The sequence below is a fragment of the Bradyrhizobium sp. SOJA106 genome, from assembly GCF_059448745.1.
Window position 1 is genome coordinate 449,996 of sequence record NZ_CM182549.1, and the last position, 454,988, is coordinate 904,983.

The 454,988-nt window shown below is 64.6% G+C and carries 400 protein-coding genes, 2 tRNA genes and 8 pseudogenes (2 of these 410 running past the window's edge); 205 read left to right on the forward strand and 205 right to left on the reverse strand.

Translation table 11 applies throughout. From position 1 onward, the window contains the following. Positions 1–1,267, reverse strand: partial view of a DNA polymerase/3'-5' exonuclease PolX gene (locus AC5V87_RS02165; protein WP_495369853.1) — the 5' portion only. The gene continues 413 nt to the left of window position 1, outside the view; the window shows 1,267 of its 1,680 coding nt (coding positions 1–1,267); the start codon lies at positions 1,265–1,267; its stop codon lies beyond the left edge, outside the window. Positions 1,268–1,594: 327 nt separating this feature from the next. Between AC5V87_RS02165 and ligD the strand changes: the two genes are divergently transcribed. After that, positions 1,595–2,665, forward strand: a complete 1,071-nt coding sequence (gene ligD / locus AC5V87_RS02170; RefSeq protein ID WP_495369854.1) for a non-homologous end-joining DNA ligase — start codon at positions 1,595–1,597, stop codon at positions 2,663–2,665. Between the two features lie 65 nt (positions 2,666–2,730). Beyond that, positions 2,731–2,917, forward strand: a pseudogene (locus AC5V87_RS02175) (DUF3606 domain-containing protein). 6 nt (positions 2,918–2,923) lie between these two features. On the opposite strand, the pseudogene AC5V87_RS02180 reads toward AC5V87_RS02175, so the two are convergent. After that, positions 2,924–3,737: pseudogene (locus AC5V87_RS02180) on the reverse strand (3'-5' exonuclease). A 581-nt stretch (positions 3,738–4,318) separates the two neighbouring features. On the opposite strand from AC5V87_RS02180, the gene AC5V87_RS02185 reads away from it, so the two are divergent. From AC5V87_RS02185 to AC5V87_RS02195, 3 genes and pseudogenes are all read left to right on the forward strand, one after another. Then, positions 4,319–4,543: a hypothetical protein gene (locus AC5V87_RS02185; RefSeq protein ID WP_495369855.1), complete on the forward strand. Its 225-nt coding sequence runs from the start codon at positions 4,319–4,321 to the stop codon at positions 4,541–4,543. 33 nt (positions 4,544–4,576) lie between these two features. Further along, positions 4,577–4,822 (forward strand): hypothetical protein, encoded by a 246-nt coding sequence (locus AC5V87_RS02190; protein ID WP_495369856.1) that lies wholly within the window; start codon positions 4,577–4,579, stop codon positions 4,820–4,822. A 298-nt stretch (positions 4,823–5,120) separates the two neighbouring features. Next, positions 5,121–5,392: pseudogene (locus tag AC5V87_RS02195) on the forward strand (GntP family permease); the annotation flags it as partial. Here the strand turns inward: AC5V87_RS02195 and fabI are convergent. The 10 genes from fabI to AC5V87_RS02245 all read right to left on the reverse strand — a co-directional run bounded on the left by fabI (position 5,389) and on the right by AC5V87_RS02245 (position 16,405). After that, on the reverse strand, positions 5,389–6,171 hold the full coding sequence (gene fabI / locus AC5V87_RS02200; RefSeq protein ID WP_495372023.1) for an enoyl-ACP reductase FabI: 783 nt from the start codon (positions 6,169–6,171) through the stop codon (positions 5,389–5,391). The pseudogene AC5V87_RS02195 and the gene fabI sit on opposite strands and share 4 nt — an antisense overlap. A 303-nt stretch (positions 6,172–6,474) precedes the next feature. Next, entirely contained in the window at positions 6,475–7,338 is an 864-nt protein-coding gene (locus AC5V87_RS02205) for a formate/nitrite transporter family protein (RefSeq protein ID WP_495369857.1), read from the reverse strand. 27 nt (positions 7,339–7,365) lie between these two features. Further along, positions 7,366–8,973, reverse strand: coding sequence for an aspartate:alanine exchanger family transporter (locus AC5V87_RS02210; RefSeq protein WP_495369858.1), 1,608 nt, complete (start codon positions 8,971–8,973; stop codon positions 7,366–7,368). A 23-nt stretch (positions 8,974–8,996) separates the two neighbouring features. After that, positions 8,997–9,824 carry a pyruvate formate-lyase-activating protein gene (pflA, locus tag AC5V87_RS02215; protein WP_495369859.1) on the reverse strand — a complete coding sequence of 276 codons (828 nt, stop codon included), beginning with the start codon at positions 9,822–9,824 and terminating at the stop codon, positions 8,997–8,999. A gap of 12 nt (positions 9,825–9,836) precedes the next feature. Next, positions 9,837–12,107, reverse strand: a complete 2,271-nt coding sequence (gene pflB / locus AC5V87_RS02220) for a formate C-acetyltransferase (protein ID WP_495369860.1) — start codon at positions 12,105–12,107, stop codon at positions 9,837–9,839. Between the two features lie 274 nt (positions 12,108–12,381). Then, on the reverse strand, positions 12,382–13,347 hold the full coding sequence (locus tag AC5V87_RS02225; protein ID WP_495372024.1) for a phosphate acetyltransferase: 966 nt from the start codon (positions 13,345–13,347) through the stop codon (positions 12,382–12,384). 370 nt (positions 13,348–13,717) lie between these two features. Further along, positions 13,718–14,095, reverse strand: a complete 378-nt coding sequence (locus tag AC5V87_RS02230) for a hypothetical protein (protein WP_495369861.1) — start codon at positions 14,093–14,095, stop codon at positions 13,718–13,720. Between the two features lie 263 nt (positions 14,096–14,358). Next, complete coding sequence (locus AC5V87_RS02235; protein ID WP_495369862.1) at positions 14,359–14,541, reverse strand: DUF6894 family protein; 183 nt, start codon at positions 14,539–14,541, stop codon at positions 14,359–14,361. Positions 14,542–14,787: 246 nt separating this feature from the next. Further along, positions 14,788–15,771, reverse strand: coding sequence for an HWE histidine kinase domain-containing protein (locus tag AC5V87_RS02240; RefSeq protein ID WP_495369863.1), 984 nt, complete (start codon positions 15,769–15,771; stop codon positions 14,788–14,790). Between the two features lie 106 nt (positions 15,772–15,877). Continuing rightward, positions 15,878–16,405: a hypothetical protein gene (locus AC5V87_RS02245; RefSeq protein WP_495369864.1), complete on the reverse strand. Its 528-nt coding sequence runs from the start codon at positions 16,403–16,405 to the stop codon at positions 15,878–15,880. Between the two features lie 285 nt (positions 16,406–16,690). Here AC5V87_RS02245 and AC5V87_RS02250 point away from each other — a divergent pair, with 285 nt between their 5' ends. Then, positions 16,691–16,945 carry a hypothetical protein gene (locus AC5V87_RS02250; RefSeq protein ID WP_495369865.1) on the forward strand — a complete coding sequence of 85 codons (255 nt, stop codon included), beginning with the start codon at positions 16,691–16,693 and terminating at the stop codon, positions 16,943–16,945. Positions 16,946–16,996: 51 nt separating this feature from the next. After that, a complete protein-coding gene (locus AC5V87_RS02255) occupies positions 16,997–17,518 on the forward strand; it encodes a DUF3124 domain-containing protein (protein ID WP_495369866.1) in 522 nt (173 codons plus the stop codon). Positions 17,519–17,929: 411 nt separating this feature from the next. Here the strand turns inward: AC5V87_RS02255 and AC5V87_RS02260 are convergent, their stop codons facing one another. The 5 genes from AC5V87_RS02260 to AC5V87_RS02280 form a co-directional block, all read right to left on the reverse strand. Then, positions 17,930–18,199 carry a hypothetical protein gene (locus AC5V87_RS02260; RefSeq protein ID WP_495369867.1) on the reverse strand — a complete coding sequence of 90 codons (270 nt, stop codon included), beginning with the start codon at positions 18,197–18,199 and terminating at the stop codon, positions 17,930–17,932. 123 nt (positions 18,200–18,322) lie between these two features. Beyond that, the gene (locus tag AC5V87_RS02265; RefSeq protein ID WP_495372025.1) at positions 18,323–19,045 is read right to left on the reverse strand and encodes an SOS response-associated peptidase; all 723 of its coding nucleotides are present in this window, start codon (positions 19,043–19,045) and stop codon (positions 18,323–18,325) included. 264 nt (positions 19,046–19,309) lie between these two features. Beyond that, complete coding sequence (locus AC5V87_RS02270; RefSeq protein WP_495369043.1) at positions 19,310–20,338, reverse strand: IS110 family RNA-guided transposase; 1,029 nt, start codon at positions 20,336–20,338, stop codon at positions 19,310–19,312. Between the two features lie 81 nt (positions 20,339–20,419). Next, entirely contained in the window at positions 20,420–20,872 is a 453-nt protein-coding gene (locus AC5V87_RS02275) for a hypothetical protein (protein ID WP_495372026.1), read from the reverse strand. A gap of 14 nt (positions 20,873–20,886) precedes the next feature. Further along, positions 20,887–21,291: a hypothetical protein gene (locus AC5V87_RS02280; protein WP_495369868.1), complete on the reverse strand. Its 405-nt coding sequence runs from the start codon at positions 21,289–21,291 to the stop codon at positions 20,887–20,889. Between the two features lie 139 nt (positions 21,292–21,430). Between AC5V87_RS02280 and ku the strand changes: the two are divergent. The 3 genes and pseudogenes from ku (at position 21,431) to AC5V87_RS02295 (ending at position 23,975) form a co-directional block, all read left to right on the forward strand. After that, positions 21,431–22,367, forward strand: a pseudogene (ku, locus tag AC5V87_RS02285) (non-homologous end joining protein Ku). Between the two features lie 241 nt (positions 22,368–22,608). Beyond that, a complete protein-coding gene (locus tag AC5V87_RS02290) occupies positions 22,609–23,115 on the forward strand; it encodes a hypothetical protein (protein WP_495369869.1) in 507 nt (168 codons plus the stop codon). Between the two features lie 680 nt (positions 23,116–23,795). Continuing rightward, positions 23,796–23,975 (forward strand): hypothetical protein, encoded by a 180-nt coding sequence (locus AC5V87_RS02295; protein ID WP_495369870.1) that lies wholly within the window; start codon positions 23,796–23,798, stop codon positions 23,973–23,975. A gap of 9 nt (positions 23,976–23,984) precedes the next feature. On the opposite strand, the gene AC5V87_RS02300 is transcribed toward AC5V87_RS02295, so the two are convergent. Together AC5V87_RS02300 and AC5V87_RS02305 are read right to left on the reverse strand one after the other, a co-directional pair. Further along, on the reverse strand, positions 23,985–24,215 hold the full coding sequence (locus tag AC5V87_RS02300; RefSeq protein WP_495372045.1) for a hypothetical protein: 231 nt from the start codon (positions 24,213–24,215) through the stop codon (positions 23,985–23,987). A gap of 145 nt (positions 24,216–24,360) precedes the next feature. Next, positions 24,361–24,487 (reverse strand): annotated as a pseudogene (locus AC5V87_RS02305) (SOS response-associated peptidase); the annotation flags it as partial. Between the two features lie 416 nt (positions 24,488–24,903). On the opposite strand from AC5V87_RS02305, the gene AC5V87_RS02310 reads away from it, so the two are divergent. From AC5V87_RS02310 to AC5V87_RS02320, 3 genes are all read left to right on the forward strand, one after another. Beyond that, positions 24,904–25,884, forward strand: coding sequence for an ArdC family protein (locus AC5V87_RS02310; RefSeq protein WP_495369871.1), 981 nt, complete (start codon positions 24,904–24,906; stop codon positions 25,882–25,884). Positions 25,885–27,131: 1,247 nt separating this feature from the next. After that, positions 27,132–28,772, forward strand: coding sequence for an FAD-dependent oxidoreductase (locus AC5V87_RS02315; RefSeq protein ID WP_495369872.1), 1,641 nt, complete (start codon positions 27,132–27,134; stop codon positions 28,770–28,772). 21 nt (positions 28,773–28,793) lie between these two features. Then, the gene (locus tag AC5V87_RS02320; protein ID WP_495369873.1) at positions 28,794–29,774 is read left to right on the forward strand and encodes a Bug family tripartite tricarboxylate transporter substrate binding protein; all 981 of its coding nucleotides are present in this window, start codon (positions 28,794–28,796) and stop codon (positions 29,772–29,774) included. A gap of 30 nt (positions 29,775–29,804) precedes the next feature. On the opposite strand, the gene AC5V87_RS02325 is transcribed toward AC5V87_RS02320, so the two are convergent. Further along, positions 29,805–31,169 (reverse strand): aminotransferase-like domain-containing protein, encoded by a 1,365-nt coding sequence (locus AC5V87_RS02325; RefSeq protein ID WP_495369874.1) that lies wholly within the window; start codon positions 31,167–31,169, stop codon positions 29,805–29,807. A 161-nt stretch (positions 31,170–31,330) separates the two neighbouring features. On the opposite strand from AC5V87_RS02325, the gene AC5V87_RS02330 reads away from it, so the two are divergent. The 3 genes from AC5V87_RS02330 to AC5V87_RS02340 all read left to right on the forward strand — a co-directional run bounded on the left by AC5V87_RS02330 (position 31,331) and on the right by AC5V87_RS02340 (position 34,376). Further along, positions 31,331–32,191, forward strand: a complete 861-nt coding sequence (locus tag AC5V87_RS02330; protein ID WP_495369876.1) for a DMT family transporter — start codon at positions 31,331–31,333, stop codon at positions 32,189–32,191. 300 nt (positions 32,192–32,491) lie between these two features. After that, complete coding sequence (locus AC5V87_RS02335; protein WP_495369877.1) at positions 32,492–33,931, forward strand: DUF1254 domain-containing protein; 1,440 nt, start codon at positions 32,492–32,494, stop codon at positions 33,929–33,931. A 73-nt stretch (positions 33,932–34,004) separates the two neighbouring features. Beyond that, entirely contained in the window at positions 34,005–34,376 is a 372-nt protein-coding gene (locus tag AC5V87_RS02340) for a hypothetical protein (protein WP_495369878.1), read from the forward strand. A gap of 422 nt (positions 34,377–34,798) precedes the next feature. On the opposite strand, the gene AC5V87_RS02345 is transcribed toward AC5V87_RS02340, so the two are convergent. The 3 genes from AC5V87_RS02345 to AC5V87_RS02355 form a co-directional block, all read right to left on the reverse strand. After that, entirely contained in the window at positions 34,799–36,013 is a 1,215-nt protein-coding gene (locus AC5V87_RS02345; RefSeq protein WP_495369879.1) for an EAL domain-containing protein, read from the reverse strand. Between the two features lie 284 nt (positions 36,014–36,297). Continuing rightward, positions 36,298–36,723: a hypothetical protein gene (locus tag AC5V87_RS02350; protein WP_456841936.1), complete on the reverse strand. Its 426-nt coding sequence runs from the start codon at positions 36,721–36,723 to the stop codon at positions 36,298–36,300. 385 nt (positions 36,724–37,108) lie between these two features. Further along, positions 37,109–38,272 (reverse strand): hypothetical protein, encoded by a 1,164-nt coding sequence (locus tag AC5V87_RS02355; RefSeq protein WP_495369880.1) that lies wholly within the window; start codon positions 38,270–38,272, stop codon positions 37,109–37,111. Between the two features lie 309 nt (positions 38,273–38,581). On the opposite strand from AC5V87_RS02355, the gene AC5V87_RS02360 reads away from it, so the two are divergent. After that, on the forward strand, positions 38,582–39,205 hold the full coding sequence (locus tag AC5V87_RS02360; RefSeq protein WP_456841938.1) for a helix-turn-helix transcriptional regulator: 624 nt from the start codon (positions 38,582–38,584) through the stop codon (positions 39,203–39,205). Between the two features lie 36 nt (positions 39,206–39,241). Here the strand turns inward: AC5V87_RS02360 and AC5V87_RS02365 are convergent, their stop codons facing one another. The 4 genes from AC5V87_RS02365 to AC5V87_RS02380 all read right to left on the reverse strand — a co-directional run bounded on the left by AC5V87_RS02365 (position 39,242) and on the right by AC5V87_RS02380 (position 41,704). Further along, entirely contained in the window at positions 39,242–39,490 is a 249-nt protein-coding gene (locus AC5V87_RS02365) for a hypothetical protein (protein ID WP_456841939.1), read from the reverse strand. Between the two features lie 98 nt (positions 39,491–39,588). Continuing rightward, positions 39,589–39,966, reverse strand: a complete 378-nt coding sequence (locus tag AC5V87_RS02370) for an Hpt domain-containing protein (RefSeq protein WP_495369881.1) — start codon at positions 39,964–39,966, stop codon at positions 39,589–39,591. Positions 39,967–40,117: 151 nt separating this feature from the next. Continuing rightward, the gene (locus tag AC5V87_RS02375; RefSeq protein ID WP_495372027.1) at positions 40,118–40,816 is read right to left on the reverse strand and encodes a Crp/Fnr family transcriptional regulator; all 699 of its coding nucleotides are present in this window, start codon (positions 40,814–40,816) and stop codon (positions 40,118–40,120) included. Positions 40,817–40,993: 177 nt separating this feature from the next. Continuing rightward, entirely contained in the window at positions 40,994–41,704 is a 711-nt protein-coding gene (locus tag AC5V87_RS02380; protein ID WP_495369882.1) for a Crp/Fnr family transcriptional regulator, read from the reverse strand. A gap of 728 nt (positions 41,705–42,432) precedes the next feature. On the opposite strand from AC5V87_RS02380, the gene AC5V87_RS02385 reads away from it, so the two are divergent. The 6 genes from AC5V87_RS02385 (at position 42,433) to AC5V87_RS02410 (ending at position 48,167) form a co-directional block, all read left to right on the forward strand. After that, positions 42,433–45,288, forward strand: a complete 2,856-nt coding sequence (locus AC5V87_RS02385; protein WP_495369883.1) for a hybrid sensor histidine kinase/response regulator — start codon at positions 42,433–42,435, stop codon at positions 45,286–45,288. Between the two features lie 80 nt (positions 45,289–45,368). After that, positions 45,369–45,842: a chemotaxis protein CheW gene (locus AC5V87_RS02390; protein ID WP_495369884.1), complete on the forward strand. Its 474-nt coding sequence runs from the start codon at positions 45,369–45,371 to the stop codon at positions 45,840–45,842. Between the two features lie 31 nt (positions 45,843–45,873). Next, the gene (locus tag AC5V87_RS02395; RefSeq protein WP_027563594.1) at positions 45,874–46,260 is read left to right on the forward strand and encodes a response regulator; all 387 of its coding nucleotides are present in this window, start codon (positions 45,874–45,876) and stop codon (positions 46,258–46,260) included. Positions 46,261–46,321: 61 nt separating this feature from the next. After that, positions 46,322–47,200, forward strand: a complete 879-nt coding sequence (locus tag AC5V87_RS02400; RefSeq protein WP_456841944.1) for a CheR family methyltransferase — start codon at positions 46,322–46,324, stop codon at positions 47,198–47,200. 2 nt (positions 47,201–47,202) lie between these two features. Beyond that, the gene (locus AC5V87_RS02405; protein ID WP_456841945.1) at positions 47,203–47,517 is read left to right on the forward strand and encodes a PilZ domain-containing protein; all 315 of its coding nucleotides are present in this window, start codon (positions 47,203–47,205) and stop codon (positions 47,515–47,517) included. Between the two features lie 146 nt (positions 47,518–47,663). Beyond that, on the forward strand, positions 47,664–48,167 hold the full coding sequence (locus AC5V87_RS02410) for a response regulator (RefSeq protein WP_456841946.1): 504 nt from the start codon (positions 47,664–47,666) through the stop codon (positions 48,165–48,167). A gap of 55 nt (positions 48,168–48,222) precedes the next feature. Here the strand turns inward: AC5V87_RS02410 and AC5V87_RS02415 are convergent, their stop codons facing one another. Beyond that, positions 48,223–48,477 (reverse strand): hypothetical protein, encoded by a 255-nt coding sequence (locus AC5V87_RS02415; protein WP_456841947.1) that lies wholly within the window; start codon positions 48,475–48,477, stop codon positions 48,223–48,225. A 184-nt stretch (positions 48,478–48,661) separates the two neighbouring features. Between AC5V87_RS02415 and AC5V87_RS02420 the strand changes: the two genes are divergently transcribed. Continuing rightward, on the forward strand, positions 48,662–49,297 hold the full coding sequence (locus AC5V87_RS02420) for a response regulator transcription factor (RefSeq protein ID WP_456841948.1): 636 nt from the start codon (positions 48,662–48,664) through the stop codon (positions 49,295–49,297). Between the two features lie 113 nt (positions 49,298–49,410). Here AC5V87_RS02420 and AC5V87_RS02425 read toward each other — a convergent pair whose 3' ends face one another. Next, on the reverse strand, positions 49,411–53,007 hold the full coding sequence (locus AC5V87_RS02425; protein ID WP_495369885.1) for a PAS domain S-box protein: 3,597 nt from the start codon (positions 53,005–53,007) through the stop codon (positions 49,411–49,413). Then, positions 52,985–53,404, reverse strand: coding sequence for a response regulator transcription factor (locus AC5V87_RS02430; protein WP_456841950.1), 420 nt, complete (start codon positions 53,402–53,404; stop codon positions 52,985–52,987). The genes AC5V87_RS02425 and AC5V87_RS02430 overlap by 23 nt, the downstream gene beginning before the upstream one ends. A gap of 276 nt (positions 53,405–53,680) precedes the next feature. On the opposite strand from AC5V87_RS02430, the pseudogene AC5V87_RS02435 reads away from it, so the two are divergent. The 3 genes and pseudogenes from AC5V87_RS02435 to AC5V87_RS02445 all read left to right on the forward strand — a co-directional run. Further along, positions 53,681–53,848 (forward strand): annotated as a pseudogene (locus tag AC5V87_RS02435) (ABC transporter permease); the annotation flags it as partial. Then, positions 53,845–55,584 (forward strand): L-arabinonate dehydratase, encoded by a 1,740-nt coding sequence (gene araD, locus AC5V87_RS02440; RefSeq protein WP_495369886.1) that lies wholly within the window; start codon positions 53,845–53,847, stop codon positions 55,582–55,584. The pseudogene AC5V87_RS02435 and the gene araD, both read left to right, overlap by 4 nt. Positions 55,585–55,679: 95 nt before the next feature. Continuing rightward, positions 55,680–56,399 (forward strand): ribonuclease activity regulator RraA, encoded by a 720-nt coding sequence (locus AC5V87_RS02445; RefSeq protein ID WP_495369887.1) that lies wholly within the window; start codon positions 55,680–55,682, stop codon positions 56,397–56,399. Between the two features lie 43 nt (positions 56,400–56,442). On the opposite strand, the gene AC5V87_RS02450 is transcribed toward AC5V87_RS02445, so the two are convergent. The 4 genes from AC5V87_RS02450 to AC5V87_RS02465 form a co-directional block, all read right to left on the reverse strand. Continuing rightward, complete coding sequence (locus AC5V87_RS02450; protein WP_495369888.1) at positions 56,443–58,545, reverse strand: S9 family peptidase; 2,103 nt, start codon at positions 58,543–58,545, stop codon at positions 56,443–56,445. A 229-nt stretch (positions 58,546–58,774) separates the two neighbouring features. Further along, positions 58,775–59,962, reverse strand: a complete 1,188-nt coding sequence (locus AC5V87_RS02455; protein WP_456841953.1) for a pyridoxal-phosphate-dependent aminotransferase family protein — start codon at positions 59,960–59,962, stop codon at positions 58,775–58,777. A 107-nt stretch (positions 59,963–60,069) separates the two neighbouring features. Continuing rightward, on the reverse strand, positions 60,070–60,792 hold the full coding sequence (locus AC5V87_RS02460) for a thermonuclease family protein (protein ID WP_495369889.1): 723 nt from the start codon (positions 60,790–60,792) through the stop codon (positions 60,070–60,072). 249 nt (positions 60,793–61,041) lie between these two features. Further along, positions 61,042–62,772 (reverse strand): hypothetical protein, encoded by a 1,731-nt coding sequence (locus AC5V87_RS02465; RefSeq protein ID WP_495369890.1) that lies wholly within the window; start codon positions 62,770–62,772, stop codon positions 61,042–61,044. A 426-nt stretch (positions 62,773–63,198) separates the two neighbouring features. Between AC5V87_RS02465 and AC5V87_RS02470 the strand changes: the two genes are divergently transcribed. Further along, positions 63,199–64,047, forward strand: a complete 849-nt coding sequence (locus tag AC5V87_RS02470; protein ID WP_456841956.1) for a caspase family protein — start codon at positions 63,199–63,201, stop codon at positions 64,045–64,047. Between the two features lie 381 nt (positions 64,048–64,428). Here the strand turns inward: AC5V87_RS02470 and AC5V87_RS02475 are convergent, their stop codons facing one another. The 3 genes from AC5V87_RS02475 to AC5V87_RS02485 form a co-directional block, all read right to left on the reverse strand. Next, positions 64,429–65,316: an efflux RND transporter periplasmic adaptor subunit gene (locus AC5V87_RS02475; RefSeq protein WP_495369891.1), complete on the reverse strand. Its 888-nt coding sequence runs from the start codon at positions 65,314–65,316 to the stop codon at positions 64,429–64,431. A 334-nt stretch (positions 65,317–65,650) separates the two neighbouring features. Further along, complete coding sequence (locus AC5V87_RS02480) at positions 65,651–66,766, reverse strand: lactonase family protein (RefSeq protein WP_495369892.1); 1,116 nt, start codon at positions 66,764–66,766, stop codon at positions 65,651–65,653. A 127-nt stretch (positions 66,767–66,893) separates the two neighbouring features. Then, entirely contained in the window at positions 66,894–67,031 is a 138-nt protein-coding gene (locus AC5V87_RS02485) for a hypothetical protein (protein WP_495369893.1), read from the reverse strand. A gap of 130 nt (positions 67,032–67,161) precedes the next feature. On the opposite strand from AC5V87_RS02485, the gene AC5V87_RS02490 reads away from it, so the two are divergent. Continuing rightward, entirely contained in the window at positions 67,162–67,338 is a 177-nt protein-coding gene (locus AC5V87_RS02490; RefSeq protein ID WP_283083237.1) for a hypothetical protein, read from the forward strand. Between the two features lie 95 nt (positions 67,339–67,433). Further along, a complete protein-coding gene (locus tag AC5V87_RS02495) occupies positions 67,434–67,556 on the forward strand; it encodes a hypothetical protein (RefSeq protein WP_456841960.1) in 123 nt (40 codons plus the stop codon). A 61-nt stretch (positions 67,557–67,617) separates the two neighbouring features. Here the strand turns inward: AC5V87_RS02495 and AC5V87_RS02500 are convergent, their stop codons facing one another. Next, the gene (locus AC5V87_RS02500) at positions 67,618–67,977 is read right to left on the reverse strand and encodes a hypothetical protein (protein WP_456841961.1); all 360 of its coding nucleotides are present in this window, start codon (positions 67,975–67,977) and stop codon (positions 67,618–67,620) included. A 361-nt stretch (positions 67,978–68,338) separates the two neighbouring features. Between AC5V87_RS02500 and AC5V87_RS02505 the strand changes: the two genes are divergently transcribed. Beyond that, positions 68,339–69,397, forward strand: coding sequence for a phosphatase PAP2 family protein (locus tag AC5V87_RS02505; RefSeq protein ID WP_495369895.1), 1,059 nt, complete (start codon positions 68,339–68,341; stop codon positions 69,395–69,397). On the opposite strand, the gene AC5V87_RS02510 is transcribed toward AC5V87_RS02505, so the two are convergent. Together AC5V87_RS02510 and AC5V87_RS02515 are read right to left on the reverse strand one after the other, a co-directional pair. Next, entirely contained in the window at positions 69,333–71,996 is a 2,664-nt protein-coding gene (locus AC5V87_RS02510; protein ID WP_495369896.1) for a bifunctional diguanylate cyclase/phosphodiesterase, read from the reverse strand. The two genes, AC5V87_RS02505 and AC5V87_RS02510, sit on opposite strands and share 65 nt — an antisense overlap. Positions 71,997–72,269: 273 nt before the next feature. Then, positions 72,270–72,965: a hypothetical protein gene (locus tag AC5V87_RS02515; RefSeq protein WP_456841963.1), complete on the reverse strand. Its 696-nt coding sequence runs from the start codon at positions 72,963–72,965 to the stop codon at positions 72,270–72,272. A gap of 162 nt (positions 72,966–73,127) precedes the next feature. On the opposite strand from AC5V87_RS02515, the gene AC5V87_RS02520 reads away from it, so the two are divergent. The 3 genes from AC5V87_RS02520 (at position 73,128) to AC5V87_RS02530 (ending at position 76,193) form a co-directional block, all read left to right on the forward strand. Further along, on the forward strand, positions 73,128–74,144 hold the full coding sequence (locus AC5V87_RS02520) for a LysM peptidoglycan-binding domain-containing protein (protein ID WP_495369897.1): 1,017 nt from the start codon (positions 73,128–73,130) through the stop codon (positions 74,142–74,144). A gap of 153 nt (positions 74,145–74,297) precedes the next feature. Further along, positions 74,298–75,554: a Spy/CpxP family protein refolding chaperone gene (locus AC5V87_RS02525; RefSeq protein WP_495369898.1), complete on the forward strand. Its 1,257-nt coding sequence runs from the start codon at positions 74,298–74,300 to the stop codon at positions 75,552–75,554. 414 nt (positions 75,555–75,968) lie between these two features. Then, positions 75,969–76,193, forward strand: coding sequence for a hypothetical protein (locus tag AC5V87_RS02530; protein WP_456841966.1), 225 nt, complete (start codon positions 75,969–75,971; stop codon positions 76,191–76,193). Between the two features lie 19 nt (positions 76,194–76,212). On the opposite strand, the gene AC5V87_RS02535 is transcribed toward AC5V87_RS02530, so the two are convergent. After that, complete coding sequence (locus tag AC5V87_RS02535) at positions 76,213–76,521, reverse strand: HigA family addiction module antitoxin (RefSeq protein ID WP_247550462.1); 309 nt, start codon at positions 76,519–76,521, stop codon at positions 76,213–76,215. Between the two features lie 3 nt (positions 76,522–76,524). Continuing rightward, positions 76,525–76,821 carry a type II toxin-antitoxin system RelE/ParE family toxin gene (locus AC5V87_RS02540; protein ID WP_495369899.1) on the reverse strand — a complete coding sequence of 99 codons (297 nt, stop codon included), beginning with the start codon at positions 76,819–76,821 and terminating at the stop codon, positions 76,525–76,527. Between the two features lie 183 nt (positions 76,822–77,004). Between AC5V87_RS02540 and AC5V87_RS02545 the strand changes: the two genes are divergently transcribed. After that, complete coding sequence (locus AC5V87_RS02545; protein WP_495369900.1) at positions 77,005–77,625, forward strand: type I restriction-modification enzyme R subunit C-terminal domain-containing protein; 621 nt, start codon at positions 77,005–77,007, stop codon at positions 77,623–77,625. A gap of 203 nt (positions 77,626–77,828) precedes the next feature. On the opposite strand, the gene AC5V87_RS02550 is transcribed toward AC5V87_RS02545, so the two are convergent. Both AC5V87_RS02550 and AC5V87_RS02555 read right to left on the reverse strand, forming a co-directional pair. After that, positions 77,829–80,276: an adenylate/guanylate cyclase domain-containing protein gene (locus AC5V87_RS02550; protein WP_495369901.1), complete on the reverse strand. Its 2,448-nt coding sequence runs from the start codon at positions 80,274–80,276 to the stop codon at positions 77,829–77,831. A gap of 245 nt (positions 80,277–80,521) precedes the next feature. Further along, positions 80,522–82,585 carry an AsmA family protein gene (locus tag AC5V87_RS02555; protein ID WP_495369903.1) on the reverse strand — a complete coding sequence of 688 codons (2,064 nt, stop codon included), beginning with the start codon at positions 82,583–82,585 and terminating at the stop codon, positions 80,522–80,524. Between the two features lie 235 nt (positions 82,586–82,820). Between AC5V87_RS02555 and AC5V87_RS02560 the strand changes: the two genes are divergently transcribed. Continuing rightward, positions 82,821–83,495: a Crp/Fnr family transcriptional regulator gene (locus AC5V87_RS02560; RefSeq protein ID WP_456841971.1), complete on the forward strand. Its 675-nt coding sequence runs from the start codon at positions 82,821–82,823 to the stop codon at positions 83,493–83,495. 157 nt (positions 83,496–83,652) lie between these two features. On the opposite strand, the gene AC5V87_RS02565 is transcribed toward AC5V87_RS02560, so the two are convergent. The 4 genes from AC5V87_RS02565 to AC5V87_RS02580 form a co-directional block, all read right to left on the reverse strand. Then, positions 83,653–86,802, reverse strand: coding sequence for an efflux RND transporter permease subunit (locus AC5V87_RS02565; protein ID WP_495369904.1), 3,150 nt, complete (start codon positions 86,800–86,802; stop codon positions 83,653–83,655). Continuing rightward, positions 86,802–87,731: an efflux RND transporter periplasmic adaptor subunit gene (locus AC5V87_RS02570; protein ID WP_456841973.1), complete on the reverse strand. Its 930-nt coding sequence runs from the start codon at positions 87,729–87,731 to the stop codon at positions 86,802–86,804. The genes AC5V87_RS02565 and AC5V87_RS02570 overlap by 1 nt, the downstream gene beginning before the upstream one ends. Before the next feature lie 158 nt (positions 87,732–87,889). Next, a complete protein-coding gene (locus AC5V87_RS02575) occupies positions 87,890–88,564 on the reverse strand; it encodes an OmpA family protein (RefSeq protein ID WP_456841974.1) in 675 nt (224 codons plus the stop codon). Positions 88,565–88,708: 144 nt separating this feature from the next. Next, complete coding sequence (locus AC5V87_RS02580; protein WP_456841975.1) at positions 88,709–90,226, reverse strand: caspase family protein; 1,518 nt, start codon at positions 90,224–90,226, stop codon at positions 88,709–88,711. A gap of 384 nt (positions 90,227–90,610) precedes the next feature. Between AC5V87_RS02580 and AC5V87_RS02585 the strand changes: the two genes are divergently transcribed. Then, the gene (locus AC5V87_RS02585; protein WP_495369905.1) at positions 90,611–91,417 is read left to right on the forward strand and encodes an N-acyl homoserine lactonase family protein; all 807 of its coding nucleotides are present in this window, start codon (positions 90,611–90,613) and stop codon (positions 91,415–91,417) included. Positions 91,418–91,513: 96 nt separating this feature from the next. On the opposite strand, the pseudogene AC5V87_RS02590 reads toward AC5V87_RS02585, so the two are convergent. The 3 genes and pseudogenes from AC5V87_RS02590 to AC5V87_RS02600 all read right to left on the reverse strand — a co-directional run. Beyond that, positions 91,514–91,594, reverse strand: a pseudogene (locus AC5V87_RS02590) (MarR family winged helix-turn-helix transcriptional regulator); the annotation flags it as partial. Positions 91,595–92,016: 422 nt separating this feature from the next. Continuing rightward, the gene (locus tag AC5V87_RS02595) at positions 92,017–92,742 is read right to left on the reverse strand and encodes a class I SAM-dependent methyltransferase (RefSeq protein ID WP_456841976.1); all 726 of its coding nucleotides are present in this window, start codon (positions 92,740–92,742) and stop codon (positions 92,017–92,019) included. Positions 92,743–92,811: 69 nt separating this feature from the next. After that, positions 92,812–93,354 (reverse strand): MarR family winged helix-turn-helix transcriptional regulator, encoded by a 543-nt coding sequence (locus tag AC5V87_RS02600; RefSeq protein ID WP_456841977.1) that lies wholly within the window; start codon positions 93,352–93,354, stop codon positions 92,812–92,814. A gap of 110 nt (positions 93,355–93,464) precedes the next feature. On the opposite strand from AC5V87_RS02600, the gene AC5V87_RS02605 reads away from it, so the two are divergent. The 5 genes from AC5V87_RS02605 (at position 93,465) to fahA (ending at position 99,026) form a co-directional block, all read left to right on the forward strand. Further along, on the forward strand, positions 93,465–95,084 hold the full coding sequence (locus AC5V87_RS02605) for an FAD-dependent oxidoreductase (protein ID WP_495369906.1): 1,620 nt from the start codon (positions 93,465–93,467) through the stop codon (positions 95,082–95,084). An 8-nt stretch (positions 95,085–95,092) separates the two neighbouring features. Further along, entirely contained in the window at positions 95,093–95,317 is a 225-nt protein-coding gene (locus tag AC5V87_RS02610) for a DUF2783 domain-containing protein (protein WP_456841978.1), read from the forward strand. A gap of 22 nt (positions 95,318–95,339) precedes the next feature. Continuing rightward, on the forward strand, positions 95,340–96,296 hold the full coding sequence (locus AC5V87_RS02615) for an MBL fold metallo-hydrolase (RefSeq protein ID WP_495369908.1): 957 nt from the start codon (positions 95,340–95,342) through the stop codon (positions 96,294–96,296). Positions 96,297–96,298: 2 nt separating this feature from the next. Beyond that, a complete protein-coding gene (gene hmgA / locus AC5V87_RS02620; RefSeq protein ID WP_495369909.1) occupies positions 96,299–97,645 on the forward strand; it encodes a homogentisate 1,2-dioxygenase in 1,347 nt (448 codons plus the stop codon). A 109-nt stretch (positions 97,646–97,754) separates the two neighbouring features. Beyond that, complete coding sequence (gene fahA / locus AC5V87_RS02625; protein WP_495369910.1) at positions 97,755–99,026, forward strand: fumarylacetoacetase; 1,272 nt, start codon at positions 97,755–97,757, stop codon at positions 99,024–99,026. Between the two features lie 134 nt (positions 99,027–99,160). Here fahA and AC5V87_RS02630 read toward each other — a convergent pair whose 3' ends face one another. Together AC5V87_RS02630 and AC5V87_RS02635 are read right to left on the reverse strand one after the other, a co-directional pair. Beyond that, positions 99,161–99,472 carry a DUF1272 domain-containing protein gene (locus AC5V87_RS02630; protein ID WP_495369911.1) on the reverse strand — a complete coding sequence of 104 codons (312 nt, stop codon included), beginning with the start codon at positions 99,470–99,472 and terminating at the stop codon, positions 99,161–99,163. 73 nt (positions 99,473–99,545) lie between these two features. After that, positions 99,546–100,025, reverse strand: a complete 480-nt coding sequence (locus AC5V87_RS02635) for an Lrp/AsnC family transcriptional regulator (RefSeq protein ID WP_495369912.1) — start codon at positions 100,023–100,025, stop codon at positions 99,546–99,548. A gap of 122 nt (positions 100,026–100,147) precedes the next feature. Between AC5V87_RS02635 and hppD the strand changes: the two genes are divergently transcribed. Next, positions 100,148–101,266: a 4-hydroxyphenylpyruvate dioxygenase gene (hppD, locus tag AC5V87_RS02640; RefSeq protein WP_495369913.1), complete on the forward strand. Its 1,119-nt coding sequence runs from the start codon at positions 100,148–100,150 to the stop codon at positions 101,264–101,266. A gap of 136 nt (positions 101,267–101,402) precedes the next feature. Here hppD and AC5V87_RS02645 read toward each other — a convergent pair whose 3' ends face one another. From AC5V87_RS02645 to AC5V87_RS02660, 4 genes are all read right to left on the reverse strand, one after another. Next, on the reverse strand, positions 101,403–102,515 hold the full coding sequence (locus tag AC5V87_RS02645) for a CaiB/BaiF CoA transferase family protein (RefSeq protein ID WP_495369914.1): 1,113 nt from the start codon (positions 102,513–102,515) through the stop codon (positions 101,403–101,405). A 226-nt stretch (positions 102,516–102,741) separates the two neighbouring features. Beyond that, on the reverse strand, positions 102,742–103,542 hold the full coding sequence (locus AC5V87_RS02650) for an FAD binding domain-containing protein (protein ID WP_456841984.1): 801 nt from the start codon (positions 103,540–103,542) through the stop codon (positions 102,742–102,744). A 14-nt stretch (positions 103,543–103,556) separates the two neighbouring features. Continuing rightward, on the reverse strand, positions 103,557–105,899 hold the full coding sequence (locus AC5V87_RS02655) for a xanthine dehydrogenase family protein molybdopterin-binding subunit (protein WP_456841985.1): 2,343 nt from the start codon (positions 105,897–105,899) through the stop codon (positions 103,557–103,559). Positions 105,900–105,982: 83 nt separating this feature from the next. Further along, positions 105,983–106,468 carry a (2Fe-2S)-binding protein gene (locus AC5V87_RS02660; protein ID WP_027563543.1) on the reverse strand — a complete coding sequence of 162 codons (486 nt, stop codon included), beginning with the start codon at positions 106,466–106,468 and terminating at the stop codon, positions 105,983–105,985. Positions 106,469–106,809: 341 nt separating this feature from the next. Here AC5V87_RS02660 and AC5V87_RS02665 point away from each other — a divergent pair, with 341 nt between their 5' ends. Beyond that, complete coding sequence (locus AC5V87_RS02665) at positions 106,810–108,849, forward strand: methyl-accepting chemotaxis protein (protein WP_495369915.1); 2,040 nt, start codon at positions 106,810–106,812, stop codon at positions 108,847–108,849. A gap of 204 nt (positions 108,850–109,053) precedes the next feature. Further along, positions 109,054–111,087, forward strand: a complete 2,034-nt coding sequence (locus AC5V87_RS02670; protein WP_495369916.1) for a methyl-accepting chemotaxis protein — start codon at positions 109,054–109,056, stop codon at positions 111,085–111,087. 77 nt (positions 111,088–111,164) lie between these two features. Here AC5V87_RS02670 and AC5V87_RS02675 read toward each other — a convergent pair whose 3' ends face one another. Next, positions 111,165–111,560, reverse strand: coding sequence for a DUF3175 domain-containing protein (locus AC5V87_RS02675; protein ID WP_495369917.1), 396 nt, complete (start codon positions 111,558–111,560; stop codon positions 111,165–111,167). A gap of 175 nt (positions 111,561–111,735) precedes the next feature. Here AC5V87_RS02675 and AC5V87_RS02680 point away from each other — a divergent pair, with 175 nt between their 5' ends. From AC5V87_RS02680 to otsA, 3 genes are all read left to right on the forward strand, one after another. After that, positions 111,736–113,223 carry an MFS transporter gene (locus tag AC5V87_RS02680; protein ID WP_495369918.1) on the forward strand — a complete coding sequence of 496 codons (1,488 nt, stop codon included), beginning with the start codon at positions 111,736–111,738 and terminating at the stop codon, positions 113,221–113,223. 3 nt (positions 113,224–113,226) lie between these two features. Beyond that, positions 113,227–114,042 carry a trehalose-phosphatase gene (gene otsB, locus AC5V87_RS02685; protein WP_456841990.1) on the forward strand — a complete coding sequence of 272 codons (816 nt, stop codon included), beginning with the start codon at positions 113,227–113,229 and terminating at the stop codon, positions 114,040–114,042. A gap of 310 nt (positions 114,043–114,352) precedes the next feature. Further along, entirely contained in the window at positions 114,353–115,816 is a 1,464-nt protein-coding gene (otsA, locus tag AC5V87_RS02690) for an alpha,alpha-trehalose-phosphate synthase (UDP-forming) (protein WP_495369919.1), read from the forward strand. A gap of 175 nt (positions 115,817–115,991) precedes the next feature. Here otsA and AC5V87_RS02695 read toward each other — a convergent pair whose 3' ends face one another. Continuing rightward, on the reverse strand, positions 115,992–116,333 hold the full coding sequence (locus AC5V87_RS02695; protein WP_495369920.1) for a hypothetical protein: 342 nt from the start codon (positions 116,331–116,333) through the stop codon (positions 115,992–115,994). 196 nt (positions 116,334–116,529) lie between these two features. Here AC5V87_RS02695 and AC5V87_RS02700 point away from each other — a divergent pair. Continuing rightward, positions 116,530–116,619, forward strand: a tRNA-Ser gene (locus AC5V87_RS02700). 4 nt (positions 116,620–116,623) lie between these two features. Here AC5V87_RS02700 and AC5V87_RS02705 read toward each other — a convergent pair. Next, positions 116,624–117,583, reverse strand: coding sequence for a LysR family transcriptional regulator (locus tag AC5V87_RS02705; protein ID WP_495369921.1), 960 nt, complete (start codon positions 117,581–117,583; stop codon positions 116,624–116,626). Positions 117,584–117,681: 98 nt separating this feature from the next. Here AC5V87_RS02705 and AC5V87_RS02710 point away from each other — a divergent pair, with 98 nt between their 5' ends. From AC5V87_RS02710 to recQ, 6 genes are all read left to right on the forward strand, one after another. Continuing rightward, positions 117,682–118,863 carry an MFS transporter gene (locus AC5V87_RS02710; RefSeq protein WP_456841994.1) on the forward strand — a complete coding sequence of 394 codons (1,182 nt, stop codon included), beginning with the start codon at positions 117,682–117,684 and terminating at the stop codon, positions 118,861–118,863. Between the two features lie 70 nt (positions 118,864–118,933). Next, positions 118,934–119,104, forward strand: a complete 171-nt coding sequence (locus AC5V87_RS02715) for a hypothetical protein (protein WP_495369922.1) — start codon at positions 118,934–118,936, stop codon at positions 119,102–119,104. A 354-nt stretch (positions 119,105–119,458) separates the two neighbouring features. After that, a complete protein-coding gene (locus AC5V87_RS02720; protein ID WP_495369923.1) occupies positions 119,459–120,760 on the forward strand; it encodes an O-acetylhomoserine aminocarboxypropyltransferase/cysteine synthase family protein in 1,302 nt (433 codons plus the stop codon). 13 nt (positions 120,761–120,773) lie between these two features. Next, positions 120,774–121,769 (forward strand): homoserine O-succinyltransferase MetA, encoded by a 996-nt coding sequence (gene metA / locus AC5V87_RS02725; protein ID WP_456841996.1) that lies wholly within the window; start codon positions 120,774–120,776, stop codon positions 121,767–121,769. 105 nt (positions 121,770–121,874) lie between these two features. Next, positions 121,875–122,618, forward strand: coding sequence for a polysaccharide deacetylase family protein (locus AC5V87_RS02730; RefSeq protein WP_495369924.1), 744 nt, complete (start codon positions 121,875–121,877; stop codon positions 122,616–122,618). Between the two features lie 167 nt (positions 122,619–122,785). Further along, positions 122,786–124,651, forward strand: coding sequence for a DNA helicase RecQ (recQ, locus tag AC5V87_RS02735; RefSeq protein WP_495369925.1), 1,866 nt, complete (start codon positions 122,786–122,788; stop codon positions 124,649–124,651). A 249-nt stretch (positions 124,652–124,900) separates the two neighbouring features. Here recQ and AC5V87_RS02740 read toward each other — a convergent pair whose 3' ends face one another. Next, positions 124,901–126,451 carry an AMP-binding protein gene (locus tag AC5V87_RS02740; RefSeq protein WP_495369926.1) on the reverse strand — a complete coding sequence of 517 codons (1,551 nt, stop codon included), beginning with the start codon at positions 126,449–126,451 and terminating at the stop codon, positions 124,901–124,903. Between the two features lie 17 nt (positions 126,452–126,468). Then, positions 126,469–127,623, reverse strand: a complete 1,155-nt coding sequence (locus tag AC5V87_RS02745) for an iron-containing alcohol dehydrogenase (RefSeq protein WP_495369927.1) — start codon at positions 127,621–127,623, stop codon at positions 126,469–126,471. 305 nt (positions 127,624–127,928) lie between these two features. Between AC5V87_RS02745 and AC5V87_RS02750 the strand changes: the two genes are divergently transcribed. From AC5V87_RS02750 to AC5V87_RS02760, 3 genes are all read left to right on the forward strand, one after another. Further along, positions 127,929–129,134, forward strand: coding sequence for an efflux RND transporter periplasmic adaptor subunit (locus AC5V87_RS02750; RefSeq protein WP_495369928.1), 1,206 nt, complete (start codon positions 127,929–127,931; stop codon positions 129,132–129,134). Further along, complete coding sequence (locus tag AC5V87_RS02755) at positions 129,131–132,295, forward strand: efflux RND transporter permease subunit (RefSeq protein WP_495369929.1); 3,165 nt, start codon at positions 129,131–129,133, stop codon at positions 132,293–132,295. Before AC5V87_RS02750 ends, AC5V87_RS02755 begins: the two co-directional genes overlap by 4 nt. 298 nt (positions 132,296–132,593) lie before the next feature. After that, positions 132,594–133,787 carry an ABC transporter substrate-binding protein gene (locus AC5V87_RS02760; RefSeq protein WP_456841476.1) on the forward strand — a complete coding sequence of 398 codons (1,194 nt, stop codon included), beginning with the start codon at positions 132,594–132,596 and terminating at the stop codon, positions 133,785–133,787. Between the two features lie 104 nt (positions 133,788–133,891). Here the strand turns inward: AC5V87_RS02760 and AC5V87_RS02765 are convergent, their stop codons facing one another. The 4 genes from AC5V87_RS02765 to AC5V87_RS02780 are packed head-to-tail and all read right to left on the reverse strand — an operon-like array spanning position 133,892 to position 138,487. After that, on the reverse strand, positions 133,892–134,278 hold the full coding sequence (locus AC5V87_RS02765; protein ID WP_495369930.1) for an MAPEG family protein: 387 nt from the start codon (positions 134,276–134,278) through the stop codon (positions 133,892–133,894). 24 nt (positions 134,279–134,302) lie between these two features. Beyond that, the gene (locus AC5V87_RS02770; protein ID WP_456841474.1) at positions 134,303–135,385 is read right to left on the reverse strand and encodes a lipocalin-like domain-containing protein; all 1,083 of its coding nucleotides are present in this window, start codon (positions 135,383–135,385) and stop codon (positions 134,303–134,305) included. Continuing rightward, on the reverse strand, positions 135,375–137,837 hold the full coding sequence (locus AC5V87_RS02775) for an ABC transporter permease (protein WP_495369931.1): 2,463 nt from the start codon (positions 137,835–137,837) through the stop codon (positions 135,375–135,377). Before AC5V87_RS02775 ends, AC5V87_RS02770 begins: the two co-directional genes overlap by 11 nt. Then, positions 137,834–138,487, reverse strand: coding sequence for an ABC transporter ATP-binding protein (locus AC5V87_RS02780; RefSeq protein ID WP_456841472.1), 654 nt, complete (start codon positions 138,485–138,487; stop codon positions 137,834–137,836). The genes AC5V87_RS02775 and AC5V87_RS02780 overlap by 4 nt, the downstream gene beginning before the upstream one ends. A 145-nt stretch (positions 138,488–138,632) precedes the next feature. Between AC5V87_RS02780 and AC5V87_RS02785 the strand changes: the two genes are divergently transcribed. Further along, positions 138,633–139,982, forward strand: a complete 1,350-nt coding sequence (locus AC5V87_RS02785) for an MFS transporter (protein WP_495369932.1) — start codon at positions 138,633–138,635, stop codon at positions 139,980–139,982. Positions 139,983–140,151: 169 nt separating this feature from the next. On the opposite strand, the gene AC5V87_RS02790 is transcribed toward AC5V87_RS02785, so the two are convergent. From AC5V87_RS02790 to soxX, 11 genes are all read right to left on the reverse strand, one after another. Then, positions 140,152–141,870: an N-acyl-D-amino-acid deacylase family protein gene (locus tag AC5V87_RS02790; protein ID WP_495369933.1), complete on the reverse strand. Its 1,719-nt coding sequence runs from the start codon at positions 141,868–141,870 to the stop codon at positions 140,152–140,154. A 108-nt stretch (positions 141,871–141,978) separates the two neighbouring features. Continuing rightward, on the reverse strand, positions 141,979–143,184 hold the full coding sequence (locus AC5V87_RS02795; RefSeq protein WP_495369934.1) for an MFS transporter: 1,206 nt from the start codon (positions 143,182–143,184) through the stop codon (positions 141,979–141,981). A gap of 173 nt (positions 143,185–143,357) precedes the next feature. Further along, entirely contained in the window at positions 143,358–143,519 is a 162-nt protein-coding gene (locus AC5V87_RS02800) for a hypothetical protein (RefSeq protein ID WP_456841468.1), read from the reverse strand. A gap of 81 nt (positions 143,520–143,600) precedes the next feature. After that, the gene (locus AC5V87_RS02805) at positions 143,601–144,638 is read right to left on the reverse strand and encodes an MBL fold metallo-hydrolase (RefSeq protein WP_456841467.1); all 1,038 of its coding nucleotides are present in this window, start codon (positions 144,636–144,638) and stop codon (positions 143,601–143,603) included. A gap of 267 nt (positions 144,639–144,905) precedes the next feature. Next, the gene (locus tag AC5V87_RS02810; RefSeq protein ID WP_456841466.1) at positions 144,906–145,358 is read right to left on the reverse strand and encodes a DsrE family protein; all 453 of its coding nucleotides are present in this window, start codon (positions 145,356–145,358) and stop codon (positions 144,906–144,908) included. A gap of 2 nt (positions 145,359–145,360) precedes the next feature. Next, a complete protein-coding gene (gene soxB / locus AC5V87_RS02815) occupies positions 145,361–147,106 on the reverse strand; it encodes a thiosulfohydrolase SoxB (protein WP_495369935.1) in 1,746 nt (581 codons plus the stop codon). Positions 147,107–147,254: 148 nt separating this feature from the next. After that, on the reverse strand, positions 147,255–147,560 hold the full coding sequence (locus AC5V87_RS02820) for a hypothetical protein (protein ID WP_456841464.1): 306 nt from the start codon (positions 147,558–147,560) through the stop codon (positions 147,255–147,257). Then, on the reverse strand, positions 147,557–148,420 hold the full coding sequence (gene soxA / locus AC5V87_RS02825; RefSeq protein ID WP_495369936.1) for a sulfur oxidation c-type cytochrome SoxA: 864 nt from the start codon (positions 148,418–148,420) through the stop codon (positions 147,557–147,559). Before soxA ends, AC5V87_RS02820 begins: the two co-directional genes overlap by 4 nt. Beyond that, positions 148,420–148,731, reverse strand: coding sequence for a thiosulfate oxidation carrier complex protein SoxZ (gene soxZ / locus AC5V87_RS02830; protein ID WP_456841462.1), 312 nt, complete (start codon positions 148,729–148,731; stop codon positions 148,420–148,422). Before soxZ ends, soxA begins: the two co-directional genes overlap by 1 nt. A gap of 15 nt (positions 148,732–148,746) precedes the next feature. After that, the gene (soxY, locus tag AC5V87_RS02835) at positions 148,747–149,238 is read right to left on the reverse strand and encodes a thiosulfate oxidation carrier protein SoxY (RefSeq protein ID WP_456841461.1); all 492 of its coding nucleotides are present in this window, start codon (positions 149,236–149,238) and stop codon (positions 148,747–148,749) included. 25 nt (positions 149,239–149,263) lie between these two features. Continuing rightward, entirely contained in the window at positions 149,264–149,617 is a 354-nt protein-coding gene (soxX, locus tag AC5V87_RS02840) for a sulfur oxidation c-type cytochrome SoxX (RefSeq protein WP_495369937.1), read from the reverse strand. Between the two features lie 253 nt (positions 149,618–149,870). Here soxX and AC5V87_RS02845 point away from each other — a divergent pair, with 253 nt between their 5' ends. After that, entirely contained in the window at positions 149,871–150,545 is a 675-nt protein-coding gene (locus tag AC5V87_RS02845) for a DUF938 domain-containing protein (protein ID WP_495369938.1), read from the forward strand. A gap of 41 nt (positions 150,546–150,586) precedes the next feature. On the opposite strand, the gene AC5V87_RS02850 is transcribed toward AC5V87_RS02845, so the two are convergent. Then, positions 150,587–152,653, reverse strand: a complete 2,067-nt coding sequence (locus tag AC5V87_RS02850; RefSeq protein ID WP_495369939.1) for a prolyl oligopeptidase family serine peptidase — start codon at positions 152,651–152,653, stop codon at positions 150,587–150,589. A gap of 196 nt (positions 152,654–152,849) precedes the next feature. Here AC5V87_RS02850 and AC5V87_RS02855 point away from each other — a divergent pair, with 196 nt between their 5' ends. Both AC5V87_RS02855 and AC5V87_RS02860 read left to right on the forward strand, forming a co-directional pair. Then, entirely contained in the window at positions 152,850–154,097 is a 1,248-nt protein-coding gene (locus AC5V87_RS02855; RefSeq protein ID WP_456841457.1) for an MFS transporter, read from the forward strand. A 294-nt stretch (positions 154,098–154,391) separates the two neighbouring features. Continuing rightward, positions 154,392–155,620, forward strand: a pseudogene (locus AC5V87_RS02860) (MFS transporter). Positions 155,621–155,728: 108 nt separating this feature from the next. On the opposite strand, the gene AC5V87_RS02865 reads toward AC5V87_RS02860, so the two are convergent. Further along, positions 155,729–156,187 (reverse strand): helix-turn-helix domain-containing protein, encoded by a 459-nt coding sequence (locus tag AC5V87_RS02865; RefSeq protein ID WP_495369940.1) that lies wholly within the window; start codon positions 156,185–156,187, stop codon positions 155,729–155,731. A gap of 74 nt (positions 156,188–156,261) precedes the next feature. Here AC5V87_RS02865 and AC5V87_RS02870 point away from each other — a divergent pair, with 74 nt between their 5' ends. Both AC5V87_RS02870 and AC5V87_RS02875 read left to right on the forward strand, forming a co-directional pair. Next, complete coding sequence (locus AC5V87_RS02870; protein ID WP_495369941.1) at positions 156,262–157,137, forward strand: class I SAM-dependent methyltransferase; 876 nt, start codon at positions 156,262–156,264, stop codon at positions 157,135–157,137. Next, the gene (locus tag AC5V87_RS02875; RefSeq protein ID WP_495369942.1) at positions 157,130–157,627 is read left to right on the forward strand and encodes a DUF2938 domain-containing protein; all 498 of its coding nucleotides are present in this window, start codon (positions 157,130–157,132) and stop codon (positions 157,625–157,627) included. The genes AC5V87_RS02870 and AC5V87_RS02875 overlap by 8 nt, the downstream gene beginning before the upstream one ends. 21 nt (positions 157,628–157,648) lie before the next feature. Here AC5V87_RS02875 and AC5V87_RS02880 read toward each other — a convergent pair whose 3' ends face one another. Together AC5V87_RS02880 and AC5V87_RS02885 are read right to left on the reverse strand one after the other, a co-directional pair. After that, positions 157,649–158,143 carry a VOC family protein gene (locus tag AC5V87_RS02880; protein ID WP_456841453.1) on the reverse strand — a complete coding sequence of 165 codons (495 nt, stop codon included), beginning with the start codon at positions 158,141–158,143 and terminating at the stop codon, positions 157,649–157,651. A 190-nt stretch (positions 158,144–158,333) separates the two neighbouring features. Next, positions 158,334–158,879, reverse strand: coding sequence for a carboxymuconolactone decarboxylase family protein (locus AC5V87_RS02885; protein ID WP_495369943.1), 546 nt, complete (start codon positions 158,877–158,879; stop codon positions 158,334–158,336). Between the two features lie 136 nt (positions 158,880–159,015). Between AC5V87_RS02885 and AC5V87_RS02890 the strand changes: the two genes are divergently transcribed. Together AC5V87_RS02890 and AC5V87_RS02895 are read left to right on the forward strand one after the other, a co-directional pair. Continuing rightward, positions 159,016–160,215 (forward strand): acyl-CoA dehydrogenase family protein, encoded by a 1,200-nt coding sequence (locus tag AC5V87_RS02890; protein ID WP_495369944.1) that lies wholly within the window; start codon positions 159,016–159,018, stop codon positions 160,213–160,215. A 122-nt stretch (positions 160,216–160,337) separates the two neighbouring features. Then, positions 160,338–161,477, forward strand: a complete 1,140-nt coding sequence (locus AC5V87_RS02895; protein ID WP_456841450.1) for an acyl-CoA dehydrogenase family protein — start codon at positions 160,338–160,340, stop codon at positions 161,475–161,477. A gap of 272 nt (positions 161,478–161,749) precedes the next feature. On the opposite strand, the gene AC5V87_RS02900 is transcribed toward AC5V87_RS02895, so the two are convergent. The 10 genes from AC5V87_RS02900 to AC5V87_RS02945 all read right to left on the reverse strand — a co-directional run bounded on the left by AC5V87_RS02900 (position 161,750) and on the right by AC5V87_RS02945 (position 172,977). Further along, positions 161,750–162,787 carry an amino acid ABC transporter substrate-binding protein gene (locus tag AC5V87_RS02900; protein WP_456843480.1) on the reverse strand — a complete coding sequence of 346 codons (1,038 nt, stop codon included), beginning with the start codon at positions 162,785–162,787 and terminating at the stop codon, positions 161,750–161,752. 86 nt (positions 162,788–162,873) lie between these two features. Then, complete coding sequence (locus AC5V87_RS02905; RefSeq protein ID WP_456841449.1) at positions 162,874–163,467, reverse strand: L,D-transpeptidase; 594 nt, start codon at positions 163,465–163,467, stop codon at positions 162,874–162,876. 207 nt (positions 163,468–163,674) lie between these two features. Next, positions 163,675–164,649: a hypothetical protein gene (locus AC5V87_RS02910; RefSeq protein ID WP_456841448.1), complete on the reverse strand. Its 975-nt coding sequence runs from the start codon at positions 164,647–164,649 to the stop codon at positions 163,675–163,677. Positions 164,650–164,733: 84 nt separating this feature from the next. After that, complete coding sequence (locus AC5V87_RS02915; protein WP_495369945.1) at positions 164,734–165,321, reverse strand: thioredoxin family protein; 588 nt, start codon at positions 165,319–165,321, stop codon at positions 164,734–164,736. 29 nt (positions 165,322–165,350) lie between these two features. Further along, on the reverse strand, positions 165,351–166,049 hold the full coding sequence (locus AC5V87_RS02920; protein ID WP_495369946.1) for a cytochrome c biogenesis CcdA family protein: 699 nt from the start codon (positions 166,047–166,049) through the stop codon (positions 165,351–165,353). A gap of 329 nt (positions 166,050–166,378) precedes the next feature. Next, positions 166,379–166,990 (reverse strand): sigma-70 family RNA polymerase sigma factor, encoded by a 612-nt coding sequence (locus tag AC5V87_RS02925; RefSeq protein WP_456841445.1) that lies wholly within the window; start codon positions 166,988–166,990, stop codon positions 166,379–166,381. 413 nt (positions 166,991–167,403) lie between these two features. Continuing rightward, a complete protein-coding gene (locus AC5V87_RS02930; RefSeq protein ID WP_456841444.1) occupies positions 167,404–168,141 on the reverse strand; it encodes a response regulator in 738 nt (245 codons plus the stop codon). Between the two features lie 40 nt (positions 168,142–168,181). Beyond that, complete coding sequence (locus AC5V87_RS02935) at positions 168,182–169,927, reverse strand: ATP-binding response regulator (protein WP_456841443.1); 1,746 nt, start codon at positions 169,925–169,927, stop codon at positions 168,182–168,184. Beyond that, on the reverse strand, positions 169,897–171,975 hold the full coding sequence (locus AC5V87_RS02940; protein ID WP_495369947.1) for a sensor histidine kinase: 2,079 nt from the start codon (positions 171,973–171,975) through the stop codon (positions 169,897–169,899). Before AC5V87_RS02940 ends, AC5V87_RS02935 begins: the two co-directional genes overlap by 31 nt. A gap of 6 nt (positions 171,976–171,981) precedes the next feature. Then, on the reverse strand, positions 171,982–172,977 hold the full coding sequence (locus AC5V87_RS02945) for a TRAP transporter substrate-binding protein (RefSeq protein ID WP_456841441.1): 996 nt from the start codon (positions 172,975–172,977) through the stop codon (positions 171,982–171,984). A gap of 291 nt (positions 172,978–173,268) precedes the next feature. On the opposite strand from AC5V87_RS02945, the gene ugpB reads away from it, so the two are divergent. The 10 genes from ugpB (at position 173,269) to AC5V87_RS02995 (ending at position 184,382) form a co-directional block, all read left to right on the forward strand. Then, the gene (gene ugpB, locus AC5V87_RS02950; protein WP_495369948.1) at positions 173,269–174,591 is read left to right on the forward strand and encodes a sn-glycerol-3-phosphate ABC transporter substrate-binding protein UgpB; all 1,323 of its coding nucleotides are present in this window, start codon (positions 173,269–173,271) and stop codon (positions 174,589–174,591) included. 157 nt (positions 174,592–174,748) lie between these two features. After that, a complete protein-coding gene (locus AC5V87_RS02955; RefSeq protein ID WP_495369949.1) occupies positions 174,749–175,690 on the forward strand; it encodes an aminoglycoside phosphotransferase family protein in 942 nt (313 codons plus the stop codon). A 348-nt stretch (positions 175,691–176,038) separates the two neighbouring features. After that, positions 176,039–177,661, forward strand: a complete 1,623-nt coding sequence (locus AC5V87_RS02960) for an ABC transporter substrate-binding protein (RefSeq protein ID WP_456841438.1) — start codon at positions 176,039–176,041, stop codon at positions 177,659–177,661. A gap of 208 nt (positions 177,662–177,869) precedes the next feature. Next, positions 177,870–178,883: an ABC transporter permease gene (locus AC5V87_RS02965; protein ID WP_495369950.1), complete on the forward strand. Its 1,014-nt coding sequence runs from the start codon at positions 177,870–177,872 to the stop codon at positions 178,881–178,883. A gap of 9 nt (positions 178,884–178,892) precedes the next feature. Continuing rightward, positions 178,893–179,792, forward strand: a complete 900-nt coding sequence (locus tag AC5V87_RS02970; protein ID WP_495369951.1) for an ABC transporter permease — start codon at positions 178,893–178,895, stop codon at positions 179,790–179,792. Positions 179,793–179,880: 88 nt separating this feature from the next. Beyond that, positions 179,881–181,650, forward strand: a complete 1,770-nt coding sequence (locus AC5V87_RS02975; RefSeq protein ID WP_495369952.1) for a dipeptide ABC transporter ATP-binding protein — start codon at positions 179,881–179,883, stop codon at positions 181,648–181,650. 29 nt (positions 181,651–181,679) lie between these two features. Further along, a complete protein-coding gene (locus tag AC5V87_RS02980) occupies positions 181,680–181,859 on the forward strand; it encodes a DUF4089 domain-containing protein (protein WP_495369953.1) in 180 nt (59 codons plus the stop codon). Positions 181,860–181,866: 7 nt separating this feature from the next. Then, positions 181,867–183,261 (forward strand): AtzE family amidohydrolase, encoded by a 1,395-nt coding sequence (locus AC5V87_RS02985; protein ID WP_495369954.1) that lies wholly within the window; start codon positions 181,867–181,869, stop codon positions 183,259–183,261. 1 nt (position 183,262) lies between these two features. Then, positions 183,263–183,655 (forward strand): oxalurate catabolism protein HpxZ, encoded by a 393-nt coding sequence (gene hpxZ / locus AC5V87_RS02990; RefSeq protein WP_495369955.1) that lies wholly within the window; start codon positions 183,263–183,265, stop codon positions 183,653–183,655. A gap of 4 nt (positions 183,656–183,659) precedes the next feature. Beyond that, positions 183,660–184,382, forward strand: a complete 723-nt coding sequence (locus AC5V87_RS02995; RefSeq protein ID WP_495369956.1) for a GntR family transcriptional regulator — start codon at positions 183,660–183,662, stop codon at positions 184,380–184,382. Between the two features lie 110 nt (positions 184,383–184,492). On the opposite strand, the gene atzF is transcribed toward AC5V87_RS02995, so the two are convergent. Together atzF and AC5V87_RS03005 are read right to left on the reverse strand one after the other, a co-directional pair. Continuing rightward, on the reverse strand, positions 184,493–186,301 hold the full coding sequence (atzF, locus tag AC5V87_RS03000; protein ID WP_495369957.1) for an allophanate hydrolase: 1,809 nt from the start codon (positions 186,299–186,301) through the stop codon (positions 184,493–184,495). 193 nt (positions 186,302–186,494) lie between these two features. Next, positions 186,495–186,989 (reverse strand): MarR family winged helix-turn-helix transcriptional regulator, encoded by a 495-nt coding sequence (locus AC5V87_RS03005; RefSeq protein WP_456841430.1) that lies wholly within the window; start codon positions 186,987–186,989, stop codon positions 186,495–186,497. 148 nt (positions 186,990–187,137) lie between these two features. Here AC5V87_RS03005 and AC5V87_RS03010 point away from each other — a divergent pair, with 148 nt between their 5' ends. Next, positions 187,138–188,988: a feruloyl-CoA synthase gene (locus tag AC5V87_RS03010; protein ID WP_495369958.1), complete on the forward strand. Its 1,851-nt coding sequence runs from the start codon at positions 187,138–187,140 to the stop codon at positions 188,986–188,988. Between the two features lie 362 nt (positions 188,989–189,350). Here the strand turns inward: AC5V87_RS03010 and AC5V87_RS03015 are convergent, their stop codons facing one another. Continuing rightward, positions 189,351–189,857, reverse strand: a complete 507-nt coding sequence (locus AC5V87_RS03015; protein WP_456841428.1) for a MarR family winged helix-turn-helix transcriptional regulator — start codon at positions 189,855–189,857, stop codon at positions 189,351–189,353. Positions 189,858–189,940: 83 nt separating this feature from the next. Between AC5V87_RS03015 and AC5V87_RS03020 the strand changes: the two genes are divergently transcribed. From AC5V87_RS03020 to AC5V87_RS03030, 3 genes are all read left to right on the forward strand, one after another. Continuing rightward, positions 189,941–191,161, forward strand: a complete 1,221-nt coding sequence (locus AC5V87_RS03020; protein WP_495369959.1) for a cytochrome P450 — start codon at positions 189,941–189,943, stop codon at positions 191,159–191,161. Between the two features lie 11 nt (positions 191,162–191,172). Then, positions 191,173–191,496, forward strand: a complete 324-nt coding sequence (locus AC5V87_RS03025) for a 2Fe-2S iron-sulfur cluster-binding protein (RefSeq protein WP_495369960.1) — start codon at positions 191,173–191,175, stop codon at positions 191,494–191,496. 81 nt (positions 191,497–191,577) lie between these two features. Beyond that, positions 191,578–192,789: an ABC transporter substrate-binding protein gene (locus AC5V87_RS03030; RefSeq protein WP_495369961.1), complete on the forward strand. Its 1,212-nt coding sequence runs from the start codon at positions 191,578–191,580 to the stop codon at positions 192,787–192,789. 129 nt (positions 192,790–192,918) lie between these two features. Here AC5V87_RS03030 and AC5V87_RS03035 read toward each other — a convergent pair whose 3' ends face one another. Beyond that, complete coding sequence (locus tag AC5V87_RS03035; protein ID WP_456841424.1) at positions 192,919–194,181, reverse strand: NAD(P)/FAD-dependent oxidoreductase; 1,263 nt, start codon at positions 194,179–194,181, stop codon at positions 192,919–192,921. Between the two features lie 318 nt (positions 194,182–194,499). Here AC5V87_RS03035 and AC5V87_RS03040 point away from each other — a divergent pair, with 318 nt between their 5' ends. Next, a complete protein-coding gene (locus AC5V87_RS03040; protein WP_456841423.1) occupies positions 194,500–195,672 on the forward strand; it encodes an ABC transporter substrate-binding protein in 1,173 nt (390 codons plus the stop codon). A gap of 251 nt (positions 195,673–195,923) precedes the next feature. On the opposite strand, the gene AC5V87_RS03045 is transcribed toward AC5V87_RS03040, so the two are convergent. The 10 genes from AC5V87_RS03045 to AC5V87_RS03090 all read right to left on the reverse strand — a co-directional run bounded on the left by AC5V87_RS03045 (position 195,924) and on the right by AC5V87_RS03090 (position 206,149). Next, positions 195,924–197,795 (reverse strand): bifunctional sugar phosphate isomerase/epimerase/4-hydroxyphenylpyruvate dioxygenase family protein, encoded by a 1,872-nt coding sequence (locus AC5V87_RS03045; RefSeq protein ID WP_495369962.1) that lies wholly within the window; start codon positions 197,793–197,795, stop codon positions 195,924–195,926. Continuing rightward, positions 197,792–198,850, reverse strand: a complete 1,059-nt coding sequence (locus AC5V87_RS03050) for a Gfo/Idh/MocA family protein (protein ID WP_495369963.1) — start codon at positions 198,848–198,850, stop codon at positions 197,792–197,794. Before AC5V87_RS03050 ends, AC5V87_RS03045 begins: the two co-directional genes overlap by 4 nt. Beyond that, positions 198,847–199,584, reverse strand: a complete 738-nt coding sequence (locus AC5V87_RS03055) for an ABC transporter ATP-binding protein (protein ID WP_456841422.1) — start codon at positions 199,582–199,584, stop codon at positions 198,847–198,849. The genes AC5V87_RS03050 and AC5V87_RS03055 overlap by 4 nt, the downstream gene beginning before the upstream one ends. A gap of 12 nt (positions 199,585–199,596) precedes the next feature. Next, the gene (locus tag AC5V87_RS03060; protein ID WP_495369964.1) at positions 199,597–200,340 is read right to left on the reverse strand and encodes an ABC transporter ATP-binding protein; all 744 of its coding nucleotides are present in this window, start codon (positions 200,338–200,340) and stop codon (positions 199,597–199,599) included. After that, the gene (locus AC5V87_RS03065; protein ID WP_495369965.1) at positions 200,337–201,335 is read right to left on the reverse strand and encodes a branched-chain amino acid ABC transporter permease; all 999 of its coding nucleotides are present in this window, start codon (positions 201,333–201,335) and stop codon (positions 200,337–200,339) included. The genes AC5V87_RS03060 and AC5V87_RS03065 overlap by 4 nt, the downstream gene beginning before the upstream one ends. Continuing rightward, on the reverse strand, positions 201,332–202,207 hold the full coding sequence (locus AC5V87_RS03070; RefSeq protein ID WP_495369966.1) for a branched-chain amino acid ABC transporter permease: 876 nt from the start codon (positions 202,205–202,207) through the stop codon (positions 201,332–201,334). The genes AC5V87_RS03065 and AC5V87_RS03070 overlap by 4 nt, the downstream gene beginning before the upstream one ends. Before the next feature lie 120 nt (positions 202,208–202,327). Beyond that, positions 202,328–203,458 carry an ABC transporter substrate-binding protein gene (locus AC5V87_RS03075; RefSeq protein WP_495369967.1) on the reverse strand — a complete coding sequence of 377 codons (1,131 nt, stop codon included), beginning with the start codon at positions 203,456–203,458 and terminating at the stop codon, positions 202,328–202,330. A 55-nt stretch (positions 203,459–203,513) separates the two neighbouring features. Beyond that, on the reverse strand, positions 203,514–204,392 hold the full coding sequence (locus tag AC5V87_RS03080) for a shikimate dehydrogenase (protein WP_456841417.1): 879 nt from the start codon (positions 204,390–204,392) through the stop codon (positions 203,514–203,516). A 132-nt stretch (positions 204,393–204,524) separates the two neighbouring features. Continuing rightward, entirely contained in the window at positions 204,525–205,463 is a 939-nt protein-coding gene (locus tag AC5V87_RS03085; protein ID WP_495369968.1) for a LysR family transcriptional regulator, read from the reverse strand. Positions 205,464–205,972: 509 nt separating this feature from the next. Beyond that, positions 205,973–206,149, reverse strand: a complete 177-nt coding sequence (locus tag AC5V87_RS03090) for a hypothetical protein (protein WP_456841415.1) — start codon at positions 206,147–206,149, stop codon at positions 205,973–205,975. A gap of 167 nt (positions 206,150–206,316) precedes the next feature. Here AC5V87_RS03090 and AC5V87_RS03095 point away from each other — a divergent pair, with 167 nt between their 5' ends. From AC5V87_RS03095 to AC5V87_RS03125, 7 genes are all read left to right on the forward strand, one after another. Then, positions 206,317–207,045 (forward strand): LuxR family transcriptional regulator, encoded by a 729-nt coding sequence (locus AC5V87_RS03095; protein WP_495369969.1) that lies wholly within the window; start codon positions 206,317–206,319, stop codon positions 207,043–207,045. Positions 207,046–207,133: 88 nt separating this feature from the next. Next, positions 207,134–207,793, forward strand: coding sequence for an acyl-homoserine-lactone synthase (locus tag AC5V87_RS03100; protein WP_495369970.1), 660 nt, complete (start codon positions 207,134–207,136; stop codon positions 207,791–207,793). Position 207,794: 1 nt separating this feature from the next. Then, the gene (locus tag AC5V87_RS03105) at positions 207,795–208,013 is read left to right on the forward strand and encodes a hypothetical protein (protein WP_456841413.1); all 219 of its coding nucleotides are present in this window, start codon (positions 207,795–207,797) and stop codon (positions 208,011–208,013) included. A gap of 292 nt (positions 208,014–208,305) precedes the next feature. After that, entirely contained in the window at positions 208,306–209,223 is a 918-nt protein-coding gene (locus AC5V87_RS03110) for a branched-chain amino acid ABC transporter permease (protein WP_456841412.1), read from the forward strand. A gap of 13 nt (positions 209,224–209,236) precedes the next feature. Further along, entirely contained in the window at positions 209,237–210,181 is a 945-nt protein-coding gene (locus AC5V87_RS03115; RefSeq protein ID WP_495369971.1) for a branched-chain amino acid ABC transporter permease, read from the forward strand. Next, complete coding sequence (locus AC5V87_RS03120) at positions 210,174–210,941, forward strand: ABC transporter ATP-binding protein (protein ID WP_456841410.1); 768 nt, start codon at positions 210,174–210,176, stop codon at positions 210,939–210,941. Before AC5V87_RS03115 ends, AC5V87_RS03120 begins: the two co-directional genes overlap by 8 nt. Next, a complete protein-coding gene (locus AC5V87_RS03125) occupies positions 210,934–211,647 on the forward strand; it encodes an ABC transporter ATP-binding protein (RefSeq protein ID WP_495369972.1) in 714 nt (237 codons plus the stop codon). The genes AC5V87_RS03120 and AC5V87_RS03125 overlap by 8 nt, the downstream gene beginning before the upstream one ends. A 74-nt stretch (positions 211,648–211,721) precedes the next feature. On the opposite strand, the gene AC5V87_RS03130 is transcribed toward AC5V87_RS03125, so the two are convergent. The 3 genes from AC5V87_RS03130 to AC5V87_RS03140 form a co-directional block, all read right to left on the reverse strand. Then, entirely contained in the window at positions 211,722–212,084 is a 363-nt protein-coding gene (locus AC5V87_RS03130; protein WP_495369973.1) for a hypothetical protein, read from the reverse strand. A 321-nt stretch (positions 212,085–212,405) separates the two neighbouring features. Continuing rightward, positions 212,406–213,842: a glutamine synthetase family protein gene (locus AC5V87_RS03135; RefSeq protein ID WP_495369974.1), complete on the reverse strand. Its 1,437-nt coding sequence runs from the start codon at positions 213,840–213,842 to the stop codon at positions 212,406–212,408. A 193-nt stretch (positions 213,843–214,035) separates the two neighbouring features. Then, positions 214,036–215,394, reverse strand: a complete 1,359-nt coding sequence (locus AC5V87_RS03140) for an aromatic ring-hydroxylating dioxygenase subunit alpha (protein ID WP_495369975.1) — start codon at positions 215,392–215,394, stop codon at positions 214,036–214,038. Between the two features lie 114 nt (positions 215,395–215,508). Here AC5V87_RS03140 and AC5V87_RS03145 point away from each other — a divergent pair, with 114 nt between their 5' ends. The 3 genes from AC5V87_RS03145 (at position 215,509) to AC5V87_RS03155 (ending at position 217,092) form a co-directional block, all read left to right on the forward strand. Next, entirely contained in the window at positions 215,509–216,294 is a 786-nt protein-coding gene (locus AC5V87_RS03145; RefSeq protein ID WP_495369976.1) for an IclR family transcriptional regulator domain-containing protein, read from the forward strand. 10 nt (positions 216,295–216,304) lie between these two features. After that, the gene (locus AC5V87_RS03150) at positions 216,305–216,640 is read left to right on the forward strand and encodes a hypothetical protein (protein ID WP_495369977.1); all 336 of its coding nucleotides are present in this window, start codon (positions 216,305–216,307) and stop codon (positions 216,638–216,640) included. A 119-nt stretch (positions 216,641–216,759) separates the two neighbouring features. Next, entirely contained in the window at positions 216,760–217,092 is a 333-nt protein-coding gene (locus AC5V87_RS03155; RefSeq protein WP_456841403.1) for a PRC-barrel domain-containing protein, read from the forward strand. A gap of 144 nt (positions 217,093–217,236) precedes the next feature. Here AC5V87_RS03155 and AC5V87_RS03160 read toward each other — a convergent pair whose 3' ends face one another. Beyond that, positions 217,237–217,632, reverse strand: a complete 396-nt coding sequence (locus AC5V87_RS03160; protein ID WP_495369978.1) for a group II truncated hemoglobin — start codon at positions 217,630–217,632, stop codon at positions 217,237–217,239. Positions 217,633–217,753: 121 nt separating this feature from the next. After that, complete coding sequence (locus AC5V87_RS03165) at positions 217,754–218,662, reverse strand: helix-turn-helix transcriptional regulator (protein WP_456841401.1); 909 nt, start codon at positions 218,660–218,662, stop codon at positions 217,754–217,756. Between the two features lie 135 nt (positions 218,663–218,797). Here AC5V87_RS03165 and AC5V87_RS03170 point away from each other — a divergent pair, with 135 nt between their 5' ends. From AC5V87_RS03170 to boxB, 4 genes are all read left to right on the forward strand, one after another. Next, positions 218,798–220,339 (forward strand): benzoate-CoA ligase family protein, encoded by a 1,542-nt coding sequence (locus AC5V87_RS03170; protein ID WP_456841400.1) that lies wholly within the window; start codon positions 218,798–218,800, stop codon positions 220,337–220,339. 128 nt (positions 220,340–220,467) lie between these two features. Beyond that, complete coding sequence (locus tag AC5V87_RS03175) at positions 220,468–221,280, forward strand: alpha/beta fold hydrolase (RefSeq protein WP_495369979.1); 813 nt, start codon at positions 220,468–220,470, stop codon at positions 221,278–221,280. 143 nt (positions 221,281–221,423) lie between these two features. After that, the gene (gene boxC, locus AC5V87_RS03180) at positions 221,424–223,112 is read left to right on the forward strand and encodes a 2,3-epoxybenzoyl-CoA dihydrolase (protein WP_495369980.1); all 1,689 of its coding nucleotides are present in this window, start codon (positions 221,424–221,426) and stop codon (positions 223,110–223,112) included. 147 nt (positions 223,113–223,259) lie between these two features. Continuing rightward, the gene (boxB, locus tag AC5V87_RS03185; protein WP_495369981.1) at positions 223,260–224,711 is read left to right on the forward strand and encodes a benzoyl-CoA 2,3-epoxidase subunit BoxB; all 1,452 of its coding nucleotides are present in this window, start codon (positions 223,260–223,262) and stop codon (positions 224,709–224,711) included. A gap of 110 nt (positions 224,712–224,821) precedes the next feature. Here the strand turns inward: boxB and AC5V87_RS03190 are convergent, their stop codons facing one another. The 3 genes from AC5V87_RS03190 to AC5V87_RS03200 all read right to left on the reverse strand — a co-directional run bounded on the left by AC5V87_RS03190 (position 224,822) and on the right by AC5V87_RS03200 (position 227,967). Continuing rightward, positions 224,822–225,640, reverse strand: a complete 819-nt coding sequence (locus tag AC5V87_RS03190; protein WP_495369982.1) for an enoyl-CoA hydratase/isomerase family protein — start codon at positions 225,638–225,640, stop codon at positions 224,822–224,824. Between the two features lie 86 nt (positions 225,641–225,726). Further along, the gene (locus AC5V87_RS03195; protein WP_495369983.1) at positions 225,727–226,887 is read right to left on the reverse strand and encodes an acyl-CoA dehydrogenase family protein; all 1,161 of its coding nucleotides are present in this window, start codon (positions 226,885–226,887) and stop codon (positions 225,727–225,729) included. Positions 226,888–226,902: 15 nt separating this feature from the next. After that, entirely contained in the window at positions 226,903–227,967 is a 1,065-nt protein-coding gene (locus AC5V87_RS03200; protein ID WP_495369984.1) for an acyl-CoA dehydrogenase family protein, read from the reverse strand. A 240-nt stretch (positions 227,968–228,207) separates the two neighbouring features. Between AC5V87_RS03200 and AC5V87_RS03205 the strand changes: the two genes are divergently transcribed. Beyond that, positions 228,208–228,993, forward strand: a complete 786-nt coding sequence (locus tag AC5V87_RS03205) for an SDR family NAD(P)-dependent oxidoreductase (protein ID WP_456841393.1) — start codon at positions 228,208–228,210, stop codon at positions 228,991–228,993. Positions 228,994–229,154: 161 nt separating this feature from the next. On the opposite strand, the gene AC5V87_RS03210 is transcribed toward AC5V87_RS03205, so the two are convergent. Beyond that, positions 229,155–229,427, reverse strand: coding sequence for a GlsB/YeaQ/YmgE family stress response membrane protein (locus AC5V87_RS03210; RefSeq protein ID WP_220011679.1), 273 nt, complete (start codon positions 229,425–229,427; stop codon positions 229,155–229,157). 39 nt (positions 229,428–229,466) lie between these two features. Next, positions 229,467–230,057: a YidB family protein gene (locus AC5V87_RS03215; RefSeq protein WP_495369985.1), complete on the reverse strand. Its 591-nt coding sequence runs from the start codon at positions 230,055–230,057 to the stop codon at positions 229,467–229,469. Positions 230,058–230,224: 167 nt separating this feature from the next. Here AC5V87_RS03215 and AC5V87_RS03220 point away from each other — a divergent pair, with 167 nt between their 5' ends. Together AC5V87_RS03220 and AC5V87_RS03225 are read left to right on the forward strand one after the other, a co-directional pair. Then, complete coding sequence (locus AC5V87_RS03220) at positions 230,225–231,232, forward strand: 2-dehydropantoate 2-reductase (RefSeq protein WP_495369986.1); 1,008 nt, start codon at positions 230,225–230,227, stop codon at positions 231,230–231,232. Positions 231,233–231,247: 15 nt separating this feature from the next. Further along, positions 231,248–231,463 carry a hypothetical protein gene (locus tag AC5V87_RS03225; RefSeq protein WP_456841390.1) on the forward strand — a complete coding sequence of 72 codons (216 nt, stop codon included), beginning with the start codon at positions 231,248–231,250 and terminating at the stop codon, positions 231,461–231,463. A 108-nt stretch (positions 231,464–231,571) separates the two neighbouring features. Here the strand turns inward: AC5V87_RS03225 and AC5V87_RS03230 are convergent, their stop codons facing one another. After that, the gene (locus AC5V87_RS03230) at positions 231,572–232,192 is read right to left on the reverse strand and encodes a hypothetical protein (RefSeq protein WP_495369987.1); all 621 of its coding nucleotides are present in this window, start codon (positions 232,190–232,192) and stop codon (positions 231,572–231,574) included. Positions 232,193–232,435: 243 nt separating this feature from the next. Between AC5V87_RS03230 and AC5V87_RS03235 the strand changes: the two genes are divergently transcribed. Continuing rightward, positions 232,436–233,953 (forward strand): AMP-binding protein, encoded by a 1,518-nt coding sequence (locus tag AC5V87_RS03235; protein ID WP_495369988.1) that lies wholly within the window; start codon positions 232,436–232,438, stop codon positions 233,951–233,953. Between the two features lie 17 nt (positions 233,954–233,970). Continuing rightward, positions 233,971–234,609, forward strand: a complete 639-nt coding sequence (locus tag AC5V87_RS03240; RefSeq protein WP_456841387.1) for an RraA family protein — start codon at positions 233,971–233,973, stop codon at positions 234,607–234,609. 338 nt (positions 234,610–234,947) lie between these two features. Here the strand turns inward: AC5V87_RS03240 and AC5V87_RS03245 are convergent, their stop codons facing one another. After that, complete coding sequence (locus tag AC5V87_RS03245) at positions 234,948–235,169, reverse strand: hypothetical protein (RefSeq protein WP_495369989.1); 222 nt, start codon at positions 235,167–235,169, stop codon at positions 234,948–234,950. Positions 235,170–235,466: 297 nt separating this feature from the next. Here AC5V87_RS03245 and AC5V87_RS03250 point away from each other — a divergent pair, with 297 nt between their 5' ends. Together AC5V87_RS03250 and AC5V87_RS03255 are read left to right on the forward strand one after the other, a co-directional pair. Further along, on the forward strand, positions 235,467–236,702 hold the full coding sequence (locus AC5V87_RS03250; protein ID WP_495369990.1) for a YcaO-like family protein: 1,236 nt from the start codon (positions 235,467–235,469) through the stop codon (positions 236,700–236,702). Between the two features lie 93 nt (positions 236,703–236,795). Further along, on the forward strand, positions 236,796–238,835 hold the full coding sequence (locus AC5V87_RS03255; RefSeq protein ID WP_495369991.1) for a BTAD domain-containing putative transcriptional regulator: 2,040 nt from the start codon (positions 236,796–236,798) through the stop codon (positions 238,833–238,835). A 9-nt stretch (positions 238,836–238,844) separates the two neighbouring features. Here the strand turns inward: AC5V87_RS03255 and AC5V87_RS03260 are convergent, their stop codons facing one another. After that, entirely contained in the window at positions 238,845–239,348 is a 504-nt protein-coding gene (locus AC5V87_RS03260) for a hypothetical protein (RefSeq protein WP_495369992.1), read from the reverse strand. Positions 239,349–239,427: 79 nt separating this feature from the next. Beyond that, positions 239,428–239,844 (reverse strand): hypothetical protein, encoded by a 417-nt coding sequence (locus AC5V87_RS03265; RefSeq protein ID WP_495369993.1) that lies wholly within the window; start codon positions 239,842–239,844, stop codon positions 239,428–239,430. A 265-nt stretch (positions 239,845–240,109) separates the two neighbouring features. Between AC5V87_RS03265 and AC5V87_RS03270 the strand changes: the two genes are divergently transcribed. From AC5V87_RS03270 to AC5V87_RS03280, 3 genes are all read left to right on the forward strand, one after another. Beyond that, positions 240,110–240,508: a hypothetical protein gene (locus AC5V87_RS03270; protein ID WP_495369994.1), complete on the forward strand. Its 399-nt coding sequence runs from the start codon at positions 240,110–240,112 to the stop codon at positions 240,506–240,508. Positions 240,509–240,737: 229 nt separating this feature from the next. Further along, positions 240,738–240,814, forward strand: a tRNA-Arg gene (locus AC5V87_RS03275). Between the two features lie 323 nt (positions 240,815–241,137). Next, entirely contained in the window at positions 241,138–242,277 is a 1,140-nt protein-coding gene (locus AC5V87_RS03280; protein ID WP_456841380.1) for an amidohydrolase/deacetylase family metallohydrolase, read from the forward strand. Between the two features lie 123 nt (positions 242,278–242,400). Here the strand turns inward: AC5V87_RS03280 and AC5V87_RS03285 are convergent, their stop codons facing one another. Both AC5V87_RS03285 and AC5V87_RS03290 read right to left on the reverse strand, forming a co-directional pair. Next, positions 242,401–243,546 (reverse strand): acyl-CoA dehydrogenase family protein, encoded by a 1,146-nt coding sequence (locus AC5V87_RS03285; RefSeq protein ID WP_495369995.1) that lies wholly within the window; start codon positions 243,544–243,546, stop codon positions 242,401–242,403. Positions 243,547–243,678: 132 nt separating this feature from the next. After that, entirely contained in the window at positions 243,679–244,623 is a 945-nt protein-coding gene (locus AC5V87_RS03290) for an SDR family NAD(P)-dependent oxidoreductase (RefSeq protein WP_456841379.1), read from the reverse strand. A gap of 75 nt (positions 244,624–244,698) precedes the next feature. On the opposite strand from AC5V87_RS03290, the gene AC5V87_RS03295 reads away from it, so the two are divergent. Together AC5V87_RS03295 and AC5V87_RS03300 are read left to right on the forward strand one after the other, a co-directional pair. After that, entirely contained in the window at positions 244,699–245,370 is a 672-nt protein-coding gene (locus AC5V87_RS03295) for a TetR/AcrR family transcriptional regulator (RefSeq protein WP_495369996.1), read from the forward strand. A gap of 18 nt (positions 245,371–245,388) precedes the next feature. Continuing rightward, positions 245,389–246,054, forward strand: a complete 666-nt coding sequence (locus tag AC5V87_RS03300) for an alpha/beta hydrolase family protein (protein WP_495372028.1) — start codon at positions 245,389–245,391, stop codon at positions 246,052–246,054. Positions 246,055–246,134: 80 nt separating this feature from the next. Here the strand turns inward: AC5V87_RS03300 and AC5V87_RS03305 are convergent, their stop codons facing one another. Then, positions 246,135–247,109 carry a ketopantoate reductase family protein gene (locus AC5V87_RS03305; protein ID WP_495369997.1) on the reverse strand — a complete coding sequence of 325 codons (975 nt, stop codon included), beginning with the start codon at positions 247,107–247,109 and terminating at the stop codon, positions 246,135–246,137. Positions 247,110–247,264: 155 nt separating this feature from the next. On the opposite strand from AC5V87_RS03305, the gene AC5V87_RS03310 reads away from it, so the two are divergent. Then, on the forward strand, positions 247,265–248,068 hold the full coding sequence (locus tag AC5V87_RS03310) for an enoyl-CoA hydratase-related protein (protein ID WP_495369998.1): 804 nt from the start codon (positions 247,265–247,267) through the stop codon (positions 248,066–248,068). Positions 248,069–248,071: 3 nt separating this feature from the next. Here AC5V87_RS03310 and AC5V87_RS03315 read toward each other — a convergent pair whose 3' ends face one another. Together AC5V87_RS03315 and AC5V87_RS03320 are read right to left on the reverse strand one after the other, a co-directional pair. Next, positions 248,072–248,308, reverse strand: a complete 237-nt coding sequence (locus AC5V87_RS03315; protein WP_495369999.1) for a hypothetical protein — start codon at positions 248,306–248,308, stop codon at positions 248,072–248,074. Positions 248,309–248,408: 100 nt separating this feature from the next. Continuing rightward, positions 248,409–249,293 carry a LysR family transcriptional regulator gene (locus tag AC5V87_RS03320; protein WP_456841374.1) on the reverse strand — a complete coding sequence of 295 codons (885 nt, stop codon included), beginning with the start codon at positions 249,291–249,293 and terminating at the stop codon, positions 248,409–248,411. A gap of 111 nt (positions 249,294–249,404) precedes the next feature. Between AC5V87_RS03320 and AC5V87_RS03325 the strand changes: the two genes are divergently transcribed. From AC5V87_RS03325 to AC5V87_RS03340, 4 genes are all read left to right on the forward strand, one after another. Next, on the forward strand, positions 249,405–250,766 hold the full coding sequence (locus AC5V87_RS03325) for an FAD-dependent oxidoreductase (RefSeq protein ID WP_495370000.1): 1,362 nt from the start codon (positions 249,405–249,407) through the stop codon (positions 250,764–250,766). 32 nt (positions 250,767–250,798) lie between these two features. Then, positions 250,799–251,803 carry an ABC transporter substrate-binding protein gene (locus tag AC5V87_RS03330; protein WP_495370001.1) on the forward strand — a complete coding sequence of 335 codons (1,005 nt, stop codon included), beginning with the start codon at positions 250,799–250,801 and terminating at the stop codon, positions 251,801–251,803. A 113-nt stretch (positions 251,804–251,916) separates the two neighbouring features. Next, positions 251,917–252,690 (forward strand): ABC transporter ATP-binding protein, encoded by a 774-nt coding sequence (locus tag AC5V87_RS03335; RefSeq protein WP_495370002.1) that lies wholly within the window; start codon positions 251,917–251,919, stop codon positions 252,688–252,690. Further along, a complete protein-coding gene (locus AC5V87_RS03340) occupies positions 252,683–253,507 on the forward strand; it encodes an ABC transporter permease (protein ID WP_456841370.1) in 825 nt (274 codons plus the stop codon). The genes AC5V87_RS03335 and AC5V87_RS03340 overlap by 8 nt, the downstream gene beginning before the upstream one ends. A 71-nt stretch (positions 253,508–253,578) precedes the next feature. Here the strand turns inward: AC5V87_RS03340 and gtdA are convergent, their stop codons facing one another. After that, positions 253,579–254,619, reverse strand: coding sequence for a gentisate 1,2-dioxygenase (gene gtdA / locus AC5V87_RS03345; RefSeq protein WP_495370003.1), 1,041 nt, complete (start codon positions 254,617–254,619; stop codon positions 253,579–253,581). Between the two features lie 186 nt (positions 254,620–254,805). Here gtdA and maiA point away from each other — a divergent pair, with 186 nt between their 5' ends. Together maiA and AC5V87_RS03355 are read left to right on the forward strand one after the other, a co-directional pair. Then, on the forward strand, positions 254,806–255,438 hold the full coding sequence (gene maiA, locus AC5V87_RS03350; protein WP_456841368.1) for a maleylacetoacetate isomerase: 633 nt from the start codon (positions 254,806–254,808) through the stop codon (positions 255,436–255,438). Further along, the gene (locus tag AC5V87_RS03355; RefSeq protein WP_456841367.1) at positions 255,428–255,940 is read left to right on the forward strand and encodes a MarR family winged helix-turn-helix transcriptional regulator; all 513 of its coding nucleotides are present in this window, start codon (positions 255,428–255,430) and stop codon (positions 255,938–255,940) included. The genes maiA and AC5V87_RS03355 overlap by 11 nt, the downstream gene beginning before the upstream one ends. A gap of 227 nt (positions 255,941–256,167) precedes the next feature. Here AC5V87_RS03355 and AC5V87_RS03360 read toward each other — a convergent pair whose 3' ends face one another. From AC5V87_RS03360 to AC5V87_RS03375, 4 genes are all read right to left on the reverse strand, one after another. Beyond that, a complete protein-coding gene (locus AC5V87_RS03360; protein WP_495370004.1) occupies positions 256,168–257,781 on the reverse strand; it encodes a benzoate-CoA ligase family protein in 1,614 nt (537 codons plus the stop codon). Next, positions 257,778–258,932 (reverse strand): FAD-dependent monooxygenase, encoded by a 1,155-nt coding sequence (locus AC5V87_RS03365; protein WP_456841365.1) that lies wholly within the window; start codon positions 258,930–258,932, stop codon positions 257,778–257,780. Before AC5V87_RS03365 ends, AC5V87_RS03360 begins: the two co-directional genes overlap by 4 nt. Positions 258,933–259,271: 339 nt before the next feature. Further along, positions 259,272–260,102 (reverse strand): cysteine rich repeat-containing protein, encoded by an 831-nt coding sequence (locus AC5V87_RS03370; RefSeq protein WP_495370005.1) that lies wholly within the window; start codon positions 260,100–260,102, stop codon positions 259,272–259,274. A 154-nt stretch (positions 260,103–260,256) separates the two neighbouring features. Further along, positions 260,257–261,258, reverse strand: coding sequence for an NADP-dependent oxidoreductase (locus AC5V87_RS03375; RefSeq protein ID WP_456841363.1), 1,002 nt, complete (start codon positions 261,256–261,258; stop codon positions 260,257–260,259). 212 nt (positions 261,259–261,470) lie between these two features. Between AC5V87_RS03375 and AC5V87_RS03380 the strand changes: the two genes are divergently transcribed. Further along, positions 261,471–262,766, forward strand: a complete 1,296-nt coding sequence (locus AC5V87_RS03380; protein ID WP_495370007.1) for a dicarboxylate/amino acid:cation symporter — start codon at positions 261,471–261,473, stop codon at positions 262,764–262,766. 12 nt (positions 262,767–262,778) lie between these two features. Next, positions 262,779–263,696: an amino acid ABC transporter substrate-binding protein gene (locus AC5V87_RS03385; protein WP_495370008.1), complete on the forward strand. Its 918-nt coding sequence runs from the start codon at positions 262,779–262,781 to the stop codon at positions 263,694–263,696. A 134-nt stretch (positions 263,697–263,830) separates the two neighbouring features. On the opposite strand, the gene AC5V87_RS03390 is transcribed toward AC5V87_RS03385, so the two are convergent. Next, positions 263,831–264,661 carry an ATP-grasp domain-containing protein gene (locus AC5V87_RS03390; protein WP_456841360.1) on the reverse strand — a complete coding sequence of 277 codons (831 nt, stop codon included), beginning with the start codon at positions 264,659–264,661 and terminating at the stop codon, positions 263,831–263,833. Between the two features lie 374 nt (positions 264,662–265,035). On the opposite strand from AC5V87_RS03390, the gene AC5V87_RS03395 reads away from it, so the two are divergent. From AC5V87_RS03395 to AC5V87_RS03405, 3 genes are all read left to right on the forward strand, one after another. Then, positions 265,036–265,809: a ferredoxin--NADP reductase gene (locus AC5V87_RS03395; RefSeq protein WP_456841359.1), complete on the forward strand. Its 774-nt coding sequence runs from the start codon at positions 265,036–265,038 to the stop codon at positions 265,807–265,809. Between the two features lie 426 nt (positions 265,810–266,235). Further along, positions 266,236–267,864, forward strand: a complete 1,629-nt coding sequence (locus AC5V87_RS03400) for an FMN-binding glutamate synthase family protein (RefSeq protein ID WP_495370009.1) — start codon at positions 266,236–266,238, stop codon at positions 267,862–267,864. Positions 267,865–267,949: 85 nt separating this feature from the next. Further along, positions 267,950–268,189 (forward strand): PilZ domain-containing protein, encoded by a 240-nt coding sequence (locus AC5V87_RS03405; protein ID WP_495370010.1) that lies wholly within the window; start codon positions 267,950–267,952, stop codon positions 268,187–268,189. A 58-nt stretch (positions 268,190–268,247) separates the two neighbouring features. Here AC5V87_RS03405 and AC5V87_RS03410 read toward each other — a convergent pair whose 3' ends face one another. Further along, positions 268,248–269,543, reverse strand: coding sequence for a hemolysin family protein (locus tag AC5V87_RS03410; RefSeq protein WP_495370011.1), 1,296 nt, complete (start codon positions 269,541–269,543; stop codon positions 268,248–268,250). A gap of 234 nt (positions 269,544–269,777) precedes the next feature. Here AC5V87_RS03410 and AC5V87_RS03415 point away from each other — a divergent pair, with 234 nt between their 5' ends. Continuing rightward, the gene (locus tag AC5V87_RS03415; protein ID WP_495370012.1) at positions 269,778–271,853 is read left to right on the forward strand and encodes a methyl-accepting chemotaxis protein; all 2,076 of its coding nucleotides are present in this window, start codon (positions 269,778–269,780) and stop codon (positions 271,851–271,853) included. Between the two features lie 208 nt (positions 271,854–272,061). Here AC5V87_RS03415 and AC5V87_RS03420 read toward each other — a convergent pair whose 3' ends face one another. The 3 genes from AC5V87_RS03420 to AC5V87_RS03430 form a co-directional block, all read right to left on the reverse strand. Further along, positions 272,062–274,014, reverse strand: coding sequence for a carbohydrate porin (locus AC5V87_RS03420; protein ID WP_495372029.1), 1,953 nt, complete (start codon positions 274,012–274,014; stop codon positions 272,062–272,064). Between the two features lie 404 nt (positions 274,015–274,418). Next, positions 274,419–274,682, reverse strand: coding sequence for a hypothetical protein (locus tag AC5V87_RS03425; RefSeq protein ID WP_495370013.1), 264 nt, complete (start codon positions 274,680–274,682; stop codon positions 274,419–274,421). A 139-nt stretch (positions 274,683–274,821) separates the two neighbouring features. Continuing rightward, a complete protein-coding gene (locus AC5V87_RS03430; RefSeq protein ID WP_495370014.1) occupies positions 274,822–275,628 on the reverse strand; it encodes a creatininase family protein in 807 nt (268 codons plus the stop codon). A 139-nt stretch (positions 275,629–275,767) separates the two neighbouring features. Between AC5V87_RS03430 and AC5V87_RS03435 the strand changes: the two genes are divergently transcribed. Genes AC5V87_RS03435 through AC5V87_RS03455 form a run of 5 tightly spaced genes read left to right on the forward strand, consistent with a single transcriptional unit; the run spans position 275,768 to position 280,112 of the window. Continuing rightward, on the forward strand, positions 275,768–276,790 hold the full coding sequence (locus AC5V87_RS03435) for an ABC transporter substrate-binding protein (protein WP_495370015.1): 1,023 nt from the start codon (positions 275,768–275,770) through the stop codon (positions 276,788–276,790). Positions 276,791–276,800: 10 nt separating this feature from the next. Further along, positions 276,801–277,616 carry an ABC transporter ATP-binding protein gene (locus tag AC5V87_RS03440; RefSeq protein ID WP_456841353.1) on the forward strand — a complete coding sequence of 272 codons (816 nt, stop codon included), beginning with the start codon at positions 276,801–276,803 and terminating at the stop codon, positions 277,614–277,616. Further along, positions 277,613–278,431, forward strand: a complete 819-nt coding sequence (locus tag AC5V87_RS03445; RefSeq protein ID WP_495370016.1) for an ABC transporter permease — start codon at positions 277,613–277,615, stop codon at positions 278,429–278,431. Before AC5V87_RS03440 ends, AC5V87_RS03445 begins: the two co-directional genes overlap by 4 nt. After that, entirely contained in the window at positions 278,431–279,420 is a 990-nt protein-coding gene (locus AC5V87_RS03450; protein ID WP_495370017.1) for a 2-hydroxyacid dehydrogenase, read from the forward strand. Before AC5V87_RS03445 ends, AC5V87_RS03450 begins: the two co-directional genes overlap by 1 nt. Next, positions 279,420–280,112, forward strand: coding sequence for an AprI/Inh family metalloprotease inhibitor (locus tag AC5V87_RS03455; protein ID WP_495370018.1), 693 nt, complete (start codon positions 279,420–279,422; stop codon positions 280,110–280,112). Before AC5V87_RS03450 ends, AC5V87_RS03455 begins: the two co-directional genes overlap by 1 nt. 88 nt (positions 280,113–280,200) lie before the next feature. Here the strand turns inward: AC5V87_RS03455 and AC5V87_RS03460 are convergent, their stop codons facing one another. Continuing rightward, positions 280,201–281,589, reverse strand: coding sequence for a peptidoglycan-binding protein (locus AC5V87_RS03460; protein WP_495370019.1), 1,389 nt, complete (start codon positions 281,587–281,589; stop codon positions 280,201–280,203). Positions 281,590–281,870: 281 nt separating this feature from the next. Between AC5V87_RS03460 and AC5V87_RS03465 the strand changes: the two genes are divergently transcribed. Next, positions 281,871–282,248, forward strand: coding sequence for a hypothetical protein (locus tag AC5V87_RS03465; protein WP_456841348.1), 378 nt, complete (start codon positions 281,871–281,873; stop codon positions 282,246–282,248). 219 nt (positions 282,249–282,467) lie between these two features. Here the strand turns inward: AC5V87_RS03465 and AC5V87_RS03470 are convergent, their stop codons facing one another. From AC5V87_RS03470 to AC5V87_RS03485, 4 genes are all read right to left on the reverse strand, one after another. After that, on the reverse strand, positions 282,468–284,375 hold the full coding sequence (locus tag AC5V87_RS03470) for an outer membrane protein assembly factor BamB family protein (RefSeq protein WP_495370020.1): 1,908 nt from the start codon (positions 284,373–284,375) through the stop codon (positions 282,468–282,470). 237 nt (positions 284,376–284,612) lie between these two features. After that, a complete protein-coding gene (locus AC5V87_RS03475; RefSeq protein WP_456841346.1) occupies positions 284,613–285,398 on the reverse strand; it encodes a bestrophin-like domain in 786 nt (261 codons plus the stop codon). Between the two features lie 124 nt (positions 285,399–285,522). Beyond that, a complete protein-coding gene (gene radC, locus AC5V87_RS03480) occupies positions 285,523–286,236 on the reverse strand; it encodes a RadC family protein (protein ID WP_495370021.1) in 714 nt (237 codons plus the stop codon). A 40-nt stretch (positions 286,237–286,276) separates the two neighbouring features. After that, on the reverse strand, positions 286,277–287,215 hold the full coding sequence (locus AC5V87_RS03485; RefSeq protein ID WP_495370022.1) for a DMT family transporter: 939 nt from the start codon (positions 287,213–287,215) through the stop codon (positions 286,277–286,279). A gap of 131 nt (positions 287,216–287,346) precedes the next feature. Between AC5V87_RS03485 and AC5V87_RS03490 the strand changes: the two genes are divergently transcribed. Beyond that, the gene (locus AC5V87_RS03490; RefSeq protein WP_495370024.1) at positions 287,347–287,943 is read left to right on the forward strand and encodes a bifunctional transcriptional activator/DNA repair enzyme AdaA; all 597 of its coding nucleotides are present in this window, start codon (positions 287,347–287,349) and stop codon (positions 287,941–287,943) included. Positions 287,944–288,046: 103 nt separating this feature from the next. On the opposite strand, the gene map is transcribed toward AC5V87_RS03490, so the two are convergent. Next, entirely contained in the window at positions 288,047–288,868 is an 822-nt protein-coding gene (gene map, locus AC5V87_RS03495; protein ID WP_456841342.1) for a type I methionyl aminopeptidase, read from the reverse strand. 114 nt (positions 288,869–288,982) lie between these two features. Beyond that, positions 288,983–290,299 (reverse strand): mechanosensitive ion channel family protein, encoded by a 1,317-nt coding sequence (locus AC5V87_RS03500; protein ID WP_495370025.1) that lies wholly within the window; start codon positions 290,297–290,299, stop codon positions 288,983–288,985. 461 nt (positions 290,300–290,760) lie between these two features. Here AC5V87_RS03500 and AC5V87_RS03505 point away from each other — a divergent pair, with 461 nt between their 5' ends. Both AC5V87_RS03505 and AC5V87_RS03510 read left to right on the forward strand, forming a co-directional pair. Next, positions 290,761–292,554, forward strand: coding sequence for a potassium/proton antiporter (locus AC5V87_RS03505; protein WP_495370026.1), 1,794 nt, complete (start codon positions 290,761–290,763; stop codon positions 292,552–292,554). A gap of 174 nt (positions 292,555–292,728) precedes the next feature. Further along, on the forward strand, positions 292,729–292,989 hold the full coding sequence (locus AC5V87_RS03510; RefSeq protein WP_456841339.1) for a PepSY domain-containing protein: 261 nt from the start codon (positions 292,729–292,731) through the stop codon (positions 292,987–292,989). Between the two features lie 160 nt (positions 292,990–293,149). Here the strand turns inward: AC5V87_RS03510 and modC are convergent, their stop codons facing one another. The 4 genes from modC to mepA all read right to left on the reverse strand — a co-directional run bounded on the left by modC (position 293,150) and on the right by mepA (position 296,659). Beyond that, positions 293,150–293,812 carry a molybdenum ABC transporter ATP-binding protein gene (modC, locus tag AC5V87_RS03515; protein WP_456841338.1) on the reverse strand — a complete coding sequence of 221 codons (663 nt, stop codon included), beginning with the start codon at positions 293,810–293,812 and terminating at the stop codon, positions 293,150–293,152. A 2-nt stretch (positions 293,813–293,814) separates the two neighbouring features. Continuing rightward, positions 293,815–294,510, reverse strand: coding sequence for a molybdate ABC transporter permease subunit (gene modB / locus AC5V87_RS03520; RefSeq protein WP_495370027.1), 696 nt, complete (start codon positions 294,508–294,510; stop codon positions 293,815–293,817). Positions 294,511–294,523: 13 nt separating this feature from the next. Then, the gene (gene modA, locus AC5V87_RS03525) at positions 294,524–295,309 is read right to left on the reverse strand and encodes a molybdate ABC transporter substrate-binding protein (protein ID WP_495370028.1); all 786 of its coding nucleotides are present in this window, start codon (positions 295,307–295,309) and stop codon (positions 294,524–294,526) included. Between the two features lie 405 nt (positions 295,310–295,714). After that, positions 295,715–296,659: a penicillin-insensitive murein endopeptidase gene (mepA, locus tag AC5V87_RS03530; RefSeq protein WP_495370029.1), complete on the reverse strand. Its 945-nt coding sequence runs from the start codon at positions 296,657–296,659 to the stop codon at positions 295,715–295,717. Between the two features lie 446 nt (positions 296,660–297,105). Here mepA and AC5V87_RS03535 point away from each other — a divergent pair, with 446 nt between their 5' ends. The 3 genes from AC5V87_RS03535 (at position 297,106) to AC5V87_RS03545 (ending at position 300,640) form a co-directional block, all read left to right on the forward strand. Beyond that, on the forward strand, positions 297,106–299,304 hold the full coding sequence (locus tag AC5V87_RS03535) for a putative bifunctional diguanylate cyclase/phosphodiesterase (protein ID WP_456841334.1): 2,199 nt from the start codon (positions 297,106–297,108) through the stop codon (positions 299,302–299,304). A gap of 220 nt (positions 299,305–299,524) precedes the next feature. Next, on the forward strand, positions 299,525–300,043 hold the full coding sequence (locus AC5V87_RS03540; protein WP_456841333.1) for a hypothetical protein: 519 nt from the start codon (positions 299,525–299,527) through the stop codon (positions 300,041–300,043). A gap of 180 nt (positions 300,044–300,223) precedes the next feature. Further along, a complete protein-coding gene (locus tag AC5V87_RS03545) occupies positions 300,224–300,640 on the forward strand; it encodes an SRPBCC family protein (RefSeq protein WP_456841332.1) in 417 nt (138 codons plus the stop codon). 27 nt (positions 300,641–300,667) lie between these two features. Here the strand turns inward: AC5V87_RS03545 and AC5V87_RS03550 are convergent, their stop codons facing one another. Further along, entirely contained in the window at positions 300,668–302,191 is a 1,524-nt protein-coding gene (locus AC5V87_RS03550; RefSeq protein WP_495370030.1) for an FAD-dependent monooxygenase, read from the reverse strand. Positions 302,192–302,465: 274 nt separating this feature from the next. Beyond that, on the reverse strand, positions 302,466–302,849 hold the full coding sequence (locus AC5V87_RS03555; RefSeq protein ID WP_495370032.1) for a cupin domain-containing protein: 384 nt from the start codon (positions 302,847–302,849) through the stop codon (positions 302,466–302,468). 443 nt (positions 302,850–303,292) lie between these two features. On the opposite strand from AC5V87_RS03555, the gene AC5V87_RS03560 reads away from it, so the two are divergent. Next, positions 303,293–304,192 carry a Crp/Fnr family transcriptional regulator gene (locus AC5V87_RS03560; RefSeq protein WP_456841329.1) on the forward strand — a complete coding sequence of 300 codons (900 nt, stop codon included), beginning with the start codon at positions 303,293–303,295 and terminating at the stop codon, positions 304,190–304,192. An 854-nt stretch (positions 304,193–305,046) separates the two neighbouring features. Continuing rightward, positions 305,047–305,364: a hypothetical protein gene (locus AC5V87_RS03565; RefSeq protein WP_456841328.1), complete on the forward strand. Its 318-nt coding sequence runs from the start codon at positions 305,047–305,049 to the stop codon at positions 305,362–305,364. 181 nt (positions 305,365–305,545) lie between these two features. Here AC5V87_RS03565 and AC5V87_RS03570 read toward each other — a convergent pair whose 3' ends face one another. From AC5V87_RS03570 to lepA, 3 genes are all read right to left on the reverse strand, one after another. Continuing rightward, positions 305,546–305,773 carry a hypothetical protein gene (locus AC5V87_RS03570; protein ID WP_456841327.1) on the reverse strand — a complete coding sequence of 76 codons (228 nt, stop codon included), beginning with the start codon at positions 305,771–305,773 and terminating at the stop codon, positions 305,546–305,548. A gap of 352 nt (positions 305,774–306,125) precedes the next feature. Further along, entirely contained in the window at positions 306,126–306,857 is a 732-nt protein-coding gene (locus AC5V87_RS03575; RefSeq protein WP_495370033.1) for an alpha/beta fold hydrolase, read from the reverse strand. Between the two features lie 383 nt (positions 306,858–307,240). Further along, positions 307,241–309,052: a translation elongation factor 4 gene (gene lepA, locus AC5V87_RS03580; RefSeq protein ID WP_456841325.1), complete on the reverse strand. Its 1,812-nt coding sequence runs from the start codon at positions 309,050–309,052 to the stop codon at positions 307,241–307,243. 114 nt (positions 309,053–309,166) lie between these two features. Here lepA and AC5V87_RS03585 point away from each other — a divergent pair, with 114 nt between their 5' ends. Next, complete coding sequence (locus AC5V87_RS03585) at positions 309,167–310,792, forward strand: glycosyltransferase family 39 protein (RefSeq protein ID WP_495370034.1); 1,626 nt, start codon at positions 309,167–309,169, stop codon at positions 310,790–310,792. A 94-nt stretch (positions 310,793–310,886) separates the two neighbouring features. Here the strand turns inward: AC5V87_RS03585 and AC5V87_RS03590 are convergent, their stop codons facing one another. The 5 genes from AC5V87_RS03590 to AC5V87_RS03610 all read right to left on the reverse strand — a co-directional run bounded on the left by AC5V87_RS03590 (position 310,887) and on the right by AC5V87_RS03610 (position 314,938). Beyond that, positions 310,887–311,204, reverse strand: coding sequence for an HPr family phosphocarrier protein (locus AC5V87_RS03590; RefSeq protein WP_456841323.1), 318 nt, complete (start codon positions 311,202–311,204; stop codon positions 310,887–310,889). Next, the gene (locus tag AC5V87_RS03595; protein WP_024339151.1) at positions 311,201–311,602 is read right to left on the reverse strand and encodes a PTS sugar transporter subunit IIA; all 402 of its coding nucleotides are present in this window, start codon (positions 311,600–311,602) and stop codon (positions 311,201–311,203) included. The genes AC5V87_RS03590 and AC5V87_RS03595 overlap by 4 nt, the downstream gene beginning before the upstream one ends. A 208-nt stretch (positions 311,603–311,810) precedes the next feature. Beyond that, positions 311,811–312,260, reverse strand: a complete 450-nt coding sequence (locus tag AC5V87_RS03600; protein WP_456841322.1) for an HPr kinase/phosphorylase — start codon at positions 312,258–312,260, stop codon at positions 311,811–311,813. After that, positions 312,257–314,053, reverse strand: coding sequence for a sensor histidine kinase (locus AC5V87_RS03605; RefSeq protein WP_495370035.1), 1,797 nt, complete (start codon positions 314,051–314,053; stop codon positions 312,257–312,259). The genes AC5V87_RS03600 and AC5V87_RS03605 overlap by 4 nt, the downstream gene beginning before the upstream one ends. Positions 314,054–314,236: 183 nt before the next feature. Further along, positions 314,237–314,938: a response regulator transcription factor gene (locus tag AC5V87_RS03610; RefSeq protein WP_008542552.1), complete on the reverse strand. Its 702-nt coding sequence runs from the start codon at positions 314,936–314,938 to the stop codon at positions 314,237–314,239. A 240-nt stretch (positions 314,939–315,178) separates the two neighbouring features. On the opposite strand from AC5V87_RS03610, the gene AC5V87_RS03615 reads away from it, so the two are divergent. From AC5V87_RS03615 to AC5V87_RS03625, 3 genes are all read left to right on the forward strand, one after another. Beyond that, positions 315,179–315,910: a HugZ family pyridoxamine 5'-phosphate oxidase gene (locus tag AC5V87_RS03615; RefSeq protein ID WP_456841320.1), complete on the forward strand. Its 732-nt coding sequence runs from the start codon at positions 315,179–315,181 to the stop codon at positions 315,908–315,910. A gap of 181 nt (positions 315,911–316,091) precedes the next feature. Beyond that, positions 316,092–318,695: a CHAT domain-containing tetratricopeptide repeat protein gene (locus tag AC5V87_RS03620; protein ID WP_495370036.1), complete on the forward strand. Its 2,604-nt coding sequence runs from the start codon at positions 316,092–316,094 to the stop codon at positions 318,693–318,695. 300 nt (positions 318,696–318,995) lie between these two features. Beyond that, positions 318,996–320,612, forward strand: coding sequence for a phosphoenolpyruvate carboxykinase (locus tag AC5V87_RS03625; protein ID WP_456841318.1), 1,617 nt, complete (start codon positions 318,996–318,998; stop codon positions 320,610–320,612). Positions 320,613–320,819: 207 nt separating this feature from the next. Here AC5V87_RS03625 and AC5V87_RS03630 read toward each other — a convergent pair whose 3' ends face one another. The 3 genes from AC5V87_RS03630 to AC5V87_RS03640 all read right to left on the reverse strand — a co-directional run bounded on the left by AC5V87_RS03630 (position 320,820) and on the right by AC5V87_RS03640 (position 325,650). After that, positions 320,820–321,635 carry an acyl-CoA thioesterase gene (locus tag AC5V87_RS03630; RefSeq protein ID WP_456841317.1) on the reverse strand — a complete coding sequence of 272 codons (816 nt, stop codon included), beginning with the start codon at positions 321,633–321,635 and terminating at the stop codon, positions 320,820–320,822. 168 nt (positions 321,636–321,803) lie between these two features. Next, positions 321,804–324,329 carry a glycogen/starch/alpha-glucan phosphorylase gene (locus AC5V87_RS03635; protein WP_456841316.1) on the reverse strand — a complete coding sequence of 842 codons (2,526 nt, stop codon included), beginning with the start codon at positions 324,327–324,329 and terminating at the stop codon, positions 321,804–321,806. Between the two features lie 457 nt (positions 324,330–324,786). Continuing rightward, entirely contained in the window at positions 324,787–325,650 is an 864-nt protein-coding gene (locus AC5V87_RS03640; protein ID WP_495370037.1) for a LysR family transcriptional regulator, read from the reverse strand. Between the two features lie 96 nt (positions 325,651–325,746). Between AC5V87_RS03640 and AC5V87_RS03645 the strand changes: the two genes are divergently transcribed. Further along, positions 325,747–326,655 (forward strand): DMT family transporter, encoded by a 909-nt coding sequence (locus AC5V87_RS03645; RefSeq protein WP_495370038.1) that lies wholly within the window; start codon positions 325,747–325,749, stop codon positions 326,653–326,655. Between the two features lie 13 nt (positions 326,656–326,668). Beyond that, positions 326,669–327,442 carry an MBL fold metallo-hydrolase gene (locus tag AC5V87_RS03650; protein ID WP_495370039.1) on the forward strand — a complete coding sequence of 258 codons (774 nt, stop codon included), beginning with the start codon at positions 326,669–326,671 and terminating at the stop codon, positions 327,440–327,442. Between the two features lie 138 nt (positions 327,443–327,580). Here the strand turns inward: AC5V87_RS03650 and AC5V87_RS03655 are convergent, their stop codons facing one another. From AC5V87_RS03655 to AC5V87_RS03670, 4 genes are all read right to left on the reverse strand, one after another. Next, the gene (locus AC5V87_RS03655; protein WP_456841311.1) at positions 327,581–328,351 is read right to left on the reverse strand and encodes a TIGR02186 family protein; all 771 of its coding nucleotides are present in this window, start codon (positions 328,349–328,351) and stop codon (positions 327,581–327,583) included. Beyond that, positions 328,348–329,265 (reverse strand): sulfite exporter TauE/SafE family protein, encoded by a 918-nt coding sequence (locus tag AC5V87_RS03660; RefSeq protein WP_456841310.1) that lies wholly within the window; start codon positions 329,263–329,265, stop codon positions 328,348–328,350. Before AC5V87_RS03660 ends, AC5V87_RS03655 begins: the two co-directional genes overlap by 4 nt. Positions 329,266–329,500: 235 nt before the next feature. Next, positions 329,501–332,956: a tetratricopeptide repeat protein gene (locus AC5V87_RS03665; RefSeq protein ID WP_495370040.1), complete on the reverse strand. Its 3,456-nt coding sequence runs from the start codon at positions 332,954–332,956 to the stop codon at positions 329,501–329,503. A gap of 306 nt (positions 332,957–333,262) precedes the next feature. Continuing rightward, positions 333,263–333,850, reverse strand: coding sequence for a PadR family transcriptional regulator (locus AC5V87_RS03670; RefSeq protein ID WP_456841308.1), 588 nt, complete (start codon positions 333,848–333,850; stop codon positions 333,263–333,265). A 198-nt stretch (positions 333,851–334,048) separates the two neighbouring features. Between AC5V87_RS03670 and AC5V87_RS03675 the strand changes: the two genes are divergently transcribed. From AC5V87_RS03675 to AC5V87_RS03690, 4 genes are all read left to right on the forward strand, one after another. Next, positions 334,049–334,432, forward strand: coding sequence for a nuclear transport factor 2 family protein (locus AC5V87_RS03675; protein ID WP_495370041.1), 384 nt, complete (start codon positions 334,049–334,051; stop codon positions 334,430–334,432). Positions 334,433–334,470: 38 nt separating this feature from the next. Further along, positions 334,471–336,261, forward strand: a complete 1,791-nt coding sequence (locus AC5V87_RS03680) for an acyl-CoA dehydrogenase C-terminal domain-containing protein (RefSeq protein ID WP_495370042.1) — start codon at positions 334,471–334,473, stop codon at positions 336,259–336,261. A gap of 47 nt (positions 336,262–336,308) precedes the next feature. Then, entirely contained in the window at positions 336,309–337,517 is a 1,209-nt protein-coding gene (locus tag AC5V87_RS03685; RefSeq protein WP_456841305.1) for an acetyl-CoA C-acetyltransferase, read from the forward strand. A gap of 145 nt (positions 337,518–337,662) precedes the next feature. Further along, on the forward strand, positions 337,663–339,876 hold the full coding sequence (locus AC5V87_RS03690; RefSeq protein ID WP_495370044.1) for an FAD-dependent oxidoreductase: 2,214 nt from the start codon (positions 337,663–337,665) through the stop codon (positions 339,874–339,876). A gap of 402 nt (positions 339,877–340,278) precedes the next feature. Here AC5V87_RS03690 and AC5V87_RS03695 read toward each other — a convergent pair whose 3' ends face one another. Beyond that, on the reverse strand, positions 340,279–340,587 hold the full coding sequence (locus tag AC5V87_RS03695; protein ID WP_495370045.1) for a hypothetical protein: 309 nt from the start codon (positions 340,585–340,587) through the stop codon (positions 340,279–340,281). 236 nt (positions 340,588–340,823) lie between these two features. Then, positions 340,824–341,027 carry a glutathione S-transferase N-terminal domain-containing protein gene (locus AC5V87_RS03700; protein ID WP_495372030.1) on the reverse strand — a complete coding sequence of 68 codons (204 nt, stop codon included), beginning with the start codon at positions 341,025–341,027 and terminating at the stop codon, positions 340,824–340,826. Between the two features lie 159 nt (positions 341,028–341,186). On the opposite strand from AC5V87_RS03700, the gene AC5V87_RS03705 reads away from it, so the two are divergent. The 3 genes from AC5V87_RS03705 to AC5V87_RS03715 all read left to right on the forward strand — a co-directional run bounded on the left by AC5V87_RS03705 (position 341,187) and on the right by AC5V87_RS03715 (position 343,846). Continuing rightward, a complete protein-coding gene (locus tag AC5V87_RS03705) occupies positions 341,187–341,684 on the forward strand; it encodes a MarR family winged helix-turn-helix transcriptional regulator (protein WP_495370046.1) in 498 nt (165 codons plus the stop codon). A gap of 98 nt (positions 341,685–341,782) precedes the next feature. Beyond that, positions 341,783–343,153, forward strand: coding sequence for a glutamate--cysteine ligase (locus AC5V87_RS03710; RefSeq protein ID WP_495370047.1), 1,371 nt, complete (start codon positions 341,783–341,785; stop codon positions 343,151–343,153). A gap of 114 nt (positions 343,154–343,267) precedes the next feature. Further along, positions 343,268–343,846, forward strand: coding sequence for a PAN domain-containing protein (locus AC5V87_RS03715; RefSeq protein ID WP_456841300.1), 579 nt, complete (start codon positions 343,268–343,270; stop codon positions 343,844–343,846). Between the two features lie 98 nt (positions 343,847–343,944). Here the strand turns inward: AC5V87_RS03715 and AC5V87_RS03720 are convergent, their stop codons facing one another. From AC5V87_RS03720 to tldD, 4 genes are read right to left on the reverse strand one after another with little or no spacing between them, the layout of a single operon-like run. Continuing rightward, entirely contained in the window at positions 343,945–344,511 is a 567-nt protein-coding gene (locus AC5V87_RS03720; protein WP_456843476.1) for a nucleotidyltransferase family protein, read from the reverse strand. Positions 344,512–344,519: 8 nt separating this feature from the next. Beyond that, the gene (locus AC5V87_RS03725; RefSeq protein ID WP_456841299.1) at positions 344,520–344,867 is read right to left on the reverse strand and encodes an MmcQ/YjbR family DNA-binding protein; all 348 of its coding nucleotides are present in this window, start codon (positions 344,865–344,867) and stop codon (positions 344,520–344,522) included. Positions 344,868–344,877: 10 nt separating this feature from the next. After that, positions 344,878–345,654 carry a signal peptidase I gene (gene lepB / locus AC5V87_RS03730; RefSeq protein ID WP_456841298.1) on the reverse strand — a complete coding sequence of 259 codons (777 nt, stop codon included), beginning with the start codon at positions 345,652–345,654 and terminating at the stop codon, positions 344,878–344,880. Next, on the reverse strand, positions 345,651–347,078 hold the full coding sequence (tldD, locus tag AC5V87_RS03735; RefSeq protein WP_456841297.1) for a metalloprotease TldD: 1,428 nt from the start codon (positions 347,076–347,078) through the stop codon (positions 345,651–345,653). The genes lepB and tldD overlap by 4 nt, the downstream gene beginning before the upstream one ends. A gap of 170 nt (positions 347,079–347,248) precedes the next feature. Here tldD and AC5V87_RS03740 point away from each other — a divergent pair, with 170 nt between their 5' ends. Continuing rightward, complete coding sequence (locus AC5V87_RS03740) at positions 347,249–347,536, forward strand: hypothetical protein (protein ID WP_456841296.1); 288 nt, start codon at positions 347,249–347,251, stop codon at positions 347,534–347,536. Between the two features lie 6 nt (positions 347,537–347,542). Here the strand turns inward: AC5V87_RS03740 and AC5V87_RS03745 are convergent, their stop codons facing one another. After that, complete coding sequence (locus AC5V87_RS03745) at positions 347,543–348,103, reverse strand: invasion associated locus B family protein (RefSeq protein WP_495370048.1); 561 nt, start codon at positions 348,101–348,103, stop codon at positions 347,543–347,545. A gap of 447 nt (positions 348,104–348,550) precedes the next feature. Between AC5V87_RS03745 and coxB the strand changes: the two genes are divergently transcribed. The 9 genes from coxB (at position 348,551) to AC5V87_RS03790 (ending at position 355,661) form a co-directional block, all read left to right on the forward strand. After that, positions 348,551–349,405, forward strand: coding sequence for a cytochrome c oxidase subunit II (gene coxB / locus AC5V87_RS03750; RefSeq protein ID WP_495370049.1), 855 nt, complete (start codon positions 348,551–348,553; stop codon positions 349,403–349,405). Between the two features lie 87 nt (positions 349,406–349,492). Next, positions 349,493–351,121 (forward strand): cytochrome c oxidase subunit I, encoded by a 1,629-nt coding sequence (gene ctaD / locus AC5V87_RS03755; protein WP_495370050.1) that lies wholly within the window; start codon positions 349,493–349,495, stop codon positions 351,119–351,121. Between the two features lie 59 nt (positions 351,122–351,180). Continuing rightward, positions 351,181–352,125 carry a heme o synthase gene (locus AC5V87_RS03760; RefSeq protein ID WP_495370051.1) on the forward strand — a complete coding sequence of 315 codons (945 nt, stop codon included), beginning with the start codon at positions 351,181–351,183 and terminating at the stop codon, positions 352,123–352,125. A 7-nt stretch (positions 352,126–352,132) separates the two neighbouring features. Then, complete coding sequence (locus AC5V87_RS03765; RefSeq protein ID WP_018644977.1) at positions 352,133–352,297, forward strand: cytochrome c oxidase system small membrane protein; 165 nt, start codon at positions 352,133–352,135, stop codon at positions 352,295–352,297. A 5-nt stretch (positions 352,298–352,302) separates the two neighbouring features. Next, positions 352,303–352,956 carry a cytochrome c oxidase assembly protein gene (locus AC5V87_RS03770; RefSeq protein WP_495370052.1) on the forward strand — a complete coding sequence of 218 codons (654 nt, stop codon included), beginning with the start codon at positions 352,303–352,305 and terminating at the stop codon, positions 352,954–352,956. Between the two features lie 80 nt (positions 352,957–353,036). Further along, positions 353,037–353,933, forward strand: coding sequence for a cytochrome c oxidase subunit 3 (locus AC5V87_RS03775; protein WP_456841290.1), 897 nt, complete (start codon positions 353,037–353,039; stop codon positions 353,931–353,933). Positions 353,934–354,029: 96 nt separating this feature from the next. Beyond that, positions 354,030–354,431: a DUF983 domain-containing protein gene (locus AC5V87_RS03780; RefSeq protein ID WP_456841289.1), complete on the forward strand. Its 402-nt coding sequence runs from the start codon at positions 354,030–354,032 to the stop codon at positions 354,429–354,431. After that, a complete protein-coding gene (locus tag AC5V87_RS03785; RefSeq protein ID WP_495370053.1) occupies positions 354,428–355,180 on the forward strand; it encodes an SURF1 family protein in 753 nt (250 codons plus the stop codon). Before AC5V87_RS03780 ends, AC5V87_RS03785 begins: the two co-directional genes overlap by 4 nt. Positions 355,181–355,295: 115 nt before the next feature. Further along, on the forward strand, positions 355,296–355,661 hold the full coding sequence (locus tag AC5V87_RS03790) for a nuclear transport factor 2 family protein (RefSeq protein ID WP_456841287.1): 366 nt from the start codon (positions 355,296–355,298) through the stop codon (positions 355,659–355,661). A gap of 213 nt (positions 355,662–355,874) precedes the next feature. On the opposite strand, the gene AC5V87_RS03795 is transcribed toward AC5V87_RS03790, so the two are convergent. Further along, a complete protein-coding gene (locus AC5V87_RS03795; RefSeq protein ID WP_456841286.1) occupies positions 355,875–357,215 on the reverse strand; it encodes a histidine kinase in 1,341 nt (446 codons plus the stop codon). Positions 357,216–357,301: 86 nt separating this feature from the next. On the opposite strand from AC5V87_RS03795, the gene AC5V87_RS03800 reads away from it, so the two are divergent. The 5 genes from AC5V87_RS03800 (at position 357,302) to AC5V87_RS03820 (ending at position 362,615) form a co-directional block, all read left to right on the forward strand. After that, on the forward strand, positions 357,302–357,946 hold the full coding sequence (locus AC5V87_RS03800) for a response regulator transcription factor (RefSeq protein ID WP_235541153.1): 645 nt from the start codon (positions 357,302–357,304) through the stop codon (positions 357,944–357,946). A 547-nt stretch (positions 357,947–358,493) separates the two neighbouring features. Beyond that, on the forward strand, positions 358,494–359,912 hold the full coding sequence (gene thrC, locus AC5V87_RS03805) for a threonine synthase (protein WP_456841285.1): 1,419 nt from the start codon (positions 358,494–358,496) through the stop codon (positions 359,910–359,912). Next, positions 359,909–361,198, forward strand: coding sequence for a M16 family metallopeptidase (locus tag AC5V87_RS03810; RefSeq protein ID WP_456841284.1), 1,290 nt, complete (start codon positions 359,909–359,911; stop codon positions 361,196–361,198). The genes thrC and AC5V87_RS03810 overlap by 4 nt, the downstream gene beginning before the upstream one ends. 40 nt (positions 361,199–361,238) lie before the next feature. Continuing rightward, positions 361,239–361,826: a GNAT family N-acetyltransferase gene (locus AC5V87_RS03815; protein WP_011084002.1), complete on the forward strand. Its 588-nt coding sequence runs from the start codon at positions 361,239–361,241 to the stop codon at positions 361,824–361,826. A 132-nt stretch (positions 361,827–361,958) separates the two neighbouring features. Beyond that, positions 361,959–362,615, forward strand: a complete 657-nt coding sequence (locus AC5V87_RS03820) for a hypothetical protein (protein WP_456843475.1) — start codon at positions 361,959–361,961, stop codon at positions 362,613–362,615. A gap of 165 nt (positions 362,616–362,780) precedes the next feature. On the opposite strand, the gene AC5V87_RS03825 is transcribed toward AC5V87_RS03820, so the two are convergent. The 5 genes from AC5V87_RS03825 to AC5V87_RS03845 all read right to left on the reverse strand — a co-directional run bounded on the left by AC5V87_RS03825 (position 362,781) and on the right by AC5V87_RS03845 (position 365,416). Further along, complete coding sequence (locus AC5V87_RS03825; RefSeq protein ID WP_456841283.1) at positions 362,781–363,266, reverse strand: F0F1 ATP synthase subunit B family protein; 486 nt, start codon at positions 363,264–363,266, stop codon at positions 362,781–362,783. 5 nt (positions 363,267–363,271) lie between these two features. Then, positions 363,272–363,838, reverse strand: coding sequence for a F0F1 ATP synthase subunit B family protein (locus AC5V87_RS03830; protein WP_495370055.1), 567 nt, complete (start codon positions 363,836–363,838; stop codon positions 363,272–363,274). Positions 363,839–363,899: 61 nt separating this feature from the next. Next, a complete protein-coding gene (locus AC5V87_RS03835) occupies positions 363,900–364,127 on the reverse strand; it encodes a F0F1 ATP synthase subunit C (protein WP_018643436.1) in 228 nt (75 codons plus the stop codon). Between the two features lie 53 nt (positions 364,128–364,180). Continuing rightward, positions 364,181–364,930: a F0F1 ATP synthase subunit A gene (locus AC5V87_RS03840; protein ID WP_235541147.1), complete on the reverse strand. Its 750-nt coding sequence runs from the start codon at positions 364,928–364,930 to the stop codon at positions 364,181–364,183. Between the two features lie 111 nt (positions 364,931–365,041). Continuing rightward, positions 365,042–365,416: an AtpZ/AtpI family protein gene (locus tag AC5V87_RS03845; RefSeq protein WP_283082468.1), complete on the reverse strand. Its 375-nt coding sequence runs from the start codon at positions 365,414–365,416 to the stop codon at positions 365,042–365,044. A 75-nt stretch (positions 365,417–365,491) separates the two neighbouring features. On the opposite strand from AC5V87_RS03845, the gene AC5V87_RS03850 reads away from it, so the two are divergent. From AC5V87_RS03850 to AC5V87_RS03860, 3 genes are all read left to right on the forward strand, one after another. Then, positions 365,492–365,734: a hypothetical protein gene (locus AC5V87_RS03850; protein WP_495370056.1), complete on the forward strand. Its 243-nt coding sequence runs from the start codon at positions 365,492–365,494 to the stop codon at positions 365,732–365,734. 36 nt (positions 365,735–365,770) lie between these two features. Continuing rightward, the gene (locus tag AC5V87_RS03855; protein ID WP_495370058.1) at positions 365,771–366,301 is read left to right on the forward strand and encodes a hypothetical protein; all 531 of its coding nucleotides are present in this window, start codon (positions 365,771–365,773) and stop codon (positions 366,299–366,301) included. Between the two features lie 132 nt (positions 366,302–366,433). Next, the gene (locus AC5V87_RS03860; RefSeq protein WP_495370059.1) at positions 366,434–366,907 is read left to right on the forward strand and encodes a secondary thiamine-phosphate synthase enzyme YjbQ; all 474 of its coding nucleotides are present in this window, start codon (positions 366,434–366,436) and stop codon (positions 366,905–366,907) included. 66 nt (positions 366,908–366,973) lie between these two features. Here AC5V87_RS03860 and AC5V87_RS03865 read toward each other — a convergent pair whose 3' ends face one another. Then, the gene (locus AC5V87_RS03865) at positions 366,974–368,599 is read right to left on the reverse strand and encodes an MFS transporter (RefSeq protein WP_456841278.1); all 1,626 of its coding nucleotides are present in this window, start codon (positions 368,597–368,599) and stop codon (positions 366,974–366,976) included. 339 nt (positions 368,600–368,938) lie between these two features. Here AC5V87_RS03865 and AC5V87_RS03870 point away from each other — a divergent pair, with 339 nt between their 5' ends. After that, positions 368,939–369,610: a response regulator gene (locus tag AC5V87_RS03870; RefSeq protein WP_456841277.1), complete on the forward strand. Its 672-nt coding sequence runs from the start codon at positions 368,939–368,941 to the stop codon at positions 369,608–369,610. A gap of 126 nt (positions 369,611–369,736) precedes the next feature. Here the strand turns inward: AC5V87_RS03870 and AC5V87_RS03875 are convergent, their stop codons facing one another. After that, positions 369,737–372,577, reverse strand: coding sequence for an ATP-binding protein (locus AC5V87_RS03875; RefSeq protein ID WP_495370061.1), 2,841 nt, complete (start codon positions 372,575–372,577; stop codon positions 369,737–369,739). A gap of 196 nt (positions 372,578–372,773) precedes the next feature. Between AC5V87_RS03875 and AC5V87_RS03880 the strand changes: the two genes are divergently transcribed. The 3 genes from AC5V87_RS03880 (at position 372,774) to AC5V87_RS03890 (ending at position 374,880) form a co-directional block, all read left to right on the forward strand. Continuing rightward, a complete protein-coding gene (locus tag AC5V87_RS03880) occupies positions 372,774–373,193 on the forward strand; it encodes an organic hydroperoxide resistance protein (RefSeq protein WP_456841275.1) in 420 nt (139 codons plus the stop codon). Positions 373,194–373,224: 31 nt separating this feature from the next. Next, complete coding sequence (locus AC5V87_RS03885; protein WP_456841274.1) at positions 373,225–374,253, forward strand: alpha/beta fold hydrolase; 1,029 nt, start codon at positions 373,225–373,227, stop codon at positions 374,251–374,253. Positions 374,254–374,325: 72 nt separating this feature from the next. Then, positions 374,326–374,880 carry a cytochrome P460 family protein gene (locus AC5V87_RS03890; protein ID WP_495370062.1) on the forward strand — a complete coding sequence of 185 codons (555 nt, stop codon included), beginning with the start codon at positions 374,326–374,328 and terminating at the stop codon, positions 374,878–374,880. A gap of 29 nt (positions 374,881–374,909) precedes the next feature. Here AC5V87_RS03890 and AC5V87_RS03895 read toward each other — a convergent pair whose 3' ends face one another. Both AC5V87_RS03895 and hemA read right to left on the reverse strand, forming a co-directional pair. Then, entirely contained in the window at positions 374,910–378,419 is a 3,510-nt protein-coding gene (locus tag AC5V87_RS03895) for a PAS domain-containing hybrid sensor histidine kinase/response regulator (RefSeq protein WP_495370064.1), read from the reverse strand. 185 nt (positions 378,420–378,604) lie between these two features. Next, positions 378,605–379,834, reverse strand: a complete 1,230-nt coding sequence (gene hemA / locus AC5V87_RS03900) for a 5-aminolevulinate synthase (protein WP_456841271.1) — start codon at positions 379,832–379,834, stop codon at positions 378,605–378,607. A gap of 242 nt (positions 379,835–380,076) precedes the next feature. Here hemA and AC5V87_RS03905 point away from each other — a divergent pair, with 242 nt between their 5' ends. Next, a complete protein-coding gene (locus AC5V87_RS03905) occupies positions 380,077–380,154 on the forward strand; it encodes a hypothetical protein (RefSeq protein WP_495372031.1) in 78 nt (25 codons plus the stop codon). A 63-nt stretch (positions 380,155–380,217) separates the two neighbouring features. On the opposite strand, the gene AC5V87_RS03910 is transcribed toward AC5V87_RS03905, so the two are convergent. The 4 genes from AC5V87_RS03910 to AC5V87_RS03925 all read right to left on the reverse strand — a co-directional run bounded on the left by AC5V87_RS03910 (position 380,218) and on the right by AC5V87_RS03925 (position 385,086). Further along, positions 380,218–381,279: an MBL fold metallo-hydrolase gene (locus AC5V87_RS03910; protein ID WP_456841269.1), complete on the reverse strand. Its 1,062-nt coding sequence runs from the start codon at positions 381,277–381,279 to the stop codon at positions 380,218–380,220. Between the two features lie 216 nt (positions 381,280–381,495). Next, on the reverse strand, positions 381,496–383,649 hold the full coding sequence (locus AC5V87_RS03915; protein ID WP_495370066.1) for a methyl-accepting chemotaxis protein: 2,154 nt from the start codon (positions 383,647–383,649) through the stop codon (positions 381,496–381,498). 167 nt (positions 383,650–383,816) lie between these two features. Continuing rightward, positions 383,817–384,542 carry an outer membrane protein gene (locus AC5V87_RS03920; protein ID WP_495370067.1) on the reverse strand — a complete coding sequence of 242 codons (726 nt, stop codon included), beginning with the start codon at positions 384,540–384,542 and terminating at the stop codon, positions 383,817–383,819. 223 nt (positions 384,543–384,765) lie between these two features. After that, positions 384,766–385,086, reverse strand: coding sequence for a helix-turn-helix domain-containing protein (locus AC5V87_RS03925; protein WP_495370068.1), 321 nt, complete (start codon positions 385,084–385,086; stop codon positions 384,766–384,768). Positions 385,087–385,393: 307 nt separating this feature from the next. Between AC5V87_RS03925 and AC5V87_RS03930 the strand changes: the two genes are divergently transcribed. Then, positions 385,394–385,675 carry a hypothetical protein gene (locus tag AC5V87_RS03930; RefSeq protein WP_456841265.1) on the forward strand — a complete coding sequence of 94 codons (282 nt, stop codon included), beginning with the start codon at positions 385,394–385,396 and terminating at the stop codon, positions 385,673–385,675. A 12-nt stretch (positions 385,676–385,687) separates the two neighbouring features. Here AC5V87_RS03930 and AC5V87_RS03935 read toward each other — a convergent pair whose 3' ends face one another. The 8 genes from AC5V87_RS03935 to AC5V87_RS03970 all read right to left on the reverse strand — a co-directional run bounded on the left by AC5V87_RS03935 (position 385,688) and on the right by AC5V87_RS03970 (position 394,363). Then, a complete protein-coding gene (locus tag AC5V87_RS03935) occupies positions 385,688–386,617 on the reverse strand; it encodes an AEC family transporter (RefSeq protein WP_495370069.1) in 930 nt (309 codons plus the stop codon). A 112-nt stretch (positions 386,618–386,729) separates the two neighbouring features. Then, positions 386,730–386,939, reverse strand: coding sequence for a hypothetical protein (locus AC5V87_RS03940; RefSeq protein WP_027561994.1), 210 nt, complete (start codon positions 386,937–386,939; stop codon positions 386,730–386,732). Continuing rightward, positions 386,936–387,097 (reverse strand): hypothetical protein, encoded by a 162-nt coding sequence (locus AC5V87_RS03945; protein ID WP_456841263.1) that lies wholly within the window; start codon positions 387,095–387,097, stop codon positions 386,936–386,938. Before AC5V87_RS03945 ends, AC5V87_RS03940 begins: the two co-directional genes overlap by 4 nt. A 288-nt stretch (positions 387,098–387,385) precedes the next feature. Next, entirely contained in the window at positions 387,386–389,008 is a 1,623-nt protein-coding gene (locus tag AC5V87_RS03950; RefSeq protein ID WP_495370070.1) for an ABC transporter ATP-binding protein, read from the reverse strand. After that, entirely contained in the window at positions 389,008–389,847 is an 840-nt protein-coding gene (locus AC5V87_RS03955) for an ABC transporter permease (protein ID WP_495370071.1), read from the reverse strand. The genes AC5V87_RS03950 and AC5V87_RS03955 overlap by 1 nt, the downstream gene beginning before the upstream one ends. Continuing rightward, on the reverse strand, positions 389,844–390,815 hold the full coding sequence (locus tag AC5V87_RS03960; protein ID WP_495370072.1) for an ABC transporter permease: 972 nt from the start codon (positions 390,813–390,815) through the stop codon (positions 389,844–389,846). The genes AC5V87_RS03955 and AC5V87_RS03960 overlap by 4 nt, the downstream gene beginning before the upstream one ends. Positions 390,816–391,031: 216 nt before the next feature. Then, positions 391,032–392,582 carry an ABC transporter substrate-binding protein gene (locus tag AC5V87_RS03965; protein ID WP_495370073.1) on the reverse strand — a complete coding sequence of 517 codons (1,551 nt, stop codon included), beginning with the start codon at positions 392,580–392,582 and terminating at the stop codon, positions 391,032–391,034. Between the two features lie 230 nt (positions 392,583–392,812). Then, entirely contained in the window at positions 392,813–394,363 is a 1,551-nt protein-coding gene (locus AC5V87_RS03970; protein WP_495370074.1) for a winged helix-turn-helix domain-containing protein, read from the reverse strand. A gap of 131 nt (positions 394,364–394,494) precedes the next feature. On the opposite strand from AC5V87_RS03970, the gene mddA reads away from it, so the two are divergent. Beyond that, a complete protein-coding gene (gene mddA / locus AC5V87_RS03975) occupies positions 394,495–395,280 on the forward strand; it encodes a methanethiol S-methyltransferase (RefSeq protein WP_495370075.1) in 786 nt (261 codons plus the stop codon). Between the two features lie 135 nt (positions 395,281–395,415). Then, positions 395,416–395,838 (forward strand): GFA family protein, encoded by a 423-nt coding sequence (locus tag AC5V87_RS03980; RefSeq protein WP_456841256.1) that lies wholly within the window; start codon positions 395,416–395,418, stop codon positions 395,836–395,838. A 155-nt stretch (positions 395,839–395,993) separates the two neighbouring features. On the opposite strand, the gene AC5V87_RS03985 is transcribed toward AC5V87_RS03980, so the two are convergent. Next, positions 395,994–397,547, reverse strand: coding sequence for a winged helix-turn-helix domain-containing protein (locus AC5V87_RS03985; protein WP_495370076.1), 1,554 nt, complete (start codon positions 397,545–397,547; stop codon positions 395,994–395,996). Positions 397,548–397,834: 287 nt separating this feature from the next. Here AC5V87_RS03985 and pcaB point away from each other — a divergent pair, with 287 nt between their 5' ends. The 3 genes from pcaB (at position 397,835) to AC5V87_RS04000 (ending at position 401,691) form a co-directional block, all read left to right on the forward strand. After that, a complete protein-coding gene (gene pcaB, locus AC5V87_RS03990; RefSeq protein WP_456841254.1) occupies positions 397,835–399,196 on the forward strand; it encodes a 3-carboxy-cis,cis-muconate cycloisomerase in 1,362 nt (453 codons plus the stop codon). A 113-nt stretch (positions 399,197–399,309) separates the two neighbouring features. After that, positions 399,310–400,566, forward strand: coding sequence for an aminopeptidase (locus AC5V87_RS03995; protein ID WP_456841253.1), 1,257 nt, complete (start codon positions 399,310–399,312; stop codon positions 400,564–400,566). Between the two features lie 669 nt (positions 400,567–401,235). After that, complete coding sequence (locus AC5V87_RS04000) at positions 401,236–401,691, forward strand: cupin domain-containing protein (protein WP_456841252.1); 456 nt, start codon at positions 401,236–401,238, stop codon at positions 401,689–401,691. A gap of 141 nt (positions 401,692–401,832) precedes the next feature. On the opposite strand, the gene AC5V87_RS04005 is transcribed toward AC5V87_RS04000, so the two are convergent. From AC5V87_RS04005 to AC5V87_RS04025, 5 genes are all read right to left on the reverse strand, one after another. Continuing rightward, positions 401,833–402,384, reverse strand: coding sequence for a hypothetical protein (locus AC5V87_RS04005; RefSeq protein ID WP_495370077.1), 552 nt, complete (start codon positions 402,382–402,384; stop codon positions 401,833–401,835). Between the two features lie 74 nt (positions 402,385–402,458). Continuing rightward, positions 402,459–403,403 (reverse strand): EamA family transporter, encoded by a 945-nt coding sequence (locus tag AC5V87_RS04010; RefSeq protein ID WP_495370078.1) that lies wholly within the window; start codon positions 403,401–403,403, stop codon positions 402,459–402,461. A 70-nt stretch (positions 403,404–403,473) separates the two neighbouring features. Then, positions 403,474–404,289, reverse strand: coding sequence for an MBL fold metallo-hydrolase (locus AC5V87_RS04015; protein WP_495370079.1), 816 nt, complete (start codon positions 404,287–404,289; stop codon positions 403,474–403,476). 170 nt (positions 404,290–404,459) lie between these two features. Beyond that, a complete protein-coding gene (locus AC5V87_RS04020; protein ID WP_495370080.1) occupies positions 404,460–405,986 on the reverse strand; it encodes a permease in 1,527 nt (508 codons plus the stop codon). Beyond that, positions 405,983–406,732 carry an ABC transporter ATP-binding protein gene (locus AC5V87_RS04025; RefSeq protein WP_495370081.1) on the reverse strand — a complete coding sequence of 250 codons (750 nt, stop codon included), beginning with the start codon at positions 406,730–406,732 and terminating at the stop codon, positions 405,983–405,985. Before AC5V87_RS04025 ends, AC5V87_RS04020 begins: the two co-directional genes overlap by 4 nt. A gap of 258 nt (positions 406,733–406,990) precedes the next feature. Here AC5V87_RS04025 and AC5V87_RS04030 point away from each other — a divergent pair, with 258 nt between their 5' ends. The 6 genes from AC5V87_RS04030 (at position 406,991) to AC5V87_RS04055 (ending at position 413,843) form a co-directional block, all read left to right on the forward strand. Further along, entirely contained in the window at positions 406,991–407,866 is an 876-nt protein-coding gene (locus AC5V87_RS04030; RefSeq protein WP_456841247.1) for a branched-chain amino acid ABC transporter permease, read from the forward strand. Positions 407,867–407,870: 4 nt separating this feature from the next. Then, positions 407,871–409,022: a branched-chain amino acid ABC transporter permease gene (locus tag AC5V87_RS04035; RefSeq protein ID WP_495370082.1), complete on the forward strand. Its 1,152-nt coding sequence runs from the start codon at positions 407,871–407,873 to the stop codon at positions 409,020–409,022. Continuing rightward, the gene (locus AC5V87_RS04040) at positions 409,019–409,777 is read left to right on the forward strand and encodes an ABC transporter ATP-binding protein (protein ID WP_027562020.1); all 759 of its coding nucleotides are present in this window, start codon (positions 409,019–409,021) and stop codon (positions 409,775–409,777) included. The genes AC5V87_RS04035 and AC5V87_RS04040 overlap by 4 nt, the downstream gene beginning before the upstream one ends. 3 nt (positions 409,778–409,780) lie before the next feature. Beyond that, entirely contained in the window at positions 409,781–410,569 is a 789-nt protein-coding gene (locus tag AC5V87_RS04045) for an ABC transporter ATP-binding protein (protein WP_495370083.1), read from the forward strand. 130 nt (positions 410,570–410,699) lie between these two features. Then, positions 410,700–412,538, forward strand: a complete 1,839-nt coding sequence (locus tag AC5V87_RS04050; protein WP_495370084.1) for an AMP-dependent synthetase/ligase — start codon at positions 410,700–410,702, stop codon at positions 412,536–412,538. Between the two features lie 105 nt (positions 412,539–412,643). Next, positions 412,644–413,843 (forward strand): ABC transporter substrate-binding protein, encoded by a 1,200-nt coding sequence (locus AC5V87_RS04055; RefSeq protein WP_456841243.1) that lies wholly within the window; start codon positions 412,644–412,646, stop codon positions 413,841–413,843. A 208-nt stretch (positions 413,844–414,051) separates the two neighbouring features. Here AC5V87_RS04055 and AC5V87_RS04060 read toward each other — a convergent pair whose 3' ends face one another. Next, entirely contained in the window at positions 414,052–415,176 is a 1,125-nt protein-coding gene (locus AC5V87_RS04060) for a lysozyme inhibitor LprI family protein (RefSeq protein WP_456841242.1), read from the reverse strand. Between the two features lie 378 nt (positions 415,177–415,554). Continuing rightward, on the reverse strand, positions 415,555–415,866 hold the full coding sequence (locus tag AC5V87_RS04065) for a type 1 periplasmic-binding domain-containing protein (protein ID WP_456841241.1): 312 nt from the start codon (positions 415,864–415,866) through the stop codon (positions 415,555–415,557). Positions 415,867–416,358: 492 nt separating this feature from the next. Here AC5V87_RS04065 and AC5V87_RS04070 point away from each other — a divergent pair, with 492 nt between their 5' ends. Both AC5V87_RS04070 and AC5V87_RS04075 read left to right on the forward strand, forming a co-directional pair. Further along, positions 416,359–417,867, forward strand: coding sequence for an amidohydrolase family protein (locus AC5V87_RS04070; RefSeq protein ID WP_456841240.1), 1,509 nt, complete (start codon positions 416,359–416,361; stop codon positions 417,865–417,867). A gap of 268 nt (positions 417,868–418,135) precedes the next feature. Further along, a complete protein-coding gene (locus tag AC5V87_RS04075; RefSeq protein ID WP_456841239.1) occupies positions 418,136–419,917 on the forward strand; it encodes an adenylate/guanylate cyclase domain-containing protein in 1,782 nt (593 codons plus the stop codon). 193 nt (positions 419,918–420,110) lie between these two features. Here AC5V87_RS04075 and AC5V87_RS04080 read toward each other — a convergent pair whose 3' ends face one another. Further along, positions 420,111–420,842, reverse strand: a complete 732-nt coding sequence (locus tag AC5V87_RS04080; protein WP_456841238.1) for a transglutaminase-like cysteine peptidase — start codon at positions 420,840–420,842, stop codon at positions 420,111–420,113. A 653-nt stretch (positions 420,843–421,495) separates the two neighbouring features. Between AC5V87_RS04080 and AC5V87_RS04085 the strand changes: the two genes are divergently transcribed. Together AC5V87_RS04085 and AC5V87_RS04090 are read left to right on the forward strand one after the other, a co-directional pair. Then, complete coding sequence (locus AC5V87_RS04085; protein WP_495370085.1) at positions 421,496–428,086, forward strand: FecR domain-containing protein; 6,591 nt, start codon at positions 421,496–421,498, stop codon at positions 428,084–428,086. 163 nt (positions 428,087–428,249) lie between these two features. After that, positions 428,250–430,481 carry a CHASE2 domain-containing protein gene (locus tag AC5V87_RS04090; protein WP_495370086.1) on the forward strand — a complete coding sequence of 744 codons (2,232 nt, stop codon included), beginning with the start codon at positions 428,250–428,252 and terminating at the stop codon, positions 430,479–430,481. Positions 430,482–430,778: 297 nt separating this feature from the next. On the opposite strand, the gene AC5V87_RS04095 is transcribed toward AC5V87_RS04090, so the two are convergent. Next, positions 430,779–432,374 carry an ABC transporter substrate-binding protein gene (locus tag AC5V87_RS04095; protein ID WP_495370087.1) on the reverse strand — a complete coding sequence of 532 codons (1,596 nt, stop codon included), beginning with the start codon at positions 432,372–432,374 and terminating at the stop codon, positions 430,779–430,781. 199 nt (positions 432,375–432,573) lie between these two features. Between AC5V87_RS04095 and AC5V87_RS04100 the strand changes: the two genes are divergently transcribed. From AC5V87_RS04100 to AC5V87_RS04160, 13 genes are all read left to right on the forward strand, one after another. Beyond that, positions 432,574–434,232 carry an ABC transporter substrate-binding protein gene (locus tag AC5V87_RS04100; protein ID WP_495370088.1) on the forward strand — a complete coding sequence of 553 codons (1,659 nt, stop codon included), beginning with the start codon at positions 432,574–432,576 and terminating at the stop codon, positions 434,230–434,232. A 252-nt stretch (positions 434,233–434,484) separates the two neighbouring features. Beyond that, positions 434,485–435,438, forward strand: coding sequence for an ABC transporter permease (locus AC5V87_RS04105; RefSeq protein WP_456841233.1), 954 nt, complete (start codon positions 434,485–434,487; stop codon positions 435,436–435,438). A 2-nt stretch (positions 435,439–435,440) separates the two neighbouring features. After that, positions 435,441–436,343, forward strand: a complete 903-nt coding sequence (locus tag AC5V87_RS04110; RefSeq protein ID WP_495370089.1) for an ABC transporter permease — start codon at positions 435,441–435,443, stop codon at positions 436,341–436,343. 195 nt (positions 436,344–436,538) lie between these two features. Then, on the forward strand, positions 436,539–437,600 hold the full coding sequence (locus AC5V87_RS04115) for an ABC transporter ATP-binding protein (protein WP_456841231.1): 1,062 nt from the start codon (positions 436,539–436,541) through the stop codon (positions 437,598–437,600). Continuing rightward, positions 437,597–437,794 carry a hypothetical protein gene (locus tag AC5V87_RS04120; RefSeq protein ID WP_456841230.1) on the forward strand — a complete coding sequence of 66 codons (198 nt, stop codon included), beginning with the start codon at positions 437,597–437,599 and terminating at the stop codon, positions 437,792–437,794. Before AC5V87_RS04115 ends, AC5V87_RS04120 begins: the two co-directional genes overlap by 4 nt. Further along, positions 437,791–439,206 (forward strand): amidase, encoded by a 1,416-nt coding sequence (locus AC5V87_RS04125; RefSeq protein ID WP_495370090.1) that lies wholly within the window; start codon positions 437,791–437,793, stop codon positions 439,204–439,206. Before AC5V87_RS04120 ends, AC5V87_RS04125 begins: the two co-directional genes overlap by 4 nt. Further along, positions 439,203–440,171 carry an ABC transporter ATP-binding protein gene (locus AC5V87_RS04130; protein WP_495370091.1) on the forward strand — a complete coding sequence of 323 codons (969 nt, stop codon included), beginning with the start codon at positions 439,203–439,205 and terminating at the stop codon, positions 440,169–440,171. Before AC5V87_RS04125 ends, AC5V87_RS04130 begins: the two co-directional genes overlap by 4 nt. 246 nt (positions 440,172–440,417) lie before the next feature. Beyond that, complete coding sequence (locus AC5V87_RS04135; protein WP_495370092.1) at positions 440,418–440,687, forward strand: GlsB/YeaQ/YmgE family stress response membrane protein; 270 nt, start codon at positions 440,418–440,420, stop codon at positions 440,685–440,687. Positions 440,688–440,939: 252 nt separating this feature from the next. After that, positions 440,940–442,685: a type I secretion system permease/ATPase gene (locus AC5V87_RS04140; protein WP_495370093.1), complete on the forward strand. Its 1,746-nt coding sequence runs from the start codon at positions 440,940–440,942 to the stop codon at positions 442,683–442,685. Continuing rightward, positions 442,682–444,016, forward strand: a complete 1,335-nt coding sequence (locus tag AC5V87_RS04145) for an HlyD family type I secretion periplasmic adaptor subunit (protein WP_456841226.1) — start codon at positions 442,682–442,684, stop codon at positions 444,014–444,016. The genes AC5V87_RS04140 and AC5V87_RS04145 overlap by 4 nt, the downstream gene beginning before the upstream one ends. A gap of 159 nt (positions 444,017–444,175) precedes the next feature. After that, entirely contained in the window at positions 444,176–445,645 is a 1,470-nt protein-coding gene (locus tag AC5V87_RS04150) for an AMP nucleosidase (protein WP_456841225.1), read from the forward strand. A gap of 121 nt (positions 445,646–445,766) precedes the next feature. Then, entirely contained in the window at positions 445,767–446,381 is a 615-nt protein-coding gene (locus tag AC5V87_RS04155; protein WP_495370094.1) for a tetratricopeptide repeat protein, read from the forward strand. Positions 446,382–446,487: 106 nt separating this feature from the next. Beyond that, positions 446,488–446,763: a DUF1488 family protein gene (locus AC5V87_RS04160; protein ID WP_456841223.1), complete on the forward strand. Its 276-nt coding sequence runs from the start codon at positions 446,488–446,490 to the stop codon at positions 446,761–446,763. Between the two features lie 149 nt (positions 446,764–446,912). On the opposite strand, the gene AC5V87_RS04165 is transcribed toward AC5V87_RS04160, so the two are convergent. Then, positions 446,913–447,395, reverse strand: a complete 483-nt coding sequence (locus AC5V87_RS04165; RefSeq protein ID WP_495370095.1) for a CinA family protein — start codon at positions 447,393–447,395, stop codon at positions 446,913–446,915. 143 nt (positions 447,396–447,538) lie between these two features. Between AC5V87_RS04165 and AC5V87_RS04170 the strand changes: the two genes are divergently transcribed. The 3 genes from AC5V87_RS04170 to AC5V87_RS04180 are packed head-to-tail and all read left to right on the forward strand — an operon-like array spanning position 447,539 to position 450,198. Then, a complete protein-coding gene (locus tag AC5V87_RS04170; RefSeq protein WP_456841222.1) occupies positions 447,539–448,597 on the forward strand; it encodes an amidohydrolase family protein in 1,059 nt (352 codons plus the stop codon). Between the two features lie 25 nt (positions 448,598–448,622). After that, positions 448,623–449,735, forward strand: a complete 1,113-nt coding sequence (locus AC5V87_RS04175) for an amidohydrolase family protein (RefSeq protein WP_495370096.1) — start codon at positions 448,623–448,625, stop codon at positions 449,733–449,735. Positions 449,736–449,784: 49 nt separating this feature from the next. Next, positions 449,785–450,198, forward strand: coding sequence for a Rieske (2Fe-2S) protein (locus tag AC5V87_RS04180; RefSeq protein WP_456841220.1), 414 nt, complete (start codon positions 449,785–449,787; stop codon positions 450,196–450,198). 215 nt (positions 450,199–450,413) lie between these two features. On the opposite strand, the gene AC5V87_RS04185 is transcribed toward AC5V87_RS04180, so the two are convergent. Next, positions 450,414–451,313, reverse strand: coding sequence for a transcriptional regulator GcvA (locus tag AC5V87_RS04185; RefSeq protein ID WP_456841219.1), 900 nt, complete (start codon positions 451,311–451,313; stop codon positions 450,414–450,416). Between the two features lie 110 nt (positions 451,314–451,423). Between AC5V87_RS04185 and AC5V87_RS04190 the strand changes: the two genes are divergently transcribed. Beyond that, on the forward strand, positions 451,424–451,627 hold the full coding sequence (locus AC5V87_RS04190) for a DUF1127 domain-containing protein (RefSeq protein WP_495370097.1): 204 nt from the start codon (positions 451,424–451,426) through the stop codon (positions 451,625–451,627). A gap of 68 nt (positions 451,628–451,695) precedes the next feature. Further along, positions 451,696–452,319 carry a GNAT family N-acetyltransferase gene (locus tag AC5V87_RS04195; RefSeq protein WP_456841217.1) on the forward strand — a complete coding sequence of 208 codons (624 nt, stop codon included), beginning with the start codon at positions 451,696–451,698 and terminating at the stop codon, positions 452,317–452,319. 113 nt (positions 452,320–452,432) lie between these two features. Here AC5V87_RS04195 and AC5V87_RS04200 read toward each other — a convergent pair whose 3' ends face one another. Next, entirely contained in the window at positions 452,433–453,263 is an 831-nt protein-coding gene (locus tag AC5V87_RS04200) for an enoyl-CoA hydratase (protein WP_495370098.1), read from the reverse strand. Between the two features lie 133 nt (positions 453,264–453,396). Beyond that, entirely contained in the window at positions 453,397–454,098 is a 702-nt protein-coding gene (locus AC5V87_RS04205) for an SDR family NAD(P)-dependent oxidoreductase (RefSeq protein WP_495370099.1), read from the reverse strand. Positions 454,099–454,344: 246 nt separating this feature from the next. Here AC5V87_RS04205 and AC5V87_RS04210 point away from each other — a divergent pair, with 246 nt between their 5' ends. Then, on the forward strand, positions 454,345–454,988 hold the start of the coding sequence (locus AC5V87_RS04210; RefSeq protein WP_495370100.1) for an acyl-CoA dehydrogenase family protein. Its footprint extends 1,141 nt past the window's final position; the window shows 644 of its 1,785 coding nt (coding positions 1–644); the start codon lies at positions 454,345–454,347; the stop codon falls past the right edge of the window.

Genomic DNA, 454,988 nt, shown 5'->3' on the forward strand with positions numbered 1-454,988 from the left:
TGAAACGGCCGTGGATGCTGGCGACGACGAAGTCGAAAGCTTCAAGCACCTTGTCATCGTAGTCGAGCGACCCGTCAGCCAGAATGTCCGACTCGATGCCTTTCAGGATGCGGAAATCCTTACCGAAGCGCTTGTTCAGGCGGTCGGCTTCGCGGTGCTGCTGCACGATCTCTTCGAGGGAGAGACCGCCGGCGTAATGGGCGGACTCGGAATGGTCGGCGACCCCAAAATACTCGAAGCCGCGCTGACGGGTCGCCTTCGCCATGGTCTCCAGGGTCTCTGTCCCGTCGGAAGCATCGGTGTGGCAGTGCAGGATTCCGCGCAAGTCCTTGTCGGTCACAAGCTTCGGCAACTTGCCCTTCAAGGCCAGCTCGATCTCGCCGCGGCCTTCCCTGAGCTCGGGATCGATGAAGGGCAGCCCGAGAGCCTGGTAGATGTCAGCCTCCTTGCCGGCGATCAGTGTGCGGCCCTTGTCCAGGCCGTGAGCGTCCAACCGCATGCCCTTCTCGGCAGCCAAGGCTTGGAGCTGCTCGACGTGAGCGGCGGAGCCGGTGGCGAAGAGAAGGGCGGCGCCGAAATGTTTGCGGTCCGACACGCGGACTTGTAATCCTTCAGCCGATGGCGAGGCCGTCTTGTCCGGCTTGGCAGCCTCCGCAACGATCGTGAGGTCGGTGACGAGTTCGCAGCCTCGACGGAAATCGCCGGCGATCGTCGCGCGCTTGAGCTCAGGCCGGGCCTTCCGGATGGATTCCTTCGCATGCGCGAGCAGGGCGGCGGCGCGGTGCAGGTGAAGGCGGCCTTCTCCGCTTTTCGCGATGGCGAGGTTCTGCAGGATCTTGGTCTGTAGCGCGGCACCAAGCCCCTTCGCCTTCTTGATGCGGTCGTCCTTGGCGGCGGCCTCCAATTCCGCGAGCGACGTAATGCCGAGATCCTGGTAGAGCCGCAGCACTTTCTCGGGCCGCAAACCCGGTACTGCCAGCAGCTCAAGCACGCCAGCGGGGATTTCCTTCCGCAGCTTTTCGAGGCTCGGATGACTGCCCGTCTTGTGAAGCTTGGTGATGATATCGGCGATGGCATCGCCCACCCCCGGGATCTCCGTAAGACGATCTTCGGCGATGAGTACGTCCAAAGGGACCGCAAGCGCCGCCAGGCTGTCGGCGGCGCGGGAGTAGGCTTTTGCCCTGTAAGGATTGCCGCCTCGCAAGGCAGCGCGCTGCGCGTACTCTCGCAGGAGACCTGCCACACCGCGAGCATCGAGCGAAGGCATTCAGCGAGCCTCCCGATTCGCACTTTGCGCCGCCGGAGTAAGGCGACCGCCGGAGCGGTCGATTGGCCGGCGATCGAGAGAGTTCTCGAGCTTCTGGGCTGCGCGAAAGCCCTCAACATGGATATTGGGACCGTAGGCAGCCTCCCTCTTAAGGAGATTGTAGATCCGGCCCACCACCAGCTGCAGATGCTTCATGCTGCCCCGCGGCATGGATCTCGCTTTGCAGAGAGCTCGCACCGCGTGGGCTCGGAAGTAATCGAATGCGTCTGACATGATGTCAGTAAACGCCGGCTCTCGTCGGGAGTTCGAAGGGCTCCAATAAAGACGGTGTTTGCCCGAACCAGCGGCCGTTGGAACTCCTCGCCGCCTACGAAGTTGCGAGACTCGTTGATTAAGGTAGGTAGACTGCCCCGCCGTCGGCCCAACCCGGCGGCGGGTTTTTGTGAGTTGCGTAGCGTGGCAAAGCGTACAAAGGCGCGTCGGCCCGAAGTGCCGGAGGTCCCTACCATGCCGGGGTTCATCGGACCCCAATTGGCGACCCTGAAGTTGAAGGCACCTTCGGGATCTCGATGGATTCACGAAGTCAAATACGACGGCTACCGCATCCAGCTCCGGATCGACGGTGACGATCGCCGGGCCTACACGCGCAACGGCTACAACTGGATCAGCAAGTTTTCGAGGATTGCCGCCGCCTTCGATATCGAGAGCCAGGCCATTGTCGACGGCGAAGTCGTCGTCATCCATGAGGGTCGCACAAATTTTTCCGAACTGCAGGCAGACCTCGGTAGGGGCGATCAGGACCGACTGATCTACTTCGCGTTCGATCTGCTGTGGCTCGACGGCAAGGATTTGCGCGGGGAGCCGCAGCTCGAGCGGAAGAGGCTGCTCAAGGAGCTGATCGACGACCACAGGCTCGAGGAGCCCATCTTCTTCAGTGAACACCATGAAGGGGACGGGCAGGCGCTGTTCGTCGCTGCCAGCAAGTTGAACTATGAGGGCATCATCTCCAAGCGCGTGGATGCGCCGTACCGATCGGACCGGGTCGAAGCCTGGCAGAAGATCAAGGTCGTCCAAAAGGGCAGATTTCCCGTGGTCGGCTTCATCAAGGATCCGTCCGGCGTCGCCGCGCTCTATCTCGGCAAGAAGAAAGGCAAGGATCTCGTCTACATGGGGAAGGTCGGCACGGGATGGAGCCGAACCACCTCCGCGCAGATCCGCAAGGCGCTCGACACGGTGGTGAGTCCGAAGCAGAAGCTGACCAAGATGATCAGGAAACCGAAAGCGACTTGGGTCGAACCCGAGTTCTACGCCGATATCGAGTACCGCGACATCACGTCCGAAGGTCTCCTGCGGGCCAGCTCGTTCAAGGGACTCAGTAAAGGAACGCGCCGTTCATAGCCCACGCGGAACCCGCGAATCCTTGCGGCGTTGCATCGCCATCAAGTTCGCACGAGGAGGAGCCGATGGCGGCAGCGAAGAAGAAAACCGCGCGTGGACGCAAACAGGACCCGGGCACGCGTCGCCAAGGGGCAGGACTACGAAGTCCGCTACGAAGCGAAGAAGACCGGCCGCTCGGCATCGGCGGTTAAGAAGGCCGTCAAGAAGGTCGGCAACAGCCGCAAGCAGGTCGAGAAGCGTCTAGGCCGCTAGGCCGCCTCAGATCCGGCCGGAGAACCGTGTGAACGCGGTCAGCCTCTGCACGGCGGGCTCGACGGCCTGCATGTAGATCTCGGTCCGCAGAAACGCGATCTCGTCGTCGAGCGCGGTCTCGTCGACGTCTCTGAACCAGGACTTCGGCCTCCCGTCGCTGCCGTCGTTCCATCGATAGCCGCGCCGCTTCAGGGAGTCCTTGAGCTCGAATGCGGTCTGCTCTGCCCAGACGCGCAGCGTCGGCTTGCGGGCGGTCTCCAGCAGCAGCGCCAGCGCCGGCGCGCCCGTCGTGGGCAATTCGCAGGCGAGGACCTCCAGCAGAGCGTGGCAGTCGTCGACGGCGCTGTGCGCTTGGTGGAAGAAGCCGGCGCCGTTCAGCAGATACCCGAGCTGCGCGCCTGCGTGAGCGCGCCAATCGATCTCGGTCGCGCTGCAGGCCCAGGGCTTGTGTTCGAACATGTGCCAGTAGCGTTCGGCGAATTTTCTGTCGAAGCCGCTGTTGTGCGCGATGACGATGACGGCGCCGTCGATGAACGCCGTGATGGCCGCATCATCGAATTTGTGACCGCCACCAGCTCGTCGGCTCGTTGAAGGCAGAGAAGGTGTCGCGAACGCCGACGATCCGCCCCTCCGGCGAGTAGTCGAACTTGACCATCCCGAGCTCGATGATCTCGTCGCGATCATGGTGGAGACCGGTCGTTTCTGTGTCGAGCAGAATGCCGGTCCTGACCTCCTGCCCGTCGATCGGGACGTAGGTCGGTCGGGCGATCAGGCGCCGCAGGACCCGGTAGTCGCGCGACCGGCTCAGGGCCTCGGCCATTGCCTCCATGTCTATCGGGGTCTGCCGCCTCGTCTCTCGGAAGTTGCTTCGGCCAAGCTCCGTCTCTCTCTCTCTCTGAAAGGCTCCCCGAGGTATCCGATATTCAAGCGATTCACGACCTTTTCGAAAGGATCCGCCGGGTTCGCTCCGCCTGCGGATCATTGAAAGCCCCTCGAGATGCAGCGGACAATCGTGCACGGAGGCGCCCTGTCTGAGGCGATGGCAGTCCTGCGCGCGCTGCGGGGAACGGCTGCAACACCGCCTCGTTGGCCGGAAATGGGGCACAAGTTGAGGAGCCGACACGATGCTGGAAACGAACGACCTGCTGGTGAAATGTCCCCGGTGCGGTACCTGGCCGATGGCCGTCAGTTCTGGGAAGGATACATTCTCGCAGCGCGAGATCGCCTTCAGATGCCCGAAGTGCGGTAGCGAGGAGCAGGGCCGGCTCCGGCGTACCGTCTCGCCGGTATCGGCGCCTGGAAGCCGTGACGCCGCCTGAGCAGGTTCGCTGGCTCGTTGCCCGGGAACGCGCTTCGTCGGGGCGACTTGATGTGATGGAAAATTGTAGAATGGAGGAGACCATGAAGCCAATCGTTGCGGTCGTGTGCCTGCTGGCGCTGGCGTCGATTTCGCCGGCGGAAGCGAAGGGCTGCATCAAGGGAGCCATCGTCGGCGGCGTGGCCGGCCACATGGCGGGACACGGCAAGCTCGGCGCCGCTGCGGGATGCGCGATCGGTCACCATGAGGCCAACAAGCAGAAGAACCCGAACGACTCGAATGCCCAGGCGCCGTCGGGTCAGAAGTAGCGGGCGCCGCACCGGAGGTCAGGGGAGCGCCGGATGAAGATCCGCTCCCATTCCGAGAGTCACATCGTCGAGCTCGAGGACGGGTCGCGCTGGCAGATCTTTCCGGGCGATCTCGATCTGACGCTCGACTGGAAGCCCGAGACCGAACTGACGGTGGTCGAAGTCGAGGACGACGTCGCCACGCATGAGCTGCTCGGCGGCAGCGGCGGGGTGCGCGTGAGGCCGGCGGGCGAAAGCTGGCCTGTACGGGACGTCAAGGATGCGCTGAAGGACGGCTGAGAAACGTGCGGCTGCGGGGCCGCGACCGGCCTGGAAGCGGGCTGGAATCGCTATGGAAGACGAGAAGACCCGATTGCTCGCCGAAGCCCAGAGGTGCAGGCGCTTGGCGGCTTCGATGACCGCCCCGGAGGTGATCCAGAGGCTTACCGCCTTGGCGGAAGAATACGAACGCCGGGCCAATGCTTCGAACTCGACGGGCGGGAGGCAGTGAACCGTCAAGCCTCCCCAGGGCACGAGAAGAGCGCCGTAGGCGGCATTGCGCTGCGCCGGCGTCCATGGGGTAGCGCGATCTGCAGCCAATCCGCTGATCAATGAGCCGTCACGGTGACGGTGCTTGCCGGCATCACCGGATCGGCTTCGCTCTCGCTGCGATGTGGGACGAATTCATTGCCGCCGCCATGGCGAGCGGCGGCATGGACACCCTGTCCCACAAACGCGCCGTCATCACGCTGCGTGCCGTGACGGGTCGCGGCCTATGGAGATGTGTTCGTGGTCACGTTGACCAAAACCGCCGCGATTTTCTTCATGATCGCGGTGTATTGCCCGCAGGCATCAACTGACCCCCATTAATCGACGACGTGATATCCGCCATCGATGTAGATCGTGTCGCCGGTGATCAGCCGCGCGACGTCATGGGCCAGGAAGGCCGTCGCCGCGCCGACGTCCTCGATGCTCACGAGACTTCTTGTCGGCGCTTTTGCCTTCGCCCTGTCGAGCAGCTTGTCGAACTCGGGAATGCCTGACGCGGCGCGGGTGGCAAGCGGACCGGGCGAGATAGCGTGCACCCGGATGCCCTTCGGTCCCAGCTCGGCGGAGGCATACCTGACTGCGCTTTCGAGCGCCGCCTTGGCCACGCCCATGATGTTGTAATTCTTCACTACGGTCTGGCTGCCGTAATAGGTCATCGTGAACAGCGTCCCGCCCTTCCGCATGAGGGGCTCGGCCAGGTGAGCCATCCGCAGAAACGTCCAGCAGGAAACCTGCATGGTCGTGAGAAAGCCGTCGAGGGGCACGTCGACCACGCGTCCGTGCAGCGCCTGCTGCGGCGCGAACGCGATCGAATGCACGAGGAAGTCCAGCTGGCCCCATTCCTTGGTGATCCGCTCGAACACTGCTTCCATCTGGCCCTCCACCCGCACATCGAGCGGCATGACAATGGGAGCTTCGAGCGCGCGCGCCAGCGGATCGACGTGTTTTTTGGCCTTCTCGTTCAGATAAGTGACGGCGAGATTGGCGCCGAAAGCACGGAACGCACGTGCGCAGCCCCAGGCAATCGATTGGTCGTTGGCGATGCCGACGATTAGCCCCTTCTTGCCATCGAGTAGCCTGGCCTTGACCGTCGGTATCAACCTGGCCGTTCCGGCTTTCGGCAGCTCGAGCGGCTCGCCGCGTGCGTATCGTTCGGCTGCCTGTTTCAACAGGGCGAAAGCCTGTCGGCGATCCTTGGCCTCTGCGGTCCTTGCAACCTCCTGGCCGTTTACCTTCAATTGCCCTTCGCCCCACGGCGCGACGTTGATTTCGAACTGGTCCTTTCCGAACGTCGTGAAGAATTGCTGAACCGTCGAGCCCTTGCCTACGGGCATATCCTTGTTCGGCTCCCAATTGGCGGTCTGCAGCGGCATGGCATTATCCCCTGTGGCTCATCGAATGCGTTACTTCTCGTTCGGATAAGACGGCCCGAACGTCGCGCGGTAGATGGTCCAGTAGAAGGCGCCGACGAAGCCGGCCCCCCCGACGATGTTGCCGAGCGTGACCGGCACGAGGTTATGGACGATCCCGGGGACGGTGATGAGCGATGCATCGAAATCCCCGGGCGCGTGACCGGTCTGGACTAATAGCCATGCCAGTGGCAGGAAATACATGTTGGCGACGCAGTGCTCGAAGCCGGCCGCGATGAAAGCTGAGATCGGCAGGATCACCGCGACCAGCTTGTCGGTCACGGAGCGGCCGGCATAGGCGAGCCAGACCGCCGCGCAAACCAGAATGTTGCAAAGGATGCCCTTAACGAACAGCGTTACCAGGTCGGGGCGCATCTTACCGGTCGCCACGTTCAACACGGACAATCCAACGCGACCGTCGTTGAGGTCGAGATGGTGGGAGAAGAACACCAGCAGGGCGAGCCCGAACGCCCCGATGAAGTTGCCGACCCAGACAATGGTCCAGTTGCGTAGCATGGTTGACGTCGACACCTTGCCACTGGCCCAGGCCATCACGATCAAATTGTTGCCGGTGAACAGCTCGGCGCCACCGATCAGGACCAGTGCCAGCCCGAGCGTGAATACGAGGCCGCCGACGACACGCACGGTCGCGAAGCTCAATGTCGGATCGCTGGCGACGATGGTGTAATAGAGCGCGCCGAAGCCGACACCGGCGCCAGCCACGATCGCCAGCATGAAAGAGGTCAGGAAAGGAAAATTGGCCTTTTTGACCCCGACTTTTTCGACGGCCTCCTTGATCTCCGCGGGGCCATAGGCGGACAGGTTGAAGATCGGCGGCTGCGGCGCGGGCTCGGCCATTGCTGATGATCCTTGCGTGCTTCGGCCTTACCCGCCGCCTGCCGCGGCGCCACCAGCGAGAAGTCCGATTATCTGCGCGGCGATCACCTTCACTAGGGTCATCGACGGAAAGATCATGGCGTAGCCGATGTCGGGGCGCTCGGTCGGTGCCATCTTGGTCGAGTATACCAGGATCGCGGGATTTCCGGTCGCACCGGAGGTGACTCCGACCAGGTCGTCAAAGGGGATTTTCATGACGTAGTGACCGACGACGAGCACGATGAAGACGGTCGTCAGCAGCACGGCCATGCCGATGAACAGCATGGTGAGGCCCGATTCAGAGACCGTCTTCACAAAGGGCTGGCCGGCGTTGACACCGACGGTCGCGAGGAATATCGCAAGGCCGAAGTTACGAAGTACGATGTTTGCCGGCAACGGCATGGTCCAGAGCATGGGGCCCGTGCGGCGCAGCTTTCCGAGGATGAGCGCGACGATGAGCGGACCGCCGCCGATGCCAAGCGTGACGATGCCTACGCCGGGGATCGGAATCGGGATCAATCCAAGCAGCACCCCCATCACCATGCCGAGTCCGAGCGAAACATAGCTGAACTCTGCGGTGGCCTTCACCGTATCGCCGAAATGCTTGCGAATATCCTCCTTGCGATCCGGTGGCGTCAGGACGCCGACCCGATCGCCGAACTCCAGCATCAGATCGGGAGACGGCACCAGGTCCGCATCATAGCGGCGAACATGCAGCAGATGCGTCGGATAGCCCGACGGCATAGGAAGATCGGCAAGGGGGATGCCGACCACGCTGGCCTTTCCGACGAAAACGCGGATGTAGTCGAGATTGGCGCGATCGCTGACTAGGGCGCCCGGTTGGATGCTGCCGAGCTGCGCGGCCGCCTTGGCAATCGCCTCGTCATTGTCGGCGACGACCAGAACTGCGTCGCCTGCGGCCAACATCGTGTCGGGCATCGGAACGAAATTCTGCCCGCCCTTTCGAACCATCGTGACCTGAACGTCGGCGAGCGTGCTGCTCAAGAGCTCTTCGAGCCGTTTGCCGGCGAAGGTCTGACCGACTGAAATCTCGCCCATGTGGAAGCGCTGCGCTTTTGCGGGAAATTTCGGCCTCACGATCTGCGTCATGAGATAGATGCACAGGATCGGGCCGAGAACCCCGAACGGATAGGCTATGGAATAGCCGATCGACGGATCCTTGTTCTTCATCACGTCGAGCGCCGCCTGGAGCGACGCGGTCGAGGTCATCGATCCCGCATAGAGACCAAGCGTATGGCCGAGCTTGATGCCGAAGACGTGGCCCAGCCCGAGCGCAACAGCGAGGCCCGCCAGACACGCCACCAGCGCCAGCAGATTGTATTTCTGGCCGCTGCCGAGGATGCCCTCGAAGAACTGGCGGCCATAGAGAATGCCGATGCCGTAAAGGAACATGATCAGGCCGGTGAGACCGATCGGCCCAATGATCTGGGCTTTGGGCGCAAACGCGCCGATCGCAAGGCCGACGAACAGGACCGCGCCGACCCCGAGCGAAAAGCCGGCGACACTGATCTGGCCGACCAGGTAGCCGACGCCGATGGCCAGGAACGCTGTCAGGATCGGCTGGCTTCCGATGATGTCACGTGCAAGGTCCAACATGTCTGCGTTTCCCCAATAGGCCATCAACGTGCGTTGCAACCCGCGGCTCGGAATTGTGCGATCACCCGGTTCACCAGATCGCGGCTCGGTGGCGGCGTATTGTAGTGCTTGTAGTCGAGGCCCATCGCTTTCCACTTGAACTCGCCCATCTGGTGGAAGGGCTGCACCTCGACCCATTCGACGTTCTTCATGGGCGCCACGAACTTAGCGATGCCCTCGACATTGGCCGGATCGTCGGTGGAGCCGGGCACTAGCGTGAAGCGGACCCAGACCGGCTTGTTGATCGCGGCGAGACGCTGGGCAAAGCGCAGCATCGGCGCGATGTCGCGGCCGGTCACCCGTTTGTATGTCGCGGGATCGGAACTCTTGATGTCGAGGAGGAACAGGTCAACGACGCTGAGGAAGGAATCGTCGACCCGATCGCCGAGGAAACCCGATGTCTCGATTGCGGTATGAAGGCCCATGGCCTTGGCGCCGGCAAAGATGCGCTTGGCGAAAGCCATCTGCACCATCGCTTCACCGCCGGAGATGGTGAGCCCGCCGCCGAGGCTGTGCAGCGAGGGCGCAAAATCACCGAGGCGCTTCAGCACCTGTTCGGCCGACACATAGGTGCCGTCCTTGAGATGCCAGGTGTCGGGGTTGTGGCAATAGGTGCAGCGCAAGAGGCAGCCGGACATGAATAAGACGACGCGCAGGCCCGGGCCGTCGTAGCGCGACGACGACTCGTAGGAATGGCAGTAGCCGAACGCGCCGACCTCGTCCTTGACCTTGTCCTCATCGGGCGCGTCGGGCGAAATTCCGACCCGGAGGTCATGACGACTTCCGGGTTCCAGTGCCTGCACCGTGGACATGGTGCACCTCGTTCAGATCTGGCCGTGGAAGGTACGGCTGATCACGTCGCGCTGCTGCTCCGGCGTCAACCGGACGAAGTTCACCGCGTAGCCTGAGACACGAATGGTAAGCTGCGGGTACTTGTCCGGGTTCTTCATGGCGTCTTCGAGCGTCTCCTTGTCGACCACGTTGAGGTTCATGTGAAAGCCGCCGCGCTCGAAATAGACGTCGAAGGCTTTGGCGGCCTCCTCGATCAGCTGGGTCTCGGACAGATGCGCCTTCTGCGGCGCGACCGAGACGGTGTAGCTGATGCCGTCGAGCGAATCCTTGTACGGAAGCTTCGCGACCGACAGGCACGAGGCCAGCCAGCCATGACTGTCGCGGCCATGCATCGGGTTGGCGCCCGGTCCGAACGGCTCGCCCTTGCGCCGTCCATCGGGGGTATGCCCGGTCACCTTTCCGTAGACCACGTTGGAGGTGATCGTCAGCACGCTCTGGGTGTGAGTGGCGTTCCGATAGGTCGGATGCTTGCGGATCTTGTTCATAAAGGTGGTGACGAGGCTGGAGGCGATCTGGTCCACCCGGTCGTCATTGTTGCCGAACTGCGGCGTCGATTTGTTGCCCTCGTTCTGATAATCAACGATCAGGCCCGTCGCATCACGCGTGACCCGCATCTTGCCGTATCTGATGGCAGCGAGGCTGTCGGCGACCACTGAGAGGCCGGCGATGCCGAACGCCATGGTGCGCAACACGTCGCGGTCATGCAGCGCCATTTCCAGCCGCTCGTAAAAGTACTTGTCGTGCATGTAGTGAATGCAGTTCATTGCATGCACGTAGGTCTTGGCCAGCCACTCCATGACGGTGTCGAACTTGGCCATGACGTCGTCATAGTCGAGGAAGTCGCCGACGACGGGCATGGTCTTTGGCGCAACCTGCTCACCCGAAACTTCGTCGCGCCCGCCGTTGATCGCGTAAAGCAGCGCTTTGGCGAAATTGACCCGGGCGCCGAAGAACTGCATCTGCTTGCCGAGCTTCATCGCCGAGACGCAGCAGGCGATGGCGTAATCATCGCCCCAGTAGGGCCGCATCAGGTCGTCGTTCTCGTATTGCAGCGACGAGGTGTCCTTGCTGACCTTGACGCAATACCGCTTGAACGGCGCGGGCATGTGCCGCGACCACAGCACCGTGATGTTCGGCTCCGGCGCCGGACCGAGATTGTAGAGCGTATGCAGCATGCGGTAGCTGCTCTTGGTCACCAGCGCGCGACCGTCGAGATCCATGCCGCCGACACATTCGGTCGCCCAGTAGGGGTCGCCGCTGAACAGCGCGTCGTAGTCGGGGGTGCGCAGGAAGCGCACGATGCGCAGCTTCTGCACCAGCTGGTCCCAAAGCTCCTGCGCCCGCGCTTCATCGAGGGCGCCGGCCTTCAGGTCGCGCTCGATGTAGATGTCGAGGAAACTCGAGATGCGGCCGATGGACATCGCCGCGCCGTTGGCTTCCTTGATCGCTCCGAGATAAGCAAAATAGGTCCACTGGAAGGCCTCTTGGGCATTCTGGGCTGGCTTTGAAATGTCGCGATCATAGAGCTTGGCCATCGCGGCCAGATCCTGCAGAGCGCGAATCTGGTCCGCCAGTTCCTCGCGCTGTCGGATGATCTCGTCGGTCGGCCACATGTCGTCGATCTGTGCCCGCTCCTCGCGCTTGGCTTGGATCAGGCGATCGGTTCCATAAAGAGCGACGCGGCGATAATCGCCGATGATGCGGCCGCGGCCATAGGCATCCGGCAAGCCAGTGATGATGCCGGACCTGCGGCAGTTCATGATCTCGGGCGTATAGGCGTCGAACACGCCGTCATTGTGTGCCTTGCGATACTTGGTGAACGTCTCGTGCACCGCAGCATCCGGCTCAAAGCCGGCCGCCTTGATACCGGCCTCGACCATGCGCAGGCCACCGAACGGGAAGATGGCGCGCTTGAACGGTTCGTCTGTCTGAAGACCTATGATGACCTCGTTGTCACGATCGATGTAGCCGGCCTTGTGGGCGAGCAAGGTCGAAGGCGTCTTGGTGTCAACCGCCAGGACGCCCTTTTTCCTTTCCTCAGCGAAATAGGGCTGCAGTTTTGCCCACACGGCCTTTGTGCGCTGCGACGCGCCGGTCAGGAAGTCCTCGTTGCCTGTGTAAGGCGTGACGTTGCGGACGATGAAGTCGCGAACGCCGATGGATTTCTGCCAATCGCCCGGCTGGAAACCCGCCCAGCCGTTGCCCGCGTCAGTTTCCTGCTTGAGAGCAGCGTTTCCCTTCATGGTCACTCCCTCCCAAATGACAGATATCCCGATTAATGGCCGCGATCAGTTGTCGCGGCGCCCGTTTTGGAGACAACGCTAGATTTGGTCGGCTCTTGTACTTTGATCTAAATCAACGCCGCCAAGATCCGCAAAAGGGCATTGGCAAGGCTCGTCGTTTCGCCTTACGCCGCCAACGCGCCAGCGTATGTTGCGCAATCATCACCGACCGCAAAGGCCTGGAACTTCGCGCTGGAGGAGCCCGCGTCAATGACAAGAACGGTGTCCATAGCGGTCACGCAGCAGCGACCGGAGAGCGACGGCGTCTTGCATCGGCAAGCAGCGAGGCCACGGCCGCGGAAGCCATCCGTGAGCGCGCGGAGTCGGCCCGCGACGTGAGCACGACCGGCACGCGGGCGCCGAGCACGATACCGGCGCCATCGGCCTTGGCGAAGTAGGAGAGATTTTTTGCCAGCATGTTGCCGGATTCCAGATCGGGCACGACCAGGATCTGCGCCTTGCCTGCGACCTCGGACTTGATGCCCTTGATGCGCGCGGCCTCCAGATCGATGGCGTTATCGAAGGCGAGCGGCCCATCAAGCAGCGCGCCCGTGATCTGCTTGCGGTCGGCCATCTTGCACAGTGCCGCGGCCTCGATGGTAGACGGTATCTTCGATGTGACCGTCTCGACGGCGGAGAGAATCGCGACGCGCGGCGTCGTGCCGAAGCCGCCCTGGTTGAACAGATCGACGGCGTTCTGGATGATGTCACGCTTGGCGTCGAGGTCCGGAAAGATGTTGATCGCGGCGTCGGTAATGAACACGGTATCAGCATAGGCCGGCACATCCATGATGAAGACATGGCTGATACGCCGGTCGGTGCGCAGGCCCCCTGTCTTTGCGGTGACCGCGCGCATGATCTCGTCGGTATGAAGGCTGCCCTTCATCAGGACCTCGCCCTTGCCTTCATGGATCAGCTCGACGCCGCGCAACGCGGCAGCAGCCTCCGTCGGCGCGGTGTCCACAATCTCATAGCCGGTAATGTCGAGCTTGTGGCTGGCGGCAACGTCCTTGATCCTTGACGTTGGACCGACGAGGATCGCTTTGATGATGCCGGCCTCCGCCGAATCGATCGCACCGCGCAACGAGCTCTCGTCGCAGGGATGTACGACGACGGTCGAGACCAAGGAGACGCCTTTTGCCGCAGCGACGAGACGGTCGTATTTCGACCCGGGCTGAGTTGCGCTCGCTCCGGCTGGCATGACGCTCATGGGCTCACTCCGAATCGCGTTTTGGCATCGGCAGAATTGTCGTTGAGGACGTCACAGAATGCGAGCGTTGCGGTGCCACACCTTTGATTTAGGTCAAAGCCGCTGTTGTGCCCCATACCGCCGACCATCCTGGCCGGGACGCGGCGAGAAGACCTCGATAAGGGCAATACGCCAATCGGGTATCGTCAGACTGGTTTCGAGATTGTCTGCTATGGGGGTCGATCGCGACGGTTTAGGCCGTCACCGCTTAGGTCCGATCCACGCCTAGCAGCCGACGTTTAGGCGGCGGTCGGTTTCGGTCGCGATGGGCCAAAGCAGCGGAAGTCAGCGTGGGCCGTAGGAGCCGCCAACCGAAGCGGCCTTACTGCTTCCGGTGCTTCTTTATCAGTTCAAGCGTCTTGGCGGATCGGTCCAGAACGGCGGTGCTGCGGGCGAGCACCGAGTAGGTGTTGGCCAACGCTTCGAGCTGAGACCGGGTTATCTTATCGGGAGCCCGTTCCGCTGCATTTGCGAAATGGTCCGCTCGTTCCAAGTATCCCGATCGTGTCATCATAATCGCAAACGAAGGCGGAAGCGCGGTAGTTTCTACTGAGGCGGCCTCAATTAAGCTTCCGGCGAGGTTTTCCGGATCAGCTCGCGGAGGGCTTTGGTGTAGTCCTTCGACCACGTTCTTCGCCTGATCGGTGCGGTCGTCGTCGTCCGCGCGGGGTACGGTAGGATGGTTCTGCTCTCGCGTCATGGCAATCAACGCCCGTTAGATCGAAGGTTCCAAGTCCGGTGCGTTGAAATTGGTTCGATCTAGGCAAATGGACAGCGACCGAGCCGGATTCTGCATTCAAGAGCAACAAGCTAACGCATACCGGAAGCTCGCTGCAAAGCGAGCGAAAGACTATGGGCTGCCAGCTCCCGGCCCGCCTGAAGAACAGTAGTCACGACACGCTCCTCAGGATTGCGGGGATTGGTCCGGCTTGGAGCTGATGCAGATGGTGTGCACCACCCTGCCTACCTCGTCCTTACTTCCAGCCTCCATTCCTGGCCCGGCCGGAACTTCCCGTCGATGTCGTTCAAGAGCGCGCCCGCGTAGCTAGTTGCCTCCCGCCAAGCTGCTTCGTCGTCTGTCAGTTGCTCGCCCTCATAATCAGCGTGGGGTACGACGTTTTGAACGTTGAAGAAGTAGCGTGGCATGCCGATCAAAATGCGCAGGAACGGCCCGAGTTCCTGTAGTTCTGCCGTCCCTCAGGGACCGCGTTCACCGAACCTAGGGTATTTCAGCAATGGGTCACAGGCTGCCCTCGGCAGACATTATGCCATTGGCCGGCTCAACTCCCAGAAGCGGACGATCGGCGCGCTTACTGCGAATTCAGCGGCGGGCACACAAGCGGAAGGACTTCATCGAGGAGCAAGGTCGCGTTCTGAACGAAGCCTTGCTCACTAGGCATTGGTTTGTGGCACGGCCAGAATGGAGGTTAAGGAGACTTCGAGTTCGTAGCTGAGACCTTCTGAACGGAAATGTCGTTCTACCGTCCGGGCAAATCGTTTCGACATTCCAACAAGGATTGAGCTGCCGAAACCGGTTCGACGCGGTGCTCGGACTTCGGGCCCGCCGACCTCGCTCCAGACAAACCGTAGGGTCGGGCCGATGATATTTGCTTGAATGGTAATGCGCCCTTGCCGTTGCGACAACGCGCCATGCTTGACCGCATTGGTCGCAAGCTCGTGAATGATAAGCGCAAAATTTTGTGCGGCAGGCGTACTCAGATTCACATCGCATCCGGTGTACGCAATCTGTTCCGGAAAGCTGGCAAGTTCTTCCGTAATGATTTTTTGCAGCGAAGCGCCGGTCCAGCCGTTGTCCGCAAGCATTGTGTGTGTGCGTGCCAAAGCGTGGAGGCGCGTTTCAAGCGCTTCATTGGCATCGCTCAGTGTTTCACTTTGCAAAATCGTCTTGGAGACAATTCCCCGCACCAGCGTGAACAAATTGCCGGATCTGTGACGCAACTCTCCGAGCAGAAACCGTTGATGCTCGTCATGATTCAGGACGCTGGCAATCAAGCCCGAGACGAGAATGACCTGGATGCTTCCAAGAAGCGCGAATATAGACAAATTCCAACACGCCCCCTCGGAGAGGGAGAGACTGAAGGCCGGGGGCAGAAACAGGATCGCACCGATCGCGCATGACACGATCAATGTCGCCGCCCCGGGCCAAAAGCCGCCCACGAAGGCCATGCAGAGGATCACCAAATTGTAGAACGTAAATGGGGAGGTCGTTGAGAGATATTGATGAAGGGACAGCCGCACCAGGGTTGCAGCGGCGATCAACCCCATCGCCGACGCGTAGAGCCGAGCGGGGTTGTCGCGGCAGCGACGTATCCAGGTGAGCAGGTTGGGTTGATCGAAGGCACGCGCAAACAGCATCGGTCGCTTTCCGCTACGCCAAAAGCAAGACGTGCAACAATGTCTGGAGATGGCTCGCGGTCGTGCCGGAGCGCGTCGGACTAGGTACGAATGTAACGTCTCTCGGTCAATCGGGCAAAGTGTCCATAACGGACAACTCGTCTTGCGCCTTGGCGAGAAGACCTCGTATCAACCGATAGTTCTTCAACCCGAACAGAGAATTGAGCGCCCGCTCATCCATGTAGTAATGGCGGCCCTCTCGATGAACGAGGCCCCACTCTTGCAACTGCTCTAACCGTCTTATGACTGTTGTGCGGGGAGCATGCATATAGGCGGCTATTTTCGCCACAGAAAACGGTCTTTTGTCAAATTGTCCAAGAGCAACGCATAGGCCGACGAAAAGCGTCTCCAGCCTGGTCCCGAAAGGCTCCCCTTTCGGTGCGTAAACTCCGTGTAGATTTCGCATGATCTCGATCATCAGGCGGCAGAGCACGAGCCGCTGTCGCGCCATCTTGATCGTGCGCAATCCGTCTGAGGTTTTATGTCGTTCGGCTTTTATTCCGCCCAACCCGCGCCTCCACGGGGCTCGCCTAAGAATCGTCGCGTCTGCTTCCACAGATGTTCTACCAAAACACCGGCTCAGATAACGCAGCACGCCAACCGCTCCCTCCGAGGTCTCCCATTGGCACTTCTGACAGGGCTCAATCGCGAAGAACTCAGGATGACCAAATCTGGTCCGCTCTGGAGCGGTGAGCGGACGTCCGGCAGATCCGGTACGAATTCAGAAGGCGACATCGCGACCTGTGTGTTTGATTTATGTCAAGTAACCTACTCGGCTGAAGCGGCCTTATTTTCCTTGAGAACACTTTAGAGAGAGCGTTGGAACGGCATCAGCTTCGCTTCGCGCATTCCCGTCGTTCCCGCTTCGGCTTTCGGCGTTGTGCTCGGTCTGGCCGGACTTGGCGGTGCTTGGCGCTCCGCACATGAGGTCTGGGGCTACCCCAAAGCTGTTGGCGAAGCTTTGATGCTGGCTGCTGCCGCCGTGTGGCTCGGCGTCGTTGTGCTTTTCGTCCTGAAATGGATTTTTGCCGTCGACAAAGCAAGGGCCGAAATCTGGCATCCGGACTTAGTAAACAGAGGGGACGCCTGGTCGACGGCGTCATGGTTCTTGCTTGATCCAGGTCAACCTTCCTGAATTTAGCGTCGGCAAAGGTTGTAGGCCTCGCCAAGTATCAGGGCCAAAAGCATGAGAAAAAAGCTGATCCTCGTCGCCGCGCTGCTACTTGCCGTGACATCCGGAGCACGAGCGCAAACTCCCGGACTTCCCTCTAGTTTAACCAGCTTCGCAGCTTCAATTGTTCAGGTGCCTAGCGAGCCAACAACCTTTAAAGGAAGGTTCTATGTCCCTGCTCACTCAAGCCTGTTGATCCGAAATGGAGACACGCGGCTCGAATTAGCGGTGACGCTTTCTGTCCAGAATACTTCGAGGACAGAAATTCTGGTAATTGAGCAGATCGAATATTTTGATGCGAGCGGCCAGGCAATCGAGAAATACGTTTCCAGCCCGATTGCGCTCAAGCCCTACAGTGCAATCCAAATCGTCGTTCCCGAAAAAGACGTTCGTGGTGGCTTCGGAGCGAACTTCATCGTCGACTGGTCATCGGTCAGACAAGTTGATGAGCCTTACGTGGAAGCGATCATGACCGGCGGCCCGGGCAGTCAGGGGTACAGCTTTGTGTCAGTGGGCCGGAAGGTGGGCAGGCCGTGATGGCCTCACGGGCGACGCGGCTCATCATACCCGTGCTCACGCTAATCGCAGGAAGGGTCCACAAAACCATAAACTCCAGGTCCACTGCCAACTCGACCTCAAAGTTTTCGCTCAATGGGACGCAACGCTCTAAATCCAGCATAGAACGCGCGCGACGCCTTATGGCGGCAGCGGGATCGTCACGAGCCGTTGACAAGGGCGGCACTGGAAGGCGTGCGCTGCGGGCAGGCCGAGGATGGCCGGGAGCGTCGCCAAGAAGGTCATCGGGCGCCGGCAGCGTGAGCAGATCAGGATTGGCGGATCGTCGTTGACTGGCGCGGACATGATACGCGCCACGGAAGGAACCGAAGATTGAGACCACGCTGGCAACTACTGGGATCGCTATCAAAAGTCGGCAACTGAAACGGCCTCTCATGTGTCCAGGTCAGGACACTCTGGGCAGGTATCGCCGATCGAGGCGAGCACGTCCCGGATTTCCGCTACCGCATCGTCGGGCGAGAGCCCGGCCGGAGGAACGTGGGTCGCAATGTCGATTGCTCGGTCGCGGGCATGTGGGTCGGCACGGTCCTGCATCCAGCCGTGCTCGTCGCACTCGCGAATAGCGCCAGCGTTCTGCAGCACCGAGATGGCCCAACCCCGCAGCGTCCGAATTGCAGGTCGTCGTTCCTTGGCCATCAGCATCGTGAGCGTCTCCTGCCGGACGAATCCTTCCGCCCTCCTGCTCGTTCCGCGCGGTTAGCACGGAGCAGGGATTCACAAACCGCAGGGCTGAGGCTTGTCCACTTGTTCCGGGTGGCTTGTGGACTAAGTCGCCGGCGCTAGGTCTTCCTTCACGCCGCGCGCGACGATTTGCAACGCGCCGTCTGGAAGCGGCCGTTGCAGCTTCAAGGCTTCGTCCGCGGGAGCCGTCATCCAGATCTCGACCTCTTCGGGCGTGGTCAGGATCACTGGCATCGCCTTCGGGTGGATGGCGAAGACTTCCGCATTCGCCTCCGTCGTCAGGAACGCATAGAGGTCGTTGGTGGTCTCGCCTTCCTTGACCTTCCGGACCGACGTCCAGTTGGCCCAGATACCCGCAAAGCAGGCGAGGGGACGGCTCTCGTCGAGCGCAAACCAGATGTCGCCGCCTTCAGCCTTATTGAACTCGCTGAACGAGTTGAAGGGGACCACGCAGCGGTGCTCCGGGCCAAGCCATCGCGTCCAGTGCTTGCTCTTCACGTTGCGGATGTTGGTCGTGCCGCCGTCAGGCTCCATTCGGAGCAATTCCTTGAAATCGACGACCTTGCCCTTGGCTTGCAGCTTCTCGGCCCGCTTCTTGGTCGCGTCCATCAATGCTTTCGACGATGACGGCATGCCCCAGCGGGCGGTCGCCAGCTCCCGGCCATCAGGGCCATTCCGAATGATCGGCGCCTTGTAGTCGGGAAACACGCCGGGCATCGGCGCAAGGTTGCCGACGTACCGGTTAACGACGCGGAACAGCGCGCTGATAGCCGCCTGGTTCGTGGTGATCGAGTAAAGATTGCAGATGTGGACGGCCCCCCACTTGTCAGGATGGTAGCAGATTTTTGACCTGATCGCTTGCTATCAGATGTCCGGCCTGTTTGCGCGGACAAAGTCCGCTGGCCAAGATGGTGTTCGCTACGCACGCTCCAAGCACATAGGCGACCTTGATGATGCCAGTGTAATCTACGGAAGCTCGCGCGTATCGACCGATCGGTCCTTCCATCTACTGCGTCCTGCAAGTTCGTGGGCTATCCGCCGAGCAACCTCGCTCGCGGTGCCGATTTCAGATCAAGCGGGCATGGCGGCTACCGGTCGGTTGTATACTCCGCCCGATATCATCAATCGCCAAGCGATACGGGCGAACTTGTTAGCCAAGGCCACCGCCACCAACTTCGGCGGCTTTCGCTCCAGTAGCGATGCAAGCCAGGGTGTCGGCCTATGACGGCCCTTTCGAATGTGCCTTAGCAGCGCGGTCGCGCCGACAATCAACGTCGATCGGAGCATTGAGTCTCCGGCCTTTGTGATTCCGCCATATCTTTGCCGGCCGCCCGTCGAATGATCCTTGGGTGTTAGTCCGAGCCAAGCGGCAAAGTCGCGGCCTGACCTGAACGTCTCCGGCGGCGGCGCCTTCATGCTTAGCATGGACGACCCAATCGGACCGACGCCGGGAATCGTCGCGATCCGCCTGCTGACATCATCGTCGCGGTGCCACCTCATCAGCTTGGCTTCGATCTTTGCCAGGCGGGCTTCGACCGCGGCATATTCCTCTGCTTGGAGTCGGAAGAGATCCTTTGCCATTTCCGGCAAGCTATCATCCTCGAGCACCCGCTTGATAAGTTGCGCGACATTCTGCCGACCGGCGGGGCCGACGATGCCAAACTCAGCCGCATAGCTCCTGAAAGCATTGGAAAGCTGCGACTTCACGCTGACCAGGCGTTCCCGCACAGTCATTAACATGCAGGCCGCTTGGCGTTCCTTCGATTTGACCGGTACAAACCGCATATTCGGCCGGGTGACCGCCTCGCACAGCGCTTCGGCATCGGCCGCGTCGTTCTTGCCGCGCTTCACGTAAGCCTTCACGTACTGAGGTGGGATCAGCTTCACCTCGTGACCGAACGACTGCAGCAGGCGCGCCCAATGATGCGAGCTGCCGCAGGACTCGATGGCGACGAGAACCGGTGGAAGCCGCTCGAAGTAGCGGATCATCTCGGCGCGCCGGAACTGGCGGCGGACCACCACCACCTCGTTCTCATCAACACCATGAAGCTGGAAAACCGACTTGGAAGTGTCCATACCGATGCGAACAGGAAGATTCATCAGACTTTCCTCTCATCTAGCTGTGACGCTGACAGCGCCATAGAACCGTGGGGATGAGAGGCCGTCCACACCAGCACATCGTCACGTCTCGGGAGGAGGAGCAGGGCGGGGATGGTGCGCGAGCTGTAGCAACGTCGCGGCAGGGCGGCGTCCCGCCTTAGCACATTTGTTGCAGCGGAGCCTTCCAGACAGGTCATGGACAAAGGTGGTGGAGGCGTGCGGCAGTACGGCCAGATCCACATCGCGTCGTGTCTTGCAACGCGAGCACTGGATTTCCAGCCATGGGTAGCCACCGTTGATCGCCTGGTCGATGGTCGGCGACGGATCGATCGGCTCGCCATTCGCCCACATACGCTCGTTCCAACTCTCACACAGGAGACAGTCGGCCTGTTTGATCAGCGCTTCACCCTCGGCGCGAGCCGCAGCGGACTTCGCAGCCAGAATGGTGGTCATCGCGCGTGCTTTGCCGAGCTCCTTGCCAAGGGCTTTGCGGTCGCCGCCGGATAGCGGCGTCGGATGATGCTTCGGCGCCATGCGAGCGAGCGCGGTCAAGCCGGCCCGAAGGCCGGCCAGCAGCCGTCCTCCTCGTGGCGGCCAGTTCGGTTCTGGCAGGTGTTGTCCAGCAATCGCTGCGCGACCTCCTTCCATCCGGCTTGGTGCCCGTAAAGACGGATCGCGTCGACCTTCTGGATCTCAACGATTCGCTCGCACCGGCGGCAGGAAATCCGCAGGACGTGCTGCGGGATCTCGCAGAGGCGGAGGGTCATGCTCGAGCGTCCCGCATCCATCGCTTGGACATGGACGTCTTCGAGGAGGGCACGCCAATACTCGTCCGGCATGTCATCACCGGGCGCGAGCGGCCGCTGCTTCGCGGTCCCTTTACCCATTGATGCCGCTAACTTTTCCATCTGTTTTGGGCTCGGCATGCGCCAACTCGCAGGTCGATCGGTCATGGCCGAAATTAGAACATAAAGAGAACAGAAGTCGAGTCCGACCAAAGAAGGTCAGCCGAATTTTTGACGCCCACCTTGTCGGAACTGGCGGCGTTCAATCGTCTTGAATCCAAGCCGCCCAACCCGGAGTTCTGCGTACATGGCCCCCCGCGCCAACTGGAAAGGCTTCCTGCGTCTGTCCCTCGTGACATGCCCCGTGGCGCTGTACCCGGCGACCTCCGAGTCCGAGAAGATCTCCTTCAACCAGCTCAATCGGCAGACGGGCCACCGCATCAAGTACCTCAAGGTCGACGCGGACACTGGCGATGAGGTGCCTAGTGAGGACATTGTGAAGGGATATGAACTTGAGAAGGGCCAGTTCATCGAGGTCACCAAGGAAGAGCTGGAAGAGCTCGCGCTGGAGTCCACGCGCACAATTGAGATCGACGAATTTGTCGATAAGGCCGACATCGATCCGCGCTATTTGATCCGGCCTTATTACTTGCGTCCCCGATGGCAAGGTTGGCCACGACGCCTTCGCCGTGATCCGCGAGACAATCCGTGAAATGAACAAGGTCGCCATCGGCCGCGTCGTCTTGACCAATCGCGAGCACATCATTGCTCTCGAGGCCATGGACAAGGGGCTCGTCGGAACGTTGCTGCGCTATCCCTACGAGGTTCGCAGCGAGCAGGAGTACTTTGACGAGATCCAGGACGTCAAAGTCACCAAAGACATGCTCGACCTCGCCAAGCATATCGTAAACCAGAAGGCAGGGACATTCGATCCCGAGAAGTTTGAGGACCACTACGAGAGCGCACTGGTCGAGCTGATCAACGAGAAGCGAGCAGGCAGAGTGATCCGCCCGAAGGAGCGGCCAAAGGGTGAAAACGTCGTTGATCTGATGGAGGCGCTGCGACGAAGTGTCGGGAGGGAAACATCGACCGAAACTGCAACCGCACCGAAAAAGTCAGCCAAGAACCCGCGCAAGACGATGGCTGGACAAAAGGAAATGCTGATGTCCGTCGCCGGTAAGAAGCAAGCCAAAGCGACGGCTGCGAAGAAACCGTCGGCCAAGCAACAGCGTCGCTCCGCGTAAATTCCGGTTGCGAAGAAGCGGGCTGCACATGCTCGGTGATGACGCGGTCCCGCATCATCGGTCCCTTCCTGAGCAAAACGGATTCGGAAGTTCCTGATGGGAACAGGCGCGCCAATTGAGCGCCGACTCGGTCAATTGATTTAAATCAAGCGTGAAGGATGCAGGAAGAGAATTGATTGCGCTCGGTGCCGCCGGCGCAAGCGTTCGCACCTGCCGGCACCCTACCGACCGGGAGGATGCTATGGTTCGATATGGTCTGATCGGCTTCGCGGCAGCGATCCTGGTCGCTGCCAGCCTCGTTCCTGATGATGCATTTGCGCGCCGCGGTGGAGGTGGCGGCTTTCGCGGTGGGGGAGGATTTCACGGCGGCGGCATGCGCGCTGGAGGCTTTCATGGTGGCGGCATGAGAGCGGCCCACGTTCGAGGCGGCGCCGTTCATGCGGGACGTATCCACGGTGGTCGTGGCTACCGTGTCGCTGGAGGTCCTCGGCCTTCGCATCCAATTGCAGGACGCCCAGGGCGACCGGGCTACCCGGGCCGTCCAATCGCCGGCCGTCCCGGACGACCAATCGCCGGCTACCCAGGATACGGTGGCGGCTATCGACCGGGTTGGGGCTACGGTGCTGCTGCTGTAGGCGCCGCCGCGGCGGCTGGAGCCTACGGGTACTACAACAACTACAACAGTGGTTGCTACTACGATGCCAACGGCAGCTACGTCTGCCCGGGTCAATATCCGTATCAGTATTGAGCTAAGCGAGGGGGCGAGGGCGGCGGCGCAGAAGAGCCACTTGCTGCTCCTCGCTCTCTCGGCGACTGATCTGGATAAGGTGCAAAGTTCTTTCCGGCGCATGAGCGATACATGGCCTGCAATGGGCTTCCACTCAGAAAGATTGTTCGACGCGTTAATCCGCCACGCTGGGCGATCCAGCGACGCACTGAGCCAGGATACATCAAGTACATCATGCGAGTTGCGCCAGCGTTTGTTACGGGCCGCCCACGAGGACCAATGTCCCAAGCGGCGTGAAATGCGAGTTCTGCACGCGACGTGACGCAAATTCTGTTGGAAGGCAACATCGCCAAGACAATCGTGCAGGCAGATGCACAGAAACCATCGATAACTACATCATGCCCCGAAGCGCGCAGCCGCTCGTACCGGAAAATATATTTCCCGATCCGTCAACCGGGATCGTCTGTGATCCGCACGGCGGCCTCGCTTGCGTGTGATCCACCCAACATCAGCGTCGAGATCAGAAGCGGCGTCCAACCTCTCATGCCAATACCCAGATCGAGGTCTCACACTCCGACTCTTGGACGATCACACTTGCTGAAGGTTGATCTAAATCAACGCGCAGGTACGCGATACACATTGGCTGCCTGGCCGCTCGTCAGGCGCTTCACGGAAGGGAGCTCAGAAGGCGCAACCCCGCAATGGAGGACTATCGGGCACAAATCGAAAAGCTACGGAAAGACGCGGCGGAGTGGGCCCTCATCCGCGATCCTGCGTCCGATAAAGCAAAACGCGAATTGTTTGAGCGGCTGGCCGTGCATCTGAGCTCCCTCGCAGACGAGGTCGAAAAAGAGATGCTAAGGCAGGAGGCGGGTTGTTGATGAAGATGGTCAACGGAGTTTGGCGCTGCCATCCCGATCTGGTGTGCGAATGCGACCGGGCCGAAGCTGCACGATGCGACGCGGGCTAACTTCCGGCTCGGCGAGTTCGCCATCCGATGGCCTAAGGCATCTCAATGCCTGACGGGCAAAGCATTCCGCCTGCCTGTTTCCGGTCTTCTCTATTTCTTCGATGGCCCAGACCAACATCTGAACCGCACCGTCAGAGTTGTCCTGGTTCATTTGCATGCCCCTTATTCAAGCCCGCCGGCCAATCCAATACTATATCTGTGGTTGGGCCGGTTCGGTTCAGAATTGTACATCGAACATACGCGGCGTCCAGTGACCATGAGCACATCGGGCAATGACCGTCCCCCCTGCCGTCTCCGCGCTGCAGCTTCAGGGCTTCGTCGGTTGCCGCGGTCATCCAGGTCTCGACCCTCCTCCGGCGTCGTCAGGATCACCGGCATCGCCTTGGGATGAATTGCGCCGGCCTCCGCGTTCGGCTGCGTGGTCGCGCGATGCAACACATCACGGTGAATAGTCGATTGCGACTTCTGTCGACTGCGGCCGGATCTAGAGCGCGTTGAGTATTAAGCGCCCATTTTTTCGCATTTGGATAGTGCGCCAAGTGAACCGTTTTGTCGCGAACCGTCATCCGTTTGCGAGCCATCGGGCACGAGGTGTTGGGCCTCTGATGATGGACGGTATCACCGAGAGTTAAAGGGCCTGCGGCCCCGATCGCTTCCCGCAACGGCCGGTCGGGCTATTTTCCCCGCCGCCATGCGGCTCCTCGCGCAAGTCAAAATACCCCTTCCGCGGCCGTCCTCCGCTGCGCTCCAGCCTACGGTGCAGGTCGATCGCCTCCCGGCGCAAGCACCGCCATCGAGGCTGCAATCACGCGGTCCCGACGGCAAACGGAGAGACGATCATGGCGACCAACCGGCCACACCAAGCTCAATCATCCAAGCACCACGGAGCTGCTTCATTCAGCAAGCGTCTCGCTACGAACCCCCGCGAGGACCTCTATCAGCGCGTTACCGAGAAGATTATCGGCGACCTCGAGCAGGGCACGCGCAGTTGGATCAAACCTTGGGCTGCATCGTCAGAGCCGGCCGCACTGGCCCGACCCCTACGCTTCGACGGTACGCCATATCGAGGGGTCAATGTGCTGATCCTCTGGTCGGAAACGATCGCACAAGGCTACACGTCGGCGACTTGGATGACGTATCGTCAGGCCCAGGCACTGGGCGCTCAGGTCCGCAAAGGTGAGCTAGGCACGACGGTGGTCTACGCCAAGACCATCGAACACACGGAAGAGGATCCAGGGACGGGCAAAGAGGCCGTTCAACGTATCCCACTGCTCCGTGCCTATACGGTATTCAACGTAGCGCAGATCGACGGCCTTTCCGCTCAGCCTGCGCCGGTCCCGGCCCCCGAACCAATGTCAACGAGGATCGACAGTGTCGATGCCTTTATCACCGCCACCACAGCCAAGATCGTCCACAAAGGCAACCGGGCCTGCTATGTTCCGTCAGCCGACCGTATCGAAATGCCGTCTTATCGTCAGTTTATCGATACGCCCACGTCGAGCGCAGCCGAAAGCTACTATGCGACGCTGCTTCACGAACTCGTCCATTGGACTTCGCCAAAGGATCGCTGCGACCGTGATTTGGGTAAGCGCTTCGGAGACAACGCTTACGCGCGCGAAGAGCTCGTCGCTGAGATCGGGGCGGCGTTCCTCTGCGCTGATCTTGGCATTGCACTGGAACCCAGGCCCGACCATGCCTGCTATCTCGCCAGCTGGCTGGATGTGCTCAAATCCGACAAGCGAGCAATCTTTACCGCCGCTGCCCTGGCGCAGAAAGCAGTCGATTGGCTCGCCGCTACGAGCCATCCGGACAGCCCTTAACGGGAGCCTCGGCAGTTGCGCGCCGGGAATAACGGGCCGGGTCGAGCGCCTTGCGCTCCCCCTCCCGGGGACGCCATGGAGCGCTGTCGGCGCCCTGTTGTCGTTGGTCGAGACGCCGCCGAACTGTCCAGCAGCCGTCTTCCTCGTGGCGCGCGGGCACGTAAGCTTGGCAGCATCGACCTTTGATCTGGCCGACCAGACTTTGTGGGTATTCGCTCAGCTGCAACTTCGCTCTGACATGTCGGGGGAACTTGGCACGTAGATTGTCCAGGAGCGCCTACTCTGTTTCGGAGCCCGAGCACCCAGTCCTAGCTTTGGCGACGCGTTTTTGCCGACGAGAGGCCCATCTTTTCTTTCTGCTTAGGCTGCTCAACGTCAACCATGAATCAAGCGTCCAGCCGTTCCGGCCCGATGATCATTGACTGGGATAGGCGACCAGGCGATTCTGCGGCGCTGATCGCTGCTTGTAGTCCGCAATGTAGTCGTCAGAGTAGTCCTAACCCGCCGAACCGCGTTGATTTGTCGAGGTAATTGGCGGCGTGGGCGAAAACGGCCTGCGGAGTCCCTCCCTCTCCGCCATCAGTCCGCAGCAGGCTAGGCAAGTTGTGAACGCGACGGGGGATGTGCTCTCTGATGCCGATGAAGATCGGACCGCAACCTGAGAAGTGGCTCCGGAAGAAAGCCAAGCAGGGAATGCGGCTATCCGTTCGGCACGATCGCGTTCTATGGGCCCGACAATCGGCGGGCCTCAAAAGTAGCCGTCTCCTTCATCCGAACTGAAGGAGCGGAGCCCGAATTGCGCCGTTGGCTGTCGGAGACCGCGGATGCGCGGAGCGATCAGAGGGTGCTTGCCGAAATTGCTTTATTTCTAAAGCAGCATTCGGTGCACTCGGTCGCGATGGCAGACTGAATTATCGGCTGTCCGCACGAAGAGGGCATTGACTATCCAACGGGAGAGGCCTGCCCACACTGCCCGTATTGGAACGGGCGGGACCGGTGGACCGGCGAACTCGTCTAGATCCGTCAGGGGGCCCGCGCGCCCCCAGCGCTGCGACCGGCTGTGTCGTGGCTCTCGGCAGGTAGCTCTCCGGCGCGCGCTTTCGAGATTTGTCTTGCTTGATCAGATGGTTCGTCGAATGTGGGCTGGTGCCGCGCCGGCCGCGGCCAGCTACTATGCATGGGGTTGTTTTCGATTTTCAAATACATGCTGGCGGCCAAGACCGCGGCGCAAGGGGATGGAGACGAGCATGAAGGCACAGGTCCTGATCGTGGGCGCCGGACCGGTGGGACTAACCGCGGCGATGGATCTGGCCTCGCGGGGGATCGACGTCGTCGTCGCGGAGATCCGCCACGCCGGCGATCCGCCCAATGTCAAATGCAATCACGTCTCCGCGCGCTCGATGGAGATCTTCCGCCGGCTCGGTGTCGCCGCAAAGCTGCGCGACGCCGGACTTCCCGCCGACTTCCCGAACGACTGCTCGTACCGGACCACGGCGACCGGCATCGAGCTTTGCCGCATCGAGATTCCCTCCCGCGCGCGCCGCTACAGCGCCACCGGGGGCCCCGACACCTGGTGGCCGACGCCCGAGCCGCCGCACCGGATCAACCAGATCTATCTCGAGCCGATCCTGTTCAGCCACGCCGCCGCGCAGCCGCGCATTACCATTCTGGCGCGCACCGAAATCACCTCGATCCAGCAGGATGATGACCATGCCGTCGCGCAGGCGCGCAATCTCGACAGCGGAGAGACACTCCCCATCGAAGCCAGCTTCGTGATCGGCTGCGATGGCAGCCGCTCGTTCGTCCGCAAATCGATCGGGGCGAACCTGTCCGGAACGCCGGTGATCCAGCGCGTGCAATCGACTTACATCGAAGCCCCGCAACTCAAGCAGCTGATGGGCGCGCACAAGCCGGCCTGGATGGTGCTCTCGCTCAACCCGCGACGATCGGGCACGACCGTCGCGATCGACGGCCACGATCGCTGGCTGATCCACAATCATCTGAAGCCCGACGAGCCCGAGTTCGACTCGGTCGACCGCGACTGGTCGATCCGCGCCATCCTCGGCGTCGACGAGCGCTTCGAGTACAAAATCCTCAGCAAGGAAGACTGGGTCGGGCGCAGGCTGGTGGCCGATCGCTTCCGCGATCGTCGGGTCTTCATCTGCGGCGATGCCGCGCATCTATGGATGCCATATGCCGGCTATGGCATGAATGCGGGCATTGCGGACGCCGTCGATCTCTGCTGGCAATTGGCGGCGCATCTCAACGGCTGGGCGCCGGCCGCGATCCTCGATGCCTATGAGGCGGAGCGTCAGCCGATCACCGAGCAAGTCTCGCGCTTTGCGATGGACCACGCCATGAAGATGATGGCGCAGCGCGGCGGTGTCTCGGCGGAGATCGAGGACGACACCCCGCGCGGCCATGCGGCGCGCGCGGCGCTGGCGCGAGCGGCCTACGATCTCAACGTTCAGCAATATTGCTGCGCCGGCCTCAACTTCGGCTACTATTACGATGCCTCGCCGATCATCGCCTATGATGGCGAAACCCCGCCGGCCTACGCGATGGGCAGTTTTACGCCCTCCACCGTGCCGGGCGCCCGTGCGCCGCATCTGTTCCTGCGTGATGGACGATCGCTCTACGACGCCTTCGGGCCGGGTTACACATTGCTGCGGTTCGATCCGGCGATCGACGTGGCATCGCTGAAATCCGCGGCGGATGAGCGCGGCGTGCCGCTGGCGCTGGTCGACATTGCGGCCGATGAGGCGAACGGCGCCTATGCCGAGAAGCTGGTGCTGGTGCGGCCTGACCAGCACATCGCCTGGCGCGGGCAAGCCGCGCCCGACCATCCACCGGGCTTGCTGGCGCGCATCACCGGCGCTGCGGCGTAACGAGAACGCGAGGAGGAGAACGTGTTTCACGTTGCAAGGCGCCGCATCCTGACCGTGCTGACGGCCGTGACTTTCGCCGTGCTGCCGCTGGAGGCGGGCGAGGCGGCCTATCCGGAGCAATTGATCAAGATCATCGTGACCTTTCCGCCCGGCGGCAGCGCCGATACCGTGATCCGTGCACTCGAGCCGGTGGTCACCGCCGAGCTCAAGCAGGGCCTGGTGATCGAAAACCGCGCCGGGGCAGGGGGCAATATCGGCATGGCCGCGGTCGCGCAGGCCGCGCCGGACGGCTACACGCTCGGCGTCGCGCCGGCAGGTGCGCTGACCGTGAACCCGCACCTCAATCCGTCGATGCCGTTCGATCCGAAGCAGCTCGCGCCCATCACCCTGCTTGCGGAAATCCCTTTCGTGCTGGTCGCCTCCGCCAACGTGCCGGCGCATTCGACGGTGGAGACGATCGCGCTCGCCAAGGCAAAGCCGGGTGCGCTGTCGATCGGACATGGCGGCAATTCGACGGCGATGCATCTGACGGCGGCGCTGTTCACGCAAAAGGCCGGGATCGCCATGGAGCTGGTCCCGTATCGTGGGACCGCGCCGGCGACGGTCGATGTCCTCGCCGGCCATGTCCCCTTCGCGGTGCTCGATGTTCCCGCATCGAAGCAGCTGATCCTCGAAGGCAAGCTCAACGCGATCGGCGTGTCCTCGGCGCGCCGCCTGTCATCGCTCCCCGGCGTGCCGACTTTGGCCGAAAGCGGCATCGCAGGTTTCGAATCCGTGGGTTGGTTCGGGCTCGTTGCACCCGCCGGCACGCCGCCAAACATCGTCGGCAGGCTGAACGAAGCCTTCGTGAAGGCCCTGAAGGATCCGTCGGTCGCCGAGAAGATCCGGACCCTCGGCGCAGAGCCCGCGCCGAGTTCGCCCGAGCAGTTCGGCCGCTTCATCGAGAATGAAAGCGCGAAATGGGGCAAGCTGATCAGCGAGGCCGGCATCAAGGCGAACTGAATGTTCTCCGCGGCGCCTTCTCGTCGGCCATCATGCCGGCGCCGCCTTCAACGCCCGCCGCAGCACATCCCAGATCCGCGGCTCGTTCATATGCGTCACGTTGAACCGCATGAAGTTTTGTGCGGTCTGCGACACGCTGAAGACGTTGCCAGGCGCGAGCACGACATCTTCATTCAGCGCTGCGCGGGCGACCTGGGTGGCATCCTGTCCGCCCGCGAGGCGGCACCAGAGGAAAAAGCCGCCGTGCGGCATCAGCCAGGGTTCTATGCCTAGCGCCTGAAGTTTGCGCGCGACGTCGCGGCGCGCCCGCACGAGCTTCTGCCTGAGTTCGTCCATGTGCTTGCGATAGCTGCCGCCGGCCAGGACATTTGCGATGATCTCGGTGGCGACCGGGCTTGGGCCGCCAAAACTGGTCGCAACCTGGAGATCGACGAGATGCTCGGTCCAGTCGGGCCGCGCGGCGATGTAGCCGCAGCGCACCGAGGCCGACAGTGTCTTGGAGAAGCTGCCGATGCGGATCACGCGGTTCAGGCCATCCAGCGCGGCCAGGCGCGGCGAGCGCTCCGGCTCGAAGTCGCCGAAGATGTCGTCCTCGATGATGGTGAGGTCGTGCGCCGCCGCCGCGGTCAGCAGCCGGTGCGCGCTCTGGAGCGAGATGGTCGCGCCGGTCGGGTTGTGCAGCGCTGAATTGGTGATGTAGAGCCGCGGCTTTTCGCTGCCGAGGATCTGCTCGAAGCGCGCGGCGTCGGGACCCGACGGCGTGTAAGGCACGCTCACGATCCTGACCTGATGCGCGCGCAGCAATGCGCGAAAATTGAAGTAGCAGGGATCGTCGACCAGCACGGTGTCGCCGGGCCGCAGCAGGAAGCGGCAGATCAGGTCGGTCGCCTGCGTGCCCGAGCCCGTCAGCATCAGCTGGTTGATCGAGGCCTCGATCCCGTCCTCGGCGAGGCGCGCGAGCAGCATACGGCGCAGCGTGAGCGAGCCGGACGTCGAGCCGTAATTGGTCAGCACGCTCGCCTCGGTCCGCGCCAGCGCGCGGGTGGCGCGGCGCAAGGCTTCTTCGGGCATCCACTCCGGCGGCAGCCAGCCGCAGCCGGGTTTTGGCACGGCCGTGTCACTATCGAGCGATTGCCTGGAGACCCAGAACGGGTCGATCTCGCGGTCGCGGCGCGGCTCGGCCTCGGCAAGTACCAGCGGCGGCGCCGCCGTCGGTGAAACATAGAAGCCCGAGCCGCGGCGGGCGCGGATCAGGCCTTCGGCGGCGAGCCGGTCATAGGCTTCGACGATGGTGGACGGCGAGACGCCCATCGTGGCGGCAAGCCTGCGGATCGACGGCAGGCGGTCGCCGGCACTGAGTGCGCGGCCCGCGACCTTGGCGCGGATCGCGCTCATCACATCAAGGGTCCGCGTTCCGCCGGGTCCCTTCGTCTGCGCCATGCCGTCCAGGGTGTACTGCCTTCCATACCCATACAGTTCAGCCGGATTGTACTGGATTGTCGCTGGTCTCGCCAGCGCGGAACGCCGAAGATGGCGACACAACAAGCGAGACGAAAATGCAATCTGCGGGCAGCGGCTGGGGCAGCGGAATTCTCGGCGTCATCATCTTCAGCGGCTCGCTTCCGGCGACGCGCGTCGCGGTCGGCGGCTTCTCCGCCCTGTTCCTGACCTCCGCGCGCGCGATCATCGCTGCGCTGATCGGTGCGGCCGTGCTCTTCCTGCTTCGTCAGGCGCGGCCGGAGCGCAAGGATCTCGCCTCGCTCGCGATCGTCTCCATCGGCGTCGTGGTCGGCTTCCCCCTGCTGACCGCGCTCGCGCTCCAGCACACCACCTCGGCGCATTCGATCGTCTTCATTGGCCTGCTGCCGCTGTCGACCGCGATCTTCGCCGTGCTGCGCGGCGGGGAGCGGCCGCAGCCGCTGTTCTGGCTGTTCGCCGTGCTCGGCAGCGCGACGGTGTCGGGCTTTGCGATGTCCAGCGACGGCTCGGCCTCGCTCACTGGCGATCTCCTGATGGTAGCCGCGATCGTGCTGTGCGGCCTCGGCTATGCCGAAGGCGCCGCGCTGTCGCGCCGCCTCGGCGGCTGGCAGGTGATCTCCTGGGCGCTGCTGCTTGCGCTGCCGCTGATGGTGCCGGTTGCGGCTCTCACCTCGCCACTGGCATGGAACGATGTCGGTGCGCCGGCCTGGATCGGGCTGGCCTATGTCTCGGTCTTCAGCATGTTCCTCGGCTTCATCTTCTGGTACCGGGGCCTTGCAATCGGCGGCATCGCGCGTGTCGGCCAGTTGCAGCAGCTCCAGCCGTTCTTCGGCCTCGCGCTCGCAGGTCTGCTGCTGCACGAGCCGGTCGCCTGGAGCATGATCGCCGCGACTGCGCTCGTGGTGGTCTGCGTCTTCTTCGCGCGGCGGTTTGCGTGAGCGCGATGTAGCGCAAGTCCCGACCAGGCATGTGCGGGCATCGATGTTGATCTAGATCAACGTCTGTCCCGGCGCGCACTGTCTCATTGGATGACGCGAGTTCTCTCCTCGATGTATCGCGTGCCTATTTCGCAATAACGTAACAGCGCTTGGCCGGTATCCCTGCAGGTTTTGCCGATGGGCCAATGACCGGCACCCTCCTCGACCGACGGAAATCCGCGCACCATTGCGGGAGTGTCCATCGTCAATTGAACTCTCGAGATCAGAGTGGCCTATCACAGCAGGTTTGGGAGTGGCGTCATGAACATTACGCGTCGAAATCTTCTATCTGCCGGTTTGGGAAGCGCGATGTCGGCACTTGCACTCTCGGCCGGCCGAGCGGATTACGACGGTCCTTTGTTGAGCGCGGTCGAAGGAGGCGAAGATTTCTGGCTTGCCACCGATGCCTACGTCTTCGGCTATCCACTCGTGACGATGGAGATAACGCGACGGGTCATGACCAATAAAGCCTCCGTCGAGGGCACGCGCGGGCCTATGGGGCAATTCATCAAGCTGCGGACCTATCCCGACGCAAGCTTCAAGGATGTGACGGCTCCGAATGCGGATACGCTCTACACCAGTGCGTGGATCGACGTGGGGGACGAGCCGTGGGTCGTCGCCATTCCCGACATGAAGGACCGCTATTTTCTGTTTCCGATGCTTGATGGCTGGACAAACGTATTCCAGGTCCCGGGCAAGCGCACGACGGGGACCAAGGCGCAGACTTATGCGATCACCGGCCCGGGTTGGAAAGGCAAGCTCCCTGCCGGCGTGAAGGAGTACAAGTCGCCCACGAGCATCGTGTGGATTCTAGGTCGCATCTACTGTACCGGCACAGCTGAGGACTACGCGGCGGTGCACGCCGCCCAGGATGAGTGCAAGCTCTTCCCCTTGAGCGCATACGGGACATCCTACACGCCTCCAGCTGGCAAGGTCGATTCGACGATCGACATGACCACCCCGGTGCGCGATCAGGTCAATCGTATGGACGCCGTGGCCTATTTCAGCCTTTTGGCTCAACTGATGAAGCGGAATCCGCCGGGAGCCGCCGACGCTCCTGAGCTGGCCAAATTCGCGAAGATCGGTCTCGTTCCGGGCAAGGATTTCGACGCGAGCAAGCTCGACGCCGATTTTGCGAAGCGCATCCCGCAAGTCGGTTTCGACCGGATCATGATCCAGTTCAAGGTCAACAAGGCCATCAGGAACACGAACGGCTGGGCATTCGACACGGAGACCGGCGTCTACGGCACCGACTATCTCAATCGCGCCCTGGTCACCGCCATCGGGCTCGGTGCCAACCGAATCCAAGATGCCTGCTATCCGACGTCGCAGAAGGACATCGATGGCAAAGATTACGTCGGCAGCAACAAGTATGTGATGCGCTTCCCGAAGGGGCAGCTTCCTCCCGTGGGCGGCTTCTGGTCGCTGACGATGTACGACGAGAAATATTTCTTCGTCCCCAATCCGATCAACCGCTATTCGATCAGTGCGCGTCAGAATCTCAAGTCCAATCCGGACGGAACGGTCGACCTCTATATCCAGAAGGACTCGCCTGGAAGGGACAAGGAGTCCAACTGGCTGCCCGCCCCGGCCGGCAAGTTCGTTCTGATGCTGCGGATGTATTGGCCGAACGAGAAGACGCCTTCGATCATCAACGGCAGCTGGTCTCCGCCCGCCGTCAGGAGGGTTACGAGCAGCTGATCGCAACGGGTAGGCGGGAGCCGCGGTGCGAGCAGCCCCAGCTCAAGGTCTGGCACAACCTGAGGAGAACAGCATGAAGGTTGCGCTTTTGTCGGCGGCACTTCTCGGGGGCCAACTGGTCACGCCCGTTTCTGATCGCGTCCCCCACCTGAATGTCGAGGCGCTGTGCAAGGCAACGGTGGCCGATGACAAGGCAAACGGAGTCGTTCTGGGTCAGAGCCTCGAGAAATGCATGAGCGATGAAACGGATGCCCAGCAGCAACTGAGCGCGCTTTGGTCGGCAAGTGCCGGCCCTGCTCGGGATAGCTGCGAAGCCGAGGTCATTTCGGTCCCCTATGCTCAAAGTTACGTTGATCTTCTCTCTTGTATTCAGGCTGCCGAATCGGGGAGCGCGCGGCCCTCGGCACCTCTCAAAGGCGCAAGCAAGAACCGAAACGCCAAATAGCATTGTTGGAAACTCGAAGCGAAGGAGGAGCGTCATGCGACACGGAATGAACTTCTGGCTGGCCGGCGCCATTGTTGTCTGCGCAGCCATGGGCTCGGTGCAGTGGCCGGAAGAGGCTGGCCTTTCATTCTCGATCCAGAGCGCAGAGGCCCGCGTAGGGCGACCGGCGACTCCAGCGAGTGTCGCCGGCGTCGCGCGTCGAACGACGCGCCGTGCCGTTGTCGGTGGAGCAGCGGTGGGTGCAGCGACCGTAGGAGCCGCTGTCGCGGCGCCAGCTTGTGTCCGCGTGCTGGTTAATGGCGCCTGGGTCTGCCGCTAGAGCATGACCCGGAATCTCATCGCTTTTGCGAGCTGTCCTTGGGAATCGATTGCTGCGACCGCGCGCGCCTCTGCGTCGCGCGGCGGCCGGTGAGGCGATAGCCTCATTCTCCTCCCATCACGGTCCGCGTCAGCGCGCTCCTTGCAAACTTCTTCAGCGGCATCGGCTTGCCGAACAGATAGCCCTGCACGTGGTCGAAGCCGAGCTCGTTCGCGGCGACGAGATCGGCGCGGCTCTCGACGCCTTCGGCGATGGTGCACGCGCCGTAGCTATGCGCGAGCTCGACGATGTGGCGGCACACCGTGCGCTTGAGGCGGTCATTGGCGTTGCCGGTGACGAAGTGACGGTCGGCCTTCAGCTTGATGAAGGGAATCTTGTCGAGGTCCATCAGCGACGGCCAGTTGGCGCCGAGATTGTCGATCGACAGGCCGATATTGTGCAGGCGCACCTCGCGCGCGACCTCGGCCAGGAGATCGAGGTCGCGGATCGCCTCCTCGCTGTCGATCTCGATCGTCAGTCCGCCGAACGCCGGATGCGTCGGCATGCGGCGGCAGAGCTCGCGCGCGGCCTGCGGCTCCTTCAGATACGACGCCGGCAGGTTGATCGAGAGATCGACCGGGCTCTGCTGCTCGAGGAGATAGTGCCAGTCCTGCACGGCGCGCTCGATCACGAATTCCGACAGGTCGCGCAGATGCGGATCGTGCGTTTCAGGGATGAAATAGGCGGGCGGCACGACGCCCCAGGTCGGATGCCGCATCCGCACCAGCGCCTCGGCACCGCTGCGGATCAGCGTGCGCGCGTCGATCTTGGGCTGGTACCAGAGCTCGAGCCAGCCGGCATGCAGGGCCTCGCCGACATGCACGGCCGGGCTCGGCGCCGGCTCCTCCGGCAGCAGCACCGCGATGCGCTCGCGCAGCGTCTCCGCTGCAAAGGGCGTCGTCAGCGGCGGCAGCATCGCAAGGCCATATTCCTCGCCGACCTGCTGCACCGCCTTGACGATGATCGACTCGCGGGCGCCCACCGTCAGAACCTTGCCGTCGAAGGCCTCGCGCACCAGCGTCTCCAGGAATTTCCCGGGCTCGATGCCGTCGGCGGCGATGCCGAGCAGGATCAGGTCCGGCAAGTCGCTGGTCAGCACGGCTTGCAGCTCTTCGGCGCTGGCACATTCGCTGGTGACGAAGCCGAGATCCTCCAGCACCTCTGCGAGGAAAGCGCGCAGGTGGCGCTTGCTGTCGGCGACGCATGCGCGCGGCATCATTTTTCGCCGTCCGAAGGTTTTGGGCCTTCGTCCGGCGAGTTCTACAAGTTCGTCGTTCATCGCAAAACACTCCCGTTCCGCGAACGGTGTTAGCGATGGGAGCAGTTTCAAATATGGAGGGCTTGAGCCGATTGTTGAATTATCTGGGTAACGTTAAAGCACGCAGCACGTCTAAAATTGTACGGATCTCGCTAGAGAAGTTTTTACGTCTGACCGCGCGTGACGGCTGCGTGACACCGTCATCGCGGCAGATTCTCGAACGTTGCATCTCGTGCGCAAGAAGCAGCGGTGTCCTGCAATAGGACGATGCCGTTCGCGTTTCGCCCAATTGAATAATGGACGTCTCAATTGCTTGTGGCCTTGTCGTGTTGAGCCATCCCGACAGCCTTGTAGTCGTAGGTCGGATAGAACTCGGTGCGGTAGGGACCCCACGCGGTGTCCTCGATGACGCGATTGACTTCGCGCAGGCGCGAGGCGGGCAGGCGCAGCGTGATCACCTGGCCGATCCCCATCATCACGTACCAGCTCACGACTTCGACGCCGGGCGGTGGGAAGGATTTGTAGTAGCCCTGCTTCTCGAGCTGCGCGTTCAGCTCGTTCAGCGGGCGGGACTGGTCGTGCTTGAAGAAGACGGTGAGCAGCACCGCGTTGTCGGCAGTCGGCGCGGCGTTGCCTTGCGGCGGCGAGGTCTGCGCCGTCGTCGCCGATGTGAGCGCCAGCGCGCCCGTGAGCAGCGCCACCATCGTCCATGTCACTCGAGCCGGTCTCATCGCGACCCTCCTTCTCGATGCTTCTGCAGAGCATCGGGAGGATAGTTGCATGGGCCACGAGCGACGAACTCATTTTCGCGCGATGCGGGCAGGTTCCGCCTTCGCTCGTGACGGTTCTGCGACAATGCGTCCGGCCGGGCCGGCGCAAGTGTGAAGCAGCTCACATGCGCATTGCTGCACCTGCGCTATTGCTCCGCGCAGCCGGTGGGTGGGCTGTCGAGGATTACAGCTATGTCGATGCGGCGGATGATCTATTGGTGGTTCAGGTTCGTGCTGTCAGGGCGATTTATGGACCGCTTCCTGTGCCTGCCGCGTTAGCCGCGCGCGTTATCGTTTGAGCATGATCCTGCCGGAAAACGGCTGCACACTTTTCCGGATCATGCTCCTAGGTCTGCCCGATCAATTTGCGAAACGCCGCCGCGCCGTCCTGCACGGCGTCGCGTCCCTTCCAGGCCAGATAGGAGAGCTTGCCCCCGAGCGTGTCGTGGCTGCGCAGCCGTCGCGAGCCGAGAATGTGGCCGACATTGGCGGGGAAGCGGCTCACCTCCGCGGACACCAGTGCCGCGATCGCGTCCATCAGCTGCTGAAGGCGGATGCCCCATTCACTGGCCTCGATGCCGTCGATGCGGACCTTGAGCGCATATTCGGTGTCGTAGATCTCCGCGAGCAGGTCGCGCGCAACCAGCACGCGGTTGTGCCGGAGCGCGACCCGCAGCGCGAGGCGCTTGTCGTCGAGCCTGTCGAGCACCATCGGAACGACACAGGCATAGGGCGTCACGGCGACGTCTGCGGCGCTCTTGCTGGCGGCCGCCTTGGTGGCGAGGCGCACCAATTGCCACGGCGTTTTCAGGCGCCGTGCGACCAGCGTCAGCGCGTAAGGCAGCGCTTCGGGATGCGCCTTCTTGAAGGCATCGAGCTGCGCCGTGATCTGCGCGACCAGGCCATCGTCGAATTTCGCGATCTTCTCGGGCAGCTTCGCGTTGAATTTCGGCAGCGCGTCGCCGGCGCGCAGCACATGCTGCATCTTCCTGACGTCGTCGAAAGCGGCGCGGGAGGCCGTGTACTGCGCGAGCTTGCCGCGCGCGAATTCGGTGCTCTCGGCCGAGGCCAGCGTGTTCTCGAGCACCTTGAGGACCTTGGTCTGGAAGATCGAGGCGGTCTTCAGCACTTCCTTCGGGTTGTTGGCGGCGACCTGGTCGTTGATCGCCTTGATGTAGTCGCGCGCCATGGTCGGCAGCAGATCGCGGCAGATCCACTCCCAGATCGGGGTGAGGGTGTTGCGCGAGATCCGCCCGATATTGGCATGCTCGGGCGCGCCGTCGATCAGCAGCAGCTCGAGCGGCGCGAAGAAATGGCGCGACGGGCTGGTGGCGCGCGCCTGGCTCGATCCGTCCTTGCGAAACTCGGCGCGCAGGCGCGCCTGGATCTCGGCCGAGCCCGGCATGTCGATGCCGCAGAGCTCGAGCCGCTCGAGCTCGCTGAGCAGGCAGCTGCGCGACAGCGGCGTCAGCCTCTGCAAGAACTCCGACAGCCGATTGATCTCGTTCATGGCACGCAATTCTTTCGCAGCGTTTCCCGCCAGGCTAAGGGCCAGATGCGGGGAGGCATTTGCGCGCTCTCAGTGCTGCCAAGAGAAGCAAGTCATTGTTAATTAATCGGTAAAGGCCGGGAGCCGGGAGCATCGGCCCGGACGCCGTGGTTAAGCGGAAATCTCAACCCCGGCGCGCTGAATGGCGGCAGCCCGCAAGCACAAATTGTGCCGATGTCCGTATTTCAGCACAAAAACGTCAAAATCACCGTAGTCTTACGGAGCAAAAAGTTAACCACAGACCGGGGTGGGTTCCGGTAAACGAATCACATGGGGTCACAGAATGATACGGCCACTGATTCGCGGTCGTCGGAATGGTATGAAAGCGGCGCTGCTCCAGCTGAAGAGCTCGATTTCGTCCGCCTGAACGCGGCCCGTGCCAAGGCGGCCGACGAAATGGCCGCCGCCATCGCCCGCGAGCTCAACGGCCCCCTGACTGCGCTGCTGCTCTACATGGGCGAGATCAAGCATCACAGCGATCAGCTCGCGCCCGTCACCGGCGACCGCGCCTATTTGCAGCGGGTGGTGGAGAATGCGCTGGCGCAGACCGAGCGCGTTTGCGGCCTCGTCAAGCAGCTTGCCGGTCCTCACAAGGGGGGCCTGCCGGCCCCGTCCGGCACCGATGATGCCGAATTGAAGCCTGCTCGCGCAGCGCAGCCGCAGCGCCTCCCCGGCGCAGAGCTGCTCGGCCTGTCGGGCCAGAAGCGGCTGACCAAGCGCGAACGCGAGGTGCTGCGGCTGATCAGCGAGGGCTATTCGAACAAGCAGGGTGCGCTGCGGATGCAGATCAGCCCGCGCACCTTCGAGAGCCATCGCGCCGAGGCGATGCGCAAGCTCGGCGCGCGCAACACCGCGGACCTCGTCCGTGCGGCGCTGCTGCATTCGATCGATTGAGATCTTAGTGTTGCGCGGGCCTGTGGCCGATCGCGCTCAGAAATAGTCTTCGGCGAAGGGACGCGCGCGCGAGCCGGGCCGCAGCGGCTTGGGCCCTTCCTTCGGCGCGTTCGGGATGATCGTGATGGTCCAGCGCGGCGGCATGCTCGATTCATGCTCCAGCACCGAGCGAACGAAACCAGTCACCGTCGCCTCGCCAGATTTCACCGTCGCCATGCGGCCGTTGAACTGCGCGATGCGGAAGCGACGGACCTCTTTCTGGTCCGCAGTCTCATAGGTGAACATGGAAACCCTCCTGGTTTCCGGCGACTATCGCCACCTATGATTAGCCATCTCTAAAAATCCCAAGCCGTAGAATTACGGCGGGTTTTGCACGCAGTTTTCTACCTCTGCGGCTCTTGCGCGCGGGCGGCGTCAAAGGCGGCAGCCATCAGGTCCAGCAAATCGTGGAATTGCCTCTCCTCAAGCGTCTCCGCCGTCTTCTCCAGCCGCAGCGCCAGCGCCGCGAGCCTGACATAGCCGAACGTTCCGGCCGCACTCTTCAGCGAATGCGCTTCCCGCGCGATCCTGGCATGGTGCTGCGCGAGGGCGAGCGAGCGGAACAGTTGCAGGCGTGCGCGGGTCTCGCTCCAGAACACGGTGCGCACTTCCTGGGCACCGTCCTCGCCGATCTCCGCCACCAGCGCCTCATAGGCACCGGGCTCGCGCGCGGGCTCGATGTCGATCGCTTTCCGAGCAGGCGCGGCGGTCACTTCAAACATGGCTTTGCCTGTCCTGATTGCGGTTCATCGGTCGCGCAGCGCGTGCGGCGCGAGCCCCGTGTCTAGGGCATTCGCATTTCAGTTCCGGTAGCAGGACGGAGCGTGTTTGCGCGCCGGCATTAGCCGAAGGTTTACCATGCGCGGACGGCGGTCAGTGCCGGCCGAGCAGCCGGTCGTATTGGGCCTTCACGGTGGCGTAGCATTCGCATGAGGTCTGGCGCAGCCCGTCGAGATTGAGGATCTGGATGTGCCCGCGGCTGTAATGGATGAAATTGGCGTGCTGGAGGGTGTTGGCGACCAGCGACACGCTGTTGCGCCGGGCCCCGATCATGTGCGCCATCGCCTCCTGGGTCAGCAGCAGCCGGTAGTCGCCCGACAAATCATGGGTGTGCAGCAGGCAGCGCGACAGCCGCGACTCCACGGGATGGGCGACGTTGCAGGCCGCGGTCTGCTGGACCTGGACGTAGACCGCCAGCCCGTGACGCGTGAGCAACGTCCGCAGGGTGCTGCTCTGCTCGGCCGCGCCGCGCAACCGGTCGAGATCCATCACGGATGCGACGCCGGGAACCAGCACCATCGCCGTGTTCAGCGCGCAGGCATCGCCCATGATCGAGAGCGTCCCGAGCAGGCTGTCGCGGCCGATCATGGCGACCTGCACATGCTCGCCCCTGGCGAGCTTCACCACCAGCGAGATGACGCCGCGGTGCGGAAAGTAGGCCCGCCTGAGCGTCTCGCCAGTCTCGACCAGCACCGCGTCGTGCGGCAGATCCACGGTGCGCAGATGCGAACGGATCAATTCATAATCGTCTGCCGACAGCGCGGACAGGAAACCGTTGGATGGGCGCACCATCGTTTCCAAGGCCGTCTCCGTCTCATGCACCAGCAAAGTCGCGGCAAGCGAAAGCGCTCCCCGCACGGGTAGTTTCATCATCTGCCCATCGGGATATATTGGCAATTGGGACAAGACGTCCGGTCGCGCGGATCGCCGCGACGCTGTGTGCATCTCGGCATGCAGCCGGCGCCATCGTCATGGCAGGGCGCCGATCAGGCGCGTGTGGTGGGCCTTCACCGCGGAGTAGCAGCCGCAGGAGGTCGTCTCCAGCGCTTGCAGGTCGACGATTTCGATCTGGCCGCGGGCGTAGTGAATGATGCCGGCCTGCTGAAGCGCATGTGCGACCAGCGAAATGGCGTTGCGCCTGACGCCGATCATCCGCGCCAGCGCTTCCTGCGTCAGCGGGAGCATCTCGCTGTTGGAGAGCTCGCGGGCCCGCAGCAGCCAGCGCGCCAGCCGCGCCTCGACGGAGTGGAGCGTGTTGCAGAGCAAAGATTGCTGAGCATGCGCAAGCAGGGCCTCCTCGTGGCGGACCATGAGGCTGCGAAACCGCGCGCTTGCGGCGGCCACCGCCCGGAACGCCTCGATGTCCAGCAGGGATGCTGCCCCGGGGAATAGGACCACCGCGTCCGCCGGCGCGATGCCGTCGGCCAGCGCCGCGCCGGCGCCCACGACGCTGTCGCGGCCCAGCATCGCGACCTCGATCATCTGTCCTTCCGACAGACCCACCGTGATCGACACGCAACCGCCGTGCGGGAAGTAGACGTGTCTCAGCGCGGCGCCCGCCTTGCCCAAGACAGACTCCCTGACCATTGCGACCGTCGCCAGATGAGGCCGCAGCAGATCGAAGTCTGCCGCGTCGAGCCTTTGCAGCAACTGGTTGGGCGGGCGGCTGCTCGCGGTCATGCAGGTCAATCCGCGCATGCGATGAATGATTGGCGCCGCGCATCATTCGTCATGTAGTTGCACCACAATAAATTTTATTGCAAAGGTTGTGTGTCGTCCATATCGCCATTAAGGCAGACAACCTGCCGCATTGGCGATGAGACAAGAACGGGCGATTCGCTCACGGGGTTCTGCGTCTCGGTCCCTGCAGCCATCGCAGGAAAGAGCGGCAAGGGCGCTTTCATGTCGCCGCCATCAACGATTGCCTGGCGGAGCATCGTCCGGCTGGCGACGTTGCCGCCGCCTCGTGGCTGGGTTAGCGCAGCACGGGCCGCAGCGGCTGCGGGGTAACCGTCCGTTTACCGCAAACGCGAACTTCGCAAATCCCGGCAAGCCGGGAAGCGATGGCCGCGTGAGCGCAGCTGCTTGCCGGCCGCGCGATTCGATTTCGCGCGCCTCACGCATATCGCCCTTCAGCAGCAGGACTTTCGAGCGCGGCTCGTCATGCGATTGTGGTTGCCTTTACCTCACGCGCTTTGCCGCCGCAGCGTGCTGCCGGTTTTGCCGAAAAACGCTTTCGCATCCGGCCGAACGGCAAACTTCTCTTCAATATCCGTATTAGCACGGAGGCTGAAATTAACGGGACCGTGAAAGGGGATGTCTAACGATCCAGAAGCGGACTTCCGTCGATTGCCAGGCGCGACGGCTCGGGCGTCCAGGTGCAGGTCGAGGTCAGTAAGGCGTAGCTCATGGATGATCTGTTGCGGGAGTTCTTGACGGAGACCAGCGAGAGCCTGGACACCGTCGACAATCAGCTGGTGAAGTTCGAGCAGGAGCCGAACAACGCCAAGATCCTGGATAACATCTTCCGCCTGGTCCACACCATCAAGGGCACCTGCGGCTTCCTCGGCCTGCCGCGGCTCGAAGCGCTGGCGCATGCCGGCGAGACCCTGATGGGCAAATTCCGCGACGGCATGCCGGTGACCGGGCAGGCCGTGACGGTGATCCTGTCCTCGATCGACCGCATCAAGGAGATCCTCGCCGGCCTCGAGGCGACCGAAGCCGAGCCCGAGGGCAACGACCGCGATCTCATCGACAAGCTGGAAGCGATGGTCGAGCAGGGCATGGCGGCGATGTCAGCGTCGGCTTCGCCGATCGCGTCAGGCTCGGCGCAGCCGATGCCGGCCGCGGGAAGCTCTGCTCCCGTTGCCGAAGCGCCGCCGCTGGTGCCGGACGCACCTGGTGCCGAAGCCAAGCCGGCCCCGGCAAAAGAGATGACCACCGGCTCGCTGGTCGAGCAGACGCTGGAGCGTCCGCTGCGTCCGGGCGAAGTCTCGCTCGACGAGCTCGAGCGCGCCTTCCGCGAGACCGCGATCGAAGCGCCGGTCCCCGCCCCGATGGCCAAGGCCGAGCCCGCGCCGGCTGCCGAAGCGCCTGCCGCCAAGCAAGCAGCGAAGCAGGCCAAGGAAACCGCCAAGCCCGCCAAGGAAAAGGCCGCGCCGAAGAAGTCGATGGCCGACGAGAGTGCCGGCGAGGGCGACCGCGTCGCCAACCAGTCGATCCGCGTCAACGTGGATACGCTGGAGCATTTGATGACCATGGTCTCCGAGCTGGTCTTGACCCGCAACCAGCTTTTGGAGATCTCCCGCCGCAACGAGGACACCGAGTTCAAGGTGCCGCTGCAGCGCCTCTCCAACGTCACCGCCGAGCTGCAGGAAGGCGTCATGAAGACGCGCATGCAGCCGATCGGCAACGCCTGGCAGAAGCTGCCCCGCATCGTCCGCGACCTCTCCAGCGAACTCGGCAAGCAGATCGAATTGGAGATGCACGGCGCCGACACCGAGCTCGACCGCCAGGTGCTCGACCTGATCAAGGACCCGCTCACCCACATGGTGCGCAACTCCGCCGATCACGGCCTCGAGACCCCCGCCGAGCGCTTGGCGAGCGGCAAGGGCGAGCAGGGCACCATTCGCCTGTCCGCCTACCACGAGGGCGGCCACATCATCATCTGCATCGCCGATAACGGAAGAGGCCTCAACACCGAGAAGATCAAGGCCAAGGCGCTCTCGTCCGGTCTCGTCACCGAGGCCGAGCTCGAGAAGATGAGCGAAGCGCAGATTCACAAGTTCATCTTCGCGCCGGGGTTTTCCACCGCGGCCGCCGTCACCTCGGTCTCCGGCCGCGGCGTCGGCATGGACGTGGTCCGCACCAATATCGACCAGATCGGCGGCACCATCGACATCAAGTCGGTGGCCGGCGAAGGCTCCTCCGTCACCATCAAGATCCCGCTGACCCTCGCCATCGTCTCCGCGCTGATCGTGGAAGCTGCCGGCGACCGCTTTGCGATCCCGCAGCTCTCGGTGGTCGAGCTGGTCCGCGCCCGCGCCAACTCCGAGCACCGCATCGAGCGCATCAAGGAGACCGCGGTGCTGCGCCTGCGCAACAAGCTCCTGCCGCTGATCCATCTCAAGAAGCTGCTCAAGATCGACGACGGCGCGGCCTCCGATCCCGAGAACGGCTTCATCGTGGTGACGCAAGTGGGCAGCCAGACCTTCGGCATCGTCGTCGACGGCGTGTTCCACACCGAAGAAATCGTGGTCAAGCCGATGTCGACGAAACTGCGCCACATCGACATGTTCTCCGGCAACACCATTTTGGGCGACGGCGCCGTCATCATGATCATCGACCCCAACGGCATCGCCAAAGCGCTCGGCGCCTCCGGCTCCTCGGCCCATGACATGGCCGACGAGGCCGCCGGCCATCACATCGGCTCGGGCGAGCAGACCACCTCACTGCTGGTGTTCCGCGCCGGCTCGTCGCAGCCCAAGGCGGTCCCGCTTGGCCTCGTCACGCGCCTGGAAGAGCTGCCCGCCGACAAGATCGAGTTCTCCAACGGCCGCTACATGGTGCAGTACCGCGAGCAGCTGATGCCGCTGGTCGCCATGGAGAGCGTCACCATCGCGAGCCAGGGCGCCCAGCCGATCCTGGTGTTCGCCGACGACGGCCGCTCCATGGGCCTCGTCGTCGACGAGATCATCGACATCGTCGAGGAACGGCTCAACATCGAGGTCGGCGGCTCCTCCTCCGGCATCCTCGGCTCGGCCGTGATCAAGGGCCAGGCCACCGAAGTGATCGACGTCGGCCACTTCCTGCCGATGGCGTTCGCCGACTGGTTCACCCGCAAGGAGATGAAGCCGTCGATGCATTCGCAGTCGGTGCTGCTGGTCGACGACAGCGCCTTCTTCCGCAACATGCTGGCGCCGGTGCTGAAGGCGGCCGGCTACCGCGTCCGCACCGCGCCGACCGCGCAGGAGGGCCTCGCGGCCCTGCGCGCGCAAAGCTTCGACGTGATCCTGACCGACATCGAGATGCCTGACATGAACGGGTTCGAGTTCGCGGAAGTGATCCGCTCGGACAACAACCTCGCGGCCACGCCGATCATCGGCCTGTCGGCGCTGGTGTCGCCGGCGGCGATCGAGCGCGGCCGGCAGGCCGGCTTCCACGACTATGTCGCCAAGTTCGACCGTCCCGGCCTGATCGCGGCGCTGAAGGAGCAGACCGCGGGCGCGGCCGGCGCCTCCGAGCTGAGCCGGGCGGCGGCCTAGAGCATGATCCGGAAAAGTGTGAAGCGGTTTTCCGATCAGATCATGCTCAAAACCTAAGGAACGGGACGAGGAGTTCGCCAATGAGCAAGAAGACCCAGTCCGCCGAAGGCGCCATGGTCGAATACGTCACCGCGATGATCGGCGGCCAGCTGTTCGGCCTGCCGATCTCGCGCGTCCAGGACGTGTTCATGCCCGAGCGCGTCACCCGCGTGCCGCTCGCCTCCAGCGAGATCGCGGGCGTGTTGAACCTGCGCGGCCGCATCGTCACCGTGATCGACATGCGCGCCCGTCTCGGCCTGCCCAAGGCCGAGGACGGCAAGGCGCCGATGGCGGTCGGCGTCGATCTGCGCGGTGAATCCTACGGCCTTCTGATCGACCAGATCGGCGAGGTGCTGCGCCTGCCCGAGGACGGCAAGGAGGAAAACCCCGTCAACCTCGATCCCCGCATGGCCAAGCTCGCCGGCGGCGTCCACCGTCTCGAGGGCCAGCTCATGGTCGTCCTCGACGTCGACCGCGTGCTCGAATTGAAGACCGAAGTGCAGATGGCTGCGTGAGCCAACGAAACATCGAAGCCGGAGAACCAAAATGAAGACCTGTTTGGTGGTCGATGATTCCAGCGTCGTGCGCAAGATCGCGCGCCGGATCCTGGAGGGCCTGGAATTCCAAGTCACCGAGGCCGAGGACGGCTCCAAGGCGCTCGAGATCTGCCAGAAGCAGCTGCCCGATGCGGTGCTGCTCGACTGGAACATGCCGGTGATGGACGGCTTCGAGTTCATGGGCCACATGCGCCGCCTGCCCGGCGGCGACCAGCCGAAGGTGGTGTTCTGCACCACCGAGAACAACGTGGCTCATATCGCTCAGGCGCTCAGCGGCGGCGCCAACGAGTACATCATGAAGCCCTTCGACAAAGACATCATCGCCGACAAGTTCGCTGAAGTTGGTCTGATCCCGGTCGGACAAGCCATGGTCTGAGTGTGTCTGGCCTGACGTTTGGGCCAGAGTGTTCCCAGTACAGCTTCGAAGAGGGCTATCCGTGACTCCGACCGAGTACGAGTATCTACGTAAGTTCCTGAAGGATAATTCGGGTCTCGACCTGTCCGCAGACAAGCAATATCTGATCGAAAGCCGCCTGCTGCCGCTCGCCCGCAAGGCGGGATTCTCCGGCATCGCCGAGCTCGTGCAGAAGCTGCAAGCCGGCTCGCGCCAGCTGATCACGGACGTGGTCGAAGCCATGACCACCAACGAGACCTTCTTCTTCCGCGACAAGGTCCCGTTCGATCATTTCCGCGACACCATCATGCCCGAGATCATCAAGGCGCGCGCCGGCAAGCGCAGTGTGCGCATCTGGTGTGCCGCCGGCTCGACCGGGCAGGAGCCCTATTCGCTGGCGATGTGCCTGAAGGAAATGGGCGCGGCCCTCACCGGCTGGCGTGTCGAGATCATCGCGACCGACCTGTCGCAGGAGGTGCTGGAGAAGGCCAGGGCCGGCATCTACAGCCAGTTCGAGGTGCAGCGCGGCCTGCCGATCCAGATGCTGGTGAAATATTTCAAGCAGACCGGCGAGACCTGGCAGATCAATCCCGAGCTGCGGGCGATGATCCAGCACCGCCAGCTCAACCTGCTGCACGACTTCGCCCAGCTCGGCACCTTCGACGTCATCTTCTGCCGAAACGTGCTGATCTATTTCGACCAGGACACCAAGATCAACATCTTCAACCGCCTCGCGCGCCAGATCGAGCCCGACGGCTTCCTGGTGCTGGGCGCAGCCGAAACCGTGGTCGGACTGACCGATACGTTCAGGCCGATCCCGGAGCGGCGCGGCCTCTACAAGCCGAACGATCCGCGTGCGGCCGTCGCCAAGCCGGTGCTCGCCGGCGCGGCGCCGCGCATGGCTGTCATGGCAGGACGATAGGCATGGCCGAGGATGGCAAGGGCACCGAACGCGTGACGTTCAGTCGCGGCTATGATGTCTGCATCATGGCCATCGATGGCACTTGGCGCCGCGACTGCAAGCTCAACGCGATCTCCGACACCGACGCCATCCTCACGGTGGAAGGCTCGATCCAGGGATTGAACCTGAAAGAATTCTTCCTGCTGCTGTCGTCCACGGGCCTGGCCTATCGCCGCTGCGAGCTGGTGCGGGTCAACGGCGCCGAGATGGACATCCAATTCCTGCGCGGCAAGAACCGGAAGAAGCGCGGCGCCGGCGGTCACGACGCGGCGGCCTGATCGGCACGCGGCTGCGAGTGCTGCGCGCTTTCCGCGACGTTGCTTTATATTTGCTGAAACATCCGAATGAATTTGCCGCCGCGGTTTTACGTCGCCTAAGCGCGAGCCGTGTACCCATTGCCGGTCTCAATCTCAGGAATACGGCAATGCCCAGAAGTTCCCTCTCCCCCGTCACGTCCAACCTGCCCGACGCCGCGGAGCGGCGTGCGCTTCAGCTGCTGGTGGTCGACGACGACGCCACGCAGCGCAGCCTGATCACGGTCGCCGCCAAGCAGGCCGGTCACGAAGTCACCGTGGCGCCGTCCGTGGCGGCGGCGATCGAGAAGCTCCGCGCCGCGCGCTTCGACTGCGTGACGCTCGATCTCGTGCTGGAGGACGGCGACGGCATCGACGTGCTGCGCGAGATGGCGGAGGCGAAATTCACTGGTGCCGTGATCGTCATCAGCGGCATGGATGGCAAGCGCCGCAGCGCTGCCCGCAGCTTCGCCCGCGCCGTCGGGATCGAGCTGCAGAGCCTGCCGAAGCCGCTGGATCTCGCGGCCCTGCGCATCAGCCTTGCCAATCTCGGCAAGACCGCGATGGGCCTGCCGGCGATCCATACCTGGGGCGGCGTCGCCACCGATGCGGTCGTGGAACGGCACCGCGCCTGAGGCGCGGAGCTGCCATGCAATCAGCCGCGGGCAGGTGAGCCGCGTTGATTGTGACTTACGCTGCGCTGCCAGAATCCGACAATTGCTGCAGGGCGTGGCTGAGCTCCGCCCGGCAGGCGTTGAGCGCGGCGCTCGCCGTGGCATAACGCGGCGTAACGTCGTCGAGCACGACAATCTCGGTGGAACCCGCAGGTATGCTATCGTCGTCGCTCTCCATGGCCGCGTCGATCAGACGCATACTGATCTCGATGCGCGCGATCAGAGAGCGAAGTTCGGCTGCGATCAACTGACGGCTGTCAGTATCGGCCATCGCGGCGAGCGGGGCGTGCCGGCGTAATTTAGCATGGATATTCTCCGTACCCCGCAATTAGGCACCCTGCCGCTACTTGTGCGTTAAGTCCATGTCCCGTACAAATACGGGTGGGCCGAATCCGCGCCTAACGCCATAACGCTTGGCGCGGACGCGAGTCCTTCATGCCAACTGGATATGGCACATGGCCGAACAAAGCTCTCGCGGTGAAATCTTCGTGGTCGACGACGACCCCGCCGTTCGCGACACCTTGTCGATGGTGTTGAAGGCGTCGGGTTACGAGGTGATCTGTTTTGCGGACGGCGCGGCGCTGCTCTCCGTCGCGCGAAACCGCACACCGGCTGCGATCCTGCTCGACGTTCACATTCCCGGGAAGTCGGGCCTCGACATCCTGAAGGAGCTGCATGGCGAGGACTATCCGGCACCGATCTTCATGATCTCCGGACAGGGCGACATCGCCATGGCGGTGAGCGCCATCAAGAGCGGCGCGCTCGACTTCATCGAGAAGCCGTTCCGCGGCAGCGAGATCGTCGGCCGGCTCGACGAGGCGATCGGAGCCTATGCACGCAGGCAGGCGGAAAATGCCGCGCCGAAATTCGGATCTCTGCATTTCCCCGGACGCGAGCCGTTGACGCGCAGGGAGCGGGAGGTGCTGGAGCAGTTCGCCTCCGGTGCGTCCAACAAGGAAGCCGGCCGCACGCTCGGCATCAGCCCGCGGACCATCGAGGACCATCGCGCCAACATCATGAAGAAGCTCGGCGCGCGTAACGCCGCCGACCTGATCCGCATCGTGATGACCGCGGCCCAGCGCGCGTCGTAAGGCGCAGTCGTATCGCGGATATTTCTTAGTCATTCCGGGGCGATGCGGAGCATCGAACCCGGAATCTCGAGATTCCGGATCGCGCTACGCGCGTCCGGAATGACTCCTCAACATCACCCGTTCAGCGCCTTGCGAATGATCCGCGCGAGATCCGACTTGCGATAGGGCTTCGCCAGCAGCAGCACGCCCGAATCCAGCCGGCCGTGATGGATGATCGCGTTCTCGGTATAGCCTGATGTGTAGACCACCTTCAGATCGGGCCGCGTCTTCGCCAGCTCGTCGGCGAGCTGCCGTCCATTCATCTTGCCGGGCATGATGACGTCGGTGAAGAGAAGATCGAACGGCTTGCCGGCGGCGACGATCGCGAGCGCCTCGGCGGCGTTCGCGGCCTGCAAGGTGACGTAACCGAGCGAATGCAGCTGCGCCAGTACGTAGTCGCGCACCAGCCGGTCGTCCTCGACCACGAGGATCGTCTCGTGTCCGCCCTCGATCGTGGCCGGCGACACGCCCTCGCCGACGACCGTCGGCGTCTTGCCGGGCGGCAGGTACATCTTGATCGTGGTGCCGTGGCCTTCCTCGCTGTAGATCTTGATGTGCCCCGCGGACTGCTTGATGAAACCGTAGACCATCGAAAGCCCGAGCCCGGTGCCCTTGCCCGGTCCCTTCGAGGTGAAGAACGGGTCGAACACCCTCGCCAGCATGTTGGCGGGAATTCCGGTGCCGGTGTCGCTCACGGCGATCAGCACGTAATGCCCCGGCCGGACGTCGTTGACTCTGGCATAGACCTCGTCGAGATAAGCGGCGCCCGTCTCCACGATCAGCTTGCCGCCGCCAGGCATGGCGTCGCGGGCATTGAGCGCGAGGTTGAGGATCGCGGTGGTGAGCTGGTTCGGATCGACGATCGCGACGCAGTTCTCGTCCTCGAACACCGATTCGATCTGGATCTGCTCGCCCAGGGTCGGCCGCAACAGTTTGGCGGTGTCGATGATCAGCGAATTGATGTCGATCTCGCGCGGTTGGAGCGGCTGCTTGCGCGCGAAGGCGAGCAGATGCTGGGTCAGCTCGGCGCCGCGCGCGGCGGCCTCGTCGATCATCTTGGTGATGGCCGCAAGCTGCGGTTCCTTCTCGACCGCCTCCGCCAGGATCTCGATCGTTCCGGTGATGACGGTGAGGATGTTGTTGAAGTCGTGCGCCACGCCGCCGGTGAGCTGGCCGACCGCCTCCATCTTCTCGGCGTGGCGGATGCGCTCCTCGGCTGCGATCTTGTCGGTGAGGTCGCGGTAGAACACGTTGAACAGCAGGCCCTCGCGGCGCTTCAGCGCAGTGACGCTCAGCTCGGCCTTGAATTCCTTGCCATCGCGCCGCCGGCACATGAGCTCGCGGCGGCGGTTCAGCGTCGTGCCGTCCTCCTCTTCCAGGAAGCGCTTCAGGCCGGCCCTGACCCGCTCGCGTTCGCTCTCGGCCACGATCAGGTCGATCGTGCTCTTGCCGAGCACCTCGTCGCGGCGCCAGCCGAACAGCTGTTCCGCCTGTGAGTTCCAGTTCAGGATCCTGCCGGCCTCGTCGGTCTGGACGAAGGCGTCGAGCGAGGTCTCGACGATGTTGCGGGCGAGCCGTTCGCTCTCCTGCAGGGATTCCTGCGCGCGCCGTGCCTCCGTCATGTCGCGCCCGACGAAATAGAAGCGGTGCGCCTGTTCGGACCAGCTGCCGAGCCATGACAGCCAGACCTCGTGCCCGTTCTTGTGGAAGCAGCGGGTGTCGTCGAGCTTGGGGCGGTCGCCGCGCCGCAGCGCGCGCATCTGCGCGCGGGATTGCTCCAGATGATCGGGATGAACGAAATCGGCGCCGCTGCGGCCGATCATCTCGTCCGGCTTGTAGCCGAGAATGGTCTCGCTGCTCGGACTGATCTGCGCGACATGGCCGCGTGCGTCCATGATCATGATCAGATCCTGCGAGGTGTCGAAGATCTGCCGGCGCTCCTCGAGCTGCTGCTGGAGCACGCGCTCGGCCCGCCGCGCCTCGGTGAGGCTGCGTGCACTGCCGGAGGCGCCGACGATCTCGCCCGACGGTCCCCTGATCGGCGAGAGGCTCAGCGAGATCTCGACCGGCGTGCCGTCCTTGCGCAGGCGCACCGTCTCGAAGCGCTCGATCGGCTCGCCGCGGGCGATCCGCCGCAGATAGTCCTTGCCGTGCTCGCGGCGATCGGGCGGGACGATGATCGAAGTGGGTTGGCCGATGGCCTCGTCCGCCGAGTAGCCGTAAAGGCGCTCTGCCGCCGGATTCCAGCCGATGATGATGGCCTCGAGCGTCTGCATCACGATCGCATCGTCGGATGATTCGACGGCGGCGCTGAACAGCTGCTCGCGCGCCGCATGATGGCTTCGTGCGGCCTCGGTGCGGCGATGCTCGCGGACCTCGTGCTCGAGCGCGGCTGTTTTCGCCCTGGTCTCCTCGACCATCTGGGCAAAGGCCCGCGCCAGCACGCCGGTCTCGCCGCTGGCGTCGACCGGAATGTCCGCCGGCCGCCCGCTGCCGATGGCTTCGACCGCCGCGGTCAGGCGGCCAATCGGGCGGGTCAATGAGCGCGCGAGCAGCACCGCGAGCGCAGCCGCAGCGAGGACCGCGAGCAGGCCGACGAACAGGGACGTCGTTTGAATCGCGGCCGGCACGCGGCCGAACACGGCCGGGGGAACGGTCACGATGATTGCGATCCACTCCTTGCCCGCAAGCAGTGCCGGTGCGATCGCCGCGCCGCTCGGCCGGCCCGCTGCGTCGGTCGTGAGATGCGTCGACACGTCAGGCGTGCCGGCGACGGCGGAAAAAAACGGAAAATCATTGCGCCAGTTGGTGGGATGGCCACGCAGCGAGCCGAATTCCCGCGCACGATCGGGATGGACGAGATAGTCGCCGCGCGAATTCACGACGTAGATGTCCCCTCCCGAGCTCGTCGTCGCGCGGACGCGCTCGAGTGCCGGACGCATGTCGATATTGGCGATGATGATGCCGAACGGCTTGCCCTCCGGCGTGAACAGCGGCGTCGCCACCCGCAGGGTCGGAATGTGCAGGTCCGTGGTCCCGCCCTGGCGGGTCGCAAGCTCGATCGGCGATACGTAAATCTCGCCTGGCGCGAGCTTGATCGTTTCCTGGAAGTAGGTTCGGTCGGTCTTGTGCGCCAACTCGCTGTTGGGGGCGATCCGTACCGCGCCATTCGGGCCCGAGCGATCGACGCGGACCAGCTCGCGCTGGTCGTCATCAAGGCCGATGATGCGAAACTGCCCGTAGCTGGGCTTGGCCTCGATCTCGGCCGCGAGCCGCGTCGCGATGCGCTCGCGCCAGGTCTGCTCCGAGACGCCGTCGGATGCGTCAATTCCGCCGCCGATGTGAGCGCGGATCAGGCCGTTGATCGCCGCGGCGGAGCGATAGCCGATCAGATCGCCGCGAACGCCGGACACGTAGGATTCGAGATTGGTCGCCAGCAGGCGCGACTGGGCTTCGACCCGCTCCAGCACCCGCGGAATGACGGCTTGCGTGATGTTGCGATAGCCAAGCCAGCCGACGGCGGCCACGGTGACCGCCACCAGCAGGATCATCGCGATGGCGAGCCGTGTCGTGAGCGTCATGGGAATGTTCGCTCGACTTCCCGTATGGCCGCGCTTGGTTTGGACCGGAGCCCAGGAGCCGCCCTCGTCATCGCTGGCCGGAGCTGACATCGGACCTCTCCGGCAGAGCCGCCTTCAGGCAGCCATCGACGGCGGCGAGCAGGGCGCCGGGCCCGAACGGCTTTCGCAGGCTCGCCACGGCGCCGAGCTTGGTCGCCATCTTCAGGAAATCCGGTTCCGCATAGGCGTCCGGCGCGGCCGAACGGCCGGAGATCACGATGATCGGAACGGCCGACCGGCGCGCCCGGATGTGGCGCATCGTCTCCAGCCCGTCCATGCCGGGCATGAAGATGTCGAGAAACAACAGGTCAAACCCGCTGGCCTCGAACATTGCAAGTCCCTGGCGGCCGTCGCCGGCGACGGTGACGTGATGCCCGGCCCGCTCCAGGAGAAGCCGGATCGTGATCTGCACGGCGGGGTCGTCATCCACGATCAGGATGTTGGCCACGTCTGAAATCCTCCGGGGCGGAGGGGACATTCCGGCGCCCCAAATCAAGCCATCAAACATGAAATTGTTGCGCGGATTCCGCCCAGCCTGCAAGCACTTCGCGACGATATGACGGCTTGCCGGCGCCGCTCTCTCCAGGCCCCGCGATTATGCATGCCTTCGTGCAGATGGTTTGCCGAGGCGGCGGAACCGTCCTTCGCGCCGGCCGCGGGATCGGCGCGGCTGCCGGCGATCGCGCTGCTGCCGCTCGCGCTGATCTGGTTCGGCCTCTGCAACGGCAGTCTGGGACTCGGCTGGTTCATCTTCGAGAACCGCAATCTGCTCGACATACCCGCGGTGTTCGCGGGCCTCTTGACCGTGATCATCATTGGCCTCTTTGTCGAGAACCTGATCTTCCGCGCCATCGAGCGGAACACCGTCCAGAAATGGGGCTCCCAATCATGACCAAGAAGAAAATCACGCCCGACCAGCTGCGCAGCGCGCGGTGGTTTGCACCCGACGACCTCCGCTCGTTCGGCCATCGCTCCCGCACCATGCAGATGGGCTATGCCCCCGAGGAGTGGAAGGACCGCCCGATCATCGCGATCCTCAACACCTGGTCGGACGCGCAGCCCTGCCACATGCATTTCAAGTCGCGCGTCGACGACGTCAAGCGCGGCGTCCTGATGGCGGGCGGCCTGCCGATCGAGCTGCCGGCGCTGTCGCTGTCGGAATCGCTGCTCAAGCCGACCACCATGCTCTACCGCAACCTGCTGGCGATGGACGCGGAGGAGCTGCTGCGCAGCCATCCCGTCGACGGCGTGGTGCTGATGGGCGGCTGCGACAAGACCACGCCGGCGCTGCTCTTGGGCGCGACTTCGATGAACATCCCGGCGATCTATCTGCCGGCCGGTCCCATGCTGCGCGGCAACTGGAAGGGCAAGACGCTCGGCTCCGGCTCGGACGGCTGGAAATATTGGGACGAGCGCCGCGCCGGCAAGATCTCCGACAAGGACTGGCTCGACATCGAAGCCGGCATCGCCCGCAGCTACGGCACCTGCATGACCATGGGCACGGCCTCGACCATGACCGCGATTGCGGAGGCGATCGGCATGACGCTGCCGGGCGCCTCCTCGATCCCCGCGGCCGACGCCAACCACATCCGCATGGCCTCGGAGTGCGGCCGCCGCATCGTCGAGATGGTGTGGGAGGACCTGACGCCGAAGACCATCCAGACCCGCAAGGCGTTTGAGAACGCGATTGCGGTCGCAATGGCGATGGGCTGCTCCACCAACGCGATCATCCATCTGATCGCGCAGGCCCGCCGCGCCGGCCAGGACATCGGTCTCGACGATTTCGAGATCGCCAGCCGCAAGGTGCCGGTGATTGCCAACGTCCGTCCAAGCGGCGATACGTACCTCATGGAGGACTTCTTCTACGCCGGCGGCCTGCCGGCGCTGATGGGGCAGATCAAGCAGCATCTGCATCTCGATTGCATCACGGTGACAGGCAAGACGCTGGGCGAGAACATCGACGGCGCCGAGGTGCACAATGCCGATGTGATCCGCTCGGTCGACAATCCCATCTACAAGGAAGGCGCGCTCGCCGTGCTCAAGGGCAATCTTGCGCCCGATGGCTGCGTCATCAAGCCGAGCGCCTGCGCGCCGCGCTTCCTCAAGCACACCGGTCCCGCCCTGGTGTTCGACGACTATCCCTCGATGAAGAAGGCGGTCGACGATCCCAACTTAGATGTCACCGAGGACCACGTTCTCATCCTGCGCAATGCGGGGCCGCAGGGCGGGCCGGGCATGCCGGAATGGGGCATGCTGCCGATCCCGACAAAACTCGTGAAGCAAGGCGTGCGCGACATGGTGCGCATCTCGGATGCGCGCATGAGCGGCACCAGCTACGGCGCCTGTATTCTGCACGTCTCGCCCGAATCCTACATCGGCGGCCCACTGGCGCTGGTGCAGAACGGCGATCGGATCACGCTCGACGTCGCCGCGCGCACCATCAATCTCGAGGTGCCCGAAGCCGAACTCGCAAAGCGCCGCGCCGCCTGGAAACAGCCCGAGCGCCGCTTCGAGCGCGGCTACGGCTGGATGTTTACGAAGCATATCAAGCAGGCCAATGACGGCTGCGACTTCGACTTCCTCGAGACCGATTTCGGCGCGCCGATCGGCGAGCCGTCGATTTATTAGTTTCACCGTCGTTCCGGGGCGCGAAGCGAACCCGAACCTCGAGATTCCGGGTTCGGCTTCGCCGCCCCGGAATGACGACCATGAGAGAGCACGAGATGACCAAACTTTCCGAATCCACCCGCAACAAGCTCAAATCCGTCTCCACCGCCACCGTCGCCACCGCTTTGTTCAAGCGCGGCCTGCGCATCCAGATGATCCAGGACGTGCATCCCGTCGGTCCCGACCAGCCGACCATGGTCGGCGAGGCCTTCACGCTGCGCTACATGCCGGCGCGCGAGGATCTCAACACCATCGACGTGTTTAGGGATCGCTCGCATCCGCAGCGCAAGGCGGTCGAGGATTGCCCACCCGGCGCCGTGCTGGTGATGGACAGTCGCAAGGATGCGCGAGCCGCTTCGGCCGGCGCGATCCTGGTGACGCGGCTGATGAAGCGCGGCGTCGCCGGCGTCGTCACCGATGGCGGCTTTCGCGATTCCGCCGAGATCGCCAAGCTCGGCATTCCCGCCTATCACCATCGCCCCTCGGCGCCGACCAATCTCACGCTGCACCAGGCGATCGAGATCAACGTGCCGATCGGCTGCGGCGACGCGCCGGTGTTTCCTGGTGACGTCATCCTCGGCGATGCCGACGGCGTCATCGTGATCCCCGCGCATCTCGCCGACGAGATCGCCAATGAAACCTTTGAGATGACCGCGTTCGAGGATTTCGTCACAGAGGAAGTCGGCAAGGGGCGCGGCATTTTTGGCCTTTATCCGGCGACCGATCCGCAGACGCTGACGGATTTCGCGGAATGGCGGAAGAAGAACGGGCGGTAGTTCCTTCGCTCTCCCCGCACGCGGAACGGGGAGAGGGAGAAGATCACACCCGGGCCTCCGCCATTCCCGCCGCCCACAGCGCGAAAGCATAGACGATCGCGACCTCATCGAGCCGGTCGAAGCGCCCCGATGCGCCGCCATGGCCGGCGCCCATGTTGGTGCGCAAGAGGACCGGGCCGCCGCCGCGCATGGTGGCGCGCAGCCGCGCGATCCACTTCGCCGGCTCCCAATAGGTCACGCGAGGATCGGTCAGCCCGCCCATTGCCAGGATCGCCGGATACTCGTTCGCGGCGACATTGTCGTAGGGCGAGTAGGACAGGATGGTCCGAAAATCCTTCTCGCTCTCGATCGGGTTGCCCCATTCGGGCCATTCCGGCGGCGTTAGCGGCAGCGTGTCGTCGAGCATGGTGTTGAGCACGTCGACGAACGGTACCTCGGCGACGATGCCGGCGAACAGCTCGCCGGCGCGGTTTGCCACCGCGCCCATCAGCATGCCGCCGGCCGAGCCGCCATGACCAATGATGCGCTTCGCGCTGGTGTATTTGGCATCGATCAGCGCACGGGCACTCGTGGCAAAATCGTCGAACGAGTTCGTCTTCTTCTCGCGCTTGCCGTCGAGATACCAGCCCCAGCCCTTGTCGGCGCCGCCGCGGATATGGGCGATGGCGTAGACGAAGCCGCGATCGACTAGCGACAGGCGGTTGGCGCTGAACGAGGCCGGCATCGCCATGCCGTAGGAGCCGTAGCCGTAGAGCAACAGCGGCGCCGAACCGTCGAGCTTGAGCCCGCGGCGATAGAGGATCGAGACCGGCACCTCGGCGCCATCATGCGATTTCGCCATGATGCGCGTGGTGACGTAGTCGGCGACGTTGTGGCCCGACGGGATCTCCTGGCGCTTGCGTAAGCTGCGCGTGCGCTTGACCATGTCGTAGTCGTAGACTTCCGACGGCGTCGTCATCGACGAATAGGAAAAGCGAAGATTCGTCGTCTCGAACTCGTAGGAGCCCATGGTGTCGAGTGAATAGGCGGCCTCGTCGAAGGCGATGGCGTGCTCGTCTCCGTCAGTGAGATCGCGGATCACGATCGAGGGCAGCGCGTTGGCGCGCTCGAGCCGCACCAGATGGCCGGCATAGAGATCGAGGTCGATGATGTAGATCCCTGGACGATACGGGATCAGGTCGCGCCAGTTCTTGCGCTCGGGCGAAGCGAGCGGCGCGGTGACGATCTTGAAGTCGATGGCGTCGTCGGCATTGGTGAGGATGAACAGCTGGTCGCCGCGGTCGGCGAGCGAATATTGCACGCCTTCCTCGCGGGCTGCGACGAGGCGCGGCGGCGCCTCGGGATTGGCCAGATCGATCAGCCGCTGCTCGCTCGTCTCGTGGTCGCCGCCGGCGATTACGCAGAAGCGGCCGCTGGTGCTCTCGTGCAGATGGGTGAACCAGCCGGAATCCTGCTCCTCATAGACCAGTGTGTCGTCGGCCTGCTTCGTGCCAAGCCTGTGCCGCCACACCTGCATCGGCCGGTGATTGTCATCGAGCTTCACATAGAAGAAGCTCCTTCCATCCTTGCTCCAGACCACGCCGCCGTCGGTCTCCTCGACGAGATCGTCGAGATCCTTGCCCGTCGCCCAGTCGCGCACGCGGATCGAAAAATATTCCGAACCCTTGGTGTCGGCGCTCCAGGCCTGCAGCTTGTGATCGTTCGAGTGCCGGCTGCCGCCGAACTTGAAATATTTGTGGTGTTTGGCCAGCGCGTCGCCGTCGAGCACGATCTGCTCGTTGCCGCCCTCGCGCGGCATGCGGCCGAACAGCTCGTGCTGCCCGCCCTCGCGGAACCTGCGGAAATAAGCGAACGGTCCGTCCGGCGACGGCACGCTGGAATCGTCCTCCTTGATCCGTCCGCGCATCTCGCGCACCAGCGTCTTCTGCAACGCCGAGGTATGGCCGAGCAGGCTTTCGGTGTAGACGTTCTCCTCCTCCAGATATTTGCGGATATCAGGGTCGAGCACCGCGGGATCACGCAGCACCTCCTGCCACTTCTCGTCCTTCAGCCAGGCATAGTCGTCGGTCACGGTGATGCCGTGCCGGGTGAAGGAATGCGGCCGGCGCGGGGCGACGGGGGGCGTCTTGCTGCTGCTGTTGGGCAAATCGATCCTCGATATAGGGATGTGTCTTGCCTCTATATCAGATCGGATGCGGGGGATTTAAAGAAGTCTCTCGTGTCCCGGACGCGGCGCGGCATGAAATGACGCGACGCAAAGAGCCGGGACTCATGCAACAAACTGGGGTCCCGGCTTAGCAGCGCATCACCATAGTGCGTCGAAGACGCGTGTGGACGCGCTTTTGGTGCTGCGCAGCGCCCGGGGCACCGAGCGCTTACGCCGCCACCTCTTCACCGAGATACGACACCGCCGCCTCCAGCCCGCCCTTGCCGTGCGGGATCTTCAGCGCGTTCAGGGCGACCTCAACCACGCCGAGCGTGCCGAGGAGCATCGGTGCGTTGACATGGCCCATATGGGCGATGCGGAAGGCTTGTCCGGAGAGATCGCCGATGCCGGTGCCGAGCACGACGCCGCATTTGTCCTTGCAATAGCGCTGCAGCACGGCCGGGTCATGGCCGTTGCTCATGGTCACCGTGGTCACGGTGTTGGAGCGCTCGTTTGCCTCCGCGACATTGAAGCCGAGCACCTGGCCTTCCGCCCAGACGGAGACCGCGCGGCGCGCGGCTTCGCCGAGCAGGCTGTGGCGGCGGAAGGCGTTTTCAAGTCCTTCCTCGTGCAGCATGTCGATCGCCCGGCGCAGCGCGAACAACAGATGGACTGGGGCGGTGCCGGCATATTTGCGATAATTCTCCGTGCCCTCGCGTTCGCTCCAGCTCCAATAGGGCGTCGACAGGTCCGCCTTCTTGTGCACCTCGAGCGCGCGCGCATTGGCGGCGACGAAGCCGAGGCCGGGCGGCGTCATCAGGCCCTTCTGCGAGCCGGACATCGCGACGTCGATGCCCCATTTGTCCATCTCGAACGGCATGCAGCCGAGCGAGGCGACAGTATCGACCATGTACAGCGCGGGATGGCCGGCCGCCTTGATCGCCTTGCCGATCGCCTCGATGTCGTTCTGCACGCCCGAGGCCGTATCGACCTGGACCACGACGACGGCCTTGATGCTGTGCTCCTTGTCGCGGCGCAGGCGCTCCTCGACCTCGTGCGGCCGCACCGCACGGCGCCAGTCGCCCTTGAGCACCTCGACCTCGGCGCCCATCAGGGCTGCCGCATTGCCCCAGCCGATTGCGAAGCGTCCGCTCTCCAGCACCAGCACCTTGTCGCCGCGCGACAGCACGTTGCTGAGCGCGGCTTCCCACGCGCCGTGACCGTTGGCGATGTAGATGTAGGACTTGCCTTTGGTCGCGAACAGTTTCGAGATGTCGCTGAGCAGGCTGTCGGTCAGATCGTGCATCTCCTTGGAGTAGATGTCGATCGCCGGACGGTGCATCGCCCGCAGCACCTCGTCGGGCATCGTGGTGGGCCCGGGGATGGCCAGAAATTCCCGGCCCGCGCGAACGGTCATTGCTGTTGGTCCTTGTTGTTGGAGGACAGGCTGGTGGGTCGCTGATTCCTACTTTTACGCGGCGCTGGGGCCTGAGAAAAGCGCCGAAAATGCAGGCCTGAAGTGGGTTATCTCTTAGTCTCCCGGCAACCGGCCGCTTCGGCCTCTTCCACTGAGCAGAACCAGCGGGTGCCCTTGCTGATCTTCATCTTGATCTGCGCGTACCAGCGGCTGGTCGGCTGGTGATAGATGCATTCGCCTGACGAGTTGACGTTGCCCTTGATGGTGCAGTCCGGTGAGGGCGCGACGGGGCCCGAGGCGGACGCGAGCAGCACCGCATGCGCGCCCTCGGGCGGCTTGGTCGCGCCGAGGATCGGGGTCTTTTTGTTGCGCACGCGCCAGTCCCAGGGCGCGATGAAGGCGCCTTGCCACATGCCCGCCTTGGCCTCACGTGCGGCAGCCTCGTCCGGTTCGTAGTCATGGGAGATACGGGTATAAGCCAGCGCCCAGCCGCTGCGCACCAGCCATTTCTGGATGTCCTCGCCGCCGACCTCGCAGCGCGCCACGGTGCGGCCGCGCCGGTCGATCGATCGGGTATGGCAGACCCAGGTCTTGCCTTCGGCATATTTGGCGAGCTCGTCGCGGGCGGCGACGCCGCAGGTCCAGCGCTCGGCGTTGGTGTTGAGGCAGAGCTGGTCGACCGCTGGCGCGTCGATGCCGCCGAGCCGGATCCGCGTGTTGCCGATCACGACGGTGTCGCCGGCGCGCACCTTTGCCGTACCGGTGATGTCGGCGGCCTCAGCCAGCGACGGGACGAGGAAACACAGCGCAATCAGGAATTTTTGCAACATGCCGGTCCGCGTGTGATGAAAATATCGATAGAGGCGCGCAATTGTGGTCGGCTTTTGGCCTCGCGGCCAGCTCATGCCTAACAGATAGGCTTTCAACTTCCTGTCATTGGGGCTCGTGTCCCGGACGCGGTGCGGCGTGCAACGCCGCTCCGAAGCGTGCCCACGCATCTTGCGATCGAGAGAGATGGTGGGGACGGCGCAAGTGCGCCTTTGCCCACCCTACGAGACCTGCGTCCGGGGCACGAGAACCTAACCCCGTCCCGCCATCGCCCTTTTCGCCACGGCCAGCCCCATCAACACGAACGCCGACGTCACCTCCGGCCCGCCCACCAGGATCCGCGTCGGCGTCTTCATCTTGTTCCACTCATAGGCGCGGAACGGGCCGCGGCGGCCGCCTTCGCCGAGGCTTGCGACGATCACGTTCAGCGCCGGCGCGAAGGCGCGCGGATCGGCGCCGAGATGGCCGAGCGCGATCAGCGCCAGCGCGGCGTCGAACACGTTCATCTCCGCCGCCATCAGCTCGCCCTTGACGTAGGACAGCACGCGGTGGCGGATAAAATCGAAATCGCCGTCGGGATCGATCGCCGCCTGCGCCGCCAGTGGCAGCGCCAGGAACGCCGCATAGCAGCGGCCAAAATAGGCGCTGTAGAGCTCCGGCAGGTAATAGATATGCGAGCGCGGATTGGCGAAGGCGCCGCTCGCGGCCAGCCGTTTCTGGAAGCCGATGATCCGGTGCACCGTGGCGAGCCGCGCCGGCGTCTCCAAAATCTTCCAGCGCGCGAGGTTGCGAAAGCTCACCTCGAGAATGTCGAGATTGAGCGTCGGATCGAGATCGTTGCCGTACGGCCGCTCGCCCTTGAGATTGTCGATCCAGGTGGCGACACCGCCCTCATAGTCGATATGGTCGTTGAGCGGCACGGTCACCCGTGGTTCGTTGATTCCGGCGCGCACCTGATAGCCGGCGTAGAAATCCAGCAGCGGCTGGTCGATGATCGCATCAAGGCAGCCGGCCTGCGTCGCCGCGGAGATCGAGCACGCCGTGGTGTCGCAATCCGGCACGTAGACGCCGAAGCCGAGGTCCTGCTTGATCTGCGCGAAGTAGCGCGAGAAGCGCGGATGCGGCGGAGGTGCCAGCGCAGTGATGACCTTGAACCGCGCGCCGTCGATGCCCTCGACCTCTTCGCGGCTGACGTTGACGCAGAAGTCCACCATCTCGGCGATTGCGCGCTCGGCTGCCGTCTTGTCCGCCGGCGAGGCGAGGCCGGTCTCGAGATAGCTCAGCAGCGCCTCGATGAAGAACGCATCGTAATAGGCCGAGCGGTGGCGGATCTGCACCGGCTCCCACATCGGCTCGGCGATGCCTTTCCAGGGCGGATTGACCACGGCGCGCGCAGGCGTGCGCGCGATGAAGACGCGGGCGAGATTGAACAGCAGCGAAGAGTTCTTGTAGCCGCGCGCGTTCAGGCCCGTCAGCGCCATGATCAGCTCGCGGCCACGGAAGTCAGGATCGCCGATCAGGTTGAAGGCGGCATAGGTCGGCAGGAAACCGTTCTTGCGGTACGAGCCGAGCAGGTGCTGGGCGCAGTCGCGGATCGCGCCGTCGATCTGCGAGTGCTGCGGCATCGTAGCGGTGAACGCCGCCGGCGGCGGTTTGGGATGATCGAGCGTGATGCCGTCGACGAGATCGGCGACGGGCTGGCCGACCGCGGCCCAGTCCGGCTCCGCATCGTCGCGGGCGCGGGTCAGCGCCTCGCGCAGCCGGGCGAGCTTCACCTTCTCGCGCAACTCGGGCAGTCCGGCGCGGTGGAGCAGCAGGCGCAAAGCGGGATTGCCGAGCGCGGTCTTGTAAAATTTGGCCAGATGCGGATCGCCGCCGGAGGTCGCCGCCAGCACGGGATCGCAGACGTCATAAAGAGAGGGGCCGTCCTTGCGCGCTGTCAGCGCCCGGCAGGCGGCACCGGCGAAATAATGAAGGCTCATGAAATACCTGGTCGCGGGGGCTTGGTCAGGAGCGGCCCGGCACGCTCCCATCCGCGCGCCACCCCCGTGCCAAGTCTTTGAAAAGGCTACCCGGATTCGCGGGAAAAACAAATGTGACGATGGTCACAGAAAAACCGGGCACGGAGACTGCATGATGAGGCTCCGGAAGGCTACGGGGACGCAAAAAATCCACATGTGAGGCCGTGACAATCAGCGAATAATTTCAGTGACTTAGTCGAAATTTCGGGCAATCTATTGCCCCGCGGGCGATATCCGGTTAAGAGTTTGTTTGGTGCGGCGCCGCAAATTGCGCGCAATTCGGGGGCACATCCCCGGCCGATCCCTCAAACCTGAAGCCGCTATCGCGCTACCCAAACTGTGTGCGCGCGCTTGGCTGGTCTTTGGCACTGACAGGAATGAAGCGAGATGAATTTAAGGCAGCTCGACATTTCCCGACGCACGATCGCAGTCGCCGCAGCCCTCATCGGTACGGTGTCGCTGGTGATCGGCGCCCATGCTGCCCTCAACATGCGCGCGCTCGATGCCGCCAAGGCGGTTTCGATCGACCAGGTCACCGGCTCGATCGGCCAGACCTCGCGCCTCGCCCTCGTCATCGGCAATGGACATTATCCCGACGCCAGCGCGCCGCTGACGCAGTCGATCAATGACGCCCGCGCGCTGTCCTCGAGCCTGCGCAAGAACGGCTTTGACGTCGACATGGTGGAAGACGCGACCAGGGACGACATGGTCCGAGCCGTCAACCGCCTGAAGTCGCGGATCAAGCGCGATAGCGTCGTCATGCTGTTCTTCGGCGGCTTCGGCGTGCAGGCGGGACGCGAGAGCTACATGCTGCCTGTGGACGCCGTGATCTGGAAGGAAAGCGACGTCCGCCGCCACGGCGTCTCCATCGAGGGCGTCCTCGAGATGATGAAGGAGCAGGGCGCCAAGGCCAAGCTCGTCGTGGTCGACGCCTCGCGCCGTAACCCCTATGAGCGCCGCTTCCGCTCCTACAGCCACGGTCTCGCGCCGATCAGCGCGCCAGACAACGCGCTGATCCTCTCCTCGGCCTCGCCCGGCAAGGTCGTCGACGACGGCAAGGGCGAGCACAGCGTGCTGGTTGGTGAGTTCCTCAACAACCTCAATGCGCAGGGCAGCGCCGAGAGCGTCTTCAACAAGACTCGCGTCGCCATCTCACGTGCCTCCGAAGGCGACCAGGTCCCGACCGTGTCCTCCTCGCTGCTCGAGGACGTGCAGTTCAACGAAGCCGGCGGCTAAAGCATGATCCGGAAAAGTGCGAAGCGGTTTTCCGAAAAGATCATGCGCAAACAACAGCCTAAAGCGCGGTGACGCTTCATCCTAATCTCATCGCGCTTTAGTTTCGCGGCAATTGCAGCTCTTGCAAGTTGGGCAAAGGCGCAACGCGCCGTGCCCGCGATCTTTCAAATATCTCGATAGAAGACGTGGGCACGCTCCGCTTTGCCCACGCTGCGCCATGCGTGCTTTGCGGACATCTGCTTCTCCGCCGTCATTGCGAGGAGCTCTTGCGACGAAGCAATCCAGAGTCCTTGCGCGGAGAGATTCTGGATTGCTTCGCGCAGCCTGTCATCGGGCCGCGCTTCGCGCGGACCCGTTGGCTCGCAATGACGATCGCGTCTGCTACTTCGCCGCCTCCGCGGCCATTGCCGGGCGCACCGGATCGCCTTCGCGCAAGAGCGCGCCGGCGCGGGCGACGACGATGTCGCCTTCGTTGAGGCCGTCGCGCACCTCGATATTGCCGCCCGACATCAAGCCGATCTCGACGCGCTTGGTCTCGACGCGGTTGCGGCGGATCACCTGCACCACGGTGCCGGCGGACGAATATTGCACGGCGGTGAGCGGCACCGCGACGTTGCAGCTCTGCCCGGTCTTGATCAGCGCGCGCCCGCTCGCGTTCAGCAGTAGCCGCTTCTGTGAGGAGATGCCGATATAGACCATGCCCTGCTGGATGTTCGGCTCGACGGTCGGCCCGATGCGGCGCACCTTGCCGTCGAGATCGCCGGCGCCGGCAATCCGCACCGTCGCCTGCTGGCCGACCGCGAGCTTGCGCACATCGGTAGTTGCGACCAGGCCAACCAGATCATATTCGCTGCGCGCCACGATCGTGAACAGCGCCTCGCCCTTGGCCGAGGCGAAATTGCCGATCTGCGCGGTCGAGGTCGCGATCACGCCCGCCACGGGCGCGGTGACCTGAAGCGTGCCGCCTTCGGGCAGCGCCAGCCGCGCCAGCACCTGGCCGGCCGTGGTGGTGTCGCCGGCGTCCGCCAGCACCTCCGTCACCTTCAGGCCGGGACGCTCGGGCCGCACCGAGGTCTCCTCGCGCGCGATGATGGTGCCAGTGGCCTCGACGATGTCCGAGAAGCAGGATTTTGCCGCCTTCAACACGGTGACCGCCGGCCCCTTGGGCGCCTCGTCTTCGGCGGCGCGCGCGACCGGAGCGGACAGCAGCAACAGTCCGGTGAGCGCAACGAGATGTCTGGAAAAGAAACGCGCAGGCAATGAACGCATCGGTTATTCCGGTTGGGGCCTTGACGGCCTCATGGATAGCAGAAGCAGCCGCAGCGGACCATGGGCCGGCCGGATGAGAATGCCGCAGCGGAGGCGGCGCGATGCCGCCTGTTGGATTAGTCTGCGCAGCGACGAAGAGGTTCGCTGACGGTCGCCCCCCGGCAAACTCGTCATGGCCGGGCTTGTCCCGGCCATCCACGCCTTAGCGCGCAGAACGAAGAACGTGGATGCACGGGACATAGGCGAGCGAAGCGACGCCGTCCTTGCGGCCGGCTATGCCCGGGCATGACGGCCTCTTATGATATGGCGCAAGGAGGGCAGGTAGGAGCAGCCCTCACGGCAGGCTCAGAAACTCCACCCAGTTCGGCTTCTTGCCGGTCGGATAGGACTTTAGTTTCCCCAGCGCCCCGCTGCTCTGGTCGATCGCATAGACCGTCATGCTATCGGAGAGCTCGCCGGCCGCGGCGAGGTAGCGGCCGGAGGGATCGATGTGGAAGCCGCGCGGCTGCTTCTCGGTCGGCGTGCTGCCGACCGTGGTCAGCTTGCCGCTGGCCGCGTCGACCTTGTAGGCGGCGATCGTGCTGGTGGTGCGTTCGGAGGCGTAGAGGAAGCGGCCATCAGGCGTGATGTGGATGTCGGCGGCCCAGGGATTTCCCGTGAAGCCTTCCGGCAGCGCCGTGGTGCGCTGGATCTCGTCCCATGCGCCGCTCTTCGCCTCATAGCTGAAGGCGGCGACATCGCCGTTCAGCTCGTGGATCATGTACACGAACTTGCCGTTGGGATGGAATACGAAGTGTCGCGGCCCCGATTTCTCCGGCACCTTGTAGGCCGGCGGATCGCTCGGCGTCAGCGAGCCGGCGGTGGCATCGAATGCAAAACTCAACACCTGGTCCGAGCCGAGATTGGTCGCGAACACGAAACGGTTGTCGGGCGAGGGCAGGAAAGCGTGGGCGTTGAGCCCGGTCGGGATCACCTGCTTTGGCTCGCCGACAACGCCGTTGGCAGTAAGCGGATTGAGCGCGACCTTGTTGCCGCCATAGGAGGCGCTGAACAGGAATTTTCCGCCGCGGTCGACCGCGATGTTCGCCATGCTGTCGGCGAGCGGTCCATTGCCGATATGGCTAAGCCGGCCCGTCTTCGGGTCGATGGCAAAGCTCGCCGCGAGGAACGGCTGCGAGCGCACGCCGGCAATCAGCACGCGGTGGTCGGGCGTGATCGCGAGCGGCGTCGAGGAGCCGGGCTTCTCGACCCCGGTGAAGGCAGCGGTCTGCACCGCCGTCATCTCGCCGTTGTCGGCCAGCTTGAACACGCTGATGTCGTTGCTGTCGGCGTTGCCGACATAGGCAAAGGTCTCGGCCATGCCGGGGCGGACTGCAGAGATGAGGGCGAGCAAAGCAAGTGTGGTAGCAATCGCAGCGCCCGATGCGCCGCGGCGTGTCGGTCTCAACATGGGGCTCCTCCTGAAAGCCAATGCGGCGGCGTCATTTTTGCCGGCGAAGATAGCGGGAGCCGCGCCGCCGCACCAAATTCCAATTGAGATCGATCGATGCCGAAATTGTATCGGTTGCGCGGGATGGCTAGCGCACCGCCGCCGTCAGGCTGCGGGAGGGCAAATGCGGGCCGGCCGCATAGTTGGGAGCTCCGAGCAGACCCCACACCGCGACCGCAACCAGCACGCAGGTCAAGATCGTCCAGACCACGAGTCGTTTCCGCATCAGGCCAAATCCATCGTTCGCGATACCCCCGGTGCAGCGAGCGATCGTGCACTGCAAACAGCGACGGTCCTATGAACTCATTCACAGGTGAAAGCAGCGAACCAATGCGGGCCCAGCGCATTGAGCCGTCATGCCCCGCGAAAACGACCTCGAAGGCAAGCCCGACATGGGCGGCAAGCATGGCGGTCAGGCCGGCCAGCCGAAGCCGCCGCCGCGCCCGCGCCAGGGTCCGCGCGATGAGGACGTCGTGGCAAAGCGCCACACCGGCCAAACCGATCGCACGCCGCCGCCGACCAAACCAAAATAGCGCCTCGCCTGCGCCGCACTTTCATTGGGAACGGCCGCCCCGTCTTGCCGTTACCCCGATCCCGCGGGCGGAGGAGAGCGAAAGGGAGGCTGGACGTGTTTTGGATCTATTGGGACACCGCCTGGTCGCTGATCATCAGCGGCATCTGGGTCGCCACCATCGTCAGCCATCCCGACGCCGAGTTCGTCGAAATCCGGGCGGCCCGGCAGGCGAAGTGAGCCCGCGCATGTCGTGCAGCCGCATGGTCGACTGATCCATCCAGCGATTTTGCGGTGAAGCTCAGATCATGCTGCCAGGCATGAAGCAGCGGATCAAGGCGCGGCCGTTGACGTAATAGGGCCAGACCATGGTGCGGCCGGCGCGATTCGGCTCGGTGATCACGGCGTCATCCGGCACCTCGATCCAGGCGCCCTGGAGCCTCACGCGATAGTGTCCTTCGCGCGTGTCCCAGTCGACATCGTCGAGCACGGTGCCGTCGGCATCCGCACAGCAGGGGCCGCCGGCCTTGCTGTGCAGGCTCTCGAACCAGCCCTTGAGCGGTGAGTTGGCGTAGCGGCCATCGTCGCGGGCCTGTGCGGGCAGGCCGATCATGGCGATCGCCGCCAGAACAGGGATCATCCTGAGAATCACGACCGCCATGTCGCCTCGCTCGGTTCGCGCACGCGCGATCGTGCAGACGCGAAGCCTGCTGCGACGCGCGTGATGCATGTTGGCTGCCGCCCACCGGCCGGAGTTCCAGCCGTCTCGGCAGGGCAATAACCACAAGGCCCGAGGTTTGATCCTATTTTTGCGGCGGCGGGCCGGGGCCCCTCTGCCGTTCGGCGACGGTGCCGTTAGGGTCGGGAGAACGAGTCCTTAACTCTTCGTCAGTCAGTGTGGCCTCGACTGGCCGCAGTCGCCGCGGCTCTGGTGGTCGTCATTGTCCCATGTGCGCGGCTCTTTCCGCGGTCAAGCCCCGCCTCGTCCGTAGAACCCGCTCCGTTTCTGGTCGATCGCCGCCATGACCCAACGTCTCCACGCCGACCGGTTGAAGCAGGCCGGTCGTGCCGTCTGGATCGTGATTGCGGCCATGGCCGGTGGGGTGCTGCTCGCCGCGATGCTGGGACCGTTCCGCATCGAATGGGCGACATTCTGGAAGCCCGCGCTCGTTGCCTCCGTGCTCGTGCTGGGCAGCTGGTTCTACGCGACCGTGAGAAAGGACGCAGCTCTCGCCGACGCGCTCACCAGTGCGGCGCAGATCATCGCCTTTGCGGCGGTCGCGGCGCCCGTGTCCTATGTCGCGGCGAGTGCGGCATTCCCGCTGTGGGACAACGAGCTCATGGTGCTAGACCGGCGTATGGGCTTCGACTGGATGTCGTGGCTCGATGCGATGAACGCCGCGCCGCTGCTGCATCGGATCCTGGCGCTTGCCTATGCGAGCTTCGCCGTGCAGGCGACCGCCATTGTCATCGTGCTGGCTGCGGCAGGGCATGCCCTGCGATTGCGCATCTTCATGCTGAGCTTCGTGCTGACGACGCTCGTGACGATCGGCGTGTCAACACCGATGCCGGCCCAAGGCGTCTGGGGTCATCTGCATCTGTCCGCGGCCAGTTCTCCCGCCATCGTACCGGTGACGCGGGATCTGCCGCTTCCGGTGTTCTTCGGATTGCGCGATGGCACGTTCGTGCAGCTGGTCGCGGAGGGTGCCGAGGGCATCATCAGCTTCCCGAGCCTGCACGCCGCGCTCGGGCTGCTCTTCCTCCTGGCGCTGTGGCCGGTCAAACATGTCGGCTGGATCGCGGCCTTGCTCAACGTCGCGATGATCGCGGCAACGCCGGTGGACGGCAGTCATTACTTTTGCGATGTGGCCGCGGGCCTGGCCATCGCGCTATTGAGCTGGATCGCAGTCCGGCGCGCTCTCATCCGCATAACCGGCGAACGACTGGACGCGGGTGGCGAGGTGTATCCGCCCCCGGTCAGCGCTACGACAAAGCCAACGCGCTCCGCCGGGCGAGCTAAGCCGCCACCGCCTGCGCCGACAGCAATTGCTTCAGCTTCGCCGCCGGCACGGCCGGGCTGAACAGCCAGCCCTGCATCTGGCTGCATCCGAGCTGGCGCAGCACATCGCGCTGGGCCTCGGTCTCGACGCCTTCCGCCGTCGTCGCCATGCGGCGCGCGGCGGCCATGTGCACCACGGCCTGCACGATCGGAGATGAGTCCTCGGACTGGCCGATGTCGCTGATGAAGCTGCGGTCGATCTTGATCTTGTCGAAGGGGAAGCGGTGCAGATAGCTCAGCGACGAATAGCCGGTGCCGAAATCGTCGAGCGCGATGCGCACGCCGAGCGCGCGCAGCTGCTGCAGGACGGTGAGCGCCTCCTCGTCGTCGCGGATCAGCACGGTCTCGGTGACCTCGAGCTCGAGCCGGCCGGGTGAGAGTCCCGATTCCGCAAGCGCCGCGGTGACCTTGAGCGCCAGCGTCCGCGAGCGGAACTGCACCGGCGAAACGTTGACGGCCACGCGGATATCGCCCGGCCAGCTCGCCGCCTCGGTGCAGGCCTGCCGCAGGACCCATTCGCCAATCTCGCCGATCAGGCCGGTGTCTTCCGCAACCGGAATGAAATCGGCGGGCGAGACCATGCCGCGCTCGGGATGGCGCCAGCGCAGCAGCGCCTCGCAGCCGGTGACGACGTTGGCCGCGAGGTCGACCAGCGGCTGGTAATGCACCTCGAACTCGCCGCGGGTCAGTGCCTGGCGCAGGTCGAGCTCGAGCTGGCGGCGCTGCCCCGCCTTGGCGTCGTATTCGGGGATGAAGACGCGGAAGGTGCCGCGGCCCTCGGTCTTGGCCGCATACATCGCAAGATCGGCGCGCTTGAGCAGATCGTCGAGATTGTCGCCATGGTCGGGCGCGATCGCGATGCCGATGCTGGCGTCGATCTGGATCTCCTGGCCCTTGCAGTTCACCGGCATGCGCAGCGCCTTCAGGATATGGTCCGCCAGCGCGGCCAGCTCGGCCTCATCGCAGGTGCCCGCCTTGATGATGGCGAATTCATCACCGCCAAGCCGTGCGACCATGTCGTTGCCGCTGACGCAGGCGCGCAGGCGGTTCGCCACCTGGCGCAGCAATTCGTCGCCGACCTCGTGCCCGAGCGAATCGTTGACGCCCTTGAACTCGTCGACGTCGATATAGAGGATCGCGAACGGATTACCTTGGGCGAGCTCGGCGACGCGGCGCTCCAGATGTCCGCGCATTAGCACGCGGTTGGGCAGGTCGGTCAGCGCGTCGTAATGCGCCATGTGCGCGATGCGCTCATCGGCGCGGATGCGCTCGGTGACGTCGTCATGGGTGGCAAGCCAGCCGCCGGCCGCACCGGGCTGGTTCTTGACCTCGATGAGGCGGCCGTCGGTGGTCTCGACTATGGCGCTCTGGGTGCGACCGACATTGTCCAGGACGTCGTCGCAATAGGCATCGACGTCGCCGTCGAACGAGCCGGTGTCGTGGCGGTGCTGGATCACGTCGCGGAAAGAGGCGCCGGGCTTCACCACGCCAGCGGAGAGGCCGTACATCTCGATGTAGCGGCGATTGCAGACGATCAGCCGCTGGTCCTGGTCGAACATCAGGAGGCCCTGCGTCATGGTGTTCATCGCGGTGTCGAGCCGCTGCTTCTCCACCGAGAGCCGGTTGGTCATCTGGCGGAAGATCAGGAACAGCGTCAGCACGAGCAGGCCGATCGACAGCACGGCCACGGTGACGAAGAATTTCGTCTGCGTGCGCCAGGTGGCGAGCGTGGCGTCCAGCGACTTGGTCGCGACCACGACCAGCGGCTCGCCGGTCAGGAGGCGCGAGGCGACGATGCGGTCCTTGCCGTCGATCGGGCTTGCGAGCTGCGTGGTGACGAAGGTGCGTTCGAACACCGCCTGCTGCTGCGGCGGGCCGTTGCGGAAATTCTGCCCGATCATGGCATCGACATGCGGAATGCGCGCGAGCAGCTGGCCGTTCTGGTGATGCATCGCGATCGAGGATTCCTCGCCGAGTCCGGTCGAGGCGAAGAAGGACTCGAGCTGGTCCGGCGTGATCGCACGCGTCACCAGCCCGAGGAACTCGCCGTGGGGGCCGGAGACGCGCCGCGCGAACACGATGGCGGGACCGCTGCCGAACCGGCCCGGCACGACCTCGACCTCCTCCTGCGCCGCGGGATCGCTCTTGAGACGTTCGAAATAGCCGCGATCGGCGATGGAGACGTCGGCGACGGGCCAGCTCCGCGACGAGTTGATCAGTCTGCCGTCAGAATCGAACACGTTCGCGCCGGCGACGTCGGTCCAGCCGCTGGCCTTGTTGCGCAGCACCTCGTGCATCGCAAGCGTGCCCATCTCGCTGCGGAACACATCGGCGGATTCGATGCCATGGCTTTCGAGCTCCGCGATGATGCTCTTTTGCAGCACCGCGAAATCCTCGAACTCGCGGTCGAAATGGCGGGCGAGCAGGCGGACGGAGTTTTCCAGGCTCTCGCGCCCGCTCGCGATCGCGTTCTGGCGGAAGCGATCCACCGTGAGCCCGGTGCCGATGGCCATCGCGACCATCAGCACGAAGCCGCCGGCGATCAGCCACGTCAGCGGCGCTCCCTGCCAACGGCGCAGCAACGCGCGAATCCGCGCGGTCCATCGGATTGATGTGCCCATCCAGCCCTCCCGTGGGATGCAAGATGCGGCAAAACCGACAAGAGCGCGTTACCAGCAACGGTTAGGAAAATATGAATCGGAAGGAAATCAGAGGGTTGGTTCCTGGCGAAGTTCTTGGGCATAAGCCTCCGCGGCATGATGGCCGGGCTTGTCCCAGCCATCCACGCCTTTCCTCGCGGAACCAAGAACGTGGATGCCCGGGACATAGGCGAGCGAAGCGACGCCGTCCTTCGGACAAGCTATGTCCGGGCATGACGATCGCGCTGTAAAACTTCACCGCTTGATCTCCCATTCCAGTGCTTCCGCATTGCTCTTGGCGAACATCGCCGGGACGTCGAACTTGCCGGTCTTGAGGTCATAGCGGCATTTCCAGTCCGCCAATCCCTTCACGGCGACGTTCTTCGGATGCTTGTCCATCTCGCCCGACAGCGAGATCAGGAGGTAACGGTTGTTGGGCCAGTCGACGCCGAGCCAGCGATAGACATCTTCGGTGCCCTTCACCAGATTGGCCGAGATGTGGTAGTCAAGCTTCATGTTCCTGGTGTCGTGGCGGCTGTGGAAATAGCCCCAGGCGAGGTCGCCCAGCGATTTCTTCGTCGCGTTGACGAAGGCGCCGTTCTCGAAATGGTAGAGAAACAGGTCCTGCTCGCCCGAGCCGGTCTTCTGCATCCGCACCAGCCATTGCGAATCGGCGGTGAAGCGGAAGCCGGCGCCATAGCCCTGCTCGGGCTTCAGCTCCGACATCTGATCGCCGCGTCGCGCCCAGACCTGCCATTTGATGCCGAACAGGTCCTCGCTGTCCTTCATGTACTGCTCGAGCCTGGTGGCGCCGTCGGGCGAGGTGAAGGCGAGATCGGCATTGTCGGTGAGGACGAATCCCGGCGGCGGGCCGGATGCTGCGAGCGCGGGGGAGGCGGCGAGGAAGAGGGCGAGCGCCAGCCAAGGCGCGGGACAGCAAAATCTGGTCACGGAAAAAATACCTAAAATAACTGCGGCGCGGCGCATTGGACTCCGGCGGAGCCGTGCCGGTTCATCCGAAAGAGTGATCATCCCATCGACCGTCTTGCTGCCGCAGCCAAATCGGCGCAATTTGCCGGCATCGGCTGATTTGCGATCCAAGGTTCTGCATCGATGATGACCGCGTCCAAGGCCTTCATTGCGTTCTGTCTGCTCGCATTGGGTGGCACCGTGCTGGTGATCGGGCCCACCGAGCTGCGCCGGCTGTGGCCGGGCGGCGCGAAGACCGAGGTCGCCGTCGCCGCCAAGCCTGAGACCGCGAAGCCCGAGGCCAAGCTTGAACCTAAGCCGGATGAGTCCAAGCTTGCCGCCCCGCAGCCTGCGCCATCGGCATCTCCGGAACCGGTCGTCCCGCCGAAGGCGGCTCCGCTCGCCGAGACGCAGAAGCAGGTCGCGGCACTCGGCGACCTGCCGCCGGCCAAGCCGCCGGCGGGAGCGGCCGATGCCGGCCCCCGGTTCGACGTCGCGCGCGTCGACGGTCACGGCGAGGCGGCGGTGATCGCGGGTCAGGCCACGCCGGGCGCCAAGGTCGAGCTGCTGCGCGACGGCCAGCCGCTCGATACCGTGACGGCCGACGCGTCGGGCCAGTTCGTGATGACCCCGCCGCAGCTTCCCGCCGGCTCCTATGAGCTGACCCTGCGCGCGACGGCGTCCAATGGCGCCGTCACGCAGTCTGCGCGCACCATGCCGGTGACCATCGCCGAAGCCGCGCCGCCGCCGGCACGCCCGGCGCCCGCGGCGCGGCAGGAGGCGAGGCAGGCCGAGAGGCCGGACGACAAATCGGATGTCGTGGCGTCGCTGCCGTCAGCTGCGCCGCACCTGGCCTCCGCGCTGGAGAGGCCGTCGGCCCGGACCAGGCTGATGGGAACGCCGAAGCCGAAGGTTCTGGCGCGCGCGCCGGCCGCCAATGCGGTCGCCTCGGCCTCGCCGGCGGAGGTCTTCAACGCCGCTCCCGCGGAAGCGGGCAGCAGCCGCGTGATCTCGCGGGGCGACAGCCTGTGGGCGCTCAGCCGCCTCGCTTATGGCGACGGCGCCCGCTATGCGGTGATCTTCAACGCCAACCGCGACAAGATCCACAATCCGAACCTGATCTATCCCGGTCAGACCGTTGTGCTGCCCAAGGCGCACTGATCAAGGCGCATTGGTGATTTCTGCGACGCTTTGACCGGCGCGGCGGCGGAACCTTTGGTTCCGCTGTGAGTCATCTCCGTGCCGCGCGCTGCGCGCCTGGCGCTGGAGGAGGCCCAAAAAGTGGTCAGCTCAGGGGTCATGTCGAGATCAGGCATGGGACCGGCGCTCGCGGGCGCGATCCTCGCGGTTCTGGCAGTGCTGCTGCCGAGCAAGGCCGAGGCGCAGTTCGGATTGCGTGGCGGTCCGCTCGGCATCGCGCGCTTCGCCGTCGGCCACATGATCGGCATGTCGCGCCTGCGTCATTCCCGCATGGCGGTGCGGGGCAGCCGGTACCACTCCGCGGCCCTGCGATCGCGGGATCCGCGCGGGGCCGAGCGCGGTCAGCCGCCCAATCCTTACATCCTGCGTGCGGCGCTCACGGCGCAGGCCGCGCTGTCGGGCTGGCGTGGCGGCCGCCGCCCGCAGGGCTGGTGGCGCCATCCCGACGGCAGCTATGGCTGGGCCGGCCCGGTGTTCTGGCCGTTCGCGCAGGACGATCTCGCCAACGCTGTCATCCTCGGCGACATGACCAGCCTTGCGCTCTATGGCTATGGCGACATCTATGCCGCGATCTTCGCGCCCTATGCCGCGACCGAGCTCGCTGCCTATACCGCGCCGCAAAGCCGGCGCGCGCGGAAGATTCCGTCGGCGCAGAACATCTGCGACGCCAGCGATCCCGCCGGCTTCCCGATGGATCGCATCATCGCCGCCGTGCAGCCGAACGAAGTGCAACGTGCAGCCCTCGACGATCTCGGTGCCGCCTGGCTCGCTGCCCGCGACAGCATTCGCGCGGCCTGCCCGGCAGAGGTGCCCGTGACTGCGGCGGAGCGCCTCGGCCTGATGCGCGAGCGCATCGAGGCCATGATCAAGGCCACCGACGCCGTCGCAGCGCCGCTGGCAAAATTCGAAGACCTGCTCGACGACGGTCAGAAGAAAAAGCTCGATGCGCTCGGCCAGCAACGTCGTGCCGCGCTCGCGGCCGGCCAGAAGAAGGACGCACAGGCGGCGAGCGCCTGCGAGGCGGACAACGATCCGCGCTATGATGTGCAGGCGCAGCGCCAGTACGAGCAGCTCGTGCAGCAGCAATGGCCCGCCGCCGACATCGCCGCGACGCTCAAGCTCGACGACACCGGCCGCGCCCGGCTTGAGGTGCTCCAGGACACCACGCTGCGCACCATGGAAACGCTGAGCCCGTGCGCGGCGAAGACCGCAGCAACCCCGCAAGCCCGCCTCACTGCGGTGAAGGCGCGGCTCGGCGCCATGCTGGAAGCCGTCAAGACCGTCGCCGATGCACTCGACGATTTCGAAGCCGATCTGACCGACGAGCAGAAGGCCGCCTTCGAGGCGATCGGCCCGAAGCGGGGGGCGTGAGCGCGCTGCCGGCGCGCGCGGCGCCAGATCAAAACCTAAGATCTGGGGATGAGATTCGCCTAGCGCCCCGATGATAGTGCGTTCCCTTCCCCTTGTGGCTTGCTCCGCCTCTCCCGCAAGCAAGCGGGAGAGGGAGCCGAGTGCCGTGCCGCCGCAAGGTGCAAGCCATATGCGATTGCCCTGCTTCTTGCGGCAGGGCGGGGGTAGCGGAGAAAACGGTGTCAGCCAGTCCGTCAGGCGCCTTCACGACTCTTCCACAGCGCCCACCATCACCCCAAAGCCGCGCTTCGCTTCCCGGGCAGCAGTTGCTATTTCAGCCTCCAGCAAGCGATAATCGCGGCAGGGAATGCTCACGGGCGGCTGCGGTTCGCATCATCTCGGCGCGGCAGCCGACCCGCCGCGAGATCAAGTCCTATGAAGAGGGTGACCAGCGAATACGATTTCTCAGCCGCCCAGCGCGGCAAATTCTTCCGGAAAGGTGCCCGGCTGGTGCCGCCCGTCCATCTGGAGCCCGACGTCCTGGCCTATCTGTCGGACCTCGCCGAGACCCAGGGCACCTCGCTGAACGACCTCGTGAACACCTTTCTCAAGGAGGACATCGAGCGGATCGACGCCGCCAAACCAAAGGGCCTGCTGTAAAGCTCCCGTGCGTGCGGCGTCAGGCCGCCGATGTCAGCGGTCGCGCCCGTTCGATCCGCTTGCGGTCGCGGGCCGAATGCATTGCCTCCCACAAATCTGTCCGCCGCTGTACGTTCAGCCAGAAGTCCGGGCTATTGCCGAACACGCGGGCGAGAATCAGCGCAGTGGCCGCGGTGACATTGCGGCGATCGTTGCAGAGCTCGTTGACGTGCTTGCGCTGCACCCCCATCGCCTCGGCCAGCGCGCCTTGGGTCAGGCCCATCGGCTTCATGAATTCCTCGGTGAGAATTTCGCCGACCGTGGCCGGCTTGCGCTTCGTCATCAGCATGGGTCACCTGTAGCTGTGGTCGTCGAGATAGAGGTCGGTCGCCTCGCCGCGCGCGCCGTTCCAGCGGAATACCAGCCGCCACTGGTCATTGACGCGGATCGAATGAAAACCGTCGAGATGGCCGCGCAGCTTCTCGAAATGATTGCTGGGCGGCGATCTCAGGTCGCGGTCCGTCGTCGCGTCGTCGATCAACTGGATCTTGCGGAACAGCGGCGCCCCCAAATCCGCCGGGATTCTCCGCGATCTGGCGTCCTCCACGAAGAAATCTCGCAACCATTCGTCCCGGAAACTCAGGATCATGGGTCATCCCCTGAGATGGGGTACCACTCACCGGTTCACAGCGCAAGCGCTAGTGGGGCTATGAGATCGCCAGGCGGTTGTCTATGGTTGTCGGGGATCATTCCGTGACACCGCGCCATTCCGGCGATCGCGCAGCATGCCGAACTGATCGAGGACATCCAGACCGATCAACGGTGGGAGGGCGTGACTGTGCCGCTCCTGGAATTGGTGCGCTTGCGTCTCCGGGATCTCGTCCAGCACATCGAGAAAGGCAAGAAGGCGCTGGTCTATTCGAATTTTGCCGACGAGATCGGAGAGGGCGTCGAACTGCAATTGCCCCAAGTCGGGGAGGCCGACTTCGCCCGCTTCAAGACCAAGGCGCGCCATTTCTTGCGAGCCCATCAAGACAATATCGTCCTGCACAAGCTTCGACAGGGCAAATCCCTGACGCCATCCGATCTGAGCGAGCTTGAAAAACTACTTCTCGATGCCGGTGTCGGCGAAGCCGGCGATATCGAGCGCGCGCGAGAGACGAGTCACGGCTTTGGACGGTTCGTTCGCTCACTCGTCGGGCTCGATCGCGCTGCGGCCAGCGAGGCATTCGGCGGGTTCATCGCCACCGGCACCGCGACCGCGGCACAGATCGAGTTCATCAACATGGTGATCGAGCATTTGACCGATCAGGGCATGATGGACCCGTCGTTGCTTTACGAGCCGCCCTTCACGGCCGTCGCGCCGACCGGACCAGAGCACCTGTTCGATGAAGCGAAGGTCGTCCGTCTCGTCAGCACAATCCGAGAAATCAACGATAGTGCCGTGGCTTGAGCACGCCGGGCGCGATCCGACAAGCCTACACATCAACGAATGATGGATCAGCTCGGCGCTAAAGCGAGATGATGCCATTCTGCCAGTGTTTTGCCCGACGTGTCAAAGGCAATTTCGTAAAATCCGTATCTCCGGCACAAGTTGCTGTCCTGCCAGGGCCTTTCCTACTGTGCAGGGGGTTGTTTTCGTACTTTTGTCAGCGGCTACCCTCTTCGCCGCGCCGCCGCCGCATCCACCACATTCTCCACCTCCTCGCGCCAGGACAAAATCTCCATCGCCAGCACGGGATGATTGAACCCCTTGAGCTGGAGATCGTCGAGCGCGCGCGCCTCGACCCAGGGCTCGACCATGCCATAGACCCGGCGGCTGACCACGATCTGGTTCGGCTTGGCCTCGCCGCAGAGGCGGGAGGCGAGATTGGTGACGCTGCCGATCGCGGCATATTCCAGCCGCTGCTCGAAGCCGACCTGGCCGAGCGTGGCATAGCCGAGTGCGATGCCGATGCCGAAGCCGAGGCTGTGCCCCCGGTTGCGCCAGCGCTCGGTCAGCGGGCCGATGGTGTCGCGCATCTCCACCGCCATCTTCACGGCGCGCTTGGTGTGGTCCTCGAACTGGATCGGCGCGTTGAACAGGATCATCACTCCGTCGCCGGCATATTTGTCGAGCGTGCCCTCATACTTGAAGATTAGCTGGCCGAGCGCAGCGTGATATTCGCGCAGCACGTTCATCGCCTCTTCCGGCTCGGTCGCTTCCGTGAACGCGGTGAAGCCGCGCAGGTCGCAGAACACCACCGTCACCTCGCGGCGCTGGCTGGTGAGCAGCCCCTCGGGGCTGTCGGAGGAGGCGATCAGCTGCGCCACCTGCGGCGCCAGGAAACGCTCGAGCTTGCGGATGCGCTCGATCTCGCCGAGCTGCGTCCTGACGCGCTCCTCCAGCGACTTGTTCCAGTCCTTGAGCTGCTCGGTCTGCACGCGCAGCTTGTCGGCCTGGGCGCGCACGGTCTCGTTCGCCGCCTCGAGCGCGTGGCTCTTGTGGTCGACCTCGGTGAACAGCCGCGCGTTGCGCATCGCCAGCACGGCCTGGTTGGCGAAGGTGCGCATCAGGCCGATGATGCTGGCGGCGAACGCGCCGCTGGCGCGGCGCAGCACCACCAGCGAGCCGAGCGTGCCCTGCTGATCGACCAGCGGCACCACCAGCACCGAGTGGAAGCCGGCTTCGATCGCGGCATCGCGCAGCGGCTGCTCGGCGGCCTCATCGAGATCGGCAATCGCGATCGGCTCGCCGCTCGCGGCGGCATCGCTCAGGATGTTCTCGCCTTCGCCGATGGTGACGTGTGCACCTTCGGCCGATTTGTCGATGCCATTGGATTCGACCAGATCGAAGCGGCGTGCCTCCGCGTCATAGCCGTAGATCAGCACCGCGTCGGCATGGGTGATCTCGATCGCGCGCGCCGCGATCGTCGGCAGCACGGCGTTGAGATCGAGCGAGGAGGCGAGGGCGCGGCCGACCTCTTCCAGCACCTTCAATTCGTTGATCGACTGCGCGAGATCGCGGGTGCGTTCCTCGACCTTGGCCTCCAGGTTCGCATAGGTCTCCTGGAGCTGGCCGGCCATGCGGTTGAACTGGCCGGCGAGATCTTCCAGCTCATCGGAGGTGTGGACGTCGATGCGATGGCTGAAATCGCCCTCGCCGAGCTTGTGCGCGCCGTCGCGCAGCGCCGTGATCGGGATGATCATGCGGCGGGCGAGCAGCGTGCCGGCGAGGATCGCGACCATCAGGCCCATGCCGATCAAAAGCGCGATGCGCACCAGCTGGTCGCGGATCGGCGTCAAGGCCTGCGTGGTCGGCTGCTCGAACAGCACGCTCCAGCCGAGCTTCGGAACGGTGCTCGCGGCCGACAGCACCGCATGACCGTTGAAGTCGGTGCCCGACGTCTCGGGCTGGCGGCCGGGCGCGATCGCGGCCGCCACTTGCGGCAGCTTCGACAGGTCCTTGCCGATGTCGGGCCCTTTCGACGACGTCGCCAGCACCCAGCCGCGCGGATCGACGACATAGGCGAAGGCGGCCTTGCCGACTTGGGCGTCGGACAGGAAGTCGGAGAGGAAGCTGAGATCGATCTCGGCGACGGTGACGCCGGCATTGAAGCCGGAATGCGCCACCGAGATCGACATGACCGGCCGCTGGTCGACGAAATAGGCCGGCGAATAGCTGACGCCGCGAGCCACCGTGTCGGTGAAGCGCATGTCGCGGGAGAGGTCGGCATTGCCGCCGGTCGTGGTCGATTGGCGCGAGACGCGCAGCACCTCGCGGCCCTCACCGTTGAGCTGGAACAGCTGGTTGACGACCGAGACCTGGTGCAGCAACTGCGCGTAGTCGGCCCGGCGCTTCTCGAGCGTGTCCTGGCTCGCCCGTGTCACCCAGCTGATCTGGCGCTCGAGCTCGGAGACCGACTGCTCCATCCGCCGGGCGGCTCCTTGCGCCTTGTCCTCAAGCCCATCGGTCAGTGACGTCTTGGTGGCGCGATAAGAGATCCAGCTCTCCATCGCGCCGTTGACGGCGAGGACGAACACGACGAGCCCGACGAGGGAGACGACATATTTGGCGAACAGGCCCTCGCGCAGAAACCGTGTCTTGTCGTTCGCCCCTGCCATCCCGATCCTCTTGCGCCGCCATCGACGCCGGCGCTACGGGCCGTACCGGCCCCGGCAGCCTTCTACCATAATTTGGGTCAGTGGACCGTCCCGCGACCGGCCGAGCCGGCGGTGTGGTTACCCGTTGTGGACGATCGGGCAGCCGGACGGGCGGTGAAATGTCGCAGCCTCATCCGTTCGGAGGAAGCTGCGGAGGGCAGGCTCATGTAAGGGGGGATGTGGAGCCCCGCTTGTTGGTCCGCCAATCACCGATTGAAGAGCTGCCGCAGCACGTCGTTCATGGGCTGGCTGTCCTGCTGCGCCGCCGGCGGGTCTTCCGGGGGCGCGGGCGAAGCCTGCGGTGTCGGCGTGGACGGTGTTGCCGGCAGGCTGCGAGTGCGACCGGTGCCCATCGCCGTGCCTGGTCCGGCACCGCCGGAAAGCCCCTGCTGGATGAGATTGCCGATCGCCTCGCCCAAGGAGCCGCCGAGCAGATTGTTCTGCCCCGGCTGCTGGGTTTGCGGATTGGCATTTCCGGCTGCATTGCCGCCACCCGGCGCGGTCGCGCCGCCGAGGCCGAGGCTGTCCAGGACGTTGCCGAGCCCGGCGCCATCGGGACCGAACAGGCCTTTGCCCATCTCGCGCAGCTTGGCATAGGCGGCCTCCGGATTGTCGAGCATGCCGGCCATATCGGGATAGATTTTCGGCTGCGACCAGCTGCCCTGAATCATCACGGGAATGCCGAACCCGACCGGCTCGTTGGTGCGGCCCTGCCCTTCGGTCGTCATCACCAGCTTCGGCTCGACGCGAAAGCCCATCATCTTGGTGTCGAGTGCGATGGTGCCGGCGCCGGTCACGCGCACCAGCGGCCCGATCAGGTTGAGATCGGTCGTCACCGCCTGGCCCTTGTCGATGCGGAACGAGGCCGAGAGCTGCGACAGGTCCGTGCTCTGCTCCTGGCTGCTGTTCTGGTTGCTGTTCTGGTTGTCCTGCCAGCCGGACAGCGTGCTCGATGTCAGCGAGCGGATCATCTGCGCGACGTTGATGCCGCGGATGGCGCCGTCCTGGAAATTGACGAAGGCCGTGCCCTGCATGTTCGCCATCAGCGCGCGCTGGCTGGTGCCGGCGCTGCGCAGCGCGAGCTTGGCCTGCAGCTTGCCGTCGATGCGGTCGAATTCGGCAAGGCCCTCCAGCAGCGGCAGCGCGCGCACGCCGACGAGGTCCGAATGCATGGCAAAGCTGGGCGCGCCGGTGGTCGCATCCAGGATCACCTCGCCCGAGACCTGGCCGCCATAGGCGCCGAGATTGGCGGTGCCGGCCTTCAGTATGCCGCCGGCGAGTTTTGCATCGAGCGCCAAAGGCGCGAGCCGGGCATCGCCGATCACAGCCTCGCTCACCGAGAGCCTGATTTGCGCATCGACATAGTTCAATCCGGAGACGTCGATCGGCGCATCGCTCCAGGGGAGTCCCGACGCGCCGTCTGGCGATTTCGCCAGCGGAATCGCGAGCCGCTGGAAATCGAGGTCGAGCTTGACCAGCGGCTTGCTCGCGATGTCGATGGAAGCCCAGCCGTTGAACGCGCCGTCGCCGAGCGTGCCGTTGATGCCGTTGATCATCACGATGTCGCCGTTCAGCCGCATCTCGGCATGACCGGCGAGCTGGGACTTCAGCACATCGGGCATGTCGATGGCGAAATCCACGGGGATCGTGGGCCGCTCGGCCGGCGGCGCCGGCGTCGTCGCCTTGATGTCGAACCTGGTCGGGTGCTCGCCAACCCGCGCGGTGCCGGTGACGTTGACCTTGCGGTCGCGGTCGACGACGGCATCGGCGTTGATGGCGCTGATGCGACCCTCGACGCGATCGCGCACGCGCGAGAAGGCGACCTCGCCGTCGGTGATCTTGACGCGGTCGATGGTGGCGCCGCCCGTGCCGAACGGCGGCTTGGACGAGGTGCCGGCATTCGGCAGGCGCTCGCGCAGCAGCGGCTGATAGAGCACGGGATGGGTGACGACGAGCTCGCTGATCTTCGGGCGGCCCGACCAGACGCTGGCCAGCGACATGTCGGCCTGTACGCTGTCGACCGTCAGGCGCGTGATGCCGCTGCGGTCCTTGGGGTCCTGGAGCGTGAGATCGTTCAGTGTGACGTTCAGCGTCGGCCAAATGCTGATCTTGATGGTGCCGTCGATCGAGAGCCGATAGCCGGTCGCGCTCTCGACCCGCGAGGCAATCGTGGAGGTCAGGAAGCCGGAGGGCACCCCGACCACCAGCAGGAGTGCGATCACGATGATGACGGCGGCCACAATTGCGCCGGCAAATTTCACTGCTCTCATGTCGACTTTCCAGCGACGGACAACCGGCGTCGAAACCGGCAAATACCGGCACTTTGCGCCTCGTCCTTTGCGCCTGAGTTTATCCCGGGACGGGAAGCGGCTCCAAGCAGTCAAAAATAGTCTGGGGGAGCTGCAAAGTTATGTGACTTATGACACACTTCCCCCGCGCGGTTTTACGCGATCCTGATGTCGATGGTTCCAAGCGATTTGCCAAGAAATTCACAGGGACATTGAAATGAGCAAGCAGGCCGAATTTGCGGTCATTCTGAAGATGAATGCGATGTTCGCCGACCTCGGCACAGATGAACTCCAGCGGCTGTCCAGTCTCTGCCACACCCAGCATCTGGGCAACGGCGAGGTACTGTTCCAGAAGGGCGATCCCGGCGATGCGCTGTTCGGCGTGCGCCGCGGCCAGGTCCGCATCGAGACGGGCGCTTCCGACGGCAGCCGGCTGACGCTGAATTTCATGGGACCAGGTGATTTGTTCGGCGAGGTCGCGGTGCTGGATGGCCAGAGCCGCACGGCGGATGCGACCGCGGGCGAGGCCAGCGAATTGTTCGTGCTGCGGCGCGAGGATTTCCTCGGCTTCCTCGAGCGCGAGCCGAAGGTCGCGATCAAGATCATCGCGCTCTTATGCCAGCGCATCCGCTGGCAGAGCGAGCGCATGGAGGAATCCATGTTGCAGCCGCTGCCGGTGCGGCTGGCACGGCGGCTCTGCGCCCTAGCCGCCGATTTCGGCTCCGAGGTGCACATCTCGCAGGAGCAGCTCGGCGTCTTCGTCGGCGCCGCTCGCGAAAGCGTCAACCGCCAGCTCCAGGCCTGGCGCAAGGAAGCGATCCTCGATCTCCAGCGCGGCCGGATATTGCTGCGGAACATGACGAAGCTGACCGCGATCGCACGGAACGAGTAGCGGCAGCTAGGCTGCTTCCGGCATGTCGTGCAACGTCAGTAACTCAGATCGCGGGCAGGGGCCACGGCATATGGCCGCCCGTCGTCGCTGAATTCGGCGAGCACGGTATTGTCGTCGAGCTCTTCGACGATCGTGCGAACGTTTCCCCGCGCTAACCTCACTCCGCCGCCGGGTGCACGATGTTCTTCGCCGCTGGCGACGCTTGCACCGGTGCGGCCCCATGATGCCCGCTGGTCTCGGCGTCCTCGCTGCGCACGATCAGCCGCTTGCCGAAGCGCCAGATCAGCGCGCCGAGATCGTCCATCACCATGAACATCGCGGGCACGAACACCAGCGACAGGATGGTCGAGAAGATCAGGCCGCCGATCACCGCGAGCGCCATCGGCGAGCGGAACTCGCCGCCGGCGCCGACCGCGAGCGCACTCGGCATCATGCCGGCGGCCATCGCGATCGTGGTCATCACGATCGGACGGGCGCGCTTCATGCCGGCGTCGATCATCGCCTCGTCGCGCGGCTTGCCGCCATTGATCGCCTCGATCGCGAATTCCACCAGCATGATGGCGTTCTTGGTGACGATACCCATCAGCATCAGGATGCCGATCCAGACCGGCGTCGTCAGCTGCTTGCCGGTGACGAGCAGGGCTGCGATCGCGCCGCCGATCGACAGCGGCAGCGAGAACAAGATGGTGATCGGTTGCAGGAAAGTGCCGAACAGCAGCACCAGCACCGCATAGACCATCATCAGGCCGGCCGTGATCGCGGTGGCAAAGCCGTCGGACAGCTCGTTCAGGCTTTCGGCATCGCCCGACGGTGAGACCTTCACGCCCTTCGGCAGGCTCTTCATCACCGGCAGTTCGTAGATCTTCTTGGTGGCGTCGCCGAGCGCTGCGGAGCCGACGAGGTCGGCGGCGACGGTAGCCTGCCGCTCGCGATCGTAGCGGTTGATGCTGGTCGGGCCCTGGTCGAGCTTGACGTCGGCAATCACCGAGAGCGGCACGCCGCCCTTCTCGCCGTGCTCGCCGAGCGGCACGCGCAATTGCTCCAGCGTCTTGAGATTGCCGCGCGCGGCATCCTCGAGCTGGACGCGGATAGGCACCAGGCGATCGCCGACGTCGAACTTGGCGAGCGCGGGGCCTACGTCGCCGATGGTGGCGACGCGGATGGTCTGCGACAGGCTTTCGGTTGAGACGCCGAGGCGCGCGGCAAGGTCCGCTCGCGGCTCGATGCGCAGCTCCGGGCGTTCCAGCGCGGTCTCCGAGATCACGTTCGAGATGGTCGGAATCCGCTTCATCTGCGTCGCAAGCTCGCTTGCGACGTTGTTGACGATGTTGGCGTCGACGCCGGTCACGACCAGCGAGATCGCGCGCAGGCCGTTCTCGTCCAGGAACCAGAAACGGATATCTGGAACGTTCTCCAGCTCCTGGCTAATCGAGAATTCGAGCTCGCGCTGGGTGATGTCGCGGTCGTTCTTGGGCGTGTAGTTGATGATCAGGGCGGCGCGCCGGACTTCCTGGGTCCCGGGCGGAACGCGGCCGCCGTCGACGAAGATGCTCTTCACCTCCGGCCGCTTGCGCAGGCGCGCGACGATGTCCTCGGTGACCTTTTCGGTGTAGGCGAGCTGGGTGCCCGGCGGCAGCTCGAGGGCAAGCAGCGAGCGCGCGCTGTCCTGCGCCGGCAGGAAGCCCTGCGGCAGCAACGTGATGCTCCAGATCGAGGCGGCGAAGATGCCGAAACCGATCAGCACGGTGATGAAGTAGTGCTTCACCGACCACGACACGATGCTGTGGTAGGTCCGCAGGATGCGGCCGGGCGGCGGCTCGTCGTGCGCGTGATGCTTGAGGAAGTAGGCTGCCAGCATCGGCGTAACGAAGCGTGCCGCGAGCAGCGAGAAGAACACCTGCACCGAGACGGTGATGCCGAACTGCTTGAAGAACTGTCCTGCGATGCCCGACATGAAGCTCGCGGGCGCGAAGATCGCGATGATGGTGAGCGAGATCGCGATCACGGCGAGGCCGATCTCGTCGGCGGCTTCCAGGGCGGCACGGTAGGGCGACTTGCCCATGTTCATGTGCCGCACGATGTTCTCGATCTCGACGATGGCGTCGTCGACCAGGATACCTGTCGACAGCGTGATGGCGAGGAAGCTGACGAGGTTGAGCGAGAAGCCGAGGATGTCCATCGCCCAGAAAGCCGGGAAGATCGACAGCGGCAGCGAAATCGCGGCGATGATGGTCGCGCGCAAATCGCGCAGGAACAACAGCACGATGACGACGGCGAGGATGGCGCCCTCGAACAGGGTCGAGATCGCCGCCTCGTAATTGCCCTTGGTGAATTCGACCGAGGTGTCGATCAGCTTGAGATCGACCTCGGGATAGGCGGCCTTGAGCGCGTCGATGCGCTTCTGCACGGCGGCGGCGACCACCACGTCGCTGGCGCCCTTGGAACGCTTGATGCCGAGTGCGACCACCGGCTCGCCGTTGAAGCGGGCGAAGGTGCGGCGGTCGGCGATGGTGTCGGTGACGGTGCCGAGATCGTCGAGACGGACCTCGCCGCCGCCGAACAGCGGGATCATGGTGCCGGCGAGGTCGCTCAGCGTCTTGGCGCTGGCCAGCGTACGGATCGCCTGGTCGTTCTTGCCGATCTCGGCGCGGCCGCCGGCGACGTCGACATTGGTGCCGCGCAGGCTCTGGCTGACATTGACGGCGGTGAGCCCCATGGCCTGGAGCCGGTCGGGATCGAGCGAAACCAGGATCTCGCGCTCGACACCGCCGATGCGCTCGACCTGGGCGACGCCGCGCACGCCCTGCAGCGCGCGCTTGACCACGTCGTCGACGAAATAAGAGAGCTGCTCCGGCGTCTTGCCGGGCGCGATCGCGGCATAGGTGACGATCGGCAGCCCGATCACGTCGACGCGCTGGATCAGCGGCTCGGTGACGTTCTGGGGCAGGTTGGAGCGCACGCGCGTCACCGCGTCCTTGACGTCGTTGAGGGCGCGGTCGGTGTTGGTCTCCAGCGCGAACTGGATCGTGGTCAGCGACAGGCCGTCGGTGATCGACGAGGTGATGTGCCGCACGCCCTCGACGCCGGAGACCGCGTCTTCAATGGTCTTGGTGACCTGGGATTCGAGCTCGGCGGGCGCCGCGCCGAACTGCGAGACCGCGACCGAGATCACTGGAATGTCGGCCGAGGGCAGCCGCGTCACCGCGAGCTTGGTGAAGGAGACCCAGCCGAGGATCAGGAGGATGATCGAAAAGACCACCGACGGCAGCGGATTGCGGATCGACCATGCCGAGATATTGAGAGCCATCAGCGTACCCGCGTGCGATCGAGTTCATCGGCGAACATGGTCTTGATCTGGTCGCCGTCATGCAGCGAAGAGCCGGCGTCGGCGACGACGATCTCGCCGACGTCGAGCCCTTCCAGGATTTCCGTTGCGGTGTCGGACGACAAGCCGACCCGCACCTTGCGCGTCTCGACGATGTTGCCTTTGACCACCTGCACGGTGAGATGGTCGATCGCGGTCTTGGGGACCGCCACGCCGCAGCTCCGCTTGGCGTCGATGGAAGCGCGGGCGAACACGCCGACTTTCAGCGACGGATTGTTGGTGACGCTGATGCGGACGCGGCCGAGCTGGGTGGCACGGTCGATCTCGGGCGCAACCAGCCGGACCCGGCCGATCAGATCGGGCGCGTCGTCGCGGCTGATGCGCACCGTCGCGCCGGGGCTGAGCTTGGGCATGTGCACAGCCGGGACCTGCGCATCCAGCTCGATCTCGTTGTTGACGGCGATGCGGAACATCGGGCCGGCCTGCGGGGAAGCGGGCGCGCCGACGATGGTGCGGACCTCGGTGACGAGGCCTGGCGCGGGCGCCTTCAGCGAGATCGGTCCTTGCGGCCCGGGCCGCTGCGGCTGACCGGGAATCTGCGGCGGCGCGGTCAGGCGCGCCAGCTCCTGATTGTCGGTGACGAGAGTTCCTTCGGTGACGAAGAGGTCGGTGACCCTGGAGCCCTCCTGGTCGGCGACGACCACGGCCTCGCGGCGCGGCACGAAGAAACCGGTCACCCGCACGAGGTCGGAGAAGCAGGCATTGGTCGACTTCGTCACGATGACGAGCGCCTCGCCCGGCGTTTCCTTCGCCTCGGGACGATGCCGATGCTCGAACAGATAATAGCCGACGCCGAGCACGACGACGAACAATACGGTTCCGGCGGGTTTGAGATATTCGGAGACGTTCATCGCCGGAGTGTCCTGGCCTGGCTCACGGCCATCCGCACGAGGCCTTTGAAGAGCGTTTCCGTGAAATAAAGCGGCGCCCCGCAAGGCTGCGGGACGCGCTTCGGCAGCAAGACTTTACACCACATCACGACGGGTCATTGCAAAGGATTGCGTCGCGCTCACTTCGATGCGGTGGTCTTGTTTTCCATGTTGACGACCTGCACGCGGCGGTTGACCTCCGCCATCGGCTGGGTTGGATCCTTCAGCTTGCTCTTGCCGTAGCCGACGGTGACGAGGTCGGTCGCGGCGATGCTGTATTTTTCGACCAGATAGCGCTTGATCGAGTCCGCGCGGCGCTCCGAGAGATCCTGGTTGTAGGCCTCGCTACCGGCGGCGTCGGTGTGGCCGGCGACGACGAAGGTCGAGCCCTTCAGGTCGGGGCTGGTCAGCGCGCGCCCGAGCGCCTGCACCGAGGGCAGCGACTTGGCGCTGATATTGGCGGAGTTGTAATCGAACGTGATCTCGAGATCGATGTTCGGCTTGTCCTTGGCGACTGATGCGATTTCCTCGCGCTCGGTCGACGACAGCGAGCGCGTCGAGCGGCCGCGCACGGACTGGAGCAGCTTGGTCTCCGCCGCGCTCGGCGCGGGATCGGCCTGCGGCGCGCCGATGGAGAGGCCGCGGGTCAGCGGCTTCTTCGGCGGCGGTGCCAGCGCGCGGACGATCTCGTCCTCGGTGACGTTCTTGCTGTTGCCGTCGTCGCCGGCGAATGCGGGTGCGGCCGGCAGCGACAGCGCGGCGCCGATCGCCATGACCGACAGGATCGCGGTAAGTCCTTTTGCAGCAAATCTCATTGCCAGTCCCTCCTGCGCAGCCGACCTGCGCGGTTCCAAAATTCCTTGCAATAAGCCCCGGAAAGGCCGCTTGCGGCATCCGTTGTTTAGTCTTGCTTGGGCCGCCAAGGTTCGAGGCGTACGCTGCCCCAACTGGAAAAAATCCTAGCGTACTCCGTAGCTTGCGAATTCCTGAACGATGTTCGGATCCATCGCCTTGGCATTGGCGATGTCGAGCGCGCCTTCCTGGGCCGAGCCGTTGCGCTGCTTGGCGAGCCCCCGTCCATAGAGCGAGGAGGTCAGGCGCGGGTTGATCCGCAAGGCCGCGTCGAAATCGGCGATGGCGTTCTTGACCGCGCCCGATTTGAGGTTGACGAGCCCTCGGCTGTCCAGCGCATCGACGAAGTTCGGTCGCAGCCGCAGCGCCTCGTTGCAATCCTTCAACGCGCCCTGGAGATCGCCGACGACGGTGCGGGTCCAGCAGCGGTTGTTCAGCGCCTCGACGTCCTTCGCGTTGATCCGCAGCGTGTCGTCGAAATCCTTGATGGCGAGGTTGTAGGCGCCCTTGCTGGCATAGACCTGGCCGCGCCGGTACAGCGCGTTCACGTCATCCGGATTGGCCGCGATCTTGGCGGTCAGGCCCTTGATGGTGGGGTCCTCAGCCAAAGCGGCCGCGTTCGGTCCGCTATCCGCGTTCGGGGCCGGGGTTGTCTCGGCCGGCTTCACCGGAGGCGGCGGCGGGGGCAGGGCGGCCTCGACCTGCGGCTTCGGCGAGGGGGCCGGTGCGGGCGCGGGTGGAGGCGCAGGCGCAGGTGCTGCAACCGTGTCGGCCGGCTTAGGCGGCGGAGGTGGTGCGGGCGGCGCCGGCGGCGGGTTGTTGGCGACGACGGGCGGCGCGGGCGTTGGAGCCGTTGTCGGACGCGAGCCACCCGCTCCCGGAATGAACGAAAAATCTTCGGCCAGGGAAGAGGATATCCACGGCACCTGCTCGCCGCGCGAGGCGCGGGTGACACCCATCTTGGTGCGGTTCAGCGTCTCCTCGGCCATCAGGTCGGGGACGCGGATCTCCTTGAGCAGTTCCTGCACGAACAGGCTGTGGTCGCCGCCGGCGTCCGACACCACCGAAGCCAGCGCCGCCGAATACATCACCAGCGTGCCGTTCGGCGCGATCACCGGGGTGAGGCCGGCCGAGAAGCTGCGGAACCGGCGCTCGAACGGATTGCGCCTGGAAGCATCGACCAGCGCGATCTTGACGCCGGCGCCGCGGGTATGGAGCTCACCGAGCACGGTCTCGAGGCTGAAACCGTCGCGGCGCACGTCGGATTCGGTCCAGATCTGCGCGTCGACCGGCAGCATGTAGCTTTGGCGCGCCGACTGGATGCCGAAGCCGCTGAAGAACACCAGCGCCACCGAACCGGGCTTGATCTTGCCATAGAGCTTGTCGAACGCGCGGCGCATGCCGTCGCCGGTCAGGTTCTCGCCGATGTCAACGGAAAAGCCGTCGCGCTTGAGCTCGTCGGCGAGCTCGCGCGCGTCGTTGATCGGTTCCTTCAGCGGAGCATCCGCATCCGGATATTTGGCATTGCCGATGACCAGCGCATAGCGGTCGCCGGCGGCCAGGGACGGCGCAGCCGGGACAAGCGACATGAGGAGGGGCAGAAGAACGAGAAAGCGAATTTTCATAATCAGCGCGGTCCAGCCAAAAAGGCGCCGTTCCCAGCGTGCGCCGCGGCGACCTTAACTTACGCTCCAGGCATTATCAAACCCGGGAAGGGGGGCGTCAACCGCTTGGAGATTCGGCGTAATCGCGACGATTGATCGCAACGAATGGGCGCGCCGGGAGGAGAATGAACGGGCTGTCATGATTGCGGCTCGATGCGTTCGGTTCGACACTTGCGGCAGCATGTTTAGGGCAGCCGGGTCGAATGAGAATGTGATTGGTCTCACGTCGCCGGCTCACATGGCAGGCTCGCTGTCACTGCAGCCTCCAGCGTTTGACCTTTGTTGCGGACAATGGCTTGGTGCGCCCGATCGTCCCGCAAGATCCAACTCCAGAAAAGCAAGACCATGGGAAACGCCTACGAAATCTACGCGCTGCGCTATGCGACGATGTCGCCGCGCACCCCCCACATGAACTTCCTGGCCCCGGATCCGCATGACACCGCGGCGCAGGACCTCGACTATTTCGTCTGGCTGATCCGAGGGCAGGGCTGCGACATCCTGGTCGATACCGGCTTCAATGCCGAGGAGGCGAGCGCGCGAGCGCGCAAGCTGACACTGAATCCGGTGGACGCGCTGGAGCGCTTCGGTGTCGCTGCGTCGGCTATTGGCGACATCATCGTGACGCATCTGCATTACGACCATGCCGGCAATCTCGACCGCTTCCCGAACGCGCGCTTCCATCTTCAGGAGCGCGAGATGGCCTACGCGACAGGCCGCTGCATGTGCAATGGCCTGCTGCGACATCCGTTCACGGTCGAGCACGTCACGCAGATGGTGCGCCATGTCTACGGCGAGCGCGTCACGTTCTATTCCGGCGACGGTGAGGTCGCGCCCGGCATCACCGTGCATCGTGTCGGCGGCCATTCGGACGGTTTGCAGGTGGTCAAGGTCGAGACCGCGCGCGGGCCGGTGGTGCTGGCGTCCGACGCCGCGCATTACTACGCCAATCTCCAGCGCAGGAGCCCATTCCCGATCGTCTACAATGTCGGCGACATGGCGGCGGGCTGGGAGACGATCGAGCGTCTCGCCGGACATCCTGACAGATTCATTCCCGGTCACGATCCGATCGTGACGGAAATCTACCCGCGCGCCAGCGACAAGGTCGATGCCTGGGCGCTGCATTTGCCGCCGACAAGATCGTTTGCGAAGTGACGCGATAGCGTCATTCCGGGGCGCGCATAGCGCGAACCCGGAATCTCGAGATTCCGGGTTCGCCGCTATCGCGGTGCCCCGGAGTGACAGCGACGGCTAATACGCCTGCTTGGCGTCCGCCTCTTTGCTGGTCTGGATCAGATCGAGGCTCGCTTCGAACTCGCCGAGCAGAGCCGAGCGCGCTCTTGCGGCTGAGATCAGGCGGGCCTGAAGTCCGCTGCGTTCCTGGAAGCAGCGCGCAGAAGAGCTCCCGGAGGTCCGAGTCAGGCCAGTGACGTCGCGGGGCTCATCCACTATGAACAGGACCGCCAATAGAGGCGCCTGACGGGGTAAACAAAGTGGCTTAAAACCTTGGCGTGATGAACAATACAAGAACAATACAAAATGAGAAGAATTGCGCTTGGCAATGTATGCCATTGAGCCTGCACCAGGGTATCGATGCATGACAATTGCCGGCCACTATTCGGACGAGGACGCCGAGTGGTTTTATCACTTCCGAGCCGGCGGATATGACGACATTCGTTACGTCTATATATTCGCTAGAAGCCAATCTCATCGAGAACAAGTCCGACGCGCCCTGAACGGGCGTAGATATGGTGTCAGCGAGTGCCGGCAGGATCGCCGCAAGCAACGATATCGCGCGGAGATTTTCGCGCCGCTAGCTCCGGCGGAGAGAATATCACCAAATATCCTGTGTCCCCGGTGAGTTGATATGCGGCGACCTCGCGATAGCCGACGGCCGTTAATTCGCAGCGCAAGAGGTCGATTGGCGTGCCATGCTTCGATGTCGGAAGCTCGAGATCCACAATTGCGACCCGCGCACCCTGCTTCAGGGCGGGCGCAAGATTGTAGAGGAAGGCATAGGGCTGGGCGATCTCGTGATACATATGCACGAGGATTGCGGCATCCAGCGAGGAGGCGGGCAGGCGCGGGTCGTGTGGTTCGCCGAGCGCGAATTGCACGTTCGTCAACTTCAGAAGTTCTGTTCGCCTTGCCAGTTCAATCAGGTAATCCCGCGTGACGTCCTGGGCAATGACAGAGCCGGCGGGTCCGACGAGGCGCGAGAGCCTGACCGTGTGGTAGCCGCTGCCTGCTCCGATGTCGCCGACCGTCATTCCCGGTTTCAGTTCAAGAGCGCGTGCGATCTGACCGGCCTCATTGAGGGCGTCGCGGCGCTCTTCGGCGGCGCGGCGTGGGCTGACGATCCGTGCAACGGCGCGCTGCGGTGAGGGAAACTCGTTTGCAGCGACGCCGGGGGGAGCCAGATAACCTATATCAGCGGCGTATGCGCCAGTTGCGGCAAATGCCACAAGTAGCGCCGCCATATAAGCTAGTGCCGTCACGAGCCTACCAAGCCTTCTCAGTCCGTCTAGGCGTCTGCGCCTCTATGCGCTCTAATAGGCCTGCTTCGCGTCGGCCTCCTCGCTAGTCTGGATCAGATCGAGACTCGCCTCGATCTTGCCGAGCAGGGCCGAGAGCTGCTTGCGCTCCTGGGCGGAAAGGCAGGCGAGGATCTCGTCTTCCCGTCGCAAGAGTTGCGGGAACAGCTCTTCGTACAGCGCGCGGCCCTTCTTCGTCAGTTGCAGGCGGAATTCGCGGCGGTCGGCTTCGTTCTCGACGCGCTCGATCAGCTGCGCATTGAGCAGCGTGGTCACCGCGCGGCTGATGGTGGATTTGTGCGTGCGGGTGCATTGCGAAATGTACTGGGCGCTGCAGGCCTCGTTGCGGAAGCCGAGCGTGGCGATCACGCGCCAGGCCGGAATGTCGAGGCCGTGACGTTCCTGATATTCGACCGCGAGCGCAGCACTGACTTCCGCCGCAAGCCGGTTGAGGCGGAACGGCACGAACTTGAACAGATCGAGGCGCGCCTTCGGCCGCGGCGAAGCCTCATCGCCTTGCCGCGTCTTCAGCGCGATGTCGCTGGATGTCCTCGCCAAGGAGAGCGCTCCGAATTCCAGTTGACGGCCGGCCGGCTCCGGTCCAAAATAGTTGCACGTGAGACTATCTAGCAGATCAGTCCTCTTCTGACCAGAGCCGAGGTTAGCGCATGGCGCAGGCCAATCCGCAAAAGGCCAAAACCCAGTTCGGCTATCGCCGCCACCCCGATCAGGATCGCCCCGGCTCTAGCCCGGCGGAGCATCCGGTGGTGATCGTCGGCGCCGGCCCGGTGGGGCTGTCGCTGGCGATCGACCTTGCCCAGCGCGGCCAGCGCGTCGTCCTTCTGGACGATGCCGACCGCATCGGCGAAGGCTCGCGCGCGATCTGCTTCTCGAAGCGTTCGCTGGAATATTGGGACCGGCTCGGCGTCGGCGACCGTATGGTCGACAAGGGCGTAGTCTGGAGCGTCGGCCGCATCTTCCACGGCGAGTCCCAGCTCTATCAGTTCAACCTGCTGCCCGAGGATGGCCACAAGCGGCCCGCCTTCATCAACCTCCAGCAATATTACGCCGAGGCCTATCTGGTCGACCGCGTCAGTGATCTGCCTGCGATCGACCTGCGCTGGCGCAACAAGGTGACGGCGCTGGAGAGCCGCAACGATTCCGTGGCGCTGACAATCGACACGCCGGAGGGTGCCTATCGCCTGCACGCGCAATACGTCATCGCCTGCGACGGGGCACGCTCCTCGCTGCGGCAGATGGTCGGCGCCGAGTTTGCCGGACAGGTGTTCGAGGACCAGTTCCTGATCGCCGATGTCAAGATGACGGCGGAATTCCCCACCGAACGCTGGTTCTGGTTCGATCCGCCGTTCCACGCCGGGCGCTCGGCGCTGCTGCACCGGCAGCCCGACGATGTCTGGCGCATCGACCTCCAGCTCAACCGCTACGCCGATCCCGTAGTCGAGAAGAAGCCGGAGAACGTTCGGCCGCGGATCGCGCGCATGCTCGGCCACGACAAATTCGAGTTCGAGTGGATCTCGCTCTACAAATTCCAATGCCGCCGGATGGACCGCTTCATCCATGGCCGCGTGATCTTTGCCGGCGACTCCGCGCATCAGGTCTCGCCGTTCGGCGCTCGCGGCGCGAACTCGGGACTCGAGGACGCCGAGAATCTCTCCTGGAAGCTCGACCGCGTGCTGCGTGGGACTTCGCCAGCGAGCCTGCTTGAGAGCTACCATATCGAGCGGAGCTTCGCGGCCGACGAGAACATCCGCGAATCGACCCGCTCGACCGATTTCATGGCGCCGAACTCGCACCAGGAAGCGCGGCTGCGCAAGGCGGTGCTGTCGCTCGCCAAGGAGACCGAGTTCGGCAAGCGCATGGTTAATGGCGGCCGCCTTTCGGTGCCGTGCAGCTATGACTCGCCGCTGTCATCGCCTGATGCAGATGCATGGCGCGGTGGCCCCTCTCCCGGCTGTTCCATGCTCGACGCCCCTGTTGCCGGCGAGCAGGCCTATCTGACCGATGCGTTCCGCAAAGGTGGAACGGATTTCACCTTGCTGTCGTTCAGCAATGGCGCAGCGATCGACGCGCCGGAAGGCCTGAAGGATATCCGCGTCGGTGGCACGGGCGGGCTGGCCGATTCCCAGGGCCTGGTCGCAAAGCGCTACGATGCCGAGCCGGGCGCAGCCTATCTGCTCAGGCCAGATGGCTATGTCGCGGCGCGCTTCCGCCATCCGACGCGCGAGGCGATTGCGGCGGCGCTGTCGCGCGCCACCGGCGTCAATTGAGGTTTCCCATGCCGCTTTCGACCAGCTCGAACTTCGCACGGCCTGACGACGCCTTTCGCGCCATCGTCGATGCGCATCGCGGCCTCACTGAGGAGCAGAGCGCCGATTTCGACGCGGCGCTGGTGCTGATCCTCGCCAATCATATCGGCGACATCGACGTGCTGCGCGAGGCGATCGGGCTGGCGAAGCGCCGCATGATCGACGGCCAGCAGCAACAACAGCAACAACAATAACCACTGACTTGAGGATGACCTGATGGCGAAGAACTTCGCATCCACCGGCGATCTCTCCGAGAAGAAGATCACCTTCTCCGAGATCGGCACCGATCTCTACGCCTTCACCGCCGAAGGCGATCCGAACACCGCTGTTATCGTCGGCGATGACAGTTGCCTCGTGTTCGACGCGCAAGCGACGCCTGCGATGGCGAACAAGGTGATCGAGCGCGTCAAAGCCGTCGCCGACAAGCCGATCAAATATGTCGTGCTGTCGCATTATCACGCCGTGCGCGTGCTCGGCGCCTCCGCCTACAAGGCGCAAGGGATCGTGGCCTCGCAGGAGACGCATCGGCTGATCGCGGAGCGCGGCCAGCAGGACTGGGATTCCGAATACGGCCGCTTCCCGCGCCTGTTCCAGGATGCTGCCAGCATTCCTGGCCTGACCTGGCCGACGCTGACCTTCGAAGGCGAGATGTCGATCTATCTCGGCAAGCGCGAAGTGCGACTGATGCAGTTAGGGGCCGGCCACACCTCCGGCGACATCGTCGCCTGGGTGCCGGATGCCGAGGTGATGTTCTCCGGCGATCTGATCGAATATCACTCGGCTTGCTATTGCGGCGATGCGCATTTGCGCGAATGGCCACTGACACTGAACGAGATCCGCAACTTCAATCCCAAGGCGATCGCGCCGGGCCGCGGCGATGCGCTGAAGGGCGTTGGCACGGTGCGCGAGGCCATCGCGATGACGCGCGATTTCGTCACCTCGCTCTATGGCGCGGCCGAAATCTCCGTCGCCAAGGGTCGCACGCTGAAGGAATCGATGGCGGCGACGCGCGAGGTGATGGACCCGAAGTTTTCCAGCTTCGCCATCTACGAGCACTGCCTGCCGTTCAACGTGTCGCGTGCCTACGACGAAGCGTCGGGGATCGACGATCCCGTGATCTGGACCGACAAGCGCGACCAGGAAATGTGGGCCGCCCTGCAAGGAGGAGGATAGTCATGAACATCAATACCTCGCCTGATCAGATCGTCCGCAGCTCGGCCCAGGTGACGCCGGGCTATATGTCGGGCTTCGGCAACTCTTTTGAGACCGAGGCGCTGCCGGGCGCGCTGCCGATCGGGCGCAACTCGCCGCAGCGCTGCGCCTACGGCCTCTATGCCGAGCAGCTCTCCGGCTCGCCCTTCACCGCGCCGCGCGGCACCAATGAGCGCTCCTGGCTCTATCGCATCCAGCCTTCGGTGAAGCATTCCGGGCGATTCGAGAAAGTCGACGCCGGGCTGTGGCGGTCGGCGCCATGTCATGAGTACGATCTGCCGATCGCGCAGCTGCGCTGGGATCCGACGCCGCTGCCGAAGGAGGAGGTAACCTTCCTCCAGGGCGTGCAGACCATGACCACCGCTGGCGACGTCAATACCCAGGCCGGCATGGCCGCGCATGTCTATCTCATCACCAAGTCGATGGTGGACCAGCACTTCTACAACGCCGACGGCGAATTGCTGTTCGTGCTCCAGCAGGGCAATCTGCGCCTCGTCACCGAGTTCGGCCGCATCGATGCCGAGCCCGGTGAGATCATCGTGATCCCACGCGGCGTCAAGTTCCGCGTGGAGATTCCGAATGGTCCGGCGCGCGGCTATCTCTGCGAGAACTACGGCGGCGCCTTTACGCTGCCGGAGCGCGGACCGATCGGTGCGAATTGCCTCGCCAATGCGCGCGACTTCCTGACGCCGGTCGCGAACTACGAGGACAAGGACACGCCGACCGAGCTCTACGTGAAATGGGGCGGCTCGCTGTTCAAGACGACCCTGCCGCATTCACCGATCGACGTCGTCGCCTGGCACGGCAATTACGCGCCCTACAAATACGATCTGCGCGCGTTCTCGCCGGTCGGCGCGATCAGCTTCGACCACCCTGATCCCTCGATCTTCACGGTGCTGACTTCGCCGTCGGAGACAGCGGGCACCGCGAATATCGATTTCGTGATCTTCCCCGAGCGCTGGATGGTCGCCGACAACACTTTCCGTCCGCCCTGGTACCACATGAACATCATGAGCGAGTTCATGGGCCTGATCTACGGCGTCTACGACGCCAAGCCACAGGGGTTCGTGCCGGGCGGCATCTCCTTGCACAATTGCATGCTGCCGCACGGCCCCGATCGCGATGCCTTCGAGCACGCCAGCAACAGTGAGCTGAAGCCGGTCAAGCTGACCGGCACGATGGCCTTCATGTTCGAGACCCGCTACCCGCAGCGCGTCACGGCGCATGCCGCAAAATCGTCGACGCTCCAGGACGATTACGCGGATTGCTGGAAGGGCCTGGAGAAGCGGTTCGACCCGAACAAGCCGTGAGTTTTGTTGTTCGTCATCGCCGGGCTTGACCCGGCGATCCATCCTCCCCTGAAAGGATGGATGCCCGGGTCAAGCCCGGGCATGACGATTTTTCGATTGGAGAATTCTCGTGACCCACCCCAACGATCCCAGTCTCCGCTCCTTCATCGAAATCGACCCTTCTTCCGACTTCCCGATCCAGAACCTGCCCTATGGCGTGTTCTCGACCGCGGCCAATCCGACGCCGCGCGTCGGCGTCGCCATCGGCAACTACGTGCTCGATCTCTGGGAACTCGAGCAGGATTCGCGGCTCGATGTCGGCCCGCTCGGCGTGTTCTCCGGACCCTCGCTCAATCCCTTCATGGCGCTGGGGCCGAAAGTCTGGACCGGGACGAGGGCGCGGATCAGCGAGCTCTTGCGTCACGATAACCCGCAGCTGCGCGACAATCAGGAGCTGCGCAGCCGCGCGCTGGTGCCGATGCAGGCCGCGAAGCTGCATCTGCCGTTCACGGTCTCGGGCTACACCGACTTCTATTCGTCGAAGGAGCACGCCACCAATGTCGGTGTGATGTTCCGCGGCAAGGACAATGCGCTTCAGCCGAACTGGCTGCACATGCCGATCGCCTATAACGGCCGGGCCTCGACGGTGGTGGTCTCCGGCACAAGAGTGAAGCGTCCGCGCGGTCAGTTGAAGCCGCCGAATGTGGAGGTGCCGAGCTTTGCGCCCTGCAAGCGGCTCGATTTCGAGCTGGAGATCGGCGTCGTCGTCGGCCAGCCCTCACCGATGGGCGGCATGCTGACCGAGAGCCAAGCCGAGGAGATGATCTTCGGTTTCGTGCTACTGAACGACTGGAGCGCGCGCGACATCCAACAATGGGAATATGTGCCGCTCGGCCCGTTCCTGGCAAAGGCCTTCGCAACTTCGATCAGCCCGTGGGTGGTGACGCGCGAGGCGCTGGAGCCGTTCCGCGTGAGAGGGCCGGAGCAGGCGCCGGTGCCGCTGGATTATCTCAAGCAGGCGAAGCCGCAGAACTACGATGTCGAGCTCGATGTCTCCTTGCGCGCTGCGGGTGCCAACGCGTCTGCCAGCATCAGCCGCACCAATTTCAAATACATGTACTGGTCCTCGGTGCAGCAGTTGATGCACCACGCCTCAAGCGGCTGCGCCATGAATGTCGGCGATCTCTTGGGCAGCGGCACCATCTCCGGGCCCGAGAAGAACCAGCGCGGGAGTCTCTTGGAGATCAGCTGGAACGGCACCGAGCCGGTCGAACTGCCCGGCGGCGCCAAGCGCTCGTTTCTTGAGGACGGCGATAGCCTTGTCATGCGCGGCTGGTGCCAGGGCAACGGCTATCGCGTCGGATTCGGCGAGGTCGAGGGGACGATCTTGGCGGCGGAGTGATTGCTGGGACATTGAGGCGACGCTCCGTCCTCGTTCTGCGTCATTGCGAGCGCAGCGAAGCAATCCAGAAGTTTTCCGCGGCGGCAGTCTGGATTGCTTCGTCGCAAGGGCTCCTCGCATGACGTGGAGAGAGCCTATCGTTTCTCCGGCGGCACGTCCCGCACCCGCGCGCAATGCACCGCGACGTCCTCCACGCTGTACTTCAAATGCACCCGCTTGTCGGACGGCGCCTGCTTGCTCGTGCACACGCCCGGTCGCCATTCCTGCGTCGGCCTGATCGGCCGCGGGGCAAAGCCGCCGCCGCAGTTCGGGCAAACGTTGGAGAGTTTTGTCTCGACGCAGTCCGCACAGAACGTGCATTCATAGGAGCAGATCCGCGCATCCGTTGCATCGGGTGGCAGGTCGCGGTCGCAATATTCGCAGTTCGGTCGAAGCTGGAGCGCCATGGCTGAATCTCCCGGATTGACCGGGATCATCGCAGATCGCGCGCGCAGCGCGAATGCCGTAGTTCCCTCGATTTCAGCCGGGTTTGATCTCCTTGAGCGGCAGCTTTGAGCTTTCCTTGAGCCGGTCGAGCACGATGGAGGAGCGCACATGCGCGACGCTCTGATGCGGCATCAGTACGTCGTTGACGAGGTTGGAAAGGCCCTTGAGATCGCGCAGCACGGCCTTGAGCACGTAGTCGGCGTCTCCCGTCAGCGAATAAGCTTCCTGGATCTCGTCAATGCGGTTCACCAGCGCGCGGAAGCGTTTTGAATTGTCCGGCGAGTGGGTCGCGAGCCCCACCTGGATGAAGGCGATCACGCCAAAGCCGAGCGCCTCGCTGGAGAGGTCGGCGTGATAGCCCGCGATCACCTTCTCCTCCTCCAGCCGCATCCGCCGCCGCGAGCATTGCGAGGCCGAGAGGCCTGCGAAATCCGCCAGCTCCTGGTTGGTGAGGCGGCCGTCGTCCTGGAGTGCGGTCAGGATCTTGAGATCGAAGGCGTCCACGGAAATCATGCGTCATCTGTCCATTTCGTGCACGGATCGTGCACAAGGTAGCCAAAACGCATCTCGATTGCACGCCTATTGCGCGCCCGATGAAGGATAGTTCCTGTCCAGCAGCCATTTGGGAGAGCGCCATGGGTCCGTTTCCGCACGATGCACCGCCGGCCACTATTACCGCCGACAATCCGATGGGCAGCGATGGATTCGAGTTCGTCGAATACGCCCATCCCAATCCGAAAGAGCTGCATGCTTTGTTCAAGCTGATGGGCTATGCGCCCGTCGCGCGCCACAAGACCAAGAAGATCACGGTCTATCGCCAGGGCGACATCAACTATCTCGTCAACGAGGAGCCCGGCACTCACGGTTACGAGTTCGTCGCCGCCCACGGCCCCTGTGCGCCGTCGATGGCGTTTCGCGTCGTCGATGCCAAGGCGGCCTATGAGCGCGCGATTGCACTCGGTGCCGAGCCCGCCGACGCGTCTTCGGCGCAGAAGACGCTCGACGTGCCCGCGATCAAGGGCATTGGCGGCAGCCTGCTTTATCTGGTCGATCGCTACGGCGCCAAGGGCTCGGCCTATGATGCCGAGTTCGAATGGCTCGGTGCGCGCGATCCGCGGCCGCATGGCGCCGGCCTGTTCTATCTCGACCACCTCACCCACAACGTCCATCGCGGCCGCATGGACGTCTGGGCCGGCTTCTACGAAAGACTGTTCAACTTCCGCCAGATCCGCTTCTTCGACATCGAGGGCCGCGCTTCGGGCCTGTTCTCGCGCGCGCTGACCAGCCCGGACGGCAAGATCCGGATTCCGATCAACGAGGACGCCGGCGATTCCGGGCAGATCGAGGAATATCTAAAGACCTATCGCGGCGAGGGCATCCAGCACATCGCCTGCGGCTGCCATGACATCTACCGCACCATCGAGGGCCTGCGCGAAGCCGGCCTGCCCTTCATGCCGTCGCCGCCCGACACGTATTTCGAGAAGATCGATGCGCGCCTGCCCAAGCACGGCGAGGATGTCGCCCGATTGCAGCGGAACGGCATCCTGATCGACGGCGAGGGCGTGGTTGACGGCGGCCAGACCAAGGTGCTGCTCCAGATCTTCTCGGCGAATGCTATCGGACCGATCTTCTTCGAGTTCATCCAGCGCAAGGGGGACGACGGCTTTGGCGAGGGCAATTTCAAGGCCCTGTTCGAGTCGATCGAGGAGGATCAGATCCGGCGCGGGGTGCTGAAGGTGGATACGGCGGCGTAAAGGACGCTGCTGCTACACGCACACTGCCGTAGGGTGGGCAAAGCGAAGCGTGCCCACCACTTCTATCGGTATTTTGAAGAGAGCGTGGGCACGGCGCTATGCGCCTTTGCCCACCCTACGGATTTGTGCGCTGGGGCTACTTCCCAGTCTGCCACGCCTTCACCACTGCTCCAATCTCCGCCGCCTCCGGCTCACGAACCGCCGACGGCGTGCGTGAGAACCGCGGCGCGGGCGCGGGCTGCTTCACGCCATGGCGCTCGATGAAGACCTCGCGGGCGACCATGTGCGGGTGCTGTGTCGCCTCCGACATGGTCAGCACGGGCGCGAAGCAGATGTCGGTGCCTTCCATGATCTTGCACCAGTCCTCGCGCGTCTTGCTCTTGAACACGGCCTTCAGCTTCTCCTTCAGCGCCGGCCAGGCCTTGCGGTCCATCTGCGCGTCGAAATCTGCGTCAGTCAGGCCCGCGTGCTCGCGCAGCAGCGCGTAGAACTGCGGCTCGATCGAGCCGATCGAGATGAAGTGGCCGCAGGCGCACTCGTAGACCCCGTAGAAATGTGCGCCGCCATCGAGGAAATTCTGGTTGCGGCCTTCGGTCCAGCGGCCGAGCGTCGTCATGTCGAAGAAGAACGACATCAGCGAGGCCGCCCCGTCGCACATCGCGGCATCGACCACCTGGCCCTTGCCGGACTTCTGCGCCTCCAGCAGCGCCGCGAGCACGCCGACGACGAGATAGAGCGCGCCGCCGCCGAAATCGCCGACGAGGTTCAGCGGCGGCACCGGCGCTTCCTTGGTGCCGATCGCGGCGAGCGCGCCGGTGATGGAGATGTAGTTGATGTCATGGCCGGCGGCATTCGCGAGCGGGCCTTCCTGGCCCCAGCCGGTCATGCGGCCGTAGACCAGTTTCGGGTTGCGCGCGAGCACCACGTCGGGGCCGAGCCCAAGCCGCTCCATCACGCCGGGACGAAAGCCCTCGACCAGCGCATCGGCGCCGGCGAGCAGGTCGAGCACCTGCTCGATTGCCGCCTTGTCCTTGAGGTCGAGCTCGATCACCTTGCGGCCGCGGCCCGCCACCGATTTCATGCTCTTCTTGGCGCCGACGCGATCGAGCGTGACGACATCGGCGCCCATGTCGGCCAGCATCATGCAGGCGAACGGGCCGGGCCCGATGCCGGCGAATTCGACGATGCGGAAGCCCGAGAGAGGGCCGGAGGTGCGGACGGATGAGTTTTGGGCGGGTTTATCGAGCACGTTGTTGTTTCCTCGGTCGCAGGCAAATGCCGCTGGTCCGGCAAGCGCCTCTGACGTTGCTCTTGGGGGCGAGTTAATTGGCTGATTAACTTTTCTCGCCTTCACGCCAGCGAGGCAAGCGCTTTTCACGCATGGGCGCATAATAAAAGCGGCGCGCATTTCTGCGCGCCGCGGAAAAATTGTGTCGAGGCGCTAGAGCATGACGTGCTGTCGCGCTCTTGCTCGATCAGCCCGCCGCAGTCACCGCGCGCTGCGCCATCACCTTGACGAGGTTGGCGCGGTACTCCGCCGAGCCGTGGATGTCGGCCAATAGTCCGCTCGCGGGAATGCTGACATTGTCGAGCGCCGAGGGCGACCAATTCGCCTTCAGCGCGGCTTCGATGGCGCCGACCCGCATCACGCCGCTTTGCGAGGCGCCGGTCGCGGCGACGCGGATCTCGCCCGACTTGGTCTGCGCGACGAAGACGGCAGTGAGCGCGAAGCGCGAGGCCGGATGCCGCATCTTGGCGTAACCCGCTTTTGCCGGGATCGGGAACGACACGGCGGTGATGAGCTCGCCGTCCTCCAGCGCCGTCGTGAACAGACCCTGGAAGAAGTCCTCCGCCGCAATCGACCGCTTGTTGGTCTTCACGGTGGCGCCAAGCGCGAGCAATGCGGCGGGGTAATCCGCTGCGGGATCGTTATTGGCGATCGACCCGCCGATCGTGCCGCGATAGCGCACGGCGGGATCGCCGATCAGCGATGCCAGATAGGCAAGCGCGGGGATCGCCGTCTTCGCCGCCTCGCTGGTCGCAACGTCATAATGCGGCGTGGCTGCCTTGATGGTCAGCGTGTCGCCCGAAGCCTCGACGCCGATCATGTCCTTGATCTTGGCGACGTCGATCACGTCGGAGGGGCCGGCGAGGCGCTGCTTCATCACCGGCAGCAGCGTCTGGCCGCCAGCGAGGAACTTTGCCTCGCTGCTCTTGCCGAACAGGCTGGCCGCCTCGTCGACCGAGGAAGCGCGATGATAGGTGGTCTGGTACATGTTCGTTCCTCCCCTTAAGCCGCGTGGATCGTGCGCCACACCCGGTCCGGGGTTGCGGGCATTTCCAGATTGTTCTTGCCGATCGCATCCGTGATCGCGTTGATCACGGCCGCTGACGCGCCGATCGCGCCGGCCTCACCGCAACCCTTGATGCCCAGCGGATTGCCCGGGCACAGCGTCGTGGTGTGGGAGAGATTGAACGAAGGCAGATCGTCGGCGCGCGGCATGGAGTAATCCATAAACGAGGCCGTGACCGGCTGGCCGTTGGCATCGTAGATGGCGTGCTCGAGCAGCGCCTGGCCGATGCCTTGCGCGAGCCCGCCATGGACCTGGCCCTCGACAATCATCGGGTTGATCAGCCGGCCGAAATCGTCGGCCGCGACGAAGTTGACGAAGGAGGTCTTGCCGGTGCCGGGATCGACCTCGAGCTCGCAGATATAGGCGCCGGCCGGGAAGGTGAAGTTGGTCGGATCGTAAAAGGCGCTCTCCTTCAGGCCCGGCTCCATCCCGTCGGGCAGGTTGTGCGCGGTGTAGGCCGCGAGCGCGACCATCGGGAAGGCGATCGCCTTGTCGGTGCCGGTCACCTTGAACTCGCCGTTCTCGATGACGATGTCGGCTTCCGACGCTTCCAGCGCATGCGCCGCGATCTTCTTGGCCTTGGATTCCATCTTCTCCATGGCCTTCAGGATCGCGGTGAGACCGACGGCCGCCGAGCGCGAGCCGTAGGTGCCCATGCCGAACTGCACCTTGTCGGTGTCGCCATGCACGATCGAGACTTGGCTGATGGGAACGCCGAGGCGGTCGGCGACGAGCTGGCAGAACGTGGTCTCGTGACCCTGGCCATGGCTGTGCGAGCCCGTGAGGATCTCGATGGTGCCGACCGGGTTGACGCGGACTTCCGCGGACTCCCACAGGCCGACGCCGGCGCCCAGGCTGCCGACGGCCTTGGACGGCGCGATGCCGCAGGCTTCGATGTAGCAGGAGACGCCGATGCCGCGCAGCTTGCCGTCGGCTTTCGCCTTGGCCTTGCGCGCGGGGAAGCCGGCATAGTCGATCGCCTTCATGGCCGCGTCGAGCGAGGCATTAAAGTCGCCGGTGTCATAGGCCATGATCACAGGCGTCTGGTGCGGGAACTGGGTGATGAAGTTGGTCCGGCGCAGCGCGGCCGGATCGACATTCAGCTGCCGTGCCGCTGTCTCCATCAGCCGCTCGATCAGATAGCTCGCCTCGGGACGGCCCGCGCCGCGATAGGCATCGACCGGCGTGGTGTTGGTGTAGACGCCGATCACCTCGGCATGGATCGCCGGGATGTTGTACTGGCCCGACAGCAGCGTCGCGTAGAGATAGGTCGGCACTGACGAGGAGAACAGCGACATATAGGCGCCGAAATTGGCGTAGGTCTTCACCTTCAGGCCGATGATCTTATTGTTGGCGTCGAAAGCCATCTCGGCATGGGTGACATGGTCGCGGCCATGCGCGTCGGTGAGGAAGGCCTCGGTGCGGTCGCCGGTCCATTTGACGGGGCGGCCGACCTTCTTGGAGGCCCACAGCGCCACCATCTCTTCGGGATAGATGAAGATTTTCGAGCCGAAGCCGCCGCCGACGTCGGGGGCGATCACGCGCAGCTTGTGCTCGGGGGCGATGTTGTAGAACGCCGACAGCACGAGCCGGGCGACGTGCGGGTTCTGCGACGTCGTATAGAGAGTGAAGTGCTCTTCCGCGGCGTCATAGTCGGCGATCGCCGCGCGCGGCTCCATCGCGTTCGGGGCGAGGCGGTTGTTGGTGACGTCGAGCTTCACCACGTTGGCGGCCTTGGCGAAGGCGGCGTTCACCGCGCCCTCGTCGCCGATCACCCAGTCATAGACCTGGTTGCCGGGAGCTTCGGGGTGAAGCTGCGGCGCGCCGGCTTTGATGGCCGACTGCATGTCGGCGACGGCCGGCAGCTCTTCATAATCCACGACCACGGATTCGGCCGCATCGCGCGCGAGATTCTTGCTCTCGGCGATCACGACCGCGACGGCCTGCCCGACGAAGCGCACCGTCTCCGGCGCCATCGCCGGCCATGCGCCCATCTTCATTGGGCTGCCGTCCTTGGAGGTGATGGCCCAGCCGCAGATGAGATTGCCGACCTTGTCATCGACCAGTTGCTGTCCGGTGAGCACCGCGACCACGCCCGGCATCTTCAGCGCGGCGGAGGGGTCGATCCCCTTCACCTTGGCGTGCGCGTGCGGGCTTCTGATGAAATGGGCATGGGTCATGCCCGTCAGCTTGATATCGTCGACGTAGCGGCCCTTGCCGGTAATGAAACGCTTGTCTTCCTTGCGCACGACGCGCGCGCCGATGCCTTCAACACCCATGTCTGGTCCTCCCGACCGGAATTGTTTCGACTGCGCTTTCCCTCGAAAGCAGCAGTGGTGGTTCTTTATTCGAGGCGGGCCGCTTACTCGGCCGCCTGCGAGACCTTCATGCGTCCGGCTGCATCCAGCACGGCCTTGACGATGTTGTGGTAGCCGGTGCAGCGGCAGATATTGCCCTCGAGCTCCTGGCGGACGGTGGCTTCGTCGAGCTGGCCGCCATGGCGGTGCACGATGTCGATCGCCGACATGATCATGCCCGGCGTGCAATAGCCGCACTGCAGGCCGTGATTGTCGCGGAAAGCCGCCTGCATCGGGTGCAGCTCGTCGCCCTTGGCGATGCCTTCGATGGTGGTGACGTTGGCGCCGTCAGCCTGGCCCGCCAGCATGGTGCAGGACTTCACCGCCCGGCCGTCCATGTGGACCACGCAGGCGCCGCACTGGCTGGTGTCGCAGCCGACATGGGTTCCCGTGAGATTGAGGTGATCGCGCAGCAGGTGAACCAGCAGCGTACGATCCTCGACGTCAACAGCGACGGCCTTGCCGTTCACCGTCAGTTTGACTGTAGACACGGTTGTAGTCCTCCCGGGATGATTTTGATTGTTTCTAATTAGAGACAGCGGCGTTCGGACTTTGCAACTGGGATTTTGGTCGCCCCGGTCATGGAAAAGTCATCGATCCCGCCGTGGACGCAACGACTTGTGCGGGCGGGTTGGGGATTCGGCGGCCGGACCGGCCGGCCGTGGGATGCCAGCCGCCATCCCACCCGGTCGGCCTCTGGCCGATGAAGTCCCGCCTTGGGCGGGCGTCGCGGAATTTACCGCCCCTTATCGATTCTGCCTTAGTTTTGCGCATCCAGGTCGGGGGCGGGGCGCCTCCGGATCGCGGCTGAATAGAATAAATGGGGGTTGGAATGTCCGGGCGTATCGCGTCGCCATCTAAGCGCACAATCTTTCCGACCCTCCGTTTCCGCGCCAAGATCATTCTGGGCTTCGGTGCCGTGCTGGTGATCTCCGCCGGCAGCATGGCCTTCTCCTATTTCGGCTTTGAGCGGGTGTCGTCCGGCGTCGGATCTTACCGCAGCAGCGTTTCCGAGGCGGACCTTGCCCGCAACATCGACCGCGAGCTGCTGGGCTACCGTTCGGCAGTGAAATATTTCGTCGTCACCGGCAAGGAAGACGACGCCAAGGCGGCGCTCGACGCCGAAGCCAGCCTGAAGAATGCCATCGACCAGGCCATCAAGGGCGCCAAGACGCCAGTGCGGCAGGAGAGCCTCTCCAGCCTCGCCAAGGAATTTTCGAATTTCTCCGCGACCTTTGCAAAGGTGCTCCAGGCCAAACGCGACAGCACGCTCTTGGTGCAGAATCAGCTGACGCGCCAGGCCAATCTCCTGAAGTACAAGCTCGACGACATCGGCAACAATGCGTCTGATTCCGAGGCGCAGGCGATCGAGTTCGGCACCAAGCAGGTCAACGCCCAGTTCCAGACCGCGAGCGCCGCGGCCACCAATTTCGTGCTGACGTCCGACCAGGCCATCGCCACCAGCGCGCTAGCCCGGCTGAAATTCGTCGAGAACTCGCTCGGCGCGGTCTATTCCATGGACGACAAGATTGTCGCCGGCCTGAAGGACGCCAAGACCATCCTGGTCGCCTATCGCGAAGCACTGGAGAAGCTGATCGCCAACGCCAAGATGGTCGACGATCTCGTCACCGAGATGAGCGGTTCGGCCGGCGCAATCCTCCAAGGCGCCACCGCCATGAAGGCGGACCTCGTCGCCGAGCAGCAGCGGCTGGATTCAGAGTCGGAAGCGACCATCGGCAAGACGGAGCAATTGGTGCTGATGCTGGCCGTCGGCGGCACGCTGCTGGGTGCAGTCCTCGCCTTCCTGCTCGGCACCGGCATCTCGCGTCCGATGATCGCGATGTGCAAGGCGATGCGCGAGCTCGCTTCGGGCAATTTCGATGTCGTGCTTCCAGGTCTCGGCCGCAAGGACGAGATCGGCGAGATGGCCGGCGCCGTGGAAGAGTTCAAGGTTCAGGCGGTGGCCAAGGCCGAGCGCGATGCCGCCGCCAGCGAAGCCCAGAACAAGGAGGCAAGTGCGGCGCGCCGCGCGGAGCTGATCCGCTTTGCCGATGATTTCGAAGGCGCGGTCGGCGCCATCGTCTCCAACGTCTCGTCCTCCGCCGTGCAGCTGGAATCGGCGGCGTCCACGCTGACCCGCACCGCCGAGACCACGCAGGCCTTGTCGAGCCAGGTCGCCGGCGTCTCCGAACAGGCCTCCAGCAACATGCAGTCGGTCGCGACCGCGACCGAAGAGCTGTCAGCCTCGGTCGAGGAGATCGGCCGCCAGGTTCGCGATTCCAGCCGGATCGCTGAGGCCGCCGTGGTGCAGGCCAAGGAAACCGACGGCCGCATTGGAAAACTCTCCCATGCCGCGCAGCAGATCGGCGAGGTGGTCAAGCTGATCACGGCGATCGCCGAGCAGACCAATCTGCTCGCGCTCAACGCCACCATCGAGGCGGCGCGCGCCGGCGAGGCCGGCCGCGGCTTTGCGGTGGTCGCCAGCGAGGTGAAGTCGCTGGCGAGCCAGACCGCGAAGGCCACCGACGAAATCTCCTCGCACATTGCGGGCATGCAGGGTGCCACCGCCGAATCGGTTGCGGCGATTAAGGAGATCGGCGCCACTATCGGCCAGATCTCGTCGATCTCCACCTCGATTGCGAGCGCGGTCGAGCAGCAGGGCGCCGCGACGCAGGAGATCGCCCGCAGCGTCCAGACCGTGGCCCTGGGCACCCAGACCGCGGCCACCGACATCGGCCAGGTCAACCGCGGCGCCGCCGAGACCGGCTCGGCCTCGGAGGAGGTGCTGAACTCGGCCAAGTCGCTCTCCAGCGAAAGCACCCGCCTGCGCGCCGAGCTCGACCGCTTCATGGCGAATATCCGGGCGGCGTAAGGCCCGCTGTAGCGCCACCCTCCACTGTCGTCCCCGCGAACGCGGCGACGACGGAGCGCGCATCTCTCCGCGACACCTAACCGCCAGTTGCGGCGCCACAAATTTACTACAGCTTATCCTTTGCCCCGTAACGTGCCGATGAGTCAGGAAGCGGGCTGCTTCCGGGCTGCGCCTGGTTTTCCGCGAATGGAATGGGGTGGGGGAATGTCTGCCAAGTCGAAGCCGAACTCATCGAAGCTGTTCACCTTGCGCTTTCGCGCAAAAATCATCCTCGGCTTCGTGGCGGTGCTGGCCATCCTCGCCGTCAGCATGGCTTTCGCCTATTTCGGCTTCGAGCGGATCCAGGGCGCCGTCGCCGCCTATCGCACCAGCGTGTCGGAAGCCGATCTCGCCCGCAGCGTGGACCGCGAGCTGATCGCCTATCAGGGGCTGGCGCGAGCCTATACGCTGACCGGCGCGAACGATGACGAGACCGCGGCCAAGGCGGCGGAAGAGAATCTGAGAGGCGCGATCGCCAAGTCGATGGCGGCCACGACCGGGGCTGCCCGCCGCGAGCAGGTCGGCAAGCTGGAGGCCGAGTTCCAGCGCTTCGCCAAGATCTTCAGCGAGATCATCACGCTGACGCGCGAGAACAACAAGATCGCGGCCGACGAGCTCAACAGCGTCGGCAACAAGATCCGTTTCAAATTCGACGATCTCGCCGACACGGCCGCGTTGGCGGGGCTGGCTTCCGTGCAGACCACGGCCAAGGACGTCACCTCGCAATATCTGGCGGTCTCCACCTCGGTGAGCGCCTTCGTCGCCAAGCCGGAGCCGAAGACCGCCGACGGCGTCATCGCCCGCATCAAGTTCCTGGAGACCCTGCTGGTCTCCATCTATGCCAACGACCAGAAGATCACCGACCGCGTCACCGAGATCGGCAATCTCCTCAAGCAGTACCGCACCTCGTTCGCCAAGCTGACCGAGAACGTGAAGATCATCGTCAAATCCAACGGCGAGATGACCAAATCAGCGGCGTCGATCCTCAAGCTTTCAGCTGATCTGCGCTCGGACCTGACCGCTGATCAGCAGCGCATCGAGGCCAGCGCCAATGCGACGATCGGCGAGACCGAGCAGTTGATGGTGATGATGGCGCTGGGCGGCCTCGCCGTCGGTATCGTGCTGGCCCTGATGCTCGGCAACGGCATCTCGCGGCCGATGATCGCGATGTGCAAGGCGATGCGCGAGCTCGCTTCGGGCAATTTCGATGTCGTGCTTCCAGGTCTCGGCCGCAAGGACGAGATCGGCGAGATGGCCGGCGCCGTGGAAGAGTTCAAGGTTCAGGCGGTCGCCAAGGCCGAGCGCGATGCTGCCGCCAGCGAAGCGCAGAACAAGGAGGCAAGTGCGGCGCGCCGCGCGGAGCTGATCCGCTTTGCCGATGATTTCGAGAGCGCGGTCGGCGCCATCGTCTCCAACGTCTCGTCCTCCGCCGTGCAACTGGAATCGGCGGCGTCCACGCTGACCCGCACCGCCGAGACCACGCAGGCCTTGTCGAGCCAGGTCGCCGGCGTCTCCGAACAGGCCTCCAGCAACATGCAGTCGGTCGCGACCGCGACCGAAGAGCTGTCAGCCTCGGTCGAGGAGATCGGCCGCCAGGTTCGCGATTCCAGCCGGATCGCCGAGGCCGCCGTGGTGCAGGCCAAGGAAACCGACGGCCGCATTGGAAAACTCTCCCATGCCGCGCAGCAGATCGGCGAGGTGGTCAAGCTGATCACGGCGATCGCCGAGCAGACCAATCTGCTCGCGCTCAACGCCACCATCGAGGCGGCGCGCGCCGGCGAGGCCGGCCGCGGCTTTGCGGTGGTCGCCAGCGAGGTGAAGTCGCTGGCGAGCCAGACCGCGAAGGCCACCGACGAAATCTCCTCGCACATTGCGGGCATGCAGGGTGCCACCGCCGAATCGGTTGCGGCGATTAAGGAGATCGGCGCCACCATCGGCCAGATCTCGTCGATCTCCACCTCGATTGCGAGCGCGGTCGAGCAGCAGGGCGCCGCGACGCAGGAGATCGCCCGCAGCGTCCAGACCGTGGCCCTGGGCACCCAGACCGCGGCCACCGACATCGGCCAGGTCAACCGCGGCGCCGCCGAGACCGGCTCGGCCTCGGAGGAGGTGCTGAACTCGGCCAAATCTCTCTCCAGCGAAAGCACCCGCCTGCGCGCCGAGCTCGACCGCTTCATGGCGAATATCCGGGCGGCGTAAGGCCCGCTGTAGCGCCACCCTCCACTGTCGTCCCCGCGAAGTTGTCCGGGACGACAGCGGAGCAAGAAGTGTGAATCTCACTCCCTCCCGAACGCCCGCTTCAATGCCACCTTCGCCCGCTCCAGCCGCGAGCGCTGCGTCTTCGGCAGCGTCTTGCCGGCGCGGTTGATGTAGAACGTCAGCATCGACAGCGCCGACCGGTACGCACCGGTCTTGCGGCGCGAGCTGTGCTCGGCCGAGTACTTCAGCGAGGCTGCGATCTTCTTCGCGCTGGTCAGCTTGAACACGCCTTGTTTGAGGTCGAGCGCGTCGCTCTCTTTGGTCACGCGCTGCGACCAGCGTTTTGGCGCAGCGCGCTTGGTGCTCTTGCGCGCGGTGCTGCGCCGGGTGCTGCTCTTCCGGCGCGCGGTCCCTTGCGCAGTCTTGCGGGCGGCTGTTTTGCGCGAATGTGTCGTCTTTCTGACATGAGCCATGCGTCAACTCCCTCCGGATCCATCGGAAACGGGCAGGATCGGCGGCCGTTCCCACGGGAACCTGCCTTCGCCGCTGGCGTTGTCGCAGGTGGCAGGCCGAATGCCCCACCTCCATGACCGCCCCTGCCCACATCCTGTGAACCGGGGCTGCTTTCATTGGTCAGACAACAACGCGATGGAATTGCAGCAGAGCCCAGCGCTGACTTATGGATCTGCGATCTCGGCGGCGGCCGCGACTGAGCGCATCGTCGAGACCAGCATACCTTCGCGGCTCGACGCACTGCCCTGGAGCGGCTTTCATACGCGCGTCGTGCTCGCGCTCGGTATCACCTGGATCCTGGACGGTCTCGAGGTGACGCTGGCCGGCGCGCTCTCAGGCGCGCTGAAGCAGAGCCCGGTGCTGCACTTCTCCAATCTCGATCTCGGCATCGCCAATTCCGCCTATCTTGCCGGCGCGGTGCTTGGCGCGCTCGGCTTTGGCTGGCTGACCGACCGCATCGGCCGCAAGAAGCTGTTCTTCATCACGCTGGCGCTCTACCTCTCTGCAACGGCCGCGACCGCGCTGTCGTGGGATGTGGCGAGCTATGCGCTGTTTCGTTTTCTCACCGGCGCCGGCATCGGCGGCGAATACACCGCGATCAACTCGACCATCCAGGAGCTGGTCCCGGCGCGCTATCGCGGCTGGACTGATTTGGTCATCAACGGCAGTTTCTGGATTGGCGCAGCAATGGGCGCAGTTGCTGCCATCGTCCTGCTCGATCCCGCCGTGATCGGCCCCGACCTCGGCTGGCGCCTCGCCTATCTGATCGGCGCGGCCATCGGCCTCGTCGTGCTGTTGATGCGGATGTGGATTCCGGAAAGTCCGCGCTGGCTGATGATCCATGGCCAGCCCAACCAGGCCCATGCGATCGTCGATGAGATCGAGCGCTCGGTGATCGGCCATGACCAGCATCCGAGCAACGGAGCTTTCGCAAAGATTCGGCTGAAGATGCGCGATCATACGCCGATCCGCGAGGTCGTGCACACGCTGTTTTTCGCCTATCGCCAGCGCGCTCTGGTCGGCCTCGTGCTGATGAGCGCGCAGGCGTTCTTCTACAACGCCATCTTCTTCACCTTCGCGCTGGTGCTGACCGATTTCTACGGCATCAGCGCCGATCACGTCGGCTGGTATCTGCTGCCCTTCGCCGCCGGCAACTTCCTCGGCCCGCTGCTGCTCGGCCGCCTGTTCGATACCCTCGGCCGCCGCACCATGATCATGTTCACCTATGGCGCGTCGGGCCTGCTGCTGGCGCTGTCGGGCTATCTGTTCTCGATCGGCGCCTTGAGCGCGCAGGGACAGACCATCGCCTGGATGGTGATCTTCTTCTTCGCATCGCCGGCCGCGAGCGCTGCCTATCTCACCGTCAGCGAGACCTTTCCGCTCGAAGTCCGCGCGCTGGCCATCGCAGTGTTCTATGCGGTCGGCACCGGTATCGGCGGCGTGATCGGGCCGGCGCTGTTCGGTGCGCTGATCGACACGGGATCGCGTACCAGCGTGTTCGCCGGCTATCTGCTCGGATCTTTCCTGATGATCGCGGCCGCGTTCATGGCGTGGCGCTATGCCGTCTCCGCGGAACGCAAATCGCTCGAACAAATCGCGCGGCCGCTCGCCTTCATGGAGTAGACTATGACATCAGAACTCGTTGAACTGGATCAGACGCGCGCCATGGCCGATGATGAAGCTCCCGACGCGGTGCCGGTGCCGCATGCGCTGCTGCCGCATCTCGGCGAAACCGCCTTCCTGCTCGATATCGACGGCACGTTGCTCGACCTGATGCCGACGCCGCGCGAGGTGTGGGTGCCGCCGGGCCTGTCGGAGACGCTCAAGGCGCTCGCGGAACGCACCTCCGGCGCGCTGGCGCTGGTCAGCGGCCGCTCGCTGAACGACATCGACCTGATCTTCGCGCCGGATGTCTTCCGCGCCGTTGCCGGTCACGGCGCCGAGATGCGGCTGTCGATGGACAGTGAAGCCGACGACGTGCACGCGCCGCCGCTGGACAAGGAGCTGAAGCGGCGCCTGGCGGCAATCGCCAAGCTCAGCCCCGGCATTCTGCTCGAGGACAAGGGCTATTCACTGGCGCTGCATTACCGCCTTGCGCCGCATGCGGAGAAGGCGATCTACGAATCCGTCTCGCTGATCCGCGCCGACCTGCCCAACGCGCCGATCGAGGTGCTGCCCGGCAAGTTCGTCTGTGAGATCAAGCATTCCGGATTCACCAAGGCGAGCGGCGTGCGCGAATTGATGAAGCACGAGCCGTTCAGGGGGCGGCGCCCGATCTTCATCGGCGACGACGTCACGGATGAAACCGTGTTCGCGATCATGCCCGACATGAACGGGCTCGCCTTCTCGGTCGGCCGCCGCGCCATCGGCGTCAACGGTCACTTCGACGCGCCGAGTGACGTGCGCGCGTTCCTCGCGCGCCTGCTCGAACCGAAAGCATGATCCGGAAGAGCGTGCAGCGGTTTTCCGAAAGGATCATGTTCACCTAAAGCGCGAACGCGCTTTAGGTGAAACCAAGGCAGCGCCACGTCACCGACACAATAGACCCGGCGCGGTATCATTACGCGGCGCAACTGCGCGCCGCGGGATCAGCCGCGAATGCTGTCTTTGCAGTGAAATTTCCAGGTTCCGCGAGGAAAACAAGTTCCAACGCGCATGCCCGATTTTGGTTTCAATCCGAAGAAATCATGACCAGGAACCATATTGATGAACGGCAGTTAAACGGGGTGGAATGAACAGGAGGGGACGACCTGTGAACTTGGTTGTCGTTTCAAATCGTGTGGCACGCGGCAAGCCCAACGAGCCCATGACGGGTGGTTTGGCGGCCGCGCTGCTTCCAGTCGTCGAACATTCAGGGGCGATCTGGGTGGGTTCCTCCGGCCGCGTGCGCGACGGCCATCAGAAGGAACCGTTTGCGGAGATCGAAGCGCTGGGTTCCGGCGCGATTGCGACGCTCGATCTGCCGGCGGCGCATTATGGCGGCTATTACGAAGGTTTTGCCAATTCGGCGCTGTGGCCGGCACTGCATTCTCGCAGCGATCTCATCCGCGTCTCGCGCGACGACTATGTCAGCTATCGCGAGGTCAACGCCTTCATGGCGCGCGCCTTGATGCGCTTCCGCAAACCCAAGACCGCATTCTGGGTGCAGGACTACCATTTCCTCGCGCTCGGGGCCGAGCTGCGCGATCTTTCCGTCGACGATCCGATCGGCTTCTTCCTGCACACGCCGTGGCCGGTCGCCGCGGTGATGCAGGGCGTGCCGCATCATCGCGAGCTGATCACGGCGATGCTGGCTTACGACCTCATCGGCTTCCAGACCGAGGAGGACCGCCAGAATTTCCTCTCCTATGTCGGCGGTGAGCTCGGCCTCGCCGTCGAGGATGGTATCGTGCTTTCGCAGCACGGCCGCACCCGCTGTGAGGTCTTCCCGATCGGCATCGATGCGGAGAAGTTCGCAGCCTATGCCGCGAAGTCGGTGTCGCACCCCGACGTGTCGCGGCTGCGGCGCAGCCTCAACGGCGAGCGTCTCGCCATCGGCGTCGACCGGCTCGATTATTCCAAGGGTCTCGTGAACCGCATCAGCGCGTTCGACCGGCTGTGGACCGAGCAACCGCAGTTTGCGCGCAGCATCTCGCTGCTCCAGATCGCCAACCCCTCGCGCGGCGGCATCGAGGCCTATGGCAATCTCCAGAACGAGGTCGCGCGCCTCGTCACCGACGTCAACGGCCGCCATGGTGAGGTCGACTGGACGCCGATCCGCTATCTGAACAAAGGCTTCAGCCAGGCCGTGCTCGCGGGTCTCTACCGCACCGCGCAGGTCGGGGTCGTGACGCCGCTGCATGACGGCATGAACCTCGTTGCCAAGGAATACGTGGCCGCGCAGAATCCGGCGGATCCGGGGGTGCTGGTGCTGTCGAAATTCGCCGGCGCCGCCAACGAGCTCGACACCGCGCTCTTGGTCAATCCGCACGACATCGACGGCATGGCGCGCGCCATCGCCGTCGCCGCCGCGATGCCGCTCACCGAGCGCAAGATGCGTTGGGAGGCGATGATGAAAAAGCTGCGCGGGCACACCATCCAGCAATGGTCGGCGGACTTCGTCGCCGAGCTGGAGAAGTGCCGCACCGAGAAGGCGGCAGTCGCGCCGCTCGCATCTCAGCCGCCGCAGGCGCTGCGCTGGCTGAAGTCGGCGATCTCGGGCGTGCGGCTGATTTAGTTTCTTCTCCCTCTCCCCGTTCTTACGGGGCGAGGGTTGGGGTGAGGGGCTCTCTCCGCAGGTGAGATCGTCGAAGACCTGTCCCCCCTCACCCGGATCGCGCCGGACGATGCTGCGCGTCGCGGAGAGCGATCCGACCTCTCGTCGCAAGCGGGGCGAGGTGAAGACGAGCACCTCAATAACAATACGACACTCCGTCCAGAATCGCGCATTGCCGCTTGTTCGGCGCGTTGGGGTCGTCCAGCGGCACCATGCCCTTGCCCTGGCCGACGAACACGCCGGCTCCGACATGGACCGAGCTCTTGTTGCCGATGATGATGCTTGGATGCGGCGTCGCGCTCGAGCGCGTCCCGTCGGGCCAGAGGATGGCGTTGCCCGACAGGATGCCGCGCCGCCCGTCGTCGCAGCTGACGTCCACGCCCTGCCGGATGCAGACCTGGGCCAGGGCCGGCGCGGCAAAGGCGGAGCCAAGGGCCGAAATCAGGCTCAGCGCGACGATGGCGTTGCGGAAGGTCATGGCGTCCCCGGACGTGTTTGGTGGCTTCAGGTGAATCGTCGCGCCAAACCCGCCGCCGGTTCAGTCCGCGGGCGGTTCCAAGCGGTCCCGCGTCCTATGATATTTCCTCATAAATACAACAGCTTGCGGAAAAATCGTCCGATTTCCCCGCGATCCCTTGCAAAATCATCGGCGCCCCTTCAAGAGAGGGCGCTCCGGAGAGATGGCCGAGTGGCTTAAGGCGCACGCTTGGAAAGCGTGTGTGCGGGAAACCGTACCGTGGGTTCGAATCCCACTCTCTCCGCCATCCCTTACCGCCCTTTCGTCACCTTCCACCTCCCGTCTCCCGCGCGCTTCAGCATGGAATCCGGCACCCGCACATGCTCGGCGAGAAAATCGATGAACGCGCGCACGCGTGCCGGGAGCGGTGCGGTGTGGCCGACATAGACGGCGTGGATGTCCTCGCGGTCGCCGGGGTTGTAGCTTTGCAGCACCGGCACGAGGCGACCAGCTTCGATGTCGGGGCCGATGTGGAACAGGGCGAGACGGGCGAGGCCGATGCCGCCAAGGCAGAGCCGGCGCGCGGCTTCGCCGTCGCTGGCGCGCGCGAGCGGCGGCGGCACGATTTCCTCGGTGTGATCGCCGCGCCTGAACGGCCAGGCGCGGATCGAGCGCGGGAAGGTCCAGCCGATGCCACGGTGGTCGGCAAGATCAGCCGGCATCTTCGGTATGCCCGAGCGTGCGAGGTAATTCGGCGCGCCGACCACGACCATGCGGCTGGTGCCGAGCTTCCGCGCGACGAGACGCGAGGCCCGCAGCGGCCCGGCGCGTATGGCGACGTCGGCGCGCTCCTGCATCAGGTCGATCAGCGTATCGGTCAGCACGAGATCGAGCGTGACCTCGGGATGCTGCTCGAGGAAGCGCGGGAGCAGCGGCATCACATGCAGCATGCCGAACGGAATGTTGCAGTTGACGGTGAGGCGGCCGCGCGGCGCAGCGCGCGAAGCGGCCTCACGCTCGGCCTCCTCCATCTCGGCGAGAATGCGCACGGCGCGCTCGTAAAAAGCCCGGCCTTCTACCGTCAGCGTGAGCTTGCGCGTGGTGCGGTTGACGAGGCGTGAGCCGAGCCGCGTCTCCAGCCGCGAGATCAGCTTGCTGACGCCCGAGGGCGTGAGCCGCAGGCTCCGCGCGGCCTGGGTGAAACCGCCGAGATCAACGACGCGGACGAAAACCTCCATCTCGGCGGAGCGGTTGGTGTCGAAACGGGCCATATTGAATTCATGTCACAAATGATTTGATTGCGGACATCCTAATGCTTTTGTCGCGGTGCGGCTATCTGCGTGGCTCGTCTCATCCATTGGAGTCCCGCATGCCTCCCGCTGTCCTCGCCCTCACCGCCGGTGCCTTCGGCATCGGCACCACCGAATTCATCATCATGGGCCTGCTGCTCCAGGTCGCCGCCGACATGGGTGTCTCCGTGCCGGTCGCGGGCCTGCTGATCTCCGGCTATGCGCTCGGCGTGTTCGTCGGCGCGCCGGTCCTGACGCTGGCGACTCGCAGAATGCCGCGGAAGTCCGCGCTGCTGGCGCTGATGGCGATCTTCACGCTCGGCAACGCGGCATGCGCGCTCGCGCCGAACTACGAACTGCTGATGGCCGCGCGGGTGCTGACCTCGCTCGCCCACGGCACGTTCTTCGGCGTCGGCTCGGTGGTCGCGACCAGCCTTGTCGCTGAAGACAAGCGCGCCTCCGCCATTGCCACCATGTTCATCGGCCTCACCGTCGCAACCCTGCTGGGCGTTCCCTTCGGCGCCTGGCTCGGCCTGATGCTCGGCTGGCGCGCGGCGTTCTGGGCGGTGACGATGATCGGCGTGATTGCGTTTGCCGTGGTAGCTGCGCTCGTTCCCGGCCATGTCGGCAAGGACGACAAGCCGATCTCGCTCGCGGAGGAGGTCGCGGTGCTCGGCCGGCCGCAAGTGCTGCTTGGCCTTGCCATGACCGTGTTCGGCTTTGCCGGGCTGTTCGTCGTGTTCACCTATATCCAGCCGATCCTGACCCGCTTCACCGGTTTCTCGGAAGCCGCAGTCTCGCCGATCCTGCTGGTGTTCGGCGTTGGCCTTGCGATCGGCAATGTCGCGGGCGGCAAGCTTGCCGATCGCGGCCTGGGGCGTGCGCTGATCGGCACGCTCGCCGCGCTCGCTTTCGTGCTGCTCGGCTTGGCCGCCGTGCTGTCGGTCAAGATTGCAGCCGTCGCGCTGATCCTGCTGCTCGGCATCGCCGCCTTCGCAACCGTCGCACCGCTTCAGCTTCGCGTGCTGGAGGCGGCCGGCCCCAGCGGCCGCACGCTGGCCTCCAGCCTCAACATCGCCGCGTTCAATCTCGGCAATGCGCTCGGCGCCTGGGCCGGCGGTGTCAGCATCGATCGCGGGCTCGGCCTCTCCATCCTGCCGCTGGTCGCGGCGGGCATCACGGCAATCGGCCTCCTGCTCGCGCTGTGGAGCCTCCGGCTCGACCGTCGACAGGCCGCCGTTGCGGCCTGCCCCGCGGAATGAGGACAACGATCGGCGATCGCGGCCTAAAAGCATGATCCGGAAAAGTGCGCAGCGGTTTCCCGAAAAGATCATGCGACTCTCCGTGATCAACTGGGCCGGCGCGCCGCGCGAGGGCTTCGCGCGACGCCACCGGCGTGATCGGAAAGCGCGCGGCCAGATCGTCAGATGCGAGGCGGCGATCGCCTTGTGGAACCCCGCATTCAACGCGTCGGTGATGCTGGAATCGCTGGAGACTTTGTAGCAATAGCCGACGTCGCACGAACCGCTTCGAGAGGCAGCGATTCGATTCAGGCGAAGCACAGGCGTTGAGAGCTGTGAGGGCGTTCGAAGCGCTCGGCTGTACAGTATGGCGTGCCCCCGTCCCGCAACGAAAGAGAAACGGCACCCGGGACAAGCCGCGTCAGGGCGCTGCGGTTCATTAACCCAAATTAACTCGAATTCCGGCCGATTCACCAACAAGCGTTAGGGTTACTTCGTCGATCTCTATGCGAATTATTGTCCGCTTTACCACCCGTCTCTAACAGAGGGACGGCGGACAACGCACATGCCTCATGCAGGCCAATAAGTGCGGCCCGCACCACGCGGAGGTGGCACGATGCGCAACGAGACGATCGCTATTCACGCCGGTTACGAGCCCGAAGCCACCACGCACGCTGTTGCGGTGCCGATCTACCAGACCGCGGCCTACGCCTTCGACAGCGCCGACCATGGCGCCGCGCTCTTCAATCTCGAGGCCGAGGGTTTCCGTTACAGCCGCATCGCCAATCCGACCAGCGCTGTGCTGGAGAAGCGCATCGCCCAGCTCGAAGGCGGCGTCGGCGCGCTCGCGGTTGCGACCGGCCAAGCCGCGCTGCATTTCGCCTTCGTCAACGTCGCCGACCACGGCGGCAACATCGTGTCGGTGCCGCAGCTCTACGGCACCACGCACACGCTGCTCTCGCACATCCTGCCGCGGCAAGGCATCGCCGGCCGTTTCGCCGAGAGCGACAAGCCCGAGGCAATCGAAAAACTGATCGACGAGAATACCCGTGCCGTGTTCGCCGAGACCATCGGCAACCCCGCCGGCAACGTCTGCGACATCGAGGCGCTGGCCAAGATCGCGCATGCCCACGGCGTGCCGCTGATCGTCGACAACACGGTCGCCACCCCGATTCTGCTCAAGCCGTTCGACTACGGCGCCGACATCGCCGTGCATTCGCTGACCAAGTTTCTCGGCGGCCACGGCACCACGCTCGGCGGCGCCATCGTCGATTCCGGAAACTTCCCCTGGGCCAAATACGCCGACCGCTTCCCGGCCTACAACAAGCCGGACGCCTCCTATCACGGACTCGTTTACGCCGAGCGCTTCGGCAGGACCGCCTATATCGAGCGCGCGCGCAGCGTCTATCAGCGCACCATGGGCTCGGTGCTGTCGCCGTTCAACGCCTTCCTGCTGCTCCAGGGCACCGAGACCGTGGCGCTGCGGATGGAGCGCCATGTCGAGAACGCCCGCAAGGTCGCCGAATTCCTGCGCGGCGATCCGCGCGTGGCCTGGGTGAATTATGCCGGCTTCCCGGACAGCCCCTACTATCCGCTGGTCGAGAAATATCTCAATGGCAACGCGTCCTCGCTGTTCACCTTCGGCATCAAGGGCGGCATGGAGGCCGGCAAGACCTTCTATGATGCGCTCAAGCTGATCACGCGCCTCGTCAATATCGGTGACGCCAAGTCGCTGGCCTGCCATCCGGCCTCGACCACGCACCGTCAGATGTCGGCCGAGCAGCAGCGCGCCGCCGGCGTGCTGCCGGAGACAATCCGCCTGTCGATCGGCATCGAGCATTCCGCAGACATCATCGAGGACATCGACCAGGCGCTCGCAAAGGCCTGTCCGCCGGCGCGCCTCCAGGCCGCGGAGTAGGCGGACGGCGGCGATGACGATCTTGATCGACAGGGATCAAGGTATCTCTAGCCCGGCGCTGGTGCCGGCGGAGCGCGATCTTGCGCGCGACCACGGCGAGCTCACCATCGGCCTGATCAACAATATGCCTGATGCGGCGCTGAAGGCGACCGAACGGCAGTTCATGAAGCTGCTGCAGGCAGCTGCCGGTGCGCGCCGCATCCGTTTCCATTGCTTCTCGCTGCCTTCGGTCAAACGCTCACCGGAAGCGAAGTGGCACGTCGAGAGCGAATATTCCGACCTCGCGGATCTCAGGCGGTACAGATTCGACGGCCTGATCGTGACCGGCGCCGAGCCGGTCGCACCGGAGCTCGACCAGGAGCCGTATTGGCGGGATCTCACCGAGCTGATCGACTGGGCGAGGCTCTACACGCGCTCCACGATCTGGTCGTGCCTTGCGGCGCATGCAGCGGTGCTGCATCTCGATCGTATCGAGCGGAGGCGGCTGCCGGCCAAGTGTCACGGCATCTTCGATTGCGAGGCGGTGACGGACGATGCCCTGACCCGCGCGGCACCTGCGCCGCTAAAAGTCTCGCATTCGCGCCTGAACGAGATCGCCGAGAGCGACCTCGCCGAGGCCGGCTATCAGGTGCTGACACGCTCGGCCCAGGCCGGCGTCGACGTCTTCGTCCGCCAATATGCCAGCCGCTTCGTCTTCTTCCAGGGCCATCCTGAATACGACGCGCTGTCGCTGCAGCGCGAATATCTGCGCGATATCGGCCGCTATCTCGCGCGCGAGCGTGAGATCTATCCGCACCTGCCGGTGAGCTATTTTGACGCAGCCACCGAGGAAAAGCTCCTCCGGTTCGAGAAGCAGGCGAAGCACCAGCGTCACCCGGCGCTGACCAACGAGCTGCCCGCGCTGAATCTGCGCACGGATATCGCGGCGGGCAGTGCTGCGGCGGTGCTGTTCCGCAACTGGCTGCAATATCTTGGTGCGGACACCGAAGTCTCGGTCGTGCCGCGCTAGGCCGGTGCGGCGCGTTCCATGTTAGGACTAACGAAGTGTGAAGCTTGCCTCGGGCCGCACACGAATGCTTGATTGAGCGAATCGGGGCGAACAGGAAATGCGGTCGTGTGGTCGGCACTCCAGGGACGCGTGAGCAATCGGCTGGCCCGGCATTTCCGCGCCGCGCCGCACCGCCTGCCGGCACATGCGCCGATGGTGAGCTTCACCTTCGACGATGCACCCGACAGCGCCGCAGGCGCGGGCGCATCGCTCCTCGAAGCGCATGGCGGCCGCGGCACGTATTACATCGCCGGCAGCCTGATCGATCGTCCGTCGGACTATTGGCATGGCTTGTCGAATGACGACATCGTGCGGTTGCACCGTGCCGGTCACGAGATCGCCTGCCACACCTTCTCGCACCAAAGCTCGGCCGATCTCGACGAGGCAGCCATGGCTCGCGAGATCGAGCGCAACCGCAGCCACTTCCGCAGCATCGATTCGTCGATCGTGTTGGAGAACTTCGCCTATCCCTATGGCATCGCCTCGATCTGGCGCAAGCCGCAACTCGCCAAAGCGTTCCGGTCGGCACGCGGCATCCTGCCCGGCGTCAACAGCGACGTCATCGACCTCCAGTTCCTGCGCGCTTCGCCCTTGGTCGACCGCGAGATCGACAAAGCGGGCGTCGATGGCTATTTCGACGCGGCGGTCGCAAGCGGTGGCTGGCTGATCTTCTACGGCCATGACGTCGCTGATACGCCGAGCCCCTATGGCTGCACGCCGGTCCTGATGCGCCACGCGCTGGACGCGGCGGGCAAGCGCAACATGCCGATCGTGACAGTCGCGGAAGCGCTGCGACGAATCGGGGCGTAGCTGCTGCACGTCTCCCCGCTTGCGGAGAGGGCCGCGAAGCTCGTCGCGGTCCCGTGAGAACGGGGAGAGGGAGAAGAAGCAGCGGTGCAAGCCTCGCAAACAGCCTTGCCACGACCGCGCCGTCATGCGACTGGCGTTGTGACAAATTCCAAAGCATCTCCGGCACCATGTCCATGTCCTCCACCGCTCCACTGCCTGCGCCGGCGAATGGCCGCGACGCGTTGTCGGTGCTGCATTCGGTGTTCGGCCTGCCGGGGTTCCGCGGCGCGCAGGGCGAGATCATTCGGCACGTTACCGAAGGCGGCAATTGCCTCGTGCTGATGCCGACCGGCGGCGGCAAGTCGCTGTGCTATCAGCTTCCGTCGCTGCTGCGCGAAGGCTGCGGCATCGTGGTCTCGCCGCTGATCGCGCTGATGCGCGACCAGGTTGCCGGCCTGCAGGAGGCCGGCGTCAATGCTGCCGCCCTGAACTCCTCGCTCAGCCCGCAGGAAGCCTCCGACGTCGAACGCCGCCTGATCGCCGGCGATCTCGATCTGCTCTATGTCGCGCCGGAGCGCCTGGTCACGCCGCGCTGCCTGTCGCTGCTGGCGCAGGCGAAGGTGGCGCTGTTCGCGATCGACGAGGCGCATTGCGTCTCGCAATGGGGACATGACTTCCGCCCTGAATATGTCGGTCTCTCCATCATCGCCGAGCGCTTTCCTGAGGTGCCGCGCATCGCGCTGACGGCGACCGCCGACGAATTGACGCGCAAGGAGATCGTGGAGCGGCTTCGGCTCACTGACGCGCCGCAATTCGTCTCCAGCTTCGATCGTCCCAACATCCGCTACGAGATCGTCGACAAGCGCAACGCGGTATCGCAGCTGAAGGACTTCATCCGGGAGCGGCATGCCGGCGATGCCGGCGTGGTCTATTGCCTGTCGCGCAACCGCGTCGAGGAGGTCGCCGCCGCGCTCGGCGATGCCGGCATTCCGGCGCTGCCCTATCATGCCGGTCTCGACAGCAGCGTGCGCTCGCGCAACCAGGACCGCTTCCTCAATGAGGACGGCATCGTCATCGTCGCGACCGTTGCCTTCGGCATGGGCATCGACAAGCCCGATGTGCGCTTCGTCGCCCATCTCGACCTGCCCAAAAGCATCGAGGCCTATTACCAGGAGACCGGGCGTGCCGGCCGCGACGGCAAGCCCTCGGCGGCCTGGATGGCCTATGGCCTCTCGGACATCGTGCAGCAGCGCCGCATGATCGACGAATCCAGCGGCTCGGACGACTTCAAACGGGTCTCGATCGGCAAGCTCGACGCGCTGGTCGGCCTTGCCGAGACACCGCATTGCCGGCGCCGGCGGCTGCTCGCCTATTTCGGTGAGATCGTGACGGGCGAGAGTTGCGGCAATTGCGACAATTGCCTGACGCCGCCGAAGATGCGCGACGGCAAAGTGCTGGCGCAGAAGCTGCTGTCCTGCGCCTATCGCACCGGGCAGCGCTTCGGCGCGATGCACCTGATCGACGTCCTGATCGGCCGCCTGACCGACAAGGTGACGCAGTTCGGCCACGACAAATTGTCCGTGTTCGGCATCGGGCGAGAGCTCAACGAAAAGCAGTGGCGCACCGTGCTGCGGCAGCTGGTGGCGATGGGTCACTTGCAGAGCGACAGCGAAGCCTATGGCGCACTGAAGCTGACGGACTCTTCGCGCGGCGTGCTGCGTGGTGAGACCGAAGTGTGGCTGCGCGAGGAAGCGCCCGGCGCACGTGTCCGCGCCAGCCGCGCCAAATCCCGCCGCGGCGATCTCGCCCCGGCCGCAAACGCGCCGCAAGGCGATGTCGATCCCGAATTGCGCGCGCGGCTGCGCTCCTGGCGCTCAGACATCGCGCGCGAGCGCGGCGTGCCGGCCTATGTGGTGCTGCACGATGCCACCATCGACGGCATCGTCCGCGCATGGCCGACCACGCTGGACGAATTGCGCAACGTGCCCGGCATCGGCGACAAAAAGCTCGAGCACTATGGCGAAGAGCTATTGCAGATCATCAGGACGCGGTAGGGGCGTTCCCGATCTCTTCACACTCTCATCATGTGAGAGTGCAGGTGCGAACGGGCATCGTGTCATGCGGTGCTGGAGCCGCAGCGAAGGTGCGCTCCCTCGTCCGCTTGCGGGCAGAGGGTTGGGGTGAGGGGGAGTTTCCGCAGGGGCGATGAGAGTTGGATTCGCAGAGAGTCCCCCCTCACCCGGAATCCGCGCGTTCCGCGCGCATTCCGGCCTCCCCGCACGCGGGGCGAAGCGAAGCGCATTTCACACGATCCTTGACGTCTTGTTCCCCCAATACCGGTCCCGCAACAGCCGCTTGTACAGCTTGCCCGTCGGCAGCCGCGGCAGCTCCTTCTCGAAATCGACCGAGCGTGGCACCTTCTGCCGCGACAACGACTGGCCGCAGAACGCGATCAGCTCCTCGGCAAGCGCCGGTCCCGGCACCACGCCCGGCATCGGCTGCACCACCGCCTTCACCTCCTCGCCGAGATCGGCATTGGGCACGCCGAACACGGCGGCATCGGCGACCTTGGGATGGGTGATCAAGAGATTCTCGCATTCCTGCGGATAGATGTTCACCCCGCCCGAGATGATCATGAAGGTGGCGCGGTCAGTCAGGTACAGGAAGCGGTCCTCGTCGACATAGCCGACGTCGCCGACCGTGCTCATGCTGCCGTCCGGCGAGCGCGCCTCCCTGGTCTTCTCCGGATCGTTGAAATATTCGAACGGCGATGCAGTCTTGAACCATACTTGTCCAGGCGTGCCGGTCGGGCACTCCTGCATGTTCTCGTCGAGAATATGCAGATCGCCGAGCAGCACCTTGCCGACGGTGCCGCGATGCGCCAGCCATTCCTCACTGTTGCAGGCGGTGAAGCCGAGGCCTTCGGTCGCGCCGTAATATTCGTGGATGATCGGTCCCCACCATCTGATCATGTCGTCCTTGACCTGCGGCGGGCAGGGCGCGGCGGCATGGATCGCGATCTCCAGCGAGGAGAGGTCGTAACGCTTGCGCACCTCTTCCGGCAGCTTCAGCATCCGCGAAAACATCGTCGGCACCAATTGAGTGTGGGTGATCCCCCATTGCCGCACCAGTTCGAGATAGCGCTCGGGATCGAACGTCTCCATGATGATCACGGTGCCGCCGATGCGGATCGTGAGGTTCACCGCAGCCTGCGGCGCCGAGTGATAGAGCGGGGCTGGCGACAAATAGACCATGCCCTCGCGGTAGTGCCAGAGTTTCGTCAGGAAATCGAACAGCGGCAGATTGTGCTTCGGCGGCTCCTCCGGCAGCGGTCGCAAAATGCCTTTCGGCCGTCCGGTCGTGCCGGAGGAGTAGAGCATCGCGGTGCCGAGCCACTCATCCGCGATCGGCGTTGCCGGCAGATCGGCGGTAACGTCCTTAAGCCCAACGATGCGCTCGCTCTCGCCGGGACCGTCGGCGACGATGCAGAGCTTCACATCAGGGCAAGCGTTGATGGCCTCGCGCGCGATGTCCAGCTTCGCCCTGGAGGTGATCAGGACTTTCGACTGGCTGTTGACGAGGAGATAGGCGAGTTCGCCCGGCGTCAGGAACGAGTTGATGCAGGTGTAGTAGAGACCGGAGCGCTCGCCCGCGCCGCAGGCTTCGAGATAGCGCGCATTGTTTTCCATGAAGATCGAATAGTGGTCGAGCCGCTTCAAGCCGTGCCTGCGGAACAGATGCGCCAGGCGGTTACTGCGCGCCTCCAGCTCGCGATAGGTGACGGCCTCGCCTGTCGCGGCCATGATGAAGGCGGGCTGCAGCGGGCGGAGCCCGGCGTGATGACCTGTGTACATCTATCCTCCGGCTTGGATCATGCGGCGAGAAGCAGGATTTCTCTGATGTCGTCGGGGCCCTCGATCCTGCGCGGGTTGCGCGGGATCCAGTTGGTGCGCATCGCCTGTTCGGCGATAGCGTCGAAATGCTCCGGCGTGACGCGCATTTCGGCGAGGCTGCGCGGCATGCCGAGCGAGCGGATGAACGCATCGAGGACGTCGGCGGCGTTGTGGCCGGGAAAGCCCATCGCGGCTGCGACGATCATCTGGCGCTCGGCGTTGTCGCGCGCGTTCCAGCGCATCACCGCCGGCAGCATGATGCAGGAGGTGTAGCCGTGCGGCACGTCGAACGCCGCGCCCAGCACATAGCCGATGCCATGGCTCGCGCCCATCGGCACCCCGGCCGCCAGCGCACCCATCGACAGCCAGGTGCCGATCTGGGCATCCATCCGCGCGTCGAGATCGCCAGGATCGGCCTTCACCCGCGGCAGCGCGTCGGCGAGCATGGCAAGTCCCTTGACCGATTGCGCGTCGGCATAGGGATGCGTCTCGCGCGAGCAGATCGCTTCCACGCAATGATCGACGGCGCGGATGCCGGTGGACAGGAACAGCCATTCCGGCGTGTGCACGGTGATGGCGGGATCGAGGATGGTCGCGCGCGGCACCGTGAGCTGATGCCGCAGCATCTGCTTCACATGCGTAGCGCGGTCGGTGACGCCGGCGATGGAGCTGAACTCGCCGCCGGCGATCGTGGTCGGCACGCTGACCTGGCGCACGCTCGGCGGCGTCATCTTAGGCGCAATACCCCTGTGCACGCGGATGCGGTCGATGCCGTCGATATCGCTGATGCCATTGGCAAGGCAGAGCTGCACCGCCTTGGCGCCGTCGGTGATCGAGCCGCCGCCCACCGTGACGATGAGGTCGGCGCCCACCTCGCGCGCCGCGTTTGTCGCCGCGATCACCGCCTCTCGCGGCGTGTGCGCCGGCATGGCGTCGAACAGGCCGGCGCAGCGTTCGCCGAGCGCGTCCCTGATCTTGGCAATCTCGTCGGTCTGCCGGTTCAGTGTCCCCGAGACCATCAGGAAGGCGCGGCGCGTCCCGAGCCGGTCCATCTGCGCGACGATGGCTTCAGCCGCGGGATGGCCGAACACGACCTCCTCGATCGCGCCATAAACGACACGTCCCTGGTGCACGCCTGTCCTCCCCGGACAATTCGTCTTTTTTGCAAAGGGAAGTCTAGCCGAGCGCCCGCGCTTCGTCATGTGCGAAGACGCTGGCCGCTCTTCTCCCTCTCCCCGCCTGCGGGAGAGGGGAGAGGCGAAGGAAGGTCGCCGCCACGCGCATCTCACTCCCTGTCAACCCGCCATCCGGTCAGGCCATGCGTTGCACTATTGCACGCGCATTGGTCTTGAAGAGTTCATTATTGCCGCCCATCTTGTGTCGCCCGCGAGCAGGCGCGAACCTGCTTTTTTCCGCGGCTTTGATGCGAGGACCTGGGATGACTGGACCGGACGGAAGCGAGCCAATTGTCAAAAAGCACGATTTCGTTCAGCCGCGGCCGTACGCCATCGCCGGCCTTCTCGCTGCTTGCTTCGCGCTCGCGAGCTGCGGCCAGCCCGCCTCGCAAGCGTCTGCGCCGCCGCCCGCACCAGTGACCGTCGCCCAGCCGGTCAAGCGCACCGTCACCGATTGGGACGAGTTCACCGGCCGCTTCGAGGCGGTCGAAGAGGTGCAGGTGCGCCCGCGTGTCGGCGGCTTCGTCAACTCGGTCGAATTCCAGGACGGCGCCATCGTGCATCAGGGCGATCTGCTCTACGTGATCGATCCGCGTCCGTTCGAGGCCGTGGCCGAGCAGGCCGACGGCCAGCTGTCCGATGCGCGCGCCAAGGTGGAACTGGCCAAGCGCGAGCTCGACCGCGGCCTGAACCTGGTTCAGACCAGCGCGGTCTCCGAGCAGGTTGTCGACCAGCGCCGCCAGGCCTTGCAGGCCGCGCACGCCGCGGAGACCCAGGCCGAAGGCGCGCTGAAGGCCGCCCGGCTCAACATCGAGTTCACCCATGTGACCGCGCCGATCACCGGCCGGGCCAGCCGCCATCTCGTCAGCCCCGGCAATCTCGTGCAGGGCAGCGACAATGGCGCCTCGACGCTGCTGACCTCGATCGTCACGCTCGATCCGATCTACGTCTATTTCGACATGGATGAAGCGACCTTCATCAAATACAGCAAGCTGTGGTTCGAGGGTAAGCGCCCGAGCTCGCGCGACACCGCGAACCCGGTGCAGGTGACGCTCGCCGGCGAGACCAAGCCGTCGCACGACGGCTCCATCAACTTCCTCGACAACCGCCTCGATGTCTCCACCGGCACGCTGCGCAGCCGCGCGGTGGTCAAGAACACGGATCTGTCGATCCTGCCCGGCCAGTTCGGCCGCGTCCGCCTGATCGGCAGCGCACCCTATGAAGCGCTGCTGATTCCGGACGCCGCCGTCGCGACCGACCAGTCCCGCAAGATCGTGTTCGTGGTCAAGCCCGATGACACCGTCGAGGCGCGGCCCGTGGTGCTCGGTCCGCTTGACGATGGCCTGCGCGTGATCCGCGAAGGGCTGAAGGCTGACGATCGCGTCATCGTCAACGGCATTCAGCGCGCCCGTGTCGGCGCCAAGGTCGCCCCGCAGACTGCTCAAGCCCCGGCCGGTGGCAAGTCATGAATCTTGGCCGTCTCTCCATCAACCAGCCCATCCTCGCGATGGTGCTGTCGATCGTGCTGTTGATCGTCGGCGCGCTCGCCTACACCACGCTGCCGGTCTCCGAATATCCGCAAGTGGTGCCGCCGACCGTGGTCGTCACCACCCAATATCCCGGCGCCTCCGCGCAGACCGTGTCCGACACGGTCGCAGCCCCCATCGAGCAGGAGATCAACGGCGTCGAGGACATGCTGTATCTCTACAGCCAAGCGACCTCGAACGGCCAGCTCACCATCACCGTCACCTTCAAGCTTGGTACCGATCTCGACAAGGCCCAGGTGCTGGTGCAGAACCGCGTCGCGATCGCGCAGCCGCGGCTTCCTGAAGAAGTCCAGCGCAACGGCGTCACCACGCGCAAGAACTCGCCCGACATCCTGATGGTCGTGTTCATGCTGTCGCCGGACGACACGTTCGACCAGCTCTATATCTCCAATTACGCGCTGCTCCAGGTCCGTGACCAGCTGCTGCGCATCGACGGCGTCGGCGACATCCAGATCTTTGGTGCGCGCGACTATTCGATGCGGCTCTGGCTCGATCCTGACCGCATCGCCAATCTCGGCCTGACCTCGACCGAGGTGCTGGCCGCGATCCGCGCCCAGAACGTCCAGATCGCCGGCGGACAGATTGCCGAACCGCCGATCGCCGACCGCGCCTTCCAGCCGAACCTCGTCTTCACCGGACGGTTGAAGGACCAGAAGCAGTTCGAGGATATCCTGATCAAGGCAGGCTCCGACGGCCGCACGGTGCGCCTGCGCGACGTCGCCCGCATCGAGCTCGGTGCGCTGGCCTATTCGACCAACAGCTTCCTGCTGCGCAAATCCGCGGTCGCGATGCTGGTGACGCAGCGGCCGGGGTCGAACGCGCTCGCGACGGCGAAAAACATCTCCGACACTATGACGAAGCTCAAGCAAAGCTTCCCGAAGGGCCTCGACTTCAACATCGGCTACAACCCGACCGAGTTCATCGCTCAATCCGTCCACGAGCTGATCAAGACCATCTATGAGGCCATGCTGCTCGTGGTGGTCGTCGTGCTGGTGTTCCTGCAGGGCTGGCGGCCCGCGATCATCCCGATCATCGCGATTCCCGTGTCGCTGGTCGGCACCTTTGCGGTGATGGCGGCGCTCGGCTTCTCCATCAACAATCTCACGCTGTTCGGGCTCGTGCTCGCCGTCGGCATCGTGGTCGACGACGCCATCGTGGTGGTCGAGAACGTCGAGCGGCATCTCGAGCACGGCCTCAGCCGGCGCGATGCCGCACTGAAGACCATGGAGGAGGTCGGCGGCGCGCTGGTCTCGATTGCGCTGGTGCTCTGCGCGGTGTTCGTGCCGACTGCGTTCCTGGGCGGCATTTCCGGACAGTTCTTCCAGCAATTTGCCGTCACCATCGCGGTCGCGACCGCGATCTCCTGCTTCTGCTCGCTGACCTTGTCCCCGGCGCTGGCCTCGCAGATCCTGGTGCCGCACGAGGAGAAGCGGCCGCCGGCCGCCTGGAATGTCATCGCCCGCGCGTGGGGCGCCTTTACCGGTGTGTTCAACCGCCTGTTCGACCGGCTGTCGCATGGCTATGCCGGGCTCGCAAATTTCGTGATCCGGCATTCGGTGGTGATGCTGCTGGTCTATGTCGTGCTCATCGGCAGCGCCGGCTGGCTGATCGGGACCACGTCGCAGGGCTTCATCCCTGCGCAGGACCGCGGCTACGTCATCATTTCCGTGCAATTGCCGGGCGCGGCGTCGCTCGCGCGCACCACCGAAATCGTGCGCGAGATCGAGCGGATCTCGCTGGATACGCCGGGCATCATCCGCGTCGCTGCCTTCGCCGGCTTCTCAGGCGCCACGCGCACACAGGCCGGCAATGCTGCCGCGCTGTTCCCGGTGTTCGAAGAGCCCGAGGTGCGGCTGAAGAAGGGCCTGACGGCAAACGCCATCACGGCCGAGCTGCGCAAGCGCCTCGCTGCGATCCAGGGCGCCTTCATCATCGTGATTCCGCCGCCGGCGGTGCCCGGCATCGGCACCGGCGGTGGCTTCACCATTCGCATCCAGGATCGGCAGGGCCGCGGGCCTGAGCTGCTGGCGTCCGCAACCGATGAACTCGTCGCCGCCGCGCGCAAGTCGCCCGCGCTGCTCGGCCCCTCGGTGTTCTCGCCGTTCTCGGCCAATACGCCGCAGCTGTTCGTCGACATCGACCGCACCAAGGCGCAGAAGCTCGGCGTGCCCATCGCGAACATCAACGACACCATCCAGACCTATTTCGGGTCGACCTATGTCAACGACTTCAACCTGTTCGGCCGGACCTATCACGTCACCGCACAGGCTGATTTCCCGTTCCGGAAAGAGCCCGCTGATCTTGCGCGCCTGCGGACGCGCAACGCCTCAGGCGACATGGTGATGCTCGGCAGCGTTGTCGACTTCAGGGATGTCTCGGGACCCGACCGCGTCGCGCGTTACAATCTCTATGCGGCGTCCGAATTGCAGGGCGAGCCGGCGCCCGGGACGAGCTCGACCACCGCGCTCAACGCGATCAAGAAGCTCGCCGACGACACCTTGCCGAGCGGCTTCACCTTCGAGTGGACCGATCTATCCTATCAGCAGGTCACCGGCGGCAATGCCGGCCTCTACGTGTTCCCGATCTGCGTGCTGTTCGTCTACCTCGTGCTCGCCGCGCAGTATGGCAGCTGGACCTTGCCGTTCGCGGTGATCCTGATCGTGCCGATGTGCCTGCTCGCTGCCACCATCGGCGTGCGCATCATGGGTCAGGACGTCAACATCCTCACCCAGATCGGCTTCGTCGTGCTGGTGGGGCTGGCGGCGAAAAACGCGATCCTGATCGTCGAATTCGCGCGCGACATCGAGCTCGAGGGCAAGCCGCGGCTGGAGGCCGTGATCGAGGCCTGCCGTCTGCGTCTGCGGCCGATCCTGATGACGTCCTTCGCCTTCATCCTCGGTGTCTTGCCGCTGGTGATCTCGTCCGGCTCCGGCTCGGAGATGCGGCAGGCGGTCGGCGTCGCCGTGTTCTTCGGCATGATCGGCGTCACCCTGTTCGGCCTGCTGTTCACGCCGATCTTCTATGTGGTGGTGCGGAACCTCGCCGAAGGGCGGCGCGACAAGAAGCCGGAGGTGGTGGCTTAGCGATGGCCCGTGTGGGCCATTGGTGGGTCCACAATTACAGCGTCGTCCTCGCGAACGCGGGGACCCATAATCCCGGCGAGAGGTTGTGGCGTGAGGCTGGTAACTCCGAGTCTTCGCCGAACCGCTGCCTGTGGTTATGAGTCCCGGATCTGCGCTGCGCTTGTCCGGGGCGACTCCGTTTGTTTGGTGCGCGCGCTCCCTCCATACTAACGACCAACATGAAATGGGTGGGCAGGGCAGCGGTTCTTCACTACTATCCGCGCGATTTCAAAAACAGAACACTGCTGGGAGCTAACTCATGAAATCAGCCCTTTTGACCGCCGTCGCAATGTCGGCCCTGTTGCTGGCGGCGCCGGCCTCCGCGCAAGGCGTCAAGATCGGCATCCTCAACGATCAGTCCGGCGTCTATGCCGATTACGGCGGCAAGTGGTCGGTCGAGGCCGCCAAGATGGCGATCGAGGATTTTGGCGGCGAGGTTTTGGGCCAGAAGATCGAGCTCGTCACCGCCGACCACCAGAACAAGCCTGACCTTGCGACCTCGATCGCACGGCGCTGGTATGATGTCGAGAACGTCGACATGATCACGGAGCTGACGACCTCCTCGGTCGCGCTTGCGGTCCACGAGCTCTCCAAGGAAAAGAAGAAGGTCGACATCGTCGTCGGTGCCGCGACCTCGCGCCTCACCGGCGATGCCTGCCAGCCCTACGGCTTCCACTGGGCCTACGACACCCGCGCGCTCGGCGTCGGCACCGGCGGTGCGCTGACGAAGGCCGGCGGCGACACGTGGTTCTTCCTCACCGCGGACTACGCCTTCGGCTATGCGCTGGAGAAGGATACCAGCGAGATCGTCACCGCCAATGGCGGCAAGGTGGTCGGCTCGGTGCGCGTGCCACTCAACTCCTCCGACTTCTCCTCCTTCCTGCTCCAGGCGCAGAGCTCGAAGGCGAAGATCGTCGGCCTCGCCAATGCCGGCCTCGACACCACCAACTCGATCAAGCAGGCGGCCGAGTTCGGCATCGTCTCGGGCGGCCAGAAGCTCGCCGGACTCCTGATGACGCTCGCCGAAGTGAACGGCCTCGGCCTCCAGGCCGCGCAAGGCCTGGTGCTGACCGAGGGCTATTACTGGGATCTCAACGACAAGACCCGCAATCTCGGCGAACGTTTCTTCAAGCGTACCGGGCGGATGCCGAGCATGATCCACGCCGGAACCTATTCGGCGACGCTGAGCTACCTCAAGGCGGTCAAGGCCGCCGGCACCAAGGACGCGGAGGCCGTTTCCAAGAAGCTGAAGGAGCTGCCGGTCAACGACGATTTCGTGCAGGGCGGCAAGGTGCTCGAGAACGGCCGCATGGTCCACGACATGTATCTGTTCGAGGTCAAGAAGCCCTCGGAGTCGAAGAAGCCCTGGGACTATTACAAGCTGCTCGCCACCGTCCCCGGCGACAAGGCGTTCTTCACCGCCAAGGACAGCGGCTGCCCGTTGACGAAGTGACGCGTAGCGTCATTCCGGGGCGGCGCGCCAGCGCCGAACCCGGAATCTCGAGATTCCGGGTTCGATGCTTCGCATCGCCCGGAATGACAGCTTACAATCATCCCTCACATCAACCTCAACACCACCGCCCCGAGCGCGCCGGCCCACAGCGCGATGGCGGCCAGCGCCTGGATCGCGAAACCCGGGCCGCGCTTTGCGGCGGCCTGCGAATAGCCGATGAAATAGACGACGCGGCCGATGATCCAGACGGCGCCGATCGCAGCCGCAATGGCATCGCCGATATAGATCGCGAACAGCCAGAGCGCCGGCAGGAAGATCGGCATCCATTCCAGCGTGTTCATCTGGATGCGGAACGCGCGCTCGAAATCCGGGTGGCCCGACATCGCCGGTACCTTGACGCCGGTCTGAGTGCGTGAGCGCGAAACGTTGATGCAGGTGAAGAAATAAAATGCGATCGCCAGCAGCGTGACGAGGGCGGTGAGATGATACATCGGGAATCCTCTTGAGACCGCGCTTCAATAGCCGGTCAGCTCGAGATAGCCAACGCCGTCATGCGTGCCGGAAAAGCTGATCGGCCCCTCCCAATAGGAGAAGCCTGTCCCCATCCATGCTTTCGGATTGAGCGGCTTGCAGAGGATCGAGAAGGAGCGCGAGGGAATCGCGATCTGCCATTCCACCGGCAGCTTGCGGCCGGCGATCTCGGCCGTCGCTCTCGGACTCATCTGGATATCATTGCTCGCAATCATCTGCGTGTCGCCGGCGGCGCTGATCCAGTTGCCGAACGGATAGTCCTGACCGTCCTTTTGGCGCAACCGGTACAGCATCAGCTTGTCGCCGGACGAAAGATGCAGCGACAGCCAATCCCAGCCGGTCTGGTCGGCATCGAGCGGCTGGCTGCTCCATTCGCGGTCCATCCAGGCCTGGCCCGAGACGTCGACCGGCTTGTCGTCGATAGTGAGCGTGCCCCGCGCGCGATAGAACGGCTGGCTGTAATAATACGACGCTTGCCCGCGCTCGGACTTGCGGCTGTAGCCGTGATCGCCCTGCAGCACCACCGGACGATCGGCCTCCAGCGTCAGCGCGTAGCTGAAGTCGGTGCCCGAGACCTTTAGCGAGAGCGGCGCCAGCGTGCGATCGCCTGTCTGCTCAGAACTCTTCATCTCCCAATCGTCGATCCAGGCCGCGAACGGTTTTGCCGTGACGCCGGCCTGTCCGATCCCGCCGCGCGAGAAGGCCTCGTGGAAGCGGTGCGTGCTCGCACGCGTCACTGCGGCATGCGCCATCCAGATCTGCTGATTGGCCCAGCCTTCGCCTTGCTGCCCCGGCTGCGCCGCCTGCCGGAACAGCGTCCATTGCAGCCCGCATGCTGCGCCGCTGCTATCGACGAGGTTCGCCGTGAGATACCACCATTCGATGCGAAACTCCGGATGCGGCCCGTGATCGGCGGGGAAAGCAAAGGCCTTTCCCGGCGTCACCTTGGCAAAGCCGTCGGCCGTCTCGCCGAGCCCGGCATAACCTTGTGCGCTCGCACGGCGTGCGAGAGCGAGCGCGGCGATGCCGCCGGCAAAGGCGCGCCGGGATATCCGATCAGCGCTCATTGGCAAACACCTCGACGAGACTCGCCGGCTGCATCCGCGCCAGCCGCAGCATCGGCAGCAGCGCAGCCAGCAGCGAGGCGAGCAGCGCCACTGCGACCAGCTCGACCAGCTGCAGTGGAAACACATGGAACGGCAAGCGCCAGCCGAACGCTTTGACGTTGACGATCGCGATCAGGCACCACGCCACCAGGAGCCCGAGGGGTACGGCCAGGAGCGAGGTGAACAGTGCGACCGACAGCGTCTTGGTCAACTCGATCGCGGCAAGACGCGGCCGCGTGATGCCGATTGCCCAGAGCGGCGCGAGCTGCGGCAGGCGCGAATTCGCCAGCGTCAGCAGGCTGGTCAGGAGCGCAATGCCGGCGACGCCGAGCGTGAAGGCGTTCAGCGCCGAGGTCACCGCAAAGGTGCGGTTGAAGATGCGGATCGATTCCGCCTTCACCGTCGCTTGGTCGGCGACGCTGCGGTCGTCGAGCGCGAACTGCTTTTGCAGCGCCGCGATCAGGCCGGCGATATCGTCCTTCGCGACGATCAGGCCGATCCGCGTCTGCGGCGTCTGCGGAAACTGCCGGATCAGCGCCGCGACATTCACCGCGAGCTGCCCCTTGGGGTTGCCGTAGTCGGCATAGATGCCGACGATGTCGAGCTCCCAGGTCCCGCCCGGCGCCGGCACCTCGATGACGTCGCCGATGCGGACGTTGAGGCGGCGGCTGAGCTGCTCGCTGATGAAGGCGGCATTGCCCGGCACCAGCTGGGTCCAGGCGCGCGGCGCTGTCTCCAGCAGCGGCCAGCGCTCGCGATAGAGCGCGTGATCGGGCAGGCCAAGCAATTCCACCGGCTGGCCCTGAACCTGCGTCTCGGCCCGGCCGCCCGACAGCACGGCCTGCACATCGCTGCGCTCCCTCAACCAGCTGCGGATCGCGACGGCCTGGGCGTTGTCGGCGGCGCTGATATAGACGTCGGCGGCGAGGCGCCCGTTGAGCCAGCCGATAAAGGTGCGGCTGAAGGTTTCCACCATGGTGGACACGCCGACATTGACGGCGAGCGCGAGCAGTAGCGCCATCAGGGCCAGCGACAGTCCGGAGAGCTGCTGCCGACTGTCCGCCCAGAACCACAGCGAGAGCGGCCCTTGCGCGCTGCGCTGGCCGATGAGCAGGATGATTTCGAGGAAGGCCGGCAGGATCAGTGCCGCGCCGAGCATCAGCGCCGCCAGCACGCCGAATCCCGCAATCAGCGACACACCGTATTGGAGCAGCAGCAGCGCGACCGCGAATACGGCGCAGGCGGCAAGGCTCTGCAGCACCAGCCAGCGGCGCTGCTGCTGTTGCCAGGCGCGCGGTTGCGCGGTCGCCAGCACCGGCATCCTGATCGCCTTGACCAGGCTGGTCGCCGCCGCGACAAGCGCGCCCGCAACGCTGATGCCGATGCCGGCGAGCCACCATTCAGGCCGCAATGTGAGTTGTCCCGGGATCTGCGCACCATAGAGCCCGCGCAGCGAGGCCGCCACGTCGGGCAGAAGCGCCGCCGCGATGAAGTAACCGCAGACGAGCCCGATCAGGCCTGCCGCCAGCGCCAGCGCCACCAGCTCGATCACCAGCACCGTGTTGACCAGCCGCGCCGAGGCGCCGCAGGCCCGCAACGTCCGCAGCATCGGCAGCCGCTGCTCGAAGGCGAGGCCGACGGCGGAGTTCACGATGAACAGGCCGACGAAGAACGACAGCAGACCGAACGCGGTGAGGTTGAGATGAAAACTGTCGGTGAGGCGTTCGAGCTCGGTCTCCGAATTCGGCTCCGCGCGCTGCAGCTGATCTCCGACGATGTCTTGCAGCGGCGCCGGCTTGCCCTTCGGCTTGCCGATGAGGAGCCGGGAGACCTGGTCCGGCTTGTTCAGCAGCCGCTGCGCCACGCCGATGTCGACCACCAGCGCGTCGGGCACGAGCTGCGGCAGTACGCGCAACGGCGGCAGCTTTGCGCCGTTGCTGATCGGCGGCGCCGCGCCCTCCTGCTCCTGCAAGTCCGTCAGCGTCTCCCGCGCCACCAGCGTCTGGCCCGGCGGAGCAACGAAGCTGCTCAAATCCGCGGCGCCGAGGCGCGGTGCGTTGCCGACATCGGCCGGCATCGTCACCGGCTCGATGCCGAGCAGCCGCATCGAGCGCCCGTTGACCTGAACGCGGCCTTCCAGCACCGGGGAGACCGGCCAGCCGGCGCGGCGGAGCTTGACGAACAAATCTTGGGAGAACGTCGCCGCGTTCGGCGCCACCAGCATGGCCGTGCGCACGCCGCCGAACGTCGCCGCGGCGCGGTCATAGGCATTGCGGGCCTGCTGGTTGATCGCCTGCACGCCGCTCCACAAGGCGGTCGCCGCGATCAGGCCGATCAGCAGCGTTGCGAACTGCATCTTGTGACGGCGCCAGTGGCTCAGCAGCACGGCGAGGACCCACAGCGCGCGCCTCATGCGATCCGTCCCGCATGCAAGGTGACGTGCCGATCGAGCGTGCCGGCCAGATGCAGGCTGTGCGTCACCATCAGGAAGCCGCAGCCGGTGCGCGCGACGAGGTCGCGCGTCAGCGCCAGCACGTCGTCGGCGGTGGCCTCGTCCAGATTGCCGGTCGGCTCGTCCGCGAGCAGCAGCGAGGGCTTCGTCGCCAAGGCGCGGCCGATCGCGACGCGCTGCTGCTGACCGCCTGATAATTGCTCCGGATAGCGCCTGAGCAGCTGGCCGAGCCCGAGCCGCTCGACCAGCTCCTTGGTCCAGGCCGCATCGTGCCGGCCGGCGATCCGCGCCTGGAAGGCGAGATTGTCGCCGACCGACAGAGACGGGATCAGGTTGAACTGCTGGAATACGAGGCCGATACGGTCGCGCCGCAGCTCGGCCCGGCCTGCGTCTGACAGCTTGGTGACCTCGGTGTCCTCCAGGCGAATTGTGCCGCTGTCGGCGGCATCGAGGCCGGCGATCAGGTGCAGCAGCGTGCTCTTGCCGCTACCGGATTCGCCGGTGAGCGCGACGCGCTCGCCCGCCTTGAGGTCGAGGTCGACGCTGCGCAGCACGTGAACCGGCTCGCCGGCCGAGGCGAAGGTCTTGGAGAGATTTCGGATCGTCAGCACGATGAATGGCGCCGGGCGGAATTAACGGAAATGTTGCGTAGCACACTTGGTGGGGAAATGCCGGGGTTGCGTTGCTCTCGCAGCCGTTGTTAGCTTCAAGCAGGCCAAATCAAAAATGTGCCAAAAAACATAGACGGGGAGAATCATGAGCGCTCAGGGAACGCCGTCCGCGGCAGGTACGACGGCAGGGACGTCCAGGGAGACGACAAGGCAAACGCCGAAGGGCGCCTGGACGGTCACGTTTCTGCTCTTTCTCTTCATGCTGGTGAACTTCGCCGACAAGATCGTCGTCGGCCTCGCCGGCGTGCCGATCATGACCGACATGAAGCTCAGCGCCGAGCAATTCGGCCTGCTCGGCTCCTCGTTCTTCTTCCTGTTCTCGATCTCGGCCATCGTGGTCGGCTTCATCGTCAACAAGGTGCCGACGCGCTGGGTGCTGCTGGCGCTGGCGGTGATCTGGGCGCTGGCGCAGTTTCCGATGGTCGGCACCGTCTCCTTCACCACGCTCCTGATCTGCCGCATCGTGCTCGGCGCGGGCGAAGGCCCGGCCTTCTCGGTCGCCGCGCACGCGATCTACAAATGGTTCCCCGACGAGAAGCGTACGCTGCCGACCGCGATCCTCTCGCAAGGCTCGGCCTTCGGCGTCATCCTCGCGGTGCCGGCGCTGAACTGGGTCATCGTCAATCATTCCTGGCACTATGCCTTCGGCGCGCTCGGTGTCGTCGGCCTGATCTGGGTTGCGGCCTGGCTCGCGCTCGGCAAGGAAGGCCCGATCGAGAGCACGCAGGTCGCGGCCGTGACCGAACCGACCGTCCCCTATTTGCAGCTTCTCACCTCGCGCACCTTCATCGGCTGCGTCGCGGCGACCTTCGGTGCTTATTGGGCGCTGTCGCTCGGCCTCACCTGGTTCACGCCCTTTATCGTCAAGGGGCTCGGCTTCTCGCAGAGCCAGGCCGGCTTCGTCTCGATCCTGCCTTGGGTGTTCGGCGCCACCATCGTGATCCTCACAGGCTGGATCTCGCAGGTGATGATGGCCCGCGGCTACAACACGCGCGTCGCGCGTGGCGTGCTCGGCTCGGTGCCGCTGGTGATCGGCGGGCTGATCCTGGCGATGATGCCGCATGTTCAGGGCGCGGGCCTGCAGATCGCCCTGCTGGTGGTCGGCTCCGGCCTGTGCGGTGCGATCTACGTCGTCTGCCCGCCCATGCTTGGCGAGTTCACGCCGGTGTCGCAGCGCGGCGCCATCCTCGCGATCTACGGCGCGCTCTACACGCTCTCGGGCATCATTGCCCCGAACGTGATGGGCACCGTGATCCAGCGCGCCGGCAGCATGCTCGACGGCTACATGACCGGCTTCACCATCAACGCCGCCATCATGGTCGGCTCCGGCCTGCTCGGCCTGTTGCTGCTCTGGCCGAACACGGAGCGCGCCAGGCTCACGGGTGGCGCGCCGGCGCAACCCGCCCCGCTGAAGGGCGCGGTCTCGCCGACGTAAGAGGGCCGCGCTCACTTACCCTCCCCTGGAGGGCCCTCCAGGGGAGGGTAAGCGGCAATGCCTCTCTAAAGCATGATCCGGAAAAGTGCGAAGCGGTTTTCCGAAAAAAAGATCATGCGCAAACAACAACCTAAAGCGCGATCACGATTCATCCCAATCTCATCGCGCTTTAGTTCGCCAGACCCTGCGCGCCCCGAATCAGCTTCCCTGGCCGTCTGCCGGTGGCCTCACCCTGTCGCCGCGTCACCACGCCCGACACGATCGTCGCCTCATAGCCGTCGACATCCTGCAGCAATCGCCGTCCGCCGACCGGCAGGTCGTAATGCACCTTCGGCGGATGCAGGTGCAGCCGGTCGTAGTCGATCACGTTGAGGTCGGCCTTGTAACCGGGCGAGATCAGTCCGCGATCGGCGAGGCCGACCGAGAGCGCGGTCTTGCGCGATTGCGCAGCGACCACGAACGGGATCGTCAGCTTCTCGCCGCGTTTGCGGTCGCGCGTCCAGTGCGTCAGCAGATAGGTCGGGAAGCTGGCATCGCAGATGATGCCGCAATGCGCTCCGCCGTCGGACAGGCCGGGCACCGACTGCGGATCGACCAGCATCTCGCGCGTCGCATCGAGATTGCCGTCGGAATAGTTGAGGAACGGCACGTAGAGCATGCCGCGGCCCTCGTCCGACAGCATCGCATCATAGGCGAGCTCCTCCGGCTGGCGGCCCTGGCTGCGCGCCTGCGGTCCCAGCGCGTTCTCCGGCGGCTGCTCGTAATCGGGAGGATCGCCGAGCAGGAACATCTTGTCGTAGTTGGGACGGAAGAACAGCGGATCGTCAGTCGACGTCGCCGTCTCGCTCAGGATCGCCTTGCGCACCTCGCTCTGGTGCAGCCGCGCCAGCCGCTCCTTCAGCGGCAGATGGGCGATGGCCTTGTAGCTCGGATGGGTCTGGAACGGGTTGCGTGACAGCTCGAGGCCGAGCAGGAGTCCAACCGGACGTGCGGCGATCTGCGCGGTAATGGAAAGGCCGCGCCTTGCCGCCGCGTTGATCTCGTCCAGCGTCTGGCGCCAGCGCTTTGGCGCCTTGTCGTTCTGCGTGATCGAGAACGAGATCGGGCATTTTGTGGTGTCCGCCACCCGCAGCATCATCGGCAGATCTTCGTGGATGGTGGAGAGATCAAGCACGAATTGCAGCACGCTGCGGCCCTCGGCTTGCATGGCCCCGGCAATTGCGGTGAGCTCGTCCTCGCCCGCCTTCAAGGTCGGGGTGAAATCGCCGGTCGAGGTGCGGTGGTTGAGCGTGCGCGAGGTCGAGAAGCCGAGCGCGCCGGAGCGTACCGCCTCGCCCGCGAGCTTCGCCATCGCCGCATTGTCTTCCGCCGTCGAGGGATCGCGGCGCGCGCCGCGCTCGCCCATGACATAGACGCGCAGCGCAGCGTGCGGCAGCTGCGCGCCGACATCGATGTCGAAATCGCGCTTGCCGAGCCAGTTCATATAGTCCGGAAAACTCTCCCACGCCCAGGGAATGCCCGCGCTCAGCACCGGCTCGGGAATGTCCTCGACGCCTTCCATCAACTGGATCAGGCGGGTGTGGTCGTCCGGCTTGCACGGCGCGAAGCCGACGCCGCAATTGCCCATGATCGCCGTGGTGACGCCGTTCTGCGAGGACGGCGTGATGTCCTGGCTCCAGGTGACCTGGCCGTCGTAATGGGTGTGAACGTCGACGAAGCCCGGCGTCACCAGCTTGCCGCGCGCGTCGATCTCTTCGCGGCCCTTGGCGGAGACCTTCCCGACCTCGCTGATCCTGCCGCCGGAGATGGCGACGTCAGCCTCGAACAGCTCGCCGCCGTTTCCGTCCGCGACGGTGCCGCCGCGGATCACGAGATCAGGGGTGCTCATGGTGTTTCTTCCCTTTTCGCTTGTTGTTGTGTTTTGATTTATCGGCTCGTCGCCCCGGACAAGCGCAGCGAAGCGGAGCGCCGCAGGGACAACGACTGAATTCGCTGCTTAAGTCTTTGCCGGCTTCCGTTCCGTGAACGGCGACAGCACCACCGTCGCCAGCATGAAGATCACGGACGCCCCGAACACCCAATGCGGGGCGCTCTGGTCCATGATCCAGCCGAACAGCAGCGGTGAGACGATGCCGCCGAGATTGAAGCCGGTGGAGACGATGCCGAAGGCGCGCCCGGCGGCGCCGGGAGGCGCGGCGTTGCGCACCAGCATGTCCCGCGACGGCGCGATCACGCCGGAGAGGAAACCTGCGGTCGCCATCGTCGCGGTCAAGGCCCAGGCCGGCAGCGTGACCAGCGCGATCAGCAGCACGATTGCCGCATTGGCGGCAAAGCAGGCGGCGGCGACATAGCCGTGACGCTCGGTGTAGTCGGCGAGGAAGCCGCCCGCGAGCACGCCCGCGGCGCTGGCTCCAAGGAACGCGGTCAGCGCGACGTTGGCGATCGAATAGGAGGCGCCGTAGCCGCTCATCAGCGCCACCACGCCGAAATTGTTGATGCCGGCGACCGACAAGCTGAGCAGCGTGAACAGCGCAGTGAGCATGATCAGAGCCGGCGTGATCACGGCCTGCTTCGGCGCGGCCGCCTCGCCGGGCTTCTTCTTGTGTGCGCCGGCATCGGGAATGCTCATGACGACCAGCAGCAACGCCACGGCAATGCCGACCGCGCCCGATGCGATCAGCGCGCCGACGCCGCCGGAGACGGTGACCAGCGCGGCAACGATCGCCGGCGCCACCGCGCCGCCGAAATAGCCGGCAAAGGTGTGGATCGAGAAGGCGCGGCCCATCCGCGCTTCGTCCATGTGCTCAGCCAGGATGGCGTAGTCGGCGGGGTGATAGACGCTGTTGGCGAGCCCGAGCAGCACCGCGCAGGCGATCAGCGCGGGGTAGCTGAGATGCAGGCCGAGCAGGATGAGCGCGAGGCCGCCGAGCGTGAGGCCCCCCAGCAGTAGCTTTCGCGCGCCAAAATGGTCGACCAGATAGCCGGTCGGCGCCTGCGTCAGGCCGGACACGACCGCGAACACCGTCAGCGCGAAGCCGAGCTCGATATATCCGACCCCGAGCTTCGCCTTCAGGAAGGGAAACAGCATCGGCAGGACCAGCATATGGAAATGGCTGACCCAATGCGCGATCGAGATTCCCGTCAACGTGCGCAGCGCGCTGTCCGCCTTGCCTTGTTGCGGTGCGGCGAGAACGTCAGCCATTGCAGTTCCGTTTCACGTCCTGGAGGGGGTGGTCAAACTATCGGGGAGAGCGGTTATTTGTCCATGAACGCAGGCGCATGGCAGGTAGTGCGGGTGGGGGAAGTGAGGGGCGTCGGGGCGCCTCCACGCCATCGTTCCTGCGAAAGCATGCGTTCGCAGGGACGACAGCGCGCTCACAACGGCTCGTCATCATTGCCGTAACGATCACGTTTCGGCGTGGCTATGTCGCCGTCTTCGTAATCGTCGTCGGACTCGCGCGGAGGTGGGGATGTCTTTGGCTTGTCGTCAGCCGTCTTCGTCTTCGGCGGCGCGCTTGGCTTGGCGGTTTTGGCCATGGCTGGTCCCGGATGGTGATGCTTCACCCGATTTATCCGGAAGATATGTGGGGTTCCCTGATCTGCCGCAAGACGAAGGCGTCAGTGCACCACCGGCCCGCCCGCCTTCTTCCAGGCATCGATGCCGCCGGCAATGTGCGCGGTGTTCGATAGCCCCGCTTCCTTTGCAGCGGCCACCGCCATCGCCGAGCGCTCGCCGAAGGCGCAGAAGAACACGACGCGCCGGCCCGTCGCGGCCGCGACTTCGCGCAGCATGCCGCCGGGCTTCAGGCTCTCTTCGACCGACGGATAGGGTGTGTGCAGCGCACCCTCGAGCATGCCGTGCTTCATCCGTTCATTGGTCTCGCGTAAGTCCACCAGGAGGATGTCGGGCCGGCCGAGGGAGCGGATCGCCTCGACTGCGCTGAGCACGCGGCCCTCTTTCTCCAGCTCTTCCTGGTGCAGGCCGACATGCATGTTGGCGGGGATCGCCACGTCCATCATCTTGGGATTGGGCAGCTTAAGGTTGGCCATCAGCTCGATATATTCGTCGACCGAGCGCACCTGGAGGCGTGGATTGTAGCGCCTCTCCTCGCCGATGGTGGAGACGGTGTCGCCCTTGTAGTCGTGCGCCGGAAACACCAGGGTCTCATCCGGCAGCTTCAGCAGCCGGTTGAAGATCGACTCATATTGTGCGCGCGAAGAGCCGTTCTGGAAATCGGTGCGGCCGGTGCCGCGGATCAAAAGCGTATCGCCGGTGAAGACGCGGTCGCCCATCAGATAGGAATAGGAATCGTCGGTGTGGCCGGGCGTGTACATCACGTCGAGCGACAGGCCCTCGATCGTCACCTTGTCGCCGTCCGCCACCCGCATCGCCACCACGTCGGCCTTGGTCTGGTCGCCCATCACGGTCATGCAATGAGTGCGGTCGCGCAGCTCGCCGAGGCCGGTGACGTGGTCGGCATGCAGATGGGTGTCCACCGCCTTGACCAGCTTGAGGTCGAGCTCGCGCAGCAGCTGGCAATAGCGGTCGACCTTCTCCAGCACGGGATCGAGGATCAGCGCCTCGCCGCCAGGGCGGCTCGCAAGCAGATAGCTGTAGGTGCCCGAAACGCTGTCGAAGAGCTGACGGAAGATCATGGCAGGGACCCGGCGTGGAACTGATTTCGAGGATTGTACTACGGGGCGGGACGGAAAGAGAAGCAATTCACTGTATAGATGGTGAAATTTGGAAGATTTTTATCTGGCCCCACTCACCATAGTCATCGCCCGGCCTGACCGGGCGATCCAGGTATTCCACGACTCTGGTGAGAGATACGGAGGGGCCGCGGTGTACTGGATTCCCCGCCTTCGCGGGGAATGACACTCGTGGGGCGAGGTGGCGTGTCTCCAAACTCCGGACGGGCCCTAGGGCCTCACCACCGTGTACCCGTTCTCCGCCAGAAACAGGATCTGCCCGACCCCGACTTGCACGGGTGTCGCGGCGGGAATGAACTCCGGCCTCTTCCCGGTCTCCCGCTCGATCGTGTCCACCGTGTTAAGGCAGATGTCGAAGCGCACGCCCTGCGCGATCAGGCTCTCGACCTGCTTGCGGCGCTCGCTGCCTGACAGCAGAAGATCGATGCCGGGACCAAACGCGACGACCTCGATCGCGACCTTGTCGGGCTCGTAAGCCTTCAAGAGATTGTTGGCGACGCTGAGCACCAGCGCCTGCTTCTTCACATCGCCGTCGGAGAGCTGGAGCGCGACCTTGTGCTCGGCGAACGGCTTGTCCTGAAGCGGCACCTGCTGGGCAAAAGCCTGCGGCATCGTCATCCAGGCGAGCAGCATCAGCACGCGAAGAATTTGCGACCGCATCATTCCTATCCCGCAATGCCTGGATTGCCATCGACGCCCTTCAGCGTGACGCCACTGCCGAGCCGTTCCTGAAACATTCGGCCCGACCGCAGATATTTGGCGACGACATCCCACACCGGCGCGCCCTGCTGGCCGTTAATCGAGGCCCAGCCCGCGACCTTGTAGCGGTGGCTGGCGCTCAGCGTCTTGCCGCCATTGAGCTTCAGCTCCGAGATGCGGCTGCCGATCGCGTTGGTCGGGCTGCAAGTGTAGCTGAGCCCGCCGGCGCGCACCATGTCGCCGCCCTGCTGGTAATAGGGATCGGCGTTGAAAAGGTTGTCGCAGATGTCTTCCAGCACATCCTTGATCTCTGCGCCGGTCATCTCCTGCACATAGGTCTCGGGATAGCTGATCGCGGTCTCCGCGAGCACATCTTCCATGGTCAGCGCCTGGCCCGACAGCGCGGTGACGCCCCAGCGAAAACCCGGCGACAGCGCGATCTCGGCGTCGAGCTCGGTGCGCAACGCGGTCCAGATCAGCTCGTCCATGGGTCCTGCGAAATTGTCGCGGCGATAGAGCAGACGGTCCGGGGTGGCGATCTTATCCGCCCAGTCGGTCATATGCGGCGCGCGCAGCCGGCCGATCAATTCGGCCATGGCGGGGTCGGGCTTGAGCAGCTCGGAATAAACAGGCAGCAGATGATATCTGACATCGCCGACCTTGCCCTTGTCGAGAGCGAGATCGAGCACGCCCAGAAATTTCCCGTTGGAACCGGCATTGGTGACAAGCGTCGTACCGCCGGCGTTCTTCACCGGGATGGGCTGCGGCACGGCGTCATGGGTATGCCCGCCGAGGATGACGTCGATGCCGGTGACGCGGCTTGCGAGCTTGAGATCGACGTCCATGCCGTTGTGCGAGAGCAGGATGACCGCATCGACCTTTTCGGTGCTGCGCAGGCCATCGACGTGCTTCTGCAGCTCTTCCTCGCGGATGCCGAAGGTCCAGTCGGGCGTGAACCGTTTGGGATGGGCGATCGGCACATAAGGAAACGCCTGGCCGATGATCGCGACGCGGTGGCTGCCGAGCTCCTTGATCATGGAGGGCTTGAACACGCGCCCGCTGGCCTTGTCGAAGGCGGGCGCATCATTGAACGCGGCTTCCTCGGTGAGAAAAACGTTCTGCGCCAGAAACTCGCCCCTGAAGCGCTCGAGATTGTCGCGCAGCGCCTGCTCGCCATAGGTGAATTCCCAATGTCCTGTCATCGCCTCGATGCCGAGCAGGTTGGCGACCTCGACCATGTCGCGGCCCTGCATGATGTTGGCAAGCCCGGTGCCCTGCCAGAGATCGCCGCCGTCGACAAGCATGGAGCGCTTCTCGCCTGCATCGCCGCGCAAACGGTCGATCAGCGTCTTCAGATGGGCAAAGCCGCCGAGCTTCCCGAAGCGGCCCGCGGACTTCTCGAACTCGAAGCAGGTGAAGGCGTAGGCATCGGCGCTGTCGGACCGGATGCCGAACCGCTCCAGGAAGGCGCGGCCGACCAGATGCGGCGGCCGGCCCGCCATCTCGCCGATGCCGATATTGACGCTGGGCTCGCGGAAATAGACCGGGTTGAGCTGCGCATGCGTGTCGGTGGTGTGCAGGATCCGCGCATTGCCGAACCGTTCGAGGTCGTAAATGCTCGCGGCCTCCGCGGCGCGCGCGAGCCGAGGCAGGCTGAGCGAGGTGGCGACAGCGGCTGTACTCTTCAGGAATTCGCGGCGGCGGATGGCCATCCCAGATTCTCCGCGCCTATGCTCGGCTACGACAGTTCAACGCGCTCAAGTCTAAAGCATGATCCGGAAAAGTGCGCAGCGGTTTTCCGAAAAGATCATGCTCAAACAAACAGCTAAAGCGCGATGGCGATCCTAATCGCATCGCGCTTTAGCGGATTTCCATGGCCTTCCAGGCTTCTTTTTCGGACGTCGCCTGGACGATCGACGCCTTCGCCAGCGCCTCGGCTTCCTTCGAGGCGGCAACCGCCCGGTCGAAATCGCCGCCGTCGGCCGCCTTCCTCGCGGCGGCGAGCGCCGATACGGTCACCGTCCACTGGTTGCGCATGCCGGCGGCCTCCTTGGAGGCGGCTTCGGCAGCGGCATAAGCCGCCTTGTAGTCAGCCTCGTTGGCCGCGCGTGCGGATGGCGCGAGGCTCAGGGCGAGCAGCATGGCCAAGGGTAGTGACAGCTTCATGGCCGCGCTCCCGGGCCTGAAATCGGCAGGCCGTTGGCGACGTAGGACAGGAAATACTCGACGTCGCGATATTCGTCCGACTGCGGCTCCAGCGGAACCGCGCGGGTCTGGCTGTTGCAGGTGACGAAGCGGCGGCTGATCGTGCCCATGCCGCTCCATTCGGAACGATAGATCGGCATCGCGTTCAGGATGCCGAGCGCCGGCGCCAGGATCTCGGCGCGGATGCGCTCGCCCGGGCTCTGCACATGGCAGCTCGCGCAGGAGAAATTCAGCTGGCCGCGGCGGGTGTAGAAATAGCGCTTGCCGTTCTCGAAGGCTGCGAGCGCGCGGGGATCGTCGGGAATCTTGATGTCCATCGGCTTGCCACGCGAGGTGTAGGCCATGTACGCCGTCAGCGAGGCCATCTCGTCCTTGACGTAGGAGTAGGGCGCTTCGCCATTGGCCTCGCGGCAGCGGTTGAGCGCGAGCTCCAGCGTGACGACCTTGCCTTCCTTGGTGTCGAAATAGGGATAGTTCTGGCGAATGCCGATGCCGCCGTTCGGGAAGCAGTCGGCATAGGTCTTGCCGTTCTTGAACGGCGTCGCGAACATCTCCTTGCCGGCATCGAGCGCGAACTCGTAAGGCGGAAATTCCTCTTTCTCCTGCCACTGCCGCTTCATATCGGCGTTCATGGAATAGGGACCGTTGACGAAATCCTCGTGCTTCACGTCCGGAAATTTTTGGAAGAAGAAGTTCTGGAACGCCTTGGCATCGGCAACCGGATCGACCTTGTCGGCCGCGGCCACGTGCGGTGAGGTCAGCGCGAACGCGACCAGCGCGGCGCTGAGCGAGCCAAGCAGGAGCGAGGTGCGGGCCTTCATCACGAAATCTTCGCGGTGGTCGTGTCCGACGCACCCTTGTTGTCGATCCAGGAGATCTTGAGCTCGTCGCCCTTCTTGGCTCCTTTGAAGCTGAACTTGAGGTAGGGGTCCTTGGAGACCGCGGTGCCCCAATCGGCGACGAAGACGTCCTTGCCGTTGCATTCGAACTTCAGCCGCTGGATGAAATGCGCGGGGATCAGCTCGCCCTTGGAGTCCTTGACGAGACCGGTGTCCATGGGATGCTGGATCAATGTCTGCACCTCGGTGATGTCGCCGTTGGCGGATGCGCGGACGCGAATGCTGGATGCCATGTCGATCTCCCTCGCCTAGCCGCCGCAGCCGCCGACGGTGACCTTGACCTCTTTGGTCGCGCTGTAGAGCTTGCCGTCGGCTTCGACGATCGCGGTCACGTTGGTGGTCTTGGCCATCTTCAGGCGATTGGCGACGCCCGGCAGCGTGCCTTCGGGAATCCTGTAGGACGCGGCCAGCGCATTCGGGTTCTCGGCCACGAAGAACGAGATCGAGGTGACCTTGTCGAGCGTCGTCGTCACCGAGATCGGCACCACGCCGCCATTCTCGGCGATCTCCGGCGCATCGAGCTTGATCTTGTCCGAGGGCTCGGCGGTCTTGCCGTAGAGCGCCTTGATCGCGTCCGCTTCGTTCTTCAGCTTGAACGCCTCTTCCGGATATTTGTCGTTCGCCGCCGCGAGCGCCGACGTAGCCCCGAACGGCAGATTGCCAAGGCCGAGCAGCGCGACGCCGGCTGCGCCCTGAAGGATCAGGCGCCGGGTCGGAAGAGGGCCGGTGGTGGTGGTCATCTCAACTCTCCTGGGATGCCTGAAGTCACAGGGTTTGCAGGAAATCAACGATCGCGCTGATCTCCTGTTCGGTCAGAATCCGGTTCCGGCCGAACGGCGGCATCATGGTCTGCGGGTTGCGCTTGGTCTCGTCGAAGATGATCGCGACCAGCTCGTTGCGATCGGGGTATTTTGACTTGATGTCCTTCAGCTCCGGGCCGATCGTTCCCGGCAGGTCGCCGCCCTTGATCACGTGGCAGGTCAGGCAATTGCCCTTGCCGCGGTCGAAGGCGAGCTTCTGGCCCTCGGTCACGGCGGATTGTGCCCGCGCAGGGCTTGCGAAGCCGGCGGCGATGGCCAGCAGGAGGAACAGGACGGGCATCCGGACAAGGGCGGTCAAGGCGTCATTCCGAGGGCGTTGTGGCGATGGTCTCGATCGCGAAATAGGCGTTCCAAAGCACAAAGGGCTGCCCCTGACAATCAAGACTATGCACGCGGCAAATTGGAGTTAATATCTTCCGCATTGCAACTGAAGAGATTATTTGTTCGGTCGATTTGGCCCCAATGGGCATGGGCGCCGGCGGCTGTTTCCAGGGCGTTTGGGCGCTCATCCTGTTTTCATCGCGTTCTCGGTTTTTCAAGGGGACCTCACTTTGGCTGAATATGTCGTCGAATTTGGCAGGGACGGCGGACGGGTCGAGCCTGACGGCCGGCTCGATGCGCCGGCCTTCCATCGCAATCACGAGCCGCTCTGGGCGGCGCTGGAAAAGCATCTGGCTGGCCTCACCGGCAACGTGGTCGAGGTCGGCAGTGGAACCGGCCAGCACGTGGTCCATTTCGCCCGCCAGACGCCCGGCCTCGTCTGGTGGCCGAGCGATCTCAACCAGCGACATCTGAAGAGCATCGAGGCCTGGCGCGTCCATTCGGGCCTGCAAAACATCCGCCCGCCCCTGCGGATCGATCTCACCGATCCCGACTGGTGTCCGGAGATGCGAAGCGGGCAGGCGCCCACAAGCCTTGCCGCCTTGTTCTGCGCCAACGTCATCCACATCGCGCCATGGAGCGTGGCCGAGGGCCTGTTCGCCGGCGCCGGCCGCTATTTGCGCGCCGACGGCAAGCTGTTCCTCTACGGCCCGTTCAAGCGCGACGGCAAGCACACCGCGCTCAGCAACGCCGTGTTCGATACGTCTTTACGCGAAGGCAATCCCGAATGGGGTGTTCGTGACGTCGGCGACGTCGAGACCCTGGCGAAGGCCGCAGGCCTTCGCTTGGTCGATACCATCGAGATGCCCGCAAACAATCTGACGCTGGTGTTTTCGAGAGGCTAGCTCGGGACGTCATGCGCGGGACAAGCCCGGCCATGACGGCGCTAGCTCTCGTCCCGCCACCCGATCTTCTGCTTCAAGAACCGGAAGCCGATCACCTCGAAGCCGGCGCGCTCCTTGTTGTCCTTGCCGTAGCCGTGGCCGCCGGCGGCCGGCTCGTAGAACCAGGCTTCATAGCCCATCGCTTGCAGCTTCGCCGCCATTTTGCGCGCATGGCCGGGATGGACGCGGTCGTCGCGCCGCGTGGTGGCGATCAGGATCGGCGGATAGGATTGGCCGGCTTTGACGTTGTGATAGGCGGAATAGGTCTTCAGCCATTCCCACTCCTCCGCCTTGTCGGGATCGCCATATTCCGCGATCCAGCTCGCGCCTGCGAGCAGTTTTGTGTAACGGCGCATGTCGATCAGCGGGATGGTGCAGAACAGCGCGCCGAAGCGCTCGGGATAGCGCACCAGCATGTTGGTGATGAGGATGCCGCCGTTCGACCCGCCCTGCGCGGCGATGCGCTTTGCGCTCGTCACGCCGCGGCGGACGAGATCGGCGGCGACAGCCGCGAAATCGTCATGCGAGAGCTTCTTGCCGGCGAGCCGGCCGGCATCGTGCCAGCGCGTGCCGAACTCGCCGCCGCCGCGCAAATTCGCCTGCACCGTAGTGCCGCCGCGCTCGAGCCACAGCTTGCCGAGCGCGGCGTTGTAGTAAGGCTTCACGGAATGCCCGAAGCCACCATAGGCGCTCATGTAGACCGGCGCATCGCCGGTCTCGGTCGCCGGCCCGGTCTGCACATAGGGAATGCGCTCGCCGTCGACCGAGATCGCCTCGTGCTGCGTCACGATGAGCCCGTCGGCGGTGAACGTCTTCGGCGCCTGCTTCAGCACAATCGGGCTTTCGACGCCGCGTTCGAGCAGCAGCAGCGACGGCGGCGTCAGCGGGTCCTGCACATTGGCGAGCAGGTCGCCATTGCTCTCGCTGGGATGGCGGTCGAGCGGCCAGACGTCGACGACGCCGATCTGCGGCAGGCCAGGAAGCGTCTTTCGGCTCCATGAGGTCGCCGACGGCGTGCAGATGTCGAAGCGCGGCTGGAGCTCATCGAGGATCGACAGCACCAGCTTGCCAGCGGCCCAGAACAGGCCTTGCAGCGCGCGCCGCGGCGCCGGCTCGAACAGCACCGCGAAATCGCGGCTGCCGGCGAGGAACGCTGACAGCGAGATGCCGAGCACAGTGTCGGTGGCATAGCTGCGGCCTTCGACGGACCAGTCCTTGCGCAGCTTGATCGCGAACCAGTCGCCATGGGCCTGCATCCAGATGCCGGTCGGCAGATCGAGCTTCGTCGTCGCGCCGGCCGCATCGCGCAGCCAGATCGCGTGATTGAAGAAATCGATCTGGTCGATGATCCAGACCCGCGGCGCTGCTCCGGTGTCGTCGCTCATGCCGTAGATCATCATGTGATCGGCGGCGGTCTCGATGATCACCTCCGCCTGCTCGACCGCCTGGCCGCGCCGCCACAGCCGGACGGTCCGCGCATAGCCCGAACTCGTCGTCATGCCTTCGCCATAAGCACTGGACAGCAAGAGCGTGTCGGCATCGAGCCAGTCGACGCCGCCCTTGGCCTCCGGCAGCGTAAATCCATCAGCGACAAAGCTCTTCGTGGCGACGTCGAACTCGCGCAAGCTTACCGCGTCGCTGCCGCCGCGCGACAGGCTGAGGATCGCCCGCGAACTTCCCGGCATCGTGGCGATCTGGCTGAGCAGCCAGTCCTCGCCTTCCTGTGCTGCGAGCTGGTCGATATCGAGAATCGTCTCCCACGCGGGACTCGCTTTGCGAAATTCCGTCGGCGTGGTTCGTCGCCACAGGCCACGCGGGTTGGTGGCGTCCTTCCAGAGATTGTGCAGATCGCGGCCGCGCCGGCTGACATAGGGAATATTGTCGGAACGATCGTAGATCGCGGCGAGGACGTCGCGGTCGCGCTCGAACGCTGCGCCGCCAAAGGCGGCGAGCGTCAGCTGATTCTGCCGCTCGACGAAATCAAGCGGCTGCTTGCCTTCGATCTCCTCCAGCCACAGCCAGGGATCGTCGTCGGGAGCTTGAAGCGTGGGCCTGTCGTCGGCGGACATGGACGAAACTCCTGGAGGGGCGGCGGATAGGATTTGATCGAGCGCAAGCCGTCAAGGGCCTGCTCCGGTATGATCGGCCTGATTGCGTCAGAGGCATGGCCCGCGCCCGTTTGCGCTGGTTGTCCGCCCTCCCGCGTCCCTCCATAGTGCCGGGAATCAACGCGCTCCTTGAGAGCCCCTGGGGGCGGAAAAGCCGATGCTGGATGTGACGACAGCCAACGAGATCGCCGACGACGCGCGCGTGCGTGCCAATGTGGTGCGCCTCGCGGCCGCGCAGGCGCTGACCGGCGCCAACTCGGCGGTGATCTTCGCCACCGGCGCGATCGTCGGCGCCACGCTCGCACCCGACATGTCGTTCGCGACAGTCCCGATCTCGATGTACGTGGTGGGCCTCGCCGCCGGCACGCTGCCGACCGGCGCGATCTCGCGCCGCTTCGGCCGCCGCGCCGCCTTCGTGGTCGGCACCGGCCTTGGCGCGCTGACGGGTCTGCTCGGCTGCTTCGCCATCCTGCACGGCTCGTTCGCGCTGTTCTGCCTCGCGACCTTCCTCGGCGGCCTCTACGGCGCCGTGGCGCAGTCCTATCGCTTCGCCGCCGCCGATGGCGCCAGCGCCGCTTATCGGCCCAAGGCCGTGTCGTGGGTGATGGCGGGCGGCGTGTTCGCCGGCGTGCTCGGCCCGCAGCTCGTGCAATGGACCATGGACGTCTGGTCGCCTTATTTGTTCGCCTTCAGCTTCCTGGTGCAGGCCGGCGTCGCACTGGTGGCGATGGGCATCGTCGCCGGCGTCGATATGCCCAAGCCCGGGCCGGCCGATCTGCACGGCGGCCGGCCGCTGCTCACCATCGTGACCCAGCCGCGCTTCATCGCAGCGGCGCTATGCGGCGTCATCTCCTATCCCGTGATGAATCTGGTGATGACGTCGGCGCCGCTCGCCATGAAGATGTGCGGCCTGTCCGTGTCCGATTCCAATCTCGGCATTCAATGGCACATCGTCGCCATGTACGGCCCGAGCTTCTTCACTGGTGCGCTGATCGCGCGCTTCGGCGCGCCGAGAATCGTCGCCGCCGGGCTGCTGCTGGAAGCGGGGGCCGCCGGCATCGGCCTCTCCGGCCTCACCGCGATGCATTTCTGGGCCACCTTGATCGTGCTCGGCGTCGGCTGGAATTTCTCCTTCATCGGGGCCTCCGCGCTGGTGCTCGAGACGCACCGGCCGCAGGAGCGCAACAAGGTGCAGGCCTTCAACGATTTCCTGGTGTTCGGCATGATGGCGCTCGGCTCGTTCTCCTCTGGCCAGCTGCTGGCCAATTTCGGCTGGTCCGCGGTGAACATGGTGGTGTTCCCGCCGGTGGTGCTGGGCCTTGCCGTGCTCTCGCTGGTCTCCTGGGCACGCCGCCGCAAGGCGCGGCTGGAGGCGGCCATGGGCGAGTTCCCGGACGCGGTGTGACGCATGATCCGGACCCGAAGGGCCGCGTTAGCTCAAAGTGCGCAGCGGTTTTCCGACAAGGCCATGCGCAACTAGTTGGCGGGAGATTGTCAGCAGCGTCGATAGTTCGATCCAGCTCGAAGTGATTTCGGGTCGGCGTCGTTACATGATGGCCGTCATGAACAGGCTCATCAGGCCATCAATGTCCTTCAATTTCCACCGTCATTCCGGGGCACCCGAAGGGTGGACCCGGAATCTCGAGATTCCGGGTTCGATGCTTTGCATCGCCCCGGAATGACGGCGAGGAGCAAAGAAATGCTCAACAATCCCCGCCACACAATTCCAATTGACGAATCCTCCCTTCGCTACGAAGGCTGGCGCATCGTCGCCGTCTGCTTCCTGCTCGCGACCTTCGGCTGGGGCTCGGCTTCTACGGTCAGAGCGTCTATGTCGCCGAGCTCCAGCGCGCGCGGGGCTGGCCGGCCTCGCTGATCTCGTCCGGCACCACATTCTTCTATCTGTTCGGCGCGCTGCTGGTCGTCTTCGTCGGCGAAGCCGTCCGGAAATATGGCCCGCGCATCTGCCTCATCGCCGGCACGCTGGCGATGGCGGCTGCCTCGGTTGCGATCGGCGCGGTGCGCGAGCCCTGGCAGCTGTATCTCGCCGACGCCGTGCTTGCCTTCGGCTGGGCCGGCACGAGTCTCGCCATGATCACCAACACGATCAGCCTCTGGTTCGACCACAAGCGTGGCATGGCCATCAGCCTTGCGCTGAACGGCGCCAGCTTCGGCGGCATCGTCGGGGTACCCTTGCTGGTGATGTTGATCGGCCGTATCGGCTTTGCCGGCGCGATGTACGCCGCCGCCGGCGCCATGCTGGTGTTGCTCGTTCCGGTGATCCTGCTCGTCGTCGGCCGCCCGCCCGATCTTCACGGCTGGCAGCTGGCGGCAAGAGCGAAGCCGCAATCGTCGACGGAGATCCGCGCCTGGGCACTGCGCGATGTCGGCTTCCTCACGGTGACGATTGCCTTTGCGCTGGTGCTGTTCGCGCAGGTCGGCTTCATCGTTCACCTGATCTCGTTCCTCGATCCCGTGGTCGGCCGCGAGCGGGCCGCGATGGCGGTTGCTGTGCTGACGGCAATGGCGGTGGTCGGCCGCGTGCTGTTCTCGCTCGTGATCGACCGCCTCAACCAGCGGCTCGCCTCGGCGCTGTCGTTCCTGAGCCAGGCGGCGGCGCTGTGCGTCGTCATCAATGTGCAGAACGACTACGTGCTGATCGCGGCCTGCGCGGTGTTCGGCTTCTCGGTCGGCAACCTCATCACGCTGCCGTCGCTGATCGTGCAGCAGGAGTTCGCCCCCGCCTCGTTCGGCGTGCTGATCAGCCTGAACACGGCGATCAACCAGGTGACCTACGCGTTCGGCCCCGGCGTCGTCGGCTTGCTGCGCGATTGGTCCGGCGGCTATGTGCTGCCGTTCTATCTCTGCATCGTACTGGAAGTGGCGGCCGCGGCGCTGATCCTGGTGCGGGGGCGAGACGTCGCCTAGGCATGATCCGGAAAAGTGCGAAGCGGTTTTCCGAAAAGATCATGCACAAACAACAACCTAAAGCGCGATGACGATTCATCCCAATCTCATCGCGCTTTAGGCTGCGGCTCAGCGCGCGCGACGCTTGCTGGTCGTTCCGTGCAACGGCTGCGGCACCGCGAACTTTCGTTCGATTGCGCCGGATGTCGCCGCCCGCATCAGGCGGCGGAATGTCGGACATTCCATGTGGCTTGGGGCGGGACAGACGGCGGCATGCCGCAGCCCGTCACGCATGGCGATCAATCTGCGGATTGTCCCGTCCAGTTGCTCGGCCTTGGTCGCCAGCTTCCGACGATCAATGCACGGCCGCCCGTCAGGTCCGAACATCCGGGCGATCTCGTCGAGCGAGAATCCGGCTGAGCGTCCCAATGCGATCAGTGCCAGTCGTTCCATCACGCCTGCATCGAACAGCCGACGCAAGCCGCGCCTTCCGATCGAGGTGATCAATCCCTTCTCTTCATAGAAGCGCAGCGTTGAAGCGGGAATGCCGGAGCTCTGCGCCACCTCCGCTATGTCGATCGTCTTCATCCTCTTGACCTCAAGTCAACTTGAACTGGCACTATGCAGTGGTCCGACGCGGCCAAGCAAGACGGGAGTTGACCATGAACGCTGTGCAACAAACAGATTACGAGCAGATGAGGCTCTGGAACGGGCCGGCCGGGCGCGCCTGGACCGAAGCGCAAGACATTCTTGACCAGATGTTCCGCCAGTTCGAGGCGCCCCTTTGCGAGGTCGTACCGGTGGGAGCGGCGCGCCGCGTGCTTGACGTCGGCTGCGGCACCGGGGGCGTCACGGTGGCCATCGCCCGAAGACTCGCCGAGCACGGCCGCGCCGTGGGAATAGACATTTCGGCGCCGATGATTGGAGCAGCCCTCAGCCGTGCACGGCACGAGGGCACGCCAGCCCACTTTGTTTGCGCCGATGCGCAGAGCTACGAATTTGAGCCCGGGAGCTTCGATACGATCGTCTCGCGCCTGGGCGTCATGTTCTTCGCGGATCCGATCGCGGCATTCGGCAATCTGAGGCGCGCCACCGTCGAAGGAGCCAGGTTGCGCTTCATTGCCTGGCGAAGCGCAGCAGAGACTCCGTTCATGACCACGGCCGAGCGCGCCGCCGCGCCTCTCCTGCCGGAACTTCCGGCCCGCCGCCCGGACGGCCCGGGTCAGTTCGCCTTCGCCGATCCGCGCCGGATCGAACGCATCCTGCGGGCGGCCGGATGGACGCGGATCGAGATTCGGGCCGTCGACATCCCTTGCAGCTTTCCTGCGAGCGAGCTCGTTCGCTACATCAGCTGGCTCGGCCCTGTCGGAACGATCCTGCAGGATGCGGATCCCCAGCTACGTCGGACAATTGTCGAGGCGGTGCGTCCGGCTTTCGACGGCTATGTCCAGAAAGACGCGATCTGCTTCACCGCCGCATGCTGGATGGTCGATGCAGAGACCCCATCCGCTGCTTCTGGCGAGGTGCCAGATGCCTAGAGTACTGGATCTCCTGACATGCGCTGTCCTGGTCGGCTGCGCCGCGACGGCCGCGACCGACGTTTGGGCGCTCGTCCGCTCATACCTCTTTGCGATCCCTTCGCTCGACTACGGCCTCGTTGGTCGCTGGTTGATCCACCTGGCGCGTGGTCGATTTTTCCATAAAGCTATCGCGGCGGCGGCATCGGTTCGCGGCGAACGCCTGATCGGATGGGCCGCTCACTACCTGATCGGCATCGTGTTCGCGGCGATCTTGCTCGCCATCTGGGGACTCGATTGGCTGCGTTCCCCGGCGATCGGTCCCGCAATGATCGTGGGGATCGGTAGCGCAACGGCTCCTTTCCTGATCATGCAACCAGGCTTTGGGCTCGGCCTTGCGGCGCGGCGGGCGCCACGTCCAAACATGGTGCGTCTCAACACCCTGCTCACGCATGCAATATTCGGTCTCGGCCTCTATGCCGCGGGATGGGTCATGAGATTCCTGCGCTGAGCGCGACCGCCGCACACACACTCACCGCTCGCGCTGCTTCAGCAGCGCATCGACATCCAGCCGCTTCGTGAACATCGCCAGCTTCCCATCCTCCCCGAACGGCCATTGCTCCCGCGGCTTGTCCCAGTACAGCTCGACGCCGTTCTGGTCGGGATCGCGCAGATACAGCGCCTCACTGACGCCGTGGTCGCTAGCGCCATCCAGCGCGATGCCGGCCGTGAGCACCCGGTGCAGCGCATCCGCCAGCGCGGGGCGCGTCGGATAGAGGATGGCGGTGTGGAACAGTCCCGTCGTGCCCGGCGGCGGCGGCGAGCCGCCCTTGCTTTCCCAGGTGTTGAGCCCGATGTGGTGATGATAGCCGCCGGCCGAGATGAAGGCCGCGCCCGATCCCATCCGCTGCATGAGCTCGAAGCCGAGCACGCCGCAATAGAAACCGAGCGCGCGATCGAGATCGGCGACCTTGAGATGGACGTGGCCGATCCTGGTACCGGCGGCGATGGCGGATGATTGCGACATGTGGCTGCTCCGTTTCTGAACTCCACATAGGCCGCGCTTCGGGACGGCGCTACCGGTTGATCCCGAAACCCAGCGTTTCCGAACGGGAAATCCATTGGGCTGAATTGATGGTTCGGTGCCGGCCGAGGCGCAGGTTTACCTCTCCCCGCCGGGGAGAGGTAAACGCCGACTGCACTCAATTTTCACCCCGCTAGCTGAGCTCCGACACCTCGCCCTCGGGCAAGCCGAACTCGAACGTGTTCAGCGTCATCGACACCATGGTGTAGTAGCCGCACAGTCCGATCACCTCGACGACGCCGCGCTCGCTGAGCAGCTTCACCGCCTCATCATAGAGGCCCTTCTCGACGCCGTGACCCTCATGCAGCGACTTCGCGAGGTCGTAGATCGTCTTAGCCATGGGATCGTCGAACTCGGGCGTGCGGCGGTCGCGGATGGCGTCGATGATTTTCGGATCCATGCCGCCCGCAAGCGCAAGGCGCTTATGCGCATACCACTCGTAATGCGCGGTCCAGTGGCGCGCCGTCACCAGGATCGCGATCTCCGAGAGTTTTGCCGGAAAGATCGTATCGAAGCGCAGCACTTCGCCGAGCCGCGTCGCATGGCGCGCCATCTCCGGGCTGTTGAGCCAAGCCATCATCGGCGCCGGCGGCTTGCCGCGCTTGCCGGCGATCGACTCGTCATAGGTCTGCCGCTGGCTCTCGTTCATTCCGCCAGGCGAAAGAAGCTTCAGGCGCATTCTGGTTTCCCATTTGTTTTCAAGCCTCGCCGTGAGGGAGACTATAGCCGATGCGCGGCACGGAAGTGGTTGAATTCCACGGTGCGATGGCCCAGAGTCCCGCCCAACACGTCGATTTTGATTGATGGAAACGACCATGAGCGAGACTGAGACAGCCGATCTCGAGAAATTCCGCGCCGAGACGCGCGCCTGGCTGGAAGCCAACTGCCCGCCGGAGATGCGCAAGCCCGTGACGTCGGACGCCGACGTGTTCTGGGGCGGGCGCAACGCAAAGTTCTCGTCCGAGCCGCAGCGCATCTGGTTCGAGCGCATGCGCGACAAGGGTTGGACCGTGCCGGATTGGCCGAAGCAATATGGCGGCGCTGGCCTCAGCGCCGCCGAGCACAAGGTGCTGCGCGCCGAGATGGCCAGGATGGGCGCGCGCCCGCCGCTGTCGAGCTTCGGCATCTGGATGCTCGGGCCGGCGCTGCTGAAATACGGCAATGAGGCGCAGAAGCAGGAGCATCTGCCGAAGATCGCGGCGGGCGAGATCCGCTGGTGCCAGGGCTATTCCGAGCCGAACGCCGGCTCCGATCTCGCGTCGCTCCAGACCCGCGCCGAGAGCGACGGCGATGACTTCATCATCACCGGCCAGAAGATCTGGACGTCCTACGCCAACTACGCCGACTGGATCTTCTGCCTCGTCCGCACCGATCCCGCGGCCAAGAAGCACGACGGCATCAGCTTCATCCTGTTCGACATGACCTCGAAGGGCGTCTCGACCAAGCCGATCCTCTTGATCTCCGGCTATTCGCCGTTCTGCGAGACCTTCTTCGACGGCGTCCGCGTGCCGAAGTCGCATGTGGTCGGCACCGTCAACTGCGGCTGGGACGTCGCAAAATATCTGCTCCAGCACGAGCGCGCGATGATCTCCGGCATGGGCGAGCGCGGCGTCGGCCGTCCACTCGGCCAGATCGCTGCCGACTCGGTCGGCACCGACGCGCAAGGCAGGCTCGACGATGCGATGCTGCGCGGCCAGATCGCGACATTCGACGTGGATGAAGCCGCGCTCGCGGCTTGCGCCGAGCGTGCGGTCGATCTCGCCAAGGCCGGGCAGGCGCATCCGGCGTTCTCCTCGGCGATGAAATATTACGGCACCGAACTCAACAAGCGCCGCTACGAGATCCTGATGTCGGCCGGCGGCGTCGATGCGCTGGAATGGGAGAGCGAGCGCTCCAAGCAAGGCGCCCGCCCGCGCGCCTGGCTGCGCACCAAAGCCAACTCGATCGAGGGCGGCACGTCCGAGGTAATGCTCGGCATCGTCGCCAAGCGCATCCTGGATTTGCCGGGGGCGTGAGGCTTTGCGTCGTTCCGGGGCGTCGCGTAGCGACGAGCCCGGAACCTCGAGATTCCGGGTTCGCGCTGTCGCGCGCCCCGGAATGACAGCAACAAATTTCAGAGACATTAGAGACTTTGCACATGGCCCTCGTCCTCACCGAAGAACAATCCATGCTCCGCGACTCAGCGCGCGGGCTGATCAGCGACAAGGCGCCGGTGTCGCACCTGCGATCTTTGCGCGACTCCAAGGATCCCGTCGGCTTCTCCAAGGAACTGTGGCACTCCTTCGCCGAGATGGGCTTTGCCGGCCTCTTGGTGCCCGAAGAGTTCGGCGGCTCCGGTCTCGGCGTCATGGAGGCCGGAATCGTGATGGAGGAGATCGGCCGCACCCTGATGCCGTCGCCCTTCCTCGCCACCAGCGTGGTCGCGGCCTCCGCACTGAACCGCGGCGGCAACGCTGCGCAGAAGTCGGAAGCCTTGCCGAAGATTGCGAACGGCTCGCTTCTCGCGACGCTCGCGATCGACGAGGGCGCCAAGCACCGCCCGCTCCAGACCAACCTGCAGGCCGTGCGCGCCGGGAACGGCTTCAAGCTTTCCGGCGCCAAGGCGCTGGTGGTTGACGGCCACGTCGCCGACTTGCTCATCGTCGCCGCGCGCACCGCCGGCTCCGCCGGCGAGCGCGACGGCCTGACGCTGTTTCTGGTCAACCCCAAGGCCAGGGGCGTCGCCATCGAGCGCACCATCATGGTCGATTCGCACAACGCGGCGCGAATCGAATTCGCCAATGTCGAGGTCAATGCCGACAGCGTGCTCGGCGAGGTCGATCAGGGCGCGAGCCTGCTCGACGGCGTGCTCGATATCGGCCGCGGCGCGGTCGCAGCCGAAATGGTCGGTCTCAGCGACGAAGTGTTTGGCCGCACCGTCGAGTATTTGAAGAACAGAAAGCAGTTCGGCAAGCTGATCGGCGAATTCCAGGCGCTGCAGCACCGCGCCGCCGAGCTCTATATCGACATCGAGATCACCCGCGCTGCCACGATGAAGGCGCTCCAGGCGCTGGACGCCGACGTCGCCAAGGCTGCATCGAGCGTCGCCGTGGCCAAGGCCCGCGCCGGCACCACCGCCACACGCGCCGTGCAGGAGGGCGTGCAGATGCATGGCGGCATGGGCATGACCGACCAGTTCGACATCGGCTTCTTCATGAAGCGTGCGCGGGTGTGCGAGGAGCTGTTCGGCGATGCCAACTACCACACCGAGCAGCTGGCGCGGGCGCGGGGGTATTGAGGCGCGGTTGGGGCGCGAGGCGCGCCACACCCTCGGTGTCGTCGCCCAGCTCGACCGGGCGACCCAGTACGCCGCGGCCTCTCCGCATACGTTTGACGTCTCTGGAATACTGGATCGCCCGGTCAAAGCCGGGCGATGACAGTTGAGAGTGTGGAGAGCGCTTGTCCCAATCTCGTCATTGCCAGCGCAGCGAAGCAATCCAGAATCTTTCCGCGGAGACAGTCTGGATCGCTTCGTCGCTGCGCTCCTCGCAATGACGGTGTGAGACCGCCTTACCGCATCGGCGGCGCATACTGCACGCCACCCGCGTTCCAGAGCTGGTTCATGCCGCGCGGGATCTTCAGCTTCGACTTCTCGCCGATGTTGCGCTCGTACATCTCGCCGTAATTGCCGACGTGGCGGATGATGCGGACCACCCAGTCCTTGGTGAGGCCGAGCTGCTCGCCGTAATTGCCTTCGGTGCCGACGAGGCGCATCACTTCCGGCTTCTTCGATTTCAGGGCTTCGTCGATGTTCTCCGAGGACACGCCGAGCTCCTCGGCGTTGATCATGGCGTAGAGCGTCCACTTCACGATCATCATCCAGTCGTCGTCGCGCTGGCGTACGACGGGGGCGAGCGGCTCCTTGGAGATCATGTCCGGCAGAATCATGTGGTCGCCCGGCTTGGAGAGGTTCAGCCGGAGCGCATAGAGCTGGGAGACGTCGGCGGAGAGCGTGTCGCACTTGCCGGTGTCGTAGGCCTTCACCACGTCGTCGAGCTTGTCGAACTTCACCTCGTCATACTTCATGTTGTTGGCACGGAAGTAATCGGCGACGTTGAGCGCGGTGGTGGTACCGGCCTGCACGCAGACCTTGCTGCCGGTCAGGTCCAGCGCGGTCTCCTTGTTGCGCGCGCGCGGCAGCATGAAGCCTGCGCCATCGTAATAGGCGACGGCCGGGAAATAGAGGTCGTAGTCGAGCTCGCGCGCCATGCTCCAGGTCGAGTTGCGCGAGAGGATGTCCACTTTCCGGCTCTGCAATTCCTTGAAGCGCTCGCTGGCATCGAGCGGCACGAACTTGGCCTTGCTTGGATCGTTGAAGATGGCAGCCGCCACGGCGCGGCAGAAATCGACGTCGAAGCCGGTCCAGTTGCCCTTGTCGTCGGGGATCGAGAAGCCCGGCAGGCCCTTGTTGACGCCGCACAGCACCTCGCCGCGGCGCACCGTGCGCTTCAGGGTGCGGGTGTCGTAGAACTCATAGGCGATGGCCAGAACGGCGACCAGCACGGCGACCGCGAGCCCGATCAGCAGGCCGCCTCGAAATGTGCGCATCATGTTGCTCTCTCGAAAAATCGGGAAAAGGAATCTTGAGGAGGGCGCAGAGCATGATCCGGACGGATCATGCGCGAGCGATAGGATTACAGCTCAGGCTTCTGCCGGATGATCACCTTGGTGCCAACCGGAACGCGATCGTAGAGATCGGCGACGTCGTTGTTGACGAGACGGAAGCAGCCCGACGACACCTTGGTACCGATCGTGTCGGGGCGATTGGTGCCGTGGATGCGGTAGACGGTGGTGCCGAGATACATGGCGCGGGCGCCGAGCGGGTTGCCGGGGCCGCCGGCCATGAAGCGCGGCAGATAGGGCTGGCGCTGGATCATCTCCGGCGGCGGCGTCCAGTCCGGCCATTCCTTCTTGTTCGTGATGGTCACCAGCCCCTGCCACTGGAAGCCATCGCGGCCGACGCCGATGCCGTAGCGGATCGCGCGCCCGCCCGGCTGCACCAGATAGAGGTGCCGTTCGGCCGTCGAGACGATGATGGTGCCCGGCGCCTCGGTGGTGCGGAAATAGACCACCTGCTTCTGCCATTCCGGATCGAGCTGGTAGCTGTCATCGGCGATCAGGCCCGGCTCGTCGCCACGGTCGGGCTGCTGGGCGAAGGCCTGCGGTGCGGACAGGATCAGTCCCATCGCGGCCAAGAACGTCCCGGTCAGGCGACGAAAATCGGTCATGTGAAGCTCTCCCCGCTGCCACAGCGCAAATCATTCGGAACCATCAAATCTCAGGGCCAAGTTCATGGCAAGTCGATGGCGCGCCCGGCTGGTATGTCACGAGAATGCCTATGGTTTTTTGACGCGCCCGGAGCAATGCCACGAACAGGGGATGGCGCGAAAAGCTTAGATTGTGGCCGCTTGGGAGGTGAGCTCCCTCTCCCGCAGCTAAATCTTATTGCTCTCCGCCGCGATCCCGAGCCGCCGCACGATCTCGGTCCCGACCGCGCGGGCTTCGACCCGCGAGCCGATGCGGGGGCTGCGAAACCGTCGCCCGGAGTGCAGGCGGATCGTGACGATGCAGTGCTCGTCCTCCGACCGGCCGCGGCGCTCGACACTGATCGTCTTCACGTCGGGCCCCTCGATGTGGTCAACGCGCGGCGTGCCGTCGCCCCACAGGCGCTCGACGCGGATATCGCTCTCGCGGATGATCCAGAACGCGCCGGTCGCGAGGTTGGCATAGCGATGGACGGCGAAGGCTGCGAGCGCGCCGAGCGGCAGCAGCAGGATGTCGACATGGCTGGGCGGCCATCCGCGCCAGAGCTTGTAGGCGTAGGGCACGGCGGACAATGCGACGGCGATCAGTGCGACGATGCGGATGTCCCGCGCGGAGAATGCCTCGAGCGGCTCGCCGAGATGCATCTCGGGATTGCTGGCATCGAGCGGATTGCGAGGTGCCTCGACATTGGGGACGTCGAACTGCGTGGCGATCCGCGCCACGGTGTCGTGTACATGCGTGACGTCGGAGATCGGCGGGGAGGTCAGGCGCTCGCCGGACGCGAGCGTGAAGACGAGCTGAAAGCGGGCTTTCACCCGCTTGCTGCCCGGAACCTGCAACCCCGTGATGTCTCCCTTCCCGACGACCCGCGTCTTGAGCTTTCCGAACGGACGCTGCTGCCCGATCAAGATCTCGTTCGGCGTGATGATCCACACCACCGCAGGCGCCATCATGATGCCGACGACGAACCCTGTTCCCACGAGCAGCGCGACCACCGAGATGATCACCTCCAGCAAATCATGCGTGAACAGGCCCGGCGTGAAGCACAGCGCGACGGCAGCGGCCGAGCCGGCCATGACCAGCCGCTGCGCGATCGAGGAGCCTTCACGAAGGCGGATGTCGGTGCTGGTGGTCGGGTCGTCCATTGCGGGCGGCTGATTCCGTCGCCCGCGAAACTCCATGGACCGGTCCGTCGAGTCAAGCTGCAACCGAATGCCGCGGATGCAGCATCAGCTGTTGGCGTTCAGCAGCCCGGCAACGGTGCGGTCGATCTGGTCGTAGGCGCCTTCGCCCTCGTGCTGGAACACGATCTTGCCGCTCTGGTCGATGATGTATTGCGCCGGCCAATACTGGTTGCGATAGGCGTTCCAGGTTTTGGAGTCATTGTCCTGCGCCACCGGATAGGTGATGCCGTGGCGCTTCAGCGCGGCCTGGACGTTGGAGGCCGAGCGCTCGAACGGGAATTCCGGCGTGTGCACGCCGACCACGACGAGGCCCTTGTCCTTGTACTTGGCATAGAGCTCGGTGACGCGCGGCAGCGTGTTGACGCAGTTGACGCAGCCATAGGTCCAGAAGTCGACCAGCACGACCTTGCCGCGCAGGTCGGCGATGCTGAGCGGTTTCGAGTTGAACCAGGTGTTGATGCCGGTGAAGTCGGGTGCGGTCTGTCGGCTCGCGGCCGCGACCTGGATCGGCGCTGCTGCGGCGGCGACCACAGGCGTTGCGCGCACGGCCTCGTCGCAGATGCCGGGAATGACGGCGCCGGTGACGGCCATGCCGACCAGGGCGGCGGAAACGGCGAGCAGCTTGACAGTCATGGACGTGTTCTCCGTTGAGATGCGAGGGATCACAGGCCGATCTGGCCAGTGGGATAGAAGCCGGTGAGCCAGGCCACGATCAGCGTGTCGTATTGGAAATAGGCGGCGACCGCGAAAGCGATCACGATGACGCCAAAACCCTGCTGCAGCCGCGGTGAGATCCGCGCGAGGCTGCGCACCCGCGTCGTCGCGGCCTGCCCGCCATAGGCTATTCCCAGCATCGGGACCGCAGCGCCAATCGCGTAGGCCACCAGCAGTGTGCCGGCCCAGGCCAGGTTCTTCGAGGTCGCAACCAGCGTCAGGATCGAGCCGAGCACGGGCCCTGCGCAGGGCGTCCAGACCAGGCCCAGCGTGGTGCCGAGCACGAGCCCGCCGATCGCACCCTCGCGCTGCACGCCGCTCGCCGCGCCAAGGTCGAACCAGCCATTCAGCCGGATCGACAGCCATTCGAACGGCGCTGGCCACAGCATCAGCAGGCCGAACCCGAGCAGGAGAATCGCGGCAGCCTCGCGCAGCACGTTCGGATCGAAATCCAATGCCCGCGTGAACGCGCCGAGCAGCAGCGCGACGGCCGAGAACGAGATGACGAAGCCGAGCGCGATCATCGCTGGCCGCAGATGCCCCGCGCGCCCGATCGAGGCGCCAAGCAGGATCGGCAGCATCGGCAAGGTGCACGGCGCGGCGATGGTGAGGATGCCGGCGAGAACAGCAAACAGGAGTTCGAGCATGGAGCCCTCGTGATGGAGATCACGAGGGCAGTTCGGATTGGATGCGGCGGTCGTTACGCCGTGTCACGCAGTCGTGACGGGCGACCGCCACGACGACGATGCGGTCAGAACTGCCTTCAAATCCCAAATAAAAACGACCCGGACGGGGGCATCGTCCGGGTCGCTGGAGGTCCTTGGGAGGTTTAACGAGAACCGTATGTGAGCTTTATAGGAGGCAAGTTTTTCCGCCTGATGTTGTGCTTCGTTTCAATTGTTTCGTCGGCGGTAACACTTCCGTGTCCGGGGAAAGGGCCTGAAGTTTGGTCCTATCCCCTTGAAAATACTTGAGCTTATGCAGCGAAACGGTCGACGCCAGCGACCTTAAGCAAATCGGCCAGCTGCTTGCGGGCGTAGAACATGCGGGTCTTCACCGTGCTCTGGGGGATGCCGATGATCCGCCCGACCTCCTCCACCGACTTCTCGTGATAGTAGACGAGGTTGATGATCTCGCGATGCGCGGGCGACAACTTTGCGACGCAGGCGCGCAGGATGGCGCTGGTGTCGCTGCGGTCGAGCGAGGTCTCCGGCGTGTCGGTGTCGTCAGGAATCTGGCGCACGTCCTCCTGGTCGATGTCCTCGAAGCGGCGCTGGCGCATCGCGGTCAGCGCCTTGAAGCGGGCGATCGAGAGCAGCCAGGTCGACACCTGCGAGCGGCCCTGGAATTGCCGGGCGGTCCGCCACACGTCCAAAAACACCTGGCTGACGAGGTCTTCCGCCGTGGTGGCATCGCGCACGATGCGCAGGATGAAGCGGTAGACCCGCACATTGTGTCGGCAATAAAGGATGTGCATGGACGTCCGGTTGCCGTCGGCAATGCTCTCCAGAAGCATGTCGTCCGAGGTCGCTTGAGCAGCAATGATGCTCTGGCTGGCCTGGGCGTTGATGGCGATGACGTTCGGCATTGACTTAGCTCCCCGGTGCGCCGCAACCGAGCGGCGTTTCCTTGGACCAAAGTGTTAATCAGCCAACGTTTCGGGACGTCTGCACGAAAAGCGGAAAATGGTTTCGTGCGCCGCCGAATTGTTTCGTCGAAAGGGACGCGACGAAACATTCGAGGCAAAAAGTCGTGGAATTTCAATGTACGGAAACTACGGGCTGCGCGATTTGGCGGGGCAGGAACGAATTTCGGGCTCTTGCGTTCGCTTGCGCCGCACCCAATGCCGTCGTCTCGGGGCGACACGCGCAGCCAGGACGGCGATCTCGTAGGGCGGGCGAAGGCGCGAGGCGCCATGCCCACGATCTTTTCGCAAGTGTGGAGAGAACGGTGGGCACGCTTCGCTTTGCCCACCTACGGCACCTGGCGCGCCGTTAGCGCCTACGGCTTCTCGCCCGCCGGCGAGAACAGATAACCGCCGCCGCGGATGGTGCGGATCACGGCGGGCTTGGTCGGGTCGGGCTCGATCTTGCGGCGGATACGCATGATGCGCAGATCAACGGCGCGGTCGAAGGCTTCGGCGTCGCGCGCATTGGCGAGCTCGAGCAGGCGCTCGCGCGACAGCACGCGCTTCGGATTGGCCGCGAACACCTTGAGCAGTCCGAACTCGGATGCGGTCAGTGGATGCTCGTTGCCCTCGTCGTCGCGCAAGGCCTGGGCTTCGAGATCGAGCCATTTGGTGCCGAAGCGCACCAGCTGGTCCTTGTCGGATTTCGCCGCCGCCGTCTCCGCTGCTGCGGCCTTCACCGGCGTGCTCCGCCGCAGCACCGAGCGGATGCGTGCCATCAGCTCGCGCAGCTCGCAGGGCTTGGCGACGTAGTCGTCGGCGCCGAGCTCGAGACCGACGACGCGATCGATCGGGCTCGCGGTCGCGGTGAGCATGATGACGGGCACGTTGATGCGGCTCTTGAGGTCGCGGATGATCGAGAGCCCGTCTTCCTCGGGCATGTTGAGGTCGAGCACGACGAGATCGGGCATGCTGCCCTGGATCGCGGCGCGGAGCGACTTGCCGCCGTCGCACAGCGTCACGGTGAAGCCGTGCATCTTGAGGTAATCGCCGACCATCTCCCGGGCCGGGGCCTCGTCGTCGACGATCATGATGTGCTGGCTTTGGGTCATGTCACTTCAGAAGCTAGGATCTTGGATCTCGGCACTCAAATCACGGCACCTCGGTCGCGGGCAGGGTGATGGTGAAGGTCGAGCCCTTGCCGGGGCCTTCGCTCGCGGCCGTCACCTCGCCCCCATGCATGTCGATAATACGCTTGACGATGGAAAGCCCAAGCCCCGTCGAGCTCTCCCCCGCGGTCGGCTTGGCGGACAGCCGCTGGAACCGGCCGAACAGACGGCCGAGATCTTCCGGCGACAGGCCCGCGCCTTCGTCGCTGACCCGGATGATGGTGTCGTTGCCCTCATGTGTCACGGCGACGCCGATCTTGCCGCCGATCGGCGAGTATTTGATCGCGTTGCTGATGAGGTTGTCGATCGCCTCGCGGATGCGGTCGATGTCGCACATGGTGACGATGTTGGGCGGCGCGGTGACGTGGATCGTCTGCTGCTTGTTGACCGCGAGCGGCTGGTTGGCGTCGGCGACCTCCTTCGCCAGCGCCGCGACGTCGACCGGCTCGCGGCGGATGGTGATGTCGAAGGCATCGGCCATTGCGTCCGAGATCAGATGGTCGACCATCGTGGTCAGGCGCTTGGTCGCATCGCGGATGTGGTCGACCTGGGAGACGACGCCGCTGGCCGAGGCGCCGGTCGAGATCAGCTCCTTCAGCATCTCGGTACGGCCGAGGATGACGCCGAGCGGATTCTTCAGATCGTGCGCGACGGTGCCCAGAATCTCGTTCTTGAAGCCGTTGGCGCGCTGCAGCCTCAGCCATTGCGCCGAGAGGCGGCGATTGGCCTGCATCAGGGCGCGGGTGCGCTGGGCGACGCGGTCCTCCAGCTGCGTGTTGGCATCCTGGAGCTGCTGATAGAGGATCACGTTGTCGAAGGCGATCGAGAGCCGGCTGGAGAAGATCTCGACCAGCGAGCGGTCGGTCTCGGACAATTCGCGCTCGGCCTGGAGCAGCACCACCACCTCGCGGCCACTTCCGGTGCGCAAGTAGATCACGCTGCGATGGTCGGCGAATTCGTTCTTGCGGCGCTGGAATGCGGCTTCCACCAGCTCGCGCAGGTCAGGATCGAGCGCCCGCGAAGAGGTCGTGCCAATGAAGCGGCTGTAGCAGCCGCTGCCCGCAAGCACGGAGAGCTCGGGATCGACGCCGCCATTATCACGCAGCACCAGGATGCCGGCACAGTCGACATTGAGCAGCGAGGCGAGCTGGGTGAGCACGCCCTCGGCGAGCCGCTGCATCGACTTGAAATCGTACAGCGTGGAAGCCGCGTCGATGATGATCTCGAGCCCGCGCCGCGTCTGCACCATGCGTTCGAGCTGCTGGTAGGAGCGCAGCGCCGCGGTCAGAGAGGTGAACAGCTTGTCGGCGGTGAGCTCGGTCTTGGCCTTGTAGTCGTTGATGTCGTACTGCACGATCACGCGCCGCTCCGGCGCCTGGCCGGGCTGGCCGGTGCGCAGGATGATGCGCACGGTCTCGTTCTTGAGCTCGTTGCGGATGAACTCGACCAGCTCGAGGCCGGCGACGTCGGTCTCCATGATGACGTCGAGCAGCACCGCGGCGATGTCGCGGTGCTCGGCCATCAGCTTGCGGCCTTCGGCCGCGGAGTGCGCCGAGAGGATCTCCAGGCTCTGGCCGTTCAGGCTGTAGTCGGACAGCGCGAAGCGGGTGCCGTCATGTACGGCCGGATCGTCGTCGATGACAGCGATCTTCCATTTCCGTGCGTTCTGGTCCTCCGGCGCGGTACCGGTGTCGTCGATCAGGTGGAGGACATCGTCCTGTTCGGCCATTGAGAAGTCCCGTCAGTCTCTGTGCTTCGCGCGCCGCCCTTGGCGACTCGCGGCATGATAATCCGAAAAGTTGTGCCTTGTCCCAGCTTGGATTCCAGCATCATGCGTCCGCCAAGCTGCTGGGTCACCAGGTTATAGACGATATGAAGGCCGAGTCCCGTGCCACCTTCGTTGCGCCGGGTGGTAAAGAATGGGTCAAAGGCCTGGCGCTGCACGTCGGGGGTCATGCCGGCCCCGTCATCGGTGAAGATGATCTCGATGTCGTCGGTCCCGCGCGGTCGCGCCGAGATCGTGATGGTCCCGGCGCGCCCGTCGGCGAAGGCATGGTTGGCCGCGTTGAGGAAGAGATTGGTCAGGATCTGGCCGTAGGAGCCGGGATAGCCGTCGAGCAGCAGCCCCTCGGGCACGTCGACCTGGAGCGTGATCGGCGAGCGCTTCAGCACCGGGCGGAGGCTCGCGATGATCTGGTCGGTGGCTTCGCTGAGTGAGAACTGCCGCCGCTCGGCATGGGAGCGGTCGACCGCGACCTGCTTGAACGACTGGATCAGCTCGCCGGCGCGGGTGAGATTGGCAACCAGCTGCTGCGAGGCATCGCGCGAGGATTGCACGAACTCGTCGAGCTGCGAGCGGCGCAGGCCGCCCTGGCCCTTGAGCTGGGCCTCGAAGATCTCGGTGCGCCGGGCAAAGCTCGAGGCCACCGTCAGGCTGATGCCGATCGGGTTGTTGACCTCGTGCGCGACGCCGGCGACGAGGCCGCCGAGCGCTGCGAGCCGCTCGGCGTCGATCAGGTTCTGCTGCGCGGCGTTGAGCTCGAGCAGCGCGCTCTCGGCCTTCTCCTTGGAGGCGCGCAGCTCGTCCTCGGTCTCGCGCTTCGCGATCGCGTTCTCGCGGAACACCTCCACCGCGCGCGCCATGGCGCCGACTTCGTCGCGCGCCTTGGTGCCCTGCACCTCGCGGTCGAGGTCGCCGAGCGTGATGGCGCGCATCGCCGCCATGATCTGCTGGAGCGGCAGGCGGATCGACAGCGCGATCAAGACGCCCGCGGTGAGGATGATGCCGAGGAAGATCACCGCGATCGAGAGCACGCGGCGGGAGATGTCGGCCAGCGTGCGGTCGAAGGTCTCCTGCGCCTTCTGCTCGCGCTGGCGCATCTTGGTCGAGAGATCGTCGATGGCGCCGATCGCCTCGGCCTGGCTTGCGTCGATGGTGTTGCGGAGCAGCTCGGTGCGGCTCGCGAGCTGCTCGGACAGCTTTGCGAAGCCCTCGCGCAGCGCCGTGGTGCGGGTCGCGAGCTTTTGCAGTGCCATCTTCTGGAGGTCGTTGTCGGCGAGATCGAGCATGACCGGAATGGTCTTCTCGATCGTCTCGGTGTTGTGGCGCGCATCGTCGGCGGCGCCTGACGACTGCGACAGATAGTAGGAATTGGCCGCGACCAGCATCGCGGTGAAGGCCTCGCGGGACTTGCCGAGCGAGGGCCAGATCAGCGCGTCGCGATGGCCGGTGGCGCCTTCGATGATGGAATAGAGGCCGGCCATGTCCCTCGCGGGGCCCTGCACCTGCTCCTCATAGGTCTTGGCGATGGTGGCCTGCACGCTGCGCAGCTCGCCGAAGCCGTTGAGGAAGCGGTCGGTGGTGCGCTCGAGCTCCTCGACCGAGCCGGACAGCATCGGGTCCTTGGCGGCGCGGCTGGTCAGCGTGCCGAGCACCGCCTCGCGCAGCAGCAGGATCTCGGCGAACAGGTCCGGGCTCGGCTGGTTGATGTAACGGTGGATCAGGTTCTGCAGCCGACCGGTCTCGCTCTCGAGCAGCGCCAGGATACGGTCGGACTCGCGCACCTGGCGGACGTCGCCCCAGGCCGAGCCCAGCACCTGCGCGCCGTTCCAGATCATCCCGACCAGCACCACCACCACGGCCGAGTTCAGGGCCGCGATCGACAGAATGCGCCAGCGGATCGGCACGGCCCGGAGCAGGCCGACGAGACGTACGCGCACCTGGCCGATCGGGCCGGGCGCCCGGTCTGGATGATCGCGATGTCCAAGCGCAGCCAACGCGGCTCACTCCACCTTGCGAATGCGTTCGATCAGCGCGGCCGCGGCGGGATCGCGCGCAATCTTGGCGTAGATCGGTGCCATCGCCTCCTCGAACGGCTTGCGGTCGATGTCGCTGACGACGGTGATGCCGGCGGCTTCCGCCTTGCGCTGCGACTGTTCCTCGAGGTAGCGCCACTTCTGGCGCATGAACCGGCTCGAGCGAAGCGCTGCCTCGCGGAAGATGTTCTGATCGTCCACCGAGAGGCTCTGCCAGGCCTTGAGCGAGATCACCAGCACCTCCGGGCTCATCGTGTGCTCGGTCAACGTGTAATGGCCCGCATATTTGTAGTGATCCGTGGTCACGAAGGATGGCCAGTTGTTTTCCGCGCCGTCGATCAGATGAGTCGCAAGCCCGGTGAGCACCTGCCCGTAAGGGAGCTCGACCGGCACGGCGCCGAGCGAGCGGATCATCTCGCTCATCAACTCCGATTGCTGCACCCGGATCCGCAGGCCCTTGATATCCGCGATGCTCTTCACCGGACGGACGCCGTTATAGATCGACCGCGCTCCGGAATCGTAGAAGGCGAGCCCGACGAACCCGTACGGCTCGAAGCTGCCGAGGATCTCGTTGCCAACAGGCCCGTCCAGCACCTTCTGCATGTGCTCGATGGACCGAAACAGGAACGGCATCGCGAGCACGTTCATGGCCGGAGCGAAATTGCCGATCAGCGCCACATTGGTCCGGTTGAGGTCGATCGCGCCGGCCCGGGTTTGCTCGATGGTCTCCTTTTCCTCTCCGAGCTGGCGAGAGTGGAATACCTTGATCTCGTGCCGGCCGCCGGTGCGTTCGCTGATCAGGTCGCCCATGTAGCGCAGCGCCTGGACGGTCGGATAGTCCTCGGTCTGGGTGTCGGCGGCGCGAAATTCGCGCGCCGCGGCGCCCGTCGCACCGATGGCGAGCAGAAGCGCGACGAAGATCACCCCGGCCCGCGAGAGTTCGGCACGGTTCAGCACTGGCACACTCAACCCCTCAGAGATGGAGTCTATGGCGGGACCAAAAGGTTCAATGCAATCTAAAGCGTTTTCGAGCGAAGTGGATACCGGTTCGCGTAAAGAAAACGCGTAAGACTGGGAATCCGGAGCCCGATCTGAGCGGGGCTCCAGCAGATGGTTAAGGGAAGGCCATCCCGGTTCGGCCCCGCCGGGTGATTGTGCGGCGCGAGCGGACCTCATTCCCAGTTGAAACCGCAAATGCCGCGCCGTAAGCAGGGGCGGCCGCTTCGGTCGTGCGACACGGGAAGAGCCATCGTGATGTCAGCATTGCGCCTTGCGCAGGTCCTCGCCGCCTTTGCCGCTCTCGCGCTGGCCGCCCCGGCGCATGCCGCCACCGAGATCGCGCTGTGGCACGCCATGTCCGGCGAGCTCGGCCGGCAGCTGGAAAAGCTCGCCTCCGACTTCAACGCCTCGCAGCCGGATTACCGCATCGTCCCGACCTACAAGGGCAACTACACCGAGACGGTGACGGCGGCGATCTTCGCTTTCCGCTCGCGCAGCCAGCCCGCGATCGTCCAGGTCAACGAGGTCGCCACCGCCACCATGACCGCGGCCAAGGGCGCGATCTATCCGGTGTACAGCCTGATGCGGGACCAGGGTGAGCCGTTCTCGCTGAACGATTACCTGCCCGCGGTCTCCGGCTACTACACCGACGCGAGCGGCAACCTGCTGTCCTTCCCGTTCAATTCTTCGACGCCGATCCTCTATTACAACAAGACCATGTTCCGCGATGCCGGCCTCGATCCGGAGACGCCGCCAAGAACCTGGCCCGAGCTCGGTGCCGCCGCAAAGCGCCTGCGCGAGCGCGGCGCGGTGTGCGGTTTCACCACGTCCTGGCCGTCCTGGATCCATGTCGAGAATTTTTCCGCCTTCCACAATCTGCCGCTGGCGACCCGCACCAACGGCTTTGCCGGCCTCGATGCCGAGTTGACCATCAACAATCCCGTCGTCGTCAAGCACGTCGCCCAGCTCGCCGAATGGCAGCAGACCAAGGCGTTCGACTACAGCGGCCGCGGGCAGGTGGCCGAGCCGCGCTTCCAGAAGGGCGAGTGCGGCATCTTCATCGGCTCCTCGGCGACGCGCGCCGACATCAAGGCGAATTCGAAATTCGAGATCGGCTACGGCATGATGCCGTACTGGCCCGATGTGAAGGACGCGCCGCAGAATTCGATCATCGGCGGCGCCACGCTGTGGGTGCTGCGCGACCGGCCGCGCGATGAATACAAGGCCGTGGCGCGGTTCTTCGCCTATCTGTCGCAGCCCGGCGTGCAGGCTGCCTGGCACCAGAACACCGGCTATCTGCCGATCACCCGCGCCGCCTACGAGCTGACGCGCGCGCAGGGCTTTTACGAGCGCAATCCGGGCTCGGCGATCTCGTTCGAGGAGATCACGCTGCATCCGCCGACTGAGAATTCGAAGGGCATAAGGCTCGGCTCCTTCGTGCTGATCCGCGGCGCGATCGAGGACGAGCTGGAGCAGGCTTTTGCCGGCCAGAAGAGCGCGCAATCGGCGCTCGATTCCGCGGTCGAGCGCGGCAACAAGCTGCTCCGCCAGTTCGAACGCGCCAGCCCCGAGCGGTAAAAACCGGATGGAAATCCTGGCAGTGGTTGTAGCGCGAGATCTTTCCACGCCGTCATGGCCGGGCTTGTCCCGGCCATCCACGCCTTGGCCGCAGCTTGAAGAACGTGGATGCCCGGGACAAGCCCGGGCATGACGATCTCTATGCATTAAGTGCGCAATGACACAACCGAACTTCGCTGACACTCAGTCCTTCCGCGCCTTTCGCTCCGATCCGCCGCAATGGCTGCCAATCGCCATCGACATCGCGCGCAGCCACGGCCTCGATGTGAGCGCACCGCATGTGTTCGCCACAGGCACCAATCTCGTGCTCGGGCTCGGCGAGCGCCTGATCTTGAAGATCTTCCCGCCGCTGCTGCGCGCGCAATTCGTCTCCGAGCGCGGCTCGCTGACGCAGCTCAAACGGCGTCTGCATCTGCCGATCCCCGAGATCGTCGCCGAAGGGATGCGTGACGGCTGGCCCTATCTCGTCATCACGCGCCTTGCCGGCACGCTCGGTTCGGAGGCCTGGCCGCGCCTGCCGGAACACCAGAAGGAGCACGTGCTGCGCCAGATCGGCGAGACCATCGCCGCCGTGCAGCGCGCGCCGCTTGGCCCTCTCGCGAACATCGAGCCGCGCTGGGACGCCTTCATGCGCACCCAGATGCAGGGTTGCCGTAACAGGCACGAGCGCCTCGGCCTTGCGCCGAAGTTTCTCAAAGGGCTCGACGATCTCCTCCGTGATGCCGCCGAGCTGATTCCGATGAATGCCCCGCCGGTGATCCTGATCGGCGAATATATTCCGGAGAATTTCCTGCTCGCCTGCGACGATGGCGAATGGTCGCTGGCCGGCCTGTTCGACTTCGGCGACGTGCTCGCGGGCTGGCGCGACTACGATCTGCTCGGCCCCAGCGCCTTCATGGCGGCGGGGCGGCCGGGCAGGGTGCGCAGCCTGCTCGAAGGCTTCGGCTATGCCTGGCCGGACGGCGCGCTGAAGCGCCGCCTGATGGCCTTGATGCTGCTGCACCGTGCCAGCGATCTCAACAGCCACATCTGCATCGAGGGCTGGCAGGACAAGGCGAACAATCTGATCGAGCTGCAGGAATTGATCTGGCCGAGCTGAGCGCTCCGGCCGCACCTCTCTCCGTCATTCCCGGGCGCCGCGAAGCGGCGAGCCGGGAAATCCATCGTCCCACGCGTCGCGCTTTCAAATGGTTCCGGGCTCGATGCCACGCGTCGCCCGGAATAACGATCGCCTCTCGCATGGGCGTCCATCGTCGTCAGCTCAATATTTGATCAATTTCCCCGCTTTGTATGCAATGAGGAGGGCTCCCGCGGCCTGCGCGATCCAGCGAAAGTGAAGAATCATTAAATGTTTCAATCGATTGGCGCGAAGATAATACCTCGTTAAGCCTTGGCACGAACCTTGCGAATCCAGTTCCAACCAGAAACCTCTGAGTTGGAGCACCCCATGAAGCGCCGCGATTTCCTCAAATCCGTGTCCGGATTGGCCGCCGGCGCGGCGCTTCCGGCGATGCCGTTCGTGATGTCCTCGGTCAAGGCCGATGCCCGTTCGGAGACGCTGCTGATCGTCTCGGAAGGCGGCCCTAACAATCTCGACATCCACGGCGTCGGCACCAACGTGCCCGGCTATGAGGTGTCCTGGAATTGCTATGACCGCCTGATCAGCCACGAGATGAAGGCCGGTCCCGGCGGTGTGCCCTATTACGACCGCGACAAGTTCAAGGGCGAGCTCGCCGAAGACTTCAAGATCGACGACATGTCGGTCACCTTCAAGCTGAAGAAGAACGCCAAATTCCACGACGGCACGCCCGTCACGGCTAAGGATGTGAAGTGGTCGCTGGATCGCGCGGTGAGCGTCGGCGGCTTTCCGACCTTCCAGATGAGCGCGGGCTCGCTGACCAAGCCGGAGCAGTTCGTCGTCATCGACGACCATACCGTGCGCGTCGACTTCCTGAAGAAGGACAGGCTGACGATCCCCGATCTCGCGGTGATCGTGCCCTGCATCGTCAACTCCGAGCTCGTGAAGAAGAACGCCAGCGAGAAGGATCCCTGGGGACTCGAGTTCACCAAGCAGCAGACCGCCGGCTCTGGCGCCTACAAGGTGACGAAGTGGACCGCCGGCACCGAAGTCGTCATGGAGCGAAACGAGGATTGGGTGGGCGGTCCGCTGCCGAAGATCAAGCGCGTGATCTGGCGCATGGTGCCGCAGGCCGGCAACCGCCGCGCGCTGCTGGAGCGGGGCGACGCCGACATCTCCTACGAGCTGCCGTTCAAGGACTTCCAGGAGATGAAGGCGAACGGCAAGCTCAACGTGGTGTCGCTGCCGTTCTCCAACGGCATCCAGTATATCGGCATGAACGTGACCAAGCCGCCGTTCGACAATCCCAAGGTCCGTCAGGCCGTCGCCTACGCGCTGCCCTATCAGAAGATCATGGACGCGGTGCTGTTTGGCCTCGGCAATCCCATGTTCGGCGCGCCCAAGGACAAGGCGACGGAAGTCGCCTGGCCGCAGCCGCACAAATACAACACCGACATGGACAAGGCGAAGGCGCTGCTGACTGAAGCCGGCTACGCCAACGGCTTCGAGACCACGATCTCGTTCGACCTCAACTTCGCCGGTGTCAACGAGCCGCTCTGCGTGCTGGTGCAGGAGAGCCTCGCCCAGCTCGGCATCAAGGCCACCATCAACAAGGTGCCCGGCGCCAACTGGCGCACCGAATTGAACAAGAAGGAAATGCCGCTCTTCACCAACGTGTTCTCGGGCTGGCTCGATTACCCCGAGTACTTCTTCTACTGGTGCTATCACGGCAACAATTCCGTCTTCAACACCATGAGCTATAAGTCGGCGGAGATGGACAAGCTAATCGACGGCGCACGCACCGCTGCGGCAACCGGCGACACCGCGACCTACGATGCCGACGTGAAGGGTTTTGTCGATCTCGCCTACACCGACATCCCGCGCATCCCGCTGTACCAGCCCTTCGTCAACGTCGCGATGCAGAAGAACATCAGCGGCTATCAATACTGGTTCCACCGCCGCCTGGATTATCGCGCGATGGCGAAGGGGTGAGGGGCATGGGTGAGGTGAGCACCGCTCTCTCATTTCCTCTCCCCGCGTGGGAGAGGGTGGCTCGCCGCGTAGCGGCGAGACGGGTGAGGGGTAGCCACGAACTCCGACGTCGCTTGGGGCCACCCCTCACCCCAACCCTCTCCCACAAGGGGAGAGGGGGCGCAGCGGAGCGCGCGGCGCTATCTCAATTCCACATCAGGAGCACCCCATGCTGACCATGATCGGCAAGCGCCTGATGTTCGCGATTCCCTCGCTGATCGGCGTCGTCATCGTCACCTTCCTGCTGACCCGCGCGCTGCCGGGCGATCCCGCGGCCTACTTCGCCGGTCCCGCCGCAACGAAAGAAGCCGTCGAGCAGATCCGCAAGAAGCTCGGCCTCGACAGGCCGCTGATCGAGCAGTTCTTCCGCTACACCAACGACCTCGCCCATGGCGATTTCGGCAACTCGCTGACCACAGGCCAGCCTGTCGCGACCGAGATCCGCAACCGCCTGCCGGCCTCCGCCGAGCTGACACTGCTCGGCCTGATCGTCTCGATCGTGATCGCCATCCCGCTCGGCGTTCTCGCGGCAACACGGCCGGGATCATGGATCGACCATCTCTGCCGCGTCACGACGACGGCCGGTGTCTCGCTCCCTGTTTTCTTCACCGGCCTCGTGCTGGTCTATGTCTTCTATTTCCAGCTCGGCTGGTCGCCCGCGCCGCTCGGCCGCCTCGACGTGTTCTACAGCGCGCCGCCGACGGTAACCGGCTTCTATCTGATCGACACGCTGATTGCGCGCGACTTCGAGGCGTTCCGCTCGGCGCTGAGCCAGCTGATCCTGCCTGCGACGACGCTCGCGATCTTCTCGCTGGCGCCGATCGCGCGCATGACCCGCGCCTCGATGCTGGCGGTGCTTGCGTCCGAATTCGTCCGCACCGCGCGCGCCAGCGGGCTGTCGCCATCGACCGTGATCGTCACCTACGCCTTCCGCAACGCGATGCTCCCGGTCGTCACCACACTCAGCATGGTGTTCTCGTTCCTGTTAGGGGCCAACGTGCTGGTCGAAAAGGTGTTCGCCTGGCCCGGCATCGGCTCCTATGCGGTGGAAGCGCTGATCTCCTCTGACTTCGCGCCGGTGCAGGGCTTTGTGCTGACCATGGCGGTCATGTACGTCCTTTTGAATCTCGTGATCGACATCTTGTACGGCGTGATCGATCCGCGCGTCAGACTTGAAGGCTAGGGGGACACAATGAGCTCCGTTGCGCCAGCCGTTGAACCCGCCGGCCCTGCCCGTACCTCAGGACTCGTAGCAATCCTCGAACAAACTCGTTACGTCCTCAGCGAAAACAAGGTCACCGGCTTTGCCTTCGCGCTGCTGATCCTGATCCTGATCGCGGCGATCTTCGGCCCCTATGTGGTGCAGTACGATCCGCTCGCCTCCGACACGGCTGCCGCGCTGAAGCCGCCGTCGGCGGCGCATTGGTTCGGCACCGACCAGCTCGGCCGCGACATTTTCAGCCGCGTCATCGTGGCAACGAGGCTCGATACCTTCATCGCGGTCGCTTCCGTCGCCCTGGTGTTTCTGATGGGCGGCCTTGCCGGCATCGCGGCCGGCTATTTCGGCGGCTGGACCGATCGCATCGTCGGCCGCATCGCCGACACGATCATGGCCTTCCCGCTGTTCGTGCTGGCGATGGGCATCGTCGCCGCGCTCGGCAACACCGTGCAGAACATCATCCTCGCCACCGCGATCGTGAACTTCCCGCTCTACGCCCGCGTCGCGCGCGCCGAAGCAAATGTCCGCCGCAACGCCGGCTTCGTGCAGGCCGCGCGGCTGTCCGGCAACGGCGAATTCCGCATCCTGCTGGTGCACATTTTGCCCAACATCATGCCGATCATGATCGTGCAGATGTCGCTGACCATGGGCTACGCCATTTTGAATGCCGCGGGCCTGTCCTTCATCGGCCTCGGCGTCCGCCCGCCGACGGCCGAATGGGGCATCATGGTCGCCGAAGGCGCCGGCTTCATGGTTTCAGGCGAATGGTGGATCGCTCTGTTCCCCGGCCTCGCGCTGATGATCGCCGTGTTCTGCTTCAACCTCCTCGGCGACGGCCTCCGCGACATCGTCGACCCGCAACGGAGGACGTGATGGGTCGGCAAAAAATCTCCAATGATTTCAGTGGTGGCTCTACTGTGCACGGGGTTGTTTTCGATCTCATAAGCGACGGGAGGGATTCGTGACCGCCCAGCCGCTGCTCGACGTCCAGGATCTCACCGTCGAATTCACCACCCGCCGCGGCATCGTCAAAGCCGTGCAGCACGTCAACATCTCCGTCGCCAAGGGCGAGACGCTCGCCATCGTCGGCGAGTCCGGCTCCGGCAAGTCGGTGACCTCCTACGCGGTGATGCGCATCCTCGATCGCGCCGGCAAGATCGCCGAGGGCTCGGTGATGTTCTCCGGCATCGACGTCAAGGCTGCGAGCGAGGACCAGATGCGCGACCTGCGCGGCCGCGAAGTCTCGATGATCTTCCAGAACCCTCGCGCGGCGCTGAACCCGATCCGGAAAGTGGGCGACCAGATCGAGGACGTGCTGCGCACCCATGTGCAGCAGGCGCAAGTGGGCGATCACGGCGAGAAGGCGATCGAGGCGCTGGAGCAGGTCAAGATCGCCCGTCCGCGCGAGCGCTACCATGCCTATCCGTTCGAGCTGTCTGGCGGCATGTGCCAGCGCGTCGTCATCGCGCTCGCGCTCGCCTGCAATCCGCAGCTCTTGATCGCGGACGAGCCGACGACTGGATTGGACGTCACCACGCAGAAAGCGGTGATGGACCTGATTGTCGAGCTGACCAAGCGTCGCGCGATGTCGACCATCCTGATCACCCACGATCTCGGCCTTGCTGCCGCCTATTGCGACCGCGTCGTGGTGATGGAGAAGGGCCGCGTCGTCGAGACCGCGAAGGCCGCCGACATCTTCGCGAATCCGCAGCACCCCTACACCAAGAAGCTGATGCGCGCGACGCCGCGGCTTGGCGTGTCGTTGCGGGATCTCCTGCCTGAAGAGGAGAGCACCGCTGTCATGGCCGGGCTTGACCCGGCCATCCATCACGCTTCGAAAGATTCGTCTGTGTCGATGGACCCCCGGGTCAAGCCCGGGGGTGACGAGAATCCCAAACCCCTCCTCCTCATCGACAAGCTCGTCAAGGAATACCCCCGCCAGGGCGCCACGGCCGTGCTCGGCAAGCTCTTCGGCCGCAAGCCACCCGTCGAGCCCGATGTTTTCCGCGCCGTCGACGGCATCAGCTTCTCGATCGGCCATGGCGAGAGCGTCGGCCTCGTCGGCGAATCCGGCTGCGGCAAATCGACGACATCGATGATGGTGATGCGCCTCCTGGACCAGACCTCCGGCCTGATCCAGTTCGATAGCGAGGACATCGGCAGGATAGCACCCGCCTCGTTTGCCCGGTTGCCGCAGCGCAGCCGCATCCAGATGGTGTTCCAGGATCCGACCGACAGCCTCAATCCGCGCTTCACCGCCGCCCGCGCCATCGCCGACCCGATCCTGCAGCTCGGCGACATCAAGGGCCGCGACGCGCTCCGCGCCCGCTGCGAGGAACTGGCGACCATGGTCGGCCTGCCGCACAATCTGCTCGACCGGTTTCCGCACCAGCTCTCCGGCGGCCAGAAGGCCCGCGTCGGCATCGCCCGCGCCATCGCGCTGCATCCAAAGCTCGTCATCCTCGACGAGCCGACCGCCGCGCTCGACGTGTCGGTGCAGGCCGTCGTGCTCAACCTGCTTCAGGACCTCAAGCAGCGGCTAGGCATGAGTTATTTGTTCGTCTCGCATGATTTGAATGTGGTGCGCTTGCTGTGCGATCGTGTCATTGTGATGCGGACGGGACGGATCGTCGAAGAGGGCTCTTCCGAGCAGGTCCTCAGCGATCCCAAGGACGACTACACCAAGGAGCTTTTGACGGCGATCCCGCATCCGCCGTTGCAAATACACTGAGAGTGCACTGAGATCAGCTTGAGAGAGTGATGGCCGAACCTCTGGACGATTACATCGACGCCGTATCGGAAGCGCTGGCGCTGCCGGTCGAGGAGGCCTGGCGGCCCGCGGTGCGCGCCAATCTCGAAGTCTCGCTGCGGCTCGCCCGCCTCATCGACGAATTCGCGCTGCCGGACGAGACCGAGCCGGCGCCGATCTTCACGGCCTGATGATGCCATGACCACCAAGCCGGAAATGACAGCCGCGGAGATCGCGAGCGCGGTCGCGGACCGCAGAATGTCGGCGCTCGATGCCACCGAAGCAGCTCTCGCGCGTATCAAGCAGCACGACGGCATCCTCAATTCCTTCACCGACGTCACCGCCGATCGCGCCCGTGCCAAGGCGCGCGCGATCGATGCCGACATCGTTGCCGGCAAGAAGGTGGGCCCGCTCGCCGGCGTGCCCTTCGCAGTCAAGAACCTGTTCGACGTCGCCGGCCTGCCCACCCGGGCCGGCTCCAAGATCAACCGCGACCTCGCGCCGGCCAAGCGCGATGCCACGCTGATCGAGCGCATGGAAGCCGCCGGCGCCGTGCTGGTCGGCGCGCTCAACATGGGCGAATACGCCTACGATTTCACCGGCGAGAACGTCCATGACGGGCCCTCGCGCAATCCGCATGACACGACGCGGATGACCGGCGGCTCCTCCGGTGGTTCCGGCAGCGCTGTCGGCGGCGCGCTGGTGCCGATCGCGCTTGGCTCGGACACCAATGGTTCGATCAGGGTGCCCTCGTCGTTCTGCGGCATCTTCGGGCTGAAGCCGACCTATGGCCGGCTGTCGCGCGCGCGCTCGTTCCCGTTCGTCGCGAGCCTCGATCATCTCGGCCCGCTCGCGCGCTCGGTCACCGATCTCGCGCTCGCTTACGATGCGATGCAGGGACCGGATGCGGACGATGGCGCCTGCACCACACGTGGGCTGGAGCCGTCGCTGCCGCTGCTCGCCAATCCGGTCTCGGATCTGCGCATAGCGATTGCTGGCGGCTATTTTCAGAAGAACGTCTTTCCTGAAGCCGTCGAGGCGGTCAGCCGCGTCGCGAAGGCGCTCGGCGCAACGCAAGTCGTGGACGTGCCTGAAGCCGCGCGCGCCCGCGCCGCGGCCTATGTCATCACCACCACCGAAGGCGCCTCACTGCATCTCGACCGACTGCGCAAGCGCCCCAAGGATTTCGATCCGGCCGTGCGCGACCGGCTGATCGCCGGCGCGATGGTGCCGGCAGCGCTGGTCGATCGCGCGCAGAAATTCCGCCGCTGGTATCGCGGCCAGCTCGCCGAGATCTTCAAATCCGTCGACGTGCTGCTCGCGCCGGCAACGCCCTGCACCGCGCCGAAGCTCGGCCAGGTGAATTTCAATCTCGACGGCGTCGAGCTGCCGGTGCGCGCCAATATCGGCATCCACACCCAGCCCATCTCCTTCATCGGCCTGCCGGTGGTCGCGGTGCCGGTGCCGCTCGAGCCGCTGCCGATCGGGGTGCAGATCATCGCCGCGCCGTGGCGCGAGGACATTGCGCTCCGCGTCGCGTACGCGTTGGAAAAGATGGGCGTCGTATCTGCGTCGCCACCAAGAGGAATTTGAAATGGAGATCGATCTTCCCGAGATCATCGCGGAAGTGAAGGCCGCCTTCGAGCGCTATGAGCAGGCCCTCGTCAGCAACGACGTCGCCGTGCTCGGCGAGCTCTTCCGCAACGATCCGCGCACGCTGCGCTACGGTATCGGCGAGAACCTCTATGGCTATGAGGCGATCTCCGGCTTCCGCGCCGCGCGCTCGCCGGTCGGCCTCAACCGCCGCACCGCGAAAACCGTCATCACGAGCTATGGCCGCGACACGGCCGTGGCCTCCACCCTGTTCTATCGCGACACGGCGCCCGGCAAGGTCGGCCGGCAGATGCAGACCTGGATTCGCTTCCCGGAGGGCTGGCGCGTCGTCGCTGCCCATGTCAGCATCATCGACGAGTCGAAAGAGACCTGACCGCATGACGCTTGACGATCTCCCGCCCGGGACACTGCCGGCCGAGCCGATGGTGCCCCGCGTCGACCGTGCACTCCCGTCGCTGCAGAAGGTCACGCGGGCCGAGGAATTGCGCCTCCAGCTTGCCGACGAGATCGTGCGCGGCGCGCTCGCGCCTGGTGCGCCGCTGGACGAGACCGACATCGCGCGGCGCTTCAGCGTCTCGCGCACGCCGGTGCGAGAGGCGTTGCGGCAACTGGTGGCAAGCGGGCTCGTCGAAGCGCGTGCTCATCGTGGTGCAGTGGTGGCGCAGCCCTCGATCGAGCGTCTGAAGAGCATGTTCGAGGCGATGGCCGAGCTCGAGGCGCTCTGCGCCGGCCTTGCCGCCGAGCGCATGTCGGCCGCCGAACGTCACGGCTTGGAGGCCATCCATGAAGAGCTCCGGCTGCTCAGCTATGCCGGCAATCCCGACCGCTTCCACGAGGTCAACGAACGCTTCCACAACGCGATCTATGCGGGCTCGCAGAACGGCTACATCGCCGAGATCACGCTGGCGACGCGCGTGCGCGTGCAGCCGTTCCGCCGCGCCCAGTTCCGCAATCTCGGCCGGTTGGCCAAGTCGCAAGCCGAGCACGACCGCGTCGTCGTCGCCATCATGCGCGGCGACAAGCAGGGCGCCGCTGGCGCCATGCGTGCGCATATCGAGCTGGTGCGCGGGGAGTATGAGATCTACGCGGTGTCGGTGTGAGCCGCGCACTCGCTGCCGTAGGGTGGGCAAAGGCGCAAAGCGCCGTGCCCACCATTTCTCTCAGCTAGCGGCGATCGTGGGCGCGCTTCGCTTTGCCCACCCTACGAGACCTATGTTGTCGCGGCCTCCTTCACATATGCGCGCCAGCCGCCATGCGCCGTGATATCCCGCGCCTCGGCGAGCGCCTCCGGCTCGACCAGAAATCCCTTCACGCTGCGGCCATCGGCGAGCCGGATCGTGCCGATCGCCATCGGCGCCGGAATCGCATTCACGAACTTGCCGAACGCAGCCGCGGGCAGCGACCAGATCTCGAGCTCGATCGACGCGCCCGTGCCGGCCGCGACGCGCAGCATGCCCGGCTTCGGCGGCGTGGTAGGTAGTGCGTAGAGCTTGTAGTCCGCCGCTGTCTTCGTCGCCTCGATCAGCTTTCCGTTCAGCGCGGTCAATTCACGGTTCAGCGCCATGCCGGAGAGATGCGCGCCGACCACGGCGATCGGAATCTCGTCGCCACCCCTTGCCGGCAGAGGCGCGAGCGCAGGTTGCGCAACACCCTTTGCCCCGACACTCAGCTTCGTATCCGCATGGAACACCCGCCCGATGCTCGCGAGTAGCGCATCGCGTCCCGCCGGCGCAAGCAGCGTGATCCCGAACGGGATGCCGTCAGCCCGGATCGAAGCGGGAAGCGCCAGACCGCAGAGGTCGAGCAGGTTCACGAAATTGGTGTAGGTGCCGAGCCGGCTGTTGAGCTCGATCGGATTGGCCAGCACCTGCGCCGTCGTATAGGCGGTGGGCGCCGTCGGCAGCACCAGCGCGTCGATGTTGGCAAAGGTGCGCTCGGCGATCTTGCGCAGGCCCTGCAGGCGGTAGAGTGCGGAGAACGTCTCCGCCGCCGTCAGCCGTGCGCCGGCCGCGGTGATCTCGCGCGTCACCGGGTGAATCGAATCGGGCGCGGACGCCAGCAGATCCTTGATCACGAGATAACGCTCGGCGACCCAGGGTCCCTCATAAAGCAGCCGCGCCGTCTCGTAGAATGGCTCGAGATCGAACTCGACCAGCGTCGCGCCCAGCGCGGTCCAGCGCTTCAGCGCGTCGGCATAGGCAGCTTCCGCCTTCTTGTCGCCGAAGAAGATCAACTGCCCATTGCGCGGTACGCCGAGGCGCAGATTCGCTGGGACCGATGTTATGGCGCCCAACGGCCGGTCGCGCGAAAACGGATCGGCCTGATCCGGGCCGGCCATCACCGACAGCGCAAGCGCGGCGTCGTCCACCGTCAGTGCGAACACCGAGATGCAGTCGAGCGTGCGGCAGGCCGGCACGAGGCCCGCGGTCGAGATCATGCCGAGGCTCGGCTTCAGCCCGACGATGTTGTTGAGCATCGCCGGCACGCGACCTGAGCCGGCCGTGTCAGTCCCAAGCGACAGCGGCACGAGCCCCGCACCGACGGCGGTGGCCGAGCCCGAGCTCGACCCGCCCGGAATGAGATCCTCGCGGATCGAATTTTTGGGAATGCCGTAGGGCGAACGCACGCCGACGAGGCCGGTTGCGAACTGGTCGAGATTGGTCTTGCCGATGATGATGGCGCCGGCCGCGCGCAGCCGCTCCACCGCGGTCGAGTCGTGCGTCGGCATGTACGAGAAAGCCGGGCAGGCCGCCGTGGTCGGAAAGCCGAGCGCGTCGATATTGTCCTTCACTGCGACCGGTACGCCGTAGAGCGTCAGGCTCTCTGCATCGGCGCGCGCGGCGAGCTTCCCGGCCTCTGCGACCGCGTCCTTCTCGTCGCGCAGGCTGATGAATACGGCCGGATCGTTGTGGTCGCGGATGCGCTGATAGGTCCGCGCGACCGTCTGCGCTGGCGTCATCGTGCCCGCGCGATGCGCGGCCACGATCGCGGCGATCGTTTCAGGCTGCTCAGCCCCCATGGTCACAAAACTCCGGCAACAGGTCTCACCCGGATTGAAGCAAGCGATGTGCCATTGTGTACATTATCCGGGCAGCGCGCTCGCTCCGGAAATTAACGTGAGATCAATGGCTTGGGAGATGCGCTGATGAGCGAGCGGGCCGTCATGCCAACGCCCTGTTGCGGGCATTTGCTCAAATCGTGGGCAGTCTCGGTCAGGTGAAGTCGGCGAGGATCCGAAGCAGCCGCTCCCGGTTCTCCCTGCCGATCTTGGCCTCGACATGCCGTTCGTGCTCGGCGGCGAGGCGCTTGAACTTTGCCAGCGCCGTCTCGCCCTGCGCAGTGAGGTGCAGCGCGTGCGAGCGCCGGTCCGCCTTCGACTTGATCCGCTTCACCAGCTTGCGCTCTTCGAGGCTGTCGAGCAGGTGCACCAGCCGGGCGCGCTCGATGCCGAGGCGTTTGGCCACCGCCATTTGCGACAGACCTGGATTGGCGCCGATCACCGTCAGCACCGAATATTGAGTCGGGCGGATGTCGACCGCGCGAAGCGTCCTGATGAAGTCCTGAAAGATCCAGATCTGGAAGCGCCGCACCGCATAGCCGGCGTGACCGACCAATGCGTCGAGGCCGATCTCGTCCGCGTCGATCCGTCGCGCGTCGCCGTTGCCGGCGCGTTTGCGGGGAGAGGTCTGGGCTGCGGTGGCTGTCACGTGGGGTCTCCTGCCGCGTAACCTTAGCGCCTCGGCCGCCGGAGCGAAAGATTGTTGTTGACGACAACAATTGCTCTGCCCAACATTATGACCAAAGCAGTCCGGAACGAGGCTGCGACCCATCCCGGATTCGGGCGAGGAGGAGACCATGACGTCAGCCACCCGCGGTGACGCTTCGAGCCTGTTCGCAACGCCCAAAACCGTCGTCGAGCACCGCGCCGACGGCAGCATCCTGCTGCGCTCGCCGGAGCCCCTGCGCGAGAGCGCACGCTGCATCGGCGACTGGCTGGAGCATTTTGCGCGGCAGACGCCCGACAAGATCTTTCTTGCCGAGCGCGGCCGCGCCGATACGCCCTGGGCCACCGTGACTTACGCTGGTGCTCTGCGGCGGGTGCGCGCGACAGCGTCGTGGATTCTGGCGCAGGGGCTCAGCACGGAGCGCCCCGTTGTCATTCTCTCAGACAACAGCATCGACCACGCGCTGCTCGCGCTCGCGGCCCAGCATGTCGGTGTGCCCTCGGCCGCGATCTCGCCGGCCTATTCGCTGATGTCGAAGGACTTCGACAAGCTCAAGAGCATGATTGCGTTGCTCGAGCCCGGCGCGATCTACGTCTCTGCGCTCCAGCCGTTCGCGCCAGCGCTGGCCGCCATCAAGCCGCTGCACAACGCGCACATCATCAGCGGCAATGCCGATGACGCCGATGCGCTCGCGTTCCGCACCATCGCGACAACGCCCGAGACGCCGGATGTCGCACGAGCCTTCGCCGCGGTGACGCCGGATACGATCGCAAAATTCCTGTTCACCTCAGGCTCGACCGGCACGCCCAAGGCGGTCATCAACACCCAGCGGATGCTGACCTCGAGCCAGCAGGCCAAGGCGCAAACCTGGACCTTCCTCGAACAGAGCCGCGGCGATCTCGTCATTCTCGACTGGCTGCCCTGGAGCCACACCTTCGGCGCCAACCACAATTTCAATCTCGTGCTGCGCAACGGCGGCTCACTCTATATCGACGGCGGCAAGCCCGCGCCCGGCCTGTTCGCGACATCGCTCGCCAATCTGAAGAGCGTAATGCCGACGGTCTATTTCAACGTGCCGCGCGGCTTCGACATGTTGATTGCGGCGCTGCGCGGTGACGAAGAGCTGCGCCGCCGCTTTTTCAGTGAGGTGAAGTTCGCCTTCTATGCCGGCGCCGCGCTGCCGCAGAATCTGTGGGACGCACTCGCGCAGCTGTCCATGGAGACCGTCGGCCGCGCGATGCCGATGGTCTCGGCCTGGGGCTCGACGGAAACCTCACCGCTCGCCACCGACTGCCATTTCTTGGCCGAGCGCTCCGGCAATATCGGTGTGCCCATTCCCGGCACCGAGCTGAAACTCGTCACGTCAGGCGACAAGCTAGAGGTGCGGGTGCGCGGCCCTAACGTCACGCCGGGCTATTGGAAGGCCCCCGAGTTGACGAAGCAGGCTTTTGACGACGAGGGCTTTTACCTCATCGGCGATGCCGTGAAGCTTGCCGACAGCGCACGGCCCGAGCGGGGCCTGTTCTTCGATGGCCGTGTCGCCGAGGATTTCAAGCTTAATTCCGGCACCTGGGTCAGCGTCGGCACGCTGCGCGTCGCCGGCATCGCCGCGCTGGCGCCGCTCGCGCAGGACATCGTCGTGACCGGTCATGGCGGCGACGAGGTGCGCTTCCTGGTGTTCCCGAATGTCGCGGCGTGCCGCGCGCATGCGGGTTTACCCGAGACGGCAGGTGTAAATGAAGTGCTTGGACATGTGAAGGTGAGAGCCGCGATCGTGCAAGGGCTCGCAAGGCTGAAGCAGCAGGGCGCCAATTCCTCCGGCCATGCGACGCGCGCATTGCTTCTTGCCGAGCCGCCCTCGGTCGATGGCGGCGAGATCACCGACAAGGGGTACATCAACCAGCGCGCGGTGTTGACGCGGCGGATCGATGCGGTGGCGCGGTTGAATGATGATGCGTCCGGAGAGTGGGTGGGGCTGTAGTTGGTGGAGCCGATGCATCGTGAAGCTGAGGCCGACCTAGCGATCATTCGGGGCGCGCCTTTGGCGGCGACCCCGGAATCCATCTCACCGCACAGGGTATCGCGCCACGGATTGGGGGGTCGCGCTACGCGCGCCCCGGAATGACGAGCTGGTTAGTTACGCCAGCCATCCTGCCGTAATATGCTGCCGGATTTTTTGTTGCCCAGGCAACTAATTTGTGCGAACCATTCCAGGCGAGGACGACGGTGGGGGAACCGCCGCGTCTGATCCTGGAGGAAACGATGCGCGGCTGGAATGGTGCCGTCGGCAGACGCCGGCGCTTGCCTGGGGATGACGGGGGATGGCGCCCGACGCGCGGCCTGTCAGGTCTCGGTGCTGCCGGTCACCGCGCCGAGATTCTCGTGCAGCCGGCGGACCAGGTCGATCAGCACCTCGCGCTCGTCCTTGTTGAGGCAGGACAGCAGGCGGCGTTCGCGGTCGAGCGCCGCGACGATCACCTTGTCATGTGTGGCGCGACCTTTCGCCGTCAGCGAAATCGAATGAGTGCGGCCGTCGTTGGGGTCGGTGCGGATCGAGACCAGCCCGCGCTTCTCGAGGCCCGCCAGCGTCCGGCTCACCGGTCCCTTGTCAAATCCGATGACGTGGCAGATGCGCGAGGCCGGAATGCCGGGCTCGATCGCCAGCAGCGACATGATCCGCCATTCCGTGACGTTGACGCCGAACTGCCGCTGATAGAACGCGGTCGCGCTGTTCGACAGCTTGTTGGCGATGAAGGTGATGAGAGCCGGAACGTAGCGATCGAGATCGAGCGTCGGTCCGGCTTCGACGGACGCGGGTCTTGGGCGGGATCGGGTCGAAGGCGTCGGCATGTCGGGATTTTGACTCGCAAGCTGCCTTTAGACCTAAGGGCATGCGGCCGCGTTTCACAAGATCAAAGTGACGGAGGACTTCAATGAGCGCAAGCGGCTCCCCAGCGGCCAATGGTTCGCCGGCCGTCCCACATCTCGACGTGGATCCGTTCGACATGAAGTTTTTTGCCGACCCGTATCCCACGCACGAACTGCTGAGGGAGACGGGACCGGTGGTCTATCTCGATAAGTGGAACGTCTACGGCGTGGCGCGCTATGCCGAGGTCCATGCCGTCCTCAACGATCCCGCCACCTTCTGCTCCAGCCGCGGCGTCGGCCTGTCCGACTTCAAGAAGGAGACGCCATGGCGGCCGCCGAGCCTGATCCTGGAGGCCGATCCGCCGGCGCACACGCGCACCCGCGCGGTGCTGTCGAAGGTGCTTTCGCCGACCGTGATGAAGCAGGTGCGCGATCGCTTCGCCGCAGCGGCCGAGGAGAGGGTCGCTGCGCTGCTGGACAAGCGCAGCTTCGATGCGATCACGGATCTCGCCGAAGCCTATCCGCTCTCGATCTTTCCGGATGCGCTCGGGCTGAAGCCGGAGGGGCGCGAGCATCTCATTCCCTATGCGAGCGTCGTGTTCAACGCCTTCGGCCCGCCCAACCAGCTGCGCCAGGAGGCGATCGAACGTTCGATGCCGCATCAAGCCTACGTCGCCGAGCAATGCCAGCGCGAGAACCTTGCACCCGGCGGCTTCGGCGCCTGCATTCATGCGCAGGTGGACGAGGGCGCCATCACGGCGACGGAGGCGCCGCTGCTGGTGCGCTCGCTGCTCTCCGCCGGGCTCGATACAACAGTCAACGGCATCGGCGCGGCGGTCTATTGCCTCGCGCGCTTTCCCGATCAGTGGCAGCGCGTGCGCGATGATCTCTCGCTGGCGCGTGGCGCCTTCGAGGAGGCGGTGCGCTTCGAGAGCCCGGTGCAGACCTTCTTCCGCACGACGACGCGGGAGGTCGAGATCTCCGGTGCGCGCATCGGCGAGGGCGAAAAGGTGCTGATGTTCCTCGCCGCCGCCAACCGCGACCCGCGCCGCTGGGACAAGCCTGATAGCTACGACATCACCCGCCGTACCTCCGGCCATGTCGGCTTCGGCTCCGGCATCCACATGTGCGTCGGCCAGCTCGTCGCCCGCCTCGAAGGCGAGGTGATGCTGACCGCACTGGCCCGCCGCGTCGCGAAGATCGAGATCACGGGCGAGCCGAAGCGCCGCTTCAACAACACGCTGCGCGGGCTCGACAGCCTGCCTGTTACCATCACCCCGGCCTGACGAGGAGTTTCATGCCCGCCATCACCTTCATCCATCCCGACGGAAAGTCCGAGCGCGTCGAGACCTCAGGCGGCGAAAGCGCCATGCAGGCCGCGACGCGGCACGGCCTCGACGGCATTCTGGCTGAATGCGGCGGAAACGCCATGTGCGCGACCTGCCACGTCTATGTCGACGAAGCCTGGCTCGCGCGTCTGCCTCCGGTCGCCGGCGACGAGGACGCGCTGCTCGACGGCACCGCGGCGGAGCGGCTGCCGAACAGCCGGCTATCCTGTCAGATCATGATCACGCCCGCGCTCGACGGGATCGTGCTGAGACTACCGGAGCGGCAGGTCTGATCTCAAAAGTCTGACCTTCAAGAAGCTGACTTTCAAGAATGTTCCGGCAACGGCCGGACCAAACACATCAAGGAGGGAACGATGAAACGGCTGAGGTGGACACTGGCGCTGGCCGCAGGCCTGATGAGCAGTGCAGCCGGTGCGGAGATCTCGGACAATGTCGTGCGCGTCGGCGTGCTCAACGACATCTCCGGCATCTTCCAGGACACCAATGGCATGGGCTCGGTCGAGGCCGCGCGCATGGCGGCGGAAGATTTCAACGGCGGCGGCAAAGGCATCAAGGTCGAGATCGTCTATGCCGATCACCAGAACAAGGCCGATGTCGGCAATGCCATCGCGCGCAAATGGCTCGATGTCGAGGGCGTCGATGCCATCGTCGACGTGCCGAACTCGGCCGTCGGTCTTTCCATCAACACGCTGCTGCGCGACAGCCGCATGACCTTCCTGGCGTCGTCCACGGCAAGCTCCGATCTCACCGGCAAGGCCTGTTCGCCGAATACGATCCAGTGGGTCAACGATGCCTGGGCGACCGGCAACACCACCGCAGCCGCCATGATGTCGCGCGGCGGCAAGGACTGGTATTTCCTCACGGTCGACTACGCGCTCGGCAAGGGCATCGAGGCTGAAGCGCAAAAGTATATCGAGGGCCACGGCGGCAAGGTGCTCGGCTCTTCGAAACATCCGCTCGGCACCTCCGACTTCGCCTCCTTCCTGCTGCAGGCGCAGGGCTCGAAGGCGCAGGTGATCGGCCTTGCCAACGCCGGCGGCGACACCATCAACGCAGTGAAGCAGGCCGCCGAGTTCGGGATTCAGCAAAGCGGGCAGAAGCTCGTCGCCTTCCTGCTCTTCATCAACGACATTCACGGCATGGGCATCAAGGTCGCGCAAGGGCTCCAGCTGATGGAAGCCTTCTACTGGGACATGAACGAGGACACCCGCGCTTTCGCAAAGCGCTTTGCGGTCCGGCCCGGCATGAACGGCAAGATGCCGAGCGGCAACCAGGCCGGCGTCTATGCCTCGACGCTCGCCTATCTCAACGCGGTCGCGGCGTCCGGCAGCGACAATGCCAGGGACGTGGTGCCCGAGATGAAGAAGTTCAAAGGCAAGGACAAGCTGTTCGGCGACACCACGATCCGCCAGGACGGCCGCGTCGTGCATCCCATGTACCTGTTTGAGGTCAAGAAGCCAGAGGAGTCGAAATATCCCTACGATTATTACAAGCTGGTCTCGAAGATTCCCGCAGACCAGGCCTTCCGCCCGCTGGCGGAGGGCGGGTGTGAGTTGGTGAAGTAGGCGGTCGCGTGCCCCGGACGCGGTGCAGCGCGCAGCGATGCAAGGCAGAGCCGGGGCCCACAATTCTGGGTCCCGGCTCTGCGTCGCGTCATTTCATGCCGCGCCGCGTCCGGGACACGAGAGCATCGGTTACGCCACCTTGCTTGATCCCTGCGTGATCAGCCGTGCGGCCCGCTGGTCCCGCGCGTAGATCCACAGCCAGCTCAGTGCGACGCTGAGGCGATGGCGGAGGCCGATCAGGAAGTAGATGTGGGCGATGCCCCAGATCCACCACGCGATGGTGCCGCGCAGCTTGACCTTGCCGAAATCGATCACCGCGAGCCGCTTGCCGATCTGGGCGAGGCTGCCGGCGTGCTTGTAGCGGAACGCGCCTTTGGTCTCGCCGCGCAGGCGGGCTTTGATGGTTTCAGCGACATGTCGTCCCTGCTGCTTGGCCGCCGGCGCGATGCCGGGCACCGGCTTGCCGTCCCAGGCGTTGATGCTGACAGTATCGCCGATCGCGAAGATGTCGGGATGGCCGGGAATGGTGAGGTCGGCCTCGACCTCTACGCGCCCGGCGCGATCGGCCGGCGCACCGAGCCATTCTGCGGCGGGCGAGGCGCGCACGCCGGCGGCCCAGATTCGTGTCTTTGCCTCGAGCAGCTTGCCGCCGAACACTACGCCCTCGCGATTGATCTCGGTGACGGCCTGCCCGAGCACGACCTCGACGCCGATCTTCTCCAGCGAGGCCTGCGCATAGGCGGAGAGGTCGTCGGCGAAGCCCGCCAGCACGCGCGGGCCGGCCTCGATCAGCACGACGCGCGCCTTCGTCGTGTCGATGTTGCGGAAATCCCCGGGCAGAGTGTGATGCGCCATCTCGGCGATGGTGCCGGCAAGCTCGACGCCGGTCGGGCCGGCGCCGACAATCACAAAGGTCAGCCGCGCGGCGCGCCGCGCCGGATCGGTCTCGCGCTCGGCGCGCTCGAACGCCACCAGGATGTGCCGGCGCAGCGTGGTCGCATCCTCCAGCGTCTTCAGGCCTGGTGCCCATGCCTCCCACTCGTCATGGCCGAAATAGGCGTGGCGCGCGCCGGTCGCGAGCACCAGCGTGTCGTAGCGTACCTCGCTGCCGTCGTCGATCAGGACGCAGCGACGCGCGGCATCGACACCGCTGACGGTCGCGAACAGCGTCGTCACCTCGCGCCGGTCGCGCATCAGGTGCCGGATCGGCCAGGCGATCTCGCTGGTCGCGAGCGAGGCCGTCGCGACCTGGTAGAGCAGCGGCTGAAACAGATGATGGTTGCGTCGGTCGATCAGCGTGATCTCGACCGGCGCGCCCGCAAGCCGGTAAGTCGTCTCCAGTCCGCCGAAGCCGGCTCCGACGATGACGACGCGATGCGGTGTCGTGGTCATGATGCGCCCTCGAATCTCGCTGCTCTCTTCCTTCATTTAAGTGCGGATCGGGCGCCGCGGTCCAATAGCCATCACCAATCGCTGCATAGGCCCGGTGTATCGATATCCCCGCGAAAAAGCGCCGCAGGCTTGACTAGGCCTTGGCCGAAGTAAGTAGCATTATAATTCTTGCCATCCCCGATTGGGGCGAAATATGGTGCAGAGGCGGGCGCTGACCCATTGGCGGCGCGACAGATTTTGCATTTCAATGGAGACTGGCCCCGGGGCGGCGATCACCCCGTTCCCGGGATCGGATCGATAATAAGGAGGGGAGTGGTTATGAGGACGGCATTCTGGCTGGCGGGCGCAGCGGCGCTGGTGCTGGCGAGCCCGGCATTCGCCGGCGACACCATCAAGATCGGTTTCGTTTCGACCTTCAGCGGCCCGACCGCCGTGATCGGCAACGACATGCGCAACTCGTTCGAGCTCGCGCTCGATCATCTCGGGCGCAAGATGGACGGCAAGCCGGTCGAGGTGATCTATGAGGACGACGGCCAGAAGCCTGACGTAGGCAAGCAGAAGACCGAGAAGCTGGTTCAGTCCGACAAGGTTGATTTCATCGTCGGCTACATCTGGTCGAACGTGCTCTTGGCCTCGCTGAAGACCGCGGTGGACTCGAAGACCTTCCTGATCTCGGCCAATGCCGGCCCGTCGCAGCTCGCGGGCGAGCTCTGTTCGCCTTACGTGTTCTCGACCTCCTGGCAGAACGACCAGACGCCCGCCGCCATGGGCCTCTACATGAACCAGAAGGGCGTCAAGAGCGTGTTCCTGATCGGCCCGAACTACGCGGCCGGCAAGGACATGCTGGCGGGCGTGAAGAGCACGTTCAAGGGCGAGATCAAGGGCGAGGAATACACGGTGTGGCCGAGCCAGCTCGACTTCTCCGCCGAGCTCTCCAAGGCACGCGCCTCGGGCGCGGAGTCGATTTTCGTGTTCTATCCCGGTGCCGCCGGCGTGCAGTTCCTCAACCAATATGCGCAGGCCGGCCTGAAGAGCACGATGCCGCTCTACACGGCGTTCACCGTCGACGAGCTGTCGCTGCCGTTGCAGAAGGACAACGCGCTCGGCGTCCCCGGCGCGCAGGAATGGGTCAACGACCTCCCCAACGAGCAGAACAAGCGCTTCGTCGCCGACTACCGCAAGAAGTACGCCGGCCTGCGCCCGACCTATTACGGCGCGCAGACCTATGACGCGGCGCAGCTGATCAACAGCGCGGTCGTCGCGGTGAAGGGCGACACCAGCAAGAAGGACGCGATGAAGGCCGAGATGGAAAAAGCCAACTTCAAGTCGCTGCGCGGCGCGTTCAAATACGGCAACAACCACATCCCGGTGCAGAGTTTCTACCTCCAGGATGTGGTGAAGGATGCCGAAGGCCAGCTCGCGCTGAAGACCGTCGCGACAATCGTGGAGAACGACCAGGATCGTTTCCACGACAAGTGCCCGATGAAGTGAGCCTGATGCTTTTTTCCTCTCCCCGCAGGCGGCAGGGCAATCGCATATGCGGATAATGCTGCAGGTTCGATGTGTCTTGTGAGCAGCCGATCGCTCCACAAACTCGTCATGCCCGGGCTTGTCCCGGCCATCCACGTCTTGTTTTGCAAGAGTGAAGACGTGGATGGCGACGATGTGGAAACGGTAGCGCCAAAAATCACGCCGTTTTCATATTCGATTGCCCTGCCGCAGGCGGGGAGAGGCGAAGACGCCTACACTCGCGGCATGCTGGCGGGCCGCACCTCGCGGGCTTGCGCGGCGAGCCTGATGCCGGCATTGGCCGCGCCGAAGCCCTGATAATTCCTGCGCTCGACGATCTCGAAGAAGAAGCGCTCGTCGAAAATGTGGGTGTAGACCTGGAAGAACTCGCCGTCACCCTCACGGTCGTAGAGGATGTGGTTGGCGCGCAGTTGCGCCATCAGCTCGGGGGCGAGGTCGTATTTGGCTTCGATGTCGTCGTAGTAGTTGTCGGGGATGTCCAGGAAATCCGCGCCCCGCTTGCGCATCTCCGCGACCGTCGCGAAGATGTCGTTGCAAGAAAATGCGACGTGCTGCACGCCTGAGCCGAAGAATTCCGAAATGAAGCGCGCCGGCAGCGTCCGGTTGGCGGAGGAGCCGTTGAGCACGAAGCGCAGGCTCTGATCGGCGTTGATGATGGCCTGGCTCTGCACGAGGCCTCTGGGATCGGCAATCTCCATCTGCGGCAGGCGCTTGAGATCGAGAATGCCGGTGTAGAACAAGAGCCAGGACAGCATCTCGTCGTAGGGCATGGACTGCGCGATGTGGTCGACGGCGAGCAGGGCGTCCTTGGCGGCATCGCTCGCAACCGGCTCGAAATCCGTGTCCCAGTTCTTGCCGGCCTGGTCGAGGAAATAGAGCAGGCTGCCGCCGACGCCGTGGATCGCCGGAATTTCAAGCTCACCGGGTCCGACCGGCTGGTAGAACGTCCGCGCCTTCAGCATCTCGGCGCGCTGCATGGCAAGGCCGGCATTGTCGACATCGAGCGCGATGGCGCAGACGCCGGGCCCGTGCGTTACATAGTGCGAATGCGCAAAGCCATCGGTCTCGCAATTGATCACGAGCTCGACTTTGCCCTGCGACCAGCGCTCCACTGCCTTGCTGCGATGCTTGCCGGACTTTCGGAAACCGAGCTGCGAGAACAGGCGGGCGAGATCGCCGGCTTTGGCTTCGTTGACGGCAAACTCGATGAACCCGGTGCCGCCGCTCTTGGCCTTCGGCGCCAGTGGCTCGCCGGCAAATTTCGGCCAATCGGGCGCGAGCTGGTCCTCCAGCAGGATGAGCGAGCGCAGGCCGTCCACCGCGGTCTGGGCCGCCGAGCCGGCGCGGAACTGGTCGTTGAAGATCTCGAGCGACAGTGGCCCCGCGTAGCCGGTCGCCGCAATCGCCTTCATGAATTCGCCGACGGGCAGGTCGCCCTGACCCGGGAAGGAGCGGAAGTGCCGGCTCCATGAGAGAATGTCGAGCTCGAGCTTCGGCGCATCGGCAAGCTGCACCAGGAAGATCTTGTCGCCGGGGATCGAGGCCATCGCGCGGGTCGGAAAGCCCGGCGCCAGCGCGTGAAAGCTGTCGAGGATGACGCCGATCGCGGGATGATCGGCGCGCCGCACGATCTCCCAGGCATCGCGGTAGTCGTTGACGTGGCGTCCCCACGCAAGGGCCTCGTAGCCGACGCGCAAGCCACGCTTGGCGGCGCGCTCGCCCAGCTCGCGGAAATCATCCGCGGCGCGGTCGATGCCGCCGAGCGAGTTGGGCGAAACGTTGGAGCAGATCAGCAAGAGATCGGTGCCGAGCTCCTGCATCAGGTCGAACTTGCGCATCGCGCGGGCAAAATTGCGCGTGCGCTGCGGCTCCGGCATGCCCTCGAAATCGCGGAACGGCTGGAAAGCGCAGATCTCCAGCTTGAGGTCCTTGCAGAGCTGCGCCACCTCGCGCGGACCCGAACCGAACGACAGCAAATCGTTCTCAAAAATCTCGACGGCATCGAAGCCGGCGGCAGCGATGGCGCGGAGCTTTTCGTCCAGGGCGCCTGAGAGAGAGACGGTCGCGATCGCGCGTTTGTTCATGCTGCCTGCTCCATGATCCGCCCCGGCGAGATTGCCTGGCCCGTGCGCGCGGCCTCTGTGACGGCTTCGACGACGGCGAGCGTGCCCATTGCATCCTCGGCCGAGATCAGCGGCTGTTCGTGGCCGGCGATGACCGCGCAGAAATGGCGGAGCTGCTCGACCAGTGGATCGAAGGCGGGCGGCGCGACGCTCTCGCGCGACAATGGCGCGTACCAGCCGGGCCGCTCCGCATAGGACCACAGCTCCATATTCGGCACGGACAGCGATCCCGCGGTGCCGGAGAAGATGTAGCAGGGCTGATCCTGCTTAGGGTATGCAGCGTTCTCGCCCGAGGAAAGCTCCCAGCTCCACGGCGCCGGCGTCGCATCCGATACGGTGACGGTCCCCAGCGAGCCGTTCGCAAAGCGCAGCAGCAGCGCTGCGGTGTCCTCGACGGCGAAGCCGCGCGCTCGGTTCGAGGTCAGCGCCTGCACCTCGGTGATCTCGCCGCAGATGAAGCGGAGGTTGTCGACATCGTGGATGAGATTGATCAGTAGCGGTCCGCCGCCCTGCTCGCGGCGCCAAGCGACCTCGAAATAGTCGTCGGGCTTTTTGAGCAGCCATAGCCCGACCACCGCGGTGAGCTGGCCGAGCCTGCCGATCGACACCGTCTCGCGTGCGGCCTTGATGATCGGATTGTGCCGGCGGTGATGGCCGACCAGCATCGGCACACCGGTGCGCTTGATCGCGGCGCAGAGGTGCTGCGCCGTGGCAACGGTCTCAGTCACCGGTTTCTCTATCAGAGCCGGCACGCCCGCCGCCGCGCAATCGAGCGCGATCGGAAGGTGCAGCGTGTTGGGCGAGGCGATGACGAGCCCGTCGGGCTTGTCCTGCTCCAGCAGCGCGCGATGGTCCGCATACCAGGTCACGCCGTGCGATTGCGCATAGTCCTTTGCGGCAGGCGAGGGGTCGGCGATGCCTGCCAGCACGCAGTCCGTTGATGCCGCGATCAACTCGATGTGGCGGCGGCCAATCAGGCCGGCCCCGGCGACTGCGATACGCATTTGCGCGCTCATGCCGCACTCTCCTCCATGGCACCGCCGAGGAAGAGCTGGCCGATCCGCGGATCGTTCAGGATGCGATCGGCCTTGTCGACCATGCGGGTCTGGCCGAGCTCGAGCACGATGCCGATGTCGGACATTTCCAGCGCCGAGCGTGCGTTCTGCTCGATCATCAGGATCGTGACGCCGCGGTCACGCAGGTTTTTGAGGATGTCGAAGGTCTGCTGCACCATCAGAGGCGACAGGCCGATCGAGGGCTCGTCGATCAGAACGAGCTTCGGATCGAGCAGCAGCGAGCGGGCGATCTCGAGCTGCTTCTGTTCGCCGCCCGAGAGCGTCGAGGCCTGCTGCGCCGACTTGCGGCGCAGCGCCGGAAACAGGTCGAGCGCTGCTTCGATCCGCTTCGGCAAATCGAGGCCCTTCCCGGCGGCGACGCCGCCGAGCTCGATATTGTGCCGCGCCGAGAGCTCCGGGAAGATGTTGCGTCCCTGCGGCACATAGCAGATGCCGGCATTGAGCAGCGCGCGCTGGCTCAAATTGGTGACGTCGCGGCCAGCGAAGCTGATCTTGCCCTCGCGCAGCTTCAGCAGGCCGAAGATTGCCTTGAACACGGTGGACTTGCCGGCGCCGTTGGGGCCGATGATGGTGGTGATGGTCGCCGGCGGCACGGCGAAACTCGTGCCGTTCAGGATCGTCATCTTGCCGTAGCCGCCGACGAGATTGTGAACCGAGAGGATCGGATCGCTCATGGCCTGCTTTCCCTAATGTCCGAGATAGGCTTCGATCACGGCGGGGTTTTTGCGTACCTCGTCCGGCCGTCCCATCGCCAGCACCTTGCCTTCCGCCATCACCATCACGCGCGAGCACAGCGACATCACGAATTCCATGTTGTGCTCGATCACGACGAAGGTCGCGTTCTTCTCGCGGTTGATCGCGACCAGACGCTCCTTCAAATCCGCCAGCATCGACGGGTTGACGCCGCCGGCGGGCTCGTCGAGCAGCACCAGGCGCGGTCCGCCCATGAAGGCCATGGCGGCGTCGAGCAGCTTTTGCTGGCCGTAGGAGAGGCCGCCGGCGGGCTCGTCGGCGAGATGGTCGAGCTTGAAGAAGCCGATCATCTGGTTGGCGGCATCAGTCAAGCCGGCGTCGGAGCGGCCGACCAGGCGCGAGGCCATGTTGCCCTGGTGCTCCTGCCCGGCAAGGATCAGGTTCTCGCGCACCGAGAGCTTTGGGAACACCTGCAGGAGCTGGAAGGTGCGGCTGACCCCTAACTTGTTCAGCTCGGAAGGACGGAGGCCCGTGACGAGCTTGCCGTCGAGCCTGACCTCGCCGCCTGACGGCGTGAGCTGGCCGAGGATGCAATTGAACAGAGTGGACTTGCCGCAGCCGTTCGGGCCGATCAGGCCGAGGATCTCGCCCTCGCGCACATCGAAGGAGACGCCGTCGACGGCGCCGATGCCGCCAAAGTTCTTCTTGATGTCAGTGACTTCGAGGACCGCGCTCATTGCACCGTCTCCAGGCGCGACTTCGCGACGGCACGCAAGGCAGACGCGGCCTTGGTGCGCCGCGCGGCCATGTAGCGATCGAGGATTCCCAGAATGCCGGTCGGCGACCAGATCAGCAGCAGCATCACCGCGACGGCGTAGAGCATCAGATAATAGCCTTCGGTGAAGCGCAGCCATTCCGGCAGCAGCACCGTGATCATCGCCCCCAGGAACGGGCCGAAATAGAAGCCGGCGCCGCCGACGATCACCATCATCAGGAGATCGAGCGAGAGCGACAGGTTGAAGGGCACGGGGTCGATATATTGGGTCAGCGGTGCATAGAGCGTGCCGGCAACGCCGCCGAGCGCCGAGCCGATCGCGAACGCCATCAACGTGTAGCGCCGCGTGTCGATGCCGAGCGATTGCGCGCGCAGCGGGTTTTCACGCAATGCCATGAAGGCGCGGCCCCAGGGCGAGCGGATCAGCCACCACACCGCGAGCGACACGATCGCGAGCGAGCCGAGGCAGACATAATAGAACGGCAGCGGCTTGTTGGTCGCGAGCCCGAAGATGTGCGGGCGCGGGATGTTGGAGATGCCGTAGATGCCGCCGGTGAGCCAGCTCTCGTTGCGGAACACGAGGAACGCCAGGGTGGAGAAGGCAAGTGTGACGAAAGCGAGGTAATGGTGTTGCACGCGCAGCGCGGGATAGCCGAGCACCCAGCCGATCGCGAAGCTTAAAGCAATCGCAACCAGGATCGCGGCCGGCAGCGGCCAGCCATGGGTCGTCGTGATCGCCGCCGCATAGGCGCCGATCCCGACGAAGGCGCCCTGCGCCAGCGAGACCTGGCCGGCGTAACCGAGCGTGAGGTTGAGGCCCATCGCGGCGATGGTCATCACCGCCCATTGGCTGAGGATGAACAGGCCGTAGCGGTTGAAGTTCATGGGAACGATGACCAGGCCGGCGATGACGATGAGGCCGAGCGCGATCTTCAGGGGTTTGGCGAAGCCGTTCATACCGTGCGCTCCTCGGCGCGGCCGAGCAATCCTTGCGGCCGGAACAGGATGACGACGATCAGGAAGATCAGGGGCACCGCCGCGCGATACTGCGTCGAGACATAAGACGCGGCGAGATTGTCGAGCACGCCGATCAGCAGGCCGCCGGCGATCGCGCCGCGGACCTGGTTGAAGCCGCCGACGATCGCCGCGATGAAGGCGGCCTGGCCCAGCACCTCGCCGGAGGAGAATTTGGCCAGATAAATCGGCGTGATCAGCAGCGAGGCCAATGCGACCAGGAAGGCGTTGATCAGGAAGGTCAAGAGGATCATGCGCTCGACCGGAACGCCTATGATGCGCGCCACCGTCGGGTTCTGCGCCGCAGCCTGCATCTGGTGGCCGAGCGAGGTGCGGTTGAGCAGCGCCGTCAGCCCAAGAACGGCGAGGATGGCAACGACGAGCACGCCGATGCTTTGCAGCGGAACGGCGTGACCGAGGATGGAGATGTCACCGGTCGGAACGATCGAGGGGAAGGGCGAAGCCTCCGCGCTGAAGAACTGCTTGACGGCTTCCTTGATGCCGATCGCCAGCGCCATGGTCGCGATCGCCAGCGGCAGCACGCCATGACGCATCATCGGGTCGACCAGCAGCATCTTGAAGGCGAGGCCGAGCAGAATCATCGAGAGCAGGATGCCGAGGATGATCGCGAGCCAGAACGGCGCGCCGGCGTGCATCGCCGCCAGCATCAGAAATGCCGGCAGCATCACGAACTCGCCTTGCGCGAAATTGATGGTCTGCGAGGTCTGCCACAGCAATGTAAAGCCGACCGCAACCAGCGCATAGATTGCGCCGGTGGCAAGTCCCGCGACCAGTAGATCGAATAGATTGGACATGTTCCCCTCGTTCCTCTCCCTCTCCCCGTTCTCTCTCTTTCCCTCTCCCCGCGAAGGGCGGGGAGAGGGCGACGAAAGATCTCGCCCCGCGAAGACCGGTATGAGGGAGGAAGAGAGACCTCACTTCACCTTCGGCAGCACCTGCTTCACGACCTGCTTGCCTTCGACGACCTCGACCAGGAAGCTCTGGCGATCGATGTCGCCGTTCGCATCGAAGGTGACGTCCATCAGAATGCCGGGCTCCTCCGCGGCCTTGATCGTCAATCCATGCAGCCTGTCGGCGAACGCCTTGGGATCGACCTTGCCCATCTTCTCGGTGGTGGCCTTCACCATGTAGACCGCGAGATAGCCCTTCAGGCCGTTATGATCGGGGACGTAATTGTACTTCTTGGAAAATTTTTCGCGGAACGCCTTGATCAGGTCGACCGGCGCATCGGTGGTGAGGCCGACATGGCCGCGCGCGCCGTTGGCGGCATCGCCGGCGAGCTCGATCACCTTCTGGCCGATCAGCGTGGTCTCGCCCATTAGCGGCGCGGTGACGCCCTGGCGCTTCAGCTCCTTGAGGATGCGCGCGCTCTCCTCCTCGTTCAGATAGACGAAGACGGCGTCGGGATTGGCGGCCTTGATCTTGCCGACGTCGGCGGCGAAGTCGGCCTGGCCGGCTTCGGTCGAGAGGTCGGCGACCACCTTGGAGCCGAGCCGGTCGAGCTCCTTGACGATGACGTCGCGGCCACCGCGACCGAAATCGTTGTTGACCCAGACCACCGCGACCGACGTCGCCTTCATCTCGTCGTGGATGTATTTTGCGACCTTCGGCATCGAGGATTGCTGGCCGAACGAGGTGCGGAACAGGAACTTGTTTCCTCCTTGCGTCAACTCGGCGGCTTCGCCACCCATGATCTGGGTGATGCCGGCTTCGGCCGCGAGCGGTGCGGTGACCTTCACCGAGCCGGAATAGCCGGGCCCGAGCAGCACGTAAGGTTCGGCGTCGAGCGCCTTCTGCACCTGGGCACGGGCAACGCCGGGGTTGGACTGGGAGTCGGCGTGGGTGACCTCGAGCTTGCGGCCGAGTACGCCACCCTTGGCGTTGATCTCCTCGATGGCGAGGTCGATGCCGTTCTTCCAGTTGGTGCCGACCGTGGCGCCGCCGCCCGAGAGCTCGGCAACGTCGGCGAGCTTGATCGCCTGGGCAAAGGCGCCCGTGGCCGCGATTGCGGTGAGCAGCGCGCCCACCAGTAGCGTTGATTTCATCGTCCTCTCCTCCCGGTTCAATTTTGCAAGCGGCCTTGTATCCGGCCGCTTCGCTTCAAGCTGCCTGATATGCGGCGCTGCGCGCGGCCATCACGGCGTCGAAAGCCTCTCCCATGACTTCGGGCGACGGGGCAAGGCCTGTGAACAGTTCGAAGGCGTCGGCGGCCTGGTAAATCGCAAGCTCCCGCCCGGTCATGATCCGCGCGCCCTTCTCTTGCGCTGCGGCGAGGAGCGGCGTGATTAGCGGCGAATAGACGGCGTCGGCGACCCAGAGGTTCTCGCGCAGAAGCGACGGCGCGACCGGGGTGTCACGGTTCGGCAGCATACCGACCGGCGTGCCGTTGACGAGGCCGGTTGCGCCGTCGAGCGCGTCCTCGACGCTTCCGGCCACCCGCGCGCCGCCATGGTTGGCCAGCAGCGCGGCGAGTTTCTCGGCCCGCGCCGGCTCGCTGTCGAAGATGCGCAGGTCAGCGACCTCGAGGCTTGCCAGCGCAAATGCGATCGCCTTGCCGACGCCGCCCGTGCCGATGACGGCCACCGCATTTCCGGCAGGCGCCAGCAGCGGTTTGACGGCGCGCGCAAAGCCAGTGGTATCGGTATTGTGGCCGATTAGCCGGCCCTCCTTGACCACGACGGTGTTGACTGCGGCCATGGTGGCCGCGGTCGTGGCCAGCTCGTCCAGCAGCGGGACTACCGCTTCCTTGTAGGGATAGGTGACGTTGACGCCGGCAAAGCCGAGCCGCCGCACACCTTCGAGCATCATGCTGAGGCCGGTCGCGTCCGCACCGGCGACTTCGATGAGTTGGTAATGGCCGCGCAGGCCGAGCGCCTCGGCGGCGCGCTCATGCATGGCAGGGGACGCGGAATGCGCGATCGGCGCGCCGATCAGGCCGGTCAGGAGTTTCTTGGGTGCGGCAGGTCCGCGCTTTGACATGATCGACTATCGCCCGATGGTGAACGGTGAATTCCGGCCATTAGCCGCGAAATACCCGCAATTCCAAGTCCGACGATAGCCTTTCCCCCGCCTAACACAATTACCCTTTTATCCGGCAAACCTAACATCGTGTTATTTCTTCCGTCCGCGGGACGCGGCGGCCTTGCCGTTGCCGCGGGACGGCTCGACCGCGCGCATCTCGGCGCGCAGGGCCTCGATGAAATATTCGGCATGCAGCGACAGCGGCGCGCCGCGCTTGACCGCGATATAGGTGTCGAACTGCGTCGGCTCGGTGATCTTCAACAGCTCGATGCCGGGATAGCCGCCATGGGCCACGGTGAACTGGTCAATGATGGCGATGCCGAGCCCCGCCTTCACCAGCGCGCAGACCGTGGTGCCGAAGCGCGCGCGGATGGTGATGTTGTAGTCGAGCCGGTTGCGCGCGAAGATCTCGGCCATGATCCGGCCGTAGGGGTCTTTGGGATCGATGCCGATCAGCGGGTAGCGGGTGATCTCGGCGGCGGAGACCTGCTTGCGGCCGGCGAGTTCGTGGCCGGGCGGCACGATGCAGTAGAGCTCGCCCGAGGCGAGCGGCATGAAATCGAGCCCGGAATGTTCGAGGCGATAACTCATCGCTACGCACTCGCCGCGGCCGAGCATGAGGTAGTCAATGGCTTCCTCGAGCTTGAGGATGTTGATGTCGATGCCGAGATCTGGATAGCGGCGCCGGACGCGCTCGATCGCGCGCGGCACCATCACCTGCGAGATGCTCGGTACCGAGCCGATGCGCAGCTCCGACAATCCGCCACGACCGATCTTGGAGATGATCTCGGAGAGATCGTCGACTTTCTTGTAGACCCCGTTGATCTGCTCGAAGATGTTCTCGGCTTCCGGCGTCGGGAAATAGCGGCCGTTCTGGCGCTGGAAGAAGCGGATGCCGAGCGAGCGCTCGGTGTATTTGACGAGGCGGCTGATCCCCGGCGCCGAGACGTTGAGCAGCTTGGCCGCGCCGCCGATGGTGCCCGTCACCATCACGGCACGGATCACTTCAACCTGGCGCAGCGTCATCATGGTCGTGGTATCCGAAGGATTGGCATCCGAGAGAGATCGTGGCGCGATCATCTCACGAGAGCCGCGGTGTCAGCCAGCGGCAAGTGACCGGCGATGTGGATGGCGGATGCTTCACCCTCCCCTCCAGGGCAGGGCTATCGCATACAAAGAACTGCCGCGGATGGCTCGCCCGCAGCCCATCCTTCGAGACGCCCGCCGATGCGGGCCCTCAGGATGAGGACGGAGTGCGCGGCTGCAATTTCAACGGGGCCAATGCTGCTTAGCCTCATCCTGAGGAGACCGCTGGAAGCGGTCGTCTCGAAGGACGAGGCGCTTGCTCTGGCCGTTACCAAGAAGCCATCCGCGATAGTCTATCGCCGAGGGGGCGGTGAGAGAGTAGCGGGCCCACGAACGACAATCGCGCGAGAATTCGCGGTGAGAGTGTTTCGACTAAACTCTGCGCGTTCAAATGGAGGGGTGGCGTCGCCGCGCGATCTGTTCCATCGGCGCCGTTGCTTCAACTGCGTGGGCTAGCTCGCCGGGCCTTCGGGCGAGGCGGTGTCTGCCGGTTTGGTGCGCTCGCTTTGCAGCACCTCGCGCGCGAACTCGATGATCTTCTGCTTGTTTGCCGTTTCACGGACGGCGAAAAACACGCGGTTCAATTCCAGGCCGAGCACGCTGTTGAGGGCGATGTCCTCGTCTTTCATCGTGGTTTTCCCGCTTCAGACGCTTGCAGGTGTATCTTGAGGCCACTTCTTCCACAAGTAGATTAAATGTTCAGAGCGCGCGGGCACCGGAAAACTACGGGAGCGGCGAATTGAGGGAGCCCCCGAATACGTGCTATAGCGGACGTTGAGGGTCAGGAAACGCACCGATGTCCGCCGTAGACTATGGACGGGAAGCGCTCGACTTCATCGAGGGTTTGGGAGCCCATACCAGGGTTCCTGACACCATGGACGCGCTTGCAACCGCGTTCAGCCGGTACGGTTTTGAGCACATCATCGTCACCGGTTTGCCGAATCCCGATCAGCGCTTCGCCCAGATGGTGCTCGCCAAGCGCTGGCCGGCGGAGTGGTTCAGCCTCTACACTGAAAAGAGCTACGACCGCGTGGATCCCGTGATCCGCAAGTGCCGGCAGACGGTGAATCCGTTCGAATGGTCGGAAGCTCCTTACGATGCGGAGTTCGAGCCGGGCGCTGCGGAAGTGATGCGGCGGGCCGCTGACTTCCGCATGTCGCGCGGCTTCGTGGTGCCGATCCACAGTCTGACCGGTTATGAAGCGGGCGTCTCGCTCGGCGGCGTCCACCTCGATCTCAACGCTCGCAGCAAGCCGGCGCTGCACCTGATCGCGATGTACGGCTTCGACCATATTCGCCGCCTGCTCGCACCGGCGCCGCATCCCTCCGCGCGTCTCACCCCGCGCGAGCGCGAGGTGCTCGCCTGGGCCTCGCAGGGCAAGTCGGCTTGGGAAATCGGCGAGATCCTGCACATCACGCAGCGCACCGCCGAAGAGCATCTTGCAACTGCCGCGCGCAAGCTTGGCGCCGTCAACCGCACCCATGCGGTTGCGCTCGCGATCCGGCAAAGAATCATCACGCCCTGAAATCGGCGCGCACTGGGAAATTTCCCAATAGTCCCTCTGGCCGTTTTCCATGAGGATTCCCCCATTATTTCAAGCCATGGGGGAGTCGATGATTCACGTCATCTCTGCCGTAAACCGGCACCGGTACGAGGACGTCCTCGATCAGCATTTCAGGCTGCGCCACGAGATTTTTGTCGAGGAACGGAAGTGGGAGGCGCTGCGCAAGCCCGATGGCCGCGAGATCGACGCCTACGACAATGACGATTCCGTCTACATGCTGTCGCTCGAGAACCGCCGCGTGCTCGGCGGCTACCGCCTGTACCCCACTACCAAGCCGACCATGATGAGCCAGGTCTTCCCGCACCTGGCCGCGGTGCGGGGATGCCCGGCGAACCCGCTGGTCTGGGAGTGGTCCCGCTTTTTCGTGTTGCGCGAGCGCCGCGACGGTGCGCTCAATCTGCAATTGATGGCGGCCGCGCAGGAGTTCTGTCTCGATCAAGGGATCGAGCGGCTCTGTCTGGTCATGGAGACCTGGTGGTTGCCGCGCTTCCACGACATCGGATTCGTCGTCACCCCGCTGGGATTGCCGGCGCTGATCGAGGATTCCTGGACCATGGCGGCGACGATCGAGGTTCGCCAGGAATCGCTCGACGTCGTTCGCGAGCGGATCGGGATGAAGAATGTCGTGCATCAGGACGGTCCGCGGATCGACTGCATCGCCCGTGCCAACCTTTGCGGCCTCGCTGCCGCGCAACGAAAGAGCGCTTGAGATGTCGAACATGATGCGGGACAGCCAGATCATGGCGCAGACCAAGGACGAGAATCTCGGCTACATGTCCGATATGGCGCTCGAGCTGGCGCAGATGGCGGACGACTCCGGATTGGCGACGCTCGCCTATCTGTTCCGGATGGCGGCGCTGGAGGCTTCGACGGCCAACAGCATGCTGGCCGAGCCGGATGAGCGTCCCCACCAGATGACGTCGCACTAGAGGCTTATCTCTCCTGATGACATTCACGCCCTCGCCCCGCGCTCCGGGGAGAGGGCTATCGTTTGGGTGCGGCAGGTTGCCCCATGCTGCACGGCAGCGTTCTTGCACGGCAGCATTCGATCGCATGCATCGGCATGCAACAAAGTGCATGTCTGGTGTAGAATCGCTCTTGCCTCGGAACGATACTGCCATTACCCATTTTTCCGCCTTGAAGAGGCAGGGGGAGCTCTTTCACTGATGGCGACTGTGTTCGAACATCGGCGCGATACCGCGTGCGCTTGAAAGAGTCTTGATGCTGCTCGTCGTCGAACAGTTCTTGAACGGATTGCAGTTCGGCCTGCTGCTGTTCCTGCTCGCCGCCGGTCTGACGCTGGTGTTCGGGATCATGGATCTCGTCAACCTCGCGCACGGCTCGCTCTACATGATGGGCGCGTATTTCGCCGCGACCTTCGCGGCTTGGACCGGCAGCTTCCTGCTCGGCGCGCTGATGGCGCTTGGCGCGACGCTGGTGCTCGGCATCGTGCTGGAGGTGACCGCGCTGCGGCATCTCTATGGCCGCGACCATCTCGACCACGTGCTCGCGACCTTCGGCCTGATCCTGTTCTTCAATGAAGCGGTGCGGCTGATCTGGGGCCCGGCGGGCCTTGCGCTGCCGCTGCCGGCCTGGCTCACCGTGCCGGTGCCGATCCTGCCCGGCATTCATTATCCCGCTTATCGCCTCGCCATCATCATCGTGGCGCTGCTGGTGGCGCTGCTGCTCTATCTCGGCGTGATGCGCACCCGCATCGGTATGCTGATCCGCGCCGGCGCCTCCAATCGCGAGATGATCGGTGCGCTCGGCATCAACATCAAGCTGCTCTACACGCTGGTGTTCGGCTTAGGTGCCGCGCTCGCCGGCCTCGCTGGTCTGATGCAAGCGCCGATCCTGACCGTGCAGATCGGCATGGGCGAGAACATCCTGATCCTCGCCTTCGTCATCATCGTGATCGGCGGCATCGGCTCGATCCGTGGCGCCTTCCTCGCCGCCATCTTCGTCGGCATGATCGATACGCTCGGCCGGGCCTTCCTGCCGAACCTGCTTCGGCAAGTGCTGAGCGGCGCCGCCGCATCCACCGCCGCACCCGCGCTGTCGTCCATGCTGATCTATCTCCTGATGGCGATCGTGCTGGTGGTGCGGCCGGAGGGGCTGTTTCCGGCCCATCGCCGATGAAGAGCTTGCGTCGATGAAGGGTTTGAGCGTGAGCAAGGCCGTCACGGCCCTGATGCTGGCGGGCCTCGTGCTGCTGCCGCTCTATTCGTATTTATCCGGCAATATCTTCGTCCTGACGCTGTTCACCCGCATCGTCATCCTGGCGCTGGCAGCCGCAAGCCTCAACCTCATCATGGGTTTTGGCGGCATGATGAGCTTCGGCCATGCCGCCTATCTCGGCATCGGCGGCTACGCTGTCGGCATGCTCGCGCAGGAAGGCATAGGTTCCGGCTTCATCCAGTTTCCGGTCGCGCTGGCGGCGTCTGCGCTCTACGCGCTCGTAATCGGTGCGCTCTCCTTGCGCACGCGCGGCGTCTATTTCATCATGATTACGCTGGCGTTTGCGCAGATGGCCTATTACGTCGCCTCGGGCCTTGCACGCTACGGCGGCGACGACGGCCTCACCGTCTACAAGCGCAGCGACTTCTCCGGCCTGATCAACCTCTCGGACCGCATGCAGTTCTATTATCTCTGCCTCGCCTGCCTGTTCGCGGTGATCTTCCTGATCTGGCGTATCGTCAATTCGCGCTTCGGCCTCGTGGTGCAGGGCCTGCGCTCCAACGAGCAGCGCATGCAGGCGATCGGCTTTCCCGCCAAGCGTTACCAGCTGGTCTGCTTCATCATCTCAGGGACCATGTGTGGCCTCGCCGGCGCGCTGCTCGCCAACAACACCGATTTCGTCAGCCCGGCCGTGATGTACTGGACGCGTTCCGGCGACCTCATGGTGATGGTGATCCTGGGGGGCATGGGCACGCTGTTCGGCCCCGTCATGGGCGCGGTGGTGTTCCTGTTGCTGGAAGAGTTCCTGTCGCAGATCACCGAATATTGGGCGCTGATCATGGGACCGCTGCTGCTGCTGATCGTCCTGTTCGGCCGCGGCGGCATCATGGGCATGCTGGGGAGGGCTGGCCGTGGCTGAACCCTTGCTCCGCGTCGAAAAGCTGGTGCGCCGCTTCGGCGGCATCACCGCCACCGACAACGTCTCGCTCGACGTTTCGGCCGGCGAGTTGCACGCCATCATCGGCCCGAACGGCGCCGGCAAGACCACGCTGATCAGCCAGCTCACCGGGCATCTCGAGCCGCATTCCGGCAGCGTGTCGCTGGCGGGGCGCGATATAACCTACTTGCCGGCCTATCGCCGCTGCGCGCTGGGCCTCGCACGCTCGTTCCAGATCACCTCGCTGCTGCTCGACTTCACAGCCGCCGACAACGTCGCGCTGGCGGCGCAGGCGCATGCCGGCACGTCGTTCCGCTTCTTCGCCAATGCGCGCAAGGAGAAGGGCCTGCGCGACGCCGCGCATGCTGCGCTCGACCGCGTCGGCCTCGGCCATCGCGCCGACGTTGTGGTGAACAGGCTCAGCCACGGTGAACGCCGCGAGCTCGAGCTTGCGGTCGCGCTTGCGAGCAAGCCGAAGCTTTTGCTGCTGGATGAGCCGATGGCGGGTCTCGGCGTCACCGAGTCCCAGCGCATGGTGAAATTGCTCCAGGAGCTGCGCAAAGAGGTCTCGATCGTGCTGGTCGAGCACGATATGCCGGCGGTGTTCGCGCTCGCCGACCGCATCTCGGTGCTGGTCTATGGCCGCGTCATCGCTTCCGGCGATCCGGCCGCGATCCGCGCCAATGACGAGGTCAAGCGCGCCTATCTCGGCGACCAGCATGTGGTGACGCACCATGGCTGACACCTTGCTCGACGTCGACGGCATCGAGACCTGCTACGGCCTCAGCCAGGTGCTGTTCGGCCTGTCGCTGTCGGTCAAAGCAGGCGAGATGGTCTCGCTGATGGGCCGCAACGGCATGGGCAAGACCACCACCATCCGCTCCATCATGGGCCTGACGCCGGCGCGATCAGGCGCGATCCGATTTGCCGGCGCCGAAGTGCGGCAGCTTCCGTCCTATCGGATTGCCAAGCTCGGCATCGGCCTCGTCCCGGAAGGACGCCAGATATTCCCGAACCTCACCGTGCGCGAAAACCTGGTTGCGGCCGCCGCCGATCGCTTCGGCAGCAACAATCCCTGGACGCTCGCCGCGATCTACGTGATGTTCCCGCGCCTTGCCGAGCGCGCCGCCAACATGGGCAATCAGCTCTCCGGCGGCGAGCAGCAGATGCTGGCGATCGGCCGTGCTTTGATGACCAATCCAAAATTGCTGATCCTGGACGAAGCGACCGAGGGCCTCGCGCCGCTGATCCGCGAAGAGATCTGGAACTGCCTGTCGTTGCTCAAGAGCCGCGGGCAGTCGATCCTGGTCGTCGACAAGAACGTCGACCACCTCGCCCGCATCTGCGACCGCCACTACATCATCGAGCGCGGTAAGACCGTGTGGAGCGGAACGTCAAACGAGCTGATGGCCGAGCCGGATCTGCAGCATAAATATCTGGGCATCTGACGCGACCCCGCGCGCCAGGCCGGATATTGCTGCCGCGGCGCACTACCGACGGCATCGCAACGCTCGGCTACCGATCACCAATAGATCCCGTGGCGGTGCAACTCGCGTACCACGCGGGTTTCAATGGAAGGCTGGTGGCGCTTCGGCTTGGTCGTCCCGGTCGTGCCTGCCGCTGCCGTTGATTGCGCGGTTGGAGCCGTTGCGGCTGGCGACGTCGTCGCCGTCGGAACGGGCGTTGGTGCGGTGGTGGCCGTCTGGGCATTTGCCGGCTGCGGCGGTGCCTGACTTGTCTGCGGCGTGACCGCTGCCACGGCGGCGGGCTGCTCGGTCGGTTGCTGGCTTGCATTGGTGGCGGCAAGGCTCAGACTTCGCGATCCGCCCGCATAGGCTTGGCTCGCCAGCAGCGACATTGCGGCGATCAGGATCAGCTTGCGCATGGCAATCCCCGTTATCTGACAATAGGTCTTACCCAAATCACATTGCTAGCGCGCCAGCCGGTGCGTGCCGATCTCGATCAGGGTGGCCCGGCAGGACAGGCGATAGATCAGGCTAAACAATTGACCCCACATGATCGAACTCCACTGTTGATCATGGCCACCACCCTAAATCCTGCGTCTTTCCGGCGGTTTTCGCCGGAATGGAAAATGGCTTCGTCAGAGGGCCGCAAGATGTCGTCGGAACAACGACGACGAAGCCACCTCACGACCGTGTGAGACGGCGAGCCTGTTCGCCCCGCGGAGGGAGGTTCAGCGGGGCAGTTAAAACACCTCGAAATATTCGCGGTGCTCCCAGTCGGTCACCTCGGCGAGAAAGCGCTCGATCTCGGCGTTCTTGATGTGGGTGTAGTAGTCGACGAACTCGGCTCCAAGCTTTTCGCGGAAAAACGGGTCGTCCTTCAGCGCACTGACCGCATCGCGCAGCGATTTCGGCAGCAGCGGCGCCTTGGTCTCGTAGGGCGTATCCGCCGAAGGGCCGGGATCAAGCTTGCGATCGACACCATCAAGGCCCGAGAGAACCTGCGAGGCCATGTAGAGATAGGGATTGGCGGCGGGCTCGCCGATACGGTTCTCCAGGCGCGTGGCGGCATCGCCCGCGCCCCCGAGCACGCGGATCATCACGCCGCGATTGTCGCGGCCCCAGATCGCGCGGTCCGGTGCCAGCGAATAGGAGCGGTAGCGCTTGTAGCCGTTGATGGTGGGCGTCGTGAACACGGTGGAGGCGCGGGCGTGGTCGAGCAGGCCGGCGAGATAGGACCTGCCGAACGCGCTGAGCGGCTCCGCACCGTCCTTTGCCATGAATAGATTGTCGCCGCTCGCGCGCGAGACGATCGACTGGTGCAGGTGCCAGCCGCTCGCGAACACGTTCGGCAGTTTTGGCCGGCACATGAAGGTGGCGTGATAGCCGTGGCGGCGGGCGATCTGCTTCACGGCGCTGCGAAACAGCACCATGTTGTCGGCGGGCTCCAGCCCCTTTCTCGGCGCGAAGGTGAACTCGCACTGGCTCGGTCCGAACTCCACCTCGACGGAGCGCAAGGGCAATCCCAGCGCGATGATGTCGCGCCGTAAAATCTCCAGCACCGGCTCCATCTGATCGAACCGCTGCTCGGTGAGATATTGGTAGCCGTGGCTGAGCAGGCTCACCGAGGGCGGCGTGCCCGGCTGACCGGCGTCTTCCGCACCCATGTGCGGATCGTCGAGCCTGAAGATGTGGAATTCGACCTCGAGGCCCGCGACGAAATCGTGGCCGCGCGCGCCGAGCTCATCGAGCACGCGCCGGTAAAGGTTGCGCGTCGCGAACGGCACCGGGCGGCCATCGCCGAAATAGAGATCGCACAACACCCAGCCGGTCGCCGGTGCCCATGGCAGCACGCGAAACGTGGTGGGATCGGCGACCATCAGCACGTCGGCCGCACCCTCCATCTCCTTCATGCCGAAGCCGCCGCCCGCGGTGAACACCGGAAACACCGTGCGGTGCGAGGTGTCCTTGGCGAGCATGGTGGTGGTGATCGAGCAGCCGCTTTCCAGCGCAGCGATCGCTTCAGTGGCGATGATGGTCTTGCCGCGCAAGATGCCGTGCTGGTCGGGGAAGGCGAGGCGGATGACTTCGAGGTTCTTCTCCTCGGCGATGCGGCGCATGCGCTGAGCTGCGTCCTTCTGCTCATCCGACCACAACGCATGACGCGCGACGAAAGTCACGTCGTTAATTCCTTCTCGCTCGATGAGAGTATAGCGTACACTGTCATCGTCCGCGAAGGCGGACGATCCAGTATTCCAGAGACGGCAACGTATCCACGACAGGCCGCGGCGTACTGGATGCCCCGCCTTCGCGGGGCATGACAGCGGAGAATGTGGAGCCGCCGCCGCGGCCCGCCGGCGGTGATCGGCATCGTCACTCTGCCGCCGTCAGCCGGTGCACGTTGTCCGCGATGTCCTTCGGCACCGGCGCGGTCCAGGGCGCGCCGCGGCGGCGCTTGACGTCGACTTCCATCCAGTAGGTCTCCCAGCCGCGCGTCGGGCCGATGCCGTCCATGGTGGCCGGGCCCTGGATGCTGCGCGCATTGGCCTCTTCCAGAAACAACATCGGCTTCTCGCCGCCCGTGACCTTCTCGATCTCCTGCCGCAACAGGCGGCGATACTGCACGATCGCCTTGTCGGATTGGCCGAGATGCTCCTTGGTGCGGTCCTGGATCGCGCCCATCGATTCCACCGCCCACTGGTCGTGGACGTTGATGTCGGTGCCCATGCCGGTATAGGTCGCGGTCTGTTGCTCGTGCGGATCGAAGCCGTAGTCGTTGGCCTTGTTCTTGCGCGACTTGTAGTCGGGCAGCTCATAGAGCTCGAGCCGCTGGTCGCGCATCTTCTGCTTGTCGGCCGGGTTCGAATAGCTGGTGAAGATCGCGTACCAGTAGCAGTTCTCGTCGTCGACCGGCACGTGCCACTGCGTGATCGTCATCTCCGTGCTCATGGGAATGACGAAGCCGTGCGGGAAGAGCTGGTTGGTGACGCGCACATGGGTGCGCTCCTCGTCGATCTCGCGCAGCGCGATCAGGCGCAGGCCGTATTCGGTGTGCTCGACATTGATGATCGGCCGATCGTATTCGCGCAGAATCTTCGTCATCGGCAGATCGCTGCCGGCGGAGGCGCCGCGGAACTGCTTGCCGTAAGCGGTGGAGGTGTCCTCGTCCTCGAAGAAGCGATGCAGGTAGGAGGCGTGCGCGGGATCGATGCCGACTTCGAGCGCCTGCAGCCAGTTGCAGGCCATGTGGCCCTTGAACGCGAAGGTGTGAGTATCAGGCGCGACGAAGCAGTCGATCTCCGGAAATGCCGGCGGCGCGCCTTCGCCGAGATAGGCCCAGAGGATGCCGCTCTTCTCGACCACGGGATAAGCACGCTGGCGGATGTTCTGGCACAGCTTTGAGTCCTTCGGCTCGGCCGGCGTCTCGATGCACTGGCCCGTGGCATCGAATAGCCAGCCATGGAAGGCGCAGCGCAGGCCGCCATGCTCCAGCCGGCCGAAGGCGAGGTCGGCGCCGCGATGGGCGCAGTGGCGGTCGATCAGGCCGTAGCGCCCGGTCTCGTCGCGAAACAGCACGAGATTCTCGCCGAGCAGTCGCACGGGACGGATCGGGCGCGCGCCCTCGAGCTCATCGACCAGCGCCGCCGGCTGCCAGTAACTCCGCATCAGTCTGCCGCATGGATCCTTCGGCCCGGTGCGGGTGATCAGGTCGTTCTGCTCCTGGCTCATCATGGCGGTCGCGTCCTTTTTTGGAGGGGCGTTTTGTTCGCCTATTGAACGAATGGGCGAATTATGACATGCCTAGGATCAGCAGCAAGCATTATTTTGCAGGATTGTCCCGGCGCCATGCCCAAGCTGAAGCGGAGCGAGACCGACGAGCGCGCGACGGATTTCGTCGAAGCCCTCGATCGCGGCCTGCGCCTGCTCCAGTGCTTTGGCACGACGACGGGTCCGATGACGCTGAGCGATCTCGCCCGCGCCGCGGATCTGCCGCGTGCCACTGCGCGGCGCATGCTGTTCACGCTTCAGCGCGGCGGCTACGTCTCCGGCGATGGAAAACTGTTTTCGCTGACGCCGCATGTGTTGACGCTCGCGGCGTCGTACCTGCGATCCAACCAGCTCGTTTCTGTGCTTCAGCCCGTGCTCGATCGCGTTGCGATTGCGGCCAACGAAATCTCCTCGCTCGCGGTGCTCGACGGTGACGAGGTCGTGTTCATCGCGCGCAGCAGCCCGGCGCGCATGTTCTCCGGCGGGCTCGAAATCGGCTACCGCCTGCCGGCCTTCTGCACCTCAGTCGGGCGTGCCATGCTCGGTCAGTTCGACGATGCTGATCTCGCCGTGCGCCTGAAGGCGATGAAGCGCGAAGCATTGACGCCGCAGACGGTGACCGATCCCAAGACGCTGCTGGCGCGCATCGCCGCCGACCGTTCGCAGGGCTATTCGCTGGTCGATCGCGAGGCGGAGCCGCATTTCCGCTCGATCTCGGTTCCCGTGCGTCGCTACGACGGCGTGATCGTCGCCGCCATCAATATGGGGACCCACGTCGACCGCGTGCCGGCGCAGGAGTTGATCGATCGGTTCCTGCCGCTGCTGCGCGAGGGTGCGGAGGCCGTGCGGGCGCAACTTCTATAGGATCGAGCACATGGCGCGCGCCTCCGGCGAACTGCTCAAGCTCACCCAAGTCGATAGGGGTGTCATTTTCTATCACCGGGCCGACGAGCGCTTGTTCTTCAACTGGTTGTCCAGCATTCGCTGCGTTGCGAGCGTGGCCGCCGAAAGCGGTGACGGGCTCGTTGTTCGCCTCAAGCGCCGTCCCGGCCAGGACGACCTGCGGCAGTTTGCTGCGCTCTTGTATCGCTATCGCGCCGACATGCGGCAGCTTGCCAAGTTCGAAACCGCAGCAAATCGCGCTTGGTTCAAGGATCCCAGAAAATATTGGTACCGAGGCGTGTTCGGAAAATTCGCGGCGGTCAAGTAGGCGCTAGCGGTGGGGCCGCTTGGAGGCGATTTCGACAGCGTTCGCAGGCGCCAAGTGGCTACGCGGACTCGCTGGATCGCGCTATAGTGCACGCAACGCAAGAACCCAGGGAGGACGCCATGCACCATACCATGGTTCCCAGCGATCGCGTCGAGCACGTCGCCGTCTACGGCTGCGACGGCACGAAGCTCGGCACGATCGAGCGATTGATGCTCGACAAGGTAAGCGGAACGGTCGCCTACGCCGTGATCAAGACCGGCAGGCTGCTCGGTACGCACCATCACTATCCCGTGCAATGGAGCGCACTGAAATATGATCCGGGACGTCAGGCCTTTCAGGTCGATCTGACGTCCGAGCAATTGCGCAGTGGCCCCTGCGAAGTCGATGGCGATGAATTCGACTGGGGCGACCGCTCGCGGTCGTACCAGCATCCGAACTACTGGTCGATCTAAGGCATGATCCGGAAAAGTGCGAAGCGGTTTTCCGAAAAGATCATGCACAAACAACAACCTAAAGCGCGATGACGATTCATCCCAATCTCATCGCGCTTTAGTCGATCGAACGCACCGTTCCGCGGCCACGCCGGAGAGATGCTGTCACTGCCGGTTGCGCATCCAGTCGGCGAGGCCCGATATCGCGCGGTCGAGGTCTTTTCGCGCGACGGTATCGGTCACCGTTTCCTCCATCGAACCGCGCATGCAGAGCATCCACGCATCGCGCTCGGCGTCGCCGATGGCAAAGCCGATATGCCGCTGACGCAGCCGCGGATGGCCTTTCTCGGGCGAATAGAGCTTTGGACCTCCCGTCCATTCGGTGAGATAGCGCTTCAGCACGTCCCTGATCAGGCCGAGGTCGTCCGCGTGCATCGCGCGGATGATCTTTGCCTCGGGCAACGTGTCCATGCGGTCGTAGAAGCGGTCAACGAGGGCGTCGATCGTGGCCCTGCCGCCAATCCGCTCGAACATGGAGATAGCGACGTCGCTGGAGGTCATCGTGAAGTCCTGAAGATTACCGCTGCGCTCGCATATAGGGTTATCGGAGGTCGCGCGCAAACTCCGCTGTCGTCCCTGCGAACGCAGGGACGAGGGCGGAATGTGCCGCAAGAGATCGGCCCTACAGCGCCACGCTGCGCAGCCCGAAGCTGCGGGCCTCGTTTTGCAGCACCGGGCGCACTGCATCGATCAGCCTTGCAGCCGCCGCATCGACACTCAGCCCCGCCGTATCCACCACCGCCGTCGCGCGCGCATAGAGTGGCTCGCGGCTCAGCAAAATATTGCGCAGCTCTGCCATCGCGGAGCGATCATCCGCCATCGGGCGAAGATCGCCCTGGCGGCGGACGCGGGCCATGTGCTCCTCCGGCTCGGCCTTCAGCCAGATCGTGTAGAACGAGGTCAGGATCTGATCGAAGGTCAGGGGCTCCGAGACGATGCCGCCGCCGGTCGCCAGCACCATCAGCTCGTTGCGCCCGAGCAGCTGCTGCAGCGCCGCCTGCTCCATGCGGCGAAAGCCTTCCTGTCCGTACAGCGCGATGATCTCGGCGACCGAAAGGCCGTTCTGCTGCTCGACCTCCTTGTTGAGCTCGACGAAGCTCCAGCCGATCTTCTTCGCCAGCATTCGCCCGAGCGTCGATTTGCCGGCGCCGCGCAGGCCGATCAGCGCGATGCCACAGAACGGCGCGCGGCGCGGCGCGGTTGCGCTGCCCCCAGTGAGCAGGTCTTTTGCCTGCACGATCTGAGCCGGCGTGGCCTTGCGCAAGAGATCGCGAAACATCTGCCAGTCCGGCGTTGGATCGGCAGAGGGAAGCAGGTCTTCAAGATGCGCGCCCATCGCGTCGGCGACGCGGCGCAAGAGCACGATGGAGACATTGCCCTTGCCGCCCTCGAGCTGCGCGATGTAGCGCTCTGAAATTCCCGATACTTTGGCGAGCACTTTGCGCGACATGCCGCGCAGCGCGCGCATGGTGCGCACGCGCTGGCCGAGCTGTTCGAGAAAGCGGGATTCGGCGTCGGGACTGTCGGTCATGAACCTTCTTCAGCGGATGACTTCTTTACAGGTGTCCTGCGGCGCATTTTAATGAAACATAATGCCTGCTGGCATTGACAGCAAGCTGTCACAATGTCTTTCTATGAATTATAATTCTAAATTGGGGAGACGACCGTGAGCGAGGGATCCTATAACGCGGTGACCTGGCTGCTCGACCGCAACGTCGAGGAGGGCCGAGCCAACAAGCTCGTCTTCGACGACACCGTCTCGCGGCTGACCTATGGCGAGCTTCAGCAACAGACCCGGCGCGCCGCCAACATGCTGCGCCGGCTCGGCGTCCGCCGCGAGGAGCGCGTGGCGATGATCATGCTCGATACGGTCGACTTCCCGATCGTGTTCCTGGGGGCGATCCGCGCCGGCATCGTGCCGGTGCCGCTCAACACACTGCTGACCGCGGACCAATACGCGTACATCCTCGCCGACTGCCGCGCCCGCGTGCTGTTCGTGTCAGAAGCGCTCTACCCCGTCATCAAGGACGTGGTGGGCCGCATGCCGGATCTCGAGCATGTCGTCGTCTCCGGTGCCAAGCAAAATGGCCACAAGCAGCTCGCGGAAGAGATGGCCGGTGAGAGCGACCAGTTCACGACCGCAGCGACGCATTCGGACGAGCCGGCGTTCTGGCTCTATTCGTCGGGCTCGACCGGCATGCCCAAAGGGGTGCGCCATCTGCATTCGAATTTACAGGCGACCGCCGACACCTATGCGAAGCAGGTGCTCGGCATCCGCGAGAACGACGTCTGCCTCTCCGCGGCAAAACTGTTCTTCGCCTATGGCCTCGGCAATGCGCTCACCTTCCCGATGTCGGTCGGCGCGACCGTGATTCTGAACAGCGAGCGGCCGACGCCGGCGCGGATGTTCGACCTGATGAACCGGTACAACCCCTCGATCTTCTACGGCGTGCCGACGCTATTCGCCGCGATGCTCAACGACGAGACGATGAAGGCAGAGCGCGGCGGGAAGGCGCTGCGCATTTGCACCTCGGCCGGCGAGGCGCTGCCGGAATCCGTGGGCAACAGCTGGAAATCGCGCTTCGGCGTCGACATTTTGGACGGCGTCGGCTCGACCGAGCTGCTGCATATCTTCCTGTCGAATGCGCCCGGCGACATCAAATACGGCTCCTCCGGCAAGCCGGTGCCCGGTTACGCGGTTCGGCTCGTCAACGAGGCCGGGCAGGACGTCGCCGACGGCGAGGTGGGCGAGCTCCTGGTCGATGCGCCCTCGGCGGGCGAGGGTTACTGGAACCAACGCCACAAGAGCCGCCGCACCTTTGAGGGCCCGTGGACCCGCACCGGCGACAAATATGTCCGCGACGCCGATGGCCGCTACACCTTCTGCGGCCGCGCCGACGATATGTTCAAGGTCTCCGGCATCTGGGTCTCGCCCTTCGAGGTCGAGAGCGCGCTGATCACGCATCCCGCCGTGCTGGAAGCCGCCGTCGTGCCCGAAGCCGATCCGGAAGGCCTGTTGAAGCCGAAGGCCTTCGTCGTGCTGCGCCCGGGCGCGACGACGGCGGACTTGCAGGAGATGCTGAAAGAGCACGTCAAGCAGAAGATCGGCCCGTGGAAATATCCGCGCTGGATCGACGTGGTGGACTCCTTGCCGAAGACGGCGACGGGGAAGATCCAGCGGTTCAAATTGCGGGAAGGGGCGAGTTAATCGCTCGTCATTCCGGGGCGATGCGAAGCATCGAACCCGGAATCTCGAGCCTCCAAGACAATCTCGAGATTCCGGATCAGCTCGCGTTGCGAGCTGTCCGGAATGACGGAATGAGCGGGAACGACAGCATGACCAATCTCACCCCCACCGGCTTCCTCAGCATCGGCACGGCCAGCCTCGAATACAAATGGCTCGCGCCCGCATCCGCCGACGCTCCAATCATCGTGATGCTGCATGAAGGTCTCGGCTCCGTCGGCCTCTGGGGGGATTTCCCCGAGAAGCTACAGCAAGTCACCAGCGCCGGCATCTTCGTCTATTCACGTGCGGGCTACGGCCAGTCGAGCCCGGTGACCCTGCCACGGCCGCTCGACTACATGCAGCGCGAGGCGCTTGACGTGCTGCCGAAGCTGCTCGATGCGATCGGCTTCAAGCGCGGACTGTTGCTCGGCCATTCCGACGGCGCCTCGATCGCGACGATCTATGCCGGCGCGCATCAGGATCATCGCCTGAACGGCCTCGTGCTGATCGCGCCGCATTTCGTCGTCGAGGACATCTCGGTCAAGTCGATCGCCGCGATCAAGACCACCTTCGAGACCACCGACCTGAAGACAAAGCTGGCGCGCTGGCACAACGACGTCGACAATGCCTTCTATGGCTGGAACGGCGCCTGGCTCGATCCGACATTCCGCGATTGGGACATCTCGGACTATCTGGCCTACATCCGCGTTCCCATCCTGGTCGTGCAAGGCGCTGACGACCAATATGGGACGCTGCGTCAGGTCCAGATCGCGCAGCAGGAGTGTTACTGCCCGGTCGATGTGACGATCATTCCAGGCGCCGGGCATTCTCCTCACCGCGAAGCGCCGGTGCCAACGCTTGACGCCATCGAGCAGTTTGCAAAGGCCGCGTTGCGGGATGATCGAGGGCTCCAGGCTGCGTGACCGGGAGGGTGGTCCCATCTGCGGTCCTCCTGTCCCTTCAGATGAAGCAAAGTGCATGTGAAGCCCAGATTCGGGCTGGACGCCTCTCATAAGATGCATTATTGTGCATCTAACGGTAACCAAGACGAGCTCAAGGGTGACCCATGGCCGGGGAAGATCGGCGCCTCGCAGGCGGCGCGACATTCATCGATTTCCAGACCGATCCGTCCCGCTACAAGCACTGGAAACTCGCGGTCGATGGCGACGTCGCGACGCTGACCATGGACGTCGACGAGAATGGCGGCCTGTTCGAGGGCTATCAGCTCAAGCTCAATTCCTATGATCTCGGCGTCGATATCGAGCTTGCCGATGCGATCCAGCGCCTGCGCTTCGAATATCCCGAGGTGAAGGTGGTGGTGATGCGCTCGGCCAAGAACCGCGTGTTCTGCGCCGGCGCCAACATCCGCATGCTCGCGGGCTCGACCCATGCCCACAAGGTGAACTTCTGCAAATTCACCAACGAGACCCGCAACGGCATGGAAGATTCTTCCGAGAATTCCGGCCAGCGCTTCATCACCGTGGTGAACGGCTCCGCCGCCGGCGGCGGCTATGAGCTCGCGCTTGCGACCGACCACATCATCCTCGCCGATGACGGCGCCTCTGCCGTGGCGCTGCCGGAAGTGCCACTGCTCGCGGTGCTGCCCGGCACCGGCGGCCTCACCCGCGTTGTCGACAAGCGCAAGGTGCGCCGCGACCACGCCGACTTCTTCTGCACCATCGAGGAGGGCGTGAAGGGCAAGCGCGCCGTGCAGTGGCGCCTGGTCGACGAGATCGCGCCGAACTCCAAGCTGGAAGCCAAGATCGCCGAGCGCGCCAAGGAATTCGCCGGCAAGTCGAAGCGCGCCGGCAGCGGCAAGGGCATCGCGCTGACGCAGCTCAAGCGCGTCATCGACGAGACCAGCATCCGCTACGGCTTCGTCAGCGTGGACATCGACCGCGCCGCGCGCATCGCCACCATCTCGATCAAGGCGCCGGAAGTTGCGCCGCCCGCCGACATCGACGGCATGATGGCGCAGGGCGCGGCGTTCTGGCCGCTGCAAGTGGCGCGCGAGCTCGACGATGCCATCCTGCATTTGCGCATCAACGAGCTCGAGATCGCCATGCTCGTATTCAAGAGCCATGGCGACCGCGCCCATGTGCTCGCGAGCGATGCCTTCCTTGAAGCCAACAAGGCGCACTGGCTGGTCAACGAGATCAGGCATTACTGGAAGCGGGTGCTGAAGCGCATCGACGTCACTTCGCGCACGCTGGTGACGCTGGTCGAGCCCGGCTCCTGCTTCGCCGGCACGCTCGCGGAGCTCGTCTTCGCCGCCGACCGCTCCTACATGCTGATCGGCACGCGCCAGGGCGACAACCGTCCGCCGCCATCGATCGAGCTGTCTGCGATGAATTTCGGCCCCTATCCGATGAGCCATGGTCTCACGCGGCTGGAGTCACGCTTTCAGGCCGATCCGTCCGATGTCGAACGCGCGGAAGCCACGCTCGGCACCGAGCTCGACGCCGAGCAGGCGGAAGAGCTCGGCCTCGTCACCTTCGCGCTCGACGACATCGACTGGGACGACGAGGTCCGCGTCTTCCTGGAGGAGCGCGCCAGCTTCTCGCCCGACAGCCTCACCGGTATGGAGGCGAACCTGCGCTTCGTCGGCCCCGAGACGATGGAATCAAAGATCTTCGCGCGCCTCACCGCCTGGCAGAACTGGATCTTCCAGCGTCCCAACGCGGTCGGCGAGGAAGGCGCGCTGCGCCGCTACGGCAGCGGGCAGAAGCCGAAGTTCGATATGACCCGGGTTTGATGACTTTCGTGTCCCGAGCGCGGCGCAGCGCGAAGCGGTGCGACGCAGAACCGGGATCCAGACGAACCAGACATAGTCCCGCCTCAGCAGTGCAGCACTTCGCGCCGCACTGCGTCCGGGACACGAGACCGATCAAGGAGCACGGCCATGAACATGAACATCATGAACGTCGACTACTCGACCAAGATCCCCAACAACGTCAATCTCGCTGAAGACCGCCAGGTGCTCAAAGCGCTGGAGGGCTGGCACCCCGGCTACATGGACTGGTGGAGCGACATGGGGCCGGAGGGCTTCCAGGAGTCGCTGGTGTACCTGCGCACGGCGTATTCGGTCGATCCCCGCGGCTGGGCCAAGTTCGACTATGTCCGCATGCCCGAATATCGCTGGGGCATCCTCCTTGCTCCCCAGGAGGAAAATCGGGTCGTGCCGTTCGGCGAGCACTATGGCGAGCCGGCCTGGCAGGAAGTCCCGGGCGAGCATCGCGCCATGCTGCGCCGCCTGATCGTGATCCAGGGCGACACCGAGCCCGCCTCCGTCGAGCAGCAGCGCCATCTCGGCAAGACCGCGCCCTCGCTCTACGACATGCGCAATTTGTTCCAGGTCAATGTCGAGGAAGGCCGCCATCTCTGGGCGATGGTCTATCTGCTGCAAAAGTATTTCGGCCGCGACGGCCGCGAGGAAGCCGACGATCTCTTGCGCCGTCGCTCCGGCGATGCCGATGCGCCGCGCATGCTCGGCGCCTTCAACGAGGCGACGCCGGACTGGCTGTCCTTCTTCATGTTCACCTATTTCACCGACCGCGACGGCAAGATGCAGTTGCACAGCCTCGCGCAATCCGGCTTCGATCCGCTGTCGCGCACCTGCCGCTTCATGCTTACGGAAGAAGCGCACCACATGTTCGTCGGCGAGACCGGCATCACCCGTGTCGTGCAGCGCACCTGCGATGCCATGCGCGAAGCGGGCATCACCGATCCCACCGACATTGCCAAGGTCCGCGCGCTCGGCGTGATCGACCTGCCGACCATCCAGAAAAAGCTGAACCTGCACTACACGCTGTCTCTTGATCTCTTCGGCTCGGAAGTCTCGACCAACGCGGCCAACGCCTTCAATGCCGGCATCAAGGGCCGCTATCACGAGACCCAGATCGACGATGACCACCAGCTCAAGAACGCCACCTATCCGGTGCTCAAGTTCATCAATGGCGAGATCAAGCTGGTCGACGAGCCGGCGCTGACCGCGCTCAACATGCGCCTGCGCGACGACTACAGCCGGGACTGCGTCAAGGGCATGCTGCGCTGGAACAAGGTGATCTCGACCGCGGGCTACGATTACAAGCTGACGCTGCCCAACGTCGCCTTCCATCGCCATATCGGCGAGTTCAAGGACATCCATGCCACGCCCGACGGCATTTTGATCGACGAGGCGACCTGGGCCAGGCGCAAGGACGAGTGGTTGCCGTCGACGGCCGATGGCGACTTCATCACCTCCTTGATGCAGCCCGTCACCGAGACCGGCAAGTTCGCGTCCTGGATCTCACCGCCGAAGGTCGGCATCGACAACAAGCCGGGCGATTTCGAATACGTGAAGATCGAGTCGTAAGGCCAGGGCGCGGCCTGTTGTCCTGAACAAGAAAAGACGCCTGGCAACGCAGTTGCCAGGCGTTTTTGCGTGGATAGGGGACCAGGCCAGAGTTGGCATGAAGGGGCGAGTTACCGCCCCTTGAAGTTCGCCACGCGCCGCTCTTCCGTGGCCTTGACACCCTCCTTGAAATCTTCCGTCGCGCGCAGCCGCGTCTGCTCGGCGAGTTCGTGGTTGGTCGCGGCCATCACGCGGTCGGCAAGCCCATTGCGCATCGTCGCGCGGGTAGAGAGCAGGCCGAGCGGGGAGCATTCGGCGATCTCGCCCGCGAGCTTCATCGCGGCCGCCTTGACCTGGTCCTGCGGCACCAGCTCGTTGGCGAGGCCCCATTTATAGGCTTCCTCACCGGTGACCCGGCGGCTGGTGTAGAACATCAGCTCGGCGTTGTTCTTGCCGATCAGCTCCGGCAGCGTCACCGTTAGGCCGAAGCCGGGATGGAAGCCGAGCTTGGTGAAGTTCGCGGAGAAGCGGGCTTCGGGGCAGGTGACGCGAAAGTCCGCCGACACCGCGAGGCCGAGGCCGCCGCCGATGGCCGCACCCTGCACGGCGGCGACGATCGGCTTCTTGGCGCGGAAGATGCGCACCGCCTGGATGTAGAGATGGCTGATCGGCCCGAGATTGTCGGCCGGATCGCCCTTGGCTTTCGTCTCGGCCTCGCGCGCTTCCTGCGCCTGTCGCGCAGGATCGCCAAAATTGGCGCCGGCGCAGAACGCCTTGCCTTGCGCGGAGAGCACGGAGGCGCGGATCTCGATGTCGCGGTCGAACTCGTCGAGCGCATCGGCGATCTGGTTGATCAGCGAGATGTCGAAGAAGTTGAGCGGAGGACGGCGGATCTCGATGGTGCCGACGTGCCCGACCTTCTCGACGCCGATATCAGTATACCTGCTCATTTTCATCTCCAGTATCTCAGTAGCGAAGAATCACCTCTCCCCATGGGAGCGCTGAACGAAATGCGGCGCCGGAGTTTCGATCCCATCTAGCGGAGTCCAAGGCCGCGGGCGATGATGCCGCGGAGCACCTCCGTGGTGCCGCCCTGGATGGTGAGTTTCGGCGCGGTCTTGATCGCGAAGTCGAGCTGCCGCTCCAGCGTCTCGCGATTGGTCGCGGTCTCCTCGACGAAGGCGGCGAGGTCGCGCACCCGGTGCGGAAGCTGCTGCTCCCACACCGTGCCGATGTCCTTGACGATGGAGGCCTCGACCACCGGCTCCTTGCCGGCCTCCAGCATGCCGGCCACCGCGACCGACATGCGCCGCATGGTGTGGAGCTGCGCAACGAGACGGCCGATGCCCTCGGCGCTGCGCGTGTCCGGATTGGGGCCGACCGCGCGGACCAGCTCGGTCAGCACGTAATAGGTTTCGAGAAAACGCTCCGGCCCCGAGCGCTCATAGGCGAGCTCGCTCGTGGCCTGCTTCCAGGCGCCGTCGACCTCGCCGAGGACATGGTCGTCGGGGATGAAGTGATCGGTGAAGACGACCTCGTTGAATTCGTATTGGCCGGTGATCTGGCCGATCGGGTTCACCTTGATGCCCGGCTGCTTCATCTTGACCAGGAACTGCGTCAGGCCGTGGCGGCGGTTTTCCTTGGTCGGCGGCGAGGTCCGGAAGATCGCGATCATGTAGTCGGCGATATGGGCCGACGAGGTCCAGATTTTTGTGCCGTTGATGAGATAGCCGCCGTCGGTCTTGGTCGCGCGCGTCCTCGCCGCGAACAGGTCCGAGCCGGAGTTCGGCTCGCTCATGCCAATGGCGAAGCAGATCTCGCCGCGGCAGATGCGCGGCAGGATCTCCATCTTGATGTGCTCGGGCGCGTATTTCAGCAGCACCGGCCCGCTCTGGCGGTCGGCGACGAAGAAGCGCCGCGTCGGCGCGTTGGCGACGCGCATCTCCTCGGTCACCACGTAACGTTCGAGGAAAGAGCGCTCCTGGCCGCCATATTTCTTCGGCCAAGTCATTCCCAGCCAGCCTTTGGCGCCGACCCGGCGGGAGAATTCCGGCGCATCGGTGTCTTCGCGATTGGGCTTGTGCGGATCGAAGGTGCCGGCGGCGATCTCTTCGGCAAGGAAGGCGCGCACTTCCTTGCGCAGTTGCTCGCACTTCTCGGGCAGGCGGATCGGATCGAAACGAAGGGCAGCGGTCATGTGTTCTCTCTCCGATCAGCGCGACGCCACGAGCGGCCACAATTCGTCGGCGCCCCTGACGGCAACCAGCTTGCCGAGCTCGACGGCCCAGTAGCTCTCCGAGCCGAAATCGTCGCGCCAGGCCAGCGCGCGCAGCGAATAGCGGTGCAGGATGTGCTCCATGGTGAAACCGATCGCGCCATGGACCTGATGCGCGATGCCGCCGCCTTTCTCTGCGGCTTCGGCGCAGCGTATCTTTGCCGAGGCGGCTTCGAGATAGACCTCGTCGTTAAAGGCCTTTGCATTCGCGATCGCGTCGGCCGCGGAGGTTGCCGCCGCGAGCGCCGCGGCGGATTCGCCGGCGAGGCGGGCGAGATTGTGCTGCACCGCCTGGAATTTCGAAATCTTCTTCTCAAAGGCGACGCGTTCGTTGGAATAGCGCACGGAGATGTCGAGCATCGATTCCAGCGCGCCTGCAATCTGCAGGCTGCGCGCGACGCCGCCCATCAGCATCAGATTGGTCTGGTCAGCGCCATCAGGCGCGGGCTTTATGGTGACCGGCTGAACCTTGTCGAGCGTCACGGTATCGCTGTGGTCGTAGCCGACATTGAGACCGGATTCGATCCGCGCCTTGCTCGCATCGATCAGCGCGATGGAAACGCCGTCCTTGCCATGCGCCAGCACCGCAAAATGCTTCGCCGCCTTGGCGAACGGCACGCCACGGCAGCGGCCGGAGAGTGCGCCGTCGGCATCGATCGCGATGCGATCCTTTGGGCTTGCCGGCAGCACCGTCATCTCGCCGCCGGGCGAAGTGATCTTGGCCTGCGCTAGCAGCCAGCCTGCCAGCATGGTTTCGGCCAGCGGAACCGCGACTGCGAAACGGCCGGCGGCGTTCAGCAAGGCAAAACCGTCGGCAAGGCTCGCGCCGGAGCCGCCGAGATCGTCGGGGACCCAGGACAGTGGCAGGCCGGCTTCGCTCAGCGCCTGCCACAGCGGCGCCTGCCACGAGTTCGTCTTGTCGTTGTTAATGGTTTGCGGATCGGCGAGATCGGCGAAGATCTTCTCCGCGGTCTCGACGACGATATTGTCACTCTCCGCCACAGCGTTCCCCGTGTTTTGCCATTGGCGCCTCCGGCTTGATGGGCCGGCGCACAGTGTCTTCTTGCGCCCGATGATCGGAAAAAGCCATGGCCCTGACAAGCGTTGATCGCAGGTCAACCTGCGGCGCGGGCATGGGCGACAAGTTAATTCCGCTTAGCGGAGTTTGCTCGATTTGCAGGCCGCGGCAAACTCGCTAAACAGGGCCAAGGCTTGCATCAGATACAGGGGAAGGAAATCCGGATGGCCAAGGACAGTTTGTGCGCAATCGTGACGGGGTCCGCATCCGGACTTGGCGCCGCGACCGCGGAAATTCTCGCACGCAGCGGTGCGCGGCTCGTCATCAACTATTCGTCGAGCCAGAAGGAAGCCGAGGCCACTGCGGATGTGTGCCGCAAGGCCGGTGCGGCGGAGGTGCTGGTCGCGCAGGGCGACGTCTCGAAGGACGAGGATTGCCGCAAGATCGCCGCGGCGGCCAGCGGCTGGGGTCGGCTCGACATCCTCGTCAACAATGCCGGCACCACCAAGCATGTCGCCCACGCCGATCTCGACGGCCTGTCGGCCGAAGATTTCCAGCGCCTCTACGGTGTCAATACCATCGGTCCGTTCCAGATGGTGCGCGCGGCGCGCAGCCTGCTCGAGGCCGGGTCGAAGGCGTCGGGACGGCCGTCGGCGGTGGTGAACGTGTCCTCTGTCGCCGGCATCAGCGGCGTCGGTTCGTCGATCGCCTATGCCGCGAGCAAGGGCGCGCTCAACACCATGACGCTGTCGTTGTCGCGCGCGCTGGCGCCGCTGATCCGCGTCAACACGGTCTGCCCCGGCTATATCGACACGCCCTGGTTTACCAAGGGCCGCGGCGAGGCTGGCGCCAAGCAGGTGCGCGACAGCGTGATCGCGAAGGTTCCGCTGAAGGTTGCCTCAAGCGCTGAAGACATCGCGCAGCTCGTCTGCTTCTTGGCGATGCCGGCCTCCAGCAACATGACCGGCGAGGTCGTACGCATGGATGCGGGGATGCATTTGATTACGTGATGGCTATCCCGCTCTCTCCACGTCAGGGCCGGGCTTGACCCGGCCATCCACGTGTCGCCGCGCCGACCGAAAGACGTGGATGCCCGGGTCGAGCCCCGGGCATGACGGCGAGGAGGCAGTTTGCTCTCTCTCTCTCTCTCTACTATTGGCGCCTTAGCGTGCTACCCCTTGATCACGCCGCTCGCGACCAGCCGGTGCCAGATGAACAGCACCACCACCGCGCCGACGGTGGCCATGATGAAGCCGGCGCCCTGGTCGGGGCTGTAGTGGCCGATGGCCTGGCCGACGAAGGTGGCGAGAAACGCACCGGCGATGCCGAGGATGGTGGTGAGGATGAAGCCGCTCGGGTTGTTCGGGCCTGGCGCCAGCCAGCGCGCGATGAGGCCGGCGACGAAGCCGACGATGATGATCCACAACAGGCCGCCGAAACTCATGACAGTGCTCCCCTTCCTGAATTCGCAGACCAGATTTGATTAGATTCTGCCCGATAGCTCGCTCTCCGTCGGCAGCCGCCCGTCCGGCGTCAGATGGTCGACCACCTGCGGCAGGTACTGGCTGAGCCCGGAGAGCAGCTCTTCCCGCGACAGGCCGCTCTGGGCAGACAGGCTCTCGATCTGGTCGGCGCCGAGCGCGCTCGCGAGATCGCCGGGCGCGATTGGCTTGTTCTCGCCCTTGCCGACCCAGGAATTCGCGGCCTCGCCCTGGCCGCTTTGCTGGAGCTGATTGAGGAGATCGCCGAGGCCGCCGCTGAGCACGGTGCCGGCGGCGCCGCCTGCGAGCAGGCCGCCGAGGCCGCCCTTGAGCAGGTCGCTGAGACCGCCGCTGCCGCCGGGAAGCGCGCTGCTGCCGGTATTCACCGGGGTTGGCGGCGGCAGCGGGGAGCGCTGCTGCGGGGCGGCCGCGGCGCCGGGCTGGCCTGCGGTCATGTGCTTGAAAGCCTTCCAGGCGAGCAGGCCGAGCAGCGCCATGGTCATCGGCGACATGCCGCCGGAGGATGGTTGCTCGCCCGTGCGCGATCCGTGCGGGCCGTTCTGCATGCCGTTGAGGACGTCGAGTAGACCCATGGTGCTCTCCTTTGGCGTCTCGGTCGGCGAGCGCTCGCCGCTGACAGCCCCCGGGGCGAAAACATATGGGGCTCTCATGACGGTTACAAGGCGAATGCATCGCAACCAATGGGCAGCCGGCGTTGGCTCTGTTATCGAAGGCGGGTCGTCAAGGGGAGCAAGCTCGAGTGGTTACGGATCGACTGATCGTGGTGGCTGGCGCGGGCGCCATCGGCTGTTTCGTCGGCGGCATGCTGGCCGCATCCGACCGCCGCGTCGCGCTGCTGGTGCGGCCGCGCGTGAAGTCCGAGATCGAGCGGTTCGGCCTGCGGCTGACCGATTTCGACGGCTCCGAGAAAAAGCTTGGTGCGGGCCAGCTTGCGCTGTCGGAAGACCCGGCCATCTTCCATAGTGCCGGCATCGTATTGGTGACGGTGAAGAGCGCCGACACCGCCGATGTCGCCGGCCAGATCGCCCGGCATGCGCCGCAGGACGCGGTGGTCGTCTCGCTTCAGAACGGCATCGGCAATGTCGCGCTGCTGCGCGAGCGTCTCGGCGGCCGGCGCGTGCTCGCCGGCATGGTGCCGTTCAACGTGATCGCGATGGGCGAGGGGCGTTTCCACCGTTCGACCTCCGGCGACATTCATATCGGAAAGGACGAGGCGAACACCGCCGCGGCGCTGTCGGTGCCCGGTCTTGCGATGCGCGCCAGCAGTGACATCAGCGGCGTGCAATGGGGCAAGCTGATCATCAATCTGAACAACGCGCTCAGCGCATTGTCCGACATGCCGCTCGCCGCGCAACTGGCCGACCGCAGCTGGCGGAGGCTGTTCGCCGACCAGATGGCCGAAGGCCTGGCCGCGCTGAAGGCCGCTGGCATCACGCCGGTGTCGGCAACGCCGATCCCGATGAGCTGGACGCCGACCTTGCTGAGACTGCCCGACCCGATCTTCAACGCGATTCTCGGACGTACGATGAAGATCGATCCCGAGGCGCGCTCCTCGATGTGGCAGGATCTGAAGCAGGGCCGCAAGACCGAGATCGACTATCTCCAGGGCGCGGTGATCGCGCTCGCGGAGCAGAACCATGTCGACGTGCCGCTGATGCGCCGCATTGTTGCGCTGATCAAGCAGGCGGAAGTCGCAGGTGACGGCCCGCCGCGGCTGACGCCGCAGCAGATCCGCGGGACGGCCTGAGGGAGGAGGTGCGCAATGAAGCGTTTTTCGATGGCCGGGCTTGCGCTCGCCGCGCTCTGCGGCGCGTCGACGCTTGCTGACGCGAGGCCACCGACGGTCGTGACCTCACCCGGCTATGACAGGCGGTTGCAGGAGAGCAGGTCGCAACTGGGTAGTTCACCGACCATAACGGTGCCTGCGACTGCGCCGATGGTCAAACACAAGCCGACCAAGAAGAAGCACACAAATTGACGCCACACGCTGCGCCGGGGTCCCGGATCGGCGCCCCGCTCCCGACCACGCTACGCGCTGTCGGGAGTTGCGCTTGTCCAGGACGACAGCGGAGTTTGTGGCTCCAGCTTACCCCTTCTTCGCCGGCTTGCTCGGCGTCGGATTGAACAGCTTCTTCAGCTCGTTCAAGCCTTCCGACAGGCGCGGCCATTCGCAGGAGAATGAGCCCTTGGTGCAGGGTGCGCCCTTTCGCTGGCCGACGGCCTGCTGCACCTTCGGCCGCTCGACCGGGACCGGCACGCGCTCGACGTCGGTGCGCAGCGCGACCTGCTGGAGTTGTTGAACCTGCTGTTCCTGCTGCTCGCGCTGCTGACGCGCGGTGGCCTGGGCCGCCTCATTGCTGCGGCGCTGCTTGGCAAGATAGGCGGTATAGGCTTCGTCGATCTTCTTCTGCTCTTCCGGCGTCGGATTGGGGCCCGCGATATCGAAGGTGCGGTCTTGGAGGAAATCGTAATAGGAGTAGCCGCCGCCCGGCTTGCGTCGGCCGGCGAATTTGGCGTTGCAGTCGGCGAGCTGGGCCGTCTTCTCGGTCTTGGTTGCGGCCTTCTCGGCGGCGTCGGCGCATTCTTCGAAATCAACCGGCGCGCGCTTCCACCACTGCGCTTGGGCATGCGACGACATCAGCAGAAAAAATCCTGCTGCGGCAACGAGAAGCGGCGCCGCATGACGCGATGCAACCACAATCGACATTCTACGAGAGCATTCCCTACACGACTCAACCCGAACTGAGTCGAGCCGGATTTTTGCCCCTTTATCGCCGGGTTGTCACCCATGGAACTCGGGAATTTCATGGCTGGAATGCTGACATTTTTTGCTTGACGTGGCCTCGAAGCTACAGCGCCCTGACGGCTCGCTGTTACAGTCCATGCCGCAAGGCGCCTTATGATGAGGCGACGCCAACAACAAGACGCCAAAAAGAAGTGGAAACGCCCGATGCTGCTGCCCCTGTCCGATGTGCCGCGCTGGTACGCCGAGCGCAAGCCGCAAGGGACGATCGCCGTCCGTCACGGGGAGGATACCCTAACATGGGACGAGCTCGAGCGCGGCGCCAACCGGCGCGCGCGGGCGTTCGCCGCGAAAGGCGTCAAGCCCGGCGACTTCGTCGCGATCGGATTGCCCAACGGCAACGCGTTCTTCGAGACGTCCTTCGCGGTGTGGAAGTGCGGGGCGACGCCGACCTCGTTGTCATGGCGGCTGCCGCGCGGCGAAGCCGCCGCCGTGCTCGACATTCTGAAGCCGGCGCTGGTGGTTGGCGGTGAAGCCGACTGGAATGCACCGAACCGTTTGCCTGCGGATTTCGTGCCGGCAGGCTTTTCGGACGAGCCGCTCACCCCGCCGGTGGCGCGCTACTGGAAAGCGATGACCTCAGGCGGCTCGACAGGCCGGCCGAAGGTGATCCTCGATCATCAACCGGCAGTCACCGACACGGCTGCAGCGCCGCCGCTCAACATTCCCATCGGCGTCTCGCTGCTCAATCCCGGTCCGCTCTACCACAATGCGCCGTTCATCGTGTCGCACTATGCGCTGTTCGTGGGCGGCAAGCTCACGGGCCTTACCAAGTTCGACGCCGAGGAGACGCTGAGTCAGATCGAACGCGAGCGCGTGCAATGGGTCAATTTCGTCCCGACCATGATGCACCGGATCTGGGCGCTGCCGGAGCATGTGCGCAATGCCTACGACCTGTCGAGCTTGCAGACCGTGTTTCACATGGCCGCACCCATGCCGCCCTGGCTGAAGGAGAACTGGATTTCCTGGCTCGGGCCCGAGCGGATATGGGAGCTTTATGGCGGCACCGAGCGGCAGGGCTCCTGCATCATATCAGGCACGGAATGGCTGACGCACAAGGGCTCGGTCGGCAAGATCGGCGAGATGGCAAAACTGCGTATCATCGGCGAGGACGGCAACGATGTCGCGCCGGGCGAGACCGGCGAGATCTACTTCCTCAACAATGACGGCAAGGACGCCACCTATCACTATCTCGGCGCCGAGCCGAAGCGCCGCGCTGACGGCTGGGAATCGCTCGGCGACATCGGCCGGCTGGATGCGGAAGGCTATCTTTATCTCGGCGACCGCCTCGCCGACATGGTGCTGCGTGGCGGCGCCAACATCTATCCGGCGGAGGTGGAGGCCGCGGTGTCTGAAGCGCCCGGCGTGCGCTCCTGCGTGGTGGTCGGCTTGCCAGATTCGGAATTGGGCCAGCGCGTGCACGCCATCATCGAGCCGGAGCCCAATGCCGATGGTCAGGCGATCGCCGACGGCATGGCGGACTTCTTGAAGGACCGGCTCAGCCGCTACAAGCACCCCGAGAGCTTCGAGATCGTCAGCGCGCCGCCGCGCGATGATTCAGGAAAGGTTCGCAGAACACTGTTGCGCGACGAGCGCGCGGCGTGGATGAAGGAAGGACGCGCCTTCCGGATCATGCCGGCGAAGGCGCGGGCGCACGCCGAGTAAAGGAAGGATTTCTGCACATGACCATCACCATTGCAGCGAACAGCGTTCCGAAGCCGTCCGCCGAGATCATCGCGGGCTTTCGCGGTGCGCCGACCTCGGTCATCTCGGACAATCTCGCCCGGCTGCCGGGCGCGGTGGGGCTGAAGCCTTATCATCGCGGTGGCAAGCTGGTGGGCACGGCCTTCACAGTGCGCACCCGCCCCGGCGACAATCTCGCCATCCACCGTGCGCTGGAGCTGGTCGGTCCCGGCGACGTCATCGTGGTCGACGGCGGTGGCGACGAGACGCGGGCGTTGATCGGCGAGATCATGAAGAACATCGCGCAGTGGCGCAAAGCCGAAGGCTACGTCATTGACGGCGCCATCCGCGATGTCGCGGCCTTCGCAGCCGATGACTTTCCCTGCTATGCCCGCGCGGTGATCCATCGCGGCCCTTACAAGAACGGCCCCGGCGAGATCAACGTGCCTGTCACGGTTGGCGGCAGCGTGATCTCGCCCGGCGACGTCGTTGTCGGCGACGAGGATGGCGTGGTGTCGTTTCCCGCCGCCGGCGCCGCCGCGCTGCTGGAAGCCGTGCGCGCCCAGGTCGCGCGCGAGGAGGAGACCATGAAGGCGATTCGCGAGGGCCGTTACCAGGGCGCTTACGGCAAGTCCTGATCTGGGGCGTAGGTCAAGGCAGTGGCTGAGCCGATCGCAAGTCGAATCGGTCATTGCAATTCTCGAATATGATTTCGCGACTTTTGTTTCGACCGAAGTTCTCTCATTCCTTTGATGCTGAGGTTATTTAAATGAGGAATTGCGCGATCGTCCTGCCGAGTGCTTCTGTGGGTCTCTGGAAACAACGACGTCAGATCGTGGGGGATGCGCGAGGTCATCAACGACCCTTGTCCGCGCTCGATCATCCCCTTCTGGATGTCGAGGGCACGGTAGGTCGCGTCAATTGCGGTCTCGAATTCGGCCAGGATTCCGTCGCCGGTCGATTTGAAGAATCGAACTCAGTACTCCTCGAGCTTCGGATCGAGCAGCTCACGTCGATGAGATTTGTCTAGAAAATAGGCCAATTCCGCGTCCAGGATCGTCAGCCGCGAATAGCCGACGACATCGACGGCGAGCACCGCGCCCCATCTGCGCTCGAGTGCCGGCAGATCCCCTCGCGTGCGGCGGCCTGGTGCCTCCGACATCGCAACGTGCGATTCTGTCAACGTTCTCAATTTCATGGTGCGCCTCCTGACGCGTGTTGCGACCAATCGTCCACATCGGATGCAGGCACCTTAAGCAGGCAGGCGTCATTGCAGCGTGACCTGTCACGAGAGACGGGGTGATCCGGGAAGCAGTCAGAATCGCCGTTCAGCGCGATTTTTCACGCTCGTTTGACCGACTCGCTTGTTTCGAGGGACCGAATTCGGGTTGTGGGCTGTGATGAGGACACGCGCACTTGCGCGGGTTGTTTGGCTTGCGTGCGTCTTAAGCTAGTATGCTGGTGCGAATGACCGAGAACTGGCCGGGATCGATCGATGAATCTCGCTGCCCTGGATTTGCGCTCACAATCTGACGCCAAGCTGCTGGACAGCATCGCTGGTCTCGCATCGGCCGAGCTCGTCGCGCTCACGGGGCGTCTGAGCCGCGCGTTCTCGATCGCATCGCCCTTTGCCCCGGGCTTTCACTGCATTGGCGGCGAGATCGTCATCGCGCCTGATCAGGCGGCGACGGCTCGCGCTGGGGCGCGGCTAAGCGTCACAGGAAATGGCGAGACGCAAGCGACAGCGCTGGTGTCATGTCTCGGTGAAGCAGCCGAGTATCTTTCCCAGTTCGAGCGGCCGGGGGACATCGCGGCAGCGGTCGCCGCGAGCGATCGAACGCGACTCGTCTCCGATGGCTGGGTTGGCCAGGCCGTGTCAGGCGCGAACCGGCCCATCGACTGCGTCAATGCGGTTGACGCTGCAACCGGAGAAGCCGGCCTATTGCCGGCCGATCTCTGCCTAAGGCGGCCACAAGAGCGAAGGGCGATCGACCCGGTCGTCGCATTGTCGTCAGGTGCAGCCGCGGGACCGAGCTTCGACGCCGCCGCGCTGCGCGCGGTTCTGGAGCTCTGTGAGCGTGACGCCGCCGCGATGTGGTGGCTGGGTGGCCACCGCCCGAAGGGCTTTGCGTTGGAGCATCCGGCTACCAAAGCCGCGGCTGAATTGATCGGGCGATTGCGCAACGGCGAGTCGACGCGGCGGACCATGTTGCTCGATATCACGACCGATATCGGCGTTCCCGTCGTTGCGGCCGTATCTTTGGGGCGCGACGGCCGGGACATGGCATGTGGACTGTCGTCAAGGCTGGCCGCGAGCGAGGCGGCAAGGGCTGCGGTGCTCGAGATGTGCCAGATGGAGTTGTCTGCACCGGTCGCAGCAGTCAAGCGGGCCGAGAGTGGCGATGCCGCACTCAATGAAGCGGATCGTCGCCATCTGCGTCGCGCAGCGTTCGCGGCAGAGGATTGCGCATTGCTTCAACCGCGGGCGATATCGCCGGACGTTGCGTGCCTGCCGACGGCGGCCGGCGGACTAAAGGGGCTGGTGAGCCATCTGCGGGATCGAGGTATTCGGCTCTTTCTTGTCGATCATACCCGGCACGATCTTGGCGTTGCCGTCGCAAGGGCCGTTTCGCCCGATCTGCAACCTTTTTCGGCAGCGGTTGCGACGAAGCGCTTTTCCCTTGCGCGCGAGAGTTCGGCTCTTGCCGGGCAGGAGATTCCACTATTTTAGAAGCCAAGATATCGCTGGACGCCGGTTGGTTGCGTTTCATAGGATTGGGTAAGTGTGGTTGACATGACTCCGGCAATTGGTGGAGCATCAGAGGTGGCAACGGGGATTCAGGAAGCGCTGGCGAGCGGTCAATTGGCCCTGCGCCTTCTTGGCGATTTCGCCGCCAAAGTCGACGAGCGTGAGATTTCACTCGCGACGCGCAAGGCCAAGGCGTTGACAGCCTATCTCGCTCTTTCAGACAACACGCAGGATACGCGCGAACGCTTGGTCGGCTTGTTGTGGAGTGAGAGCGACGAGGAACATGCGCGGGCTTCGTTGCGGCAGGTCGTCCATGACCTCAGGCTTGCCTTCGATAATGCTGGCTTTGAGGGATTCCGGGCTGACAAGCAAAACCTGTCGCTCTCCCGCGACCGGCGCCGTTGCGACGTCGACGAGGTGCTTGCGGCTGCAGCCCAAGGCACCGTGCATCCGCGACTGCTCGATACCCCGCGCATCACGGAAACTCTGCTGTCCGGTCTCGACAACCTCGATCCGGCCTTCCAGGTCTGGCTGCTGACCAAGCGCCAGCTGTTCCACGACAGATTGACGCTCGCGCTCGAGCGCTTGTTGCCCCGTGAGGGGGACTCTCGTGAAGCAACTGACGCGGCCTTGGCTCTGCTCAACCTCGATCCAACGCACGAAATCGCCTGCCAGCACCTCATTCGGACGCGCGCGGCGCGGGGCGACGTCGGCGGAGCCTTGAAGATCTATAAATCTCTCTGGGACCTTCTGGAGGCCGACTACGACATCGAGCCATCCAAGGAGACTCAAGAGCTGATCGTTCGCATCAAGCAGATGCCGGGACCGGGCGAGCAACAGCAGGCCCCGGTGATTGCCCGGAGCCTGCATGGCGTGTCGCAAACGCTCGCCCCCGCCCCGAAGCGGCTGCTCATATCCGTGTGCGCGTTCCAGGCGAGCGGCGTGCCTGAGGGCATGCGTCACCTCGTCGACGGATTTCGTCACGAGTTCGTCGCCTGCCTCGCGCGCTTTCGCGAATGGTCGGTGCGGACATTGCCGCCACTCTGGGAATCAGAGCCGAGAACCTGGTCGTCTCCGCCGGAATACATCGTCGAAGGCAGTACCTATGAGCTGAACGGCACGGTTCGGCTCGTCGTCACCCTGCGCGATGCGGCCAATTCAGTCTGCATCTGGAGCGAGCGCCATTCGATCACGCTGACGGAGTGGTTCGAAACGCAGGAGCGGATCGTCCGCCAGATCGCGATGGCGCTGAACATCCACGTCTCGGCCGAGCGGCTGCGTCGTCTTGCAGCCGGAGGCGAGATCACCCTGGAGATCCACGATCGATGGTTGCGCGGCCAAGCCCTGCTGCTGCAAATGGCCTCGAAGGACTGGCCGGCGGCCGCGGCCTTGATCGAGAGCCTGCTCGCCGATGCGCCGGATTTCTCTCCCGCCTTGAGCGGCCTCGTTCAGTACCGCAACATCGCGCATATCGCGCTTCCAGGACAATTTCGCGATCGTAGCAAGCATCCCGAGACGCTGCGAATAGCACAGCGTGCGATCCAGCTTGATCCGCTGGATTCGCGTGCGCAGCTGGCGCTCGCGTGGACCTACCAGCTGCTCGGCCGCATCGACGAATCGACGCTGCACGCAGCGCTTGCCGTCGATTTGAACGAAAACGATCCCTGGACCTTGATGGCGTCGGGCCAGATCTGTGCGTATTGCGGTGAATACGACCGCGCAGCGAAGCTCTCGGCCGCATCGCTCCGGATCACGCCGGTGCCCACGGCGCCGCAGATCGCCTATTCCGGCGCGATCAAGTTTCTGTGCTCCGACTATGCGGGATGTTGCGATGCCTCTCGCGAGGATCTCGGGATGTCGCCGGCCTTCATCGTATGGGAATGCGCGGCCAAGGCGCATCTCGGCCGCCTCGACGAGGCCAGAGCGGATCTGGAGAAGGCGATGGAGCGGGTTGCCGCAGATTGGCACGGCCAGCAGAAACCAACGCGCGAGAACATCACGCGCTGGCTGTTGCACGTTTTTCCGATCGCGATCCGTGCAGACTGGGAACGCCTGGCCTCCGGTCTTGCCGCGGCCGGCGCTCCCGTCGAGGGTATCGAGTTCGGACCGTGGTGAGCGCAGTCCTCAGCCGCAGGTATTGATCGTGTATTCGCCGACCCGCTCGGCGTGAAGCTTTGCCTTCTGGCTCGGGCTGCTGGTTTGTTCAGGCAGCGGCGGCCTGCCCTCGATGCGGTCGTAGAATCCCGGCAATGGATAGGGCACGCCTGAACGCAGCAGCCGGATTTCGGACTCCGCGATCCTGTCGCGGTGTGGCAGCTTCACGTAGTGCGTATCTGGCTCAACGTCGATCATCTCGAACTTCAGGGCTTCGTTGCCCGTGACCTCGGCATTTTGCTCGCCGTCGTCGAAGAACAGCTGAACGCCGGCGGCCTGGGCCTGTGCGACGAATTCGCGGAAGCTCGTCGGCCTGGGAAACTCGCCCTTGGGATCGACGTCGACGGGAAAGGGATCCTTGTCAGTGATCACATGCCGGACGTAGTTCTTGCCCGTGGACCAGGTTTTGACCAGCTTGCCCCAATTCTCGTGATTGCCTGGAATGTTTCTGACGTTGATTCTCGGATAGGCCATCGCTTCTCTCCTTTCACGCTACGTGGTTGTCATGCTGGGGTGACGCGTTGTCTGTCGTTGAGAAACCGCCGAATGGTGGTCAGGCTGATCCTTCGTTCGGGGCCCTCGATACCGCCAGGAATGCGAAGATGTTGGCGCGGCCGCTCCCGCTCTTGCCGATCGCTGCCGCCGACAAGGACGCGGATTCGCTCTCTAGCCCGCCTGCGGGATTGTCTGGCAGCAGCCGATCTGACTGGGGATTTGGCTTCGCTTTGTTCTCGTCCGGATTGAACCTGATTAGATGCGCGAGCCTTTTCATCAGGCTCTCGGCTCGTGCCCATTGATCGGGATCCGACGGGTCAAATCGGACGCCGTCAAGCGTGAAGCGCTGTTCGTCGGCAGGCGTCGAGATGAAGTGGCAGAAGCCGCAGGGGTCTTCTCCCAAGTCCCTCGAGCGTGGCTGAAAATGAGCGGTCCTGCGAAATTGCGTAGAAGAAATGGTCCCATGTGATGCCATGGCGTCCTCGCATCTACCTCGCCGATCTTTAAGGATATCTCCCGTTATTTCACCGTGAAATGATCTTTCGTCATCGCGATGAGGCCCTTCACGATGCTCTCACACGCAAGGCCTACTCCGGCCAACGGGATGCAACCAGCACCAAGAGGCAACGGTGGGCTACCTAGAGCTAGATATTTCGGCACCGGGACATCGCCCCGACAGTTTACCCGCCAGCCCCTGCAATCTCTCTCAATGCCAGTCAATCAGCAGCCGGGGCAACGGAATGGCCGACTTCACAATCCGAATGAAGAACGAACTTCGTTTCTCAACCTGCGACGCTCCGCACGTTCCGACAAGTAAAACTCACGAGGAGATCATCCTTGTCGAGCTGCGCGGGGACTTTCTGATGATCACCGCGCTTGGCGCGGACGGTAGTCTCGGAAGCCGCGTCTATGCGCAGCGCACGATCGATCTGCCGGAGACCTCCCTCTTCATGATCCTCCCTAAACTGCCGTCCCACATTCGGGACGGCGCTTTTTTTCCAGCGCTCGGCACCATCGCAATATTGCAGCCGCCTCCAGGAAAACAGCGCCGGCTGCGCGCGGTCGGCAGGGACAACAACAGCGGCCAATGTCACGGCTGGATTTTTGACGCAATCGAGGATGCGTCAAGCTCAAATTGACCGCACCGGGCAAGTCCGGGCGCCAGCTGGGCGGGGTGCGGTGATCGGTCGCCGCCAGGAAGCGGCAGCTTCAGCGAGATGCCCCGCAGGGCCGGCGTCCGGTTCCCGGCCTCGCCGCCGCAAGCGTTCGCTTGATGTGCGGCTGCTCTTTCATTAGAGAATGGCGATGTGAAGCGGCGAATTCGGAGCAGGATCCGACGTTCGAAGAATTCGCCAACAACTTCAACGCGGTCCCGTAGCTCAGCCGGATAGAGCGGCGGTTTCCTAAACCGTAGGTCGGAAGTTCGAGTCTTCCCGGGATCGCCATTCTCGCTTAATCGCTGACGCGGTCGTCTGCCGGCGGGCGCGATCGGGTTGCTCTCGCGTCCACGAACCGTGCAAAGCGCTTGCGGCTCCGGTGTCACGCCGACATGGCGGCGAAAGCGCGGCGCAAGGTAGCCGGCACCAATGTTTGCACATGCCAGCGGGAGATGGCGTTTCTAGACCAATCTCTCGTATCGCCATTTTGGTATGGGACATCGTCCCCGTTTGCCAAAGGACTCCGGCGTAGAAATTGCTAGAAGTGGCAGGCTTCCCCTCTTTCGGCTGACGGATGGTCAGCCGCTTCACAGCTACATCCGGAGACCAGAATGCCTTTCGACCTGATCCTGCGCGGTGGGCGGGTGATTGACCCGTCCCAGAAGCTCGACGCCGTGACGGATGTCGCATTTTCGGGCGGCAAGGTCGCCGCGATCGGCACTGGGCTCAAGGCGGACCCGGGCACCCAGGTGCGCGACGTCTCGCAGTTCATCGTCACGCCGGGGCTGATCGATCTGCATACGCACGTCTATTGGGGCGGCACCTCGCTCGGCATCGATGCCGAGGATTTCTGCCGCCTCTCGGGCGTCACCACGGCGGTGGACACCGGCAGCGCCGGTCCCGGCAATTTCGCCGGCTTCCGCAAGCATGTCATCGAGCCGAGCCAGGTCCGCATCCTCGCCTATCTGCACGTCTCGCATGCCGGCATCTTCGGTTTCTCGCACCGGATCATGGTCGGCGAGAGCGAGGAGCTGCGGCTGATGAATCCGGTCGAGGCGGCTAAGGTGGCCGATGCCAACCGCGATCTCATCGTCGGCATCAAGGTCCGCGTCGGCCTGCATTCCTCCGGCACGTCAGGCGCGGTGCCGCTCGACATCGCGCTCGAGGTCGCCAACGAGGTCGGCATGCCGCTGATGGCGCATATCGACCATCCGCCGCCGAGCTATGAGGACGTGCTGGCGCGCCTGCGTCCCGGCGACGTTCTCACCCATGCGTTCCGCCCATTCCCCAACACGCCGGCGACGGCGCAGGGTACGGTAAAAAGAGCGGTGCTGGACGCGCGGGAGCGCGGCGTGCTGTTTGACATCGGCCACGGCAAGGGCTCGTTCGCGTTCAAGACCGCGCGCGCCATGCTCGCCAACAGCTTCTATCCGGACACGATCTCCTCAGACATCCATCAGCTCTGCATCGACGGCCCGGCCTTCGACCAGGTCACGACCATGTCGAAATTCCTGTGCATGGGCATGGAGCTGTCCGAAGTGGTCGCGGCCTCGACGGTGAATGCGGCGATGGCGCTGCGCCGGCCCGAGCTCGGCAGCCTCAAGCCCGGCAGCGTCGGCGACGCCACGCTTGTTACGGTCAAGCACGGCCAGTTCGACTACGAGGACGTCGTCGGCGAGCACCTGATCGGCGACCGCAAAATCGTCTCCGAAGGCGTCGTCATCGGCGGCCGCTGGTGGCATCCGAACTGAGCGGATCAGGTTTGCTCGTGGTAGGACCTCGTCGGCTATTGCGCTGCGGAGACTCTTCTGAGCTGCTCCGCCGTCTGGGCGTCAAGTTCCTTTCGGAAGAGCCTGAGCAATTGTCGTTGCAGACTACAACGACCTCGCGATCAGCAGCTTCATGATCTCGTTGGTGCCGCCATAGATCTTCTGGATGCGGGAATCGATGAAAATGCGCGAGATCGGGTATTCCTGCATGTAGCCGTAGCCGCCGAACAGCTGGAGGCATTCGTCCGCGGTCTGCACCTGCTTGTCCGAGCACCAGTATTTCGCCATCGACGCCGTGACGGTGTCGAGGTCCTTTGCGATCAGCCGCTCGATGCACCAATCGACAAAGACGCGCGCGATCATCGCCTCGGTCTTGCGCTCGGCGAGCCTGAAGGCGGTGTTCTGGAAGTCCATCAACGGCTTGCCGAATGCCTTCCGCTCCTTGGTGTATTCGATGGTGAGTTTGACCGCCCGCTCCATCGAGGCGACGGCGCCGACCGCAAGCGCAAGGCGCTCCTGCGGCAATTGCTGCATCAGCTGGACAAAGCCCTGACCTTCCTCCTTGCCGAGCAGGTTCTCCGGCGGCACGGTGACGTTATCGAAGAATAGCTCCGAGGTGTCGGAGGCGTGCAGGCCGATCTTGTCGAGGTTGCGCCCGCGCTTGTAGCCGTCAGCGCCCGCGGTCTCGACCACGATCAGCGAAATGCCCTTGGCGCCGGGCTCGCCGGTGCGCGCGACCACGATGACGAGATCGGCGGCCTGGCCGTTCGTGATGAAGGTCTTCTGGCCGTTGATGACGTAGGAATTGCCCTGCTTCCTCGCGGTGGTCTTGACGCTCTGCAGGTCCGACCCGGTGCCGGGCTCGGTCATGGCGATGGCCCCGACCATCTCGCCCGAGGCCATTTTCGGCAGCCAGCGCTTCTTCTGCTCCTCCGAGCCGTAGTTGAGGATGTAATGCGCCACGATAGCGCTGTGCACGGAGACGCCGGTCGTCAGCTCCGGCACCGTGCTTTCGAGATCGTCGAGCACGGCGGCGTCATAGGCGAAGGTCGCGCCCAGCCCGCCATATTCCTCCGGCACGCTCGCCAGCAGCGCGCCCATCTCGCCGAGACCGCGCCAGGCGAACCGATCGACCATCTTCTGCTCGCGCCATTTCTCGGCATGCGGGGCCAGGTCCTTGGCGAGATACTTCCGGAACTGGTCGCGGAAGACGTCGAGCTCTTCGGTCATCCAGGAGGAGCGGTAGGACATGATGGCCTCGGTCGTTGACGGCGATATGCACTCAGCCGTGCCACAAGGCTAGGCGCGGGCGCAAGCCCGCCGCCTTGCTACGCCTGCCGGAGCCGCCAATGATTGTGTCTTGAGGCTGCGCCGGCCGATGCGCTATCCCGCCTGCGCGGTTTTGCCGCCGTCGACGACGAACTGGCCGCCCGTCGTGTAGGGATGATCGTCCGAGGCGAGCACGAGGGCGAAGGCCGCGATCTCTTCCGCGGTCGCTACGCGCTGCATCCCCGGCACGTGGTTCTTGGCCCATTGCGCGAGGGCGACGTGCCAGGCTGCATCGGGCAGATTTTCCATGCCGGCGAGCCGGCGGATGAACGGCGTATCCGTGGTGCCGGGGATCAGCGTATTGATGCGGATGCCGTACTGGGCATATTCGAGGGCCGCGGCCTGGACCATCCCGACGAGCCCGCGTTTGGCCGCGGAATAGGCCGAGCGCTTTGCCGTCGTGGCGATGGCGTTAGATGACGATGTGACGACGATCGATCCACCCTTCTGTAGCATGTGCGGAATCTGGTACTTCATCGACAGGAACACGCCGCGCAGGTCGGTATTGATCACGTCGTCGAATTCGGCCGCACTGTACTGATGCAGCGGCTTTTCGATGGAAATTCCGGCATTGTTGAAAGCGACATCGAGGCGGCCATGAAGATCGATCGTCTTGTCGACCAATGCCTTGACCTCGGCCTCGTTGCGGACGTCGGCCCGAACGAACGCGGCGTCGCCGCCGCCAGCCTTGATCGCGTCCTCCACCTTCGTCCCGCGCTCGACATTGCGTCCGCAGAACACGACCTTGCCGCCTTCGGCGGCGAACATCAGCGCGGCGGCGCGGCCGATGCCGGAGGTGCCGCCGGTCACGATGATGACCTTGTCGGTGAAACGCTGGCGGCCGCTCGGCTTCTGCTGCGGCAGCGCCGCGCCTTGGCCGAGCGCGATGCCGCCGGCAAGGCCGCCGACCGCGCTTGCGAGCATTCCGAGAACGGCGCCGCCGACCAGATGGCGCCGTTTCACCGGCGAGCTCGCGGTGCTAGGCTGCATTTCGGTCATTTCGAACTCCCGACGGATCAATCTAAACAGTGTCAAGATGCATAGCTCTCAATCTGAACAGTGTCAAGTTCGCGCATGACGAAACCGATCGCGCCCGCGCCCGCCAAGCCGAACAGCAAGGCCCCGAAGCGGCCGGACGCCGGCTACCATCATGGTGAGCTGCAGGAAGCGCTGATCGCCGCCAGCGAAGCCATTCTCGCCGAGCGCGGTGCCGAAGGATTCACCCTGCGCGAGGCCGCCCGCCGCGCCGGCGTGTCCCCGGCCGCGCCGTCGCATCATTTTGGCAATGCGCGGGGTCTTTTGACCGAGCTAGCGATCCGCGGTTATGACGCGCTTGCCAACGCGCTGCGGGATGCTGCATCCCGCAAGCAGGATGCGCGCGGCAAGCTCCACGCCCAGGGGCTCGCCTATGTCGAATTCGCGCTGAAACATCCCGGCCGCTTCCAGATGATGTTTGCGAACAAGCGCCTCGTCGCGGACGATCCGCGCCTCAGGCAGGCGAGCCGGGCGGCCGGCCGCGAGTTCGAGATCATCATCGCCGAGCTCGTCGGTGCGACGCCCAGGCAGGCGAAGACCGCGGCCGCGGCAGCCTGGTCGACTGTTCACGGTTTTGCCAAGCTTGCCCTCGAAGATAAATTCGGTTCAGTGAAGAGCGAGGCTGGGTACCGCGAGATCATGACGACGCTCAATCACGTGCTGAACTATCTCTGGCCACCGGGCAGCGCGGGCCCGAGGATCGAGGGGTAACGCGTCGTGCCGGCCAGAATGGCGGAGCTCAAGCTCGACATCGAGCCCATCGGCATGGTCTCGGCGATCCTGACGCAGCCGGACAATGCGCGCGCCTGCTACGTCCTGGCGCATGGCGCGGGCGCGGACATGCGGCATGCCTTCATGGAGAAGGTCGCAGCAGGCTTGGCGGAGCGCGGCATCGCGACGTTCCGATTCAATTTCCCCTACATGGAGGAGAAGAAGGGCCGTCCCGACCAGCCGGCTGTCGCGCACGCGGCCATCCGCGCGGCGGTGGAGGAAGCGGCGCGGCTCTGTCCCGGCGTGACGCTCGTCGCAGGTGGAAAATCCTTCGGCGGGCGCATGACCTCGCAGGCGCAATCCAAGTCTCCGCTGCCTGGCGTCAAGGGGCTCGCCTTTCTCGGCTTTCCCCTGCATGCCGACAAGAAGCCGTCATCCGAGCGCGCCGAGCACCTTGCTCAAGTCGCGATCCCCATGCTGTTCCTGCAAGGCACGCGCGACGGGCTGGCCGATCTCCGACATCTCAAGCCGGTCATCGCAGCGCTCGGGGCGACGGCGACGCTGCATGAAATCGAAGGCGGCGATCATTCCTTCGCGGTGCTGAAGAAATCCGGCCGCACCAATGACGAGGCGCTCACAGAGGTGCTCGACGCGCTTGCGGCCTGGATCGAGGGGCTCGGCTGAGGCTCGAGCATGATCCGGAAAAGTGTGCAGTGGTTTCCGACCAGATCATGCTCCCAAAATGACGTGAAGCGCGCCGCGCTTCACGCGGAATAGAGCCCCTTGTCACGCGCCTTCTGGATCGCGAGCGCGGCGATCAGGTCGAGCGTCGGTGTCGACAGGCCGGCGGTGCGCGCGAAGGCGGCGGGGGCCTTCACCAGCACGTCGATCTCCATGGCGCGGCCGAGTTCGTAATCTTGGAGCAGCGACGGCTTGTGGTTGGGAGCGGGGCCGCTGCGCGTCACCCGCTTGACCTCGGGGATGAAGTGCTGGGCGATGTCGTTGGCCTCGTTCAGCATGCGCGGAATCACCTCGGCGAAGGCGGGATCGTCGCGCAGGCCGCGCGCAGTCTGGCCGGTGAGCAGGCACAGCACCGAGAGCGACATGTTGGTCAGCAGCTTTGACCAGATCGCCTCGCGGATATCGGCCACCGGCGGCGATTCCAGCCGCGCGTCGTTGAAGACGCCACGGAGCTTCGTGATGCGCTCGCAGTTGCGGTCGTCGCATTCGCCGATCAGCAGGCGATTGCGGTCCGGCGTCAGGTTCTGCACCACGCCGGGCGCGGTCACCTCGTTGGAGGAGAAGATGACGCCGCCGATGATCCGCTCCTTCGGGATGCAGGCGCGCAGCCGCCCGCCCGGATCGAGGAAGGAAATGTCGGGCGGGGCGGGATGCCGCGGCGGCAGGCCGATGCCGTACCACCAGGGAATGCCGTTCTGGGCGAACACGATGGCGGTATCGTCCTGGAGTAGTGGCTTGATGCTGGAGACCAGCCCGGTCAGTGCGGTCGCCTTCAGCGTCGAGATCACGACGTCCTGCGGACCGAGTTGGGCCGGGTCGCCCGATGCGTTCACCTTGGCACTGACCTCGGAATCGCCGACACGCAGCTTCAGGCCGTTCGCCCGCACGGCTTCCAGATGCGCGCCCCGCATGACGCAGGAGACCTCATGGCCGGCGCGCGCCAACCGTACCGCAATGTGGCTGCCGACGGCGCCCGCGCCGAAAATGCAGATGCGCATGTGATGTCTCGTCCCTGATCCCTAGATGCCGCCCGGCGGCAGCATGACACAAGCCGCCATGCGATGGGCGCGGCCTTCCCACGCTGGAAAGATATGGATCAGGATGCGTTGCCTCGGCCATAGTGCGCGCCCAACGAATGATCGGAGGATCGCCGATGACTGCCAACCCCGTCCTGTGGACCCTCGATGCGCGCGGGGTTGCGACCGTCACGCTGAACCGGCCGGAGGTCAACAACGCCTATGACGGTGCTCTGATCGCAGGCGTGCTCGCGGCCATAGACGATCTGGCCAAGAAACCGGCCTTGCGCATCGTCGTGCTCAAGGGCAACGGGAAACATTTCCAGGCTGGCGCCGACCTCAAATGGATCAACGGCGTGCGGCCACGATCGCCCGAGGCCAACGAGGCGGCCTCGCAGGCGACCTTCGAGGCCGTGCAGCGCCTCAACACCTTGGCCGTCCCGACGGTCGCGCTGGTGCAGGGCGGCTGCTTCGGCGGCGGCACCGGCGTGATCGCGGCCTGCGACGTCGTGATCGCCGCCGACAACGCCCTGTTCTCGATCACCGAAGTGCGCTGGGGCCTGACCGCCGCGATCATCATCCCGCAGCTCTGCGATGCCATCGGCGTCCGGCAGGTCCGCCGTTACGCGCTCACTGGCGAGCGCTTTGGCGCCGAGGATGCCCGCCGCGTCGGCCTCGTGCATGAGGTGGTGCCGCTCGCTGAACTCGAAGCGGCGGGCGCCAAGGTAGTCGAGCAATTGCTGGCGAACGGTCCGGAAGCGATGGCCGAGACAAAGCGGCTTGCGCTGGAAAGCTCGTTCGGCGGTATGGCGGTGGACGATGCCGCCTACAAACGGCTCGTGCAGCTGCATTCGCTCAAGCGCCAGAGCAACGAAGCGGCGGAAGGGCTGGCCTCGTTCGCCGAGAAGCGCGCTGCGAATTGGGGCGGCGGCAAAGACTGAACGTCAGCAGCCGCGGCAGATGTTGTTGATGCTGCGATAGACCGCGTCGTCATCCTGTCGCATCTGGCGCAGCGATTCAAACGTCTTGCTCTCGTCCATCGGCGCCACGGGTTTACGCTTGGCGGCCAGTTCTTCCTCCTGCCGCTTGTAGCAGGCCTCGCGATCCGGCTTGGCCTGGATGAAGCGGCAGTTTTGCTCCAACGCCGCGGCGGGAGCGCTGGAGATCGCGAGAACGACCAAAGGCGGGCAGGGCTAGTTTCAAGAGCATCGAATCCATCGCCGACCTTCTCTCAGCTCCCTCGATCGAGAGCAACAGGCATCTTGTGACACTCGCCGCGGCTCACAGCGACGGCGCGAGCGATGTTTTCAGCAGCGTCAGCAGCGCCTGCACCGCGGCGGCGTTGCGGCGCCGCTCGGGGATGGCGGCCTTCACCCACAATTCCGGAATCGGAAAGTCGCGCAGCACCGGCTTCAGTGAGCCGTCGCGCAAGGCATCGGCGACGAGATAATGCGACATCAGCGCGATGCCGTTACCGGCGATGGCACTGCGCGCCAGCACATGTCCCTCGTTGGAGGAGAGCAGCGGGCTGACCTGGATGCTGATGCGGCCGCGCGGCCCGTCGAACACCCACTCCGGACCTGTCGGCATGAAGCTGAGGCAGCGATGCTCGACGAGATCGCGCGGATGCTTTGGCGTGCCGTGCTTTTTCAAATAGGCCGGCGAAGCGCAGAGCAGCCGCTTCAACGGCACCAGCGGCTCGTCGACCACGCCGCCGAAGGAATGCGGGAAGGCGCCGATGGCGATGTCGAATCCTTCAGTCACGGGATCGACCGGGCGGTCGATCAGCACGATCTCCAGCTTGAGCCGCGGGTTTTGGGTCTGGAAGGCGCTGAAGGCATCCGCAAGCCGCGCCACCGTCAGCGAGGTCGGCGCCTTGATGCGGAGGTGATCGACCAAGTCATGGCCCTTCTCACCCATGCGCGACAAGAGATCGGTGGCGTCAGTGACGACGCCGCGCGCGCGATGCACGTAGCGTTGTCCGGCCTCAGTCAGCCGCAACTGCCGAGTCGAGCGGTGGAACAGCGGGGTGCCGATCCGTGCCTCCAGTTGCGTGACGCGCTTGGCGACAACGGAGGTCGAGACATTGAGCTTTCGCGCGGCGGCGGAGAAGCCGGCGGCATCGGCGGTGGCGAGGAAGGCCTGAAGGTTCACCAGGATGTCCACTTTGACCTTTCTCGATTTGCGAAAGCTGATCGCGTATTTTGGTGGATTGTAGCCTTCTGCGCGTTAATTCATAGTCGGCTGCAAGCAAGGAATTTTGGGAAGGAACGCACCATGCGGGCCATGATCGAAGAACCGGCACGGAAGGTGCCGCTCTACGGCGAATATGAAGTCGTCGTCCTCGGCGGCGGGCCGGCCGGCATTGTCGCGGCGGCCTCCGCGGCGCGGGCAGGGCGGAAGACACTGCTGATCGAGCGCTACGGTTTTCTAGGCGGCATGGGCACCGCCGCCGGCGTCACCAATTTTTGCGGCCTGCACGGCAATGTCTACGGCAAGGCGCATCGTCTGGTGCAGGGCATGGCGTCGGATCTGCTGGCGCGGATCGACCGCTTGGGCGGCCTCAATGCGCCGCACCTGATCCTCGGCAAAGTGTTTGCGCAGGCCTATGACACCGCGGCCTACAAGATCGCGGCCGATCAGCTGCTCGCCAGCCACAAGGTGCACATCCTCTTCCACGCCCTCGGCGCCGGCGTCGTGATGGGCCATAACAGCCGCATCGATGCGCTGCTGGTCGAGACCAAGGCCGGCCGGCAGGCGGTGCGCGCGGAGATCTTCATCGATTGCTCCGGCGACGGCGATCTCGCAATCTGGGCCGGCGCGCCCTACGAGATCGGCGACGAGCACGGCCATCCCCTCTATCCCTCGATGATGCTGCGGCTCAACGGCATCGACCCGGAGAAGGCGGGCGATGCCTGGCGGACCATCCCGCAATTGATGGAAAAGGCGGTTGCCGCCGGCACGCATACATTTCCGCGCAAGAGCGCGATCGTGCGGCCGCAGAAATCCGGCATCGAATGGCGGGTCAACTTTACGCAAGTCGCGCGTGAGGACGGCCATGCGATCAACGGTGTCGAGCCTGACGATCTCACCCGCGGCGAGATCGAGGGCCGCAAGCAGGCGCTCGCCGCCTTCGAATTCCTGCGCACCGTGCCGGGCTTTGAAAAATCCTACATCGTCGATTTGCCGCCGCAGCTCGGCATCCGCGAAACGCGCCGCATCAAGGGCGGCTATCAGCTCAGCGGCGAGGACGTGCTTGGCTGCGCCTCGTTCGAGGATTCCATCGGCGTCAATGGCTGGCCGATCGAGGCCCATGTTCCTGGCGATGTCGTCTTCACCTTCCCGCCGATCCCGGAATCGCGCGGCTACAACGAGCTGCCCTACCGGATGCTGGTGCCGGAAGGCGTCGACAATCTCCTGGTCGCCGGCCGCTGTGCCTCGATGACCCATGAGGGCCAGTCGGCTGCGCGGGTCTCCGGGGCATGTTTCGTGATGGGCGAGGCAGCCGGTTCCGCCGCCGCGCTGGCGCTCTCGGGAAACCGGATTCCGCGCGAAATCCCCATTGAAAAATTGCAGGAAACGTTGAAACAACGGGGCGCCTTCATCGGGCGGGACCAAATGGTGCCCGAGGCCCTGTGACGGTCTGCAAGACAAACGCGAGAGGAAACGGGATGATCGGAATTGCACGGCTCGCAGCTGCTGGCCTGTTGGCGATCATGGCCATGGGCGCGGCGCAGGCCGACGACGCGCTGAAGGCCAAGGTCGGCGTGCTCCGTCTGTCGTCCTCTGCGCCCGTCTTCATCGCGCAGGACAAGGGCTATTTCCGCGACGCCGGCCTCGATGTCGAGCTGAAGTTCTTCGATGCAGCGCAGCCGATCGCGGTCGCCACCACGTCGGGCGACGTCGATTTCGGCGTCACCGCCTTCACAGCCGGCCTCTACAATCTCGCCGGCAAGGGCGTGCTGAAGGTGATCGGCGGCATGAGCCGCGAGAAGGCCGGCTATCCCCTGATCGGCTACTTCGCGAGCAACAATGCCTATGCCGCCGGCCTGAAGACGCCGAAGGACCTCGCCGGCAAGCGCATTGCGGTCACGCAGGTCGGCTCGTCGTTTCACTATTCCCTCGGCCTGCTCGCCGACAAATACCGCTTCAAGCTCGCCGACGTGAAAATCGTGCCGCTGCAGTCATTATCCAACGCGGCTGCCGCGCTCAAGGGCGAGACGGTCGACGCGGCGCTGCTGCCGGTCTCCACCGCGCGAAAACTGATGGACGAAGGCGGTGCAAAATTCCTGGGTTGGGTCGGCGACGAGACGCCCTGGCAGCTGGGTGCGGTGTTCGCTTCGCCGAAGACGCTGACCAACAAGGCGCTGGTGACGAAATTCCTCGGCGTGCTCGCAAAAGCCGACCGCGAATATCACGATGTCATTCTCGCTTCCACGAAGGACGGCGTCGCCCCGATCAACGACAAGACCAAGCCGCTGTTGGAGATCATCGCCAAGTACACCAACCTGCCGGTCGAGCAGGTGGTCGGCAACTGCGCCTATATCGATCCGGACGGCAAGCTGGACGTGAAGAACGTCGACAACCAGATCAAATGGCTGCAGGAGCAGGGATTCGCCGACAAGGGTTTTGATGCGAATGCGATCATCGCCAAGGATTATGTGAAGGCGGATTGATTCATGCCGCATGCACCCCACCATCGCCGTCATCCTTCGAGGCTCCCATCGCGATGCATTCGCATCGCGATGCTCGCACCTCAGGATGACGGGGAGAGAACAGGGCGTAATTCATGGACCTGATTGCCAACCACATCACCCATCGCTTCGGCGATCTCGCCGTGCTCGACGATATCTCGTTTACCGTCGGCGCCGGCGAGGTGGTGGCGATCGTCGGTCCCTCCGGCTGCGGCAAGAGCACGCTGCTGTCGATCCTCGGCGGCCTGCTGCAGCCGATGTCGGGCGCGCCCGAGCTGCGCGGCGCGCCGCCGGCGGACAGTCTCAATCCGCTGACCTTCGTGTTCCAGGATTTTGCGCTGCTGCCTTGGGCCACGGTGGAGGAGAACGTCGAATTTCCGCTGCTGCACTCCCGGCTCTCGGTCACGCAACGGCGCGCGCTGGTGGACGACGCCTTGCGCCGCACAGGCCTGACCGATTTCCGCCAGACCTATCCAAAGCAGCTCTCCGGCGGCATGCGCCAGCGCGTCGGCATTTCGCGCGCGCTGGCGGTGAAGCCCGCCATCCTGCTGATGGACGAGCCGTTGTCGGCGCTGGATTCGCAGACGCGTGAGCTCTTGATGGAGGATTTCGTCCGCCTGCTCGCCGACGGCGGCATGGGCGCGGTCTATGTCACGCACAATCTGGAAGAGGCCGCGCGGCTTGCCGACCGCATTGTGGTGCTGTCGCGACGGCCGGGTCGCATTCGCGAGGTCGTCACGGTGCCGATGACGCGCGCGGCGCGCGGCGAAGCGGCAGCGCGGGAAAAGCTGCTGGCGCTTCAAAACCAGATCTGGTCGCTGATCCGCAGCGAAGCCATCGATGCCGAGCGCGAGGTGCAGCATGCTTGATCGGGCGCCGGCGGAAACTCTCGCAAAGGACGAAACGACCCGGCGCGTCCGCTTCCGCGGCGCAGGCTTCGTGCCCGCGTCGAGCCGCTTCGGCGGCTGGATCGCGCTGGCGCTCGTCATCGCGATCTGGCAGGCGGCCGGCAGCACCGGCCTGGTCAACCCACTGTTCCTGCCGGCGCCATCGGCGATCGTGCGGGCGATCTACGAGCTCGCGATCTCAGGCGCGCTCTGGCAGCATCTTTCGGCCTCGCTCCTGCGCATCGGCGTCGGCTGGCTGCTCGGGACCGCAGCCGGTGTCGCGGTCGGATTCGCTATCGGCCTGTCGAGGCTCGCGCGCAGCGTTGGCATCACCTTCATCTCGGCGCTGTTCCCGATTCCCAAGATCGCGCTGCTGCCGCTCTTGATCCTCTGGCTCGGCATCGGCGAAGAGCCGAAAATCGCGACCATTGCGTTAGGGGTGTTCTTCTCGACCGCGATCTCGGTCTATAGCGGCGTCGATGCGGTGCCGCGCAATCTCATCCGCATGGCGCAAAGCTTCAACGTGCCCTTCGCCACCATCGTCCGCAAGGTGATCTGGCCCGGCGCGCTGCCCGCGATTCTTGCCGGCTTCCGCATCACAGCCTCCGTTGCGCTCTTGCTCGTCGTCAGCGCCGAGATGATCGGCGCGCAATTCGGCATCGGCGCCTTCGTGCTCCAAGCCGGCAATCTGATGCAGACCGATCAACTGCTCGCGGGCGTGGTGATCCTGTCGGTGTTCGGCCTCGCGGTGGGGAAGGTGATCGGCTGGCTGGAGATGCGGCTGTTGCACTGGCGGTAGCCACGCTGTCGTCCCTGCGAAAGCACGTGTTCGCAGGGACGACACCGGATGTGAGGCGCGCGAACCCCACATCACGCGTTGCCGCGATCCTCCCGAAACAAATCCAGCTTCTGCTGCACCGGCCGGTCCGAGAAGCTGAACAGCACGGCATCCTCGTCCGCCTCGTGCGTCACCCAATGCCAGCTCGGCACCACGAACAAATCGCGCGGGCCCCAGTCGAACACGGCATCGCCGATCCGGCTGCGGCCGCGTCCCTCGATCGGACAGAACACCGTCGCGTCCGTCGATCGATAGCGCGCGGTGCTAAAACCCTTCGGCAGCAGCTGGATGAAGGTGCCGATGGTCGGCATCGCGAAATCGCCGGTCTCGGGGTTGCTGAACTTCAGCTTCAGCCCGTGGCAGGCGTCCCACTCCTGGCTCGCGCGAGCCTTCTCCAGCGCCTCGCGGGTGTAGGCGTAGGGATAGCTGAAGATCGGCGACGTCTTTGAGCTCCGCTTCACATCGACCGGCAGGAGGTTGTGGCCGTAGCGCGCAAAGCTGTCGCCGGCCGGTTTTGTGATCTTCTGCTGGTCCTCTTTCGAACCCTCCGCAAACGAGCAGTCGAAGAACTGCACCAGCGGAATGTCGAGGCCGTCCAGCCAGAACATCGGCTCATCAGTTTCATTGGAATGATCATGCCAGGTCATCGACGGCGTGATGATGAAGTCGCCGGGCTCCATCGCGGTGCGCTCGCCGTCTACGGCGGTGTGCGCGCCCTTGCCTTCGAGCACGAAGCGCAGCGCCGACTGGCTGTGGCGGTGCGCGGGCGCGACGTCGCCGGGCACTACCATCTGCACGCCGGCATAAAGCGAGGTCGTGATCTTCGATTGTCCGCGCAGGCCCGGGTTCTCCAGCACCAGCACGCGCCGCTCGGCCTCCTTGGCCGTGATCAGCTTGCCGGCCTCGGTCATGTAGTCGCGGATGACGTCGAATTTCCAGAGGTGGGGCCGGCACGCGCTCCTCGGCTCGGGCGTGATCAGATCGCTCATCACGGTCCACAGCGCGGTGAGATTCTCGCCGTCGATCTTCTTGTAAAACGCCTCGCGTTCGGGCGTCTTGGTCACGGCTTCCATGGTGCGCTCCCGTTCGTTTTGTTGATTGACAGTATACTGACGATCTAGGTAGCGTCAACGCGGCGGACGGTCACCAGAGGCTGTCGTTCCGGGGCTCGCAAAGCGAGAACCCGGAACCTCGAGATTCCGGCTCGGCGCTGGCGCGTCGCCCCGGAATGACGGCGCAAATCAAAAGGGAGGGTCTCGATGAAGCTGCACGGCTATTTCCGCTCCAGCGCCGCCTATCGCGTGCGGATCGCGCTGAACCTCAAGGGCCTCGGCGCCGAGCACCTGCCGCATCACCTGCGCAAGGGGGAGCAATGCGCGCCCGCCTATCTCGCCATCAACCCGCAAGGCCTGGTGCCGGCACTGGAGAACGATGCGGGCGCAGTTCTGACCCAATCGGTCGCCATCATCGAATGGCTCGACGAGACCCATCCTAACCCGCCGCTGCTGCCGAAGGATCCGCTGCGCCGCGCCAAGGTGCGGGCGTTCGCGCTGGCAATCGCCTGCGACACCCATCCGGTGCAGAATTTGAAGGTGCTGGCGCGGCTGCGCGAGCTCGGCCTGGCCGAGGAGAAGGTCCAGGACTGGGCCGCCTGGGTCAACCGCGAGGGCCTGTCGGCCTGCGAGACGCTGATCAAGAACGAGCCCGGTCCGTTCTGCTTCGGCGATGCGCCGACGCTCGCCGACCTCTGCCTGGTGCCGCAGCTCGCCAATGCGCGCCGCTTCGGCGTCGATGTCTCAGCCTATCCGCGCCTGCTCAAGGCCGAGGCTGCGGCCAAGGCGCTGCCGGCCTTCGCCAATGCCGCACCGGAGAAGCAGGCCGATGCCGAGTAAGCCTGCGGCTCCCATCACGATCGACGCGGTCTATGCCGCGCCGGGCTACCTGTTCCGGCGCATGCAGCAGATCGCGGTTTCGATCTTCATGGAGGAGTGCAAGGCGTTCGATCTCACGCCGGTGCAATACGCGGCGCTGATCGCGATCCATACCCATCCCGGCATCGACGCGACGCGGCTGTCGGCAGTGATCGCGTTCGACCGCTCGACGCTCGGCAGCGTGATCGAGCGGCTCCAGGCCAAGGAGCTTGTCGAGCGCAAGCCGGCGCCCGAGGACAAGCGGATCAAGCTGCTCTATCTGACCAAGGCTGGCGCAGCGATCCTGCGCGAGATCATCCCCGCCGTCGAACGCGCCCAGGCCCGCATGCTGGAGCCGCTGAAGCCCGCCGACCGCAAGGCGCTGATGGGGCTGCTGACACAGCTCGTCGACCTCAACAACGAGGCCTCGCGCGTGCCGCTCCGGGCCGAGGATGCGCTGGAGCATCTGGGCAAGGCAGGGTGAGTAAAATGCTGCCTTCGCAACAATAACGGTGTCATTCCCCGCCACCGGGTCTCGCCTTCGGCGAGCCCGATGACAGGCTTCGGCGGGGAATCCAGTACGCCGCGCCTTCTCCGTACCCTCGCTCTTTCGGAATACTGGATCGCCCGCCCCAGTGCGCAAGTGCGCACAGGGCGGGCGATGACAGCGGATGTGTGGCGGCGCAAGCGCGCCCCTCACTTCCGTCGGTCTCACATCCTGAGCAACGCCTGGCGGTCGATCTTCCCCGTGCCCGTCTTCGGCAGCTCGTCGGTGAAGATCACCTCGCGCGGATATTTGTACGGCAGCAGCTTGCCTTTCACGTAATCCTGCAGCCGGCGCGTCGTCTCGCCCTGGTCCACCGCGCGGTTGTTCATCACCACCACCGCCTTCAGCGTCATGCGCCGGTCCGGCAGCTCGGCGGCGAACACGGCGCATTCGCGGATATCAGGGTGGTCGGCGAGGCAGAGCTCGACCTCGAGCGGATAGACCCACTGGCCGGAGATCTTGATCAGATCATCCGCTCTGCCGCGGAAGAAATGGAAGCCGTCGGCATCGCGCACGAAGCGGTCGCCGGTGTAGATCCACCCTGCATCGCGGATCGTCTCGGCGGATTTGTCCGGCCGGTTCCAGTACAGCGGCGTGTTGGAATCACCCCGTACCCACAGAATCCCTTCCTCGTTGTCGCCGACGTCACGGCCATCCTTGTCGCGCAGCGCGACCTCGTAGCCGGGCACGCGCAGGCCCGCGGCGCCGAGCTTCTTCCGCTCGGGACGGTTGGAGAGATAGATGTGCAGCACCTCGGTCGAGCCGAGGCCTTCGACGATCTCCAGCCCCGTGAGCGTCTTCCAGCCGTTGAAGACCTCGGCCGAGAGCACCTCGGCCGCAGAGAGCGACATGCGCAGCGACGAAAAATTCGTTTTGTCCGCGCCCTCCGCCTTGGTCAGCGACGTGTACAGCGTCGGCAGGCCGAAGAAGACCGTCGGTTTGTACTGCTCGATCGCCGCGAAGATCGCGGCGGGCTTCGGCTGGCCTGGCAGCAGCAGCGTTGCGGCACCGGCCGAGAACGGGAAGGTGACGGAGTTGCCGAAACCATAGGCGAAGAAGATCTTCGGCACCGAGAAGCAGATGTCGTCCGGCGTCAGCTTCAGCACGTTCCGTGCAAAGGCGACCTCGCTATACGCCATGTCGTGCTGGAGATGCACGATGCCCTTGGGCCGGCCGGTCGAGCCGGAGGAGTACATCCAGAACGCCATCTCGTTGCGATGCGTCGGAGCTTCCGCCAGTTCAGCCGGGAATTGCGCGAGCCAGCTTGCCGCCGCGAGCGCCGCAGGCGCGGCATGCCCGCGCGCATCGCCATTGACAACGATCAGCGTGTGCAGCTTCGTATCCTTGCACGCCTCGGCATTGAAGCGCGCGCAGAACTCGGCGTCCGCCACGGCAACCGCCGCGGCGGAATCGGCGAGATAGAATTGCAAGAGGTCCGGCGGCGTCAGTGTGTTGATCAAGAGCGGCACGAAGCCGGCGCGCACCGCGCCGAAGAAGGCGGCCGGATAGGCTGGCGTGTCGTCGAGGAACAGCAGCACACGGTCGCCGCGCTTCAAGCCAAGCGAGACAAAGCCGTTGCCCCAGCGGCATGCCTCCGCGCACAGCTCGGCATAGGTCCGCGTGCCCGCCGGCCCGATCAGCGCGACCTTGTCGCCACGGCCTTTGCCGAGATTGTCGAACAGCACGCGGCCGGCGTTGTAAATGTCCGGAACGGCAAAGCCGATCTCGCGCGCCCCCGGGCTGTCGGCCGGCACCTGGTCAGGAATCACGTTGCTCATGCCGTAGCCTCGCCGCCGGCGTCTGCGCCGTTTCTGGTGGCCTCGTAACGCGCCATGAAGGCGGGCGACATATGGCGCAGGCGTGCATCGTCGATGCGGCCGGAGCGGGTGATGTAGCTGTAGGCAAAGTCCATCAGCTCGAGCTGCATGTGCTCGGCGAAATGCTCGTACCAGAAGGCGGAGGTGCGGGCGGCGTTGACGAGCTTCTGCACGATCGGTTTGCGCGCGGCCTGGTAGCGATGCAGCGCCGTCGACAGATGCGCATCCGATTCCAGCGCCTTGATCAGCGCGATGGCGTCCTCAATCGCGAGCCGCGTGCCCGAGCCGATCGAGAAATGCGCCGAATGCAGCGCGTCACCGATCAGCACCATGTTCTTGAACGACCAGTGCTCGTTCCAGACCCAGGGGAAGTTGCGCCACACCGACTTGTTTGAGACGAGGCAGTGGCCGCCGAGCGTGTCGGCAAACACCTCCTCGCAGACGCCCTTGGATTGCTCGACGTCCTTGTAGGCGAAGCCATAGGCCTGCCAGGTCGCGTGGTCGCACTCGACCAGGAAGGTGCTCATGTTCGGCGAGTAGCGGTAGTGATGCGCGTTGAAGACGCCGCGATCAGTCTTCACGAACGTCTGCGACAGCGTGTCGAAGCGCTTTGAGGTGCCGTACCAGACGAACTTGTTGGAGGAGTAGGACAGCGAGGTGCCGAAATCGCCTTCATAGGCGCGGCGCACCAGCGAGTTCAGCCCGTCGGCGGCGACGATCAGATCGTGGCCGTTGAGCTGGTCGATGGAATGGATCTGCGTGTCGAACCGCGACGTGACGCCGACATTGAGCGCGCGCTGCTGCAAGAATCTCAACAGCTCGAGCCGTCCGATCGAGGAGAAGCCGACGCCGTCGATGGCGACGCTGTCGCCATGCAGGCTCAGCGTGATGTTCTCCCAGCTTTCCATGTGCGGGGCGATCGCGTCGACCGTCTCGGGGTCGTCGGCGCGCAGGAACTCCAGGGCCTGGTCGGAGAACACGACGCCAAAGCCCCAGGTCGCGTCGGCCGGGTTCTGCTCGAACAGGTCGACCTGATCCTCGGGGTGACGCTTCTTCCAGAGATAGGCGAAGTAGAGCCCGCCGGGCCCCCCGCCAATCACGGCGATCCGCAACGTCTTCCTCCCTAATTGACAGTATACTTACTATCTTGGGGGTAGACTAATGTGCTCCGGCCTCCCACGCCAGCGGAATTATCGGTAAGGCGTGGCGCGTCGAAGCCCGCTCTCGGACACGCGTTTGCGCCTGTCCGAACCCGCTAGATGCGAACCATAGCCAAACCGGGCCGGATTGGCCACCCGGGCGGTCAGAGGCAGCGCTTCACGTCGACCCCGTCCACCAGCACCCGGGTGCAGCGAGCCACCGGAACCGGCTTGCGGACCGCGACGGCAGCATTGGGGCCGGCGCAGCCCGCGCGATAGACGCCGCGCAGTGGCGCGTGAAGTGTGCGTTGGCTAACGCGCCGCGAACGGTGCGAGCACGTCCTTGCACGCGGGCGACAGCGACGCGGCTTGGTTGGAGATACACTGGATGATGCGGCCGCCGCCGGGCGCGACGCCGGCACAGAGCGAGCGGATGTCGGCGCCGCAGGCGGAGCGGACGATGAACAGCTCTTCGCGCGGCCGCAGCGGGCGTAACGCGATCACGGCCGGCGCCGCAGCCGGTGCAGCACCGGCCGCTGGCGCTGCGGCTGCCACGCCGCCGCCACCAGCTGCGGCGGTTACGGCCTTCTCGCAGGCCGGCGAAACCTTGGCCTTGTTCTTCTCCAGGCATTCGAGCGCGGGGGCGCCGCCGGGCGGCACGCTGGCGCAGACCTTGGGATAATCCGCCCGGCACGCGCTCTTGACCGCAGCGACCTGTGTGCTGCTCGGTTGCTTTGCGGCCGCGGCCTTCGGAGCGGCTGCCGCTGCCGGCTTGGCCGCAGGTTCGGCGGCCGGCGCAGCTTCCGTTTTGGCTGGTTCGGATTTGGCTGGTCCGGATTTGGCCGGTTCAGACTTTGCGGGAGCAGCTTCGGTCTTGGGAGCCGCAGCGGGCTCGACCGCGCGGACCGCGGTTTGGCAACCCGCCGACAGATTGGACATGTTCTTTGCCAGACATTGATAGGCTTCCACGCCGCCCGGCGTCACGCTCGCGCAGTGCGCCATGAAGTCCGAGCGGCATGCGGAGCGGATGGCGCTCTTCTGCGCCTCGGTCGGGGCTTGCGCGAATGCGCCTATTGCAGTTGCGAAGAGCGTCGCCGCGAGCAACGCGGTGCGCGTTGAAGCATGTTTCAACGTGTTGAACATTGGGGTGAATTCCTGCCCTGTCGGTAATGCCGACGCTTTATTAAAAGTGATGCAAACAATCGTCGCGCGTAATGCGTCGCAAGCGGCATCATTGGCCGCTTCGACCTCTACCGCAAGTCAATACTAGCTGTGCAATTGCGACCTTACTGCGTCGTCAGAGCTTGACCATGCGCTTGCCGCGGTTCTCGCCGGCCAGCAATCCGATCAGCGCCTTCGGCGTGTTCTCGAGGCCCTCGATGATGTCTTCCTGCACCTTCAGTCTGCCGGATTTCACCCAGGCCTGGAGGTCGGCGAGCGCGCGCTGGCTGTCCTTCATGTAGTCCATCACGATGAAGCCCTGCATCACCAGCCGTTTCACCACGATCAGGCCGGGCACGCCGCGCGGGCCGTGCGCTGAGGGCGCGCCGTCATATTGCGAGATCGCACCGCAGCAGGCGATGCGGCCGTAATTGTTCATCTGCGGCAGGCATGCTTCCAGAATGTCGCCGCCGACATTGTCGAAATAGACGTCGATCCCTTTCGGCGCCGCCGCGCGCAAGGCCTTGAACACCGCGCCATCCTTGTAGTCGACCGCCGCATCCAAGCCGAGCTCGGAGGTCAGCCAGTTGCACTTGTCGGCACCGCCGGCGATGCCGACCACACGGCACCCTTTGATCTTGGCGATCTGCCCGACGATCGAGCCGACCGAGCCTGCAGCCGCGGAGACCACGACGGTCTCGCCCTCGTTGGGCTTGCCAACCTCCAGCAAGCCGAAATAGGCGGTGAGGCCGGCGATGCCGAACACGCTGAGCAGATGCGTCATCGGCTCCAGCTTCGGCATCTTTGTCAGATGCTTTGCCGCCACCGCGGCATATTCCTGCCAGCCGGTGTCGCCGAACACGATGTCGCCTGCCGCGAGTCCCTCGGCCTTCGAGCTGACGACCTCGGCGATACCGCCGCCGGCCATCACGCTGTTGGCCTCCACGGCCGAACGATAGGTCGCGCCGTGCATCCAGGCGCGGTTGGCGGCGTCGAGCGAGATGTATCGCACGCGCAGCAAAGCCTCGCCGTCCTTCGGCTCCGGCATCGCACCATCGATCATGCGAAAATGTTCGGGGCCGAGCTTGCCGCTGGGCTTTTCCACCAGAAGGATCTGGCGATTGATGCTGCCGCTCATGGCGTTTCCCTCTTCATTTGTTTGACGATTATTGATGCAGCCGCCGCAAAGAAAACGTGCAAGCCACATTCGTTGTGCGCTGCATGAAGGCTAGATCGCGCGCCCTTTTCGTGCAATGGGAACATCTCGCCCCGAGCAGGTGCACGCAAAGCGTGTTGCGTCGCCGTGATATCTGCGACATCATGAAGCGGCCGATGTAGTGGGGTCTTTCAATGTCGAACAGGTTTACGCAATACATTCTGGCCGCGATGGTGCTGGGCATCGTCATGGGGGCGGCGATCTTCAACTTCCTGCCCGATACGCGCGCCGAGTGGGCGTCCTCCATCAACCTGATCGCCATGATGTTCCTGCGCCTGATCAAGATGATCATCGCGCCGCTGGTGTTCGCGACCCTGGTCGGCGGCATCGCGCATATGGGCAGCGGCTCGCGGCTCGGACGCATCTTCGCCAAGACCATGGGCTGGTTCGTCACCGCCTCCTTCGTCTCGCTGCTGCTCGGCCTCGTCATGGTCAATCTGCTCCAGCCCGGCGCGAACTTCCCAGGCACGCTTCCCGCGGCGGGGCAATCGACCGGACTGCCGGTCTCGGCCTTCTCGATCGAGAAATTCCTGACCCATCTGATCCCGACCTCGATCGCGGATGCGATGGCGCAGAACGAGATCCTCCAAATCGTGATCTTCGCCGTGTTCTTCTCGGTGGCGATGGGCTCGATGCCGGAGCGCTCCAAGCCGATCCTGGCGATGATCGACGACGTCGCCCACATCATGCTCAAGGTGACGAGCTATGTGATGCTGTTCGCGCCGCTCGCGGTGTGGGCCGCCATCACCGCTACCGTCGCCAAGAACGGTCTCGGCGTGCTGTGGAAGCTCGTCGTCTTCATGGGCGGCTTCTATCTCGCGCTCGCGATCCTGTGGGCCATCCTGGTGGTCGTCGGCTTCGTCGTGATCGGGCCGCGCTACAGCCATCTGTTGAGGCTGATCCGCGAGCCGCTGATGATCGCCTTCTCCACCGCGAGCTCGGAGGCGGCCTATCCGAAGACGCTGGAGGGCCTCACCAAGTTCGGCGCCTCGTCGCGGATCTCGAGCTTCGTGCTGCCGCTCGGCTACTCCTTCAACCTCGACGGCACGATGATGTACTGCACCTTCGCCAGCATCTTCATCGCGCAGACCTATCACATCGAGATGTCGCTCGCGACGCAGCTCGCGATGCTCGCGACCCTGATGATCACCTCCAAGGGCGTCGCCGGCGTGCCGCGCGCCTCGCTCGTGGTGATCGCCTCGACGCTGTCGCAGTTCGGCATCCCCGAGGCCGGCCTCTTGATGATCATGGGCATCGACACCTTCCTCGACATGGGCCGCAGCGCGACCAACGTGATCGGCAACTCGCTCGCCACCGCCGTGGTCGCGAAGTGGGAAGGCGAGCTCGGGCCCGAGCACGAGCTCGGACCGGGCGAGGTGGCGACGCCGGGTATGGTGCCCGGCGAATTGCCCGCGATGGCCGGCCATTGACGGAGGTACATCATGCGCCGCTCATTGGCGATATCGGGCGGCCTGTTGCTGGCAGCGTGTCTGCTGACAACCGGCGCCGCCGCGCAGACCGGCAGCGAAGGGCTTAGCCCGACGCTGTCGGCGATCAAGAACAGTCACACCGTGCGGCTCGGCTATCGCGAGAGCTCGCCGCCGTTCTCCTTCCTCGACCAGTCGGGCCGGCCGATCGGCTACAGTCTCGAATTGTGCGAGGCCATCGTGGAGGAGATCGGCATCGAGGTCGACGATCCCAATCTGAAGATCGACTACGTCAAGGTCACCTCGGACGACCGCATCGACGCGGTGCTCCAGAACAAGGTCGATCTGGAATGCGGCTCGACCACGGCCAACGCCGAGCGCGCCAGGCGCGTCGCGTTCTCGCCGTTGATCTTCGTCGCCGGCACCAAGCTGATGGTGCCGAAGGCGTCCGGTGTGCGGCAGCTGGCCGACCTCAAGGGCAAGACCATCGTGGTGACGAAGGGCACCACCAACGAGCAGGCGATCCAGGCGGCCGACAAGAAGTTTTCGCTCGGGCTGAACATCGTCACCGGCGCCGATCACGAGCAGTCCTATCAGATGCTCGTCGACGGCAAGGCCGCTGCGTTCGCCACCGACGACATCCTGCTCTCCGGCCTGATCGCGCGCCACAAGGCGCAGGACAAGTTCCGCGTCACCGGCGATTACCTGTCCTACGATCCCTACGGCATCATGTTCCGTAAGGGCGAGCCGCAGCTCTCCGCCGTGGTCGAACGCGCCTTCCGCAAGCTCGGCTCCAACCGCGACCTCGTCCCGCTCTATAATAAATGGTTCACGGCAAGGCTTCCCACCGGCGAGCGGCTGAACGTACCGATCTCGCTGCAGCTGGAAGAAGCCTTCAAGGCCATGGACGATTCCGCCAGCGCGAATAATTAGCTCGCTATCCCGTCATCCTGAGGTGCGAGCCTGGCGGTGCAGAGCACGCTGGGCGAGCCTCGAAGGATGAGCGGCCGGGATGCAGCGACAGCCCGGGCCGTGGCCCTTCGAGGGCCGCTGAAGAAGCAGCCGCCTCAGGATGACGGTGATGGTTTGGTGCTCGCGGAAGCATCCTTAAACACCCGGTCCAGCGCCGCGTCATAGGTCGCCTGCACCAGTTCCGGATGAAGCTTGCCCAGCGCCTCCATCATCACGCCGGAGTTGATCTCGAGCACCCGCCAGGCCCCATCGACGCGCACCACGTCGATCGAGGCGAAGGTGATGCCGATGGCGCTCGCGGCATCGATTGCGAGCTTCGCGCAGGCCGTTCGAATCTCGCCGTCCTCCAGCAGCACCGGCTTTGCGCCGGCATCGAGATTGTGTCGCCAATCCGCGCCGCGCTGCTTGCTGTAGACGATGCGGGGCGCATCACCAAGTAGCACGACACGGACCTCATCCTCGATCGCGACATAGGGCGAGATCACGAGCCCTGTGCTCATCGCAAAGACCTCGCTGGCGGCGTGGTCGAGTTCCGCCTCGGTCGTCACCTTGAACACCGATCGTCCCGACGTCCCCTCGTTCGGCTTCACCACCACGCCTTGCGGATGGTCGCCAAGCAGCTCAAGCATCTGCTCTCGCCAGGTGGCGCCGACGACATTCTTGCCCAGCTTCGGATTGAGGAAGAGGTGATGCGGAATGCAGGGAACGCCCGCAAGCGCAAGCGCATCGGCGGTAGCGGATTTGTCGTTGGCGAGACGATGGGCGACGGCGCTGTTGAGGCCGATATCGTAGCCGAAGGCGAAGCGGCGCTGATCGTCGAGGTGCATCGCGATCAGCCAGCCGCCGGCGCGGACATCGACCGCGATGCCGTGGTCCGCGCAATAGCGCCTGATCGCCTGGACGAAGATCCGCTCGCCGCTCGCCATCTGTCTCGACCGTATCGTGTCGCCAAAAGCCGCAAAAATCCGGGAATCGGCGCCATTCCGGGGTGAAAATCAGAGCTATTCTTAATGAAATTCTCGCGAGCGCGATGGAAATTAAGTGCTGCCATCGATCGCCCTCGGGAAAAGAAATTGCCCTTAAACGAGGCCCGGCAGCAAAACCGTTAATGATGCAGCCAATTCTGCGCCAAATGCCGGTTTGATCGGCATCAATTGCATTCGGAACGAGGTTGATTATTGGCCTCAATGGCGTAGATCACACACGCGAAATCCTCCGCCATGGCAATGGTGTCCGCCCCGTTTTCAGGGCCGGCAATGCTTTTGCCCTAAAACCGCAATTATTCGGAATATCGAAAATCATGAGCGCGTTTTACCGAGAGAAGGTTCTTTCCGTCCAGCACTGGACCGACACGCTGTTCAGCTTCCGCGCCACGCGCGACACCGGCTTCCGCTTCCAGAACGGCCAATTCGCCATGATCGGCCTCGAGGTCGACGGCCGCCCGCTGCTGCGGGCCTACAGCATGGCGAGCGCGAACCACGAAGAAGAGCTCGAGTTCTTCTCGATCAAGGTGCAGGACGGTCCGCTGACCTCGCGCCTCCAGAAGATCAAGGAAGGCGACACCATCCTGGTCGGCCGCAAGGCGACGGGCACGCTGATCACCGACAATCTCATTCCCGGCAAGCGGCTGCTGCTGCTCTCGACCGGCACCGGCCTTGCGCCGTTCGCAAGCCTGATCAAGGACCCCGACGTCTATGACCAGTACGAGAGCATCGTGCTGGTGCATGGCTGCCGCCAGGTCTCCGAGCTCGCCTATGGCGAGAAGCTCGTCGCGTCCCTGCGCGAGGACGAGCTGTTCGGCGAGCTGCTCGCCGACAAGCTGGTCTATTATCCGACCGTGACTCGCGAGCCCTTCCGCAACCGCGGCCGCATCACCGACCTCATCAACTCCGAGCAGCTCTTTAACGACATCGGGCAATCGCCGCTCGACATCGCGACCGATCGCATCATGATGTGCGGCAGCCCGGCGATGCTGGAAGAGCTGAAGGTGATGTTAGAAAGCCGCGACTTCATCGAGGGCTCGGGCAACAAGCCCGGCCATTTCGTGATCGAGAAGGCGTTCGTCGAGCGGTAGGCGCCGCTGAAAGGATGGCGCGATCCTGGCGCCCAACTCGTCGTCCCGGACAAGCGCAGCTCTTGGCAACGCGTAGCGTTGTCCAGCGCGGAGCGCCGATCCGGGATCGCCGCGCGAGTCCCGCGTCTGCGCTGACGCTTGCTCGGGACGACAGCTGAACTTGTGGGAACGCGTCTGCGCTCCAAAGGGAGCTGGTCCAGGCCATTAGCCCGGTCGTCCCGCTTCTCTGCTGCACTGCAAAACCCGCCCGCCGGGCTGGTTGATCTTGCTCGGCCGAATTCGCTAGCCTGAAACAATGGCCGCGTCATATCCGTATGACAGGCGCGGGCGTATCGTACCGCCCTCATGCTGACCAGAGGAGGGATCGTGGCCGACGACAACACCAACCAAGAATCGCCCAAACGTCTGCCACTGGGGGAAGAGGGAATGCTGGAGACCCTCCTGCTGCCGTTCTCGCCGCGCTTCATCGTGCTGACGACCTGCGCGGTGGTCACTGCGCTTCTGGTCGGCATCGGCATCGCCGACCGCAAGATCTTCGACATCCTGCTGATCCCGATCGCGATCTTCGGCGCCCTGACGCTGCTCGGCGTCCGCGATCTCATGCAGAAGAGCCACGCGGTGCTGCGCAACTATCCGATCTCGGCGCATATCCGCTTCCTGCTCGAAGAGATCCGCCCGGAGATGCGGCAGTATTTCTTCGAGAGCGAGAAGGACGGCATGCCGTTCTCGCGCGACACCCGCGCGGTGGTCTATCAGCGCGCCAAGATGCAGCTCGACAAGCGGCCGTTCGGCACCCAGGAGGACGTCTACCGCGAGGGCTACGAATGGATGCACCACTCGGTGGCGCCGAAGACGCATGCCGAGGAGAAATTCCGCGTCACCATCGGCGGTCCCGATTGCCCCAAGCCTTACTCGGCCTCGGTGTTCAACATCTCGGCGATGAGCTTTGGCGCGCTCAGCCCGAATGCCGTGCGCGCCTTGAACGCGGGCGCCAGGAAGGGCAACTTCGCGCATGACACCGGCGAAGGCGGCGTCAGCCCCTATCACCGCGAGATGGGCGGCGACATCATCTGGGAGATCGGCTCTGGCTATTTCGGCTGCCGTCACCTCGACGGCACGTTCGATCCGGAAGCCTTCGCGCGCGTTGCATGCGAGGACCAGATCAAGATGGTCGAGCTCAAGATCAGCCAGGGCGCCAAGCCCGGCCATGGCGGCGTGCTGCCGGCGGCAAAGGTGTCGGAAGAGATTTCCAAGATCCGTGGCGTCGCCATGGGCGAGGACTGCATCTCGCCGGCCTCGCACCGCGCCTTCTCGACGCCCGTCGGCATGTTGCAGTTCATCGCCGAGATGCGCCGCCTCTCCGGCGGCAAGCCGGCCGGCTTCAAGCTGTGCATCGGCCATTCCTGGGAATTCCTGGCGATCTGCAAGGCGATGCTTCAGACCGGCATCTATCCGGATTTCATCGTCGTCGACGGCAATGAAGGCGGTACCGGCGCCGCACCGCTGGAGTTCATGGACCATCTGGGCATGCCGATGCGCGAGGGCGTCAATTTCGTCCACAACGCGCTGGTCGGCATCAATGCGCGCGACCGCATCAAGATCGGCGCCTCCGGCAAGATCGCCACCGCCTTCGACATGGCGCGTGCGATGGCGATCGGCGCCGACTGGTGCAATTCGGCGCGCGGCTTCATGTTCTCGCTCGGCTGCATCCAGTCGCTGAGCTGCCACACCGACCGCTGCCCAACCGGGGTCGCGACCCAGGATCCGACCCGGGCGCGCGCTCTCTACGTGCCGCTCAAGATCGACCGCGTGCACAATTATCACCTCGCGACGCTACACTCGCTGACCGAGCTGATTGCCGCCGCGGGCCTCACCCATCCGCAGGAGCTGCGCCCGATCCACTTCACCCAGCGCACCTCGACCACCGACGTGAAATCCTTCGCCCAGCTCTATCCGGCGCTGCGCCCGTGCGAGCTGCTCGAAGGCACGGAAGATCCGCGCTTCCGCGACGCCTGGCGCATGGCGCAGGCGGAGACGTTCCAGCCGGCGCTGTGAGAAGCCGGCGGCGGCGCACTGGAAAATGGTTGCGAGCGGAGGATGGGCTTAACCTCCGGTTCAACTTTGGGTCTAGATTGTTCCCATGTACGAGCGACGCGACAAGGCCCGACATCGGGTGTTGAATGCCGGAACGATCGAGTTCGGCGGCGGCGCGATCGATTGCACCGTTCGCAATTTCTCCGACACCGGCGCCGCGCTCGACGTCACCAGCCCGGTCGGCATCCCCGAACATTTCACCCTGTTCGTCACCGCCAATGGCACGCATCATCCCTGCACCGTGGTGTGGCGCAAGGAAAAGCGGATCGGCGTGAAGTTCGGGTGAAGCTCCGCGTTTGACGCGAGCTCCAGCCTCAAGCCCCGCGGACAGCGGAGGGTCAGCCTCACCCCGTCTCCACCTCACTCAACCGGCTCGCCAATATCTTGTCGATGCGCCGGCCGTCGAGATCGACCACCTCGATGTGCCAGCCGCCGAAGTCGAAGGCGTCGCCGACATTGGGCAGCACGCTGAACTGTTGCAGCACGAGGCCTGCCACCGTGTTGTAGCGGTGCGGCGGCAGCTCGATGCCGAGCAGCTCGCCGAACTCGTCCACCGGCATCCAGCCGGAGATCAGAAGCGAGTCGTCCTCGCGCCTGACATAGGCCGGCTCCGGCGGCCCCTCCTCCGAATGGAAGGCGCCGACGATCGATTCCAGGATATCGGCGGCGGTCACCATGCCTTCGAACGCGCCGTATTCGTCGTAGACGAGGCCGACATGAACCGGCGCGGCCTTCAGGATCGTCAGCACGTCGCGCGCGTCGGCCGAGGCCGGAATGCCGGGCGCCTCGCGCACCAGCGCGCGCAAATCCGGCGAGCGCTCGTTCATATGCGCGATCAGCAGATCCTTGGCCTGGAGCACGCCGATCGGCTTGTCGCGGTCGCCGTCCGAGACCGGAAAGCGCGAATGCGGGCTCTTGACGATGATCTCGCGAATTTCTTCCGGCGGGTCGTTCAGATCGATCTCGTCGACCTCGGTGCGCGGGGTCATGACGGCGCCGACCGGGCGGTCGCCGAGCCGCATCACGCCGGCGATCATCTCCTTCTCGCCCGGCTCGAGCACGCCGGCGCTTTCGGCCTCGCTGACGAGGTGGTGGATCTCGTCCTCCGAGACCTTCTCCTCGGCCTTGCCGCCGCGGCCGAGCAGCGTGAGGATCAGCTTGCCGGAGACGTCGAGCAGGAACACCAGCGGCAGCGAAATCTTCGCCAGCAGGTGCATCGCCGGCGCGACCCTGACCGCGATGCTTTCGGGGTCGCGCAGCGCCACCTGCTTCGGCACCAGCTCGCCGACGATCAGCGTGGCGTAGGTGATCAGCGTGACGACGATGCCGACGCCGATGATGTCGGCAATCCCGGCGGACAGGCCAAGCTCGAGCAGCCATTGCGTCAGCCGCTGCCCGAGCGTGGCGCCGGAGAACGCGCCCGAGAGCACGCCGACCAGCGTGATGCCGATCTGCACCGTCGAGAGGAATTTTCCGGGATCGGCCGCCAGCGTCAGCGCCCGCTCGGCGCCGCGCACGCCCTTGGCCGCGAGCAGCGACAGCCGGGCCGGGCGGGACGACACCACAGCCAGCTCCGACATGGACAAGAGGCCGTTGATGACGATCAGGACGACGACGATCACGAGTTCGACGGAGAGCATTGACGTTCCGGTTGTAAGCAAGTGTGGCCGGCCGGCGGCACAAGCATTGATATAGGTATTTTGCGATGAGATGCCGGCAATTCTGTCGCATCCACCCTGCAGGAACCTTTTGGCGGTGCGCGCCCGCGACGACACGACATCCGCGGAACTACGGGCATGCCGTTGCTTAACGGGCTCTTAGCCGCGGGCAGCTAGGTTGTCGACATTTGCAGGAATGTATTCGGGGACCCAAGGATGCGGATCGGGAAGCTTTTCGCACTGTCGATGCTGACGGTGACGGTTTTTGCAGTCATTCTCGGCGCCGAGGTGCTCGTACCCCAGACCCGCATCTTCACGAACCGCTCCGACGCGATCAAGACGGTCGAGGCCTTTGGTGCGACGCTGATGGTCAGCCAGCAGGTCGCCGGTCTTCGCGCCCCCTACATCTCCCCGATCTTCCAGGAAGGCGCCGCGACGCAGGCCCAAATCGAGGGTGCCGCGAAGGCCGCCAAGGCCGCCGAGGCTTCGTTCGAAGGCGCAAGGCGGGCCGTCATGGTGCTGGATGACGGTGCATCGATGGCTGACAGTCTCGACCGCACCCTGCGCCGGCTGAAGGAGATCACCACGACGGCTGATCGCGCGATGAGCGTTCCTCTCGCTGCGCGCGACGGCGCCGTGATCAAGGGCTTCCTGCCCGGCGTCGCCGAGGTCATCGCCAATATCGAGCCGATCATGAACCGGCTGGAGGGGAAGGTCGTCAATACCGACTCCTCGCTTGCGGCGCTGTTGAGCCTGGCACGCACGGCGCAAGATCTGCGCGTCTCCGCCGGCAGCCGCGCCGCCACGTTGTCGCCGGCGCTGAGCGCGCGGCGGCCGCTCACGACAGCCGAGTTCTCGCTGATGGACCGCATGCAGGGCCGGGTGGAGACCGATCGCGAACACATCGAGGCCAGCGTCGACCAGCTCGGAAGCCCGCCCCGGATCGCCGCCGCATTGAAGGCGGCAACCGAGTCCTATTTCGGCAAGGCCGCGCTTGCGGTCGAGAAGGAGATGCCTGCCGCGCGAGCGGACGGCAAGTATGGCATCAGCGCCGACGAACTCGCGAGCGTCATCGTGCCGGCCATCCAGATGTTCTACGGCGTGCGCGACGCCGCGCTGGCGGAAGCGGCCGAGCGCGCCGCGGCCGCGCGCGATGGCGCGCTGGCGATGCTCGCGCTCGCCGCCGTCGCCGTGCTGGCGCTGCTCGGGACGCTCGCGGGCGTGACCATGATGCTGCGCAGCCGCGTGGTGACGCCGCTCGGCCGGCTCGCGGACGTGATCGGAACGCTCGCCGCCGGACGGCACGAGGTCGAGATCCCCGCGACCGGCCGCAACGACGAGATTGGCCAGGTGGCCGGCTCGCTTCAGCATTTCAAGGATTCGCTGCTCGCCAAGAAGGCCGCCGACGAGGCTGCCGCGGTCGAGGCCGAGGCCAGGCTCAAGCGCAGCCAGCGCATGGACCAGCTCGCGCGCGAGTTCGAGGCCATGATCGGTGACGTCATCAATACCGTTTCGTCGGCATCGTCGGAGCTGGAGGTCTCCGCTGGAACGCTGACCAGCTCGGCCGATCAATCGGAAAAGGTCACCGCGACCGTTGCCGCCGCCTCGGAGCAGGCCTCCACCAACGTGCAGACGGTTGCCGCGGCGGCCGAGGAAATGGCCTCCTCGGTCGACGAGATCAGCCGTCAGGTCCAGGACTCCGCGCGCATCGCCGGCGAGGCGGTGCAGCAGGCGGAGCGCACCAACGGCCATGTCGGCGAGCTCGCCAGGGCCGCGGGCCGGATCGGCGACGTCGTCGAGCTCATCAGCCAGATCGCGGGCCAGACCAATCTTCTGGCGCTCAACGCCACCATCGAGGCGGCGCGCGCGGGCGAAGCCGGGCGCGGCTTCGCCGTCGTCGCCTCCGAGGTCAAGGCGCTGGCGGAGCAGACCGCCAAGGCCACCGGCGAGATCAGCCAGCAGATCACGGAAATCCAGACGGCGACGGAAGACTCCGTCGGCGCCATCAAGGCGATCGGCGACACCATCACCCGCATGTCCGAGATCGCGTCCGCGATCGCCTCGGCTGTCGAGGAGCAGGGCGCGGCCACGCGGGAGATTTCCCGCAATGTGCAGCAGGCCGCACGCGGCACCCAGCAGGTCTCCGCCAGCATCGTCGACGTGCAGCGCGGCGCGAGCCAGACCGGATCGGCCTCCTCCAACGTGCTCACGGCGGCCAGATCGCTGTCCGGCGAGAGCGGCCGTCTCAAGGTCGAGGTCGGAAAATTCCTGGACGCGATCCGCGCGGCGTAAGGATCGAACACACCTGGCCGCCGGGGCGCGCGACCGGATTTGAAGAGCGGCGTCTCTGTGGCGCATCCTTCGAGACGCCCGCCTGCAGCGGGCCCTCAGGATGAGGCGGAGTGCGTAGCAACAATTCCGACGGGCACCGATGCCGCTTAGCCTCATCCTGAGGAGCCCGTGAAGCGGGCGTCTCGAAGGACGAGGCGCGCGCCGCAGCTCAGAACTCGCCGTGCAGCCGTCCGGAGAATACCGACACCGGGCCGCGATCCGCGTTGTAGGCGGGATTGACGATGAGCTGGTAGTCGGCGGTGAGGGTGAGATTCTTGTTCAGGGCGTAGGCGTAATAGGTTTCGAGGATGCGCTCGTTGCGGTAATTCAGCGCACCGTCGCCGACCAGCACGCCGAGGCCGCCCGCAGCGAGGAAGGCGCGATAGTCCTGCGACAGTCCGTTGATGGCGCCGCCGATGCCGATCACGTCGTCGGGCCGGCCCCATTTGGTGCCCTTGATCGACAGTCCGCCGGACAGGCTGCGGTTGATGTCGGTGAACGCGAGCGTCTCGGTCTTGCCGTCGTTCCAGCTCCAGCGGCCGAACAGTCCGAGATCCTCGGTGATCGCCTGCTCGAGGTTGACGACATAGCCGACCTTGAGCCGGCCGCGCCGGGTCTGCGCGATGTCGAGATTGAGCGCCGGGTTGTCGAGCGTCTCGCGGAAGCTGCCCATGTTGGCGCTGTCGACCCAGCCCATGGTCCTGAGCTTGCCGGGCTGGCCGAACAGGGAGAAGCGCGTTTCAAGCTCGAGCACGTACTGGCCACGCTCGCCGACCCTGGTGTCGAAGTGATTTGAATTGGACTCCGCGACCATCAGGAAGTAGCCGCCGCGCAGTGCCCATTGCTTCTGGTTGAGCTCCGCGGTGACGCCGTAGGTGAGCCCGACCTTGTCGGCGGAATAGTCGAAGGCACCGGGCGCCCAGATCGACCAGTTGATGAAGTCCTTGCGGGTGTCCTTGGCATAGGCGTTGCCGTCGAACACGTCGATCACCGCGAACTTGCCGGCCTGCATGGTGAGGCGGGACACGTCGACCTTCTGGCCGAGTTGCAATTGCCCGCTCGCAAGCTCCTCCTGCTCGCCGCCGAAGCCGAAGGTCTGGCGCACGAACAGGCGCGAGGTGTTGTAGTGCGGGTAAGCGAAGTTCGACTTCTGCGCCTCGCCATTGGGGAAGCCGGCAGCCCCGACCGTGTCGTTCAACCCAAAACCCTGGAGCAGCTCGGGATTGTAATAGACCTCGCCGCCGTCCCACAGCCTTGCGTTCAGGAACAGGCTGTTGCTCCAGGTCGCCTTGGCCTGCCGCGACGGCGAGAGCGAGTTCGGTCCGCTGTAGAGGGCGGGGAACGACGGATAGCCTTGCGGCAGATAGGTGCTCTGGCCGTGGATTTCCCAGCGATCCCATTCCGTGTCGATCAGCGAGCTGTTCGGGTTGTAGCCCGGCAGGCCCGGCCAATCGACCTTGCGGTTGAGGCCAAGCCTGACTGATTGGACGTCGAGCGAAGACGAGCTGTATTGAGCCCCCGTGGAGAAGGCGACGTTGGCGCCGTCGAAGCGGCTGTAGAGATATTCGAGCCGCGCGCTCCAATGCGGTGCGAAGCCGTATTCGACGCCGGCGCCCGCGATCCAGCCGGGCCGCGTGTTCAGGATTTTCGGCACAGCTTGGCCGGCGGCCGGCGCGTCGAAATAGCGTTCGCCCATCCACGCAAAGCCGCCGGTGGCGTAGACGAGCCACGGGCCGCTGGTGTAGCCGACGCGGCCGCGCAGGCTGGCGGTGTAGTCCCAGTGCTGCGTGACCGTGTTGGCCGGCGTTGCCAGGAACGACACGATCGAATTCGAGGTGATGTAGCTGGGAAACGAGAAATCGCCTTCGACGCCGACCAGCCAGCCGGAGTTGAAGCGGTAATTGTAGCCCGCCTGCACGCCGCCGATCATGCCGCTGAAGACGCCGCCGTCGCCGCGTGCAGTGCCGTCGTTCAGGGCAAAGTGCGACGAACCTCGGCTGTAGCCGGCATGCGCGCCGATATAGAAGCCGGTCCAATCATAAACCGCTCTCAGCGCCGGCGCCTTCAGCGGCAGATCGGCAGCGAAGCTCGCGGCGGGACAAGCCAGCACGCCCGAGGCCATCGCCGCGGCCGTGCGCAAATACCTGTAACGGTGACCTCTCAACGTCAAACGAACGCCCCCAAACGCGAATGCACCCACCCGCTGCGATATCCCTGCCGATTCGCGGCGATCCTGTCATCAGGTCCCGATTGTCCTCGCCGTTGCCCCGGATGATCCGGTTTCGACGCGTTTTCTTCCCAAGTCCCTGCAGGTGCTACGGACCTTATTGCGAGTAATTCGCAATAGCAACTAGTGCGGATTGCCGCAGGTCGTGGTTCGCACCCTTGTGTGACGGGACTGCAACAAATTCCCAGGCTCCCCCGCCCGGGGGGACAGCCGGGCGGGTCGGGGGCACGACACGGGGTGGATGAGGCGCCCGTGTCGGACGCAGGATCCACGTGTGAGATCGGCCTCAGGTACCTCAATCAGTAGCAGGTGCGAACGCGGCCGACGTACTGGCCGAAGGCGTTGTATTGGGCGACCCAGCCGCAGCGGTGATAGCCGTAATAGTACGGGTCGTTGCTGGCGGCGATCGCGGAGCCGACCACAGCGGCGGTGGCGATACCGGCGCCGACACCGAAGACCCAGCCGGGCGGCTTGGCCTGCGCCTGCGAAGTGGTGGACGCCATAGTGCCGGTGACGGCGAGGACCGCGAGAGCTGTGGCGGCAATCCTGGTCTTGATCGACATGGGAAACTCCATCCGGGTTGAGGCGGTCCATTGTGGTCCGCGTGCCCAATTGGACGGAGGCTTGTCGTGTCCGGTTCGAAAGCGCCGCAGGCTCAACTGGCGCGAAGCTCTTTCCCGAGCGAGTCCAAGAGGATGCGTGCTAGCTGAGCGGTCCCTTGGCGAGCCTGTTCACGTCGAATTTATCGACCTCGGCGAGCAGCTCGCAGAAGGCCGCCGCGCCCTGGTCGAGCAGCCGCTCGCCCTTCTCGGCAATGGCCAGCGTCGCGTTGCCGACTGCGCCGCTGGCGTTGAGATCCTGCGCCTGCCAGGCGAATGGTGCGGGGCGCCGCGTCGAGAGCCAGCGATATTGCTGCTCCATTGCGATGCTGCTTGCCGGAAAATCCGCGATCGCTTCCTTGCGGACTCGATCGGGATAGCGCGCCAGCATGATCGAGGTCTCGATGGCGCCGCCATGGATGCCGTGGCGCACTTCCTCGGCCGGGAACAATGTGTCTGCTCCTGAGAGCCGCGACCACGATGTCGTCACCACGAACAGTTTTTGATGCGCGCGAAGATCCTGCGCCACCAGCATCATGCCCGCGCTGTTGCCGCCATGGCTGGTGATGATGACGAGCTTCCTCACGCCGCGCCGCGCGACGTCCTCGCCGATTGCGGTCCATCGCTTCAGCGCGGTTTCGGTCGGCAATGTCTGTGTGCCAGGGTAGTCGATATGCTCGGTGGAAATCCCGACCGGTTCAACGGGAAGAAAGCTGGCCGGAACGCTTGCAGGCAGAAGCTCGCGCACGCGCGCCAGATAAGCGTCGGCGATCAGCACGTCGGTCTCGAGCGGCAGATGCGGGCCGTGCTGCTCGGTCGCCGCCAGCGGCAGCACCGCGATCCAGCGCGCCGCCTCCGCCGGGGTCGCGTCGGCCCAGCGGATCCCGGTCCAGTCGCGGGACGGCATCATCAAGGTTTCTTTGCCCGTATTTGTCACGTAATTTGGGATTATGAGGGGACGCGGGCCAGGCCGGCTCGCGTCCCCGAACTTCATGCGGTTTTATCGCGTTGGTTTGGTGTCGGCTAGAAGCGATCGACGGAGTGCCATCATGACCCCCTCTCATCTGCGGCGAGCGTTAACGGCGGGCTTGGTGGCCGCCGTCGTCACTCTTGCGCCGGCGCGCGCCGAAACCCTCGACAAGGTCACCTTCGGCACCAACTGGGTCGCTGAAGCCGAGCATGGCGGCTTCTTCCAGGCGGTCGCCGACGGCACCTACAAGAAATACGGCCTCGACGTCACCATCGTCCCCGGCGGGCCCAACGAGAACAACCGGATGCTCTTGATCGCCGGCAAGATCGATTTCTTCATGGCCGCGAACACGCTGATGTCGTTCGACGCGGTCGCCAACAACGTTCCCGTCGTCACCATCGCCGCGGTGTTCCAGAAGGACCCGCAGGTGATGCTGACGCAGCCCGATGCCAAGGTCACCAAGATCGAGGACCTCAAGCCGCTGACGCTGTTCGTCTCCAAGGAAGGCATGACCAGCTATTTCCAGTGGCTGAAGTCTGAATACGGCTTCAGCGAGAAGAACGTTCGTCCCTACAATTTCAACCCGCAGCCCTTCATCGCCAATCCCAAGAGCGCCATGCAGGGCTACGTCACCTCCGAGCCGTTCGCGGTCGAGAAGGCCGCCGGCTTCAAGCCCAACGTGCTGCTGCTCGCCGATTACGGCTTCAACACCTATTCGACCCTCATCGAGACCCGCCGCGACATCGCCGAGAAGAAGCCGGACCTGGTGCAGCGCTTCGTCGATGCCTCCATGATCGGCTGGTACAACTACATCTACGGCGACAATTCCGCCGGCAATGCCATGATCAAGCAGCTCAACCCGGAGATGACCGACGAGCTCTTGAAATACTCTGTCGCCAAGATGAAGGAATACGGCATTGTCGATTCCGGCGACGCCTTGAAGAACGGCATCGGCGCGATGAGCGACGAGCGCTACACCTCCTTCTTCAACAAGATGGTGAAGGCGGGCGTGGTGAAGGCCGATCTCGACTTCCGCAAATCCTACACGCTGCGCTTCGTCAACAGGGGCGTGGGCGTCGAGCTGCGCCCGAGCAAGCCATAACGCAGGCGCGATGTCGTCAGCCAAAACTTCGCCCGTGGTCGAGACCGGCCTGACGCATCTCGCCGTCAGCCTGCGCGGCGTCACCAAGGCCTATGACAATGGCGTCATGGCGCTCGGCCCGCTCGATCTTGCCGTCCGAAAGGGCGAGTTCATCTCGCTGCTCGGCCCGTCCGGCTGCGGCAAGTCGACGGCGCTGCGCATCATCGCAGAGCTCAGCGCGCCCTCGTCAGGCACCGTGCGGGTGGCGCGGCACGAGGGCACACCGCAGCCGGGCCACGGCATCGGTTTTGTATTTCAGGAGCCAACGCTGATGCCCTGGACCAGCGTGCGCGAGAACGTGCGGCTGCCGCTGAAGCTTGCAGGTGTGCCAAAGGCCGAAGCGCGCTCGAGGGCCGATGACGCGCTGGCGAGCGTCGGACTTGCCGATTTTGCCGAGGCATTCCCACGCGAGCTGTCCGGCGGCATGAAGATGCGGGTCTCGCTGGCGCGTGCGCTCGTCACAGATCCCGACATCCTCCTGATGGACGAGCCGTTCGCCGCGCTCGACGAGATCACGCGCTTTCGTCTCAACAACGACCTGCTCGCGCTGTGGCGCAGCCTTCGCAAGACCGTCATCTTCGTCACCCATTCGGTGTTCGAATCCGTCTATCTGTCGCAGCGCGTCGTGGTGATGACGGCACGGCCCGGCCGCATCCAGGCCGACATCCGCATCGAGACGGTCGAGCCGCGCGGCGAGGAGTTTCGCACCTCTGCCGCCTATTCCGATTATTGCCGGAAAGTGTCGGCCGCGCTGGCGCCGTCCTATTCGGGGCAGTCGACGCTATGAATGCGCAAAGCTCCATCACCGCAGAGCCATCCGCCGCGCAGCGCGCGCTGCGTTTCGTGCTTCCCGTCATCGTGTTCGCCGCCGGCCTCGCGGTCTGGGAGCTGGTGGTCCGCATCAGGGAGATCCCGCCTTACGTGCTGCCGGCGCCCTCTGTCATCGTCCTGACGCTGATCAAGGACTGGGCGGTGCTGTCACAATCGCTCGCCACCACGCTTCTCACGACGCTCGAAGGTTTTGTCGCCGCGAGCATCGGCGGCATCGCGCTGGCGCTGCTGTTCAACCAGTCGAAATGGGTCGAATATTCGCTGTTCCCCTATGCCGTCGTGCTCCAGGTGACGCCTGTCATCGCGATTGCACCGCTGCTCCTGATCTATCTGGAGCAGCAGACCGCTGTCGTCGCCTGCGCCTTCATCGTCGCGTTTTTCCCGGTGCTGTCCAACACCACGCTCGGGCTCAATTCGGTCGACCGCAATCTCGCCGGCCTGTTCCAGCTCTATGGCGCATCAAAGCCGCAGACCCTGCGCTTCCTCAAGCTGCCGGCGGCGCTGCCCTATATCCTCGGGGGATTACGTATTGCCGGCGGCCTGTCGCTGATCGGCGCGGTCGTGGCCGAGATCGCAGCGGGCACGGCCGGGGCCGGCTCCGGCCTCGCCTACAGGATCGCCGAATCCGGCTATCGATTGAACATACCCCGGATGTTCGCGGCGCTGCTTTTGTTGTCGCTGGCCGGGATTGTCATCTATGGGGTGCTGGCGCTAGTTTCCCACCTCGTTTTACGGCGCTGGCACGAAAGCGCGCTTGGAAAGGAAAGCTGATGTCTACCGGTTCGATTTCGTCCGAAAAGATCGATCTTCTGATTTATGGACCGGTCCGGCCGATCCTCGAGAACGGCTTTTCCGATCATTTCGTCGTGCACAAGGCCGAGACGCGCGGTGACCTCGAGCGGCTGACGCCGGCCGTCCGGGAGAAGATCCGCGGCGTGGCGGTGACCTATCACACGGTCCGCGCCGACAAGGAGTCGCTGTCGCAGCTGCCCAAGATCGAGATGGTGGCGAGCTTCGGCGTCGGCTACGACCATATCGACGCCAAATACGCGGCCGAGCACAACATCATCGTCACCAACACGCCCGACGTGCTGACCGAGGAGGTCGCCGACGTCGCGATGGGCCTTCTGATCTCCACTCTGCGTGAATTCATCAAAGCCGACCGTTACGTCCGTTCCGGCCTCTGGCAGACCCAGAACTATCCGCTCAGCGTCGGCTCGCTGCGCGATCGCAAGGTCGGCATCGTCGGCATGGGCCGGATCGGCCAGGCCATCGCGCGCCGGCTCGATGCCTCGCTGGTGCCGGTGGTCTATCACTCCCGCAATCCGTCCAAGGACGTCACCTACAAGCACTATCCCGACCTGATCGAGATGGCGAAGGCGGTCGACACGCTGATGGTGATCGTGCCGGGCGGCGCCAGCACGAACAAGATGATCAATACCGAGGTGCTCAAGGCGCTCGGCCAGCGCGGTGTGCTGATCAACGTGGCGCGCGGCTCCGTGGTCGACGAGCAGGCTCTGGTCCAGGCGCTGAAATCAGGCACCATCCTCGCCGCCGGCCTCGACGTGTTCGCGGCTGAGCCGAACGTGCCGGACGAGCTCAAGACCATGCAGAACGTCGTGCTGCTGCCGCATATCGGCTCGGCCTCCGTGGTCACGCGCAATGCGATGGACCAGCTCGTGGTCGACAACCTCAAGTCCTGGTTTGCGGGCAAGCCGCCGCTGACGCCGGTGGCCGAAACGCCGTTCAAGGGGCGCTGATGAGAGTTCTTCGGGTCGTTGCATTCACCATCGCAGCATGCGTTGCCGCGATCGGCTCTGTGCATGCGCAGGATGCGACGACCCTGAAGAAATCGATGCCCGGGCAGTGGGAGCTTTCGACCACCGAGCGCAGCAAGACCTGCGTCGTCACGCTGAAGGGCGATGCCACAGCTGGGGGCTACAAGCTCGAGCTCGAGCCCGCCTGCAAGGCCGCGCTGCCTTTCACCAAGGACATCGTCGCCTGGAGCATCAAGGGCCTCGACATCGTCCGCTTGCAGAATGCGACCGGCGAGGCCGTGATCGACTTCACCGAGGTCGAGGCCGGTATCTTCGAAGGTCTGCGTCAGGGCGAGGGCGTCTACATCTTGCAGGATCTCGCTGCCGCGCGCTCGATGGCCAAATCGATGGACCAGATGATCGGCGACTGGGCCATGGTGCGCGGCAACGGCCAGCCGATCTGCGGATTGACGCTGACCAACACCGAGGCCGGCCAGGACAATTTCCAGGTCTACCTCAAGCCGAAATGCGACGCGGCGATCGCGCAGTTCAACCCGACGCAATGGCGGCTCGAGCGCGGCCAGATCATCCTGATGTCGAAATCAGGCGAGGCCTGGCAGTTCGAGGCCGACGACAACGCGCAGTGGCGGCGCGTCCCCGATACCGCCGATCCCCTGATCATGCTGCGCCAGTAGGCGGCGCGGGAGCTCGCTGCAACCCCGCTCGCAAGCGGGCGAGGGAGTGCACCTGTTCTGGAGAAGCACCCGAGTTTCATCCATCTGTCTACGTCGTCGGCTTCGGCGGCGGCGCGGTGCCTTGCGCCCATTTCTCCAGCTTGCCGAGCACGCCCCACGCGGTGAGCGCCAGCGAGATCGGCATCGCGAACTGGCCGAGGCCCGGCACCGCGGACACGATGGTGCCGAGCAGTCCGGCAATGCCTCCCGCATTGGGGCTCGCCGTCACCGACGAGAGCAGCGCGGTCAGCACCGCGCCGCCGAGGCCGAGCGCGGTCTTCTTGCCGTTGAGCAGCTTGCCAATGGTCTCGCCGAGCGCGCCGTTGACCTGGCCGAGGACAGGCTTTCCGTCCTTGTTGAGCAGGGTGCTGAGCAGATCGACGGCCTGCTTCAACTGGTCGACGGCAGCAGGATTGGCCGGATTGGTCGTTCCGGAGATCGGCGCCGTCTTGTTGTTGATGAGGGCGAAGAGCCGCTCGAACAGCATGATCGGATCGCTGGCAGGCGGGGGCGTGGTCACCGGCGGCGTACTGATCGTCGGCGCGCCGCGCCGCAGGAGCTGCGCGAGATCCTCCAGCCGCTTCAGGATCTGCGACAGGTCGCCGGTCGGCGCGGGCGTAGCCGGCTGCTGCGCCGCGCGCGTGATGGCGGCAACCGTGATCGTGTCGAGCACGCCGGTTTCGGTGATGCCGTGCCGCTGCTGAAATTGCGCCACCGCCGCCTTGGTCTTCGGTCCGACGATGCCGTCCTCGTCCAGCATCGGATCGGCGCCGAGGTCGTTGAGGTATTTCTGCATCAACAGCGCCGTCGACGCCATCTGCTCCTCGGGTTCGAGATGGCTCAGCATCGTCGGGGTATCGTCGAAAGTGATCGACGCATCCAGCTCCATCATCGCCTTCAGGATCACCGCAGCGCCGAGCTGCGGATCGACCGTGCCGGGGTCAAACGAGCCGTCGCCGACGAACTTGCCGCCCCTTTGCTCGGGCGGGCCGTAGACATTGGAGCCCGACCAGAGATAGGGCGAGTTGACGCCGCGGCCGCGATAGCCGAAGCCGTTGTACTTCTCCAGGCGGAACATCGTCTTCGCGATGCCCCAGTCGCGGGCGCCAACGAATCCCTCCAGCCTGAGCGCATCGACGGCGCCTTCGGCGAACGAGGCGAACGGGCCGCGCCCCTTGGGGACGATGGTCGTCGTCCGATTGAGCGCCTGGCCATTGCCGAGATAGGTGTTGAAGTTGAAGCTGGATTCACGCGAGTGCAGCACCGCGACGAACCACCAGGGCACGTCGGTCTTGTTCTGGATCTCGGTGTAGGTGTCCTTGTGGTTGATGGCCTTGCGTGCCGCCTCGGTGGCGGCGTCGGCCCGCCCGGGCCTGATCCTCATATTGGACCAGTTTCGTTCGTATTCGTCCTTGATGACCTCGAATGACACCTTCATGTCCTGCTCCCGTGAAAAGCGCTGAAATTGCGAAACTGATGAAATTGGCCGGGGTCGGAGGTCAGACTGAATCAGGCGCCGTGATCAGCGCGTGACTCCAGCGTGATCCCCCGCAATGTGGCAGATTGTTCGCCCGGCGCATGTGAACTGCCTTACAGCCTGCACGGGAAACCGGCGGCAGGATCGGGGCGGGGACCGGCACGGGCCGGGCGGCTCGCCAAAGGGAACTGGCAGGGCGGTCAGCCGGTTGATGAGGTAGAAGGTCCGCCAGGGAGCCCTGCATGGCTAAGCGCGTCCTCGCGATCGGCATCGAACCCGGCAACGCGGATTACGGCGCGTTCCCGCAGCTCACGCCGGAGCTCGTGCGCGACTATATCGAGGCGCAGCTGTTGCGCCTGCGCGATCTTGGCTTCGAGGTCACGAGCTGCCTGATCGACCTCGATGCGACGGCGGAAGCCGCCGTCACCGCGGCGCTGCGCGACGAGCGCTTCGACTGCATCGTGATCGGCGCGGGCCTGCGCGAACCGAAGGATCGGCTGCTGATGTTCGAGAAGGTGCTCAATCTCGTCCATCGCCTGGCACCGGACGCGGCGATCTGCTTCAACACGACGCCCGCGGATACGGCCGAGGCCGTGCAGCGCTGGATCGAACCCGGCTGACCGGCTCGCGCCGGCCGCGAAGATGGCCTGTGTCGATTCTCTAGCGCAACCGGCCGTTGACGAGAAATCGTGCCCGCTTCGCTTCGATACCAACCCCATGCGTGCGAACGCAGCAGCTTTCGCGATGGGCCAAACTGCGACCTCGCGGGGAATGGCGGCTTTCGGCGCACAGCGGATCTTTCTCGTGAATTCCAACCGCGTTGGGCGAAAACCTCCCGCCTACTCTCCGTCCACGGAGAAGGCGAGCAGTACGTTGCCGGGCGCGGTACCATAATTTGTGTAGCCCGAATTGACGTAGAGGATGCCCCCGGCGATTACCGGTCCCGGTCCATCGAGCGATCCGCCATGCGCCGACACGCCGTTTACGGTCGCATAGTCCCGCATGGTGTCGACGTCCCAGATGATCTCGCCGCTCTTGGCGGCATAGGCCCGCAGGTGGCCGTCCAGTCCGCCGGAGAACACCACACCAGGAATCGCGGTTACCGCAGCCGACTGCGCAGGGCTGCATCCCGGCCGATCCCCGCAGCCCGGATGTGCCGCGTGCCAGACGATCTCGCCCGTCGCCTGGTTCATCGCGTACAGTCCGCCGCCCTGACTTGGATCGAGCTTCATGGGAATCCCAAAGACCGACTTCTGCGCCCCGGCGGTGGCGGGCGGCACGGCCTTCAGGCCGACATCCGACACCGCGACATAGACGTTAGCATCATCCGCAGCCGAGCCCCATTGCACGCCGCCAAGCGTGCTGCCGAGTCCCACCCGGCGCTGCCAGATGATGGCACCATCGCGGTCCGGATCGACTGCGTACACCATGCCGGATTTCTGGCCGGCAACGAGCGCACGACGTCCGTCAGGTAGATCGACCAGGATCGGAGAGGAGCCGAAATCGAAATCGGGACCCTTGGTGCCGGGGCAATTAGCGCGATACTGGCCGTCGCACGCGATGTTGTAGGCATCACCCTCGGTCATCTGCCGCGACCAGGTCAGCCGACCGGTGCCCAGATCGAAGGCCACAAACGCGTCGGAGGTCGTGGAGGCCGGGTCCAGATAACTGTCGCCCGTCGTCGCATAGATCCGATTTGTCTTGAGGTCGATGGTAGGCGACGACCAGATCGCGCCGCCAGAGGGTCCGAAGAGTTGGACACCGATCTCGTTGAGGCGGATTGGCTGGGCCGGCGGGCTGACATAGCCGCGCCACAGCACTTCGCCGGTCCTGGCGTCGAGCGCGGCAATCAGGCCGCGGAAGGTGCAGCAAGAATAGCGTGGATCGATCGCCAATACCTCTTCGACGGAGGAGACTGGCACGTAAAGCACATTATTGGCCAAGGTCGGCGCGCCCGTGATCACGGCCCCCGGATGCGCATCGACACGTCTCCTCCACAGCAGCTTCCCGCTTTCGGCATCGAGCGCATAAGCTTCACCGCGTTGATCGCCGAAATAGGCGGTCGTGCCCCGCTCATCCTCACCGATGGTGATCGCGGTGCGTACGCCGAAGCCGGCGTCGAACACCCAGCGCTGGCAGCCAAGTCTGGCATCCAGCGCATAGACCTTGCCCCCTGCACTGCCCACGAAGACCCGACCGCCCCAAACCGTCGGCTGCGCGTAGGCTCTGGTATCGCCGGGAAAGCCGAACGCCCATTTGAGCTTCAGGCGCGGAACATCGTCCGGCGAAAGCTGGGCCATGACAGTAGGTTGAAACCGGTGTTGAGCGATATCGACGCCCCACCCGTTCCAGCGCGGCAACGAAGCGTCCGCAAGCGCGGGGCCCCGCTCACCGCATGTGGAATCCGGTAGCTGCTGCTGCTGCACCGGTGGTGTCCCGACGAGATAGCGAACGATGTCCTGAATTTCGTGTTGGCTCAGGTCGCGTCCCTGCTGGCTCATCATGCCGAACATCAAGGCAAAGCTCACCCGCTCGGGCCTGAATTGTCGCAGCGCGTTGGCGTCGGGCGCGCGTGCCACGCCACCCTCGTGGCACGATGAGCAGCGCGTGCGGTAGAGCGCCTCGCCACGCGAGTTCAGCGCCTCCTCGGCATGATCCGGAGGCAGGCCAGTGAGCAATATGCCCACTCCGAGCAGGAGACGTGCGAAGAGGGTGCATCCAGAGCGATGCTTGGCCGTACCCGTCATCCTCGCCTCCCTCGCATGACTGAAGCGTGCTTCGGCAACAGAAGATCAGCGCGCGTGGTCGTCAACCGTACCACGAATACACAACCAAAGCGAGCTTGAGGGCTCCAGGTTATCGCCCTCGCTCCGGCTATTGCGCCTATCAGCAGCGGCCGCTACGTGCGTCGCCCCGACGGCTATTACGCGCGGATCGATCCCCGTTATTGCTACTATTGCTATTAAGGCTCGAGCGCTCGCGTCTTAACTCTTCGCGCCCTCCGGCATGATCTGCAGCAGCGGCTCCGGCTGGATCGAGATCTGTCCTGCGAACGGCCGGTCGTGGGCAGCGATCAGCAGCACCGAGGTGGCGACGCCGGTTGCGAACAGGCCCATGGCGACCGCCGATCCCAAACGGTTGTCGCAATGGACGAGGCCGATCACCAGCAGCGCGCAGGCGGCCTGGAGATAGAGACACCACCATTTGACCGGATTGACCGCGGCGAGGCTGACGATGATCCGCTGCCGCCGCGCATCCAGCGCCTGCTCCAGCGCGGCGATCAGCTCGCGTTGCACGTTCGCCTGCCCCGTGCTTTGCGGCGTCATGGCGACGACGAGCTGCAAGGCTTCCGCGAGCGCCGGCGGCGTCACCTTCAGCGAGGCCTGCTGATGCGCCATCATCGGCCATTCCATCGCCACCGCCTTTCCGACATAGTCGCGGACGAGATCGTGCAGCTTGGTCTCCTGCTCCGCCGGCAGGCCGGCGGCCAGCAGCACCACGCTGCGCAGCGCGCTGGCCTCGCGGCTCACCGCGGCGCTGGCCCGGTCGCTGTCGCCCCAGACCTGCGCCGCGGTGAAGGCGACGAACAGGCCGAAGATGATGCCGAGCACCGGCAGCATTCCCGGCGAGATCGCCTTCAGCGATTTGGCGCGCTCCTCCGTCGCGGCCAGCGCGATACCGGCGAAGATCGCCGCGGACAGAGAATAGGTAAATCCAAAGATCACCAGCGCCATCACGGGCACCGGCAGATTGTGCAGCCAGTCGCTCATGCCGTTCTTGTCACCTGATTTGGCGCCCTAAAGCATGATCCGGAAAGTGCGAAGCGGTTTTCCGGAAAGATCATGCGTAAACAATCTAGAGCGCGATGACGATTCATCCAAATCTCATCGCGCTTTAGATCAACCGCATCCCGCGCAGGCTCGCATGCCCGTTCTTGCCGACGATGATGTGGTCGTGCACGGCAATCCCGAGCGGCTTTGCGATGTCGATGATCGCCTTGGTCATCTGGACGTCGGCCTGCGAGGGCGAGGGATCGCCGGAGGGATGGTTGTGCACCAGGATCAGCGCGGTCGCCGACAATTCCAGCGCGCGCTTGATCACCTCGCGCGGATAGACCGGGGTGTGGTCGACCGTTCCGGTCTGCTGCACCTCGTCGGCGATCAGCTGGTTGCGCTTGTCGAGGAAGAGCAGGCGAAATTGCTCCTTCTCGGCAAAGGCCATGCTGGTGCGGCAATAGTCGATCACCTCGTTCCAGGACGACAGCGCGTTGCGGCTGTTGACTTCGCCTTTGGCGACGCGATGCGCCGCCGCCGCGATCAGCTTGAGCTGGTTGATCGCGGATTCGCCGATGCCGTCGACCTCGCGCAGGCGCGCCACGGGCGCGTGCACGACTTCGGCGAACGAGCCGAAGGTCTTGATCAGCGTCTTCGCCAGCGGCTTGGTGTCGCGCCGCGGCAGCGCCGGGAACAGCGCCATCTCCAGGAGCTCATAGTCGCTGAGCGCATCGGCGCCGGCGCTGTAGAAGCGCTCGCGCAGCCGCTCGCGATGGCCGAGATAGTGCGGCGCGTCTTCCGGCTTGCTCTTGTCGTGGTCTGGCTTGGCGGGCATCGGCGGAGAGCATCGCCGCGGATCGCCGTTTTTGCAACCTTCAATTGCCCCGGTTGGTTCGGGCAAATGGCGGCACCGTGATGGCCATGACGCCGGCGAGGATCAGCGCCATTCCGGCCATGCTCGACCAGGTGAAGCGCTCGCCCAGCCAGGCGATGCCGAGCGCCACGGCGAAGCCCGCGCGCAAATAGCTTCCGCTGGTCGTGCCAAGCGGGCCGAGCGTGCGGATCAAGCGGAAATAGATCACCATCGCCAAAGCCGTGCAGATGACCGCGAGGATGGTCACCGCCGCGATCGCGTCCGCGGGCGGCGGCGGTAGCGCCCATGGCCGTTCGAGCACGGTAGCTGCCGGCAGCATCAGGATCGCGGCGCAGCTCATGGCGCCGGCCGCCGTGACGATGGCGGGAAGCTTCGAGAAGCGCTGTCCCCAGATCGGCGCGAGCGCATAGCAGAAGCTGGCGCCCAGCACCGCCGCCTGCGCCAGCGGCGCGGCCGTGCCGATCCCGGACAGCGCATCGAGGCCCATCGTGACCGCCACGCCGACGAGGCCGAGACCGACGCCCATGATTTTCCGGCCGCTGACGGCCTGCCGCCCGCGCCCGGTGATGACCGCGATCGCGAGCACGAACATCGGCGGGGTCGCATTGAGCACGCCGGCAAGGCCGCTCGGAATGGAGACCTCACCCCAGCTGACCAGCGTGAACGGCAATGCACTTTGCAGCAGCCCTTGCACGAGGAAGGCGGCCCAGATCGACTGCTTCTGGGGAAGGGCGTGTCCCTGTGCGATGGCGAGCAGAAGCAGGAGCATGGCCGCGATCGTCACGCGGACGGCGACCATCGTGACTGGCGGAATCGTAGGCACCGCCAGCTTGATCAGCGTGAAGGAGCTGCCCCAGATCAGCGAGAGCAGCAGCAACAGGCCGATTTCCCATGCGAGACGGGTTTGCGCCGACGCTGCCTGTGGTGCCGTTGTGCTCATGCGATGTGCTCCGAGGTGTGTCGGCATCATGGTCCGGAGCGGCCGGACAGGCTGGCTGAATTCGGACCTCATCGTCCGATCGAGTCCGATTCCGGCTACTCGGCGCTCCGCACGGGTATTATTCTTCGCTGATGGCGACAGGCCCGGCGCATCGGCAGACGCTGCCACCGCATCTCGACTGGGAGACCTGCGATCGCGCGCGCCTGGCGCGGGCCCGGGCCTTCGACGGCCTGTTCTTCTCCGGCGTTCGCTCGACGCGCATCTATTGCCGGCCGGTCTGTCCGGTTCGCCCGGCCCGTTCCGAGAACGTCACCTTCTATGCAACCGCCGCGGCCGCCGAGCGGGCCGGCTTCCGCCCGTGCCTGCGCTGCCGGCCGGAAACGGCGCCGGGCTCGCCCGCCTGGATGGGCACGGCCACCACCGTCGCGCGCGGGATGCGCCTGATCAATGACGGCTTTCTGGATCGCGCATCGATGGCGGACCTCGCGGAAGCGCTCGGCGTCGGACCGCGCCATCTGCTGCGCCTGTTCATGCGCCATGCCGGCGCGAGCCCAAGCGAGATCGCAGCGACGCGGCGCGTGCAGGAAGCCAAGCGCCTGATCGACCAGACCGACATGACGCTGGCGGAGATTGCGTTCGCGGCGGGCTTCGGCAGTGTCCGCAGATTCAACGATGCCTTTGCCGCGACTTACAAGCGGCCGCCGTCGTCGTTCCGCCGGCGGCGATAGAAGACGAATGCTGCGCTCTCATTCCGGGGCGGTACGAAGTACCGAACCCGGGATCTCGAGATTTCGGGCTCGCTGCTGCACAGCGCCCCGGAATGACGAGGTACTATTGGCCGATCTGCTTCTCGCCGTGCCGCTCCGAGAGCGTGAAGATCTCGACGCCGGTGGCCGTGACGCCGACCGAATGCTCGAACTGCGCCGACAGCGAGCGGTCGCGGGTGACCGCGGTCCAGCCGTCGGACAGGATCTTCACATGCGGCTTCCCGAGATTGATCATCGGCTCGATGGTGAAGAACATGCCGGGCTTGAGCTGCACGCCCTCGCCGGGCCGGCCGATGTGAATGATGTTCGGCTCGTCGTGGAACATGCGCCCGAGGCCGTGGCCGCAGAAATCGCGCACCACGCTCATGCCCTGCGGCTCGACAAAACTCTGGATGGCGTGGCCGATGTCGCCGGTGGTGGCGCCGGGTTTTACGGCGGCGATGCCGCGCATCATCGCCTCATACGTCACCTCGATCAGCCGCTCCGCCTTGCGGGCGATCGGGCCGACCGCATACATCCGGCTGGAATCGCCGTACCAGCCGTCGACGATGAAGGTCACGTCGATGTTGACGATATCGCCTTCTTTCAGCGGACGGTCGCCGGGCATGCCGTGGCAGACCACGTGGTTCAGCGAGGTGCAGGTTGAGTAGCGATAGCCGCGATACATCAGCGTCGCCGGATAGGCGTCGTGACTGAAGGCGAAGTCGCGGACGAATTCGTCGATCTTCGAGGTCGGCACGCCGGGGGCGACGATGTCGGTGAGCTCGTCGAGGCACTTCGCCACCAGCGCTCCTGCCTTGCGCATGCCGGCAAAGGCGCTCGGCCCGTGCAGCTTGATCTGTCCGGTCTTGCGCAGGGAGGTATCGGTGGCTTCGACGTAGCTCATGCTTGTGCGGTCTTCCGGGCTGATGTCGGGCGGAAAGGCCTGATTTCAGGCCCCAATTTAATGATTGCCTGCTGTCATGCAAGCTGAGCCTGGTCTTTGCGCCCGAAAGCGGGCCTAATTCGGGACTTCTACGGTGGTTTCGACCGGCAGCGCGCCGCCGCGAATGCGGATTTCGCGGACCGGGTAGGGAACCCGGATGCCCTCGCGCTTGAAGGCGTCCCACAGCGCCAGCATCACGTCGCTCTTGACGTTGTCCATGCCGTCGGGGTCCGCGATCCAGAAGGTCAGCGAGAACTTCATCCCGGCCTCGGCGAATTCGGTCAAAATGCTGTTCGGCGGCTTGCCTTTCTGCGCGCGCGGATGGGCGGCGGCGGTCTCGACGGCGAGCTTGGTGACCAGCCTGGGGTCGGCGTCGTAATTGGTGCCGAAGGCGATCTTCACCAGCGTGTTCTTGTCGGTGTAGGTCCAGTTGACGACCTTCTGCGTCACCAGATCCTCGTTCGGCACCAGGAATTCGCGACCATCGCCGGCGGCCACGGAAATATAGCGTGTCTTCATCGCGCTGATGCGCCCGGTGTTGTCGCCGATGGTGACGAGATCGCCCGGCTTCACCGACTTGTCGGCGAGCAGGATGATGCCCGAGATGAAATTGGCGACGATCTTCTGCAGGCCGATACCGATGCCGACGCCGACCGCGCCGGAGAACACCGCGAGCGCGGAGAGGTCGATGCCGACGGCGCCAAGTGCAATGACGATGGCGACGGCAAGGAGCCCGATGCGGATGATCTTGACCAGCAGCACCTGCACCGACGGCGTCAGGTCGGTGGTCGAGTTGATCCGGCTCTCGGCGAAATTGCTGGCGATGTTGGTGGCCCAGAGCGCGATCAGCAGCAGCGCGCCGGCCTTGATCACCAGGAGCGGCGTCAGCCTGAGGCCGCCGAGCACGATGGCGAAGGAATCGAGCAGATCGACCGTCGCATCGAGCTGGCCGATGATGGACAGCGCCGCGACGAACCAGGCGGTGATCGAGACCAGCTTGACGATGAAGGCGTTGCGCAGCACCGAGGTCACCAGCCGGATCGCAAGCCACGCCAGGCCCAGCTTGGCCGCGACCATCAGGAGATAGCTGCGGCTCGGCCAGGTCGCATGGTACATCACGAGGCGGGAGATGATCACCAGCAGAGTGAATACCGCCGTCGAGGCGCTCGACATCATCACCCGCGAAAAGTGCCGAAGCGGCAGCGGCCAGCCCATCGCCAGCGATGTCATGTCGACGCGATTGCGAATGCCGGCTTCCGCGGCATAGGCGATGCCCGTTGCCGCCAGAATGAGACCAAATTGCAGGTAGAACCAGGGCGAGGAAATCTCCGCCCCGACGCTGCGCGCGGTCGTCTGCACGAACTCCATCAAGTCTTTGAGGTCCATGTCCATCGGTCTCGTCGGGGGAGGCGGTCGGAAGGAGTTGATTCGAGGGTGCCGCACAATCCCACAAAGGGTGCGGCCCGGCCATCGATACACCGTGAAGTGAAGCGCGTTAACGCCGCAAAACACGGGCAGATTGCCGCGAGGCGCGAAAATGGGTTGGCGCGGGGGAGCGCCGACGATAAGGATGCGTAAGCACATGTTTTTGAGATGGGAAATTCCGTCGATGGCGGCGCGCTTCGCCTCTCCCCGCTTGCGGGGAGAGGCCGAAATTCGAGCGCAGCTTGAATTTCGGGTGAGGAGGAGTCTCCACGAGTCCATCTGCCACCGTCCTTGCGGAGACTCCCCTTCACCCCGCCCTCTCAGGGTGAGCTATGCTTGTCCCGATCCCGCAAGCGGGGCGAGGGAGTGCCCGGCCGGTGGCCTCCTGACTGAATTCGCCGATCACCCGGAGTAACCCGCAGCACCGCATGGCCTCCCTCGACTCTTTCAGCCTCGCCATTTTGCTCGGCGCCGTCCTGGTGATGGCCGGTATCCTGTCGAGCCTGCTTGCGCTCCGCTTCGGCGCGCCCTTGCTGCTCGTCTTCCTTGTCATCGGCATGCTCGCCGGGGATTCCGGCCCCGGGCAAATCCAGTTCAACGACGTCGGCACCACCTATCTGGTCGGCTCGGTGGCGCTCGCTTTGATCCTGTTCGACGGCGGCCTGAAGACGCGCTTTGCCAGCATCCGCACCGTGCTCGCCCCGTCCCTGGTGCTTGCCACCGTCGGCGTGCTCTTGACCGCGCTGATCACGGCGCCGTTCGCGAAATTCGCGCTCGATCTCAATTGGGCGGAATCGCTGCTGGTCGGCGCCGTGGTCGCCTCGACCGACGCCGCGGCCGTGTTCCTGCTGGTGCATACCCAGGGCCTGCGCCTGCGCCCGCGGGTCGGCGCGACGCTGGAGGCGGAATCCGGCACCAACGATCCGTTCGCGATCTTCCTTACCCTCATGCTGGTCGAGTACATCTCGCTCGGTTCGAGCTCGCCCGGCCATGTGGTGATGGAGTTCGTGCAGGAGGCGGTGCTTGGCGCCGTGGTCGGCGTCATCGGCGGACGGCTCGTCGTCATCGCGCTGAACCAGGTGGCGTTGCCGCAGGGCCTGCATGCGCCGTTCGTCACCACCGGTGCGCTGGTGATCTTCGGCGGCTCGCAGATCATGCATGCCTCCGGCTTCCTCGCGGTCTATCTCGCCGGCATCATCATCGGCAACCGGCCGACCCGCGCGCATAATTCGGTGGTGACATTTCTCGATGCCGCAACCTGGCTGGCGCAGATCGTGATGTTCGTGCTGCTCGGCCTGCTGGTCTCGCCGAGCCGGCTCGGCGCCAGCGTGATGCCGGCGATCGCCGTCGCGCTGGTCCTGATGCTGGTGGCGCGGCCGCTTGCGGTTTTCGCGTGCCTCGCGCCATTCCGTTTCAACTGGCGCGAAAAGATCTTCATCGCCTGGACCGGCCTGCGCGGCGCGGTTGCGATCTTCCTGGCCTCGATTCCGATGCTGGTCGGCCTGTCCAAGGCCTATCTCTATTTCGACGTCGCCTTCGTCGTCGTCATCATCTCGCTGCTGCTGCAGGGCTGGACCTTGGCGCCGGCTGCACGCAAGCTGCACGTCGCGCTGCCGCGCGCCGATCGCGGCCCGCGGCGCGTCGAGCTCGACCTGCCCGGCCAGCTCGAGCAGCAGCTCGTCGGCTATCCGGTGCGATCCAAGAGCCTTTATTTCCGCCGCGGCCTGGTCCCGTCCTGGTCCAAGCCGACGCTCGTGATCCGCAATGAGAACATCCTGACGCCGACGGAAGCCGATCCGATCGCGCCCGGCGACTACATCTATCTGCTGGCGCCGCCGGAAAAGGCGGAGGCGCTCGACCGCTTCTTCGTCGACATGCAGCCGAGCACGGCGCCGGACCCGCATCTGCTCGGCGACTTCATGGTGTCAGGCGAGCATACGCTGGCAGAGCTCGCCGAGATCTACGGCGTAAAGGTCAGCGAGGACGAGAGCAGGCTGACGCTCGCCGACTATTTCGACGTCCATCTCGACCGCGCGCCGAAGGAGGGCGCCGAGCTGCCGCTGGACGCGATCGTGCTGGTCGCGCGCAGCATTTCCGGGGGACGTGTCAATGTGGTCGGTCTGCGCTTGCCCGAGGACGAAGAGCCGCCCGCGCCGCTGACGCGCCGCCAGGCGCTGCGCCGCAAGCTGGCGGATGTGTGGACCTCGGTGGCGGGGGTCTGACCTCTCCGTCATTTCGGGGCTCGCCCTTCGGGCGCCCCGGAATGACGAGAAACCGCCACCAAATCGCCGCAACCGCCGACGATTTCCGCGCCTTTGTGACCGCTGATTCCGGAACACCCTGCTGCGTTGCTCGTTCTTCGCCTGACGATCAACGTCTTTGACAGGAGCAGTTCCATGCGAAGTCTCATCCTTCCTGCCATCGTCGCGATCGGTCTCGGATCGGCGGCGCCGGCGATGGCCTATGACACCGGCGACCAGATCTCGATGCAAGTCGCGCTCGATGTCGCGACCGACATCGGCATCGCGACGGTCTCGCACACGAACTTCCTCGGCGATGAATGGCAGATCGAAGGCCGCGACCGCACCGGCCGCTGGATGGAGGTCGATGTCGATGCACGCACCGGCGAGGTGCGCAACGTCGACCGCGGCTGGTAGACATATACACCGGCTGTCATTGCCCGCGAAAGCGGGCAATCCAGTATTCCAGAGGCGGTGCGTGGACACGGAGAAGCCGCGGCGTACTGGATGCCCCGGTCGAGCCGGGGCATGGTTGAGGTAAGGACGGGGCGGCTCTCACCAGCACACGCACATCGCACTAACTCAGCACCTTCACGCCGCCGAACGACGTCACGCGGCCCTGCTTCAATATCACGATTTGCGTCGCGAGCTGGCGCAGCTCGGCGACGTCGTGGCTGACATACACCATGGGGACATTGGCCTCGTCGCGCAGCCGCACCAGATAAGGCAAAATCTCGAGCTTGCGGCCCTCGTCAAGCGCGCCGAGCGGCTCGTCGAGCAGCAAGAGGCGCGGTTTCGACAGCAGCGCGCGGCCAAGCGCGACGCGCTGGCGCTCGCCACCGGAAAGCTTTCCGGGGCGGCGATCCAGCAGCTTGCCGATGTCGAGCAGGTCGATGATGCGCCTGTGCTGGGCCGGGTCAGGTGCGAGGCCGTTCATCCGCCGCCCGTAGTCGAGATTCTGCCCGACGCTCAGATGCGGAAACAGCCGCGCATCCTGGAACACGTACCCGATGCGGCGGCGGTAGGTCGGCACATGGATGCCGGCCGCGGTGTCGTCGACGGTGTCGCCGTCGATCACGATGGTGCCGCGATCGGGCCGCAGCAGGCCGGCGATCATGTTGACCAGCGAGCTCTTGCCGGCGCCCGATGCCCCGAACAGGCCGATGACGCGCCCCTCGCCGGTAAAGGTTGCGGACAGTGAGAACTCGCCGAGCCTCTTTTCGATGTCGACGCGCAACATGGTCAATTCCCGTGCAGCCGCTGCGTCGCGCGGCGGGCGAACCATTCGGCGGCGATCAGCGCGCCGATCGCCAGCACGATCGAGACGATCACGAGCCGGCCCGCCGCGGCATCGCCGTCGGGCGTCTGGATGAGCGAATAGATGGCCGACGAAATCGTCTGGGTCTCACCGGGAATGTTGGAGACGAAGGTGATGGTGGCGCCGAACTCGCCGATCGCCTTGGCAAAGCCCAGCATCATGCCGGCAAGCACGCCGGGCAGTGCCAGCGGCAGCGTCACGGTGAAGAACACTTTCCACGGCGCGGCGCCGAGCGTCTCGGCGGCCTGCTCCAGCTTTCGGTCGATCGCCTCGATCGACAGCCGCATCGGTCGCACCAGCAGCGGAAACGACATCACGCCGCAGGCAAGCGCGGCGCCGGTCCAGCGGAACGCGAACACGATGCCGAGATGATCGGCGAGGAAGCCGCCGATCAGGCCGCGGCGGCCGAAGGTGAGCAGCAGCAGATAGCCGGTGACGACGGGCGGCAGCACCAAGGGCAGATGCACGAGGGCGTCCACCACCGACTTCCCCCAAAAATCCCTGCGGGCGAGCAGCCATGCCAGCGCAATGCCGAACGGCGTTGCGACCAGCGTGGCGATGACGGCGACCCTGAGCGAGAGCAGGATCGCCGTCCATTCGGTGGGAGAGATGTCGAGCATCAAGTCGTGGGCATCAAGTCGTCGGGCTGACCAGGAACTTGAATCCGTATTTTTCCAGAATGGTCTTGGCCGCGGCCGAGCGCAGGAAGGCGAGATAATCATTCGTCTCCGGCTTCGCACTCGTGGTCGCGGCGACGGGATAGATGATCGCCGGATGCGAATCCGCCGGGAAGGTGCCGACGATCTTCACGCCGGGCTCGACCTTGGCGTCGGTGGAGTAGACGATGCCGAGCGAGGCCTCACCACGAGCGACCAGCGTCAGCGCAGCGCGCACGCTATCGGCCATGGCGAATTTCGGCTCCGCGGCCTGCCAGGCGCCCAGCTTCTCCAGCGCCGCCTTGGCATATTTGCCTGCTGGCACCGACTTGACGTCGCCGGTCGCGATCCTGCCGTCGCCGGCGAGTTTTGCGAGGTCGAAGCCTTGCGCGATGGCGACGTTGTCGACCTTGGAATCCTTCGGCGCGATCAGCACGATGCTGTTGCCGAACAGGTTGACCCTGGAAGCCTCGTTGATGGTCTTCTTGGAAGCCGCGTAGTCCATCCAGTCGGTGTCGGCCGAGACGAACACGTCGGCCGGCGCGCCCTGCTCGATCTGCTTGGCGAGCACCGAGCTTGCGGCATAGGAGACGCTGAACTTGACGCCTGTCTTGGCGGTGTAGGCGGCGTCAACCTCGTCGAGCGCGTTCTTCATCGAGGCCGCGGCGAACACGGTGATGGTCTTGTCCTCGGCGCTGGCCGGCGAGAGGCTCGCGCTCACGAGGATGACGAAGGCGGTGAATAGTCCGGCGATACGAATCATGGATGCGCTCCGTGCGAGCTCGCGCGTGCAGACGCACGCGCAGATCTGGCGTTGGTGGGTTCGGTCGCGACCGGCGGAAGCGCTGTTCCACGTGTCCCCGCAACGACTTACGGCCGGCGGGGATATCGCGATGCAAACATAGCAGGCCGCGGCCCCAGGTCAAAGACGACCAAGCGCATGATCCGGAAAAGTGCGAAGCGGTTTTCCGAAAAGATCATGCGCAAACAACAACCTAAAGCGCGATGACGATTCATCCAAATCTCGTCGCGCTTTGACGCATTGTCGCGATGCGAACAATCAACTCGTTCGTCATTCCGGCCAAGCGCGCCCCAACCACCGCTGTCGCCCCTGAGCGGCGCGCGCTTGTCCGGGACGACGGCTGTCGGCTGATGGCAGTGGCTCGCCTTACGGCTTCGCATCCCCCGCATGCAGCACTGCCTTGCAGGCCGCGGGCATGTGCGCCAGCGTCATCGGCGGTTTCGGCTTCGGCGGTTCCGGCGGTGGCTTGGGATGCAGCACGGCGTCGCTGAACCAATAATCGAGGTCGGACGGCTTGCAGCCCTCGTCCTCGGATTGCGATGGTTGGCCCTCGCAGTCGCCGGCGCCCGCCGGGCAGCGCATGCGGATATGGAAGTGATAGTCGTGACCCCACCACGGCCTGATCTTCGACAGCCAGGAGCGGTCGCCCTTGGCCTCGCGGCACAGCGCCTTCTTGATCGCGGCATTGACGAAGATGCGCTGCACCGCCGGCTCCTGCGCCGCATCGCGCAGTACCAGCACATGGCCGGGTGTGAACACCTTCGGATCGACGTCGAGCCGGTCTGGCCGCACCATCATCACCGCCGACATCTCCTCGCGTTCCTCGCGCGAGAGCCGGCGGTCCGGCATCGGCGTCAGCCAGATGTCGGCATCGAGGCCGATCTGGTGGCTGGCATGGCCCGACAGCGCGGGGCCACCGCGCGGCTGGCCGATGTCACCGACCAAAATGCCCGGCCAGCCCGCGTCCTTGTGCGCCTTGGCAGCCAGGCGCTTGATCAGCGCGATCATATCAGGATGGCCAAAATAGCGGTTACGCGACAGCCGCATCACCTGCCAATTGTCGCCGTTGAGCGGCATCTGCACGGCGCCGCCGATGCAGCCCTTGGTGTAGGAGCCGATGACATGCGCCGGCCCCGTCGACGGCAGCAGTTTTCGCGCGAACAGCTCCTTGGCGCCGAGATGCGGATCGTTCGGATTGGCCAGCGGCGGCAGCGGTTTTGGGCTCACGCTGCCCTTGTCCTGGGCCAGCACGCCGCCGGCGGCCAGCAGCGTCATGACGAGCAGGAGGGGAGCGATGCGGCGGGGATTCATGCTGACATCCTTATAACCCAACGCCGCGTCAGGGTTAAGATTCGGCTTGCGCCGCCTCACGGCGCGCAACACCATGATCCATATTTCCAATGAGCCATTGCAGAATCCTGTGCCGGCCGGCCGATTTTTTAACGCCACGATAACCTTAGACTGCATTGACCAAAATTCGTGCGCGGCGTGCGGAATAGACCCGGCCCGCATGCAATCGCGCACGATCCCGGAAATGATTCACGCGGGCGCGCAATTTTGCGCCGGATCGCTTGCTGATTGCGACGCCCCGGCGGGCCTGGCGCGTCCGCAGCTGCGGACTGCGCCCTGCAAACAGGCAGAAAGGTGCGCGCGGGACCGGAACCCACCGTGGCCGCTCCGCCCAAGATTACTTTTTTTTCAGACACTTGCCCCAAGACTTTCGGGCGCTGGGCGCGACTGGGACATGTGAGTTGAGTTTGGGGTCTCGAAATCCGACAAAGCGAAAGCGCAAATCGCGCGCTGCCGGCGCGCCGCGCAAGCCGCGCTTCGCGCGCGCGCCGCATCCGCCAATTGCCCAAGACGAGCTGGTGCGGAGCCGCGCCGAGGCGGAGGCCGCGGTCGCGGATGCGCGCAAGGCCCACGAGCGGCTGCGCCAGGCCATCGATATCCTGCCCCAGGGCATCGTGTTTCTCGATGCCGAGGGCCGCTACGTGCTCTGGAACAGGAAATACGCCGAGATCTACAGCAAGACGGCGGACCTGTTCGCCGAAGGCGCGCGTCTCGAAGACACGCTGCGCGTCGGCGTCGCCCGCGGCGACTATCCCGAGGCCATCGGTCACGAGGACGAGTGGATTGCCGAGCGGCTGCAAAAGCTCTATCAGCCCGGCGCGCGCCATGAGCAGAAGCTGGCGGACGGCCGCGTCATCCTGATCGACGAGCGGCTGACCGACGACGGCGGCGTTGTCGGCCTGCGTGTCGACATCACCGAATTGAAGCAGCGCGAGGCCTCGTTCCGCCTGCTGTTCGACGGCAATCCCGTGCCCATGATCGTCTGCGCGCTGGACGACGAGCGCATCCTCGGCGTCAACGACGCCGCGATCGCGCATTACGGCTATAGCCGTGCCGAGTTCGAGAAGCTGACGATCCGCAGCCTTCAGGCCTTCGAGAGCGAGCCGCCCTGGACCACCGACCCGACCGGCGTCGAGCAGGCTGGCCGCACCTGGAAGCACGTCAAGGCCGACGGCGCGCTGATCGATCTTGCGATCTATTCGCGCGAACTGACCTATGCCGAGCGGCCCGCGGTGCTGCTCGCACTGATGGACATCACCGAGCGCAAGCGCGCCGAGGCGCGGCTCGCCTTCATGGCCCAGCATGACGGGCTCACCGGCCTGCCAAACCGCAACCTGCTGCGCCAGCAGGTGGACGAGATGCTGCTGCACACGCGGCGCAGCGCCGAGAAGGTTGCGGTGTTGATGCTGGGGCTCGACAATTTCAAGGCGGTCAACGACACGCTGGGACATGCGATCGGCGACAAGCTGCTGCGCGGCGTCGCCAAACGGCTGCGCTCGACCTTGCGCGACGAGGATGCGCTGGCGCGCCTCAACTCCGACGAGTTCGCGATCGTGCAGAGCGGGCTGGCGCGGCCCGAAGATGCGGTGGGTCTCGCAAAACGCCTGCTGGAGGCCATTTCCGATCCCTATCTGTTCGACGGCCATTCCGTGGTGATCGGCGCCTCGATCGGCATCGCGATGGCGCCGGGTGACGGCGAGGAGTCCGAGAAGCTGCTCAAGAGCGCTGACATGGCGCTGTCGCGCGCCAAGCAGGATGCGCGCGGCAGCTTCGCCTTCTTCGAGGCCGCGCTCGATGCCAAGGCGCAGAGCCGCCGCAAGATCGAGGTCGAGCTGCGCGATGCGATCCAGGCCGACGTGCTGCGTCCCTATTACCAGCCGCTGATCGACCTTCAGAGTGGGCGCATCACCGGTTTCGAGGCGCTGGTGCGCTGGCCGCATGCCGAGCGCGGCATGGTCTCGCCCGCCGAGTTCATCCCGGTCGCCGAGGATACCGGCCTCATCAATCCGCTCGGCGGATTGATGCTGCGCCGGGCGTGCCTCGATGCCGCGAGCTGGCCCGACGACGTCCGCGTCGCCGTCAATCTGTCGCCGCTCCAGTTCCGCAGCGGCCATCTGCTCTCGATGGTGACGGACGCGCTGAAGCACTCCGGCCTGCCGCCGCGCCGGCTCGAGCTCGAGATCACCGAGACGCTGCTGCTGGAGAAGAGCGCGCAGGTGCTGGCGACGCTGCACGCGCTGCGCGCGCTCGGGGTGCGCATCTCGATGGACGATTTCGGCACCGGCTATTCCAGCCTCAGCTATTTGCGCAGCTTTCCGTTCGACAAGATCAAGATCGACCAGTCCTTCGTGCGCGACCTCGGCGCCAACCGCGAAGCGCAGGCCATCATCCGCTCCATCGTCAGCCTCGGCAAGGGCCTTGGCGTCACCATCACCGCCGAGGGAGTCGAGACCGAAGCCGAGCTCAGCTGCCTCCGCGCCGAGGGCTGCGACGAAGGCCAGGGTTTTCTGTTCAGCAAGGCCCGCCCCAACGCGGAGATCATCAGCCTCCTGGCCGCACAGCGCGGCATCGACGCCGCCGACGAGGCCGCCGCGCTGGTGGCTTGAAGCATGCTGCCCTCGGCCAGCGCCGCGCCTGCTTTGAACCTTTCCGGCGTCCGGGCGCACCAATGGCGCGCAAGCCCCGACAAGCCGCGACGAAGGAATGCGCGATGAAGGCCTTGAAAGCATCGATCCGAGTCGCGGTCGCAGCGCTCGTCCTGAGCCCGTCGCTCAGTGCGCCGTCCCACGCCGAGTTCGCGCGAAGACAAGGCCGATTTGACCAGCCATGCGTAACTTGATTCCCGCCACCGCCGAAAATCGTCCGGTTCGCTCCATTCTCGCAGGCCTGATCGCACTCGCCGTCGCGGCGAATGCCGCGCCTGCCATCGCCAGCGAATGGCGTTACGGCTGCCGGGGCGTGCTGCCCAGCGGCGATGCACCGATCATCATCTTCAATCGCTCCTCGCTGATCATGCTGCCGAAGGGCTGGGTCGGCGGGCCGCTGCTTGCTGCGGTCAACGATGAGCTTTTGAGCTCGCGCTTCAGCGCAGCCGACAACAATTCGGGGCTTGCCACGACGATGGTGTTCAAGCGTGACGGTCATCCCGACGAGAAGCTGACCCTGACTGAGACGTCGTCGAAGACGATTTCCGATGTTAACCGTCCGGCCGGCAATCAACCGCGCTCCGAGCAGATCACCACCTACCGCAAGGTTTATCGGTGGGTGAGCGATGGCATCTATCAGGGTCCATACGACATCAAAATGGACTGCATCAATTACGAGCTCTCGGCGCCCCGTCGCTAGCTTTGCCGGGGAATGACAGCTTTCCAACTTTTTTGCGCATTGACGGCCGGGCCATGTCGGCATGGACCGGTCTCGATCGTCTTTATGTCGACACGTCCCGGACGTGCTGGAGATGGACCCGGCGCAGGTGACGTGATTTTGTCGATTCGAGCCGTCAAGGTCGCAACCGGAGCAATGCCCATGAGGATCACCGTCGAAACCAGCGTCGCCGCCCCCATCGATCAGGTCTGGCGTGCCTATACGACGCCTGCCGACATCGTGAAGTGGAACGCCGCGTCCGACGACTGGCACACCACCAGAGCGACGGTCGACCTGCGGGAGGGCGGCGCCTTCTCCTCGCGCATGGAGGCCAAGGACGGCAGCATGGGCTTCGACTTCGCCGGCACCTACACGACGATCGTCGAGCACAAGCTGATCGAATATGCCTTCGGCGATCGCAAGGCCGAAGTCGAGTTCGTGCCCGGCCCGAAGGGCGTCACTGTCCGCGTCGTCTTCGATGCCGAAGCGACCCACTCGGTCGAGCAGCAGAAAGGCGGCTGGCAGGCGATCCTGGACAATTTTACACGCTACGTCGAGGCGAAGCAGAAGGCGTCGTAGGGGCGGGCGCGACGGCGCACCTTCTCATCAATCGGGTTGACCGAACCATCGCACCGTGGCGCGAGCCGCTTCCTCGAGATCGGGCGGCTCCCCGCCGGCCCATGCCACGATTCCGTCCGGGCGCACGAGCAAGGCGCTCAACCCGAGTCGATCCTCAGGCTCGCTGGCAACATGATCGATCCGGCCGCTCCAGCGGCGCGCAAGCGCTTGCAGCGATGGTCGGACGTCGAAGTCCAGCAGCAGCCCTCGTCCTGTCCTGAGCAGCTCGCCCAGCCGTCTGCCACCGGCCAGTACGAAATCGGGCGCGCTGCGGCCCACCAGCGGATGGGCATCGCCGAGATCGTAGCGCAGCAAGACGCCCCAGACGCGCTCGGCGAAATAGGTCGCGCCGTCGCGCGTGCCGATGAGATCACGGATGATCGCCTCTAGCGCGCGCGAGCTCCTGCTCGGACGCATGAGAGCGACCTGGGCGCGCGACCAGTCGAGGATCTGTGCTCCGACCGGCTGGCGCTCAGCCGCATAGGTGTCGAGCAGGCCGGCCAAAGCATTGCCGCGAATGGTCGCGGCGAGCTTCCAGCCGAGGTTCATGGCGTCGCCAAGGCCGAGGTTCAGGCCCTGGCCGCCCAGCGGCGAATGGACGTGGGCAGCATCGCCCGCCAGCAGGACGCGGCACTTGCGATAGCAGGTCGCCTGATAGGCGCGGTCGGTCCAGGTGGTGGCGAGCCGAAGGGCAATTACGTTTACATCGAGGCCCGAGATCTTGCGCAGCACCGCCTCGATATGATCGCGGTCCGGTTCGCTGCGGTGAGCGGCGCCACCGTCGAAATCGACCATGGCGATCGTGCCGGGCGCCGCATAGGTGTACATGCCCGACGCCGTGTAATGGCGGCCCGGCGTGAGCGCGGCCGGGTCGGCCAGCTCGACCAGCGCGGAATAGCCGGTGAATTCCGGATCAGTGCCGGAGAAACCGATACCGGCGGCCTTTCGCACCATGCTGCGTGCGCCGTCGCAGCCGACCAGCCAGCGGCCCTCGGCCATGCCGCCAGCCGTTGCAACGGTGACGCCATCGTCCGATTGCGTGAGAGACTCGACGCCGCAGCCGCGCCGGATCTCGACGCCCAGCATCCCCGCGCGCGTGGCGAGAACGGCCTCGATGCTCGCCATGTCGGCTGCGACGCTGCCGATGGGACTGGGCAGGCGATACGGCCATTGCGCGCTGTCGATCTGGTCGTGGAAGAACTGGATGCCGGCGAAATGGCCGCCCGGGCGGCGCTGCTGCTGCATCCAGTGCGCGGCCGCCGGCGTGCCGCGGCCGGCGGCGCGGCGTGTGAGATCGTCCAGCAGGTCGCGGCGATCCAGGCTCTCGATGGTCGGCACTGAAAGCCCGCGCAGCCCGAACGGCAGGCCCTTGAGCGGCGAATGCGGATCCTGCGCCTTCTCCAGCACCAGCACCGAGCAGCCCGCAAGCCTGAGCTCACAGGCTAGGAACAGGCCGACCGGACCTGCTCCGGCAATGATGACGTCATAGGGGATGGTGTCGGGATTTTGCATGAAAAGCTCCGTTGTCGATCTTCGACTGTCGATGTTCGACCGGAGCGTTTCCCGAACCCGAGACCTCACGGACGAACGAGGGATCACCTGATCGGCGACCGTTGTTCGTCGTGGGGATCTCGGGCGCGAGCCCAAAGACCAGAGCTTTCGTTACCGAAAGGACTTGGGCTTACCAGACCAAGTCTGCCTTTTCCGACATGGCCATTTAGCGTCGGAGCGCGGCTGCGTCAACGGCCGGCGGGCCGCGCTTCGCAGAGCCCGTCCATCTTCCGTGCTATTTCGCCGGCGTGTCGTAGAGCGGCTTGCCCTTGTCGACGACGTGGACGGTCAGCAGCCTGAGCGTCTTGTCACCAACGACCTTGTAGGCGCCGTGCGGTACGTCCCGGACGTTCAAGCCGACCGAACCCGTTGGAATCGGCACCTGCTTTCCGTCCGGCAGTTCGATCGTGCCTCCTTCGAGGAAGTAATAGGATTCGTCGCCATGGTGGATGTGCCGGGTCGACGTCTCTCCGGGCTTTATTTCGCTGATGCTCGTGATGATTTCCATGTTGGTGCCGGTCAGATCGCCCCGCTTCAGCTCCTTGCGGAAGGGGGAGTCCTGAGCGCTTGCGGTCGTCACCAACAATGAAGCTAAGGCGGTTGCTACTAAGATCTTCATGGAATGCGTCCTCCCTGAAATAGTCCGTCTCGCCTTTACGCTGCCCAGCTTCGCGGAATTCCCGGTAAACGGCAAGGTTGTCGGCGGGAGGTGCTACATCCGCCATCGCGATTGGTCGGAGACGATAGGGATGCGAACCATTGGCCTGATCGGGGGCTTGCTCCCTCTCCCGCAAGCAAGCGGGAGAGGGAGCCCAGTGCCGATGCCGCCGCATCGTGCAAGCCACATGCGATAGCCCTGCCCGTCAGGGCGACGATTTTGCCAGGGCTCAATCATCAACGAGCTGCCTCCCCATCAGGGCGATGGTCTGCTGAGCGGCAATAGTATGATTTATGCGAGCTCTCGCGATGATGTCGGTGAGCTGTCCGCAATGATCCGTGCTTGATCTCGACAGATGGCTCTGTTTGGATGATCTTGTTTGGTAACGCGTATTTCGGGTCATCATGGCAGATGAAGCAAGTGGCGGCCGTCGCCCATTGGGTGTTCCTTCGCACGAAAGCATCGCGACCGTCCCCCGGACTGGTATTGATGGAAACCGGCTGCTGGCGGCGTTGCCGCCGGCGGACCTCGCCTTACTGACGCCGTACTTCCAGAAGGTCTCGTTCGCACCCGATACTGTCCTGGTGCGATCGGGCGATGAGCTCGACCCGGTTTATTTTCCCCATAGCGGCGCAATCGCCTTCATGCTCGATATGCCCGACGGGCAGTCGGTCGCGACCACCTTGATGGGACGCGAAGGCGCGTTGGCCTCGTTCTCGGTGCTCGGCCCGTCGCTTTCGTCCGTGACCGCGGTTGCTCGCGTGGCCGGCACAGCATCGCTGATTTCCGCCGCCAAATTCCGGGCTGCCTACGCGCAGAGCGCGGCGATCAGGAATGTCGTGCAGGTTCACGCCCGCGCGGTGTTATTGCAGCTCCAGCACGTTGCCGCATGTAACGCGCTGCACCGGGTTGACGGGCGCATGGCGCGGTGGCTCCTGCAGCTTCATGATCGCCTTGCCGATGACCTCCTTCCCGTGACGCAGGAGGCGCTTGCGCAATTGCTCGGAGTGCGTCGCCCGACAGTGACCCTGACGATGAACAGGTTGCGCGCGGCCGGCGCCGTCCCGTCCGACCGGCGCGGGTTTATGAAAATTGATCGGGCGCGGCTCGAGCGCGTCGCATGCGATTGTTATGCGCTCATGCAGCACACCATCGACCGGATGTATTGTCAGGAATTATCGGCGGCCCAGCCTGCCCAGCCGCCGTTCCGGCAAAGTGCCATCGCCGCCTCCCATGGAGCGGGTGGTGAAGCAGAACCGTTTCGCGGGCGTGACAATCGAGAGCAGAGCCTGCAATCGCGGTGATCGTCCGTCGGGTCGTGGCGAGGCGCTGTCTGATCAACGCGGCACGCACGGTGCGCTACAGCCCGAAGCCCCGGCTGATGTCCCGTATAAGACTGAGCGCGGCCTCGGTATTGCGACCATAGAAGAGCGCTCGGTCGAGCTGAGAAAAGATGCCCATTCCGAACAGCGCTATAGCAATGCCTCTAAGCATGGTTGTGGACCGGGTTTGAACGATGCTGTGAAGTTCAAAACGGCCCCAGCCGCAGGATGGGGGTAACAGCCGGGGCCGGCATTCCCATTCCAATGTGCCGCAATCGGCGGTGGGCGGCACTCTTCAAGTTAGGCACACAGAGCCTAACAAACTATGTTGTTCGCATTCACCCTGCGACGGCCGCGGCTGGTTGTGTGATGCTAGGCTCTCGATGAAGCGGTGACCCAGCCGGACGATGTTCGAAACCATCGAGCGCCGCATCATCGGCCAAATGCTCCCAATACTCAGCTTCGGCGAGCAGCTTCCAACTTCGATCAGGATGACGCATGGCTGTCTGACGGCATAATAGTGCCATCGCGCGCAGGCGACCCGCAGTGTCCATCTACTCCTCCCGTTATATTTTTGTTGATTACACCCTATTTTCTTTTTTTGCGTCGGAGTCATTACGATTATGACGCAAAACTAATTTTCACTTTCCAAGCGCGATTCGACTTTCGCTACATCTTCGAATTGCATTCCGAGCACGACCCGGCGCAATCCAGTGCCAAGTCGCTTTGCCGACCCTACGACCGATCGCAAGATGCGCCTTTCGGCAATTGCGTTGGAACAAGGAAAACCTTGGGAAGTTCGCGTGTTCAGGGGGAGCAAGCCGTGGAGGATGAACATGCGAACAGCAATTCTCGCGTTGATCGTCGTTGCCGGAAGCGCAATGACCTTCCAGGCAACGGCCCAGGAGCAAAAGGCCGCCCCCAGTGAACAAACCAAGCAGGAGATGCGGCGCGATGTAGACCAAGGGCCCAAGGCTGGCGAGCCAAACGAGCAGATGCAGCGTGATGCGGACAAAGGGATCAAGACCCGCAACTCCGGAGAGTCCGGATACGTAGCCGATCAAGACAAGCCAGGTGCTGCGGCGCATGCTCCGGGTCGACCGGGAGGTGAGCAGACCACGGGTTCGGCTGGCCAGACCAGCGCTCCGAAATAGAATTCTTGGCTCGTAGCTCGATGGGTCGAGCGGCTTGTCCGCCGTAGCTCGAAAAGCGAAGGCGGAAGCGAAACCCATCGAGCTTCATGCTCCCGATTGGATCGAGCTGACAAGGATGACCAGGTATTGCGTACCCGCGCCGGGGCCATGGGTTTCGCAAGAGTTCAACCCATCCGAGCTCTCAGATGACGGCTGCGGCCAGCAGGGAAGCGCCACCAAGTGCGACCAGCACGAGGCCGGGCCAGTTCGATTTGATGCCGAAGCCGCCGCCCGGCGCTGTAGGTTCCAGCGTGTCAAGTCCGGAGCGAAGTCGCTTGGTACCGCTCAGCCGGCCTCGCCAGATCGGCTGAAATGCCATCTGGAGCACGCCGACCAAAACAAGGAGCGCACCAAGCCATATGAGGGTCATGCTTGTCTCCTGCTCAGTCCACAGCGAGAGCTTGCTCCACGCGGAAGCCGCCGCCCCTTCGAGCAGCATTCGTCCGGCTCGCGCACGACCGGCCGTTCATCATCCCGGTGCCCGTCACCGTCGGAAACGTCACCCAACCTGGATGGTTCCTCAGGCGCAACTTGATGGGACGGGCGGAGTTCGGATGGGTCGAGCGGCTTGTCCGCCGTAGCTCGAAAGAGCGAAGGCGGAAGCGACACCGTCAAGCTTCCTGACAATCGAATCGAGCTACCGACAATGACGAATACCGCGCCGGCCAGTCAGGCGATGGGCTTCGCAACAGCTCCACCCATCGAGCTTGGTCAGACCGGTCTCAAGCTGCTTTGGTCAACACCTCGGTCAACCATTCAGGCTCGACGATCATGACCGAGTGGCCGGACGTCGTGTTTTCGAGGACGGTCCAGGAACTGTCCGCCTTGCACTCCGCTGCCGCTTTGTCCATGGCGGCGAGCTGGAATCTCGGTAAGCGGATATAGGTTTTCTTGGCGACCTTTTCGCGTGCTCCCGAAAGCTTGACTGGCTGCAGGAATGTGCCGATGGGGTGTGGAGTGACCTTCGACAACACCCAGGCAACATCCTTCGGATCGTTGAATGCATTCGGAGGCAGCGCTTTGGGAGCCGGACGGCTGATCGCGCCCTCTTCGATCGGGAAGGAGACCAGGTCTCGAAACGACTGGCCGTCCGCGGGTTTGATCGCATCGACCCAGACGATGGACGACACCCGGCTTCCGATGCGCTCGAGCGCGCCCGATGCCGGACAGCCGCCATAGGAATGTGCAACGAGGCAGATGTCCGTCAGGTCCTCCCATTCGACGAGATTGGCGATGTCGGCGATGTGCGTGTCGAGGGTGATGTCCTTGTTCAGAAGGTGTGAGCGCTCCGCCAATCCGGTCAGCGTCAGCGGATAGACGCGATGCCCCTGCTTTTGCAGGCGTTCCGTGACGCGATGCCAGGACCAGGCGCCGTAATATGCGCCGGGGACGAGCACATAGGTTCTTTGGGTCGATTGCGCGCGGGCCGGAGTGACGAATGCGCTTGAGGCCAATGCAGAGGCCGAGCCTGCTGCAGCGCCAAGCAGCCTGCGCCGCGTGATGCTTGAACGGACCATGAAATAACTCCGTCGGGTTGAATGATTGATGCTTGAAACATGCACGTCCCTGAGCGCGCAGGGGCATTCCGGAGAAAATGACGACCAACGCCACCGGCAGTCGAGATGCTACGTTGCGATGAGCGCGCGCATCACACACCCTGCGATGCTGCCACCATACGCCTGTTTTGCCCGACGGAGCAAATGGATTTCGTAAAATCGAAAAAGCGCAATCCCGCCAAGGGGCGGCTACTGTGCATGGGGTTGTTTTCGCAACTTGTTTGCCGGCCGGGGACCGGCTGTTGCCCGGCCCGGAGACGGGGTCCGTCCCACCTCCCGGCTCAGCTATCCACCTTCAGCGCGGCGATGAAGGCTTCCTGCGGGATGTCGACCTTGCCGAATTGCCGCATCTTCTTCTTGCCTTCCTTCTGCTTCTCCAGAAGCTTGCGCTTGCGCGTGATATCGCCGCCGTAGCACTTTGCGGTGACGTCCTTGCGCAGCGCGCGGACCGTCTCGCGCGCGATCACCTTGCCGCCGATCGCCGCCTGGATCGGGATCTGGAACATGTGCGGCGGGATCAGCTCCTTCATCTTCTCGACCATGGCTCGGCCGCGCCCTTCGGCGCGGGTGCGGTGGACCAGCATCGAGAGCGCATCGACCGGCTCTGCGTTGACCAGGATCTGCATCTTGACGAGGTCGGCCGGCTTGTAGTCGGTGAGATGATAGTCGAACGAGGCGTAGCCCTTGGAGACCGACTTTAGGCGGTCGTAGAAGTCGAACACGACCTCGTTGAGCGGCAGGTCGTATTTCACCATGGCGCGCGAGCCGACGTAAGTGAGCTCCTTCTGCGAGCCGCGGCGGTCCTGGCACAGCTTCAGCACGCTGCCGAGATATTCGTCGGGCGTGAGGATCGTAGCCTCGATCCAGGGCTCGTCGATCTCGGCGATCTTGACCACGTCGGGCATGTCGACGGGATTGTGGATCTCGAGCTCGGTGCCGTCGGTGAGCTTCATCTTGTAGATGACGCTCGGCGCGGTCGCGATCAAGTTGAGATCGAACTCGCGCGACAGCCGCTCCTGGATGATCTCGAGGTGGAGCAGACCGAGGAAGCCGCAGCGGAAGCCGAAGCCGAGCGCGGCGGAGGTCTCCATCTCGAAGGAGAAGCTGGCGTCGTTGAGGCGCAGCTTGCCCATCGCGGCGCGCAGCGTCTCGAAGTCGTCGGCATCGACCGGGAACAGGCCGCAGAACACCACGGGGATCGCCGGCTTGAAGCCCGGCAGCATGTCCGCGACAGGCTTCCTGTCGTCGGTGATGGTGTCGCCGACGCGGGTGTCGGCGACTTCCTTGATCGCGGCGGTGATGAAGCCGATCTCGCCGGGGCCGAGCTCCTCGACCTGCTGCATCTTCGGCGTGAAGAAGCCGACGCGCTCGACGTCATAGGCCGCGCCCGTGCCCATCATGCGCACGCGGCTACCCTTCTTCATGACGCCGTCGACGACGCGGATCAGCACGACCACGCCGAGATAGACGTCGTACCAGCTGTCGACCAGCAGCGCCTTCAAGGTCGCGTCGCGATCGCCCTTCGGTGGCGGCAGGCGGGTGACGATGGCTTCCAGCACATCAGGCACGCCGAGGCCGGTCTTGGCCGAGATCATCACTGCGTCCGAGGCATCGATGCCGATGACGTCCTCGATCTGCTGCTTGATCTTCTCGGGCTCGGCCGCGGGAAGATCGACCTTGTTCAGGACCGGGACGATCTCGTGATTGTTGTCGAGCGCCTGGTAGACGTTGGCGAGCGTCTGCGCTTCGACGCCCTGGCTGGCGTCGACCACGAGCAGGGAACCCTCGCAGGCCGCCAGCGACCGCGAGACCTCGTAGGCGAAGTCGACATGGCCGGGCGTGTCCATCAGGTTGAAGATGTAATCCTTGCCGTCCTTGGCGCGATACGACAGGCGCACCGTCTGCGCCTTGATGGTGATGCCGCGCTCGCGCTCGATGTCCATGGAATCGAGCACCTGCTCCTTGCCCGCCATCTCGCGGTCGGAGAGCCCGCCGGTCATCTGGATCAGGCGGTCGGCCAGCGTCGATTTTCCATGGTCGATATGGGCGACGATGGAGAAATTGCGGATGTTGGAAATGGGGGCGGTCGTCATGGGCGCGGGATACCACTCACATCCCCGTGCGGCAACCATATTGCTGTATTTTCAGGGTCTTTGTTCACGCCAAGCTGATTCCAAGCGAGGCCAAAACGCGCTAGCAAGCGGGCCATGTCGACCACCTCTCTTCCCACGGCCAGAGCGCGGGCGAAGACCCGCTTGAGTTACAACCGCTTCCGGTCCTGGCTGGTCGCCTGTGCGATCCGCCCCGAGGCGCGGCTGTGGCTGGTGATGCAGCTCGCCATCCTGCATGCGGTGCTCTGGACCTTCATCCTGATCAATCTCAAGGCAGCGCAGGACGTTCATATGGACGTCGCAGAAGCCTACGGTTGGGGTCAGCAATTCCTCTGGGGTTACGGCAAGCACCCGCCACTGTCGGGCTGGATCGCGGGGCTCTGGTTCAAGGTGTTCCCGGCGGCGGACTGGGCGACCTACGCGCTGGCGATGGCGACCGTCGGCGTCGGCATGGTGATCTGCTGGCTGATCGCCTTGCGCGTGGTGGATGCGCGGCGCGCGTTCCTGGTCGTGGTGATGGTCGCGCTCTACCCGATCTTCAATTTCAAGGGTTTCAAGTACAACGCGGACTTGCTCCAGCTCGTCACGCTGCCGCTGCTGGCGCTCGCCTATCTCGACGCCTTCGAGAAAAGAACGTGGCAATCCGGCATCTGGCTCGGCCTCGCCGGCGCGCTGGCGCTGATGACGAAATACTGGGTGTTGACCATGATCGGCGCCATCGGCCTTGCCGCGCTGATTCATCCCGAGCGGCTGCGCTTGCTGTCCTCGCCGGCGCCGTGGGTGGCGATCGCGACCATGGTGGTGGCGATGATCCCGCACATCGTCTGGCTGGCAGAGGCGCATTTCGTGCCGCTGACCTATGCCGGCGACACCTACAGCCTCGATGATGCTGGCCTCGTGCATCAGCTCGTGGCCGGCTATGCCCTGCACAATGTCGCGCTGCTCGCGCTGCCGGTGGCGCTCGGCGCGCTGGCGATGGCCCTGGTGCCGCCTTGGCTCAAGCTGCTCGTGCGTGCGCCCTCGCGCATCGTCACGCGGGCCTGGGCGCGCGGTGAAAATCCAGGCGTGAATCTTTCGCAGGCGCTGAATGTCTGGATCGTCCAGATCATCGTCGCGGTCGGCCCGCCGCTCGGCGCGCTCGCCTTCAGCATCTACATGAAGACGGACTGGGGCATCTCGCTGTTCTTCCTGGTGCCGCTGGCGCTGGTCGCGATCCCGGTGCTGCGGGTGCAGAGCGCGGTGCTGTTCAACATCGCCGCGATCTGGCTCGTGCTGAGTGTCGCGACGCTCGTAGCCTCGCCCTGGATCGCCGCGCGCGAGATGGCGGCCAATGCCGGCAACGCACAGATCTATGGCGCGCGCTCGGAGCTCGCGCGCGAATTGACGCAGGCCTGGCACACCCGCTTCGGCTCGCGCTGGGCCGTCGTTGCCGGCACGATGGAACAGATCCAGCCGCTGGTGTTCTACAGCCCGGATCATCCGGCGGCGTTGATGCCGCTAGAGGCCTGGGACTCCGGGCTGACCTCGCGCGAGAACGCCAAAAAGGACGGCTTCATCGGCGTGTTCGACCCGACCGACGGCCGCCTGCCGGCCTTCGAGAAATGGGTGTCCGAAGTCGCGCCGAACGCCGAGCGCATCGTGATGACCACGCGCCGGTTCACCCACGGCAAGGCCGGCCCGTCAATGAGCTGGAATATCTACATCGCCCCGCCGGGAAAGTGACCGAAGGTCATTCCGGGGCGATGCGCAGCATCGAACCCGGAATCCCGAGATTCCGGGTCTAGTGCTGTGGCACCATCCCGGAATACGGTGCGGCCTAAACCCCTTCTTCGTTGAACTTGCTCTCGACGAGCTCTGTGATCGCGGCAAGCGCAGCTTCCGCCTCAGAACCCGTCGCCGCGACCGTGATCGTCGTGCCGGGTCCCGCCGCCAGCATCATCAGGCCCATGATCGAGGTGCCGCCGACGGTCTCGCCGCCGCGCGTCACCCACACTTGCGCGTCGAAGCGCTCGACCGCCTGCACGAACTTCGCCGAAGCCCGCGCATGCAGGCCGCGCTTGTTGATGATCAGAAGCTCCTTGGAGATCGCGCCCGCGGGCACGCCCGTCCCCGCTTGTGGCGCCTCTTCGCTCATTTGCCGGCGAGCACGCGGCTGGCGATGGTGACGTATTTGCGGCCCGCTTCCTGGGCCATCGCGATTGCGTCGGGCAGCGAACGCTCCTCGCGCACCTTGGCAAGCTTCACCAGCATGGGAAGGTTGATGCCTGCGAGCACTTCGACCTTGGGCCGGCTCATGCAGGAAATCGCAAGGTTGGACGGCGTGCCCCCGAACATGTCGGTGAGGATCGCAACGCCGTCGCCGGAATCGACGCGGTTAACCGCTTCGATGATGTCGCTTCGGCAGAGATCGGAATCATCTTCGGCGCCGATCGTGATCGCTTCGATTTGCTTTTGTGGGCCCATGACATGCTCAAGCGCTGCCTTGAATTCGTCGGCAAGGCGCCCGTGGGTCACAAGTACTAGACCAATCATCGGAAAACTCCTCGCGGGCGCTTTTGGTGCACCGCACGAACGCGCCACTTTGACCATCCAGAGCCCCCGCGCAAGAGGGGATGTTGCGTATCTCCCTGAATCTAGACGGATGGATGAGGGGAGCTGCGCCGGTCTACTCGGCCGCGATAGTGGGGTTCATATGGTTACCATTTCCCTTCAAACAATCGCCTGACGGCTTAGCAGAAGGTTAACTCTTGGTAGTGGTCAAGGCCGCAACAACCAATGGAAGGGACGAATAGTCGCGGCCGACGGGGATTCGCGGTATTTCGACACCAAAAATGCTGGTTTTCAGGGATTCGGCGGGCGGCAGTCGTTCGGCGTCCTGGGCGTCCAGATCAACCACGAGGCCGACGGTCGCACGCTTCACGAAATCGCAGCGCCGGATTCCGAGACCCCGGATCTCGATCAGGCCGGCCAGTGTCGGCGCGGGACTGACTTCAATTTCCTGGCCGACTGTCGCCAGATGGACACGGTCGTCGCCCACCAGAACGGCCCGTTCGACCAAGCCTGATCGCCCCGCCATGATCAAATCGAAGGCAAGGCGCGACTTGCCGGAGCCCGACGGACCGCGGATCAGCACCGCCAGAGTCCCCACCTTGACTGCGGAGGCGTGAATGCTGGGCCCGCCGTCGCTCATAGCGTCGGCAGCCTCACCACGAAGCGCGCGCCGGCAACGGTCGGCGCGCCATCCTCGTCCACCGGGCCGGCTCGGTTCTCGGCCCAGATGCGTCCGCCATGGGCGTCGACGATCTGCTTGGAGATCGACAGGCCGAGGCCGGAGTTCTGGCCAAAGCCCTGATGCGGCCGGTCGGTATAGAAGCGCTCGAAGATGCGCTCGAGCGCATCGTCGCGGATGCCGGGGCCGTCGTCGTCGACCACGATCTCGATCTCCCCGCGCACGCGGCGGCAGGTGAGGCGCACCTTGCTGCCGGGCTCCGAGAACGACTGCGCGTTGGAGAGCAGGTTGGAGACCACCTGTCCAAGCCGCGAATCGTGGCCGCTCACGGCAAAGATGTCGGTCGGGCCGCGGCCCTCGAACCGTGTGTCGACCGCGACGTCGTGGCCGAGCTTGGTCTCGTTGGCGACGGAGACGAGCGTCGTCAGCAGGCGGCGCAGATCGACCGGAATCGCATCCTGACGCTGGAGCTCGGCATCGAGACGGCTGGCGTCGGAGATGTCCGAGATCAGGCGGTCGAGCCGCTTGACGTCGTGCTCGATCACCTCGAGCAGGCGCGCGCGGCTGTTCTCGTTGCGCGCCAGCGGCAGCGTCTCGACCGCGGAGCGCAGCGAGGTCAGCGGGTTCTTCAATTCGTGGGCGACGTCGGCGGCGAACATCTCGATCGCTTCCATGCGGCTGTAGAGCGCGCTGGTCATGTCGCGCAGTGCGCCGGAGAGGTGGCCGATCTCGTCGCGGCGGCGGGTGAAGTCGGGAATCTCGATGCGGGCCTTGATGCGCCGGCGGACGCGCTCGGCGCTGTCGGCGAGCCGGCGCACGGGCCCGGCGATCGTGCTCGCCAGCAGCAGCGACAGCATGATCATGACGGCGGCGGCGACGCCGCCGACCTTCAGGATGGCGAGGCGTTCGGCGGTCACCATCTGGTCGATTTCGTCGCCCTGGGTCGAGAGCATCAGCGCGCCGTGGATGGCACGCGAGCGCAGCACGGGCACGGCTACCGAGACGATCACCTCGCCGCGCGAATTGACCCGCACCATCGAGCGCTTCTGTCCCTGGAGCGCGTCGCTCACCTCCGCATAGCCGTTGCCGTTCTCGCGCCCGAGCTCGCGATACAGCGGCAGGTCGCCGCGGTTCAGCCAGGTGCGGATCGCGACCATGCCGCGCTCGACGAGGCCGGGCTTCTGCGAGGGCGGCGGCAGCGGGAAGCTCAGCACGTTGTCGAGGTCACGGCTGTCGAGCAGCAACGTCCCATAGGGATCGAAGATCCGCGCGCGGGTCTTGGTCGGCGAGATCAGCGTGCGCAACACCGGCGCCACGCGCTCCGGGTTGATCGGGAAATCGAGCGAATCGTCCGTACCGCCATAGCTGTCGCCGGTCTTGAGGTCGAGCAGGCGGTCGGGATCGATGGTGATGGCGTTGGTCTGCACGGTGGCCGAGGCCGCAATCGCACCGGCGATGATCTCGCCCTGCACCAGCAGGCTCTGCGCGCGCGCGTCGATCAGGCCGGCGCGGAATTGCGACAGATAGAGGATGCTCGCCACCAGCGCGACGAGGCCGGCGAGGTTGAGCGAGACGATGCGGCGGGTCAGGCTCGAGAAGGACAGCGCGAAGAAGAACTGCCCGGCGCGCTTCAGCCAGTTCAGCGGCCGCCAGCCCTGCGCGGCAGGCTTGTCGTCGGCAACGTGCTCCGGAATGCCGTTGGATCCGATATCCCCGGCGTTCTGGTTCTCGTCAGGCTGCGTTCGGTCAAGCAATGCTTACTCCCGCGTTAGGACATCTCGTGCGGAAGGGTCCTCGCATCCTAGAGCATGATCCGGAAAAGTGTGCAGCGGTTTTCCGAGAGGATCATGCTCAAGCAATCACCCAAAGAGCCATCCCGGCCGTGATGGAATCAGAACCGGCGATGCTCTCAATCTTTCGCGAAGGCGCGCTGAGCCTCAGGCTTCCTTGAAGCGGTAGCCGACGCCGTACAGCGTCTCGATCATCTCGAACTCGTTGTCGACCACCTTGAACTTCTTGCGCAGCCGCTTGATGTGGCTGTCGATGGTGCGGTCGTCGACATAGACCTGGTCGTCGTAGGCCGCGTCCATCAGCGCGTTGCGGCTCTTCACCACGCCGGGCCGGGTCGCGAGCGCCTGCAGGATCAGGAATTCGGTAACGGTCAGCGTCACCGGCTCGTTCTTCCAGGTGCAGGTGTGACGTTCGGGGTCCATCCGCAAAAGGCCGCGGTCGAGTGCCTTGGCGTCGTTCTCCTTCGGCGCAACGGTCGGGTCCTTCGGCGCCGAGCGGCGCAGCACCGCCTTGACGCGCTCGACCAGCAGGCGCTGCGAGAATGGTTTGCGGATGAAATCGTCGGCGCCCATCTTGAGGCCGAACAACTCGTCGATCTCCTCGTCCTTGGACGTCAGGAAGATCACCGGCAGGTCGGACTTCTGGCGCAGGCGGCGCAGCGTCTCCATTCCGTCCATGCGCGGCATCTTGATGTCGAGGATGGCAAGATCGGGTTGCGTGGTGCGGAAACCATCGAGCGCGGAGGCACCGTCGGTGTAGGTCATGATGCGGTAGCCTTCGGCTTCCAGCGCGATCGAGACGGATGTGAGAATGTTGCGGTCGTCGTCGACCAAAGCGATTGTGGGCATGAGCCTCTGCTTTCTGCTTTCCGTTTGGGTCGTGGCTTGAAACGGCGAGCAATCCAGTGATGCGCCGCATACATGGGTGCCGAAGTGGCATACGAACCTTGTCACCGAGCAATGCAAGCTGGGCTGAAGTGTGACCAAGTTCCACGAAACACGGCAGATTCGCCGCGTCTCGACCCATAACCAGACCCCCGTTTAGCCGAAAAAAGACCCCCCTTGCAACCACCTGAGCCGAGAAAGCCGATGCAACCGACCCCCGATTTCGCTCCCGAAAAGCTTGCCAAGTCGCTGCTGCGGCGGTCGCGGCAGGGTGCCCTTGCCACGTTGATGGCGGGCTCGGGCGATCCCTATTGTTCCCTGGTCAATCTGGCGAGCCATCCTGACGGCTCGCCGATCCTGCTGATTTCGGGTCTGGCCGTGCACACAAGGAATATCCTGGCCGACAACCGGGTCTCGCTGATGCTGGACGAGCGTGCCGCCGGCGATCCCCTGGAGGGCGCCCGGATCATGTTGTCGGGCCGGGCCGAAGCGGCCGGGGCGGACAACGAGCTCCTCCAGCGGAGGTATCTCAATGCCCATCCGTCGGCAGAAGCTTTTGTTTCGTTTAAGGATTTCTCCTTCTTCCGGATCCGCCCGACCGGAACCCATTTGGTCGCCGGCTTCGGCCGGATCATCGATCTTAAGCCCGAACAGTTCCTCACCGACCTCACGGGCGCCGAGGATCTGCTTGCGGCCGAGGAGGGGGCCGTGGAGCACATGAACGCCGATCATCGCGACGCCATGGGCCTCTACGCAACAAGGCTCCTCGGCGCCCCCGCCGGCGACTGGCGCTGCACCGGCTGCGACCCCGAGGGTCTCGACATGCAGGATGGCCAGACCGCGCTACGGCTGGATTTTCCGGAGCGGGTGACCGACGGCACGGCCCTGCGCAAGATGCTGGTCCGCCTCGCTGGCGAAGCGCGCTCCAAGGCGTGATGAGATTTGGATGAATCATCACCACGCTTCAGGTTGTTGTTTGAGCATGATCTTTCGGAAAACCGCTGCGCAATTTTCCGGATCCTGCTCTGAGGTGGACTGAAGCGCAGCCACTTGAACCCTGCCCTCGGTCGCTGCGCCCCAAGACCGTAATGGTTCGAAGTCGGCCGCGAGAGGGTTCATGACACGCCATCGTTTGACGCTGGGTGCGGGTTTGGCGCTCGCGACCATGATATCGTTTACCACCCCAAGTCTTGCTCAGAAAGGTCTTGCTCAGAAAGCTCTTGCCGCGGAAAGCACGCGGATCAATGCGCTGATCAGTGCCGGCAACTATTCGGAGGCGCTGCCGCTCGCGCAAGGCATGGCGGCGCGCCTGGAGAGTGACAACGGCCGCGAACTTGCCGCCGCGCTCAACAATCTCGGCCAGGTCTATGCCGGCCAGGGCCGCGATGATCTCCCCGAGCCGCTCTACAAACGTGCCCTCGCGCTGATGGAACAATCGCTCGGCCTCGAAACGCCACTGGTTTCGGCGGAGTTGACCAATCTCGCCGCGCTCTATCAGCGGCAGGGCCGCTTCGCTGAAGCCGAGCCGCTGTTCAAGCGTGCGCTGGCCGTCAGCGAAAAGGGTCTGTCGCGCGAGCATCCCGATGTCGGCCGGGCGCTCAACAATCTCGCCACGCTCTATGTGAAACAGGAGCGGCATGCCGAGGCCGAACCGCTGTTCCAACGCGCCCTCGCGATCTATCAGAAGGTCGGCGGGCCCGAGCATCCCGCGGTCGCCACGGTCCTGAACAACATCGGCCAAGTCGATCGCGATCTCAACCGCGATGCCGAGGCCGAAGCGCCGATCAAGCGCTCGCTCGCAATCCGCGAGAAGGTGCTCGGACCGGATCATCTCGACGTCGCCCGCTCGCTGAACAATCTCGCGGGGCTTTATCAGCACGAGCGACGCTATTCCGAGTCCGAGCCGCTTTATCGCCGCGCGCTCGCGATCCGCGAGCGTGCGCTCGGGCCTGACAATCCCGATGTCGCGACCTCGACCAGCACTCTCGCCGCGTTCCTTCAGGCGTCGGGACGAACGGCCGATGCGCTGCCGCTCGCTGAAAGGACGCTCGCGGCCAACCGCGCGCAGCTGCGCGTGGTGTTGCCGATCCTGTTCGCTGCGCGCGAGCAATCCCTGCTGGCGGACGACAGGGCGCTGAATCAGGCGCTGGCCGCGATCCGGCGCGGCACGCAATCCTCCGCCGCTTCCGCCGTGAACAAGCTTGCAGTTCGGTTCGCCGCCGGCAGCGACCGGCTCGCCGAGCTGGTGCGCAGGGAGCAGGACCTCGCGGCCGAGACCGAGGCGCTCGACAAGGCGATCGTCAGCGCGGTGTCGAAGCAATCCGCCCAGCGCGACCTGGCCGCCGAGCAGCGCAGCCACGCGCGGATCGCCGCGATCGCGAAGGAACGTGCGGGCTTGCAGAAGACGCTCGCAATCGAGTTTCCCGACTACGCCTCGCTCTCCAGTCCGCTGCCGCTAGCGTTGAAGGACATCCAGCCCTTGCTGTCTGCCGAGGAGGCGTTGGTGCTCTATTCCGTCGTCGACAAGCAGAGCTATGTCATCGCGATCACGCGCGAGGCCGTCGACTGGAAGGAGATTCCGCTCGGCGCGGACGCACTGACGCAGAAGGTGAGCGCATTCCGTAGGGGTCTCGATGTCGGCAAGGCGCGCGATGGCTCCGGCAAATCGGGGCTGTTCGATCTCGCGCTCGCCAACGAGCTCTATGTCGCGCTGCTCGGCCCGGTCGAGGCGCTGACGAAAGACAAGCGCAACCTGCTGGTGGTGCCCTCGGCGGGGCTCACCGCGTTGCCGTTTCACTTGCTGGTCACGGAGAAGCCGCAGGCTGCGATCCCGGACACGCTCGAAGGCTATCGCAGCGCCGCCTGGTTGTTGCGGCGTCAGGCGGTGTCGGTGCTGCCGTCGGTGATCAGCCTGAAATCGTTGCGCGCGTCTGCGCGCCGGGATCAGGGCGTCAAGCCGATGACCGGCTTTGGCGATCCCGTGTTCAACCCTGCGCTGGAAGGCCCGGCGGATCGGCGCGCCGCAAGCGGCAAGCTCGCGGCGCGCAGCATTACGACCATCGCCTATACCGACTTCTGGCGCGGCGCCGGCGTCGACCGCGCGCTGCTTGCAAAGGCGTTGCCGCAGCTGCCAGACACCGCCGACGAGCTGAACGCGGTGGCGAAGGATGTCGGCGCCACCGAGGCCGACATTCATCTCGGCCGGGACGCCAGCGAGACGACGCTGAAGCGTGCAGCGCTTGCTCAATACAGCATCATCTACTTCGCCACTCACGGCCTCGTTGCCGGCGACGTCAAGGGACTGGGCGAGCCCTCGCTCGCGCTCTCCATTCCCGATCAGCCCACCGAGCTCGACGATGGCTTGTTGACCGCGAGCGAAGTCGCCCAGCTCAAGCTCAATGCCGATTGGGTGGTGCTGTCGGCGTGCAACACGATCGCCGGCGAGAAGCCCGGTGCCGAGGCGCTGTCGGGGCTGGCGCGCGCGTTCTTCTACGCTGGCGCCCGCGCGCTGCTGGTCTCGCATTGGGCGGTGGATTCGGAAGCTGCCACGCGACTAACCACGTCGACTTTCGAGCTGCTCAAAAACGAACCAAAGATCGGGCGCGCCGAAGCCTTGCGCCGCGCGATGTTAACCTATGTTGATGACACGTCGTCACCGCGCAACGCCTATCCCACCAGGTGGGGACCGTTCGCACTCATCGGCGAAGGAGAGGTACGATAGGCCGAGTGCGAGGTTGTGCATCGCAACAACCTTGAACAACGCAGAAATACGCATTTGGTTGCGCGACCATTTGCGATTCCGCGACCATTTGCGATTCTATGACGCGCCTGCTCAGAGCTGACATGCGCGGCATTTGGCGCGGTCCTTGAATAGACCAAATCCTGCGGGATCAGCTTGGCAACGCCAGCGTTCATCAGTATTAGGTCACCCAGCCGAGGCCGGATGGTCTATTATTAGCGGTGACCGCGATGGTGCCAAAGCTTGGCCGCTGAGTGTCGCGGGTTCGAGGAGGATGTTTTCGTGCAAGAGACGGGCGTGCGCAACGGTGCCTTCGGCGCCGACAAATTCGGCTTAAGGAATCTCAAGCAGGTTCACTGGAACCTCGGTGCGCCGCAACTCTATCAATACTCGCTCTCCGCGGGCGAGGCGGTGCTCTCCGCCGACGGCGCGCTCTGTGCCGACACTGGCGAGTTCACCGGCCGCAGTCCGAAGGACAAGTTCACGGTGCGTGACGCCACCACCGACAAGAAGATGTGGTGGGCCGGCAACCAGTCGATCACCGCAGAGCAGTTCGAGGCGCTCTACCAGGACTTCCTCAAGCACGCCGAAGGCAAGACGCTGTTCGCGCAGGACCTCTACGGCGGCGCCGATCCGGCCTACCGGATCAAGACGCGCGTCTTCACCGAGCTCGCCTGGCACTCGCTGTTCATCCGCACGCTCTTGATCCGCCCCGAGGCGGTCGAGCTGTCGAGCTTCACGCCCGAGCTCACCATCATCGACATGCCGAGCTTCCGCGCCGATCCCAAACGGCACGGCTGCAAATCGGAGAACGTCGTCGCGATCGATTTCGCCCGCAAGATCGTCCTGATCGGCGGGTCTTATTATGCCGGCGAGATGAAGAAGTCGGTCTTCACCACGCTGAACTACTATCTGCCCGAGCGCGGCGTGATGCCGATGCACTGCTCGGCCAATGTTGGCGCCAATGGCGACACCGCGATCTTCTTCGGGCTGTCAGGCACCGGCAAGACCACGCTGTCGGCCGATCCGAACCGCACGCTGATCGGTGACGACGAGCACGGCTGGGGCCCGAACGGCGTCTTCAACTTCGAAGGCGGCTGCTACGCCAAGTGCATCAAGCTCTCGCGGGAAGCCGAGCCCGAGATCTTCGCGGCCTCGACCCGCTTCGGCGCGGTGCTCGAGAACTGCGTGCTCGACGAAAACACCCGCGTCGTCGATTTCGACGACGGCTCCAAGACAGAGAACACGCGCTCGGCCTATCCGCTCGACTTCATCCCGAACGCCTCGCGCACCGGCCGCGCGCCACAGCCGAAGAACGTGGTGATGCTCGCCGCCGATGCCTTCGGCGTGATGCCGCCGATCGCCAAGCTGTCGCCGGCGCAGGCGATGTATCATTTCCTGTCCGGCTACACCGCCAAGGTCGCCGGCACCGAGCGCGGTCTCGGCAACGAGCCGCAGCCGGAATTCTCGACCTGCTTCGGCTCGCCCTTCCTGCCGCTCGATCCATCCGTCTACGGCAACATGCTGCGCGACCTCATCGCCCGGCACAATGTCGATTGCTGGCTGGTCAACACGGGCTGGACCGGCGGCAAGTACGGCACCGGCTCGCGCATGCCGATCAAGGTGACCCGCGCGCTGCTCACCGCCGCGCTCGACGGCTCGCTTCGCAACGTCGAATTCCGTACCGACAAATATTTCGGCTTCGCGGTCCCGACCGCGCTGCCGGGCGTGCCAGCTGAGATCCTCAACCCGGTCAACACCTGGAAGGACAAGGACGAGTTCGACAAGACCGCCCGCGCGCTGGTCGGCATGTTCCAGAAGAACTTTGCCAAGTTCGAATCGCAGGTGGATGCCGAAGTGCGCGCCGCCGCTCCGGACGTGAAGCTCGCGGCGGAGTAATCGCTCCGTCTTCAATGCAAAAGGGCGGCCGCAGGGCCGCCCTTTTTGTTCGTGAACGCTCTCTCCGCTCGTCATTGCGAGCCAACGGGTCCGCGCGAAGCGCGGCCCGATGACAGGCTCCGCGAAGCAATCCAGAATCCCGCCGCGGAGGCAATCTGGATTGCTTCGTCGCAAGGGCTCCTCGCAATGACGGGTCTGTGGATACACCTACGCCTTGAAATACGCGATCTGCGTCGTGGTCGCGAGCAGCCTGCCGTTCGGCGACCACAGCTCGGCGTTCTGGTCGGCGTAGCTCTTGTGCATGATCTTGGAATCGGCCGTCGCAAGCACGCGCGTGATGTTCTCCGCGGCGAGCTCCGCGCTGTCGGTGTGGAAATAGGTCGTCAGCGACACCGTGCCGAACGGCACCAGCTCGCGCCGGGCGTGGAAGATGCGGCCGAAGAAGGCGTCCGACATCGACATCAGCGAGGGCATGTCGAGCCTGCGCGGCTCACGGTCGCTGATCCAGAGCTTCGAGAAGGTGCTGGCGAGCTCGGCCTGCGGCGGCCCGATGCGCATCTCGCCCTCGACGAAGCGGAATTCATACTGGTTGGCCCAGGACGCCGAGATCTTCGGGAATGGTAGCGTCTGCTCGAACGGCTTTGCGTCCGGGATCTTGGCCACCCGGTGCTCCCAGGATGGCCGGCGCTCGGCGAACACGGCGGTGGCGAGCGTTGCGACCTCGCCGCCGCCCTGCGACAGTTCGACGCTCCAGTGCTGGCTGGAGCGATTGGCCTTCACCAGCCTTATGTCGAGATCGAACGGGCCCTTGGCGATCGGCGCGCAGTAATTGACGGTGAGGGCCAGCGGATCGCCGGCGCGCTCTGGATGCTCGATCAGCGCGCGCAAGATGGTCGCGGCCGTGGCGCCGCCGAACGGGCCGACAAAGGCCCAGTAATCGTCGCTGGTGTGCCCCTGCCAACGCGAGTCACCCGCGGTGATGCGGGTGGCGTCGTCGAAGGGGTGCGGAAGCTTGGCGTGCATTTTTGTTTTCGTCCGTCATTGCGGGACGATGCGAAGCATCGAACCCGGAATCTCGAGATTCCGGGTTCGGCTCTGCGAGCCGCCCCGGAATGACGGTCGTCATATCACAGCCATCGTCTGTCTGTGCAATGACCTGTCGCGTAACGCCGATTTCACGCCGCGGAAAAATCAGGCCGTGGCGCCGCGCTGGTCCTTGGCCTCCTGGAACGGCGGCGTGATCGGACTGACCGGCACGTTCCAGATCTCCTGGGCGTATTCGCGGATGGTGCGGTCGGAGGAGAACCACGCCATGCGGGCGACGTTGAGGATGGAGGCGCGCGTCCAAGCCGGCGAGACCAGCCAGCGCGCATCGACGCTGCGCTGCGCCTCGTAATAGGAATCGAAATCGGCGCTGACCATGTAATGGTCGAGGTAGCGCAGCGCGTGCGCGATGGATTCGAAGCGGCCGGGATCGCCGGGCGAGAACTCGCCGGCGCCGATCGCGTTGATGGCACGCTGCAGCTTCGGCGATCCGCGGATCACGTCGGAGGCATCCAGCCCCTGCTTGCGGCGGATCATCACGTCGCCGGCCTCCATGCCGAAGATCGCGATGTTCTCAGGCCCGACCTGGTCGCGGATCTCGATATTGGCGCCGTCGAGCGTGCCGATGGTGATGGCGCCGTTCAGCGCCAGCTTCATGTTGCCGGTGCCGGAGGCTTCCATGCCGGCGGTCGAGATCTGCTCGGAGAGGTCGGCCGCGGGAATGATGACTTCCGCGAGGCTGACATTGTAGTCGGGCAGGAACACGACCTTGAGCTTGCCGCCGATCGCGGGATCGTTGTTGACGACGTCCGCGACGTCGTTGATCAGCTTGATGATCAGCTTGGCGTAGCGATAGCTCGCCGCGGCCTTGCCGGCAAAAATCTTCACCCGCGGCACCCAATTGCCGTTGGGATCGTCCTTGATCGCCTGGTACAGCGCGACCGTCTCGACGACATTGAGCAGCTGGCGCTTGTATTCGTGAATGCGCTTGATCTGCACGTCGAACAGCGCGTTCGGATCGACCTTGATGCCGAGCCGCTCGCCGATCAGGCGCGCCAGCGCCATCTTGTTGTGCAGCTTGACGCTGCGGAATTTCTTCTGGAATTCGACGTCGCTGGCGCGCGCCTCGATCAGCGAGAGCTGGGTCGGATCGTCGAGCACGGCCTCGCCACAGGTCTCGCGCAACAGCTCGGTGAGCTTGGGGTTCGCCAGCATCAGCCAGCGGCGGAAGGTGATGCCGTTGGTCTTGTTGGTGATGCGGCCGGGATAGAGATGGTTGAGATCGTGGAACACGGTCTCGCGCATCAGGTCCGAATGCATCGCCGAGACGCCGTTGATGCGGTGCGAGCCGACGAAGGCGAGCTGGCCCATGCGCACGCGGCGGCCGCTCTTCTCGTCGATCAGTGAGACCGAGGCGCGGAAGTCGATGTCGCCGGGCGCGCGCGCTTCGGCGAGCGCGAGGTGCTGCACGTTGATGCGGTAGATGATCTCCAGATGCCGCGGCAAGAGGCGCTCGAACAGCTCGACCGGCCAGGTCTCCAGCGCCTCGGGCAGCAGCGTGTGGTTGGTGTAGGAGAGGGTGGCGACCGTGATCTTCCAGGCCTCGTCCCAGCGGAAATTGTGCAGGTCGACGAGGATGCGCATCAGCTCGGTGACGGCGAGGCTCGGATGGGTGTCGTTGAGCTGCACCGCGACCTTGGACGACAGGCTGCGCAGCTGGCCGTCGGACGCAAGATGCCGCTTCACCAGATCCTGCAGCGAGGCCGAGACGAAGAAATATTCCTGGCGCAGCCGCAGCTCGCGGCCGGCCGGGCTTTCGTCATTGGGATAGAGGAATTTGCAGATCGCCTCCGCGCGCGCCTGCTCGGCGCTGGCGCTGACGTAGTCGCCCTTGTTGAAGGCATCGAGCTTGAGCGGATCGGGCGAGCGCGCCGACCACAGCCGCAGCGCGTTGACGTGCTGGCCGCGCCAGCCCACGATCGGCGTGTCGTAGGCGATCGCCTGCACGGTCTCGCCCGGATGCCAGATCGCGCGGTCGCGACCCTTGTCGTCGACATGCTCGACGCCGCCGCCGAAATTGACGTCGTAGATCACCTCGGGCCGCTGCAATTCCCAGGGATTGCCGAAGCTCAGCCATTCGTCGGGATATTCCTGCTGCCAGCCTTGATTGATGATCTGGCGGAACAGGCCGTAATCGTAGCGGATGCCGTAGCCGATCGCAGGGATCGACAGCGTCGCCATGCTCTCCATGAAGCAGGCGGCGAGCCGTCCGAGGCCACCATTGCCGAGCGCCGCGTCCGGCTCGCATTTGCGCAAGTCCGGCAGCGACACGCCAAGATCGCCGAGCGCGACCTCGAAGATCTTGAGCAGCCCCATGTTGTTGAGCGCGTCGGTGAAAAGACGGCCGATCAGGAATTCGAGCGAGAGATAATAGACGCGCTTGCTGCCGGCATCGTAGCTGCGCTTCTCGGCGGTGAGCCAGCGATGCACGATGCGATCGCGCAGCGCCAGCGCTGCAGCCTGGTACCAGTCGTGCTTCGTCGCCATGCCGGCGTCCTTGCCGATGGCAAGGCGCAGCTTCGCCAGGATCGCGCCCTTGATCTCGGCCAGCGCGAGTTCGTCGATGGGCTGCCCGGGCGCGGGAAAACTGGGCTGGTACGATTGATCTTGCAAGGCCGTCACTTCCTGGTCGAAAAACTGCTACTCACCCTACGCGTCTTGCCGCTGCGCCGGAACCGTCGCCGGCGCGCCGATGCACTGCGCTGACGTAAAATTATGCAAGGAATGGGCCGGTTTGGGAACCCGGGCATGCACGGAGAAACTTGGATTCCGTGCTAGATTGCTCTCGGATTCAGCCATCAGTGTGGAGGGAGACGCCATGGTGCGACTGCTGATCGAGGTCGCCGCTGCGGCCTGCTCGTTGTCTGCATCTCCGCCTCGAGCGCGGCGTTCGCCGCCGGCAGGTCCAGCCGCAGCGCCGATGGCCTGACCTGCGGCTTCACGGTCCCGCCAAATGCCTCGCCCGCAGCCCGCTGCGCCGCCATCAAGCGTCAATGCGGCGGCAAGTTCTACGCCAATGCGTGCGGCGACAGGCTGTTGTCGGCGGCCAATTGAGGTTGAGCTCGCGCGCTCAGGCGGCCTTCGCCTGCACGTTATCGCAGAACTCGGCGAGACGATCCGCAAGGCGCAGAGTTGCCGGGCTCGCATCCGGCGCGGCCATCAGCGCGACCTCGGTCTTGTTGATCGGCGCAAAGCCGTCCTTGGCGGTGAGCACGCGGTGATCGGACTGGATCGACATCTCGGACAGGATGCTCAGCCCCATGCCGGCGGCAACGGCGGCCTGGATGCCGGCGAGGCTCGATGACGAATAGGCCATGTGCCAGGCGCGGCCGGCGCTTTCGAGTGCATGGATCGCGCCGGCGCGATAGAGGCAGCCGGTCGGGAAGCCGATCAGCGGCACCGACGAGACGTTGACGTCGATCGGATGGCTCTTGCTGGTGACCCAGTGCACCCGCTCGGGCCACGCCGCAATCGCGCCCTTCTCGCCGGCGCCGCGCTTGAACAGCGCGAGGTCGAGCTCGCCACGTTCGAGATCGCGGGACAGGTTCTTGCTCTGGTCCGCGCGCACATCTAACCGCAGGCCCGGATGCGAACGCGAGAACGCGCCGAGCAGTTTTGTCAGTCGATACGCCGCGAAATCCTCAGGGATCCCCAGCCGGATCGCGCCTTCGCCGCCGGGCTCGCGCAGCATGTCGCGCGCTTCTTCGGCAAGCGAGAGCAGCCGCCGTGCATAGGACAACAGCCGCTCGCCCGCTTCGGTCGGACGCACGTCCTTGCCTTCGCGGTGCAACAGCACCTGGCCGACATCCTCCTCCAGCCGCTTGATCTGCTGGCTGACTGTCGACTGCGTGCGGTGAACGCGCTCGCCGGCGCGGGTGAAGCCGCCGGCCTCGACCACCGAGACGAAGCTGCGCAGGAGCTCGAGATCGAGCATGGCCGCCTCCATTCGAAAATCCACTGATCTGCAGTTAATCATTTAATTTCCAAATGGCAAGCGGGGTCCCTATTTCGAGGGCCGAGGAGAAATGTCGTGTCGCTTGCCCCTTCGATGTCCGTCCCCCGCAGCCGCTTCAACGTGCTGCCGCTTTATATCGGCCTGTTCTGCCTGCTCTGGAGCTACGCCTTCGTCGCCGGCAAGATCGGCGTGACCCATTGCCCGCCGCTGATCCTGCTCGCGGCGCGCTTCTCGCTCGCCGGCATTTTGATCCTCGGCGCCACAATGGTTCGCGGCGACTGGTCCTTGTCATGGCGGGATGCCGCCATCTTCGCCGTGCTCGGCATTGCAAATAATGCGCTCTATCTCGGGCTTGGCTACACCGGCCTGCAATCGGTCTCCGCCGGCCTCGGCGGCCTGATCGTCTCGGCCAATCCGGTCTTCACCGCCGCGCTCGCCGCGCTGCTGCTCGGCGAGGGCATGACCTGGCGCAAGGCGAGCGGACTTTCGCTCGGCATCGTCGGCGTGACCTTGATCGTCTGGCATCGCCTGTCGATCGGCACCGATAGTCTGCACGGCATCATCTTCACGCTGGCTTCGCTGGCCTCGATCGTCGCCGGCACCGTCCTGTTCAAGCTGCTGGCGCCGAAGGGCTCGTTGTGGATCGGCAACGGCGTGCAGAACCTTGCCGCCGGCATCGTGCTGACGCCGGTCGCGCTCACCTTCGCCGACGTCCACGCGATCGATGTCACGCCGAGCCTGATCGGCGCCTTCGCGTTCCTCGTGCTCGGCGGCTCGATCCTCGCCTATTGGCTCTGGTTTCATCTCCTGAAAGTGTGTGGCGCGACCGCCGCCAGCGCCTATCATTTCCTGATGCCGCCGCTCGGCATGCTGTTCGCCTACATCGTGCTCGGCGAGCACATCGAGATGCGCGACCTGCTCGGGATCGTTCCGGTGGCGCTCGGCATTTACCTGGTCACGCGGCCGGCAAAGGCCGCTGCGTAAGAGGAGCTTTCGTATGCCCATCTGCATCACCCTGATCGGCGGCCCCACCGCGCTGATCGAGATCGACGGCTTTCGCCTGCTCACCGATCCGACCTTCGATGCGCCCGGCGCCTACCAGCTGCCGCATGTGAAGCTGGAGAAGACCATCGGTCCCGCATTGAAAGCAGATGCGATCGGCCCGATCGATGCCGTCTTGCTCAGCCACGATCAGCATTCCGACAATCTCGACAATTCCGGCCGCGACTATCTGCTGAAAGCGCCGCGCGCGCTGACGACCGAGGCCGGCGCAAAGCGTCTCGGCGGCCATGTCGAGGGCCTTGCGCCCTGGGCGACCGCGCATCTGAAGGACGACGACGGCAACACGCTGACGATCACCGCGACGCCGGCGCGTCACGGACCGGCCGGCATCGAGCCGCTGTCGGGCGACGTCATCGGCTTCGTGGTGCAGTCGAGCCGCAAGGACACGCATTCCATCTATATCAGCGGCGACACCACCTGGTTCGAGGGCGTCGCCGAGGTCGCACGCCGCTTCAAATGCGGCGTGGTGATGCCGTTCGCAGGCGCCGCGCAGACGCGCGGGCCGTTCCATCTCACCATGGACACCAACGACACCATCGAGACCGCGCGCGCCTTTCCGGATGCGATGATCGTGCCTGTTCACACCGAGGGCTGGGCGCATTTCCGCCAGAACGGCGAGGACCTGCGCAGGACCTTCGACGTGCTCGGCTTCGGCACGCGGCTGCGCCTGCTGGAGCCGGGCGTGCCGACGGTGATCGAGGCGCCGTGAAGTAAGCCATCGTGTGCGCTTCCTCCTCCTCGTCATGGCCGGGCTCGACCCGGCCATCCACGTCTTTGTCGCCGCATCTGAGAACATGGATGCGGACAAGCCCGGCCATGACGGCAAGTGAGTGGCTCGCCCCCCCACTCAATCCTTCCGGAAAACAATCGACGCCATCCACCCCGTCATCAGCGCCATCGCGGCCGTGACGAGGCCGTAGATCAGCCCGTGCTGCCGGGCGCTGGTCGCGACGAACTGCTCGAAGCCGATCTTGACGATCTCGAACGCGGTCTCGGTCTTGGTGATCAGCGCGCCGTTGGCGAACAGCTTGATCTCCACCTCGTAGGTGCCGATCGGCACCTCCGCCGGCAGCGGAATGCCGGTGCGGAACAGCGTCGGCGTCAGGAAGGTCACCGCGCTTGCATCCTCGCGGTAGAGGCCTCGCTCGGTCCGCAGGCGGATGAAGGCCGAGCGGAATGCATCATCCGGCACCACGTCGGCATAGTCGCCGCCGACGCGCTGCGTCAGCAGCACGTTGTTGAGCCCGATCTGCTGGCGTCGCGCGATCTCGGGCGAGGTGATGAGGTTGAAGGGCCGGTTGGCGAACAGCGCCAGATAGCTCGGCACCTCCAGGAATTGCCGGTAGTCGGTGTTGATCCAGATGCCGAATCTGCGTTCCTTGCGCCGCGTCACCATGTCCGCGCGCGGACCCATCACGGTGACGACGAGATCATAGGCGGTGCGGTCGGCCGGCGTGGTGGCGTCCCGCTCGACCGATCCGAACAGCACCAGCTCCTCGCCCGAATAGTTCGGCGTCACGGTGACGCGGTGATTGGAGACCGACACGATCAGCCGCTCGGCGCGCGCGGCCGAGCCGAGCAGCAGGACGAGAAGGAGTGCGAGAAGCGCGCGCGTCATCCGGTCACCCCGAGCTCGCGGATGGTGAAGAGATCCTCCGGCCGGATCACCAGCTCGATCGCAAAGCGCACGCCGACCGAGAGGATGAGCAAGCCGAGCAGCAGCCGTAGCTGCTCGCCGCGGATCTTCTGGCCGGCACGGGCGCCGAACTGCGCGCCGGTGACGCCGCCGACCATCAGGATCAGCGCCAGCACCGCGTCGACGAGGTGATTGGTCACCGCATGCAGCATGGTCGCGAACAGCATCGTGACCAGGGTTAGGACCATCGACGTCCCGATCACCGTCGAGGTCGGCACCCTCAAGAGATAGATCATGATCGGCACCAGGATGAAGCCGCCGCCGATGCCCATGATGGCGCCGATGAAGCCGATCACGATGCCGACGATCACCACGGGGATCACCGAGAGATAGATCTTCGAGCGCTTGAACCGCATCTTCAGCGGCAGGCCGTGGACCCAGTTATGCGTGCGCCGCGGCGGCACCGCACCGTGCCGGATACGCATCAAGGCGCGCAGACCTTCGGAGAACATCAGACTTCCGACCGTGGTGAGCAGCACGACGTAAGAGAGCGCGATCATCAGGTCGAGCTGACCGAGCGCGCGGAGTTGCGTGAAGGCCCACACCCCCAGCGCCGTGCCGGTGACGCCGCCGCACAACAACACGCTCGCAAGCGCCGGATCGATTGCGCGCCGCCGCCAGTAAGAGAGCGCGCCGGAGAAGGACGAGGCCGCGATGTGGCTCGCGACCGAAGCGACGGCCACCGCGGGCGTGATGCCGATGAAGATCAGAAGCGGCGTCATCAGAAAACCGCCGCCGATCCCGAACATGCCGGAGACGAAGCCGACCGCGGCGCCCATCGCCAGCACCAGGAAGATATTGACCGGCAGGTCGGCGATCGGGAGATAGAGCTGCATCGAAGGACCACGCTCCGGCGAGACGGATCGATCATCGCGGGTTGCTCCGGACGGTCGAACGATTTGCCGAGCCCCTCAATAGCGGAATTCGAAGCGAGGAGGGACCAGGATTTTTGCGCGTGGTGAATGGTCGCGATAAGCTTGTCTGAACCGCTGCGAGCCAAAGGACTCGGTTCACCTCTCCCCGTCGGGAGAGGTGGGCACCGCGCGACGCGCCCCGACCTTCCTCATCACTTCAATGCGCCGCCGAGGCCGAACGCTTCGTCGCAACCTGCTTCGGCGCGGGCTTGGCGCTGGCCTGTGGCGCGCTGTCCCAGCCGCCGTTCGGGGTGGGAACGTTGACCGCATCGTCAGGCTGCGGTTCGGCGCTGAAAGTCTGGATCGCGAGCTTGGCGGCGGCGAGGGATTGCGGGTCGAGGCGCTTGGTCACGTCGTCGCGCTTGCCGGCGGCATCTGCATCGCCCTGCGCCGCCGCGAGGCTGAACCATTTGTAGGACTCGGCGAGGTTCTGCTCGACGCCGATGCCCCGGGCATAGAGGATGCCGAGGTTGAACTGGCTGTCGGCGACGCCGCGATCGGCCGCCTTCCGGAACCATTGCGCCGCGCTCTTGTAATTGGCGCCGCGTCCGCCGCCGTCGGCATCGAGCACCGCGAGATTGTGCATCGCCTTGGCGTTGCCGCGCTCGGCGGCCTGCGTGTAGTAGCGGCGGGCGATGTCGGCATCCTTCTTCACGCCGAGGCCCTTTTCGTAAAGCGTGCCGAGGCGGAAGGTCGCGGGCACCACGCCGGCCTGCGCCGCGCGGTCGTACCATTTGGCGGCTTCGTCGTAATTCGTGGCGACGCCTTTGCCTTCGGCAAAGCGCAGGCCGATCTCGTAGGCCGCGGTCGCATCGCCCTTCATCGCGGCGCTGCGCAGGCCCGGCCCGCCGATGCCGTCAGGCAGCTTCTCGCTCGGCGGCACCTGGATCGTTCCGAGCCTGGCGCGGCTCGTGCCCGACAGCGCACCGGTCACATCGCTCGACGCCGCGGGCGGAGGCGGCACCGCGGGCCCCGGTGGGATTTCGACCGAAGCCGTGCTGCCGGAATTGTCCGCCGGGGCCGGCGCGGCATTGTTCTGCGACTGGCGGCCGATCGGCGTCGGCGAAGTCATCGACGGCGTGATCTGCTCGGGCGTCGTGGGCTTTGTCTCGACCGGCGGCAGTGCCGGCTGCGGCGCGGGTGCGGGGGACGACGTCTCCATCTCCTGCTGCGCCGGCGCCGGGCTGCCGCCCTCGAGCAGGTTCATCGCCATCTTGAAGGTGCCGAGCACGATCACGACCACGCTCGCGCCGACCAGCAGCGAGCGGATCTTTGAGGTGATGGTCGAGCCGCCTTCCTGGCCCTTGTCCTTGGCGCGGGCCGCAGCCTTGGCGGCGCGTCCGGGCTTCTCGGGCGGTTGCGCCGCTGCGGCCTGGGCCGCGCGGCGCGCGGCGGCAATGAAGCTCGACGACGATACCGGCTCTTTCGGCGCGGCGGGGATTTCGCTGATCGCGCTTTCGGAGGCGGCAATGCGCTCCGAAGGCGTCGCGGCTCGGCCACCCGGCCGGGTGCCCGGCTCGAGCGGATGATCCGGCGGCAATTCCGGTGCGATCGCGGCGCGTGCCGGCGCCGTGTGCGGCTCCAGGATCTCGCTGATGGCGCGCGGCGGAACGGGCGGTGCCGTCGGCACCGCAGGCGGCGCGGCAGGGGCCGCGGCGTGGAATTCGCGCGGGGCGGCGATGAAGGTGGAGTGCGGCGGGTGCTGCGCGGCGGCCGGATTCGGCAGTTCGGGCTTCGGATCGTATTTCGGCGGCTGCTGCGCTTGCGGCCGCGGCTCGCGGGCCATCGGCGCGGGCTCCATCGGCGCGGCCATCGGCATTGCCATGGACCCCGGCTGCGGCGCAGGCGGCGCCGTGCGTACCGCACGCAGATCGCCCTCGATCATGGAGAGGCGATCGACGATGTGGCCGAGCGCGCCATGGACAGCTTCGAGCGAGTCCTGGGTGCTGCGGTTGGTCTCGGCCTGGCTGAAGCGGATGTCGGAGAGCTCGCGCTTGACGAGATCGACCACGCCGGAATCGACCGGCGGTGCCGAATTGCGGCTCTCCGCCAGCGCTGCATAGGTCGCCTGCTGCCGCTCGAGGTGGCGCAGGATGTCGTGCAGCCCGTCCTCGACGCGACTCAAATTGCCGTTGCGCGGATCGGCGGCGGCCTCGATCCGCTCCAGGAGATACGTGACCCGCTGCTCGAGATGCGCGAACGTCGAAGCGGAATCGTTGCCGACCTGCATGCGGTCGAAGCGATCCGACAATGCGCGGATCGCGGCTTCCAGATGCTCGGTGCTCTCGGACGGCTGCGGCCGCTCGCGCGTTTCCAGCGCGGCGGTGAGGGCGGCGATGCGCTGCTCGAGCACTGCGAAGCTGTCGCTGTGGCCGGAGGCGCGGGTGATCTGGTCGACCTTGGACGACAGCAGCTGCACGTCCTCGGAGAGCCGCGCCAGCGCCTCGTTGGAGGCGACGTTGGAGACGATGGCGCGCAGCGCCGAGATCGCGTCCTCGAGCTGGCGCACCGTCGAGGGATCGTCATTGGCGCGCAGGATCAGATCGAGCTTGGCGCCGAGATTGCGGATCGCCTCGTCATAGCCGGTGAGCTGCTCGGCCGGCGTCAGCGTGCGCAGCACCTGCTTGATGTCGGACAGCGCGCGCTCGATGCCTGACAGCACCTGGCCGTCGGTGCCGTTGGAGCGGGTCTCGTCGATGCGACGGTGCAGCGAGCGGATCTCGTTCTCGATCGATTCGATCGCGCGGCGCGGCATCGCCTCGGTGATGGCCTGACGGATCTCGGCGAGCTCGCCGCGGAAGGCGGAGATGGCCTGCTCGGTATTGTCAGGGCGCTGCAGCGATTCGATCTGGCTCGTGATCTTGAGCAGATGGCGCTCGAGCGACGAGAAATCCGGCCCTGGCTGCTGCGGCGGCGGGGCATAGGCAGGCGCCGGCGGCGCCATGGCCGGCGCGTAAGGTGCTGCGGGTGCAATCGAGGGCGCGGCGCGCGGCGGCATCTGCCTCGGCGTAAAACCGTCGAGCTCGCTTTGGCGCGCGGTGATTTCGGCGACCGCGACGTCGAGCGAGGCGGGGCTCAGGGGTGGCGAGCTGCGATAGACCTGGGCTGCCGCACGCTCGACCGCATCGGCCTGGCGCTGGCGCATCTCGACCGGCGAGGGCGCCGGTCGCGGCGCCTGGGGCTGCTGCGCCTGAGGCTGTGGGCGCGAGATTTGCGACAGCCGCGCATCGAGCCGCGAGATCGCGTCGTTGAGTTGGCGCGCGACGCCCTGCTCGCGCGAGACATCTCTGTCACGAGAAGAGTCTTGTCTTTCACGAGAAGAGTCTTGGCGCGGCGCGGGCTTCGAGATCCGTTCGATCTGCTGGGTGATCGCGTCGAGCCGCTGGTGAATGTCGGCGACTTCGCGGCTCGCCTGGCTAAATTCCTGGCTCGGCGTGTGTTGCTGTTGCTGGCGCGGATCGTAAGGCGGGCGAAAGTTCGGTGGGGTCGTCTCGCCGAGCGTGGAGTTCAGCCAATCGTTGAGTGACATGCCGGCACGACGCGCAGCAGCTTCGGCCCGCTCCCTGACGGATGGATCGATGCCGTCAACACTCCACGATACGCGCGAATTCATGACTCTGTCCGGTTCCGACTTCAGCGCCCCACCCCGGCGCCTCCAGCCTTCCCTCGCGTGCCGGTTGCAAAGACAATCGGATTTGGCGCGGGTCGTCTGCCTCGAAAACCGACTTTTTCCTGTTACGGTAAATAACGGGTTAAGGAATGCAGGCCGGGTGTCTTAAAGTTGGGCGGCGGGAACTAGCGGCGCCGTTGAGGCGCTCGTCCGGTTGGCCTGACAACCGGGGTCATGCCCCGTCCCAGTCTGCGCAAGTGCGGCACAAGGCGGGCGATGACAGCGGAGAGGGAGGCATCACCTCCCGCCTCAGCTCTTCTCCCGCTTGCCATCCTCCAGCGGCACCACGGTGCCTTTGCCTGACATCGCCGACAGCGCCTCAAGCGCTTCCTCGCAGAAATCGGCCACCATCTGCTCGTGCCGGGCGCCGAGGCGCAGCAGCAGGAGATTGCCGAGGTCCAGCACAGCTTCCGCCTTGCCGTCAGGGAAACGCTTTTTCAGAATCCGCTCGTAGTTCTCGTGGCGGTCGCGGTGGTGCTCGAGCCGGTCCATCAAATCGGTGCGGATCGGCTCGATGTCGATGCTGTCGAGCGCATGCAGCCGGACCAAGAGGTCGTCCTTGATCGAGGGCGGGGTGCTCGGCCGCGCGGCCCAGTGCCGCAGCGCTGTTCGGCCCTCCGGAGTCAGCGTATAAATGAGCTTATTGGGCTTGCCTGTCTGCACGACCTCGCGGCCCTGGATATAGCCGCGGTCGCGCAGCTTGGAGAGCTCGCGGTAGATCTGCTGGTGGTCGGCCTTCCAGAAGAAGCCGATCGAGGAATCGAATGTCTTGGCGAGCTCGTAGCCTGTCATCGGACGTTCCGTCAGGCATGCGAGGATTGCGTCGCCCAGCGCCATGGCAGCTGCTCCTTCCTGAGGTCCCGACCAATTGACTTGACTTTATGCGTATTGGTGCATATGCGTCAATGTGCATATGAGGTGAATCGGGGGGCGGGCCGGAGGCTCGACCCAAAAAACAGCGGAATCAACCTCCTCGCTACTGTGCATGGGGTTGTTTTCGCAGCTTTGCCCAAGGCCCTAGGGAGGCACTTGAGAATGACCGGCCTCGAGTCCTGGTACGCCTACACGAGGTCTCACGACACCAAGGCGCTGTGGGAGCTTCTGCATCCCGACGCGGTGTTCGAGAGCCCCGTCGTGCGCACCCCGCAGCGCGGGCGCGACATCAGCTTCAAATATCTCGCAAGCGCCGAGAAGGTGCTCGGCGGTCCCGGCTTCAGCTATGTCGGCGAGTGGAAAAACGAGAGCGGCGCCGTGCTCGAATTCAAGACCATCATCGACGGCATCGAGATCAACGGCGTCGACATCATCACCTTCGACGCCGAGGGACGCATCACTGATTTCAAGGTGATGGTGCGTCCGCTCAAGGCGATCAACATGCTGCATCGCCTGATGGCGGAGCAGCTCGCCGCCCAACCCTAGAGAATTCCACCAATCCAAGCCCGTGCCGGGAGAACGCAATGCCGATCTATAAAGCCCCTGTCGAAGACGTGAACTTCCTGCTCAACGACGTCTTCCAGATCGACCGCTACGACAATCTCGCCGGCTTCTCCGATGCGTCGAGCGACGTGCGCGAAGCGATCCTGGGCGAAGCCGCCAAGCTCGCCGAAGAAGTGCTGCAGCCGCTGAATCGCGTGGGCGATCTCGAAGGCTGCAAGCGCGCCGATGACGGCAGCGTCACCACGCCGAAGGGCTTCAAGGAAGCGTTCAAGCAGGTCGCCGAGGGCGGCTGGCTCGGCCTGTCGGCGCCTACCGAGTTCGGCGGCCAGGGCCTGCCGGTGACGCTCTCGCAAGCCGTCAACGAATTCCAGATCTCCGCCAACATGGCGTTCTCGATGTATGGCGGCCTCACCATGGGTGCGACCGCGGCGCTGCTCGTTCACGGCTCGCCCGAGCAGAAGCAGACCTACGTGCCGAAGATGATCGCCGGCGAATGGACCGGCACCATGAACCTGACCGAGCCGCATTGCGGCACCGATCTCGGCATGCTCCGCACCAAGGCGGTGCGCCAGGCCGACGGCAGCTTCAAGATCACGGGCACCAAGATCTTCATCTCGGCCGGCGAGCATGACCTCGCCGACAACATCATCCATCTCGTGCTCGCCCGCATCGAGGGCGCGCCCGCCGGTATCAAGGGCGTGTCGCTGTTCGTCGTGCCGAAATTCCTGGTCAATGCCGACGGTTCGGTCGGCGCACGCAACGGCGTCGTCTGCGGCTCGATCGAGCACAAGATGGGCATCCACGGTAATTCCACCTGCGTGATGAACTACGACAACGCCACCGGCTGGCTGATCGGCGAAGAGAACAAGGGCATGCAAGGCATGTTCGTGATGATGAACGAGGCTCGCCTCGGCGTCGCCGTGCAGGGCCTCGCGCAGTCCGAGGTTGCCTATCAGAACGCCGTCGCCTATGCCCGCGAGCGCATCCAGGGCCGCGCGCTCACTGGCGCGAAGGCGCCGGACAAGCCGGCCGATCCGATCATCGTGCATCCCGACGTGCGCCGCACGCTGCTCTCGATCCGCGCCTTCAACGAGGCCGCGCGCGCCTTCGTGATGTGGACCGCGCTGAAGAGCGACGTCGCCCACCGCTCCGAGGACCCGAAGGACCGCCAGGCCGCAGACGACCACATGGGCCTGATGACGCCGGTGCTGAAGGGCTTTCTCACCGATTACGGTTTCGCCAACGCGGTGCAGGCGCAGCAGATGTATGGCGGCCACGGCTACATCGCCGAGCAGGGCATGGAGCAGTTCGTGCGCGATGCCCGCATCGCGATGATCTATGAGGGCGCCAACGGCATCCAGGCGCTCGACCTCGTCGGCCGCAAGCTGCCGCGCGACGGCGGCCGTGCCATCATGGCGTTCTTCGGCGAGGTCATGGCCTTCGCCAAGGAGAATGGCGGCGACGAGGCGATGAAGCCGTTCATCACCCCGCTTTCCACCTCGCTCGGCCATCTCCAGCAGGCCACGACCTGGCTGATGCAGAACGCGATGGCGAAGCCCGACAATGCCGGTGCGGCCGCGACCGATTATCTGCATCTCTTCGGCTTCGTCGTGCTCGGCTACATGTGGGCGAAGATGGCCAAGGTGACCCAGGCCAAGATTGCCGCGAGCGGCGCTACGCCCTATCTCTCGACCAAGCTCGTCACCGGCCGCTTCTTCATGGAGCGGATGCTGCCGGAGACCGCGGCCAATCTCGCGCGCATCCAGTCCGGCTGTGCCACCATCATGGAATTGCCGGCGGAAGCGTTCTGAGGTGCTTCCGCGCCATCGAAATTCGAACAACAGATCAGGAGGGCGTCATGCCTGAGGCATTCATCTACGACCACGTTCGTACTCCTCGCGGTCGCGGCAAGCCGGACGGCGCGCTGCACGAAGTCACCGCGCTGGCGCTCGCCACAGTGCCGCTGAAGGCGCTGAAGGACCGCAACAACCTGCCGGAAGATTCGGTCGACGACGTCGTGCTCGGCGTGGTCGATCCGGTCGGTGAAGCCGGCTCTGATATCGCGCGCTTTGCGGCGCTGAAAGCAGGTCTCGGCGAAGCCGTGCCGGGCGTGCAGATCAGCCGCTTCTGCGCCTCCGGGCTCGACGCCGTGAACTTTGCGGCAGCCCAGGTGATGAGCGGCCAGCATGAGCTGGTGATCGGCGGCGGCGCCGAATCGATGAGCCGCGTCGGCATCGGTGCCTCCGGCGGCGCCTGGCCGATGGACCCGTCGATGGCGGTACCGGCCTATTTCATGCCGCAGGGCGTCTCGGCCGACCTGATCGCCACCAAGTATGGCTTCTCCCGTGACGACGTCGATGCCTACGCCGTGCAGAGCCAGCAGCGCGCCGGCAAGGCCTGGGACGAGGGCCGCTTCAACAAGTCGGTGGTGCCGGTGAAGGACATCAACGGCCTCACTATCCTCGCCAAGGACGAGCATATGCGTCCCTCGACGACGATGCAGTCGCTGGCGCAGCTGCAGCCGTCGTTCACAATGATGGCGCAGATGGGCGGCTTCGACGGCGTTGCGGTGCAGTCGCATCCCGAGATCGAGCGCGTCAACTACGTGCATCATGCCGGTAATTCCTCCGGCATCGTCGACGGCGCCGGCGCCGTGCTCCTCGGCAGCAAGGAAGCAGGCGCGAAGTACGGCATGAAGCCGCGTGCAAGAATCCGTGCGTTCGCCAACATTGGCTCTGAGCCGGCGATGATGCTGACCGGTCCGGTCGACGTCACCGAGAAGCTGTTCGCGCGCTCCGGCATGAAGAAGTCGGACATCGATCTGTTCGAGCTCAACGAGGCCTTCGCCTCCGTGGTGCTGCGCTACATCCAGGCCTTCGAGATCGACAACGACAAGATCAACGTCAATGGCGGCGCGATCGCGCTGGGCCATCCGCTGGGGGCGACCGGCGCGATGATCTTGGGCACTGTGCTCGACGAGCTCGAGCGCACCAACAAGTCCACGGCCCTCGTCACGCTCTGTATCGGCGGCGGCATGGGCACCGCGACCATCATCGAGCGGGTGTAACTGCCGTAGGGTGGGCAAAGCGAAGCGTGCCCACCATCACGAGCACAGCAAGAAATGGTGGGCACGCTGCGCCTTGCCCAGCCTACGAGATCGAGAATTCAACCGCCGCGCCTGGGATCGGCTGCGGCACCGAGGGAGCAACCAAATGGCCTTCAAGAACTTCAAGCTAGAGACCGATTCCGACGGCATTGCACTCGTCACCTGGGACATTCCGGGCCGTTCGATGAACGTGCTCGACGAGACCTCGACCAACGAGTTGGAGGCGATCGTCAAGGCGACCACGGCTGATGCCGCAGTGAAGGGCGTGGTCATCACCTCGGCCAAGGAGGCGTTCTGCGCCGGCGCAGATCTCTCCATGCTCGAAGGCATGAACCAGGCCTACGCCAAGGTTCTGAAGGAGCAGGGCGAGACCGCCGCGAACCAGATGCTGTTCGACCAGAGCCGCCGCTTCTCGCAGGTGCTGCGTTCGATCGAAACGTCAGGCAAGCCGTGGGCGGCCGCGATCAACGGCCTCGCGCTCGGCGGCGGTTTCGAGATCACGCTGTGCTGCCACTACCGCGTCGCCGCGGAGAACCCCAAAACACGCCTCGGCCTGCCCGAGGTCAAGGTCGGCCTGTTTCCCGGCGCCGGCGGCACGCAGCGCGTGCCGCGCCTGGTGCCGCCGCAGGATGCGATGACGATCCTGCTCAAGGGCGATCCGGTCACCGTCGAGAAGGCCAAGGCGCTGAACCTGATCCACGCCGTCGTTCCCGCCGCCGATCTCATCAGGGCCGCGAAGGACTGGATCAAGGGCGGTGGCAAGGCCGTCGCGCCCTGGGACGAGAAGGGTTTCAAGCTGCCCGGCGGCCCGGTGTTCTCCAAGGCCGGCATGATGATGTTCCCGGCCGGCAACGCGATCTATCGCCGCGAGACCTACGACAATTATCCGGCCGCGCGCGCGATCATGAGCTGCGTCTATGAAGGCCTGCAGCTGCCGATCGACGCCGCCTTGCGCGTCGAGTCGCGCTACTTCACCTCTGTGCTGCGTTCGAAGGAAGCGGCCGCGATGATCCGCAGCCTGTTCCTGTCGATGCAGGAGCTCAATAAGGGCGCGCGACGTCCGAAGGACGTGCCCGCGACCAAGGTGAAGAAGATCGCCGTGATCGGCGCCGGCTTCATGGGCGCGAGCGTCGGCTACGTCTCGGCCCGCGCCGGCCTCGACGTCGTGCTGATCGACCGCGACCAGGAAAGCGCCGACAAGGGCAAGGCCCATGCGCAGAAGGTGATCGAGGAGCAGATCAAGAAAGGCCGCGCCAAGCCCGGCGACGCCGAAGCGCTGCTGGCGCGCATTACGGCGACCGCCGACTACGCCGCGCTGAAGGACGTCGACCTCGTGATCGAGGCGGTGTTCGAGGACCGCAAGGTCAAGGCCGAGACCTTCGCCAAGGCGCAGGAATATCTCAAGCCGGACGTGATCTTCGCGTCGAACACCTCGACGCTGCCGATCACCTCGCTGGCCGAGAACTTCAAGGACCAGGACAAGTTCGTTGGCATCCACTTCTTCTCGCCGGTCGAGAAGATGATGCTGGTCGAGATCATCCTCGGCAAGAACACCGGCGACGTCGCGCTCGCGACCGCGCTCGACTATGTCCGGCAGATCGGCAAGACGCCGATCGTCGTCAACGACAGCCGCGGCTTCTTCGCCAATCGCTGCGTCGGCCGCTACGTCGCCGAAGGCAACGAGATGTTCCTCGAAGGCGTGCCGCCGGCGATGATCGAGAACTGCGCCAAAATGGCCGGCATGCCGGTCGGCCCGCTCTCGCTGTCGGACGAAGTCGCCCTCGACCTCGGCCTCAAGATCATGAAGGCCACCGAAGCCGATCTAGGCCCCAACGCCATCAATCCCGATCAGAAGAAGCTGATGGTGGAGATGGTCGAGAACCAGGGCCGTCTCGGCCGCAAGAACGGCAAGGGCTTTTACGACTATCCCGAGAAGGGCAAGGGTCAGAAGAGCCTGTGGCCGGGCCTCTCGGCGCTGCAGCCGAAGCAGCTTGATCCTGACACCCTCGACGTCGAGGAGCTGAAGCAGCGCTTCCTGGTGGTGCAGGCGGTGGAAGCTGCGCGCACGGTCGAGGACCACGTCATCACCGATCCGCGCGAGGCGGATGTCGGCTCGATCCTCGGCTTCGGCTTTGCGCCGTTCACCGGCGGCACGCTGTCCTACATCGACTTCATGGGCACGAAGACGTTCGTCGAGCTCTGCCACAAGCTGGAGGCGAAATACGGCTCGCGCTTCACCCCGCCGAAGCTGCTCGAGGAGATGGCAGCGAAGGGCGAAACCTTCTACGGCCGGTTCGCGCCGAACAAGACGGCGGCCTGACGGCCTGCCGACGACGCAGAAACAACATGGGCCGGATCCTTGATCCGGCCGTTTATTTTCCGTCGCCGAACGGGGAGACCGCGCGGCCTCGTCACCGCGCGGTCAATGCTCCGACCCATTTGCCGTCCTGTCACATCGGCTCATGTGTTTCCGTGCCACACTAGGGTCGCTGCAAATCCCCGCTACGGCCACGCCCGCTCCGCACTGGCACCGCTCTTGCTAACGAATCCACACAGCGACCATTAGCATCGAAGGTGTCCCGCAATGAACCTCACCGTGTTTCAAGATAGCGCAGCCGGCGTTGCGGTCAGATACTCGCCGCTGTTGCTGCTGGGACGGCCATGGTCGCGTCGCAAGACGCTCAGGCGCCGCAGGAAAATTCCCTCGTGGGTGGGCCTGGCCCTACTCGTCCTGGTCGCCGATGTGGCGATGTCGGTGCTTGCCTGGTTCGCCGTCAGCGTCGTCCTGCATTGAGAGTTCCCCTCTTTGCAGGTGGAACGCCCCCGCCAGATAGGCGAGCTGGCCAACCAACAGGCAGCCGACGACGATTGGAATGCCCGTCCAGAATCCGAAGTTCGAGCTCTGCAGAACGATCGCTGCAAGAATTGCGATGGCCGGCGAGACGAGCACCAGCGCCCAGACCCGGAAGAATAGGCCTGTCGCCAGTCCGGTGATTCCGCTCGCGAGCAATAAGAAAAATACGATCGTCACGACAGCTTCCCAGTTCAGCGGTCCGCATTCGCGTCCCTAGCTGAGGTTGAGCCAACTGGATTGCTCTCACAAGGATGCTAATGTTCGCAGAGTATACACGGCGGAGTTATTGTTAACTCTGCCAATGCTCGTAAAATTGATATGGCAACGCCTCAGACCCTCCCGGGTTCCGCAAGGAAGGGCCGTCATCTCTTCGCCGCTGACGTGATGTGCCTTTGCTTCGCCGGCGCCAGCGCCTAGGCGAAAGCCCGATCGGCGATCATCTGGACAATCACCGGACCTTCGGTCACGATCTCACCGCTGTCGAGGCCCAGCGCGGGGAGCTGGCCCTTGGAGTTCAGCTTCAGATAATCCTCGCATTTTCGAGCTTCCTGGCCCGGATATTCGACCTTGACCAGCTCGCAAGGCAGGCCGACTTCCAGGAGCGATGCGGGGGACAGGGAGCCGACGCCGGGCGAATATTACAGTTTTATGGAATTTCCTCCTCTTGCCGCTTGGCCGAGGCGAAAGAACGACTACATGCGCCTGCATGAAATAGTCAAGATTGATGCAGCTGCATCAAATAGGGTAAGAGACGGACGACGAGCTTGAGCGGGACCATGAAACGCAAACCATCGACCGAGGCGACTGCCGCCTGGATCCGCCTGATGCGGGTGCAGAGCCGCGTGCTCGATTGCGTCGAGCACGATTTGAAGAAGGCGGGGTTCCCGCCGCTCGCCTGGTATGACGCGCTGCTGGAATTGTCGCGTGCGCCGAGCGGAGAGCTGCGGCCGGTCGAGCTCGAGCGGCAGATGCTGATCCCGCAATACTCGACCTCGCGCCTGATCGACCGCCTGGTCGACGAGGGCCTTGCCTCCCGGCGCGAATGCAAGATCGACAAGCGCGGCCAGTTCGTCGAGATCACCGAAGCCGGCCGCGAATTGCAGAAGCGGATGTGGGGCGCCTATTCTGCCGCCATCGAGAAATATGTCGGCTCGAAACTGTCCGATGCCGATGCCGTCAAGCTCTGCGGTCTGCTCGACCGCCTGGGCTGCTCGTGCGGCGAGATGAAACTGCCGCCCGCCGCCAACGTCAACGAAACCTCGCCGACGCGATGATCGCGCGGCAAACCAGCACGTCTGCGCGCCCGGTGGGTTCGCGGACCATCCCGTCACCCGCGCGCATTCGGTCGAAGCGCTTTTGATTAGAGTTTGATATGGCGCGAGACCAGATCGATATGACGCCGCTGCAATCGCGCGACGAGCTTGTCGCGTGGTTCGAGGCCGGCTGCAAGGACCCGTCCGAATTCCGCATGGGCACCGAGCACGAGAAGACGCCGTTCACGCTCGATGGCCACCATCCCGTGCCTTACGAAGGCCCGCGCGGCATCGGCGCGCTGCTCGAAGGCATGAAGCTCCTGCTCGGCTGGGAGCCGATCATGGAGAAGGGCAACATCATCGGCCTCTACGACGTCACCGGCGGCGGCGCGATCTCGCTCGAGCCCGGTGGACAGTTCGAGCTCTCCGGCGCGCCGGTCGAGAACGTGCACCAGACCCAGAGCGAGCTGATGGCCCATCTGGCACAGGTGCGCGAGATCGCGGCCCCGCTCGGGATCGGCTTCCTCGGCCTCGGCATGACGCCGTCCTGGTCGCGCGCCGACATCCCGGTGATGCCCAAGGGCCGCTACAAGATCATGACCAATTACATGCCGAAGGTCGGCCAATACGGCCTCGACATGATGTACCGGACCTGCACGGTGCAGACCAATCTCGATTTCTCCTCCGAAGCCGACATGGTCAAGAAGCTGCGCGTCTCGCTCGCGCTCCAGCCGGTCGCGACCGCCCTGTTTGCCAATTCGCCGTTCACGGAGGGCAGGCCGAACGGCTTCCTCTCGTTCCGCTCCGAGATCTGGCGCGACACCGACAATGCGCGCTCGGGCATGATGCCGTGGGCGTTCGAGGACGGCATGGGGTTTGAGCGCTATGTCGACTATGCGCTCGACGTGCCCATGTATTTCGTCAAGCGCGGCGAGGAGTATATCGACGTCTCGGGCTCCTCGTTCCGCGCTTTCTTCGACGGCCGCAACAACAACCTTCCCGGCGAGCGTCCGACCCTGTCGGATTGGGCCAACCATCTCTCGACCATCTTCCCGGAAGTGCGGCTGAAGCGCTATCTCGAGATGCGCGGCTCCGACGGCGGCCCGTGGGGCCGGCTGCCGGCACTGCCGGCATTCTGGGTTGGGCTGCTCTATGACGATGTCTCGCTTGATGCGGCCTGGGAGATCGTCAAGCACTGGAGCGCGCATGAGCGTCAGGCCCTGCGCGACGACGTGCCGCGCTTCGGCTTCAAGGCGCGGATCAAGGACCGTTATCTGTTCGAGATCGCCAAGGAATGCCTCGTCCTGGCACATGCCGGCCTGCGCCGGCGCGGCCGGATCGACCAGCTCGGCCGTGACGAGACGCGGCATCTAGAGCCGCTCGATCGCATCATCGATTCCGGCCGCACCCCGGCCGAGGAGATGCTCGAGAAGTTCAACGGTCCTTGGAACGGCTCGGTGGAACCGGCCTACGCGGAATACGCTTTCTAGACAGATAGGCCAACGCCCAGGAGTTTGAGCCGTTCATCGCCCATACAGGTTTGCGGCGATCAAATGACCGGCTGAAAAAACCTGAGCGTCGTCAATAACTCGAAAGCTGTTCTGATGGGGAAGGGCCGCCCGTCCAGGGCCGTCATGCCGAAGGTCTTGGCAAGCGTCGCGGCCTGCGTCGCGTTGCTTTCGTTCGCATTTGCGAGCTGGCCCGCGCGCGCCCAGACGGCGTTCGATCGGCCTGGCGGCGACTATTTCAGCGCGCCGGTCACCTCGGGCGATCCCGAGGATTGCGCGCTGCTCTGCGAGCGCGACCGCCGCTGTCGTTCCTGGAGCTTCAACTATCCCGACGTCGAAGGCGGCTCGGCCGTGTGCTGGCTCAAGAACGCCGTGCCGCCGCGTGTGCCCGGCAATTGCTGCATCTCCGGTGTGCGCGGTGCTGGCGTGATCGAGCCGCGCGTCGAAGGCGTGGAGACGTCGATCGACCGCCCCGGCGGCGATCTGCGCAATTTCGAGCTCAAGGACGGCGAAGGCGAGGAGGCCTGCAAGGCGGCCTGTATCGCCGACAACAAATGTCGCGCCTTCACCTATGCCCGCCCCGGTTACACCGGGCGCGAGGCGCGCTGCTTCCTCAAAAAGGAAATCAAGCCGCCGCGCCGCAAAGCGGGATTCACGTCGGGCGTGGTGCGGTAGGTAAGGTGCCGCAGGGGCAAAGGCGCGAAGCGCCGTGCCCGCCATCTTTCCGTGATCGCGAAGAAATCGTGGGCACGCTTCGCTTTGCCCACGACAACTCACTCCGCGGCAATCACCGTCAGCTCCGGCCATAGCCTCTTCCATCGCGCGGTCTTTGCGGCGTAGTTCGCGGCGGAAAAATTCAGCGCCCGATTGGGCCGCGCGATCAGCCCTGCGATATCGTCGAAGCCGTGCGGTGCGTAGACCTCATGGCCATCGCCCCTGCGCCTGACACCGACTTGCGTGTTCTGCGTCAGGAAGCGGTCGATGCCGTCGCTCGAACGCATCAACGGTGGATAAGGCAGGCCGTGCTTGTCGGGATACCAGAGGTGCACGCGTGCCTGGTTGCGGATCTCGATCCTGGCGCCGAGATGCCCGAGCCGTTCGTGCAGCGTGCGGATCACGGCATCCTCGGCTTCCCACGAGGTGTCGGGGTCGAAATAGAACACGTCATAATCCGAGATGCCGTGGTCGATCGCGCGCATCGTCAGCACGTTCCATACCGTCTGCGCGAGACACCCAGCGACCAGCCACGCATCCGGCAGCGCGAGGCGATGGAGTTCATCGACGATCGCGGCATTGACCGGATTTTTCAGCGCCAGTGCGAGAAAGCGCGCCTCGTCCATCGCGTGGCTCACGCGCCCTCGCGCGCGTCATACTGGGCCCGCGCCGCCTTCGATGCCAGTGCGCGCCAGCGCCGCCGCAGGAACGGCTCGACGATCCCGCGCTTGGCCTTCGACAGGCGGATCAGCACGATCGGATAGTCGGCGTAGTGATCGGTGAAATAGAAGATTTTTGGTTGGCGATCGACCAGCATGGCACGCTCGTCGATCGGCACATCCGGCATCACCAGGCTGTCGCCGTCTTCCTTCAGGCGCGCCAACAGCTTCTTGCGCACCTTCAGCGCCGGCGTGCCGTATGAGGTGCCGTCCTCGACCTCCGGCCACGTCAGCGCGAATTTTCTGACGTCGTCGAAGGTCATGAGGATCAGCTCAGTGCACGGCGGTGAAGAACCGCGCGAGCCGGAAACCGGAGAGCCAGGTCCACACCGGCTGGCCGCGCATGCCGAGATCCCAGGAGCCGAGCACGGCATCCGCGCGTCCGACCAGATTGTCGATCGGCAACAGGCCGACCCCGCCGGAACGCAGCGGCACGCGGCTGTCGGCGGAATTGTCGCGGTTATCGCCGAGCACGAAGAGATGGCCGGGGGGTACCGTCACCTCGGGCGTGTTGTCGAGCGGACCGTTGTCGCGCATCTTGAAGATCAGATGCGAGACGCCGTTCGGCAGCGTCTCGACATAGCGGTGGGCGGGCTCGCTGCCGCCATTGTCGTCCTCGGCCTGGCCGATGCCATCCGGCTTCAACTCGGCGGGACGGTCGTTGATGAAGAGCTGGCCCTGCCGCATCTGGATGCGATCGCCGGGCAGCCCCACGACGCGCTTGACCCAGGCCTGCGAGCGGTCGCCGGGCCAGCGGAACACGACGACGTCGCCCTGCTTCGGCGTCTCCGCGAACACGCGGCCGCTCTCGGGCAGGTTGATCTGGATCGGTAGCGACGAGGTACCGTAGCCGTAGGGGAATTTCGAGGCGAGCAGGGCGTCGCCGATCAGCAGCGTCGGCTCCATCGAGCCCGACGGCACGTAGAACGGCTCGGCGAGCGCGCCCTTGGCGATGAACACGGCCGCGACGATGCCGGCGAGCTGCATCAGCTGGCCGCCCCAGCCGCTGGTCTTCCGCTTGGCGGGGACAGTTACCTTCTCGACACTCATGCGCCTGTTCCACCCACCGTAATGCGTTCCATCAGAAGTGACGGCTGGCCAACGCCGACAGGCACGCCCTGGCCGTTCTTGCCGCAGGTGCCGATACCGGTATCGAGCGCCAGATCGTTGCCGATCATGCGGATGCGATGCAGGTCGGTTGGCCCGTTGCCGATCAGCATGGCGCCTTTCAGCGGCGCGCCGATCTTGCCGTTCTCGATCTTGTAGGCCTCGGTGCACTGGAACACGTATTTGCCCGAGGTGATGTCGACCTGCCCGCCGCCGAAATTTGCGGCGAACACGCCGTTCTTCACGGAGGCAAGGATCTCGGCCGGGTCGCGGTCGCCCGCGAGCATGTAGGTGTTGGTCATGCGCGGCATCGGCACATGGGCATAGCCCTGGCGGCGGCCGTTGCCGGTCGGCTTCATGTTCATCAGCCGCGCGTTCTGGCGGTCCTGCATGTAGCCGACGAGGATGCCGTCTTCGATCAGCACCGTGCGGTTAGTCGGCGTGCCCTCGTCGTCGATCGACAGCGAGCCGCGGCGCGAGGCGATGGTGCCGTCGTCGACGACAGTGACGCCCTTCGCGGCGACCTGCTGGCCCATCAGGCCGGCGAACGCGGACGTTTTCTTGCGGTTGAAGTCGCCTTCGAGGCCGTGGCCGACCGCTTCATGCAGCATCACGCCGGGCCAGCCGGCGCCGAGCACGACGTCCATCTCGCCGGCGGGGGCGGGGATCGATTCCAGATTGACCAGGGCCTCGCGCAACGCGCCGTCGGCGGCCTCGCGCCAGTTCTTGCTCTCGATGAATTCGGCATAGCCGGCGCGGCCGCCATAACCCTTGCTGCCGCTCTCCTGGCGGTCGCCTTGACCTGCGACGACGGAGATGTTGACGCGCACCAGCGGGCGGATGTCGCGATAGCTCTCGCCGTCGGGCCGCAGGATCTCGACCACCTGCCAGGTCGCGCCAAGGCTGACGCTGACCTGCCGCACCCGCGGATCCTTGTCGCGCAGATAAGCATCGATCTCGGCGAGCAGCTTGACCTTGGTCTCGAAGCCCGGCGCATCCAGCGGATTGTCGTCGCCATAGAGCCGCACATTGGTGTGCGGAGGCGGGGCGGCGAAGCTGCCGGAATAGCCGCCGCGCACGGCCGCGACCGCGTCGGCGGCGCGAATCAGCGCCGGCAGCGACACATCGGAGGAATGCGCATAGCCGACCGCGTCGTCCTTGACGGCGCGCAGGCCAAAACCCTGCGAGGTGTCGTAGGTCGCCTGCTTCAGCCGCCCATTGTCGAACATCAGCGCTTCGGTCTGGCTGTATTCCAGGAACAATTCGCCGTCGTCGGCGCCGGCAAGCCCGCGCGCGACCTCGTTGCGAACTTGGTCGCGATCGAGATTGGCGCGGTCGAGCAGGGAGGTTGTGGCAGGATTGGTCATGCGTCCGTCCATTATCGGGGGATGTTGGGCAAGATAATGGTTTCCCGCGCGTTCCGCGAGGGCCGGGCCGTCACATTACGGAAACGATAGGTACGGCTTCCGCTTAAGCCGGCTTTCAGGAATTACGGCTATCGAGGGCGACCCTTGATGAGAGATCTGCCGGCAAAAGCATGAGGAATTCCCTGCTTGTGTTCTGGGATCAGTATCACGGCCTGGTCATCGGCTTTGGCGCACTGGGGCTGGTCCTGCTCTTCAACCAGTTCGTCTATCGCCGCTTCTGGGCCTCCTATCCCACACGCGAGGATTATGTCGCAGCTCACCCTGGCTGCGACACCGCGGACGGCGTGGTCTGCGCGACATGCCGGCGCAAGGCGCTGGTCGGGCCGGTGGCCGGGAGAGGCGGCATCTACCGCTGCGGCTGGTGCGACACGGAGCTCTATCGCGTCGACGCGGCGTGAGCGCTGCTACGGCAGCTTGTCGTAGCCCTCGCCGAGCCCGTTCAGGCTGAGCGGGAAGCCGATGCCTTCTTCCGGCGTCTCGAAGATGATGAAGGTCGCGGTCTTGGCGTTGCGCAATTGGCCGAGCAGCTTGTCGTCCATGACGACCTCGGCGACGCAGCCATTGGGCAGGCAGCGGACGAAGCCGGCGCGGCCGACATCCTGGTTGTCGAGCTTCAGCCCGAGGCCGGAGGGCAGCAGCACGCCGAGCGGGGCGACCACCCGCATCAGCCGGCTTTTCTGGTCGGCGGTCTTGAGCACGATCACGGTCAGGCCGGCATTGGAGCGGTCCTCGGCCACCACGCTCTGGATCAGGGCGCATTGCTCAGTCTGGGCACCCGGCGGGGTGTCGCAGCGGATCTGCCAGTCGCCATGGACCGAGCGCACCGCGCCCTGCGCATGGGCAAGGCTTGGTACGAAAAGGCCCGGCAGCGCCAGCAGGACCACCGCGGCCAGCAGGGCTGCCAGCGACGTGAGGCCGTCAGCCTGCCTTTTGGTCTCCCTTGCCATGCATCTCGAAAACCCCATCGGGTCGATCCCTCTGCTCGCCTGGGTCGCTCGCACCTGGCGGACTGATACGGGAATGACGGCGGCTTGAAGGCGATTCCCTAGCAAATTCCGCGCCGCCCACACCGCCACCATCAGCACGAATCAGGTTCCTGCGCGGCTGTTCGCCAGTGCCTACCGCGGGCAATGCGGCTGTCAAGCCGCAGCATCCCGGGAAACGGTATTTTTGTCTGATGTTACTAGGAAATATCCTGCGGGTGATCGCTGACAGACCGGCCTCAAGACTGCATTGCGATAGATCAAGAATTATGGTTTGAGAGGCTTGATTTCGGCGTTCTAGCGATCTGGCCCCAATTCCTCTTAGAGGTATTCTTGCGCGGCGGTTTGTCAGACGGGCGGATCGAATAAGCGTTTCCCAGAAATAGGGAAACGCACTTGGGGTGATTTCGTAAGGGGAGCGCGAACGGCATGAGGATGTCGATGGGTCGGGTGGGCTGGCATTTGCTGGGATTGGCCACCATCGCCTTGGTGGCGGCTGGCATGACGCTGGCGACGGGCGGGACGGCATTCGCCGAGCTCGGGCAGCCGGCGCCGTGGGAATGGACGCTCCAGCAATCCGGCTCGCCGGTGATGGACAACATCGTCTGGTTCCACAATTTCCTGTTTGTGCTGATTACCCTGATCACGCTGTTCGTTCTGGCGCTGCTGGTGATCGTGGTGCTGAAGTTCAACGCGAAGGCCAATCCGGTGCCGTCGCGGACCACCCACAACACGCTGATCGAGGTGGTGTGGACGCTGGTTCCTGTGCTGATCCTCGTCGGCATCGCGGTGCCGTCATTCCGGCTCCTGTTCCTGGAGCTCGACGTGCCGAAGGCGGATATCACCGTCAAGGCGACCGGCAAGCAGTGGTACTGGTCCTACGCCTACCCGGACAACGGCAAGTTCGAGTTCGACTCGCTGATGGCCCAGGACAAGCAGCCCCGCCTGCTCGGTGTCGACAACGAGATGGTGGTGCCGGTCAACAAGGTGATTCGCGTCCAGGTCACCGGCGCCGATGTCATCCACGCCTTCGCGCTGCCGGCCTTCGGCGTCAAGATCGACGCCATTCCGGGTCGGCTGAACGAGACCTGGTTCAAGGCCGCCAAGACCGGCATGTTCTACGGCCAGTGCTCGGAACTGTGCGGCAAGGATCACGCCTTCATGCCGATCGCTATCCGCGTGGTCAGCGATCAGGAGTTCGCCTCCTGGGTCGAGACGGCGAAGAAGAAATTTGCGAGCGGCGGCACCAGCACCTACGCCTCGGCGGCCGGCCCGACGCAGTAAGCGCCTGGCGACGGCTCGAGGGACTGAAAGCGACATAAAGGGCGGGACCTCCAAAGGTCCGAACGGGACGCAAGGCAGGATTTGAAAATGGCAACGAGCGCAGCGACACACGGCGATCACGCGCAAGACCACGGACATGACCACGAGCACGCTCATCCGACCGGATGGCGGCGCTACGTCTATTCGACCAATCACAAGGACATCGGCACGATGTACCTGATCTTCGCGGTCGTCGCCGGCATTATCGGTGCCGCGATGTCGATCGCGATCCGTGCCGAGCTGATGTATCCGGGCGTGCAGATCTTCCATGAGACGCACACCTACAACGTCTTCGTGACCAGCCACGGTCTGATCATGATCTTCTTCATGGTCATGCCCGCGATGATCGGCGGCTTCGGCAACTGGTTCGTGCCGCTGATGATCGGGGCGCCCGACATGGCGTTCCCGCGCATGAACAACATCTCGTTCTGGCTGCTGCCGGCCTCGTTCGCGCTGCTGCTGATGTCGACCTTCGTCGAGGGCGAGCCGGGCGCCAACGGCGTCGGCGCCGGCTGGACCATGTACGTTCCGCTGTCGAGCTCCGGCCATCCGGGCCCGGCCGTCGACTTCGCGATCCTGTCGCTGCACCTTGCCGGTGCCTCGTCGATCCTCGGCGCCATCAACTTCATCACCACCATCTTCAACATGCGCGCGCCGGGCATGACCCTGCACAAGATGCCGCTGTTCGTGTGGTCGATCCTGGTGACGGTGTTCCTGCTGCTGCTGTCGCTGCCGGTGCTCGCCGGCGCGATCACCATGCTGCTCACCGACCGCAATTTCGGCACGACGTTCTTCGCGCCCGACGGCGGCGGCGACCCCGTGCTGTTCCAGCACCTGTTCTGGTTCTTCGGCCACCCCGAGGTGTACATCCTGATCCTGCCCGGCTTCGGCATGATCAGCCAGATCGTCTCGACCTTCTCGCGCAAGCCCGTGTTCGGCTATCTCGGCATGGCCTACGCCATGGTCGCGATCGGCGGCATCGGCTTCGTGGTGTGGGCGCACCATATGTACACGGTCGGCATGTCCTCGGCGACGCAGGCCTATTTCGTCGCCGCGACCATGGTGATCGCCGTTCCGACCGGCGTGAAGATCTTTTCCTGGATCGCCACGATGTGGGGCGGCTCGATCGAATTCCGCGCCCCGATGATCTGGGCGGTGGGCTTCATCTTCCTGTTCACGATCGGCGGCGTCACCGGTGTCGTGCTGGCGAACGCGGGCGTCGACCGCGCGCTCCAGGAAACCTACTACGTCGTCGCGCACTTCCATTACGTGCTGTCGCTCGGCGCGGTGTTCGCGATCTTCGCCGGCTGGTACTACTGGTTCCCGAAGATGACGGGCTACATGTACAACGAGACGCTGGCGAAGGCGCATTTCTGGGTCACCTTCATCGGCGTGAACCTGGTGTTCTTCCCGCAGCACTTCCTCGGCCTGTCGGGCATGCCGCGCCGCTACGTCGACTATCCCGATGCCTTCGCCGGCTGGAACTTGGTCTCGTCGCTCGGCTCCTACATCTCGGGCTTCGGCGTCCTGATCTTCCTCTACTGCGTGATCGACGCTTTCGCCCGCAAGGTGCCGGCGGGCGACAATCCGTGGGGTGCGGGTGCGACCACGCTGGAGTGGACGCTGTCCTCGCCGCCGCCCTTCCACCAGTTCGAAGTGCTGCCCCGCGTGCAGTAAGCCATCTTCCGCGGCGCCCGCATGGGCGCCGCGGCTCTATAACGAAGCGAGCTAGATTAGTGTCCGTCCTCGACCACAACGCCATCGACATCAATCCGCGCATCTCCGAGGCGGAGGTTCGCGACTACATCGCGCTGCTCAAGCCGCGGGTGATGTCGCTGGTGATCTTCACCGCGCTGGTCGGCATGGCTATGGCGCCCGGGCATTTCCACTGGGTGCTTGCGATCACCTCACTGCTCTGCATCGCCGTCGGCGCCGGCGCCTCCGGGGCGCTCAACATGGCGCTCGAAGGCGATATCGACGCGAAAATGTCGCGCACGGCGAACCGGCCGATCCCGCGCGGCCGCATAACCCGTCCTGAAGCCATGGCGTTCGGTACGACGCTCGCCTTCTTCTCGGTGATGACGCTCGGCATCCTCGTCAACTGGATCGCGGGCGCGCTGCTCGCCTTCACCATCTTCTTCTACGTCGTGATCTACACGATGCTCTTGAAGCGCTGGACCGCGCAGAACATCGTGATCGGCGGCGCCGCCGGCGCGCTGCCGCCGGTGGTGGCCTGGGCCGCGGTGACGGGCACGGTCGACGTCGAGCCGCTGCTGCTGTTCGCCATCATCTTCTTCTGGACGCCGCCGCATTTCTGGGCGCTGGCGCTGTTCCGCTCCGACGATTACGCGCGCGCCGGCATTCCGATGCTGCCCAACGTCGCGGGCCCCGACGCGACGCGGCTGCAGATCCTGCTCTACACCATCGTGCTGATCGCGGTCGCCGCCGCGCCATGGGCGCTCGGCTATTTCGACGCCGTCTACGGCGTGGTCTCGCTGATCCTCGGCACCGGCATGTTGCTGCTCGCGATCAACGTCTACATCCGCCGCGAGCGCAGCCAGTCCTTGCGCGCGACGCGGAAACTGTTCGCCTTCTCGATCCTGTATCTGTTCGCGCTGTTCGCGACCCTGCTGGCCGAGGTCGTGTTCCGGGCGCTTGCTCCGATGGTTGGGGGCGCATGAGGCAGGAATGGCCGACAAACCCGAGCCAGATGGAATCGTCCTCACCGAGGCGCAGAAAAAGAGTCGTCGTCAGCGCTCCATTGCCATTGCTTTGGCGCTCGGCGTGCTCGTCGTGCTGTTCTTCGCCGTCACCATGGTCAAGGGACCGGCAGTGCTAGTCCGGCCGATGTAGGAATCATGGATCACGATCCGACCATATCGCAGGACGTCAGCGCCAAGCCGGCCAATCGTAAGCCGGCAAAAGGCCGAGGGCTGGGCCGCGATGTGGTGGTTGCCTTCATCTGCGGCGGCGTGGTCGCACTGATGGTCGGCGCCTCCTATGCGGCGGTGCCGTTCTACAACTGGTTCTGCCGCGCCACCGGCTTCAACGGCACGACGCAAGTCGCGACCGCTGCGCCCGCCAACGGGCCGATCGCGCGGAAGATCGCCGTGCGCTTCGATTCCAACGTTGCGCCCGGCCTGCCCTGGAAGTTCGAGCCGGAGCAGAGCGAGATCGAGGTCAATATCGGCCAGGTCGTCACCGTGTTCTATACCGTCACCAACCAGGCCGCGCGCACCACCGCGGGCCAGGCCGCCTACAATGTCGCGCCGCTGACGGTCGGGTCCTACTTCCAGAAGATCAACTGCTTCTGCTTCACCGAGCAGACCATGGCGCCGGGCGAGAAGCGCGAGATGCCGGTCGTGTTCTATGTCGATCCGTCGATCGCCGACGATCACGAGAACGACGGGCTGAACACGATCACGCTGTCCTACACGTTCTATCCGGTGAAGGATCCGGTGGTGAAGCCGCTCGCATCCGGCGAGGACGACAAACGCAAGGGAAATCTCTGATCGCCGGGCTTCGCGCCACGGGGGTTGGAAACAAGGGGATAAGTGCCGGACAGGCACGGGATTGAGGAGAGAGACCGCAAATGGCTACCGCGCAAGGCAAGCATCACGACTACCACCTGGTCGATCCCTCTCCTTGGCCGGCCGTCGGCTCGCTCTCAGCCTTCATCATGGCGGTCGGCGCGATCGCCTGGATGCACCATATGTTCTCGGCAGCGCCGATCGTGTTCGGTGTCGGCACCGTCGGCGTGCTCTACACCATGGCGAGCTGGTGGGCCGACGTGATCAAGGAAGCCCAGTACAAGGGCGATCACACCCGCGTCGTGCAGCTCCATCACCGCTACGGCATGATCCTGTTCATCGCCTCCGAGGTGATGTTCTTCGTGGCCTGGTTCTGGGCCTATTTCAACGCGGCGCTGTTCCCGGCCGACGCCGTCCACGCCACCCGCGATGCGGTGTTCGGCTGCGGTCTCGGCACCCAGGCCGGCGCCTGCTCGGTCCCTGGCACCTGGCCGCCCCACGGCATCGAGACTTTCGATCCCTGGCATCTGCCGCTGCTGAACACGCTGATCCTGCTCACCTCGGGCACCACCGTGACCTGGGCCCACCATGCGCTGCTCGAGAACGATCGCCAGGGCCTGAAGTACGGCCTGATTCTCACGGTCTTGCTCGGCGCCGCCTTCACATGCGTGCAGGCCTATGAGTACAGCCATGCGGCGTTCTCCTTCGCCGGCAACGTCTACGGTGCCACCTTCTTCATGGCGACCGGCTTCCATGGCTTCCACGTGCTGGTCGGCACCATCTTCCTGATCGTGTGCCTCGCGCGCGCTTATGCCGGCCACTTCACGCCGAAGCAGCATCTCGGCTTCGAGTTCGCCGCCTGGTACTGGCATTTCGTCGACGTGGTCTGGCTGTTCCTGTTCCTCTGCATCTATGTGTGGGGACACGGTGCCGAGACCATGGCCCACGGCGCGCACTAAGTCGTCGTGAATTGATCAGAAGGGGCGGTCGCAGGGCCGCCCTTTCGCTTTTCGCCCGCCGCAAGCTCGGCGGAAACTGTGATAGAGTCCGCGATCATGAACGACACCACCGGCACATCCGAGCCCGAGACCACGGTCCTGCAAAGCGCGATGCGCGGGCTTGCCTGCAAATGCCCCCGCTGCGGCCAGGGCAAGCTTTATGCGGGCTTCCTGACGCTCGCGCCGTCCTGCGACCGCTGCGGCCTCGATTACGCCTTTATCGACAGCGGCGACGGTCCGGCGATCTTCATCATCATGCTGGCCGGTGCGATCGTGGTCGGCTGCGCGCTTGTCGTCGAGGTCAAGTACCAGCCGCCGTTCTGGCTGCATGCGGTGCTGTGGCTGCCGCTGATCCTCGCCACCACGCTGTTGCCACTGCGCTCCATGAAGTCGCTGCTGATCGCGCTGCAATTCCACCACAAGGCGGCGCCGGGCCGGCTGATCGACCGCGCGAAATGAACGAGACGGCGCGCAAGCCTCGCGTGGCCGGCTTCGCGCTGTTCACGCTCTTGCTGACGGCGATCTTCATCTCGCTCGGAGCCTGGCAATTGCAGCGCCGGGTCGCCAAGCACGAGCTGATCGCGGCACTCACCGAGCGGTTGGCCGAGGCGCCGATCGCGCTGCCGCCGCCGGCGCAATGGACCGCGCTCGATCCCGCGCACGACGAATTCCGCCGCGTCAGCTTCACCGCGACCTATGCACCGTTGCCTGATGCGATGATCTATTCCTCCGGCTCGGCCGTGCGCAAGGACGCATCCGGCCCCGGCACCTGGGCCTTCCTGCCTGCGCGCCTTCCGAACGGTGAGATGATCGTGATCGACGCCGGCTTCGTCGACAACACGATGCAGGACCGCGGTGTCGAGGATCGTGCGGTAAAGAAGCTCGTCACCGGGCAGCCGGTCGCGCTCACCGGCTATCTGCGCTTTCCCGAGGCCCCTGGCTGGCTGACGCCGGCGGCGAATCGCGACAAGCGGCTATGGTTCGCGCGCGATCATCTGGCGATCGCAAATGCGCTTGGCTGGGGCGCGGTTGCGCCGTTCTATATCGATCTGGAGCGGCCTGCGCCCGAGAACGGCATCCCGCGTCCGGGGCCGCTCGACGTGCATCTGAAGGATGATCATCTGCAATACGCCATCACCTGGTTCGCGCTCGCAGGCGCGGTGCTGATCGGGCTCGGCGTCTGGATGAGGGGGCGACGCCCCGCCTGACATGACCGTAGGTTCCGGAAGCAACCCGGGATCACCCGGGCTTTATTATTCAGCGCATATTCACGACTGTGGTCCTAAGCCCCGCGCACGTTTTCGCGGCAAACAGGATGTTGGCGTGAGCGATATTGATCAGATGGGAATTGTCGTCGACTGGGTCGACGCCTGCCGCACGGGCGACCTTGCGAGCCTGCTCGACCTCTACACGGACGACGCCCGGCTCGAATGCACCTGCAACGGCACGCAGCATTATCGTGGCCGAAGCGAGCTCGAAACCTACTGGAGACCCCGGCTCAGCACCTTCTCGTCGGTCGGATTCGGCCTCGAAGAAATCAATCCCGTGCCGCACGGCATCGATCTCGAATATTCCGTCGCTGGCTCACTGCGCATCCTCGCCTCGTTTCGCTTCAGTGCGGAAGGCAAGATCAACAGCACCCTGTGCACCCCGTCGCCGCAGAACTCCCACGACGGCTGCGCGTGCTAACTAAAACGCGATAAGTTTTGGTGCATCGATGCGTGCCCGGGAATCTGTTCGCCTCTCCCCCACGGGGAGAGGTGAACCACGGACAGCGCGCCGAACCTGATTTCATTATGCTCTAAAGCGCGATGAGATTTGGATGAATCGTCATCGCGCTTTAGGTTGTTGTTTACGCATGATCTTTCCGGAAAACCGCTTCGCACTTTTCCGGATCATGCTTTAGCTCTGCGGCGGCTGTTCTCGCGTCGCATCCACCGGCAGTCGGCAGCGCACATAGGTTCGCTCGTCCGCGCGCAGCAGTGACAATGAACCGCTGAGCGCGCGCACACGCTCGTGCATGCCGGTGAGGCCCCGGCCAAAGACGTTGTTCTCCGGAAAGCCGCCGCCATCGTCGGAGATCTCGATGGCGAGCGCCTCGTTCGCGCTGGTTGCCTGCACATGGGCATTGCGGGCATTGGCATGACGCAGGACGTTGGTCAGCGCCTCCTGGATCACGCGATAGACGGTCTGGGCCAGCGGTCCGTTGATCTCGTTCAGCGCGGGATCGATCGCGGCCGTCAGGCTGATATGCGGCGCCTGCCTGCGAAAGTTCTGGAGCAGCGTCTGCACGCTGGTCTCGAGCCCCAGTTGCTCGATGTAGAGCGGCCGCAGCCGGTCCAGGATGCGGCGATTGGCCTGCTGCAGCGCCTCGACCGATCGCATCACCTCCTGCGCCGAATTGCCGAGATTTCCTGCTTGCGGCGAGGCCTCGGCCAGCGCGATGGCGCTGGCGCGGATGCCGAACAGCAGCGGTCCGAGCTCGTCATGCAGCTCGCGGGCGAGGTCGCGCCGCTCGTCGTCCTGGAGCGACACCAGGCGATGCAGCAGGTCGCGATTGTCCTGGCTCAGTCGCGCAAGCGTCGTTGCCAGCGCGTTGGCCTCCTCGCAGCTCTGCCGGATCTCCGGCGGCCCTGCCACCGGGATCGGCATCGCGTAATCGCCGCGCCGCATTCGGGTGAGGCCTGCGCCGAGCTTTTGCAGAGGGCGCAGCGCCGATTCCGCGAACAGATAAGCGATCGTGCCGGTCAGCACCGTCAATACGGCGATCAGGCTCGTCAGCGCCAGAAAGCCGATCCATTTCTCGAACAGGTCGGCCGATAGATCGGGCATGAAGACGATGTCGCCGACACGCTTGCCATCGATGATGACAGGTGAGGCCGCATCCATATCCGGAATGACGATCAGGTCGGCGAACCATTGGGGTACGCCATGCGGATCGTGCAGACGGTCCTTCACAGCGGGCGCGGGACCTGCTTCCATGGGGCGGAATTGGATATCAGAGGAGGGATCCAGCGAATGGACGAACGCATCGAGGATCTTCCGTGGATTGTCCGAGGCGCCGAGGGCGTTGTTGAGCGCGACGGCGACGGTCCGGGTCGAACGGCGACCCGGCTCGTTCTCGTCGACCAGCTGGCCGGTCGCGAATGTCTGGAGCAGCACGCCGCCCATGGCCAGCGCGGCTAGAAAGCTCAGGCCGAGCGGAAGAAACAGTTGGGTTCTGAACGAGAGCCGTTGCCACATTAGGTCAATTCTAACGCGCATCGGGGCGATTTGCTCTTTCCATTTGTTCCCGCCGGTCTATGAGTCGAAAAACAAGAGAGCGCGCGATGCAAGATACCGCCAAGCCGGCGACCAAGGTTCTGATCGTCGACGACCATCCTGTGGTGCTGTCCGGATGCCGGACGCTTTTCGCGTCCGACCATTCGATCCGCATCGACGAGGCGACGGATGCCAAATCCGGGCATCGCGCCTATGTCAGCAAGCGGCCTGATGTCACCGTGATCGATATCAGCCTGCCCGACGTTTCCGGTTTCGAGCTGATGCGACGCATCCGCAAGGACGATCCCGAGGCCAAGATCATCATGTTCAGCATGAATGACGATCCCGCGTTCGTGGTGCGGGCGGTCGAGCTGGGCGCACAGGGCTATGTTTCCAAGGGCGACGATCCCAGGATCCTGCTGAAAGCCGTACGCAAGGTGGTCGCGGGTGACAATTTCATCTCGCCGCAGCTTGCCGAAGCCGTGACGTTCTCCGGCGCCGCGATCAAGGCCAATCCGGCCTCGCAGATGACGCCGCGGGAGCTCGAGATCCTCCGCCTGCTCGGGCGCGGCGACAAGATCGTCGAGGTCGCCGAGGCGCTCGGCATCTCCTACAAGACGGTGGCCAACACCACCTCTCTTCTCAAGCAAAAGTTAGGGGCCAAGAACCATTCCGACCTGATCAGGATCGCGGTGGAAATCGGGATGAACTGAGGTCCGATAGCGACCGAACCGGCTGCTCCAGGATGCAGCGGTTCGGTCGACGGATCGGCGCCGCCGTCGGCCGGGCAATGCATGGATGACGGCGGATACGATCCGCCGACACAATCGGCCGCCGGATCATTCGTTCCCGAGGCAACCGAAAAATTCGGGAAAAAGTGGCAGATCCGGAACGAACCTGCGCGGGAAAGCGCAGGGACCGGCCCGAAACATCCCGGGAAAAACAGGGAACATCTTTCGGCGTACGCAGTTTTCGCTCTTGACGATCTGATGACGGGCAACGAAAGCTGGCGCCGACAGTTTAGTGGGCCTCGCCACCCGCACGAGCCAACCGGTCTGCACACATCAACGACAGACCTTCCAAGAGAGGGCTGCGGCATCGCCGCAGCCCTTTTCGTTGCAAAGGCCTCGGTGGGAAGCGGTTTCCCGACGCCGCAAAACACTTTATGGTGGCCCAAAGCCTCTGGCTGTTAACAAGTATTTTCGTGAAATCAAAGGCTTACGGATCGAGCTTCGGCCCGGGCGGCCTTTGGAGGGCAGTTTGACTCGTTATATCTCGACCCGGGGCGAGGCCCCCGAACTCGGCTTCTGCGACGTGATGCTGACCGGGCTCGCCCGGGATGGCGGGCTGTATGTGCCGGCCATTTGGCCGCAGCTCTCGACCGAAACCATCGCCGGCTTCTTCGGTCGCCCCTATTGGGAGGTCGCGGTCGACGTGATCCGCCCCTTCGCCGCCGGCGAGATATCGGACGCCGAACTCGGCCGCATGGCGAACGAGGCCTACGCCACCTTCCGTCATCCCGCGGTGGTGCCGCTGCGCCAGATGGCGCCGCACCAATTCGTGCTGGAGCTGTTTCACGGTCCGACGCTCGCCTTCAAGGACGTGGCGATGCAGCTGATCTCGCGGCTGATGGACCACGTGCTCGCCAAGCGCGGCCAGCGCACCACCATCGTGGTCGCGACCTCAGGCGACACCGGCGGTGCCGCAGTCGAAGCCTTCGCAGGCCTCGAGAATGTCGATCTCATCGTGCTGTTTCCGCACGGCCGCATCTCCGAGGTGCAGCAGCGGATGATGACGACGACGGGTGCGGCCAACGTCCATGCGCTCGCCATCGAAGGCACCTTCGACGACTGCCAGGCGCTCGTGAAGGGCATGTTCAACAACCATCGCTTCCGCGATGCGACCTCGCTTTCTGGCGTCAATTCCATCAACTGGGCGCGCATCGTTGCCCAGGTGGTCTACTATTTCACCTCGGCCGTTGCCGTCGGCGCGCCGGCGCGCGCGGTGGACTTCATCGTTCCGACCGGCAATTTCGGCGACATCTTTGCCGGCTATGTCGCCAAGCGCATGGGCCTACCGGTGCGCACGCTATGCATCGCCGCCAACGTCAACGACATCCTGGCGCGAACGCTGAAGACCGGCATCTACGAGGTGCGCGAGGTGCATGCGACCGCCTCGCCGTCGATGGACATCCAGATCTCCTCGAATTTCGAGCGGCTGCTGTTCGAAGCCGGCAAGCGCGATGCGGCCGGCGTGCGCCGGCTCATGGACTCGCTGAAGCAGTCGGGGCGCTTCGTGCTGCCCGATGCGACGCTCGCCGCCATCCGCGAGGAGTTCGACGCGGGCCGCGCCGACGAGACCGAGACCGCGGCCGCGATCCGCGCCGCCTGGCGCGAGGCGGGCGAGCTGGTCGACCCGCACACCGCGGTGGCGCTTGCTGTTGCCGACCGCGACACCACCGACACCACGGTGCCCAGCATCGTGCTCTCGACGGCCCATCCGGCCAAATTCCCTGACGCGGTCGAGGCGGCCTGCGGCCAGCGGCCGCAACTGCCGGCCTGGCTCGACGGTCTCATGACCAAATCCGAACACATGAAGGTGATGAAGAACGATCAGGCCGAGGTCGAGCGGTTCGTGCTGTCGGTCAGCCGCGCCGCAAAACAGGGAGTTGCCGGATGAGCGTCGAGATCTCCAAGCTTGCCTCCGGCCTGACCGTCGTCACCGACAAGATGCCCCATCTCGAGACCGCGGCGCTCGGCGTCTGGGCGGGCGTCGGCGGCCGCGACGAGAAGCCGAACGAGCACGGCATCTCGCATCTCCTGGAGCACATGGCGTTCAAGGGCACCACCAGGCGCTCCTCGCGCGAGATCGTCGAGGAGATCGAGGCGGTCGGCGGCGACCTCAATGCCGGCACCTCGACCGAGACCACGTCCTATTACGCGCGGGTGCTGAAGGCCGACGTGCCGCTGGCGCTCGACGTGCTCGCCGACATCCTCGCCAATCCCGCCTTCGAGCCCGACGAGCTTGAGCGCGAGAAGAACGTCATCGTGCAGGAGATCGGCGCCGCGCAGGACACGCCCGACGACGTCGTGTTCGAGCATCTCAACGAGCTCTGCTATCCCGACCAGCCGATGGGGCGCTCGCTGCTCGGCACCGCGAAGACGCTGCGCAGCTTCAACCGCGACATGCTGCGCGGCTATCTGTCGACGCATTATCGCGGCCCCGACATGGTGGTGGCGGCGGCCGGCGCGGTCGATCACAAGCAGGTGGTCGCCGAGGTCGAGAAGCGCTTTGCAAGCTTCGAGGCGACGCCGGGTCCGAAGCCGCAGTCGGCGCAGTTCGGCAAGGGCGGCGCCAAGGTGGTGCATCGCGAGCTCGAGCAGGCGCATCTGACGCTGGCGCTGGAAGGCGTGCCGCAGACCGACCTGTCGCTGTTCTCGCTCCAGGTCTTCACCAACATCCTCGGCGGCGGGATGTCGTCGCGGCTGTTCCAGGAGGTGCGCGAGAAGCGCGGCCTCTGCTATTCGATCTACAGCTTCCACGCTCCCTATACCGACACCGGCTTCTTCGGCCTCTACACCGGAACCGATCCGGCCGACGCGCCGGAGATGATGGAGGTCGTGGTCGACATCATGAATGATTCGGTCGAGACCCTGACCGAAGCCGAGATCGCGCGCGCCAAGGCGCAGATGAAGGCAGGCCTGCTGATGGCGCTGGAGAGCTGCTCGTCCCGCGCCGAGCAACTCGCCCGGCATGTGCTGGCCTATGGAAGGCCGCAGACGGTGCAGGAACTGGTCGCCCGGATCGACGCGGTCAGTGTCGAATCGACCCGGGATGCCGCGCGCGCGCTGCTTTCGCGTAGCCGCCCTGCAGTTGTCGCATTAGGCAGCGGCAGGGGTCTGGACACGGCGGTGTCTTTTGCGGAAGGATTGACGCGGGCGCGCGCCAAGGCGCGGCTGCATTAGGAGCCGCGCCACGGAGCCTCCGCCCCCGGGAAGCATCACCATGGCTCTCTTTCGCCTGCCTTCCAGTGGACCCGCCGCCCTTGCTCCGCGCGGCAACGGGCTGCTGCTGCGTGCGCCGCAGATGTCGGACTTCCTGCAATGGGCCCATCTGCGGGAGAGCAGCCGCGATTACCTGACGCCCTGGGAGCCGATCTGGCCGTCGGACGATCTCACCCGATCCGGCTTCCGTCGCCGCCTGCGCCGCTATTCCGAGGACATCGCCGCAGACCGCTCCTACCCGTTTCTGATCTTCCGCGAGCTCGACGGCGCGATGGTCGGCGGCATCACGCTCGCCAATGTCCGCCGCGGCATCGTGCAGGCCGGCACCATCGGCTATTGGGTCGGCCAGCCCCACGCCCATCGCGGCTACATGACGGCTGCGCTTCGCGTGCTGCTGCCGACGCTGTTCGGCGAGCTCAATCTGCACCGGGTCGAGGCCGCCTGCATCCCCACCAACGCGCCGTCGATCCGTGTGCTGGAGAAGTGCGGCTTCTCCCGCGAGGGGCTGGCGCGCCGCTATCTCTGCATCAACGGGGTCTGGCAGGACCATTTGCTGTTCGGTCTCCTGCACGAGGACTTCCGCGGCTGAACCCCGGCTATTCCTGTAGCCAAAGTCGCATTGCGACGGCCTTTTGCTGCCTTGGGTTCGCCGATTTTGACGATATAACGCGCAAGGCCGGTCGGCGATCGGCCGATGTTTGTCCATGGAGTATGAGTGTCGATGGTGCAGGAGCTTCGGTCATCGCGGATGACGTTGCGACGGGGGACGGCGGTCGCGCTGGCGTTGTCAATTGCACTCGCCTCGGTCTCGCCGGTGGCGGCCCAGTCGCTCACCGATCGCTTCAAGAACCTCTTTGGCGGCAAGTCCGACGAGCCGGCCCAGCCCAAGCCGGCGCCCGCGCCGGGCCAGCCGGCCGCCGACGACGACGTCGATTGCCCGCAGGTCACGGTGCGCGCCGGCGCCTCCACCTACGGGGTCGGCGCCACCGGCAAGCCAGCGGTCGGCAACGACGTCCGCTTCCAGGCCTCGATCACCAAGATGGCGCGTGAATGTACCCGGAACGGCGCCGAGATCACGGCCCGGATCGGCATCCAGGGCCGCGTCATCGCGGGTCCCGCCGGCGCGCCGTCGACGGTCGAGGTACCGCTGCGCGTCGCCGTGGTGCAGGGCGGCGTCGGCGAGAAGGTGATTGCCTCGAAGGCCTACCGGACCACGGTCGAGATGTCCGAGGGCGGCAGCGTGCCGTTCACCTTCGTCGCCGAGGATCTCTCTTATCCGGTGCCGTCGCCCGCGGTCGCCGATTCCTACATCTTCTATGTCGGCTTCGACCCGCAGGCGCTTTCGCCCGAGCCGAAAGGGCGAGGGAAGAAGAAGTAGCTACCAGCACGAAATTCAGCCGTCATGGCCCGGCCATCCACGTTCATCTTGCGGAGAAGACGTGGATGCCCGGGACAAGCCCGGGCATGACGATGAGGAAGCATCTCGCACAAGCAAAAGCCGGCGCTTGTCGCGCCGGCTTGTTGATTGGGGAAGACTATCCTGTCAGTTCAGCTTCTGCCTGACTTCGTTGATGCCCTTGGCGAGCAGATCGTCGGCGACCTGGCCCTTGACCGACTGCGACAGGATCGTCGAGGCGGCCTGCACGGCGGCTTCCGCGGCTGCGGCGCGGACGTCGGCCAGCGCCTGGGCTTCGGCGAGCGCGATCTTGCTCTCTGCGGTCTTGGTGCGGCGGGCGACGAAGTCTTCCATCTTCGCCTTGGCCTCGGCCGCGATGCGCTCGGCTTCGGACTTGGCATTGGCGATGATGTCGGCAGCCTCGCGCTCGGCCGTTGCGCTGCGCGCCTTGTAATCGGCGAGCACCTTGGCCGCTTCCTCCTTGAGGCGCCTCGCCTCGTCGAGCTCGGCCTTGATGCGGGCGGCCCGATGATCGAGCGCGGTCATCGCCGACTTGAAGACGCCGAGATAGCCGAACACGATCATCAGGATCACGAAGGCGACGGCGACCCAGGTTTCAGGATCGAAGAACATCTCGACTAACCCTTCAAGGACGCATCAACGGCGGCATTGACCGACGCCGCATCCGGAACGATGCCGGTAAGCTGCTGCACGATCTGGCCTGCCGCATCGGCCGCGATGCCGCGGACGTTGCTCATGGCGGTCGTGCGGGTCGAGGCGATGGTCTTTTCCGCCTCGGCGAGCTTGGCCGCCAGCTGCTCTTCCAGCGCCTTGCGCTCGACTTCCGCCTGCGCATTCGCCTTGTCGCGGGATTCGTTGCCGATCGCCTGCGCCCGCGAACGCGCCGAAGCGAGCTCGCCTTCATAGGCCTTCAGCGCCGCCTCGGACTGGTCCCTCAGCCTCTGAGCCTCAGCGAGGTCACCCTCGATCTTGTTCTGACGCGCTTCGATCGCACCGCCGACCTTTGGCAGAGCGAGCTTGGACACGATCACGTAAAGCGCGACGAAGAAGATCGCGAGCGACACCAGCTGCGAAGCAAAGGTGCTGCTCTCGAACGGCGGAAAGCCGCCGCCGTGATGACCGCCATCGGCTTCGGTGTGGGCGTTAGTCGCCGGACCTTTCGCCCCGCCATGACTCTCGGCCATGGAGTACTCCTGTTGCTGTCACGCGCCGCTTCGGATGAAGCGGCGCGGAAGAAGTCGTTCTTTAGAAAACGAACAGCAAAAGCAGAGCGATCAGCAGCGAGAAGATGCCGAGCGCCTCGGTCACGGCGAAGCCGAAGATCAGGTTGCCGAACTGGCCCTGAGCGGCGGACGGATTGCGGACGGCCGCGGCGAGGTAGTTGCCGAAGATCACGCCCACGCCGACGCCCGCACCGCCCATGCCGATGCACGCGATGCCCGCGCCGATAAGTTTTGCTGCTGCCGGATCCATTTTAGACTCCTTGGAAGAAAGATTGGGTTGTGGGTGGAAATTCCCCGGACCGCTCAGTGTCCCGGATGAATGGCGTCGTTGAGGTAGATGCAGGTCAGGATCGCAAACACGTAGGCTTGCAGGAACGCGACCAGAATCTCGAGGGCGTACAGCGCGATCGTGAGCGCCAGCGGCAGCACGCCGCCGACCCAGCCGATGGCACCGAGCGAGAAGCCCAGCATGGCGACGAAGCCCGCGAACACCTTCAGTGCGATATGGCCGGCCAGCATGTTGGCGAACAGACGAATGCTGTGCGAGACCGGCCGCAGGAAGAACGACAGGACCTCGATGAACATGACCAGCGGAAGGACGTAGCCGGGGACGCCATGAGGAACGAAAATCTTGAAGAATTTCACCCCGTTCTTGGCGACGCCATAGATCAGCACGGTGAAGAAGACCAGCAGCGCCAGCCCGGCAGTGACGATCAGATGGCTCGAGACCGTGAAGGTGTAGGGGATGATGCCGACCAGGTTCGAGACGCAGATGAACATGAACAGCGAGAAGATCAGCGGGAAGAACTTCATGCCTTCCGCGCCGGCTGTCGAACGGATGGTCGACGCGACGAATTCGTAGGAGATCTCGGCGACCGACTGCAGGCGCCCGGGAACCAGCTGCGTGCCGCTGGCAAGCATCAGAATCGAGATGATGGCGACTGCCACCAGCATGTAGAGCGACGAATTGGTGAAGGCGATCGTGTGATTGCCGATATGGCCCAGGGTGAAGAGAGGCTCGATGTTGAACTGGTGGATCGGGTCGATTTTCATCAGCGCGGCATCTCTTGGTCTGCCGGGCCATGCCGGCGGGTCTCGGTCTGCCGGCCGGGCCGGCCCGCACCGGCAAGGCCGGCGCGATCATTCCTCTCCTGTACGGATCGGCTAAGAACCACCGCGCCTGTTTTGACCCGCGCCCGCCGATCTCACCACATTCACCACGCCGGCGACGAAGCCCAGCAGCAGGAACACGATAAACCCGAAGGGCGACGTCGACAGCAAGCGGTCGAACCCCCAGCCAATCCCCGCTCCGACAGCGACACCGGCGACCAACTCCGAAGATAACCGAAAACCAAGCGCCATCGCCGAGGCTCTGGCCGCTCCGTCTCCACCGTCACCTGTGGGTTGCTCGGTCTTGATGTGGCGGCCGCGAATTTCGGACAACCGCTTATCAAGACTTCCGAGCCGTTCGGAAAGCGCAGCTTCCTCAGGCGATCTATCGCGATTTCCATTCTCGTCGTGTCCCGTGTCTTGAGCCATGCCACGAAGACCAGAAACGCCACGGTTGAATGGAAATTACGCCCGCCACCCTCAAAAGCCGCGCGGACCATACTGATGGCCTATAATCAAGTCAAGCCAAGTCACGATTGCGTCGCTTTCAGCTATCTGACTGATTTTGTTCATGATATCGGCGCGCGCGGCAGCGCTGCACACAGCGTGACGCCGCACCGCAGCAGCTCTCGGCACGATCAGGGGAAGCGGCCGCCATTTCGCCGTGCTGCCGGGATCAAACAAGCCTCCGCGATCGTTGATGTTGGACGCGTGTTTTCGGCGGCGGATGGCCGGGCCGGGGTGTAGAATTGCCACAGCGCCACCGGCGCGTCGGAGAGCGCGATGAGACCTGCGAAACCATCCACAACTTGCACGGCATCTTGGCTTGCAGCGGCGGCGTTCGCCGCGGCCATGACCGCCGGCGGCGGCATCGTTGCCGCCCAATCCGTGCCCGACAGTGAAAACGGCCGTTACAGCATGACGCCGATCCCCGAGGGCGTGCTGCGGCTCGACACCCGCACCGGCACGGTGTCGACCTGCACCAAGAACGGCGCCGGCTGGGCCTGCTACGCGGTGCCCGACGAACGGACCGCGCTCGACGCCGAGATCGGCCGGCTCCAAGCCGAAGTCGAGGAGCTGAAGGGGCAGCTCGCGGCCGGGCCGACCGTGTCGGGCAAGACCGAGGAGGCGCTGCCGAAATCCGATCCGCTCAAGAAGGCCGAGCCGAAGGTCGCCGAGGGCGAGCGCAAGATCGAGATCCCGCTGCCGAGCGACCAGGACATGGACCGCGTGATGTCGTTCCTGGAAAAGGCCTGGCGCCGGCTGATCGACATGGCCAACCGCGTGCAGAAGGACGTGTCGGGGAAGATTTGACGCGCGACGTGGTGCCGTAGGGTGGGCAAAGGCGTTCTTACGCCGTGCCCACCACCTGATTATCGTCGCGCGGATTCGTGGGCACGCTTCGCTTTGCCCACCCAACGGCACCTTTCGCGTTGAGAGACTTCGATGCCAATAGCCAAATCCATCACCCGCTCGGCGCCATCGTCAGTGCAAGCCACCACGATCGCATCGTCGTTGCTGACCGTGCAGACGCCGGGCCGCGGCTTCACCGATCTCACTAGCGAAGCTGCGAAATTCATCGACGAGGCCCGCGCGCGCGAGGGCGCACTGGCCCTGTTCATCCGCCACACCTCTGCCTCGCTCACGATCCAGGAGAATGCCGATCCGTCCGTGCTGGTCGATCTCACCGCGGCATTGTCGCGTCTTGCGCCCGAGAATGCCGGCTGGACACACGACACTGAAGGACCCGACGACATGCCCGGCCATGTCAAGACGATGCTGACGCAGACCTCGCTCCAGGTGCCGGTCCTGAACGGCAGGCTCGCGCTCGGCACCTGGCAGGCGATCTACCTGATCGAGCATCGCGCGCGCCCGCACCGGCGCGAGGTGGTGCTGCAATTCATCGGCAGCAATCAATAACTTCCAAAACGAAACCGGCCGCGGATCGCTCCGCGGCCGGTTCGTGTTGTCGTTCGCTGCGTTCGATCAGGTCGCCTTGATGTCGACGTCCTTGGTCTCGGGCAGGAACAGGAAACCGATCACGACTGTGATGGCCGCGAAGACGACCGGGTACCAGAGACCCGCATAGATGTCGCCGGTGGAGGCCACGATCGCGAAGGCGGTTGCCGGCAGGAGGCCGCCGAACCAGCCGTTGCCGATGTGGTAGGGCAGCGACATCGAGGTGTAGCGGATGCGTGTCGGGAACAGTTCGACCAGCATCGCGGCGATCGGGCCGTACACCATGGTGACGAAGATCACCAGAATGAACAGCAGCCCGATGGTCGCGGCCACCTGCGGACGGAAGATGTCGAACGGATGCGCCATCTTCACGATGCCCGCATCGCCGGCTTTGGGATAACCGGCCGCCTGCACCGCGGCGAGCACGGCCGGGTTGCTGTCCTTGGCGCTCGTGTACGGAACTTCCTTGCCGTTGACCACCACCTTCACGCCGGAACCGGCCGGGGCCGACGTGGTGGAGTACTTGACCGACGATTGCGACAGGTAGGCGCGCGCGGTGTCGCAAGGCGCGGTGAAGACACGGGTACCGACCGGGTTGAACAGGTCGCCGCACCCTGCGGGATCCGCCACCACCTCGACCTTGATCGATTCGATCGCCTTTTCCAGCGCCGGATTGGCGTTGGTGGTGATCATCTTGAAGATCGGGAAGAAGGTCAGCGCCGCGATCAGGCAGCCGCCGAGGATGATCGGCTTGCGGCCGATCCGGTCGGAGAGCATGCCGAACACGATGAAGAAGCCGGTGCCGAGCAGCAGCGACCAGGCGATCAGGAGGTTGGCGGTGTAGCCGTCGACCTTCAGGATCGATTGCAGGAAGAACAGCGCGTAGAACTGGCCGGTGTACCAGACCACGCCCTGGCCCATGACGCCGCCGAGCAGCGCCAGCAGCACGAGCTTGCCGTTCTGCCAGTTGCCGAACGCTTCCGTCAGCGGCGCCTTCGAGCTCTTCCCTTCTTCCTTCATCTTCTGGAAGATCGGGGATTCATTGAGGCGGAGCCGGATCCAGACCGAGATGCCGAGCAGCAGCACCGAGACCAGGAACGGGATGCGCCAGCCCCACTTGGCGAACTCGGCTTCGCCGGTCGCGGTGCGGGTGAACAGGATCACCAGCAGCGACAGGAACAGGCCGAGCGTCGCGGTGGTCTGGATGAAGGAGGTGTAGTAACCGCGCTTGCCGTTCGGGGCATGCTCCGCGACATAGGTCGCCGCGCCGCCATATTCGCCGCCGAGCGCCAGGCCCTGGGCGAGGCGCAGCGCGATCAGGATGATTGGCGCTGCGATGCCGATCGTCGCCGCGTTGGGCAAGAGGCCGACGATGAAGGTCGACAGACCCATGATCAGGATGGTGACGAGGAAGGTGTATTTGCGGCCGACAATGTCGCCGATACGGCCGAACACGATCGCGCCGAACGGCCGGACCAGGAAGCCCGCAGCGAACGCCAGCAGGGCGAAGATGTCGCGAGTGGCCGGCGGATAATCCGAGAAGAATTGCACGCCGATGATCGAGGCGAGCGAACCGTAAAGATAGAAATCGTACCACTCGAAGACGGTACCGAGCGAGGAGGCGAGAATGACGAAACGTTCGTCCTTCGTCATCCCTCCTGCGCCGGTCTGAGACACAGCCATTGTCGACATATTGAGTCGCTCCCCGAAATGCGTTTCCTCGCGTCCCGGATGTCCGGACATGCCGGATCAACCCAGGTCTTAGGCCCAAGGTAACATCGGCGTGAAACCAGCCCCAATACGACTTTCGGCCTTGGGCACTGACGCGCACCTGACGGCGCGCAGCCGCGAGGTGGCACGACTGGGTCCGACTTTGGATTAACCCCGTTCCCGCAAAGGGATATTGTTTGCTTGCATGCCACGGCGCGTCGGGAAAGAATTGACCGAGGCCCCGGACCGGCTTACTGGCCGGCGATTGCCAGCAAGAGAACGATGAACGCTCCCTCGACCCATCTCGTCATCGCCGATGACCATCCCCTGTTCCGCGATGCACTGCGGCAGGCGGTGGCGGGCGTCCTGACCTCGGCCAGGATCGATGAGGCCGGATCGTTCGAGGATCTGACCGGGATTTTGGAACGGGCCTCCGACGTCGACCTGATCCTGCTTGACCTGTCGATGCCGGGGATCTCCGGTTTTTCCGGCCTGATCTATCTGCGTGCGCAATATCCGGCGATTCCGGTCGTGATCGTCTCGGCCTCCGACGACAATGCCACGATCCGCCGCTCGCTCGATTTCGGCGCCTCGGGCTTCATTCCGAAGCGGTTCGGCGTCGAGACCTTGCGCGACGCCATTCTGAAGGTGATGGAGGGCGATGTCTGGGTTCCCGCCGACACCGACCTGTCCGCCGCCGCCGATCCCGACATGACGCGCCTGCGCGACCGCCTGGTGACGCTGACGCCGCAGCAGGTGCGGGTGCTGATGATGCTGTCGGAGGGGCTGCTCAACAAGCAGATCGCTTACGAGCTCGGCGTCTCCGAGGCCACCATCAAGGCGCATGTCTCGGCGATCCTGCAAAAGCTCGGCGTCGAGAGCCGGACCCAGGCCGTGATCGCCGCCGCGAAGATCGCCGGCGGCCAGTGGAAGCAGGGTACGCCGACGGCGTAGAGCATGATCCGGACCCGAAGGGCTGCGTTAGCGCAAAGTGCGCAGCGGTTTTCCGAAAAGATCCTGCTCAAACAACAACCTGAAGCGCGATGATGATTCCTCCTGATCTTATCGCGCTTCAGGTCGCTACAGCGTCGCCAGCAGCATGCTGGCCGCCGTGATATCGGCCGTTTCGGAGCCATCGGCAAAACCTTCGAGCGCCGCCTGGAGCAATTGTCTTGCATCTCTGCGGCCGCGCCGCTCAGCGAGAAGCTGCGCAAGAACAATCGCGGCTCGCAGCTCCCAGGCTTTCGCGCCCTTGTCGCGGCTGAGCTTCAGCGATCGCATGAGGCAGGCCTCGGCGTCCGCAATGTTCGGCTCCGGCAGCGACAGCAACACCCTGGCCCTCATGCGCAGCAGCTCGGGCATGTAAAGATGGTCGCCGCTCCGCTCGACGAGGCGGATCGCGTCGTCGATCTGACGCGCGCTCTGCTCGATCTGGCCGAGCGCCAGCAGGCCGTGAACCAGCGCGATGTTGAAGGTCGTGGTGAGCAACTCGTAGCCGGCGTCGTGAAGCTCGCGCAGGCAGGCTGTTATCGTCTCGACACCGCCCGCGGCGTCGCCCCGCAGGATCGCGATCTCGCCTTTGACGCCCCGGCCGACTGCGAGATACGGACCCATCGAGCGCGAATTGGCATGCGCGATGAAACGGTCGATGTTCGCTTCGGCGGCGTCGAGATCTCCGCTCCAGAGATCGATCGACACTGCCCAGATCAGCGCAATGCAGAGCGTGATCGGATGGTCCATCTGCGCAGCCTCGGCGATCGTCAGCTGCGCCAGTCGCGAAGCATCCGTGGGCCGGCCCTGCAACCAAAGCTCGCGCGCGAGCGAGATGCCGGCCCTGTTGCGGTGATCGAAGCCGTGGATCGTGCTGATCCGCTCCGTGCCCGGGCCTTGCCAAGCCGCCTTCAGCATGGGCATCGCGTCGCGATGCTCGCCGGCCAGATGCAGAGAGACACCCAGGAGCGACCTTGCGAGCGCAATTGACGCGACATCGCCGAGCTCTTCGGCAATCTCGAGGCTCTGCTGGGCGTAACCGAGCGCGGCGTCGAACTGTCCCATCCGCTCGTGAAAGATATGCATCCGGCCGAGCAGCTGGAGCTGGTTCGGCACATCGCCGCGCGCCTTGGCGATTGCAAGGCTTCTCTCCAATGCTCCACGCGCCGCCTCGCTGCCACCGCGCGTGAACATCAACGTCAGGCCGAGTGCGGCCTGGATGTGCATTTCCTCCGCACTGCCGCGCGTTGACGGATCGACCGCGAGCAGTGCCCGTTCCGACCAGCGCCGGCATTCCGTCAGCAGCGACATCGCCAGGAACATGGGGGATGCCGATGCCGCGAGCGCGATGCCGATGCCGGGATCGCCGCCCGCGCCAAAGCACCAGTCGAGCGCGGCGCGCACATTGTGAAGCGCGGAGAAATGGATCGCGCGCTCGTCGGCGCTCGGCACGGTGGCCCATATCGCGCCGGCCTGTTCCAGCCATCGCCGATAGTAACTTGCGTGGCGGGCCGCGAGTGCCGCCTCATCAGGCTCGATCTCGAGCAGATAGGCGCGCGTCGTGTCGAGCAGGCGATAGCGCATCATGGCGCCCAAGGGGCGCGGTGCGACCATCGACTTGGCGACGAGGCTGTCGATGGCGTCGAACAGGCGGGAGCGGTCGACGCGCTCGTCCGGCACGACTTCCAGCGCGGCGTCGATGGTGAAGTGGCCTGCGAAGACCGCAAGGCGGCGCAGCACGAGGCGCTCGGTGTCGGACAGGAGGCCGTAGCTCCAGTCCAGCGTCGCCTGCAACGTCTTCTGGCGCGGCGGCGCGGTGCGCTGGCCCTGCCAGAGCAGGTTGAGGCGCTCGTCAAGCAGCGTGGCCGTCTGCTCCAGGCCATAGGCTTCGACCCGGCCCGCGGCGAGCTCGATCGCCAGCGCCATACCGTCGAGCTTGCGGCAGATGTTCGCGATGATCGCGGCATTGGCATCGTCGAGCCCGATCTGCGCGCCGCCGGCGGAGGCCCGTTCGAGGAAGAGCTGGAGCGCTGGATAGGTCTGCGCCGTTGTCGCCGTCAGCTCGCTGCCGTCGGGCGGAACGGCAAGCGGTGCCAGGCGATAGACTTGCTCGCCCTCGACGCGCAGGGCTTCGCGGCTCGTCGCGAGGATATGGACATGCGGCGCGGCGCAGAAAATCTCCGCTGCGAGAGACGCCGCAGCCGCGATGACATGCTCGCAATTGTCCAGGATCAGCAGCATCCGCTTGTCCTGAAGATGGGCGAGCAATGCGGGCAGCGGGTCGTCAGCCTGCGCCGGCAGGCCGAGCATCAGCAGGATCGAGGTGATCACGAGATTGGGATCGCTGAGCGCAGCTAGGTCAACGAAATGCGCCGCGTCCGAGAATGTTTCGAGCAGGTCGTGAGCGATCGCCACTGCGACAGCGGTCTTGCCGACACCGCCGGGGCCGGCGATCGAGACAAATCGTGAGGTCGTGAGCCTGTCAGAGATGGCTGCGATCGCATCGTCACGCCCCACCATCCGCTGCAGCCGGTTCGGCAGTTTGACCGGCGGCAGCTCGCGCCGGGGTGCTGTGCGACGTTCTGGGGGAATCTCCGCTTGCGAGATCGGTGCCACGAAGCAATAGCCGCGGCCCGAGAGCGTGGTGATGTAGCGCGCGCCGTCTTTCCCGTCGCCGAGGGCTTTGCGAAGCGCTGCAATGTGGAAGCGCAGGTTGGCTTCCTCGACGGCCATACCGGGCCAGACCTGCGCCATCAGGTCCCATTTGCTGATGACCTCGTTCGGCCGCGACATGAGCGCGATCAGCGTATCGAAGCTCTTGGCGCCCATCGGCAGCGCGACGCCCTCGCGCATAACGAGCCGCTGATGCGGCGTCACGGTGAATGGCCCGAACGACAATGTCGATGCCGCGGGCGGAGCCGGTTCAGTCATCACGAAATCTTGCCCATTTGCAGGACCGCATAACGAGCAGGCGTCGATCCCGCAAGACCGGCTTTGCATCGGCATCAGACCGCGTCTGCAGGCCTCCCTGACGGGTTCCCTGCCGGTCTCACAATTTCTCACAACTCCCAACGGGCGCGCTGCGGAGGTGACTGCTAGTCAAGTGCGCGACGGCAAGGAGACTTTCATGACACAAGCGGCGAAGCTGCTCTACACGGCGAGGACCCACACCAGCGGCGGACGCGGGGACGGTATGTCCCGCAGCTCAGATGGCCGGCTGGATGTGAAATTGTCGCCGCCGGGCGGAGCAGGCGTCGGCACCAACCCCGAGCAGTTGTTCGCGGCCGGCTGGTCGGCATGTTTCGAAAGCGCGATGGAGATCGCCGCGCGGAAGCGGAAGATCGCGCTTCCCAGGAGAAGTGCGATCGATGCGGAGATCGACCTTCTGCACGACGATGGCACTTACGCCCTGCGGGCACGCCTCAATGTCAGCCTGCCGGGCCTCGATCATGACGTCGCGCGCAGTATCGTCGATGAAGCGCATCAGACCTGTCCTTACTCCAAGGCCGTGCGCGGCAACATCGACGTTACGGTCGCACTGATCTGACCATCATAATCACCAACCGGGTAGCACCATCATGAAGCAGCTCATCGACCAGCATCGTCGCAAGTTTTTTGGCGTCGCCGCAGGAACCGTCGCCGTCGGCCTCGGCGTGATCGACCTCGCCCTCGCGCAAACGGAAGCGCAGCGATCCCGAGCGTCGAACGCGTCCTTCGGTCCGATCAAGCAGATCGATGCCGGCGTCCTCAACGTCGGTTATGCCGAGGCTGGCCCGTCGAACGGTCCCGTCGCGATCCTGCTGCACGGCTGGCCCTACGACATTCACGCCTTCGTCGATGTCGCGCCGATCCTGGCAAAATCCGGCTATCGCGTCATCATCCCATATCTGCGTGGCTACGGTTCGACGCACTTCCTCTCCAGCGAGACGCCGCGCAACGGCGAGCCCGCCGCAATGGCTGTCGACATCATCGCGCTGATGGACAAGCTCGACATCAAGACGGCTGTCGTTGCCGGCTTCGACTGGGGCGCACGCACTGCCGACATCATCGCCGCGCTGTGGCCGGATCGCTGCCGCGCACTGGTGTCGGTCAGCGGCTATCTGATCTCGAGCCAGGCTGCGGGAAATGCGCCGCTGCCGCCGTCGGCCGAACTGCAATGGTGGTACCAGTTCTATTTCGCGACCGAGCGCGGCCGCGCCGGATACGAGAAGTACACGCATGATTTCGCAAAACTGATCTGGAAGCTCGCCTCGCCGCAATGGAAGTTCGACGACGCCACGTTCGACCGCAGCGCGGCGGCGCTGGACAACAAGGATCACGTCGCCATCACGATCCACAATTACCGCTGGCGGCTCGGGCTCGCCCAGGGCGAAGCGAAGTACGAAGAGATCGAAAAGAAGCTCGCCGCAGCTCCGGTGATCCGCGTTCCGACGATCACGATGGAAGGCGACGCCAACGGCGCGCCGCACCCCGACCCCAGCGCCTACGCCAAGAAGTTCTCCGGCCGGTACGATTTCCGCCTGATCACCGGCGGCATCGGTCACAATCTTCCGCAGGAAGCGCCGCAAGCCTTTGCCAAAGCCGTCATCGAAGCTGGCGGCGCCTGAGCATTTATCCAATGCCCCGGTCCAGTACGTCCGGACCGAAAGACGCGCAGTGATCCCCCTTGAAGAAACCTCATGATGCCAACCGAATCTGAAAAGAAGAGATTCTCGTTCTCTACGGTGATCGTGCTCACCTTGCTGCTTCTCGTCGTTCTCCTGACGAGCGTGCCATATCTGGTTTCGATCGCGCTCGCGGAAGGCGACACGGCGGCCGCCGCTTCGCCGATCTTCGGCGTCACGATTCCGCCCGGTTACAAGCAGTGGGAGCTGATCGCGCCGGCCGAAGAGGCAGCGCCGCTCGACGAGCTTCGCGCCGTTGTCGGCAACCAGACCGCAATCGAGGCCTATCAAGCCGGAAACCTTCCGTTCCCCGACGGCACCATCCTGGTCAAGCGCGCCTGGAAGCGAAAGCAGTCGCCCGAGTTCGCATCCGCGACAATTCCCGGCGCCGCCACCACGGTGCAGGTGATGGTCAAGGATTCCAAGAAATATGCCTCGACCGGTGGCTGGGGCTTTGGCCGTTTCGTGAATGGCAAGCCGGTGGATGAGGCGCAGCACCGCACCTGCTGGGGCTGCCACGAGGCCCGCGCCAAGAGCCGGGATTACGTCTTCACGCGGCTCGCGCCTTAGGTCGCGAAGCCTGGCGTACCTCCATCAACTCACTCCGCCGCCACCATCTGCTGCGTTCGCCACTGGCCGAGAAGGGCGCGCAGCGAAGCCGGCTTCACCGGCTTGTTGAGCACTGCGATCTTTTCATCGCGCGCGGCGACCTGCACGGCCGGGCTGCGGTCGGCGGTGATCAGGATCGCCGGAATGGTGTCGCCGAAGCGGCGGCGGATATCGCGGATCGCGGCGATGCCGTTGCCGCGATCGAGATGATAGTCGACGAGCAGGCCGGTGACACGGCGGCCGGCTTGCTCGATCGCCGCGATCGCGCCTTCGGGATCGGCGACCGCGATCACCTCGGCGTCCCAGGCTTTCAGCAGTGTGCGCATGCCGTCGAGGATCGCCGCGTCGTTCTCGATGCAGACGATCAGGGCACCCGAGATCGGCGTGCGCGCCAGCGGCGTCGCGCTGGTCACGGCGGCCGTATGCGTGACCGCCTTCGCCGTCGGCACCGTCACGGAGAACACGGAGCCGCCGCTCTTGTTGCCGTCGATGGCGATGCCGTGCTTGAGCACGCGCGCCAGCCGTTCGACGATCGAGAGGCCGAGCCCGAGGCCGCGCGCGATCCGCGCGCCCTGCTCGAGGCGGTGGAATTCCTTGAAGATCTCGGCGCGCTTGGCCGAGGGAATGCCGACGCCGGTGTCGTAGACGCAGATCTTGAGCGAGGAGCCGCGGCGGCGGCAGCCGACCAGCACGCGCCCGCGCGGGGTGTATTTGATCGCGTTGGAGATCAGGTTCTGGAGCAGGCGCCGCAGCAGCAGGCGGTCAGATTCGACCGGAAGCGAGCAGGGCACGAAGGCGAGCGCGAGGCCCTTGGCGCGCGCGATCGGCGCGAACTCGATCTCGAGCGAGCGCATCAGATCGGCCATCTTGAAGCTCGAGATCGAGGTCGTCATCGCGCCGGCATCGAGCCTGGAGATGTCGAGCAGCGCGCCGAGGATCTCTTCGATGGCTTGCAGTGATTCGTCGATGTTCTCGACCAGCCGCGTCTCCTCGCCGCTGTGCTGGCGCTCGATCAGGCTCGTGATGTAGAGCCGCGCCGCGTTCAGCGGCTGGAGAATGTCGTGGCTGGCCGCGGCAAGAAAGCGCGTCTTGGAGCTGCTGGCATCCTCCGCCGCGCTCTTTGCCAGCGCCAGTTCGGAGTTCAGCCGCGTCAGTTCCTCGGTGCGGTCGCGCACGCGCTTTTCCAGCGACGCATTGGCGCGCTCCAGCGCTTCGGCGGCCTCGAAGGTCGGCGTGACGTCGGTGAAGGTGATGACGAAGCCGCCGCCGGGCATACGGTTGGTGAGCACCTCGATCACCATGTGGCGTTCCGGCAGGCGCTCCAGATAGGGCTCGCTGTCGGTCGTGTAGGCGACGAGCCGCTGCTCGATCATCGCCTCCCGATCGGTGTCACCGGCCGGATCGCTCACGCCCATGAATTCCAGGATCTCGCGCAAGGGCGTGCCGAACTGGATGAAATGCGGGGGGACGTTGAGGAGATCGCCGAACTGGCGGTTGGAGCAGATCAGCTGCAGATCGGCGTCGAACACCGCGATGCCCTGCCGCACATGGTTGAGCGCGGTCTGGAGGATCTCGCGGTTGAAATGCAGCGCGGCGTGGGAATCGTCGAGCAGCTTCAGCGCGGCTTTCGCCGATACCGTGCGCTTGCGCAGCAGCAGCGACATCACGAGGCGCGAGGAGGCCGCACCGATCGAGGAGGCGATGAGGTGCTCGGCGTGCTGCAGCAGCTCGAAATCGGCAGGCGCCGCAAGCTCCAGGCGCACGTTGCGTCTGGCAGAGAAGGCCTCGAACGAATGCCGGGCGCGATCCGGCCCGAGATATTGGGCGACCGTGGTCTGGATGTCTTGCACCGTGACGGTGGTGCGCCAGCGGCGGAAGCTCGGCGAGATCGGCGCGAGCGTGTTGGGCACGAACAAATCGGCCTGCACCAGCTCGATCGAGGACGGCTGGCGCGCCAGCGACAGCAGCACATAGGTGAGGATGTTGAGCGACAGCGACCAGATCACGCCATGCATCAGCGGCGGCAAATCGGCGCCGAACAGCGCCTGCGGGCGCAGCGCCTCGATTCCGAACGGACCGTGTTGGAGCAGCAGGATGCCTGCGGTCGAGGAATCCATGAAGCTCGGCATGAACAGCGTGTAGAGCCACACCGCGAAGCCGACCAGCATGCCGCCGATCGCGCCGCGCGCGGTTCCCCGCCGCCACAACAGACCGCCGAAGAAGCTCGGTGCAAGCTGGGCGATGGCGGCAAAGGAGAGCAGGCCGATCGCCGCGAGCTGGGTGTTGCCGAGCGCGCGATAGTAGAAATAGGCCATCACCATGATGGCGAAAATCGCGAGGCGCCGCGAGCGCAGCAGGAAGTCGCTGAAATCGGCACCGCCGGTGCGGCCCTCCGGCCGCCGTTGCAGCACCAGCGGCACCACCAGGTCGTTCGAGACCATGATCGACAGCGCGACGCATTCGACGATCACCATCGCGGTTGCCGCCGACAGGCCGCCGACGAAGATGGCGACGCTGAGCAGGTCCGCGCCCCCCTCCATCGGCAGCGCCAGCACATACATGTCCGGATCGGCCGTGCCGAACGGGAAGGTGACGAGACCGGCGAGCGCGATCGGAATGACGAACACGTTGATGGCGACGAGATAGAGCGGGAACAGCCAGCGCGCGCGGCCGACCTCGGCATCGGATGAATTCTCCACCACGCTGACGTGGAACTGGCGCGGCAGCAGCATCACCGCGCACAGCGACAGCAGCGTCATGGTCAGGAAGTTGCCGATCGACGGCGAATAGTTGATGGCGCGCACCGCCTCCGGCGTCTTCATCGCGCGCTCGATCAATTCATGCGGCGAGAACATCCAGAAGGTGACGAAGATGCCGGCGGCGAGAAAGGCGACCAGCTTGACGATGGATTCGGTCGCGACCGCCAGCATCAATCCGTGCTGGTGCTCGGTGGCGTCGGTCTGCCGCGTCCCGAACAGCACGGCGAAGGCCGCCATCGCCAGCGTCACCATCAGCGCCATGTCGCCGAGGATCGGGATGTGGGAGAACGCCTGGTCCTCGCTCAGGATCGTCTCCAGCGAGGAGGCCACCGCCTTGAGCTGCAGCGCGATGTAGGGCACCGAGCCGATGATCGCGATCAGCGCGACGGTTGCCGCCACCGCCTGGCTCTTGCCGTAGCGCGCGCCGATGAAGTCGGCGATCGAGGTGATGTTGTGGGTCTTGGCGAGCTGGATCACGCGGCGGAGCACGCCGGCCCCCAACCCGATCATCAGGATCGGGCCGACATAGATCGCGAGGAAGTCGGTCGAGGTGCGGGTGGCGAAGCCGACCGAGCCGAAGAAGGTCCAGGAGGTGCAGTAGATCGCCAGCGACAGCGGATAGATCAGCCCCGAGGCGCGGCCGGCCCCCGCCGGCGAACGGCGGTCGCCATGGCTCGCCACCAGGAACAGGAAGCCGATATAGCCGAAGGCGGCGGCGATCACGCCCCAGTCGTGCAGCATGGCGAGCGTGCTTCTCCCTGGGCGCGGGCAGCGCCCGATCTCATTTTCGCTGTAAATCTAGCGCGTTGAGCGGACGCATGCGACAGCGAAATGTCCGGCGCGAGCGGGAACTGCAGGTGTCGTTAAGGTGCAATCGTGCGCAGCGGGCACCTGCCGTCCCTCCAGAGGAGGGTAAGAGCGGACGCCTACTCGGCCGCCAGCGACTTCTCGCGCAGCGGCAGGCCGAGCCGGTCCCATACCTGCAGCAGGGCTTCGGCGAGCTGGTCGATCAGGCCGTCGTCATGATAGGGCGAGGGCGTGATGCGCAGGCGCTCGGTGCCCTTGGCGACGGTCGGATAATTGATCGGCTGGATGTAGATGCCGTGCTCTTCGAGCAAGAGGTCGGACGCCTGCTTGCATTTCTCGGGATCGCCGACGAACAGCGGCACGATGTGGGTGTCGTTCGACATCACCGGCAGGCCGGCGGCATTGAGGATCGCCTTGGTGCGGGCGGCGCGGTCCTGATGACGCTCGCGCTCCCAGCTCGAGGTCTTCAGATGCCTGATCGCGGCGGTCGCGGCCGAGCAGATCGCCGGCGGCAGCGCCGTGGTGAAGATGAAACCCGGCGCATAGGAGCGCACCGCGTCGATGATCTGGCCGTTGGCGGCGATGTAGCCGCCGAGGCAGCCGAACGCTTTCGCCAGCGTGCCTTCGAGGATGTCGATGCGGTGCATCACGCCGTCACGCTCGGCGATGCCGCCGCCGCGCGGACCGTACATGCCGACGGCGTGGACCTCGTCCACATAGGTCATGGCCCCGTACTTCTCGGCGAGATCGCAGATCTTCGCGAGCGGCGCGACGTCGCCATCCATCGAATAGAGGCTCTCGCAGGCGATCAGCTTCGGCCGGTTCGGACCCGCTGCCTTCAGCTTCTCTTCGAGGTCAGCCAGATCGTTGTGGCGGAACACGATGCGCTCGCAGCCGGACTGGCGGATGCCTTCGATCATCGAATTGTGGTTGAGCTCGTCCGACAGGATCAGGCAATTCGGAATGAGCTTTGCGATGGTGGCGATGCCGGTCTGGTTCGAGACGTAGCCCGAGGTGAACAGCAGCGCGGCTTCCTTGCCATGGAGATCGGCAAGTTCCGCCTCGAGCTGCACCAGCGGATGATGCGTGCCGGCGATGTTGCGGGTGCCGCCCGCGCCGGTGCCGACGCGGGTCGCGGTCTCGACCATCGCGCCGACCACCTTGGGGTGCTGGCCCATGCCGAGATAATCGTTGGAGCACCAGATCACGACATCGCGCTTGCCCTTGGGCGAGTGCCAGACCGCGTGCGGGAACCGGCCGGCGGTCCGCTCCAGATCCGCGAACACGCGGTAGCGCCGCTCGGTGTGGAGACGATCGAGGGCGGAATTGAAGAACTGGCTGTAATCCATCGGCAAAACCTGAGACGGAACTGACCAAAAGGGCCGCATCTTCTTAGAGCTTTTCCAGCTCCAATGTCTATGCGCTTTCCCACATTTGGGCGTGAGGGGCATTTGGGCAAAATGCCCTATCGTGGGAATTGAAACTTGATCCCGATCAAGCTCGCGCGAGGTGCAATGCTGCTTCGCACCATCTGCCGGGCTGCTGCGGCCACGCCCGCGACGAATATCACCGCCACTCCAAGTTCTCGTTCGTGGCGACCGGCGTGATCTGCGGTCTCGGGCCGTTCGGCTACATCGCCGCGCTCCACGCGATCGCGAACATGAGGTGAGCTGCTGGCCCTGGCGGCGCTGCGCACCTTCGCCCCGCAAGCGGGGCGAGGTGAGGAAAGAGCTCACGTCGTCCTGAACTGGAGCACGCCGTCCTTCATCTCCGCCGTCAGCCGGCCCTCGACGATCATGTAGTTGACGTGAGCAACGAGCTCGCCGGCGGCAAAGCCCATCTGGTGCTCGTCCAGCACATGCTTGTTGAACACCACGGGCACCAGGGCGCGCGAGGTCTGCGGCACCTCGCGGCAGGCCTCCGCGATCAGGCGGCAGCGTTCCTCGTGGTGATCGGCGAGTTGCTTGATGCGGGTCTTGAGGCCGTAGAACGGCACGCCGTGGCCGGGCAGCACCAGCAGGTCATAGGGCAGGGTGGTGGTGAGGCTCGCGAGCGAGGCCAGATATTCGCCGAGCGAGTTCTGGTCGGGCTCGACCGCCCACACGCTGACATTGGGCGAAATCTTGCTCAGCACCTGGTCGGCCGAGAGGAACAGCTTGTCGTCGGCGCAATACAGCATCACCTGGTCGAGCGCGTGGCCGCCGCCGGTGATCACCTTGAAGCGGCGCGTGCCGATCACGACCTCGTCGCCATGCGAGATGCGGCGGTAGGACGGCGGCAGCACCGACACCTGCTTGAGATAATCCTGGCCGCGGCCGAGCAGCTTTTCGGTGAGCGACTCGTCCATGCCGTGACGGCGGAAGAACAGGCGCTGTGCGTTGCGCCGCTCCTCGGTGCCGCGGTTCTGGTGATAAACCGATTGCAGATATTCGACCTGCGACATCACCAGCGGGCAGCCGAAGCGCTCCACGATCCAGCCTGCGAGCCCGACATGATCTGGGTGCGAATGGGTGACGATCAGGCGCGTGATGTTTACGCCCTTGAGCGGGCCATCGAACAGTTTGGTCCAGGCCTCGATCGTCTCCTCATTGCCGAAGCCGGCATCGACCATCGCATAGCCGTCGCCGTCGGCGAGCAGATAGATGTTCACGTGGTTGAGGCGGAACGGCAGCTTCAGCCGCACCCACAATATGCCGGGCCTGACTTCGACGACGTCATCGGGGCCGGGATGCTGGTCCCAGGGGTAGCGCAAGGCCTCGGCCGAGGACTGCACGGTGTCGGTTTTCGCGTTCATGCTACCGGCTTAAACCCAGCGCGGGCGGGGCGCCAGCCGAAAAAGGCCCGGCCGGGACTCCGCATGGCGGTCATACCGGACGTTGTTTTTCCGTGTGCCGGTCGAAGCCTGCCCAAAACGCAGTGATTCCGGGGCGCGTGTGAGCGCGAACCCGGAATCCAGAAGTTGTCATTGCGAAGTTCCGGGTTCGGCGCGACGCGCCGTCCGGAATGACAATCAGGCCGCCCGCATATTGTTGAGGAACGCGTCAATCTCCCCGCGCAGCATGTCGGCCTCGCGGCGAAGCGCGTCCGAGGCGCTCAGCACTTCGCCTGCCGCCGCGCCGGCTTCGGCCGAGGCGGTGGAGACGCCGACGATGTTGCTGGAGACCTCGCTGGTGCCCCCCGCAGCATGCTGGATGTTGCGGGCGATCTCGCGGGTGGCCGCGCCCTGTTCCTCGACCGCGGCGGCGATCGTCGTCGTGACGTCGTTGATCTCGCCGATGATCCGGCCGATGCCCTGGATGGCGCCGACTGCGGAGGTCGTGACCTGCTGCATGCTGGCGATCTGGGTACGGATCTCCTCGGTCGCTTTCGCGGTCTGGCTCGCGAGGCTCTTCACCTCGGAGGCGACCACCGCGAAGCCGCGGCCGGCCTCGCCCGCGCGCGCCGCCTCGATGGTGGCGTTGAGGGCGAGCAGATTGGTCTGCGAGGCGATGGTCTGGATCAGGTCGACGACGACGCTGATGCGGCTCGCGCTGTCGGCAAGGCTCTGCACCGTGGTGTCGGTGGCGCCGGCCTCGTCGACGGCCTTCTTGGCGATTGCGGCGGAGGTGACGACCTGCTTGCTGATTTCCTCGATCGATGATGACAGCTGCTCGGTGCCCGACGAGACGGTCTGCACGTTGACCGAGGTCTCTTCCGCCGCGGAAGCGACCGCGTTCACCAGCGCGTTGGACTGATCGGCGGTGTTGGACATGCTCTGCGCGCTCGACTGCATCGAGTTGGCCGACTGCGCCAGATTGTCGAGCGCGGTCCGCACCGTGCTCTCGAACTCGGCGATCCTGGCCTCCATGCGTGCGGCGCGCTCGGCCTTGGCGACGCGGTCCTTGTCCTGCTCGCTGGCCAGTGCGCGCGCCTCGATCATGCTGTCGCGGAACACGGTCAGCGTGTCGGTCATCGCGCTGATCTCGTCATTGTGCCTGGAGCGCGCGATCTCGGTGTCGAGATCGCCGGCCGAGAGCAGCTGCATGGCGCGCTGCAGGCCGGTGATCCGGCGCAGGATGTTGCGGCCGACATAGAGCCACACGAACAGGACCGAGCCGACCAGCATCAGCGCACCCAGCGCCAGCATGACCGATGTCGCCAGCGAGATCTCCTGCCGCGCCTGGAAGGTCGAGGCATTGGTCTCCTTCTGCACGCCGTCGACGAGCTGCTGCACGCTGATGCCGAGGCCGACATTGAGCTTGCGCGTCTCGTCCAGGATGGTCTGGCCGTAGTCGATGGAGTCGAGCTCCTTCTCACGCAGATTGAACACGCCGGTCTTGCCGGTGCCGAGCGCAAGCAGCTTTTCCGCCGTCGCGCGCAGCATCTTGTTGCCCTCATTGTCCGGCAGCAGGTCGAGGTTCGAGCGCAGGCGTCCTTGTGCCGTCTTGAACTCCTTCTGGATGTCGTCGAGCTTGTCGCTCGTGCTCGCCGACAGCGCGGCGCTCATGTCGGCGGCCGCGAGATTGCCGCTGGCGACGACGTTGCCGAGCTGGCCGACGGTCTGCGCGGCTTCGGTGGCGTCTTCGGGGGACAGGTTTGCCGAGCCGAGAATGGCGTTGACCCGGGTCTGCGCTTCCAGCATCGCTGGGCTGGCCGCGCCGACGAAGGCGCCCTGGGCGCTGCGCAGCGCGTCATATTGCTTGTCATGGAGCGCTGCGATGTCCAGCCGTTCGCGGGCTGCCTTGGCTAGGCTCTGGGCCGCCTCGTTGATGCTCTTCATCGTCTCGCCGAGACCGGCGACGACGGACTTGTCGCCGCCGAGCTCGATGATCTCGTTGAGTTTCTGCTGCGTCTGCTCCTGCAATTCCTTGAGCTTCTTGGTGCGCTCGCCCAGGGCTTCCTCGCTTTGAGCCGCAAGCAGGGCCGGTCCCTGTGCCGCGAGGCTCGCGCTCAGGGCCGACAATTGCAGGCTGGCGGCAAGGCGCGGAATGTCATGTCCGCTCAGCTCGATCATGCGTCCGCCGAGATTCTGCAGCGCGAGGCCAGCGCCGGCTGCGATCACGAGGCCCATGCCCGCGATCACGCCGAAGGCCGCAAACAGACTGCCGCGTACCCCCCATTTCAGCATTTTGAAGCGAGGTTTCAATCGACCGAGCAAACGGCCAACGCCCAGACGGATCGCCATCGAAAATTCCCCCACGCTCTTGCTTCTGTTTTGTGCCCGGCAGTATCTGCAGGGTCGGTTAAAAAATCGCAATCGGTGCAACTGCTTGCATTGGTTCCGCAGGACGAAAAAATGAAGGGCCGGCGAGAACGCCGGCCCTTGGTCGGGGGTAAGATTTTGCTAACCGATCAGTAGCGCGCGACGGCCGGGCTCGCCCAATTGAAGCGGTAGTTGACGCCCGCCTTGATCGTGTGGTCGTCGGTGGTGAAGTTGCCGGTGCCCGCCAGCGGGCCTCCGGTGAAGTGCGCATCGCCGAAATTGTAGTACTGGTACTCCGCCTTGGCCGACCAGTTCGGGGCGAACATGTACTCGAGGCCGGCGCCGACGGTATAGCCGTTGCGGTGATCGCCGGTGATGACGAAGGCGGTCGGCACGCCGCCGACGGTCACCTTCTCGTTGTTGTCCGAATAGGCGTAGCCGCCCTTCACATAGACGAGACCCGGACCCCAGGTGTAGCCGACGCGGCCGGTGAGAGAGCCGAGGCCGCGTTGGTCGTTGGTGTAGGTGATGCCGCCCGGGAACACCGCCCCGACGCTGCCGGAGAGCCAGGAATACTGGCCTTCGACGCCGACCACGAAGTTCGGGTTGAACTGCCAGTCCGCGCCGACCTGCACGCCGCCGAGGAAACGGCCGTTGCCGTTGTTGCCGGTGGAGAGGCCGTTGAAATTGTTGTCGCTGGAGAAGGCGCCGCCGACATGGCCGCCGATATAGAAGCCCGTCCAGTTGTAGATCGGCGCGGCATAGGCCGGCGCGGGCGCCTTATAGTAGCCGCGGTTACCGAGATCGGCACCGAGCGCCGGCGCGGCAGCGCCCGCCACGAGCAGCGCAACGGTCGCAATCAGAATCTTCTTCATAGTCCAAACTCCAAAACTAAAGGTCCCCGGCAGGCGCGCTGTCCGCGCCGCGTTGGTTCTGCAGATAGCTCGCTTTTGTCGAAAATGCTGTCACATCCGTGGCACAGCGGCACCCAACCTAACGTGTTGGGCCGCAAATGATTTTCGTGCTTAATGGGGATTTAAGAAATGCTGAAGGAAGGCTTAATTCGCAAGTCGTCGAGCAACCTTCGCGTCGCTTTCGTTAACCAAGACGCCGCCGCGCTTCGTCGCGCATCTGTTCGCGGAACGCGGCGCGCCTCGCGGGGCGGTCCTCCTCGCGCACGTCGTGACGATCGAAGATGTCGAACTTCTCCATGATCGGATAGCGCTCGCTCGCCATGGCGAGCACGCGCAGCACTTTGGTCGCAGACGGCGAGGGGCCGCTCACCTCCCAGCGCCGGATGGTGTCGGCGCCGCCCTGCTCCGGCAATCCGCAAAGCTTTGCCATATCGGCCGCCGTGAGCGTCCGTCCGAGGGCCTCGGAGAGGTCGTTGCGGAGCTGCTTCAGTTCGGCGCCGGTCATGTGGCTTGTCGTCCAGTGACATTGCTTGATGAGCAATGCACTACCGCTGATTCGGGTCCATCCGAAGGCAGGTCGTCCACGACAAACTCATCCATCGCGCCCTGCCAGGGCGATGCAGCCGACGTCGAGCGTTTATCACACTGCCGGCCACCTCGGTGCTGAGATCCATCATTGCTGCCTGGAGCGCGGCTGGCTGAGGCGGACCGCGACATTCGCCCGCGCACGGAGTTATGAATGCGTGCCTATGGACATCCGCCGGCGAATGAACACATGGCAGGAGGGGCTCCCAACGATCGAGGGATCAGCCATGACCAGCATGAAATTCGCCATTGCCGCGCTCATCACGACCGGACTGCTCGCCGTGCCCTTCGCGGCTGAGGCGAAGAAGCACCGCTCCAGCCGGTACAGCACCAGCGTCGTGGCCCCCGCCTATAGCGGCGTCGGCGCGCCGGTCGCGCAGCCCAGGGCCTCTTACGGCTCGTCCGGACAGACGGTCGGCACTGTTACGGCACCCTCGATCGGCACGTACAACTGGCCGTCAGTCGGCGTGACCAATTCGGTGCCGACCTGGAGCAACACCACCCGATAAGACCGACGTGGTTCAACGCGATCCCGTGGCGAGGCCGGACAGCAGGTAGAGCGCGACCAGCAATGTTCCGACCGACACCATTGTCGTCACCGACACCGTGGCCGCAACCAGCCTCTCCTCGACCATGTGCTCGTGCGCCAGCACATACACGGTCTTTGCTGTCGGCACGGCCGCGCAGATGACGGCGGCCACCGTGTAGAGTGGATTGAGGCCCAGCATCACGCAAAGCCCGTAGACGAGCAGCGGCATGATCACCAGTTTCACGGCCGCAAGCGCGAACGTTGCCTTCAGGTTCGACCGCAGTCCCTCGAGCGACAGGCCGAGCCCGATGGCAAACAGCGCGCAGGGCGTGAGCGCGGCCGCGATCATGTTCAGATAGGCCGCGACGGCTGCTGGAATCGGCAAGCCCGTAATCGACCAGACGAGGCCGATGAGGGTCGACAGCACCATCGGATTGAGCAGGATCTGTCGTGCGAGTCCAGCGGAATGCGAAGGCCCGCGCGCGTCGCGCTCCAGCAGGATGACGGTGATCGGAAACAGCACGGCGGCCACGAACACCGTCGCCACCGCGGCAGGCAGCACGGCGGGCTGGCCGTAGATCGCATGCAGGATCGGCAGCGCGACGAAGCCGGTATTGGTCATCGCCGCCGCCATGCCGTGGATCGTGCTGCTGGCGAGATCATGCTTTCCGCGGACGGCGACGAAGACCAGCGCGAAACAGGTGAGGGAGCCGCCGCCGAACGCGAGCAGGAAGCGCCATTCCAGGAGATTGCGTGCCGGCTCCTGGGCGATGGTGACGACCAGCAGTGCCGGCATCGCCACGTTGTAGGCGAAATGCACCAACGCGTCGGCGAGCGAGTGCGAGAGATAACCGAGCTCGCCGGCGAGCCAGCCGGTGACGATGATCGCGAATACGGGAAGAACGAGGCTGGCGACTTCCATCCGGCTTCCCCCTTGCTGCCAATGGCCGCAACAAAAGGTTACTCCGGCAAGGGAGCGTCGTCACTGTCCAGGAGGCTCTTTTCGCGAAGCGCCCATGGAAAGCAGGCCGGCGTTAAATGCCCCGGCCGTTCTGCTGACCGATCACACAGCGCCAGGCCGCCAGGCGCTCGGCGGGATGCTGGTTCATCCATTCGGCGAGCTGCGGCGCGCCCATCAGGCAGGACTGCACCGAGACCTGCGCAAAGTCGGAGCTGGTGACGAGCTGCTCGTGACAATTGGTCGGCGAGGCGAGGCTGCAAAGCACGGCGATGATCTTGATCACGACAGGTTCCCCCCGTCGCGGCCGATCGTTGCCTTGTCCTGTTCTTCGTTGCCCGGATCGCCCGGCGGGAAGATGCTGTCGTAGATGGCGCGCGCCTCCTGAATGAGACGAACGCGCTCCCGCTCGGATTTCGAGACAAATCGAATAACTTCGCCCATGTTGGCTCCGGATATCGGTTGGCAAACGGTCATGAGATGACGTTGATCATTCAATCGCGATCTATGGCGCCGCTTTGGATTTGCAGCGGTGCACCAGGTCACGACGGATAAAAAGCGCGTGACCGCGCCTCATGCGTCGCAACGCATGCTGGTGTCACCTTACCCCTCGCTGTCATCAGCGAGGATCGTCTCATCAAGCAAATGCTGCCGGATCGAATATGTTTCGCCCCGGACAGCGTGCAAGTTTTTGGAACCATCGCGAAGATTGATGAACGACAACGATGCATCTCACGCCGCCGGCGCGCGTTCCTTCCGTCCCGGCACCGCCGCCAGCAACTCCCGCGTATAGGCGTGCTCCGGCGCGGCGAAGAGCTGCGAGGTCGGCTTCAACTCGACGATGGCGCCGCGCTGCATCACTGCGATGCGGTCGCAGATCTGCGCCGCGACGCGCAGGTCGTGGGTGATGAACAGCATCGACAGACCAAGGCGTGCCTTGAGCTCTTCGAGCAGCTTCAACACTTGCGCCTGCACGGAGACGTCGAGCGCGGAGACGGCTTCGTCCGCGACGATGATCTCCGGCTCGAGCGCGAGCGCGCGGGCAATTCCGATGCGCTGGCGCTGGCCGCCGGAGAATTCGTGCGGATAGCGTTCGAGCGCGCCGGTGTCCAGGCCCACCATCTTCAGGAGATGGCGGGCGCGGTCGAACGCCACCTTGGGGTCGATGCCGGCTGCGATCGGTCCGTCGGCGATGATGTGGCCGATCTTGCGCCGCGGGTTGAGCGAGGCGAACGGATCCTGAAAGATCATCTGGATGCGATGGCGCTCGGCGCGCAACGCCTTGCCCGAAAGCTGCGTGAGATCGGTGTCGCCGATCCGCACCGTGCCGCGATCGGCCTCGATCAGCCGCATCACCAGCCGCGCCACCGACGATTTGCCGGAGCCGGATTCGCCGACGACGCCGAGCGTCTCGCCCTTGAGGATGTTGAAATTGACCGCGCGGGCGGCATCGACGCGGCGGTCCTCGCGAAACCAGCCGCCCGACGTGACGTAGGTCTTGTCCAGCCCGATCACCTCGACGGCCCTGGCCTGATCGTCCAGGGCGCTGCGCGCCGGCGGGTCCATCGACGGCACGGCGGCGAGCAGGGCTTTGGTGTAGTCGTGCTGCGGCTCGTTGAAGACCCTCGCGGCGGGGCCTTCCTCGACGACCTTGCCGTGGCGGAGCACCACGACCTGGTCGGCAATGTCGGCGACCACGCCGAAATCATGGGTGATGAACATCACCGCCATGTCGCGGTTGCGCTGCAGGTTGCGGATCAGCTTGAGGATCTGCGCCTGCGTGGTGACGTCGAGCGCGGTGGTCGGCTCGTCTGCGACCAGCACGGCCGGTTCGAGTGCCAGCGCCATCGCGATCATGGCGCGCTGGCGCTGGCCGCCGGAGAGCTGGTGCGGATAGGCACGCACGATACGCTCGGGGTCGGGCAGGCCGACCTCGCGCGCCAGCGCCAGCGCTCTCGCGCGCCGCTCCCTCGGCGTCAGCAGGCCATGGGCTTCGAACATCTCCGCCATCTGGTCGCCGATCCGCATCAACGGATTGAGCGCGGTCATCGGCTCCTGGAAGATCATTGCGAGGCGGCGGCCGCGCAGATCCCGCCAGCCGCTGTCGTCGAGCTTCAGCAGGTCGCGGCCTTCGAACTGGATTTCGCCTGATGTGACGGACACTGTATCAGGCAGAAGTCCCATCAACGCATGCGCGCACATCGACTTGCCGGAGCCGGACTCGCCGACCACGCAGACGATCCTGCCGGGCCGCAGGTCGAGCGAGACGCCGTCGACCGCGAACGGACGCTCGGCGCCCTTGGGCAGCGCGATCCGCAGGTTCTTGATGGAGACGGCGGGCGGGGCGGTCGTCATCAGCGGCCCTCCCGCGATAGGCGCGGATTGAGGGCGTCGTTGAGACCTTCGCCGATCAGGTTGAGGCCGAGCACCGAGATCAGGATCGCGACGCCGGGAAACACGGTGATCCACCAGGCCTGGCGGATCACGGTGCGGCCCGCGCCGACCATGTAGCCCCAGGAGATGAGATTGGGATCGCCAAGACCGAGGAACGCCAGCGAGGATTCCAAGAGGATTGCGGTCGCCACCATCAGCGAGGCCAGCACGATCACCGGCGACAGCGCGTTGGGCAGGATCTCGCGCAGGATGATCCAGCTGTTGCTCTGGCCGGTGACGATTGCGGCCTGGACATATTCGCGCGTTCGCAGCGACAGCACCTCGCCGCGCACGAGGCGGGCGACCGGCGGCCAGCTGACCACCGCGATCGAGGCGACGATCGAATACATCGAGGGCTGCAGGATCGCGACCAGCACGATCGCGAGCGCGAAGCTCGGAATGGTCTGGAAGAACTCGGTGAAGCGCATCAGGGCGTCATCGACCTTGCCGCCAAAATAGCCGGCCATCGCGCCGATGGGCACTCCGACGACCAGTGCGGCCAGCGTCGAGACGAGGCCCACCAGCAGCGAGACGCGGGCGCCAAAGATCATGCCGGCGAACACGTCGCGGCCCAGCGCGTCGGTGCCGAGCGGCACGGTGGAGAGCGTGAAGGGCGGCAGGAACGGCCGCTGCACCATGCGCCAGGGCGAGTTCGGGAACAGCATCGGCCCGATCACCGCGACCGAGATCGCGAAGAGGAGGATGACGAGCCCGATGACACCGCTGGGGCTCTTCAGCATCGTTGTCCAGAACTGTTTCATGAGGCGAATTCGATGCGCGGGTCGACCAGGCGATAGACGAGGTCGGTAATGAGATTGAAGATGAGAACCATGGCGGAGCAGATCACGAACACGCCGAGCAGGAGGTTGTAGTCGCGCTGCAGAAGGGCGTCGTACATCAGGCGCCCGATGCCGGGCCAGGCGAACACGGTCTCGGTGATGACGGCACCGCCGATCAGCGTGCCGGAGTGCACGCCGGCCAGCGTCACGACCGGCAGCAGCGCGTTGCGCAGCACATGGCGGCGCTGGATCACGGCATCGGAGAGGCCTTTCGCGCGCGCGGTCTTGACGAAGTCGAGCCGCTTCACCTCGAGCATCGAGGCGCGCGTCATGCGGGTGTAGGTCGCCATGAAGAACAGGCCGAGCGTCATGGCGGGCATCATCAGGTGCTTTGCGACGTCGACCGCATGGGCAAGTCCAGTGTAGTTGGCGCCGACCGTCTCGTAGCCGAAGCTCGGCAGCCAATCCACGGTGACCGAGAACAACAGGATGCCCATCAGCGCCACCCAGAAGATCGGCATGGCGTAGAAGATCAACGCGAACACGGTGATGGCGGTGTCGAGGAACGTTCCGGCGAAGCGTGCGGCGAAGGTGCCGAAGAGAACGCCGAGCGCGAGCGAGATCGCGAATGCCGTCAGCGTCAGCAGCAGCGTCGCCGGCAGCCGCTCGCCGATCAGCTTTGCGACCGGTGCCTGCTGGCGGAAGGAGAAGCCGAGGTCGAGGGCGGCGACGCCCTTGACGTAGATGAAGAGCTGCTCGGGCAGCGGCTTGTCGAGGCCGAACTTCTCCCGGAGCTGTTTGACGAAAACCTGGTCACTGGCCCCGGCCTCGCCCGCCATGACGACCGCGGGATCGCCGGGCGCAAGGCGGATCAGGAAGAAATTGAGCACGACGATCGCGAGCAGGACGATCACGCCCTTGAGCACACGCTGGGCAATGAAGGAGAGCATCTTAGAAAGTCATCTTGGTGAGGTGACCTGGAGCCACTGGGGCAGTGCGCTCCCTCGCCCCGCTCTTGCGGGGAGAGGGTTGGGCTGAGGGGCCTCTCTCCACGGCAGGACGTTGCCGAGGAACCTGCACCCCCTCGCCCGCCGCGCGCGAGACGATGCTTCGCATCGCTCGGGGCGCGTCGACCTCTCCCCGCAAGCGGGGATGAGGTAAGAGGCTCACTTGTCGAGCCATGCGTCTTTGAAGCCGTCATTGACGCCGATGCCGGTGGTGATCAGGTTCTTGACCTTGCAGCGCGTGATGGTCGGGAATTGCAGCTCCAGCATCCAGGCCACCGGCACATCCTCGACCAGGATCTTCTGCGCCTTCTCGTAGATTTCCTTGCGCTTGGAATCCGGGGTCGCAGTGGCGCCGTCGGCGAACAGCTTGTCGATCTCGGGGTTGGAGTATCCCTCGACATTGTTGAACACCTGGCCCTTCGCGATGTTGCTGGAGATGTAGTTGCGGCCGACGCCGAGCGCGGGATCGCCATACTGGTAGAGATAGGTGAACGCGATGTCGTAGTCCCAATCGCCGATCTTCTGGTTGCCGCCGGCAACGTCGGTGGCGATCGTCTCGATGTTCATGCCGACGTCCTGGAGGTTCTGCTTCACCGCTTCACCCCAGCGCTGCCAGGTCTCGCCATAGGCGAGCGGCAGCAGGCGGATCTTCTCGCCCTTGTAGCCGGCTTCCTTCAGCAGCGCCTTGGCTTTGGCCGGATCGTAAGGGTATTTCGGCACGTCGTCGGTGTAGAACCTGATGGTCGAGGCCGACGGGCCTGTCGCCACCTTGCCGAGCCCGTTCCAGATCACGTCCTTAGCAAAATCGCGATCGATCGCGTACATGACCGCCTGCCGCACCCGCTTGTCGGCGAGCGGGCCCTGACGGTTGTTCAGCCAGAGCCAGGCGAGCGGCGAGAAGAACTCCCAGCCGGCGCCGGTGACGCAGGTGTCCTTCAGCTTGGAGAGCCGCGGCACGTCGAAATTCTCGACCGAGCCGCCGGGCAGAACGTCGACCTTGCCGGTCTCAAATGCTACCGAGCGCGCGGCCGCATCGGGGATGATCTGCCAGTAGATCTCGTCGAGATAGGGCTTGCCCTTTTCGTGGTAGTTCGGGTTCTTGACCAGGCGGATGAACGAGCCCTTCTGCCACTCCTTGAACATGAAAGGGCCGGTGCCAACAGGTGCGTTGTTGTAGGGGTTGGTCTTCCAGTCGGTGCCTTCGTAGAGATGTTTCGGCACCATCGGCATCGAGCCGACCTCGAAGATGCCGAGGAACGGGCCGAACGGCTGCTTCAGCGTGAAGACCACCGTATAGTCGTCCGGCGTCTCGATCTTGTCGACCTGCACCAAATTGGTGCGGGCACGCGCATGGGTCTGCTTCAGCATCTCCATCGAGAACAGGACGTCGGCGGCGGTGAAGGGCTTGCCGTCGTGCCAGGTCACGCCCTTCTTGAGCTTGAAGGTGTAGGTCTTGGCGTCGTCGCTGACGCTCCAGCTTTCGGCGAGTTCCGGCAGCGGTTCGAGCTTCGGGCTGTAGCGCAGCAGTCCCTCGAAGATGTTGCCGGAGACCATCTGGACCGGGCCGTTCTGGACCATCGCCAGCATCAGGCCGGGCGGCTCGGGCTGGATCACGGCATTGATCACGCCCCCCATTTTTGGCTCTTGCGCCAGCGCCGGGGCCGTGAGGCCGCAAGCGAGGAGGAGACCAAGCAACACTCGTTTTGGCATATCGTATCTTTCTCAAGCGCGGCCGGCCGCAAACGCTTCGCGACGTCCTCGCGCGCGAAGCGACGGCCGGCCCATCTCAGTCCCCATCCGATATCGAAGCTCACACAGTCCCATTCGGCGCCGCAAGATGAAAGTCTCGACAGCGTTCGCACAAAAAATGTACAGCGCGTCCGTTTTCACTTGTCTTGTCACGGAGACAAGTCGGCCATGGACAACGCCACGAGGGTGTCTCACCGCAACCCCGCCCGCCGGAATCCTTCCAGATAATGCTCGCGGTCGGCCTCGTCGGCCCAGGGCAGCTGCGTCGCGATCCAGTGCAGCGAGATGCCGGGCTGGGTGCGGCGCAGCTCGCCCAGCGCGATCCGTGCCAGCGTGTTGTCGCCGGTCATTCCGGCGGACACCGCGAGCACACGGTAGGCGCCGGTGAGATCGCCGCGGTGGCGGATCGCCTCGCGCGCAAGCGCGATGGCCTCGTCATAGTGTCGCTCGGTGAAGCGGGCATAGCCGGCGATGCCGTGATAGATCGCGAGCGATGGATCGCGCGGCGAGAGCCGGATCGCCCGCTGCGCCGCGTCGAACGAGTCCCGTGAGCGTCCGGCATAGGACAGCGCCAGCGCGTAATAGCCCTGCGCCAGCGAGAAGTTCGGATTGAGCGCGAGCGCCTGCTCGAACTCGGACAGCGCATTCGAAAGCCGGCGCGTCGAGAAGAACACGCTGCCGAGTGCGGCATGCGCCCAGGCATCCTCATGGTCGCAGCGCACCGCCGCGAGCGCGGCGGCCTCCGCGGCCGGCGCCACGCTGGCGAGCTCGGCCCAGCCGAGATGCACGCCGAACATGTGGTTCGCCGCCAGCACCGACAATGCCTGTCCGTAGTTCGGATCGATCCCGATCGCGCGCTCGAGCAGCGCCTGCGCAGCCTCGTGATCCTGCCGCGTCACGCGCCAGTAATGCGACAGCGCCCGCATCAGGAGGTCCCAGGCGTCCAGGCTCGCCGGCGGCTTGCGCCGGCTGCGGAAATTCTCCGCCGCGTGGATCTGCGGCTCGATCGCCGCGGCGATCGCGTTGGTGATCTCGTCCTGCACGGCGAAGACGTCGACCAGCTCGCGGTCGTAACGCTCGGCCCAGAGCTGGCTGCCTGAGGTGGCGTCGTTGAGCTGCGCGGTGATGCGCACGCGACTGTCGGCTTTGCGCACGCTGCCTTCGACGATGTAGCGGACGCCGAGCTCCTCGGCGATCTGCCGGATATGGACCGCGCGTCCCTTATAGGTGAAGGACGAGTTGCGGGCGATCACCATGAACCAGCGCTGCTTCGACAGCGCGGTGAGGATGTCCTCGCTGATCCCGTCGCCGAAATAGTCCTGCGCGGGATCGCCGCTCATGTTCTCGAAGGCCAGCACCGCGATCGCCGGCCGGTCCGCAGCAGTGCGCGGCCGGGCAGGGGCGGGCTCGGCTGGCGCCAGCGGCCCTGCCGATTCTTCCCGGACCTCGCCGATGAAACGGAAGCCCTTGCGCGGGATGGTCTTGATCAGCCGCTGCGCCGCACCGTCATCGCCGATTGCCTTGCGCGCGGCGTTGATCCGGCTGTTCAGCGCGGAATCCGAGACGATGCGGTCGCTCCAGATCGCGCTGATCAGGTCATCCTTGGTGACGACGCGGGCGCGCTGCGCGACGAGGTAAAGCAGCAGATCGAACACCTGCGGCTGCAGCGGCACGGCAGCGCCGTCACAGGTCAGTTCCCGCAGGTCGCCGTCGAGCACGTTGTTTTCAAAGAGAAATCGCACGTTTCTGTCGTCTCAAGCAAAAATCAAAGTCGTCTCAGGCGAAAATCAACCGCCCGCAAAAGCCTGGGGGCCTCCGATCCGGCATGGTGCGAACACCAAATTGCCGATGCCTCGGCGCAACGGAGCGTTCTATGACCCAAATGGATCAGGTTCATTCGATCAGCCCGGACATTGCGGGCTCACGCCTTTTCAGGTTCATCGCCTTTCTGTACGGAATTGCGGCATATCTCGTGTTTTTGGTCACCATTCTCTACGCTATCGGCTTCGTGATGGGGCTGGTGGTGTCGAAGACGATCGACACCGGAACCGACACGCCGACGGCTGAGGCCGTCATCATCAACCTGCTGCTGATGACCCTGTTTGCCGTTCAACACAGCGTGATGGCGCGTCAGCGCTTCAAGGCATGGTGGACGCAATTCGTCCCCAAGCCGGTCGAGCGCTCGACCTACGTCCTGTTCGCGAGCCTGTCATTGCTGTTCCTGTTCTGGCAATGGCGTCCACTGCCGACGGTCGTATGGGATGTCGGCAATCCGGATCTCGCCGTGACGCTGGTCACGCTGTCGTTCGCCGGCTGGGTGCTGGTGTTCATGAGCACCTACATGATCAACCATTTCGAATTGTTCGGCCTCAGTCAGGTCACCAACCATCTCGTCGGCAAGGAGGAGGCACTGGTGCGCTTCAAGACGCCGATGCTGTACAAGTTCGTCCGTCATCCGATCTATCTCGGCTTCATCATCGCGTTCTGGGCGGCGCCGTTCATGACCTTCGGCCACCTGCTGTTCGCGGCCGTGACCACGATCTACATTTTTGTCGGCATCGCGCTTGAGGAGCACGATCTCGTCGGTCTCTTCGGCGACGAATACCTGCAGTACAAACAACGGGTGTCGATGCTTATTCCCTGGCGCCGGTCAGTATAGCCATCGCGTCCGACCGCGCGCGTCCTTCGAAAGGAAGGCGCGCGGCGTCTCTTCGCCCCTTCTTCGACGAACCAGGCGAGCAGGAACAGGCAGCCTGCTCGCCTCACCAATCTCATTCTCAATGGAGACGACCCAATGAAACATGTGGGAAACTGCTTCTGTGGCGCGGTCACGATCGAGGTCACGGGAGAACCGGCGGCGATGGGCTATTGCCATTGCCGATCGTGCCGCTCGTGGTCGGGCGGACCGGTGAACGCCTTCAGCCTGTGGAAGCCCGAAGCGGTGCGCATCACCGAAGGCGCCCAGCACGTCGAGACTTTTGCCAAGACGCCGCTCAGCCAGCGCAAATATTGCAGGAAGTGCGGCGGCCATCTCATGACCAACCATCCGCCGCTCGACCTGATCGACGTCTTCACCGCGACCATCCCGACGCTCGCGTTCACGCCGGGCGTTCACGTCAACTATGCAGAGACGGTGCTGCCGATGCGCGACGGCCTGCCCAAGCTGAAGGACTTTCCCGCCGAGTTCGGCGGAAGCGGCGAGATGATGCAGGAGTAGCGTAGCTGCGCGCACTGCTCTTCGCCTCCGCGCTGTGGACCGCTTGCGTCGAAGATGCAATCCGGATGAGGGGGACTCTCCGCGAGTCTGACTGCTAGCTGCCTTGCGGAAACTCCCCCTCACCCTCTCACCGCAAGCGGGAGAGGGAGAAAGCGTCACCTCATCCCGGCGCGCCGCAATCCTTCCAGATAATGCTCTCGGTCCTCGGCCCGCAGCATCGGCAGCTCGCGCGTGATCCAGGCGAGCGAAATGCCGGGCTGGGCGCGGTTCAGGCCTTGCAGCGCCGAGGCCGTGAGCTCGGGATCGCCCGACATGCCGGCGGCGGCCGTCAGCACGCGATGGGCGCCGACGAAATCGGCGCGCTGCCGCATCGATTCCCGCGCCATCTGCATGGATGCCTCATAGTTGCGGCCGATGAACTGGGCATAGGCGACCACGCCGCAATAGATCGCGGCGAGCGGATCGCGCGGGCTGAGCCGCAGTGCGCGGCGGGCAGCCGCATCGCCGTCCTGCCATCGCCCTGCGTAGCACAGCGTCACGCCATGGAAGGCGTGCGCCATCGCGAAATTCGGATTGAGCTGCAAGGCCAGCTCGAACGCCGCCAGCGCATCGTCGAAGCGGCGGCGGAAGAGATACGTGTAGGCGAGGCCGTGATGGGCCCAGGCATCCTCGCGATCGGCCGCCACCGCCGCGACCGCGGCGCGCTCGGCGACCGGCACGGTCATGGCCATGTCAGCCCAGCCCATATGCGCGCCGAAGATATGGCTGGTTGCGAACAGGCCGAGCGCCTTGCCATAGGCGGGATCGATCGCGACAGCCTTCTCCAGCAGGCCTTGCGCCGCGGCGTTGTCCTCGCGCGTGATGCGCCAGTAATGCGACAGCGCGCGCATCACGAGGTCCCAGGCATCGAGACTGCCCGGCGGCTTCTGCTGGGCGCGAAAGCTCTCGGCGGCATAGAGCTGCGGCTCGATCGCGGCGACGATTGCCTCGGTGATCTCGTCCTGCACGGCGAACACGTCGGCGAGCTCGCGGTCGTAGCGCTCGGCCCAGAGATGGCTGCCGGTCGAGACGTCGTTGAGCTGCGCCGAAATGCGCAGGCGCTCGCCGCTACGCCGCACGCTGCCTTCGAGCACGTAGCGCACGCCGAGCTCACGCGCGACCTCCTGGATGTGCACGGCGCGGCCCTTGTAGACGAAGGAGGAGTTGCGCGCGACGACGAAGAAGCAGCGCAGCTTCGACAGCGCAGTGATGATATCCTCGCTGATGCCGTCGGAGAAATAATCCTGCTCGCGGTCGCCGCTCATGTTGGTGAAGGGCAGCACCGCGATCGCGGGCCGTTCGGGCAGCGCGAGCGTGAGCTGCTGCGCCGGGGCGACACGGCCGGACTCGGCCGCGCCGAACTGGATCTGGACGTCGCCGACGAAGCGGAAGCCCTTGCGCGCGATGGTGCGGATCAGGGCCTGGTTTGCGCCGCTGTCGCCGATCGCCTTCCGTGCCGCGTTGATCCGGCTGGTCAGGGTGGATTCGGACACGCTGCGCCCGTGCCAGATCCTGTCGATCAGCTCGTCCTTGCTCACGACGCGATCGCGGTTTTCCATGAGGTGAACGACGAGATCGAAAACCTGCGGCTCCACGGCCACGGGAACCTGCTCGCGGCTCAGCTCGCGCCGGTCGGTGTCGAGAAGGTGATCCCGGAACAGAAACTGCACGTCGAAAACTCAATCCTCACGGCAACATCTGGCAATGATGAAATCAAAATGGATTTCGACTTGAAGTCTGTGAGTCCGCCGAAGGGTCGACGGGGTTCAGCACGATTGCGTGATGGCTGCCATGCGGATTTCAGGGGGAATACCACTCTCGACGAGACTGCGGCGATTGAGCTGGGCTGCCGCGAGGCACTCTTCCCGTCATGTTGAGGCGACGGAGCGCAGTTGCCGAACAGCGCACCCTGCGTAAGCTGTCCTCCACCCAAAACACCAACCGTGAAGAAACGCCGATGCCCGCATTTCCCGCTTCCACCACCGTGCTCGACTCCATGCTGTTCCGCGACGCCTTCGGCACACCTGAGATGCGCGAGATTTTCTCCGACGTCGCGCTGGTCGGCCGCTACGCCGAGGTCGAGGTGGCGCTGGCGCGGGCGGAGGCGCGATGCGGCGTGATCCCGCGAGAGGCGGCCGACCAGATCGCGGCGCGGACCGACGTCACCGCGCTCGATTTCGATCTGCTGCGGCAGGAGACCGACATCGTCGGCTATCCGATCCTCCCCTTGGTGCATCAGATGGTGAAGCAGTGCGGCGAGGCTGGCCGTTACGTGCATTGGGGCGCGACCACGCAGGACATCATGGACACCGCGGTGGTGCTGCAGCTGCGCGCCGCGCTCGACATCATCGAGCGCGACATTGCCGAGCTCCGAAAAGTCCTTGCGGAGCTCTCAAAGCGCTATCGCGACACGCCGATGGCGGGCCGCACCCATCTCCAGCAGGCGCTGCCGGTGACCTTCGGCTACAAGACCGCGATCTGGCTCGCGATGTTCGACCGCCACGCCGAGCGCCTCAACCAACTGAAGCCGCGCGTCCTGGTCGGCCAGTTCGCCGGCGCTGCAGGCACGCTCGCCTCGCTCGGCGACAAGGGCCTTGAGGTGCAGGAGGCGCTCTGCGCCGAGCTCAAGCTCGGCGTGCCCGCCTCGACCTGGCATGTCGCGCGCGACGGCTTTGCGGAAGCCGTGAATTTCCTCGCGCTCGTCACCGGCTCGCTCGGCAAGATCGCGCTTGACATCATGATCATGGCCTCGACCGAGTTCGCCGAGGTCTATGAGCCCTTCGTCAAGGGCCGCGGCGCCTCCTCGACCATGCCGCAGAAACGCAATCCGATCTCTTCGGAACTGATGCTCGCGGCAAGCAAGGCGGTGCGCCAGCATGCCGGCCTGATGCTGGACGCCATGGTGCAGGATTTCGAACGCGCCACCGGTCCCTGGCACGCCGAGTGGATGGCGATCCCCGAAAGCTTCGTGCTGACCGCGGGCGCCCTGCACCAGGCAAAATTTGCGCTCGCCGGCCTCATCGTGGATGAGGCGAGGATGAACGACAATCTCGCCATCAGCCGCGGCCTGATCGTGGCCGAAGCGGTCATGATGGGGCTCGCGCCGCAGATCGGCCGGCAGGAGGCGCATGACGTCGTCTACGACGCCTGCCGGCTTGCCAACGAGAAGGGCCTGACGCTGGCGGACGCGCTCTCGTCCGACACCCGCGTCGCAAGCCGCATCGACCGCGCCACAATCGAGGCGCTCACCTCACCGAAAAATTACCTCGGTCTTGCGCCTGCCATGGTGGACCGGGTGCTGAAATCCGCAACGCGTTGAAAACCAAGATGGGTGAAATTGCGTACCTTTCATGTGTCGCAAGGCGCTCGCGCACTTGTGTCTCGCGATGCTAGGCTTAGATTGAACAACAGACTTTCGGCAGAGGATTACGCATGACTGATCACCGCAATTCCGCCACTCCCATCGATCCCGCGAAGCTCGACCGGCTGGCCGAGGTGGCGGTGAAGGTGGGCCTGGGCTTGCGGCCGGGACAGGATCTGCTCTTGACGGCGCCCGCGATCGCGCTGCCGCTGGTGCGGCGGATCGCCGTGCATGCCTACAAGGCCGGCGCCGGCATCGTGACGCCGATCCTGTCGGACGAGGAGATGACGCTGGCGCGCTACCGCCACGGTCACGACGAGAGTTTCGACCGCGCCGCCGGCTGGCTCTACGAGGGCATGGCCAAGGCGTTCTCAGAGAACACCGCGCGGCTCGCCATCGTCGGCGACAATCCGATGCTGCTGTCGGGCGAGGATCCGTCCAAGGTCGCGCGCGCCAGCAAGGCCAATTCGATGGCCTATCAGCCGGCGCTGGAGAAGATCGTCAATTTCGACACCAACTGGAACATCATCGCCTATCCGAGCCCGTCCTGGGCCAAGCAGGTGTTTCCGAACGATCCGGAAGACGTTGCGATCGGCAAGCTAGCGGATGCGATCTTCGCGGCGTCGCGTGTCGACCGCGAGGACGCGATCGGCAACTGGGCGAGCCACAATGCGGTGCTGCGCGAGCGCACCAACTGGCTCAATGGCCAGCGTTTCCGCGCGTTGCAATATTCGGGACCGGGCACCGACCTCACCATTGGGCTGGCCGACGGCCATGAATGGGAAGGCGGCGCCTCGCTCTCCAAGAACGGCATCAGCTGCAATGCCAACATCCCGACCGAAGAGGTCTTCACCACGCCGCATTGCCGGCGCGTCTACGGCCATGTCGTGAGCTCGAAGCCGCTGTCCTATCAGGGCACGCTGATCGACAACATCGCGGTGCGCTTCGAGGACGGCAAGATCGTCGACGCCAAGGCCTCGCGCGGCGCGGAGGTGCTGAACAAGGTGCTCGACACCGACGAGGGCGCGCGCCGTCTCGGCGAGGTCGCGCTGGTGCCGCATTCCTCGCCGATCTCGCAGAGCGGGCTGTTGTTCTACAACACGCTGTTCGACGAGAACGCGGCCTCGCACATCGCGCTCGGCCAGTGCTACTCGAAGTGCTTCGTCAACGGCGCGCAGCTGACGCCGCAGCAGATCGCAGCGCAAGGCGGCAACCAGAGCCTGATCCACATCGACTGGATGATCGGCTCGGCCGAGACCGACATCGACGGCATCCTGGCCGACGGCAGCAAGGTCCCGGTGTTCCGCAAGGGCGAGTGGGCGAAGTAGCGTCGCTGCTCGTCATGGCCGGGCTTGTCCGGGCTTGTCCCGGGCATCCACGTTCTTTGTGCCGCAAGGCGTGGATGGCCGGAAGCCCGGCCATGACGGTCGTGAGCACCAGAGGCCCACCTGCCGGCGTCGAGCGCGTTCACGCCGCCGCGTCGCGTGTCGAGCCAGTACGGGCGAGCGATCAGGAGCTGGACGATCGCCTCGAAGTTCTCCGCGATGATCCCGGCGCGGCCTTCCGATGAGACGTAAAGCACAGTCCGCGACAGCAGCAGGACAAATGCTCCGCCGGCGCCGTCACTGCCGATCTGCCGGGGGCTCTCGATGCCGTCGATCGTGAACCAACTCTCTTGGTCCGGCGCAAAGGAGACATCGAGGCTGCCGAGCCAGGCGACGACCTCGTCGTTGGCTGTGAGGACCTTGGGCGTCAGCGGCATCGGCATGGGCTCCTTGGCTGCTTCGCGCATTTTGTCGCACCCTGGAAAAGATGGGTTCATGTGCGCGGATTTGCAGAGAAATCGGCGCGCTAGCTGCTTTGCACATGCAACTTGCGGCTGATTTGCGGGGCCTGCGTAAGAAAGAATTAAAAGCCGGCCACTAGCGTCCCAACATCTTTGGAAACGATCCGGGCCGAGACCCGGCACACATATTATTTATTCCCTGGGGAAGCAGATGTCGCGCGCATTGATTGAAGTCGGTAATTGCAATGTGGACCTCGAGCTGCGGCCGATCGAGCCGTCCTGGATCATCGAGGGCAACCCGGTATCGCGCTCGCATATCCTGTCGACCAGCGCCGATGGCACCGCCTCGACCATCATCTGGCACTGCACCGAAGGCCGCTTCAACTGGTACTACGACGTCGACGAGACGATCATGATCATGGAAGGATCGATCGTGCTCGAAAGCGACGGCATGCCGCCGAAGCGCTACGGTCCCGGCGACGTCATCTACTTCCGCGACGGCGCCCATGCCAAATGGCACGTCGAGGGCTACGTCAAGAAGATTGCGTTCTGCCGCAAGACCAATCCGGTGATGATCGGTTTCCTGATCCGCGTCGTCAACAAGCTCAAGAAGATATTCGTCTCCACCGGCGAGCGTCGTCCGGCTTCGCTGATGGGCGCCGGTTAACAGCACGGTTTCAAGGACGCTTCCCAGCGGCCACGACGAAGAGGGGGCGGGATCACATCCCGGCCCCTCTTTTCGTCATGACGGCAGATCGAGCCGGTAGAAATCGGCCGCGGTCTGCGAGAACAGCGCCGTCTTCTCGGCTTACTGACGATGCCGGCGCAGATCGCGGCTTTGCCGTGACCGCCGCGTCGCCCTCACATCGACCACAAGCCGCCACTCGGCTGCCGTGGCAGGCTTGGCCTCGCCGAGCCAATGGAAGGAGTCCTCGGTGATCTCGGTGAAACTCCAGCGCATCAGCTCACCCGCTTCGGTCACGCCTTCCTGCACGATGTCGGCTCCGCGTGCGCGGCCGATCTGCTGGCGGAAAACGCAGCGCGCCGGATCGAACCAGGAAATCCGCCACGCGGAAATGCTGGGGTCGTAGACCCGCAGCGTCGTGCCGTACCAATTGCCCGCGACCGGAAAGGCCGGGCTGCCCGCGGGCCGCGGGATGATCCAGACGTCCTGCACGGCGCGCCCCTCCAGCACCCAGCCGAAATGGATCTCGCCCGGTGCGATATGTTTCGCTCCATCGGTGCCATGGGCCGTGATCTCGGCACGCCAGTCGCCGACGAAGCGGCCATAGAGCTGGAGCGCTGCGGCATGCTCCGGATTTGGTCCGTCGGCGTGCAACAATCTCGCAAATTCGGTCATGTCGATCTCCTGTTGTCGGCAGATCAGCACGACCGGATCGCGGATGACTTGGAGAAAATTGCCGCCCGCGAAGATCAGGTCTTACGCAGGGCAAGATGTTTGATGCCCCGATCGGCCTCATCTATCGTCCGTCCGCTCCCTGAGCGTTCGGCGCGCCAGATCACGATGACAGAGACGATGACGAGGCCCGCGCCGAGCAGCATCATGGGCGAGAACGGCTCGCCCAGCACGACGGTGCCGAGCAGCACCGCGATCACCGGATTGACGAAAGTATAGGTCGACACCAGCGAGGTCGAGACGTTCTCCAGCAGCCAGTTGTAGGCGACGAATCCGATCACGCTGCCCGAGATGATCAGCCATAACGCCGCTGCAAGCGACGTCGACGAGACGTCGCCCGGCCTGAAGCTTTCGATCTCGCCCGTCAGCCAGCTGGTCGCGAACAGCACCGCACCGCCAATCGATAGCTGCATGCCTGATAGCAGGATCGCGGACGTCTGGCTGGACATGCGCCGGGACAGCACGGTCCCCGCTGACCACGACAAGGCTGCAGCCAGCAGGAGGACGACGGGAAGAATGCTGATGCCGGCCTGCTCGACGTTCTGCCATGCCACGAGTCCCACGCCCAGGAAGCCCGGCGCGAGTGCGAGCAGGGCCACGGGCCTCGGTCGCTGATCGCCAGGGACCACGAGGTCGATCAGCAGGATCCAGAACGGGATCGTGGCGAGCACGATTGCTGCCACGCCCGACGGAACCGATTGCTGTGCGAAGGCAAGCACACCGTGGCAGCCGACGAAGAACAGCAGTCCGCACAGGCTCGCCAAGGCCCATGCCTGCCACGACACGCTTGCGACCTGTCCCCCGCTCATCGCCAGCAACACAACGCCGCCGCAGAACGAGCGAAGCGCCATCAACAGGAATGGCGGGATCGACTTCAGGCCCAGCGTGATGGCGAAGTAGGTGGAACCCCATAGCAAATAGATGGCTGCGAATGAGCCGATGATCAGGAACCTTCTTCTCATGATTGCTCCGACCGAGGACGATCTCGAGCAACCAAGTCGGAGGCGGTTCATGCGTTCCCGCCTTTGCGGGTCAGACTCCGTCGAGGATGATCACCGTCGGCTTCGACGGCAGCGCATCGCGTGACATTCGGAACGAGCGCGCATCGCGCCGGTCGATCTCGAACTGCTGGCCGATGCGGTCCATGAACTCGTCGAGCGGGGTGGCGAAGCGATGCATCGGCAGCACCACGGACGCGCGCAGGCGTTTGGTGATGTCGGAGATGCCGCTCAACGACATGGTGTAGGTGCCGTCGATCGGCACCATCACGATGTCCAGCCGTCCGATCTGGGCAAAGTGACTGTCGTCGAGCTTGTGATGGAGATGGCCGAGATGGCCGATGCAAAGGCCGGCGACCTCGAAGATGAAGATCGAATTGGCGTCGCGGATCATATCGACGCCGGCATCGTCGCCGAAATAGCGGCGGATGTCGGTCGTGACGTTGCGGATGAAGGTGTCGCCGATGCGTTCCGAGATGATGGCCGGCTTGCCGTCGTCGCCCCAGCCGTGCAGCACATGGGCAATGCGCTTGTCGGGGAAGAGACTATAGTGGGTGCTGTGGGCCCGGTTCATGGTGACGACGTCGGGCAGCCGGCCCACCTGATAGGCGCCGCTATAGTCGGTGGCAATCCGCAAGCCGCCGGGCGTGTCGATGAAATAGGTGGAGTGGCCGGCATAGGTGATCTCGACCTCCGCGGCGGCCGCCGCCGGCCTGAATGCGACCGACACGACCCGAGGCGCGGCATTGGCCATCGCGAGGCACTCGCTGCGCTGTGGTGGCTGCTGGGCGAGGGCAGGCGAGGAGTATGCGCCGAACAGCGCCAGAGCTGCTGAGACCAGTCGCCACATGAAACCGTCCCCGATCACTTCAGTGGAAAGTCTAGCGTGCAATGCAAAGCGTGGCCAATAGGGTGCGATCAACAGCGCGTCAGTGCCGCAGATCGACTGCTCATCTGCCCATGACGCAGCGATAAGGCAGAATGGTCCAGCCGCAAAGGAGGCGGGTGAGTACTTCCCTCTCACTCCCGCCGCGGGCTGAACTTCCAGGTGATGGCGACGAGGCCGGCAGTGATCAATCCGCTGATCAGCCCTGCGATCGGCAAGGCGAGCAGCAGCGCGGCGCTGGCGGCCCAGCCGATCGACGAGAAGGCTTCGGCGAAGGTCGCAAGGCGCGACGAGGTCTGGCGGCGGCGGAACTGGCTGCGCTTGGCCTGCACCCGGAACCAGAGCTGGATCGCGGTCGCCGAGGCCGCGCTGATGACGATCGCACCGGCGCTGACCGCGGCCTGATACGGCGAGGCGAGGCCGAGCGCGGCGACCAGCGGGCAGAAGATGGCGGCGATGGCGATCAGCACCACCTCGATCTTGGCGCGAATGATGCTGGACGGCGTCAGCGGCGCGGTCGCGACCAGATCGGGCGCATCTTCACCGGAAATGGTCAGCCAGGCGAGTCCACCGGCAAGCTGACCGGCCGCCATGACGATGACGGGCGTGATCAGCGTCACCGCTGCGGAGCTGTCGGCAAAGCTGCGCCAGAGCAAGAGCGCCGGGGGCACCAGGTAGAGCAGTTGCATCAGGGTCTGCGAGATCAGCCAGGGATCGCGCCAGAGCAGCATGAATTCCTTGCGCCGCAGCGCCTGCTGCCGCGATCCGCCGCGGAACGGACGCTCCCTCGCGCGCCTGCGGCCGGAGCTGCCGTAAGCCGCGGCATCGATCGCGGTGTCGGCGAAGCGGCCGGAGAAGATCGCCATCACGCCGCCGAGCAGCACGAGCCCGAGCGCCAGAAGCAGCAGCAGCGCCTCGCTGTCGCCCATCGTCGCCCGCGCCGGCCACCACCAGATGCTGTCGACACCGGGGGCGTAGGCGGCAAGGCTCCCAGAGGTCAGGATGGCGAAGCGCGATAGCGTGCCGTAGGACATGATCGCGGCGACCTGGAGCGCGATCACGAAGCCGGCGCCGATGATCGCAGCCAGGATCTGGGCCGCAAAGCGCGTCCGCGCCGGGCCGATCAGGCGGAACAACAGGATGGTGACGGCAATCGCGATCGCCGCTGCCGACAGGCCCATCGCGATGACGACGCCGAACGCCGCGAGCCAGCGCGGTCCGCCGCCGATCACCAGCACGTCGATGAACGGCGTCGAGAACAGCAGCGCCAGCACCGTGACGGTGAGCGCGATCGCGGCAATGCGCACCGAGAACAGGTTGGCCAGCGTCGCGGGCGAGGACATGATCAGGTCGAGATCGGCGCGGGCGTAAAACACCCGCGTCACCGATTCGATCGCCTGCGACAGCATCAAGGTCCAGGCGAGGAAGATCGTCGCCGAGATCACGATCAGCGAGGATTTGTCGAGCGGCAATTGCAGGTCGGCGAAGCGGCCGATCACGGCCCAGGCCGGCACGTGCAGCAACGCTGCGAAGAAGAGAAGGCCGATCATTGCGGCGCGCGCCCGCTTGCGCCGTCCGCCGGTCATCATCGCGAACCATTCGCGCCAGGCGAGGCGGAGCTCGTGGCGGGCGAACCAGGACAGTGCGGTCGCCGAGCTCATGCGGCTTCCTGGAGCGTCACAAGCGCGATGAAGAGATCTTCGAGGCTGGTATCGGCGTGGCCGTTCTGCTGGCGTAGCTCGGTCAGCGTGCCCTCGGCGAGGAGCCGGCCCGAGGCGATCACGCCGATGCGGTCGGCCATCCGCTCGGCCACTTCGAGGATGTGCGTCGTCATGATGACGGTGCAGCCGGCGCGGACGCGCTCGCTCAGCAAGCCCTTGACGTGGCGGGCCGAGACGGCATCGAGGCCCGTCAACGGCTCGTCGAGGATGATCAGGCGGGGATCGTGCACCAGCGCGCCGGCCAGCGCTACCTTCTGGCGCATGCCCTTCGAAAAACCCTCGCAGCGTTCGTGCCGGTGCGGCGCGAGGCCGAGCGAGGCGAGCAGCTCCTGCGCGACCGGTCCGGAGACCGATGGTGCGATGCCCCAGAGACCGGCGACGAATTCGAGATATTCCAGGGGCGTCAGCTTGTCATAAATCATCGGCTCGTCGGAGACCCAGGCCATCACCTGCTTGGCCGCCACCGGACTTTGAAGCGCATCGATGCCGAAGATCGAGACCGCGCCGGCATCGGGCCTAAGCAGGCCCGCAACCATGCGCAAAGTGGTGGTCTTGCCGGCGCCGTTGGGGCCGACCAGCGCATAGAATTCGCCGGCATGGATGGTGAGATCGAGGCTGTCGACCGCCAACCGGTCAAAACGCTTCGTTAACCCTCGGACTTCGAGTGCCGACTTGTCCGGCTTCATGACGGCCACACCATCCGGTTTTACATCGCCCGCAACCATGACCCGAAGATGTTTCGGCACCGTGAATCTACGGCCACAAATTCCACCATCCGGTTTTGACTAAAGGCAAGTCACCGTTTGTTGACAGCGCTTGGTGGTTCAGGCTGAATTGGCCCGGGACGAATGCGCGAACGCGGCGAAACGACTGCGTAGCGACTGGACACAAGATGCGGCGGGGCGGCCAAAAAACCGCCGGTTGCATCGGGAGGAAGCGCGGCGATGCTGGATTTCGTTCAGCAGCTGGTCAGCGGTGTTGCGCTCGGCTGCGTCTACGGCCTGATCGCGCTTGGCTTCGTGCTGGTCTACAAGGCCACCGAGGTCGTCAATTTCGCCCAGGGCGATCTGATGATGCTGGGCGGCTTCTTCGCCTTCACCTTCATCGGCATGATGGGGCTGAACTACTGGGTCGGCTTTGCCGGTGCGGTGGCGGCGATGGCGTTGTTCGGCATGCTGGCCGAGCGCGTGGTGGTGCGGCCGATCCTCGGCTATCCGCAATTTTCCATCATCATGGCCACGATCGGCCTCGGCTATTTCCTGCGCTCGGTGGCCGGCATGGTCTGGGGCACCGATGATTTCAAGATCGACACGCCGTTCAGCCAGGGCGTCCTGCGCATCGGCTCGCTGGTGCTGGCCTATGACAAGCTCTCGGTGATCGCGGCGACGATCATCCTCTGCACGCTGCTCTATTTGTTCTTCAACAAGACCACGCTCGGCACTGCGATGCGTGCCAGCTCCGAGAACATGCTGGCGGCCTATTACATGGGCATTCCGGTCAAGCGGGTGGTGTCGGTGGTCTGGGCGATCAGCGCGGCGGTCGCGACCTGCGCCGGCGTGTTGCTGGCGCCGATCACCTTCATCCACTCCAATGTCGGCCTCGTGCTTGGCCTCAAGGCGTTTCCGGCCGCCGTGCTCGGCGGCTTCGGCTCGATTCCCGGCGCGGTGGTCGGCGGCGTCCTGATCGGCGTGATCGAGAGCATGGCCGGGTTCTATCTCGCGGAAGGATGGAAGGACGTCGCGCCCTACATCGTGCTGCTCGCGGTGCTCTTGCTCAAGCCCGAAGGCCTGTTCGGCCTTCACGTCCGCAAGAAGGTCTGAACGCATGCGCTTCCTGTTCAAGACCGACTATGAGGACGACATCAGGCTGTTTCCGCATTCGGGCTATGTCGTCTCCTACGGCATCCTGCTCGCGCTGCTGCTGATCGCGCCCTATGTGCTCTCCAGCTATTTGATGAGCCAGCTCGTCTTCGTCTGCATCTATGCGACGGTCGGCGTGGCGCTGATGATCCTGACGGGGTTCACCGGTCAGGCTTCGCTCGGCCACGCGGCGTTCCTCGCGATCGGCGCCTACACGGCGGCTTACCTGCAGAAATACAATGTGCCGTTCCCGGTCTATTTCCTCGCCGCGGGCGTGCTGACCGGCTGCATCGGCGCGCTGGTCGGCTTTCCCGCGCTGCGGCTCCAGGGCATCTATCTCGTCATCGCCACCATCTCCTTCGCCTTCATCGTCGAGGAGATCCTGGCGCGCTGGGAGAGCGTCACCAACGGCAATGAGGGCATGCGGGTCAAGACGCTGTCCCTGCTCGGCGTCACCGTGCCGCGCGACAGCCCGACCTTCTATTTCCTCTGCCTTGCCGTGCTGGTGCTGACCATCATCGGCACGCTCAATCTGCTGCGCTCGCCGACGGGGCGCGCCTTCGTCGCGATCCGGGACTCCGAGACGGCTGCGCGCAGCATGGGCATCAATGTCGCGCTCTACAAGGTCAAGTCCTTTGCGATCTCGGCGGCGATCACCAGCCTTGCCGGTGTGCTGTTCGCGCACAAGCTCTCCTTCATCTCGCCGGAAATGTTTACGCTGCAGCTCTCCATCGAGTTCATCATCGTGATCCTGATCGGCGGCAGCTTCAGCCTGCACGGCGCGGTGTTAGGGGCGATCTTCATCGTGATGATCGATCCGTTCCTGACTTATCTCAAAGACGACATGCCCGGCATCATCGCCGGCATCGCCGCGACGTTCGGGGCCGGCCCCGCGACCGCGGCCAATATCCAGTCGAAAGCCGCGGCCTTCGCCTCGCTCAACGGCCTGAAGGGCGCGATCTACGGCATCATCATCGTGTTGTTCGTGCTGTTCGAGCCGCTCGGGCTCTACGGCCGTTGGCTGAAGATCAAACTCTTCTTCCAGCTGTTCCCGCTCTACAAGCGCGCCACCTTCAAGCGGCAGAAGATCTATGTGAAATCGGAGCGGAACCGATGAGCTATTTCCGCGCCGAGAACCTGTCGCTGCATTTCGGAGGTCTCAAGGCGGTCGATGCGGTGTCGTTCGCGGTGGAGAAGGGCGAGATTCTCTCGATCATCGGTCCCAACGGCGCCGGCAAGAGCTCGATCTTCAATTTGATCTCGCGGATTTACCGGCCGACCTCGGGCCGCATCTTCTTCGAGGACCAGGACATCACCGAGCAGCCGCCCTACGACATCGCAAGGCTCGGCATCGCCCGCACGTTTCAGAACATCGAGCTGTTCGAGAACGCGACGGTGCTGTCGAATTTGCTGGTCGGCCGTCACCGCCATTCGACCACGCAGCTCTGGCAGGAGCTGCTGTTCCTGCCGAGCGTGCGCGCCAACGAGAAGGTGCATCGGCGCCGGGTCGAGCAGGTGATCGAGTTCCTCGATCTCGAGCCCTATCGCGACAAGCTGATCTCGGGGCTGCCTTACGGCGTGCGCAAGGTGATCGAGCTCGCCCGCGCACTGTGCTCGGAGCCGAAACTGATCCTGCTCGATGAACCGTCATCCGGCCTCAATGTGGAGGAGACCGACGACATGTCGTTCTGGATCCGCGACATGAAGAGCGAACTCGGCATCACCGTGCTGATGGTGGAGCACGACATGTCGCTGGTCAACCGCGTCTCCGACCGCGTCATCGCGCTGAACTACGGCCGCGTGCTCGCGATGGGCTCGCCGGCCGAGGTGCAGCAGCATCCCGACGTGGTCGCCGCGTATCTCGGAGCATGACGCATGGATACGACCGTGGCGGCCGACATCATCCTGAAGCTCTCCAACATCGAGAGCTATTACGGGCCGATCATGGCGATCCGCGGCATCTCGCTGGAGGTGCCGCGTGGCCGCATCGTTACGCTGCTCGGCGCCAACGGCGCCGGCAAGACCACGGTGCTGAAGACCATCTCCGGCATTCTCGATCCGCAGAAGGGCGCGATCGAGTTCATGGGCAAGCCGATCCAGCGCATGGAGGCCGACCGCATCGTGCGGCTCGGCCTCAGCCATGTGCCTGAGGGGCGCGAGGTGTTTCCGTTCCTGTCGGTGCGCGAGAACCTGATGATGGGCGCCTATCCGCGCCGGGATCGCGACGGCGTCGCGGAGGATCTGGAGCGCGTCTACGGTTACTTCCCGCGGCTGAAGGAGCGCATCAACCAGCCGGCCGGCCAGCTCTCCGGCGGTGAGCAGCAGATGCTCGCGATCGGGCGCGCGCTGATGAACCGGCCGACGCTGCTGCTGCTCGACGAGCCTTCGCTCGGCCTCTCGCCACTGCTGGTGAAGGAGATCTTCACGATCATCCGCCGCGTCAACGAGGAGCATGGCATGTCGATCCTGCTGGTCGAGCAGAATGCCAAGGTGGCGCTGGAGACCGCGCATTACGGCTATGTGCTGGAGATTGGCCGCATCGTCATGAACGACACCTGCGACCGCTTGATGCATTCCCGGGACATCCAGGAATTCTATCTTGGCGCCAAGGAACAGGGCGCGCGGGGCGAGCGGCGCTGGAAAAAGAAGAAGACTTGGCGCTAGAAGACTTGGCGCTAAAGGAAGAGACTTGGCGCTAAAGGAAGATTCGGCGTTAAATGGAATGGCCCATCCGCCAACATAGACCGCCGGCAAGGCAGCCAGCGGAGGGCAAAGCGACGAGGAGGAGACGTGCATGGCCCGACCGGCGGTGCTGACGGTCGCTGATACGATCGCGAAGAGCTTCCTGCTCGCCGCCGAGACGCGCGGCGAGCTGCCGGCGATCCGTGAGAAGAAGTTCGGCATCTGGCAGCCGACGAGCTGGCGCGAATGGCTCGCGATCTCCAGGGAGATCGCCTACGCGCTCCGTGCCACCGGCTTCATGCCCGGCGACGTCGCCTCCATCATCGCCAATGCCGTGCCGGAATGGGTCCATGCCGATATGGGCATATTGTGCGCCGGCGGCGTCTCCTCCGGAATCTATCCCACCGATTCGTCGTCTCAGGTCGAGTATCTCCTCAACGATTCCGCCACCCGGGTCATCTTCGCCGAGGACGAGGAGCAGCTCGACAAGATTCTCGCCTGTCGCGCGCGCTGCCCTAGCCTGCAACGCATCATCGTGTTCGACATGGAGGGCCTCAGCGGATTCTCCGACGACATGGTGATGTCGCTCGACGAGTTTCGCGCGCTCGGCCGCAACCACATGGTCGGACGCGAGGCGCTGTGGCAGGAGATGATCGACAGCCGCAGCGCCGGCGATCTCGCCGTGCTCGTCTACACCTCCGGCACCACGGGACCGCCCAAGGGCGCGATGCACGCCAACCGCAGCGTCACGCATCAGATGCGGCACGCCAACGATTTCATCCCGGCACGGGAGGACGAGGACCGACTGATCTTCCTGCCGCTCTGCCACGTCGCCGAGCGCGTCGGCGGCTACTACATCTCGGTCGCGCTCGGCTCGGTGATGAATTTTGCCGAGAGCCCGGAGACCGTGCCGGACAACTTGCGCGAGGTGCAGCCGACCGTCTTCCTGGCGGTGCCGCGGATCTGGGAAAAGTTCTATTCCGCGATCACGATCGCGCTGAAGGACGCGACGCCGCTGCAGCAATGGGTCTATCGCCGCGCGATCGATATCGGCTACCGCATGGTCGATTGCCGGCTCGAGGGCAGGGCGCCGCCGCTGTCGCTGCGCCTCGCCAACCGCCTCGCCTATCAGGTCGTGTTCCGCAACATCCGCCGCATGATCGGCCTCGACCGCTGCCGCATCGCCTTCACGGGCGCAGCGCCGATCGCGCCGGAATTGATCCGCTGGTATCTCGCGCTCGGCATCGACATGCACGAGGTCTATGGCCAAACCGAGAATTGCGGCGTCGCGACCATGATGCCGGCGGAGCGCATCAAACTCGGCTCGGTCGGCAAGGCGGTGTCGTGGGGCGAGGTCGCGCTGTCTCCTGATGGCGAGATCCTGATCAAGGGCGACTTCCTGTTCATGGGCTATCTGAACCAGCCGGAGAAGACCGCGGAAACCATCGATGCGCACGGCTGGCTGCACACCGGCGACGTCGGCACCATCGATAACGAAGGCTTCGTCCGCATCACCGACCGGATGAAGGACATCATCATTACCTCCGGCGGCAAGAACATCACGCCATCCGAGATCGAGAACCAGCTCAAATTCTCGCCCTACATTTGCGATGCGGTGGTGATCGGCGACAAGCGGCCGTATCTGACCTGCCTCGTGATGATCGATCAGGAGAACGTCGAAAAGTTCGCCCAGGATCACGACATCCCCTTCACCAATTATGCCAGCCTGTGCCGGGCGACGGAAATTCAAGACCTGATCTGGCGCGAGATCGAACGGGTCAATGCCAATTTCGCCCGCGTCGAGACCATCAAGCGGTTCTACCTGATCGAGCGTCAGCTCTCGCCGGAGGACGAGGAGCTGACTCCGACCATGAAGCTGAAGCGCGGCTTCGTGAACAAGCGCTATGCCGCCGAGATCGACGCAATGTATCGCGAGCGCGCGGTGGCGTGAGACGCATGCTCCGCGCCTTTGGATCGCGGCATGTGCGGACAAGAAGCGAAGGGGCGATGGCCCCCGCCCTTCGCGCAACACGGGCCCAAAGGAGAGGAGACGTCCATGTCGAAATCGTTCAGCGCATTCGGCCTTGCTGTGAGCGCCGTGGTGCTCGCCAGTCTGCCGGCCGTGGCGCAAACCAAGGTCACCAATCAAGGCATCTCGGCATCCGAGATCGTCATCGGCACCCATCAGGACCTGTCGGGTCCGATCAAGGGATGGGGCGTGCCGGTCTCCAACGGCATGAAGATGGCGGTCGAGGAGATCAACGCGGCCGGCGGCGTCCAGGGGCGCAAGATCCGCCTGGTGGTCGAGGACAGCGGCTACGACCCCAAGAAGGCCGTGCTGGCCTCGCAGAAGCTGATCGAGCGCGACAAGATCTTCGCGATGGTGGGTGCGATGGGATCGCCGACCGTTCTCGCCGCGCAGGATATCCTGCTCGACGCCGGCGTGCTCCAGCTGTTCCCGCTGACGGCGGCCGAGTTCACCTTCAAGTTCGACCCGGCCAAGCCGCAGGAGCGGCTGAAGTTCAACAATTTGCTGCCCTATGTCGAGAGCACGCGCGCCGCGCTCAAATACATGATGGAGTGGAAGAACTTCCAGAAGCCCTGCATCATGTATCAGGACGACGAGTACGGAAAGAACGTGCTCGACGGTTTCAACCAGCAGCTCACCGCGATGAAGGTGCAGCCGGCCTCGGTCACCAGCTACAAGCGCGGCGCCTCCGATTTCAGCGCGCAGATTGCCAAGATGAAGTCCGACGGCTGCGATCTCGTGGTGCTCGGCGCGGTCCTGCGCGAGCCGATCGGGGCCATGGGCGAGGCCAAGAAGCTGGGCTGGGACGTCACGTTCCTTGGCGCAACACCGACCAACGTGATGGAGGTGCCGATGCTCGGCAAGGACGCCGTCGAAGGACTCTACGCGGCGAGCGGCTTCGAGATTCCCTATGAGGACACCGCCAAGGGCAAGGTCCACGACTGGCTGATCAACTACAAGAAGATGTTTGGCACCGATGCCAACACGCAGGCGATCATCGGCTACAATGCGGTGATGACATTTGCGTTCTACGCCGACAAGGCGGGCAAGGATCTGACCGGTCAGAAGATGCTTGATTCGCTCGAGTCCGGCGAAAAATTCCTCGACATCTTCAACTCGCCGCCGACCAAGTTCTCCAAGACCGACCACCTCGCCAACACCATCACCCAGGTGCAGCAGGTCAAGGGCGGCCGCTGGGTGCTGGTGAAGGACAATCTGATGTTTTGATCTCGCTTGCCTTCCCCTGGAAGGGAATCGCGTACGAACATTCAGGAGAGGACGTCATGCCCGGCCTTGTCCCGGGCATCCACGTTCTGTGTGCCACTCGGCGCGGCGTGGATGGCCGGGACAAGCCCGGCCATGACGTTGTGGAAGCTTCAGTGCCCCAAGTTCTTGGGCATATGCGATGGCCCTGCCCTCCACGGGAGGGTAAGAGCTACGATCCCCCGCCTGCCGTCCCCGAATTCACCGGGGCCAGCTCGTCTTCCCGGCAACGCCAGCCGTCGGCGGCTTTGACGAACGCAAAGGTCCGCTGGATTCTCAGCCGGCGCGTGACGTTGAAGGCTTCGCCGGAGCGCTCCTTGTTGTCGGCCCCCGCCTGCGGCTGGCCCGTCCTGGGATTCCAGCAAGTGCCGGTGCAGGTCGAGGCGACCTTGCTGCAGGTGGTGAAGGGCGCCAGCACCGCCATCTCGATCTCGCCGGTGATTTGCGCCTCCTGCTCGGTGACCTGGCTGTCGATCGCATAGACGCGGTTGATGCGAAGGAAGTTTCCGCAGGAATTGGCGGCGTGAATCCGCGCGGCGCAGAAATCGACCGCGTCGGTGTCGGGCGAGCGCGCCGCGATCTGCCGGCCGAACACCTTCTTCGGATCGCCTTTCGCCGCGCGGATCTCCTCGCTCTTGTGCTTCAGATAGTCGGCGAGGCAGCCTTCCGCCGTTTCGAGCTCGGCCAGCGGCACGTTCTCCTTGCCCACAAGATTGCACTTGCGATCGCGCTCGCGCGTCCAGCGGCCGTATTCGGCGTAGGCAAAGCGCGCCGCGGTCGGGTCGAGCTTGCCGATCAGGCCGAGCACCTGGCTGTTCAGCTCGGTCTCGGTGAGCGCCAGCGCCGGGTCCGCGCAGATCAGCGCGCCCGCCGCGGTGTTGGCCGCAAGACAGTCGAAATCCGGGTCGCGTACGATCGCGGCGCGCTCCTCGGTCACCTTGAGCAGGCACGCTTTCACCCGGTCGAACTCGTCGGAGCGGATCGCGGTCTGGCCGACGATGCCGCAGCCGAGATTGCGCTGGCGGATCCAGATCGCGTTCTCCTCGATCGCGGGCAGACGATCGGGCAGGCGCGCGAGCCGCGCCTCGATCGCAATGCTCAGCTTCTCGGCGGCGGCAGCGAGCTCGGGATCGCCGCAGAACAATTGGTTGCCGGGATCGCGAATCGACTGGCAGTTGTTTCGGGCAAATAGCGGCAGCCGATCGGCGACGGAGCGGTCGGATGGGCCGGATTGCGCCAAGGCTGGTGCCGCCGGCAACGCCAGCAACGCAAGCACAGACAGCACGATGAACCGCATTCCACTCGCCCCCGCATAGAAGGCACCATGCTAGCGCCCCGGAACCGGCGACGAAACCGGTTTGTGGCGGGACGAGGTCCGGGCTACAGGGCCAGTAGTCCGTGTGTAACTCATATCCGCGATGTCCGCTTATCCTGAACAGCGGCCCAGAAGCAGACGTTGCACGAGGTCCAAGAAGGGCGAGCAGCTGACACGCAGCGCGAACGGATGAGATGGCGGCTGTACGAATTAAGTAATCCCGAGACGCGTCGCTGCTCCGCTAGGAGACATGCGAGGGCTCACAACCGTCCTGCGCGGCGTATTCTATCACCTCGTTCGCGCGGGCATATATCATCGGGGGAATTTCCAAGCCGACTTGCTTGGCTGTCTTCGCATTGATCACAAGCTCATATCGAGTCGGCTGTTCGACCGGTAAATCTCGCGGATCGGCCCCTTGAGAATTTTGGACACGAAGTCAGCACCGCGCGCGTAGTGATCCAGATAAGGAAGTCCATACGAGACCAGTCCGCCAGCAGCCACGTAGTCCTTTGTCTCAAACGACGTGAGAAGTCTCCGTTCAGCGGCTAGCTTTCCAATTAGCGCGCGGTTTGCAAGCGAAAACGAGTCGACTAGCACCATGATAGCCTGCGGCCGCTCTTCGCCAAGCGCTTCGAATGCTTTTTCGATGTCTCCCCGGCGGCTGATTGGCACTCCCTTTCACGGTAATGGCCAATGAAGCTCCGATAGTCTTAATTGTTTCTAAGATTTGTGCCTGAACGGGCGCATCTGGATTCCATAAGACAGCTATACTGTTCAACGTCGGAAGGATTCTTTGAGAATCTCGTATTGCTTTGCGACGACTTCGCCGGTCGGTGCCAGCGTAACGCCAGTTGCATTTCCGAACCATCACGGCAGCGCGCCGGCAATGTGCCAGTCACAGGGAGCGGCACTGGGACAGCGTGACTGTCGGATTACATCGCTTGCGCCAATGGAAGTTTGAGCATTCAATTCAGCGATGACGCGTCACTACCGCAAGTAGTTTTTTAGCGATGGAGAGACCGTGAGGCAAGTGTGATGGCTTCATACGTAGCTGAAAAGGGAGGGTACGACTAGTCGGTGCAACTAAGTGATCGGGAGTGGCCAACCGCGCAGCCTCATGCGCGCGCTGACCAGCACTGTCGATGGCCAAAAGGGAGGAGAACAATGGGTACCTGGCTCAGTGAGCGAGAACAGCGTCTCGTCGCGGGCGCGGAGGCGGCATCGGCGGCAACGCCGATTCCCACTCAGATTGTTTCTAACGGCGAGTATCTGCCGCCCCCGCAAAGCGCTACGCAAAGGAAGGTCGAGGCGCGGATCAACGAGCTTGCCGACGTGAACGGCAAGCACCTCGGCTTGAGCCGCAGGCAGTTCCTGCATACGAGCTGCGGCATGGCGGCGGCATTCCTCGCCATGAACGACATCTATGGCAATGTCTTCCAGGTCGCGCCCGCAGAGGCCCGCGAGCCCGAGCTGATGCTGGCGCGCGCGCAAGCCCTCGCCGGCCAGTTCATCTTCGACGTCCAGACCCATTTCGTGCGCGACGACTTCGATCACAAGGAGCTCTTGGGGCTGGCGGACTTTGCGAGCCAGCACTGGAATCCGAAGATGAAGGAGGAAGGCGTCTCCTCGCTCGCCCGCTACAAGTTTCAGAACTACGTGAAAGAGATCTACTACGACAGCGACACCAACATGGCACTCTTGAGCGGCGCGCCGTTCGACGATCCAAGCTGGTGGCTTCTGTCCAACGAGCAGATCGTCAAGGCGCGCGAACTCATCAACGACTTCGCCGGATCGCGCCGCCTGCTGGCGCACAGTGTCATCACCCCCAAGCAGCCCGGCTGGATGGAGGAGGTCGACAAGGCGATCGACGTCTACAAGCCGGACTCCTGGAAGTCCTACACAATCGGCGATCCGCTGGCGCCCTCCAAGTTCCCATGGCGGCTCGACGACGAGCTGCTGATGTATCCATTCTACGAAAAAGCGGTGAAGGCCGGCATCAATACGCTCTGTATCCACAAGGGGCTGCTGCCGCCCGATTACGAGAAGTCGTTCGCCGGCGTGTGGGAATACGCAACCGCGTGGGACATCGGAAAGGCTGCCAAGGATTGGCCGCAGATGAACTTCGTGATTTATCACTCGGCGCTACGGCCATTCCTCGAGCTGCCGGACAAGGCGTGGGCGGAGTTCGAGCAGACCGGCCGCATCCAGTGGGCCTCGGATCTCGCGGAAATTCCGCAGAAATTCGGCGTCACCAACGTCTATGCCGAGCTCGGCACGTCCTTTGCCAACTCGGCCGTGGCGCATCCGAAATTCTGTGCGGCCCTGGTCGGAACGCTGATCAAGGGCATGGGGGTCGACCACGTCATGTGGGGCACAGACTCGGTCTGGTACGGCTCGCCGCAGTGGCAGATCGAGGCGCTGCGCCGGCTCGAAATCCCTGAGGACATGCAGAAGAAGTACGGCTTTGCGCCACTCGGCGACGCTAACAGCGGCACCAAGCAGCTGATCTTCGCGGGCAACGCGACCAGGTTTTACAAGATTAAACTGAAGGCGGCCGATAACACCAGGATGCCGGCCTTTTCCGAGGACCGCCTCGCAGCGCTCAAGATTGAGTACACCCAAGCTGCGAAGCAACCCTCGAACCTTCGCTACGGCTACGTTCGCGCCGGCTAAGTGCCAATGGTTGCGGCGGCGGAGCGGGCATGCTTCGCCGGCGCAACGAACGCCCGGCTGCCGGGACAGGGATATCGATCGACAAAATCCAACTTCGGCTCGGGTTAAGCTGCGACTTCGTCCCCGCCTAGGACTATTTCCGGTCTAACCTACTAACCAGACACGAGGGTCGCTCATACGAGGGTCAGCAGCGGGCCAAAAGGCGACATAAGTGCATGGGCAATCCTTGCAACCCGTTGTAGGATAGGAATGGGTTGGATTGCGAGTGATGGTGCAGGAGCGGCCAGTCCGGGTTGAGCGCAGGTTAGCGGCTATATTGGCCGCCGACGTGGCGGGTTATTCGAAGCTCATGCATCATGACGAAGAGGCGACACACATCAGACTGACAGCACTCTTGGCTAAGGCTGTTGATCCAGCAATCACCGGACACAGCGGCCGGATCGTCAAGAACACTGGCGACGGGTTCTTGGCAGAGTTTCCGAGCGCCGTCGAAGCGGTTCGAGCAGCGGTGCAGTTCCAGAGCCGCGTCAACGAGCTGACCGCTCATGAAGTTGACGAATGGCGCATTGCCTTTCGGGTCGGCATCAACATTAGTGATGTGATCGTTGAGCCGCATGACATCTTCGGAGATGGCGTCAACATCGCAGCACGGCTTGAGAGCTTGGCGCAGCCTGGCGGTATCTGTATTTCGTCTTCGGCGTATGATCATGTCCGCGGCAAGGCTGAGGTTGAGTTCATCGATCTCGGCGAGCAAATTCTCAAGAACATTGATCGCGCCGTGCGATCTTACGCTATAATCTGGGACGGTCTGAGCACATCGCAGCGGGCGCCGCTGCCGTCATGCTCTCCACCTCGTCTCTCCATCGTTGTGCTGCCTTTTGCCAATCTCGGTGGCGGCCCAGAGCAAGAGTATTTCGTGGACGGCGTCACGGAGGCCCTGACCACCGACATGTCGCGCATATCGGGTGCACTTGTAATCGGTCGGCATACCGCATTCACATACAAAGGTGCAGCGATCGACTTAAAGAGGATTGGGCGCGAATTGAACGTGCGCTACGTGCTTGAAGGATCTGTTCAGCGAAGTGGCGATCGCCTTCGGGTGAACGCTCAGCTTGTCGACAGCGAAAGCGGCAGTCACCTTTGGGCCGAACGGTTCGACAAGCCTCTCGCTGATCTGTTCGATATGCAGGACGAGATCGTCGCTCGGCTGGCTAGTGCCCTAAATGCCGAGCTCATTGCGGCAGAGGCGCGGCGAGCCCAACGCTCGGTAGATCCGGATGCGATGGATCTTTATTTCCAGGGCGTCGCTATCGCGAACAGAGGGACTACGCCAGAGCACCTAACGCAGGCGCGGGGCTTTTTCGAACGAGCCCTGGTGCTAGACCCGGGCTGCATCGACGCGCTGGTCGGTCGCGCAGGCCTGGATGAAGCAGCGGTAGCCGCATTGTTAACCGACGAGCCATCTCCTCTCCTTCGGACCGCTGAGGCGACCGTAAATAAGGTTTTGTCGTTGGCTCCTCAGCATGCGTTGGCGCACTTGCGATTGGGCGTCGTCTATGTTCTTACGAACCGCGTGCCTGAGGGTATTGCTGAATGCGAACGGGCTCTGGCGTTGGATCGCAATCTGGCCCATGCCCACGCTTGGATCGGTCTCGCCAAGGTGTACATTGGCCGCGCGGGCGAGGCCGAAGCCGATGTGCAGGAGGCTCTTCGATTGTCTCCTCGCGATACCCGTTCTTATATTTGGCTGATGATCGTCGGAATGGCCAAGTTTCACCTTGGCGCATATGGAGAGGCGGTCGTTTGCTTACGCCGGAGCATTGAGGCCAATCGAAATCACCCGCTCGCGCACTTTTGGCTGGCCGCTGCGTTAGCGAAGATGGGTGCGATCGAGGAGGCCAAGCGTGCCGCGCGGGCAGCACTTGCCCTTAATCCAAGTTTCACCATCCGCCGCGTGCGCTCCCACCTGCCAAGCGACAATCCGATCTACCTCGCCGGACGCGCGCAATTGTATGAGGGGCTGAGCTTGGCCGGGGTGCCGGAGCATTGATGTCGTCTTCGGGTCAATCGCGACGGTTTGGCCCGGCTTACGTTAGGTCCGGTCTACCCCTGACGGCCGACATATCCTTGGCCGTGGGACGTGGTAGCGATGGGCCAAAAACGGCAATACTCCGCTTAAGCAGAACATTTCTGCTTAGACCCCAAGAGACGACATCTGCGCCTCTATGAGTATACACTCTGGATCACCGCGCCTCGGCGGCGACCATCGAGAACCGCACCGGCTCGTCGACATATTTCATCACCGCCGCCTGGTAGAGCACGAACAGCGGCTGGTAGCTCCGTGCGGCGTCGTCCTCGACCATCGCCATGCGGCGGTTGTCGAGCATCAGCCAGTGGCCGTCGAGCTTTGCGGCGACCACCGCGTGCTCCTCGCCGGCCCTGACGTCGCGCACCACGACGATGCGGAGATCGTCGGCGGCAACGCCGGCAAGGCGCAGCGCGGCGAGCTTGGCGATGGCATAGTCTTCGCAATCCCCGGCGCCGCGCGCGAAGGTCGCAAGCGGCGAGCTCCAGACGTCGTCAGCGCCATCATCGGCGGGATGGATGGCAAGATTGATGGCGCGGTTGGTCTCACCTAGCCGGGCGCGGCCGTCGCGGGCACGGGCCTGGTCGACGATGGCGAGCAGCTTCAGCGCCGCGGGCGAAGCACAATTGTCACGGTCGCCGTCGCACAGCGCGAGCTGCACCATGTCGTCGTCGAGCCTGGCCTTCAGCGCAGACCATTTCTCCCGTAGGGCGCCGCCGGAGATCGCGAAGGCGAACACGCCGAACGGCTCGGCGGATTTGCGCACGAGGACGCCCGCTCCGGGCGACAGCAGCGAGCCCGCGCGAAGCTCGGCCGCCGATCCGAGCAGGATCAAGCCGCACATGACAAGGATTGCGCGCCAGGCGCGCGAGCGAGCAGCGGTCTCCATCTGACATCCCCTTCCGGCTTCGCCGGGTCCCCTCGACCTCGACGCACCGGCCTTTGTTGCTTTCGCGGAGATAGTGCGAGGCGGGCCGTTTTGTTCTGCTTAACGCGGACGGCCAGGGCCCCAAAACCGGAGGACAGGCTGAAACGCGCCTGTCCAAATTGCGTAAAACTTTACGATTCGCCGGCTAGGAAGCGCTCGCTGCCGCGAAACGGGGCCAATTGCAGGCAAAAGTTGTAAGGCGGGCGATTCTGAATGCCATGGCTAACAGTCCGCTATTTCACGGCTTCTGTTAGTTAGGTCACGGATTCAGACCCGTATTTGCCGCAGGATGCTGCGGGGCACCACGAAGGAAAGATGACACAAGTATCTGTCGTTGTGACACCTACGACAGATTACTTTGGATGACTGGAAACGTGCGCGGATAAGCCAAATTCGACCTTGGGATGTTTCCAAAACTACTTCAGTTTTACTGTGGCGGCGTCGCTCGGCGCCGCTTGTGCGGCCAAGTGACACGAAATCACACAAGCAATAGATGGTTTCGCTAACGACTCGGTAATGCTAAGCAAGCTTAGTCGGTCGATACTTACATAAATATTAACCCTTTTTACGGTGCCTGGTTGAATTACGCTGGTAAATTTGACGCCGCGATCTCTATGGACGGTCAGGGTTCCCACTCGCCCGTCGACCTCCATGTCGATTCTTTTACCGGCAAGCCGTTCATCGCCAAGGCGCAGGGGCACGTACCCGACGGCGCGGTTGTCGTCCCCGATGCCAACCTGATCTTCAACGGCGAGTTCAAGCGCGCCGGCCTCGATCTCGTGCTGTCCCATGACGGGTACGAGTTCGTCGTTCACGATTATTTCAGAGGCGACAAGCGCGCGGCGGTCGCCTCGCGCGACGGCGCCCATCTCACCGGCGACGTCGTCAGCGCGCTGACGGGCAATGTGCAATATGCGCAGGCCGCCTCCGGCGTTGCCGCGGCCCAGGTCATCGGCCATGTCACCAAGCTGTCGGGCAGCGCGACCGCGATCCGCAACGGCGTCTCGGTCACCCTCAACAACGGTGACAACGTCGAGAAAGGTGACGTGGTCTCGACCGGCGCCGATTCGACGATCGGCATCACCTTCATCGACGGCACCGTGTTCGGCCTGTCCTCGAATGCGCGGATGGTGCTGAACGAGATGGTCTACGACCCCAACGGGTCCAGCAACTCCTCGCTGCTGAGCCTTGTCGCAGGCACCATCACCTTCGTCGCCGGCGAGACCGCCAAGCACGGCGACATGAAGATCGACACGCCGGTCGCCACCATGGGCATCCGCGGCACGGCGGTGCTGACCCAGATCAACTTCGTCGTTCCTGCCGGCGGCGGCGATCCGCAGCCGCAGGCGAGCTTCCAGGTGCTGGTCGAGCCGAACGGCACGACCGGCTCCTACATCCTGTTCGACAAGGTCACGCTGCTGCCGATCGCGACGGTCAACCAGGCCGGCCAGATGATCCAGATCAGCGGCGGCAACGTCTCGATCACCAATGGGCTGCTGTCGCCGGACGTGCAGAAGCTGATCACGGATGTGTTCACGCTGAAGTTCACCGACAACAACACCAATACCAAGCTCACCACGAACTTCACCGACACGATCACGCAAACCCCCGACGGCATCCTGATCAAGACGCCCTCCGGCGCCACCGCGATCCCGATCTTCACGAACCTCAATCCGCAGACGTCCGCGGGGCCAGGCCACTCACCGGCGACCAGCACCCGCATTCCCGGTCCGCCGGATGCGCGCAGCCTCGATGCCAACGGCAATGTGAAGACGGCCTTCACGTTGACCGAGCGCGCGAACGCGACCGGCGACCGCGCGGACGGGACCGGCGACACCGTCGGTGTCGACACGATCTCAGGCCGGATCACCTTCGTCGACCAAAATCTCGGCGACCAGCCGACGGTATCGATCAGTCTCGCCGCCGCGCCGAACTACGTCTACAAGAATGCCGGCCAGCAGGACGTCACCGGCACGCTCTCCGCGCTTCAGAAGCAGGACATCGCGGCGACCCAGATCGCTATCCAGGTCGTCCCCGACGCCGCCAACAACAACAACGGCTCGGCGGTCTGGACCTACACGATCCCCGATCACGTCTTCGACTTTCTCGCGGCCGGTGAAACGCTGACGCTGACCTACATGGTCCGCATCAACAACAATTTCGCCGTCAATCCTGAATCCGCCCTCATTCCCATCACCATCACGATCACCGGCACCAACGACAAGCCGGTGATCACCACGAGCGTGCCGACCATCACCTTCGAGGGCGGCACCAGCGTGCCCGGTGGTCCGCTCGCCAGCGACGTTCCGACCTCGGGCACACTCAGCTTCAACGATGTCGACCTCACCGACACGCACACGGTGTCGGTGAAGCTCACCAGCGCGACCCTTCCCGACGGCACCGTGCCGCCGGGCCCGCTCGCGGCGTTTGCGAAGGCGATGTCGGTCTCCATCGCGTCGGGCGCCGACAGCACCGGCGACGGTACCGGCACCATCAACTGGTCGCTGGCCGATCTACCGGTCTATCTCGCCGACTTCATCCCGAAGGGCGAGGTGCTGACGCTGGTCTACACCGTGACGCTCACGGATTCGCAAGGAGCGATCTCGCAGCAGACCATCACCGTCACCATCACGGGCACCGACGCGCCCGCCGTGGTGTGGATCGCGACCGACAAGGCGGGCGCTCCCTCGGGCGGGTTCTGGAAAGACGCGGCCAACTGGGAAACCGGTACCGTTCCGACCATCAATGACGACGTCATCGTCATCACCGATCAGCTGCACGGCCTGACCCCGTCCTATCCGGTGACGATCGACACCGTCGCCTATGCCAAGTCGGTGACGATGAACGATTTCGGCGGCCCGCCGCCGGAGCTGATCAACCAGAGCTCGCTGACGATCGCAGGCGCGCTCAACATGAGCGCGGACTCGATCCTCACCAACGCCGCGACGGGCACGATGTCGGTCAGCGGCAAGGCCGAGATTCTCGGCACCAGCGTGCTCACCAATGCCGGCCACCTGACGCTTGCGGGCGGCGGCGATTTCGCTGCCGGTACCAAGATCACCAATTCCGGCACGATCGAGCTGTCCGGCGGCACGCTGAAGACGCTGGCTGCGATCCACAATGCCGGCGGCACGTTGAAGGCCGACGGCGGTACGACGCTGATCGTCGACGGCGCGACCGTCGATGGCGGCACCGTCGCCATTCTCGGCACGCTGGAGCTCGACGGCACCAGCCTGATCGAGAACGGCACGCTGGACAATTCCGGGAACGTCAACGTCAAGGGCACGGCCGAGTTCGCTCAAGAGACCGTCTCCAACGCCGCGACCGGCACGATCAAGGTGCTGGCGAATGGCTGGCTGAGCATCGACCAGGGCACCAGTGTCACCAACGCCGGCCATGTCACGGTCGATGCCACCGGCAAGCTGACGGTCAACGGCGCGACCATCAATGGCGGCACGGTCACGATCGCCGGCACGCTGGAATCGACCGGCGCGAGCGCCATCGACGATGCCGACATCACGAATACGGGTACGATCACCGTCACCAGTGGCACGCTGACGATCGATCCTGCCACGATCCACACCATCACCAATCACGGTCTCGTTCAGGCGAACGGCGGTGTGCTCGATATCTCCGGCGAAGATATCTCCAACACCGCCTCTCTCGTTGCGATCAACTATGGCGTGCTGAAGCTGGCAAATCTCACTGTCAGCAACAGCAGCACCGGAACGATCACCGTCGACGGCCACTCGAAGCTCTATCTCACCGACGTCTCGATCAACGGCGGCAGCCTCGGCAATGCCGGCAATCTCTACGGCGTTTCCGGGTTCAACACGGTCTCGGCGGCCGTCGATAACACCGGCAGCATCGAGGTGCAGGCCGGCACGCTCGACCTGTCCGGCGGTCTCAGCGGCGTGGGCAGGGTGATCATCGACGACGGCGCAACGCTCGAGCTCGCGGGGGCGACGGCGCAGACCGTCACCTTCGCCGGCGGCATCGACACGCTCCAGCTCGACAAGGTCGCGGGCCAGAGCTTTACCGGCACCATCACCGGCCAATCGTCGACCGGCGGCACCTTCACCGTCACGGGTACGGCCGACATCACGACGTCGAACGGAAATGCGCTCACTTTCATGGCGTCGGGCGGCACGCTGGCCAGGCCTGCCGACATCGTCGTTACGCCCGCGGGAACTCTGACAGGTGCCGCCAATGGCGTCGTCGTCACGCAGAGCGGCACCGGCGACGTCTCGCTGACGGCGACCGGGGACGTCAAAGGCCTCGCCGGCAACGGCATCACGCTGCGCGACAGCGCCAGCGGCGTCGGCGACATCACCGTCGACAACGTCACCGGCAAGGCGACCGGCACCGGCGCGAATTCGGTCGGCGTTCTCGTCCAGAATCTGAACAGCGCCAATGGCGGCGACATCTCGATCACCCAGCGCGGTGGCGCCGAGGGCGGCGCCTACGGCATCGACGCGGTCACGCAGGGTGGCGGCGATATCACCATCGATGCCGGCGGCGCGATCACGGGCAGCTCGGTCTACGGCATCCGGTCGCGCAGCTATGGCAGCGGCAGCCAGAGCGTCACGACCGAGGCCGGCAGCGTCATCACCTCCGGCAGCTCGGGCATCGTCGTCGTCAATCGCGCGGTCTCGCTCGACGCGGCGGACGGCAGCACGATCACCATCAACGCCTACGGCACGATCAACTCCGGCAGCAGCCCGAACCTCGCCGGCAATTCGCCTGGTGGCATCGAGGTCGGCTACACCGGCGCCACGATCGGCACCCACGACAACACCGGCGTCAACGGCGCGGTCGTCGTCAACAACCACGCCAATATCACCGCCGCTGCCGGTTATGGCATCGACGCCTACAATTACGGCAATGGCAATGTCACCGTGACCAGCTTTGCCGGCACGACGATCTCCGTTGCCGGCACCCAGAGCATCGGCATCAACGCCGCGGGCTTGAGCGGCGGCACCGGCGACGTGGCGGTCACGCTCGGCGAGAACGTCACGATCTCGGGCGCGACGAGCTACGGCATCAGGGCCTTCAGCGTCGACCAGGGCGACATCAGCGTCACGCTGGCGAAGGGCGACAGCATCACTTCAGGCAGCTCCGGCATCGTCGCCGTCAGCTTCGCGGACGCGATCGCGCAAGGCGTGGGCAGCACGATCTCGGTCGAGGCGCACGGCACCATCCATTCCGGCACGACGCTGAACAACGACAACGCCACGCCGGGCGGAATCATCGCCGGCTACAAGCCTGGCGGGACCGGCGCCTTCTCGAACGCGGTCCACGGCGACGTCCTCGTCGACAGCGATGCGAAGATCACCGCAGATGCCGGCTACGGCATCGAGGCGTTCACCTGGGGCGTTGGCGACATCACGGTCAAGACTGGCCAGAATTCCGAGATCACCGCCGCAGGCACGGCGATCGGCGCGTTCGATCATGGCGGCGGCGACGTCAGCGTCACCAATGAAGGCTCCGCCACGGGCGCGATTGGTCTCGCCGCCATCGCCAGCGGCGCGGGCGACGTCAGCATCGTCAACGGTGGCGACATCACCAGCACCAGCCTCGCCGGCATCAGCGTCACCCAGAACGAAGCCGGCGCGACCGGCTCAACCCACATCACCAATTCCGGCTCGATCGTGGCTCCGACCGGCCATACGGCGATCTTCATCCAGGAAAACACCACGGGCTTGGCGACGATCGACAATTCCGGCACGATCGGACCAGGCGCCGGCACCGTGACCTCGACGACCTATGCGATCGTCGAGACCGGCGGCGCCATCACCATCAACAACTTCCACGCGATCAACGGCAACATCTCGGTCGCACATGCGACCTTCGACAACGCGGCGGCCGGCACCTGGACCGTCTCCGGCACCAGCGTGTTCGGCAACCTGTCCTCGATCGTCAACGACGGCGTCATCGATCTGCTCAACGGCGCCTCGATTTTCGGGGCCGGCCTGCACATCACCAACACTCACGAGATCGACAGCTGGGGCACCGCATCGATTTCGGGGACCATCGCCAATACCGGCACCATCGAGGTCCATGATGGCACCTTGACCCTGTTCGGCTCGCTGTCCGGCACCGGCTCGGTCACCGTCGATGCGGGCGCGCTGCTCAAGCTCGATGGCTCGGTCTCGCAGACGATCACGCTCGCGGGCGACGGCGCCGAGCTTCAGATCGACACCGCGAGCTTCGGCGGATCGATCGCGGAACTGTCCGCGACCGACACGATCGACCTGTCGACCATCAAATACGGACCCGGCACCAGCGCGGTCTATGTCGCCAATGCCGATCGTTCGACCGGCGGCGTGCTGACGGTTACCGGCAATGATGGTCAGACCATGAGCTTGACCCTGACCGGCGCCGATTACAGCCACACGCACTTCGCCGGCAGCGATGACGGCACCGGCCACACGCGGATCACGATCCACACGGACGACGATACGCCGGCGCCCGCAGACAGCGGCCCGGTCATCAACACCGAGAGCTTCCACGTCTGGCACAGTAACGAAATCAATATCGATACCATCACCGGCCTCTCGGTCGTCGATACCGACTCGGGCGCTGCCACCGATGACTTCAGGATCGTGGCGACCGCGCATGATCCGGGCAGCAGCGTCGATCCGGGGGTAGCTTGCGGCGACCTCGAAAATATCAAGTCGACCCTCGCGGATGGCGTCACCTACTATCCAGGTAGCGTCCGGCCTGAGGCGGACCAGATCACGCTCACCGTGACGGACAAGACCAGCGGTCTGTCCGACACCGTCAATTTCATCTTCAACGAGGCCGGCGAGACCGGCCAGGGCATCACCCTGCGAGGCACCGACGGCAAGGACGTCATCTTCGCGACCACGACCGGCGACACGCTGACCGGCGGCGGCGCCAAGGATCAGTTCGTGTTCGCGCCGGGGATGCTGTACGACCATGGACATCCCGTCACCGAATTCACGCACACCATCACCGATTTCACGGAAGGGCTGGACAAGATCGATCTGCGCCAGTTCTCGGACGTCAGCTCCATCGGCAATCTCACGGTTGTCCAGCAGGGCGGCACCAGCGACACCTTGGTCACGTGGCATCAGCAGGTCACGCAGCGCGAGGGCGCGCCGGTGATGGAGACTGAGTCGCTGCTGCTCAAGAACGTGATCGCCGCGAACCTCAAGACCAGCGATTTCATCTTCCACTGATGTGCACCGGGGTCGGGTGCGCGGCCAGCTTGCGGCGACGAACACGCAGCTCGCCCCCGGCAAAAAAATCCCTGATCCTTCCCATCCGGGGAATAGCCAATCGGGCGCCGGCGCGCCATGATCGGTGCGCACGGCATGATGCGGGACAGGAAGTCCTAGTGAAATGAAGCGTCTCAAGATCCTGCGGCGGTGGTTTGCGCGCAAGCTCGGCCTTGCGCGAGTGATGTGCCTCATGCTGCTGGTCGTGTTTGCGGGACTGCGCCTGTGGGATCCGCCGCCGGTCCAGGAATTGCGGCTGCGCACCTTCGACATGTTCCAGCTGCTCGATCCGCGCCACAAGGCGGCGCGGCCGGTTACCATCGTCGACATCGACGACAAGAGCCTCGCCAGGCTCGGGCAGTGGCCGTGGCCGCGGACGCGGATCGCGGATATGATCCAGACCCTCACCAGCAACGGCGCGGTCGCGATCGGTTTCGACGTGGTGTTCTCGGAAGCCGACCGGCTCAATCCGGACATCGTCGCGGGCCAGATGCGGTATCTGGACGATGCCACCCGCGCCAAGCTGCGCGAGCTGCCGACCAACGACCAGATCCTGTCCGAAGCAATCAAGCGCTCGCGCGTCGTGCTGGGCGAGACCGGGCTTCCCGACGCCCTCACCGAGCTCGACAAGTCGCTTCCCTTTACGGGCGTGGCGACGGTCGGCGAGGAGAACGCCGAGCGTTTCCTGTTCGAATTTCCCGGCCTCTTGCGCAACGTGCCGGTCATCGAGGAGGTCGCGGCCGGCCGCGGCCTGTTCACTATCAGGACCGAGCGCGATGGACTGATCCGGCGCGTGCCGATGATCATGCGCGCCCAGGGCAACATCATGCCCTCGCTCAGCCTCGAGATCCTGCGCGTCGTCACGGGAACGCCGACGCTGCTGGTCAGGGCCGACAAGACCGGCGTGCGCTCCGTCCGCCTCAAGGGCCTGGAGGTCCCGACCGACAAGAACGGCCAGCTCTGGGTGCATTATGCGCGGCGGGATCCCTCGATCTACGTCTCGGCCGCCGATGTGCTCGACAACACGGTGTCGCCGGGCAAGGTCAATGGCAAGCTGGTGCTGATCGGCACCTCCGCGGTCGGTCTGAACGACATCAAGACCACGCCGGTGTCCTCGACTATGCCCGGTGTCGAGATCCACGCCCAAGTGCTGGAGAGCGTGCTGAGCGGCGCGGTGATCTCGCAGCCCAACTATGCGCTCGGCGTCGAGTTGCTGGCCGCGCTGATCATCGGCCTGCTCGTCATTATCTTCACGCCGAATCTCGGACCGGTTCGCCTCGTGCTCGCGGGCGCGATGTTCGCCGCGAGCCTCGTCGGCACGTCCTGGTTCTTCTACGCGCAGTACCGCTACCTCATCGACTTCACCTATCCGCTGCTCTCGACGACCGCGATCTACATCACGTTCATCTTCTCCAGCTTCGTTCGCGAGCAGCGCCAGCGCGTGCAGATCCGCGGGCAGTTCGCGCAGTACATGTCGCCCGTGCTGGTCGAGCAGCTCGCGCAGTCGCCGGAGAAGCTGAAGCTCGGCGGCGAGGAGCGCGAGATGACGATCATGTTCTCCGACGTGCGCGGCTTCACCTCGATCTCGGAGAGCTACAAGCACGATCCGCAAGGCCTGACGGCGCTGATGAACCGCTTCCTGACGCCGCTGACCAACGTGATCATCGAGCAGAAGGGCTATATCGACAAATACATGGGCGACGCCATCATGGCGTTCTGGAATGCGCCGCTCGATGATCTCCAGCACGAGATCAACGCCTGCGAGGCTGCGATCCAGATGCTCGAGAAGATCGACGTGGTCAACAAGGAGCGCGAGGAGGAGGCGGCCCATGGCGGCCACGTCTACATCCCGCTCAATGTCGGCATCGGTCTCAACACCGGCATCGGCGTTGTCGGCAACATGGGATCGGACCGCAAGTTCAATTATTCGGTGCTGGGCGACAGTGTGAATCTGGCCTCGCGCCTGGAAGGACAGTCCAAGGAATACGGTTTTCCCATCATCGTGGGATCCCGGACCGCGCTCGCCGCCAAGGACAAGTTCGCGATCCTCGAGCTCGACTTCATCATGGTCAAGGGCAAGACCGAGCCGGAGGTGATCTACGCCATCGCGGGCCGCGAGGACGTGATGCATTCGGCCGCCTTCCAGCGCCTGCGCAACATCACCATCGAGATGCTCGGCTGCTACCGCAGCCGCGACTGGCAGGGCGCGCTCGACGCGATCGCGCGCGGCCGCAAGAGCGAGGATGCTGACACGCTGGAAAAGCTGTTCAAGCTGTACGAGACGCGGATCAAGGATTTCCAGGTCAACCCGCCGGCGGAAGGCTGGACCGGGGCTTATGCGCTGCTGACGAAGTAGGACCGAGTATTGTTGGGGTTGCCGGCGCCACGTACTCGCGGTCGTCCCCGCCTAAAGCGCGATGAGATCAGGATGAATCGTCATCGCGTTTTAGCTTGTTGTTTGCGCATGATCTTTTCGGAAAACCGCTGCGCACTTTTCCGGGATCATGCTTTAGTGAAGCGCGAGCACCAAACATCGCTCCCGTAGGGTGGGCAAAGGCGCGTTAGCGCCGTGCCCACGTCTTTCTCACCGCATCATTTGGTGGGCACGCTTGCGCTTTGCCCACCGTACGGCAGCGGCGCGCAGCCAGCCGCCTCACTCCACGCCGATCGTCGTCAAATCCTGGAACCAGTGCTGCGCCTGCACGAACTGCTTGATCTTCGGCGACAGCGCGTGCGGGTTGGTGTCGTGGACGACCCAGACCAGCACGGCATCGTCCACGATCAAGGCATGCGCCTGCGCGATCAGGTCGTCCTGCTTGGCGGTGTCGAAGGTCTGCTTGGCCTCCTTGATCAGTGCGTCCACCTTCGGGTTCTTGTAGCCGCCCCAGTTGACGCCGACAGGCGCGATCTGGTCGGAAGCGAAGAAGCGGACGATGGCGTAGAGCGGGTCGGAGGTGACATAGGCAATGTTGTTGGCGGTGATGCCGGCATTCATCTCGTCGGCCGCGCCCTTGCGCCAATGCGTGTAGAGGGTCTCGAGCTCGACCACCTTGAAGTCGATCTCGATGCCGATCTCCTTGAAGCTTTGCTGCAAAAATTCGTTCATCGGCAGCGACAGCATTTGTCCCGTGCCGCCCTGCGCGATGATGAAGGTGGTCTTCAGCGGCTTGGCCTTGGAGTAGCCGGCTTCCTCGACCAGCTTCTTGGCCGCGGCGAGATCATATGTCAGCTCGAAGCTGGGCTTGCCGAACCACGGGCTCGACGGGTCGACCTGGCCCTTGGCGGGCTTGGCGAGGCCGTTCATCAGGCCGACGACTTCGTCGCGGTTGATTGCGAGGTTCAGCGCCTTGCGCAGGCGGATGTCGGTCCAGGGCGAGCCCGGCAGCACGCTGAGATGATAATTCCAGACATGCGGTGTGACGTTGTCGACGATCTTCATGCCGGCCGCCTTCAGCTGCGGCACGGCATCGGGCGCCGGCGTCTCGATCAGGTCCACCTGGCCGGCAAGCAGCGCGTTGGTACGCGTCAGCGCTTCGGGCATGGGCACCAGCACGATCTTGTCGGCCTTGGGAATGCGCCTCTTGTTCCAGTAGTCCGGGTTCTTGCTGAGTTCGGCGAGTTCGCGTGGCACCAGCTTCGTCAATTTGAACGGGCCGGTGCCCGAGGGCTGGCTGGCGAACTTGTCCCAGTCCTTGCCGAGCTTCTCGTATTGCGCCGGGCTCGACACCAGGAACCACAGCATCTGATAGGGGAAGAACGAATCAATCGTCTTGGTCGTGATCTCCACCGTGAAATCGTCGATCTTGGCGTAGCTCGCGACCGAGGGCAGGCGGGTCTTCACCTGCGCGCTCTGCCGCTTGTCGAATTGCGGCGCCTTGTCATTGAGCACCTTGTCCAGATTCCAGATCACCGCGTCGGCGTTGAACTCGCTGCCGTCGTGAAACTTCACGTCCTTGCGCAAGCTGAAGCGCCACTTGGTCTTGTCGGCATCGTCCACCTTCCACTCGGTGGCGAGGCCCGGCACCAGCTTGCCGGAACGGTCGGCGACGTCCATCTCCCACGCCACCAGCGGATCGTAGATCGTGTAGGCCGTGAACTGATAGGCGCCGGCGCCGCGATCCGGCTGGCCGGTGGTCAGCGGAATGTCCGCCATCGAGATGCCATAGCGCACCACCGTCTCGGCGCGTGCGGTGAGTGCGGAAAGCGCCAGCGCGAGCACGGCGAGGCTGGCCGATAGACGAATACGCATGGCCCAAAGCTCCAGGGAGGATTCTGGACCAAACTTGCAATCTTGATGCCAGAATAGGCAGCGCGTCGCTTTTGCCTATACGTCATCACAAGGACTTGTCGTCGCAGGGGCAATTTGCAGAATAAGTTTCTCCTTGGCATAGCCATTGCATACGATTGCATCAAAATTAATCATCGAAAGCCGAAGAAGGATCGAGGCGATGCTTATCAAGAACAAGAAGACACGGGCGGCGCTGATCGCGCTCTTGGCGCTTGGCAGCGCGGCCGCATGGCCGCGCATGGCCGCTGCGGAAACGGTGCTGCGCATCGGCATGACGGCTGCCGATATTCCGCGCACGCTGGGTCAGCCTGACCAGGGCTTTGAAGGCAACCGCTTCACCGGCCTCACCATGTACGACGCGCTCACCGGCTGGGACCTGTCCTCCGCCGACAAGCCGAGCGTGGTGATCCCCGGCCTTGCCACCGAGTGGAAGGTGGACGACGCCGACAAGACCAAATGGATCTTCAAGCTGCGCCCCGGCGTCACCTTCCATGACGGCTCGCCATTCAACGCCGATGCCGTGGTGTGGAACGTCGAGAAGGTGCTGAAGCAGGACGCGCCGCAATTCGATGCCAGCCAGGTCGGCGTCACCGCCTCGCGCATGCCGACGCTGGCCTCGGCCAAGAAGATCGACGACATGACCGTCGAGCTCACCACCAAGGAGCCCGACAGCTTTCTGCCGATCAACCTCACCAATCTCTTCATGGCGAGCCCGTCGAAGTGGCAGGCCTTCTATGACAAGGCTGAAGGCGCGGACGCCAAGGCGAAGTCGCAGGCCGCCTGGACCGCGTTTGCCAAGGATGCCTCCGGCACCGGCCCGTGGAAGATGGCGAGCTTCACCCCGCGCGAGCGGCTCGAGCTGGTGAAGAACGCGAATTATTGGGACAAGGCCCGCGTGCCCAAGGTCGACAAGATGGTGCTCCTGCCCATGCCGGAGGCCAACGCGCGCACTGCGGCGCTGCTCTCGGGTCAGGTCGATTGGGTCGAGGCGCCCGCGCCCGACGCATTGCCCGAGCTCAAGCAGCGCGGCTTCAAGCTCTACGCCAACGAGCAGCCGCATGTCTGGCCGTGGCAGTTCTCGCGCATCGAAGGCTCGCCCTGGAATGACATTCGCGTGCGCAAGGCCGCAAACCTCTGCGTCGACCGCGAAGGCCTCAAGGACGGCCTGCTCGCCGGCCTGATGGTGCCGGCCACCGGCACCTTCGAGCCCGGCCATCCGTGGCGGGGAAAACCGACTTTCGAGATCAAGTATGACAAGGCGGCCGCGCAAAAGCTGATGCAGGAGGCCGGCTTCGGTCCGAACAAGAAGCTGACGGTGAAGATCCAGACCTCGGCTTCCGGCTCCGGCCAGATGCAGCCGCTGCCGATGAACGAATATCTCCAGCAGGCTTTGGCCGAATGCTATTTCGACGTGAAGCTCGACGTCATCGAGTGGAACACGCTGTTCACCAACTGGCGCCGCGGCGCCAAGGACCCCAGCGCCAACGGCTCGAATGCGACCAACGTCACCTATGCGGCGATGGACCCGTTCTTCGCGCTGGTGCGCTTCCTGCAATCGGGCATGGCGCCGCCGGTCTCGAACAATTGGGGTTTCATTAACGAGCCCAAGTTCGACGAGCTGGTGAAGAAGGCCCGCCAGACCTTCGATCCCGCTGCGCGCGACGCCGCGCTTGCCGAGCTGCATGCGGCCTCCGTCGACGATGCCGCCTTCCTCTACGTCGCCCACGACGTCGGCCCGCGCGCCATGAGCCCGAAGGTGACCGGCGTCGTGCAGCCGAAGAGCTGGTTCATCGACTTCTCCCTGGTGTCGATGAACTAGTGAGGCGGCTCTCGCTCCAACAACGCGTCATGCCCGCGCAAAAGCGCGAAGCGCGTCTTCGCGCAGATGACCCGGGCATCCACGTCTTTCCAATTGCTCGGTCATTCCGGGGCGCCCGAAGGGCGAACCCGGAATCTCGAGATTCCGGGTTCGATGCTGCGCATCGCCCCGGAATGACAGCGCAACGTGGATGGCCGGGACAAGCCCGGCCATGACAGCTGAGATATTCTCGCTCCAGACTGAGTAACCTAAGTGCTCGCCTATACCGCCAGACGCATCGTCTACGTCATCCCGATCGTCATCAGCGTCGCGCTGGTGTGCTTCCTGCTCGTGCACATCACGCCGGGCGATCCGCTCGTCGCGGTGCTGCCCGCCGATGCCTCGCAGGAGCTCGCGGCGCAGCTGCGCGCCGCCTACGGTTTCGACCGCCCGCTGCCGGTGCAGTTCGGCCTCTGGCTGATGCGCGCGCTGCATGGCGATCTCGGCAATTCCATCGCCACCGGGCGTCCCGTGCTCGCCGAGGTCATGCGCGCAGTCGGCAACACCGTAACGCTGGCGATTGCCGCCGCCATCATCGGCTTCACCATGGGCATCCTGCTCGGCCTGATCGCCGGCTATTTCCGCGAGACCTGGATCGACAAGGTCGCCACTTCCTTTGCCATCGCCGGCGTTTCCGTGCCGCACTACTGGCTCGGCATGCTGCTCGTCATCATCTTCTCGGTGCAGCTGAACTGGCTGCCCGCGATCGGCGCAGGTCCCAACGGCTCCAACTCCTGGGCCTGGGACTGGGCGCATCTGCAATATCTCGTGCTGCCGGCGATCACGACCTCGGTGATCCCGATGGGCATCGTCACCCGCACCGTGCGTGCGCTGACCGGCGACATCCTCTCGCAGGATTTCGTCGAGGCCCTGCGCGCCAAAGGCCTGCACGAGCGCGGTGTGTTCCGCCACGTCATCAAGAACGCCGCGCCGACCGCGCTCGCGGTGATGGGTCTTCAGCTGGGTTATATGCTCGGCGGCTCGATCCTGATCGAGACCGTGTTCTCCTGGCCGGGCTCGGGCTTCCTGCTCAACTCCGCGATCTTCCAGCGCGACCTGCCGCTGCTGCAAGGCACGATCCTGATCCTGGCGCTGTTCTTCGTCGTCCTCAATCTCCTGGTCGACATCGCGCAAGCCGCGATCGATCCGCGCATCAAGCGGGGCTAGCAATGAGCGAGCTTCCGTTGTCCGCCACTGCCGACGCCGCGCTGCAGGCCGCGCCCGCGAGCAAGGCGCGCGGCTATTGGGCGACCGTCGGCCGCCGCATCACGCGCGACAAGGTCAGCATGGCCTGCGCGCTGGTGCTGCTGCTGATCTTTCTCTCGGCGATCCTCGCTCCATGGCTCGGTCTCGAAGACCCCTATAAGGGCTCGATGATCCGCCGCCTGCGCCACATCGGCACGGTCGGCTACCCGCTCGGCACCGACGAGCTCGGCCGCGACATGCTCGCGCGGCTGATCTATGGCGGGCGGCTATCGCTGGTGATCGGCATCCTGCCGGTGATCCTCGCGTTCTGCTTCGGCACCTCGCTCGGCATCATTGCCGGCTATGTCGGCGGCAAGCTCAACACCGCGATCATGCGCACGGTCGACGTGTTCTACGCCTTCCCCTCGGTGCTGCTGGCGATCGCGATCTCGGGCGCGCTGGGGGCCGGCATCCTCAACTCCATCGTCGCGCTCACCATCGTGTTCGTGCCGCAGATCACCCGCGTCGCCGAAAGCGTCACGACAGGCGTGCGCAACATGGATTTCGTCGAGGCCGCGCGGGCCTCCGGCGCCGGCGCCTTCACCATCATGCGCGTGCACATCCTCGGCAACGTGCTCGGCGCGATCTTCGTCTACGCCACCAGCCTCATCTCGGTCTCGATGATTTTGGCGGCCGGTCTCTCCTTCCTCGGCCTCGGCACAAAACCGCCGGAGCCGGAATGGGGCCTGATGCTGAACACGCTGCGCACCGCGATCTATGTCAATCCCTGGGTGGCCGCGCTGCCCGGCGCGATGATCTTCGCGGTCTCGATCTGCTTCAACCTGCTCTCGGACGGCCTGCGCAGCGCCATGGACATCAGGAACTGAGATGATCACGCAGATGGACAATGGCGCGGCACGGAAGGTCGTCATGCCCGGGCTTGTCCCGGGCATCCACGTTCTTCTTTCCGCGTGGCAAGGCGTGGATGGCCGGGACAAGCCCGGCCATGACGGCGTGCAGGCTTTGGCGCAGAGCACGTGCGATTGTCCTGTTTCGATGGGGAGAGGTGGGAGACCGCAGCCATGACCGACGCCACAACCTCCGTTGAAATGCTCGAGCCGGTCGAGGATCGCGGCGGCGTCGCGCAGCCATTGCTCCAGGTCAATGGCCTCACAAAACACTTCCCCGTGCGCGGCGGGCTGTTCGCAGCAAAGCGCACCGTGCGCGCCGTCGACAACGTCTCCTTCGCCGTTGCCAAGGGAGAGACCGTCGGCATCGTCGGCGAATCCGGTTGCGGCAAGTCCACCACGGCGCGGCTCCTGATGCATCTGATGCCGCGCGATACCGGCGACATCATCTATGACGGCATGACCGTCGGCCAGTCGCTGAGCTTGCGCGAGCTGCGCCGCGGCATGCAGATGGTGTTCCAGGATTCCTACGCCTCGCTCAATCCGCGCCTGACGATCGAGGAATCCATCGCCTTCGGCCCCAAGGTGCACGGCATGGCCGACGGCGCGGCGCGCACCCTCGCGCGTGAGCTGCTCGGCAAGGTCGGCCTGCGCCCGGAAAACTTCGCCAGCCGCTATCCGCACGAGATCTCCGGCGGCCAGCGCCAGCGCGTCAACATCGCCCGTGCTCTGGCGCTCTCGCCGCGACTTGTCATTCTGGACGAAGCCGTCTCCGCGCTCGACAAATCGGTCGAGGCGCAGGTGCTCAATCTGCTCGCCGATCTCAAGCGCGAGTTCGGACTGACCTATCTCTTCATCAGTCACGACCTCAACGTCGTCCGCTACATCTCGGATCGCGTGCTGGTGATGTATCTCGGCGAGGTCGTCGAGCTCGGCCCGGTCGACCAGGTCTGGGACAATCCGGCGCATCCCTATACGCGCGCGCTGCTCGCGGCGATGCCGTCGTCTGATCCGGATCGCCGCACCGAGAGGCCGCCGATCACGGGCGATCCACCCAATCCGATCGATCCGCCCCCCGGCTGCCGCTTCCACACCCGTTGTCCGTTTGCGGAGCCGCTCTGCGCAAATGCGACACCAAAGCTCTCCGCGCTCGATAAGATGGGCCATGAGGCCGCGTGCTACATGGCGATTCCGGGTTCAGGCCATAGCCGCGCGCCAAGAGGGGAAACGACATGACAAGACCGACACCGAAAGAGATCAAGCCGATCGCGCAGATCGCCGGCATCCCCGTGGATGACGAAATCGCGGTTCGCATCTCAAATTCCATCGGGCCTGCCTTCGAAGGCTTTGAGGCCATCGCCGGCACGCTGCCCTTCGACCTCGAGCCCGCGCTCTATCCGATCGCGCAGACGCAGAAGGTGTCGAAATGAGCACTGAGCCTGCCTTGATGACGCTCACCGAGGTCGCGCGCGCGATCGCGATGAAGCGGCTATCCTCGCACGAGGTGACGCGCGCGTTGCTGCACCGAATCGCGCGGTGGCAGCCGCATCTCAATGCCTTCATGTCGATTGACGCCGAAGCCGCGCTGAAGGCGGCTGAGGCCGCCGACGCCGAGCTCGCCAAGGGCGATGTCCGCGGTCCGCTGCATGGCGTTCCGCTCGCGCACAAGGACATGTACTACGACGCCGGCCATGTCGCGACCTGCGGCTCGCTGATCCGCCGCGATTTCGTGCCGACCGTGACCTCCACCGCCTTGCAGCGGCTGAAGGATGCCGGCCAGGTTCGCCTCGGCACGCTGCACCTTGCCGAGTTCGCCTATGGCCCGACCGGCCACAACGCCCATTACGGCCCGGTGCGTAATCCCTGGAACGTCGCCCATATCACCGGCGGCTCGTCCTCGGGATCCGGATCGGCCGTCGCGGCGCGTTTGACCTATGCGGCGCTGGGCTCGGACACCGGCGGCTCGATCCGCATGCCCGCGCATTTCTGCGGCGTCACCGGCCTCAAGACCACCGTCGGCCGCGTCAGCCGCGCCGGCGCGATGCCGCTGTCGCAATCGCTCGACACGGTCGGCCCGCTCGCCCGCACCGCGGAGGATTGCGCGCTGCTGCTGGCGCTCATGGCCGGCGCGGACTCCGCGGATTCCACCTGCAGCCACGAGCCGCTGTCCGACTATGTCGGCGCGACCAAGGGCTCGCTGAAAGGTCTCAAGATCGGTGTCCCTTCGTCGTTCTATGTCGACGATCTCGACGCCGAGGTCGCGCGCGTGCTGGACGAGACCATCGCGGTGCTCAAGCGCGAGGGCGCCGACATCGTCAAGGTCGAGCTGCCGGACCAGCGGCAATTGTCCGCGGCGAGCCAGCTCGTGCTCGCAGCGGAAGCGGCCGCCTTCCACAAGCGCTGGATGATCGAGCGTCCCCAGGATTACGGCGCGCAGGTGTTGATGCGGCTTCAGAACGGTCTCGCCGTTCCCGCCATCACCTATCTCGAAGCGATGCGCTGGCGCGGCCCGGCGCTGGCGGCGCACAACGCAGCGACATCGGGCGTCGATGCGGTCATCGCGCCGGCTTCCCCGATCCCGGCGCCGACGATCGAGGAGAGCGATGTCGGCGGCGGCCCGAATGCGCCGGCACTGTTGCAGCGGCTGACGCTGTTCACCCGCCCGGTGAACTTCTTGGGCCTGCCGTCGCTCACTGTGCCGTCGGGCTTCACCAAAATCGGCCTGCCGGTCGGCATGCAGCTGATCGGCCGCTCTTTCGATGAAGCCACCCTGCTCACCATCGGCGCCGCCTTCCAACGCGCCACCGACTATCACGATCGATTGCCGAAACTGCCGTCATGACAAACCTCGTCGAGATCTCAGGCCTCAACATCCGCTTCACCGGCGAGCGGACGATCTATGCCGTGAACGATCTCAATCTCTCGCTCGGCAACAGTGAGGTGCTGGGCCTGCTCGGCGAGTCCGGTTCGGGCAAAAGCGTGACGCTGCGTGCGCTGATGCGGCTGTTGCCGAAGAAGCGCACGCAGATCATGGGCACCGTGAACGTCATGGGGCGCGACGTGCTCGCCATGAACGATGAGGAGCTGTCGTCGTTCCGCGGCCAGACGGTGTCGATGATCTTTCAGGAGCCGGCACTGGCGCTCGATCCGGTCTACACCATCGGCGCGCAGATCGCCGAAAGCGTGGTGCGCCACGAGGGCAAGAGCTTTGCGGAAGGGCGCGCGCGTGCGCTCGAAATGCTCGATGTCGTCCGCATTCCCTCGGCAAGACGCCGGCTCGATGCCTATCCGCACGAGATGTCCGGCGGCATGCGCCAGCGCGCCATGATCGCGCTCGCGCTGGCCTGCCGGCCCAGGATTCTGTTGGCGGACGAGCCGACCACCGCGCTCGATGCCACCGTGCAGATCCAGATTCTCTTGCTGCTGCGCGAGCTGCAGCGCGAGTTCGGCATGTCCGTCATCTTCGTCACCCACGATATCGGCGTCGCCATCGAAATCTGCGACCGCGTCGCGGTGATGTATGCCGGCCAGATCGTGGAGCAGGGGACGCTTCGCGATATCGTCCGCAGCCCCGTGCACCCTTATGCCAAGGGCCTGCTCGCCTCCACCATCCACGGCGCCAAACGTGGCCAGAGGCTCGAAACCATCCCCGGCACCCCGCCGTCGCTGGCCGAAAAGCCCCACAACTGCTCCTTCGCCCCCCGCTGCAAGCTCGCCGAGCCGCGCTGCCTGGAGCAGCTGCCGGCGAATGTGGAGGTCGGGCCGGGGCGGGCGGCGAGGTGCGTGCTGGCGGAGCCGGTTTCTTAGCTGTTGGCCAGTTCTCGCCCGGCTGTCGGCCGCACTCCCTCGCCCGCTTATTCAAAATTCCTCCACGACAACACCGGCTTGTCACACTCCACCCCGCACCGAGTGCCAGCGCGGCTCCTACTGTGCATGGGGTTGTTTTCGATATTTTGTTTTCGCAGCCGCAACCGGGACTTGGGGAACAGCATTCAGACCACATTCATCCCGGTTCCCGTTCCATGCGGGCATCCACGGAGAGGGACTTAACCGATGTACATTTCCAACGAAGGCCTGCTTGTCATCCTGTTCGTCGGTCTGGTGGCGGGCTGGCTCGCCGGCAAGGTGGTGCGCGGAACCGGGTTCGGCATCGTCGGCGACATCGTGGTCGGCATCGCCGGTGCGCTGGTGGCGAGCTTCCTGTTTCCCAAGCTAGGCATTCGCCTCGGGACCGGCCTCGTATCCGAGATCGTCTATTCCGCCATCGGAGCGGTGATCCTGCTGCTGGTCGTCCGCCTGGTACGTGGCGGCGGCAGATTGTAGCCGCCCCAGTTTGGAACTTTCCGCCTCTCGCAGCGCTGGGGAGGGACGGAAACATCTGCTATAAAAAGCCGCAAAGCCTGTGAAATACCGGACTTGCACGCGGGGCCGTCAGGGGTAGATGTGGCCCATCGGGGCCCTGGATTAACTCGGCCGCCCTGGTTGCAGAGAGAACACGATGTTAATCCCGGTCGAGTACCCCTGAACCTGTGAAATGAGGGGCTTCGCCCTCTTACCCGGAAAGAGATCAGACTGATGGCAGCCGTACCTGGCGTCCGCCGTTCAGAACTCGGTGACGCCTTGCGCGCGTGTCGCACGGCGTTCGTCGGCGTCGGCTTGATGAGCTGCATGATCAACCTGCTCTATCTGACCGGGTCGATCTTCATGCTGGAGGTCTACGACCGGGTGCTGCCGAGCCGCAGCATCCCGACCCTGGTCGGCCTGATCATCCTCGCCAGCTTCCTCTACATGGCGCAGGGCGTGCTCGACATGATCCGCAACCGCATCCTAGGGCGGATCGGCACCGCGCTGGACGAGGCCCTGAATAAGCGCGTGTTCGACACCATCGTGCGCCTGCCGCTGCTGGTCGGCAGCCGCAACGAGGGCCTGCAGCCGCTGCGCGACCTCGACAATGTCCGCTCCTTCCTCGGCGGCATGGGCCCGAGCGCGTTCTTCGATCTGCCCTGGCTGCCGCTCTATCTCGCCATCTGCTTCGCCTTCCATGTCATGATCGGCGTCACCGCCCTGGTCGGCGCCATCATCCTGGTCGGGTTGACGCTGGTCACCGAATTCCTGTCCCGTCAGCCGGCGAAGGAGGCGATGGGCCTCGCCGCCCAGCGCAACGATCTCGCCGCCGCCAGCCGCCGCAATGCCGAAGTCATGGTGTCGATGGGCATGGCCGGCCGCATGAACCAGCGCTGGAGCGAGACCAACCAAAAATATCTCGCCGGCAATCAGCGCGCGAGCGACGTCGCCGGCGGGCTCGGCGCGGTCGCCAAGGTGCTGCGCATGATGCTGCAATCGGCCGTGCTCGCGGTCGGCGCCTATCTCGTCATCCACCAGGAGGCGACCGCCGGCATCATCATCGCCGGCTCGATCCTATCGGCCCGCGCGCTCGCGCCGGTCGATCTCGCCATCGCACACTGGAAATCCTTCGTCGCGGCCCGCCAGAGCTGGCAGCGCCTCACGCGCCTGCTCGAGCAGATGCCGGCCCAGGCGATACCGACCCAGCTGCAGGCGCCCACCAGCCGCCTCTCGGTCGAAGGCGTTGCCATGGTGCCGCCAGGCGACCAGCGCCTGATCGTGCAGGACGTCACCTTCGCCCTCCAGGCCGGTAACGGCCTCGGCGTGATCGGGCCGAGCGGCTCCGGCAAATCCTCGCTGATCCGTGCCCTGGTCGGCGTCTGGCAGCCGGTGCGTGGGAAGGTGCGGCTCGATGGCGCGGCGCTCGACCAATGGTCGTCCGACGCGCTCGGCCGTCACATCGGCTATCTGCCGCAGGACGTCGAGCTGTTCGGTGGCACCATCGCGCAGAACATCTGCCGGTTCGATCCCGAGGCGACGTCCGACGCCATCATCGCCGCGGCCAAGGAGGCCGGCGTGCACGAGATGATCATCAAGATGCGCGAGGGCTACAACACGCAAGTCGGCGAGCAGGGCGCTGCGCTGTCCGCTGGCCAGGCGCAGCGCGTTGCGCTGGCGCGCGCGCTCTACGGCAATCCGTTCCTGGTCGTGCTCGACGAGCCCAACTCCAATCTCGACACTGAAGGCGACGAGGCGCTGACGCGCGCCATCCGTGCCGCACGCGAGCGCGGTGCCATCGTCATCGTGGTGGCGCACCGCCCGATCGGCGTCGAGGCGGTCGACCAGATCCTGGTGCTGCGCGACGGCCGCATGCAGGCCTTCGGCCCGAAGGAGCAGGTGCTCGCCCAAGTGCTCCAGCCGCGCGCGGTGCCGTCGGCACCGATCAAGGTCGTCAGCGAAGGTGGGGCCAAAGCATGAGCACGATGGCCATTGGCGGGACAAAGTCCGCTGCGACGAACACCGTGCGGCAGTCGATCAGATTCCACCTGATCCTCGGGCTCAGCATCGTGCTGGTGCTCGTGCTCGGCCTCGGCGGCTGGGCATCCACGGTGCTGATCTCGGGCGCGCTGATCGCGCCGGGCCAGATCGTGGTCGAATCCAACGTCAAGAAGGTGCAGCACCCGACCGGCGGCGTGGTCGGCGAGTTGCGCGCCCGCGACGGCGACGTTGTCAAGGCCGGCGACATCGTGGTGCGGCTCGATGACACCGTGACCAAGGCGAACCTCGCCATCGTCACCAAGAATCTGGACGCCGCGCAGGCACGCACGGCGCGACTGCAGGCCGAGCAGCGCGGCATCGACAAGATCGAGTTTCCGCAATCGTTGCTCGATCGCGCCGACGATCCCGACGTCAAGGCGCTGCTCTCCGCCGAGACCAAGCTGTTCGACGTCCGCGTCAACGGCCGCGCCGGCCAGAAGGCGCAGCTCCGCGAGCGCGTCCTGCAGCTCAACGAGGAGATCGAGGGACTCCAGGCGCAGGAGAAAGCCAAGGACAAGGAAATCGCCCTGGTGCAGCAGGAGCTCACCGGCGTGCGCGATCTCTACGAGAAGCGCCTGGTGCAGATCTCGCGCCTGACCACGCTCGAGCGCGACAGCGCCCGCCTCAATGGCGAGCGCGCGCAGTACATCGCTTCGCGGGCGCAGGCCAAGGGCAAGATCACCGAGACCGAGCTCCAGATCATCCAGGTCGACAAGGACATGGTGAGCGAGGTCTCCAAGGATTTGCGCGAGACCAACGACAAGATCGGCGAGCTGATCGAGCGCAAGGTCGCCGCCGAGGACCAGCTCCGCCGTGTCGACATCCGCGCCCCGCAGGACGGCATGGTGCTGCAATCGACGGTGCACACCGTCGGCGGCGTCGTCACCGCCGGCGACACGTTGATGCTGATCGTGCCGCAGGCCGACGATCTCCAGGTCGAGGCCAAGGTCAATCCGGTCGACATCGACAAGCTCCAGATCGGCCAGAAGACGCTGCTGCGCCTCTCCGCCTTCAACCAGCGCACCACGCCGGAGCTCAACGGCGTCGTCAGCCGCGTCTCTCCCGACGTCACTACCGACCAGCGCACCGGCCAGAGCTACTACACCATCCGCGTTTCGATGCCGGCCGAAGAGGTCGCCCGCCTCGGCGACGTCAAGCTGATCCCCGGCATGCCTGTCGAAGCCTTCGTCCAGACCGGCGACCGCACCATGCTGTCCTATCTGATGAAGCCGCTGCACGATCAGCTGATGCGGGCGTTCCGCGAGAAGTGACGCGCTAAGATCAAGGGTGGGCAAAGGCGCAACGCGCCGTGCCCACCACCTTTCACGTTTCGATAGAAAGACGTGGGCACGCTTTCGCTTTGCCCACCCTACGGCACCGCCTTCTTTGCTATAGTTCGACTCGAGCACTAGCAACCCGGCGGTCGAACCATGCAATCTCCCCCCACCATCGCCACCGAATCCTTCTCCGACGCGTCTGCGGCCGTCGCCCGGCTCGAAGAGATCTACGAGCGCAACACAAAATTCCTGCGCGACCGGTTCGAGGCCTACGTCAATGGCGAAGCCGTCACGACGCGGGTGCGGGCCTATTATCCCTTCGTCCGCGTCACCACCGCGACGCATGCGCGGCTGGATTCGCGTCTCTCCTATGGCTTCGTCGCCGGCCCCGGCGTGCACGAGACCAGCGTGACGCGGCCGGATCTGTTTCGCGCCTATCTCACCGAGCAGATCGGACTTTTGATCCAGAACCACGGCGTGCCCGTCGAGATCGGCGAATCCGCCGAGCCGATCCCGATCCACTTCGCCTATCGCCGCGACATCAACATCGAGGCCGCTATCACCACCAGCGAGAACTCGCCCGTGGCGCGATCGCTGCGCGATGCGTTCGACGTGCCTGATCTCGCCACCATGGACGATTCCATCGCCGACGGCACCTTCGAGCTCCAGCCCGGCGCGCCCGAGCCGCTGTCGCTGTTCCGCGCCGCGCGCGTCGATTACTCGCTGCGCCGGCTATATCACTACACCGGCACCGATCCCGAGCATTTCCAGAACTTCGTGATCTTCACCAACTACCAGTTCTATGTCGATGCCTTCGCGCAGCTCTGCCAGCAACGGCTCCAGTCGGGCGAGGCGGGCCTCGACTCCTTCGTCGCGCCGGGCAATGTGATCATGCAGAATGGCGGTGCGACCAGCGGAACTGCGCCGGTGCGTGCGCCGCAGATGCCGGCCTTCCATCTTGTCGCGTCGGGCTATCGCGGCATCACACTGATCAACATCGGCACAGGCCCGTCTAACGCCCGCAATGTCACCGACCATGTCGCCGTGCTGCGGCCGCACGCCTGGTTGATGCTCGGCCATTGCGCGGGCCTGCGCAACACGCAGCGGCTCGGCGACTACGTGCTCGCCCATGGCTATGTGCGCGAGGACCATGTGCTCGACCGCGAGTTGCCGCTCTGGGTGCCGATCCCGGCACTCGCCGAGATGCAGGTCGCGCTCGAACAAGCGGTCGAGGATGTCACCGGCCTCGAAGGTTTTGAGCTCAAGCGCCTGATGCGCACCGGCACGGTGGCGAGCGTCGACAACCGCAATTGGGAGATCTCCGGCCGCGACGTGATCCGTCGCCTGTCGCAATCGCGCGCGGTCGCGCTCGACATGGAATCGGCCGCGATCGCCGCCAACGGCTACCGCTTCCGCGTCCCCTACGGCACGCTGCTCTGTGTCTCCGACAAGCCGCTGCATGGCGAGATCAAGCTCGCCGGCATGGCCAGTGAATTCTACCGCCGCCGCGTCGGCCAGCATCTCGAGATCGGCCTGAAGGCGCTGGAGCGGCTGAAGCAGCAGGAATCCGAGCGGCTGCATTCGCGAAAGCTCCGCAGCTTCGCCGAAGTCGCGTTCCAGTAAAGGACAACAGACCTGCCGTACGAACGCTGACGTCTCCGTGAGCACGACGCCCTGGAATATCGCTGCCGAGACAGGGTTATCACCTCGTCCGGGGCCGCTCGAAACAGGACTGGAGACCGAGATGTTCACGACGATGATCAGGCTCGTCGCGCTGGGTACGTTTGCGGCAGCATTGTTGAACGCGCCGGCCTTGGCCGCCGGCGGAGGCGGGGGTGGCGGCGGCGGTGGCGGCATCAGCTCCTCCGATCCCTACGCCGGCGCCTATTCGGATCAGAAACCGCAGCCGACCTATCCGAAGCGCCCCGGCAGCAGAGCAACGCAGAAGGGCAAGAAGCCAAGCAATCAATCCAGCATCGGCGATCCCGCATTCGCGGCCGGCTATCGCGTCGCCTATGACACCATCTACGAGCGCAACGACTATGCGGCCGCGATTGCGCAATTGAGGTCGCTCGGCCATGACGACCATCCGAACGTCGCCAACCTCATCGGCTACTCCTATCGCAAGCTCGGCGATTACGAGCAGTCGCAGGTCTGGTACCAGCGTGCGCTCAAGGCCGACCCGAACGACGTGCTGACCTGGCAGTACTATGGACTCTGGCAGCTCGAGCAGGGCAATCGCGAGCAGGCGATGTATCATCTGAGCCGGATTGCTGCCATTTGCGGAACCGATTGCGAGGAGTACAAATCCCTGGCTGCGGCGCTGGAGAAGCCGACCGGCACGGCGCTCGTGTATTGAACGCGCGGTGTGGGTTGGCTGCGAAGCGCAACCCCACTCCAGGGCAGGTGACAAGTCGTCAAAATTTCAGCATTGTCCCGCGCGGGGCGCGACCCGGGACGACTTGATGCCACTCATGCGCGACAGAATCATCGGCCATGATCTCGAACGGCTGGCCTTTCGCTTCACGATGATGCGTGACGACGAGGTCGTGCAGTGCCAGATCTCTGACGCGGCGATGGACGAGCTCGCGGGCATGCAAGGCACCGAAAGCAGCGCGCGCCAGGCGCAGTTCCTGTCGCTCCGCGACACCATCGAGCGGATCGCGTCGGACATTTACGACGAAGCGCCGCGGGTGCCCGGCTATGTGGTGCGGATTTTCATGCGGCATTTGGGGAGGTAGTGTCTGCCCGCCCACCGCTGTCATGCCCCGGCTTTGACCGGGGCATCCAGTACTCCGAGGCCTATCGATTCCATCACAGGCGCTGCGGAGTACTGGATCGCCCGCCTTCGCGTGAGACTGTGCCCGACTCGCTCACATGGTTCAGCGACTTACTCCCCCAGCTTTCTCAGCAACAACTGCAGCGCCGTCGCAGCGAATACTTGCATGTTCGCAAACCGGTCGTTGCTATTAGTTTCCAGCGTCATTACCTCGGCCGCAGGTCCGGCGACCGCCATGCAGCTATGGCCGGCGGCGTCGCCGTAGCGGTTGCCGGTGGGGCCGGCTGCGCCGGTCTCGGAGAGGCCCCAGTCGGAGTTGAAGCGACTGCGCATCCGTTCGGCGAGCAGCTTTGCGTAGGGCTCCGACGAGGAACGAAAGCCCTTCATTCCCTCATCCGAAATATCCATCAGCACGCGCCTCGCATCGCGGGTGTAGACCACGGCGCCACCGAGGAAATAGGCGGAGGCGCCGGGCACCGCGAGCAGGCTCGCCGCGATCAGGCCGCCGGCGGAGGATTCGGCGACCGCAATGGTCTGTTTGCACGCGATCAGTTTGGCTGCGACTTGTTCCGCAATGCCGACGAGCTCTTTCATCCCAATACCCCTTATGCCTTCGCAACTGAGCCCAGCCTTCCTAGCATATGACAGAAGCCTTGGCCGAGTTGCGGGCGGCGGGCAGGCCTGCTTGAATGGCAGACAGAAGAGAGAAGACGAGGAAACGTGAGAAGGGAGACGTCATGACGTCCCTGATCGCCGGCGGGGTGGATTGCGATGTGCATCCGGCCGTGCCGCATCTGACCAGCCTACTGCCGTACCTGAACGACTATTGGCGCGATCAGGTGACGACGCGCGGCATGGTCGATCTCGTCTCGCAATCCTACCCGAAGAACTCGCCGATCGTGGGGCGGCCCGATTGGCGACCTGAGAAGGGAAAACCGGGTGAGAGCCTGGACGACATGCAGCGCCATGTGCTCGATCCCTTCCAGCTCAAGCTCGCGATCTGCAATCCGCTCTATGGCGTGCAGATGGTGTTTTCCGAGGACATGCAGGCCGCCTTCTGCCGCGCGCTGAACGATTGGCTCGTCAAGGAGTGGCTCGATCGCGATTCGCGGCTGCGCGGCGCGATCGTGATCCCGACGCAAAGCATCGAGAAATCAGTCGCCGAGATCGAGCGCTGCGCGCCCGACAAGCGCTTCGTGCAGGTGCTGATGCTCGTGATGGGCGACACCCCGCTCGGCAAGCGCGCGCTGTGGCCGATCTACGAGGTCGCTGAGCGGCTGGAACTTGCCATCGGCATTCACGCCGGTTCCGCCTATCACAATCCGCCGACGGCGGTGGGCTGGGGGTCCTATCACATCGAAGACTATGTCGGTCAGGCCCAGGCATTCCAGACCCAGCTCACCAGCCTGATTGTCGAAGGCGTGTTCGCAAAGTATCCGCGGCTGAAAATGGTGATGCTGGAATCCGGGATCTCCTGGATCGCGCCCTATCTCTGGCGCCTGCACAAGTTCTGGCGCGGGGTGCGAATGGAGACGCCCTGGGTCGATCGCGCGCCATCGGAGATTGTGCGCAGCAACATCCGTTTCTCGTTACAGCCTTTTGATGCGCCGCCGGAACCTGAGACATTAATTCGCCTGTTTGATCATATGCAGTCCGACGAATTGGTCCTATTCTCCACGGACTATCCGCACTGGCAGTTCGACGGCCAGGACGCGCTGCCCGAGGGTCTTTCCCCCGATCTCGTGCACAAGATTATGATCGACAATCCGTATGCAACTTTTCCCCGCCTGACCTGAGCCCGCTGCCATAGGAGGCAAGGCGATGAATATCCAGTTCCGCGAGAGCCAAGAAGCCGCTTCCCCCCTGACAACGAAATCCGCGATCGCGGACTGTGACATCCATCCGGCCCGCGCCACCCGCACCGAGCTCTATCCCTATCTCGCCAAACGCTGGCAGCATCATCTCGAAATCTACGGCGTCCATGCCTATCAGGGCATGATGGAAGGCCCGCCCTATCCGAAGGCCCAGCCCAACGCCTCGCGCCGCGACGCCTATCCGCCGGAAGGCGGCCCGCAGGGCTCGTCGCTCTCCTTCATGCAAAAGCAGCTGCTCGATCCCAACAATGTCCAGCTCGGCGTGCTCAATCCGCTCAACACCGGGCAGGGCATCCGCAATCACGAGCTGTCGGCTGCGCTGTGCTCGGCGATCAACGACTGGCAGATCGACAAATGGACCAGCAAGGACAAGCGGCTGAAGGCGTCCATCGTCGTCGGCAATGAGGACGGCCTGTCGGCCGCCGCCGAGATCCGCGAGCGCGCCGGCGACAAGAATTTCGTGCAGGTGCTGCTGCTGAGCCGCAACGTCGAGCCGCTCGGCCAGCGCCGCTATTGGCCGATCTATCAGGCCGCGGAAGAGGCCGGCCTTCCCGTCGGCGTGCACGCCTTCGGCTTCGGCGGCAACCCGATCACGCCGTCCGGCTGGCCGTCTTATTACATCGAGGAGATGGTCGGCCACTCGCAGTGCCAGCAATCGGCGCTGGCGAGCCTCGTGCTCGAAGGCGTGTTCGAGCGCTTCCCGAAATTGAAGATGGTGATGATCGAGGCCGGCTTCGGCTGGGCGCCGTCGCTGGCGTGGCGGCTCGACAAGGCCTGGCAGCGCCTGCGCAGCGAGGTGCCGCATGTGAAGCGGCCGCCGTCGGAATATATCCGCGAGCAGGTGTGGTGGACGACGCAGCCGATGGAGGATCCGGAGCGGCGCGAGGATCTGTTCGACGTCATCAAATGGATCGGCTGGGACCGGCTGCTGTTTGCGACCGACTATCCGCATTGGGACTATGACGAGCCGTCGCGGGTGCTGCCGGCGGGCGTGAGCGAAGCCAATCGCGAGGCGTTCTATTTCGGTAATGCTAAGAAGCTCTACGGGATCGCCGCATGATCCGAAAAAGTGTGAAGCGGTTTTTCGATCAGATCATGCGGAAGACATAATGGCGCGGCATGTGATCGCCGCGGTCGATGAGCTTCCGCCCGGCACGCGAAAATTTCTGGAGATCGATGGTCGGCCGATCGCGGTCTTCAACATCAAGGGCGAGTATTTCGGCCTGATGAACCGCTGCCCGCATCAGGGCGCAGCGCTGTGCGAAGGGCCGCTGATCGGCCTCGCGCAGTCCAAAGATCCCGGCGAGATCGAATACACCAAGCTCGGCGAGATCATCCGCTGCCCCTGGCATGGCTGGGAGTTCGACATCCGCACCGGCCAGTCCTATTGCGATCCCCGCCGCTTCCGCGTGAAGAGCTATCCGGCCCATGTCGAGCCAGGCGCGAGCGTGGTGAAGGGGCCGTACGTGGTGGAGACGATTCCGGTCAAAGTCGAGAGCGACTACGTGGTGGTGGAGTTGTAGCTCTCACTGTCATTCCGGGGCGGTTCGCAGGACCGAACCCGGAATCCCGAGGTTCCGGGTTCGATGCTTCGCATCGCCCCGGAACGACCCGCCATCAAAGCCCCCGCCACCGGATCATATGTCGGCACCGCCTTGCCGCCGCCCGCGATAGACGATCAGCGCGGCGATGATGCCGAGCACAGTCAATTGAATTTGCCGCGGAAGCTGATGATTTTTCAGACTTTATTTTGCGTTGCAGCGACCAGCCATTGGCGGAAGGCAGTCAGCTTCGGCGCCTCGCGGCCGCCCTCCGGCGCGACCAGGTAGAAGCCGGCGTCGGCCGGCAGCGCGATCTTGAAGGGGACGACGAGCCGGCCCTTGGCGATGTCGTCCTGCACGTAGGAGGTCCGCCCCATCGCAACCCCGATGCCATCGATCGCAGCCTGGATGGTCATGAAGATCATGTCGAAGGTGATGCCGGGCTGCCGCGCGATGTCGGCCGGCAGGCCCGCCGCCGTCAGCCACAGCCGCCAGTCGTCGCTGTTGGCGTTGGAGGTGTGCAGCAGCGGATGGTTGCGCAGATCCTCCGGCTGGCGCAGCGGCTTGTCGCCGCGCAGCAGCGAGGGGCTGCACACCGGAAACAGCTCGTCCGCCATCAGCCAGTCCGCACGCAGACCCGGCCATTGGCCGCGGCCATAGCGGATCGCGGCATCGACATTGTCGCGCTGAAAATCGACGAGACTCGTCGATGTCGTGATGCGGACGTCGATGCCGGGGTGCTGCTCCTGGAAATCGGTCAGCCGCGGCAGCAGCCATTTGGCGGCGAGCGAGGCCAAGGTCGAGACCGTAAGCACCTTGTCGTCGTCCTTGCGCAGCAGGCGGTCGGTGGCGAGGCGCAAGTCGTTGAAGGCGGCACGCACGCCAGGCAGGTAGTCGCGCGCCTCCGGCGTCAGCGCCAGCGCGCGGTTCTGCCGGATGAACAGGCGGATGCCGAGCTCCTCCTCGAGCCGCCGGATCTGATGACTGATCGCGGTCTGGGTCACGTTCAGCTCGGCCGCCGCCAAGGTGAAGCTGAGATGGCGCGCAGCGGCCTCGAAGGCCCGCAGTCCGTTCAGCGAGGGCAATCTGGCAGTCATCTGGCAGCAGGATGCATGACGTTATTTCATGCGAAAAGGTACAAATTGTCGTTTGTCGCAGCGCGCTAAGAGGCAGAAACTAGCGCCCAAGTTAGCTCAAGGAGCTGAACATGTCCACTTTGACGCACAATTCGATGATAAATCATCATGCACCCGGTCTGATCCAGCAGGTCAGTGAGACCCTTCACGTCTGGCACGAGCGCTATCGGACCCGGCGCGAGCTCGCCAACTGGACCGCCCGTGACCTTCATGACGTTGGCCTGTCCTGGAGCGACATCGCTTTCGAGGCTGAGAAACCCTTCTGGCGGGCCTGATGGCCGCCAGGCCGGCGCCGCCTGATCAGGGGCGCCGGCGGTCCCTTTGGTCACCTTGGACATGTGTCATGAGCACCCTTGGCCTGGAAGACCTGAAGCAATATTCCGACGTGCTGCGTACCCGGCATGGTGAGCGGCTCAACGTTCGCTTCGTCGAGCCGCGCGACACCGAGGAGCTTCAGCACTATTTCCGCTCGCTCTCGACCCGCTCCCGTTACAACCGCTTCTTCGGCGCGATCAGCGAGTTGCCGAAGGGGCTGTTGCGCGACTTCCTGCAGGTGGGCGAGCGCGAGCGCTTCACCGTGGTCGCGACGATGATGGTCGACGGTTTCGAGACCATTGTCGCCGAAGCTCGCTACGCCTTTCACGCCGAGAGCTCGACGCTCGAGTTCGGCCTGTCGGTCGATGATCGCTGGCACGGCCATGGCGTCGCCACGGCGCTGATGAAGAATCTCGAATGCCGCGCCGCCGCGCTCGGCGCTGAGCACATGTTCGGCGATACGCTGCGCTCCAACGAAACCATGATCTCGCTCGCGCGCAAATCCGGCTTCGGCTTCGTCAATCATCCTGATGATTGGAAGCTGGTGCGCTTCGACAAGGAGATCAACGTCGCGCCGAAGGACATTCCCTGCGCGAGCTGGCGTCTCGCCGCCCTTTCCCGTCAGGCCGGTAGCCCCTCAGCCTCGGCCTGACACCACTCCGAGCCCGGCCTGGCCTAGCCAGCACCGGGCATTTTTTTGCCTTCACTTGGCAGCGTCGTCGGTGAAGTCGGTCGAGGTTGCGACCGAGCGCCAGCTAGCCAGGCCTACTTCCCCGTGAACACCGCTTTCCGCTTCTCGATGAAGGCCTGCACCGCTTCCTTGTGATCGGCGGTCGTGGTCAGGCGGATCAGCCGCTCGGCCTCGTGATCCCTGGCGGTCTCGAAGTCGAACAGCAGGGCTTCGTCGAGATTGTCCTTCATGTAGCGCAGCGCGAGGCGCGGGCCTTCGGCGAGGGACTTTGCCAGCGCGAAAGCCTCAGTCTGCAGCTTGTCATCGGGCACGACTCGGTTGACGAGGCCGATCGTTTCGCAGCGCGCGGCATCGACGCGGTCGCCGGTGAACAGCAGCTCGCGCGCCCGCGCGGTGCCGACGAGGCGGGTGAGGAGCCAGGCGATGCCGTAGTCGCCGCTGAGCGCAATACGCGCATAGCCGGTGGCGACGAAGGCCGTTTGCGCGGCGATGCGGATGTCGCAGGCCATGGCGATGGCGAGACCGGCGCCGACCGCGGGGCCGGGCAGGGCGGCGATGGTCGGCTTGCGCACCGAGACCAGCGCGCCCGTGAGCAGCCGCTGCCGCTCCTGGAGATCGGCGACCTTGTCGTCGAACGACATCTCCAGCTTCTTCGGGTCGCGATGCGCGCCCATGCCCTTGACGTTGCCGCCGGCGCAGAACGCCTCGCCCGCGCCGGTGAGCAGCAGCACGCCGACGTCAGGGCTTTCGCCGCAGGTGCGGATCATCGTCCGCAGCGCCGGCGTCAGCGTGTCCGACAGCGAATTACGCGCCTCGGGACGGTTCAGCGTGATGACGGCGACGCCTTCACGGATGACGCAGAGCAGTTCGTTGGTGCCGGTGTCGATGGTGGTTTCGGTGGTCATGTCGCCTCCCCGTTTTGTTCGTCGTCATTCCGGGGGGATGCGAAGCATCGAACCCGGAATCTCGAGATTCTCAGGTGCGCAAGTGCGCACCATAGTTCGGCTCTTCGAGCCGCCCCGGAATGACAAATTGACCTCAAAACTTCTCTACCCAGGGCCGCAGCTCGATCTCCCAGCTCCAGGCGCTGCGCGGTTGCTGCAAGACGTTCCAATAGCTCTCCGCGATCGCATCGGGATCGAGCATCGAATCCGGCTTGTCTGCAGGCTCAGTCCGCGCTGCGCTGCGGATGCCGCCGTCGATGACGAAATGCGCGACATGGATACCTTGCGGCGACAATTCGCGCGCCATGCTTTGCGCGAGGCCACGCAGCGCGAACTTGCCCATTGCGAACGGCGCGGATTGCGCATAGCCCTTGACGCTGGCGGAGGCGCCCGTGAACAGAATGGCACCGTGCTTGTTCGGCAGCATGCGCCTCGCCGCCTGCTGCGCCACCAGGAAGCCGCCATAGGCGCTGACCGCGATCGCGTTCGCAACGTCGGCCGGCACGAGATCGACGAACGGACCGCGCGAGCGGCCGCTGGCGTTGTAGACGACGAGATCGGGCGTGCCGATCTCGCGCTCGACCAGGCCGAACAGGCGCTCGACTTCGTCGGCCTCGGTCGCGTTGCAGGCATAGGCCTTCGCGCCGGTCTCGGTGCAGAGCGCGCCCAGCTTCTCGATCTTGCGCGCGGCCAGCGCGACGCGGATGCCCTGCTTGGAGAGCAACCGCGCCAGCGAGGCGCTCAGGCCTTCTCCGGCGCCGACGATGAGGGCGATCCTGTATTTCGGGTGTTCCATGGTGTGATCTCTGGCGTGATCTCGCGGGGACGGGAAGCCGCTGATCTATGCATGGTTCGTGCGGACAACCAGCCGGAGCGCCGGTCGGGCTGATCACAATTCCGCAGAGCGAATTGCTCCTTCACGGCGATCATGCCTCCCTGACAATTTGCGGCTTTATCCGTCTTTGCGATGGGAGCATGATCGACATCATCCAAAGCGGCAAGCGTTAAGAATTGCCGCCGGGCGGAAACGAAGAGGACGAGCATGCACAAGCCGGTCACAGCGCAGCCGAAAGATGTCGCGGCCGAGCCATCGGGTCTGCTGGCGCCCGATACCACGGGCATGAATTTCTACCGTGCCGATCCCGCGCTGACGGATCTGTTGCGCATCCATCTGCCGGACAATCTGTTCCGCCACATCGAGCCGCATCTCGACCGCCTCGGCGAACTTGCCGGCGGCCGTCTCGACGAATGCGCGCGGCTGGCCGACCGGCACACGCCCGTGCTGCACCAGCGCGACAAGTTCGGCCGCGACGTTCAATGGATCGAATATCACCCGGCCTATCGCGAGCTGGAGAACGCCGCGTTCGGCGAATTCGGCATCCATGCGCTCTCGATCCGCAAGGGCATCATGGGCTGGCCGGACAAATATCCTGTCGTGGCCAAGCATGCCTTCACCTTCCTGTTCAACCAGACCGAATTCGGCACGGGTTGCCCGATCAACGTCACCGACGGCTGCGCCAAGCTGCTTTCGAATTTCGGCGACGAGGCGCTGAAAGCAAAATATCTCGACGGCCTGACCTCGACCGACATGAGCAAGCTGACGCAGGGCGGCCAGTTCATGACCGAGAAGGAAGGCGGCTCCGACGTTGGCACGCTGACCACGCGCGCCGTGCAAGAGAGCGACCA

What these genes read in the sequence shown, in the direction of transcription:
- AC5V87_RS03765 (WP_018644977.1), top strand. Translation starts at nt 352,133, where the DNA reads ATGGCCGACAAACCCGAGCCAGATGGAATCGTCCTCACCGAGGCGCAG.
- AC5V87_RS03160 (WP_495369978.1), bottom strand. Translation starts at nt 217,632, where the DNA reads ATGACCTCCAGCGACGTCGCTATCTCCATGTTCGAGCGGATTGGCGGC.
- AC5V87_RS02470 (WP_456841956.1), top strand. Translation starts at nt 63,199, where the DNA reads ATGAATTTAAGGCAGCTCGACATTTCCCGACGCACGATCGCAGTCGCC.
- AC5V87_RS02445 (WP_495369887.1), top strand. Translation starts at nt 55,680, where the DNA reads ATGACCAAACTTTCCGAATCCACCCGCAACAAGCTCAAATCCGTCTCC.
- AC5V87_RS02665 (WP_495369915.1), top strand. Translation starts at nt 106,810, where the DNA reads ATGTCCGGGCGTATCGCGTCGCCATCTAAGCGCACAATCTTTCCGACC.
- AC5V87_RS03445 (WP_495370016.1), top strand. Translation starts at nt 277,613, where the DNA reads ATGAATGCGCAAAGCTCCATCACCGCAGAGCCATCCGCCGCGCAGCGC.
- AC5V87_RS02275 (WP_495372026.1), bottom strand. Translation starts at nt 20,872, where the DNA reads ATGGCGCCGAAGCATCATCCGACGCCGCTATCCGGCGGCGACCGCAAA.
- AC5V87_RS02705 (WP_495369921.1), bottom strand. Translation starts at nt 117,583, where the DNA reads ATGGCCCGTTTCGACACCAACCGCTCCGCCGAGATGGAGGTTTTCGTC.
- AC5V87_RS02755 (WP_495369929.1), top strand. Translation starts at nt 129,131, where the DNA reads ATGAATCTTGGCCGTCTCTCCATCAACCAGCCCATCCTCGCGATGGTG.
- AC5V87_RS02955 (WP_495369949.1), top strand. Translation starts at nt 174,749, where the DNA reads ATGACACAACCGAACTTCGCTGACACTCAGTCCTTCCGCGCCTTTCGC.
- AC5V87_RS03080 (WP_456841417.1), bottom strand. Translation starts at nt 204,392, where the DNA reads ATGTCAAAGCGCGGACCTGCCGCACCCAAGAAACTCCTGACCGGCCTG.
- metA (WP_456841996.1), top strand. Translation starts at nt 120,774, where the DNA reads ATGACGATCTTGATCGACAGGGATCAAGGTATCTCTAGCCCGGCGCTG.
- AC5V87_RS03175 (WP_495369979.1), top strand. Translation starts at nt 220,468, where the DNA reads ATGACCAATCTCACCCCCACCGGCTTCCTCAGCATCGGCACGGCCAGC.
- recQ (WP_495369925.1), top strand. Translation starts at nt 122,786, where the DNA reads ATGTCCATGTCCTCCACCGCTCCACTGCCTGCGCCGGCGAATGGCCGC.
- AC5V87_RS03785 (WP_495370053.1), top strand. Translation starts at nt 354,428, where the DNA reads ATGAACGAGACGGCGCGCAAGCCTCGCGTGGCCGGCTTCGCGCTGTTC.
- AC5V87_RS02695 (WP_495369920.1), bottom strand. Translation starts at nt 116,333, where the DNA reads ATGACCTTCCGCAACGCCATCGTCGCGCTGAGCCTGATTTCGGCCCTT.
- AC5V87_RS04200 (WP_495370098.1), bottom strand. Translation starts at nt 453,263, where the DNA reads ATGACCACCGAAACCACCATCGACACCGGCACCAACGAACTGCTCTGC.
- AC5V87_RS02750 (WP_495369928.1), top strand. Translation starts at nt 127,929, where the DNA reads ATGACTGGACCGGACGGAAGCGAGCCAATTGTCAAAAAGCACGATTTC.
- AC5V87_RS02330 (WP_495369876.1), top strand. Translation starts at nt 31,331, where the DNA reads ATGCAATCTGCGGGCAGCGGCTGGGGCAGCGGAATTCTCGGCGTCATC.
- AC5V87_RS04155 (WP_495370094.1), top strand. Translation starts at nt 445,767, where the DNA reads ATGTTCACGACGATGATCAGGCTCGTCGCGCTGGGTACGTTTGCGGCA.
- AC5V87_RS02630 (WP_495369911.1), bottom strand. Translation starts at nt 99,472, where the DNA reads ATGGCGCTCCAGCTTCGACCGAACTGCGAATATTGCGACCGCGACCTG.
- AC5V87_RS03205 (WP_456841393.1), top strand. Translation starts at nt 228,208, where the DNA reads ATGGCCAAGGACAGTTTGTGCGCAATCGTGACGGGGTCCGCATCCGGA.
- AC5V87_RS03155 (WP_456841403.1), top strand. Translation starts at nt 216,760, where the DNA reads ATGCACCATACCATGGTTCCCAGCGATCGCGTCGAGCACGTCGCCGTC.
- AC5V87_RS03740 (WP_456841296.1), top strand. Translation starts at nt 347,249, where the DNA reads ATGAGGAATTCCCTGCTTGTGTTCTGGGATCAGTATCACGGCCTGGTC.
- hemA (WP_456841271.1), bottom strand. Translation starts at nt 379,834, where the DNA reads ATGGATTACAGCCAGTTCTTCAATTCCGCCCTCGATCGTCTCCACACC.
- maiA (WP_456841368.1), top strand. Translation starts at nt 254,806, where the DNA reads ATGAAGCTGCACGGCTATTTCCGCTCCAGCGCCGCCTATCGCGTGCGG.
- AC5V87_RS03620 (WP_495370036.1), top strand. Translation starts at nt 316,092, where the DNA reads ATGACACGCCATCGTTTGACGCTGGGTGCGGGTTTGGCGCTCGCGACC.
- AC5V87_RS03810 (WP_456841284.1), top strand. Translation starts at nt 359,909, where the DNA reads ATGAGCGTCGAGATCTCCAAGCTTGCCTCCGGCCTGACCGTCGTCACC.
- AC5V87_RS04140 (WP_495370093.1), top strand. Translation starts at nt 440,940, where the DNA reads ATGGCAGCCGTACCTGGCGTCCGCCGTTCAGAACTCGGTGACGCCTTG.
- AC5V87_RS03960 (WP_495370072.1), bottom strand. Translation starts at nt 390,815, where the DNA reads ATGCTCTCCTTCATTGCCCAGCGTGTGCTCAAGGGCGTGATCGTCCTG.
- AC5V87_RS03140 (WP_495369975.1), bottom strand. Translation starts at nt 215,394, where the DNA reads ATGATGAGCCAGGAGCAGAACGACCTGATCACCCGCACCGGGCCGAAG.
- AC5V87_RS02875 (WP_495369942.1), top strand. Translation starts at nt 157,130, where the DNA reads ATGCCTAGAGTACTGGATCTCCTGACATGCGCTGTCCTGGTCGGCTGC.
- AC5V87_RS03215 (WP_495369985.1), bottom strand. Translation starts at nt 230,057, where the DNA reads ATGGGTCTACTCGACGTCCTCAACGGCATGCAGAACGGCCCGCACGGA.
- AC5V87_RS03995 (WP_456841253.1), top strand. Translation starts at nt 399,310, where the DNA reads ATGACTGATCACCGCAATTCCGCCACTCCCATCGATCCCGCGAAGCTC.
- AC5V87_RS02350 (WP_456841936.1), bottom strand. Translation starts at nt 36,723, where the DNA reads ATGAGACCGGCTCGAGTGACATGGACGATGGTGGCGCTGCTCACGGGC.
- AC5V87_RS03540 (WP_456841333.1), top strand. Translation starts at nt 299,525, where the DNA reads ATGCGTAACTTGATTCCCGCCACCGCCGAAAATCGTCCGGTTCGCTCC.
- AC5V87_RS03400 (WP_495370009.1), top strand. Translation starts at nt 266,236, where the DNA reads ATGCTGGAGACCCTCCTGCTGCCGTTCTCGCCGCGCTTCATCGTGCTG.
- AC5V87_RS03245 (WP_495369989.1), bottom strand. Translation starts at nt 235,169, where the DNA reads ATGAAATTGAGAACGTTGACAGAATCGCACGTTGCGATGTCGGAGGCA.
- AC5V87_RS03095 (WP_495369969.1), top strand. Translation starts at nt 206,317, where the DNA reads ATGTCCGCCGTAGACTATGGACGGGAAGCGCTCGACTTCATCGAGGGT.
- AC5V87_RS02190 (WP_495369856.1), top strand. Translation starts at nt 4,577, where the DNA reads ATGAAGATCCGCTCCCATTCCGAGAGTCACATCGTCGAGCTCGAGGAC.
- AC5V87_RS03250 (WP_495369990.1), top strand. Translation starts at nt 235,467, where the DNA reads ATGAATCTCGCTGCCCTGGATTTGCGCTCACAATCTGACGCCAAGCTG.
- AC5V87_RS02920 (WP_495369946.1), bottom strand. Translation starts at nt 166,049, where the DNA reads ATGCTCGAACTCCTGTTTGCTGTTCTCGCCGGCATCCTCACCATCGCC.
- AC5V87_RS03395 (WP_456841359.1), top strand. Translation starts at nt 265,036, where the DNA reads ATGAGCGCGTTTTACCGAGAGAAGGTTCTTTCCGTCCAGCACTGGACC.
- AC5V87_RS03795 (WP_456841286.1), bottom strand. Translation starts at nt 357,215, where the DNA reads ATGTGGCAACGGCTCTCGTTCAGAACCCAACTGTTTCTTCCGCTCGGC.
- AC5V87_RS03915 (WP_495370066.1), bottom strand. Translation starts at nt 383,649, where the DNA reads ATGGCGATCCGTCTGGGCGTTGGCCGTTTGCTCGGTCGATTGAAACCT.
- AC5V87_RS04075 (WP_456841239.1), top strand. Translation starts at nt 418,136, where the DNA reads ATGGTGCAGGAGCGGCCAGTCCGGGTTGAGCGCAGGTTAGCGGCTATA.
- AC5V87_RS03595 (WP_024339151.1), bottom strand. Translation starts at nt 311,602, where the DNA reads ATGATTGGTCTAGTACTTGTGACCCACGGGCGCCTTGCCGACGAATTC.
- AC5V87_RS03360 (WP_495370004.1), bottom strand. Translation starts at nt 257,781, where the DNA reads ATGAGCAACGTGATTCCTGACCAGGTGCCGGCCGACAGCCCGGGGGCG.
- AC5V87_RS02765 (WP_495369930.1), bottom strand. Translation starts at nt 134,278, where the DNA reads ATGTATCATCTCACCGCCCTCGTCACGCTGCTGGCGATCGCATTTTAT.
- coxB (WP_495370049.1), top strand. Translation starts at nt 348,551, where the DNA reads ATGAGGATGTCGATGGGTCGGGTGGGCTGGCATTTGCTGGGATTGGCC.
- AC5V87_RS02390 (WP_495369884.1), top strand. Translation starts at nt 45,369, where the DNA reads ATGAGCAAGAAGACCCAGTCCGCCGAAGGCGCCATGGTCGAATACGTC.
- AC5V87_RS03270 (WP_495369994.1), top strand. Translation starts at nt 240,110, where the DNA reads ATGGCCGACTTCACAATCCGAATGAAGAACGAACTTCGTTTCTCAACC.
- AC5V87_RS03745 (WP_495370048.1), bottom strand. Translation starts at nt 348,103, where the DNA reads ATGGGGTTTTCGAGATGCATGGCAAGGGAGACCAAAAGGCAGGCTGAC.
- AC5V87_RS02865 (WP_495369940.1), bottom strand. Translation starts at nt 156,187, where the DNA reads ATGAAGACGATCGACATAGCGGAGGTGGCGCAGAGCTCCGGCATTCCC.
- AC5V87_RS04055 (WP_456841243.1), top strand. Translation starts at nt 412,644, where the DNA reads ATGTCGAAATCGTTCAGCGCATTCGGCCTTGCTGTGAGCGCCGTGGTG.
- AC5V87_RS03690 (WP_495370044.1), top strand. Translation starts at nt 337,663, where the DNA reads ATGGCCTTCAAGAACTTCAAGCTAGAGACCGATTCCGACGGCATTGCA.
- AC5V87_RS02205 (WP_495369857.1), bottom strand. Translation starts at nt 7,338, where the DNA reads ATGGCCGAGCCCGCGCCGCAGCCGCCGATCTTCAACCTGTCCGCCTAT.
- AC5V87_RS03910 (WP_456841269.1), bottom strand. Translation starts at nt 381,279, where the DNA reads ATGAACGCGAAAACCGACACCGTGCAGTCCTCGGCCGAGGCCTTGCGC.
- AC5V87_RS03265 (WP_495369993.1), bottom strand. Translation starts at nt 239,844, where the DNA reads ATGGCATCACATGGGACCATTTCTTCTACGCAATTTCGCAGGACCGCT.
- AC5V87_RS02370 (WP_495369881.1), bottom strand. Translation starts at nt 39,966, where the DNA reads ATGTTTGAAGTGACCGCCGCGCCTGCTCGGAAAGCGATCGACATCGAG.
- AC5V87_RS04185 (WP_456841219.1), bottom strand. Translation starts at nt 451,313, where the DNA reads ATGACTGCCAGATTGCCCTCGCTGAACGGACTGCGGGCCTTCGAGGCC.
- AC5V87_RS03705 (WP_495370046.1), top strand. Translation starts at nt 341,187, where the DNA reads ATGAAACGCAAACCATCGACCGAGGCGACTGCCGCCTGGATCCGCCTG.
- AC5V87_RS03115 (WP_495369971.1), top strand. Translation starts at nt 209,237, where the DNA reads ATGAAGGGTTTGAGCGTGAGCAAGGCCGTCACGGCCCTGATGCTGGCG.
- boxB (WP_495369981.1), top strand. Translation starts at nt 223,260, where the DNA reads ATGAACATGAACATCATGAACGTCGACTACTCGACCAAGATCCCCAAC.
- AC5V87_RS03340 (WP_456841370.1), top strand. Translation starts at nt 252,683, where the DNA reads ATGCTTGATCGGGCGCCGGCGGAAACTCTCGCAAAGGACGAAACGACC.
- boxC (WP_495369980.1), top strand. Translation starts at nt 221,424, where the DNA reads ATGGCCGGGGAAGATCGGCGCCTCGCAGGCGGCGCGACATTCATCGAT.
- AC5V87_RS03585 (WP_495370034.1), top strand. Translation starts at nt 309,167, where the DNA reads ATGTCGACCACCTCTCTTCCCACGGCCAGAGCGCGGGCGAAGACCCGC.
- AC5V87_RS02355 (WP_495369880.1), bottom strand. Translation starts at nt 38,272, where the DNA reads ATGAACGAGATCAATCGGCTGTCGGAGTTCTTGCAGAGGCTGACGCCG.
- AC5V87_RS03550 (WP_495370030.1), bottom strand. Translation starts at nt 302,191, where the DNA reads ATGCAAAATCCCGACACCATCCCCTATGACGTCATCATTGCCGGAGCA.
- AC5V87_RS03040 (WP_456841423.1), top strand. Translation starts at nt 194,500, where the DNA reads ATGAGGACGGCATTCTGGCTGGCGGGCGCAGCGGCGCTGGTGCTGGCG.
- AC5V87_RS02615 (WP_495369908.1), top strand. Translation starts at nt 95,340, where the DNA reads ATGGCGAAGAACTTCGCATCCACCGGCGATCTCTCCGAGAAGAAGATC.
- AC5V87_RS02760 (WP_456841476.1), top strand. Translation starts at nt 132,594, where the DNA reads ATGAAATCAGCCCTTTTGACCGCCGTCGCAATGTCGGCCCTGTTGCTG.
- AC5V87_RS02540 (WP_495369899.1), bottom strand. Translation starts at nt 76,821, where the DNA reads ATGATCCTGAGTTTCCGGGACGAATGGTTGCGAGATTTCTTCGTGGAG.
- AC5V87_RS02335 (WP_495369877.1), top strand. Translation starts at nt 32,492, where the DNA reads ATGAACATTACGCGTCGAAATCTTCTATCTGCCGGTTTGGGAAGCGCG.
- AC5V87_RS04025 (WP_495370081.1), bottom strand. Translation starts at nt 406,732, where the DNA reads ATGAAGCCGGACAAGTCGGCACTCGAAGTCCGAGGGTTAACGAAGCGT.
- AC5V87_RS03920 (WP_495370067.1), bottom strand. Translation starts at nt 384,542, where the DNA reads ATGAAGAAGATTCTGATTGCGACCGTTGCGCTGCTCGTGGCGGGCGCT.
- AC5V87_RS02800 (WP_456841468.1), bottom strand. Translation starts at nt 143,519, where the DNA reads ATGGCCAAAACCGCCAAGCCAAGCGCGCCGCCGAAGACGAAGACGGCT.
- AC5V87_RS03800 (WP_235541153.1), top strand. Translation starts at nt 357,302, where the DNA reads ATGCAAGATACCGCCAAGCCGGCGACCAAGGTTCTGATCGTCGACGAC.
- AC5V87_RS03965 (WP_495370073.1), bottom strand. Translation starts at nt 392,582, where the DNA reads ATGCCAAAACGAGTGTTGCTTGGTCTCCTCCTCGCTTGCGGCCTCACG.
- AC5V87_RS02510 (WP_495369896.1), bottom strand. Translation starts at nt 71,996, where the DNA reads ATGGGCACATCAATCCGATGGACCGCGCGGATTCGCGCGTTGCTGCGC.
- AC5V87_RS02415 (WP_456841947.1), bottom strand. Translation starts at nt 48,477, where the DNA reads ATGGCCGATACTGACAGCCGTCAGTTGATCGCAGCCGAACTTCGCTCT.
- AC5V87_RS02410 (WP_456841946.1), top strand. Translation starts at nt 47,664, where the DNA reads ATGCCCAGAAGTTCCCTCTCCCCCGTCACGTCCAACCTGCCCGACGCC.
- AC5V87_RS04160 (WP_456841223.1), top strand. Translation starts at nt 446,488, where the DNA reads ATGCCACTCATGCGCGACAGAATCATCGGCCATGATCTCGAACGGCTG.
- AC5V87_RS02850 (WP_495369939.1), bottom strand. Translation starts at nt 152,653, where the DNA reads ATGTCCGCCGACGACAGGCCCACGCTTCAAGCTCCCGACGACGATCCC.
- AC5V87_RS02295 (WP_495369870.1), top strand. Translation starts at nt 23,796, where the DNA reads ATGGAGGACTATCGGGCACAAATCGAAAAGCTACGGAAAGACGCGGCG.
- AC5V87_RS03835 (WP_018643436.1), bottom strand. Translation starts at nt 364,127, where the DNA reads ATGGATCCGGCAGCAGCAAAACTTATCGGCGCGGGCATCGCGTGCATC.
- AC5V87_RS02605 (WP_495369906.1), top strand. Translation starts at nt 93,465, where the DNA reads ATGGCGCAGGCCAATCCGCAAAAGGCCAAAACCCAGTTCGGCTATCGC.
- AC5V87_RS04080 (WP_456841238.1), bottom strand. Translation starts at nt 420,842, where the DNA reads ATGGAGACCGCTGCTCGCTCGCGCGCCTGGCGCGCAATCCTTGTCATG.
- AC5V87_RS03825 (WP_456841283.1), bottom strand. Translation starts at nt 363,266, where the DNA reads ATGTTCTTCGATCCTGAAACCTGGGTCGCCGTCGCCTTCGTGATCCTG.
- AC5V87_RS02500 (WP_456841961.1), bottom strand. Translation starts at nt 67,977, where the DNA reads ATGGCGGTCGTGATTCTCAGGATGATCCCTGTTCTGGCGGCGATCGCC.
- AC5V87_RS02970 (WP_495369951.1), top strand. Translation starts at nt 178,893, where the DNA reads ATGAGCTCCGTTGCGCCAGCCGTTGAACCCGCCGGCCCTGCCCGTACC.
- AC5V87_RS03660 (WP_456841310.1), bottom strand. Translation starts at nt 329,265, where the DNA reads ATGCAGCTCTATCTCCCGATCGCCGACCTGCCGGTCAATATCTTCCTG.
- AC5V87_RS03980 (WP_456841256.1), top strand. Translation starts at nt 395,416, where the DNA reads ATGAAACATGTGGGAAACTGCTTCTGTGGCGCGGTCACGATCGAGGTC.
- AC5V87_RS02740 (WP_495369926.1), bottom strand. Translation starts at nt 126,451, where the DNA reads ATGTACACAGGTCATCACGCCGGGCTCCGCCCGCTGCAGCCCGCCTTC.
- AC5V87_RS03110 (WP_456841412.1), top strand. Translation starts at nt 208,306, where the DNA reads ATGCTGCTCGTCGTCGAACAGTTCTTGAACGGATTGCAGTTCGGCCTG.
- AC5V87_RS03425 (WP_495370013.1), bottom strand. Translation starts at nt 274,682, where the DNA reads ATGTCGATCAAGACCAGGATTGCCGCCACAGCTCTCGCGGTCCTCGCC.
- AC5V87_RS04130 (WP_495370091.1), top strand. Translation starts at nt 439,203, where the DNA reads ATGACAAACCTCGTCGAGATCTCAGGCCTCAACATCCGCTTCACCGGC.
- AC5V87_RS03895 (WP_495370064.1), bottom strand. Translation starts at nt 378,419, where the DNA reads ATGCTGCACGACTGGGGCGTGATCGCCGCCGCCTTCGGCTATATCGGC.
- AC5V87_RS03430 (WP_495370014.1), bottom strand. Translation starts at nt 275,628, where the DNA reads ATGATGCCGTCCCGCGACTGGACCGGGATCCGCTGGGCCGACGCGACC.
- AC5V87_RS03290 (WP_456841379.1), bottom strand. Translation starts at nt 244,623, where the DNA reads ATGACCGAAATGCAGCCTAGCACCGCGAGCTCGCCGGTGAAACGGCGC.
- AC5V87_RS03105 (WP_456841413.1), top strand. Translation starts at nt 207,795, where the DNA reads ATGTCGAACATGATGCGGGACAGCCAGATCATGGCGCAGACCAAGGAC.
- AC5V87_RS03555 (WP_495370032.1), bottom strand. Translation starts at nt 302,849, where the DNA reads ATGAAGATCTTAGTAGCAACCGCCTTAGCTTCATTGTTGGTGACGACC.
- AC5V87_RS03560 (WP_456841329.1), top strand. Translation starts at nt 303,293, where the DNA reads ATGGCAGATGAAGCAAGTGGCGGCCGTCGCCCATTGGGTGTTCCTTCG.
- AC5V87_RS03840 (WP_235541147.1), bottom strand. Translation starts at nt 364,930, where the DNA reads ATGAAAATCGACCCGATCCACCAGTTCAACATCGAGCCTCTCTTCACC.
- AC5V87_RS02365 (WP_456841939.1), bottom strand. Translation starts at nt 39,490, where the DNA reads ATGTTCACCTATGAGACTGCGGACCAGAAAGAGGTCCGTCGCTTCCGC.
- AC5V87_RS02805 (WP_456841467.1), bottom strand. Translation starts at nt 144,638, where the DNA reads ATGATCTTCCGTCAGCTCTTCGACAGCGTTTCGGGCACCTACAGCTAT.
- AC5V87_RS03955 (WP_495370071.1), bottom strand. Translation starts at nt 389,847, where the DNA reads ATGAAACAGTTCTGGACAACGATGCTGAAGAGCCCCAGCGGTGTCATC.
- hpxZ (WP_495369955.1), top strand. Translation starts at nt 183,263, where the DNA reads ATGGAGATCGATCTTCCCGAGATCATCGCGGAAGTGAAGGCCGCCTTC.
- AC5V87_RS03325 (WP_495370000.1), top strand. Translation starts at nt 249,405, where the DNA reads ATGCGGGCCATGATCGAAGAACCGGCACGGAAGGTGCCGCTCTACGGC.
- AC5V87_RS02770 (WP_456841474.1), bottom strand. Translation starts at nt 135,385, where the DNA reads ATGAGCGCTGATCGGATATCCCGGCGCGCCTTTGCCGGCGGCATCGCC.
- AC5V87_RS02425 (WP_495369885.1), bottom strand. Translation starts at nt 53,007, where the DNA reads ATGTCAGCTCCGGCCAGCGATGACGAGGGCGGCTCCTGGGCTCCGGTC.
- AC5V87_RS03415 (WP_495370012.1), top strand. Translation starts at nt 269,778, where the DNA reads ATGCGGATCGGGAAGCTTTTCGCACTGTCGATGCTGACGGTGACGGTT.
- AC5V87_RS04000 (WP_456841252.1), top strand. Translation starts at nt 401,236, where the DNA reads ATGTCGCGCGCATTGATTGAAGTCGGTAATTGCAATGTGGACCTCGAG.
- AC5V87_RS03720 (WP_456843476.1), bottom strand. Translation starts at nt 344,511, where the DNA reads ATGGACGAGGCGCGCTTTCTCGCACTGGCGCTGAAAAATCCGGTCAAT.
- AC5V87_RS02595 (WP_456841976.1), bottom strand. Translation starts at nt 92,742, where the DNA reads ATGGCGGCGCTACTTGTGGCATTTGCCGCAACTGGCGCATACGCCGCT.
- AC5V87_RS02300 (WP_495372045.1), bottom strand. Translation starts at nt 24,215, where the DNA reads ATGAACCAGGACAACTCTGACGGTGCGGTTCAGATGTTGGTCTGGGCC.
- map (WP_456841342.1), bottom strand. Translation starts at nt 288,868, where the DNA reads ATGAGCTACGTCGAAGCCACCGATACCTCCCTGCGCAAGACCGGACAG.
- AC5V87_RS02405 (WP_456841945.1), top strand. Translation starts at nt 47,203, where the DNA reads ATGGCCGAGGATGGCAAGGGCACCGAACGCGTGACGTTCAGTCGCGGC.
- AC5V87_RS03030 (WP_495369961.1), top strand. Translation starts at nt 191,578, where the DNA reads ATGAAACGGCTGAGGTGGACACTGGCGCTGGCCGCAGGCCTGATGAGC.
- AC5V87_RS02460 (WP_495369889.1), bottom strand. Translation starts at nt 60,792, where the DNA reads ATGTTGCAAAAATTCCTGATTGCGCTGTGTTTCCTCGTCCCGTCGCTG.
- AC5V87_RS04125 (WP_495370090.1), top strand. Translation starts at nt 437,791, where the DNA reads ATGAGCACTGAGCCTGCCTTGATGACGCTCACCGAGGTCGCGCGCGCG.
- AC5V87_RS03065 (WP_495369965.1), bottom strand. Translation starts at nt 201,335, where the DNA reads ATGAACGGCTTCGCCAAACCCCTGAAGATCGCGCTCGGCCTCATCGTC.
- AC5V87_RS03260 (WP_495369992.1), bottom strand. Translation starts at nt 239,348, where the DNA reads ATGGCCTATCCGAGAATCAACGTCAGAAACATTCCAGGCAATCACGAG.
- AC5V87_RS03630 (WP_456841317.1), bottom strand. Translation starts at nt 321,635, where the DNA reads ATGCACGCCAAGCTTCCGCACCCCTTCGACGACGCCACCCGCATCACC.
- AC5V87_RS03165 (WP_456841401.1), bottom strand. Translation starts at nt 218,662, where the DNA reads ATGACCGACAGTCCCGACGCCGAATCCCGCTTTCTCGAACAGCTCGGC.
- AC5V87_RS03890 (WP_495370062.1), top strand. Translation starts at nt 374,326, where the DNA reads ATGATGCCAACCGAATCTGAAAAGAAGAGATTCTCGTTCTCTACGGTG.
- AC5V87_RS02480 (WP_495369892.1), bottom strand. Translation starts at nt 66,766, where the DNA reads ATGTTGAGACCGACACGCCGCGGCGCATCGGGCGCTGCGATTGCTACC.
- AC5V87_RS04090 (WP_495370086.1), top strand. Translation starts at nt 428,250, where the DNA reads ATGAAGCGTCTCAAGATCCTGCGGCGGTGGTTTGCGCGCAAGCTCGGC.
- AC5V87_RS03470 (WP_495370020.1), bottom strand. Translation starts at nt 284,375, where the DNA reads ATGACGGGTACGGCCAAGCATCGCTCTGGATGCACCCTCTTCGCACGT.
- AC5V87_RS03305 (WP_495369997.1), bottom strand. Translation starts at nt 247,109, where the DNA reads ATGCGCATCTGCATTTTCGGCGCGGGCGCCGTCGGCAGCCACATTGCG.
- AC5V87_RS03820 (WP_456843475.1), top strand. Translation starts at nt 361,959, where the DNA reads ATGGTGCAGGAGCTTCGGTCATCGCGGATGACGTTGCGACGGGGGACG.
- AC5V87_RS04045 (WP_495370083.1), top strand. Translation starts at nt 409,781, where the DNA reads ATGGATACGACCGTGGCGGCCGACATCATCCTGAAGCTCTCCAACATC.
- modC (WP_456841338.1), bottom strand. Translation starts at nt 293,812, where the DNA reads ATGTTGCGCGTCGACATCGAAAAGAGGCTCGGCGAGTTCTCACTGTCC.
- AC5V87_RS03950 (WP_495370070.1), bottom strand. Translation starts at nt 389,008, where the DNA reads ATGACGACCGCCCCGCCCGCCGTCTCCATCAAGAACCTGCGGATCGCG.
- AC5V87_RS02315 (WP_495369872.1), top strand. Translation starts at nt 27,132, where the DNA reads ATGAAGGCACAGGTCCTGATCGTGGGCGCCGGACCGGTGGGACTAACC.
- AC5V87_RS03485 (WP_495370022.1), bottom strand. Translation starts at nt 287,215, where the DNA reads ATGAGCACAACGGCACCACAGGCAGCGTCGGCGCAAACCCGTCTCGCA.
- AC5V87_RS03460 (WP_495370019.1), bottom strand. Translation starts at nt 281,589, where the DNA reads ATGAAGGTGTCATTCGAGGTCATCAAGGACGAATACGAACGAAACTGG.
- AC5V87_RS03075 (WP_495369967.1), bottom strand. Translation starts at nt 203,458, where the DNA reads ATGAAATCAACGCTACTGGTGGGCGCGCTGCTCACCGCAATCGCGGCC.
- AC5V87_RS02530 (WP_456841966.1), top strand. Translation starts at nt 75,969, where the DNA reads ATGAAGAGGGTGACCAGCGAATACGATTTCTCAGCCGCCCAGCGCGGC.
- AC5V87_RS03930 (WP_456841265.1), top strand. Translation starts at nt 385,394, where the DNA reads ATGACCAGCATGAAATTCGCCATTGCCGCGCTCATCACGACCGGACTG.
- AC5V87_RS02560 (WP_456841971.1), top strand. Translation starts at nt 82,821, where the DNA reads ATGAGCAAGCAGGCCGAATTTGCGGTCATTCTGAAGATGAATGCGATG.
- AC5V87_RS03775 (WP_456841290.1), top strand. Translation starts at nt 353,037, where the DNA reads ATGGCTACCGCGCAAGGCAAGCATCACGACTACCACCTGGTCGATCCC.
- AC5V87_RS03860 (WP_495370059.1), top strand. Translation starts at nt 366,434, where the DNA reads ATGCCAATAGCCAAATCCATCACCCGCTCGGCGCCATCGTCAGTGCAA.
- AC5V87_RS04050 (WP_495370084.1), top strand. Translation starts at nt 410,700, where the DNA reads ATGGCCCGACCGGCGGTGCTGACGGTCGCTGATACGATCGCGAAGAGC.
- AC5V87_RS02455 (WP_456841953.1), bottom strand. Translation starts at nt 59,962, where the DNA reads ATGACCGTTCGCGCGGGCCGGGAATTTCTGGCCATCCCCGGGCCCACC.
- AC5V87_RS02995 (WP_495369956.1), top strand. Translation starts at nt 183,660, where the DNA reads ATGACGCTTGACGATCTCCCGCCCGGGACACTGCCGGCCGAGCCGATG.
- AC5V87_RS04070 (WP_456841240.1), top strand. Translation starts at nt 416,359, where the DNA reads ATGGGTACCTGGCTCAGTGAGCGAGAACAGCGTCTCGTCGCGGGCGCG.
- AC5V87_RS02960 (WP_456841438.1), top strand. Translation starts at nt 176,039, where the DNA reads ATGAAGCGCCGCGATTTCCTCAAATCCGTGTCCGGATTGGCCGCCGGC.
- AC5V87_RS03505 (WP_495370026.1), top strand. Translation starts at nt 290,761, where the DNA reads ATGGCCTCCCTCGACTCTTTCAGCCTCGCCATTTTGCTCGGCGCCGTC.
- AC5V87_RS03380 (WP_495370007.1), top strand. Translation starts at nt 261,471, where the DNA reads ATGTCGAACAGGTTTACGCAATACATTCTGGCCGCGATGGTGCTGGGC.
- AC5V87_RS02915 (WP_495369945.1), bottom strand. Translation starts at nt 165,321, where the DNA reads ATGACTGTCAAGCTGCTCGCCGTTTCCGCCGCCCTGGTCGGCATGGCC.
- AC5V87_RS03450 (WP_495370017.1), top strand. Translation starts at nt 278,431, where the DNA reads ATGTCTACCGGTTCGATTTCGTCCGAAAAGATCGATCTTCTGATTTAT.
- AC5V87_RS02810 (WP_456841466.1), bottom strand. Translation starts at nt 145,358, where the DNA reads ATGATGCGGTCGCAAATTCTTCGCGTGCTGATGCTGCTCGCCTGGATG.
- hppD (WP_495369913.1), top strand. Translation starts at nt 100,148, where the DNA reads ATGGGTCCGTTTCCGCACGATGCACCGCCGGCCACTATTACCGCCGAC.
- AC5V87_RS03850 (WP_495370056.1), top strand. Translation starts at nt 365,492, where the DNA reads ATGGCCTATAATCAAGTCAAGCCAAGTCACGATTGCGTCGCTTTCAGC.
- soxZ (WP_456841462.1), bottom strand. Translation starts at nt 148,731, where the DNA reads ATGGCATCCAGCATTCGCGTCCGCGCATCCGCCAACGGCGACATCACC.
- AC5V87_RS03210 (WP_220011679.1), bottom strand. Translation starts at nt 229,427, where the DNA reads ATGAGTTTCGGCGGCCTGTTGTGGATCATCATCGTCGGCTTCGTCGCC.
- AC5V87_RS02490 (WP_283083237.1), top strand. Translation starts at nt 67,162, where the DNA reads ATGCCCCGCGAAAACGACCTCGAAGGCAAGCCCGACATGGGCGGCAAG.
- AC5V87_RS03085 (WP_495369968.1), bottom strand. Translation starts at nt 205,463, where the DNA reads ATGATGACGCTGCGCCAGGTTGAAGTGATCCGTGCCGTGATGGTGACG.
- AC5V87_RS02610 (WP_456841978.1), top strand. Translation starts at nt 95,093, where the DNA reads ATGCCGCTTTCGACCAGCTCGAACTTCGCACGGCCTGACGACGCCTTT.
- AC5V87_RS03285 (WP_495369995.1), bottom strand. Translation starts at nt 243,546, where the DNA reads ATGTCCTACCGCTCCTCCTGGATGACCGAAGAGCTCGACGTCTTCCGC.
- pflB (WP_495369860.1), bottom strand. Translation starts at nt 12,107, where the DNA reads ATGAAGGGAAACGCTGCTCTCAAGCAGGAAACTGACGCGGGCAACGGC.
- AC5V87_RS04190 (WP_495370097.1), top strand. Translation starts at nt 451,424, where the DNA reads ATGTCCACTTTGACGCACAATTCGATGATAAATCATCATGCACCCGGT.
- AC5V87_RS03390 (WP_456841360.1), bottom strand. Translation starts at nt 264,661, where the DNA reads ATGGCGAGCGGCGAGCGGATCTTCGTCCAGGCGATCAGGCGCTATTGC.
- AC5V87_RS02475 (WP_495369891.1), bottom strand. Translation starts at nt 65,316, where the DNA reads ATGCGTTCATTGCCTGCGCGTTTCTTTTCCAGACATCTCGTTGCGCTC.
- AC5V87_RS03680 (WP_495370042.1), top strand. Translation starts at nt 334,471, where the DNA reads ATGCCGATCTATAAAGCCCCTGTCGAAGACGTGAACTTCCTGCTCAAC.
- AC5V87_RS04120 (WP_456841230.1), top strand. Translation starts at nt 437,597, where the DNA reads ATGACAAGACCGACACCGAAAGAGATCAAGCCGATCGCGCAGATCGCC.
- AC5V87_RS03880 (WP_456841275.1), top strand. Translation starts at nt 372,774, where the DNA reads ATGACACAAGCGGCGAAGCTGCTCTACACGGCGAGGACCCACACCAGC.
- AC5V87_RS02385 (WP_495369883.1), top strand. Translation starts at nt 42,433, where the DNA reads ATGGATGATCTGTTGCGGGAGTTCTTGACGGAGACCAGCGAGAGCCTG.
- atzF (WP_495369957.1), bottom strand. Translation starts at nt 186,301, where the DNA reads ATGGGGGCTGAGCAGCCTGAAACGATCGCCGCGATCGTGGCCGCGCAT.
- AC5V87_RS03060 (WP_495369964.1), bottom strand. Translation starts at nt 200,340, where the DNA reads ATGAGCGCGGTCCTCGAAGTCACTGACATCAAGAAGAACTTTGGCGGC.
- AC5V87_RS02230 (WP_495369861.1), bottom strand. Translation starts at nt 14,095, where the DNA reads ATGACGCGAGAGCAGAACCATCCTACCGTACCCCGCGCGGACGACGAC.
- AC5V87_RS03770 (WP_495370052.1), top strand. Translation starts at nt 352,303, where the DNA reads ATGGATCACGATCCGACCATATCGCAGGACGTCAGCGCCAAGCCGGCC.
- AC5V87_RS02650 (WP_456841984.1), bottom strand. Translation starts at nt 103,542, where the DNA reads ATGTACCAGACCACCTATCATCGCGCTTCCTCGGTCGACGAGGCGGCC.
- AC5V87_RS04015 (WP_495370079.1), bottom strand. Translation starts at nt 404,289, where the DNA reads ATGTGGCGACTGGTCTCAGCAGCTCTGGCGCTGTTCGGCGCATACTCC.
- AC5V87_RS04115 (WP_456841231.1), top strand. Translation starts at nt 436,539, where the DNA reads ATGACCGACGCCACAACCTCCGTTGAAATGCTCGAGCCGGTCGAGGAT.
- AC5V87_RS03045 (WP_495369962.1), bottom strand. Translation starts at nt 197,795, where the DNA reads ATGAACAAACGCGCGATCGCGACCGTCTCTCTCTCAGGCGCCCTGGAC.
- AC5V87_RS04170 (WP_456841222.1), top strand. Translation starts at nt 447,539, where the DNA reads ATGACGTCCCTGATCGCCGGCGGGGTGGATTGCGATGTGCATCCGGCC.
- AC5V87_RS02270 (WP_495369043.1), bottom strand. Translation starts at nt 20,338, where the DNA reads ATGAATCTTCCTGTTCGCATCGGTATGGACACTTCCAAGTCGGTTTTC.
- AC5V87_RS02820 (WP_456841464.1), bottom strand. Translation starts at nt 147,560, where the DNA reads ATGAAGCTGTCACTACCCTTGGCCATGCTGCTCGCCCTGAGCCTCGCG.
- AC5V87_RS03055 (WP_456841422.1), bottom strand. Translation starts at nt 199,584, where the DNA reads ATGAGCGATCCGATCCTCTCGGTTCACAATCTCGTCGGCGGCTACGGC.
- modB (WP_495370027.1), bottom strand. Translation starts at nt 294,510, where the DNA reads ATGCTCGACATCTCTCCCACCGAATGGACGGCGATCCTGCTCTCGCTC.
- AC5V87_RS03405 (WP_495370010.1), top strand. Translation starts at nt 267,950, where the DNA reads ATGTACGAGCGACGCGACAAGGCCCGACATCGGGTGTTGAATGCCGGA.
- AC5V87_RS03665 (WP_495370040.1), bottom strand. Translation starts at nt 332,956, where the DNA reads ATGAATTCGCGCGTATCGTGGAGTGTTGACGGCATCGATCCATCCGTC.
- AC5V87_RS03280 (WP_456841380.1), top strand. Translation starts at nt 241,138, where the DNA reads ATGCCTTTCGACCTGATCCTGCGCGGTGGGCGGGTGATTGACCCGTCC.
- AC5V87_RS02520 (WP_495369897.1), top strand. Translation starts at nt 73,128, where the DNA reads ATGATGACCGCGTCCAAGGCCTTCATTGCGTTCTGTCTGCTCGCATTG.
- AC5V87_RS04010 (WP_495370078.1), bottom strand. Translation starts at nt 403,403, where the DNA reads ATGAGAAGAAGGTTCCTGATCATCGGCTCATTCGCAGCCATCTATTTG.
- AC5V87_RS02910 (WP_456841448.1), bottom strand. Translation starts at nt 164,649, where the DNA reads ATGGACGACCCGACCACCAGCACCGACATCCGCCTTCGTGAAGGCTCC.
- AC5V87_RS02635 (WP_495369912.1), bottom strand. Translation starts at nt 100,025, where the DNA reads ATGATTTCCGTGGACGCCTTCGATCTCAAGATCCTGACCGCACTCCAG.
- AC5V87_RS02880 (WP_456841453.1), bottom strand. Translation starts at nt 158,143, where the DNA reads ATGTCGCAATCATCCGCCATCGCCGCCGGTACCAGGATCGGCCACGTC.
- AC5V87_RS04020 (WP_495370080.1), bottom strand. Translation starts at nt 405,986, where the DNA reads ATGAGCTCGGCGACCGCACTGTCCTGGTTCGCCCGCCACGAGCTCCGC.
- AC5V87_RS03565 (WP_456841328.1), top strand. Translation starts at nt 305,047, where the DNA reads ATGCGAACAGCAATTCTCGCGTTGATCGTCGTTGCCGGAAGCGCAATG.
- AC5V87_RS02550 (WP_495369901.1), bottom strand. Translation starts at nt 80,276, where the DNA reads ATGGCAGGGGCGAACGACAAGACACGGTTTCTGCGCGAGGGCCTGTTC.
- AC5V87_RS03475 (WP_456841346.1), bottom strand. Translation starts at nt 285,398, where the DNA reads ATGAGCGACTGGCTGCACAATCTGCCGGTGCCCGTGATGGCGCTGGTG.
- AC5V87_RS02575 (WP_456841974.1), bottom strand. Translation starts at nt 88,564, where the DNA reads ATGAGATTTGCTGCAAAAGGACTTACCGCGATCCTGTCGGTCATGGCG.
- AC5V87_RS03370 (WP_495370005.1), bottom strand. Translation starts at nt 260,102, where the DNA reads ATGTTCAACACGTTGAAACATGCTTCAACGCGCACCGCGTTGCTCGCG.
- AC5V87_RS03355 (WP_456841367.1), top strand. Translation starts at nt 255,428, where the DNA reads ATGCCGAGTAAGCCTGCGGCTCCCATCACGATCGACGCGGTCTATGCC.
- AC5V87_RS03150 (WP_495369977.1), top strand. Translation starts at nt 216,305, where the DNA reads ATGGCGCGCGCCTCCGGCGAACTGCTCAAGCTCACCCAAGTCGATAGG.
- AC5V87_RS03780 (WP_456841289.1), top strand. Translation starts at nt 354,030, where the DNA reads ATGAACGACACCACCGGCACATCCGAGCCCGAGACCACGGTCCTGCAA.
- AC5V87_RS03025 (WP_495369960.1), top strand. Translation starts at nt 191,173, where the DNA reads ATGCCCGCCATCACCTTCATCCATCCCGACGGAAAGTCCGAGCGCGTC.
- AC5V87_RS02715 (WP_495369922.1), top strand. Translation starts at nt 118,934, where the DNA reads ATGCGACTCTCCGTGATCAACTGGGCCGGCGCGCCGCGCGAGGGCTTC.
- AC5V87_RS02525 (WP_495369898.1), top strand. Translation starts at nt 74,298, where the DNA reads ATGGGACCGGCGCTCGCGGGCGCGATCCTCGCGGTTCTGGCAGTGCTG.
- ugpB (WP_495369948.1), top strand. Translation starts at nt 173,269, where the DNA reads ATGTCAGCATTGCGCCTTGCGCAGGTCCTCGCCGCCTTTGCCGCTCTC.
- AC5V87_RS02240 (WP_495369863.1), bottom strand. Translation starts at nt 15,771, where the DNA reads ATGCTGTTTGCGCGTGCCTTCGATCAACCCAACCTGCTCACCTGGATA.
- AC5V87_RS02935 (WP_456841443.1), bottom strand. Translation starts at nt 169,927, where the DNA reads ATGGCCGAACAGGACGATGTCCTCCACCTGATCGACGACACCGGTACC.
- AC5V87_RS02930 (WP_456841444.1), bottom strand. Translation starts at nt 168,141, where the DNA reads ATGACCCAAAGCCAGCACATCATGATCGTCGACGACGAGGCCCCGGCC.
- AC5V87_RS02535 (WP_247550462.1), bottom strand. Translation starts at nt 76,521, where the DNA reads ATGCTGATGACGAAGCGCAAGCCGGCCACGGTCGGCGAAATTCTCACC.
- modA (WP_495370028.1), bottom strand. Translation starts at nt 295,309, where the DNA reads ATGATTCGTATCGCCGGACTATTCACCGCCTTCGTCATCCTCGTGAGC.
- AC5V87_RS02985 (WP_495369954.1), top strand. Translation starts at nt 181,867, where the DNA reads ATGACCACCAAGCCGGAAATGACAGCCGCGGAGATCGCGAGCGCGGTC.
- AC5V87_RS04035 (WP_495370082.1), top strand. Translation starts at nt 407,871, where the DNA reads ATGCGCTTCCTGTTCAAGACCGACTATGAGGACGACATCAGGCTGTTT.
- soxA (WP_495369936.1), bottom strand. Translation starts at nt 148,420, where the DNA reads ATGAAGGCCCGCACCTCGCTCCTGCTTGGCTCGCTCAGCGCCGCGCTG.
- AC5V87_RS02775 (WP_495369931.1), bottom strand. Translation starts at nt 137,837, where the DNA reads ATGAGGCGCGCGCTGTGGGTCCTCGCCGTGCTGCTGAGCCACTGGCGC.
- AC5V87_RS03590 (WP_456841323.1), bottom strand. Translation starts at nt 311,204, where the DNA reads ATGAGCGAAGAGGCGCCACAAGCGGGGACGGGCGTGCCCGCGGGCGCG.
- AC5V87_RS02655 (WP_456841985.1), bottom strand. Translation starts at nt 105,899, where the DNA reads ATGGGTGTTGAAGGCATCGGCGCGCGCGTCGTGCGCAAGGAAGACAAG.
- AC5V87_RS04005 (WP_495370077.1), bottom strand. Translation starts at nt 402,384, where the DNA reads ATGACCGAATTTGCGAGATTGTTGCACGCCGACGGACCAAATCCGGAG.
- AC5V87_RS02965 (WP_495369950.1), top strand. Translation starts at nt 177,870, where the DNA reads ATGCTGACCATGATCGGCAAGCGCCTGATGTTCGCGATTCCCTCGCTG.
- AC5V87_RS02670 (WP_495369916.1), top strand. Translation starts at nt 109,054, where the DNA reads ATGTCTGCCAAGTCGAAGCCGAACTCATCGAAGCTGTTCACCTTGCGC.
- AC5V87_RS04180 (WP_456841220.1), top strand. Translation starts at nt 449,785, where the DNA reads ATGGCGCGGCATGTGATCGCCGCGGTCGATGAGCTTCCGCCCGGCACG.
- AC5V87_RS02795 (WP_495369934.1), bottom strand. Translation starts at nt 143,184, where the DNA reads ATGGCTGACGTTCTCGCCGCACCGCAACAAGGCAAGGCGGACAGCGCG.
- ctaD (WP_495370050.1), top strand. Translation starts at nt 349,493, where the DNA reads ATGGCAACGAGCGCAGCGACACACGGCGATCACGCGCAAGACCACGGA.
- AC5V87_RS02785 (WP_495369932.1), top strand. Translation starts at nt 138,633, where the DNA reads ATGAGCGCTCAGGGAACGCCGTCCGCGGCAGGTACGACGGCAGGGACG.
- AC5V87_RS03440 (WP_456841353.1), top strand. Translation starts at nt 276,801, where the DNA reads ATGTCGTCAGCCAAAACTTCGCCCGTGGTCGAGACCGGCCTGACGCAT.
- AC5V87_RS03410 (WP_495370011.1), bottom strand. Translation starts at nt 269,543, where the DNA reads ATGCTCTCCGTCGAACTCGTGATCGTCGTCGTCCTGATCGTCATCAAC.
- AC5V87_RS03655 (WP_456841311.1), bottom strand. Translation starts at nt 328,351, where the DNA reads ATGACGCGCGCGCTTCTCGCACTCCTTCTCGTCCTGCTGCTCGGCTCG.
- AC5V87_RS02420 (WP_456841948.1), top strand. Translation starts at nt 48,662, where the DNA reads ATGGCCGAACAAAGCTCTCGCGGTGAAATCTTCGTGGTCGACGACGAC.
- AC5V87_RS03675 (WP_495370041.1), top strand. Translation starts at nt 334,049, where the DNA reads ATGACCGGCCTCGAGTCCTGGTACGCCTACACGAGGTCTCACGACACC.
- AC5V87_RS02905 (WP_456841449.1), bottom strand. Translation starts at nt 163,467, where the DNA reads ATGACCGATTTTCGTCGCCTGACCGGGACGTTCTTGGCCGCGATGGGA.
- AC5V87_RS03885 (WP_456841274.1), top strand. Translation starts at nt 373,225, where the DNA reads ATGAAGCAGCTCATCGACCAGCATCGTCGCAAGTTTTTTGGCGTCGCC.
- otsB (WP_456841990.1), top strand. Translation starts at nt 113,227, where the DNA reads ATGACATCAGAACTCGTTGAACTGGATCAGACGCGCGCCATGGCCGAT.
- AC5V87_RS03610 (WP_008542552.1), bottom strand. Translation starts at nt 314,938, where the DNA reads ATGCCCACAATCGCTTTGGTCGACGACGACCGCAACATTCTCACATCC.
- AC5V87_RS02580 (WP_456841975.1), bottom strand. Translation starts at nt 90,226, where the DNA reads ATGAAAATTCGCTTTCTCGTTCTTCTGCCCCTCCTCATGTCGCTTGTC.
- AC5V87_RS02185 (WP_495369855.1), top strand. Translation starts at nt 4,319, where the DNA reads ATGAAGCCAATCGTTGCGGTCGTGTGCCTGCTGGCGCTGGCGTCGATT.
- AC5V87_RS03335 (WP_495370002.1), top strand. Translation starts at nt 251,917, where the DNA reads ATGGACCTGATTGCCAACCACATCACCCATCGCTTCGGCGATCTCGCC.
- lepB (WP_456841298.1), bottom strand. Translation starts at nt 345,654, where the DNA reads ATGAGTGTCGAGAAGGTAACTGTCCCCGCCAAGCGGAAGACCAGCGGC.
- AC5V87_RS03815 (WP_011084002.1), top strand. Translation starts at nt 361,239, where the DNA reads ATGGCTCTCTTTCGCCTGCCTTCCAGTGGACCCGCCGCCCTTGCTCCG.
- AC5V87_RS04040 (WP_027562020.1), top strand. Translation starts at nt 409,019, where the DNA reads ATGAGCTATTTCCGCGCCGAGAACCTGTCGCTGCATTTCGGAGGTCTC.
- soxY (WP_456841461.1), bottom strand. Translation starts at nt 149,238, where the DNA reads ATGACCACCACCACCGGCCCTCTTCCGACCCGGCGCCTGATCCTTCAG.
- hmgA (WP_495369909.1), top strand. Translation starts at nt 96,299, where the DNA reads ATGAACATCAATACCTCGCCTGATCAGATCGTCCGCAGCTCGGCCCAG.
- AC5V87_RS03615 (WP_456841320.1), top strand. Translation starts at nt 315,179, where the DNA reads ATGCAACCGACCCCCGATTTCGCTCCCGAAAAGCTTGCCAAGTCGCTG.
- AC5V87_RS03455 (WP_495370018.1), top strand. Translation starts at nt 279,420, where the DNA reads ATGAGAGTTCTTCGGGTCGTTGCATTCACCATCGCAGCATGCGTTGCC.
- AC5V87_RS04030 (WP_456841247.1), top strand. Translation starts at nt 406,991, where the DNA reads ATGCTGGATTTCGTTCAGCAGCTGGTCAGCGGTGTTGCGCTCGGCTGC.
- AC5V87_RS02465 (WP_495369890.1), bottom strand. Translation starts at nt 62,772, where the DNA reads ATGAGCCTTCATTATTTCGCCGGTGCCGCCTGCCGGGCGCTGACAGCG.
- AC5V87_RS04175 (WP_495370096.1), top strand. Translation starts at nt 448,623, where the DNA reads ATGAATATCCAGTTCCGCGAGAGCCAAGAAGCCGCTTCCCCCCTGACA.
- AC5V87_RS02325 (WP_495369874.1), bottom strand. Translation starts at nt 31,169, where the DNA reads ATGAGCGCGATCCGCGCCAAGGTCGCGGGCCGCGCACTCAGTGCCGGC.
- AC5V87_RS02680 (WP_495369918.1), top strand. Translation starts at nt 111,736, where the DNA reads ATGGAATTGCAGCAGAGCCCAGCGCTGACTTATGGATCTGCGATCTCG.
- AC5V87_RS03090 (WP_456841415.1), bottom strand. Translation starts at nt 206,149, where the DNA reads ATGAAAGACGAGGACATCGCCCTCAACAGCGTGCTCGGCCTGGAATTG.
- gtdA (WP_495370003.1), bottom strand. Translation starts at nt 254,619, where the DNA reads ATGGAAGCCGTGACCAAGACGCCCGAACGCGAGGCGTTTTACAAGAAG.
- AC5V87_RS03685 (WP_456841305.1), top strand. Translation starts at nt 336,309, where the DNA reads ATGCCTGAGGCATTCATCTACGACCACGTTCGTACTCCTCGCGGTCGC.
- AC5V87_RS03945 (WP_456841263.1), bottom strand. Translation starts at nt 387,097, where the DNA reads ATGGGCGAAGTTATTCGATTTGTCTCGAAATCCGAGCGGGAGCGCGTT.
- AC5V87_RS02310 (WP_495369871.1), top strand. Translation starts at nt 24,904, where the DNA reads ATGGCGACCAACCGGCCACACCAAGCTCAATCATCCAAGCACCACGGA.
- AC5V87_RS03500 (WP_495370025.1), bottom strand. Translation starts at nt 290,299, where the DNA reads ATGGACATGGACCTCAAAGACTTGATGGAGTTCGTGCAGACGACCGCG.
- AC5V87_RS04110 (WP_495370089.1), top strand. Translation starts at nt 435,441, where the DNA reads ATGAGCGAGCTTCCGTTGTCCGCCACTGCCGACGCCGCGCTGCAGGCC.
- AC5V87_RS04100 (WP_495370088.1), top strand. Translation starts at nt 432,574, where the DNA reads ATGCTTATCAAGAACAAGAAGACACGGGCGGCGCTGATCGCGCTCTTG.
- AC5V87_RS03145 (WP_495369976.1), top strand. Translation starts at nt 215,509, where the DNA reads ATGCCCAAGCTGAAGCGGAGCGAGACCGACGAGCGCGCGACGGATTTC.
- AC5V87_RS03300 (WP_495372028.1), top strand. Translation starts at nt 245,389, where the DNA reads ATGGCGGAGCTCAAGCTCGACATCGAGCCCATCGGCATGGTCTCGGCG.
- AC5V87_RS02790 (WP_495369933.1), bottom strand. Translation starts at nt 141,870, where the DNA reads ATGAGCACCCCTGATCTCGTGATCCGCGGCGGCACCGTCGCGGACGGA.
- AC5V87_RS03050 (WP_495369963.1), bottom strand. Translation starts at nt 198,850, where the DNA reads ATGAGCGCGCAAATGCGTATCGCAGTCGCCGGGGCCGGCCTGATTGGC.
- AC5V87_RS02345 (WP_495369879.1), bottom strand. Translation starts at nt 36,013, where the DNA reads ATGAACGACGAACTTGTAGAACTCGCCGGACGAAGGCCCAAAACCTTC.
- AC5V87_RS03310 (WP_495369998.1), top strand. Translation starts at nt 247,265, where the DNA reads ATGACTGCCAACCCCGTCCTGTGGACCCTCGATGCGCGCGGGGTTGCG.
- AC5V87_RS03100 (WP_495369970.1), top strand. Translation starts at nt 207,134, where the DNA reads ATGATTCACGTCATCTCTGCCGTAAACCGGCACCGGTACGAGGACGTC.
- AC5V87_RS03600 (WP_456841322.1), bottom strand. Translation starts at nt 312,260, where the DNA reads ATGAGCGACGGCGGGCCCAGCATTCACGCCTCCGCAGTCAAGGTGGGG.
- AC5V87_RS03465 (WP_456841348.1), top strand. Translation starts at nt 281,871, where the DNA reads ATGGCTAAGCGCGTCCTCGCGATCGGCATCGAACCCGGCAACGCGGAT.
- AC5V87_RS03870 (WP_456841277.1), top strand. Translation starts at nt 368,939, where the DNA reads ATGAACGCTCCCTCGACCCATCTCGTCATCGCCGATGACCATCCCCTG.
- AC5V87_RS03875 (WP_495370061.1), bottom strand. Translation starts at nt 372,577, where the DNA reads ATGACTGAACCGGCTCCGCCCGCGGCATCGACATTGTCGTTCGGGCCA.
- soxB (WP_495369935.1), bottom strand. Translation starts at nt 147,106, where the DNA reads ATGGCCATCCGCCGCCGCGAATTCCTGAAGAGTACAGCCGCTGTCGCC.
- AC5V87_RS03935 (WP_495370069.1), bottom strand. Translation starts at nt 386,617, where the DNA reads ATGGAAGTCGCCAGCCTCGTTCTTCCCGTATTCGCGATCATCGTCACC.
- AC5V87_RS04135 (WP_495370092.1), top strand. Translation starts at nt 440,418, where the DNA reads ATGTACATTTCCAACGAAGGCCTGCTTGTCATCCTGTTCGTCGGTCTG.
- tldD (WP_456841297.1), bottom strand. Translation starts at nt 347,078, where the DNA reads ATGACCAATCCTGCCACAACCTCCCTGCTCGACCGCGCCAATCTCGAT.
- AC5V87_RS04205 (WP_495370099.1), bottom strand. Translation starts at nt 454,098, where the DNA reads ATGGAACACCCGAAATACAGGATCGCCCTCATCGTCGGCGCCGGAGAA.
- AC5V87_RS02280 (WP_495369868.1), bottom strand. Translation starts at nt 21,291, where the DNA reads ATGACCGATCGACCTGCGAGTTGGCGCATGCCGAGCCCAAAACAGATG.
- AC5V87_RS03195 (WP_495369983.1), bottom strand. Translation starts at nt 226,887, where the DNA reads ATGACCGCTGCCCTTCGTTTCGATCCGATCCGCCTGCCCGAGAAGTGC.
- AC5V87_RS02710 (WP_456841994.1), top strand. Translation starts at nt 117,682, where the DNA reads ATGCCTCCCGCTGTCCTCGCCCTCACCGCCGGTGCCTTCGGCATCGGC.
- AC5V87_RS03070 (WP_495369966.1), bottom strand. Translation starts at nt 202,207, where the DNA reads ATGTCCAATCTATTCGATCTACTGGTCGCGGGACTTGCCACCGGCGCA.
- AC5V87_RS03640 (WP_495370037.1), bottom strand. Translation starts at nt 325,650, where the DNA reads ATGCTCGATCTCGAGCTCCTGCGCAGCTTCGTCTCGGTGGTCGAGGCC.
- AC5V87_RS02380 (WP_495369882.1), bottom strand. Translation starts at nt 41,704, where the DNA reads ATGACCGCGAGCAGCCGCCCGCCCAACCAGTTGCTGCAAAGGCTCGAC.
- AC5V87_RS03725 (WP_456841299.1), bottom strand. Translation starts at nt 344,867, where the DNA reads ATGACCTTCGACGACGTCAGAAAATTCGCGCTGACGTGGCCGGAGGTC.
- AC5V87_RS03330 (WP_495370001.1), top strand. Translation starts at nt 250,799, where the DNA reads ATGATCGGAATTGCACGGCTCGCAGCTGCTGGCCTGTTGGCGATCATG.
- AC5V87_RS03830 (WP_495370055.1), bottom strand. Translation starts at nt 363,838, where the DNA reads ATGGCCGAGAGTCATGGCGGGGCGAAAGGTCCGGCGACTAACGCCCAC.
- mepA (WP_495370029.1), bottom strand. Translation starts at nt 296,659, where the DNA reads ATGAATCCCCGCCGCATCGCTCCCCTCCTGCTCGTCATGACGCTGCTG.
- AC5V87_RS03715 (WP_456841300.1), top strand. Translation starts at nt 343,268, where the DNA reads ATGGGGAAGGGCCGCCCGTCCAGGGCCGTCATGCCGAAGGTCTTGGCA.
- AC5V87_RS02255 (WP_495369866.1), top strand. Translation starts at nt 16,997, where the DNA reads ATGAGAAAAAAGCTGATCCTCGTCGCCGCGCTGCTACTTGCCGTGACA.
- AC5V87_RS02505 (WP_495369895.1), top strand. Translation starts at nt 68,339, where the DNA reads ATGACCCAACGTCTCCACGCCGACCGGTTGAAGCAGGCCGGTCGTGCC.
- AC5V87_RS02225 (WP_495372024.1), bottom strand. Translation starts at nt 13,347, where the DNA reads ATGCCAGCCGGAGCGAGCGCAACTCAGCCCGGGTCGAAATACGACCGT.
- AC5V87_RS02720 (WP_495369923.1), top strand. Translation starts at nt 119,459, where the DNA reads ATGCGCAACGAGACGATCGCTATTCACGCCGGTTACGAGCCCGAAGCC.
- AC5V87_RS02980 (WP_495369953.1), top strand. Translation starts at nt 181,680, where the DNA reads ATGGCCGAACCTCTGGACGATTACATCGACGCCGTATCGGAAGCGCTG.
- AC5V87_RS02890 (WP_495369944.1), top strand. Translation starts at nt 159,016, where the DNA reads ATGAGCGAGACTGAGACAGCCGATCTCGAGAAATTCCGCGCCGAGACG.
- AC5V87_RS03925 (WP_495370068.1), bottom strand. Translation starts at nt 385,086, where the DNA reads ATGACCGGCGCCGAACTGAAGCAGCTCCGCAACGACCTCTCCGAGGCC.
- AC5V87_RS02210 (WP_495369858.1), bottom strand. Translation starts at nt 8,973, where the DNA reads ATGTTGGACCTTGCACGTGACATCATCGGAAGCCAGCCGATCCTGACA.
- AC5V87_RS03015 (WP_456841428.1), bottom strand. Translation starts at nt 189,857, where the DNA reads ATGCCGACGCCTTCGACCCGATCCCGCCCAAGACCCGCGTCCGTCGAA.
- AC5V87_RS02290 (WP_495369869.1), top strand. Translation starts at nt 22,609, where the DNA reads ATGGTTCGATATGGTCTGATCGGCTTCGCGGCAGCGATCCTGGTCGCT.
- AC5V87_RS04145 (WP_456841226.1), top strand. Translation starts at nt 442,682, where the DNA reads ATGAGCACGATGGCCATTGGCGGGACAAAGTCCGCTGCGACGAACACC.
- AC5V87_RS02870 (WP_495369941.1), top strand. Translation starts at nt 156,262, where the DNA reads ATGAACGCTGTGCAACAAACAGATTACGAGCAGATGAGGCTCTGGAAC.
- AC5V87_RS02885 (WP_495369943.1), bottom strand. Translation starts at nt 158,879, where the DNA reads ATGCGCCTGAAGCTTCTTTCGCCTGGCGGAATGAACGAGAGCCAGCGG.
- AC5V87_RS02360 (WP_456841938.1), top strand. Translation starts at nt 38,582, where the DNA reads ATGGGGTCACAGAATGATACGGCCACTGATTCGCGGTCGTCGGAATGG.
- mddA (WP_495370075.1), top strand. Translation starts at nt 394,495, where the DNA reads ATGACCCAAATGGATCAGGTTCATTCGATCAGCCCGGACATTGCGGGC.
- AC5V87_RS02395 (WP_027563594.1), top strand. Translation starts at nt 45,874, where the DNA reads ATGAAGACCTGTTTGGTGGTCGATGATTCCAGCGTCGTGCGCAAGATC.
- AC5V87_RS02375 (WP_495372027.1), bottom strand. Translation starts at nt 40,816, where the DNA reads ATGGTGCGCCCATCCAACGGTTTCCTGTCCGCGCTGTCGGCAGACGAT.
- AC5V87_RS02340 (WP_495369878.1), top strand. Translation starts at nt 34,005, where the DNA reads ATGAAGGTTGCGCTTTTGTCGGCGGCACTTCTCGGGGGCCAACTGGTC.
- AC5V87_RS03650 (WP_495370039.1), top strand. Translation starts at nt 326,669, where the DNA reads ATGCCCATCTGCATCACCCTGATCGGCGGCCCCACCGCGCTGATCGAG.
- AC5V87_RS03510 (WP_456841339.1), top strand. Translation starts at nt 292,729, where the DNA reads ATGCGAAGTCTCATCCTTCCTGCCATCGTCGCGATCGGTCTCGGATCG.
- AC5V87_RS03855 (WP_495370058.1), top strand. Translation starts at nt 365,771, where the DNA reads ATGAGACCTGCGAAACCATCCACAACTTGCACGGCATCTTGGCTTGCA.
- AC5V87_RS02585 (WP_495369905.1), top strand. Translation starts at nt 90,611, where the DNA reads ATGGGAAACGCCTACGAAATCTACGCGCTGCGCTATGCGACGATGTCG.
- AC5V87_RS04150 (WP_456841225.1), top strand. Translation starts at nt 444,176, where the DNA reads ATGCAATCTCCCCCCACCATCGCCACCGAATCCTTCTCCGACGCGTCT.
- AC5V87_RS03435 (WP_495370015.1), top strand. Translation starts at nt 275,768, where the DNA reads ATGACCCCCTCTCATCTGCGGCGAGCGTTAACGGCGGGCTTGGTGGCC.
- AC5V87_RS03230 (WP_495369987.1), bottom strand. Translation starts at nt 232,192, where the DNA reads ATGTCGATTGTGGTTGCATCGCGTCATGCGGCGCCGCTTCTCGTTGCC.
- AC5V87_RS02895 (WP_456841450.1), top strand. Translation starts at nt 160,338, where the DNA reads ATGGCCCTCGTCCTCACCGAAGAACAATCCATGCTCCGCGACTCAGCG.
- AC5V87_RS02555 (WP_495369903.1), bottom strand. Translation starts at nt 82,585, where the DNA reads ATGAGAGCAGTGAAATTTGCCGGCGCAATTGTGGCCGCCGTCATCATC.
- AC5V87_RS03240 (WP_456841387.1), top strand. Translation starts at nt 233,971, where the DNA reads ATGACCATCACCATTGCAGCGAACAGCGTTCCGAAGCCGTCCGCCGAG.
- AC5V87_RS02925 (WP_456841445.1), bottom strand. Translation starts at nt 166,990, where the DNA reads ATGCCGAACGTCATCGCCATCAACGCCCAGGCCAGCCAGAGCATCATT.
- AC5V87_RS04095 (WP_495370087.1), bottom strand. Translation starts at nt 432,374, where the DNA reads ATGCGTATTCGTCTATCGGCCAGCCTCGCCGTGCTCGCGCTGGCGCTT.
- AC5V87_RS03385 (WP_495370008.1), top strand. Translation starts at nt 262,779, where the DNA reads ATGCGCCGCTCATTGGCGATATCGGGCGGCCTGTTGCTGGCAGCGTGT.
- AC5V87_RS02900 (WP_456843480.1), bottom strand. Translation starts at nt 162,787, where the DNA reads ATGCGCACATTTCGAGGCGGCCTGCTGATCGGGCTCGCGGTCGCCGTG.
- AC5V87_RS03375 (WP_456841363.1), bottom strand. Translation starts at nt 261,258, where the DNA reads ATGAGCGGCAGCATCAATCGCCAGATCCTTCTGGTGGAAAAGCCCAGC.
- AC5V87_RS03670 (WP_456841308.1), bottom strand. Translation starts at nt 333,850, where the DNA reads ATGGCGCTGGGCGACGCAATCCTCGCATGCCTGACGGAACGTCCGATG.
- radC (WP_495370021.1), bottom strand. Translation starts at nt 286,236, where the DNA reads ATGCCCGCCAAGCCAGACCACGACAAGAGCAAGCCGGAAGACGCGCCG.
- AC5V87_RS02235 (WP_495369862.1), bottom strand. Translation starts at nt 14,541, where the DNA reads ATGCCACGCTACTTCTTCAACGTTCAAAACGTCGTACCCCACGCTGAT.
- AC5V87_RS03125 (WP_495369972.1), top strand. Translation starts at nt 210,934, where the DNA reads ATGGCTGACACCTTGCTCGACGTCGACGGCATCGAGACCTGCTACGGC.
- araD (WP_495369886.1), top strand. Translation starts at nt 53,845, where the DNA reads ATGACCAAGAAGAAAATCACGCCCGACCAGCTGCGCAGCGCGCGGTGG.
- AC5V87_RS03545 (WP_456841332.1), top strand. Translation starts at nt 300,224, where the DNA reads ATGAGGATCACCGTCGAAACCAGCGTCGCCGCCCCCATCGATCAGGTC.
- AC5V87_RS03420 (WP_495372029.1), bottom strand. Translation starts at nt 274,014, where the DNA reads ATGGCCTCGGGCGTGCTGGCTTGTCCCGCCGCGAGCTTCGCTGCCGAT.
- lepA (WP_456841325.1), bottom strand. Translation starts at nt 309,052, where the DNA reads ATGACGACCGCCCCCATTTCCAACATCCGCAATTTCTCCATCGTCGCC.
- AC5V87_RS03865 (WP_456841278.1), bottom strand. Translation starts at nt 368,599, where the DNA reads ATGACGAAGGACGAACGTTTCGTCATTCTCGCCTCCTCGCTCGGTACC.
- AC5V87_RS03235 (WP_495369988.1), top strand. Translation starts at nt 232,436, where the DNA reads ATGCTGCTGCCCCTGTCCGATGTGCCGCGCTGGTACGCCGAGCGCAAG.
- pflA (WP_495369859.1), bottom strand. Translation starts at nt 9,824, where the DNA reads ATGTCCACGGTGCAGGCACTGGAACCCGGAAGTCGTCATGACCTCCGG.
- AC5V87_RS03570 (WP_456841327.1), bottom strand. Translation starts at nt 305,773, where the DNA reads ATGACCCTCATATGGCTTGGTGCGCTCCTTGTTTTGGTCGGCGTGCTC.
- AC5V87_RS03020 (WP_495369959.1), top strand. Translation starts at nt 189,941, where the DNA reads ATGAGCGCAAGCGGCTCCCCAGCGGCCAATGGTTCGCCGGCCGTCCCA.
- AC5V87_RS02260 (WP_495369867.1), bottom strand. Translation starts at nt 18,199, where the DNA reads ATGCTGATGGCCAAGGAACGACGACCTGCAATTCGGACGCTGCGGGGT.
- AC5V87_RS04165 (WP_495370095.1), bottom strand. Translation starts at nt 447,395, where the DNA reads ATGAAAGAGCTCGTCGGCATTGCGGAACAAGTCGCAGCCAAACTGATC.
- AC5V87_RS02565 (WP_495369904.1), bottom strand. Translation starts at nt 86,802, where the DNA reads ATGGCTCTCAATATCTCGGCATGGTCGATCCGCAATCCGCTGCCGTCG.
- AC5V87_RS03490 (WP_495370024.1), top strand. Translation starts at nt 287,347, where the DNA reads ATGGCGACAGGCCCGGCGCATCGGCAGACGCTGCCACCGCATCTCGAC.
- AC5V87_RS04195 (WP_456841217.1), top strand. Translation starts at nt 451,696, where the DNA reads ATGAGCACCCTTGGCCTGGAAGACCTGAAGCAATATTCCGACGTGCTG.
- AC5V87_RS03190 (WP_495369982.1), bottom strand. Translation starts at nt 225,640, where the DNA reads ATGAGCAGGTATACTGATATCGGCGTCGAGAAGGTCGGGCACGTCGGC.
- AC5V87_RS03845 (WP_283082468.1), bottom strand. Translation starts at nt 365,416, where the DNA reads ATGGCTCAAGACACGGGACACGACGAGAATGGAAATCGCGATAGATCG.
- AC5V87_RS02485 (WP_495369893.1), bottom strand. Translation starts at nt 67,031, where the DNA reads ATGCGGAAACGACTCGTGGTCTGGACGATCTTGACCTGCGTGCTGGTT.
- AC5V87_RS03295 (WP_495369996.1), top strand. Translation starts at nt 244,699, where the DNA reads ATGACGAAACCGATCGCGCCCGCGCCCGCCAAGCCGAACAGCAAGGCC.
- AC5V87_RS02855 (WP_456841457.1), top strand. Translation starts at nt 152,850, where the DNA reads ATGCTGGATGTGACGACAGCCAACGAGATCGCCGACGACGCGCGCGTG.
- AC5V87_RS02570 (WP_456841973.1), bottom strand. Translation starts at nt 87,731, where the DNA reads ATGAACGTCTCCGAATATCTCAAACCCGCCGGAACCGTATTGTTCGTC.
- pcaB (WP_456841254.1), top strand. Translation starts at nt 397,835, where the DNA reads ATGCCCGCATTTCCCGCTTCCACCACCGTGCTCGACTCCATGCTGTTC.
- AC5V87_RS04060 (WP_456841242.1), bottom strand. Translation starts at nt 415,176, where the DNA reads ATGCGGTTCATCGTGCTGTCTGTGCTTGCGTTGCTGGCGTTGCCGGCG.
- AC5V87_RS03010 (WP_495369958.1), top strand. Translation starts at nt 187,138, where the DNA reads ATGACGTCAGCCACCCGCGGTGACGCTTCGAGCCTGTTCGCAACGCCC.
- AC5V87_RS03710 (WP_495370047.1), top strand. Translation starts at nt 341,783, where the DNA reads ATGGCGCGAGACCAGATCGATATGACGCCGCTGCAATCGCGCGACGAG.
- AC5V87_RS03130 (WP_495369973.1), bottom strand. Translation starts at nt 212,084, where the DNA reads ATGCGCAAGCTGATCCTGATCGCCGCAATGTCGCTGCTGGCGAGCCAA.
- AC5V87_RS02675 (WP_495369917.1), bottom strand. Translation starts at nt 111,560, where the DNA reads ATGGCTCATGTCAGAAAGACGACACATTCGCGCAAAACAGCCGCCCGC.
- AC5V87_RS04085 (WP_495370085.1), top strand. Translation starts at nt 421,496, where the DNA reads ATGGACGGTCAGGGTTCCCACTCGCCCGTCGACCTCCATGTCGATTCT.
- AC5V87_RS03035 (WP_456841424.1), bottom strand. Translation starts at nt 194,181, where the DNA reads ATGACCACGACACCGCATCGCGTCGTCATCGTCGGAGCCGGCTTCGGC.
- AC5V87_RS03225 (WP_456841390.1), top strand. Translation starts at nt 231,248, where the DNA reads ATGAAGCGTTTTTCGATGGCCGGGCTTGCGCTCGCCGCGCTCTGCGGC.